The sequence below is a fragment of the Tessaracoccus lacteus genome, from assembly GCF_029917005.1.
Lineage (GTDB): Bacteria > Actinomycetota > Actinomycetes > Propionibacteriales > Propionibacteriaceae > Arachnia > Arachnia lactea.
Window position 1 is genome coordinate 519044 of record NZ_CP123967.1, and the last position, 455343, is coordinate 974386.

Below are 455343 nucleotides of genomic sequence, written 5' to 3' on the forward strand. Positions count from 1 at the left end.
GTCTTCAGCAGTGCGCGGCCGAAGCCCTGAAAGTCGATGGCGCCGTGCTCGTAGAAGCGGTGGTCTTCGATCGCGATCTGCGCATCCTGCATGTTGGTCGAGATATCCTCGAGCGGCACATAGACGCGGTTCTCGTCATAGAACGTGGCCAGCTCGGACCCGTCGGCCATCAGCACGACGGAACGCTGGGACTGCGTGGGCGTCTCCAGGTCAGCGGGGATGTCGTCGAGAGAGTCGGCGGCGAGCTTGGCTCCCCCGCCGGCCAGCGCGGTCAGTGGCACGGCAAGTCCGGAGAGGAGCAGGCCGGCCAGCACACTCACCGCCAGGAACATCAGCAGGGAGTACGCCTTCTGGCTCAGGGAGGCTGACTTCATGATCGACATGATACGTGACGGTTCTGTGGTGCCCGCCCCCGCGGCGCGTCCGCCCCCGGCGAGGGCATTCCTGCGAGTGGGAACATATCGTACAGCAGCCCACTTTGTCTGGGTGTGAAAATGCGCTAACGTCGGTGTCAACCGGATGGGTTGATCTGCGCAAGGGAGGGCAGAAATGTTTCTGGCTGAAGTGAGCGAGTGGACACTGCGGGCGAAATGCCGCGACATGGCCGATGCACTCTTCCCCGAGGGGAAGGACCAGAAGAGGGCCAGGACGGTGTGCGCCGGGTGCCCGGTGCGGTCCGAGTGCCTCGCGGAGGCCCTGGACAATCGCATCGAGTGGGGCGTCTGGGGTGGCATGACTGAACGTGAGCGCCGCGCGTTGCTCCGTTCGCGACCCGACATCGACTCGTGGCACGAGGTGCTCCTGACGAACCCTCGGCAGCCCGGCGGGCGCGTGGTGGTCCTCCCGAGTCGGGTGCATTGACGATCAACCAATATCCGAAGGGGTGGGCGCCGACTGGCCCCGCCCCTTCGGCTTTAGTGGAGAATTGCGCATGCGGGGCCCGATTAACTACGCGACATAGCGCGAATACCGTCGCTCGGGAAATGTAACGAACAAACGGGATATCCGGGGCATCAGGATCAGTCCCGGAGGAACTGCACGGGGATGTCGACGACGCGGTCGATGTCCCAGTGTCGCGCCCATCCTGCCAGATCGAGCACCCAGTCCACGAGATGGGCGGTCAGGCCCCAGATGAAGACTTCGCCCATCGCGAACGCCGGGCCCGTGAATCCGACGGGGTGGCGGGCGGTGACGCGGTTGGCCGGGTCGGTCAGCTCGGAGATGGTGAACCGCTCGACGGAGCCGGTCTCGGCTGGGTCCATCGGCGCCAGCGTCGCGTCTCCTGGCCAGGTGGCGACAACCGTCGTCACGTCGAACCTGGAGGCGGGGACCCAGAGGGGAGGGAGCTGCCCGAGCAGGCTGACTGAGCGGCGGTTGAGACCGATCTCCTCGTCGGCCTCCCGCAACGCGGTGTCGGTGGCGTCGATGTCGCCCGGGTCCACCGCCCCGCCGGGGAGCGCGACCTGGCCCGCATGGTTGCGCAGGGTCTCGGCCCGGGTGACGAAGGTCAGGGCGGGGTCGGTGTCCCGGGTGAAGAGCATCAGCACCGCAGCGGCCCGCTCGCCGCGGGGCGTCCGGTCGAACCCCAGCGTCCTGGGCCGCGGATCCGCTGCGAGCGCAGTCCTGAGCCTGTCGAAGGGGGCTCCCCTGAGCTTGTCGAAGGGCGCCGTCATGACACCTCCAGGTACTTCTCGGCCAGGTCGAGCAGCTGCTCGGTCGACTCCAGCTGACCCGCGTGAACGCCGGCGATGCGGCCGTCCGCGCCGACGAAGAACGTCGTCGGAATCCCGGCGATCGACAGCTCGGCCCGCAGGGACCGGTCGGGGTCCATTACGTGCGGCCAGGCGAAGCCGGCCAGCGAGGCGAACTCGATCGCCCAGTCGGGCTGTGGATCGTCATAGTCGACGCCCAGGAACGAGACGCCCTCGAGCTGCGCAGCCGCCTCCCGGAGGAACGGGGACTCGACGCGGCAGGGGCCGCACCACTGGGCCCAGAAGTTGATGATGGTAGGCGTCCGCGGCAGGCCTGCCAGGTTCACCGTCGTCGACCCGTCCAGGCAGCTCAGAGCGGTCGCGGGGAGGCCTCCGTCCACGGCCACGGCGTCAGGGTCGGTCTCTGGGCAGGCCTGCAGCCCGTACTGCTCGGCCAACGTGGCGAGGTCCGCCGGTGCGGTGGAGGGTGTCTGCCCAGGCGAGGCGGTGGAGGCCGTGCTGCAGCCGGTCGCCAGCGCGACCGTGAGCAGGGCGGGGAGCAGTAGTTGCCTCATCAACCTCGTACTGTACCTGCGCCTACCGACGGGGCTCCCGGATCAGCTTCGCGGCCTTCGTCGGATCCTGCTCGCCGATGTCGCGCGACGGACACAGGTCCGCGACGGGGCACGCGCCGCACGCGGGCCGCCGCGCGTGGCAGCACCGTCGGCCGTGCCAGATGACGCGGTGGCACACCATGACCCAGTCCGACGGCGGGAACAGCCGCCCGACGGCCCGCTCGACGTCGTCCGGCTTCGTGCTGGCGACCCAGCCGAAGCGGTTCGCCAGCCGGATGAGGTGGGTGTCGGGCGTGACGCCGGGGACGTCGAAGGCGTTGCCGAGCACCACGTTGGCGGTCTTCCTGCCGACTCCGGGCAGCGTGACGAGCTCCTTCAGCGTGCCGGGGACGACGCCGTCGAAGTCGTCGACGATGCGCCGCGACAGAGAGACGATGGAGGCGGTCTTCGTGCGGTAGAAGCCCACGGGAGTGATGACTGACTCCACGTCGAGGGTTTCGGCCTCGGCCAGGGCGGCCGCCGTCGGCCAGCGCCCGAACAGGACCTCCGTGACGGCGTTGACCCGCCGGTCCGTCGACTGCGCAGAAAGCACGGTCGCGACGAGCAGCTCGAACGGGTTCCGGAAGTCCAGTTCGCACCTGGCGTCGGGATAGGCCCGCGCCAGCGCCTCGTTGATCTCGGCGGGCGGTGCCGTGGGCATCAGGCCTCGACGACCAGCTCGACCTCGACCGGCGAGTCCAGCGGCAGCACGGCCACCCCGACGGCGCTGCGGACATGCACCCCGGCCTCGCCGAAGATCTCCCCGAGCACGGTCGACGCTCCGCCGGCGACGGCCGGCTGTGCGGTGAATGATGCCTCGCTCGCGACGTAGACGACAACCTTGACGATGCGGGTGATCGCGTCGATCCCTCCTGCCACCGCGGCGGCGGCGGCCAGCGCGTTGAGCGCGGCTGTGCGGGCGGCTTCGGTCGCCGCCTCCTGCGTCACCTCCGCCCCGACCTTGCCGGTCAGGGGCAGCCTCCCGTCGATGAAGGGGAGCTGACCTGACGTCCACACCTGGCTGCCCACCCGGGCGGCCGGGACGTAGGCGCCGACGGGCACGGCGACGTCCGGCAGCTGGATGCCGAGCTCCGCCAGGCGCTCAGCGGCGCTCATCACTGCACCGGGCGCTTGAAGTAGCCGACGAGGGTGTCGGGGTTGGGGCCGGGTGCGAGCTGGATGAGCTCCCAGCCTTCGGAGCCGAAGTTGTTCAGGATCTGCGCCGCGACGTGGCTGAGGATCGGAGCCACGAAGTATTCCCACTTGGTCATGGGCCCAGACTAGGAGCCCACGCAACCCCCCGGCCAGCCGTGGTGTCGGTCAGGGGCGGCCGAAGGCCCGCTCGAGGTCATCGTCAGACGGGGCCGGCTTGATCACGGCACCCGGTGACGGCCGCGAGGCGATGGCGTCGACGACCGCGTCGAGGGTCGCCTTCGCCTCGGCCAGCGTCGCCTCGGGCTTCTTCACCTGGGCGAACTTCCCGCGGCCCAGCGTGAACAGGACACCCGCCACGAGCAGCGAGAACAGCACGCTGGCCAGGAAGCCGAGGGTGAACGATGCCCACGGGCCGAGCGGGGTCACGGCGTGCAGCAGCAGGCCGATGGCCAGCGCGACGAGGATCACCAGCATCCAGATGGCGTGGAACGCGAACAGCGCCGCGCCCGCGAAGAACCCCGCTCCGACTCCGGCCGCCTTCGCCGTGGGCTTCAGCTCGGCCTTGGCGAGCTCGGCCTCGGTGCTGACGAACTCCGAGACGGCGTCCTTGATCTCGACGAGGGGATGGCGTGGCTCAATGGGCATGGATGCTCCTTCCGCAGATGCCAGCCTAGTAGCCGGGGAGGGCCTGCTGACAGGGGTTGGCAATAGTCGTCACAGAGGGATGTTCAGCGCGCTGTCCGGGATCACGACGGGACCGGTCAGCTCCTCGTGGCTGACCCAGGCCCGCCAGGCCAGCAGCTGGAAGGGCAGCCGCAGCGACTCGCCGGGGCGGACGGCCCCGTCGTACAGCTCGCCGACCTGGTCGAGCAGCTGCGCCAGCTGCGCGTCGTCGAGGCGTCTGGCGAGCGGCTGGGCCATCACGAGCTTCATCAGATCGTCGCGGGAGACGGGCTGCCACACGCGGAACGCGCGGTCCTCGACCTCGGGGAAGTACCGGGAGTCGCGCAGCCGCTCGAGGGAGGCGTGACCGTAGTCACCCTTCATGGCCATCGGGTCGTAGCGGCGCAGCAGCGCGGCCAGCCGCCTGACCCACGGGACGGAGTCGTCGCGCACGAGGTAGGACGCGCTGAGGCAGCCGCCGGGGCGCAGGACGCGGGCGATCTGGGGGAGGGCCTGGTCGAGGTTGTAGCGGTGCAGACCCTGGTGGACGAAGACCACCTCGAACTGGAACGGGTCGGTGGGGATGGCCTCGGGGCGTGCGAGGAGCGCCGTCACGTTCTCACGCGCATCGAGCCGTCCGGCGAGGCGCGGGTCATCGGTGAGCGCGAAGAGGGTGTGGTCCCGGTCGCTGAGCAGCCGCGCGAAGGCCGCATCGTGCGCGAGCACCAGGCCGCGGACCCCCGACCAGACGGCGAGCCAGTCGATGGCTTCGGTGGGGATGGCGGTGCGGGCCATGGGATCCTCTCGGCTGTGGGGCGGTTGCTCGATACAGGGTAGCCCCGCGCGGCCCGCCGGTCCCGGGGCGCGACGGCGAGTTGTCCACAAGTGCGGATCCGGCTGGAGCGCAGCAGCTTGTGCCGGCCATCACGGAGGTATGGAGACGGTAGGAGGGGTGCTGTTGTGCTCCCGGGACACCAGGGTCATCGAGGCGGTCGAGATCAGCGCCGCGGCGCTGGGGGTGGCGGTGCGCGTCGCCGCCCATCCGGACGAGATCGCCGATGCCTGGCAGGCGGCATCGCTGCGGTTGGTTGGCGTCGAGGTCGCCGCACGCTGGGAGTCGGTGTCGCCTGGCCGGGCAATCCTCGTCGGCCTCTCGGTCGACGAGCTGGCCCGCTGCTCGGCGGCCCTCGGTCTGCCTGTGATCCGGCTGCCCGACGCGACCGGAGCCCTCGCGGGGCAGCTCCGGCGGATCGCGCCGGGGGTGGCCGATCGCGGGCAGATCATCGCGGTCCTCGGGGCCTCTGGGGGAGTCGGGACGAGCACGCTGAGCGTGGCCCTGGCGTTGCACGCGGCGAGCCGCGGGCGACGCAGCGCGGTCGTGGACCTCGCGCAGGGTGGCGGCGGCATTGACCTGCTTCTCGGCGCCGAGACCGAGCCGGGGCTGCGCTGGGGAGACCTGGCCCGGGCCAGGGGCGAGGTCGGACAGCTGGCGGCCACCCTGCCGAGTGTGCGTGGGGCCGCCGTGGTCGCGCAGTCCCGCGATGCCCTGGCGCCCGATGACGCGGCCGTTCACACCGTGCTGGGAGCTCTGGCCGCCGAGCTCGACGTCATCTTCGTCGACGCGGGCCGGCAGCCTCCGCCGATCGCCCCTGACCGGCTGCTGCTCGTGGTCGCGGCCGACGTCCGTGGCGTCGCGTCCGCGCGGATGTTGGCCGACCAGCACGGCCTCAGCCCGACCGGCATGGTGCTGCGCGCCGCCCGGCACCGCGCCATTCCGGCCCAGGTGGTCTCGCGCTCCCTCGGGCTGGAGTGCCTGGGCGTCATCGAGGAGGACGCGGCCGTCCGGGAGGCCGCAGAACTGGGACTGGCTCCCATCGCTGGCAGAGCGCGCCGGTTCGCGCGCTCCGCCGCGTCGGTGCTCGGACGGATCGCCGATGCCTGACCTGCCGCTGGATCCGCTCCGGGCCAGACTGGCGATGCTGGGGAGGCCGCATACCCCCGGAGACGTCGCCGCAGCGCTGAGGGGACTCGGAGTGGTGGTCACGGATGCCGCCATCGCCCAGGCCATGCGCGAGCTGAGGCTCGCCAGCGTCGGTGCGGGCCGGCTCGAGCCCCTCCTCCAGGCGCAGGGTGTCTCCGACGTCCTGGTCAACGGACCGGATGCTGTGTTCGTCGACAGGGGCGGCGGCCTCGAGAGGGCGGACCTCCGGTTCGCCGACGATGAGGAGGTGCGCCAGCTCGCCACACGCCTCGCGGCCGCGGCCGGCCGCAGGCTCGACGATGCCGCGCCCTTCGTTGACGGGCGGCTGCCGAGCGGGGTCCGTCTGCACGCGGTACTCGCCCCGGTCGCCGCGCCGGGAACCTGTATCTCGCTGCGCATCCCGGCGGTTAGGAGCCAGCGCCTCCAGGACCTGGTGGACGCGGGTTCCCTGCCGCCTGCCGGAGCCGAACTGCTCGCGGCCGTGGTGTCTGCGAAGGTGCCGTTCCTCATCTCCGGTGGGACCGGCACGGGCAAGACGACGCTGCTCTCGGCTCTGCTGTCGCTTGTGCCCGGCCACGAGCGCATCGTGCTGGTGGAGGACGCCAGGGAGCTGGACCCGGACCACCCGCACTGCGTACGGCTCGAGGGACGGCCCGCCAATGGGGAGGGCACCGGTCAGATCGGGCTGACCACGCTGGTCAGGCAGGCCCTGCGGATGAGACCGGACCGGCTGGTGGTGGGGGAGGTCCGGGGCCCGGAGCTGCGGGACCTGCTCACGGCTCTCAACACCGGGCACGAGGGCGGCTGCGGAACCGTGCACGCGAACTCGGCCTCGGACGTGCCGGCCAGGTTGGAGGCCCTCGCGACGCTCGCGGGCCTGACCCGCGAGGCGTGCCACGCCCAGGTCGCCGCCGCCCTGCGGGTCGTCGTCCATCTGACACGCAGGGCCGACGGCCTGCGCAGGGTGCAGGGCATCGGCATCCTGGCCCGCGGGGAGGACGCCCTGGTGCAGGTGCGCCCGGCCGTCTCCTTCGGAAGCGGGGGCGTCGTGCGTGAGGATGCCGCCCGCGTGCTGGACGGCTGGCTGTCATGACCGCCACGCTGCTGGTCGGGCTCGCCGCGCTGCTGCTCATCGCGCCGCCGCCCGCTCGCGCACTGCTGCGGTTGCATCCGCCGCGCCAGACACTCGGGCGACGTGGGACGGCGCCCCTCATCGCTGCGGCCATCGCGACGACGGCCCTGGCCGCCGTCGTCGTCCCGCGGGCGGCCGTGTGGGTGCTGGTGGCGGCCGTGGCGGCCGGGACCGTGATCCTCCTTGCCACCCGACATCGGCGCAGGGCGGCCGCCGCCGTGGGGTCGGCCGAGACGGCCAGGGCCGCGCGCCTACTGGCCGCACTTCTGCGGGCCGGGCACATCCCGCAGGAGGCGCTCGCGATGGCGGCAACCGACAGCCCGATGCTCGCGCCCGCTGCCACGGCCGCCCGCCTCGGGGCCGACGTGCCCGAGGAGCTGCGACGGCTGACCGGCTCTCCCGGCGGCGGGGGCGGGGCGGCGCTCGCGAGCGCGTGGCGGGTCGCGGAACGCAGCGGGGCCCCGGTGGCCGCCGTGCTGGGGCGGACCTCCGAGTCGCTGAGGGCCGAGCGGGCGCTCGCAGGGGTGGTCGAGGCGGAGCTCGCCGCGGCCCGCGCCAGCGGCCGGATCATGGCCGCACTCCCGTTCGGCGCGGTGCTGCTGGGCACCGCGGCCGGGGCCGATCCCGTCGCGTTCCTCCTGGCGAGCCCCGCCGGCGGGGTCCTCGTGCTCGCAGGCACGGTGCTGACCGCGGTGGGAGTGCTGTGGATCGACCGGCTCGCCGAGAACCCGACGCGGCGGGCCGGACCATGACCGGCGTGGTGGCTGCCCTGCTGCTGGGCGTGGCCTGGCTGATCGCGTGCTCACCCGCGCCCGCCCGCCTCCGGCGGCTCCGACGGACCGGGCACGCCGGGCGGGCACGCTGCGTTCGTTCTCGAACCCGGCGGATGGGGGACGCACTGGGGCGCGCGAAAGGTTCAGCGGGCCGCGCGTCACGGGACCGGGGGATCCCCGAGGCCCTCGACCTGCTGGCCGCCTGCCTCGAGGCCGGCCTGCCGTTGTCGGCCGGCGTCGCCATCGTGGGGGAGGCGACGCCAGGGCCCACGGGTGAGGCCCTCGGCCGGGTGGCTGCGCGGTTCCGGCTCGGCCACCTCGGCGCTCAGGCGTGGGAGGCGGCCGATGGGCACCCGGGCTGGGCGGAAGTGGGCCGCGAGATGGCGAGGGCCGAGCGGTCCGGCATCTCACTGGCGCCCACCTTGCGGGACCTGGCGGAGGACGCGCGCAGGGAGGCGGCGGACCGGGCGTTGGCGGGGGCGCGCAGGGTCGGCGTGCGGTCCGTCGTGCCGCTGATGGTGTGTTTCCTGCCGGCCTTCGTGCTCGTCGGCGTGGTGCCGATCATCGCCGGCCTGCTCGCGGGGCTCGTCGGCTGACGGGGCACCGTCCACAGGAGAGCCGCACACGGGGACCAATCCGACGAGCACTGACCAGAGCCGCTGCCCCCAGGCCCTCGGACTCACGACGTCGGAGGGCCCTGGCACAGTGGTGGGGTGGAATTCGACTGGGTGCTGGCGCGCGACGAGGTGACGGCCGTGTCCGTGCGGGAGCCCCGCGACGGGCTGGGCGTCGCCTGGCCGGCCTGGCTGGCGGCCGACACCGTCGCCCGGATCGAGTCGGCCGGGGTGCCGGAGCCCTGGGCGCACCAGGCGGAGTTCGCCGACGCCCTCTTCCGCGGGAGCCATGCGATGATCTGCACCGCGACCGGCTCCGGCAAGACCCTCGGCTACCTGATGCCGGTGCTCGCGGCCTGCGTCGACGGCACCGTCGGGTTCGAGTCGCCGTCGTCGAGGCGACGTCTCACGCGCCCCAGACACACGGCCATCTACCTGGCGCCGACGAAGGCGCTGGCCCACGACCAGGCGCGCGCGGCCGCGGAGCTCGGCCCGAGGTCCTGGCGCATCTCCACGCTGGACGGCGACTCGGACGAGGCCGAGCGGCGATTCGCCCGCGACCATGCCAGCTACGTGCTGACCAACCCGGACATGCTGCACTTCTCCGTCCTGCCGAACCACCAGCGGTGGTCGAGGCTGCTCGGCTCGCTGCGCTACATCGTCATCGACGAGGCACACCGCTACCAGGGGGTCTTCGGCGCGCACGTCGCGCAGGTGATCCGACGGCTGCGCCGGCTCGCCGCGATGTACGGCGCGGAGCCGGTCGTGGCCCTGTCGTCCGCTACCGCGCCCAACGCCGCGGAGTTCGCCGCGTCGCTTGCCGGGGTGGACGAGGTGACGATCGTGGAGGAGGACACGTCTCCCGCGGGCCGCCGCACTGTCGCGCTCTGGCGGCCGGCGGACTCGCTGCGCGGCGACACGGCCTTCCTCCTGTCGTCGCTCTCCGACGAGCGGCGCCAGACGATCGCGTTCGTCCCGTCGCGCCAGGGCGCGGAGCTCGTCTCGCTGGCCGCGCAGGAGCTGGCCAAGGACCCCGCCCGCATCGCCTCGTATCGCGGCGGTTACCTCGCGACCGACCGGCGCGGCCTGGAGGCGGCCCTGCACAGCGGGGAGCTCAGGGGGATGGCGAGCACCAACGCGCTCGAGCTGGGCGTCGACATCGCCGGGATGGACGCCGTGCTCGTCTCGGGCTACCCGGGCAAGCTGGCCTCCTTCTGGCAGCAGGCCGGCCGCGCCGGTCGCCGCGGGCAGGACGCGCTGGTGGTGCTGCTGGGCCGCGAGGACCCGCTCGACGTCTATCTCCTCGAGCACCCCGAGCTGGTGTTTGACGCGCCAGTCGAGGCGGCCATCCTGCATCCCGAGAACCCGCGGGTCCTCGGCCCGCACCTCGCCGCCGCCGCGCAGGAGCACCCCCTCACGGTCGAGGATGCCCGCTGGTTCGGGCCCACGACCGGTGCACTGCTCGACACCCTCGCAGTCCAGGGGGTGTTGCGGAACCGTGTGGGGCGGTACTTCTGGACCCGTCCGGACCGTGCCGTCGACTACATCAACCTGCGCTCCATCGGCGAGCGGCCGCTCGACATCATCGAGCGCGACACCGGCCGCGTGGTGGGCATGGTCGACGTCGGTGCCGCTGACAGAACGGTGCATCCGGGTGCCGTCTACCTCCACCAGGGGGAGTCGTTCCTCGTCGAGAGCCTCGACGAGGAGGACCACCAGGCGATCGTCGTGGCGGGTCGTCCCCGCTACTACACCCAGCCGCAGGAGAGCTTCGACATCCAGATCCTCGGCACCACCGACTCGCGGCCGCTGGGGCGCACGACCATCCACCGCGGCGACGTCCGGCTCGACTCGCAGGTGCTTGCCTACCTGCGCCGCGACGAGGTCACGCACGAGGTCTGGGACACCACCGCGCTGGAGCTTCCGCGCCGGCAGATGATCACCCAGGCTGTGTGGTGGACCGTGCCGCCAGGGCTGCTGGGCAGGCTCGGCTGGGACGAGCTCCAGGTCGGCGCCGCCGCGCACGCCATGGAGCACACGGCCATCGGCCTCCTGCCCGCCTTCGCACCGTGCGACCGGTGGGACATCGGCGGGGTGAGCACCGCGCTGCACCCCGACACGGGGGTCGCGACGATCTTCGTGCATGACGGGATGACCGGCGGGTCCGGCTTCGCCTACCGCGGCTACGACGTCGCGGAACTGTGGCTGCGCGCCACCCTCGACCGCCTCACGAGATGCCCCTGCGCTGACGGCTGCCCAGCCTGCGTCGTGTCGCCGAAGTGCGGCAACCAGAATCAGGTGCTGAACAAGGCCGACGCCACCGAGCTCCTCGCGCTGTTGCTCGACCAGGCGCTGCCGTAGTCGGGTGCTATCCACACCCTCGAACGGGCGTGGAGACTCGGGCGCTGAATCGGTCATCACGTCCGTGACCGGCTGAAAGGCAGCCGCTCACGGAAGGAACCGGCCATGTCCCACCTCGTCGTCGCCAAGACGCCCACGAAGATCAGCCGTCGCGCCCGGTTGGCCGAGCGCGGCCTCACCACCGTCGAGTACGCCATCGGCCTGCTGGCCGCGGCCGCCGTGGCGCTCGTGCTCCTGCGGATCTTCAGCGACAACGCCTTCTTCAAGACCCTGTTCGACTGGGTGGTGGAGATCTTCACCCGGGTCGCCGAGGGCCTCTGATGTCACGGCCGGGCGGCCAGCGCGGTCTCGTCACGGTTGAGCTGGCCGTCGGGATCGTGACGGCCACCCTCCTGACGGCCTGCCTCGTGAGCCTGACGATGCTCGGCGTCGTCCAGGCCGCCTGCCAGGAGGCGGGATCGCAGGTCGCCCGGCAGACGGCCCGCGGGGACGGCGAGGCCGTCTCGGCGGCACTCGCCAGGGCGCCCGCGGGCGCGGAGGTCGCGGTCGACCGGCAGGCCGACGGCGTCCGGGTCACGGTCACGGCACCCGTGGTCGTCGTGGGGCTGGGAACGGTGTCGGTCACGTCAGAGGCGTGGGCGGCGTACGAACCGGGTGTCGGGCCGTGACGGGTCCGGCGAGCCGCCCTGCCCCACTCCGGTGCGGTCGCACCCTCCGGTCCGGCCGCACCCACCTGTCGGTCCGGCTGCGCCGGGCGGCCGGGGACCTCCTGTCGGCCTCCCTCCGCCGACGGGAGGGCTCAGAGCGTGGAGCCGCGGGGTCGATGCTGGTTGTCGGCCTCTGCGCGTGCGTGCTGGCCGTGACGTTGGCGGCCTGCGTGCTGATCGGCTGGTTCGCGGTGGCCCGCAAGGCACAGCAGACGGCCGAGCTCGCGGCGCTGGCCGGGGTGTCCGCGGCGGTCCGCGGCGCGGACGCCTGCACGGCGGCGGCGTCGGCGGCTGCCCGCAACGCGGCCACGATGACGGGCTGCGAGGTGAGGGGGACGGAGCCCTGGGTGGTGGTCGAGGTCGAGGTGTCGGCCAGGCTGGTGGGATCGATCCCCGGTGCCCCGGAACGGGTGACCCGGCGGGCGACCGCGGGCACGCTCGGCTGAGAGCGTCACTAGGCTGGGCGCATGACCTATGTCGCATCCGCTGACCGATACGAGTCCATGCCCTACCGCCGCCTCGGCACGTCTGGCCTGAAGCTGCCGGCCATCTCGCTGGGGCTGTGGCACAACTTCGGCGACGACAAGCCGCTCCAGACCCAGCGCGATGTGCTGCGCCGGGCCTTCGACCGCGGCGTGACGCACTTCGACCTCGCCAACAACTACGGCCCGCCCTACGGCTCGGCCGAGACCAACTTCGGCCGCATCTACTCGGAGGACTTCGCCGGCTACCGCCACGAGCTCGTCATCTCAAGCAAGGCGGGCTGGGACATGTGGCCCGGCCCGTACGGCTTCGGCGGCTCGCGCAAGTACCTGCTCAGCTCGCTCGATGACTCCCTCCAGCGGATGCGCCTCGACTACGTCGACATCTTCTACCACCACCGCCCCGACCCGGAGACCCCGCTCGAGGAGACCATGGCGGCCCTCGACCAGGCCGTTCGCTCCGGCAAGGCGCTCTACGCCGGTATCTCCTCCTACTCGGCGGGCCTGACGCTCAAGGCGCAGGAGATCGCCCGCTCGCTGGGCACGCCGCTCGTCATCCACCAGCCCTCCTACTCGATCCTCAACCGCTGGGTCGAGGAGGGCAGCCCGAGCCTCCTGGAGGCCGCCGCTCAGGCCGGCATGGGCGTCATCGGCTTCTCGCCGCTCGCCCAAGGCATGCTCACGTCGCGCTACTTGGACGGGATCCCCGCGGACTCGCGCGCGGCGCAGCACAAGTCGCTCGACACGGACCTCCTGAAGGAGGAGAACATCGCCCAGCTCCGCGAGCTGAACAAGATCGCCGGGGCCCGCGGCCAGTCCCTGGCACAGATGGCCATCGCATGGGCGCTGCGGGACCAGGGGGCCGCGTCGGTCACCTCCGTGGTGCTCGGGGCCTCCTCGGTGGCCCAGCTCGACGACAACCTCGATGCCCTCGGCAACCTGGAGTTCACGGCCGACGAGTTGAAGGCCATCGACACGCACAGCGGCGTCGAGGGCATCAACCTGTGGAAGGGTGCGACCGAGTCGGTCACGGCCTGAGCCCGCACGCGCGCAGGCGGGATAGGCTGACCCTCATGTCTGCTGACCATGGACCCGCGGTGGACTCCACCCGCCTGCGCGCCGATCTCACCGCCGCCGGGTACGTCGTGGACGAGGTCCTGGACCGCATCGGCACCAGTGGTCAGGACGGCCTCGGCCGCAATTGCACCGTGCCCGCCGACGTCGCGCTCGGCGACGCGACGGACCCGTTGGCCACCCTCATCCGGGTCTTCCTGCTCCAGCAGCCCGTCCCCGCCGCTGACCTCCGCGGCGCGCTCGACGTGGACGCCCTGCTCGCGGCCGGCTACCTTGCCGCGGAGGACGACCGGCTGCGGGCCACCGTCGACCTGCGCCCCTACGGGTCGCCCGACGACGGGGCCAGCGGCTGGGTCGTCGCCGACCTCACGCCCGGCCTCGACACCGTCGTCGAACCCACCCGGCCCGACTACGTGCTCGGCGTCTCGCCGGCCTCGACGTCGTTGGCCCAGCTGACCATGCGCACCCCGGTCACCTCGGCGCTCGATCTGGGCACCGGCTGCGGGGTCCAGTCGCTGCACCTCGCCCGGCACGCGCAGCGGGTCGTCGCGACCGACGTCAATCCGCGGGCCCTCGAGCTCGCGGCCCTCAGCTCGGCGCTCAGCGGCACCGGCGTCGAGCTGCGGTCCGGGTCGCTGTACGAGCCCGTGGCGGGTGAGCGCTTCGATCTCATCGTGTCCAACCCGCCCTTCGTGATGAGCCCGCCCGGCGACGATGAGGACAGACTCGCGTACCGGGAGACGAACTTCGTCGGCGACTCGCTCGTGGAGACCCTGGTCAGGGGTGCAGCCGATCATCTGTCCGAGGGCGGCTCCCTGCAGCTGCTGACCAACTGGGCGATCCTCGAGGGCGAGCCGTGGGAGGAGCGCCTCGCCGGCTGGGTCCCCGACGGCTGCGACGCCTGGGTCATCGAGCGGGAGAGGCTCGATGTGTTCGCCTACATCGAGATGTGGCTCACAGATGCCGGCCTCGGCGGCCGCCCCGGCTGGCGGGCCGCCTACGACGAGTGGCTCGCCTACTTCGACGGGCTCGGCATCACCTCGGTCGGCATGGGATGGATCCTCATCACCCGCGCGGGCCGCACCGTGCCGCACCGCCGGTTCGAGAGCTGGCCGCACGCCGTCGCCCAGCCGGTCGGCGGGGTGTTCGCCCGCCACGCCGCCGCGGTCGACGCGTCCCGGTTGCCGACCGCCGCGCTGCTGGCCGCCAGGCCGAGGCTGGTCGACGTCGAGCAGGAGACACTCGGCGACCCCGGCGCCGCCGATCCGCGGTACGTGGTCTTCCGGCAGCGGGCCGGCCTGCTCCGGGCGATCAAGGCCGACACTGCGCTGGCCGCGGTCCTCGGTGCGCTCGACGGCGACCTCACGCTCGGCCAGGTGCTCGCGGCGGTGGCGCAGGTGCTCGAGGTCGACGGGCCCGAGCTCGCCGCGCAGGTGCTGCCCGAGGTCCGCGAAGCGCTCCTCGACCAGCTGCTCGTCATCGACTGACCCGGTGGCCCCCGGGGGCGATTGACACGTCAGGCTATTGTGTCGTGAGTCTCTCACCCCGGAAGGGCACCAACTGATGGCTTCGAAGCGTCTCGTGATCGTGGAGTCGCCGACCAAGGCGACCAAGATCGCCGGCTACCTCGGTCGCGACTACATCGTCGAGTCCAGCCGTGGACACGTCCGTGACCTGCCGACATCGGCGTCCGAGGTGCCAGCCAAGTACAAGGGCGAGAAGTGGGCCCGCACCGGCGTCAACGTCTCCGACGACTTCCAGCCGATCTACGTGGTGTCCGCCGACAAGAAGTCCACCATCAAGGACCTCAAGGCCAAGCTCAAGGAGGTCGACGAGCTCCTGCTCGCCACCGATGGTGACCGCGAAGGCGAGGCCATCGCGTGGCACCTGATGGAGGAGCTCAAGCCCAAGGTCCCGGTCAAGCGGATGGTGTTCCACGAAATCACCAAGCCCGCGATCGAGGAGGCCGTCCGGAACCCCCGCGAGCTCGACGTCGACCTTGTCGACGCGCAGGAGACCCGCCGCATCCTCGACCGGCTCTACGGCTACGAGGTCTCCCCGGTGCTGTGGAAGAAGGTCATGCCCCGGCTGTCCGCCGGGCGCGTGCAGTCCGTGGCGACCCGGCTCGTCGTCGACAAGGAGCGCGAGCGCATCGCCTTCGTCCCCGCCTCCTACTGGGACCTGGACGTCATGCTCGACGCTGGCCCCGACTGCGACCCCCGCAACTTCCCCGCGCGCCTCGCCGAGGTGGAGGGCACCCGCGTCGCGCAGGGCCGTGACTTCGACGCCGCAGGTCAGCTGACCGGCAGCGACGCGCTCGTGCTCGACGAGGCCGCGGCCAAGGCGCTCGCCGAGGCGCTCCGCACCGCCACGCTGAGGGTCGGCTCGGTGGAGTCGAAGCCCTACACGCGTCGTCCCTACGAGCCGTTCCGCACGACCACGATGCAGCAGGAGGCCGGCCGCAAGCTCGGGTTCTCGTCGCAGCGCGCCATGTCAGTGGCTCAGGAGCTCTACGAAAAGGGCTTCATCACCTACATGCGAACCGACTCGGTGACGCTGTCCACGCAGGCGATCTCCGCGGCCCGCAAGCAGGTCGCCGAGCTCTTCGGCGAGCGCTTCCTCCCCGCGAAGCCGCGCGTCTACACGTCGAAGGTCAAGAACGCGCAGGAGGCCCACGAGGCCATCCGACCCGCAGGCGACACCTTCCAGCATCCCGACGCGACAGGCCTGGCCGGCGACGCATTCCGCCTCTACCAGCTGATCTGGCGACGCACGCTCGCCTCGCAGATGGCCGACGCCCGCGGCGAGTCAGTCTCTGTGGGCATCGAGGCGGCCTTCGTCGCGACCCCGCTGCCCGGCGGCGAGGCCTCGTCGGCGAAGCTCGTCGCCTCCGGCCGCACCATCACGTTCCCCGGATTCCTGAAGGCCTACGTCGCCGGCACCGACGATGACTCCGCCACCGACGACGCGCAGACGCGCCTCCCCATCCTGGACGAGGGCCAGGGGCTGGCCGCCGCCTCCGTCGAGCCGGCCGGTCACGAGACCCGGCCCCCGGCTCGCTACACCGAGCCGTCGCTCGTCGCGAAACTCGAGGAACTCGAGATCGGCCGCCCGTCGACCTACGCGTCGATCATCCGCACCATCACCGCCCGCGACTACGTGTTCAAGAAGGGCTCCGCCCTCGTGCCGACGTGGCTCGCGTTCGCGGTCACCCGGCTGCTCGAGGACCACTTCCCGGACCTGGTCGACTACGCCTTCACGGCCCAGCTCGAGGAGCAGCTCGACGAGATCGCGGCAGGCAAGGCCAAGCGGCTCAGCGTGCTGACCGACTTCTACTTCGGCGGCGGCGACGCCCACCTCGGGCTCGAGAAGCTCGTCACCGAACTGGGCGACATCGACGCCCGCGCGCTGTCCACCTTCCCGCTGGGGGACTCCGGGATCGACGTGCGCGTCGGCCGTTACGGCACCTACGTCGAGGCCTCCGACGGCCGCCGTGCCAACGTGCCGGAGGACCTCCCGCCCGACGCGCTCACCGTCGAGCTTGCCGAGGAGCTCCTCAGCAAGCCGCTCGACGAGGAGCACCAGCTCGGCGTCGACGAGGCGTCCGGGAACATGATCGTCGCGAAGAACGGACGCTTCGGCCCCTACGTCACCGAGGTCCTGCCCGACGACGCCCCGAAGTCGGCCAAGCCGCGCACGGCGTCGCTGTTCAAGTCCATGTCGCTCGACTCGGTCGACCTGCCGACCGCGCTGAAGCTCATGTCGCTCCCGCGCGTCGTCGGCGCCGATCCCGAGGGCAACGAGATCACCGCGCAGAACGGCCGCTACGGGCCGTACCTCAAGCGCGGCACGGACTCGCGCTCGCTGACGAGCGAGGACCAGATCTTCGACATCTCGCTGGACGAGGCACTGGCCATCTACGCGCAGCCCAAGACGCGCGGCAGGGCGGCGGCCGCCGCGCCGCTGAAGGAGTTCGGCCCCGACCCCGTCTCCGGGAAGCCGGTCGTGCTGAAGTCCGGCCGCTTCGGGCCCTACGTCACCGACGGGGAGACGAACGCGACGCTGCGCCGCGATGACGACCCCGCGACCGTCGCGCCCGAGCGGGCCTTCGAGCTGCTCGCCGAGAAGCGCGCCAAGGGGCCCGCACCCAAGCGCACCACCCGCAAGGCTCCCGCCAAGAAGGCGACGACGGCCAGGAAGCCGGCCGCCAAGAAGCCCACCGGCACCGCCGCGAAGAAGTAGCCGCCCGCATGGGCACCAAGGGCAGGAAGCTCGCGCCGATCAGGCTCGAGGTTCCCTACACCGCACCGCCTCCCGAGCTGACCAGCCTCGACGTCGGCATCGCGCGGTTGCTGAGGCGCCCCTCGGCCAGTTACGAGCTGGAGGTCACGGTCCTCGATGCACCCGACGGCAGGCTCCTGCGCGACGGCGTGATCGTGGCGCACCGCGTCGTCGGCGGCATCGGACAGTGGTTCCTGTCCGCCGCCGGCTGGCGCCCGCACCTGCCTGCCCGGCAGATCGAACCGCTCGGTGCCGACGGCGACCTGCCCCCGGTGTTCGCGCAGCTGCTGCGGCCGCTGATCCGCCACCAGATCATCGGCCCGCTCGCCGGTCTGCACTGCGTCCGCGACGAGTGGACGCTGCGCGGCGTCGACGGGAGCGGGATTGCGCACGTGCGGGACGAGAAGGTCAGGGTCCGCCGCGACTCCATGACGACCGCGAGGTACCGCGAGGTGACCATCACCCCCGCCAGAGCGTTGACGGGAGATCAGCGCCGGTTCCTGCTCGCCGCAGCCGACCGCATCAACGCCACCGAGGTCGACGCGTTCCCGTCGCTGCAGCGCCGCCTCGGCGCTCCCGCAACGGGGCTCACGAACTTCCCTCCCGTGCGCGACACGACCCGCGACGACACCCTCGAGGAGTTCGTCAGTGCCGTCTTCTGCCGGCACCTGCACGCGATCGTCACCGCCGACCTCGACCGGCGCGCCGCCGGCGGAGACGACCTCAGCCAGGTCAACGACCGGCTCTGGGCCTTCGGCCGCGACCTGCGTGGCCTCGCCTCCGTCCTCGACCCGAGTTGGCGCGAGTCCGTCGAGAAGCTGCTCGTCGGCCTGCCGTTCTCGACACAGACCGAGATAGATCCGCCGACGCTGGCCGTGCTCGACGCGCTGGTCGGGGCCGTGCCGGCACCGCGGCTCGGCGACCTGTCGCAGCGGCACGCCGCGCAGATGCTCTTCCAGCCGGCGGATCAAGGTGCGTCCATCCTCGGAGACCGGTGCCTCGCGCTCACGGTCGACGCTCCCGACGAGCAGTGGCAGGCGGCGCTGCGCGCCGCCGAACAGCTGGAGGTCGTGGCCGCGGTGGCGACGCCGCTGTTCGGCAAGGAACTCCGGAGGCTTCGGGAGCTCCTCGACGTCATCATCGACGAGCTGCGGGACTGCGCCCTCGGCCCCTTCCGCGGCGAACCCGAGCTCGACGGGCTGTCGGCCAGGCAGGCGTACCAGCTGGGGGTCGACACCGAACGCACCCGCAGCGCCGTCGCGCACCGCCGGCAGACATTCATCGACCAGTGGCCCTCCCGGGTCGAGGTGGCGCGCAAGCAGCTGCGGAAGGCGAGGAACCGGTGACCGGACTGTTCGTGGTGTTCGAGGGCGGAGACTCGGTCGGCAAGACCACCCAGGTGGCGCTCCTCGGCGCCTGGCTCGCCGACCGCGGAGTGCCACACGTGGTGACCCGTCAGCCCGGCGGCACCGAGGTGGGTGCCGAGCTGCGCCGTCTCGTGCTCGACCCGAGCTTCGGTGACGTGTCTCCGCGGGCGGAGGCCCTCATGTACGCCGCAGACAAGGCCCAACACGTCCATGAGCTCGTGTCGCCGGCGCTCGATTCGGGGCAGGTCGTGGTCTGCGACCGATACGTCGACTCGATGGTCGCCTATCAGGGGGCCGGCCGCGCTCTCGGCCAGGCCGAGGTCTCACGCATCGCGTGGTGGGCCGTCGGCGGCCTGCGTCCCGACCTGACCGTCCTGCTCGACGCGGATCCGGGCGATGCGGTGGCGAGGATCAAGGACAAGGACCGCCTTGAGAGCGCCGGCCTGGACGTGCACCGTCGGGCCCGGCAGTTCTTCCTCGATCTCGCGGCCGCCGAGCCTGACCGGTACCTCGTCCTGAACGCCCGCTGGACCCGCGAGGAGATCGCCGCCGCGATCCGGGACCGGCTGCTGCCGATGCTGCCCTGAACCGGCTCTGACCAGCCCCTTCCCCGCAGCGGGGGAGGGGCGTTTTCATTCCTGATTCCTCGCTGGGCGAAAACGAACCGGGACGCTTCCTCCTGCCGCGCCACACATGCTTGACTCCTCCGGAACCGCACGGCCGGAGAGGAGTTGAGCGACATGCCGATGTTCACCGCACGTCGTCCCATCGACTTCCGGCGCGTCGCGAGTGCCCTGTGTCTGCGCTGACGTCACCCATCCGTCAGCCATACCCAGGAGCCCACCATGTTCAGACTCATCCTCATCGCCCTCGTCGGGCTGGCCGCGCAACTTGTCGACGGCTCGCTCGGCATGGCCTACGGCGTGACGTCCACCACCCTGCTGCTGGCGATCGGCACCAACCCCGCCATGGCATCCGCCACAGTCCATCTCGCGGAGATCGGGACAACCCTCGCGTCGGGTGTCTCGCACCACCGGTTCGGCAACGTCGACTGGAAGGTCGTCGCCCGCATCGGGATCCCCGGCGCCATCGGCGCCTTCCTCGGCGCATCCGTCCTCTCGAACATCAGCACCGAGCTGGCGGCCCCGATCATGGCCGTGATCCTGCTGACGCTCGGCCTCTACGTGTTGATCCGCTTCACCTTCTTCAACATCTCCACGAAGCGGCTGGGCGAGCGCCTGCCCACGAAGTTCCTCGCGCCGCTGGGCACCTTCGCCGGGTTCATCGACGCCACCGGCGGTGGCGGCTGGGGTCCGGTCGGCACGCCCGCGCTGCTGGCCAGCGGACGCATGGAGCCCCGCAAGGTGATCGGCACCATCGACGCGAGCGAGTTCCTTGTGTCCATCGCGGCCAGCATCGGCTTCTTCATCGGACTCGGCGGCGAGGCCATCGTGCCCGGCCTGGCCATCGCACTGCTCGTCGGCGGCGTCATCGCAGCCCCTATCGCCGCGTGGCTCGTGCGCCATCTGCCGCCCCGCCTGCTCGGCGCCGCTGCGGGATCGACCATCGTGCTGGTCAACGTACGCTCATTGCTGAAGGCCTTCGACGTTCCGCCGGCGGCGCACGTGCCGATCTACCTCTTCATCGTTGCCGCGGGCCTGGCTGCGCTGGCCTGGTCGCTACGCAACCACCGCATCGAGCGCGCCCAGCAGGCTGCCGCAGAGGGGGAGGCTGTCGTCGCCTGATGGCAGGATGAGCACCATGGGTGAGGTGTTCTCGGAACTTGTCGGTCAGGACCGCGCGGTGGAGACGCTCCGTCGCGCGGTCGACGGCCGTCGTCACGCCATGACCCACGCCTGGCTGTTCGTCGGCCCGCCCGGGTCGGGGCGCTCGAACGCCGCCAAGGCCTTCGCCGCAGCCCTGCAGTGCCCGCGCGGAGGCTGCGGCGAATGCGAGGAGTGCCGAACCTCGCTCTCGGCTGCGCACCCCGACGTCACGCTGCTGCGCACGGAGCAGCTCTCGATCGGCGTCGCCGAGACCAGGGCGCTCGTGGGCCGCGCGAACATGGTGCCCGTCAAGGGCCGCTATCAGATCGTCATCGTCGAGGATGCCGACCGCATCACCGAGCGTGGCGCCGACGCCCTGCTCAAGGGCCTTGAGGAGCCGGAACCAGCCACGGTGTGGCTGCTCTGTGCGCCGAGCGCCGACGACGTCATCGTCACCATCCGGTCGCGCTGCCGCACCGTCCGGCTCGTCACGCCGAGCGACGAGGCGGTCACCCAACTGCTGATCCAGCGCGACGGGATTTCGCCCGCACTGGCCGCGCACGCGGCCCGGGCCGCCCAGGGGCACATCGGGCGCGCCCGGATGCTCGCCCGCCACGACGAGGCGAGGATCCGCCGTCGTGAGATCCTCACGCTCCCTGGGCGCCTCACGTCGGTCACAGCCTGCCTCGACGCGGCCGAGAACCTGGTGTCGTCGGCGGCTGACGAGGCCCAGCAGGCCACCGCCGAGGTCGATACGCGGGAACGTTCCGCGCTCGAGGAGGCGCTCGGCGTCGGCACCCGCGGGGTGCGCGTGCGCAGCGCCCAGGCGGCGCTGAAGGAGCTCGAGGACCAGCAGAAGCTGCGGGTCAAGCGCCTGCAGCGCGACGCGCTCGACCGGGTGCTGACGGAACTGACCGGGTACTACCGCGACGTCCTCGCGGTGCAGACGGCGCCGGAGGTCGCGCTCGTAAACGCCGATCTCGCCGACGAGATCACTCCGGTGGCGCACCGGTCGACGCCCGAACAGACCGTGCGGGCACTCGACGCGATCCTCGAGGCGAGGACCGCGCTCGAGGGCAACGTCGCACCTCAGCTCGCCCTCGAGGCGATGCTGCTCGGTGTGTCGCTCGCGGCGCGTTCCTGACCTGGGGCGGGCGTGTCTGCCCGGGGGGTGGCCGCGTCGATGACAAGATGATGGTGAGGACTGCCCAGGAAGAGGGGACGCGACATGTCGAACAACGATTGGGTTCACGAGGGCACGCCCCGGGAGCCGGACTGGTCCGCAGAGCAGGACGACTACGGCGTCCCTGTGTCCCCGGGTGAGTGGGACGACTACGCCGAGGAACAGGCCGTTCCCGTGCCCGAGCCGCCGCAGAGCGCTGCCGCCCAGGAACCTGGCCCCGTCGTCGCCGCGACCGCGGATGAGCCCGCACCCCAGCCGGAGCCGGAGCCCGAGCCTGCGCCTGAGGTCGAACCCGAGCCGGAGATCGCGCCTGAGCCCGAGCCGGAGGTCGCGCCTGAGCCCGAGCCGGAGGTCGCGCCTGAGCCCGAGCCGGAGGTCGCGCCTGAGCCCGAGCCGGAGGTCGCGCCTGAGCCCGAGCCGGAGATCGCGCCCGAGCCCGAGCCGGAGATCACGCCCGAGCCCGAGCCGGAGATCACGCCCGAACCTGAACCGGACGAGGCCCAGGTGCGCCCGCGGCCCGATGCGGAGGCGGTCGTCCCGCCGGAGCTGGCCGCGCCGACCGCAGAGACCGACATGTCGCTCGTAGACGAGGTGGAGCCCGCACCCGAGGAGCCGGATCTCGAGCCGGACCAGGAGGGGCTGGGCGCCGCCGCAGCCGTGATGGCGGCCGGAGCCGGCGGAGGCGCCGCGATCGCAGGGCTCTACCGACCCGATGCCGAGGACACCCAGATCATCGACGCTCCCCAGCGTCGCAGCCTCGAGGACGAGGTGGCGGAGGAGGAGCGGGTCGCCCAGCAGCTGCGCGCCGACAAGGAGGCGCGGGACCAGCGACTCGGTCTCGTGGCCACCTCCGAGGCGAACGCACTGCGCGAGGCACCGCCCGCGCCCCGCCGCGGCGTCGGGGGCTTCGGGAGCTTCGGTCTTCTGGTGCTGCGTCTGGTCGTCGCCGCGATCCTGGGGATCGTCGGCTACCAGATCCTGTCGGACATCGACGCGACCACCGAACTGCTCAGCCGCACACTGATCCCCGAGCCGCGCACTGTTGCCTGGGTGCTCGGCTTCGCGCTGGCCGCGATGGCGGTACTCCTGGTGATCGGCATGGCGGTGCGGGTCGTCGGTCTGCTGCTCACCGCGATCGCGATCGGCTCGCTGGTGTTCATCCGCTGGGGCAGCTTCAGCATCTTCGTCGAGGGTGTCGAGGGCTTCATCGGGGACAAGGACCTGCTCCTGGCGGCCGTCGGCATCCTGTTCTTCAGCCTCGGTGGCGGCAAGGCAGGCGTCGACGGAGCCATCTCCGCGTCCCGCCACCACGCCAGAGAGGCCAAGCGCTCCTGAGCCGACACGCGGACGCCGTGGCGCCCTGCGGGCGAGGATCCCGCCCGACTGGGTATCTTCGACATCAGGAGCGCGACGTCCGCGCAGGGAGAGGGGCTCATGAGCAGAACGGTCAAGCTGACCCAGGTCATCCTGGCGGTCATCGCCGTCGGCCTGGTCGTTGCGCTGTTCACCGGAGGCCTCGTGCGCGGGCAGAGCAGGGACGAGCCCGCGTCCCCGTCGACCACCGGGCCGGTCACGCCGTCCGCCCCCGCGGACGGCGCCCGGATGCCCGGCGTGCCCGAGGTGCCCGTGGCCGACCATGCACTGCTGCCCGCAGAGGATGACGCGAACGCCGACCGTCAGCTCGACTACACGCCGTCGGGAGAACCGAGCGTCGAGTTCGAGGATTCGCTGGGGGACCTCACGTCGTACGCCACCCAGGTCGTCGACTGGGAGGCATGCCAGGACTCCGACATCGGCGCCCAGTGCGCCACGATCCTCGCCCCCCTGGACTGGGAGGACCCCTCCGGGCCGGCCGTCGAGATCGCGGTGCGGCGCGTGCCGGACGGCGATTCGTCGCGCGGCCCCCTGTTCGTGAACCCCGGCGGCCCCGGTTACGGTGGGCAGTCCATGGCCGAGAACCTCGCCGGACGCTGGCAGAACTACGACACCGTCGGCTGGGATCCGCGGGGTACCGGCGAGTCCACGCACGTCGTCTGCGGGGATCTCGAGCAGACCGACGCCATCATGAACCTCGACGCGAGCCCGGACGATGACGCCGAGATCAAGGCTCTCAAGAACGGCGGCAAGGACTTCGCCGAGCAGTGCCGCGACGCCTCCGGCGACCTGCTCGACCACATCACGACCGTCGACGTGGCGCGCGACCTCGACCTGCTGCGCCACCTCCTCGGCGCAGAGAAGCTGAATTACGTCGGCGTCTCCTACGGCACCTTCGTCGGCGCCACCTACGCCGAGCTGTTCCCGGACACCGTCGGCCGGCTCGTGCTCGACGCCGCCGTCGACATCACCGGGTCCGACGACGCGCCAGCCCAGGTGGAGGGTTTCGAGCTCGCGCTGACCAACTTCACGGCCTGGTGCGCCCACTCAGACCTGTGCGACCTCGGTGACGACCAGGACGCCATCAACGACCGCATCGCCGGCTTCCTGGCGGGCCTCGACGAGCAGCCCCTGACGGTGGGGGACCGGAAGCTGACCCAGAGTCTGGCGGCCACCGGCATCGCGCTGTTCCTCTACGAGGACGACACCGCCTACCGCACGCTGGCCGAGGTGATCGCACAGGGATTCACCGGCGACGGCACCAACCTGCTGTGGGCGGCCGACGTCATGAACGGACGCGGTGATGACACCTATGAGACCATCGCGTTCGCGTTCCCGGCCATGGCCTGTGCGGATGCGCAGGACGACGGCGCCGATGCCGTCATGGGTGACTGGAAGGACACCTTCAAGAAGGCGCCGATCATGGCGCCGAACATGGGCACCAGCTACACCTGCCAGTTCTGGACGGCCGACTCGGCTCCCCAGCTGAAGCTCACCGCGAAGGGCGCCCCGACCATCCTCGTCGTCGGCACCACCGGCGACTCGGCGACGCCCTACGAGCAGGCGCAGACGATGGCAGAGCAACTCGACTCCGGCGTGCTCCTCACCCTCGACGGGGCGGGCCACGGCGCGGTGACGGGCGACAACAGCTGCATCGCGGAGCACGTCGACGCCTATCTGTACGACGGCGCCGCCCCCGACGAGGGAACCGTGTGCCGCTGATCGGGGCCCGGTTGGACCAAAGCTGCGCGGGTTCTGTATAGTTCTCAACTGCTGCCGCCCTAGCTCAGTCGGTAGAGCGACGCTCTCGTAAAGCGTAGGTCACGGGTTCGATTCCCGTGGGCGGCTCGGCAGTGGGACGGCCTCCGGAGCTCATCTGGAGGCCGTCCCCGTTTGCTGCCCGGACGTTTAGGGGAAGCCCGTGAATCCGAGCTGTGGCGGCCTTGTAGGCTGGTCTGAGCCCTCGGGAACCACCGCTTCCGGGCAGCGAGGAGGAACCGTGTTCGATTGCGCCATCATCGGTGCTGGCCTGGCCGGCCTTGTTGCTGCCAGGCACCTCGTGGACCGAGGCCTGAGCGTCGTCGTCCTGGAGGCGCGCGGTCGGGTCGGCGGCCGGGTCGAGAACAAGATCCTGAACGACGGCTCGTATGTCGAGCTCGGCGGCCAGTGGATCGGCCCCGGATACGACTCGCTGCAGGAGATCATCGACGAGCTCGGATTCGAGACCATCGGGCTCCCGGCCTCCGGCAACCTGGTGGTGCGGCTGCGCGGCAAGTCCCTCGAGGTTCCGAGCTCCGAAGAGCTCCCCGCGCTCACGCCCTTCGAGGTCTCCGACCTCGGCCAGGGCCTGCTTCGGCTGCGGCGGCTCTCTCAGCGCCTGCGGGACGACGCGGCCTGGCGGAAGGCCAACGAGGCCTGGCTCAACCAGGACCTGCGCCGCTGGGTCACCTCGAACCTCCGCACCCAGGGCGCCCAGCGCCGCTTCGGCGAGGTCTACGCCGCGGCCTTCGGCCCGATGCCCAAGGACGCGACGCTCCTGGAGGGGCTCCTGCAGGTCACCTCGGGCATCGACCTTGAGACGATGCTCGCCAGCAACGGCGGCCTGCATCAGAAGCGCGTGGAGGGCGGCGTCGCCGCCGTTGCCGACGCCATGGCCGAGCGCCTCGGAGACGTCGTGCGGCTGGAGTCCGAGGTCACCCGCGTCGACCACGACGACACCTCTGCGCGCCTCACGCTCGCGGGCGGTGAGGTCGTCGAGGCCCGCCAGGTCATCTCCACGCTGCCGCCGCGCCTCGCCGTCGCCCTTGAGCACAACCCACCGCTGCCGCAGTGGCGGATCGAGGCCGCCGACAAGGTCGCCCCCGGAAACGTCATCAAGGCCTTCCTAGTCTACAAGGAGCCGTTCTGGCGGGACAAGGGCTTCTCCGGCCAGTCGAGCGCCGATGAGGGCGCGGTGCGCGTCACGTTCGACACGACGGCCGACACCAGCGAGCACGGGCACCTGATGGGCTTCTTCGAGGGTGCGGACGCGGACTCGTTGGCCCGACGCTCGGTGACCCTGCGCGAGCGGGCCTTCGTGGACGCTGTCGTGCGTGCCTTCGGTGAGGACGGCGCCAAGCCGATCGGATATGTCGAGCGTGACTGGGGCGCCGAGCGGTTCACGGGCGGCTGCCACGGCGCGCACTTCGCGCCGGGCGTATGGACCGCCAACGGTCCCCTCCTGGCACAGGACGAGGGTGTGCTGCACTGGGCCGGGGCCGAGTATGCGAGCCGTTTCAATGGGTACCTGGAAGGCGCCGTGCGTTCCGGCCGGGAGGCTGCTACCCGCGTCACGCGCTCCCTGGCCTGAGCCTCTGGGACGCTGGTCCCATGCCTGACGCTCAGCTGGGCAGGTCCAGACTCGTTGCCCAGGGCCTCGTCACTCGCCCTTTCGCACGCCCCTCGGACGCGGTCGCCGCGCTGGGGGCCATGCAAGGCCAGGATCTCCCCGGCGTGCTGGCGTCCGCGGCCCTGCGGACCGCCTCGGGCGGCGTCCGCGACGTGCTCGAGGATCTCGACGCCGGCGCGCTCGTGCGCGGCTACCCCATGCGGGGGACCGTGTTCCTGCTCCCCGCCGTCGATGCGGTCTGGATGACCGAGCTGTGTGCCGAGCGGCCCATCCGCGAGGCCGTGGCGCGGCGGAACCGTCAGGGCCTCGACGACTCGTCACTCGAGATGGCCAGGGAGATCGCCAGGGCGGAGATGGCCGGCGGTCCGATCAGCCGGGCACAGCTGTTCGAGCTGTGGGAGGCCGCGGGCATCAGGACCACCGGCGGCTTCGGCTACCACCTCGTCTTCATGCTCATCGCCGAGACGACCCTCGTCTACGGACCCTGGAACGGGACGGAGCAGGACCTGGCGCTGCTCGACCAGTGGATCCCGGACAGCCCTCGCCTCGCGCGCCGGTTCGACGGGGACACCGTCGCGGCGACGGCCGAGCTGGCGCTGCGGTACTTCACGTCGCACGGCCCGGCGACGGTGCGCGACTTCGCATGGTGGACCAAGCTCCCGCTGACCGCCGTCCGAGCCGCCATGCCCCTGATCGTCGAGGAGCTGGAGACCGACGGTGCGGCCGAGGCCAGCTTCTGGCGACCCGGCCTGCTGGATGAGGTCGCGAAGGTCGGCCGGGCGGCTGCGGGGCCGCTGCTCCTGCCCGGCTTCGATGAGTTCGTGCTCGGCTACCAGGACCGACTTTTCGCGATGGCCGCCCATGAGCATGTCAGGCTCGTTCCCGGCAACAACGGGGTGTTCCGGCGGTCTGTGGTCGCCGGCGGACTGGTCCGCGGCACGTGGGCCCGCGCGGGGACGGCCTCGCGGCGTCGGTTGGAGGTCGAGGAGTTCGCGCCGATGAGCGCCACGAGGATGCGACAGCTCGAGGTGTTGTTCGGCAGCTACCCCTGGGTGCTGCCCTGACCGCAGCTGCCGGCCGGTGGACGCCAAGAGGGGCGTCCCGCCATTCGGCCGGACGCCCCTCGAGATGGATGCTGCTCAGACGGCGGCGGCTCCCCGCTCGCCGGTACGGATGCGCACGACCTCGTCGACGCTCGTGGACCACACCTTGCCGTCACCGACGGCGCCGGTGCGGGCCGCCTCGGTGATGATGTCGATCAGCGCGGACGCGTCGGCATCGTCGGTGAGGATCTCGATCTTCGCCTTGGCGATGAAGTCGATCGTGAACTCCGCCCCGCGGTAGACCTCACGGTGGCCGCGCTGGCGGGCGTAGCCGGAGACCTCGCTGACGGTCATGCCGGCGATGCCGTGCTGGGCCAGAGCGATCTGGACCTGGGTCAGCATGCTGGGCTGGACGATTGCGGTGACGAGCTTCATGCCTTGATCTCCTCGCGGCTCGGAACGATCAGCGTCTGCTTGACGCCGTAGCTGGAGTACTGGGTGACGCTGAGGTCGTAGCCGGTCTCAGCGTGCTCGGAGGTGTCGATGCCCTGCGTCTCGACCTCGGCCGGGACGCGCAGGCCCATGACCTTGTCGAGGACCTTGGCGATGAGGAAGGTCACCACGAAGGAGTAGACTAGGACGATCAGCGCGCCGGAGACCTGGCGCCAGAGCTGGTCGACTCCGCCGCCGTAGAACAGGCCAGCGACACCGGCCGGGGACTCGGGATCGGCGAAGAAGCCGATCAGGATGGTGCCGACGAGGCCGCCGACGAGGTGCACGCCCACGACGTCCAGTGAGTCGTCGTAGCCGAGCTTGTACTTGAGGCCCACGGCGTAGGCGCAGGCCACACCGGCGATCAGGCCGAGGATCAGGCCGCCGAGCGGGCTGACGGAGTGGGCCGCGGGCGTGATGGCGACCAGGCCCGCCACGATGCCGGACGCGGCACCCAGCGAGGTGGCGTGGCCGTCACGGAGACGCTCCACGATCAGCCAGCCGAGCATCGCGGCGGCGGTGGCGCCCAGGGTGTTGATCCAGGCGACGCCGGCGGTGGTGTTGGCGCCCAGCGCGGAGCCGGCGTTGAAGCCGAACCAGCCGAACCACAGGAGGCCGGCGCCCAGCATCACGAAGGGCAGGTTGTGGGGACGCATCGGCACCTTGCCGAAGCCGAGGCGGGGGCCGAGCACCAGGCAGAGCGCGAGGGCCGCGGCGCCTGCGTTGATGTGGATCGCGGTGCCGCCGGCGAAGTCGATGGCCTTGATGACGTTGGCGATGAAGCCGCCCTGCCAGGTCACGGTGCCGTCGTCCGCGACGACGTCGAAGGAGAAGACCCAGTGCGCGGCGGGGAAGTAGACGAGCAGCGCCCAGACGGCGGCGAAGACGACCCAGGCCGAGATCTTCATCCGGTCGGCGACGGCGCCGGAAATCAGCGCGACGGCGATGATCGCGAACGCGGACTGGAAGCCGGCGAAGACGATGTCAGGCAGCCCGTTGGTGACTGCCTCGGGGCTCATCAGGCCCTTGAGGAAGGTGAAATCCAGCGGGTTGCCGATCACGCGACCCATCGAGTCGCCGAATGCCATCGAGTAGCCGACGATGACCCACAGGACGCCGACAACGCCCATGGTGGTCAGCGACATCATCATCATGTTGAGGACGCTCTTGGCGCGGACCATGCCGCCGTAGAAGAAAGCCAGGCCAGGGGTCATCAGCAGGACCAGTGCGGCGCTGGCGAGGACCCAGGCGGTGTTACCCGTGTCAATGTCGAGGAGTTCCATGGGCAGAATCCTGTCCAGCCCAGATTTCGCCGAACGACGCGTCTCGTAACGGTCGAGTTAGTTATCTGCTCTCAAATGTCACGTTTCGTCACCGGTTCATTTCCGCGGTGTTACCGCGGGCGGCGCACCTGCTGGAGCCGGACGGAGGCCAGCTCTGCCCAGTCCCCCTCGGCCTCGAAGGCCGTGAACGCGGATGTCGGGTACCAGCACTGCAGCTCGTCGGCGGCGCGTCGGTCGCCGGCGTAGGCGAGCTCCGCGGCCAGCGATGCGATGGTGGGGTTGTGCCCGATCACCAGCAGGCAGTCGACGTCGTCGTCGGTCTCGGAGATGCGCTGCAGCATCGTCTCGGTGCCCTCGAAGTAGAGCGCGTCCTGGAACTCGGCGGGGACGTCGAGTCCCGTGGCCGCGAAGGTCTCCCTGGTCCGTGTCGCGGTGGAGACCAGCGCGTGCTGAACGCCGAGTGACTTCAGCTCGAGGCCGGCCTCCCGGGCCTCCTGGACGCCCCTCGGGGTCAGGTGCCGAGCCTTGTCACCCAGGGGATTGGTGGCCTCGGTCTTCGAATGGCGCATCAGGATCAGCCGTCGCATGCCGACAGCCTAGTTGTGCGCGGGGCGCCGAGGTGGTCAGACGGTGACGCCGAGGCGCGCGAACGCCGTGCGGAAGATCTGCAGCCCGTCGAGGCCCGGCAGGTTCGCCACGGACTGGTCCAGCTTGTCCAGCGCCTCGCCCTGGCCGGCGAAGAGGTGGCCCATCACGTAGCGGACCTCGGAGTCGTCCATCACGCCTGAGCCGACGGGGCGCCAGGCGGTCTGCATGAGGGTGCGGACGATCTTGGGTGCCGCTGCGGAGCGTTCGAGCGCCATGCGGGCCTGCGTCGTGTAGAACGCCACGTGCCGGGTCTCCTGCTGCGCGATGCGCTTGAGCAGGGGTGAGAGGGCCGGGTGCTCGAGCTGCTCCGCGAGGCGTCGGTAGGCGGCGACGGCCGACAGCTCGTTGGCGGCGCCCCACGCGTTGTGCACGGCGAGGAAGTCGTCGCCGACGAGGTTGGACAGCGTCCCCTGCTTCGTCGGGCCGAGAGCCTCCTTCCAGCCGAGCTTGATGCGCTTGGCCTTCAGCTCGTCGTAGTCGACGACGATCCCGTGGCGGCTGAGCACCGCGGCCAGCGCCTCGCCATGCCAGAACTCCTCGCGGTTCCACGTGGTCATGAAGCCTCGGGACTCCTCGCTGCGGTGCGAGCGGGTCACGAGCAGGTCCCGCAGGTAGCAGGAGGTGTGGTACTCGACGTCGCACATGTAGCGCAGCACCCGCAGGGTGGGCTCGTCGAGGGGCTGGGTCTCGAACGTGTCGAAGTCGAGGTCCTCCCAGCGGACGCGGTCGGAGGTCTCGGCGAACTTCTCAAGATTGAACGCCACGACGTCCCCTTCTGTGCAGCAGCCCCGGGGAGGGCGGCGGGGGTGGGCCGCCGAACCGGTCGGTGCCCGCGATGACTCCTTGGCCGTCGAGCAGCCCACGGATGCGTGCGTCGACGCTGGCCAGCCCGGCCCGGGCTTCGGGTGTGGAAAAGATCGAGGCGAGCGCGCGGTCCTCGTCGGGGTCGGGCACGCCGACGATCCGAAGCGGGCGCCAGGCGAGCATCGAACCCCTCGCCGAGAGCCGCTCTGCGCGGGAGCGTCCGATGCGGGCCGAGGCCTCCAGCTCGAAGAACTCCACGATGGTGGCGCGGCGGGCGATGATCTCGGTGACGACGCGGGCGGCCTCGCCCTCGAGCCGGGGCAGCAGTGCCGCGTACGTGGCCTGCAGCGAGGCCTCCTGCAGTGCGAGGCGCAGCATGTGGCCCGCGGTGATGGACTCGCCGACCACCGCGGCGACAGGTGCGACGATGACGGGCATGGCGCGCTCGACCCACACGTCGCGCAGCCGGGCGGTCAGGCGGGTGTGTGAGCGGGGCTCGGGCTTCGGGCCGTCGGCCGCGAGAATGTCGCGCAGCGCCCAGGCCAGCCACATGCGCTCGACGGCCCAGGTGGCGACGAATGCGGTGATCCGCGCCTCGTTGCCGGTCCAGTTGCCGAGGATGGCGCGGGTCTCGGACAGCCCTGCGCTGTCGAGGCGCCAGAGGAACTCGAGGTCGGCCCTGAGTCGGTCGTCGAGCGGGGCGACGGCCTGCGCGTCGACGGCGATCCTGCCCTGCGCGTCGCGGGTGTATGCCGCGACATCGAACGCGGTGAACAGCACCTCAGGGCGATCGGGATCCGAGAAGACCCGGCCGCTGAACCTCGTGGCAGACAGTTCCTCGGTGCTCGTCACCGGGTCAATTTAACATGTGCCGGCAACGCGGGCGACCGTCGCTCAGGGGCGCACCGCGACGATCAGGTCTCGTCGGATCGAGGAGTCGACGCGGTGCGCGAAGCGCTCCCACGCGCCACCCTCACACACCACCAGGCCGGAGCGCGACAGGATCTCGGCGAGGTCGCCGCGGGACAGGCCGAAGGTGTTCCAGGCGATGCCGAGGGCTCCGCCGTGCATCAGTTGGGACGTCCAGACGGGCACCGCTTCGCGAAGCAGACCGGCAGGTGAGCGGTCGCGGCGGCCCGAGACGCCGCGCACGTCGGTCGACGAGCCGTGCATGACGCCGTAGGGGGCGTCGGTCACGATGACGTCGAACTTCTTCTTACCGAACAGGTCGGCCGAGGTGCGGGTGTCTCCGGTGAAGGCCGTAACCCTGGCGGTGCGGTCGGCCAGCTGGATGGAGGCGTCGAAGCGCTGTCCGATCGACTTGCCGTCGCGCCGCACGCCGGTCACGTCGGCGGTGTGCTTGATGCGCTTGCGGCGCAACCAGGTCTTGTAGAACGACGCCATCTGCTGGAAGGCCTTCTCGTCGCCCTCGACGCCGTACGCGTCGTGGCCGAGCAGTAGGGCCGTCGAGAGGGTGGTGCCGCGGCCGGCTAGCGGATCGAGCACCTGTCGTGGGCCCGTAGGCTCGCGGGTGACGGCGGCGAGAGTCACGCTGAGAAGCAGTTGGGTGAATTGTTCGTTGGTCTTGCCCTGGTACTTCGGGATGGTGATCAGGTCGTCATCCAGGTCGAAGGGCCGGGGCAGCGCCACGGGACGCAGCAGATCCCCGGCCGACTCGAACAGGGCGAAGCAGGCCGACTGGGTGGCCAGCGTCGCCAGCTGCGTTGGGGCCAGGTCGTCGGCGTCGAAGGCGAGGTAGCCCACGCCCGCGATCTCCACGTCGGCGATGTCGCGCGCGAACGGCGCAGTGAGCTCCAGCTCAGCGGCCGTCAGCGGCGCAGCCTCGCCTGCGTAGACGCGGTTGGCAGACGGGGTGCGCAGCATGAGGTAGCGGGACATGCCCGAAAGTCTTCCACACCGCTCCCGCCGACTGCCCGACTCCCTGGGCGTTCGGCGGAGGCCTGACGCGCCGGCGGTGGGCAGAGGCCGGCCATGAAGCGGCGCGTCCGGCGCCCGGTCCCCGGTCCCCGCTCCCGGTACCGCGGCGGCTATTGCCGTCCGGGCGTGGGGCCGGGCGGGCTGGGTCAGCTGGTGTCTGGGGGTTCTCGGCCGAGTGTGGGTCTGCCGGTGTGGGGGTTGAAGGTGATGTGCCAGCCGTCGGCGGAGGTGGTGCCTGCGCCGGGGCCGGTGTGGGTGGGTTCGACTTTGGGGTGGTGGTAGGGGCAGAGCAGTGCGAGGTTGTCGAGGGATGTGCTGCCGCCTGCCCACCATGGGATGACGTGGTGGGCGTCGCATTCGAGGGCGGTGGCGTGGCAGCCGGGGAAAATGCAGCCGTTGTCGCGGAGGTTGAGGGCGTGGCGGATGGCGGGGGTGACGAAGCGGTGTGCGCGGCCGACGTCGAGGATCTCGGCCTGTGCGCCCAGGACGATGGGGATGATCTGGGCGTCGCAGGCCAGGCGGCGTAGTTCTTTGGCTGGGAGGCGGGCTCCGGATGGGAGTTGGCCGGAGGCGTGGAGTTGGGTGGCGAGTTCGGTGTAGTCGATGGTCACGACAAGCGTCGCGGGTGTGTATGGGTCTGGGCTGTTGCTGGCGTCGGAGCCTTCAGATCCGCGGTTCGTTGAGCTTGTCGAAACGCCCTGAGCCTGTCGGAGGGTTGGCGGCTTCGGCTGTGGGGGATCGGCTGGCGGTGCTGCCGTGGTCGCGAGGGTGGTGAGGGCGTCGGCCTGGCGCTGGTCCCAGCGGGGTGTGTCGTGTCGGCGGTGCTGGCGTCGTTGGGCGCGTTTGGCGTGGTTGACCTCGATGGTGATCGCGCGGATGACCTGTTCGGCTTCGAGGGTGGGGAGGGAGCCTTTGAAGTACCAGGAGCCGGGGTGGGCGGTGTCTTCGCCCCAGGTGAAGGAGCGGCGGGCGAGGGCGTCGGCGCGCTGCCGGGCGAGTCGGGCGTCGCGTTCCTCGGCGGTGGGGACCAGTTCGGGTGCGACGGCGGCCAGCAGGTCGTCGGTGGAGGCGGTCAGGCGGCCGGGTGTCACGGTGGCGGCCTTGTCGATGAGGTACTGCCTGGCGTGGTCGCGCTGGCCGGTGTTGAGGGCGTGGGGGAGGGTGTCGAGGGTGCGGCGGATGGCCTGGGCATGCTGGGGCGAGAGGCTGCCGTCGATGACGCGGTGGGCCACGTCGTCGTGGTGGGCGATGTCGCGGGCCTGCGTGACGGAACGCAGGGCGTCGCGGACATCGAGGTGTTCCTGCTGGCCGAGGAGGGTGGGGAGTTGGGTTCCGGCGACGGCTTCGGCGGAGTGGTTGGCTTCTGCTTCGCCGGTGAGCATGGCCACGAGGCCGGCGAGTTGTCCCTGGGCGCGGCGGGCGGTCTGGAGGAGGGTGAGGCGTTCGTGGTGGCTGATGTGGGTGCGTTGGGGGTGGTCGATGGCGGCCAGCGCGGCACGGATTGCGGTCAGTGCCGCGTCGGTGGTGAGTCTGGTCGTGGGTTCCATGTCTTCACGGTAGAGATCGGCACCGACAGAAATCGTTCGCATGTTCGACGTGTTCGCTGAGGGTGAAACCTCGTGCGGGGTGTTGGTCGTTTTTCGTGACGGGACCGGGGAGAAGCGGGCACTGCCCGATTTTCAGAAGCAGTCGGGTGTGGTGTGCTGGGGCGGTGAACAGATCCCGCCTCCCTAAGATCGGCGCAGTCTTCGCCGGCGGCTGCCTCGGGACCGCCGGGCGGATGGGGATCCTGCACCTGGTCGGTGACCAGGTCGTCGCCCTCGCAGCGGTCAACCTCCTCGGCTGTCTTCTCCTGGGCGTGGTGTCGGCACTGCTTGGGCATCGGCACGAGGCGTGGCGCATGTTCCTCGTGGTTGGTGGAATCGGCGCGTTCACTTCCTGGTCGTCGCTCGCCGTGCAGGGCGCCACCCACCCCTCAGGCGTCCTGATAGTCGCGGCCGAGGCGCTTGCGGGGGTGTGCGTCGCGGGTCTCGCGCACTTTGCGACGTGGCGACTCATGATGAGGGGGTCACGGTGATGACGCGCGCGGCTCAGCATTGGATGGTCACGCTGATGTCGCCCGAGGGTGCTCGCGTCGGGGACGCGTTGAAGTCGGGCCAGGCTCCTGACAAGGGGTTGTTGCTGACGGCACGCGCAGCGGCGGGCAGGGTGTCGAAATGCTGATTCTCCTGCTGACATGCCTTGCCGGAGGGCTGGGCGCCGTGGCCAGGTCGCTGGTCGACACCGCGCTCCGCGCCCGCAGCGAGGCACTGTTCGCCACGCTACCCTGGGTCGCGACGCTCGCCATCAACGTGACGGGCTCCTTCGTGCTGGGCGTCGCCACAGGCACGCTGACGGGGGCACCGCTGGGCATCCTCGGGACGGGGTTCTGCGGTGGCTTCACCACCTTCTCGACTGCGTCGTGGCAGGTCGCGCGGCTCGTCGGGCGCCGCAGTCGACGGATCGCGGCGGCCTATCTGGTGCTGACGGTCGTCGGGTGTCTTGCAGCCGCCTGGCTGGGGCTGACGCTGGCAGGTTGACGCCGGCGCGGGCGCGGGCGCTTGCGTCGGGGCGCTGCACGGCGCCAGCGGGACGGGTCTCTGTGAGAGGCCACCACGCTCTCGCCCGCCTCGACAGACTCGTCGCGTTCGCACCTACAACCACTGCACTACTCGGCCACCACGGTCTCGACCGCCTCGACAGACGAGACTGCCCGAGTTCGACCATGCCATGACAGACGAAACCGCCCGCGCCTGAGGTGGCGCGGGCGGTGATGACGTCAGGCGGTCAGGCCAAGTTCACGTGGTGGTGCTCGTAGGGCGTGCCCTTGGCGCGCTCGAACGACTCCGCGACCTCGGCCTCCGCCTCTTCGCGGCCGGTCCAGGTCGCGCCCTCGACGGACTTGCCGGGCTCGAGGTCCTTGTAGACGGAGAAGAAGTGCTCGATCTCGAGCAGCATGTGCTCCGGCACCGACGACAGGTCGGTGATGTTGCCGCGGCGCGTGTCTGCCGTCGCGACGCACAGCACCTTGTCGTCGCCGCCCATCTCGTCGGTCATACGGAACATGGCGACGGCGTAGCACTCGACAAGGCAGCCGGGGAACGTCGGGTCGTTGCCGATGATCATCGCGTCGAGCGGGTCGCCGTCCTGGCCGAGGGTCCCCTCGACGAAGCCGTAGTCATACGGGTACTGAGTGGAGGTGAACAGCGTCCGGTCCAGTCGGATGCGACCGGTGTTGTGGTCCATCTCGTACTTGTTCTTGGTCCCCTTGGGGATCTCCACCGTCACGTCGAAAAGGATCCGTCGACCGGGATCGATGGGCCTGAAGCCGGCCGGGGCGTCTTCGCTCACTTGGCGCACTCCTATGATTGGGGAACCGCCCCGCCGGGGCCGTCTGCTGCCTGCAGAATAGCGCTTTGGAGGAGCCGATGCCGAAGAGACGAGTGGCCGAATGGGTCGTCGTCGGCGTACTGAGCTGCCTCCTTCTGCTCGGCGGTTTCCTCGTCGCCGTGTTCCACGCGCCCCTGCTCACGGCCGCCGGACTGACGCGCGAGGGGGCGCCGGACACCGTCGACGTCTCCATCTTCGCCCCTCAGGTCGAGGAGAGTGAGGCGCCCGCCACGGCTGGCACCGGGCTCGCGCAGGCCGCGGGGATCCCCACCGACGGGAAGGTCCCGGACTCCGACACGCTCACCGCACAGCTGAAGGCTCTGGACCGGTCGAATCTGAAGGCTGCCGACGGCAGCAAGGTGACCGTCGCCTGGGAGGTCGTTGACGTCGAGACAGGGGACGTGATCTCGTCCAGCAAGGCGAAGACGGCGCTGATCCCTGCGTCGAACACCAAGCTGATGACGTCGCTGGCCGTCATGAACGCCCTCGACGGTTCAGAGACGTTCGCCACGCGGGTGCTGCAGCCGGCCGACGGCGAGATCGTGCTCGTCGGCGGCGGCGACCCCATGCTGCTCAGCACCCCCGCGGACGAGGGGACGTACCCGCAGCCCGCCAGCACGCAGGAGTTGGCCGCGGCGACGGCCGAGGCACTCAAGGCCGATGGGCAGTCCGGCGTCACCCTCGGCTACGACGACTCCTACTTCGACGAGGAGGGCTGGAACGACACCTGGCCCTCGAACTACCGCGACCAGGTGACGCAGCTGTCGTCGCTGTGGGTCGACGAGGGCCGCACCAGCGGCGCCCGGACCCGCACCCCCGCCGCTGACGCCGCGAAGATCTTCGCGACCCAGCTCGAGAAGGCGGGCATCACGGTGACGGGCAGCGTCAAGGAGCGCTCCGGAACCGGCGACGAGGTGGCACGCGTCGAGTCGCTGCCCCTCCACGTCCTGGTCGAGACCGCCATGAACCGCTCCAACAACTCCTTCACCGAGATCCTCGGGCTCCAATTGGCGAAGCAGACCGGCCGCGACTCGACGTTCAAGGGGGCCGTCGCGGCCATCAAGTCCGAACTGACCGACCTCGGTGTCTGGGACGAAGGGACCGTCCTGCGCGACTCGTCGGGCCTGTCGCGCAGCAATCGCATCACGGCGAACATGCTCGCCAGGGCCGTGCAGCTCCTCGACACCGACGAACACCTCTCAGTCATCCTCGACGGGCTGCCCACCGCAGGGGTGACCGGGACGCTCGCGACCAGGTTCACCGACGCGCTCGCCCGCCCGGCCCGCGGCGTGGCGAGCGCGAAGACCGGCACCCTCTCACTGGTCTCGACGCTCGCGGGCACCACCCTGACCGCCGACGGCCGCCAGGTGTCCTTCGCGTTCATGATCAACGGCACCGACGCTGGCTGGTGGGCCAAGCTGTGGGCCGACCAGGCCACAGGCGTCGTCGCGTCCTGCGGCTGCTGATCGGCATGGAGCACGCCCCCGAGATCGACTGGGCCCTCGCCCGTCGGATCACCCGGATGGCGCCGGGTCGGCTGCCCGACCTGGACCGCCGTGACCTGCAGCGGCTCGTCGCGGACCTGCGCGTCACCGCGCGCCGCGCGGGCGAGATCAGCGCCTCGGCCCTGGGCGTCGACTCCGTCGGCGCCGGCACGATCTCGGTCGTCGACTGGACCGGCTGGGGCGCCGCCGTGCGCGACATGGCCGACGCGGGCATGTCCGACCTCGGGCTCCGCCGCCGCCCGCCCGGCGCGCTCAGGACCCTCCGCGGCGTCGGGGGAGGACTCGTCGCAGGCGTCGGCCTCAGGATCGCCGGCCCCCGCCTGATCGGGCAGTACGACGCGTACACCGGCTCCGACACCCTCTTCCTGCTCGCGCCGACCATCGTGAACCTGGAGCGCGCCCACGGCTTCGTGCCAGCCGACTTCCGGCTCTGGGTGTCGCTGCACGAGCAGACGCATGCGCTCCAGTTCCGCGCCGCGCCCTGGCTGCGCGACCACCTCGTCGGCCTCGGCCGCCGCGTGCTGGAGACCGAGGACGGCGACGATATCGCCGGCCTCGTCGCGACCATGACCTTCCTCGAGGGCCACGCCGACCACACGGCCGACACCGCCGGCCGCGCCCGGATCCGCACCGTCGGCCAGCTGCGCCGCGCCTTCCACCGGACGCCCGGCACCCTGTCGCGGATCGCGGGCGTCTTCGACAAGGGTGCCCAGTATCGCAACGGCCTCGAGTTCTGCACGCAGGTCACGCGCAAGGGCGGCCGGAAGGCGCTGCGCGACGCCTTCCTCGCTCCAGAAACGCTGCCGCGGCCCGACGAGATCGCCGACCCGCCCGCGTGGCTGAGGCGGATGCGTGGCCAGGCGTGAGCTCGGGCCCGCCGCCCTGCGGGTGACGGCGGCCGTCGCCGGCGCGCTGCCCGGCGGCGACGTCACGGTCGGCTGCTCCGGGGGCGCCGACTCGCTAGCCCTGGCGCTCGGCGCGCACCGCGCGGCAGCCCGGCGGGGCCTCACGGCGGAGGCCGTCGTCGTCGACCACGGCCTGCAGCCTGGCTCGGCCGACGTCGCGACGCGCGTCGTCGAGACGCTGGCCGCCCGGGGAGTCGACGCCCGGGTCGTCGCGGTGCGGGTCGACGAGGGCGACGATGGGCTCGAGGCGGCCGCCCGCGACGCGCGCCTCGCCGCCCTCGCTACCCCGGGCAGACCGGTCCTGCTGGGCCACACGCTCGACGACCAGGCCGAGAGCGTGCTGCTCGGCCTGTTCCGCGGGTCCGGAACCCGCTCGCTGGCGGGCATGGCCCCCGCCCGCGGCCCCTTCCTACGCCCCCTGCTCGGGCTGCGGCGCGCCGACACCGAGCAGGCGTGCCGCGAGTGGGGCCTCGACTGGTGGGACGACCCGATGAACGACGACGAGAGGTTCGTCCGCGTCCGCGCCCGCCGCGCGCTGGCCGACCTCTCCGCCGACCTCGGCCGCGACCTCGCCCCCGCCCTGGCCCGGACGGCCGCGCTGGCCCGCGCCGACGCGGACCTCCTCGATGCCCTGACCGGCGAGGCCATCGACACGTCGGCCGACACGCTGGACGTCGCCGAACTACGTCGGCTGCCCGACGCCCTGCGGTGGCGGGCGATCCGCGCCTGGCTCGCGGCAGCCGGGGTCGCGGCCGACCGGCAGGCGACGCTCGCGGTGGACCGCCTGGTCACGCACTGGCACGGGCAGGGTCCCGTCTCGCTGCCCGGCGCGGACGTCGCGCGCACGGGAGAGCGGCTTCGTCTCGCAGGTCGGCCGGGCGACACTCCGCGACCTGCGCCGCCCCGTCCCGCGCTGTAGGGTCACTCACGTGGATGCCGCAGATGTGTCACAGGACCTCGAGCGTGTGCTCTTCACCTCCGACCAGATTCAGGCCCGGATCGCGGAGGTCGCAGCGCAGATCGACAAGGACTACGCGGGCCGGGAGGTGCTGCTCGTAGGGGTGCTCAACGGGGCCGTCATGGTCATGAGCGACCTGCAGCGGGCGATGCACAGCCACGTCGAGATGGACTGGATGGCGGTGTCGTCCTACGGGGCGGGTACGCAGTCCAGCGGTGTGGTGAGGATCCTCAAGGACCTCAACGCCGAGCTGAAGGGCCGCGACGTCATCGTGGTCGAGGACATCATCGACACCGGCCTGACGCTGAGCTACCTCATGAAGAACCTGGCGTCGCGCGGACCCGCGAGCCTCGAGATCATGACGATGTTCCGCAAGCCCGACGCCGCCCAGATGGAGGTGCCCGTCAAGTACATCGGCTTCGACATCCCCAACGAGTTCGTCGTCGGTTACGGCCTCGACTTCGCCGGCCGGTACCGCAACCTGCGCGACGTCGGCACCCTCGCCAAGCACGTTTACAGCTGACCGCTGAATCGTCGCCCCGCAGACTGCATGCCTGCGGGGCGTGTTGTTTGCGCTGGTATCGTTTCGATGCATCGCGCGTGCGCGTCAACTAGATCGGCAAACCATTGCAGAAGTTCTTCAAGAGCCCCGTGGCCTGGATCGTCCTGAGCGTCCTTTTCCTGATCCTCGGCATGCAGCTGCTGAGCTCCATGACCGGATACCAGAACGTGTCGACCGCGAAGACCATCGCGCTGCTGAACAGCGACACCAAGCTGAAGTCGGTGACGCTGATCGACGGCGACCAGCTGATCCAGGTCACCGACGAGCAGGGCAACCGCACGCAGACGGCGTGGGTCGGCAGCCAGATCGACGACATCGTCAAGCTTGTCGAGCAGCGCAAGGAGGCCGGGACCCTCGAGGACTGGACGGCCACCAACCCGCAGCCGGGATTCTGGTCGACGTTCCTCTACACGGGCCTGCCCTTCCTCGTCCTGATCTTCGTGGTCTTCTGGCTCATGCGCTCGATGTCGGGCGGCGGCGCCGGCGGGCCCCTGTCCTTCGGCAAGTCGAAGGCGAAGATCGTCTCCAAGGACACCCCGAAGACCACCTTCAAGGACGTCGCGGGAGCCGACGAGGCCGTCGAGGAGCTCGAGGAGATCAAGGAGTTCCTCGCGGAGCCCACCAAGTTCCAGAAACTCGGCGCCAAGATCCCCAAGGGTGTGCTGCTGTACGGCCCGCCCGGGACCGGCAAGACGCTGCTCGCCCGCGCCGTCGCAGGCGAGGCCGGGGTACCGTTCTTCTCCATCTCCGGCTCCGACTTCGTCGAGATGTTCGTGGGCGTCGGCGCCTCGCGCGTTCGTGACCTGTTTGCGCAGGCCAAGGAGAACGCTCCGGCCATCATCTTCATCGACGAGATCGACGCCGTCGGTCGGCACCGCGGCGCCGGCATGGGCGGCGGGCACGACGAGCGCGAGCAGACGCTGAACCAGCTGCTGGTCGAGATGGACGGCTTCGATGTGCGCGGCGGCGTCATCCTGATCGCCGCGACCAACCGCCCCGACGTGCTCGACCCGGCGCTGCTGCGCCCCGGACGCTTCGACCGCCAGATCGGCGTCGAGGCTCCCGATGCCGACGGCCGCGCCCATATCCTCCAGGTGCACGCCAAGGGCAAGCCGCTTGCCAGCGACGTCGATCTCGTGTCGATCGCGCGCCGCACCCCCGGCTTCTCCGGCGCCGACCTCGCCAACGTCCTCAACGAGGCCGCGCTGCTCGCCGCCCGCATGAACCAGGACATGATCCGCCAGCCGCATCTGGACGAGGCCATCGACCGCGTCATCGCCGGCCCGCAGAAGCGCACGCGGCTCATGAATGACCACGAGCGCCTCATCACTGCCTACCACGAGGGCGGCCACGCCCTCGTCGCGGCCGCGATGCCCGGTAACGATCCGGTGCAGAAGGTCACGATCCTCCCGCGCGGCCGTGCGCTGGGCTACACGATGGTGATGCCCGACGCCGACAAGTACTCGCAGACCCGCGGCGAGTTGCTCGATCAGCTCGCGTACATGATGGGCGGCCGTGCGGCGGAGGAGCTCGTCTTCCACGACCCCACCACCGGCGCCGCCAACGACATCGAGAAGGCCACCAAGGTGGCCCGCGCGATGGTCATGCAGTACGGCATGAGCGAGCGCGTCGGCTCCGTCAAGCTCGGCGGCGGCGACTCGGAGCCGTTCATGGGCATGCGCGGCACCGACTCGTCGTCCGAGTACTCGCAGACCATGGCGGCGATCATCGACGAGGAGGTCGCCGGGCTGATCCACACCGCCCACCAGGAGGCCTTCGACGTCCTGGTCGAGAACCGCGAGGTGCTCGACGAGCTCGTGCGGCAGCTGTTCGCCAAGGAGACGCTGAACCGTCAGGAGGTCGCTGAGGTCTTCAAGCCGCTGCGCCGTCGCGAGAAGCGTTCGGCCTGGACCGGCTCCGACGAGCGTGTGCCGTCCGACCTGCCGCCCATCGAGGTCCCTGCCTCACCGAGCGTGCCGTCGCTGATCCCCGGCCCGGTCGCGCAGCCGCCGGTCGCCCCGCCGTCGCAGACCCCGCAGCCGCCGCAGGTCACCCCGCAGCCCGGCCCCGACTCCTGGCGCCCGCCGAGCGCCCCACAGCTCTGATGGCGGTCGACAGGGAGCGGGCCGCCGCCGCCGTACGCGAGTTGCTCGCCGCGGTGGGGGAGGACCCCGGCCGCGACGGGTTGCAGGACACCCCTGACCGCGTCGCGCGGGCCTGGAGCGAGCTGATCGCCGGCTACGAGACGGACGCCGCGGACATCCTGGGGACCACGTTCGACATCTCGCACGACGAGATGGTGCTCGTCAAGGACATCGAGCTGGTGTCGATGTGTGAGCACCACCTGCTGCCCTTTACGGGGGTGGCGCACGTCGGCTACATCCCGTCCGTGGACGGCCGGGTCACAGGCCTGTCGAAGATTGCGCGGCTCGTCGAGCTGTATGCCCGCCGCCTGCAGGTGCAGGAGCGACTCACCACGCAGATCGCCGAGGCCCTCGTCGAGCACCTCGACGCCCGAGGGGTCATTGTGGTGGTCGAGGCGGAGCACACCTGCATGACGATGCGCGGGGTGCGCAAGCCCGGCAGCCGCACCGTCACGTCCGCCGTCCGCGGACAGCTGCGAGATCCCGCGACGCGCGCGGAGGCCATGAGCCTGATCCTCGGGAGGTGACACGGCGGTGACTCTCGTCATGGGAATCCTCAACGTGACCCCCGACTCGTTCTCCGACGGCGGGGAGTACCTCGACGCCCACGTCGCGGTCAGCCACGCCCGCGCAATGCTCGGCGACGGCGCCAGCATCGTCGACATCGGCGGCGAGTCGACCAGGCCCGGGGCGGCCCGGGTGTCCGCAGCCGACGAACTCGACAGGGTCGTCCCGATCGTCGCTCAGCTCGCGGCCGACGGCGTCGTGGTGTCGGTCGACACCATGCGCGCATCGGTGGCCGCCGCCGCGATCGACGCGGGCGCCCGCATCGTCAACGACGTCTCCGGCGGGCTCGCGGACCCCGCCATGTTCGACGTCGTCGCCGCCACGGGCGTCGACTACGTGCTGATGCACTGGCGCGGCCACTCGTCGATCATGAGCCAGGCGGCCCGCTACGACGATGTCGTCGCGGACGTGACCGCGGAGCTGCTCGCTCAGCGCGACGCGGCGCTTGCCGCCGGCGTGCCTGGAGAGCGGATCATCCTGGATCCCGGCCTCGGGTTCGCCAAGACGTGGGACCACAACTGGACGCTGTTGCGACATCTCGACAGCTTCATGGAGCTGGGGCACCGCGTCCTGGTCGGAGCCTCCCGCAAGGCTTTTCTCGGCGAGCTGCTGGGCGGTCGCGAGCCCATCGGCCGCGACGGCGCCACCGCGGCCCTGTCCTTCTGGTGCGGACTGCATGACGTGTGGGCAGTCCGCACGCACGACGTGACCGGCCAGGCTGACGCCATCTCGGTGGCGCGCCGGCTGCTTCGCGAGCGTGAGTGGGACGCTGCTGCGGGACCGGCGCGCCCCGACGCCGTGGGGTAGTCTCGGAGCAGATCCGACAAGGAGTTCAGCATCGACAGCATCACGTTGACCGGCATCACGTCGACCGGCTACCACGGTGTCTTCCCCGAGGAGCGCCGCGAGGGTCAGCCGTTCGTCGTCGACGTCGTGCTCGAGTTCCCGTTGGAGACCCGCACGGATGATCTGCGCGACACGGTGAACTACGCGGAGGTCGCGGCCGACGTCGAGTCCGTCGTGACCGGCGAGCCCCGCAATCTCATTGAGAGCGTCGCAGGCGATATTGCCGAACGGCTTCTGGCCCGTGGCAGAGTGGAGCGTGTGACCGTCACGGTGCACAAGCCGCAGGCGCCGATCAGCCAGCCCTTCGGGGACGTTTCCGTCACCATCTGCAGGAGTAAGTAGCCATGTCCAACGGACCCTTCGATATCGACGTCGACACCCTCGGGAACCTGCGACCCATCTCCAAGGTCGTGCTCAGCCTCGGGTCCAACATGGGAGACTCCGAGACGATCCTGCAGGAGGCTGTCGGCTATCTGGCGGACACCCCCGACCTGATGCTCGTCGACGTGTCGCCGGTCTATCAGACCTCCCCGGTGGGCGGCCCCGAGCAGCCCGATTTCCTGAACCTTGTCGTGGTGGCGGAGTCCACGCTGGAGCCCCTCACGATCCTCGACCGGGCACACGCCATCGAGGAGAACTTTGGACGCGTCCGCGGCGTTGTCAACGGCCCCCGCACGCTTGACATCGACGTCGTGATGGTCGGCAAACGCGTCTCGGAGGATGGCATCGACCTCCCGCACCCCCGGGCCCACGAGCGCGCGTTCGTGCTCGTCCCGTGGCTCGACATCGACCCGGGCGCCGACCTGGCCGGCTACGGCCCCGTCGCCGACCTCGTCGATGACCTCGACACCGACGGCATCACGCGTCGCGACGACATCGCGATCACCGTGAGCGGCACCGTCTTTTGAGCGATGTCCCGAAGCTCGGACTGACCACCGCCCGCCAGGCGGTGGTCTCCGTCCTCGCCGGCGCGGCGATCAGCTGGCTCATCATGCTCGGCTTCGAGGCGTTCGGCGCGCAGCCGCCCGTCGTGCCCTGGACCGTTCCTGGGCTGCTGATCGGGCTCGCCGTCGCTGTGACCGTCTATGCCAGGGCCCTTCCCCGACGGATCGAGGACCATAGGGTCTCCTCGCAGGAGGCGTTCGCGGCGTTGGCGGTCGGGAAGTCGATGATCGTGACGGGGGCGGTCTTCGCCGGCGGTCACGTTGTCTACGTCATGTTCTTCATCACGCGGCTGGGTGCGCCCCTTCCGGCCGCGCGCGTGGTGCAGGGCGCCGCGACCGTCGTCGCCGCGCTGCTCCTCGCGGGGGCCGGTGCGCTGCTGGAGCGCGCCTGCGTTGCCAAGGACGACGACGGCGACGAGGAGGGACGGAAGAAGGGCCAGCAGCCCGAGGCGCGCGGTCACCCTGATCCGGCCTGACGAGGCTGCGCGATTATATGGTCGAATACCGCGACACGGCACGTCGTTTCGCGGGAACCCGGTGGGTCGGACCTACACTGAGCACATGGCTGGTCGTCGAGTTGCTCCCGAATCCTCTGAGCGCACCATTGCGTTGGTGATCCTCGCGGTGGGTGGCGCCATCGCGCTGGCGTCCATCTTCGGAACGCACCTGATCACCCGGGCGGGCGTGGTGCTGGCCGTCGCCATGGCCTTCATCGCCTTTTTCGTCGCCGGCCGTGAGCTGGTGAAGGAGCGCGCGCGTCACGCCGAGGAGATGAAGCACGAGATCGGGCTGCGCGCCCAGCAGGCCGAACGGTTCCATGAGGAGTCCGTGGCCATGATCGGGCGCTTCAACGCCCGCGCTGAGAACCTGCAGGGCGTCATCGCCAAGCTGCGCGGACAGCTTGGCGCAGCCAAGACCGAGCTCAGCTCCATGCGGGGCAATGCCGTCTGGCTGCGCGCCGAGATCGCCGAGCGCCAGGCCCGGATCGAGGCGCTGGAGGCGAGGATCGCCGAGCTCGAGGCCGAGAACACCGCTAACATTGTCACCCTGCCCCGCAAGGCGAAGCTGCACCCCAGCGTCGAGGACGTCTGGGGAGCCGACGAGCATCCCACGATGGTCGACCTCGCCAAGCTGGACCTCGACTTCCTCCCCGAGCTGCCCGTGGCGCGACGCGCCTGACGCAGCCCACATTAGACACGGGAGCCCGCGGAACACCGCGGGCTCCCGTGCTGTGCGCACGGCTACTTGTCGGCGTCGCCGATCGTGTAGCCCAGCGACGCGATGACGTCAGGCATCCGGTCGACCGGAACACCCGCAAGCGTCGGGCCCAGTGCTGAGAGGTTCGCGAAGGACGGCGTCCGCAGCCCCACGCGCCACGGCGTCTGCCCGCCACGCGAGACCATCAGGCACGACGCGATGCCCCAAGGTGCCTCGATGTCGGTGACGTGCTCGCCCTCCGGCACCTTCAGGCGCCGGGCGAGACGTGTGGACACCTCCCCGGGCGTCTGGGCGGCGAGCGCCAGCGCGTGGCGAACCATGTCGATCGACGTGCCCACCTCGTCGATGAGCACTGCGAAGCGGGCCGACGCATCGCCGTCGCTGCGGGGCTGCACGGGACGAAACAGCTGGTCGTACGCGAGGTAGCCGCCGGCACGGCGGTCGAGGTCGAGCCCGGCGGCGCGTCCGACGGGCCCGGAGAGGGCGTAGTCCACGCAGGCCTCGCGGTCGATCACCGCGAGGCCGCGAAGATGGCTCGCGTCCGTCAGGACCGTCCGCAGGTCGGAGGCGACGCGGGCGATGTCGTCCAGCAGCGGCTCGAGGTCCTCGCCCCAGCCTCCGGGCATGTCGGAGGCCAGGCCGCCGACCCGGTTCAGCATCGGATGGACCCTGTTTCCGGCCCACGTCAGCGCCGCCTCCCGCAGCCCCTCGACGCATCCCCAGAGTCGGGTCTCCAGCGGGCCGTCGGCCAGGTAGGACAGGAAGGACAGGTGTGAATGGATGCGGGCGACCTCCGCAAGCAGGGTGCGGAGCAGGGTGGCGCGCGGTGGGGTCACCAGCCGCATCGCGTTCTCTATGGTGCAGGTGACAACCAGTTCGCCCGAGAATGCCGATAACCAGTCGTGACGGTCGGCCAGCATGATCAGCGATCGGTAGTCGCGCACCTCGAAGAGTTTCTCGGCGGCGCGATGGCCGTAGCCCGATGTCACATCCGCCGAGACGATGATGTCGTCGTTGAGCTGGGCGGCGATTCGGATCAGCCCGACGTTGCTCGGATGACGGCTGCCGAGAGACACCGCGATGTCGCCAGGAAATGTAATCCCGCCGACCGAGAAAAAATGATTATGCGTCATATGGCTTCCGGTGGAAAATGCTTGCCCCCAGCAGGTACTGTTTCTTCATCATAGTCATCCGACCACTTGAGGAGCACACATGGCACGCGAGATCCGCGTCATTCTGACCGACGACATCGACGGCGGAGAGGGCGCTCGGACCGTAGAGTTCTCGCTTGACAAGACCGCGTACAGCATCGATCTCAGCGAGGCGAACATTGCCAAGCTGGAGGCCGCCCTGGCTCCCTACATTGCCAAGGCCGAGCGCGTCCGTCCCCGACGCACAGCCGCGTCCGCCGGCGGCCGCAAGGCATCAGGCTCCCGCTCGGGAGGCGGATCCTCCGCCATCCGTGAGTGGGCACGCGCCAACGGCTACGAGGTCTCGGACCGCGGGCGCGTCCCGGGCGCAGTGGTGGCCGCCTACGAGGCTGCCAACTGATCGAGAGCTGTCACCGCGCGAGGCGCCGCGACCTTCCAGGGTCACGGCGCCTCGCGCGGTGTGGGCCTCTCGCCTCGCTCCGCGCGGCGCCCTTCGACAGGCTCAGGGAACCGGATGGCTGTCCGGTTCGCGTTGGGCTGAGCGGCCGCGCTCCGGAAGTTTCCGCCGCTGGGTAAGCTGGGTGGCGCCTGCGGGGCGCATTTCCGCCTTGCAGCAGGAGGGAAGTTTCATGTTCGAACGGTTCACCGACCGCGCGCGGCGAGTGATTGTCCTGGCCCAGGACGAGGCGAAGCTGCTCAACCACAACTTCATCGGCACCGAGCACATCCTGCTCGGACTCATCCACGAGGGTGAGGGTGTCGCGGCCAAGGCGCTGGAGTCCCTCGGGATCGAGCTGGATGCCGTGCGCCAGCAGGTGGAGGAGATCATCGGCCAGGGACAGCAGGTTCCCACCGGTCACATCCCGTTCACCCCGCGCGCCAAGAAGGTCCTCGAGCTCTCGCTGCGCGAGGCGCTCCAGATGAACCACAACTACATCGGCACCGAGCACATCCTGCTCGGCCTGATCCGCGAGGGTGAGGGCGTCGCAGCCCAGGTGCTGATCAAGCTCGGCGCCGACCTGAGCCGGGTCCGCAGCACGGTGCTGCAGCTCATCACGGGCTACCAGGGTCGCGAGACCTCGATGTCCGGCGCCCCGGAGACGGGCCCGGAGAAGACCACCTCGCAGATCCTCGACCAGTTCGGGCGCAACCTGACACAGGCGGCCCGCGAGGGTCAGCTCGACCCGGTCATCGGCCGCACGCACGAGATCGAGCGCGTCATGACCGTGCTCAGCCGCCGCACCAAGAACAACCCGGTGCTGATCGGCGAGCCCGGCGTCGGCAAGACGGCCGTCGTCGAGGGCCTCAGCCAGGCCATCGTCCGCGGCGACGTGCCGGAGACGCTGCGCGACAAGCAGATCTACACGCTGGACCTCGGCGCACTCGTCGCCGGCTCGCGTTACCGCGGCGACTTCGAGGAGCGCTTGAAGAAGGTGCTCAAGGAGATCAAGACGCGCGGCGACATCATGCTGTTCATCGACGAGATCCACACCCTGGTGGGCGCGGGTGCCGCCGAGGGCGCCATCGACGCCGCAAGCATCCTCAAGCCCATGCTGGCCCGCGGCGAGCTGCAGACCATCGGCGCCACCACTCTCGACGAGTACCGCAAACACATCGAGAAGGACGCGGCGCTCGAGCGCCGTTTCCAGCCGATCCAGGTGGCCGAGCCTTCCGTTGCGATGACGGTCGACATCCTCAAGGGGCTGCGGGACCGCTACGAGGCGCACCACCGCATCACCATCACGGACGAGGCGCTCGTCGCCGCCGCGACGCTGGCCGACCGATACATCCAGGACCGTTTCCTGCCCGACAAGGCGATCGACCTGATCGACGAGGCCGGCGCCCGGCTACGCATCCAGCGGATGACCGCCCCGCCGGACCTGCGGACCTTCGACGAGGCCCTCGCGGCGAACAAGCTGGAGAAGGACGCGGCGATCGACGCGCAGGACTTCGAGCGTGCCGCCCGGCTGCGCGACGAGGAGCAGAAGCTCCGCATCCAGCGCGCCGAGAAGGAGGAGGCCTGGAAGCTCGGGGACTCCGACATCCCCGCGATCGTCGGCGAGGAGGAGATCGCGGTCGTGCTGTCCGGCTCCACCGGCATCCCCGTGTTCAAGCTCACTGAGGAGGAGTCGCAGCGGCTGCTCCACATGGAGGAGGAGCTCGGCAAGCGTTACGTCGGCCAGAAGGACGCCGTCAAGGCATTGTCACGTTCGATCCGTCGTACCCGCGCCGGGCTGAAGGATCCGAAGCGCCCCAGCGGCTCGTTCATCTTCGCCGGCCCCTCGGGCGTCGGCAAGACCGAGCTGACCAAGGCGCTGACCGAGTTCCTTTTCGGCGACGAGGACGCCCTGATCACGCTCGACATGAGCGAGTACTCCGAGAAGCACACCGCGTCGCGGATGTTCGGTTCCCCGCCCGGATATGTCGGCTACGAAGAGGGTGGCCAGCTCACCGAGAAGGTCCGCCGGAAGCCGTTCTCCGTCGTCCTGTTCGACGAGATCGAAAAGGCGCATCCGGACATCTTCAACTCGCTGCTGCAGATTCTGGACGAGGGTCGTCTGACCGACGCCCAGGGGCGCGTGGTCGACTTCAAGAACACCGTGATCGTGATGACGACGAACCTCGGTACCCGCGACATCTCGAAGTCCGTCAATCTCGGATTCTCCCGCGGCGGGGACGACGAGTCGAACTACGAGAAGATGAAGGCGAAGGTCTCGGACGAGCTCAAGCAGCATTTCCGTCCGGAATTCCTGAACCGCGTCGACGAGATTGTGGTGTTCCACCAGCTCACGCAGTCCGACATCGAGCACATCGTCGACCTGATGGTCGCGCAGATCGAGACCCGCCTCAAGGACAAGGACATGGGCATCGAGCTCACGCCCGCGGCCAAGACGCTGATCGCCAAGCGTGGCTACGACCCGGTGCTGGGCGCGCGACCGCTGCGCCGTGCGCTGCAGCGCGACGTCGAGGACATCCTGGCCGAGAAGATCCTGTTCGGTGAGCTGTCCGCCGGGCAGATCGTCCAGGTCGACGTCGCCGAGGAGGGCTCCGAGCTGCCGTTCAAGTTCACCGGCGTCGCCAAGGCCGATGTCGCGGAACTCGAGGTCTCCGACCACAAGGAGTAACCCAGGTCCGCTGACCTGATCCGCCGACGGGCGGGCCCATCCCGGCCCGCCCGTCGGCGCGTGCGCGCCGGGTAGTTTGGGGCAGTGCTCTCCTTCCTGCGCGGCGCCTACGGGCGGGCGCTCACCCCGTCGGCCCGGCTGCTGTTGAGGCTCGGCCTCACGCCTACCCAGGTCACCGTCGCCGGAACCTTGGCGGTCGTGATCGCGGCGCTCGCGACCCTGCCCGCCGGGCGTTTCGTGGTCGGCCCGGTGCTCGTGTGCTGCTTCCTGCTTGCCGACGGGCTGGACGGGACGATGGCGCGGCTGGGGGGAGGCGAGTCCCGTCTCGGAGCGTTTCTCGACTCCACGCTGGACCGGATCGCCGACGCTGCGGTCTTCGCCGCGCTCGTGGTCTGGGCCGCCGGCCGCGACGCGGTCACGTTGTGGCTGGCCCTCGGCGCACTGGCGGGGGGATTCCTGGTGTCCTACGCGAGGGCGCGTGCGGAGGCAGAGGGGTGGGATGCCTCGGTCGGGTTGTTCGAGAGGACGGACCGGCTGGCGGTCGTGCTGGCCGGGACGTTCGCCGTCGGGTTGGGAGCGCCGGCGGCGGTCCTGACGGTGGCCCTCGGGATCGTCGCGGCCGGGTCCGCTGTCACCGTCGGCCAGCGGATCGCCGCCGCGGTCAGGGGCGCTGCGGGACCGAGTCGACCAGCGCCCGGGCGGCGGTGACGGACGCGTCGACGATGCGCCCGTAGGGCAGCTCGGTGTCGAGCTGCTGGAACGCAGCCCCCAGCATCCCGAGCGTCAGCGAGCTCATGATCCTGGCCTCGGTCGGATCGCCGAGCAGGTCCATCCACGCCCGGCCGAGCGCGTCGCGCATGATCCGGTGGGCGTGGTCGGCCAGCGCCGTCATCGCCGCCGACTGCGGCGCCTCCCGCGTCATGGTGATGAGCCAGCCGTGGCCGGTCAGGTGGGCCTGCTCCAAGTTGATCCGCACCCACTCGACCACCCTGTCGCCGGGATCCGTCAGCGGGGCGAGCGCCTCGGTGACGGCGGTGTCCCAGGCGGGCAGGTAGCGCTGCAGTACCAGCCCGCGGAGGTCGTCTACGCTGTCGACGTAGCGGTAGATGGAGTTTCGGGCGATGCCGGCCGCGCCGGATACTACGCCGGCCGTCAGTGGCTCGCCGGCCCTCAGGATCGCCTCCGCCGCGTCGATCAGCGCCACGCGGATGTGCTCGCGGTGCTCTGCGACGGTGGGGGCGGCGATCTTCGGCATGGTCCCCATTCTGGCACGGCGCCTTGCCGACACCGCGTCGCACCCCAGGTCAGGAATTGGTCAGGCGGGAACCACGGCGCCTCCGACGAGCCGGACCCCGACGGTGGCGGACTCGACCCGCTCCGGCGAGGAGACGACGGCGCGCTGTCCATCGGGCAGCCGGACCCCGACGGCGACGTCCTCGGGAGTGTAGCCCTGGTCGGTCACGACCAGCTGGGCGCCGTGCGCGTCAAGCGCCAGCGAGCTGGGCAGCACACCGAGCACCTCACCCACGGCGAGCGTGCCCGTCCAGCCGAGGGCCTCAGCCTGGGCCTGGTTCACGAACGCGGTGGCGCCGAGGAAGGCCGCGACCTCGCGGGTCGCCGGGGCGCGCCGGAGGGCCTCGGGGCCGTCGAGTTGGAGCAGCCGGCCGTGGTCGAGCACTGCGACGCGGTCCGCGACCGTGAAGGCCTCCTGGTGGTCGTGCGTGACGTAGAGGGCCGTGGTGCCGGTCGCCCGGAGGATGCGCGAGAGGTCGTCGGACAGGCGGCGGCGCAGCCCGGTGTCGAGCGCCGAAAGGGGTTCGTCGAGCAGCAGGGCCCGGGGGGAGGGGGCAAGTGACCGGGCGAGCGCCACTCGCTGCGCCTGGCCGCCCGAGAGCTCCGTCGGCCTCCGGGAACCGTAGCCCGCGAGGCCGACGAGGTCCAGCAGCTCGGCGACGCGCTGCCTGCGGGCGGCCTTCGGCAGGGCGCTGAGCCCGTAGGCGACGTTGCGTTCCACCGTCATGGTCGGGAACAGCTGGCCGTCCTGGAAGACGAGCCCGAAGCCGCGCCTGTGGACCTTGACGCCGGCCAGGTCCTCGCCGTCCCACGACACGGTCCCCGCCGTTAGGGGCTCCAGCCCGGCGACGGCGCGCAGCAGGGTCGACTTGCCCGACCCCGAGGGCCCGAGCAGCGCGACGACCTCGCCGGGGCTGACGGTGAGGCTCACGTCGTCGACGGCCACGGTCTGACCGTAGCTCACGCTCGCGCCCGAGACCTCGAGTCCTGCTACCACGTCGCAACCTCCCTCGGGCGCAGTCTCTCGGCCAGCGCCATCGTGATTCCAGCCAATCCTGCCAGCAGCACCGAGGCCGCCAGCGCCTGGCCGTACGACTCGGCACCGGGCCTGCCGAACAGCCGGAACACCAGCACCGGCAGCGTCGGCCGGTCCGGCCTGGCCAGGAAGGACGTGGCGCCGAACTCGCCGAGTGAGGTGGCGAACGCGAAGCCGACGGCCAGCCCCAGCCCGCGGGCCAGGTGGGGCAGCTCGACCCGGCGCAGCACGTCGAACGGCGTCGAGCCCAGCACGGCGGCGGCCTCCAGCTGCCGGGGATCGATCGCGCGGAGCGTCGGGAGCAGGCTGCGCACCACCAGCGGCAGCGCCACGACCGCCTGGGCGATCGGGATCAGGACGATGCTGGAGCGCAGGTCGAGCGGCGGGCGGTTCAGGGTGATGAGGTAGCCGAAGCCGACGGTGACCGCTGAGACGCCCAGGGGCAGCAGGTAGGCGGCCTCGAGGAGGGCCAGCGCGCGGCGTCCCTCCCGACGGCGCGGCCGTCGGGAGGCGACGAGTGCGACCAGCAGCCCCAGCGGGACGGCGACGACGGTCGCGGCCAGTGCGGTGGTCAGAGAGGTGCCGAGCGCGCCCAGCACGCTGATGCCGGGCAGTTCGGAGCTGGCTAGCCCGGTGTAGTTGGCGAGGGTGAGGACGCCGTCGCGGTGCAGCGAGCGCCAGGCCAGGCCGATCAGGGGCAGGCCGAGGAGGAGGACCGCCACGGCCAGCGTCGTGGCCAGCGCCGCGCCGTCGCGGCGCCACCTCAGTGGCCGCGAGGCTGCGACGTCGGGCTGCAGGCGCAGCGCCCGCGTGAGCGACGACTGTGCGCGCCCACTGAGCCAGAGCGCGGCGGCCACGATCACGAGCTGCGTCACGGACAGCGCAGCGGCCCCGCGGAGGTCGAGCAGCGCGGTGGTGAGGTACCAGATCTCGGTCTCGATGGTGTGGAATCGCGTCTGGCCCAGCACCATCACGATGCCGTAGCTCGACGAGCTGAACAGGAACACCAACGATGCGGCGGACAGCACGGCCGGCGCCAGGGCGGGCAGCGTGACGGTCGCGAAGACGCGCAGCGGCGCCGCGCCGAGCGTCGTGCCCGCCTGCGCCAGGCGCGGGTCGAGCCGGGCCCACATGGTGCCGACGGTGCGGACGACGACCGAGTAGTTGAAGAACACCATGGCGGCGACGATGGAGACCGCGGACCCGTCGAGGCCGAGGAAGCCGAGCAGCCCGTCCGGCCTCAGGAGCGCTCCGAACGCGACGCCGACGGCGACGGTCGGGAGCACGAACGGGACGGCGACCGCGGCGCGCAGAAAGCCCCGGCCGGGGAAGCTGCAGCGGTACAGGGCGTGGGCGCCGGGGAGCCCGAGCACGAGGCACAGCAGCGTCGTGGCGGTGGCGGAGGCGAGCGTGAAGCCCAGCGCCCGCCATGTCCTTGCCGACGAGAACACAGCCTCGAACCCGGCCAGCGTCCAGGTGGCGCCGTCGTGGAAGCCGCGCAGGATCAGGGCGCCCGCGGGCCAGGCGAAGAAGACCGCGAGGAACGCGGCCGGGATGGCGGCGGCCGCCACCCAGGCCGCGCGCCAGGCGAGTCGTGTCACCCGATGGCCTCGCTCCACTGGCTGATCCAGGCCTCGCGGTTCGCGTCGATGTCGGCCGGGGCCACCTCGATGGGGGAGTCGGACAGCGGCGCGAACTTCTGCCAGTCGGCGGGCAGCTCGGTGTCGGTGACGGCCGGGTACATGTACATGTTCTCCGGGATCACCGACTGCACCTCGTCGGAGAGGAGGAAGTCGATGAACTTGCCCGCGCCGACGGGGTTCTGCGCGCCGGCGATCACGCCGGCGTACTCGACCTGCCGGAAGCAGGTGTCCAGCAGGGCCTCGGTCGTCGAGGTGTCGCCGTCGAGCGTGAACGCGGGGGAGGTGGAGTAGCTGAGCACCAGCGGACGGTCACCCTTACCGTCGGCTCCCGAGAAGTCGGTGTAGTAGGCGTCGGTCCAGCCGGCGACGACCTTCAGCCCGTTGTCCTTGAGGCTCTGCCAGTAGTCGAGCCAGCCGTCGCCCTTGGCGCCGACGGTGGCGAGCAGGAAGGACAGTCCGGGCGAGCTCGTCGCCGGCGAGGACACGACGAGCAGGTCCTTGTACTCGGGCCTGGCCAGGTCGTCGAGCGTGGCGGGCACCGTCAGGTCGTGCTTGTCGAACCAGGCACTGTCCGCGTTGATGCACACGTCGCCGTAGTCGACGGGGGTCAGCTGGTCGGCGGCGAGCTGCGCGTCGGTGCCTGCGGCGGCAGCGGAGGTGTAGTCGGCGAGCACGCCCTCGCGGGAGGCGCGGGAGGCCATCGCGTTGTCGATGCCGAAGACGACGTCGCCCAGCGGCGAGTCCTTCGTCAGGATGAGCTGATTGACGAGCGTTCCCGCGTCGCCGGGCGCCACGTAGGTGACGGTGTAGCCGGTCTCCTCCGAGAACTGGTCGAGCAGCTCCTGGGGCAGCACGAACGAGTCGTGCGTGACGACCGTGAGCGTGTCGGTCTCGGTGGGGGTCGGGCTCGTGGTGGCCTGTGTGCCCGTGGAGCCGCAGGCTGCCAGGGCGGTGACGGCCAGGCCGGCCGCGAGCAGTCGGATGGGTGACTTCATGACATCTCCTCATTTCAAGGAGGCTCGGCGCGTGCCGAGGAGAATCTCACTCCCTACGCCGGTGCTAACCGGATCAGGTTGGAGGGTCTGCGGTTCTCCGCACTCTCAGCGCCCTGGTGGCGCTCCCCTGTGTGTCTGACGCAACCCTAGCCCATGACGCGGGGCCGCCCGACCGGCCGGTCAGGACCCCTCGGAGATCCGCAGCAGGGCGTCGCGGATCTGCCGGGCGCGCATCGGGCCGACCCCGTCGATCTCCATCAGCACGGCCACGGAGGCGCCGAACAGCTCCTGCAGCGAGTAGCGATCCACCAGCTTCGACACGAGGTGGGAGGGAAGGCGGCCGACATCCGTCAACAGTCTCACCCCTCGGCTCTCGAGTCCCTGCTCCAGGTTCGCGCCCTGCCCGAAGCCGAGGCGCTCGGCGACCAGCTGGCCGGAGAACAGCTCCTCGGAGGAGAAGTTCGCGAGCTTCGACAGGTCGAACTGCGACGGATCGGACAGGTTCTGCGCGTAGTCCTCGGCGAGCCGGTCGGCGGCCCCCGCGAAGGTGTTGGCGAGCTCGGAGTGCTGCAGCGCGACCATCCGGCCCTCGACGCCGAGCAGTTCGACGAGGAAGTCCACCTCGGCGGACAGCCGACGGGTCAGCTCCAGGCGGTGGATCACGTGGGTGAGGTCGCGGAGCGTGACCTGTTCGCCGATCTCGAGCAGAGTGAACTGGTCGAGCTGGTCGGTCAGACGGCTGGAGACGCGTGACAGCGTCGCGAGGGCCTGGTTCGCGCGGCTGATGACCTGCGTGACGCTCTCGACGAGGTGGCGCCGGCCGTCGAGGAACACCGAGACCGTCGCCATGGACGCGGAGACCGTCACGACGGGGACCCCCGCTGCCTGGGCCGTGCGGTCGGCGGAGCGATGGCGGGTTCCGGTCTCGGCTGTCGGCAGGTCGCCCGCCGGGACGAGGTGCACGCCGGCCGCGACGATGGTGCTCAGGTCGTTGGACAGGATGATCGCGCCGTCGAGCTTCGCCAGCTCGCGCAGGGCCTGCTCCGTGCACTCGACGCCGATCTTGAAGCCGCCGGAGGAGACCTGTTGCACCTTCTGGTTGTTGCCGAGCACGATGAGCGCGCCGGTGCGCCCGTGCAGGATGCGGTCGACGCCCGCGCGCAGGGGTGTGCCGGGCGCGAGCAGCTTTAGGTAGCGGCGGATCGTCGGTTTGGGCACCTGACCTCCTGGTGGATCGCCGCCCAGTCTAGATGGCGGGGCAGCGGCTGGGTTCGCTCTCGGCGGACCGTCCGCGGTTGACCCTGACGCAACGTCAAGGTTTACCGTCGATGACATGACGAACACCACGCTGGAGACCATGTTCACCGCCCTCCGCAACCCCGAGGGCTCCACGCGTCGGCAGGCTGCGCTCGCGCTGGGCGCCAGCCGTGACGACTCCGTCGTCCCCGTCCTGCTGGCGCAGCTGCGCGTCGAGTACGACCCCCACGTCATCGAGGACATCACCTGGGCCCTGGTGCAGCACGCCGAGGCGGCCCGCGGCGATCTCGCCGAGATGCTGACCGACGACGACCCGGCCCGCCGCCGCACCGCCGCTCACGTCCTGAGCAAGGTGGCAGACCCCGCCGACTTCGACGCGGTCGTGCCGCTCGTGGCCGACGAGGACGCGGACGTGGCCATCAAGGCGTACCGTGCCGCGGCCAACACCGGCGGCGCGCGGGCGCTGACCGCGCTCGTCGCGCGGCTGGGCGACGGGGAGCTGCTGCAGCGCGACGCGCTGAGCAACGCGTTCGCCGCGATCGGCGCGGCCTCGGTCGCGCCGCTGACCTCGGCGCTGACCGACGGCAGCCCCGCCGCGCGTGAGCACGCCGCTGAGGCGCTCGGTCACCTGGGGGCACCCGAGGCCGACCCGGCCGCCGACGCTCTCGAGCGCGCCGCCGGCGACGACGATCCGACCGTGCGGCTGGCCGCCGTCTCTGCACTCGGTCAGCTGGGTGGCGCCGCCGACGAGGCCCTGGGGCGGCTGGCAGGCGGCGCGGATGCGCTCACCGCGCAGGTCGCGACGCGGCTGCTCGCGGGCCGCGTTCAGGCCTGACGGTCCGCCAGCAGCCTGAGGGCGAGAGTCCGGGCGCGTTCGTCGGGGGAGTCCACACATCCCTCGATGGCGCGCCCGGCGTCGTCCCCGGGCAGGTCGCCCAGGGCGACCAGGGCGGCGAAACGCACCGCGGGTGAGTCGTCGCGCAGCGCGGCGGCGAGTGTGGGCACGGAGGCCGGGTCACCCAGGATGCCGAGGGCCTCCGCGGCGTGCTCCCTAACAAGGGCTGAGCAGTCCTGGGTCGCCTGCTCCAGCGGCGCGCGTGCGCCCTCGACGCGCGCGACGGCCAGCGTCGCCTCGTCGCGGACCCGGACCCGGTCGTCGCCCAGCGCGCCCACCAGGGCTGTCACCGCCTCGGGGCCGCCGAGTTGGCCGAGACTGAACGCCGCCTTCGCCGCGGTTCGCTCGTCGGCGTCGCCCAGCAGGTGGATCAGGTGGGGCGTCCCGGCGGGGTCGCGAAGCTTGCCCAGGACGTGGGCCAGCGCATGCCTCGCTTCCGGTGGCCCCGATCCCAGGGCCTCGACCAGCCGCGGCAGCACCCCGTCCCGATGCGTCAGCGCCCACGTGGCGCCCTCGCGGACCGACGGATCCTTGTCCGTCAGCAGCGCGATCAACTCGTCGACGGGCGCCCGGCCCGAGCCGTCGAGCGCCGCCCCGAACCTCACCGCGGCGTCCGGGTGGTGCAGGCGCTCCGCGAGCTCGATCGACTCCAGGACCTCGTCCCAGTCGGCGTCGTCGGTGCGTTGCAGGAACCGCAGCCGGGCGAGCAACTCCTGCTCCGCGGCGATGCGCCGCTCCAGCAGCTCCGCGTGCCGGGCCAGCAGCTCGGCGGGCTCGGTATCCTCGTCGAGGGCCCTCCCGATCTCCGCCAGCGACAGGCCGAGCGACTTGAGCTGCGAGATGGCCAGCAGCCGGCCGACGTCGGCGCGCGAGTAGAGGCGGTAGTCGGCCCAGCTGCGTCCGCTGGGCCTGAGCAGGCCGATGGCGTCGTAGTGGCGCAGCGTGCGCTGCGTGAGGCCGGCGCGGCGGGCCAGCTCGCCGATCCGCAGGAACCCGCCCTCAGTCATCCCGCCAGACCGATGCGTGTGAGCGCCTCGGCCAGCGTCGGCACCTCCACCACCCGCATCCGGCCGAGGGCCGGCACCTTCTGGGTCACATCGCGTGATCCGGAGGGGATGATGGCCAACTGGAAGCCCAGCCGGGCGGCCTCGACCAGGCGGCGCTCCACGCCGGGGACGCGGCGCAGATCGCCGGCGAGACCTACCTCTCCCAGGGCGACGGTCCGCTCGAGAGGGGGCACTCCCGTGCACGCTGAGGCGATGGCGACGGCGGTGGCCAGATCCGCAGAGGGGTCGGCGACCTTGGCCCCGCCGACCGTCGATGCGTAGACATCCTTCGTGGACAGTTTCAGCCCGAGTCCACGATCGAGCACGGCCATCACCATCGCGATGCGGGAGCCCTCGAGCCCGTGCGTCGCGCGCCGCGGGTTCCCGGCGGCGTCGGTGACCAGGGCCTGGATCTCGGCCAGCAGCGGACGCCGTCCCTGGAGGGTGACGGTGACGCAGGTGCCGGGGGTGGGGTCGGCGTGTGAGGTCATGAACAGGCCGGAGGGGTCGGGCACCTCGACGATGCCCGTCTCGCTCATCTCGAAGCAGCCCACCTCATCCGCCGGGCCGAAGCGGTTCTTGGTTGCCCGCACCATGCGGAACCCGGAGTGCCGGTCCCCGTCGAAGCCCAGCACCACATCGACGAGGTGCTCCAGCGTCCGGGGGCCGGCGATGCCGCCGTCCTTGGTGACGTGGCCGACGATGATGACCGCCATCGACTCCCGCTTGGCGATCCTGGCCAGTGCGCCCGTGATCTCCTTGACCTGCGTCGGTCCGCCGGCTGCACCATCGGCCTCGGCGGTGGTGATGGTCTGCACGGAGTCCAGCACCAGTAGCGAGGGATGCACCTGCTCGATGTGCCCGAGCACGGTGCCGAGGTCGTTCTCGGAGGCCAGGTAGAGGGTGTCGGCTACCGTTCCGGTGCGCTCGGCCCGCAGCTTCACCTGTGAGGCCGATTCCTCGCCTGAGATGTAGAGCGTCGTCGCTCCTGTTCGGGCCCACTTCGCGGCGACGTCCAGCAGCAGCGTCGACTTGCCGACGCCGGGCTCGCCTGCGAGCAGCACCACGGCGCCGGGCACGAGACCACCGCCCAGCACGCGGTCGAGTTCCGCGATGGTGGTGGGCTTGCGCCGGGCGGAGTCTGACGGGACCTGCGAGATGGGCATCGCCCGGTCCGTCGGGGTCGAGGACGCGACCGACTTCAGCTTCGGCGCGCCCCGTTCGACAACCGTCCCCCACGCCTGGCACTCGCCGCAGCGGCCGACCCAGCGCGTGCTGGTCCAGCCGCACTCGGTGCACTGGTAGGAGTCCTGGTTCTTCGCCACGGGTAGAGACTAGGCGAAGCCTCCGACAGAACCAGGAGTGGAGCCGGCCGGGCGCTCAGGCGGCACACGCCCTGGGCTGATCGCGGGCGAAGGCGTCGATGTGCCCTCAGGCCTCCAGCCGGACGTCGAACTCGCGCACCTGGTATCCGGCAACCAGGTCGTGCCACAGGATCCGCGGCGCGGTCACGGCGACGGGTCGGCGCCGCAGGAGGGCGGTGAGCAGGACCTCGGTCTCCATCATCGCGAGGTGTTGCCCGGGGCAGCGGTGGGGTCCGGCGCCGAAGCTCAGCCCGGCCTCCCCGGCCGCCCGCTCGGCGTCGTCGGCGTTGGTGGCGCCCACGTCGATGTCGACCAGCGTCCCGGGGGCCAGCTCGCCGGCACCGTCGACGGTGACCGGTTCCCTGACCCGCCGGTACAGGTGCTCGACGACGGGCTCGTCGCGGATGATCGCGTACAGCAGCGCGAGCCTCCCGGCGCGGTCCGCTTCGTCGTAGCGCTCCCTGAGCGCAGGGTCGTCGAGCAGTCGCCATAGGGCCAACGCGATGAACTCGCGCGTCGTGACCATGCCGGCCGTCCCGTAGGTGACGCACTCGACGAGGATGTCGGCGTCGGTGTAGCCGCGGTCGATCAGGTGGCTGACGACGTCTTCGCGCGGCGTCCGGCGTCGCGCCCGGACCGCGGGCGCGACGTCGGCGAGCTGGAACATCGCGATCGGGACCAGCCCGTTGAGCGCAGCCTGCGCCCACTGGCGTCGGGTGCGGCCGAGGTCGTCGCGGGTCATGTCGAGCGGTGGCTGCCGGAAGAAGGCCTCCAGCCGCCGCGACATCCCCGTCACAGACGACTCCGTCAGCCCGACGACCCGTCGGGTCACGTCGACGGCGTAGTGCAGCGCGAGCCGGTCCGCCCGGACGACAGCGCCCGCGGGGACGTCGTCGAGCCAGCGGGCGACGGCGTCGCGCATATGGCTCTCGTACCGTGCGCGCACGACGTCGCGCGTGAACAGCCGCCCCAGCGCCCTGCGCTGGTCGTCGTGCGTGTCGCCGTCGGAGATGAGCACGGGATGGTGTCGCAGGAAGCCGCGCGGGATGTACTCGGCGGTGAAACCCGCCTGCGTCACAGGGCCGCGCAGTACCTGGCGGGCTGCCCTCATCGTGGTCGCCGTCCAGACGGAGGCGCCGGTCATGCTTGGACGCCCGTCGGCCGCGGCAGGGGCCCGGCGGTGCGGTCCCCGCGCAGGTGCTTGAGCACGAGCTCGGCGCTGATCAGGCACATCGGCACCCCGACGCCGGGGCTGGTCGTGCCGCCGGCGTAGAACAGGTTCTCCACGCGCTTCGACCGGTTCCCGGCCCGGAACATGGCGCTCTGGCTGAGGATATGGGCCGGGCCGAGCATGCCGCCCATCCACGAGTTGTAGCTGTCCGCGAAGTCGCCTGGTCCGATCGTGTGACGCACGATGATGCGGTCGGCGAGGTCGTCGATCCCGGCCCAGGCCGCGATCCGCGCGATGGCGGCGTCGGCCGCGGCCTCGACGGCGGGGCTGCCGGTGCCGTCCGGGCCGCCGGAGCCGAGGGCAGGGTCGGCGGGCACGGGGACGAGGACGAAGAGGTTCTCGTGCCCGGGAGGGGCGACGTCCGGGTCCGTCGCGCTCGGCCGGCACACGTACATCGACGCGGGATCCGGCACATGCGGCGAGCGACCGAAGATGGCGTCGAAGTTGGCTCCCCAGTCGCGGGAGAAGAACAGACTGTGGTGGGGCAGCTGGGGCAGCTGACCCTCGACGCCCAGCAGGACGAGCACCGCGCCAGGACCGCTGGTGCGCCGCCGCCACCAGGACTCCGGGTAGGAGCGGGCGGCTGGGTCGAGCAGGCGTGTCTCGGTGTGGTGCAGGTCGGCAGCGGAGACGACGACGTCCGTCGCGCTCCGGCGAGGTGCCCCGTCGGTGTCACGCCAGGTGACGGCCTGCGCCCGGTGCCGGCGTCCGCCCGTCATGGTCTCGATGTGCGTCACCTTGGCGCCGGTGGTGATCCGCGCCCCGGCCCCGACGGCCAGGTCGTGGAGCCGGTTGACGAGCTCGTGGAAGCCGCCCATGGGGTAGGCGACACCGTCGCCGAGGTCGAGGGCGCTCATTAGGTGGTAGATCGCCGGCGCGTCGGCTGGGCTGGTGCCGAGGAATACCGCCGGGTAGCCGAGCGCCTGCCGGAGCACCGGGTCGGTGAAGCGCGCTGCGACGAAGGACTCCAGGCTGGTGCCGAGCAGCCGCGCCAGGCGAGGCGCCCGGCGCAGGATGTCGCCGTGCGTCAGCGTCGTCGGATCGGTGAACGGGTTGTAGAGGAAGTGGTCGGTGGCCAGCGCTGACGCCTCCCGGGCGGAGACGAGGTAGCGGCGCAGCTCTTCGGCCGAGCCGGGAGACCGCGCCTCGAAGGCCTCGAGCACCCGCTGCTCACCGAGCGGCACCGTGAACGGCTCGTCACCCCCGGGCTCGGGGAAGATGCGGTAGCCGGGGTCGAGGAGCCGCAGGTCGAGCTGCTCCTCGGTCGAGGTGCCCAGCAGCGCGAAGAAGCGGTCGAATACCTCGGGCATGAGGAACCAGGACGGGCCGGTGTCGAAGCGGAACCCGTCGCGGGTCAGCGAGCCGGCGCGGCCGCCGACCTCGTCGTTCCGCTCCAGCACCTCCACGTCGTGGCCCTCCGCGGCGAGCAGCGCGGCGGTGGCCAGGCCCGCGACCCCCGCCCCGATGACGACGGTGCGGGTCATCGCCCGGGCTCCAGTCGGGTTCGGAGCCAGGCCCTCGCGGCGAGCCACGCCTTGAGTGGGCCGGGCACGCGGACGCGGGAGTGGTAGAGGCGCTCGACGCCGGCTGCCTCGACCCGGTCGGTCAGCGCCGCGAACAGGTAGGCGGCGGCGCGGACGGCCGCCCGCGCGTCGCGGGGCAGTGCGGGGATGACGGCGGCCGCGGTCGCCAGCTCGCCGCGGATCGTGGCGACCCACCGGTCGACGTCGGCCTGGGTCAGCCGCGGCGCGTCCGCGAGGTAGTTCCGGCCGAGGCGGCCGGTGTCGTCGGCGAGGTCGCGGAGGAAGTTGACGTTCTGGAAGGCGGCACCGAGCGCGCTTGCGCCCTCATCCAACCGGCTGACCTGTTCGGGGCTGAGGTCCGAGGATCTGGTGAAGACCCGCAGGCACATCAGCCCGACGACCTCCGCGGAGCCGTGCACGTACTCGGCATGGGCGGCGTCGTCGTAGCCGACGCTCGCCCCCGCCGTGACGAGATCCGAGCGCATCGACGCGAAGAACGGGTCGACGAGTGGCCAGTCGATCCCGCACTCGTGCGCCGTCGAGGCGAAGGCGTGCACCACGAGGTCGCTGCTGTAGCCCGTGAGCAGCGCGCTGCGCGTCTCGTCGATCAGCCGGTCGAGGGCCGCGGCCTGTTGGGCGGGGTCGAGGTCGGCCTCCTCGGTCACCCCGTCGACCAGCTCGTCCGCGACCCGCACGAGCGCGTAGATGTTGCGGATGTGACGACGGTGCCGGGCGCCGAGGAGCCGCGTCGCCAGAGTGAACGAGGTCGAGTAGCTGTCGATGACCTCCGCCGCGGCGCGTTCGGCCGTCTCCGTGTACCGCTGCAGTGCGCCGGCGCTCATGAGCGGCGGTCCCGGAGCTGCTCTGCCAGCGAGCGGATCAGGTCCGCCGCGCGCGGCGGGACCGGCCCGTCGCTCAACAAGGTGCCGACCTCGGTGTAACGCTCGTCCACGAGCTGCTCGACGAAGGCCCGCGCCCCGCACTCGGACAGCAGGTGCGAGGCCAGAGCGCCCTGGGCCGGAGACAGGTCAGGGTTCCCCAGCAGCGGCTCGAGGCGCTGCCAGGCGTCGGTGTGGCGGGCGAACGCGATGATCGCGGTCTGCTTTCCCTCACGGAGGTCGGAGTAGCGGTCCTTGCCGTGCTCGCGGGCTATCCCGAAGGTCGAGAGCAGGTCGTCCTGCAGCTGAAAGGCCAGGCCGAGCTGCCTGCCGATGGCGGCAAGGGTCTCCTCCGTGGCTGTGGAGGCCCCCGCCAGCGTCGCCGCGACGCGCAGCGGCAGCTCGAAGGTGTAGGTCGCCGTCTTCCGGAGCGTGGTGCTGAGCACCCGAGGCAGCGCGCCCGACAGGATCCCGTCACCCATCGACACGTCGGCGTACTCGCCGGCGACGGTCTCGGTGATGGTGAAGTCGATCAGGTCGAGGATCCTGGTCCGCTGTGCCACGGGCAGGTCGACGCGGGCGACGAGCTGGTGCATGCCCGCCAGGACCAGGTCACCCATCAGGATCGCCCCGCTCCGCGCCCAATGCCCAGCGGCCTCGGGGTCGACGCCCGGGGGCGCGTCGGCGAGGAGTGCTCCGACCAGGTTCGGGCGTCCGCGGCGTTGCACGTCGCCGTCGATGACGTCGTCGTGGAGCAGGAACGCGAAGTGCAGCAGCTCGACGGCGGCCCCCAGGTCCAGGAGCTTCTCGTGCACGTCCGGATCCGGTATGTCGGAGAGAGCGTCGTACATGTCGATCAGCAGCACCGGCCTGACGAGTTTGCCGCCGAAGGCGCATTCGTAGGCCAGGTCCCACAGGTGTCGGAAGTGGCGGTCATAGGCGCCGGCATGCCGCGAGCGGGCGTCGAAGAAGGCCTCGAGGCGCTCCCCGACGGCCTGTCTCGTCGTGAGCGCCTCTTCGCGGGCCAGGGCGCTCACGTCTCGGACCTCGGGAGCAGCGAACCACGGGTCACGAGAGGGGGAAGCTGCATCCGGAGCCATGGGCTGAAGGCGAAGCCCGCGGCGTCGACGGCGGCCGCCAGGTCCACTGGGGCCACCCAGGCGATGTCCATCACCTCTGCCGGCTGGGGGGAGAGCGGCGAGGCGAGACGGGCCACGAACACCGGGCAGATCTCGTTCTCGACGATCCCTGTTGTGTCGACCGCGCGGTAGCGGAAGTCCGGCAGGGCAAGCCGGGGCTCCTCGACCCCGGCTCCTAGCTCCTCGCGGGCCCGTCGCGCCAAGGCATCGGTCAGGGACTCACCGGGTGCGGGATGGCCGCAGAAGCTGTTGGTCCAGACTCCCGGCCAGGTCCTCTTCGTCAGCGCCCTGCGGGTGACCAGCACTCTGCCCTGAGGATCAAGGAGGTAGCAGGAGAAGGCCAGATGCAAAGGCGTCGAGGTGTCGTGGACTTCGCTCTTGAGTGCGGTCCCGCTCGGCTGCCCGTCCTCGTGGAGGAGCACGACCACCTCATCGGTATCAGGGGGGGAACTGATCTTCTCCATTTCACTAGCCTAGCTAGCTACAAGCTCAGGTTGATACTCCCCAAGTGGTAATTTTCTCACGTGGCCAGTCGATTCGAGATCTACCGTCTGGGCGTGAGTGACCCCAGCGGAGTGCTCGTTGACAGAACGCAGCTGACCGCCGACGACGTCGCCCAGGTCGATGAGGTGATGATCGCGCTCGTGGAGCTTCGCGCCGCCGAGACGCGGCTGGCGGAAGAGTCCAGCCGCTACATGAAGCTCGGATCCACCGATATGCAGGCCATTCATTTCCTGATCGCCGGCCGACACAGGGGCCAGGATGTGACGGCGGGTGCGGTCGCGGCCCACCTCGAGATCTCGAGCGCGTCCACCACCAAGCTGCTCGACCGCCTTGAGCGGGCTGGGCACATCCATCGAGAGCCGCACCCGGCGGACAGGCGGTCCGTCGTGATCCGCCTTGCGGAGTCCACATACGCCTCGGCCATGGACACCGTCGGCCGGCAGCAGTCGCGTCGTGTCCACGCCGTCACGATGCTCACCCCCGAGGAGCGGGACGTCGTCGTCAGGTTCCTGCGGCAGATGGCCGCGGATCTCGCCGACTTCGACGGTTTCGGCGAAGGGTGAGCAAGCCCCGCATGGGCACGGTCCACACGTCCTGACCGGCCACTCCCCACCGGCCAAGCAGGTGGTTGGCCGCCTCGAAGCCCGTCGTCGCGGCGCGTTCCATGAGGGCGACAGGTAGCCCCGTGCGTACCCAGTCACCCGCCAACACCAGGGACTCGAACGGCGTGGAGACGCTGGGCCGGCGCGACCACCCCGTCGGGGGCATGACGGCGCAGTCGTCGCGGAGCAGTACCTCAGTCGAGGTGGCGGTCAGTCGTTCCGTCTCCGGGTAGATCCGGTGAAGCTGGTCGACGAGGTCGGCGACCAGGGCATCGAGTGCGGCGGGGTCCTGCAGAACCTCTGGTGGGCAGGCGTAGGCGTGCAACTCCACCACCGAGCCGCCGTGCGCGGCCGCCCACCGCGCGGCGCCGTCCTCGAAGCGCTCCAGCACGGTCACGTTGTCGAGGGGGCCGTAGCCGCTGGTGCCGACGAAGGCCTCGCGTCCGGCATCGACGGGGCCATCGAGCCACAGCCGCACGACGAGGAACGGCGGTGCGTTGCCAGTGGCGGCGGCGTCGGCGCGCCAGGCCTCGAGGCCCGCGGGTTCGGGCGAGGCCGACAGGCCGGCGATCAGGTCCCTGGCGGAGCGTGGGTCCGCGGCCAGCACGACGGCATCGCAGTCGACAGCCTCGCCGCCCGCGATCCTCACGTGCGCGCCCTCGTCGGTCAGCTCGATCGCCTCTGCGGAGGTGGTGGTGCGGACGTCGGCGCCGAGGTCGACGAGCAGGCGGCCCAGCGGTGCCCACAGGGCGGTGTCGTAGTCGTCGTCGGGAACGTCGAACAGCAGCCCTTCGGCGGACCCGACGAAGTACGTGTGGAACATGGCGACCAGTTCGCCGGCCGCGAAGTCGTGCGGGTCGGCGAAGAAGGACCTCGCGAACACCTCCAGCGCCAGGTCCCTGGCGCCGGGCGGGAAGCGCAGTCGGTCGAGGAACTCGGCCGCGGACTCACCCTCGTAGCGCAGGTACGTGTCGGGGAAGCCGACGCGCAGCAGCTCGAGGGCGGCGCCCACGTCGACGCGCGAGAGCGAGCGGGCGGTGAACGCGTCGGAGCGGACCACGAAGCCGAGCAGGCTCCAGGGGGGAGTGCGGGGGATGCCAGCGAAGGAGTCGCGGGTCCCGTCCGGCCGCTGGAGGGGATAGTCGTCGACCGGTATGAGCCGGGCGAGAGCCGGGTCGGTGCGACGCAGCAGCGAGCGCAGGTTGTAGTACTGACGGAAGAACGCGTGGAACCCGCGGCTCATGGTCCGGCCGTCGTCCAGGGGCCAGGCCGACACCCGGCCACCCAGCCGGTCTCCCGACTCCAGCAGGGTGACGTGGATCCCGCGCTCCGCGAGCACCGTTGCGGCGGCCAGCCCGGCGATGCCGCCGCCGACGACGCACACGTGGCGCTCGACCGTGCTGCGGTAGAGCCCCGCCGGGCCGGGGTGGCGGACGGCGCGCGGGTCGCGGCCCGGCATCACGGACGCACCGCCGCGAACGTGTGCAGGATGCCGCGCTGCCAGCCGCTGACGGTGCGGGTACGGACGTCGCGGAAGCCCGCGTCGGCGATGCGGTCCATGAACGCGGCGGGGGAGTCGAACCGTCGGGCGCTGCGCCACAGGTAGCGGTAGAGGTCAGGGTCGCGGTCGACCACCGAGCCCAGGGGGATGATGATCGACCAGGAGACGAGCGTCCAGCGCCGGTCAGCACCGGGGGAGCCTGCGACCGAGTACTCCTGTGTGATGAGGTGCCCGCCTGGTTTCAGCAGGCGCGCCACCTCGGCGAGCGCCCCGTCGCGCCCGGCCTCGGGGATGTTGCGGAACAGGTAGCTGGCGAACACGGCGTCCCAGCTGCCCTCGCCAAGTCGGGCGGTGTCCAGGTTTCCGACGCGGCCCTGTTCGAAGCTGACACCCGGAGGCCAGGTGTGCCGAGCAGCCTGGGCGAGCATGCCCCTGGACAGGTCGATGCCGTGGACGGTAGCCCCGGCGGGGAGGGCGTCGACCAGGGCCCGTGTCGAGGCTCCGGATCCGCAGGCGAGGTCCAGCACCCGTGGAGCGTCGACGTCGTGCAGCCGAGAGGCGAGTTCGGCGGCGGCGGAGCGCAGGTGTCGGTGGTAGCCGGGGTTGAGCGAGACCAGCAGGTCGTAGTGGTCGGCGCCATGGTCGAACCGTGCGCGCAGGTCATGCATCATCTCGAGCCTCCTTGCTGCCGAGTCGCAGCCATCCGAGCATCGTGCCCGTCACCATCGCGAAACCGAACCCGAAGTCCTCGATGGGGATGTCCCATGGGAACCGGATGCCGGAGAACTGGGTGGGGGAGTAGAGGACAATCGGGTCGCTCAGCTTGGTGAGCCACCCGTCGACCAGACACTGGAAGAAGAACACGATCGCCATGGCGGCCCAGTACTGGGCCGAACGGAAGATGCCGGTGCGTAACCAGGCGAGCTCCAGCGCGATCACCACCACTACGGCGACGACCGTGAGGACTGTGTACTCAGGCATCGGCCTTCTCCTCCTGTTCGCGGACGATTCCGTCGGGCCAGCGCCACCGCAGCCGGCCCGTGGATCGGATCAGCGCCGCGACGCGCCCCACGGCCTCGTAGGTCAGCAGCCCGCACAGCGGGATGACGAGGAAGAAGACGAGCTCCTCCAGCGGCATCACGCCCAGCATGATCCCCGTCGTGAAGCGGTCGGAGTAGCTCCAGTGCCCGCGCAGGATGCCGACGACATCCCAGACGATGAACACCACCAGCATCGGGGCCATAGCCAGCGCCAGCCGACGAGGGGAGCGGTAGACCCGCGCGCCGAGCACGAACTCCAGTGGCAGTGTGATCAGCACACACGCGCCCATGAGGATCAGGTACTGCCAGCCGTCCACCCCGACCTCCTCCGTAGTCAGCAGCACATTAGGGGTCGGGCGGGTCAGGTCGACTCGGAGCGGCCACAGGTGGACGGGGTGGGCTCGGGGCGCCGGTGATTTCCCTTCGCTTCGCTCAGGGCCCTTCGACAAGCTCAGGGAACCGGGGTGGGCTCGGGGAACCGGGGTGGGCGCAGGTGATCTCCCTTCGCTTCGCTCAGGGCCCTTCGACAAGCTCAGGGAACCGGGGTGGGCTCGGGGAACCGGGGTGGGCTCGGGGAACCGGGGTGGGCTCGGGGAACCGGTGATCTCCCTTCGCTTCGCTCAGGGCCCTTCGACAAGCTCAGGGAACCGGGGTGGGGTCAGGGAACCGGGGTGGGCTCAGGGAACCGGGGTGGGTGCAGGGAACCGGGGTGGCTGCAGGGAACCGGGGTGGGGAGAAGGGGGGCCGGGACGACGATGGCCGCGCACCACAGGGTGCGCGGCCATCGTCTGAGGTCTGTTCGTCAGATCGTGACGGTTCCCTTAGGGCATTCGAACGTGACGCTGCTGATTCCAGGGGTCCCGCGGGGGGAGACCAGGTCGAGCTTGACGCCGTCGAGTTCGGCACCGATCGGCTCACCGAGCCACTCGGACAGCCGGCTGGCGGAACCGGCAATCTGGATCTCGGTCAGGGTCGCGTCGCCCGAAAGGGCGGAGGGGCGCAGCGACGCGTCGCTCTTCCACTGCAGGAAGTACGGCAGCTGCGGGTCGGCGATCAGGCCGCGGATGCCGATCTGTGACCACTCGAGCCGGCGGCCGTCGGGAAACTGACGCGACCCGGGGACCGCGGAGCGGTTCAGGCGCTCTTCATAGGGGGTCAGGTCCGCGACGCTCACGACCCAGCCGAGCCAGCCGCCACCCATCTCCGAACGGGCCCTGACGGCCTGGCCGAACGCCGCCTTGTCGGACGCGGGGTGATCGAGGACCTCGACGACCTCGATGTAGCGACCGTCGGTCAGCGGGATGATGTGGTTGCGGGTGCCGAAGCGCGGGTGGAAGCCGCCGTCCTTGTACTCGGTTCCGAGCTCGTCAGCGAGCCGCTCGGCCTCCGCTTTGAGGCCGTCGGGACCAATGGCATAGATCAGATGGTCGACGTGCATGAGTCCATTCTGACCTCTGGCACTGAGAATCGACTAATCGGGAAGATGGCGCGGTCGGGGCGGCGCGCTCGCACGGCGGGCAGACAGGCTCGGCGGGTAGGGTTCGAGGTGTGAACGTCCCGCAGGTCCTGCTGTCGACCACTTCGGTCTTCCCCGAGGCCTCAACCAGCGCATTCGAGTTGTCCGCCTCTCTCGGCTACGACGGGGTGGAGCTCATGGTCGGCGTCGATTCCCTGAGCGTGGACATCGATGCCATCGCGAAACTGGCCGACTACCACGGAGTCCCCGTGCGGTCCGTGCACGCACCGACGTTGCTCGTCACGCAGGGAACCTGGGGCAACGACTCCTGGGAGAAGCTGCGCCGCTCCGGGGAGGCGGTCCGTCAGTTGGGCGGCGACGTGGTCGTCGTGCACCCGCCGTTTCGTTGGCAGCGCGACTACGGAAAGACCTTCGTCGACGGCATCGCGACCCTGAACGCGGACTTCGACGACGTGAAGTTCTGCGTAGAGAACATGTATCCGTGGCGCACGCCCGCCGGCAACATCCAGGCCTACCTGCCCGGCTGGGATCCCACCGACTTCGCGTACGAGCACCTGACCCTCGACCTCTCGCACGCCTCCACCTCGCAGCGGCAGTCCATGGACTTCGTTCACGCCTGGGGGTCGCGCCTCGCCCACGTCCACCTCACCGACGGCAAGGGCTCGCTGAAGGACGAACACCTCCTTCCCGGCGAGGGTGACCAGTCGGCCTGGGACGTGCTCGCGGAGATCTGCAGCCGCGGTTTCGAGGGCCATATCGTGCTGGAGGTCTCCACTCGGCGCGCACGCTCCCGAGCTGAACGCGAGGCCCTCCTCGGCGAGTCCCTGGAGAACATCCGGCGCACGATGTCGGCCGCCGTGCCGGAGAAGGGCTGAACCGCCCGTGACCAAGGTCAACCGTCCGCTGCGCCGCCTGATCCGCTCGCGCAGGGTGCGCCAGTCCGCGCTCGCCACCGGCGTGGCCCAGGACACCGCGGCCAGCTACATCGCCGGCCCCGATCTTGACGCTGCTTCGACGGTCGTCGAAAGACTCCGTCGGCAGGGTCTGGACGTGTCGCTGGCCTATCTCCCCGAGACGGACGAGGAGACGGAGTCGATCGCCGAGTTGCACAGGGCCCTTGAGTGGTTCGGTGACGGTGACCGCGGCATCGAGTTCTCCGTGAAGCCGTCGTCGTTGGGGCTGCGCGAGGACCCGGCCGCCGCGACGGAGGCGCTTCGAGAGCTGGCAACCGCCGCGCATGATCGCGGAGCCTTCCTCACCCTCGAGATGCAGGGCGCCGAGGCCTACGACGCGACGCTTGCCATGTGGCGCGACGTGCGCGAAGACGTCCCGACGCTCGGGATTACGCTGCCGGCCGAGATCCGACGCAGCGAACGGGAGGCTCTCACGCTGGCCCGCGAGGGAGCCCGCATCCGCATCTGCGTCGGCTCCTACCCCGTTCCGCGCGACCAGATCCATCGCCGGGAACAGGACAAGCTGCTGGCCTTCGTGCGGTGCCTGCGGATCGTGATGGAGAACGGCGGCTACGCGATGGTCGCCTCGCACGACGCCACCATCATCGCCATCACCCAGGAACTGGCCGGCCGCAGCAATGTCCCTGCCAACGGGTTCGAGTTCCAGATGCTGCAGGGCGTCAGGCCGCTGGAGCAGCGCAGACTGGTGGACGTCGGCTACCGCTGCCGCACCTACCTTCCCTACGGGCCCGCATGGTTCGAGTACCTGACCACCCGCATCGCGGCCCGCCCCCGCACGGCCTTCAACTACCTGCGGGCGCTGGCGGACAAGAGATGACCGCGGAGGTCGCCCCCGGGTACCGCAGGGTGCTGTGGGCCGAGATGGCCGTGGTCCTCATGGTCTCGCTCGGCCAGTCGGCCGTGTATGCGATCCTGTCGATCATCGAGAGGATGACCCGCGGCGTCTCGCTCGGCAGCCAGACCTCGACGATCAACTCGTCGGCCACCCCTGACAGGCCGTGGCTCGACCTGGCCTACCAGGTCGCTTACATGACCATGCCTCTGATGCCGGTGCTGCTGGCCTTCTACCTCCTCGCGGTACACCGTCGGCCTGAGGAGGGGCCGTTTCGCGTCATGGGCTTCGACCTGCGACGCCCCGGCTTCGACCTGGCCTGGGGGTTCGGGATCTTCGCGGGCATCGGCGCCGCCGGCCTGGCCTTCTACCTCACTGCCGTGGCCATCGGCATCAACACGCAGGTCAGCCCCGCGAACCTCGCCGAGAACTGGTGGACGGTGCCGGTTCTGATCCTCCTCGCGATCAAGAACGGCATCCTCGAGGAGGTGCTGATGATCGGCTTCCTCTTCACCCGCTGGTCCCAGACGGGCGGGCGGATGTGGGTCATCGTGGTCATCTCCTCGCTGATCCGTGGGGCCTACCACCTCTACCAGGGCTTCGGCGGATTCATCGGCAACGTCGTGATGGGGCTGGCCTTCGGCTGGCTGTTCCTGACGGTGCTGAAGCGACGCGTCATGCCGCTCGTGGTCACGCACTCGCTGCTCGACATCGTCTCGTTCCTCGGCGCCGGCCTGCTGCCGACGCTCATGTCGTGGATCGGCCGCTGACCGGACCCATGGACAGGGGCCGTGCCCCCTCGGGCCCCGCGCCGTAGGATGGCTCCATGCGTGTTGGTGTCTTTGGAGCGACCGGCCAGGTCGGCGGCGTGATGCGCCGTCTGCTGGACGAGCGCAACTACCCCGTCGATGAGATCCGTTACTTCGCCTCCTCCCGGTCCGCCGGGAAGAAGCTGCCGTGGAAGGACGGCGAGGTGGTCGTCGAGGACATCGCCACCGCCGATTTCGCAGGCCTGGACGTGGCGATCTTCTCCGCAGGCGGCGGCACCTCCAAGCAGTACGCCGAGAAGGTCGCAGCCGCGGGCGCGATCGTCGTCGACAACTCCAGCGCCTGGCGCATGGACGACCGGGTGCCGCTGGTCGTCGCCGAGGTGAACCCCGGCGACGTCGTCGACCCCGAGATCGGCATCATCGCCAACCCTAACTGCACCACCATGGCGGCCATGCCCGTGCTGAAGCCGCTGCACGACGCGGCGGGGCTCGTCGGCCTGCAGGTCACCACCTTCCAGGCCGTCTCCGGCTCCGGCGTCAAGGGCGTCGAGGCCCTCGCCACCCAGGTCGGCGAGATCGACGACCCGCGCGTGCTCGCGCTCGACGGCTCGGCCCTCCAGGTGGCCGACACGTCCCCGTACGTCGCGCCCATCGCCTTCAACGTGGTGCCGCTGGCCGGCAGCATCGTCGACGACGGTGACGGCGAGACCGACGAGGAGAAGAAGCTCCGCAACGAGTCGCGCAAGATCCTGCACATCCCCGGCCTTCCCGTCGCCGGGACCTGCGTCCGCGTGCCGGTGTTCTCCGGGCACTCGCTGAGCATCCACGCCCGCTTCGACCGGGCCATCACGCCCGACGAGGCACGCGAACTCCTCGCCGCGGCGCCCGGAGTCCAGCTGGCCGACGTCCCCACCCCGCTGATGGCGGCCGGCGCCGACCCGTCGTTCGTCGGCCGGATCCGGCAGGACCAGAGCGTCGCCGACGGCAGGGGTCTCGTGCTGTTCATCAGCAACGACAATCTCCGCAAGGGCGCCGCCCTCAACGCCATCCAGATCGCGGAACTGCTGGTCCGATGAAGCTGGCCATGGTCGGCGTCGGCTCGATGGGTGAGGCGCTGCTCGCGGGCTGGCTTGCCTCCGGCGTCGTCACGCCCGATGAGGTCGGCGTCGTGCAGCGCACCGCCGAGCGTGCCGCGCAGCTGGGGGAGAGGTACGGCGTCCCGGCCGTCAGCCTGCCCGAGGCCGCGGCGGCAGAGACCCTGGTCCTCGCCGTGAAGCCGCACCAGATGGGCGGCGTGCTGGAGCAGGTCGCAGGATCGCTGGGTCCCGACACGCTTGTCGTGTCCGTCGCGGCGGGCGTCACGCTCGCCGACCTCGAAGGTGCCCTGCCCGGCGCCGCCGTCATCCGCGTGATGCCGAACACACCCTCGCTCGTCGGGCACGGCATGGCCGGCATCATCGCGGGGACCTCGGCGGACGCCGCCCAGACCGGCCGGGTCGTCGACCTGATGCGTGCGGTGGGCGGTGCCATGATCACCGATGAGGCCCATCTGGACGCGCTCACCGCACTGTCGGGCTCCGGGCCGGCCTACCTCTACTACGTGGCCGAGGCCATGATCGAGGCCGGCGTCCACCAGGGCCTGCCGCGGGCACAGGCGACCGAGCTCGTGAACCAGACCTTCGTCGGCGCCGCCGCCATGCTCGACCAGGCGGGCGAGTCCGCCACCGTGCTGCGCGAGCGGGTCACGTCGCCGGGCGGCACCACGGCCGCCGCCCTGCGCGCGCTCGACGACCACGGGGTGCGCTCCGGGTTCCTGGCCGCGGTCGAGGCGTGCGCCCGGCGCAGCGCCGAGATGTCGCGTCGTGACTGACGCCCCCGCGCGGGTCGCCCCTGGGCGCCCAGCCGCGGGATTGGGCGATCGGTCGGCCGCGCGTTAGGATTTGACGTCTGACCAGTCTCATCTGGCCGACAAACGTGAACACCCGGGCGGCAGCAGCCGCCCGGCTATGAAAGGCGAACAGTGGGTTCTGTTATCAAGAAGCGTCGCAAGCGCATGGCGAAGAAGAAGCACCGCAAGCTGCTGAAGAAGACCCGTATTCAGCGCCGCCGCGCCGGCAAGTAGTGCCAACTCCCACCCGGGTCCAGCTGCTCACGCGGCACGGTTGCCACCTCTGTGTGGAGGCGGAGATCACCGTGCGTCGCGTCTGCGCGGACCTGGGTGTGGGTGTCAGCGTCGTGAACATCGACGACGACGAGCGGCTGCGCGACCGGTACACCGATCACGTGCCCGTGACGTTCGTCGATGACGAGCTACACGGATACTGGTTTGTTGACGAGAGCGCCTTACGAGAAGCTCTCACGTCGAGGCCGCGAATGCGCGACGATGTGTCCTCAGGCGTTGTCCCCTCAAGAAAGCTAGGACGTGACCGAGTCACTCGAACTGACCACCCCCGCTGACGAGGCGGGTCCCGATCAGACGATCGGCTCCGTGACCTTCGTCGGATCCGGCCCCGGGGGTCTCTCCCTGCTCACCATTTCGGGCGCCCGTGCGCTCAGCGTGGCAGACCTCGTGCTGGTCGACACCGACTCCGACCTCGAGGAGGTCAGGGCGATGATCCCGGCACACTCGACGGTCGAGGTGGCTGGCGTCGGAGAGGTCGCGAGGATCCTGGGGGCGGTCGCCGCCGGCCAGCGGGTCGTTCGGCTCGGACGCGGCGACTATTTCTCCGACGTCGATTCCAGCGGCGTGCTCGCCGAGGTGCTCGCCACGCACGGACTGCGCATCAACGTCATCCCCGGCATCAACAGGTGGGGTGCTGCGCTCAGCTTCGGAGGAGTGCACTTCGGTGACCAGTGCGCGGTGCTGGACGCGATGGTCGAGGTCCCGGACATTGAGCGGTGGCCCGCCGCCGACACGCTCATCCTTCGCACCTCCGGTGCCCTGGCCGCCCAGCTTGCCAGTGTCGCGGCCGAGAGGTTCGGGGCCGATGGCGAGACCCTGCGGATGGTCAACATGGGCAGCACGGCCCAGGTGAGCGAGCTCCTCACCTGGCGCGAGGTCTCGGCCAGCGAGCACTCCGAGGTCTACTTCATCGTCGGCCTCGGCATCGAGGACTCGCTGCGCGACCGGTACGGCTGGTTCGAGGGCAAGCCGCTGTTCGACTGGCGGGTCGTCACCCCGAGCACCAAGGACCCGCTGGACGCCCTCGTGGAGGAGCTCTCGCACTACGGGGCCTCCACCGAGATCGTCGCCACGATGTCCATTGAGCCGCCTCGTACGGAGCAGGCCATGGAGAAGGCGGTCCGCGGGCTGGTCGACGGGCGCTACCTGTGGCTCGTCTTCACCTCCCCCTACGCGGTCACCGCCATCGCGGAGCGCCTGAGCGAGTACGGGCTCGACTCCCGTGCGCTGTCGGGCATCATGCTCGCCGCCGTCGGCCGCGGCACCGTGGAGGCTCTCGCCCGGCTCGGCCTCGTCCCCGACCTGGTGCCGGTCGTCGAGAACACCACCGGCGCGCTCGCCAACGAGTTCCCGGCCTATGACGACCTGATCGATCCCCTGAACCGTGTGCTCGTGCCCAGCGCCGACGTGTCGGTCGAGCCGCTGCTCGTCGGCCTCGGCAAGCTCGGCTGGGAGGTCGAGGAGGTCACGGCGTACCGCACCGTGCGTGCTGCCCCGCCGGCCCCGGAGGTCCGCGACGACATCAAGACAGGCATGTTCGACGCCGTCGCCTTCACCTCCGCCACGGCCGTGCGCAACATGATCGGCATCGCGGGCAAGCCGCACGCCGCGACGGTCGTCGCGGCCATCGGTCCCGCGACCGCCGCCGCGTGCAAGATGCACGGCCTGCGCGTCGACGTGGTCGCCGACCAGCCCACGTTCGAGTCCCTGGCCGAGGGGCTGGCGGAGTTCGCCGACCGTCGCCGTGCCGAGCAGGTCGCGGCCGGCCTGCCGCCGACCAAGCCGTCGCAGCGCAAGCGCCGCAAGCGTCGCAAGGTCGTTGAAGCCGACGCGTAGGGTGAGTCGCGTGGTAGATGCGAGCATCGTGCACCTGCAGAGGCACGGACAGGTGGAGAACCCCGACGGCGTCCTGTACGGGCGGCTTCCCGGATTCGGGCTCTCCGAGCTCGGGCACGAGATGGCCGAGCGGATGGGCCAGTACTGGGCCGACGTCCCCCTGACCCACCTGCGCTGCTCTCCGTTGCAGCGCGCTCAGGAGACCATCGCTCCCACCGCAGCGCGGCACCCGGACCTGTCGATCACCACCGACGAGCGGGTCATCGAGGCCGCCAACGAGTTCGAGGGCATGATCTTCGGTCGCGACAACGCCGCACTCCGCGACCCCAGGATGTTCTGGGCCATGCGCAATCCGCTCCGACCCAGCTGGGGCGAGGCCTACGCGGACATCGCGAAGCGGATGCGCGCCGCGATCATCGACGCCGCCGCCGAGGCCGGTCCCGGCGGGCAGGCACTCGTCGTGAGCCACCAGCTCCCCATCTGGATCGCCCGCCGCTCCGCGGAGGGACGCAGCCACGTCCACGACCCCCGCCGCCGCCAGTGCACCCTGTGTTCGGTGACCTCGTTCACCGTTCGCGAGGGCGTCATCACCAGCGTCACCTATGCCGAGCCCGTCGTTGACCTGCTCCCGGTCTCGACGACGGGCCGCAAGTTCAGGGTCGGCACGTGAGGCGACGAATCGTCCTCACGGCCCTGGTGGCATTCGGCTCCCTGAGCGCATGCTCAGCGGCCACCGACGCGTCCGATGTCTCCGGGTTCACCGCGGGCGACGGTACCGTCACCATCGTCCCCGCGGACCAGCGCCTCGAGGCACCCGTGCTGGCGGGGGAGACGCTCGAGGGTGAGCCCATCTCCACCGCGGACTTCGCAGGCCGGGCCATCGTGCTGAACGTGTGGGGCTCCTGGTGCGCACCCTGCCGGGCTGAGGCCCCCGACCTGGTGGCCGCCTCCGAGCAGCTGGGCGACGACGTCGCCTTCCTCGGGGTCAACACCCGCGACCTCGACACCGCGCCCGCGCTCGCCTTCGAGCGATCCTTCGGGCTGACCTACCCCAGCATCTACGACCCCGACGGTGAGCTGCTGCTCGGCTTCGGGCAGCTGCCGCCCAAGGCGATCCCGAGCACCCTGGTGGTCGATCCTGAGGGGCGGATCGCCGCGCGCGTGCTCGGCACCGTCGACACGTCGACGCTGGTGGGGATCGTCGGCGACGTGGTGGCCGACTCGTGATCGGGCTCGAGAGCTGGGTCGGCGACGCGCTGACGAGCTCGATGCTGGTCGCGATACCCGTCGCCATGCTGGCGGGGGTCGTGTCCTTCGTGTCGCCGTGCGTGCTTCCCCTGCTGCCCGGCTACCTCAGCTACGCGTCCGGCTTGGGCGCCGCCGAGATCGCCAGCGGGGAGGGGCCACGCAGGCTGCTGATCGGCGGGTCTCTCGGTTTCGTGCTGGGGTTCAGCGTCGTGTTCGTGCTCACGGGCGCCGCGATCGGCGGCCTCGGGACGCTGCTGCTCGGCAACGCCCGCATCATCACGGTGGTCCTCGGGTTGCTGATCATCGTGCTGGGCGCCGCCTTCGCCGGCTGGCTCCCCGTCCCCTCCTTCTGGCGGCCCGCCGTCGCCCCCCGGCTGGGAGTGTGGGCATCGCCGCTGCTCGGCATGGTGTTCGGCCTCGGCTGGACCCCCTGCATCGGGCCGGCGCTGTCCGTCGTGCTGACACTCGCGCTCAACGAGGGCTCCGCCGTGCGCGGGGGAGTCCTCGCCTTCGCCTACGCCCTCGGCCTGGGGATCCCGTTCCTGGCGTTCGCAGCGGCATTCACGGCCCTGGCACCCAGGCTCGACTGGCTGCGCCGCCACCAGGTGCTGATCCAGCGCATCGGTGGAGTCGCGATGATCGTCGTCGGGGTGGCCATGGTCACCGGTCTGTGGGACACCCTGACCGCAGCGCTGCGCCAGTGGGCCGCGAGCTTCGGGACGATCCTGTGACCGCGCCGGTGCGCCGGCCGCGGCGACGACCCGGCCTCGAGTTCCTGCGCTGGGCCTGGGGCCAGCTGACCAGCATGCGCACCGCACTGCTGCTCCTCTTCCTCCTCGCACTGGCCGCCATCCCCGGCTCGATGATCCCGCAGGAGGGCACCTCGGCGATCTCGGTCATCGACTTCAAGGAGAAGTACCCCGGCTGGGACGCGGTCCTCGAACCGCTCGGGATGTACCACGTCTACACGTCGCCGGGGTTCTCAGCCATCTACCTGCTGCTGTTCATCTCGCTGGTCGGCTGCATCATCCCCCGCGTGACCAAGTACGCACGCTCGGTTCGCAAGCCCCCGCCTGCCCTGCCCGCCCGGATCGACAGGCTGCCCGAGACCCGCTCAGCCGCCTACTCCGGCCCGACCGACGAGGCCCTCGACCGGGCAGAGAAATTCCTGCGCGGCAGGCGCTACCGCGTCGCACGCGCGGAAGCCGGCCTCAGCGCGGAGCGCGGCTATCTCCGTGAGGCCGGCAACCTGGTCTTCCACGTCAGCCTGCTCGCCGTCCTGTTCGGGCTGGCCTGGTCCAACCTGTGGGGATACCACGGCACGGCAGTCGTGGTGGAGGGACGCGGCTTCGCCAACGTGCTCACGCAGTATGACGACTTCACCAGCGGCGCGGCAGTCGACACCGACTCCCTCGAGGCCTTCTCACTGCAGGTCAACAGCTTCGTCGCGGAGTTCGAGACCGGCGACGTGCAGACCGGCGCCGCCCGCAAGTTCGAGGCTTCCCTCACGGTCACGGACGCCGACGGCACCCGCGACGAGACCCTGACGGTCAACGAGCCGATCATGACGGCCGGCGGCACCCAGGTGAACCTGCTGGGCCACGGTTACGCCGCCTCGTTCACGGTGCGCGACGGCGACGGCAACGTGGCATTCTCCGGCCCGGTGGTGTTCCTCCCGCAGGACGGCAACTACACCTCCTACGGCGTCATCAAGGTGCCGGACGCCCGCCCCTCCCGGCTCGCTTTCGAGGCCTACTTCTTCCCGACGGCGGCCATCGACGAGGTCGGAGGCCCGTACTCGTCCTTCCCGGACGCGTTGAATCCTCAGGTCTGGCTCAATGCCTGGTATGGGGAGCCGAAGGAGGAGACCGGAGCCCCCGAATCGGTCTACGCACTCGACACGACGGGCCTGCAGCCGGTGCTCGCCGACGACGAGGAGCCGCTGCGCGCGCAGATGGCCGTCGGAGCCGGATTCACGTTGCCCGATGATCTGGGCTCCATCACCTTCGACGGGTGGGAGCGATGGGTGAAGCTCCAGGTCAGCGACACCCCCGGTAACGCGATGACGCTCGCCTCGATCCTGATCGGGCTGATCGGTCTCAGTCTCAGCCTCAGCATCCGGCCGCGGCGCCTCTTCATCCGCGTCGCCGAAGGCATGGTGCTGACGGGGGGCCTCGACAGGGCCGACGCCGCCTCCGGACTCGAGGACGAGGTCGCCGCGCTGCTGGCGGCAGCGGCAGACTCCGCACCGACAGGGCACAATGGGGACGCCCCTGAGCCCGAGACCCACGAGGAGCCGCCCGCATGAGCCTGTCGGAATGGTCCTACACCGCGATGGTGACGGCCGCCGTCGTCTACACGGTTGCGCTCATCATGCACGCCCTCGAGTGGTCGACGGCGCGCGGGCTCGCTGCGCTCCGCCCCGAGGACGGCAGCGAGGACCGCGCTCGCATCCGGGTCGACTTCTTCGGCCGGCTCGGGCTCATGATCACCGTGCTCGGCGCAGCGCTCCAGGCAACCGCCGTGGTGCTCCGGGGGGTCGCGGCGCAGCGGGCCCCGTGGGGCAACATGTACGAGTTCGTGTCGGCTGCGCTGCTCTTCGCCGTGATCGTGTACCTGGTACTGGCCCTGCGGTTCGGGATGCGCTGGCTCGGCGTCGGCGTCACGCTGGTGCTCAGCGTAGGTCTCGGCCTCGCTGTCACCGAGTTCTACGTCGATGTGGCCCCCCTGGTGCCCGCTCTGCACAGCGTCTGGTTCATCATCCACATCGTCGCGGCGTGCATCTCCGCCGCCGCGTTCAACATCGGTGCGATCGCCGCGATCATGTACCTGATCCGGGACCACGCCGAGCGCAAGGCGCACGAGGCGGGGACGGGGCTCGTCGGGTACCTGGCGAAGCTGCCCACCTCAAGGCGGCTCGACCTGATCTCCTACCGGCTGCACGCGTTCGCCGTCCCGATCTGGACGTTCACGATCGTCGCCGGCGCCATCTGGGCCCAGTACGCGTGGGGCCGTTTCTGGAACTGGGACCCCAAGGAGACCTGGTCCCTGATCACGTGGCTCGTCTACGTCGGCTACCTGCACGCCCGCGCGACCGCGGGCTGGCGCGGGCGCCGCGTCGCCATCGTCGCCGTGGTGGGCGTCATCACGTTCTGGTTCAACTTCATCGGCGTCAACCTGCTGTTCAGTGGGCTGCACTCCTACTCCGGGATCTGATCGCAAGACATGACCGCCGAGGAATCACCAGACTGGCTGGTGAAGCTGTACGAGGAGCAGGGGATCACCCTGCACCGCCTCGTCGTGCTACTCGGCGTCGAGGACGCGTCCGGGCGGATCGTGCGCAGCGCGATGCTGGCTCTGCATCGCCGCGGCAACCGTCTGATCGATCCGGGCGAGCGGGTCGAGTTCATGCAGGAGCACGCGGTGCACCTGGCCAGAGCATCCCGGACGGTGACGTCGCAGCTGACCCTGCCGGCCGTCGTGGAGCCACGCCAGAACGACATCCTCCGCGGCATCGCGTCCCTGCCCCCGCGGATGGCGGAGATCCTCGTCGTCAGCCATTACCTGTCGGTGTTCGGCCCAGAGCTGGCCGCCATCATGCGCATGTCGGTGCGCGGCTGCAACCAGAAGCTCGAGATCTCCCTGGAGACGCTGCGGGCCAAGGTGGGTGCCGCCGCGGCAGGAGGGCAGCCCGGCTCACTCGAGTCCTTCTCGCAGGAGGTGACCGCCGCTCTGAGAGCCTCCGCGCGTCAGGTCCAGGCGCCCGGCACGGTGACGCTGGAGGGAGAGTTGGCGCAGCTCAGCGGCCAGTACCGGAGGCATCTGGCCCCGCGGTTCGTGGTGCTGCTGACGATCATCGCGATCCTGCTCGGTCTCCTGCTCGCCGTCCTCACCCGGCCGCAGCCCACGCCCGCGGTGCTCTCGCAGCCCACGGCCAGCTCCGCCCCCAGCGTCACCTCCTCGCGGACCCTGCCGGCCCAGGTCCGCAACATCGCCGTGTACTACGTGGGGCGCTCCGACGGGCTGCTCCACCGCGAGCTGCGCGACCTGCCGAGCGCCGAGAACCTGCTGAACTCCGTTGTCGAGGCCGTCCTGACGCTCGTCCCGCTCGACCCCGACTACCGCTCGTCGTGGGGTCCCGGGCAGGTCCTGAGCGTCGAGAGTGCCGGCGACACGGTCACGATCGACCTGAGTGCCGAGGCCTACGCGGAGCTCACCACCGATGAACTCGCCGTGCAGGCGCGCAACCAGATGGTGTTCTCCGTCAACGCGCTGGTCGGGGATGCCGACAACGCCGTGTTCTTCCTGCAGGACGGCGCGGCCCCGCCCGATACCTTCGCGTCGGAGGAGGGGTACACGTCGCGCAACGCAGGCGTCCTCGCTCCCCTCCAGATCAGCACGCCGCGCAACCAGGCCCAGCTCTCCGTCGGCCGGACGAGCATCACGGGCACCATCCGCGTCGGCGCATCGGAGCCCATCGTGCAGGTGACCGACGTGGATTCTGGCGCGGTGCTCGCGACGCTCGAGGCGGAGCTCACGGGAACAGTGAGCGATGATGGCCAGAAGGGCTGGGCCACGGCGGTCAGCCTGGGGGCGGGCAACTACGAGGTGCGCGTCACGACGTCGTGGGGGGCGCCGCCGGTCGAGTTCCTGGAGAACAAGTCGATCAAGATCGCCTGAGCCGGGTCAGCGGCTGACGATCCCCCGGGAGATCAGCGTCTGCAGCCGCACCGGTGCCAGCCCGGCGGTCAACGCCAGCCCCCAGTTGCCCAGCCCGTCGACGGTGTAGGGCCGGTGTCGCTTCAGACCGATCCAGGCCGTGTCGACGACCTGCTCCGGCGTGCGGCGACGCCCCATCACCTCCGAGTTGCCCGCGTTGGCGAAGAAGGAGGTCTGAGTCGGGCCGGGGCACAGAGCGATCGCCCGCACCCCCGTGGCGTGCAGTTCGTCCCACAGAGCGCAGCTGAACCGCAGCACGTAGGCCTTCGCGGCGGCGTAGACGGCCATGCCGGGGATCGGCTGGAAGGCCGCCGTCGACGCGACGTTCACGATAGCCCCGCGACCCCGTGACACCATGCCCGGAGCGACCGCGCGGCTCAGTTCGGTCAACGCGACGACGTCGAGCTCCAGCTCCTGCGTCACCCTGGCCGGGTCGATTTCGGCGAAATCGCCAAGCGTCCCGAAGCCGGCGTTGTTGATCAGGTGGCTGACGGGGGTCCGCGAGACCTCCTCGACGAAGCCTGCGCGGCCGTCCGGGGAGCTGAGGTCGACCGGCGACACGCGTGTGCGGACGCCGTGCCGGCTGCGCAGGTCGGCGGCGACCTGCTCGAGTCTGTCCTCGCTGCGCGCCGCCAGCACGATGTTCGCGCCCTCCGACGCGAGCCGGTGCGCGAACGCTACGCCGAGCCCGGAGGAGGCTCCGGTCACCACTGCCCAGGTTGAATCCATGGGCGTCAGCCTAGCCCCCCGGCTACAGGTCGAAGACGTGCATCAGCAGGCCGTGGGAGGCGTCCATCGCCTTCCCCTGCTGGGCGAGCATGTCGGGGATGAAGTCGGCCGGGGCCGGGTGGTCGGGCAGGTCCGCGAGGTAGGCCTCGTGCCGGCTCAGCGACGCGACCGCGGCGGCGACGTCGTCGTCGGTCAGCGGCACGCCGTGCGTCGGCTCCTTGTGCCCGTAGACGAGCAGGCGGTCGACGTGCCACTTCGGCAGCCCCTCACGTTCAGCCAGCTCGGGGTGCACCCATGTGTTGTCCGCGTCGCGGAGGGCGTCAAGGGCGGCGAGCCCGGCGACGCGATGGTCGGCCTGGTTGAGCCCCCAACCGACCTCGATCTCCCAGGACCCGACGGCGACCACGTCGGGCCGGAACTCACGGATCCTGCGAGCGATGTCGCGGCGCAGGTCGAGCGAGTAGACGAGCATCCCGTCGGGATGATCGAGGATCGTCAGGTCGTCGACGCCGACCTCGGCGCACGCGGCAGCCTGCTCCCTCGCCCGCTGCGGTCCGACGTCGCCCGGGGGAATCTGCATGCCGGCCTCGCCGGAGGTCAGCAGCAGGTAGGCCACCGTCGCTCCCTGCCGCACCCACCGGTGCACGCACGCCGACAGGCCGTACTCCACGTCGTCGGGATGCGCGACTACGCACAGCACCCGCCGGAATCCCTCGTCGTCCAACTGCTGCACGCTCAGGTCAGTCATGGGGAAAGACTAGGCGCGCGAGGGTGCCGCGGGAGGGTGCCGCTTGCGTCCCACTGGCAAGTGTTCTTTGCCGCGGGAGGGTGCCGCGGGAGGGTGCCGGCGGAGGCGTCAGCGGGCGACCCGTTGCCGCTAGGCAGCCAGGGCCAGGGTCGTCGGGGCGACGGGCAGGAGCGCCACGCACCCGTGTGTAGGTGAGGACCAGCTCCCGCGCCCGGCTCGCGATTCCCGCGCACAACCATGCCTATTTCGGGGGCGCTGTGCGCATGGCGGTGTCAAGGGGTGAGTGCAACGTGGTTCTGGTTGAGGCGTTCGGCTGGGGTGTCCCAGTCGAGGGTCTGTCGGGGTCTGATGTTGAGGAGGTACTGGGCTTCTGCGACCTGGTCGTCGGTGATGGTGGCGAAGTCGGTGCCTTTGGGGAAGAAGTCGCGGATCAGGCCGTTGGTGTTCTCGTTCGATCCTCGCTGCCAGGGCGAGTGAGGATCACAGAAGAACACCTTGGTGTCGGTGGCCATCGTGAATCGGGCATGTTCTGCCATCTCGGAGCCCTGGTCCCAGGTCAGGGTCTTGCGGAGCTCGGCGGGGATGCTGGCTGCCATCTCGATGAGTTGATCAGTCACGGTGGTGGAGCCGTGATCGTCGGGGAGTCGACGGATCAGGGTGAAGCGGCTGGTGCGTTCGACCAGGGTGATCAACGCGGTCTTGTGGCGCTCGCCCAGGACGAGGTCTCCTTCCCAGTGACCCGGCAGCGCCCGGTCGGCGACCTCAGCGGGTCGTTTCGACAACTCGTGTCCGACTAGCCAGGGACGGGTGCTCGCGGCGGGGAGTTTCGATTGCGGGATCCGTTGCCGCCGCCCCGACCGGAGGGCCTTGTCAACGTTCGTCACGCAACGTTCCGCGTCCTTGGACGTAGAGGGCCTGGTAGATCGTCTCAGCACTCACCCTCATAGTGTGATCGTCGGGGAACCTGCGTCGCAGGGCCTCGGAACTCTGCCGAGGCGAGAACCTGTGGTTCAGGCAGTCGATGACCTGCGCGCGCAGCAGCAGGTTCGACTCCAGGCAGCGTGATTTCGGACGGGCCCGGGCCCTGTCGGCAGCCTGTTGGGCCGAACGGGCCAGGTAGCGACCCTCGACGCTGTAGCGGTCGATCTCCCGGCCGATCGTCGAGCGATGGACCCCGACCACGGCCGCGATCTCCGAGCGGTTGTAGCCCTGGAGGAGCATCACCTCGATCACGACCCGGTGATGCTCGTCCAGCCTGGACCCATGCCCACGATGCACCACTGGAACGATCTCGGCCGGCATCTGGCGGGGCAACGCCCCGCATCGGCGACCACGCGTCAACGTCATACCCGCGATCTTCGCCCACCGACCGATCGTATGGGGGTTCCTCCCGAGCTCTCTGGCCACCCGGACCGCCGGCCGGCCCCTGTGGCTCATCCCGTCCCAGGAGTGGGAACGTTCCATTACAGCTGGGCGGGATCCACGTCAGCGGTTAGGTCGTATGCGGTTTGATAGCCGTTTCGAGCAGGGCTGTCAGCACCTGAGAGAAGGGCGCCCCCTCGCCCAGTTCGGCGACGGCAGCGGCCTGAAACTCGGGGAGCTGAGTCACGTCCTCGTCGTCCAAGAAGCCGCGCAGGAAGTCGACCGTGTATCCAACCGAGTCGGGACGGCTCAACCCTTCGATCAGATGGTTCAGTTGATTGAGCACCGATGCCGTCTGGCTGACGTCGAAGTCTGCCTTCCAGGCGTAGCCCACCAAAGACACCACATGCTGGAGGGTGATGTCGGGGTTGCCGGGGTGATCGGTGGTGAGGTTGGCCAGGGTGGTGGTGATGGTGCGGGTCTCGGCCGCGTCGACGCCGGGCTTGGCGGTGAGGTTGGCCAGCGCCTTCGCGTACCGGAGGGTGATGTCGGGGTTGCCGGGGTGATCGGTGGTGAGGTTGGCCAGGGTGGTGGTGATGGTGCGGGTCTCGGCCGCGTCGACGCCGGGCTCGACGGTGAGGTTGAACAGCGCCCTCGCGTACTCGAGGGCGATGTCGGGGTTGCCGGGGTGATCGGTGGTGAGGTTGGCCAGGGTGGTGGTGATGGTGCGGGTCTCGGCCGCGTCGACGCCGGGCTCGACGGTGAGGTTGAACAGCGCCCTCGCGTACCGGAGGGCGATGTCGGGGTTGCCGGGGTGATCGGTGGTGAGGTTGGCCAGGGTGGTGGTGATGGTGCGGGTCTCGGCCGCGTCGACGCCGGGCTTGGCGGTGAGGTTGGCCAGCGCCTTCGCGTACCCGAGGGTGATGTCGGGGTTGCCGGGGTGATCGGTGGTGAGGTTGGCCAGGGTGGTGGTGATGGTGCGGGTCTCGGCCGCTTCAACTCCCGCCTTGTAGGTGAGGTTGACCAGCGCCTTCGCGTACTGAAGGGCGATGTCGGGGTTGCCGGGGTGATCGGTGGTGAGGTTGGCCAGGGTGGTGGTGATGGTGCGGGTCTCGGCCGCTTCGACGCCGGGCTCGACGGTGAGGTTGAACAGCGCCCTCGCGTACCGGAGGGCGATGTCGGGGTTGCCGGGGTGATCGGTGGTGAGGTTGGCCAGGGTGGTGGTGATGGTGCGGGTCTCGACCGCTTCGACGCCGGGCTCGACGGTGAGGTTGAACAGCGCCCTCGCGTACCCGAGGGCGATGTCGGGGTTGCCGGGGTGATCGGTGGTGAGGTTGGCCAGGGTGGTGGTGATGGTGCGGATCTCGACCGCACCAACTCCCGCCTTGTAGGTGAGGTTGACCAGCGCCTTCGCGTACTGAAGGGCGATGTCGGGGTTGCCGGGGTGATCGGTGGTGAGGTTGGCCAGGGTGGTGGTGATGGTGCGGATCTCGACCGCTTCAACTCCCGCCTTGTAGGTGAGGTTGACCAGCGCCTTCGCGTACCGGAGGGCGATGTCGGGGTTGCCGGGGTGATCGGTGGTGAGGTTGGCCAGGGTGGTGGTGATGGTGCGGGTCTCGGCCGCGTCGACGCCGGGCTCGACGGTGAGGTTGAACAGCGCCCTCGCGTACTCGAGGGTGATGTCGGGGTTGCCGGGGTGATCGGTGGTGAGGTTGGCCAGGGTGGTGGTGATGGTGCGGGTCTCGGCCGCGTCGACGCCGGGCTCGACGGTGAGGTTGAACAGCGCCTTCGCGTACTGAAGGGTGATGTCGGGGTTGCCGGGGTGATCGGTGGTGAGGTTGGCCAGGGTGGTGGTGATGGTGCGGGTCTCGGCCGCGTCGACGCCGGGCTTGGCGGTGAGGTTGGCCAGCGCCTTCGCGTACCGGAGGGCGATGTCGGGGTTGCCGGGGTGATCGGTGGTGAGGTTGGCCAGGGTGGTGGTGATGGTGCGGGTCTCGGCCGCGTCGACGCCGGGCTCGACGGTGAGGTTGACCAGCGCCTTCGCGTACCGGAGGGTGATGTCGGGGTTGCCGGGGTGATCGGTGGTGAGGTTGGCCAGGGTGGTGGTGATGGTGTGGGTCTCGGCCGCTTCGACGCCGGGCTCGACGGTGAGGTTGAACAGCGCCCTCGCGTACTCGAGGGCGATGTCGGGGTTGCCGGGGTGATCGGTGGTGAGGTTGGCCAGGGTGGTGGTGATGGTGCGGGTCTCGGCCGCGTCGACGCCGGGCTCGACGGTGAGGTTGACCATCACCCTCGCGTACTCGAGGGCGACGTCCGCGTTGTCGGGATACGTGTGGGTGAGGTTGTTGAGCTGAGAGATGATGGTGCGGATCTCGGCGGCGTCAACGTTGGGCTTACCCGTGCGGCTGGCCAGCGATTGCGCGATCAACACTGGCCTCGTGGCTTCATCGACGACAATGGGGCTCCAAGGCGAAGCATCCTCCAACCAGTCAGCGAGAGAGCCATCCAGCGCTAGCCACGACATTTCGGCCGCGACGGCTACGGCGGCCGAGAGCAATGCGGTCGTGCATCTCAGGGCGACCGAGCCATAGTCGGGCCTATGAAACCCGAGCCAGGTCAGCCGGGCCGAGTCACTCAGGCCGTCAAACTCGTCCATCTCTGCCTGCGTGAGACCGAGGGCGAGGACCGTGCCGGTCCACAGCACTAGCACTGGCCACAGCTGCGCTGCCAGACGCTCCTGTTGGGCCGCATCGAGGCCTGGGAAGGTTTGTCGCACGCCCTCGTGCCAGTTGGGTCGATCGCCGGGCGGTGTCGGCAACGCCATCTCGGGGCTGCTACACGAGATGATCGCGTGGACCGCTCGCTTGGTGATCTCGGGGCTGGAGCGAAACCGGTCGGCCGCGGACGTAAGAATCTCTGCGACGTCGGGGCGGGGGTTGGCCGGATCGATCAGTGACTCAAGCGCCTTGGTGAGGGTCAGGGTGTCCCGCTCGGCGTCGGGGATGGCGAGCAGGCCAGTCGAACTGAGGCTCTCTTGAGCGACGGCCGACGCGGGATCGAGGTCGGTGAGGGCTCGGGTCAAGAAGGTTCCGAACCCTTCGGGGAACAGGGCCCAAGCGGTGTCGACGAAGAGTTTGCGGTTCGCCTCTCGCCATTCCGAAAAGCGTGCGACCACCATGTACTCCCCGGGGATGTCCGGGGTGTACGGCCGAACGTCCGCGCCGGCGTCCCCACACGAGGCTCGGAGCGCCTGCTGAACCTTTCGGCGTATCTTGACGGGCTGGTCGGCCAGCGGGGCAATGAGCCAATCGGGCGCGTCAGCGTAGATGTCGTTGATGGGCGACAGGGTCGCTGTCGCGAAGGCCCAGAGATCGAGCGCCACATCGTCGAAGCCTTCCGGCAACTGATGAACGAGCCGCTGCCGCTCGCGCTGGTAGATCACGTCATGCAGGTCTGTCGTGCTCCAGGTCTGCCAGCGAGCATCTGACGGATCGTCCAGGTAGGCGCTCGCCAGGAATAGCAGGAAAAGCGGCCGCTGGGCCAACGGATCGATGACCGTTTGAAGGCGGGTGATGATGGCCTGGCGCACTCCAGCGGGAATGGCGTCGGCAGGCTCGATGGACGCCAAGATGGCATCGAAATCTGTGGGGGACAGGGGGTGCCCGGTGAGGGCGACATCGATACGCCCGGACGGCAGTTCATAGAGGTGCTGGCGCAGATCGGCCGCGCTCCAGGCGTCCACCAGCTCCCCGTACCAGGCCGGGGGACGGAACGTGAGGTCCGTCGTCGGCCAGCCGGCCCGCTCCACCAGCAGCACCCGCAGGCGCCGTGCCGGATTCACCGGCAACTGCGCAAGCCAGTTCGCGACCTGATCAGGCGCAAAGGCAACGTAATCGAGGACGATCAGCAGGTCCGTGGGTGCCGATGCGAGCGCGGCGGGCGGGGCGGAGGTAAGTGCCCTTCGATCCAGGAAGAAGGCGTCCCACTTCCGCTGGCGCAACTGCAAGCAGAGTTCGAAGGCCAGCCGGGATTTGCCCGAGCCGCCCGCGCCCGTCAGTGCTAGCCAGCGCCAGTTCTTCCCAGCGGACTCGCAGAACGCGATCAACTCGGCGAGGACGTCATCGCGTCCATGGAACGCGACCTCGCCCGACAGGAAGTCGAGGAGCCCGTCGCCACGGACCTCTCGTTGCTGTGCCCGCAGGCCGGGGGCGGACAGGAGGCTGATCGCTGTGCGGAGTTCAGTGACGCGCGATTGCAGGGTGTCGACAGAAGCTCCGTGACGTGCCACGTCGGCCTCAAGGCGGGTCCGCGCCTCCTGCGACTCGGTGATGACCCTGACCAGATTGTTCTGAACGACGAACGTGCGGTCGGAGAGGAGGGAGCCGATCATCATCGACAGAAAGCGATTGGCCGCATCCTTGGCGGACTCCATCGCCATGGGCTCACCGAGGTCCGTGGCGTCGACGAGCCCGACACCGGGGAACGCGATCAAGCCCTCGGCGGTCGGGCTGGTGCCCGCGTGCAGGCAGCTCATGACGTAGGCGACTGAAGTGTCCTGGTCAGCCTCCGCCCCCAGGTGCTTGTACTTAACACGGGCGTCCGCGGCATTCTGCCAACCTCGCCTCGCCAGCTTCTCGAGATGCTTGCGCCAGACCTCGGCATCGGTCCCTTGCAGCGATTCGCGCAAGATGCTGAGCACCGACGCCCCGACGCCGAGCCAGTCCCCGCTGATGGCGGAGCCGAGCGTCGCGACACCGCGCGTCGCTATCTCGCCCGGACCGGCCATACGCTCCCCCTTCACCGGAGAACCTAGCGGCCAACCACGCCAAAGAGCCTGATTTGGCCCGCGGTTCGTCGACGCCTGTGAGCTGCCGACTCACGACAGACCCGCCTGGGACGATTGACGCCCATCGAATACGAGACGATCATTGTCCACACCGGCCCTCCAGGCCGCCTAACCCAACCTGTCACCCAGACGTGCAGCAGTCCCGATCAGGCGGGGGTGTTGGTGTGTCGTGTGCGGCCTGCGAAGCGGGCGAGAGGCAGGTGTGGGATCTGCTGGCGGCGATCTCCGGGCTATGACGCTGGTGGTGGTCGACGACGCTGGCGGGGCCTGGATCTGGGAACCATGAGGGTGTTCCTCGAGGCCGAAGCGCCGCGGGTGTCGTGCCGTGTCCATGGGGTGGTGGTCGCCTCGGTGCCGTGGGCCCGTCACGGGGCTGGTCACACGTACGAGTTTGATGCTCAGATCGCGTGGCTGGTCACGCAGTGCTCGAAATCAGCTGCGTGTCAGTTGATGCGGATCGCGTGGCGCAGTGTCGGCAGCATCATCGAGCGTCACTGGAATGACCTGTCGAAGGAGCAGGACCGGTTCGCGGGGCTGCGGCGGATCGGTATCGATGAGATCAGCTACAAACGTGGCCATAAGTACCTGATGGTGGTTGTTGATCATGACACCGGCCGGCTAGTGTGGGCGGCCCCGGGTCGGGATCGCAAGACCCTTGACGGGTTCTTCTCCCAACTCGCTGCTACGGGTGAAGCCGCTGGTCAGGATCGACTGGCCATGATTTCGCATGTCACTGCCGATGGGGCCAGATTCATCCACGCCGCCGTGAAGCGTCACTGTCCGCAGGCGGTGATCTGTGCTGATCGGTTCCATGTGGTCAAGTGGGCTGGCGAGGCCCTCGACACCCTGCGTAAACAGGTCTTCGACCAAGCCCCTGGCAGACGTCGCACCGATCAGACGGGCCGTCGTCATCGAGCCACCGGTGATGCCCAGGCCATCAAACGAGCCCGCTACTCACTCTGGAAGAATCCCGAAGACCTGACCGAGAACCAACGCGTGAAACTGGCCTGGATCCAGACCAGCCACCCCACCCTGTTCCGCGGCTACCTGTTGAAAGAAGCGCTCCGCACCGTGTTCAAAGTCGATCCCACCGAAGCGCCGGCCGCGCTCGAGGCCTGGATCGGGTGGGCCCGACGCTGCCGCCTGCCACCGTTCGTCGAGTTGCAGCGCAAGATCTGCGCCCACAAACACTCGATCCTGGCCGCGATCGAACACGGCCTGTCCAACGGCCGCATCGAATCAGTCAACACCAAGATCCGGCTGATCACCCGCATCGCGTTCGGATTCCACGGCCCCCAACCCCTGATCGCGATAGCCATGCTCAACCTCGCCGGCCACAAACCCCGCCTCCCAGGCCGAGGCTGACCCACACATCAGACAGGAGGGCCATTTTTGTGCGGGAAAGTGGGACGGGCGGAGCCGGGCCGTGATCTCGTAGCCGTGGGCCGGCCGTTCGGCCAGCACTGCTTGGCCGCGGGGAACGCCTGACGCCTTCCGGAAACCCCCGGGCCCCGCGTGACAGAATGGCTGCATGCAGCACTTCGACCTCGCCGTCATCGGTTCCGGGACCGGGAACTCGCTCATCGACGAACGGTTCGCCGACTGGGATGTCGCCCTGATCGAGCGCGACGAGACGTTCGGCGGCACCTGCCTCAACCGCGGCTGCATCCCCACCAAGATGTTCGTGCTGCCCGCGGACCTCGCCGCGAGCGTCGCCGAGGCACGCAGGCTTGGCGTGCAGCTCGAGTTCCGGGACGCCGACTGGCTGGCGATCCGCGACCGGATCTTCGGCCGCATCGACCCCATCTCCGCCGGCGGACTCGACTGGCGCGAGCGCAGCCAGAACGTCACGGTCTTCCACGGCGAGGCCAGCTTCGTCGACGCCTCGACGCTGCAGGTCGGCGACACGCGGATCTCCGCGTCGAACATCGTCATCGCCACCGGCTCGCGGCCCCGGACCCTCGACGTGCCCGGCCTGGCGGAGGCCGCCGACCGCGTCCACACCTCCGACACCATCATGCGCATCGACGAGCTGCCGCGCCGTCTCGTCATCGTCGGCGGAGGCTACATCGCCGCCGAGTTCGCGCACATCTTCTCCGGCCTCGGGTCCGAGGTCACGCTGATCAACCGCACCGACGTGCTGCTTCGCCACCACGACCGCGACATCGCGCAGGCGTACCTGCAGGAACTCTCGCACGGCCCGGTCAACGTGCGACTCAACCAGGAGCTCTCCGCGGTCGAGAAGAGCGACGATGACTCGCTTGTGGTCATCACGAAGGACCGCAACGGCATCGAGTACGAGTACTTCGCCGACCAACTGCTGATCGCGGTGGGCCGCGACCGCAACTCGGACGCGCTCAACCTCCGGGCGGCCGGCGTCGACCACAACCCAGACGGCCAGATCCGCGTCGATGCGCAGCAGCGCACCAACGTGCCCGGGATCTGGGCTCTCGGCGACGTCTCCAGCGACCACCTCCTCAAGCACGTCGCCAACGCCGAGGGCCGCACGGTCCAGCACAACCTCCTGCACCCCGACGACCTGCGCGGCACCGACCACCGGTTCGTGCCCCAGGCGGTGTTCGGCGACCCGCAGATCGCGTCGGTGGGGGTCACGGAGCAGGAGCTCAGGAACTGGGGCGCTCCCTACATCGTCGCCCGCCAGCGCTACGCCGACGTCGCGTACGGCTGGGCGCTCGAGGACGAGGAGCACTTCGTCAAGCTGCTCGCCGACCCACGATCCATGCACCTGGTCGGCGCGCACATCATCGGCCCCCAGGCCTCCACCCTCATCCAGCCCCTGATCCAGGCGATGAGCTTCGGGCAGCGCGTCGACGAGCTTGCGCGCGGCCAGTACTGGATCCACCCCGCGCTGCCGGAGGTCATCGAGAACGCGCTGTTGAAGCTCGTCCTGGCCCGCAAGCCGGGGGAGATCGGCCAGTGAGGGCCGCCACGGCCCTGACAGCCTTGGGTGCCGTGGCGCTGGCAGCCTGCGCGCCCGCTCCGCTGACCACCGGCATGGAGTCGGCGACGGCCGCTCCTACGGACCCGGCGACCACGACCAGCGCCTCGGCCCCGTCAACGACGGCGTCCCCGTCGCCGACGGTTGCCAGCTGCGCCGCCCTGGCCGCGGACCTGTCGCTGGAGGAGCAGGTGGGGCAGCTGTTCATGATCGGCCTCGACAGCGCCGAGCTGAACGAGACCACGCGCAGGGCGATCGCCGACTACGACATCGGCTCGGTCATCCTGCTGAGCAACCGGACCTCCGGCAGCTCGGCGATCCGCACCCTGACGGCGAGCATCTCCAAGGAGGGCACCGCGAGGCTGCCGATCATGCTGGCGGTCGACCAGGAGGGTGGCCCCGTGCAGCGGCTACAGGGCGACGGCTTCTCGTCGATCCCGACGGCCCGTGAGCAGGGCACCTGGTCCGCCGACGAGCTGCGCGCCGAGGCGACGTCCTGGGCCCGGCAGCTGAAGAAGGCCGGAGTGGACTACAACCTTGCGCCTGTCGCCGACGTCGTGCCGGAGTCCAAGCGTGAGAGCAACGCCCCGATCGGCAGCCTGAAGCGCGACTTCGGGGCGGATGCCGAACAGGTCTCCGCTTCGGTCACGGCCTTCATCGGCGGCATGCGGGCCGGCGGGATCATGACCTCGGCCAAGCACTTCCCGGGGCTCGGCGAGGTCACCGAGAACACCGACTACGCCGTCGCGTACGACGACGACATCGATGAGGACTCCGACGCGTTGGAGCCGTTCAGGGCGGCCATCGATGCGGGCGTCAGCTCCGTGATGATCTCGTCGGCGATCTTCGAGAAGATTGACCCCGACAACGAGGGCGTCTTCTCATCCGTCATCATCACAGACCTGCTTCGCGGGAAGCTCGGCTACGACGGCGTGGTGATCGCCGACGACCTGGGCGCGGCCAAGGCCGTCGGGGACGTGGCCCCGGGGGAGCGGGCCGTCCGCTTCCTGGCAGCCGGCGGCGACCTCGTCATCAACGCAGACCCGCGCCTGATGGGCGACATGGTCGAGGCCGTGCTGGACGAGGCCGACGACGACGCCGACTTCCGGGCGGGCCTGGAGACGTCAACAGCCCGGATCCTCGCGCTGAAGGCGGAGGCCGGGCTGCTGAGCTGCGGCTGAGACTCGGGTCAGCCGAAGCGGCCGGTGATGTAGTCCTCAGTGGCCTGCTGGTCGGGGTTGTGGAAGATCTTCTCCGTGGGGCCGATCTCGATCAGCTCGCCCGGCTTTCCGTGCTCCTTGAGGTTGAAGAAGGCGGTCTGGTCCGACACGCGCGCGGCCTGCTGCATGTTGTGCGTCACGATGACGACGGTGTAGGTCTCCTTGAGCTCCTTGATGAGGTCCTCGATGGCCAGGGTGGAGATGGGGTCGAGGGCGGAGCAGGGCTCGTCCATCAGCAGCACGTCGGGGGAGACCGCGATGGCGCGGGCGATGCACAGGCGCTGCTGCTGGCCGCCCGACAGGCCGGAACCCGGGCGGTCGAGGCGGTTCTTGACCTCGTTCCACAGGTTCGCGCCGATCAGCGACTTCTCGACCAGCTCGTCGGCCTCGGTGCGGGAGAGGCGGGCGTTGTTCAGCTTCGCGCCTGCCAGCACGTTCTCGCGGATGCTCATGGTCGGGAACGGGTTCGGCCGCTGGAACACCATGCCGACCTGGCGGCGCACACGCACCGGGTCGACCGCCTTGTCGTACAGGTCGACGCCGTCGAGGAGGACCTCTCCGGTGCAGTAGGCGCCGGGGATGACCTCATGCATGCGGTTCAGGGACCGCAGCACCGTCGACTTTCCGCAGCCCGAGCTGCCGATGAAGGCCGTCACGGAGCGGGGCTGGATCACCATGTTCACGTCCTTGACGGCATGGAACTTGCTGTAGAAGATGTTGAGGTCGCGGATCTCGATGCGCTTGGACATGTGTGTGCGTTTCCTTGTTGTCAGCGGCCGGCTTTGGGGGCGAACTTCCAGGCGATGAGTCGCCCGATCAGGTTCAGTCCCATGACGATGATGATCAGGGTGAGCGCGCCGGCCCAGGCGCGATCGATGTAAGGGGTCGGATCGGCGCCCGGCGTTGTGTACTCGTAGTAGACGAACACGGGCAGCGTCGCCATCGGGTTGGCCAGGGGGTTCAGGTTCATCGACGACGTGATCGCGGCGGTGACCAGCAGGGGGGCGGTCTCGCCGATGATGCGGGCGATGCCGAGCACGACGCCGGTCACGATGCCGGCGATCGAGGTGGGCAGCACCACGCGGCCGATGGTCCGGAACTTGGGCACACCCAGCGCGTACGACGCCTCCCGCAGTTCGTTGGGAACCAGCCGCAGCATCTCCTCGGTCGAGCGGACCACGGTCGGGATCATCAGGATCGCCAGCGCGCAGGCGCCCGAGATGCCGTTGTTGGTGCCGGCCCCGAAGAACAGCGAGAAGACGGTGTAGGCGAACAGGCCGGCGACGATCGACGGGATGCCCGTCATGACGTCGACGAAGAAACGGATGGCCCGGCCGAGCTTCGCCTTGCCTGCGTACTCCACCAGATAGATGGCCGTCAGGATGCCGATCGGCACGGAGATCAGCGTCGCCAGGCCGGTGATGATGAGCGTGCCCCAGATGGCATGGACGGCGCCGCCTCCCTCGCCGACGACGTTGCGCATCGACGAACTGAAGAACAGAGCGTCGAAGCGGGCCATGCCTTTGCTGATGGTTCCCCAGACGACGGAGATGAGCGGCACGAGAGCAAGCAGGAACAGCCCGGTGACGATGTTGCGGGCCAGCCGGTCCTTGGCCTTACGGGTGCCCTCCACCGCGGCGGACAGCGAGTAGGACGCGACGAGGAACACCGCGGCGCCCAGCGCGATCACGGCACCCACCGAGGCGGAGCCGAACAACGCCAGGACGCCGGCGGCTGCCACGACGGCAGTGACGATCAGGGCCGGGGTCGTGGCGGGGGGCAGCTGGGCGGAGGTCAGGATGTTGCGTTTGCGGGAGTCGGCGGACTCGGTGACGGTGGCGTGCATCAGTTTGCTCCCGAGAACTCGGCGCGGCGGGCGACGATGGCGCGGGCGCCCATGTTCACCAGCAGGGTGATGATGAAGAGGATCAGGCCGGAGGCGATCAGCTGGTTCACACCGAGCCCGTAGGACTCGGGGAACTTCAGGGCGATGTTCGCGGCGATCGAGTTCGGGTTGTTGGAGGTCAGCAGCTCGAGGTTGAACCCCGGCCCGGGAGACAGCACCATGGCAACCGCCATCGTCTCACCCAGGGCGCGGCCGAGCCCGAGCATGCAGGCCGACACGATGCCGGGCATACCGAAGGGCAGGACGGCCTGACGGATCATCTCCCAGCGGGTCGCGCCCAGCGCGAGGGAGGCCTCCTCGTGCAGCCGGGGGGTCTGCAGGAAGACCTCGCGGGTCACCGCGGTGATGATCGGCAGCACCATGACCGCAAGCACGAGGGCCGCCGTCAGGATGGTGCGCCCGGTGCCGGAGGCCTGGCCGCCGAAGAAGATCCGCAGAACGGGGGTGCTGCCGAGGTTGGCGTTCAGCCACGCGTAGATCGGCTGGACCAGCGGAGCGAGCACGTTGATGCCCCACAGGCCGAAGACGACCGAAGGCACGGCGGCCAGCAGGTCGATGATGTAGCCGAGTCCCTGAGCCAGGCGGCGGGGCGCGTAGTGGGTGATGAACAGGGCGACGCCGATGGCGGTGGGGACCGCGAACAGCATCGCCAGGAAGGCCACCCACACCGTGCCGAGCGCGTAGGGCAGCACCCAGGACCAGAACGGGCCGTAGGGGAGCTCCTCGGCGTTCGCGAGCAGGGCGGGCATCGCCAGCGCGACGAGGAACGCCGCCACCGCGGCGAGGATCACGAGGATCCCGGTGCCGGAACCCGTCGAGATGCCCTTGAAGAGCTTGTCGCCGAAGCGGCGGGGGTCGCGCTGCAGGTCGCCGAAGGAGGCGGCCGGACTGGCCGGCTCCCTGGTGTCCGTGGTCATGGTTCTCCTGTGGTCTCTGAGGGCGGTCCTCGGGCCGCGACGCCTCAGCGCCGCGGCCCGAGGGCGGTCGTCACTTGATGGTGTCGATCGCCGCGAGAACCTTCTCGCGGAGCGAGGCGGACAGCGGCGCGGATCCGGCGGAGGCCTCGGCCGCGGACTGTCCCTCCTCCGAGGCAATGTAGCTCAGGTAGTCCTTCACCAGGGCACCCTGGGTCGCGTCCTTGTACTCGGCGCAGGCGATCGCGTAGGAGACCAGCACCAGCGGGTAGCCGGCGGCGGAGCGGTCGATCGTGATCGCGATGTCGTTCTCGGCGCGACCCTCCTCGAGGGGGGAGGCTTCGACGGCGGCCGCCGCGCCCTCCTCGGTGGGCTCCTGGAAGTCGCCGTCGGGGCCGACCTTCGCGATGGTCGCGGAACCGGCCTGCGACGCGTCGGCGTACCCGATGGTGCCGGCGCCGCCAGTCACGGCCGCCACGACGCCGGAGGTGCCCTTGGCGGCCTCGCCGCCGTCGACCGGCCAGCTGCTCGAGACCTCCTCGGTCCAGACATCGGGGGCGGTCGCCGCGAGGTAGTCGGTGAAGTTCTCGGTGGTGCCCGACTCGTCGGAGCGGTGCACGGCCGTGATGACCAGGTCCGGCAGCTTCACGTCGGGGTTGATCTCGGCGATCGCGTCGTCGCTCCAGTTGGTGATGTCGCCGTGGAAGATCCTGGCGAGGACATCGGGGGTGAGGTTCAGCGAGTCCACGCCGTCGAGGTTGAAGATCACCGCGATGGGGGAGATATAGACGGGAAGGTCGATGGCCGCGGAGGTGTCGGCGCAGCCACCGAAGCCGCCAGCGGTGTTCTCCTCGGGCTTCAGGGCTCGGTCGGAGCCGGCGAAGTCGGCGCCGCCAGCCATGAACGCCTCGCGCCCGGCGCCCGAGCCGTCGGGGGAGTAGTTGACCGTCACGTCGGGGTTCGCGGTCTGGAAGGCCGCGATCCACGTCTCCTGGGCGACCTTGGTGGAGGAGGCGCCCTTGCCGGACAGCGTGCCGGACAGGGTGGAGGAACTGGGGTTGGCGGTGTCGGCCGCTTCGTTGGCGGCGCAGGCGCTCAGGAAGAGCGCGGCGGAGAGTCCGAGGGCTGCGGAGATGCGCAGGGCGGTGCGGGCTCGGGTACCGGTGTTGGCGATGTTATCCACGCACGGCACGCTAGGACCGCAAAGTAACCGAACCCTTCGCCTCGGGTGAACGGAAGGTGAACGGTTGCGGACCTTTGCGAGCCGCTCCACACATCAGCCCGAAAGTGGCCCTGGTCAGGCAGTCGGCTTGTGGACCTCGACCTCGACGACGGTCCCGTCGTCGTCGCGGTGCAGCACGATTGCCTCGCCGACGACCATCGGGCGCGCTGGGAGGTCGAGCCCCTCGAACATGGCGGGCAGCACCGGGCGGTGGCCGCAGATTGCTGTGGGGCGGGTGATCGACTGCAGGAGGTCGGCCACGTAGTCGCTGACCTCGCTGGGGCGGACGGTGCCCTCCTCCTCGGTCAGGACATCGGTGGTGCGCACCTCGATTCCCTGCTGGCGGCCGTAGGGGGCGAGCGTCTGCACACAGCGCGTCGACGAGGAGGAGACCAGGTCGGTGACGCCGTAGGCGCCGAGCAGCTGGGCGAGTTCCTCGGCCTGGTGCCTGCCCCGTCCGGTGAGGCGCCGTTCCTGATCGGGCCCCGACCAGTTCTTGCGGAGCATCGCCTTGGCGTGCCGGACGAGGATCAGTGGGGTCGTGCGGGGCTTGAGGAGAGCCGCCGACAGCACGCGCCGCTCGTCGGCGTACGTGATGCGGCGCATGGCCTTGTCGATGCCGACCCAGCAGGCCTTGTCGACCTCGGCGTTCGGCGTGAAATTCTGGGCCGAGACCTCCTCGGCGCGCCAGTACTCGACGGACTTGTCGCCCTTCGACAGGTGGTACCTGATCGTGGGTAGCCGCAGGCCCAGCCGGACGGTGGTGGCGGTCTCCTCGAGCACCTCGCGCACCGCGGTCTGCGGGGGAAGCTCGTCGACCTTGCCCTTGCCCTTCGGGAGCGACCAGTCGTCGTAGCGGGGCCGGTGGATGATGAGCACCTCGGTGTCGTCGCCGTCGCCGCGCAGCACGACGGCGCCGGCGGCGCGGATCCTGGGCCGTCTGCTCATCGGCTGGCTCGCCTGGCTGAGGCCTGGTGGATCAACCACTCCTGGAGATCCGTCAGCGGTTCGCCGTCGTCGCGCACGGTGTGGGCGCTCCACTGGGAGTCGTGCAACTCCCAGCGCACCGTCTCGTCCGAGAAGGCCCGCTCGAAGAGGTCCTCGATCTGGCGGATGTGGGCCGGGTTGTTCAGAGACACGATCGCCTCGACGCGTCGGTCGAGGTTGCGGTGCATCATGTCTGCCGACCCGATGCCCACCATCGGCGTGCCGCCGCCCGCGAACCAGAACACGCGCGAGTGCTCCAGGAAGCGCCCGAGGATCGAGCGGACGCGGATGTTCTCGCTGAGGCCGGGGACGCCTGGCCGGATGGTGCAGATGCCGCGGACCCAGACATCCACAGGCACACCGGCCTGGGAGGCGCGGTAGAGCCCGTCGATGATGGCCTCGTCGACCATGGAGTTGACCTTGATCTTCACTCCGGCGGGCCTGCCGGCGAGGTGGTTGTCGATCTCGGCGTCGATGTAGTTCAGCAGGCCGTTGCGGATTCCGTGCGGTGCGACGAGCAGCCGGCGGTAGTGGGTCTCCTGGGTCATGCCGCTCAGGTGGTTGAACAGCCGGGCGACATCGTCGGTGATGATGGGGTTGCTCGTGAGCAGCCCCATGTCCTCGTACATGCGGGCCGTCTTCGGGTTGTAGTTGCCCGTGCCGATGTGCGCGTAGCGGCGCAGGTTCCCGTCGCTCTCCTCGCGGACCACCATCGCCAGCTTGCAGTGCGTCTTCAGGCCGATCATGCCGTAGACGACGTGCACGCCGTACTGCTCGAGCTTGCGGGCCCAGCCGATGTTGTTCTGCTCGTCGAAACGAGCCTTGATCTCGACGATCGCCAGCACCTGCTTGCCCGCCTGTGCGGCCTCGATCAGCGCGTCGACGATGGGGGAGTCGCCCGAGGTACGGTACAGGGTCTGCTTGATGGCCAGCACCGAAGGGTCGGCAGCCGCCTGCTCGATGAACCGCTGCACCGAGGTCGCGAAGGAGTCGTAGGGGTGCTGCACCAGTACGTCGCGCAGCTTGAGGGCCTTGAACATGTCGGCGGGTCGCGCGGACTCGACCTGGGCAAGGTCCGGGTGTGTGATCGGTAGGAAGTTCGGGTACTTGAGGTCCTCGCGCGTCGAGTCCGCCAGCGCGAACAGGCCCGAGAGGTCGAGCGGGCCCTGCATGCGGAACACCTCGTCGTCGCGGACATCCAGCTCGGCGGTGAGCATCGCGAGCATCTCGTCGTCGATGCCCTCCTCGACCTCGAGGCGGACAGGGGGGCGGCCGACCTTGCGACGCAGGAGCTCCTTCTCCAGAGCGAAGAGGAGGTTCTCGGCGTCATCCTCCTCCACCTCGATGTCCTCGTTGCGCGTGACCCTGAACGTGGTGGAGGCCAGCACCTGCATGCCGGTGAACAGCTGCCCGAGGTGCCGGGCGATGATCTCCTCCAGCGGCACGTACCGTCCCTCGGCCAGCCTCACGAAGCGGGCGAGGATGGAGGGCACCTTGACTCGCGCGAACTGACGGGCACCGGTCGCGGGGTTGCGCAGCAGGATGGCCAGCGAGATCGACAGGCCCGAGATGTAGGGGAACGGGTGCGACGGGTCGACGGCCAGGGGCGTCAGTACCGGGAAGATCCGTTCCGCGAACAGGGCTCGCATGCGGTCCTTCTCCGCCGCCGTCAGCTGGTCCCAGGCGAGGATCTCGATACCCTCGGCGGCCAGCGCGGGGCGGACCTCCTGCTGGAAGACACGCGACTGTTCGGTGACGAGCGTGCGGACGCTCTCGAGCAGTTCGGCGTGCAGCTCGCCGGGCATCTTGCCGGTCACCGTCGGCACGGCGACGCCCGCGGCGATGCGGCGCTTCAGACCGGCGACGCGGACCATGAAGAACTCGTCGAGGTTGGAGGAGAAGATCGCGAGGAACTTGGCGCGCTCGATCAGGGGGATGCGACCCGCGTCCTTCGCCAGGTCGAGGACCCGGTTGTTGAAGTCGAGCCAGCTCTGTTCGCGGTCTAGGTAGCGGTCGGTGGGCAGCACGGCCTCGTCAGGCTGCGTGATCTCCGTCACAGACTTACACTCCTCGCGTGCGGTAACTGGTGTCGACCTGCTTGGTGAGGAAGCCCGCATTGCGGTACATGCGCACGACCCGCTCCTCAGAGCCTTCAACGTAGAGCTGGACACGGTCGTCGCCCTGCTCAGCGAGCCATTGTAGGCCGCGCTCCAACAGCACCCGGCCGAGTCCCCTGCCCTCGTGGCGGGGACCGACGGCGATGACGTAGACCTCGCCGAGGCCGTCGCCATGACGCTTCGTCCAGTGGAACCCGGCGACCTCGCCGTCACGCCGCGCGACGAACAGGCCCGAGGGGTCGAACCACTCCTGGGAGGCGAGTTGGTCGAACTCCTCGACCGTCAGCCTGCCCTGCTCCGGGTGGTGAGCGAAGGCAGCGCCGTTGACGCCGACGATCTGTTCGCGGTCCTCGGGACGGAAGGTGTCGACGGTGTAGCCGTCGACGACCAGGGGCGTGCCGTCGACCGCGGGGAGCGCCCGCTCCATCCGGTACAGCAGCCGCGCCGGTTCCATGCCGACGTGCCGGGCGAGTTCGTCGGCACCCGGCAGCGTGCCGAAGGCCCAGGCCGAGTACGCGGGATAGGACGCCAGCGCCTGCAGCAGCAGCTCGGTGCCGAAACCCTCACGGCGGTGTGCCGGATGCACGCCGATCAGCAGGGTCTCGTCGCGGACGTCGCAGATGACGAAACCGAACGGGTCGTCCCGGCGGCCCATGAAGAAGAAGTCGGCCTCCCGCAGGCCGTCGATGCCCAGCGAAGCCGACTCGTTGATGGGCTGCACGCCGTCGTGCTCCGCGATCGCGGCGACGAGTGCTCGCAGGGTGTCGCGCATCGTCGGGCTCAACGGCGACATGTTAACCAGCACGGTTGACCTCCCGGGCGCTCGCGAAGCGGTATCCGACGTTGCGGACGGTGCCGATGTAGTGGTCGTACTGGCCGAGTTTCGCCCGTAGGCGTCTGACGTGCACGTCGACGGTCCGCGTGCCGCCGTAGTAGTCGTATCCCCATACCTGGCTGACGAGGGTTTCGCGTGACAACACCCTCCCAGGATGCTGCATGAGGTAGCGCAGCAGCTCGAACTCGGTGTACGTCAGATCGAGAGGCGCGCCATCGAGGCTCGCGGAGTACGCGGCCCCGTCGACGCGGATCGGCCCGATGACAAGGACGTCGGGGTCGACGGCGGCGCGGGCGAGGATCCTCAGGCGCGCGTCGAGCTCGGCGGGCTCAGCTCCGACGGCCATGAAGTCGGTGAAACCCCATTCGGGGGACAACACGGCAAGCCCCGAGACAGCCACCAGCAGCAGGATGGGTGTGTTGCCGCCGCGCGACAGTGTCTGACACGTAGAACGGGCACCGGCGAGGTCAGTGCGGGCATCGACGACGACGACGTCGGAGTTCTCGGCTTCGAGGAGCGCCTTCGAGGCGGACGCCGCCTGGCTCACCTGATGCGAGAGGAGGCGCAACTCGTCCGGCGGTTCGCTCGCGGAGACAAAGAGAACAGCGCTCAAGCCGACTTCCCTCCTACCTGACTGTGGATCGGCCCTCATCGTATCGCCCAACGACATGGCGTGTGGATCAGCCGTTCACGCCGGGAGCCGGCCTTGTAACATTGCGCCATGGTGCTCCAGGTGCCGGACGAGGCAGTCCGGAAGTCGACCGGGGGCGACCCGCGCCCCGGCGTGGAGCCCCGGCTGCTTGTCCTGATGCTCGCCATCGCCGTCGTCGCCGGGTTCTTCGGGGGACGGCTGGTCCTCATCCGGTCGGACTCCAGTACCACCGGCGGCGCAGAGGTGATCTCCTCGTCCCCGCTCGAGCCCGCGAACTCCGTCGACGACGGGCAGTACACGCCCTATACCGGGGTTGTGAAGGCCGTCACCCCAGACAGCGCGGAGGGCAAGTGCAGCGAGAGCCAGGAGGGCGACGCGCCCGCCGCGCTCATCGACCAGTCCGACACCAGCATCTGGCGGTGCAGGGGGGAGGGCATCGGCGAGACGGCCGTGTTCGAGTTCGATGAGCCGGTCACGCTCGCCGCGCTGCGGGTCGTCAACGGCAACACAGCCTGGACGGACCGCTACACCGCCGAGCGGCGCATCACGGCGATCCGCTGGACCTTCGACGACGGCTCGTTCTTCGACCAGGGGCTCGCGCCCAACGACCGCGATGCACAGGAGGTCCGGTTCCCGGAGACGGAGACGACCAGCATCGCGATGGACGTACTCGGTGTCACGGAGCCCGGCGACGACTCCGACCTCTCCGACGCGGTGTCCATCAGCTCGCTGGAGTTCCTCGCCCCTGCCTGAGCGCGCGCCGCCGCGCAGACGCGCAACAATGACCCTCATGCGCATCGTCTGCACCCGCGTCTCGTCCGCCTCCGTCACCGTCGAGGACGAGATCATCGCCGAACTGCCCCGGCCGGGGCTGCTGGTGCTCGCCGGCGTGGGCCACGACGACACCGTCGAGCAGGCCGCCGCGCTGGCGCGCAAGATCTGGGGCCTGCGGATCCTCGACGACGAGCTCTCCGCCAGTGACGTCGACGCGCCGATCCTCGTCGTCAGCCAGTTCACTCTCTACGCGTCGACCAGGAAGGGGCGTCGCCCGGGCTGGAGCGCCGCGGCGCCGGGGCCGGTGTCCGAGCCGCTGGTCGAGGAGCTCTGCACGCGGCTGGAGGCGCTCGGCGCGACGGTGCTGCGGGGGCGCTTCGGCGCGCACATGCAGGTGGCATCCGTCAACGACGGACCCATCACTATCACGATCGACACCGAGCACTGGGCCTGAGCCGGAACCGGGCGGGATCCATATACTTGTCGCCTATGGACGCTGTCCTGGTGTGGGTACTGATCATCGCCGCGGGGATCTCGAGCGCATTTGCGCTGCTGATCCTCGGGTTCGTCCTGTTCGGCCTGCGCCGCCAGCTCAGAGGAGAAGACGAGAAGTGAACATCGACATCGAGGTCCCCGAGGGCCTGAACCCCAAGCTGACCGCGCTCGGCTGGCTAGTCGGCCGCTGGGAGGGCACCGGCAACGGCAACGATCACGAGGGCAACGAGTTCCAGTTCGAGCAGCGCATCGAGTTCAGCCACAACGGGGGCGACTACCTGTTTTACGCCGCCCAGTCGTTCAAGCTCGGCGCCGACGGCGAGGCGGACGGCGAGCCGCTGGGCATGGAGTCCGGCTTCTGGCGTCCCCTCCCGGACGCCTCCGTCGAGGTCGTGCTGGCCAATGCGCACGGCTGGACCGAGGTGCTCGTCGGCAAGATCCAGGTGACCCGCATCGACCTGCTCAGCGACGCCGTCGTGCGCACCGAGCACGCAGACGTCACCCACTCCGCCGGTCAGCGCCTGTACGGCAAGGTCGACGGTCAGCTGATGTACGCGCTCGACCGCGCCACCACCGAGCACGAGCTGCGGCCGCACATGTGGGCGCAGCTGAAGCGGGTCTGATGCGCGTCGTCATCGAGGACGGCATCGACGCGGGGCTGGCCTGGCACTTCGGCAACCCCGTCGCCGAGGCGCGGCTGCTCACCTCCGGGGGCGGGGTCGTCGACCTGCGCAACCGCGAGGTCGTCGAGGTGTCGGGCGCCGACCGGCTGGCCTTCCTGCACGCCCTGACGACGCAGCACCTTGAGTCGTTGCCTGCGGGGGAGGCGACGACCGCGCTGATCCTCAGCCCGACGGGACATGTCGAGCACGTGCTGTACGGCACCGACGACGGCACGAGCTTCCTGGCGTGGACCGAGCCCGGCCACGGCGACGCGCTGTCCGCGTTCCTCGACTCGATGCGTTTCGCCATGCGCGTAGAGGTGCGCCGTCGCGAGGACCTGCACGTCGTGTGGGCCGGGCATCTGGTGGAGCTGGACCCGGCCTGGCGCGTGCGCGACAGCGACCTCGGCGGCGTCGAAGCCTTCCTGCCGGTCGGCGTCGAGCTGCCGGACACGGTCGGCATGTGGGCGTTCGAGGCGATGCGCATCGCCGCGGGCGTGCCCCGCGTCTTCGTCGACACGGACCACCGGACGATCCCGAACGAGATCGGGCTCGTTGGGACACACCTGACCAAGGGGTGCTACCGCGGCCAGGAGACCGTCGCGCGCGTCCACACGCTGGGTCGGCCTCCCCGTCGTCTGGTGCAGCTGCACCTCGACGGCTCAATGTCGGAGCTGCCGGCGGTCGGCGCTCCGCTGGAACTCGACGGTCGGCAGGTGGGCTTCGTCGGCTCGTCGGCCCGGCACCACGAGCTGGGCCCCATCGCGTTGGCGCTGGTGAAGCGCTCGGTTCCGGTCGACGCGGAGCTGGTCGTGGCCGGCATCGCCGCCGCCCAGGAGCCCCTGGTGGACCCGGAGGTCGGCCTCCACGTCCGCCCCGTCCTCGGCTGATCCCGCGCCACCCTTACCGACGGACGCCACCCTTGTTCGCACATGCCACCGCCATGGCGGTGGCATGTGTCGAGACGGGTGGCGGCTGCACGTAAGGGTGGCGTCTGCCGACGGGGCGCCCATCCGGTTCCCTGAGCTTGTCGTAGGGCGTTGAGGAAGCGCGCCAGCGCTGAAGAATCGTGGCTTGGGTGGGACCCTTCGCTGCGCTCAGGGCGTTTCGACAAGCTCAACGAGCCGACGACAAGGTCGTCCGCCTGGAACGCAGAACCGCCGACCCCCTGGGCGGGCATCGGCGGCTTGCGGCTGCGACCGTGCGGTCAGGCCTCGACGGAGCTGGCGGTCAGCCCTTGACAGAGCCGGCGGTCAGGCCGCCGACGATGTAGCGCTGCAGCGTCAGGAACAGCACGAGGACCGGGACGGCGGCCAGCAGGGCGCCGGCGGCGAACAGGCCCCAGCGCGACGTCAGCTGGTTGGAGACCCACTGGTACATGCCGACGGCGAGCGTCCAGTTGTCCTCGGAGACGAGGATGATCTTGCTGATGATGTAGTCGCCAAAGCTGGAGATGAAGGCCAGCAGGGCGACGACCGCGAGGATCGGCGTGACCAAGGGCATGATGAGCCGCCAGAAGATCTGGGCGTGCGAGGCTCCGTCGATCTTGGCGGACTCGTCGATCTCGATCGGGATGGTGTTGAAAAAGCCGTACATCAGGAACGTGTTCACGCCGAGCGCGCCACCGAGGTAGACGCAGATCAACGAGAGCTTGGAGTTCAGGCCGAGGACGGGGAACACCTCGCCGATGGCGAGCAGCATCAGGAAGATGGCGACGAACGCGAGCGCCTGCGGGAACATCTGCACGATGAGCAGCGTCGTCAGGCCGACACGCCGACCGGTGAACCGGAAGCGCGAGAACGCGTAGGCGGCGCATGCGCCCATCAACACCGTGCCGATGGCGGCGGACCCGCCGACGATGAGCGTGTTGGCGTACCAGGTCCAGTACGACGTCTCGCCGAGCGCCTTGAAGTTGTCGAGCGAGAAGACCGTGAACAGCGAGTTGCTGGCGGCCAGCGAGCCGTTCGGGTTCAGCGACGCCGAGACGATGTAGATGAGCGGGAAGACCGCGTAGAACAGGATGAACACCGCGAGGATGTACTTCCAGCCGACCTCCAGGAACCAGCGCTTGCGGCGGGCCGAGGTGCGGGATGCGGGGACGGTGTCAGCAGACATCAGGCGTACTCCTCGAGCTTCTTGGTCTGGCGGAACGCGATCGCGGAGATCACACCGACGATGGCGAACACGATGATCGACAGGGCGCTGGCCAGGCCGTAGTCGGCCACGCCCCGGTTGACGCCGGAGATGTCCCAGATCGCGGAGATCAGGATGTCGGTGGCGCCGAGGGCGTACGGGGCGCCGGGAATGGCGGGCCCGCCGTCGTTGAACATGAAGATCACGGTGAAGTTGTTGAAGCTGAATGCGAAGGACGAGATCAGCAGCGGAGCCGTTGCGACCAGCACGAGCGGCAGGATGATCGACGTCATCTGACGGAACCTGTTGGCTCCGTCGAGGTCCGCGGCCTCGAGCGTCGACGCAGGCAGCGACTGCAACGCCCCGGTGCACACGAGGAAGTAGTAGGGGTAGGTCAGCCACACGTTGACGAACAGAACCGCCAACCTGGCCAACCATGGATCACCCAGCCAGTCGATGTTCGCACCGCCGAAGAACAGCTCGTTGATGACGCCGAACTCCGCGTTGAACATACCGCGGTAGAGCAGCGCCGACATGAAGGCCGGAAACGCGTAGGGGAGGATGAAGAACGTGCGGAGGATCCTGCGCCCGCGGATGCGCTCGTCGTTGTAGACGAACGCCATCACCAGCCCGATGCCGAACGGCACCAGCACCGACAGGAGAGCCCAGGCCACCGTCCACAGCGCCACCATCGCCAGCGGGGAAACGATCGTCGGGTCGGTGAAAAGGCGCATGAAGTTGTCGAAGCCGACGTTGACGATCCACCCTGTGGTCAGCGACGTGCCGTCGTCGGCGGTGAACGTGCCCTGATCGGTGGCGCGGTAGACGATGCCGTTCTCGGTGTCGGTGATGGTCTGCGCGTCCGGGTCCCATTCCAGGGAGGACTGGTAGACCGAGCCGGTGGACCCGTCGCGGGTGCGGATGGAGCCGTCGGTTGCGTCGTCGGAGATGGGGACGCGAAGGTTGACGACCTGTGCCTGCAGGTCCTGGCTGCTCAGCAGGTCCCGGCGACCGATGACCTCCCAGCCGTCGACCTCGGTGGGTGCCTTGCCATCGGCGGAGGTGCCGACGACCTCGAGGGGTTCGTCGGCGGTGCCGACGAGGATCTCGCCGTCTTGCACGACCGCGAAGCCGAGTTCGTCACCCTTCGAGACGACAGACAGGGGGAGAGTGGGGGAGTCCTCGGCGCGGCGCTCGCCTTGCTGCAGAGCCGCGTTGACGGCCTGCTGCTGCGACCCGACGTGACCCGCGCCGTAGTTCGTGAACGCGATGTAGCCGGTGTAGCCGAAGATGAACACCTGGAACATCAGCATGAATGCGAGGCCGGGCAGGAGGTACTTCAGCGGCAGAGCGCGCTTGCTGAAGTAGACGAAATCGGCGGCCGCGAGCAGCACCACCGCGAACCCGAAGATCACCCAGCTGCCTGCGTTGAACGCGGACAGGATGCCCATCAGGCCGAACGCATTGATGACGGCCATGATCATCAGCTTGACCAGGAATCCCCAGCCGTTCCAACCACGGCGGCTGAACCCCGTCGTCGTCGTTTCTTCGTGGTCTACCGACATGGTGTCCACCCTTCCCCTCTCGTGGGCTGAACCGGTCAGCGGGGGCGGGCTGATGGGCCCGCCCCCGCTGAGTGGTCGATCAGCCGATGGCGGCTTCGAGGTCGGAGACCATCTTCGTCCAGGTCGACTCGGCGTCGGCGCCCTTGATGATCTGCACCTGAGCGGCGTTCCAGAGGTCCCAGACCGATGCCATCTCGGGGATGTTCGGCATCGGGACGCCGTTCTTCGAGGAGGCGACGAAGCCGGCGATGTTGGCGTCGGAGGAGACCTCCTCAGCCAGCGTGCTCCACGCGGGGATGCGCGGGTCGGCCTCGTAGAGGGCCTTCTGAGCCTCATCGGTGGCGAGGTAGTTGGTCAGGAACTCCTGCGCGACCAGGGCGTTCTTGGACTCGGAGCTCAGGTAGAAGCCCTGCACGCCCACGAACGGGGAGGCGGTCTCGCCGCCGGCCGACGGGATGGGGTTGACCTTGACGTTGACGCCCTTGGCGGTCAGCGCCTCGATGGCCCACGGCCCCTGGACGGTGTAGGCGGCCTTGCCGGACGCGAACAGCTCGTTGTTGGTGTCGTAGTCGATCGTGGTGGAGATGTAGCCGGTGCCCTCCTCGCCGTTGGCGCTCAGCCACTCGGCGAACTTGGTGCCCGCCTCGCCGCCCATGCCGACCTCGGTGGTGAAGCCGGTCTCGTCCTGCACGAACACGGGGGCGCCGAAGGAGGTCTGGAAGCCGTACATGGTGTAGGCGTCACCGGTCTGGCCTGCGGTGTTGATCACGACGGGGCGCTCGGCGCCTGCCTCCTTCGCGGCGGCGATCATGTCGTCCCACGTGGCGGGGGCATCCTCGCCGACCAGGTCGGTGTTCTGGATCAGGGCGATGGTCTCAAGGGAGTACGGCATGGCGTACAGCTGGGAGTCGTAGGTGAAGGCGTCGATCGAGACGGGCTCGAAGGAGGAGGCCTTGTCGCCCAGGTCGATCGTGGAGATCACACCGGCCTGGACAAGCGAGCCGACCCAGTCGTGCGCGCCGATGGTCAGGTCCGGGCCCTCGCCGGTCGGCACCTGGTTGATGAAGTCGTTGCGGATGTCCTCGAAGTTCTTCTGGACGAGGGTGACGGTCGCGCCGGTCTCCCCCTCGAACAGCTTCGCGGCGTCCTCGATCGCGGGCTTACGGTTCTCGTCGGTCCAGACCGTCAGTTCGATGCCCGAGGCGTCGATCGGGGCCTCGGAGGTGGCTGAGGCGGTGGACTGGGCAGTCGTGGTGGTTTCGGACGAGCCGCTGGAGCAGGCCCCCAGCAGCATGGTGGCGGCGACCGCGGCGGCGCCGATGCTCAGGTAACGCATCTTCGTGTTTCCTTCCGGTTCTTATCTGTGGTCAGGCGCGGACGACGGCGACGCCGCCGCCCTGCAGGGTGAGGCGACCGGCGACGGCGTCACCGGTCAGGAGGTCGGTGCCCTCGGCGGGGATCTCGACGGTGGTTTCGGAGTGATTGATCGCGACGAGGTAGTCGGCCGACTCGCCGCGTCGCGTGACGGCCTCGACGCCGCGCGGCAGGTCGAGCGGAACGATGCCCGCGTCGGCGTAGACGCGCCGCATGACGGCCCGCAGGCCCTCTGCGTCGGGACGCGTGCTGACGTACCAGCCGGTGCCACTGCCGTGCGCATTGCGGGTCACGGCTGCCAGGCCGCGGCCGGGGCCCGCGGTGTAGGCGCCGACGACCTCGGCGCCGGTCACCACGAGGTGTTCCTGCCACACGTCGACGTTCAGCTGGATACCGTCGAGCTCGACGGCGCCGACGGCGTGCTCGCGCATGGGGAGGTGCTCCTCGACCCAGACGCCCAGCGCCGGCTCGAGGGGCCGCAGGAAGCCGCCCTCGTGGACCCGGTCATTCTCATCGACGATGGCGGAGAAGTACGACACGACCAGCGTGCCTCCGGCCTCGACGTAGGCGTTGAGCTTCGCGGCCTGCTCCAGCGTCAGGAGGTACTGGGCCGGCGCGATGACCAGCGGGTACGCGCTGAGGTCCTGGTCGGGGTGCGCGAAGTCGACGGTGATGCCGTCACGCCACAGGCGCTCGTAGTAGGCGCGGGTGCGCTCAAGCGCGTCGAGGTCCTCGGACGGGCGCCACTCGAGGCCCTGAGCCCAGTGCGACTCGTAGTCCCACAGGATCGCGGCCTGCGAGACGACGCGGGAGCCGCGCACCTCGGCGAGCCTGCCGAGCTTTGCGCCCAGGTCGACGACCTCGCGGAACACCCGCGACCCGGTGCCGGCGTGCGGCAGCATCGCCGAGTGGAACTTCTCGGCGCCGGAGCGGCCCGCGCGCCACTGGAAGAACAGGATGCCGTCGGCGCCGCGGCCCAGGTGCGACAGAGAGTTGCGGGCCATCTCGCCCGGCCGCTTCGCGATGTTGCGCGGCTGCCAGTTCACCGCCGACGTGGAGTGCTCCATCAGGATCCACGGGTTGCCGCCGCCGACGGAGCGGGTCAGGTCGGCCGCGATGGCAAGCCCGATCTCGGCCTCCTCGTCGGCCGCCCACAGATAGTGGTCGTCCGAGACGATGTCGACCTCGCGGGCCCACGCCCACAGGTCGCAGCCGCCGTGCTGGTTCGCCATGAAGTTGGTGGTGACGGGCTGCGTGGCGTGCTCGCGGATGGCCGTGCGCTCGGCGATGAAGCACTCGCGCAGCTGGTGGTCGGTGAATCGCGCCCAGTCGAGCAACATGCCGGGGTTGATGACCGACGGTGCGGTGGCGGGGACGCCTACGTGTTCCCAGGACCCGTAGTGCTGGCTCCAGAAGGCGGTGCCCCAGGCGGCGTTGAGGCCGTCGAGGTCGCCGTGGCGGGCCTGCAGCCACTCGCGCCAGGCGAGCTTGGAGGCGTCGGAGAAGTCCTCGCCGACGGGCACGCCGTATTCGTTGTGGATGTGCCACATGACCACGGCGGGGTGGTCGGCATAGCGGCGCGCCAGTTCTCCCGCGATGCGGGTGGCGGCGGCGCGGTAGGCCGGGGAGGAGTGCGACGCCATGCCGCGCGCGCCGAAGCCCATCGGGACCCCGTCGGCGTTCACGGCCCGCGCCTCGGGGTACGTGGCGAAGAACCAGGCTGGCGGGGAGGCGGTGGGGGTGCCGAGGTCGACGCTGATGCCGTTGGTGTGCAGCAGGTCGATGATCTCGTCGAGCCACGCGAAGTCGAAGACACCCTCGGAGGTCTCGATCAGCGCCCAGGAGAAGATGCCGACGCTCACCAGGTTCACGCCGGCCTCGCGCATGAGGGCAACGTCCTCGCGCCACACGTGGCGGGGCCACTGCTCGGGGTTGTAGTCGCCTCCGTAGGCGATCCCACCGAGCCAGGGCATGGAAGTCATAGACAGACACATCCTCGGGTCAGAGCGCGGTCAGACTGTGACCGGTTACAGCGCTCTCAATACTAGAATGTGAGCGCTGCAGATGTCGAGTGGCGTTACCAAACTGTGACCCGTTACAGGGGAGGCGGAGGTTCCCAGGAACGGGGTAGAGTGCCCTGCGTGACGGGACAAGGCCAGGCGAAGAGGCTGACCATCCGGGACGTCGCCGCTGTCGCGGGTGTCTCGTATGGCACCGTTTCGCGCGTCCTCAACGGCGGTCACTGGGTCTCTCCCGAGGCGCGTGCCGCGGTGGAGGCCGCCGTCGCCCGGACGGGATACACGGCCAACCATGCCGCCCGCTCGCTGGCAACCGGCCGCGCCGACTCCGTCGCGTTCCTGCTGACCGAGCCGCACCACCTGCTCTTCTCCGACCCGACGTTCGCGCGACTGCTGCGGGGAGCCACCGAGGCGCTGGCACAGCACGACAAGACACTCGTGCTGGTCATCGCCGACACCGAGGCAGAGCGGAAGAACGCCGAGCGCTTCGTGCGCGCCGGGCACGTCGACGGCGTCATGCTGATCTCCTCTCACGAGGCGAACCCACTGCTGCTCTCCCTGCTGGCTGCCAGGGTGCCGACGGTGAGCACCGGCAGCCCGCTCGGGCTGGAGAGCGAGATCCCCACGGTAGCCGTCGACGAGGCCGGATCGGCCCGCATCATGACCCGATACCTTCTCGACAAGGGGCATCGCCGCATCGCGATCATCACCGGGCCGAATGACACGCCCGGCGGGCGCTACCGCCTCGACGGTTTCCGGGCCGAGATGGGGACACTGTTCGATCCGGCCCTCGTGGAACAGGACACCTACTCCAGCGAAGCCGGGGGCCGGGCGATGGCCCGGATCCTCGAACGTTCCGGGGCCCCGGATGCCGTGTTCGCGGCCTCCGACATCATCGCGGTCGGAGCCATCACCGCGCTGCGCCACGCCGGCTACTCGGTGCCGGGCGACGTCGCGGTGGCTGGCTTCGACGATTCCGGGCTCGCGGAGAGCCACGACCCGCCGCTGACCACCATGAGGCAGCCGTGGGCCGAGATCTCGCGCGCCATGGTCGAGCTGGTCCTCGCAGGGATCGACGGGCGCGAGGTCGACTCCGTCATCCTGCCGACGGAGCTGGTGGTGCGCGAGACGGCGTGAGAGCCTCTGGCATGCTTGCCGGGTGAGCGCGGAGATCGGACGGAACCACACGGTCGACGTCACCCGCGCGCTCTCGGTGCTGATCGTCGTGGTCTTTCACGGCCTCCTCTACACCGCTCACCTGACCCTCGACGGGTCGCTCTACATCACGCAGTGGTCCCCGCCGTCGTGGGTGTTCTTCGCCTCGTGGCTCCTGATGGCCATGCCGGCCTTCTTCGTCTGCGGGGGCTTCGCGAACGCGTTGATCGTCGACAAGATGTATGCGCGCGGCACCGGGTTCTCGCATTACCTGGCCAACCGGGGCAGACGGCTGACGGGCGGGCTCACGCTGTTCGTCACGTTCTTCGCCGTGGTGGCCAGCCTCGCGGGCTGGCTGGGCTTCTTCGACTACGCCTATCAGGCGAGCACGCACTTCATGCGGCTGCTGTGGTTCATCTCCGTCTACCTGGTGATCGTGCTGTTCGCCCCCTTCCTGGTCCGGCTGCACGACCGGTTCGGCGCCTGGGTGCTCGTCGTGTTCATGGTCGCCATCGTCATCGTCGACCGCGGCGTCTTCGGCCATCAGCTGCGCGGGCTGGGGGAGCTGAACATGTTCCTGGTCTGGCCGCTGTGCCACCAGCTGGGCATCGGCTACCAGCGGGGCTGGTTCCGGACCGGCCCCGTGGCGCGGACCTGGGTCCAGCTCGGGCTGGCCGCGGGCGGCATCGCCGTGCTGGTGTTCCTGTTTGGCTACCCGCCGAGCGCCGTGGGTTTCGGCAACATGCCCGTTGCGAACCACCTCCCGCCGACGCTGGCGATGGCTCTGCTGGGCGTCGCGCAGGCCGCAGTGATGGGTCTTGTCGAGCGCTCAGGGGTGCTGAGGAACATGCGCCCGCGCACGGAGAAGCTGGTGGGAACCATCAATGCGCTGGCGATGACGATCTACCTGTGGCACATCCCGTGCCTGGCCATCGGCGGCATGGCGCTGCTGACGGTCTCGACGTTCGTGCCGTCCCTGTCGTGGCTCCTGCTCTCGCAGGCGTTGGTGATTGCGGCGGGCCTCGCGGTGCTGTCCGTCGTCGCGCCGGCCGTCGGGTGGGTGGAGTTCAGGCTCATCCCGCCGTTGGGGGAGCACCAGGACCGCGACCTGGCCCTTTTGTCGTTCTGCGTGATGATCGCCGGGTCGATGCTGGTGTGGAACCACGGGGCCATGTTCGACGTGCGGGCGCCGCTGTCGACGGTGGGTGTCCTGAGCCTGTGGGTCGGAGCGGTGCTCATGGTGCGCGCGTCGCGCCCCGCCGGCGTGGCGAGGTCGACGCGCGACACCCTGAAGCTGCCCCGTAGGCGTTGAGGTCAGGCGACGGCTGCCAGGGCCGCGTCGTAGTCGGGCTCGGTGCCGGTGTCGGCGACCTGCTGCGTGTAGAGGACGGTGCCGTCGGCGTCGAGCACGACCACCGAACGGCTGAGCAGTCCCTTGAAGCCGCCGTCGGCGAACGTGACGCCGTACTTCTCGCCGAAGTCGGTCCGGAAGTCTGAGGCGACGGTGACGTTCTCGATGCCCTCGGCGCCGCAGAAGCGGCCGAGCGCCATCGGCAGGTCGCGGGAGACGCACAGCACCTTGACGCCGTCGAGGCCGGCGGCCAGTTCGTTGAAGCGGCGCACCGACATGGCACAGACGCCGGTGTCGACCGACGGGAAGATGTTGATGACGAGCGTGGAGCCGGCGAAGTCGGCGTTGGTGATGGGTGCGAAGTCGAGGCCGGTGACCTCGAAGTCGGGGGCCTTGGAGCCCACCTCGGGCAGCGAGCCGACGGAGTGGACGGTGGATCCCTTGAAACCGATGTCAGTCATGGCCCCAGGGTATGGGGTGAACGGGCAGCCGGGTCGCCCGTTTGGGCTGAGTTCAGGCGGCGTTCACCAATGGCTGGAAAACTGGACCCATGAGTCAGCAGGGACTACGTGAGTACATCGACCAGCTCGTCGCCGACGGGTACCAGCTCGCCGGGCTGTCCGACGAGGACCCGTACCTGATCGACCCGATGGGCAAGGCCGTCGAGACCTGGCGGGACCGCTACCCCTACGACGAGCTGCTCGGCCGCAGGGAGTACGAGGCGGCCAAGCGGAAGCTGCAGATCGAGCTGCTGAAGTTCCAGTACTCGGCCCAGGACCGCGGCACCCGGCACATCATTCTGTTCGAGGGGCGCGACGCCGCCGGCAAGGGTGGCGCGATCAAGAGGTTCACCGAGCACCTCAACCCCCGCACCGCCCGCACGGTCGCGCTGACCAAGCCGACCGAGCGCGAGCGCGGCCAGTGGTACTTCCAGCGCTACATCGCGCACCTGCCCACCAACGGCGAGATCGTGCTGTTCGACCGGTCCTGGTACAACCGGGCGGGCGTCGAGAAGGTGATGGGTTTCTGCACCGACGAGGAATACCAGATCTTCGTCCGACAGGCGCCGGTCTTCGAGGAGATGCTCATCGAGTCGGGCATGACCGTGACCAAGCTCTGGTTCTCCGTCACGCAGCGCGAGCAGCGCACCCGCTTCGCCATCCGGCAGATCGACCCCGTCCGACGGTGGAAGCTCTCCCCGATGGACCTGGAGTCCCTCGACCGCTGGGAGGACTACACCGAGGCCAAGAACGCCATGCTGAAGTACACCGACACCGACCTCGCGCCCTGGTACCGCATCAAGTCCAACGACAAGAAGCGCGCCCGCCTCAACGCCATCCGGCTGTTCCTCAGCCTCCACGACTACGACGGTAAGGACGTCGACGCCATCGGCATCGTCGACCCGGAGATCGTGCAGTTCGGGCGCCGCAACCACGCGGCGCCCGAGAGCGAGGTCTCGCCGCTCTGACGGTCAGGCGGCCCGGCTGAAGCTGCGACGGTGCAGCACGCCCGTCGTGACCGCGACGCCGAGCAGCAGGACGACGCCGCCGACCACCTCCAGCGGCGCCGGGGTCTCGTCCTCGATTAGCCACGCGGCCAGCATGCCGACGGGCGGCACGAGCATGGTGAACGGCACCACCGACGACGCGGGGTGCCGTGCAAGCAGCGTGTTCCAGATGCCGTAGCCCACCAGGCTCGCCAGCCACGCCGTGTAGGCCGTCGACAGCAGCTGCGCCGTCGTCAGGTGCGTCAGCGACGCCCAGACGACGCCCGGCCCGTCGAGGACGAGCGACAGGCCCAGCAGCGGGAGCGGGACCACCAGCGCCGACCAGACCGTCATGGAGAGGCCCGACAGGGGCCCGGCCCCGGCGGTGGCCCCCGCGCGGCGCGCGATGACGTTACCGATGGCCCACGACGTCGCGGCGAGCAGCGTGACGAGGAACCCGACGGCCGGGGTCGCCGCTCCGCGGCCAAGCCCGACGATCAGCAGTCCCGACGCCCCGATCAGCACGCCGACGAGCTGGGCGCGGGTGGGGCGCTCGCGCAGCGCGAGGGCCGCGAACACGACGGTTAGCGCGACCTGAGCCTGGAGCACCAGCGACGCGATGCCGGCGGGCATGCCCAGCGCGATGGCGGTGTAGAGGAGGCTGAACTGCCCGAGGCTCATGAAGCACCCGATCAGCACAACGTCCCGCGCCCGCGCTACCGGACGCGGGACGAGGAAGATGGCGGGGACGAGCACCGCGACGAAGCGCAGCGCTACGAAGAGGGTGGGCGGCATGCCGTCGAGCCCCAGGTCGATGACGACGAAGTTGATGCCCCAGATCACGGCGACCAGAACTGCGGCGAGGGAGGAGCGGAGCGGCATGGGGGCCAGTGTGCTCCTCATCGGACGACCGGTGAGGCCATCGGTCCAGGCGTGGACCGCCGACATGCGGCCCGGCCGTGGATCAGTTCTCGGCGAGCAGCTGGTACAGGCGTCGCTTGAGCTCGTCTAGCTCGGCGGCGGCCCTGGCGATCAGCTCGGGGTTGCCGGACTGCGCGATGGCCATTGCGGCCTGGCCGGCCTGGCGGACGCTCAGCATGAGGGCGTGGACGGGATCCTTCTCGTCGCCCTGGTTCTCCCAGGGGGCGGGACGGTCCTTGGCGGCCTCGGCCTCGGCGGCGCCGGTCTCGGTGATCTCGAAGAGCTTGCCGGCCTCGGAGGCGGCGGCCCGGATGAGGCCCTCGTCCTCGAGCTGGCTCAGCGCGGGGTAGATCGCGCCCGGGCTGGGCTTCCAGTTGCCCTCGCTGCGGGACTCGATCTCCTGGATGATCTGGTAGCCGTTGCGCGGGGCTTCCGCGATCAGCAGCAAGGCCGCGAGGCGGACGTCGCCGCGACGCTTGCGGCCGCCGGGACGGCCACCGCCGAAGCCGGGGCCTCCGAAGCCCGGGCCCATGCCGAAGCCGGGGCCCATGCCGCGACCGTGACCGCGGTGTCCGCGGCCTCCGCCCCGACGGTCCTCGCCGCGGGGGCCGCGACGGTCGTCGGCTGTCTCGTTGGCTGCGAAAAGGTCGCGCATCTGGGGGCGACGTCCCATGAACGGGTGGTGCATGGCGTATTCCATGACTGACTCCTTAAGTGTTGTCTTCCGGCGCTCAGCTGCGCCGACAACACCAGTATGAGCGAACTATCTAGATATGTCAAAGATGTATCTAGATAGGTCGCTCAGGATGAACGGAGTGCCTTGTTCAACCGTGACACGCAACGCGCGCGACGACAAGAGCAAACTTGTCGCCGCGCGCGGTATCGAGGGTGAACCCCCGCAGGGTCACTGGTTCTTGAGTCCCCGCCTCGCCTTGGCGCGGTCGTTGGCGCTCAGGTGCACCTTGCGGATGCGCACGACGGCAGGGGTCACCTCGAGGCACTCGTCGCCACCGCAGAACTCGAGCTGCTGCTCCATCGAGAGCTTCTTGGCGGGAATCAGGCGCTCCAGCTCCTCGCCGGTCGAGGAGCGGATGTTGTTGAGCTTCTTCTCCTTGGTGGGGTTGATGTCCATGTCCTCGGCGCGCGGGTTCTCGCCGACGATCATGCCTTCGTAGACCTCGTCACCGGGGGAGACGAACATGGTGCCGCGGGCCTGCAGGTTGAACAGGGCGAAGCTGGTCACCACGCCGGTCCGGTCGGCCACGAGGGAGCCGGTCGGGCGGGTCCGGAAGTCGCCGGCCCAGGGGGCGTACCCCTCGGAGACGTGGTTCATGATGCCCGTGCCCCTCGTCTCGGTCAGGAACTCCGTGCGGAAGCCGATCAGGCCGCGGGCCGGGACGATGAACTCCATGCGGACCCAGCCGGTGCCGTGGTTGACCATCTGCGCCATGGTGCCGCGCCTCAGCCCCATGAGCTGCGTCACGACGCCGACGAACTCCTCGGGGATGTCGACGGTCAGGCGCTCGACCGGCTCGTGCAGCTTGCCGTCGATCGTGCGGGTGACCACGACGGGCTTGCCGACGGTGAGCTCGAAGCTCTCACGACGCATCATCTCGACCAGGATCGCGAGCTGCAGCTCGCCACGACCCTGCACCTCCCAGGTGTCGGGGCGCTCGGTGGGGAGGACCCTGATGGAGACGTTGCCGACCAGCTCCTGGTCGAGGCGGGCCTTCAGCAGGCGGGCGGTCAGGTTCTTGCCGGACTTGCCCGCGAGCGGGGAGGTGTTGATGCCGATGGTCATCGAGATCGACGGCTGGTCGACGTGGATCAGCGGCAGCGGCTTCGGGTTCTCCGGGTCGGAGAGCGTCTCGCCGATCATGATGTCGGAAATACCCGCGATGGCCACGATGTCGCCGGGGCCGGCCTTCTCGGCCGGCACGCGGTCGAGGGCCTCGGTGATCACAAGCTCGGACAGCTTGACGTTGCTGACGGTCCCGTCGGCCTTGCACCACGCGACGACCTGGCCGCGGTGGATCTCGCCGGCCACGATCCGGCACAGGGCCAGGCGGCCGAGGTACGGCGAGGCGTCGAGGTTGGTGACGTGTGCCTGCAGCGTGGCCCCCTCCTCGTAGGTGGGGGCGGGGATGTGGTCGTAAATGGTGCGAAACAGCGGCTCGAGGTTCTCGCTGTCCGGCATCTCGCCGTCCGCGGGCTGCGTCAGCGAGGCGCGTCCTGCCTTGGCGGAGGCGTAGATGATCGGGAAGTCGAGCACGTCGGCGTTGTCGTCGTCGAGCAGGTCCATGAACAGGTCGTAGGTCTCCTCGACGACCGCGGAGATGCGGGCGTCGGGGCGGTCGACCTTGTTGACCACGACGATGATCGGCAGCTTCTTCGCCAGCGCCTTGCGCAGCACGAAGCGCGTCTGGGGCAGCGGGCCCTCGGATGCGTCCACCAGCAGCACGACCCCGTCGACCATCTCGAGTCCGCGCTCGACCTCGCCGCCGAAGTCGGCGTGTCCCGGGGTGTCGATGATGTTGATGGTGCCGGTGGTGCCGTCGGGGCGGATGTGCTTGACGGCGGTGTTCTTCGCGAGAATGGTGATGCCCTTCTCGCGCTCGAGGTCCATCGAGTCCATGACCCGGTTGTTGACGTCGGAGCCTTCGCGGAACGCGCCGGACTGCCAGAGCATGGCGTCGACGAGGGTCGTCTTCCCGTGGTCGACATGTGCGACGATCGCGACGTTACGCAGGTCTTGGCGGATGGGCATGGGTGGTGGACTCCCGATGTAGAAAATGGGCCATCGGAAAGTGTAAGCCCGCGAGGGCGGATGCCCTAACGGCCGGGCTCAGCCACGCGGGGCGGCTGTGGAGTCCCTGACCATGAGGCGGGTCGCGAGCCGGATGGGGCCGCCGGTGACCGGTCGGCCGTGCGCGATGTCCACGAGCGAGCGGACGGCGGCCGAGCCCATGGCCGCCAGCGGCTGGTGGACGGTGGTCAGGGGCGGGCTGACGAGCGTGGCGAGGTGGGTGTCGTCGAAGCCGACGATGCTCAGATCGTCGGGGATCCGCAGTCCGAGCTGACGGGCCGCCTGGTAGACGCCCATGGCGATGATGTCGCTCGCCGCGAAGATCGCCGTCGGCCGACGGTGGGCCGGCAGGCCGAGCAGCTTCAGGCCGGCGGCGACGCCTGCCTCGTGGCTGAAGGAGTCGCCGACCACGAGCGTCGGGTCGTGCGGGAGGTCGTGCATCGATAACGCCGACAGGTAGCCCTGGAGGCGCTCGGAGGACGGCACGGATCCCGTGGTGCCGTTGACGAAGGCGATCCGCTCGTGTCCGAGCGCGATGAGGTGGCTGGTGGCCTCGACGCCGCCGTTCCAGTTCGTGGCGCCGATAGAGGCGGTGCTGGCGGGCAGTGCGTTGGCCGGGTCGATCGCGACGAGTTTCAGTCCCAGTTTCTCGATCAGCTGGAGCTGGTGGGGCGACAGACGGGTCGTCACGACGATGACGCCGAGCCAGCGGCTGGCCTTCACGAGTTCGAACCAGGCGTCGCTGAGCGGGGCGGTGCCGGGGTGCGGTCCCTCGGAGTAGTGGGTCACGAGTCCGACGCCCAGCTCCATCGACGTCGTGGTCGCGCCTCTGATGATGTCGAGCGTGTAGGTCGTCTCGAGGTTGTCGGCGACAAGGGCGATCAGCGGTGTGTCGACGTGGCCGGCTCCGCCGCGGTAGCCGACCTCCTCGGCCGCGGCGAGCACGCGGGCACGCGTCTCGGGGGAGACGTCGCTGCGGCCGTTGAGGGCCTTGGAGGCTGTGGCTCGCGAGACTCCCGCGAGCGCGGCCACCGCCTCGAGGCGGGGCGTGGAAGGGTTCGGCACGGGCCCAGCATACCGAAACGGTTTCGGGGGATGGCACCGGAGCGGTAACAACCCTCGTCGTCGTGTCTTCAGGGCTTGACTTGCTATATGGTTTCGCTACGATACAAAGTATCAGCGTTTCGCGAAATGTTTCGCGAACACCAACTGGAGGTTTCAATGAAGAAGCAGATCCTTGGCCTGTGTGCGGCCGCCGCGATCGCCCTGTCGGCGTGCGGCGGCTCGGCCTCAGACACGAGCACCACGGACGGTGCCGCGGGGGACGTCACCCTCACGTGGTGGCACAACTCCAACAACGAGCCGGGCAAGAGCGTCTACGACCAGGTCGCGAAGGACTTCGAGGAGGCGCACCCCGGCGTCACCGTCGAGGTCACGGCGATGGCGCACGAGGACATGCTCACGCGCCTCGAGGCCGCGTGGCAGTCGGGCGACGCTCCCGACGTCTACATGGAGCGCGGCGGCGGCGAGCTGGCCGACAAGGTCGACGCGGGCCTGGTGAAGGACGTCACGGAGTCCGCCTCCGACGAGATCGCGAAGCTGGGCGGCAACGTCTCCGGCTGGCAGGTCGACGGCCAGACCTACGCCCTGCCGTTCTCGATGGGCGTCGTCGGCTTCTGGTACAACACCGACATGTTCGCCGAGGCCGGCATCACCGAGGCCCCGAAGACGTGGGACGAGATGTACGACGCGATCGACAAGCTCAAGGCCGCGGGCATCGCCCCGATCTCGGTCGGCGCCGGCGACAAGTGGCCCGCCGCCCACTACTGGTACTACTTCGCGCTGCGCGCCTGCGACTCCGCCGTCCTCGACGACGCCGTCAAGACCCTCGACTTCTCCGACCAGTGCTTCGTCACCGCGGGTGAGCAGCTCGAGAAGCTCGTCGCGGCCGAGCCGTTCAATGCGGGCTTCCTCAACACCCCGGCGCAGACCGGCCCGACTTCGGCCTCCGGCCTGCTCGCGACCAACAAGGTCGCGATGGAGCTCGCCGGTCACTGGGAGCCCGGCGTGATGCAGGGACTGACCGAGGACGGCAAGGGCCTTGGCGACGCCACCGGCTGGTTCGCCTTCCCCTCGTTCGACGGCCAGGCCGGCGACCCGACCTCCGCCCTCGGCGGAGGCGACGCGTGGGCCTCCCCGGCGGACGCCCCCGACGAGGCGACCGAGCTGATCAAGTACCTCCTCTCCGACGAGGTGCAGAAGACGTTCGCCGAGAACGACATGGGCCTGCCGACCAACCCCAGCGCCTCGCAGTACGTCACCGACCCGGCGCTGGCCGACCTCCTTGCGGTCCGTGACAACGCGGCCCGCGTCCAGCTCTACTTCGACACGGCGTTCGGCACGTCGGTCGGCGGCGCGATGAACGACGCGATCGCGCTGATGTTCGCCGGCCAGGCCTCCCCGCAGGACATCGTGGACGCCACCCAGCAGGCGGCTGACGCGGAGAAGTGATGATGACGTCCCCCACCACTGTCGAGTCGACTGGTGCGGGCGTCGCGGCGGCCGGGCGCTCTGAGCAGCGCCCGGCCTCCCCGGCCCGGACCCGGCGACCCCGCGACTGGCGGATGGCACTCGAGGTGATCGGCTTCACCGCCCCCGCCCTTGTGCTGTTCTTCATGTTCATCGTGTGGCCCATGATCCGGGCCGTCGAATTCTCGTTCTTCCGCTGGAAGGGCTTCGGCCCGCTGGTCGACTTCGTCGGCCTCAAGAACTACGTGTCGGTGCTGACAAACGACGTCTTCATCGGCGCGCTGCTGAACAACCTGTTCGTCGTCGTCATGTCCATCGTGATCCAGCTGCCCGTCGGCATCGCCGTCGCGCTGCTGCTCAACCGCAAGATGCGGTTCCAGGGCATCCTCCGGATGATCGTCTTCGTCCCCTACGTGCTGGCCGAGGTCATCGCCGGCGTCGTGTGGTTCCAGCTTCTCCAGCCCCAGTACGGCGTCATCGACTCCATCCTCGGCATGGTCGGTATCCAGGGTCCCGAACAGGGCTTCCTCGGAGACCCGAAGTACGCGATGTGGACCGTCATGGTCGTCCTGACCTGGAAGTACCTCGGCCTGGCCATCATCCTGTTCCTCGCCGGCCTGCAGGGCGTACCGGCAGAGCTCGACGAGGCGGCACAGATCGACGGCGCCACCTGGTGGCAGACGCAGCGCTACGTGACGCTGCCACTGCTCGGCCCCACGCTGCGCACCTGGGGCTTCCTGTCCATGGTCGGCTCGCTGCAGCTGTTCGACATGGTCTGGATCCTCACCAAGGGCGGCCCGGCCAACTCAACCATGACCATGGCGACCTTCCTCATCAACGAGGGCACCCGGCGCTCCAACTACGGCATCGCCGGCGCCGCCTCCGTGATCCTGTTCGTCGTCGCGCTCGCCCTCGCGCTGGTCTACCAGCGTTTCATCCTGCGACGCGACAACCCCGACTACGCCGACAAGGCGGCCCGCCGATGACCACTGCCACGCTCACCGCCCCCGCCCACTCCGAGCCGACGAAGACGGCATCGCGCCGGAAGCGCTTCAACCCGCTCGTCGGCCTCGTCATCCTGATCGTCGTCGGGTTCTCGCTCGGCCCCGTGCTGTACGCGATCCTCGGCGGCTTCCGGACCAACGCCCAGCTCGCCGCCGACCCGGCTGGCCTGCCCGACCCGTGGGTCTGGGACAACTACGCCCGCGTGCTCGCCGACGGCCGCTTCTGGACCTACGGCCTCAACTCGCTGGCCATCGCGCTGCTGACCACCGCGCTCGTGGTGGTGTGCGGGCTGATGGCGGCCTACCCGCTGTCGCGCTACCGCTTCCGTGGCCGCGAGGCCCTCTACATGGTCTTCGTTCTAGGCCTGCTGTTCCCAGCGACCGTCGCCGTCATCCCGCTGTTCATCATCATCTCCAGGGACCTCAGCATGAGCAACACCTGGTTCGGCGTCGCGCTGCCCCAGGCGGCGTTCGCGCTGCCGATGACCATCGTGATCCTGCGCCCGTTCCTGCAGCAGATCCCCGCCGAGATCGAAGAGGCCGCATCCATCGACGGCGCGGGCCGCATCACGGTCTTCTGGCGGATGATGCTGCCGCTGTCCGGCCCGGGCCTCGTCACCGTCGGCGTGCTCGCGTTCGTCAACTCGTGGAACGCCTACCTGCTGCCGCTGCTGCTGCTCCAGGGCGACATGCGCACGCTGCCGCTCGGCGTCGCGGACTACTCGACGCAGTACTCCTCCGACACTGCAGGCGTGTTCGCCTTCACCAGCCTGTCGATGGTCCCCGCCATGATCTTCTTCCTCGCCATGCAGCGCCGCATCGTCGGCGGCCTGTCGGGCGCCGTCAAGGGCTGACCCGCCCGCTCCCCAAGGAACCCACATGCACCCCTGGCACAACACCGCGCTGGCCCCGGCCGAGCGTGCAGCAGCCCTGCTGAGCGAGCTGACGCTGGCCGAGAAGGTCGGCCAGCTCGGCTCCTTCTGGAACCGGCCCCGCGCCGACGAGCCCGCCGCCGACGACGTCGAGCACCACGACGTGGCGCCGATGGAGTCGGCGATGGCAACCGTCTCCTGGGAGGAGACCACCCGCGACGGCCTCGGCCATCTGACGCGCATCTTCGGGACCGGTCCCGTCACCGTCGCGGAGGGGCGCGCCGAGCTGGCGCGCCGCGTGGGGGAGGTGCAGGAGGCCTCCAGGCTCGGCATCCCGCCGATCGCGCACGAGGAGTGCCTGACCGGCATCACGACGCTCGGCGCTACCGTTTACCCGGCGGCCATCGCCTGGGGCGCGACCTGGAGGCCCGAACTGATCGAGGAGATGGCCGCGGCCATCGGCGCCGACCTCGCCGCCCTCGGCGTCCAGCAGGGGCTCTCGCCGCTGCTCGACGTCGTGCGGGACTACCGCTGGGGCCGCGTCGAGGAGACGTGTGGCGAGGACCCGTACCTCGTCGGCAGCCTGGGCACGGCCTACGTGCGCGGCCTGCAGGGGGCCGGCGTGCACGCCACGCTCAAGCACTTCGTCGGGTACCCTGCCTCCCGCGCCGGGCGCAACCACGCGCCCATCTCCATGGGCCGCCGCGAGCTTGAGGACGTCATGCTGCCGCCGTTCGAGATGGCGGTGCGGGCCGGATCGGTGAAGTCGGTGATGAACTCCTACTGCGACATCGACGGCGTGCCGTCGGTCGCCGACCCGTGGCTGCTGACCGAGGTGCTGCGGGACCGCTGGGGGTTCGAGGGCACCGTCGTCAGCGACTACTGGGCCATCCCGTTCCTCACCCACACGCACCTGATCGCCCCCGACGGGGCGACGGCCGCCGCGCTGGCGCTGCGGGCGGGCATGGACATCGAGCTGCCGGAGACCGGCCCGTACGGCGACCTGGTGCAGGCCGTCGACCGCGGTCTCGTCACCGAGGAACTGATCGACCGCGCGGCGCTGCGGGCGCTGACGCAGAAGGCGGAGCTCGGCCTGCTCGACGCCGACTGGCGGCCCGCCGCCGGCGACACCCCCGACCGCGACCTCGACTCCGCGGCCAACCGGAGCATCGCGCGCCGCATGGCCAACGAGTCCATCGTCCTGCTGAAGAACGACGGCGTGCTGCCGCTGACGCCCGGCGACCGGAAGGTCGCGGTCGTCGGCCCGGTCTGGGAGGACGTGCGCTCGTTCATGGGCTGCTACTCGTTCCCCAACCACGTGATGTCGAAGCTGCCCGGCCGTCAGACCGGTCTGGACATCGCGAGCCTGGTCGGCACGTTGCCCGCGGCGCTCGGCGGCGAGGTGTCCTTCGCGCCCGGCTGCGGCTTCACCGACGGCACCGACGACCAGCTCGATGAGGCGGTGGCGCTGGCCGCCGCCGCAGACCTGGCGATCGTGACGGTCGGAGACATCGCAGGCCTGTTCGGGATCGGCACCTCCGGCGAGGGCTGCGACGTCGAGGACCTCGGCCTGCCGGGCCGCCAGGGCGAGCTGGTCGAGCGGGTGCTGGCCACCGGCACCCCCGTCGTGCTGCTCCTGGTCACCGGCCGTCCCTACGCGCTCGGCGAGTACGCCGACCGCGCGGCGGCCATCGTGTCCGCGTTCATGCCGGGCGTCGAGGGCGCCGACGCGATCACGGCGGTGCTGACGGGGGAGACGAACCCGTCTGGCCGCCTGCCGATCGCCTTCCCGGCGCTGCGCGGCGGGCAGCCGGGCACCTACCTGAACCCGCTGCTCGGCTGGGTCAGCGACGGCATCTCCAACCTCGACCCGCGGCCCCTGTACCCCTTCGGCCACGGCCTGTCGTATACGTCGTTCGAGCACAGCGCCCTCACCGCGTCGGCTGATTCGATGGATGTCGAAGGAACCGTCGAGGTGTCCGTCACGGTCACCAACACCGGGGAGCGGGACGGCTCGGACGTCGTGCAGCTGTACCTGGAGGACCCGTGGGCCGAGGTCGTGCGCCCGCTCAAGCAGCTCGTCGGCTTCGCCAAGGTCGACGTCCCGGCCGGCGAGGCGCGCCGCGTGACGTTCAGCCTGCACGCCGACCGCACGTCCTTCACCGGCGTCGACCGACGTCGCATCGTGGAGCCCGGCGAGATCCGGCTCTCGATCGGGCACTCCAGCGAGGACCGGGGCGAGCCCGTCAGCGTCGAGATCACCGGCCAGCGTCGCATCGTCGGCGAGGGCCGCGTGCTGACGACGCCCGTCGCCGTCGAGGCGCCTGCGGCGGCGCAGCGCGGCTGACCCGTTCATAGCGCGACACGGCCCCAGCGGAAGCTGGGGCCGTGTCGTTGTCTCTGCGGGAGCTTCAGGAGTCCGAGCCGGACAACACCCTGAATGCCTCCTCGGAGGAGTCGCGGAGGAACTGCGCGCAGCGCTCCTGCTCCTCCGTCTCGCCGATGCGGCCGGCCGCGACGCTCAGTGCCCAGAGGGCCCGGAGGAAGCCGCGGTTCGGCTCGTGCTCCCAGGGGATCAGTCCCGAGCCCTTCCAGCCGTTGCGGCGCAGCTGGTCGAGGCCGCGGTGGTAGCCGGTGCGTGCGTACGCGTACGCCGCGACCGCGCCCCCGAGCCCCTCGTCCTGCAGGCAGGTCTCGGCGAGCAGGGCCCAGCACAGCGACGACGTCGGGTGCGCCGCCACCACCTCCAGGAAGTGGTCCCGGCCCTGCTCCGCGATGGCGGCCAGGGCGGGATCCTCCGGCAGGCTGACCACGACGTCGGCGGCCATCAGGTTCGGGTGCGTCTCGCTCATGGGAGCAGCCTATCCGTCACAGCTCGCCCAGGCCGTTCGACACGAACTGCGCGAGCGCCTCGACCGCCTGTTCCGCCTCGGCACCCGTCGCAGTGAACTCCAGCAGGTCACCCTTGCGGGCGGCGAGAGTGGCCAGGCCGATGCTGCTCTTCGCCGACACGGGGCCGGCGTCGCCGCAGCTGACCTTCACCTCTGCGTCGAAGCTGCGCGCCTGGGCGACCAGCTCGGCGGCCGGCCGGGCGTGCAGGCCGGTGGTGTTGACGATGACGGCCTCCGAGTGGGCCGTGTCGTCCTGGGACGATTCCTCGACGGGGGAGACCTGGGGTGCCGGCACCGGCGGTGTGCCGAGGGCGGACAGTTTCGGGGTCAGCCCCTGGTCCGCCTCGGCTGCGACCTCGTCGATCGAAGCGCCGCCGGTCGCACGCACCACGGCTGCGACGAGGCCCTCGACGAAGGGGGCGGGCAGGATGCGGACGTCCGTGCCGGGCTGGTCGTAGAGTTCGACGCCGAGCTCGGCGCTCATCAGCGCGGAGCCCATGTCGACGAGCACGACGACGCCGTCACCCTGGTCGACGTCCGCCAGGGCGGACGTGACGGCCGTGGCGTCGGTGCCGAGACCCCCGTCGGACGTGCCTGCGGCCAGCGCGATGGGCGGGGCGTCTCCGTGGACCATCTGCATGGCCAGCTCGACGGCGGCCTCGGCCAGGGCGTGGCTGTGCGATACGACGACGATTCCTACTGCCATGGGTCAGCCGAGCACGTCGACGAGCGCGTCGAACAGGAGGACGGCGGACGTGGCCCCCGGGTCGAGGTGCCCGCGGGAACGCTCGCCGAGGTAGCTGGCGCGCCCCTTGCGAGCGATCATCGGCTCGGTCGCGTCCCGGCCGGCGGCCGCGGCGGCCTGGGCGGCCTTCGCGGCCGCAGCCAGATCGCCGCCGTCGGCCAGCGCCTTGTCGAAGGCGTCGAGGCCCGGGGTGAGCGCGTCGACCATGGTCTTGTCGCCCAGCTCCGTCTTGCCCCGCGCGATCAGCCCGTCGAGGCCTGCCCGCAGCGCCGTCGCGAACTCCTGGGGCGACAGTTCGGTCACCGCGCCCGTGTTCATGCCCATTCGCATCAGCAGGGTGCCGTAGAGCGGGCCGGCGGTGCCACCGACGGTGCTCACGAGCGTCATGCCAGCCTTCTTCAGCAGGGCGTCGACGGTGTTGGCCTCGTCGAGGTGCTCGACGACCGCGGCGGTGCCGCGGGCCATGTTGGCGCCGTGGTCGGCATCACCGATCGCCGAGTCGAGCTCTGTCAGGTAGGCCTTCTGGTCGCCGACGAGTTCGGCGTAGCGCCGCAGCCATGCGGCCAGCAGGTCGAGGGTCAGTTCAGTTGCGCTCACAGGCCCCACCGTAGCCCCGCCGTGTTCACGGGCGCGTCCCAGAGGCCGAGGATCTCATCGTCGGCCTTGACGAGCGTCAGGGAGCAGCCGGCCATGTCCAGGCTGGTGATGTAGTTGCCCACCAGGTTGCGCTCGATCGTGACGCCGGCCGCCTCCAGCAGCTCGACGACCTCCCCGTACATGAGGTACAGCTCGATCAGCGGAGTGCCGCCCATGCCATTGAGCATCACGATGACCGAGGAGCCGGAGTAGTCGAGGTCGGCCAGGATGGGCTCGACGAGCTGCTTGGCGATGGTCTTCGCGTCGGCGATGGGCTCGCGGTGACGGCCGGGCTCGCCGTGGATGCCGATGCCGATCTCCATCTGGTCCTCGGGCAGGTCGAACGTCGGCTTGCCGGCCGCGGGGACCGTGCAGGACGTGAGCGCCATGCCCATGGAGCGGCCGCCCTCCAGCACCTTCTCGGCGAGCGCCTTGACCGCGGCGAGGTCGCGGCCCTCCTCGGCGGCGGCGCCGACGATCTTCTCGAGCAGCACCGTCGTGCCGACGCCGCGGCGGCCGGCGGTCCAGGTGGAGTCCTCGACGGCGACATCGTCGGCCACGACCACGGCCTCTACGGTCACGCCTTCGCCAGCGGCCAGCTCGGCGGCCATCTCGAAGTTCATCACGTCGCCCGTGTAGTTCTTGACGATGTGCAGCACGCCGGCGCCGTTGTCGACGCCCACGGTGGCGGCGAGCACCTGGTCGGGCGTCGGTGAGGTGAACACCTCGCCGCAGGCGGCCGCGTCGAGCATGCCCTGGCCGACGAATCCGCCGTGCATGGGCTCGTGGCCCGAGCCGCCGCCGGAGATCAGCGCGACCTTCCCTGCTTCCTTGGGGGTCGCCCGGAAGATGACCCGATTCTCATGGTCGACCCGCACCCCCTTGTCGGATGCCTCGACGCCCTTGAGAGCGTCGGCGATCACTGAGTCGGGAGAGTTGATGAGCTTCTTCACGGGATCCTCCTGCGTCGTTGCAACGAGCGCCAAGTGTGCGCGCACACCCCATTCTTCCACCGCCGTGCCCGGCGCAACAGGGCCAGTTGGGGCGGGTTTCGGCGGCTTCCGGCTCGGTGTCGGTGAGGCCGGGTAGTATGCCGTTGCAAGGCCCCGGGCACGTTGCACGGGGCCCAATCCATGCAAGGAAGTGAACTCCATGCCGAGTGTTGTTGTGGTGGGCGCCCAGTGGGGCGACGAGGGCAAGGGTAAGGCGACCGATCAGCTGGGCGACCGCGTCGACGTCTGCGTGCGCTACTCCGGCGGTAACAACGCGGGTCACACGCTCGTGGTGAACGGCGAGAAGTTCGTCCTGCACCTGCTCCCGTCGGGCATCCTCAACCCGAACACCACCACTGTGATCGGCAACGGCGTTGTCGTGGACCTGGACGTGCTGGCCGAGGAGCTCGAGGTGCTTCACTCGCGCGGCGTCGACGTGCCGCACCCGCTCATCAGCGCCAACGCGCACATCATCACCGAGTACCACCAGGTGCTCGACAAGGTGACCGAGCGCTTCCTGGGCAAGCGGAAGATCGGCACCACCGGCCGCGGCATCGGCCCGTGCTACTCCGACAAGATCAACCGGCTAGGCATCCGCATCCAGGACCTGCTCGATGAGTCGATCCTGAGGCAGAAGGTCGAGGCGGCGCTGGACCAGAAGAACCAGCTGCTGGTCAAGGTCTACAACCGTCGCCCGATCGAGGTCGACCACGTCGTCGACGCGCTCATGAAGCACGCCGAGGCGATCCGCCCGCACATCATCGACTCCGGCCGCTACGTGAACGACGCGCTCGACGAGGGCAAGGTCGTCCTGTTCGAGGGGGCCCAGGCGCACCACCTCGACGTCGACCAGGGCACCTACCCGTACGTCACGTCGTCCAACCCGACGGCGGCGGGCGCGACCACGGGCGGCGGCGTCGGCCCCACCCGCATCAACCGCACCATCGGCATCGCGAAGGCGTACACCACCCGCGTCGGCGAGGGCCCGTTCCCGACCGAGCTGTTCGACGACGACGGAGAGAGGCTGCGCCAGGCCGGCGGCGAGTTCGGCGCCACGACCGGCCGCCCCCGTCGCTGTGGCTGGTTCGACGCGCTGGTCGTCGAGCAGGCCGTCAAGATCAACGGTTTCACCGACATCTTCCTCACCAAGCTCGACATCCTGAGCGGCTGGGAGCAGATCCCGGTGTGCGTCGCGTACGAGGTCGACGGCGTCCGCACCGATGTCATGCCCATGACGCAGTCCGACTTCCACCACGCCGTGCCGGTCTACGAGTACCTCGACGGCTGGAGCGAGGACATCTCTGAGGCCCGCGTGTTCGACGACCTGCCGGCCAACTGCCAGGCATACGTGCACCGCCTGGAGGAGCTGATCGGCTGCCGTATCTCCGGCATCGGGGTCGGCCCGGGCCGCGAGCAGTCCGTCGCCATCAACGAGCTGGTCTGACGCGCGCATGACGCGCGGCACGCGTCGCCTCGTCACGGCCCTGGTCGTCGGCCTCGTGCTGTTCATGGTCGCGACGGTGGCCATCGCCATCTGGCAGGAGGACATCGGCTGGGGCTGGTGGTGGGCCGTGCCGGTCGGCGGGGGCTTCATAGCCGCGATCGTCGGCTTCCGGATCCTCGTCCAGCGATCCCAGGAGGCGGCCGAGAGGGCGGACGCGCTCGACTAATGTGGCGCGGGTGAAGACCCTCCTGCTCGGCTCCGGCGGGCGCGAACACGCGCTGGCCCGCTCGCTGGCCTCCGATCCCCTCGTCACCGCACTGCACGCCGCTCCCGGCAACCCGGGCATCGCGGCGCTCGCCACGCTGCACGCCGTCGACGCCGCCGACCCCGGAGCCGTCGTGGCGCTCGCCCGCGAGCTGGCCGTCGACCTCGTCGTCATCGGGCCGGAGGCCCCGCTCGTCGCGGGCGTCGCCGACGCGCTGCGCGCGGCGGGCATCGACGCCTTCGGACCGGGCCGCGAGGCCGCCGTGCTGGAGGGATCGAAGGCCTTCGCCAAGGACGTGATGGCAGCCGCCGGCGTGCCGACCGCCGAGGCCCGCGTCTGCGAGAGCCGCGAGGAGTACGAGGCGGCCCTCGGCGCGTTCGGCGCTCCCTATGTTGTGAAGAACGACGGCCTGGCCGCCGGCAAGGGCGTGGTCGTGACCGACGACCGCGACGCCGCGCTCGCGCACGCCGAGTCGTGCGGCCGCGTCGTGATCGAGGACTACCTCGACGGCCCGGAGGTCTCCCTGTTCGCCATCTGCGACGGTGTGCGCGGCCTGCCGCTGATGCCGGCGCAGGACTACAAGCGTGTGGGCGACGGCGACGCCGGCCCCAACACGGGCGGCATGGGCGCCTACTCCCCGCTGACCTGGGCCGATCCCGGGCTCGTCGACCAGATCATGACCGAGGTCGTCGACCCGACGCTGCGGGAGATGGCCCGCCGCGGCACGCCCTTCATCGGGCTGCTGTACGCCGGCCTCGCGCTGACGTCGAAGGGGCTGCGCGTCGTTGAGTTCAACGTCCGCTTCGGCGACCCGGAGACCCAGGCCGTCCTGGCTCTGCTGAAGACGCCGCTGGGTGGGGTGCTGCGCGCCGCGGCGCGTGGCGAGCTCGACGCAGTCGGGGAGCTGGAGTGGCTCGACGGGGCCGCGGTCGTCGTCGTGGAGGCCGCCGAGGGCTACCCGGGCACCCCGGTCACGGGCACGCCGATCACTCTGCCGCCCGACGAGGCAGACGCCTACGTGCTGCACGCGGGGACGCGCCTCGACGGGGACGAGGTGGTGTCGTCGGGCGGGCGTGTGCTGGGTATCGTCGGCCGCGGCGCCGACGTCGAGGAGGCGAGGAGCCGAGCCTACGCTCTCGTTTCACAGGTGCGACTCGAGGGGGGCTTCCACCGCACCGACGTCGGCCTGCCACACTGAGCACCGTGACCACCTCCAGACGCGCCGTCCTGCTCGGCGCGGTGGGCGCGACCGCCGCGCTTGCCGCCTGCCAGGGTGAGACTCCCGAGCTCACCCCCAGCCCCACCCCGAGCTCCTCTCCGTCGCCCAGCCCCTCGCCGAGCCCGTCGCCCGAGCCGAGGATCACGTGGCCGCTGAACGGTCGCGAGGTGAAGAACGAGAAGCTGCTCGACCGCCCGGCGGTCGCGGCCAAGGTGCCGAACCTCAAGAACGAGAACCCCCAGTGGGGGCTGCTGGACGCCGACATCATCTTCTGCCAGCCCAACGGTTTCGCCTACACACGACTGGTCCCGGTGTTCCACAGCAAGTACCCCGAGGCCGTGGGGCCGATCCGCTCCATCCGCCCTGTCGACGTGCCGCTGCTGTCGCCGATGAAGCCGCTGCTCGCCAACACCGGCGCGGCGGACTGGGTGCTGAAGTACTTCGACGCGCACGACGACTACATCGAGCGCATGACCTACCTCGACTGGCGTGGCACCGACGCGTTCAGCGTCGACCAGGACAGGCTCTACCAGCTCAACGGCCAGACGTATTACGACCGCGCGATCCAGGCCCACCCCAAGGGCATGGCCGAGCTGGCGACCCGCATGAAGAAGAAGCCGAGCCAGTACCTGCCGTTCGCCGAGACCGCGGAGGATGCCTCGACGGCCGACTCCAAGAAGAAGGCCACCACCATCGCGGTGCCCTACGGCAGCGCGCACAAGTACGACATGAGCTACGAGCTCGCTGACAACGGCATGTACCTGCGCAGCCAGCCCTGGGGCGAGCACGTGCTGGCCGACGGCAAGCGCGTCACGGCCCACTCGGTCCTGATCATCTCCGCGGAGTGGCGGATGGACAAGATCTGGGAGGGTTCCGGCGCCGCCGACCCCGTCGTCGACATCATCGACGCCAAGGGGAGCTTCACCTACTGCCACAGCGGGAAGCGGGTGACCGGCACCTGGAAGAAGGGCGCCATCAACAAGCGCTTCTCGTTCACGTGCAAGGACGGCTCCGCGCTGAAGGTCGCGCCCGGCCGCACGTTCGTCGAGTTGCCGTCGCCCAGCGCCGACCTGCAGTTCGGCTGAGCCGAGGCGTCAGCCCCGGCTTCCGCGCCACCCTTCTCGACCGACGCCACCCTTCTCGACGGACGCCACCGCTATTGACACATGCCACCGCCATGGCGGTGGCATGTGTCGACAAGGGTGGCGTCTGCACGTAAGGGTGGCGTCTCGCCCCGTCTCGTAGGACGGTCTTCAGTACAGACCGAGGACCAGGGAGAGCGCCCGGTCGAGATCGGCCAGTTCGGACGGGCTGAGCCGACCGGCGAACTCGCCGAGCCGGGTCTCTGCGTTCACGGCCGCCGTCTGCTCGACCAGGATGTATGTCGTTGTGTCGTCCATGGTGATGCGGGGCCTGAAGTCGGTCGGCAGCGCGCTGGTGGAGGTCGGAGCGACAAGGACCGTGGAGAGTAGGAGGTGGTCGGACTGGACGACCACGCCGTAGCGTGGACCCCGTTGTTCGTGGCCTTCGGCCGCACGACTGGTGCGCAGGCGGTAGATGTCACCACGCACGCGACTGCTCCATCTCGTCGGCCAGGTCCAGCATCTCGGCGCGATCGGCAGGATCCTCCCGCACCTGCTTCGCCTGCTCCCGCACCCGCGCCAGGACCGCCTCGCGCTCGGCTGCGCGGATCGCATCCCGCACCGCCTCGGAGCGATTCTGGCCGGTCAGCTCGACGAGGTGTGCCAAGGCTGCCGCGGTCTCTTCGTCCACCCTGATCACAATCTGAGTCATGAATGAATGTTACTTCTTGCAATGCGGAACGCAATGCAATCTGGTCACGATTGGCGTCGGCCCTTTGGCAAAGAGCGGAGGACAGTCGCCCCTTGGCATCAGGGGGGTGTCCCTATGGTTCTCGTCAAGCGGCGAGGGGCTGGGGTGTCGGGTTGGGGGTCCGGTAGGGCTCTTGGTTTCTGAGCATGGCGAACAGGACGTCGACTCGGCGTCGGGACAGGCAGATGAGTGCGGCGTTGTGTTTCTTGCCTTGGGCTCGCTTCCGGTCGTAGTAGGCCCTGCTGGCGGGGTCGGATCGGAGCGCGGCGAACGCTGAGAGGAACAGGGCTCGTTTGAGGTGCTTGTTTCCTGATCTGGCTGGGTATTCGCCTCGGATGCTGGTTCCGGATCGGTGGGTGACGGGTGAGAGGCCGGCGTAGGCAGCCAGGTGTCCCGCGGTCGGGAACAGCGAGGCGTCGCCGACGTCGAGGAGGATCCGTGCAGCGGTCCTGACCCCGACGCCTGGCATCGAGATCAGGACCTTGGCAAGAGGGTGCGCATCAACGACCTTCTCGACTTGCGCGGCCAACTCGGAGCGCTGCTGCAGCGTCTGACGCAGGGCAGCTGCGAGCTTCGGGAGGACCTGCTCAGCGGCGGTGGTGCCGGCGACAACAACGGTCTGCTCGGACAAGGCGTGGGAGATCGCGTCGACGAAGTCTTGGGCGTGTCGCGGGTTGGCATGGCTGACGATCCGCAGCAGCTTTGCCCTCGAGACTGCGCTGATGCCTTGTGGGCCGCCGAGCTGTTCGATCACGGCGAGGCCCTGCTTTGTGGCCAAGCGGGGTCCGACTACGCGTTCGAGTGCGGGATGGATCTGCGTGAGGAGTCCACGGATCCGGTTCGCCAATCGTGTTGCTTCCGCCGCAAGGTCCTCGTCGAACCCGACCAGAACCTTCAGCTCGGCCAGGGCATCTTCGCCGAGGTCGACCCGGCGAAGGGTGTGGGGCATCGTTCGGGCAGCGTCCGCGATGATGAACGCGTCGCGCGCGTCGGTCTTCGCGCTGCCCGGGTAGAGGTCCGCTGCCCTGCGCATCGCGAGTCCTGGCAGGTAGGCGACCTGGATGCCCATCGACCTTGCCACAGCGATGGGCAGTGCGCCGATCGTGTTCGGCTGATCGACAATCACCAACACCCTGCCGCGCTCGGCCAGCATCGAGAAAACGCCCTCGAGCTTGCTCTGGTCCTGCGGTAGAGGCTTGTTGAATACCTTCCGACCGGCGGCGTCGAGAGCGCAGGCATGGTGAGTTTCCTTGCCCACGTCGAGGCCGCACCAGATGTCGAAACCGGGGTCGTTGTTCATGACGGCCACCATCCTTCCCCATCGAAGACGACGGTCGTCGAGGTGGTGATGCGTCAGCTGCCGGCACCCACGTTACGAATAGACCTGTGTTGAGGCCGTGTCCCTATCAGCGGTCATCTGACGCCCACCAGGCCCGGTGACAACACCCCCCGGATCATGCGTGAGACAGGGGCAGACAGTCATGCCGAGCCCGGCGACCGTAACCCCAACATCGGGGTCACCACCAAGGTAACGGGGCGACGGAGGATCTGCTCATTGGAGACGACGGCGTCTCATTTCGCGGGGGAGATCAGCATGACGTGGCGACGATTCACGGGCCCGGTGGCGCTGGTGGCGGTCCTGGCCGTCGGCGCGGTCGTCGGCTTCCGGCTGCTGCCGGAGGCGCCGGCCCAGGCCGACGGCTACACCGTCGAGGAGCAGAGGAACCTGGGGCTCATCGACAGCTCAGGCATCACGTCGGGTGTGGAGCAGCTGCTCGACCAACTCGCCCCGTACACCGACGCGGAGAACGAACGCCTTCCGCAGCAGATCGACGGGGCCCCCAACGGGTACGCGCAGGTTGCGGTCAGGACGGATGAGTCTGCGGTCGACCTCTACTGGAAGGGCCCGCTCCCGGAGACCATCGACGCGAACCCGGGGGTGGAGGTCCACCTGCACGACGTGCCTTGGAGCCTGATCGAGCTGGCCTCGGCACAGGACGAGGCGTGGGAGCTGTTGAACTCGCCCGGCTACGAGGACGTCGAGGTGCAGAGCCTGGGGGTCGAGAGGGGCGCCAGGGCGTTCTTCGTCGAGGTCGGCGACGTGTCCGACGAGCGTGCCGAGGAGGTCGCTGCGGCGGTCGAGCGACTGACGGGCGTGCCCGCGCACGTCGACGTCGGTCACTACCTCGTCCCCGCGGTCGGGGTGCCCGACGACTCTGAGACCGCCTAGCTTCACCGCCACCCTTCTCGGCGCGCGCCACCCTTCTCGACGGACGCCACCGCTATTGACACATGCCACCGCCATGGCGGTGGCATGTGTCAACAAGGGTGGCGTCTGCACGTAAGGGTGGCGTCTGCACGTAAGGGTGGCGTCTGTCGGTAAGGGTGGCGTCTGCGCAGGCGGGCGCCGGACGACACTGAGGGTCGGCAGGCACCCGGCGACGCCAGCACCCGGGACCGTCAGGGGATCAGCGCGGGCACTGCGGCCGTCGGATGGTGCAGCCACCCGACGGGCACGCCCAGGCCCTCGACCAGCTCCTGCGAGCGACCCCGGAGCTCCCCGACGAGCTTGTCGACCTCCGCGGTGACGGCCTTGCTGCGGCGGGGCTCGAAGGCCTCGTGCTCCAGATACCAGGCGCGGTTGGCCTCGATGGTGGCCAGGGCGTACAGGTCGCAGACCTTCACCAGCAGCGCACGGATGTAGTCGTCGTCGCACTCGGCGATGCCCTCGATGAACGCCTCGAGGACCACGCGGTCGATGTGGGCACGGGCGGCCTCGAGCATGTGCGTCTGGCAGGCGTTGGTCGCGGCGAAGGAGTCCTTCTCCTTCGCCGCGGCGCGCATGCGCTGAGCGAGGCCCTCGACGGTGTGCTGCTCTCGGAACTCGAACAGCGACACGTGCCAGCCGCGCATCCGGATGCGCTCGGCCTCGGGCTTGAGGTCGGCGGCGGCGACGAGGCGCTCGATGACAGAGCGGGCGGTGGTGCGCTCCAGGACGGTCGTGCCGATCAGCTTGGCGGTCTTCTGCGCCGTGCCGCGCAGGTCCATGTCGCCCCACGTCGACTTGTAGTCGAGCAGCAGCGCTTTGGCGACCAGCTGCAGCAGGACGGTGTTGTCACCCTCGAACGTGGCGAAGATGTCGGCGTCCTGGCGGGCGAGCGTGATGCCGTTGTCAGACATGAAGCCCGCGCCGCCGCATGCCTCGCGGCAGGTCTGCAGCGTGTCGTTGGCCCAGCGGGTCAGCGTGGCCTTCATGCCGGCCGCCCTGGTCTCCAGCTCACGGGCCGCGACGGGGTCGGACCCGGCCGCGTCGGTGATGCGCTGGAGCTGTAGAGCCAGTTCATTCTGCGCGAAGCCGTAGGCGTAGGCGCGGGAGACCTCGGGCAGCAGGCGGCGCTGGTGCGTCAGGTAGTCCATCAGGTGCACCTCCTCGCCGAGGCCGGGGGCGCGGAACTGGCGGCGCCGGTTGGCGTAGTCGACGGCGATCGTCAGCCCCTTGCGGGCCGCGGAGGCCGCGCCGCCGCCCACGCAGATGCGGCCGCGCACCAGCGTGCCGAGCATGGTGAAGAAGCGGGCGTTCTTGGACTCGATGTCGGAGCGGTATACGCCATCGGCGTCGACGCCGCCGTAGCGGTTCAGCAGCATCTCCCGCGGAACGCGGACGTGGTCGAACGCGATGGTGCCGTTGTCGACGCCGAGGAGGCCACCCTTGTGACCGTGGTCACCGGTCGTGACGCCGGGCAGGTCGTCGCCCTGCTCGTCGCGGATCGGGACGAGGACCACGTGCACGCCCTGGTGCGTGCCATCGACCCACAGCTGACCGAACACGGCGGCCATCCGGCCGTCGCGGGCCGCGTTGCCGATGTAGGCCTTCGCGGCGGTGGGGGTGGGGGAGTCGACGACGAACTCGGCCGTGGTCGCGTCCCAGGTGATGGTGGTCTCGAGCGACTGCACGTCGGAGCCGTGGCCGAGTTCCGTCATGGCGAAGCAGCCTGGCAGCGACACGTCGATCGCCGACGGCAGGAACGTCTCGTGGTGCCACTGCGTGCCGAGGTTGACGATCGCACCGCCGAACAGGCCGTGCTGCACACCGGATTTGATCGTGAGCGAGAGGTCGCCCATGGCCATCATCTCGAAGTTGGCGACGGACTCGGCCGCGTTGCCGCTACCGCCGACCTCGGTGGGGAAGCCCGCCGTCACGAAGTCGCGCCCGGCCAACTCGACGACCTTGGACAGCGTCCAGTCGCGGGCCTCCTCCATGCCGAGCGCGGTGTCGCGGACCACGTCGTCGGCGGTCACCTCGTCGCGCCAGCGCTGCTTCAGGGCATGGAACGGGCCGTCGAGGGAACGGCGGAGGGCCTCACCGGTAGGGGTGGTCGTGGGGGTCTTGGCGTGCATGGGTCAACTCCTTCGTTGAGCGTCGAACGCGGGGATGAACAGTTGGTCGATGTAGGCGACGACGTCCGCGCGCGGGCGTCGGAGGTTGGTGACGATCCACCGGTCGGCGACGGCCCAGATGAAGCCGACGGCGCCGTGCCCCCAGGTGTTGGCCGGCTCCTCATCGAGCCCCTCGCGGCGTAGCCAGGAGCGCATCGCGTCCGAGACCGTGTTGCCGATCCGCGTGGTGATCGAGAGCACGGGATCCTCGGTGGGGGTGTCGCCCGTGGGCCTGGAGGAGACGAAGAAGTAGAGGTTGCGGTCGCGCTCGACGACGCCGAGGTAGGCGTCGGCCAGCCGGGAGACGAGGTCGCGTGGGTCGAGGGCGTCGTCGAAGGGCAGCTTGCGCACGATGTAGTCGCCGACGGACTCCGCGACCGCCTGGTAGAGGCCTGACTTGTCGTGGAAATGCCGGTAGAGCACGGTCTTCGACGTGCCGGCGAACGCGGCGATCTCGTCCATCCCGACGTTGGGGCCGAGTTCCCGGATCGCGCGCACGGCGGCCTCGACGAGTTCGCGGCGCCGCTGGAGGTTGTGCTGCTCCCAGCGCGCGGCGCGCCCGTCGACAGCCTCCTGCCCGGTGTCCTGCGTCGTTGTCATGGAACACAAGGTACCCGAAACTGCGAGTATCTGCTACCGTCGGTCACAGATACGTCTGGAAGGAATCCGATGACTCAACGCAGAGCCGTCATCGTCGGGGGCAACCGCACCCCCTTCGTCAAGGCCGGCGGCGCCTACGCGTCCGCCTCGGCGCAGGACCTGCTCACCGCGGCTCTCGACGGGCTCGTCGCCCGCTTCGGGCTCGCCGGCGAACAGGTCGACGAGGTCGTCGCGGGCGCCGTGCTGAAGCACACCCGCGACTTCAACCTCACCCGCGAGGCCGTGCTCGGGTCGTCGCTGTCGCCCCACACGCCCGCCGTCGACCTCGCGCAGGCGTGCGGCACCGGCCTGGAGGCCGTGGTCTACGCGTCGAACAAGATCCGCCTCGGCCAGGCGGACGTCGCCATCGCCGGCGGCGTCGACTCCGCCTCCGACGCCCCGATCGTCGTTACCGAGCCGCTGCGCCGCGCGCTGCTCAAGCTCAACCGGGCCCGCACGCTGCCCGACAAGCTGAAGGCGCTGTCCCGGATCCGACCGCAGGACCTCGCGCCCGTGCCGCCCGCGGTCGTCGAGCCGCGCACCGGGCTCAGCATGGGGGAGTCGCAGGCTCTCACCACGAAGAAGTGGGGTGTCACGCGCGAGGCGCAGGACGAGCTGTCCGTGGCGTCGCACCACAACCTGGCCGCCGCCTGGAACGCCGGTTTCTTCGACGACTTGGTCACCGGCTACCTCGGCGTCGCCCGCGACGCGCTGCTGCGCCCCGACACCTCCATGGAGGCGCTGGCCAAGCTCAGGCCCGTGTTCGGCAGGGGCGACGGCGCGACCATGACGGCCGGCAACTCCACCGCCCTGACCGACGGCGCCGCCGTCGCGCTGGTCGCGGAGGAGTCCTACGCCCGCGGCCGCGGCTGGCCGGTACTGGCCAGCCTCGTCGACGCGCAGGTCGCGGCCTCCGACTACGTCACGGGCGCCGAGGACCTCCTGCTGGCCCCCGTGCGCGCCATTCCACAGCTGCTGGAGCGCAACTCCCTCACACTCGACGACTTCGACCTCATCGAGATCCACGAGGCCTTCGCCAGCACGGTGCTGGCCACCCTCAAGGCGCTGGAGGAAGGCGGGGTCGGCACCGTCGACCGCGCGAAGCTCAACGTCAACGGCTCGTCGCTCGCCGCGGGTCACCCCTTCGCCGCCACCGGCGGCCGGATCGTCGCCTCGCTCGCGAAGATGCTCGCCGAGCGCGGCCCCGGCTCCAAGGGCCTCATCTCCATCTGTGCTGCCGGCGGCCAGGGCGTCGTCGCGATCCTGGAAGCGGTGTGACATGGACATCCTCGAGACCCTCTACGGCACGCGCGCCGGGAAGTTCGTCGCCAACAAGGCCGGCCTGGCCGACCCGCCCCGGCTGCGCCGCGACCGCGTGCTGCCCACCGGCCCCGTCGTGCTCGGCGAGCTCGACGGTGCGGGCATCGGCCACGCGACGCTCGAGCTGCTCGGCATCACGCCCGGCCAGCCCACGCTGGACCTGCCGGAGAACCGCACGCGAGACGAGAACGGCCGCGAGCAGGCCCCCCGCTACGTGACGAAGCCCGGCGCCATCGTCGTCGACGCCACCGGCGTCCGCGAGATCGTGCAGCTGGAGGGCATCCGTGCGCTGCTGCGGCCCGTCATGCGCGGGCTGGAGCCGTCGGGCCGCGTCATCATCCTCGCCGCCGACGCCTCCGCGGTCGAGGGGCTGGAGGCCAAGGCGGTCGCGCAGGGCATCGACGGCATCAACCGCACCGTCGGCAAGGAGCTGCGAGCCGGCTCGACGTCCAACCTCGTCTTCGTAGGTGACGGCGCCACGGCCGCCGACCTGGCCTCGACGCTCAGCTTCCTGCTCGAGGGGCGCTCGGCGTTCGTGTCCGGCCAGACCTGGCGCGTCGGCCCGCAGAAGGTCGCGCACGACCTCGACGCGAAGCCGTTCGCCGGCCGCGTCGTCGTCGTCACGGGCGCGGCCCGCGGCATCGGCGCGGCGATCGCGCGGGTGTTCGGCCGCGACGGAGCCACCGTCGTCGCCGTGGACATGCCGCAGTCGGGCGACGCGCTCGCGAAGGTCGCCAACGAGCTCGGCGGATCCGCTCTGCAGCTCGACATCACCGCCGCCGACGCCGGCGAACGGATCGCCGCGCACGTCGCGTCCCGCCACGGCACCGAGTCCCGTATCTGGGCCATCGTCCACAACGCGGGCATCACGCGCGACAAGCTGCTCGCCAACCTTGACGAGAAGCGTTGGGCCTCCGTGCTCGACGTCAACCTCGCCGCCGAGATGCGCATCAACGCCTACCTGCTCAGCCACAACGTGCCGGGCGGGCTGGCCGAGGAGGCGCGGATCGTCGGCATCGCGTCGACGTCGGGCGTCGCGGGCAACAAGGGCCAGACCAACTACGCGGCCTCCAAGGCCGGCGTGATGGGGCTCGTGTGGGCCATGCGTGACGAGCTCGCCGACCGGCCCATCACGGTCAACGCGGTCGCGCCCGGTTTCATCGAGACCGAGATGACCGCGGCGATCCCATTCATCTCGCGCGAGATCTTCCGCCGCACCAACTCGCTCAGCCAGGGCGGCAACCCCGTCGACGTGGCCGAGACGCTGGCCTACCTGTGCGGCCCTGCGTCGTCGGGCGTCGACGGGCAGGTCATCCGCGTGTGCGGGCAGAACCTCGTGGGGGCCTGACGTGACGCGCCGCGTGATAGAACTCAAGGAACCGCCCGCCACCGGGCGGCTGCTGGTCAAGGGGCTGGCCGGGGCCATCGGCAAGCGGGGCGGCAGGATCGCCGCGCTGCCGGAGGTCGTCTACCTCCTCGAGGACGCCGGGCAGGACGTCGGCCGCCTGGCGGCCTACGACCACCTGACTGGCTTCGCGCTGGCCGACGCGGTGCCGGCCACCTGGCTGCACGTGCAGACCTTCCCGCTGCAGGCCGCGCTGCTGGCCACCGACGAGTTCCCGTTCCCGCTCGCCGGGCTGGTGCACGTCAGCAACACCATGACGCTGCACCGGCCGGTCGGCGTGGGTGAGCGGCTGCGCATCACGGTGCAGGCCGAGGGTCTCGCGCCGCACGCCAAGGGTGCGACGTTCGACATGGTCTCGCGCATCAAGGTGGGCGACGAGACCGTCTGGGAGGGCTCCTCGAACTACCTCGCCACCGGCGCGAAGGTGCCGGGCGAGGCCCGCGCGGGCCTGCGGCTGGAGGCCACGGCGGCCACGCCGTCGCAGCTGTGGCGGCTGCCGGCCGACCTCGGCCGCCGCTACGCGGCCGTCTCCGGCGACGCCAACCCGATCCACCTCCACCCGGCCACGGCCCGGCTGTTCGGGTTCCCGCGGCCGATCATCCACGGCATGTGGACGCACGCGCGGGCGCTGGCGGCGCTCGGCACGCTGCCGGCCGCGTACACGGCCACCGTGCAGTTCGCCAAGCCGATCCTGCTGCCCGGGAAGGTGTCCTTCGCGGCGGAGCGGACCGGCGGCTGGTCGTTCGCGGTGGTGAACCCGGCCGGCAAGCCGCACCTGATCGGGGAGCTCAGGCCGGCAGGGTCATGATCTCGGCGCCGTCGTCGGTGATGAGGATGGTGTGCTCGCTGTGCGCCGTGCGCGCCCCGGTCGCGCTGCGCAGCGTCCACCCGTCCTCGTCGGTGACGAGCTTGTCGGTGTCGGCCATCACCCACGGCTCCACCGCGATCAGCATGCCCGAGCGCAGCTTGAAGCCGCGGCCCGCGCGCCCGTCGTTGGGGATGTGCGGGTCCTGGTGCATCGTCGAGCCGACGCCATGGCCGCCGAACTCCAGGTTGACCGGGTAGCCGGCGTCCTTGAGGACGGTGCCGATGGCGTGCGCCAGGTCGCCGACCTTGGCGCCCGCCCGTGCCACGGCGATCCCGGCGGCCAGCGCGCGCTGCGTCGCATCGATCATCGCCAGGTCCTCCGGGGCACCGTCGCCGATCGTGAAGCTGATGGCCGAGTCGGCGACGACGCCGTCGAGGGCGACGGCGAGGTCGAGGCTCACCAAATCCCCCTCGGCGAGGCGCTGGTTGCGCGGCTTGCCGTGCAGCACCGCGTCGTTGACCGACGTGCAGATGTAGTGCGCGAAGGGGCCGTCGCCGAAGGACGGGGCGTAGTCGACGTAGCAGGACACGGCCCCGGCGGCCTCGATCATCTCGCGGGTCCACCGGTCGATCTCCAGCAGATTCGTGCCGACCTTCGCGCGGGACTTCATGGTCTGCAGGATGTCGGCCACCAGCGCCCCGGCGGCGCGGGCGCGCGGGAAGTGGGTGGGGCTGAGGATCTCGATCATGGGTGCGACCTTGCTGTGTGGTTCCGCTGGAGTTGTCAACGCCAGGGTAGTGCGGCGCTGGCGCCGGACGGCCCCGGCACCGTGACGACGGCCGGGGCGGGTTCATTTAGACTCGGCCCCATGAGCGTGCCGAACGTCCTTGCCACCCGCTACGCCTCCCCCCAGATGCAGGGCATCTGGTCGCCGGAGGCCAAGATCGTCTCGGAGCGGAAGCTCTGGCTCTCGGTGCTGCGGGCGCAGCGCGACCTGGGCGTCGACTTCGGCGGGGCTGACCCCGACCAGGTGATCGCCGCCTACGAGGCTGTCATCGACCGCGTGGACCTCGACTCCATCAACGCCCGCGAGCGCGTCACGCGTCACGATGTGAAGGCCCGCATCGAGGAGTTCAACGCGCTGGCCGGTTACGAGCACATCCACAAGGGCATGACCTCGCGCGACCTGACCGAGAACATCGAGCAGCTGCAGGTGCTTCACTCGCTGCGGCTGGTTCGCGGCCGCGTCGTCGCGGCTCTCGCGCAGCTCGCCCGCCTGGCCACGCAATACGCCGACCAGCCCCTGACCGGCCGCTCGCACAACGTCGCCGCGCAGCTCACGACGCTCGGCAAGCGCTTTGCGACCGTTGCCGACGAGCTGCTCGTCGCGCTGGAGCGCCTCGACAACCTGATCGGCCGCTACCCGGCGCGCGGCATCAAGGGCCCCGTCGGAACGGCGCAGGACATGCTCGACCTGCTGGGAGGGAACGCGGACAAGCTCGCCGAACTGGAGCGGCGCATCGCGACCGAGCTGGGCTTCGCGCAGGTGCTGACCTCCACCGGGCAGGTCTACCCGCGGTCCCTCGACTTCGACGCGCTGACCTGCCTCGCGCAGGTCGCCGCGGCGCCGAGCAACCTCGCCACCACCATCCGCCTGATGGCGGGCATCGAGCTCGTCACCGAGGGGTTCAAGGAGGGGCAGGTCGGCTCGTCGGCCATGCCGCACAAGATGAACACCCGCTCGTGCGAGCGCGTCAACGGCCTTGCCGTCGTGCTGCGCGGCTACGTGTCGATGGTGGGCGAGCTGGCCGGCGACCAGTGGAACGAGGGCGACGTGTCCTGCTCCGTCGTGCGCCGCATCGCGCTGCCCGATGCGTTCTTCGCGCTCGACGGCCTGTTCGAGACGTTCCTGACCGTGCTGGCCGACTTCGGCGCCTTCCCGGCCGTGATCGAGGCCGAGCTGGAGCGCTACATGCCGTTCCTCACCACCACCAAGGTGCTGATGGCCGCCGTCCGCAAGGGTGTCGGCCGCGAGGAGGCCCACGAGGCCATCAAGGAGCACGCCGTCGCCGTGGCCCTCGACCTCCGCAAGGGGGCGCGCGTCAACGACCTGCTCGACCGGCTCGCGGCCGACGACCGGCTGAAGCTGACGCGCGACGAGCTGGCGCATCTGGTCAGCTCCCCGCTCGAGCTGGCCGGCACCGCGCAGGCCCAGGTCGCCCGTCTGGCGGACCGCATCGCCGGGATCGTCGCGGAGAACCCGGATGCCGCCGCGTACCGGCCGGGAGTGGTTCTCTGACCGCATAGCCGGACCCGTCGGCGCGCCCGGTCGGCGGCTGCGTTAGCGTGTCGGCATGCAGGTCGGAGTACCCACGGAGGCCACCCCGGGCGAGAACCGCGTCGCGGCCACACCTCGCACCGTTTCCCAACTCATCAAGCTCGGCTACGACGTCGTCGTCGCCTCCGGCGCAGGGGCGAGATCGTCCCTCCCGGATGCGCACTACGTCGAGGCAGGAGCTCGCATCGTCACCGAGGGCGAGGCCCTCGGCAGCGACGTCGTCCTCCTCGTCAACGCACCCGACGAGGAACAGCTCGAGCAGCTGCGGCCGAAAGCGGCCGTGTTCGGCTTCTTCTGGCCCCGCCAGGACGCCGACCTGACGGCCAGGCTGGCCGCGGCCGGCGTGACGGCGCTCAGCATGGACATGGTGCCGCGCACCAGCCGCGCGCAGGCCCTCGACGCGCTCAGCTCGATGGCCAACATTTCCGGCTACCGCGCCGTCGTCGAGGCTGCCCACGCGTTCGGGCGCTTCTTCACCGGGCAGGTGACCGCCGCGGGCAAGGTTCCGCCGGCCACGGTGCTGGTCGCGGGCACGGGCGTCGCCGGACTCGCCGCCATCGGCGCGGCCAACTCGCTTGGCGCGATCGTGCGCGCCACGGACGTCCGACCCGAGACGGCCGAACAGGTCGAGTCGATGGGCGCCACGTTCCTGCACGTCGAGCAGGCCGGCCAGGGGGTCAGCTCCGACGGCTACGCCAAGGAGGTCGGCGCCGACTACGCGGCGAAGGCCGCGCAGCTGTACGCCGATCAGGCCCGCGAGGTCGACATCATCATCACGACGGCGGCCATCCCCGGCCGCCCGTCGCCGAAGCTCATCACCGCGGACATGGTTGCGACGATGAAGCCCGGCTCCGTCATCGTCGACCTCGCCGCACAGGGCGGCGGCAACTGCGAGCTGACCAGGCCGGGGGAGAGCTACGTCACCGACGGCGGCGTCACGATCATCGGCTACACCGACCTCGCGAGCCGGCTGCCCGGCCAGTCGTCGCAGCTGTACGGCACCAACCTCGTCAACGCGCTGACCCTCATGACGCCCGGCAAGGACGGCCAGCTCGTCGTCGACTTCGACGACGAGGTCGTCCGCTCCATGACCATCACGCGCGGCGGGGAGGTGACGTTCCCGCCGCCGCCGATCGAGGTGTCGGCCGCGCCCGCCGCGAAGGTCGAGGCGGCCCCCGCCGCGGTCGTCGAGCCGAAGGCTCCCCGGCCGTGGTGGCACCAGGTGGTGCAGGTCGGCATCGGGGCGGTGATCCTTATCGCGGTGCTGACGGTCGCACCGTCGGCCTTCGTCAGCCTGTTCGGCATCTTCGCGCTGGCCGGCGTCGTCGGCTACTACGTCGTCTGGAACGTCACGCACGCGCTGCACACCCCGCTGATGAGCGTCACGAACGCGATCAGCGGCATCATCATCGTCGGCGGCATGACCCAGCTGGCCAGCGACAACTGGGCAGTCAAGATCATCGCGTTCGTCGCGGTGCTGCTCGCCTCCATCAACGTGTTCGGCGGGTTCACCGTGACCCACCGCATGCTCGGCATGTTCCGGAAGGACTGAGCGATGCTGACCAACTTCATCAACGCCACCTACATCGCCGCGGGGCTGATGTTCATCCTCGCGCTCGCCGGGCTGTCGAAGCACGAGACCGCCCGCAAGGGCAACGTGTTCGGCATCATGGGCATGGTCTTCGCCGTCGTCGCGACGAACTTCGCCATCGCCTACACCGACTACGCGAACCACAACCTGCAGTTCGACGCGGCCATCATGCTGTATGCGGCGCTGGCCATCGGCGGCGGAATCGGCGTCTACAAGGCCCGTAAGGTCCAGATGACCGGCATGCCCGAGCTGATCGCGCTGCTGCACAGCTTCGTCGGCGCCGCCGCCGTGCTCGTCGGCTACAACGTGCACCTGGAGGCGACGCACCACGACGTGCTCCACACGCTCGAGGTCTACCTCGGTGTCTTCATCGGCGCGGTCACGTTCACCGGGTCGCTCGTCGCGTGGGGCAAGCTGAACGGCCGCATCTCGTCGAAGCCGCTGACGCTGCCGGGTCGGCACTGGCTGAACCTGCTGATCGTCGTCCTGCTGGCGGGGCTCGGCTGGTGGTACGTCGCCACCGGGTCGATCATCGCGCTGATCATCGCCACCGTCCTGTCGCTGCTGCTGGGGGCGCACCTCGTCGCCGCGATCGGGGGAGCGGACATGCCCGTGGTCGTGTCGATGCTCAACTCGTACTCGGGCTGGGCGGCCGCAGCCAGCGGTTTCATGCTCGACATGAGCGTCCTGATCATCACCGGCGCGCTCGTCGGCGCCTCCGGCGCGATCCTGAGCTACATCATGTGCCGCGCCATGAACCGGTCCTTCGTCTCGGTCATCCTCGGTGGTTTCGGCGACGACGTGTCGTCGGGCCCGGAGACCGAGTACGGGGAGCACCGCGAGGCCAGCCGCGCCGAGGTGGCGCAGCTGCTGAAGGACGCGAAGTCCGTGATGATCGTGCCGGGCTACGGGATGGCGGTGGCGCAGGCACAGCACTCGGTCGCACAGCTCACAGAGCGGCTCCGAGCTGCCGGCACAAAGGTGGGCTTCGGCATCCACCCCGTCGCCGGCCGCCTGCCTGGCCACATGAACGTGCTGCTGGCCGAGGCGAAGGTGCCTTACGACATCGTCTACGAGATGGACGAGATCAACGACGACTTCGGCGACGTCGACGTCGTGCTGGTGATCGGGGCCAACGACACCGTCAACCCGGCCGCCATGGAGCCCGGCTCGCCGATCTCCGGCATGCCGGTGCTGCGCGTGTGGGAGGCGGACACCGTCGTGGTCTTCAAGCGGTCGATGAGCGCGGGCTACGCTGGCGTGCAGAATCCGCTGTTCTTCAACGAGAACTCGGTGATGTGCTTCGGAGACGCGAAGGAGTCGGTTGAGCAGATCGTCGCCGAGCTGCCGGCGAAGGTGACCGCCTGAAACTGATCGCAGAGACGTCCCGGGCATTCCACTCGGGACGTTCTTGCCTTTTGGAGCGACGTGGGATTGGACCCTCCGAGTGGTGACGGCATAACCCCCACCCAGGCAAGACCAGATCCGTTAGGGAGCTGGCATGCTCAGCGCCAAACACATCCCCTTATCCCTAATAGCTGTGACCCTTCTGTGTGGCTGCACAGGTGCGACTGGCGGGCAGGCGCCAGAAGCCCAGAGTGCGGTGACGCTGGACAAGCAGGTCCTTCTCGGTAGCGGCTATGGCTACCAGCCGCCGGAGGGGTGGCTGGTTCCAGACCCAGTCCCTGGCTTCGAACCTGATTCGTGGGTCGCCGATCTGGACGACGCCGACGGCTTCGCCGACAACATCAATGTCTTGGTCATGCCGGGAACTGCGTCGGTGCAACAGGCGGAGGCGGAGGCCACCGCCGGGCTCGGCGCCGTCGGCGCCACCGATATTGAGGTGCTCAATCGCAAGACAATCGACGGGGTTGAGGCGGCACACTTCGCAGCAGCCTATGAAGCAGGCGCCTACCGGACTGAACAGTTCCAAGCGTCGACGTACGGTCAGACTTACGTCGTGACGTTCAGTTTCAGCGATCACGTGCCGTCGGCGCAGCGCGCTGCAGTGACAGACGCCGTCCTGTCGTCATGGGAGTGGATGGGCTCCTGAGTAGCCCGCCAAGGCTCAGGCCTGGCCCATTCCCAGCCTACGACGACCCGCACCCTTTCGGGGTGCGGGCCGTCGTGGTTGTGGGGCCCGGAAACCCGCAATACCTGCGATCCCGACCGATACCTGCGGCATAGCGCAGGTGGGCGTCAGGTTGCGCAGGTGTCCGTGTCGGGGAGGCGGCGATGGCGAGGGGTCAGCGGACGTCGTGCTCGGCCTGGTCGAGCGCCAGGGTCGGGTCCTGGATCAGGGTCTCCGTGTGGGCGCCGGCCCTGGGGCCGGAGCGCTTCGCGATCCAGCGGGCGAGCGCCGACAGTGAGAAGTTGACCGCCAGGTAGATCGCGAGCACGACCAGGAAGATCGAGAACGAGTACGTGGTCGAGCCGAAGTAGTCCTTCAGCTGGTACGAGATGCGCAGGATCTCCGGGTACGCGACGACGTAGGCCAGCGACGTGTCCTTGAGTAGGACGACGAGCTGGGCGACGATGATCGGCAGCATCTGGCGGAAGGCCTGCGGGAACTCGATGAGGATCCTCGTCGAGAACGGGGTCAGCCCGAGCGACAGGCCCGCCTCGCGCTGGCCCTTCGGCAGCGCGTTGATGCCCGCGCGCAGGGCCTCGCCGATGATGGCGCCGTTGTAGATGGCGAGCGCCGCGACGACCGCAGTGTAGCCGTTGGTGCCCAGCGCCAGCAGGATGAACAGCATCATCAGCAGCACGGGCATGCCGCGGAAGAACTCCAGCACGACGGCGGAGACGCCACGGACCCAGCGCCACGGGGCGGACCGGGCGAAGCAGAGGACGACGCCGATCAGCAGGGCGAGCACGGCGGCCAGCGCCGCGGCGCGCAGCGTGCCCATGATCAGGCCGCGGACGATCAGGCCCTGCCAGACGGCGCTGTCGAGGAAGATGTCCCAGCGCGACGGGTCCCACAGGCCAGTCAGGGTGGCGCCGTTGACGGTCGTGCGCGGCTGGCCGAGCTTCCAGATGAGGAAGATGAACCCGCCGCCGATGACGACGGCCGAGACGATGGAGGAGATGAGCGACAGGCGGCGGGCCTTCGGGCCCGGCGCGTCGTAGAGGACGTTGGCGGTTGAAGCGCTCATTTCTGCAGGGCCACCTTCCGCTCGACCCACCCGGCCAGCTGGCCGAGCGGGATGGTGATGATGAGGTAGCACAGGCCGATGCCGATCAGGATCGGGATGACCGCGTTGCCGTTGGCGTTCGCCAGGCCCTTGGAGACGGCGAACAGCTCGACGACCATGAAGCCGCCGGCCACGGACGTGTTCTTGGCCAGCGCGATGAAGACGTTGATCATGGGTGGCACGACCATCCGCAACGCCTGCGGCAGGATGATCATGCTCACCGTCTGGCCGAAGCCGAGCCCGACGGAGCGCGCGGCCTCCGCCTGCCCGAGCGGCACGCCGTTGATGCCGGAGCGGATCGCCTCGGCCACGAAGGCGGACGTGTAGATGCTCAGCGCGATGTAGGCGCCCAGCTTGGCGGTGACTCCCATCTGGAGCGACGGCAGCACGACGATGATGAAGAAGAAGATCAGGGTCAGCGGGGTGTTGCGCATGATCTCGGTCCAGCCCGTCGCGATGGCGCGCAGCGAGCTGATGGGGGAGATGCGCATCAGCGCGATGATGACGCCGATCACGAGCGCGCCGAGCCCGCCGACGATCAGCAGCTCGAGAGTGACCTTGAACCCGGCCCAGTAGCTGTCCAGGTTCGCAAGCACGGCTTCCATACGCGCGGCTCCTCAGGTGGTGAGTGGGTCAGGCGCCCCGCCCCGGAGGGAGGGGCGCCTGGTCGGGATCGATCAGTAGCGGTCGACCGTGGGCGGGTCGGGGGTCGGCAGGACCTTGCCGGCCGTCGCTTCCCAGGCCTTGGCCCACGAGCCGTCCTCGAAGGACTGCTCGAGCGTGTCGTTGATGAAGGTGCGGAAGTCGTCGTCGCCCTTCTTCAGGCCGATGCCGTAGGGCTCCTCGGTGAAGGTGGAGTCGACGACCTCGAACTCGTCGCCGGTCTGGTCGACCAGGCCGGCCAGGATGACGTTGTCGGTGGTCAGCGCCTGCGCCTCGCCCGTGCGGATGGGCTCCAGGCAGTCGGAGTACTTGTCGACGGTGATGACCTGGTCGGCCGGGACGGTCTCCTTGATGTTCGCCTCGGAGGTCGAGCCGGTCACGGTGCAGACCTTGTTGTCACCGACGGTCTCCGGCGACGTGATGCCCGCCGGGTTGCCCTTGGCGACGAGGAACGACTGGCCGGCGATGTAGTACGGACCCGCGAAGTCGATGACCTCCTTGCGCTTGTCGTTGATCGTGTAGGTGGCGATGACGATGTCGACGTTGCCGTTCTCGATGAACGGCTCGCGGTTCTGCGAGACGGTCTCGGTCCACTCGATCTTGCCGGCGTCGATGCCGAGCTTTGCCGCGATGATCTTGCCGATCTCGACGTCGAAGCCCTCGGGGGTGCCGTCGGGGCCGGCAAGGCCGAACAGCGGCTGGTCGTACTTGGTGCCGATGGTGATCTTGCCCGCGGACTGGAGCTTGGCCATCGTGGTGCCGTCGGCGAACGACGTGCTGGCGACCTCAGGTGAGGCCGTGTCGTCGGACCCGCAGGCCGTGAGCGCCAGCGTTGCCGCGACGGCGGCCGCGACGGCGGTGGTGAGCTTGGTGAACTTCATGGGAATCTCCGTTTCTCGTCGGTTGGTCAGGCGAGGATCTTGGACAGGAAGTCCTTGGCGCGGTCGGACTTCGGGTGGGAGAAGAACTCCTCCGGGGCGGCCTCTTCGACGATCGCCCCGTCTGCCATGAACACCACCCGGTCGGCGGCCTTCCTGGCGAAGCCCATCTCATGGGTGACGACGACCATCGTCATGCCGTCCTGCGCGAGTTCAACCATCACGTCGAGGACCTCGTTGATCATCTCGGGGTCCAGGGCGCTGGTCGGCTCGTCCAGGAGGATGAGCTTGGGGTCCATCGCGAGCGATCGGGCGATCGCCACGCGCTGCTGCTGGCCTCCGGAGAGCTGGGCGGGCAACTTGTTGGCGTGGTCCGCCACCCCCACCCGCGTCAGCAGCTCCATTGCGCGCTTGTTTGCCTCGGCCTTGGGGATCCTGCGGACCTTGATGGGGGCCAGCGTCACGTTCTCCAGCACCGTCTTGTGTGCGAAGAGGTTGAACGCCTGGAACACCATGCCCACGTCGCTGCGTAACGCCGCGAGCTGGCGTCCCTCCTCGGGCAGCCGGACGCCGTCGATCAGGATCTCTCCGGAATCGATGGTCTCCAGCCTGTTGATCGAACGGCAGAGCGTCGACTTGCCTGAGCCCGAGGGGCCGATCACGATCACCACCTCGCCCTTGGCCACGTCGAGGTCGATGTCTTTCAGTACATGGTGCGAGCCGAAGTACTTGTTGACGCCGCGAATCTCGACGAGGGGTCTGGTGGTGGGGGCTTCAGGCATGGCGGCACTCTACGTCCACCTGACAGGCGATTTAACCCGATGTGACATTTTGCGGGGAACGTGTTGCACAACCGTAACCTGCATATCAGACGGGTCACGGGCAGGGCGCAGTGGGGTCGCAGGTGTGGAGAACGTCCGATCTGAGCCTCCGCGGTGATTGACTGACCGCCCTGGGAGGGGAGGCGCAGATGCCACGGGACGAGAGGGGCGCGGCCGTGTCCGTCTGGGTCGCGCTGACCCTGCCTGCATTCGTCGTGGTCGTCGGGCTGGGCGTTGATCTGTCCGGTCACGCGGCCGCCGAGCAGGAGGCTCGCGCCGTCGCGGCCGAGGCAGCCAGGGCTGCAACCCACCGCGTCGCGCTGGAGGCTTCCGGGGCCACCCTGCCCGCAGGCCCCGCACGGGCGGCTGGTCGGGGCTACGCGGAGGCGGAGGGCCTCGACGCCGAGGTCCGGGTCCGGGGACTGACCGCCGAGGTGACGGTCCGGGGCCGCTACGAGACGCTGTTCCTCCCGCTGATCGGCATCGACGGGATCGATGTGGTCGGCACCGGGAGCGCGACGGTCGCACTGGGCTGACACGGACCCGGTCCGTCGACGGACCCTGGGCGGGCCTGTCGACGGACCGGGGGTCAGCGACGGTGAGATCAGCCGAGGCGGATCATGGCCCAGCTCATCGGGGGCAGCGCGGCGGACAGGTGGCCGTCGGCCAGCTCCACCCCGGTCAGCTCCTTCGGCGCGACGGAGGAGGAGTCCTGCTGGGGCGTGCCACTCATGGTTGTCCGGGTTGGACAGCTCGACGGCCTCGAGCACCGTCGTGACGCCGGCGGCCTTGAGGTCCACCTCGACGGGCGCGGACTCGGCGATGGAGCGGTTCACCAGGAACAGCGCGACCTCGCCGGTCTCTTCGTCGTGCGTGGCGACGGCGTCGACCAACGGGACCTCGCCGTACTGGTCCGTGTGGTAGCTGCCGGTCTGCACCGGGATGGTGAGCACGTTGCCGCGCGCGTACCGCGAGGTCAGCGCGAAGGGGTGGAACGTCGTCTGCTTCCAGGCCGGGCCGCCGGGCTCGGTCATGATCGGGGCGAGGACGTTGGCCAGCTGGGCCAGCGACGCGGCGTGCACGCGGCCGACGCTCTCGGTGTTGTGCGGGGGTCGCGTCGGCCAGGAGCCGCGGCCTCCTGTTCGCCGGGGGCGATCACCCGGGCCGGTCGGGAATGTCGGGGACGCCGCACGGGTTCGGACGAGTTGAGCCACTCCTACCGAAGGAACGCGCATGACCGAAGCGGCCGCCCGGCCCCGACGCAAACAGGCAACCGGTGCCTGGGCCGACGGGGACACCACGCCCCTGAATGCCAACGAGGCCTTCAAGCAGGCAGACGACGGCCTCAACGTGCGCGCCCGCATCGAGGAGGTCTACAGCCGCGAGGGGTTCGCATCGATCTCCGCGGACGACCTCCGCGGCCGCATGCGCTGGTGGGGCCTCTACACGCAGCGCCGCCCCGGCATCGACGGCGGCAAGACGGCGACGCTGGCGCCCGAGGAGCTCGACGACGAGTACTTCATGATGCGGGTCCGCAGTGACGGGGGCGCGCTCACCAACGACCAGCTGCGCACCATCGCGGGCATCTCGACCGAGTTCGGCCGCGACACCGCCGACATCTCCGACCGGCAGAACATCCAGCTGCACTGGATCCGCGTGGAGGACGTGCCGGAGATCTGGCGCCGTCTCGAGTCGGTCGGCCTGTCGACGACCGAGGCCTGCGGCGACGTGCCCCGCGTCGTCCTCGGTTCGCCGGTCGCGGGCATCGCCGCCGACGAGATCATCGACGGCACCCCCGCCGTCACCGAGATCGTCGAGCGCTTCATCGGCGACCCCGAGCTGTCGAACCTCCCGCGCAAGTTCAAGACCGCCATCTCCGGCAGCCCGCGCCTCGACGTGGCACACGAGATCAACGACATCTCCTTCGTCGGCGTCGTCCACCCGGAGCACGGGCCCGGGTTCGACCTCTGGGTCGCCGGGGGACTCAGCACCAACCCGATGTTCGCCCGCCGGCTGGGCGCCTGGGTGCCGCTGGAGGAGATCCCCGAGGTCTGGAAGGGCGTCTGCTCGATCTTCCGCGACTTCGGCTACCGCCGGCTGCGTAACCGCGCCCGCCTGAAGTTCCTGATGGCCGACTGGGGCCCGGAGAAGTTCCGCGAGGTGCTCGAGACGCAGTACCTCGGCCGCAAGCTGATCGACGGGCCCGCCGCCGACGAGGCGGTCGCGCGCCGCGACCACGTGGGCATCAACCTGCAGAAGGACGGCAGGTACTGGGTCGGCGTCGCGCCGATCGCCGGCCGCGTGTCCGGCACGAAGCTGACCCGGATCGCAGACCTGGCCGAGCGCCACGGCTCGGGCCGCGTCCGGCTGACCCCGCACCAGAAGCTGCTCGTGCTCGACGTCCCCGCGTCCGAGACCGAGGCGCTGGTGGCAGGGCTCGACGCGCTCGATCTGCCCGCCCGCCCGTCGGAGTTCCGTCGCGGCGTCATGGCGTGCACGGGCATCGAGTTCTGCAAGCTGGCGCTGGTCGAGACCAAGGCGCAGGCGCGCCGGATCGTCGAGGAGCTCGAGGCCAGGCTCCCGGAGTTCGACGTGCCCTTCTCGGTGCACGTCAACGGCTGCCCCAACGCCTGCGCCCGCACGCAGGTCGCCGACGTCGGCCTCAAGGGCATGGTGCAGACCGACGACGACGGCAACCTCGTCGAGATGTTCCAGGTGCACCTCGGTGGCGGCCTCGGTGCCACGCCGCAGCTGGCCCGCAAGACACGTGCGCTGAAGGTCGCCGCGGACGACCTGCCCGACTACATCGAGCGGCTCGCGCGCACCTTCCTCGAGCAGCGCGAGGGCGACGAGTCCTTCGCCACCTGGGCGCATCGCGCCGAGGAGGACGACCTGCGGTGAGCGCCGTGATCTACCACTGCCCGTTCTGCGCCGAGGAGGACCTGCGCCCCGTCGAGGAGCCCCGCGGCGCCTGGCACTGCGTCGCCTGCGCTCGGGTGTTCTCGGTCACGCAGCATCGCGTCGAGACGGGCGGGATCCCTGGCCGGCTCCGGGAGGAAGAGGAGGTCGGCCGGTGACGACCACGATGACCACCGACGAGCTCCGGGCCCTGGCGGACGAGGCAGCGGCCCGCTTCGCCGAGCTGGAGGCCGACCCCCGCCACACGGGCCACCTTGGCCGTGTCGAGCTCAGCCGACAGGTGCTCGCCTGGGCGGCGGAGACGTTCGTCGACGACGTGACCGTCGCGTCGTCGATGGGCGACGAGGTGCTCGTCGAGCTGGTCGCGCAGGCGGCGCCCACGATGGACGTGTTCTTCCTCGACACCGGCTTCCACTTCCCTGAGACGCTGCGGACGCGCGATCACTACGCGGACCGCGTGCGGATCCGCACGGTGCTGCCGCTCCTGACGGTCGACGAGCAGGCGGCGGAGCACGGGGACCGGCTCTTCGACCGCGACCCCGACCGCTGCTGCGCCATCCGCAAGGTCGAGCCCCTCAACCGGGCGCTCTCCGGGCGGGCGGCCTGGGTCACCGGCATGCGCCGCGTCGACGCCCCGACCCGCACGGACATCGGATTGGTCGGCTGGGACGAGCGCCGTCAGATGGTCAAGGTCAACCCCATCGCGGCGTGGGACGACGACGACGTCGACCGCTTCGCCTTCGAGGAGGACGTCTTCCTCAACCCCCTTCGTGAAAAGGGCTATCCCTCCATCGGCTGCGCCCCGTGCACGCGCCCCGTCGCCCCTGGCGAGGACGCGCGCGCCGGACGCTGGGCAGGCAAGAACAAGACCGAATGCGGGCTGCACACATGAACCATTCCCTCGACCACCTCGACCACCTGGAGTCCGAGGCCATCCACATCTTCCGGGAGGTGGCCGGCGAGTTCGAACGCCCGGTGATCCTGTTCAGTGGGGGCAAGGACTCCGTCGTCATGCTGCACCTGGCGCTCAAGGCGTTCGCGCCGGCGCCGCTGCCGTTCGCGCTGCTGCACGTCGACACCGGGCACAACTTCCCGGAGGTGCTGAGCTACCGCGACGAGACCGTCGCCCGGATCGGGGCCAGGCTGCACGTGGCCAAGGTGCAGGACTACCTGGACGACGGCCGCCTGCGCGAGCGCCCCGACGGCACCCGCAACCCGCTGCAGACCGTGCCGCTGCTCGACGCGATCGAGGAGGGCCGCTTCGACGCCGTCTTCGGCGGCGGCCGCCGCGACGAGGAGAAGGCCAGGGCCAAGGAACGCGTGTTCTCGCTGCGCGACGCCTTCGGCACCTGGGACCCGCGCCGCCAGCGCCCGGAGCTGTGGGACCTGTACAACGGGCGCCATGCGCCCGGCGAGCATGTGCGCGTCTTCCCGCTGTCGAACTGGACCGAGCTCGACGTGTGGCGCTACATCGAGCGCGAGGACATCGCGCTGCCGAGCCTGTACTACGCGCACGAGCGCGAGGTGTTCCAGCGTTCCGGCATGTGGCTGACGGCCGGCGACTGGGGCGGCCCGCGCGGCGGCGAGCCTGTCGAGCGCCGCGTCGTCCGGTACCGCACCGTCGGCGACATGTCCTGCACGGGCGCCGTCGACTCCGAGGCCGCCGACGTGGCCGGAGTCATCCTGGAGGTCGCGGCCTCCCGCATCACCGAACGGGGCGCCACCCGCGCCGACGACCGCCTCTCCGAGGCGGCGATGGAAGACCGCAAGAAGCAGGGATACTTCTGATGACCCACGATCTGCTGAGGCTCGCGACCGCCGGGTCGGTCGACGACGGCAAGTCCACCCTCGTCGGACGCCTGCTCTACGACACCAAGTCTGTGCTCGCGGACCAGCTCGACGCCGTCGAGCGCGTGTCGCGGGAGCGCGGCCAGGCCGGCCCCGACCTCGCGCTGCTCACCGACGGGTTGCGGGCCGAGCGCGAGCAGGGCATCACGATCGACGTGGCCTACCGCTACTTCTCGACCGCCACCCGCTCGTACGTGCTGGCCGACACTCCCGGCCACGTGCAGTACACGCGCAACATGGTCACCGGGGCCTCGACGGCCGAGCTGGCGCTCATCCTCGTCGACGCCCGCCACGGCGTCGTCGAGCAGACCCGCCGCCACCTGGCCGTCACCGGCCTGCTCGGCGTCCGCCACGTCGCCGTCGCGGTCAACAAGATGGACCTGGTCGGCTGGGACCAGGCCCGGTTCGACGAGATCGTCGCCGAGGCCACCGCGGTCGCGGCGCGTTTCGGGATCGACGAGGTCGTCGCTGTGCCGCTGTCCGCGCTGCTCGGCGACAATGTCGTCGACCGGTCGGCCAACACCCGCTGGTACGACGGGCCGACGCTGCTTGAACACCTCGAGGCCGTGCCGGTCGGCACCGACCCGGCCGCCCAGCCGCTGCGCTTCCCCGTGCAGGTGGTGCTGCGTCCGCAGCAGGCCGGCCACGAGGACTACCGCGGCTATGCGGGCCGCATCTCCGCTGGCGTCGTGCGGGTCGGGGACGAGGTCACCGTGCTGCCGTCGCGCCGCACCAGCACCGTCGTCGGCATCGACCGCGGGCGGGCCGACGGGACGCTCGAGGAGCTCGGCGAGGCCTTCGCGCCGCAGTCCGTCACGCTCCGGCTCGCCGACGACATCGACATCTCGCGCGGCGACCTCATCGCCGCGGCCGACGTTCCCGGCGAGGTCACTCGCACCGTCAGCGGCATGATGTGCGTCCTGTCCGACCGGCCGGTGCGGCCCCGCGACCGGGTGCTGCTGCGCGCCGGCACCCGCACCGTCCTCGCCATGGTCGAGGAGATCCTCGACCAGTTGGACATCGCCACCGTCGAGTACGCCCGCGCGCCCCGCGAGCTGGCGCTCAACGACATCGGCCGGGTCCGCGTGCGGCTCGCCGACGACCTGCCCATCGACGACTACCGGGAGCTGCGCCGCACGGGCGCCTTCCTCCTGATCGACGAGGCCGACGGCGCGACTCTCGCCGCCGGCATGGCCGAGACCGCCGACCGCTACGCCGGCGCGTCCATCTGACCTGACGGGAGGGCCCATGCCCGACATCGTGCTCATCGCCCACGGATCTCCCGATCCGCGTCACCGCGAGGGTCTGGAGACGCTCGCCGAGGCCGTCCGCACCCGCGTGCGTCCCGGCCGGGCCGTCGGCGTCTGCTACCTCGATCACCACGCGCCGTCGCCGACGGACCTCGCGGTCGAGCTCGGCGCCTCCGCCGTCGCGGTCCCGATCCTGCTGACCCCCGCCTACCATGCACGCGTCGACGTGCCGCGCGCCGCCGAGGAACTGGCTTCCGCTGGCTCGCACGTGCGGGTGGCCCGCCCGCTCGGTCCCGACCGGAGGCTGCTCGACGGCTGCGAGGAGTTGCTCGTCGAGGCCGGCGTGCTGCCCCGTCGCACGACCGCGGTCGCCGTCTTCGTCGCCGGGTCCTCCGACACCGCGGCGGTCGCGACCGTCGCCGAGACGATCGCCGACCACCCCCGCGAGGGCTGGGGCCCGTGGCGGGTGGCGGCGCTGGATGGCGGCCGCGCCGTCGAGGAGGTCGTCGCCGAGCTGTCGCTCGAGGCCGACGAGGTCGTCGCCGTCAGCTTCATGGTCGCCGAGGGCGTCCTGCGGGACAGGATGGCGGAGCGCACCGCGAGGCTGGGGGTCGAGATGGTGTCGGGGGCGCTGTCCTCTACCGGGGCGCTCGCGGACCTGGTCGTCGCGCGGGCGGCCCAGCGACTCGGCCTTATGATGAGCGCGTGAGCCAGTACTCCCCGGTCCTGAACCTCCCGCTGCGGCACGCCGGCAAGGTGCGCGAGCTCTATGACATCACCGTCGACGGCAAGCCCCGCATCCTGATGGTGGCCACCGACAACATCTCCGCGTACGACTTCGTGCTCGAGACGCCCATCCCGGACAAGGGCGCGGTCCTGACGCAGCTCAGCCTGTGGTGGTTCGACCAGCTGGCGGATCTCGTTGACAACCACGTCGTGTCCACTGACGTGCCCGCGGCCGTCGCCGGTCGCGCGACGATCGTGGAGGCGCTCGACATGATCGAGGTCGAGTGCGTCGCGCGCGGCTACCTCACCGGCTCCGGCTGGGTCGAGTACCAGGCCTCCCGCACCGTCTGCGGCGTCCCGCTGCCCGAGGGCCTGCGCGACGGCGACCGGCTGCCGGAGCCGATCTTCACCCCAGCCATCAAGGCGCCGCTGGGCGAGCACGACGAGAACGTCGACTACGCGACGGTGGCGTCGATCCACGGCGAGCAGCTCGCCTCGCGGCTGAGGGACCTGACGCTACGCATCTACTCCCGCGCCGCCGACATCGCCGCCGAACGCGGCATCATCCTCGCCGACACCAAGTTCGAGTTCGGCCGCCGCGCCGACGGCACCATCGTGCTGGCCGACGAGGTGCTGACCCCCGACTCGTCGCGCTTCTGGGACGCCGCGGCCTGGCGCCCGGGGGAGTCTCTGCCGAGCTACGACAAGCAGTACGTCCGCGACTGGCTGACCCGCGAGTCCGGCTGGGACAAGGCGTCCGACACCCCGCCGCCCGCCCTGCCCGCCGACGTCGTCGCCGCGACCCGCGACCGCTACCTCGAGGCCTACCGCCTGCTCACCGGCGGCGAGTTCCAGCCGGCCTGACGCATCTGGGCCTCGCTGAAGCCGTAAAGGCTTCATGCCGAGCATTCAGATCAAGGACGTGGCCGAGGACACCCATGCGGTGCTGCGGCAGCGCGCGAGCGCGGCGCACATGTCGTTGCAGGAGTACCTGCGCTCGAAGCTGATAGCCGAGGCCGCGCAGCCGACGGTCGACGAGGTTTTCGACCGGGTCGAAGCCGGGCTGGCGGCTCGCTGTCGCTGGCGGATGCGTTGACCCCACTCCGTTGTTGCCGCGCTGCTGCGAGCTCAGAGACAACCTGACGATCTACGACGCGGCCTACGTCGCCCTCGCCGAGGCCCCGCAGGTGCCCCTGCTGACCGGCGATCGCAGGCTGTCCAGTGCAACCGGTCCCCGCTGCGTGATATAGGTTGTGGAGGCCGGCAACTGATCCCGCCCGCCCGAGTAGGCTCACCCGCATGGCAGTCAAACTCCTCGCGCTCCTCGACGGAACCCTCGCCGACGTCACGCAGCCCATCGTCCGCGCCGATGACCAGGGCGTCGTCCGCGGCGACGGCGTCTTCGACGCGACGCTCGCCATCGCCGGCGTCGCCCGCGACCTGGACGCCCACCTGGAGCGGCTGGCGCAGTCGGCCGCCATGCTGGAGCTCCCAGTGCCGGACGAGGCGGGCTTCCGTCGCGCGGTCGACGCGATCCTCGCCGCCTGGCACTGGGACGCCGACCCGGAGGCCGTGCTGCGGCTGATCCACACCCGCGGCCCCGAGGGTATCGCCGACCAGCCGAACGGCTGGGTGCTGGCCGCCCCGCTCGACGCCGCGTCGATCCGGCAGCGCACCGAGGGCGCGAAGGTCATGGTGCTCGACCGCGGCTTCGAGGGCTCCGGGGTCGCGTCCCTGCCGTGGCTGCTGCCCGGTGCGAAGTCGCTGTCCTACGGCATCAACATGGCGGCGAAGCGCTGGGCGCTGGCCCACGGCGCCGACGACGTCGTGTTCCGCTCCCCGTCGGGAGGCCTGCTCGAGGGCCCGACCTGCAGCGTGGTGCTCGACCTCGACGGCGTGCTCGTCACGCCGCCGCTCGACGGCATCCTCCGTTCGATCACCGTCGAAGAACTCGTGTCGAAGGGGCCCGAACACGGCCTCGACGTCCGCTTCGGCGAGTTGACCGTCGACGACCTCGACCGCTGCCGCGGCGCCTGGCTGCTCTCCAGCGGCCGGATCCTAGCGCGCGTCACACACGTCGACGGCCGCGAGCTGCCCGTCAGCCCGCTCGACGCGCAGGTCGCCCGCGCCGTGGACGTACCGCTGCCGTGATCCGCGTCCCGCCGACGGTCGGCTGGGGTGACCTGAACGACGACCAGCGGGCCTTCCTCGACGGCGTCGGCGTCGCCGCGCGCGGCCTGCTCGGCGCCTCGCTGGTCGTCGACCGAGGCGAGGGCCGCGTGGCTGCTGAGATCACCGAGGTCGAGGCCTACGGCGGCGGGCTGGACCCCGCCGCCCACTCCTACCGCGGCCCGTCGGCCCGCAACGCCGCGACGTTCGGCCCGCCCTGGCACGCCTACGTCTACCGTCACCTCGGGATCCACACGTGCTTCAACGTCGTGGTGGGGGAGGAGGGCGTCCCGTCGGCGGTCCTGGTCCGGGCGGCGCGGATAGTCGAGGGCGTCGACACGGCCCGGGAGCGTCGGGCCGCCAGGGGGCGCACCCGTACCGACGCTGACCTCGCAGCCGGCCCTGCGCGGCTGACCGTCGCGCTCGGCATCGAGGTCAAGGACACCGGGGCCCCGCTCGACGGCAGCACCGGCATCGCGTTGACCCCTCGGACCGCGGCGGAGCCGCCCGTCTCCGTCGGGCCCCGCATCGGCGTCGGCAGCGCGGTCGACTACCCGCTGCGCTTCTGGATCACGGGCGAGCCGACCGTATCGAGGTGAATTGTCGGGGGCGCGGTCTACAGTTCCCGGCATGGACCACCACCCGCAGCAGCGGGCCACCTACCTGTACGTCCGCTGGATGCTGGCGCTGCTCCCCGCGGTCCTGTTCGTCGTAACCGTCGCGTCGTCGGCGATCCGCCAGGACCTGCCCGGGTCGATCTCCGCCTACTACGGCAGCCCGGTCCGCGACGTGTTCGTCGGCGTGATGGTCGCGGTGGCCGTTTGCCTCGTCGCCTACCAGGGAGACACGCCGCTGGAGGACTACAACTTCAACGGCGGCGGCTTCTACGCGGCGTGCGTCGCGTTGATCCCCACCACCTACGCCGTCGGCTCGGTCGACGACGTGTGGAGCCTGCGGTGCTCCGTGACGGTCGTCGCGCTGCTCGCCGCGGTGCTGCTGGCCCGCGAGTGGGCCACCGGCAAGCTCGCGCAGCTGTGGGAGCAGCCGAGCCGAGTGCGCTGGTTCATCGGGGTCACGTTCGCGACGCTCATCGCTTTCCTGGCCATGACGCTGTGGCAACTGTGGACGCCGCCTGCCGAGAGCGTGACGCTCGACGGGCTGACCGGGCTCGGGATACCGCTGCGGGTGCACGACCTGGCGGCGATCCTGCTGATCTGCGCGCTGGCCGTCAGCGTCCTGATGGCGGGGGAGCGGGTCATCTTCGGTGCGATGGTCGTCGGGCCGCTGGCGGCCTGGGGCCTGTCCGCCGCGTTCGCGCCCGGGCACTTCGTGATCCTGCTCGAGTGGTGGGAGATCGTCTGCTTCTGCGTGTTCTGGGTCCGCGCGACGCTGGGCGCCGCCGACGACTGACCGGCGTCAGCGGTCCTGGAAGGCGACGATGCGCTCGATCGCCTCGCGGATCGCGGCGGTGCCGGCCGCGAAGCTGATCCGCACGCTGCGGTGCCCGCCGACGGCGTCGAAGTCGGTGCCGGGCGTCAGCGCCACCCCCGTCGCCTCCAACAGGGCCGCCGCGTAGGCGGATGAGGTGCCGTGGCGCTCCAGCTGCGGGCCGAGGTCTGCGTAGTAGTAGAACGCGCCGTCCGCCGGTGCCGAGACCCCCCACCCCAGCCGGGGCTCGGCGTCGAGGAGGAGTCGACGGGCCTCGGCGAAGTCGCGGACGGCGTCGTCGCACTGCGCGTAGGACGCGTCGGTGAAGGACTCGACGGCGGCGAACTGGGCCGGGGCGGGCGGGCACAGCGCGAGGTTGCCGGCCAGCGCGTCGATGGCGGCCATCAGGTCCGGGGGTGCCAGCAGCCAGCCGACCCGCCACCCCGTCATGCCCCAGTACTTGCTCCAGGATGAGACGACGATCGGACCGGGGCCGAACTCGCGGGCCGAGGTGCCGCGGGAGTCGCCGTAGGTGACGCCGTGGTAGATCTCGTCGCTGACCAGCCGCACACCGTTCGCGTCGCACCAGGCGACCAGCGCGGCCAGCTCGTCCCGCGTGACCATAGTGCCGGTCGGGTTGGCGGGGGAGGCAAGCGCCAGTCCCGCCAGCGGGCTCCGCGCGTGCTCGGCTTCGAGCATCGCGACCGTCGGCTGGAAGCGCACGTCTGCGCCGCAGTCCAGGTCGACGACCTCGCAGCCCAGCGAGCTCAGGATGTTGCGGTACGCGGGGTACCCGGGCCGCGCGAGCGCGACGCGGTCGCCCGCGTCGAAGGCGGCGAGGAAGGCGAGCAGGAAGGCGCCGGACGAGCCGGTGGTGACGGCGATCTCGGACGGGTCGACGTCGATGCCGTACCAGCGGGCGTAGTGGCCGGCCAGCGCCTCGCGCAGCGGCGCGATGCCGAGCGCCGGGGTGTAGCCGAAGGTCGTGTGGGCGGCGTGCAGGCGGGCGGCCTCCTCGTCGACGGCGGTCGGGGCGCCGGCGACCGGCTCGCCCGCGCAGAGCGAGATGACGTCGACGCCGCGGGCGCGCAGCCGGGCCACCTCGTCGAGGATGGTCATGACCTCGAACGGGGGAACCTGAGAGCGGGCCGACACCATGCCGTCGAGGCTACCCGGCAAGGCACGGATCCGGCGGGGTCGCCGCGTTCCCGCCGCGTCGTGGGACGTCGCCCCGTTGCCGGGCCCGGACGCCGTGCCATGCCCTAGAGTGGCGCCATGCCACGCGTCGTCGTCAACGTCATGCCGAAGCCCGAGATCCTCGATCCGCAGGGGAAGGCCGTCACCGGCGCCCTCAAGCGTCTCGGTTTCCAGGGGCTGTCGGTCCGTCAGGGCAAGCGGTTCGAGGTGGAGGTCGAGGGCGAGGTCACTGACGAGGTGCTCGCCGAGATCGGCCGGGCGGCGGAGATGCTGCTCGCCAACACCGTCATCGAGTCCTTCGACGTGGTGGCCGACTGATGACCCGCGTCGGGGTGGTCACGTTCCCCGGATCCCTGGATGACCACGACGCCCTGCGCGCCGTGCAGCTCTCGGGTGCCGAGGCCGTGCCGCTGTGGCACGGCTCCGACTCCATCGAGGGCGTCGACGCCATCGTCCTGCCCGGCGGCTTCTCCTACGGCGACTACCTGCGCTGCGGTGCGATCGCCCGGTTCAGTCCCGTGATGGGCACCGTGATCGACGCGGCGAAGAAGGGCATGCCCGTCCTGGGCATCTGCAACGGTTTCCAGCTGCTGTGCGAGGCGCACCTGCTGCCCGGCGCGATGATCCGCAACGCCGGCCAGAAGTTCATCTGCCGCGACGAGCGCCTGCGCGTCGAGACCATCGACACCACCTGGACCTGCGCCTTCGAGAAGGGGCAGGAGATCACCATCGCGCTGAAGAACGGCGAGGGGAACTACCAGGCCTCGTCCGAGACGCTCAAGCAGCTCGAGGACAGCGACCGCGTCGTATTCCGCTACCTCGACAACCCGAACGGGTCCGCGAACGACATCGCCGGCATCACCAACGAGCGCGGCAACGTCGTCGGCCTGATGCCGCACCCCGAGCACAACGTGGAGGAGCTGACGGGGTCGTCGCTGGATGGCAAGGCGTTCTTCGATTCCGTGCTGCAGTTCCTCGCCGTGCGGGTCTGACTCCTTCCCGCAGACGCCAACGATATTTCCCCGACGCCAACGAAATACACAGACGCCAACGATATACACGCGAATATCGTTGGCGTCTGCGTATTTCGTTGGCGTCTGCAATGGGACAGCCATGAGGGGAGGGCGGGGATGAAGGCGGTCCACGCGTACGAGGCGATGCCCATCGACGAGCTGTACCGGTGGTTCGCGGGCGAGGCCGAGCCGACGTCGCCCGTCTGGGCGACGCTGTGCCGCTGGATCGCGGAGACGCCGACGCTGACCGCGCGCCTCGACGCGCTGCCGGGCCGCAAACGGCAGCCGAACCTGTTCCTCGCCGCCGTCCGCTACCTCGACGGGCCCACCGCCCCGGGGCCGGGGTTCCTCGACTGGGTCGACGGGAACTGGGCGGCCATCGAGGCGACGATCCTTGCTCGGCGCACCCAGACGAACGAGCCTGGCCGCCTGGCCGTGCTCGCCCCGGCGCTCGCAAGCCTGCCTCAGCCGGTCGCGCTGCTGGAGATCGGCTCATCGGCCGGGCTGTGCCTCCTGCCCGACCGGTTCCGCTACCGCCTCCCCACCACCATCGCCGACGGTGCGGCCGCCGGACCCGACGCGCCTGTCCTCGACTGCCGGCACGACGGCGACCCTCCCGCCTCGCCCGCGGATCTTCGCGTCGCGCTGCGCCGCGGCCTCGACCAGCATCCGCTCGCGGCCGACGACCCGGATGACGCGCGCTGGCTGCGGGCGCTGGTCTGGCCGGGCGAGAGCGACAGGGAGGAGCGGCTGACCGCAGCCCTCGCCGTCGCTGCGGCCGATCCGCCCACGATCCTGACCGGCTCCGCCCCCGACGACCTCCCTCCCCTGTTCGACGACCTCCCCGCCGGCTCGACGCCCGTCGTCATGCACTCCGCGACGCTGGCGTACCTCGCGCGCCCCGAGCGCGACGCGGTCGTCGCGGCGGTGCGGAACTCTGGCGCGCGCTGGCTGTCCTTCGAGGGCCCCACCGTCGTGACCAGCCTCCGCGGCCGCACACCGCCCGTCGCCGAGCCGCACTTCGTCCTCGCGCTCGACGGCGAGCCGCTCGCCGTCGCCTCGCCCCACGGCCGCTGGGTCCGCTGGCTGCCGCGCTGACCCGCGCGACGCGGCGGCCGCGCCAGTGGTTGGATGGGGAGCATGAGCTCAGCCAATCTCAGCCAGGTCGAGACCGCGGCGCGCGCCGCAGCGGTCGAGGTGCACAGCTACACGGTCGACGTCGACATCCGCGACGCCCGCGACCCGGGGACGTCGACGTTCCCCGTCACGTCGACGATCGAGCTGAGCATCGCCTCGACAGGCTCGGCGCGTTTCGACAAGCTCAACGAACCGGGGGCGCTCAACGAACCGGGGAACGCCTCGACAGGCTCGGCGCGTTTCGACAAGCTCAACGAACCGGGTGCGCTCAACGAACCGGGGGCGCTCAACGAACCGGGGGCGGTCAACGGACCGCTGTGGATCGATTTCATCGGCGAGGTGGACGCCCTCACGATCGACGGGGAACGGCACGCCGTCCACCACGACGGGGCCCGACTCCAGCTGCCCGCCGTCGCGCCCGGCCGCCACACGGTCGTCGTCGCCGGCCGCGCCCGCTACTCCCGCACCGGCGAGGGCCTGCACCGCTTCATCGACCCGGCCGACGGCGAGACCTACCTCTACACGCAGTACGAGCCCGCCGACGCGCGCCGCGTGTTCCCCAACTTCGAGCAGCCCGACCTGCGCGCGCCGTTCACCATCATCCTCACCGGCCCCGAGCAGTGGTGGCTCGGATCCAACCAGCCGGAGGCCTCCCGCGAGGTCGTCGCCGACGGCGTCGTGCGCGTCACCTACCAGCCGACCGGCGTGCTGTCCACCTATATCACGTGCATCTGCGCCGGCCCGTACCACCGCGAGGTCGACTCCTGGGGCGACATGGAGCTTGGCCTGCTCTGCCGCCGGTCGCTGGCCCGTTACCTCGACGCCGACGTCCTGTTCACCTACACGAAGCAGGGCCTCGACTGGTTCACCGCCAACTTCGGCGACTACCCGTGGGGCGCCAAATACGACCAGATCTTCGTCCCCGAGTACAACCTCGGAGCCATGGAGAACCCCGGACTGGTGACCTTCACGGAGAGCTACCTCTTCCGCTCGCCCGCCACCCCGGCGCAGCTGCAGGCCCGCTGCAACACGCTGGTCCACGAGATGAGCCACATGTGGTTCGGCGACCTCGTGACCTGCCGCTGGTGGGGCGACCTGTGGCTCAAGGAGAGCTTCGCCGAGTTCTCCGGCAGCCACGTCTCGCACGAGGCATGCGGCTTCGACGACGCCTGGGTCAACTTCACCGCCAACCGCAAGGCCAGCGCCTACCTCGCCGACTCGATGCCGACGACCCACCCCGTCATCGCCGACATCCCCGACCTCGAGGCCGCCAAGACCAACTTCGACCGCATCACCTACTCCAAGGGCTCCTCGGCCCTGACGCAGCTGGTGCACTTCGTCGGCCTCGACGCGTTCCTGGCAGGCTCGCGCCGCTACTTCGCCGCGCACGCCCACTCGTCGGCCACGCTCACCGACTTCATCGGCGCCCTGGCCCAGGAGACCGACCGAGACCTCAGCGGCTGGGTGACCGCCTGGCTCGGCACCGCCGGCCACGACACCCTCGCAGCCTCCCTCACGCTCGACGGCGACGCCGTGGCATCGCTGAGCATCACCCGCACGGTCCCAGAGGAGTACCCGGCCGACCGCCCGCACGCCACCACCGTCGGCCTCTACCGCATCGTCGACGGAGCCCTGCGGCTGGAGCGGCGCCTCGACGTCACGGTCGACGCGGCCACGGTCGACGTGCCGGAGGCCGTCGGCGTGCCGGCCCCCGACGCCGTGCTGATCAACGACCTCGACCACACGTTCGCCGCCATCGCGCTCGACGAGTCGACCCGCGCGACGCTCGTGGCCCACCTGGGCGACCTGGATCCGATCGCCCGCGCCGTCGCCTGGACCGCGCTGCGCACCTCGCTCAGGTCCGGCGACCTGTCCGCGGAGGACTTCGTCGACGCCGTGCTCGGCGCGGGGGAGACGCAGACGGGCGTGCTCGCGTCCCTTGTCGCGTGGGCCTTCGACGCCGTCGAACGCTTCACCACCGACACCGCGACGCTCGCCGCCCGCTGGCGCGACGGGGCCCGCGCCGCGGCGCTGGCCGCGGCCCCCGGCTCGCCCGAGCAGCAGATCTGGGCCCGGGCCTACCTCCGCGCCGAGACCCTGGCCGGCGGCGACGTCTCCTGGGTGCAGGACGGCGGCATCCCGGGCCTCGAGCTGTCCGTCGACGTCACCTGGGCCGCGTGGCAGACGCGCGCCGCCCTCGGCGCCGCGACCCCGGGAGAGCTCGACGCGGCCCTGGCCGCCGACGACACCGCCGCGGGCCGGCTCGCCCGCCTCACCTGCTGGTCGGCCACCCCCGACGCCGCGGTCAAGCGGGAGGCCTGGGACCGCGTCCACGTCGTCGACGGCGACGCCAACGCCACGATCGACGCCATCCTCGCCGGCTATAACACGCCGGGCCAGTCGGCGCTGCGGGAGCCGATGCGCCGCCCGTACTTCGAGACGCTGCTGGAGGTCTGGCGCGACCACCCGATCGAGATCGCGCTGCGCCTGGTGCGCGGCGGATTCCCCGATCATGGGGCCGACGAGGGGCGGGCCTGGCTGGACGCCAACCCCGGCGCCCCAGGCACGTTGCGGCGCCAGATCGTCGAGGCTGTCCATGAGGCTCAGGTGGCAGAGCGCGTGCGCGCGACGCGATAGATTGACCCCGTGGCAGACACCGTAGAGAACGCCTTCCAGACTCCCGACGTCGAGCAGCCCTACGCCGCTCTCGGCGTCAAGGACGACGAGTACCTCCGGATCAAGGAGATCCTGGGCCGCCGCCCCACCTCCGCCGAGCTCGCGATGTACTCGGTGATGTGGTCGGAGCACTGCTCGTACAAGTCCTCGAAGGTGCACCTGAAGAAGTTCGGGGAGCTCAGCCAGGACACCCCGCGCGGCCCGCTGCTGGCCGGCATCGGCGAGAACGCCGGCGTGGTCGACATCGGCCAGGGCTACGCCGTCACGTTCAAGGCGGAGTCCCACAACCACCCGTCCTACGTCGAGCCCTACCAGGGCGCGGCGACCGGCGTCGGCGGCATCGTCCGCGACATCCTCGCGATGGGCGCCCGCCCGATCGGCGTGATGGACTCCCTGCGCTTCGGCCCCCTCGACGAGCCCGACACGCACCGCGTGCTGCCCGGCGTCGTCGCCGGCGTCGGCGGCTACGGCAACTGCCTCGGCCTGCCTAACGTCGGGGGAGAGGTCCAGTTCGACCCCTCCTACCTCGGGAACCCGCTCGTCAATGCCCTGTGTGTCGGCGTGCTGCGCCACGAGGACCTGCATCTCGCACGCGCCACCGGCGTCGGCAACCAGGTCATCCTCTTCGGCGCGGCCACGGGCGGCGACGGCATCGGCGGCGCCTCCATCCTGGCCTCCGAGACGTTCGATGAGACCGGCCCGGCCAAGCGCCCCAGTGTCCAGGTGGGCGACCCGTTCATGGAGAAGCTGCTCATCGAGTGCACGCTCGAGCTGTTCCAGGCGGGCATCGTCAACGGCATCCAGGACTTCGGCGCCGCGGGCATCTCGTGCGCCACCTCCGAGCTGGCCTCGGCCGGCGACGGAGGCATGTTCGTCAACCTCGACCTCGTCCCCCTGCGCGACCCCAACCTCGCGCCGGAGGAGATCTTGATGAGCGAGTCTCAGGAGCGCATGATGGCGGTCGTGGAGCCCGCCAACGTCGCGCGCTTCATGGAGATCTGCGCCAAGTGGGACGTGCTCGCGACCGTCGTCGGCGAGGTCACCGACGGCGACCGCCTCATCATCTCCTGGCACGGCGAGACCATCGTCGACGTCGACCCGAAGACCGTCGCGCACGAGGGCCCCGTCTACGACCGCCCGTACCACCGCCCCGGCTGGATCGACGCGCTGAACGCCGACCGCGCCGAGGACCTCCCGCGCGACAACTCGGCCTACGCCGTCCGGGCCATGCTTCTGCGGGTCCTCGCGCACCCGAACGTCGCCGACAAGACCTGGGTGACGCAGCAATACGACCGCTACGTGCGCGGCAACTCCGTGCTCGCCCAGCCGGAGGACGCCGGCATGCTCCGCATCGACGAGTCCACCGGGCTCGGCATCGCGCTCGCGCTCGACGCCAACTCCCGGTTCTCGTACCTCAACCCGTACCTCGGCGCACAGCTGTCGCTGGCCGAGGCCTACCGCAATGTCGCCGTCACCGGCGCCGAGCCGGTCGCCATCACCGACTGCCTTAACTTCGGCTCGCCCGAGGACCCCGAGGTCATGTGGCAGTTCTCCGAGGCCATCCTCGGCCTGGTCGACGCCTGCCGTGAGCTCGGCATCCCCGTCACCGGCGGCAACGTCAGCCTTTACAACCAGACCGCCTCGACGCCGATCCTCCCGACGCCCACCGTCGGCGTGATGGGCGTGATCGACGACGTTGCGACGCGGCTGCGCTCCGGCTTCACGCACCCGGGCGACGCCGTGCTCCTGCTCGGCGAGACCCGCGAGGAGCTCTCCGGGTCGATCTGGGAGGCCGTCGCGCACGACGGGCACCTGGGCGGCACGCCCCCGCAGGTCGTGCTCGGCGCGGAGAAGGCGTTGGCCGACGTGCTGGGGGAGGCGGCCCGCCGCGGCCTGCTCTCCTCGGCCCACGACGTCAGCGAGGGCGGCCTCGGCGTCGCGCTGGCCGAGTCGGCGTTCCGCAACGGGCTCGGCTTCGCCGTGACGCTGCCGGGCGACGACCCGACCGTCGCGCTGTTCTCCGAGTCCGCCGCCCGCGCCGTCGTGTCGCTGTCGGGGGCGTACCTGGCCGAGCTCGAGGCGCTGTGCGCGCAGCACGGCGTGCCCGTCGCCCGCATCGGCGAGGTCACCGGCGGGGGCGAGCTCGAGTTCGTCGGTGCGTTCACCGTCGACCTCGACGAGGCCCGCCGCGCCTGGGAGGCCCCGCTCCCCGCCGCCCTGGGCTGAGGCCTCAGGCCTTCACGGGCAGGATCAGGTCCGTCCGCAGCGCCTCGGGCGCCTCGGACGGGTCGGTCACGTAGACCTCGATCCACACGCCGCTCGGCGACGCCGCGGCCTGCGCGGTGAGATCGGCCCAGGCCGCGCCCAGCCCGTCGTAGGTGCCGACGTGCGTGGTCGCCAGCGCTGGTCCGGCGGGCAGTTGCGAGCCGACCACGGACACGTCGCCCGCGGGCAGCGGCCCGGCGAGGGCCGTCGCGACGGGGAACCCAACCTCAAGGTCGAAGATGCCGTCGGGATCGCCGTGGTACATCGCCAGGGCGGGGCCGGTCGGGTCGAGCGCGCCGCTGCCGACGAGGTTGCCGAGCGCGGGGAAGCCCTCGTCGAAGGCGGCGGGCAGCCCCTCCAGGCCGATGCCCTCGTAGCGGACCACGGTCAGCGGCGTCGCCGCGAGCTCGATGGGCGTGGGTGCGGAGAACGGTTCCTCGGGAAATGCAGGATCGGTCATGTCGCCCATCCTCGCAGGTGGGTGCGACATGACCGATCGTCAGTCAGCGGAGGCTCTTGGCCGCCCGCGAGTACTGCAGCGGGAAGTCCTCGTCGGCGCCGAGCGTGCGCGACGCGCGCACACCCCAGTACGGATCGAGCAGCAGCGGCCGACCCAGCGCGACCACGTCGGCCTGCCCGTCGACCAGGATCTGCTCGGCCTGGGCCGGCTCCGTGATGTTGCCGACCGCGACGGTTGGCAGCCCGGTGGCCTCGCGGACACGTGCCGCGAACGGCACCTGGTAGCCGGGGCCGGTGGCCGCTCCCGGCCACGGGGTGTTGCCACCCGTGGAGACGTGCACGATGTCGACGCCGTGCTCCTTCAGGGACTTCGTGAGCTCGACCGTCTGGTCGGTGGTCCAGCCCTCGGGCTCGAGCCAGTCGGTGGCCGAAAGGCGGAACATGACGGGGTAGTCCTCGCCGACCGCGGCGCGGACCGCGTCGGCGATCTCGGCGGCCAGGCGCGAGCGGTTCTCCAGGGAGCCGCCGTACTGGTCGGTGCGCTGGTTCGACTGCGGCGAAAGGAACTGGTGGACGAGGTAGCCGTGTGCGGCGTGCACCTCGATCATCTGGTAGCCGGCTGCCACCGCGCGGCGGGAGGCCTCGGCGAAGGCGTCGACGACGCCCGCGATCTCAACCAGCGACAGGTCGTGCGGCACGGGCAGCACATCGTCGAACGCGATGGCGCTGGGGCCGACGACCTCCCAGCCGAGGCGATCGGTGGCGGGATCGAGCGGCTGGCCCCCCAGGAACTCGCGGTTCGTGCTGGCCTTGCGGCCGGCGTGCGCGAGCTGGACGACGGGCACAACGCCCTGCTCCTTCATGAAGTCGGTCAGCCGGCGGTGGCCGGCAACCTGGTCGTCGTTCCAGAGCCCGAGGTCCCAGGCGGTGATGCGGCCCTCGGGGACGACCGCGGTGGCCTCCACGACGATCGCGCCGACGCCGCCGACGGCGCGGGCGCCGTAGTGCTGCGCGTGCCACTCGCCGGGCACGCCCGTCAGGGGGCCCTCGGCGGGGGCGCTGTACTGACACATCGGCGCCATCCACAGGCGGTTCGGGATGGTCAGCCCGCGCAGGGTGATGGGGGAGAAGAGCCGGGTCGTGGTCACTTGAGCCCCTCCAGGATGTTCTCGGCGAGGGGGGCGGACGAGGCCGGGTTCTGGCCCGTCAGCACGTTGCGGTCCGTCACGGTGTGCGGCTGGAAGGGAGCGCCCACCTCGACGGTCAGGCCGGCCTCGGTGAGGCGGTCCTGCAGGAGCCACGGAGCCTTGTCGGCGAGGCCGCCGATCTTCTCCTCGGCATTGGTGAAGGCCGTGATGGTGTAGCCGGCGAAGGCGTTGCGGCCGTCGGCATTCTTGGCGGCCAGCAGGGCGGCGGGGCCGTGACAGACGACGCCGACGAGCTTGCCGGACGTCACCGCGTCGGCCAGCAGCCGGCCGGAGTCGGCGTCGACGGCGAGGTCCTCCATGGGGCCGTGGCCGCCGGGCACGAAGACCGCGGCGTAGTCCGCGAGATCGACGTCGGCGATGGCGATGGGGGCCTTCAGCTCGGGTTGGTCGACGGAGATGTCGTCGGTCAGGCTGGCGGGGTCGACGGGCGGCACGACGCCGCCCGGGGTGGCGACCTGCACGGCGTAGCCGGCGTCCTTGAAGATCTGCAACGGCGTGACGGCCTCCTCGGCCCAGAAGCCGGTGCGGTGCGCGGTGCCGTCGTTCAGGGTCCAGGTGTCGGATCCGGTCATCAGAAAGAGAATCGTGTTCATGGGGTCATCCTCTCGTTCCATTGGGCCAAGCCTACGTCGCGAATCATCGGAATTGAAATCGATCGACCGATAGTTCCCATCGGGGAGCCGATGGGTCGTGCGGCATGCGGGGCGTACGATGTAGGCATGTCGGACACGCGTACCCCCTTGGATCTGAACCTGCTGCGGACCTTTCTCTGTGTCTACCGCGTCGGGTCCCTCACGGGTGCGGCGCCGGGGCTCGGGCTCTCGCAGCCGACCGTCACGGCGCAGGTCCGCGCGCTGGAGGAGCGGCTCGGCCGCCAGCTGTTCGAGAGGCTCGCTCGCGGCGTGCAGCCGACCGCGTTCGCGCACGAGCTGGCAGCGCGGGTGGCGGCGCCGCTGGACCAGCTGGCGGGGCTCGATGACGACGGCCCGCTCGGCGTCCGCGTGGCGCCGGTCCACCTGGCCGGCCCCTCCGAGCTGCTGTGCACGCGGGTGCTCCCGGCGCTCGCCCCGCTGGTCTCGCAGGGGGTTGAACTGCGCGTCGCGCAGGGCATGACGGACGAGCTGATGGACGAGATGCGCGGCGGCCAGCACGACCTGGTCATCGCCACCCGTCGTCCCCGCGGGAAGGGGCTCGTGTCGACGCCGCTCACCGACGCGCAGTACGCGCTGGTAATCTCGCCCGCGTGGGCCGACCGGGGCGTGCCGCTGGCGGCGACCGGGTGCGAGCTGTGCGACGCGCTGCGTCAGGTCCCACTCGTTGCCTACGCCGAGGACCTGCCCATCGTGCGCCGCTACTGGCGCACCGCGCTCAACAAGCAGGCGGCGAGGGAAGCGTCGCTGACGGTGCCGAACCTGCATGCCGTCGTGTCGGCGGTGACGTCCGGGGCGGGCTACTCCGTGGTTCCGCGTGAGCTGTGCGAGGAGCACCTGGCGGACGGGCGGCTGGTCGAGCTGAACGTCGGCCAGGAGCCCCCACTCAACACGTTCTTCCTCGTCCGTCGACCTGGGGCCGAGGCGAACGCGCACGTCGGGGCGGTCGAGCGGGCGCTGGCGGAGGCCGCGAAGAGCTGGTGACGGGCCGGTCGTGGGCTGCCGCGCAGCTCTGCGCGACAGCCCACGATCCCCCAGAGGCCGGCCACATCGGGGCCGACGTGAACGCGTCAGGTGCGCACGCCGGTGTGCGCACCCGCCGCGAGATCAGGCGAGGCTCAGCTCGAGGAGCGGGCTCCGCTGTGCCGTGGTCGTGATGGCGCAGTCCGGGGATCCCCACGCCGAGGCTCGACGACGGTGAACCGCACGCTCTGGCGCAGCGCCTCCTTCGCCTCGGACGCCGCGCGCTGCACGCACGTCGCCTCGATGTCGCCGACCGGCAGCACGTCGACGTTCCTCGGGAACGGGCCGGGGCGGCCGACGCGGACCATCCGGGCTCGGCCGGCGGTGGTGAGGCGCTCGAGCTCGGTCAGCGAGCGCTCCTGCTCGGGGAGCAGGAAGAGCGTCGACAACAGTTGCCCCTGGAAGTCCGATCGGAGGAGGCGGCTCAGAGTGGCGGCGGTTGCTTCATGTAAGAATGAAATGAAAAGCGTCACTTCCGGTCGTGGGTAGGGTGCGTTGACGCCTGACGCTGAGGCAGACCGCCCGCTGAGTAGGGTGGATGCATGAGCCTCCATGAAGCAGCAGAAGCAGTGATCTCCTCCGTCCTCACCGACCTGAAGCGGCTCATCGCCATCCCATCGGTCTCGTCCATCAGCGAGCACGACGACGACGTGCTGGCCGCCGCGGACGTCGTCGCTCACCTGCTGCGCGACGTCGGCTGCCCCACTGTCGAGCTCCTCGAGGTGCCCGGCGGCAAGCCCGCGGTATACGGCCACTTCCCGGCCCCCGAGGGTGCGCCCACCGTGCTCCTCTACGCGCACTACGACGTCCAGCCCACCGGAGATCCCGACGCCTGGACGTCGCCCGCCTTTGCCCCGTCGGAGCGCGACGGCCGCCTCTACGCGCGCGGCGCGGCCGACGACAAGGGCGGCATCGCGGTGCACCTCGGCGCACTCCGTGCCTTCGAGGGGAAGCCCCCCGTGGGCGTGAAGGTGTTCATCGAGGGCGAGGAGGAGATCGGCTCGCCCAGCATGGAGGGCCTGTTCGAGAAGTTCGGCGACCGGCTGCACGCCGACGTGTTCGTCATCGCGGATGCCGTCAACTGGAAGGTTGGGGAGCCGTCGCTGACCGCGACGCTGCGCGGCTCGGTCGACGCCGTCGTGACCGTCTCGACGCTCCAGACGGGCCTGCACTCCGGCCAGTTCGGCGGCGTCGTCCCCGACGCGCTGACGGCGCTCTGCCGCCTGCTCGCGACCCTGCACGACGAGGCGGGCAACGTCGCGATCGAGGGGCTGAAGACGTCGCCGGAGCCCACCGTCGAGTACGACGAGGACCGCCTCCGCGAGGAGACCGGCATCCTGGAGGGCGTCGAGTGGATCGGCGACGGCTCCGCCGCCTCGCGCATGTGGGCCAAGCCGTCCGCCTCCGTGCTGGCGATCGACACCACCCGACTGAAGGACGCGTCCAACACGCTCATCCCCAGCGCGAAGGCCAAGGTCAGCGTCCGCATCGCGCCCGGCGACGACCCCGTCTCGGCCACGAAGGCGCTCGTCGACCACCTGCACAGCCACGCCCCGTGGGGGGCCCACGTCGACGTGCAGCCCGGCCGCCACGGCTCCGGCAGCGAGTTCACGCTGAGCGGCGAGCTGAACGAGAAGGTGCAGTCCGCGTTCCGCGAGGCCTTCGGGGTCGAGGCGGTCGCGATCGGCACCGGCGGCTCCATCCCGATCGCCGCCGAGTTCGCCGAGCGCAACCCCGGCGCCGCGGTTCTCCTGACCGCGGTGGTCGACCCCACCTCCCGCATGCACGGCATCGACGAGTCCGTCGACCTCGGCGACCTCGCCAAGGCCGTCGTCGCCGAGACCCTCCTGCTGCAGAACCTGGCCTGAGTCGTGACCGACGCCCGCGCCGAGGAGGCTGCCCGCTCCGTGCTGGCGACCTTCGGCGGCCGGGCGCTGGGCGTGCCCCGCACCCGGCTGGCCACGGTCGCCCGGCCCGGCCGGCCGCGCGGCGAGTGGCACTACTGGTGGCAGGCGCACCTGATCGACTGCCTCGTCGACGCGCGGCTGCGCGGCAGCGCACTGGTCGATGACCGCCTCATCCGCAGCCACATCCGAGGCGTCTGGCTGCGCAACGGGCTCCGGTTCCGCAACGGCTACTTCGACGACATGGCATGGCTGGCGCTGGCCACGCAGCGGTTCGGTCGCCTGGGCGGGGCCGACGGCGCGACGCGGCGCCTGCGGCCCGTGCTGGAGTCGGCACTGCGGCACGACTGGGGCGGCGGGGCGCTGTGGAGCACGCAGCGGGACTTCATCAACACCGCCGCCACCGGGCCCATCGCGCTGTTCCTGGCTCGCGCCGGGGAGCGCGACGTCCCGCGACGCATGCTGGGCTGGCTGCGTGCCAACCTCGCCGATGCCGACGGCCTGATGCGCGACGGGCTGCGGGTGGTCGAGGGCCGGCTCGTGCCCGTCTCGGATGTCTTCACCTACAACCAGGGGCCGGTGCTCGGCCTGATGCTGGAACTCGGCGGCGATGAACTCCCGGCCGCCGAGGCCCACGTCAGGGCGGTGGCCCGGCGCCTGACCAGGCCCGGGACGCGCGTGCTGCGCACCCACGGCGCGGGCGACGGCGGGCTGTTCAGCGGAATCCTGACCCGCTACCTCGCGCTGGCCGCCGCCGACCCGCGGCTTGACCGTCAGGCGCGCATCCTCGCCGGCGAGGTCGTGACCGCCACGGCTGACGACCTGTGGGACCGCCGCGCCGTGCGCGGCTGGCGCGGCCGGCCGGTCGTTGTGTTCCCCCAGGACACCCACGCGGACGCCGTCGGCGAGACCGCCGAGTTGTCCACACAGCTCCAGGCGTGGATGGCACTGGAGGCGGCTGCCGTCACGGTCGCGGCGCTACGGTGATGGCATGCCTCGCACAGAGAGAGACTCACTCGGAGAGCTCCAGATACCCGATGACGCGTACTGGGGCATCAACACCGCGCGCGCGATGGAGAACTTCCCCATCAGCCGCCGCGAGATCAGCGTCTACCCGGACCTGATCATCGCCTACGCCCAGGTGAAACAGGCCGCGGCCAGGGCGAACAAGGAGATCGGGGTGCTGGACGCCAGGCGGGCCGACCTGATCGACCGCGCTGCCCAGGACATCATCGACGGCGAGTTGCACGAACAGTTCGTCGTGGGTGTCATCCAGGGCGGCGCAGGCACGTCGACCAACATGAATGTGAACGAGGTCATCGCCAACCGCGCGCTCGAGCTCGCGGGCCGCCAGAAGGGCGACTACGACTTCCTCTCGCCCAACGACCACGTCAACCGATCGCAGTCCACCAACGACACGTATCCCAGCGCCGTCAAGCTGTCCATCGCCTACGGCCTCGGCCGCCTCGCGCAGGAGATGCGGCTGCTGCGCAGCTCCTTCGCCACCAAGGGGCGCGAGTTCCGTGAGGTCCTGAAGGTGGGCCGCACACAGTTGCAGGACGCCGTGCCGATGACGCTCGGGCAGGAGTTCCGCGGCTTCGCCACGACCCTGGGCGAGGACATCGCGCGCATCGAGGACGTCCGGCCGCTGCTGCTGGAAGTCAACCTCGGTGCCACCGCGATCGGCACCGGCATCGCGTCGGTGCCCGACTTCGGCCCGGCCGTCATCTCGCACCTGCGGGAGATCACCGGGTTCGACGGGCTCGTGGAGGCGGGCGACCTGATCGAGGCGACCAGCGACACCGGCGTGTTCATGTCCGCGTCGTCGGTCATGAAGCGGGCGGCGATGAAGCTGTCGAAGATCTGCAACGACCTGAGGCTGCTGAGCTCGGGACCGCAGGCCGGGCTGGGGGAGATCAACCTCCCCGCGAAGCAGGCCGGGAGCTCGATCATGCCCGGCAAGGTGAACCCGGTCATCCCGGAGGCGGTCAACCAGGTCGCGTTCATCATCGCCGGCTCCGACGTGACCATCGCGATGGCGAGCGAGGCCGGACAGCTGCAGCTGAACGCCTTCGAGCCGGTCATGGCCCACGTGCTGCTGCAGAACACTGCCTGGTTGCGCCGGTCCGTCCGCACGCTGCGGATCAACTGCGTCGACGGGATCACGGCCAACACCGCGCACCTGCAAGCGATGGTCGACAGCTCCGTCGGCGTCATCACGGCGCTGATCCCGCGGATCGGGTATCTGCACGCCGCCCGGCTGGCGAAGCAGGCTCTGCACGAGGGGGTGCCCGTCCGGTCGCTGATCCTGGCGGAGGGGTTGATGGCGCCCGAAGAGCTGGACAAGGCCCTCGACCCGCACGGACTGTCTGGCGGGCTGTTCGACACGGGCGTGCTGCCGAGCCTGTCGCCGGAGGTGATTGCCGGGCTCGAGGCCCAGCTCGACGAGGCGGACCGCAGGGACCTCGCCTGAACGGACTACAGGTGCTTGCCGCCAGTGACGGGCAGCACCGCGCCGGAGGTGTAGCTGGCGTCCTCGGAGGCCAGGTAGACGTAGGCGCCTGCCAGCTCGGCCGGCTGCCCCGCCCGGCCGAGCGGCGTGTCCTGGCCGAAGGTCGCCAGCCGCTCGGCGTCCCAGCCTGTGCCGGGAATCAGTGGCGTCCAGATCGGCCCGGGTGCCACGGCATTGACCCGGATGCCCTTCTCGCCCAGTTCATCGGCGGCGGCCTGCACGAACGCGACCTGGGCCGCCTTGGTCATGGCGTAGTCGATGATCGAGTGCGACGGGCTGTACGCCTGGATCGACGCGGTCACGATGATCGAGCTGCCCGGTCCCAGCCGAGGCACGGCCGCCCGAGCGCTCCACAACATGCCGTACAGGTTCGTCCGGAAGACCCGGTCGAACTCCTCGGTGGGCAGCGTCTCGATGCCGTCGCGGTCCTTCTGGTATCCGGCGTTGAGTACCAGGATGTCGAGGCCTCCGAACTCCTCGACCGTGGACTCCACGATGCCCGTGGCGAAGTCCTCGTCGCGAACGTCTCCCGGCAGGGAGAGCCCCCGGTGGCCGGCCTGCTCGATCAGGGCTACGGTGTCGTCCGCGTCGACCTGCTCCTCGGGGAGGTGGGCGATCGCCACGTCGGCGCCCTCCCGCGCGAAGGCTATGGCGACGGCGCGTCCGATGCCTGAGTCGCCGCCGGTGATCAGCGCCCTGCGGCCGGCCAACCTTCCGCTGCCGGTGTAGCTGTCTTCGCCGTGATCCGGCCTGGGTGAGGTCTGGTCGGTGAGGCCGGGCTGGCTCTGCTCCTGATCCGGGAAGCCGCCCGTGTGGTGGCTGGTGCGCGGGTCCGTGGTCATATCCTGTCCCTTCTGTCTGGCTCTCCTGGGGCTGTCGACTCTACGTAGCGGTGCGGGTCAGTCCCTCCCGCGGCTCGCTTCGTCGGGGAGTGCGGAGACGGGGATCAGCACGATGTCCTGCGCCTTCCAGTCCAGCGCGGCGACGTCGTCGCGGGTCGCCTCCAGTTGCTCCAGCGACACCTCGGTGCGGGGGATCACGAACACCTCGATGTGGAAGACCTGGCCCATGTCGCGCATTCGCACGGAGGCGTCGCGCACCCAGGCTTCGCTGCGGACCCGCCTCACGATGTCGCGGATCAGAGGGTGGGGCTCCGAGTCGTCGAAGCTGCGGGCGCGCTGGTCCATCAGGTCGAGGATCGCCGAGGACAGGTTGGTCCAGCCGTCCTTGACGATGCCCAGCGAGATGAACAGAGCGGCCACGCCGTCGAGCCACCACAGGCCGAGTCCGATGCCGAGCACGCCGACGACGGAGGCCGCGGTCGTGGTCCAGTCCGCCTTCGACATGTCGGCGTCGGTGAACAGCACCTTGTTGTGCAGGTCGGGGGCCAGCTTCACTTTCGCGCGGCCGTAGACGAATGGTCCCCACATGGTGAAGATCATCACGGCGACCATGCACCAGCCGAGCCAGACGGTGTGGCCGAACAGGCTCACGGTGCCGATGGCGGGGTGTTCCGCGCGGAGCAGCCCCATGGCCGACTCGACGGCGAGCAGCGCGCCGATCAGCAGCAGCGCGACCCCGGCCACGAGGTGGCCGACGCCCATCGCCCGGTGGAGGCCGTACGGGAATCGACGGCTCGGCCTGTGCCGGATGAACAGCAGCGCGACCAGGAACGAGATCTGGGGCAGCAGGGAGAGGATGTCCTCGACCCAGGCGGTCTTCATGGCCTGTGAGCCGCCGAGCACCAGGGCGATCAGGGTGATGGTCACCGCGCTGTAGCCGAGGGTGAACCACTCCCAGAAGATGGCCTTGCGCAGGGCCTCCTGCTGACGCTCGGGCAGGTCCGTGCGCCCCATCGACTTCACGGCCCCACCTCCTCGTCGAGGAACACCTCCAGCGCGCTCTGCAGCCGATTCTCCCCAAGCGGGAGCAGCAGCACGACTTTGCGGCCATCCGCGCCGGGAACGGTGTCGTACCCGCGGGTCATCGAGGCCCGCTCCGACCAAGGGGACTCGTTGGTCATGGGGCCGATCCCGAGGTCGAGCCGACCGGCCTCGAGAGCGTCGACGATCTCCTCCTCGCCCAGCACGGTGAACTCGACGTCCGCATCGCGGGTGGCGGCGAAGCCGCTGACCAGGTCGGGCAGTGGGCCGGTCACCCGCGAGCCGGTGACCTCCACGAGGCCGACGGCGGGTGAGGCCCCCACCCGGAGCGTGCCGCCGGTGACGCGCTCCAGGGTCCCGTCCGGGTCCGTGGGGATCGTCACGGAGCAGCCGGCGAGTAGGCAGCAGACCAGACTCACAGCTGCCAACGCCACGCCACGCATGATGCTCCTCCCGGGATGCTGGGAGTCTACGATGGGTGGCGCCCAGCGGGCGGAATCAGCCGAGTTTCAGTGTGCCGCGGTGGAGGGCGGGAAGATGTGGTCGAACGCGTCGGGTGCCGGCTGGGTGAAGCGGGGCTCCCGCTTGCCGAGGAACGCGAGCCCTCCCTCGCGGCCGTCCCCGTGCGCGGCGTGGCGCAGCGCAAGTGACTCGGCCAGGTGTGCCTCCAGCACGCCGACGTCCGCCAGGTGTCGGAACACCAGCTGACGGGTCAGGGCGACGGCGTGCGCGGAGCGGCCTCGGGTCATCTGGTCCGCGACGGCGCGGGCCGCGAGCAGAAGGTCGTCGGGCTCGTGCACCGAGCCCACCAGCCCCACCTCGAGAGCTCTCCTGGCGTCGATGATGTCGCCGCTGTAGAGCAGCTCCAGGGCGGCCGGCACCCCGATCAGCCGCGGGAGGAACCAGGTGGAGCACGCCTCGGGCGTGATGCCGAGGCGGGCGAACACGAATCCCATCCGCGCCGTGGTCGAGGCGAGCCGGAAGTCCATGGGCAGCGTCATGGTGGACCCGACGCCGACGGCCGGCCCGTTGATGGCCGCGATGATCGGTTTGCGACACTCGAGGATGGCGAGCGTCAGCTTGCCGCCCGGCTCGCGGACCCCCTCGGCGACCTCCGGCTCCTGCCAGCGGGCGGCCAGCTCTGCCGGTCCGAGGTCCATCGACGGGTCGAAGCCGAAGACGTTGTCCGAGTCGCTGAGCTGCATCCCCGCGCAGAACGCGCGGCCCGCACCCGTGACGATGATGGCGCGGACGGAGCCGTCGCCGTCGAGGTCCCGCAGGGCATCGACGAACTCCGCGCCCATCTCCAACGAGAATGCGTTGAGCACGTCGGGCCGGCTCAGCGTCAGGGTGGCGATGCCGTCCTCGACGGCGGTGGTGACGGTGCTCATGGATGCCTCTTCAATCGTCGGACGGCGGCTGCGTACTCCTCGTCCAGCCGGTAGACGAGTTGCGCGACGGATGGGGTGTCGGTGATGCCAGCCACCGAATGACCGGCCGACCAGATGTCGCGCCAGGCCTTGGCGTCCGTCTCCGATGGCGTGGTCAGGTGGGAGAGGTCGACCGGCCCGGGAGGCGCGTCCGGGTCGATGCCGGCCCGCGCGAGGGACTCGGCGAGGAAGTTGGCGGGGATGGAGCTGACCGAGGGCGTGTAGACGATGTCCTCGGGCCCGGCCGCCGCGAGCAGGTCGCGGTAGGCCGCGCTTGCCATCGACTCCTGCGTCGCGATGAAGCGGGTGCCGAGGTAGGCGAGGTCCGCGCCGAGCGCGACCGCGGCGGCGACGTCGGCCCCGGTGCTCAGCCCGCCGCCGAGCAGGAGGGTTCCGTCGAACCAGTTCCGCACCGCGGTGACGAAGGAGAAGGGGTTCAGCCTGCCCGCATGTCCACCCGCCCCCGCGGCGACGAGGATCAGCCCGTCGACCCCGGCGCCTGCGGCCCGCCTCGCGTGGGCGAGAGTCGTCACGTCGTGGAACACGAGCCCCCCGTACCCGTGCACGGCGTCGACGACACGGTCGGAGGCGCCGAGCGACGTGATGACGACCGGCACCCGGTGCTCGACGATGACGTCGAGGTCGGCGGCGAGCCGCGGGTTCGAGGAGTGGGCGATGAGGTTGACGCCGTAGGGGGCGTTGTGGGCTTCCGCGGCGATCCGCGCGAGCCACTCGCGCAGACCCGCTGTCGTGCGCTGGTTCAGCGCGGGGAGGGTACCGAGCACGCCGGCATGCGCGCAGGCCAGCACCAGCTCCGGGCCGGACACCAGGAACATGGGAGCGGCGACGACGGGCAGCCGCAGCCCGGCGAGACGTTCAGGCAGCGCCATTGCAGCCTCAGCGTGGTGGGGGGTCGGCTCAGGCGTCCAGGTCCTGGGCGACCATGTCCGCGATCTTGTCGACCGCCTCCGCATTGTCGGAGGTCACCGTGACCTCGGCGCCCTTCTCCGCCCCGAGGGTCATGATCAGGAGCGAGCTGGCCGCATCGACCTCGGAGTCGCCCATCTGCAGGAAGATGTCGTCGTCGTACTCGCCGGCGGCAGCCGCGATGAGCGCGGCGGGGCGGGCGTGCAGTCCGACGTGCGATCCGACGGTCACTGTCTTGCTGGGCAAGGTGTGCTCCTTTACACAGGGGGGGGCGCCAGGTGGCGTGCGTCCAGCTTAGCGGCTCCTTCCCGGCCCCTCCCCGGTCCCCTATCTGAGTCCCGGCCGCCCTTGAGTCGCCTCGCCTTCCCCTGCCTTCCCCCGCGCCGCAGACTCCTTCCCCCAGACGCCAACGATATGCACAGACGCCAACGGTATTTGCGCGAGTGTCGTTGGCGTCTGGCTATTTCGTTGGCGCCTGGGAGTTTTCGTTGGCGTCAGCTGGGGGAGGGGCCGACGGCGCGGCGTACGATGAGGCGCAACAAGGGGGCGAGCATGATGGAGTGCTTCGACGCGGGGTCGGGAAAGCGCCCGACTTCACCGCACGCTGCCGGCGAGACCGACCTCCGGGCGGGCTGCTGACATGGCCGGCACCGCGGCAGTGATCCTGGCCGGCGGCCGCTCGACGCGGATGCCCGGCAACAAGCTGGCGCTCGTCATCGACGGGCGCACCCTCCTCGAGCGCGCGGTGGCCGCCGCCACCGCCGTGTCGCACCCCGTCGTGGTCGCCGGCCCGCGGCCGCACTGGTGGCTCGACGACGGCACCGATGTCACGTTCGTCGTCGAGGACCCGCCGTTCGGGGGCCCCGTCGCGGGCATCGCGGCCGCCCTCCCGCGGCTGGGGGACGCCGACGACGTGTTCCTGCTGGCGGGAGACCTCGCCGACCCCGCCTCCGTCGTCCGCCTCCTGTGCGACGCCGAGCTCGCGCACGACGGCGTCGTCCTCGAGGACGTCGACGGCGTAGCCCAGCCGCTCGCGGGGCGCTACCGGCTCGCCGCGCTGCGGGCCGCCGTCGAGCGGCTGGGCCACGTCCGAAACGTCGAGGTCCGCACGGTGATGCGGTCGCTGTCCCTGATGCGGCTGCCGGCCCCGGAGCCTGTCACACGCAACGTGGACACGCCTGCCGCCGCGCATGCCGTGCGCGCGATCATGCCGCGCGCGTCGACCCCCTGAGGTGCGCGGCGTGCGGGTTGCTCCCCTCGCTGCGCTCGGGGCACCTCGACGAGCTCGGCGAACCGGGCGCGGGTTGCTCCCCTCGCTGCGCTCGGGGCACCTCGACGGGCTCGGTGAACCGGGCGCGGGTTGCTCCCCTCGCTGCGCTCGGGGCACCTCGACGAGCTCGGCGAACCGGGCGCGGGTTCGTCCCCTCGCTGGGCTCGGGGCACCTCGACAGGCTCGGCGAACCAGTGGGCCAGGGTGCCTCGACAAGCTCGGCGGACGGATAGCCCGGCGGAGGTCAGACGCGCTGCAGCCAGACAGTGACGTCGGTCGGGAGTTCGCCGTCGACGTCCGCGCTGGCCAGCAGCACGGTCCAGCCCTCGGGCAAGGGCTGCGGGTCCCCCAGCACGTTGGTCAGCACGCGCACGTCGCCGTTGTCGAAGCCGACGACGTGCTCGCCTGCGTCGAGCCAGGTCAGCTCGCCGCGGCCGAGCCCGAACTCGCGACGCAGCCGGAGCGCGTCGCGGTACAGCGTCCAGGTGGACCCGGCGACCCCGACCTGACGGTCCGCGGCCAGCTCTTCGAACGAGTCGGGCTGCGGCAGCCAGGACTCGCCGGTGGGGGAGAAGCCGTAGGCCGGCGCGTCGGCGAGCCACGGCAGCGGCACGCGGCACCCGTCGCGCCCGACGCGCGTGTGGCCCGAGCGGGTCCAGGTTGGGTCCTGGCGCACGTCGTCGGCGAGCGTCGTGTGGTCGGGCAGGCCGAGCTCCTCGCCTTGGTACAGGTACGCCGACCCGGGCAGCGCGAGCATCATGAGCGTCGCCGCGCGGCCGCGGCGCAGGCCGAGCACGTTGTCGGGCTGCTCGTCGCGCAGTCCGAGGCCCTCGTGGCTGGAGCCGGGCACCGTGAGGCCGAGCCGGCTGACGTGCCGGACGACGTCGTGGTTGCTGAGCACCCAGGTCGTCGGCGCGCCGACGGACTCGTTTGCGGCCATGGTCGACGCGATGACCTTGCGGTAGGCGTCGGCGTCCCACAGGCAGTCGAGGAACTCGAAGTTGAAGGCCGTGTGCATCTCGTCGGGGCGCAGGTACAGCTTGAGGCGCTCGGGGTCCTCGACCCAGGCCTCGGCCACCAGCGAGCGGTCGCCGTCGTAGCCGTCGAGCACCGCGCGCCAGCGCCGGTAGATCTCGTGCACGCCGTCCTGGTCCCACTGGGGGCCGGTCTGGAAGCCGAGGTCGGAGTCCGTGGAGACCTGGTCCGGCAGCCCCTCGGCCTTGACAAGCCCGTGGGCGACATCGACGCGGAACCCGTCGACGCCCTTGTCGAGCCAGAACCGCAGGGTGTCGTCGAACAGCTCGCGGACGGGCTCGTGCTCCCAGTTCCAGTCGGGCTGCTCGGGGTCGAACAGGTGCAGGTACCACTGCTCCGGGGTGCCGTCGGCCGCGGTCAGGCGCGTCCAGGAGCGGCCGCCGAACACCGCGGTCCAGTTGTTAGGCGGCAGTTCGCCCTCGTCGCCCAGCCCGTCGCGGAACAGGTAGTTCTCCCGTTCGGGCGAGCCGGGCCCGGCGGCCAGAGCGGCCTGGAACAGCCGGTGCTCGCTGGAGGAGTGGTTGGGGACAAGGTCGACGATGATCCTGAGGCCACGCTCGTGCGCCTCGGCGATCAGTGCGTCGGCGTCGGCGAGGTCGCCGAACATGGGGTCGACGTCGCAGTAGTCGGCCACGTCGTAGCCCGCATCGGCCATCGGCGAGGTGTAGAACGGCGACAGCCAGACGGCGTCGACGCCCAGGTCGCGGAGATAGTCGAGCTTCGAGATCACGCCCCTGAGGTCGCCGTAGCCGTCGCCCGAGGCGTCGGCGAAGGAGCGGGGGTAGATCTGGTAGATGACGGCGTCGCGCCACCACTGGTGAGTCATGCGGCAGGTCCTGTCGATTGGCGGATGATGAGGTCGGGGTGGAAGAGCATCTCGGTGGACTCGGCCGGTGGCCGTTCCAGTGCGCTGAGCAGCGCGTCGACCGCGGCCCGGCACAGCGCCGCCACGGGCTGGTGCACCGTGGTGAGGGCAGGGGCGGTGAACGGCATCAGCGCCGAGTCGTCGAAACCGACGACGGAGACGTCGCCGGGGATGTCGAGGCCCCGGGAGCGGGCCTCGCGCATCGCGCCGAGAGCCATGACGTCCGAGCCGCACACGATGGCGGTGTGGCCGGCGTCGAGCAGGCGGGCGGCCGCGCTCTGGCCGCCCTCGCCGGTGAAGAACGTGCTGACAACGCTCGACTCGTCGAACCCGAGGTCGAGGAAGGCGGCGACCTTGCGCGCCGTCGGCTGGTACCTGCGTTGGCCCACGGCCAGCCCGATGCGCGTGTGCCCGAGGCTGCGGAGGTGGGCGACGGACTGTGCGACGGAGGCCGCGTCGTCGGTCGAGAGGAAGGAGCCGGTCACCTCCGGGTGCCAGGCGTTGATGGAGACCAGCTGGATGCCCGCGCGGTTGAGGCCGAGGTAGCGCTCGGGAGAGCTGAGCTCGTCGGCCAGCGTGCCCGAGACCGAGATGACGCCCGGCACGTCGAGCCCGCCCAGCACATCGGACATCTGCTCCTCCGCGGTGCGCGAGGGGCCGATGACGAGCAGCAGCATCACGCGGCCGGCCGCGGACAGCAGCAGGGACAGCTCGTTGGCGAAGGCGGCGAACGTCGGGTTGCCGAGCTCGGGGATCAGGACGGCGACGTGGCGGCCACGGGCGGCCGACGGCTGCCCCGTCGGGATGCCGAGCCGCCCGGCGGCGACGAGCACCTGGTCCCTGGTGGCCTGCGCGACGCCCGGTCGGTCGTTCAGGACGCGCGACACTGTGGCGGTCGAGACCCCGGCGGCGGCGGCGATGTCGGCCAGTCTGGCGATCATGGTGCTCCTTCCGCTCGTGGGTCCCGCCATCCTGGCAGAGCCTTGCATGGACTGCAAACACTGCAAGATTCTTGCAGTTGTCCGGGTCGCCGCGCTCGCCGGGGGTCGCGATGAGCACGACACACTTGTCGTCGCGCGAAACGGCCGGAAACGGGGCAGAATCGACGACGGGCAGGAGGATCTGCTCAAGTGCGAGGAGACGGCATGCAGCACCTGAGGCGCTTCCAGCCCGGCGACGAGGCCGGTATCTCGCGGGTGTGCCTGCTGACAGCGCGCTTCGGCGGCGACGCGACGGGCATGATCAGCGACGACCGGCTCTGGGGCGACGTGTTCGCCCTGCCGTACCCCGCCCGCGACCCCGGCCTGACGTTCGTCGTCGACGACGGCGACAGGAACGTGGTCGGCTACGTGCTCGGCACGGACGACACCTCGGCCTTCGAGGCCTGGTTCCGCGACGTCTGGTGGCCGCCGCTCGCCCCGTCGGCGGAAGGGAAGGACCGCGTCGAGGCGGGGCTGATCGGGTTCGCCAACTCGCTCGGCATAGAGCCCCTTCCGTTCCTGGCCGAGTATCCCGCGCACGTCCACATCGACCTGCTGCCCGCGGCGCAGGGCGGCGGCTGGGGCCGTCGGCTGATGGAGCGCTACGTCGACGAGCTACGGGCGCGCGCCGTCCCCGGCGTCCACCTGGGAGCGTCGTCCGACAACACGAACGCCGTCGCGTTCTACCGTCACCTCGGCTGGACGGAACTCGCCGTGCCCGACGATCCCGGCACGGCCTTCTTCGGGCTCCGGCTGGCCTGAGAATGAGCAGATCCTCCTGCTCATCGCGAGATTTCGCCCGAAAACGGCCGTTTTCAGCGATGACAAGTGTGTCGTGCTCATCGCGACCCAGGGGAGCGGGGCCGGGGCGGGGTCAGAGGCGGGCACCGTCGAGGAGGCGGACGACGTGGTCGGCGCGGGCGACGAGAGCCGGGTCGTGCGTGGAGACGACCGCGGCGAGGCCGCGCTCATGGGCGAGTTCGACGATCAGGTCCATGATCGTGGCGGCGGTATCCGAGTCGAGCTGGCCCGTCGGCTCGTCGGCGATCAGGATGTCCGGCCCCGCGACGACGGCGCGCGCGATGCCGACCCGCTGCTGCTGTCCGCCCGAGAGCTCGTGCGGGCGCTGGTGCGCGTGCCGCGCCAGGCCGACGCGCTCCAGCGCCTCCGCGACGCGCCGCGACCGCTCCTTCGGTTCCACCTGCGCGAGCCGGAGCGGCACCTCGACGTTCTCCGCGGCCGACAGCACCGGGATCAGCCCGAACGTCTGGAAGACGTAGCCGATCCGCCGCCTCCTGACCGCCAGCACCTCGGCCTCGGGCAGCTCCGACAGCACCCGGGTGTCGTCCAGCAGCACCCGCCCCGACGTCGGCCGGTCCAGCCCGCCGAGCAGGTTCAGCAGCGTCGTCTTGCCCGACCCCGACGGGCCGGTGACCGCCGTCAGCCGACCTGCCGCCACCTCCAGGGAGACGCCCGTGAGTGCGTGCACGAGAGTCTCGCCCGAGCCGAAGTCGCGGGTCAGGTCGACGCCCGTCAGGCGAGACGTGGTCATGAATCCTCCTGTGTCCCGTGGCGGGGCGCCGGAGCCGTGGCCGGTTCGCCCGGCCAGACGCCGACGTGGTCGCTCTCCCGGTGGATGCGGACCCTGTCGTGCAGCTGCAGCGCCGCCACGTGCTCCGCGGGGAGCTGCACGCGCCCCGTGCGGTCGATCACCGAGTACTCCTCGACGACCTCGCGGACGCCGTCGCCGTCGGCGACCGTGTGACGCAGCACCTCCGTGGACGTCCGGCCGTCGCGGATCTGCACTGTGCGGGCGACGTGCCCGCTGACCATGGGGTCGTGCGTCACGATCAGGACGGTGGTGTCCAACTCGGTCGCGGCCGTTCGCATCGCGTCGAGCACCTGTGCCGAGTGCACCTCGTCGAGCTCGCCGGTCGGCTCGTCGGCCAGCAGCACCGACGGGGCGTTCGCCAGCGCGGTGGCGATCGCGACCCGCTGCTGCTGGCCGCCCGACAGCGAGCCGGGCCGACGGTCGGCGCAGTCCGCCACGTCGAGGAGATCCAGCAGCAGCCCGGCGCGCTCCTCGCGACGACCGCGTCCCGCGATCACCATAGGCAGCGCGACGTTCTCGGCGGCGCTCAGGAAGGGCAGGAGGTTTCGGGAGGTCTGCTGGAACACGAAGCCGACGCTGTGCCGACGGAAGTCGACGCGCTGCCGGCGGCCCATCGCCGTCAGGTCCTCGCCCGCGACCCGCGCCCGACCGCCGGTGGGGGTGTCGAGGCCCGACAGGATGTTCAGCAGCGTCGACTTGCCAGACCCGGACGCCCCGACCAGCGCGACGACCTCGCCGGCCTCGACCGTGAGGTTCAGCCCCTGTAGCGCCTGCACCTCGATGCCCTCGCTGCGGTGGATCCGCACGAGGTCCTCGCACCAGATGTCCGGACCGGCGTGCGTGCGCCGGGCGCGCGACAGGTCATGCGTGCGTGGTGTCATCGTTCCTCCGGAGTTGGTCTGCGACGTCGACGCGGCCCGCGCGCCACGCCTGGGTCAGGATGGAGAGGCCCGCCGCGGCGAGCAGCCCGGCGAGCACGGCGCCCAGCCCGAGCGGGTCGACATGGAGCGACGGCGCGGTCGCCGACTCCGTCAGCGAGGCGAGGTCGACGCTGCGCACCAGCAGGGCGGCGATGCCGAGCCCCGCGGCCGCGCCCACCAGGAGAGCCACCGCGACGATCGGCGCCAGCTCCCACGCCGTGAGCTGCCTGAGCTGCGCCGGCCCGAGACCCAGGGTCCTGAGAATCGCGCCCAGCGAGCGCCGCTCCTGCGCCGCGAGCGCCTGCGACGCGGCCGTGGCCAGCAGCAGGAGCCCGACGGTGCCGAGGGCAAGGACGCCGAAGATGCGGGTCAGCCCCGTCAGGGTCGGGCTCGAGCGCAGCGCGTCCAGCTCGGCGGCGGCCGTCTGCACCTTCGCCGTCGGCAGGAGGTCGGCGACCCTGTCGGCCACCGCGGCCGGGTCCGCGTCGTCGTCGAGCGAGACCAGCGCCAGCGTCGACGCCACGTCGCCGCCGCCGGGCCACCGGTCGACGTCGGCCAGCGCCCATGCCGAGCCGGTCAGCACGCCGGGCAGGTCGTCTACGCTGCGCGCGACGGTGACCGCCCCGAGCGCGCCGAGAGTGCCGGAACCGGTGCCCCCAGCGCCGCCCGTCACGATCCGTGCGTCCCCGCCGTCCTCGAACAGTTCCTCCGGGACCGCGTCGCCGCCCGCCGCGGCCGCGTAGACCACCGGCAGCGAGTCATCGGCCAGCCAGAGCCGCACGAGGGTCGAGTCGTCGCCCTGGCGGAGCGTCTCGTTCGACGAGGCGAGGCGCAGGCGCGTCATCGCGGCGACGCCATCGATCCCGGCCAGCTGCCCGGCCATTTCATCGGTGATGGGCGGCCCGCTGACGCGCACGTCGCCGCCGACCTCGCTCCACGCGGAGCTGTCGACCCCGGCCGAGACCGTGCCGAGCAGCAGCGACGAGGTGACGGCCATGGTGGTACCCAGCACGACCGCGGCCACCGGGACGGCGCCGCCAGCGGGGGAGCGCAGGGCCCGGGCCGCGCCCAGGAAGCCGACCAGCCCGCGACGCGGGCGCAGCGCCGCCTGCAGCGCGCGCAGAGGGAGCGGGTAGAGCCGGAGGACGGCCAGCACCACGGCGACGGCGACCAGCAGGGGAGAGGCGACGGCGAGCACGCCGCCGGTCGGGCCGGAGGCCAGCTGCCACGCCGAGACCCCCGCGGCCAGCAGCACGAGCATTTCGGCGACGACCCGCCACCTGGCCGTCGCGCGGCCCGGGGATCCGGGGGCGGCGGTCAGCGACGCGGTCAGCAGCCCGGCGGGCACCAGGGCCACCAGCAGTGTCCAGAACCACGCGACCCAACCGTCGCTTCCCGGCGAGAGGGCGGCGGCCGCCAGGTGCCCCAGCGCGGCCGACGGCACGCCCACCGCGAGCCCCTCGACGAGGGCCAGGCTGCGTTGCTGGCGCCGGGACAGGCCGCGCGCGGCGGTCAGGGCCGACGTCCCGCGGCGCCGGTCGGCCACCAGCCGCGCGGCGAGCAGGACGAGAGCCGCCCCGACACCGAGCGGGCCCGCGGCGCTGACCCACACCAGGGTCCGCGTGGTGACCTGCTGAGCCGACACCGAGGTCAGGGCCGGACCGAGCTCGGTAGCCAGCCGGACGGTCGTCGCGCCGTCGGGCGAGACGCTCCACGACGGCGCCGTCAGCCCGGTGACCTGCGCGTTCAGGGAGTCGACGTCCACGCCAGAGCCCCCGACCGCGGCCGGGTCGAGCCGGAACCACAGGGTGGTGCGGAACGGCGCCTGTAGGCGGCCCGTCGGGTCCCCGCCTGCCAGCTCGTCCGGCAGGAACACGCCGACCTCGAGCTCGATGCCCCGGTTCGGGTCGCTCAGCTCGTTGTAGCGACGCCCGAGCTCGAGGTGCTCCCAGCGCACGTCGGTCGCGTCGCGGGGGCGGAAGATCCCGGTGATCAGGTAGTCGTTGCCGACGACGTCGCCGACCTCCCAGCCCATGCGTGTGGCCGCGTCGGCGAGGACGGCGACCTGCTGTGGCCCCTCGTCGTCGAGCGCGGGCCACGCTCCGTCGGTCAGCTCGGCATGCTCCGCGAGCGCGGGGTCGACCAGCAGGTGCCACGTGACGGTGTAGTAGCCGGAGGCCTGCGGCGGCACGCTGGAGGTGGTCGTGGCGTACTGCGCGACGAACTGCGCGGGCGCCAGCAGCGATCGCAGCGGCTCCGGCTGCGCCTGCCGGATGGCCTCGGCGGCATCGGCGTTGTCGTCCCACGGGTCGTGCAGCTGGCCGTCGAGCGGCGCCGGGACGCTCCAGGTGCCCGACACGTCGCCGGCGATGGCCGACAGCGAGCCCAACCGCTGGGCCAGCTGCCGGTCGTCGAGGTCGGCGACCAGCCGGGGAACGGCTGTCGCCAGGGCGGAGACGACGGCGACGGTGAACGCCAGCAGCATCGTCGGCCACGGCCCGTCGGCCACCTGGCGCCGCAGGAGCGTCCACAGGGTCATCGGACCTCCTCCCGGTACTCCGCGTCGCGCGCCTGGCCGAGCACGGCCGCGCCCGCCAGCGCGACGACCACCGCGGTCGCGGTCGCGCCGGCCGCCAGCAGCGCGGCCAGCTGGGGCAGGTCCGCGACCAGCGCGACGGGGAGGTCGGCCCCGGTCGAGTGCGCCAGCGGCGCGGTCACCAGCGCCGCGACGCCGAGGCCTCCCGCGACGCCGGCGGCTGCGGCCAGCGCCGCGACGACGGCCGACTCCCAGACCCTGGCCGCTGCCTGGGCCGCCGGCGTCATGCCGAGCGCCCGCAGCACGGCCACCTCGGGCCTGCGGGCGCGCAGTTGGGCGGCCGACGCCGCGGCAACACCGGCAGCGGCCAGTGCGACGGCACCGACGGCGGCGAGCCGCATCGAACCGGCGGTCAGCGCCGTCGGGCCGTCGGCCGACGCAGGGGTCGGTCGGGTGACGTCTGTCACGCCGGGCTCGGCTGCCAGCGCGGCCAGCTGGTCGTCCGTGCCGTCCCCGGCCCACAGCTCGGCCGGTCCGCCGAGCGTGCGGCCGTCGGAGGCGAGGGCACGTTCCAGGGCCGCAGAGTCGACCAGCGCCCCGTCGTCGATGCGCGGCAGCGTGTCGACGACAGCCACGACCGTGGCGTCGAAGCGCGCCCCGAAGGCCCCGATGACCAGCGCGTCGCCGACCTCCAGCGACGCGTCCCGGGCGACGGACGTCGTCAGCGCGACGGGCACGGTGTCCGCCGCGGCGTCGCTGAGGTCGGGGGTGGTGGCGCCGCCGGGCAGGATGGCCACGCGCGCGAGCGAGTCTGTGGGGGCGGCGAGCATGGGGACCAGTAGGTTGCCGACCTGACCGGCGTCGGCGCGCCACACGGGGGTCGGCGAGGCGAGCCCGGCCGCGGCTGGCAGCGGCACGTCGTCGGCTGAGGTCGACGAGAGGGTCGCCCTGACCGGCGCCCCGGCGGCCAGCGCGGCGACGTCACCCTCGTAGCGGGCCGCCGAGCCGGCGAACACGGCCGAGAACGTGGCGGTGGACGTCGCGAGCACGATCAGGACGACCGGCACCGCGTGCAGGCGCAGGGCGCGGGCGAGCTGCGCCCCCGCCAGCCACAGCGGCGTGCCGGCCGTGCGCGTGGCCAGTTCCAGCAACCGCGTGACGGGGGCGAGCACCGCGAGGGCGGCGACGGCGACGGCGGCGAGCAGCAACGCCGGGGACAGCGCGGCGACGGGGTCGCCGACCACGCCGGTGTCGATGACCTCCGCCAGGCGTCCGTTCCGGTGCAGCTGCCACGTCGTGAGCGCGGCCAGCGCGCACACCAGTGCCAGCGACGCGGCCCCGGCGACGGCGCGGAGCCGTCCGGAGTCGCGGCCGTCGCGGGGGCGCGAGGAGCGGATGGCCACGCCGCCGAGGGCGCCGGCCGAGAGCGCGAGGGACACCACGGCCCCCGTGTTCACCTGGCCGACGAGAAGCGCGCCGAGGGCCGTGCCGCAGACGGCGACGACCAGCGCCTCGGCCAGGCCGGCGGCGAGCACTTGCCGCCTGGCCGCGCCACGGGCGAACAACAGCCCCACCTCGGATTCGCGGGCGGCGGCCAGCAGGACGGCGACCTGCACCAGTCCGACGGCCGCCACGAGCAGCAGCACCGTCAGGGGGACGATGCGGAGGAACGCGGCGAGCTCGAGGTCGGTGTCCGCGGACGCCGCGGCCGCGGCCAGGTCCCCGCCGACGGTGACGCCGCGGCCCGTGAGGTCCGCGGACTCCGCCAGCTCGCGGGCCCTCCCGGCGCCGGCGGCCAGCGTGCCGAGCCCGGACGCCGTCGCGCCGCCGGGCAGCACGGTCCACTGGACGAAGGGGGAATCGGTGGCCGCGACCACCTTGTCGGCGACGAGCAGCGGGGAACCGACGGCCTCCGCCAGGCGCGCGTCCGTCAGCCGCCAGGTCCCCGTCACCGTCACCGTCCGGCCCGCGACGCTCACCTCGTCGCCGACCTCGAGACCGAGCGCGTCGGCTGCCGAGTGGGGGACGGCCGCCTCATTCTCCGCGGCAGGCAGGGCGCCCTCGACGGCGACGGCGGAGTCGAACAGCGGACCGGCGGCCAGCGTCACGCGCGACGAGCCGACGCGCTGTGGCTCGGTGTCGTAGCTGGTCAGCACCGTGACGGGGGTCGGCGCGAGGCCGCCAGCCAGGGCCTTCCTCGCCGCCTCGTCCTGGGACGTCGGGTCCGCGGCGAGCCGGGTGCGGACCGTCAGCGTCGAGTCGGCGACGGCGTCGGCGGCGGTCTCGTCGGCCAGGCTCGCCCAGTGCCCGAGCGACCCGACGACCAGCCCCGCGACGACCGCCACGAGCGCCAGCAGGACGACGAGCAGCGCGCGGGCGGCGGCCGCCCGACGCAGCGCAACACCTACCCAGCCGGTCATGTGCCCACATGCTAGTCATGGCTCCCCGTGAAGAGGTCCGCCCGGGCGCCTTCCGTATAGGCTGATCCGGTGCCGAACGACTTTGAAGGTCCGAAAGAGGAATGTGGCGTCTTCGGGGTGTGGGCACCCGAGGAGGACGTCGCGCAACTCACGTTCTACGGCCTGTTCGCGCTCCAGCACCGCGGGCAGGAGTCCGCGGGCATCGCGGTCAGCAACGAGCAGCGCATCATGGTCTACAAGGACATGGGGCTCGTGTCCCAGGTGTTCAACGAGGCCACGCTCCGGTCGCTGCCCGGGCGGCTGGCCATCGGCCACACGCGCTATTCCACGACCGGCGCGTCGGTCTGGAACAACGCGCAGCCCACGTTCCGCGCCACGCAGCACGGCGGCCTCGCGCTGGCCCACAACGGCAACCTGACCAACACCGACGAGTTGGAGGACTGGCTGGCCGAGCTCGCCCCGTCGGAGAAGGTGCCGCGCAAGAAGACCATGGACTCGACCAACGACACCTCGCTGGTCACGGCCCTGATGTCCAGCTTCGGCGACCTGCCGCTCGAGGACGTCGCGCTCCGCGTCCTGCCGCGCCTCGTCGGCGCCTTCTGCCTCACCTTCATGACCGAGACGACGCTGTACGCCGCCCGCGACCCGCAGGGCATCCGCCCGCTTGTGCTCGGCCGGCTGAGCAACGGCTGGGTCGTCGCCTCCGAGACCGCGGCCCTCGACATCGTCGGAGCGAGCTTCGTGCGCGAGGTCGAGCCCGGCGAGTTCCTCGCCATCGACGAGCGGGGCCTGCGGACGCAGCGCTTCGCCGAGCCCGAGCCCAAGGGCTGCATCTTCGAGTACGTCTACCTCGCCCGCCCCGACACCACCATCGGCGGCCAGAACGTCCACTCCACCCGCGTGCGGATCGGCCGGAAGCTGGCCGAGGAGTTCCCCGTCGACGCCGATCTCGTCATCCCCGTGCCCGAGTCGGGCACGCCGTCGGCCATCGGCTACGCACAGGGCTCCGGCATCCCCTACGGACAGGGACTCGTCAAGAACGCCTACGTCGGCCGCACCTTCATCCAGCCGAGCCAGACCATCCGCCAGCTCGGCATCCGGCTGAAGCTCAACCCGCTCCGCGAGGTCATCGAGGGCAAGCGGCTCGTCGTCGTCGACGACTCCATCGTGCGCGGCAACACCCAGCGTGCCCTCGTGCGGATGCTCCGCGAGGCGGGCGCCAGTCAGGTGCACGTGCGCATCTCGTCCCCGCCGGTCCAGTGGCCGTGCTTCTACGGCATCGATTTCGCCACCCGCGCCGAGCTCATCGCGCCCGGGCTCAGCGTCGACGAGATCTGCACCTCCATCGGCGCCGACTCGCTCGGCTACATCTCCATCGATGGCCTGACCGAGGCCACCCACATCCCGGCGGACAGCCTCTGCCGGGCCTGCTTCGACGGCAGGTACCCCGTCGCCATCCCACCCGCACAGGCCAAGCTCCTGAACCTGGAGGTCGTGAAGTGAACCAGAGCGCCTACGCCGCCGCCGGCGTCGACATTGAGGCTGGCGACCGCGCCGTCGAGCTGATGAAGGCGTCCGTGCAGCGGACGCGCCGACCCGAGGTGCTCGGCGGGCTCGGCGGTTTCGCCGGGTTCTTCGACGCCTCCGCGCTCAAGGGCTACCGCAACCCGGTGCTCGCCACCTCGACCGACGGCGTGGGCACCAAGGTCGCGATCGCGCAGGCCCTGGACAAGCACGACACCATCGGCTTCGACCTGATCGGCATGCTCGTCGACGACCTCGTCGTCTGCGGCGCCGAGCCGCTGTTCGTCACCGACTACATCGCCACCGGCAAGGTCGTGCCCGAGCGCATCGCGGCCATCGTCTCCGGCATCGCCGACGCCTGCGTCGCGGCCGGCTGCTCGCTGGTCGGCGGCGAGACCGCCGAACACCCCGGCCTGCTCGCACCGCACGAGTACGACATCGCCGGTGCCACCACCGGCGTGGTGGAGAAGGACCAGATCCTCGGCGCCCACCTCGTCCAGCCCGGCGACGCGGTCATCGCGATGAGGTCCTCGGGACTGCACTCCAACGGCTATTCGCTGGTGCGCCACGTGCTGCTCGAGAAGGCGGGATGGAGCCTCGACCGGCACGTCGACGAGCTCGGCCGCACCCTGGGCGAGGAACTGCTCGAGCCCACCAAGGTCTACGCGCTCGACATCCTCGACCTCATCTCCAGGGCCGACGTGCACGCGATGAGCCACATCACCGGCGGCGGGCTCGAGAACAACCTCGCGCGCGTCATCCCGGACGGCATGACAGCCGTGCTGCGGCGCGACAGCTGGACCCCGCCCGCCGTCTTCCAGCTCGTGCAGCAGGTCGGCAACGTTCCCCAGGCCGATATCGATGCCACGCTGAACATGGGCGTCGGCATGGTCGCGATCCTGCCTCAGGCCCAGGTCCCCGCCGCGCTGGCCGCGCTGCAGCAGCGCGAGGTCCACGGCTGGGTGCTCGGCGAGATCATCCACGAGGAGGGGGCCGGCGCGGCGCGGTTAGTCTGACCTGTGGCGCCGACCGATTAATGCGCAGGGAAGGTTGCAAAATCTGGTGAGCTTTGCCTAACCTATGGGGCGTGACGATCGCTTCCCTTGCCCTGAGACGGTGTCCGCAACTCCTTGCCGGAGCGCTGGTGCTGGCCCTGACGGCGTGCGGCGGGGTGACGTCCCCCCAGCGGGTTGACTACGCACAGTCGCTAACCGGAGCCGTCACCGCCACCGTCGACGACGCGACGGTGCACGCGATCGCCGACGACCCGCAGCCCGCGATCCCCGCTACCGTCACCGACGTCCAGGGCACCGAGGTCGTCGTCGACGACATCTCCCGCATCCTCGCGCTCGACCTCTACGGCACCACCTCGCGCATCGTCTTCGAGCTCGGCCTTGGCGCCAACGTCGTCGGCCGCGACTCCTCCTGGCGACCAAGTGCCTCGGCGCCAACGGCTCGGCCGTCGGGACCGCCGCCGGCTCGTCGACCAACAACCGCGCCGTCTTCTCGGGCGGCACCGGCACCGTCGATCTCGAGTCCGGCACCGCCACCGTCTCCTGGACCGGCTCCTTCACGAGCGCCTTCTACGGCGGCATGACCTACTGGAGCGCGACCGACCCGGTCCTCACGATCGACTCCGACGGGACCGGCACCCTGACCGCCACGCTGAGCGGCTACGGCACCTCGATGGACGACATGTCCGAGTGGGACGCCATCTCCGGCCGCACGGTCACCATGGCCACCCTGACCGACGTTGAGCTGACGGAGGACGGCCTGACCGTCACGCCCGACTACCTCGGCGTGACCGTGACCGGCGTGAGCCAGACCACCACCGGCACCTCGTGGGGCGCGTTCCCGCAGGAGTTCGTCGACTTCCAGCAGCTGACCGGGCAGACCTCCTACTGGTACTCCTCGGGCGGCGGCGCCGACGCGAAGAAGCCCGCCACCGCGCTGACCGTCGGCTGGGACGTCGAGGAGGAGACAACGCCTCCCACCACCGAGCCCACCGAGCAGGACAAGGGCGACGTCGACGTCGAGGTCGTGGTGCCCGACACCACCGAGCCCGAGCCCGAGCCCGCGCTGACCCTCTCGGTCTCCGGCACCGCCAACCTCGGCACCGCCTCGGTGCTGCCGCAGGGCTTCTCCGCCTCCGGCGAGCTGCCTCAGGTGACCGTCAGCGACACCCGCGAGGGTAGCCAGTGGTCGGTCAACGGCTACGTCTCGGACTTCACCTCCAGCACGGGCGGCACCATCGCGGCCCGGTCGCTCGGCTGGCAGCCCAAGGTGATCTCAGGCGACGCCCAGGTCGGCGCCCGCGTCCAGGCCCACGCCCCCGGGCTCGCCGCCCCCGCGACGCTGGCCTCCGGCTCCGAGGGTGAGGCCACGCTCGGCTCGACACTCACCCTGCACGCGCTGGCCTCCACCACCGCCGGTGCCTACAACGCCCAGCTCACGCTGACCGCCCTGGGCTGATGCAGATGCGCCCACGTGTCCTCGCTTCGGCGATCCTCTCCCTCCTCCTCGTGGCCGTCGGCCTGCCGGCGCACGCCGACGTCTCCTGGAGCGTCTCCGTGTCCGACGACGGCTCCGGCCGCGCGAACTACGCGTACGAGGAGGAGCCTGGGTCGTCGGTCGAGGACACGTGGGTGCTCACCAACTCCGGCAGCGAGGAGATCACGCTGCGGGTGTTCGCCACCGACGCGATCACCACCAGCTCGGGGCAGCTCGACCTGATCCCCAGCGACCAGGAGCCCACCGGGCTCGGCTCCTGGGTCACGACCTCCGCCGACGAGGTCACCCTCGAGCCCGGCGAGAAGCAGGAGATCGACTTCACCATCTCCGTGCCCGACGACGCGACGCCGGGCGACTACGCGGGCGGACTCGTCAGCGTGCTGGCCGCCGACGACGGGGGCACCGTTGCCGTCGAGCGCCGCCTCGGCACCCGCATCCACCTGCGCGTCCCCGGCGACGTCACCACGTCGCTCGCCGTCTCCGACCTGACGGTCGACGCGCCGCCTGCGTGGAACCCCTTCGCCGCGGTCGACCTCGCCGTCAGCTACCGGGTCACCAACGACGGGACCGGACGGGCCTTCGCGCCCGAGGTGCTCACGGCCTCCGGGCCCGGCGGCCTCGGCTCGGGCCGCACCACGGGCGAGGTGCCCGAGACCCTGCCCAGCAGCACCGTCGACCGCGCCACCACCGTCGCCGGCGTCTGGGCGCTGGGCCCGACGACCGTGACCGTCACCGTCCAGCCGACCGGCATCGACGGCACCATGGCCGACCCGGTCACCGCCGAGACCACCGTCTGGGTCGTCCCGTGGGGCTGGATCGCGATCGTCGCCGTGGTGGCCGTGGCCGGCGCCGTCGTGGCCGTCGTGCGGGCCCGGTCCCGCTACGAGTGGGTCGACGCAGACGCGGCCGACACAGAGGATTCCGCTCGCTAGGCTGCACCCATGTCCCGTCGTCACACGTCCCGCGGGGAGGTGCGCTACCGCCGCCGCTACATCGGCACCGTCGAGTACCACACCAGCCGCAGCGGCTACGGCGACGCCTCCATGGTCGCCTACCGCTTCCCCTGTCAGGTCCCCGAGAAGTCCGGGCCGGACTTCGTCCTGGTGCACGGCATCGGCGTCTCCGCCCGCTCCTACGGGCCGACCGCCGTCGCGCTGGCGCAGCACGGCGACGTCCACCTCCTCGACCTGCCCGGCTACGGCCGCTCGCCCCGCCCAGACCGGGACATGACGATCGAGGACCACGCGGCCATGGTCGGCCGATACCTGAAGGAGAAGGACCTCGACCATCCCGTCGTGGTGGGTCACTCCATGGGCACGCAGGTCGTCGCCGAGCTTGCCGCCGACTTCCCGGAGGAGGTCGACCACATCGTGCTCATCGCGCCGGTCGTCGTCCCCGACGCACACTCGCTGCCCAAGTTGGGGGCGCTCCTGCTCGCCAACGGCCTGCGCGAGCCACCCCGCGTGACCGGCATGGCGCTCTACGACTACTTCTTCCGGGCCGGCGTGCCCTACATGGCCCAGCAGCTGCCGCACCTGCTCGGCACGGACATGGAGCAACTGGCCGCCGGCATCGATGCGAAGACGCTGGTCATCTGCGGCGAGGCGGACCCGATCGTCCCCCTGGAGTGGGGCCGCCGGCTCGCGTCGCTGTTTCCCGAGGGCTGGTTCGCCTCGGTCCCGGGGCCGCACGCCACCATGTTCGCGGCCCCGCAGAGGATCGCCGACCTGATCGACGAGCATGCCCATCGCTGACGGCCTCCGCGTGGTAGCGCGGCGGGGCTGGTTCTGGGGAGCCGACTACCGCTACGTCGCCTGGGCGCTGGGCGGCGGCCTCATGCGCCGGGCCGTCCCCGCCCGCTACGCCGACGGCGACGGACGCCCGGTGGTGCTGCTGCCGGGGGTGCTGGAGGACTGGACGATGATGCGGCCCGTCGCCGAGGCGCTGCACGCCGCCGGGCACCCCGTCCACACGCTGCCGGAGCTCCGCCGCAACACCGCCACCCTGGCCGACGGCGCCGTGATCGCCGCCGCCTACCTCGCGGCCCGCGACCTGACCGACGTCGTGCTGGTCGCGCACTCCAAGGGCGGACTTGTCGGCAAGCTCGTCATGCTGGGGGAGGAGGGCAGACGCGTCCATTCGCTGGTGGCGGTGGCGACGCCATTCGCCGGTTCGTCGCTGGCCAGGCTCATCCCCTGGCGGGTGGTCAGCTCGCTGAGCCCCGCGGACGCCGCGATCGTGGACCTGGGTGCCCGGAGTGAGGTCAACGACCGCATCACGTCGATCAGCCCCGCCTTCGACCCGCACATCCCCGGCGGGTCGCACCTGCCCGGCGCGGTCAACGTCGAGGTCGCGGCGATGGGTCACTTCCGGATCCTGAGCGACGCGGACACCCTGGCCGCCGTCGTCGACGCCGCCTCCTGCTGAACCCGCCGGCGCCCCCATCCACGTGGGTGGGACACCCTGTCGTCATGAAAGAGACACCCTGTCGCGAATGTGTCATACTGAGGTTGGCGAATTAGGTATGCCTGACCTTACGTAAACGGTCGGGCGACGTGAAGAGGAGACCATCTCGATGACCACCCAGCTGGCCGCCACCGGACTCGCCGCCCGACTGCGCACGGAGACCCGCGCCGCCCACGAGAGCGCCGAGAACAGTGCCTTCATGACCCGCCTGGCCCACGGCGAGGCCACCCGCGAGGACCTGCTCGTGCTGACCCGGCAGCTGCTGCACGTCTACGAGGCCCTCGAAGAAGCCGCCCGCGGGCTGGCCGACGACAAGTCCTTCGCGGCGTTCCACGATCCTGCGCTGGAGCGCGTGCAGTCGCTGCGCGCCGACCTGGCGGCCCTGGCAGACGGCGCGGAGGTGCCCCTGACCCCGGAGGCGGAGGCCTACGCTGACCGGATCCGGCGGATCTCCGGGAGCGCCCCGTCGCTGGTCGCGCACCACTACACGCGCTACCTCGGCGACCTGTCGGGCGGCCAGGCCCTCGGTGCGATCTTCGGGCGCTCGCTCGGCATCGCGCCGGGCGACCCCGGCATCTCCTTCTACCACTTCGCCGACATCGAGAAGGTCAAGCCGTACAAGGACCGCTACCGCGACGCGCTCGACGCCGCACCCTTCACAGAGGAGCAGCTCGACGAGGCCGTCGCCGAGTCGGTCGTCGCGTTCGAGCTCAACCAGGCCATCTTCGCCGCGCTCGACGCCCGCTGAGCACGAGCAACGCCGCCGGGTCCCGAGAAGGAACCCGGCGGCGTTGCGCTGTGTTCGGAGGTCAGCCCAGGGCGTCGATCACGGCGTTGAGCGTCTCCGACGGACGCATGACGGCGGTCGTCTTCGCCTCGTCGGGGCGGTAGTAGCCGCCGATGTCGGCCGGGTGGCCCTGCACGCCGTTCAGCTCGCCGACGATCCTCTCCTCGCCATCGGCCAGGGCTGCGGCGACGGGGGCGAAGACTGCGGCCAACTCCGCGTCGACGCTCTGGCCCGCCAGCTCCTCGGCCCAGTAGCGGCCGAGCCAGTAGTGCGACCCGCGGTTGTCGATGCCGCCGATGCGGCGGGTGGGCGACTTGTCGTTGTCGAGGAACGAGCCGGTGGCGCGGTCCAGAGTGTCGGCCAGCACCTGGGCGCGGGCGTTGCCCTCCGCCTGAGCCAGGTGCTCGAACGACGCGGCCAGCGCGAGGAACTCGCCGAGGGAGTCCCAGCGCAGGTAGTCCTCCTCGACGAGCTGCTGCACGTGCTTCGGGGCCGAGCCGCCGGCGCCGGTCTCGAAGAGGCCGCCGCCCGCCATCAGCGGGACGACCGACAGCATCTTCGCCGAGGTGCCGAGCTCGAGGATCGGGAACAGGTCGGTGAGGTAGTCGCGCAGCACGTTGCCCGTCACCGAGATGGTGTTCTCCCCGGCGCGGATGCGCGTGACGCTCAGCGTCGTGGCCTCGACAGGGCTCAGGACCCGCAGGTCGAGGCCGTCGGTGTCGTGGTCGGCGAGGTACGTCTCCACCTTCGCCGCGATGTTCCGGTCATGGGCGCGTTCCGGGTCCAGCCAGAAGACGGCGGGCCAGCCGGTGATGCGGGCGCGGCTCACGGCGAGCTTCACCCAGTCCTGCACGGGCGCGTCCTTGGTCTGGCAGGCGCGCCAGATGTCGCCAGCGGCCACCTCGTGCGAGGTCAGCACGTCGCCGGCCGCGTTCACGATCTCGACGACGCCGTCGGCGGCGATCTCGAAGGTCTTGTCGTGCGAGCCGTATTCCTCGGCCTTCTGTGCCATCAGCCCGACGTTGGGCACGGTGCCCATCGTGCGGGGGTCGAAGGCGCCGTTGGCCTGGCAGTCCGCGATCACGGCCTGGTAGACGCCGGCGTAGGAGGAGTCGGGCAGCACCGCGAGGGTGTCGTCCTCCTCGCCGGACGGGCCCCACATATGGCCGGAGGTGCGGATCATCGCCGGCATCGAGGCGTCGACGATGACGTCGGAGGGGACGTGCAGGTTGGTGATGCCCTTGTCGGAGTTCACCATCGCCAGGCGCGGCCCGTCCGCCACCTCCTGCGCGAACGAGGTGCGGATCTCGGCGCCGTTATCCAGGGCGTCGAGGCCGGCCAGGATCGCCCCGAGCCCGTCGTTGGGGGAGAGGCCGGCTGCGGCCAGGTCGGCGCCGTAGCGCTCGAACGTGGCGGGGAAGAAGGCCCGGATGACGTGGCCGAAGATGATCGGGTCGGAGACCTTCATCATCGTGGCCTTCAGGTGGACGGAGAACAGCACGCCCGCGTCCTTGGCGGCGGCGACCTGATCGGCCAGGAACGCGTCGAGGGCGGCGGCGCGCAGCACGGCGGCGTCGACGATCTCGCCGGCGAGCACCGTGAGGTTCTCCTTGAGCGGCGTGACGGTGCCATCCGCGGCGCGGTGCCGGATCGTCAGCACGTCGTCGGCGGGCAGCACGACGGACAGCTCGGTGTGGCGGAAGTCCCCGTCGTCCATGGTCGCGACGGACGTCCTCGAGTCCGCGCTCCAGGCGCCCATCCGGTGCGGGTTCTTGCGCGCGTAGTTCTTGACGGACTCGGGCGCGCGGCGGTCGGAGTTGCCCTCGCGGAGCACGGGGTTGACGGCGGAGCCCTTCACGCGGTCGTAGCGCGCGCGGACGTCGCGGTCCTCGTCGGTCGCGGGGTCCTCCGGGTAGTCCGGGATCGCGAAGCCCTGGCCCTGCAGCTCGGCGATGGCCGCCTTGAGCTGGGGGACCGACGCCGAGATGTTCGGCAGCTTGATGATGTTCGCCTCGGGCGTCTTCGCCAGCTCGCCGAGCTCGGTCAGCGCGTCGTCGACCCGCTGCTCCGCGGGCAGGACGTCGGGGAACTGGGCCAGGATGCGGGCCGCCAGGGAGATGTCGCGGGTCTCGACGTCCACCCCGGACTGGCCTGCGAAGGCCCGGGCGATGGGCAGGAACGAGTAGGTGGCGAGAAGGGGTGCCTCGTCGGTGAGGGTGTAGATGATCTTGCCCATGGGCGTGAGTTCTCCTCATGATGTGGGGTCGCATCGCCAGCTTAGCGATGACGCGCCTTGTCGTCCGGCGTCAATCCGCAGCGCGCGCGGTGTTCGCGGTGGGCGCTCTTTGGACTAGCCGGGGTGACCCGGTAGCCTGTACCCACGAGTTAGTTGAAGATTCCGCGGCCAGGCCGCGATGTACAAAGGCAAGGGGGTCGACCCGATATGGGGCGCGGCCGTGCAAAGGCGAAGCAGACCAGGGTTGCCCGCGATCTGAAGTATCGCGCGGTGGACACCGATTTCACCTCTCTGGAGCGTGAGCTCCGAGGCGATTCAGCCCTCGCTACGAGCGAGAGCAATGACCTCCCAGATCCCTACGCGGATCTTGCTGACCAGTACGCAGACTTCGAGGACGACGACGAGCGTCGCTCGTCCTGATCCGTCCGCAGCATGAACCCGTGGGTGCCTGACCGGGAACTCGCGGGTTTCGAGTGTCTGGAGTTCGAACTTCCCGACGAGCCGACGTATGCCCTGGAGCCTGAGCGCTCGCTCGTGGCGACGGTGGTGCGGCGGGCCGCTCCGCGGAGCGCGCGGGCGGTGCTTTTCGTGCACGGCTGGAACGACTACTTCTTCCAGCGGCACCTGGCCGACGAGATGGACGCGCAGGGCTACGACTTCTACGCGATCGACCTGCGCCGATACGGCCGGTCGCTCCGGCCGAAGCAGCTCGCCGGGTACGTCGCAGCACTCGAGGACTACTACCTCGAGCTCGACCTCGCCGTCAGCCTGATTCGCGATGAGGGGCACGACGAGATCGTCCTGATGGGCCACTCGACGGGCGGCCTGCTCCTCTCGATCTACGCGAGCGAGCGGCCCGGCCAGTTCTCCGCGCTTGTGCTCAACTCGCCGTGGCTGGAGCTGCAGGCCATGTCGAGCATGAGGTCCGCGACGCAGCGCATGTTCAGCGCGGCGAGCGCGCTGCTGCCAACCACTCCCTTCCCCGGCACCGACAACGGTTTCTACCGGCGGTCCATCTCCGCGCTCGAGGACGGGGAGTGGACGTACAACCACAACCTCAAGGGCGATCCCGCCTTCCTGGTGCGGATCGGCTGGTTGTCGGCGATCATGGCCGCCCAGGGCCGGGTCGCCGCAGGCCTCGACATCGACTGCCCCGTGCTGGTGGCCGTCTCCGAGCGCACCGACTTCCGCCGCAAGTGGGACGAGGCCCTGTCGAAGGCCGACATCGTGCTCGACGTCAACGCCATCGCCGAGCGGGCACACTGCCTCGGCGACGTCATCGTGCTCGTCCGGATCCCCGACGCGTTGCACGATCTCGCGCTCTCGGCGCCGGAGGTCCGGGCGCGGGTGTTCGCCGAGTACGGACGCTTCCTACGCTGCTACTCGATCGGCACCGAGAACCCAGCCGAGTAGCGCCACCTGCTAGGCGGCCTGCTCGCGGAGCAGGTCTGCGAGGGTGGCCAGCCCGCGGTCGACGTCCGCTGGTGCGGCGTGGCTGAAGTTGAGCCGCAGGTGGCCGACCTCCGGCTCTCCGGGGTAGAACTCCTCGCCCGGCATGAACGCGACGCCCCGACGCAGGCTCTCGTCGAGCAGGGTGCGCGTGTCGATAGGCGAGGTCAGTCGGAGCCAGAAGAACAGGCCGCCCGGCGGCGTCTCCCACTCGGCCAGGCCTGCGAAGTGCCGGTCGAGCGCGGCGGCGAAAGGATCGCGTCTGCCCCGGTAGAAGTCGACGAGCCCGGCCAGCCTGGCCGGCCAGCCAGGTGATTCGATGGCGTCGAGCACGATCCGCTGCGAGAGCCGGGAGCTGTGCAGGTCGACGGACTCCTTCAGCATGACCAGGGGCGTGAACAGGTCCTCGGACGCGGCGAGGAACCCGAGCCGCAGCCCCGGCGCGAACGTCTTGGAGAACGAGCCCTGGTAGATCCAGGAGCCACCCCGCATCCGCGTGGCGATCGGCGTCGCGGGGAGGGGGGCGTAGGCGAGGTCGCGGTACGGGTCGTCCTCGAAGAGGACTGTGCCGCTCCGAAGGCAGGCGTCGGCCAGCGTGTCCCGCTCGGCCGGGCTCGCACAGCGGCCCGTCGGATTCGCGAACGTCGGGATGGCATAGGCCAGCCGCGCGCCGCCGCCGCCGACCTGATCGAGTCCCACGAGCCGCGCTCCGTAGAGCCGGAACACCTGGAGCGCGGCGAGGTAGGTGGGCGACTCCACCGCGGTGGGGGTGCCCGCGTCGATCAGCAGCTTGGCGGCGAGGTCGATGCCCTGCTGGCTGCCGCTCAGAATCATGACGCGGTCTGCGGGGGCGTCGAGGCCCAGCGCGGTCAGTTGGGCCGAGACGGCCTCCCGCAGCACCGCGTCACCCTGGCTGGGGCCGTACTGGAGCACGCTGGGATCCACCGACGCGGACCAGGACGGCAGCGTTTCCGTGGCGGGCAGGCCGCCCGCGAAGGAGACCATGCCCGGTCGGTCGGCGACGGCGAGGATCCGCCGGATGGGGGAAGGGCGCAGGCGCTCGATGCGTTCGGACAGCATGGGGGCTCCTCGGTGTTGATGGGCACCCCAGTCATATCGCCCGGACCGGGCGCCCGGACGCCCGTCTCACGCGTCAGTCGTTCAGGTGCTTCAGGGCGTAGTCGGCCTGCTTGGCGGTGAACTGCTCGCCGTAGTCGCTCGTCAGCTGGTCGCGGATCGCGGAGTCCGACATCGACATGTGCTCGCGGTAGCTCTTCGCGGACTCGAGCGCCTCAGCGTTCCAGTCGACGTCGACGTGCTTCAGGGCGTAGTCGGCCTGTTTGGCGGTGAACTGCTCGCCGTAGTCGCTGGTCAGCTGGTCGTGGAGGCTGGCCTTGCTGAACGCCATGGAGTCGACGTAGCTCTGCGCGGACTCCAGGGCCTCCGCGTTCCAGTCGACGTCGACGTGCTTGATCGCGTACTTGGCGGCCTTCTTCGGGAACTGTTCGGCGTAGTCGCTGGTCAGCTGGTCGTACAGGCCGGACTTGCTGAACGACATCAGGTCGATGTAGCCCTGCGCGGAGTCCAGGGCGGCCAGGTACTCGGCGGGAACCACCGGCTCGGGCTCCTCAGAGGGCTCCTCCGCTGCCTCCTCCGGGGACTCGGTGGGCTCCGGCGCAGCCTCCGCGGTGGAGGCATCCTCCGCCGGGGTTGTCGCCGCAGGGGTGGGGGCCGAGCTGGCGGCGACCGCCTCGGTGGTGGCGTTGTCGGTGGCAGCGGCAGTGCTGGTGGCTCCGGCTGCCGGGTCCACAGCCTCGCGCTCATCTCCACCCATGGCGCCGATGGCGCCGAACAGAATGACGGCCGCGGCGGTGATGATGAACCACCAGCGCATGTAGAAGGGCTTCCTGCCCGAGGGGACCAGTGGGGCGGTCATGATTTCCCCGTTCCTTTCGTCGACTGATTTCAGGCTAGGGACGGGGTCCGACACTTTTCTTCCGCGGTCGCGTCGCGGCCCGGCGATAGGCTGGCCGCAAGTCGTTTCCGAGCTGTCGGCGCGGCGCTGGCAGCCGGGCCAGTGGCTTCGTCGGCGATGAGCAGGCAGCCTCCCTTGTCGACGCGGTCCGCGCCACCGAGGAGGGCGAGTCTCTCCAATCGCCGGTCGCGAGCTGGCTCTTGTAATGTGCGCTACCTCCGACGATCCAGCCCCGGCCGGCGGCCTGACCGTCTTCTGCGAGTTCGCCGAGCGGGACCAGGAGATCACCTACGAGCACGGTTTCGCCAGTCCGGGTGGAACACGCCTACGCGACAGTGAGCCCGGCCAGGTGTGATCTCCGCCACGAGGGTCGTGCCCGCGAAATGTGAATGGACCCTCCTGTGCGAGCGGAACTCTTCCTCGCGCGGATGCCGAGCAATGTCAGCCAGGCGCCGCTGGTTTCTTCCAGCGTCGCTAGACTGTCGAGGACTTGACACAGAGCCGTATTCGGATGGCAGTTGAGGATTCGATCAAGGGTATCGCGCAAGATCAATGAGCATGGCCCATCACTGACCACAGAAGAAGCGACGAAGACCGCTGCCGTCTTGCCCTTCATCGCCCAGGTGTTGGGGTACGACGTATTCGACCCCAGCGAGGTGCTGCCGGAGTTCACTGCAGACGTCGGGACGAAGAAGGGGGAGAAGGTCGATTTTGCGATCCTCCGTGACGGCGAGGTCCAGATGCTGGTCGAGTGTAAGCAGATCGGTGCGCCGCTCAACATCAACCATGCCTCCAAGCCGTTCCGGTACTTCCATGTGACCAACGCTCGAATCGGGGTGCTGACGAACGGTCAGCGTTGGCACTTCTTCACGGACCTTGACCAACCGAACAAGATGGATCAGCGTCCATTTCTGCGCCTCGATCTGCTGGACGTGGATCCGTACGCCCTGCCGGAACTCCAGAAGGTCACGAAAGCCACGTTTGATCTCGATTCCGTGCTGTCCGCCGCTGAGGAACTGAAGTACGTCTCGGGAATCAAGGCGGCGATCGGCGAACAGTTCAATCAACCGAGCGAGGAGTTTGTGCGACTGCTCGCAGCCAGCGTCCACGACCGTCCCATGACAGCAAAGATGCGTGAGTTCTTCGGGGGTGTTGTGGCGAATGCGTGCAAGCAGTGGGTCACCGACCAGGTGAACGCTCGCCTCAAGACCGTGCTTCAGGGGCACGGCGTGGCGGTATCTGTGACCAGCGACGAGCCAGAGGCCGAGGTGCAGGCGGAGGTCGGAACCCCGACCAGAGGTGAGGATATCGAGACCACCATAGAAGAGGTCGAGGGATACAACATCGTTCGTGCCATCGCCGTCAGCGAGGTGCCGGTCGAGCGGATCGTCGCTCGCGATACGAAGTCCTACTACGGCGTGCTGCTCGATGACAACAACCGGAAGCCCATCTGTCGTCTGCACCTCAACCGCCAGCAGAAGTACATCGGTCTCTTGGATGAGGCGAAGGCTGAGCAGCGCATTCCGCTCGAACGCGTTTCTGACATCTACCAGCATGCCGAGCAGATTCGGGACGCTGTGCGCCGCTACAGATAGCGGCGTCCGCGTCAGAGGTCGCTGAGGCGGTCCAACCGGCCAGATCGCTCGGACCGCGTGGGTGCCCCCAACGGGGTTCGAACCCGTGACCCATGGATTAAAAGTCCACTGCTCTACCAACTGAGCTATAGGGGCGTCACGCAGTCTAGGGCATCCGCGCCGGGCGTCGGCGGGGTGGCCCGACGTGGCAGGCTGGGGGCATGTCGCCCCTGGCCTGGTTCCTCGTCGTGGTGGCGGCGGGCGTCGTGCTGCTCGCCGCCGCGGTGCTCGTCGACCGCCGGCAGCGCCGGACGGTGACCGGCGCGGGCGAGCCGGCCCCGCGGCGCGGGGTCGAGTCCGTGGACCGCATCGTGCCCCGCTACGTCACGCAGGACGAGATCGACGCGATGCCCTCTCCGGCGGCCGACCCGTCGGGTGGCCTCCCGCACCGCGGCGAGGGGTTCGGGTTCGGTCACGCGCACCCCGACTTCGCGACGGGAAGCGCGGGAGCGGAACTGACCGGTCCCCGGTTCCTCGTCATCGACGGCGACGTGACGTCCATGCGGGAACTGCTCGCGCCGTTGGGGACCGCGACCGCAGAGTCTCCGCTGGTGCTGGTGGCCGCGCACATCGCCGACGAGGTCCTCGTGACCCTGGCCGCCAACCGTCGGGCGTTAGGGATGCCGGTGGTTGCCGCGGTAGCCGGGACCCGTGACAGGCGTAGACTCGCCGAACTCACCGGCGCGACACCCGTCGCCGAGGACGACCTCCGGTCCGGCTACCTCCCCCCCGCCGGATACGGCACGGCTGCCGCCTGGTCGAGCACTGGGGCGAGGGCCTGGGTCCAGCCGGCCTGAGCTGTGAGGAACCTGAACCTCAACCTTGTGAACTGAACCTCAAGCGGTGCTTCACCTGAGCTGTGACTGCACGTTTCCTGAGGATGCGGATCGCTTCCTCAGGATTGGCAAGAGACCAGGACCTTCCGGGAGAACCCCTAGTCAGCCCTGAGATACCCCTCGTCAGGACGCCATTAATGACACGGTTGTGGTTTCTCCCACGCATGCGGCGTGTCGCTTCGCAAGTCTCTCAGCAAACTCTCAACCACCCTTGTTGTGACCCTGAGAGCGTTCTTAGGGTCCAGGGCATCGGCAGACGTGTCGGGGTCGCCAAGGCTCGAGGAAGCGTCACGTCTGCCATGCACAGCTATTGGGAGAGACGTGAGAAGAGCACTGAAGGGCATCCGGGCTACTGCGGTCGCCGCCGGACTGGCCGTGCTGGTCCAGGGTCTCGGGACCGTCGCGACCGGCCCCTCGGCCGACGCCGGCACCTCCGAGGTCACGGCCATCACCCGGGTCCACGTGAGGAGCAAGCCGACGACGTCGTCGTCGTCGCTGACGATCCTCAGCAAGGGTGACAAACTGAAGGCGTCCGGCACGACGAACGGCTGGACGAAGGTCACCTATCACGGGAAGACCGCGTACGTGTACAGCCAGTACCTCAAGGGTGCCTCCTCCTCGTCGTCGACGAATGCGACCACGTCTGTCGCCAAGGGGACCTGGTACACGACCGCCAACCTGAACCTGCGCACGGGGGCGTCGACCAAGCACAGCAGCTATGTCATTCTCGGGAAGGGGCGCTCGGTCACGCTGACCGGCAAGGCGAGCAACGGTTTCGCGCAGCTCACCTACAAGGGCAAGACCCTGTGGGCATCGCGCAGCTATCTGACGCAGAGCAAGCCGTCGACCAGTTCGTCGCTGCCCAAGGTCACCGGGCAGAAGCGCGGAACCACCGTCCTGATGATCCGCACGACGTCCACCTCGAGCTTCACATCGCTGGGTGACGCGCCCAAGGGAACGATCTTCGACGTGACGGGGACCGTGAAGAACGGCATGGCGCAGATCATCTGGAAGAGCAACGTCCGCTGGGTCAACAACAAGTACCTGACGTCGGTCGGCGGGTCGACCAACTCGCCGTCTGCGTCCGAGACGCCTGCGACCACCACGAAGTACGCCACCGCGGTTCTCAATGTGTGGGCAAAGAGCACCGGAAGCTCCTACAGCGGCGAGATCGCCAAGGGGTCGAAGCTGGCCGTCACCGGCACGGTCAAGAACTCCCGGGCTGAGATCGTCTACAACGGTGCGATCAAGTGGGTCACGTCGAAGTACGTCTCGTCGTCGAAGCCGTCATCCTCGGCTTCAAGCGGCAACAGTTCATCGCTGAACAAGGGCTACTCGAGCGGCCTCGACAAGACCAACGCCAACGTCCAGGCCATCGCCCGCGACGTGTGGAACCGGTTCCCGCAGATCAAGACGATGTACGGCTGGCGCCGGGATGTGACTCCCGACCACCCCGCGGGGCGCGCCGTCGACGTGATGATCCCCGGCTACAAGTCCAACCAGGACCTGGGCTGGACCATCGCCAGGTACTACCGGGCAAACGCGCGGAAGTACAACATCAACTACATCATCTTCGGGCAGAAGATCTGGAACATCGCGCGTGACAGCGAGGGCTGGCGGAGTATGGCGGACCGTGGCGGAGACACGGCCAACCACTACGACCACGTCCACATCAATACCTACGGCTGATTCCCCCCACCAGCCGTACCAGGACGGGCCCGGTGCTGATTCCTCGGCACCGGGCCCGGACTGTGTCGCGAGCCCGGCGGGGCGGTTTGCCACCCTCCCGCCGCTATCCGTTATGATGGGTCACCGCTGGTCCCCATCGTCTAGCGGCCTAGGACTCCGCCCTTTCACGGCGGCAGCACGGGTTCGAATCCCGTTGGGGATGCGACGGCGTCAAACCCCTCGAGGGAGTGTCGCCAACCGGTAATGACAAGGGCGGATGCCCGATGTGACAACCTCGAGGGGGTCACGCTATAGTTATCGGGCTGGCAGATGAGGCCGGCAAAGTGGTCAAGAAATTGGCCCCGTAGCGCAGTTGGTTAGCGCGCCGCCCTGTCACGGCGGAGGTCGCGGGTTCGAGTCCCGTCGGGGTCGCCAGGATGAGGCTGAATGCTTCTCCTACTGGCCAGGTAGCTCAGCTGGTAGCAGCGTTCGCCTGAAAAGTGAAAGGTCGCCGGTTCGATCCCGGCCCTGGCCACCAGCACCCCGCCCAGGCGGGGTTTTCTGGTCTCAGGGCATCGGTAGCCTTCCCGCATGACCGCGCCGCACATCACCGCCATCAGGGTCGGGGTCCGCGACGTCACCGCGTCGCGACGCTTCTACGTCGACGGGCTCGGCTTCGAGGGATCCCGACCGCCTCCGACGACATCGCCTTCCTCCGCGCCGGCCACAGGTGCTGCTCCGACCTGCGCGGAAATGGCGCGCCGCCCTTTCCGGCGCCACTAGAGTCACCGGGAGACCTCCGGAAGGACCCCATGTTCACGTTCGACGCGACCCCGGTGAAGTTCATCGGCCTGCTGATCCTGTTCGCCTGGTGCACCATCTGGTGCATCTACGAGGTGACGAGGAGACAGACCGGAGTCCAGCGGGTCTCGAACGTCCTGCACGTCGCGATGGCCGTCGTGATGCTCGCCATGATCGCGGGACCGACGTGGAAGGGGCTGACCGCGGTTGTCCCGACCTGGGGCCTGACGGTGATCTTCGTGGCCGCGACGCTCTGGTTCATCGCCCGCATCCCCGTCTCGCGGGCCGCCGGTGACGCCGCCGGGGTGAAGCACTTCGCCGGGCACTCGATGATGTTCGGCGCGATGGTGTGGCACCTGGCGGCGATGGCCGTCATGGCCGCGGCGATGTCCGCGCCGGCAGCCTCCGCCGAGGCCGACACGGACATGTCCGGCCACGGCGACATGGCGGGCTCCGGCTCCTCGATGGGCGGCATGGACTCCATGTCTGCCATGCAGCAGCAGGGCGGGGCGCTCTGGTGGTTCGCGGTGGTCGGGCTGGCCTTTATGACGTACCTGCTGGTCGCGAGCATCGTCGCGTTGATCCGCGTGTTCGACAACCGCGGCGAGGGCGTGGGGGAACTTGCTGCCTGCTGCGCGGAGATCCGCCCCGTCGGCACGACGAAGTACCGCCTGGCCGCGCTGTCCGACTTCGCGATGAACTTCGGCATGTTCTGGATGAGTACCGGCCTGCTCGTCCCGGTGCTGCCGTTCTTCGCCGCGCTGGCCTTCTGAGGGCTCAGCCGCAGGTCACATGCTGAGCCACGGCGGGGCGAGCGTCGGCTGATCCGCGTGCCGCTCCCACTGGCGCCACCACTGGTCCGCGCCGGGCGGCAGCGGCGTACCGTGCGCCGAGCGCACCGCGTCGCGGAGTTCGACCTTCACCGAGTGCAGCGCGACCTCCGCCCTTCTCGTCGGCGTCGGCTGCTCAAGGTACTCCTTCTCCAGCTGGAGCCCGCGCACGCGCAGCTGCGTGATGAGGCGGTGGCGGGCCTCGGAGGCGGCGTCCATGTCCAGGTGCCTCTCGGCGGCCCGCATCCAGCCGTAGGCCTCGTTGATGGTGATGAGGCCGGGGTCGACCGTCATGGCGTCGTGCACGACAAGCTCGGGGAAGATCACGACGGCGCCGGTCGAGTGCGCGTACGCCAGCTCGTCGCGGCCGGCCTCGTCGATCAGGATCTCGGTGGAGCGCATCACGACGGAGAAGATGTCGGCGTTGGCCATCGACTTGCGGCGCTGCACGCCCATCGCCTGCGAGCTGACGACGTAGTTGCGGGCCGCTCCGAGGTGCCCGATGGTGAGCTCTGCGGGGAGGTTCTCCCGTGCGCCGCCGTCGACGTAGGTCTCGGCGCCCAGCGGGACCGGGCGGAAGACCGCGGGGATGGAGCAGGAGGCGAGCACGCCGACGCTGAGGTCGTGCTCGGTCGCGTCGAACGGCTCGTCCTCGCGGTTCACCAGGGTGCCGCGCTCGGTCATGTAGCGGAGCTCACCGGACTCGAGGGCGACCATGGCCAGCCTCAGCGTGGTGCCGGAGGCCGCGACGCGCGCGGGGGAAAACATCTCCTCGTCCAGAAGCCTGGCGAGCACGGGACCGGGCCGGTACATGGAGCGCGTGTTGTCCAGGCCGTGGGCGATGGTGCTGAGGTCGGAGCCGATGCGCGGCAGCTGACCCAGGTGCGAGGCGATGCCGGACAGCATGGCGAGCGACCAGTCGGAGCGGACCTCGCTCTCGTCGTCGGGGGTGAGCGCCAGCTCCAGCGGGCTGGGGGGCTCTTCGGCCGGCTCGGGGCTCGCGGCGGAGGCGCTGCGCCGGAAGGGCAACCAACCGCTCCGGGCGGGCTCGGGGCGCACCGGCCGGGCCGGTCGGACGATCTCCAGCCACGTCGGAGCCTGGGTCTCCAGCCGGGCGAACCACGGCCGCGCCGTGAACATGTCCGAGTTCGCCGTCATCGAGTCCCAGATGTCCGTGAGGCGCCGCAGGTACATCCGCTGTCCCTCCGGGGTGGCCGCCTGTGCCAGTGAGGAGGCGATGATCGAGCCCGCGGAGGCGCCGACGAAGATCGTGGGAGTGAACTGCTCGTCGTGCTCGTACAGGTAGGCGAGCGCGCCGAGCTGGAAGCTCGCACGGGCCCCACCTCCGGACAGGATGCAGGAGACCACCGTCGGGCGAGGCGTGAGTGAGAAGAACGGAAGACCGAAGAGACCCTTGCCAGCCATCTGACAAGCCTAGGGCATCCTCCGACGCGCGCGACCGCGGCCACCACCCCCTCGGTAGGGTCGTGTCATGCATTACGGGGAGCTTGTCGAGCACGACGACATCGAGGGCGAGCGTCGGTCGGGGGTCGACTTCAGCGGCGCCGATGAGCACGGCCTGAGGATCCTCGACTGCCGGTTCGACGGCGCCCGGCTGAACGGCGCGAAGTTCACGGGCTGCCGGTTCATCGACGTGGTCTTCGACGCGGCCGACGCGCCCGATCTCGAGCTGTCGAAGTGTGCACTGCAGGACGTCGCGATCACCGCGTCGCGCCTCGGGGGAGTGCAGGCCTACGCGGGGACCTGGACTCGGGTCACGATCGTCGGCGGCAAGGTGGGATACCTCAATCTCCGCTCCGCCAGGCTCGCCCGCGTCCGCTTCGAGGACTGCGCGATAGACGAGCTGGACCTGTCGCGGGCGCAGGTGGACCGGCTGAGCTTCAGCGGGTGCACCGTCGGCCGGCTGGACCTCAGCAACGCGCGCTGCAGGGACGTGGACCTGAGCGGCGCGGAGGTCTTGACCCTGGAGTCGAACCCGGAGGGCCTGCGGGGGGTCTCCGTGAGCCACGCGCAGGCACTCGACCTCGCCCCGGGGTTCGCGCGGATCCTGGGTATGAAGGTGGTCTGAGCCTGCCCCCGGTCGCTGGGCTCACCCCGCCGCCCCCGGCCGCGCGCTCAATCCGCCGCCCCTTTCCGCGCGCTCAATCCGCCGCCCCATTCCGCGCACAACAATGCCTATGTTGGTGCCGCTGCAACATAGGCGCAGCGGCCGCGAAATAGGCATTCTTGTGCACATAATCGGGCTGGACAAAGGGCGTCGCGGACGACCGGGGAGCCCACCCACAGACGCCACCCTTACCGACGGACGCCACCCTTGTTCGCACATGCCACCGCCATGGCGGTGGCATGTGTTGAGACGGGTAGCGTCGGTCAAGAAGGGTGGCGTCTGCACGTAAGGGTGGCATCTGCACGTAAGGGGGCGCCGAGGACGGGGCGTCGACGACGGCGAGCAGCCCGGTGCTGCGCTTCGTGCACTGAGCCCGCCGCCCCCTTTCCCGGCACAACAATGCTTATGCCGGGACCGCTGCAACATAGGTGCAGCAGACCCGGCATAGGCATTGTTGTGCGCGGGAACTGAGCCGGACGAACCGGATGGTCGTCAGCCCAGGGCGACGTCCAGCGACTTCCAGTCGACGCCGGCAGGCGCGAGCGCGAGCACGGAGGCCAGCAGCCCCTGACGCGCGGCGCGGACTTCCGGGTCCTCGGCGTTGACGAGGATGTCGTCGAAGAACCGGGCAGCCGCGGTGACCACGGGGGTTGTCGCGTCCAGCAGACCCGCGACATCGCCGTCGGCGGTGCCGGCCGGAACGCCCACGACGGCGTCACGTAGCGACATCTCCGCCGGCTCGGTGAGCTTCGACGCATCGACGGCGACCGGCACGCCCTCCTGCGGGAGGGCCTCGGGCGGCAGGATGCGCGTGATGCGCACCAGCGTGGCGACCAGGTCGCGGAGTCGCTGGTCATCCTTCGCCTCGGTCAGCTCGCCGAGCACGCGCGCGGCGTACCCGGGGGTGTCGGCGGCGGGCAGGATCGCGGCGACGAGGTCCGCGGAGGTGCCCTCGTCACGCAACAGCTGCGCGAAGCGGCCGATGGTGAACTCCAGCGCCGAGTCGACGGCGTCGGGCGCCACGTCGATGCCCTGCTCCGCGAGGCGGTCGACGGCGTCGGTCAGGCCCTCCCGGATGGTCAGCGTTTCGAGCGGGGTGCCGGCGGCCTCGCGGAGGATCCGCACGACGCCGAGCGCGGCGCGGCGCAGGCCGAACGGGTCGGACGAGCCGGTGGGCTTGGCGCCCAGTGCGAACATGGCGGCGAGCAGGTCGAAGCGGTCGCCCAGAGCCAGGAGGGCGCCGGGGGTGGATGCTGGCACGGGGTCGGCGGAGGTGTGCGGCTGCTCCATCTCGAACAGCGCGTCGGCGACGGCCTGCGTCTCGCCCATCCGGACGGCGTACTCACGCGCGATGAACCCGGCGAGCGAACTCATCTCGACGACCATCTGCGTCGCCAGGTCGAACTTCGCCAGCTGACCCGCGCGGGTCAGGGTCGCGCGCTCGTCGCCTTCGAGCCCGACGCGGTCGGCGAGCTTCTCCGCGACGTCGGCGATGCGGCGGGCGCGCACACCGACGGAGCCGAGGCGCTCCTCGAAGGTCAGCTTGTCGAGGCCCGGGACGAACTCGTCGGCCCCCTTCGTCTCGAGGTCGGAGTTCCAGAAGAACAGCGCGTCCTCGTAGCGGGCCCGGATGACCGACTCGTTACCGGTGCGGACGGTGTCGTCGTCGCACAGGCCGTTGGCCATGGTGACGAAGTGCGCGGCGAGCTTCCCGTCGCGGTAGACGGGCAGGTAGCGCTGGTGCTTGCGCATGACCGTGGTGAGGATCTTCTCGGGCAGCTCCAGGTAGCGCTCGTCGAAGTGACCCAGCACGCCGTGCGGGTCCTCCACCAGGTTGGTGATCTCGTCGACCAGGGCGCTCTCGCCCTCCAGGTCGACGGTGCCGCCGACGGACTCGGCCAGCGCGGTGGCCCGCTCCTCGACCTGGCCCCGACGCGCGGCGCTCGCGAGCGTGATCGCGCCGGCCTCGATCGTGCCGAGCAGCCCGCCCGCGGAGGCGACCTCGACGTGGCCGACGAGCGCGCCATCGGCGCGACGGCCGGACTCCTCGCCCGCGACCGGGCGCTGCAGGTAGGTGGTGCGGCCGGAGGTCAGCCCGGAGACGCGCACCGGGACGACGACATCGCCCCACAGGACGACGAGCCAGCGGATGGCGCGCGAGAAAGACAGGTCGGCGTCGTTCCAGCGCATGTTCTTCTCGGCGCGGAGCCCGGAGACGACCTCGGCGACGATCCCGCCGACGACCTCGAGCACCCCGCGGCCCTCCAGGGTGGCCTTCACCGCGGCGTGCTCGTTGCCGCCGATCTCGGCCTTGACCACCTGCTCGGCGGTGACGCCCTGGCCGCGCATGAAGCCCTGCAGTGCCTTGGACGGGTTGCCCTCGGCGTCGAAGGCAGCGGACCACTTCGGCCCCTTGCGCAGCTGCTCGGCGTCGGGCTCGCTCGCGGCGACGTCCTCGACGACCGCGACGATGCGGCGCGGCGTTCCTTCGACGGTGATCGAACCATGGGTCAGGCGGGTGGCGGCGAGCTTGGCGGTCAGGGCCTCGCGCACCGCTTCGACGGTCTGGGGAACGACATGCGGCGGCAGCTCCTCGACGCCGATCTCGAGGGCCAGCGTCTGCGGCTGCGCGTCGTGAGCGACCGCGGGCACGTCGACGACCGGAGCCTCGACGGCGGCCTCCTCGCGCTTCAGCGGGAAGCCGAGCTCCTCGCGGCGCTCGATCCACAGCGCGGCCGTGTCGCGCATCAGGCGGCGCATGGTGGCGAAGGCCTTGGCCCGCTCGGTGGTCGAGATGGCGCCGCGGGCGTCGAGCACGTTGAATGCGTGGCTCGACTTCAGGATGTAGCTGTGGGCCGGGACGGGGAGGCGCTGGGCGACCATGCGCGTCGCCTCGCCGACGTAGGTCTCGTACAGGCGGCGGTTCGCCTCGACGTCCGCGTCGTCCAGGTAGTAGCGGCTCATCTCGTACTCCTGCTGCCCGAAGGCCTCCCCGTAGGTCACGGGGCGCCCGTCGGCGGCGGTGGCGTAGACGATGTCCTTGAAGTGCGTGACGCCCTGCTGTGCCATGAGGATGCGCTCGACGCCGTAGGTGAGTTCGACGGGGATCGGGTCGAGGTTCTGGCCGCCCACCTGCTGGAAGTAGGTGAACTGCGTGATCTCCATGCCGTCCAGCCACACCTCCCAGCCGAGGCCCCAGGCGCCGATGGCCGGCTGCTGCCAGTTGTCCTCGACGAAGCGCACGTCGTGCTTGGACAGATCGATGCCCAGCGCCTCCAGCGAGCCGAGGTAGAGCTCCTGCGGGTCGCCCGGCTCGGGCTTCAGGATCACCTGGAACTGTGTGTGTGTCTGGAGACGGTTCGGGTTCTCGCCGTAGCGGGAGTCATCGGGGCGGACGGACGGCTCGACGTAGGCGACGTCCCACGGCTCGGGACCGAGCACACGCAGCACCGTCGCGGGGTTCATGGTCCCCGCGCCGACCTCCGTGTTGAAGGGCTGCCAGGTCAGGCAGCCTTTCGAGGTCCAGTAGTCGGACAGTCGTCTCAGAGCGTCTTGCATCGTCAGCACCTGGTCAGATTACCTACTGAGTTGCCCCTTCGCCCAGTCGGGTCTGTGCCATGCTGGGCGGAATCGACCCCCGAGGAGTTGATTGACTGTGAAGGTCCTTGTCCCCGACGCCGTGCGCGACACCATGCCGACCATCGACGGCGTGGAGTACGTCATCATCCCCGCGTCCAGCCCCGTCCCCGACGAGCACCTCGATGCCGAGGTCCTCGTGGCCTGGGGGCAGCCCCCGGCTGTCCTGCAGGACGCCGCCCGGCGCATGACCGGGCTCAGGCTCGTCCAGGGTTTCCTTGCCGGGCCCGACTCGATGGTCGCAGCCGGCTTCCCCGAGGGCGTGCAGCTGTCCAGCGGCGTCGGCCTGCACGACGGCCCCGTCGCTGAGCACGCGCTCGGCATGGCGCTGGCGCTCGTGCGCAACGTCCCGCTCGCGCTGCAGCGCATGCGCGAGCACGCCTGGGACCCGTATCTCAACGGGTCGGTGGAACCGCGCGGGGCCGACGGCAGCGTCTCCACGCTGAACGGCGCCAACGTGACGATCTGGGGCTTCGGGTCGATCGCGTCGCGACTCGCGCCGCTGCTGACCGCCCTGGGTGCCCGCGTCACCGGGGCCGCCCGCTCCGCCGGCGAACGGCACGGCTACCCGGTGGTGGCCGAGGACCGGCTGGCCGCGACGCTGGCCGACACTGATGTGCTGGTCATGATCCTGCCGTCCACAGAGGCGACCACGAAGGCGCTGAGCGCGGAGCGGCTGGAGGAGCTGAAGCCGGGAGCGCTGTTGGTCAACGTGGGGCGTGGCAGCACCGTCGACGAGACGGCACTGATCGGGGCACTGGCTTCCGGACACCTCGCCGGCGCCGCGATCGATGTCGCGGCGACCGAACCCTTGCCGGCAGACTCCCCGCTCTGGGACGCCCCGAACCTGCTCATCACGCCCCACGTCGCCGGCGGCCGGCCCCAGAACCCTGGTGACTTGCTGCGGCACAACATCGACGCCGTCCTCCGCGGCGAGGGGGACGTGACCAACCCGATCCGGTGATGTTGCATCACGCGTGGCGCGCAAGGGACGATGGAGGCATGAGTTCCACCCGCGTCGACCTGACCAAGTTCGCCTGGCTGTCCATCGCGGCGGCGCTGGTCACCATCGCGCTGAAGGCCGGTGCGTGGCTGTTGACGGGGTCGGTCGGCCTGCTGTCGGACGCCGCCGAGTCCGTGGTGAACCTCGTGGCCGCCGTCGTCGCGCTCATCGCGTTGCGGGTCGCGGCAAAGCCTGCCGACAAGAACCACCATTTCGGGCACTCCAAGGCCGAGTACTTCTCCTCGGCCATCGAGGGCGTCATGATCTTCGTGGCCGCCGCCGTGATCGTCGTGATAGCCATCCGCCGCCTGCTCGAGCCCCAGCCGCTCGAACAGGTCGGGATCGGTCTGGCCATCTCCGTCGTCGCCGCCCTGGTCAACGGCGCGGTGGCGATGGTGCTGCTCCGCGCCGGCCGCCGACACAACTCCATCACGCTGCGCGCCGACGGCAACCACCTGATGACCGACCTCATCACGTCCGTCGGCGTCGTCGTCGGCGTCGGCCTGGTCGCCCTCACCGGCTGGATCTGGCTCGACCCCGTCGTCGCTCTGCTGGTGGGCATCAACATCCTGTGGACCGGCTGGCGGCTGGTGTCGGAGTCCACGTCCGGTCTGATGGACGAGGCTCTCCCGAAGGAGACCAACCAGCGGCTCCGCGAGATCCTCGCCGAGCACAGCAGCGGCCACGTGAAGTTCCACGCCATGCGGACCCGCGTCTCGGGTGCTCGGGCGTTCATGGAGATGCACATGCTCGTGCCGGGGGAGTGGAGTGTGAAGCGCGGCCACGACCAGCTGGAGGACCTCGTCGACGAGATCCGGTCCGAGTTCCCCGACCTGTACGTGACCGGCCACCTCGAGCCTGTCGAGGACCCCCGCAGCTACGAGGACGAGTTCCTCGACATCTGAGTCGCCCGGAGCAATCCGCCTCGCTTCGCTCGGCGCCCTTCGACGAGCTCAGGGAACCGGATACGAGCTCAGGGAGCCACCCGGGTCGTTGAGCACTTCGACGAGCTCAGCACAGGCCTGTCGAAACGCCCTGAGCGCAGCGAAGGGTCTCAGCTTGGCAGCAGGGTTTCGCCTCGCTTCGCTCGGCGCCCTTCGACGAGCTCAGGGAACCGGAGGCGAGTTCAGGGAACCGGAGGCGAGCTCAGAGAGCCACCCGGGTCGTTGAGCACTTCGACGAGCTCAGCACAGGCCTGTCGAAACGCCCTGAGCGCAGCGAAGGGTCTCAGCTTGGCAGCAGGGTTTCGCCTCGCTTCGCTCGGCGCCCTTCGACGAGCTCAGGGAGCCACCCGGGTCGTTGAGCTTGTCGAAACGCCCTGAGCGCAGCGAAGGGTCTCAGCTTGGCAGCAGGGTTTCGCCTCGCTTCGCTCGGCGCCCTTCGACGAACTCAGGGAACCGGAGGCGAGTTCAGGGAACCGGAGACGAGCTTCCTTTTTCAGGCTGCCGTTCGGGCGCGCAGCTCCTCGCGGATGCGGGTAGCGCCGGTGCGCAGGATCAGAGCCGTGGACACGGCGCCGGGGTCGACGACGCCCACCGAGCTCTCGGACTTCAACGCGGAGCGGCCGCGGTGCGCGACCATCGCGGCGGTCGCGTCGCGGGCCTCGTCGGCCGCGTCGACGGCGTCAAGGATCGCGCTCTCGAGGTCGGCCCCGCGTCGGGCGTCGGCCTCGAGGGAGTCGAGGGCCGGCAGCAGCACGTCGACCATGGTCTTGTCGCCCCGCACGGCCTTGCCGCGCGCCATCACACCGTTGGTGCCCTGCCGGAGCGACGCGGCGACGCCGGCAAGCGTGAGGTGATCAGGCCAGGTTGCTCCCACCCGCAGCAGAAGGGTGCCGAACAGCGGGCCGGAGGCGCCGCCCACGGTCCCGACTAGGGACATGCCCACCTGGCGCATCGCGTCGTTGGCGTTGGGACACTCGCTCAGGTCGAGCCGGCGGGCCGCCGCGAAGCCGCGGTACATGTTCGTCCCGTGATCCCCGTCCCCCAGGATGCCGTCCAGTTCATTCAGCTCGTCGACGCGCCCTTCAAACACGTGGGTGCACTCGTCGAGCCACTCGGAGACAGCGGCCACGGTCGGCATGGGGGTCCTTTCGGTCGATGGGAGAATCTCGATTCTCCCACAAGTCCGTCGGGGCTCCCCACCACGGCGCAAGCGTCAGCGCAGGCCGCGGAGGAAGTCCTCGTCGTCATCGGGAGCCTTCGCGACGCGCGGCGAAGGCGTGCCCGCGCTGGGGCGGCCGAAGAACAGCCAACTGAGCGGACCGACGACCGGCGCGCAGATCACCAGGAAGGCCCACAGCCAGCGCGGCATCGCGCGGACCTGTCCCGTTCTGGTCTGGGCGACCTCGACCACGCAGTACACGGTGAGCATCACCACTGCGACGATGAGGAGAACCCGGATCATGCCGCAAGTCTACCGTCGGGTTCGCCTTCCCGGCGGGCGGCCCGCGACCGATAGTCTGGCGGGCATGGACGTCGATAGGGTGCAGGCCTTCCTTGACGGGGGGCCCGGCCTCTGGCTCGCCGACGGTGACGGCGTCGCCCCCGACGGCTGCGTTGTCGTGGCGACGTCGGGTTCGACCGGGTCCGCCAAGCTCGTGATCCTGAGCCGGTCGGCGCTCGTTGCAGCCGCTGAGGCGGCCGCCCACCGGCTCGGCTATCGCGCGACCTGGCACCTGGCCCTGTCCCCGCGTTACGTGGCGGGGCTGATGGTGCTCGTCCGGGGGTTGCTCGGCGCCGGCGTGCGCGAGGCTTCAACGTCCCTGGGCGACCTCGACCCGGCCCCCGGCCGCAACTGCGTCTCGATCGTCTCGACCCAGCTGTACCGCGCGCTGGAGAACCCCGAGACCGCGTCGCGGCTGGCCGCCTTCGATGCCGTGCTGGTCGGGGGAGCCGCGCTCGGCGCCGAGCTACGGGCCAGGGCCGAGGCGGCCGGCGTCCCCGTCATCGAGACCTACGGCATGAGCGAGACGTGCGGCGGCGTCGTGTGGGACGGCGTCCCGCTGCCCGGCGTCGACATCCAGCTCGGGGAGCACGGCCGCGTCGCCATCGCCGGGCCGACGGTGTTCGCCGGCTACCTCGGGCGACCGGAGTTGACCGCCGCGACCCTGGTCGACGGCGCGGTCCTGACCGCCGACCGGGCGCACGTCGCCGACGGGCGGATCGCCATCGACGGCCGTTTCGACGACGTCGTGATCAGTGGCGGGGTCAACGTCGACCTGGCGGTCGTGCGTGCGGCGGTCGCGGCGCTGGACCCGGAGACCGCTGTGCTGTCGGAGCCCGACGCGGAGTGGGGCGTCTCCGTCGTCCTTGTGGCGACGGGTGGCACGCTCGCGGGCTGGCGCGACCGGCTCCGCGGCAGTCTGCCGAGCCCGTTCCTGCCGCGCAGGTTGGTCCTTGTCGATCGCCTACCGCGCACGCAGGGGGGCAAGCCAGACCGCGCGAAGCTGCGCCACCTCCTAGACTCGTCGGCGACATGAACTCCTCTCTTGCAGTCTGGGTCGCCGGCGCGCGGCCCCGCACACTCCCCGCAGCCATCGCCCCCATCCTCGCCGGAGCCGCCTCGGCGCTGGCCGTCGCGGGGGCGACGGGGGGCCGATTCTGGCTCATCACGGCCCTGTGCGCGGTCGTCGCTCTCGCGCTGCAGGTCGGCGTCAACTACGCCAACGACTACTCCGACGGCGTCCGCGGCACCGACGACGACCGTGTCGGGCCGCTGCGGCTCGTCGGCTCCGGGCTCGCATCCGCCCAGGCCGTCAGGACGGCCGCGTTCGCCGCCTTCGGAGTGGGCGCCGTAGCCGGGCTCGTCGTCGTGGCGCTCAGCGGCCAGTGGTGGCTGCTGCTCGTCGGAGCCGTGAGCATTGTCGCCGCCTGGTTCTATACCGGCGGGACGACACCCTACGGCTACCTCGGCCTCGGCGAGGTGATGGTCTTCGTGTTCTTCGGGCTCGTCGCCACGGTCGGCACCACCTACGTGCTCGCCGGCGTCGCCCCGCCGCACGCCTGGCTCGCCGGGGCTGCGGTCGGCGCGCTAGCCAGCGGCATTCTGGTCGCCAACAACCTGCGCGACATCGCCACCGACCGCGTCGCCGGGAAGCTGACGCTGCCCGCCCGCCTCGGCGACCCCCGCTCGCGCATCTTCCACGCCGGCCTCTGCGCCCTCGCAGGGGTCTGCGTCGTCGGGTTCGCGGCGCTGACCACCTGGTGGGCGCTGCTCGCACTGCTCGGGCTGCTGCTGCTCGTCGCGCCGCTGCGGCTCGTGCTCGGCGGCGCCATGGGGCCGAGGCTCATCCCGGTCATCCAGGGGACCGGCATGGCCGAGATCGGCATCGGGCTCGGCCTGCTGGTGGGGACGTTCCTCGCATGACCGCGGCGCCGTTCGTCTACGACATACCGATGGCTGTCGGCTTCCGCGGCATCGCGCGCCGCTCGGGGGTGCTCTTCGAGGGGCCCGCCGGGTGGGCCGAGTGGAGCCCTTTTCCCGAGTATGACGACGAGGAGGCGGCGCCGTGGCTGGTCGCGGCCCTCGAGTGTGCCGCCGACGGGTTCCCCGAGCCGGTGCGCGACACCGTCGAGGTCAACGGCATCGTCCCGGCGCTTGCCCCGCAGGCGGCCGCCGACCGCGCTGTCGCGTCGGGCTGTCGCACCATCAAGATCAAGGTCGCCGGGCCGGGATCCGCGCTCGACGACGACCTCGCCCGCGTCCGCGCCGTCCGCGCCGCCGTGCCCGAGGCCAGGCTCCGCATAGACGCCAACGGCGGGTGGGACCTTGCCACCGCGACCCGCGCGCTGGAGGCGCTCGAGCCGCTGCGGCTGGAGTATGCCGAGCAGCCCTGCGCCAGCGTCAACGACCTGGCCGCGCTGCGCTCCCGCCACACGGGCGTTCTGATCGCCGCGGACGAGTCGATCCGCCGGGCCTCGGACCCGCTGCGCGTCCGCGACGCGGGCGCCGCCGACGTCGCCGTGCTCAAGGCGCAGCCCATCGGCGGGATCCGCGCCTGCCTGGACCTGGCCGCGGACCTCGGCCTGCCCGTCGTGGTGTCCAGCGCCGTCGAGACATCCGTCGGGCTGCGGGCCGGTCTCGCGCTGGCCGCGGCGCTGCCCGAGCTGCCGTACGCCTGCGGGCTCGAGACGGCGCGACTGCTCGCCGGCGACGTCACCGGCGAGCCGCTGGCCCCGGTAGATGGGGCACTGCCTGTGCGTGACGTGGTCATCGACCCGTCGCTGCTCGCCGCGCACCGCGCCGACGACGAGCTGCGGGACTTCTGGCTCCGGCGCCTTGCGCGGGTGTCGCGGATCGTGGAGGAGACCAGATGAGCAGCATCGCGCTGGGCGCGACCATCGTCGACGCCCTGATCGGGGTCGGCGTCACCGACGTCGTGCTGGCGCCCGGCTCCCGGAGCGCGGCCCTGGCACTGGCCGTCGACCGCGCCGCGAGGGCGGGGAGCCTCAGGCTGCACGTCCGCGTGGACGAGCGCGTCGCCGGATTCACCGCCCTCGGGATCGCGAAGGCGAGCCGTCGCGCGGTGGCCGTCGTCACCACGTCGGGCACCGCCACGGCCAACCTCGGGCCAGCCGCCATGGAGGCCACCGCGGCCGGCGTGCCGCTGCTGCTGATCACTGCCGACCGGCCGGCGCACCTCGTCGGGAGCGGGGCCAACCAGACCGGCGACCAGGCGGGCATCCTCGGCCCGTCGGCGCTGGCCGTGCTGAGGATCGGATCCGAGTCGGGCGACGATAACGACTGGGCCGCGGTGGTCCAGCGGGGCGTCGTGCTCGCGGAGGGCCGTCGGACCCGTCGCGCGGGGGCGGTGCAGGTCAACGTCGAGTTCGCTCCGCCTCTGGTGGGCGAGCTGCCGCCGGCCCGGCCGCGTCCGCTGCGCGTCGCCGGGTCGGCGGGGCACACCACCGTCGACCTGGACGCGCGCCGCACGGTCGTCCTGGTCGGCGACGCGACCCCCGAGGAGGGAGCGGAGGCCCGCGCCCTGGCGGAGCTCGGCGGGGCGCCGCTGCTCGCCGAGCCGTCGTCCAATGCGCGCGTCGGGGCAAACGCCGTGCCGGACTACCGGCTGCGGCTGGGCGCGCTCGGCGGAGACATCGAGCGGGTCGTCGTGTTCGGGCATCCGAGCTTGTCGCGCCCAGTCACCGCGCTGCTGTCCCGCGACGACATCGAGCTGGTCGTGGTCAGCCCCGGGGCCACGTGGGTCGACCCGGGGCACCGCGCGGCGGTCGTCGCCGACCGCGTGCTGCTCGAGGATCAGGACCCCGAGTGGCTGCCGCGCTGGTTCGAGGCACTGCCCGAGGCCGCCCCGCCGACCGGCCGCGACCTCGTCACCGCGACAGTGCTCGAGTCGCTGGGACCCGACGACGACCTCGTGCTCGGCGCCAGTTCGATCATCCGCGCCGCCGACCTCGCCCCCATCCGGGAGCGCGCCCCGCGGGTGTTCGCGAACCGCGGCCTGGCGGGCATCGACGGCACCGTCGCCACCGCGACGGGGCTGGCGCTGGCGACCGGGCATCCCACGACCGTGCTGCTCGGCGACCTCACGGCCCAGCACGACCTCGGCGCCCTCGTGAGACCCCCGTCGGAGCCATGGCCGGAGCGGCTGCGGGTCGTCGTCGTAGACGATCGCGGCGGCTCGATCTTCCGCGGCCTGGAGCAGGGGGCGCCTGAGTACGCCGACAGCTTCGACCGCGTGTTCCTCACGCCCCAGGGCGTGGACCTGGTGGCGGTCGCCGCGGCACTCGGCTGGCGGGCGGCCCGGGTCGCGGCGGACGCGCTCGCCGACGCGTTGGCCTCCGACGCCGACTTCATCGTCGTCGACCTCTCCTAGCCGCCACCCCTATTGACCGACGCCACCCCTATTGACCGACGCCACCCTTGTCGACACATGCCACCGCCATGGCGGTGGCATGTGCGAAGAGGGGTGGCGTCTGCGCACAAGGGTGGCGTGAGGCGTCAGACGTCAGACGGCGGGGAGTTTCCGGTCCTGGGCCGCGATCCACTCGCGCACGGCCAGCGTCGCGCGGACGTCGTCCTCGTTGTACTCCAGCACCCGGTCTCGGGCAGCGGCCCGCGCCTCCGGGCTGGGGCCGTCGACGGCCTCGTTGAACCACGACTGCGACGCGAGGCCGCCCGGCTCCTCGTCGCGCCAGGAGAAGCCGGCGCCCTTGTGCGCGACGACCTTCAGCCCCAGCCCGTCGACGCCGACGAAGTTGTCGCGGACGAAGCCGAACAGGTCGACGAAGTGGTCCCTGATCAGGCCCGCGGCCTGGGCCAGGGCGGGATCGCCCGTGCGCTCCGCGAGGCGTCGGATGTGGATCGTCTCGTAGTCGCTGTAGTGGTAGACGCGCAGGTCGGGGTGTTCCGCGGCCAGCGCGACGAGCCACCGCGCGAACTCGCCGGCGAGCTCGCCCTCCTCGGGCTTGCTCAGGTGGTCGAAGCGGCTGAAGTGCTCGAAGCGGGTCCCTGACGCGTCCGTGACCAGCGCGCCCCACAGGTAGACGGTGCCGTCGTCGGCCGTCTCGATATCCAGGTCGACCTCGAAGGGCGAACGGGGCACACCGATCGGGTCGTCGGTGACGCGCTCCAGGTCGACGCCGGCGGCCAGCATCCGGGCCCGACGGGCGGCCTGCCTCAGGCGCTGTTCCGAGCGGTCGCGGTGTCCGGTCAGCGGCAGGTACGACGGCAGGAGGGCTTCGACGTCGGTGGTGGCCAGCTCGGCGACGGTGTTGATACCGAGGCCCAGCAGCGTCTGCAGTTCGCGCACGTCGAGCGGCGCCTTCGAGATGCGCAGCGACAGGTCGTCGTCGTCGATCATCGGGCGGCACACCTGCCACCAGGCGCACCACTCGCACTCCTTGACGCGGATAGGGCGTACGACCGGCGGCGGGTCGTCGACCCCGGTACGCGCCATGGCGCTCTCGGCGACATGGAGCCGGAACCTGAACTCGTGGTCGTAGCGCTCGAGGGCGGAGCGCAGCTTGTGCCCGGCGGACTTCGAGTAGGTGCGGATGAACTTGGCGTTGAGGTCGATCCAGGTGATGGTCGGCTCCGCGCTGAGCGCCCGGTCGTCGCCGACCAGCCCGACCCACGCGTCGGCCGACGAGAAGCCGCAGGCCTCCAGGAGACGCCAGTGGTGCACCAGTTCGAGCAGCGCCCCCTCGCGGTAGGTGCGGAACCGCGTCTTCGGGAGTCCCTCGACGCTGCCCGGGTCGGCCAACGTGGAGGTACGGAGGCTGGGTGCGCCCGTGTGCTTCTCGCGTACCCGGTAGGGCTTGACCTTCAGCGGCCAGTAGCCGGGGGAGCCCTCCGCATGGTCGACGCCGCGCACGAGCGCGTCGGGGCGGCCGCTTCGGTGCCCCTCGAGGTCCAGCGGCAGGACGCCGCCGATGATCACGGGCGCGCCGGCACCCAGTGCGGCGAGCGTCGCGGCCTCGCGCTCGGTCCATGGCCGGTCCTCGCCGGCCGGGACGCGCAGATCGACGGCTCCGGGGGCCTGGGCCAGCCGGGTGAGGACCTCGTCGCGGAAGTCGGAACCGCCCTGGAACGACTCGCGCAGCGACTCGTCGAGGGGCGTGGTGGGCTGCTCCAGCGTGGGGTCGAAGGTGTGGTGCGTCTTCACCGGGCAGGAACGCGCGGCGTAGGCGTCGAGAACGATGGTGTCCACGTCGAGCGTTAGGCCTTCCAGGCGCGGTGCAGCGAGACGATGCCGCCGGCGTGGTTCTGCCACTCCACGTCGTCCCAGCCGGACGCGACGAGGAGGTCGGCCAGTCCACGCTGGTCGGGCCAGGCGAGGATCGACTCGGCGAGGTAGCCGTAGGCGACGGGGTTGCTGGAGAGCTTCGCGATGCGGGGGAGGGCCGCCATCAGGTATTCGTTGTAGATGTGGCGGAACACCGTGTTGGTGGGCGTGGAGAACTCGGCGATCACGACGCGGCCGCCGGGCCTGGTCACCCGCAGCATCTCCCGCAACGCGGCAGCGGTGTTCTCGACGTTGCGCAGGCCGTAGGAGATGGTCACCGCATCGAACGTGTCGTCGCGGAAGGGCAGCGCCAGGGCGTCGCCGGCCACGAAGTCGATCGCCGGCTGCTGGACCCGGCCCTGGTGCAGCATACCGAGCGAGATGTCGCTGGCAATCACGAACGCACCGGACTCCGCGAAGGATGCCGAACTCGTGCCCGTCCCGGCGGCGAGGTCGAGGATGCGCTGGCCCTCGCGCGGCGCAACCGCCGCGACGGTCGCACGCCGCCAGCGGTGTACCTGGCCGAGGCTCAGCACGGTGTTGAACAGGTCGTAGCGCTTCGCCACCCCGTCGAACATGGCGGCGACGTCCACCCGCTTCTTGTCCAGACCGGCGCGCTGATTCTCCATGCGGTAACCCTAGCGCCGCGCAGGTGGGACCGCCCGCCGAACCCAGCGGACCTCGATGTGCGCTGTGTTGGGCCTGTGGGTGACAATGGAAAGCGTGGCTAAGAAAGACGTAGTGCTCCAGGTGGACAACCTCAAGAAGGGCTATGGCCCCGTGACCATCGTGGAGAACTTCTCGATGAAGGTACATGCGGGTGAGGCCGTCGCGCTCACAGGGCGCAACGGTGCCGGCAAGTCCACCGTGCTGCGCTGCCTCGTCGGGGCTGACCGCCCCAGCGAGGGGACCGTCACGGTCAACGGCGTGAAAGTCTCCGAGACCAACCCGGTGATCCGGCGCGAGGTTGCGACCGTGATCGACGACCTCGACTTCTTTCCCGATCTCAGCGTCGTGGAGCACCTCGATCTGCTCGCCCGCGCCCACGGGCTGACCGACCCGGACGCGCTCGTAGACGAGGTGCTGGAGGAGGTGCAGCTCGTGCCGCAGGCCGGCCAGCTGCCGTCCACCCTGTCGTCGGGCCAGCGTCGCCGCCTCGCGCTCGCGACGGCCTTCGTCCGGCCCCGCTCGCTGCTGGTGCTCGACGAGCCGGAGCAGCGACTCGACGTCGAGGGCGTCGAGTGGCTCGGTCGTCGCCTGAAGCAGGAGCTGGCAGGCGGGCTCGCCATCGTGCTCGCCAGCCACGAGCCGACGCTGCTCGAGGCCATCGGCGCCCGCCAGCTGAGGCTGGGCGCCTGATGACGACCACCGACCCCCGCTTCGGCGAGATCGGCGTCGTCGACGAGAAGCAGCTCACGCTGCTGATGCGCGACTGGCGCAAGGGTCGCGCCGACCGCAACATCCTCCAGGCGCTCTCCGACGGCTACGTCATGGTGTTCAGCATCGTGCTGATCGGCGCCATGATCATCTCCTCGATCGTGCAGGCCCAGCAGGACGTCGCCGGCTGTACGGCTGAGGGCTGCCTCGCGGCCCGGAGCCTGCTGCCGTGGGCCTCCGTCGCCGGCATTCTCGCGTTCACCCTCCTCATCTCCCGCATGTTCGGCCCGGTCGTCGCATCGGCTGCTGAGGGGTTCTGGCTGATGGACGGTCCGACGGACCGCCGTCGGCTCCTGGCCCGCCGCCTGGTGGCCGCCATCGCGCTGGCCTTCGGCGCCGGCGTGCTCTTCGGCGCGCTGATCGCGGCGCTGACCGGATCGCCGCTGCCGAACATCGGCATCTGGGCGCTGGCCGGTGGCTTCGGTGCCGCGGGCCTCGTGGCCTTCGCGGCCGCCGAGCAGGGCGCCGAGCGCGCCTGGATCGTCATCACGCTGCAGTGGCTGATCGGCGCCGTCGCGATCGGCACCATGGTCGCCCTCGTCGGCGGGGCCGCGGGCTGGTTCGCCCTCGGTGGTCTGGCGACGCTGTCGGTCGAGCTCGCGTTCATCATCGCCGGCGTCGGCGCGCTGCTGATCGTCGTCGCGGGTTTCATCGCCTACCGCCGGCTCACCAACATCCGCCGCCAGCGCCTGACCTCCGGCGGCTCGCTGCTCAGCGGCCTGCAGGGCGCGGCCTTCGCGCTGGAGTTCGCGCTGATCCGAGACATCATCGTCGAGGCCAAGTCCAAGGAGCGCGGGCACGTCAGCCCGACGCGCGGCACCGGCTCCGGCATGACCGCCCTGGTGTGGCGCGATGTGCAGCGCCTGTGGCGCCAGCCGCTCCCGCTCGTGACGCTGCTCGGCAGCGCCGTCGTCCCCTACGCCGTGCAGGCGCTGGGGCTGTCGCAGATCAGCCCGCCCATCTCGGCGCTGGTGCTGATGTTCGCGCTGGTCCCGTTCATGAACTCGCTGCGCGTCCTGACGCGCACCAAGGGTCTGCAGCGCTGCTTCCCCTATGACCCGGCGCAGGTCAAGCAGGCCGCCATGATCGTGCCCGCGATCCTCGCGCTGCTCTGGTCGGCGGCCGTGGTGCCTGCTTTCCTCGGCCTCGCGGGCGGGGCTGAGGCCGACATCGTGACGGCCATCAGCTCCGCGTTGGTGACCGGCATCGCCGGCCTGCTGGCCGCGATCCGCTGGATCTCCGCCAAGCCCGCCGACTACTCGGGCCCGATCGTCGCCACGGGCGCGGGCGCGATGCCGCCCGGCCTGATCTTCTCGCTGCTGCGCGGCTTCGACATGGTGGCGCTCGTCACCCTGCCGATCGTGTTCGGCTGGCCGGTGTGGATCTCGCTGGTACTCGCCGTCATCGCGTTCAGCTTCCTGCGCTCGGGCTTCGACAAGGACCAGCTGTTCGAACAGCAGGAGGAGCAGAAGCGTCTCCTGGAAGAGGAGAAGGCCCGCCGCTCCGGCGCCGCCGCCCCGGGCAAGCAGAAGATCCAGGTCCAGCGGAAGCGCTAACGCCGCCCCACCCCGTCGACCCCCGCCCCGTCGACCCCCACCTCGTCGGCCCCCTGCAGACGCCAACGAAATACACAGACGCCAACGATATTCGCGCGAATATCGTTGGCGTCTGTGGTTAGCGTTGGCGCCGCGGAAATATCGTTGGCGTCTGCGGGGCCAGGCCGGTTTGGGGCCGCGGGAGAGGGCAGGGGCGGGCGGCCGTCAGCTGGGGGCGACGCCGAGGGCCTGGAGCATCGGCACGAACTTGGCCGCCGTCTCCTGCACCTCGACGCTGGGCGTCGAGTCGGCGACGATGCCTGCGCCCGCGAACAGCTGGATGGACTCCGGGGACTCGGGGCGGACCTGGCCGCCGCGCAACGCGATGGCCCACTCCCCGTCACCGTCCATGTCGACCCAGCCGACGGGGCCGGCGTAGCGGCCGCGGTCGATCGTCTCGACCTCCGCGATGATGTCCATCGCCAGGTGCGTCGGGGTGCCGCACACCGCGGCGCTGGGGTGCAGGGCCGCCGCGAGAGCGAGCGAGGTGGCGCCCGGCTCGACGACGCCCGTGACGTCCGTGGCCAGGTGCATGACGTTGGGGAGCCGCAGCACCGACGGGGAGTCGGGCACGTTCATCGCCCGACAGTAGGGCGCGAGCGCGTCCGCCACCGAGCGGACGGCGAAGGCGTGCTCCGACATGTCCTTCTCGGATCGGGCGAGCTCGGCAGCCAGCGCGAGCGGATCGACGGCGCCGCTGCCGTCCTGCCACACGGTGCCCGCGAGCACCCGGGACGTCACGAGGCCACCCTGGCGCCGCAGCAGCAGTTCGGGGGTCGCGCCGACCAGGCCGTCGATCAGATACGCCCAGGTCATGGGGTAGGTCTCCAGGAGGCGGCCATAGATGTGGCGGAGGTCGAGGGGACCGTCGGCCTTGAGGTGCAGGTCGCGGGCGAGCACGACCTTGTCGACCTCGCCGCTGCGGATCAATGTGACCACCTCGGCGACGATGCGCTCCCATTCGCCCCGCCGCAGCGATCCGCCCATCTGGGTGATGTGACCGGGGCGGCGGGTCGGCTCCCCGGGGGAGGGGAGTGCGGTTCCCCGCCGGGCGTCCCCGAGCCTGGTCATCCAGGCGAGGTCGCCGCGTCGGCCGATGATGACCTGCGGGACCGTGAGGACCGAGCGCTCCATCGAACGGTCGGGATCGAAGATGAAGGAGCCGAGCGCCAGGGGGCCGGTCCCGAACTCGCCCGGCAGCTCGGAATCGTGGTCGATCTGGTTGGAGATCTCGTCCCACCACACGTCTGCGGCGTCGAGGCGGTCGGTCTCGAAGCGCGCCACTTCGCCCAGGGCGACGACGCCGTCGCCGCGTCGGATGAAGGCGCTGCCCGGGCCGGACTCCGGCAGGAAGCGCTCAAGGGGACCGGGATCGGCGATCGCCACTGTCGTTGCGCGCATGCGTGCGGTGCCGAAGTCGAGAATCACCCTCTGGAGCATACTGGGGCGTCCGAATGCTGGGCGACCCGGTGCGTCGCGTGTCCGCCATCGTGGCATGCCGACCGGCACCGACGGGCGCCGCCGGGCCCTGACCTGAGGACCTCCGGACCTCCCGGCAATTAAGCAAAAGGAATCTCTCGAAAAGATTCTCAAAACCCCTTGTCAAGGCATTGTCGGTCCGACTTTCCCCTCGTTTGTCCGAAAACTTTGACGGCCCCTAGACTGATCGCTGAATCTGATCAGAGCTGAGGAGCCGCTTCATGTCGTTCACCAGTCCCTCGGGGGAAAGTGCTCCCACGGAGTCTGACGTCATCGTCGTCGGGGCCGGCCCTGGAGGGTCGACGACCGCGGCCTACCTGGCGCAGCACGGGCTGAACGTGACGCTGCTGGAGAAGTCGGAGTTTCCGCGTGAGAAGGTGTGCGGCGACGGCCTGACCCCCCGCGCCACGAGGGCACTCACGCGACTGGGCGTCGACACCTCGCAGGAGAACGGCTGGCTCCACAACAAGGGCCTGCGTGTCTACGGCGGACGCACCGAACCGTTCGAGATGGACTGGCCGGACCTCACCGACTTCCCGCCCTACGGCCTCGTCCGTCCCCGCGCCGACTTCGACGACATGCTGGCGAAGCACGCCGTCGCGGCGGGCGCCACGCTGCTTCAGAACACCAACGTCGACGGCGCGATCCTTGACGACCGCACCGGCCGCATCACGGGCGTCACGACCAAGGACGGCCGCCGCTACCACGCGCCGCTGGTCGTCGCGGCCGACGGCAACTCATCGCGGCTGGCGGTCTCGATGGGCCTCAACAAGCGCGAGGACCGCCCGATGGGCGTGGCGGTGCGCACGTACTACACGAGCCCCCGTACCAACGACGACTACCTGGAGAGCTGGCTCGAGCTCTGGGACGGCGAGCGCGGCAAGTCCAACCTGATGCCCGGCTACGGCTGGGTCTTCGGCATGGGCGACGGCACCTGCAACGTAGGCCTCGGCGTGCTCAACACGTCGAAGGGCTTCGGCAAGACCGACTACCGCGAGCTGCTGAAACGCTGGACGGACGGCACCCCCGAGGAGTGGGGCTTCCGCGAGCAGAACCAGATCGGCAAGGTGCAGGGCGCCGCGCTGCCGATGGCCTTCAACCGCCAGCCCGCCTACGGCCGTGGCCTCGTGCTCGTCGGCGACGCCGGGGGCATGGTCAACCCGTTCAACGGGGAGGGCATCAGCTACGCCATGGAGTCCGCGGAGATGGCCGCCGACGCGATCGTCGAGGCCCGCTCGCGCGGCTTCAACACCAGCTCGGCCGAGCGCGCGATGCGCGCCTACCCCGAGCGTCTCAAGGCCGAACTCGGCGGCTACTTCCGCCTCGGCACCGTCTTCGTGAAGCTCATCGGCGACCCCCGGATCATGAAGCTCTGCACCACCTACGGGCTGCCGCGGCCGAGGCTCATGCGCTTCGTCCACAAGCTGCTCGCAAATCTGACCGACGCGCACGACGGCGATGCGGCCGACCGCATCATCAACGCGCTCTGCAAGGCCGCCCCGTCGGCCTGATCCGGAAGGAATCCAAGGATGAATCCGTACATCCCCATCGTGGGCATGGTGATCCTGGCGACCGCGTTCGTCCTGATCTCCATGGGGCTGAGCCTCGTCGTCGGCCCGCGTCGCTACAACCGCGCGAAGTACGACAGCTACGAGTGCGGCATCCAGCCCACGCCGCAGCCGGCCGGCGGGGGCAAGTTCCCGGTCAAGTACTACATCACGGCGATGATGTTCATCGTCTTCGACATCGAGGTCGTCTTCCTGCTGCCGTGGGCCGTGGCGTACAACCAGCTCGGCTGGTTCACGAAGATCGCGATGATCATCTTCATCGTGCTCTTCTTCATCCCCTACTTCTATGTCCTGCGCCGCAAGGGCCTCGACTGGGAATGATCGGAAGGATCTGAACATGGGAATCGAAGACAAGCTCCCCAGCGGCATCCTCCTGACCACGGTCGAGGGGGTGTTCGGCTGGCTGCGCAAGGCGTCGTTCTGGCCCGCGACCATGGGTCTGGCCTGCTGCGCGATCGAGATGATGGCCTACGGCACCCCGCGTTACGACGCGGGTCGGTGGGGCCAGGAGGTGTTCCGCGCGTCGCCGCGTCAGGCCGACCTGATGATCGTGTCGGGCCGCGTCTCGCAGAAGATGGCGCCGGTCATCCGCCAGGTGTACGACCAGATGCCGAACCCCAAGTGGGTCATCTCGATGGGCGCCTGCGCGTCCTCGGGTGGCATGTTCAACAACTACGCCGTCGTGCAGGGCTGCGACCACTTCCTGCCGGTCGACATGTACATCCCCGGTTGCCCGCCCCGCCCCGACATGCTGATCGACGCGATGTTCAAGCTGCGCGAGAAGGTCCAGCACCGTCCGATCGGCCCGAACGAGGCCGCCGCGATCGAGGAGGCCGAGCAGGTAGCCCTCGCCGCACCCGCCAAGATCGAGATGAAGGGCCTCATGCGATGAGCGAGCAGACCCCCGAGAACACCGAGAACCTGCCCTCGACCGGAGAGCCGACGCCGAAGGCGCCCGTCTTCGAGGAGAAGAGGGGCATGTGGTCGCGCGGTTCCAGCGACACCTCCGGCTACAACCTGCTCGACCGCGAACTGGCGATGCCGGGAGCCTCGCAGCCGCCCTTCGGCGAGCCGTTCGACGCCATCTACAACCGCGCGCTCGAGGTCGTCCCCGAGTTGCGCGGTGCGCTGGTGCTGTTCGACCGCGGTGAGCTGACGATCTACGTCCCCCGCGAGCACCTCCTGAAGACCGTGGCGCAGTTCCGCGACGACGCTTTCCTCCGCTTCGAGGTCTGCATGTCCGTCTCGGGCGTGCACTACCCGCAGGAGAGGGGCGCGGAACTCCACAGCGTCTACCACCTGATGAGCTTCACCCACAACCGCCGCGTGCGGCTCGAGGTCAGCTGCCCCGAGGAGGACGCGCACATCCCGTCGGTCGTCGGCACCTACCCGATGGCCGACTGGCACGAGCGCGAGACCTGGGACATGTTCGGGATCATCTACGACGACCACCCGGCTCTGACCCGCATCCTGATGCCCGACGACTGGAAGGGCCACCCGCAGCGGAAGGACTACCCGCTCGGAGGCGTCGACGTCGAGTACAAGGGCGCCAAGGTCCCCGCCCCCGACAACCGGAGGAGCTACTCCTGATGAGCACTCACGCAGCCACTGAGGACATCTTCGCCGGCTCGGGCGACGAGCCGAAGGCCGACCGCGTCTACCTGGCGCAGGGTGGCGACTGGGCCGACATCGCGGGCGAGCAGGCCGAGCGCGGCGACGAGACCATCGTCGTCAATATGGGCCCGCAGCACCCGTCGACGCACGGCGTGCTCCGCCTCATCCTCGAGATGGACGGCGAGACCGTCACCTCGATCCGCCCCGGCATCGGTTTCCTGCACACCGGCATCGAGAAGAACATGGAGTTCAAGACCTGGACCCAGGGCGTGACCTATGTCACGCGCATGGACTATGTCGCGCCCCTGTTCAACGAGGTCGCCTATTGCTTGGCGGTCGAGAAGCTGCTCGGCATCACCGATGACATTCCCGAGCGGGCCAGCATCATCCGCGTGCTCGTCATGGAGCTCAACCGCATCGCCTCCCATCTGGTCGCCATGGGCACCGGCGGCATGGAGATCGGCGCTCTGACCGTCATGACCATCGCGTTCCGCGAGCGCGAGATGATCCTCGACTTCCTCGAGGGCCTGTCCGGCCTGCGCATGAACCACGCGTACGTCCGCCCCGGCGGCGTGGCCAACGACCTGCCGGAGGACGGCATCAGCCACCTGCGCACGGTCATCGACTGGCTGAAGAAGCACCTGCCCGAGTACGCGACGTTCTGCAACGAGAACCCGATCTTCATCAACCGCCTCTCGAACGTCGGCGTGCTCGACCTGAGCGCCTGCATGGCACTCGGCGTCACTGGCCCCCGACTCCGGGGCACCGGCTACGGCTACGACCTGCGCAGGATGCAGCCGTACTGCGGTTACGAGACGTACGACTTCGACGTCGTCACCTGGCCTTCGAACGACTGCTACGGCGCGTTCCGGATCCGCCTGCAGGAGTGCTGGGAGTCGCTCAAGATCGTCGAGCAGTGCCTCGAGCGCCTCGAGCGAACGCAGGGCCAGCCTGTCATGGTCGCCGACAAGAAGATCGCGTGGCCCGCGCAGCTGGCGCTCGGCCCCGACGGCCAGGGCAACTCGAACGAGCACATCAAGCACATCATGGGCGAGTCCATGGAGGCGCTGATCCACCACTTCAAGATCGTGACCGAGGGCTTCAAGGTGCCGGTCGGTCAGGTCTACCAGGCCATCGAGTCGCCCAAGGGCGAGCTCGCCTGCCACTTGGTCTCCGACGGTGGCACCCGTCCCTACCGGGCCCACTTCCGTGACCCGGGCTTCAACCACCTGCAGGCCATCCCGGCGATGTGTGAGAACGGCATGATGTCCGATGTCGTCGTCGCCGTCGCCAGCCTCGACCCCGTCCTTGGAGGTGTGGACCGATGAGCGGCCACTTCGAGAGCCATTTCCCCGAGTCCGGCTCGGTCGACTACGCGGACCAGTCCACGAACATCGACGAGACCACCATCAGCGAGCTGCGCCTGCTCGCAGGCCGCTACCCGCAGCCCCGCTCGGCGCTGCTGCCGATGCTGCACCTGGTGCAGAGCGTCGACGGCCGGGTCAGCCCCCGCGGCATCGAGGTCTGCGCCGACATCCTGGGCATCTCCACCGCCCAGGTCTCCGGCGTGGCCACCTTCTACACCATGTACAAGCGGCGCCCGGCGGGCAAGCACCACGTTGGTGTCTGCACGACAGCGCTGTGCGCGGTGATGGGCGGCGACATTCTGCTGGAGCGCGCCAAGAAGCGCCTCGGCATCGACGAGAACCAGACGACGCCCGACGGCCAGGTCTCGCTCGAGCGCCTCGAGTGCAACGCGGCCTGCGACTTCGCCCCGGTGATGATGGTCAACTGGGAGTTCTTCGACAACATGACCCCCGAGAAGGCGGACGAGCTGCTCGACAAGCTCACCCGCGACGAGGAGGTCAAGTCCCCGCGCGGGGCCACCCTGACCTCCTGGAAGCAGGCCGAGCGCGTGCTCGCCGGCTTCCCCGACGGCCGCGCCGACGAGGGCCCGTCGGCGGGCGAGGCCTCGACGCTGGGCCGCCGCCTCGCCGACGAGAACAGCTGGGCCGCCCCCGCCGCCGACGCGGCGCCGGCCCCCGCCACTGAGGAGGCCGCGAAGTGACCGACCTGCTGACTCCGGTACTGAGCGCCCACTGGGGCGATGAGCAGTCCTGGAAGCTGGCCCGCTACGAGGCGACCGGCGGCTACCGTGCGCTGCGCACCGCGCTCGGCATGTCTCCCGACGACCTGATCTCGCTCGTCAAGGACGCCAACCTGCGCGGCCGTGGCGGCGCGGGCTTCCCGACGGGCATGAAGTGGTCCTTCGTCCCGCAGGACAACCCGAACCCGAAGTACCTCGTCGTCAACGCCGACGAGTCGGAGCCGGGCACCTGCAAGGACATGCCGCTCATGCTCGCGACGCCGCACACCCTCGTCGAGGGCGTCATCATCGCGTCGTACGCGATCCGCGCCAAGCACGCGTTCATCTACTGCCGCGGCGAGGTCCTGCACGTGATCCGACGCCTGCAGCAGGCCGTGCGCGAGGCCTACGCGGCCGGCTATCTCGGCAAGAACATCATGGGCACCGGCTACGACCTGGACATCATCGTCCACGCCGGCGCGGGCGCCTACATCTGCGGCGAGGAGACGGCTCTGCTCGACTCGCTCGAGGGCCGCCGCGGGCAACCGCGCCTGCGTCCCCCGTTCCCGGCGGTCGCGGGCCTCTACGCGTCCCCGACGGTGATCAACAACGTCGAGTCCATCGCCTCGGTGCCGTCGATCGTCGCCAACGGCGCGGCCTGGTTCCAGTCCATGGGCACCGAGAAGTCCAAGGGCATGACCCTCTACTCGGTCTCCGGCCACGTGAGGACGCCCGGCCAGTTCGAGGCCCCCATGGGCATCACGCTGCGCCAGCTGATCGAGCTGGGTGGCGGCATGCGCGAGGGCCACGAGCTGAAGTTCTTCACCCCCGGCGGCTCCTCGACCCCGATCCTGACGGCCGAGGGCCTCGACCTGCCGCTCGACTACGAGTCGATGGCCGGGGCAGGCACGATGCTCGGCACCAAGGCCCTGCAGGTGTTCGACGAGACCACCTCCGTGGTCCGCACGACGCTGCGCTTCGTCGAGTTCTACAAGCACGAGTCCTGCGGCAAGTGCACCCCGTGCCGCGAGGGTTCCTGGTGGCTCGTGCAGCTGCTGATGAAGTTCGAGGCAGGCACCGCACAGGAGGGCGACGTCGAGAAGCTCCTCGACCTGTGCGACAACATCGGCGGACGCTCCTTCTGCGCGCTGGCCGACGGTGCCGTGGCGTGCGTGACCAGCGCGGTGCGCCACTTCCGCGCCGAGTTCGAGCTGGGCTACCACACGCCCGCCTGGGAGCTCTTCCCCTACGAGAAGAGCGCGCTGTTCACCACGGAAGGAGACGCGCGATGAGTGTCGAGACGAAGACGGCCTCCGAGGTCGCGCCGAAGCCCGATCTGGTCACGCTGACGATCGACGGGACGCAGGTGAGCGTCCCGAAGGGCACGCTGATCATCCGCGCCGCCGAGATGATCGGCACCGCGATCCCGCGCTTCTGCGACCACCCGCTGCTCGACCCCGTCGGCGCCTGCCGCCAGTGCATGGTCGAGATCCCCGACGCCGGCAACGGCCGCGGCTTCCCGAAGCCCCAGGCGTCCTGCACCATGCCGGTCGCCGAGGGCATGAAGGTCAACACGCAGGTCACGTCCCCCGTCGCCAAGAAGGCGCAGGAGGGCATGCTCGAGCTGCTGCTGATCAACCACCCGCTCGACTGCCCCATCTGCGACAAGGGCGGCGAGTGCCCCCTGCAGAACCAGTCGATGTCACACGGCCACGGCGAGTCCCGCTTCACCGAACTGAAGCGCACGTTCCCGAAGCCGGTGAGCATCTCCGCGCAGATCCTGCTCGACCGCGAGCGCTGCGTGCTCTGCGCTCGCTGCACCCGCTTCTCCGAACAGATCTCCGGCGACCCGTTCATCGCGCTGGTTGAGCGCGGCGCGCTGCAGCAGATCGGCACCTACGAGCAGGACCCGTACGACTCGTACTTCTCCGGTAACGTCGTGCAGATCTGCCCCGTCGGGGCCCTCACGTCGGCCGCCTACCGCTTCCAGGCCCGCCCGTTCGACCTCGTGTCGACGCCGACGACCTGTGAGCACTGCGCGTCCGGCTGCGAGCTGCGCACCGACCACCGTCACCACCAGGTCAAGCGCCGCCTCGCGGGCAACAACCCGGCCGTGAACGAAGAGTGGAACTGCGACAAGGGCCGCTTCGGTTTCATGTACGGGCGCGGCGACGACCGCGTCACACGTCCGCTGGTCCGCCGCGACGGCGTCCTGCAGCCCGCCAGCTGGCCCGAGGCCATCGATGCCGCGGTCCACGGCCTGCGCGCCGCCGGCACCTCCGTCGGCGTGCAGACCGGCGGCCGCCTCACCGTCGAGAACGCCTACGGCTACGGCAAGTTCGCCCGCGCGGTGCTCGGCACCAACTCGGTCGACTTCCGCTCCCGCCCCGGCTCCGCCGAGGAGGCCGACTTCCTGGCCGCCCACGTGGCGGGCAAGGGCCTGGCCGACTCAGTGCAGTTCACGGACCTTGAGAGCGCCAGCCACGTCGTGCTCGTCGCGTTCGAGCCCGAGGACGAGATGCCCAGCATCTTTCTCCGCCTCCGCAAGGGCGTCCGTAAGAAGGGCCTCAAGGTCACCACGCTGGCGCCGTTCGCTTCGCGCGGCACCGTCAAGCTCGGCGCCACGCTGGTCCCGGTCGCCCCCGGCGGCGAGGCCTCCGCGCTGGACACCCTCGAGGGGCTCGACTCCGGCTCCGTCATCCTGGTGGGGGAGCGCGCCGCGACACTACCCGGCCTGCTGACCGCCGCCGTCGCGAAGGCCGACGCCACCGGCGCCCGCCTGGCCTGGGTGCCCCGTCGCGCAGGCGACATGGGCGCCATCGAGGCCGGCTGCCTGCCGGGCCTGCTGCCCGGCGGCCGCCCCGTCGCCGACGCGGCCGCCCGCGTCGACGTCGCGTCGCACTGGGGCGTCGAGTCCCTGCCGACCGCCCCCGGACTGAGCGCCGACGAGCAGTTCGCGGCCCTGGCCGACGGGTCGCTCAAGGCCCTCGTCGTCGCCGGCGTCGACCCGGCCGACCTCGCCGACCCGGACGCCGCGCTGGCCGGCCTCGAGTCCGCCCAGTTCGTCGTCAGCATCGAGCAGCGCCTGAGCCCCGTGACCGAGCGGGCCGACGTCGTGTTCCCCGCCTGCCTCCTCGAGGAGCAGAACGGACACTTCCTGAACTGGGAGCACCGCGAAGGCCGAGTCCGCATCATCAACAAGGCGACCGTTTCCCCGATGAGCGACCTGCGAATCCTGGCCGCGCTGGCCGACGCGCTGGGCTCCGACCTGGGGTTCCGTGCCGCGAAGCAGGCCTGGGCCGACTTCACAGAGCTCGGGTCCTGGGACGGCGACCGCGCGAGAGCGGTCGGCGTCGTGGCCCCGGAGCAGGCGCCCGAGGGCACCCTGGTCGTGGGCTGGCGCGAGCTGCTCGACGCCTCGAAGGGCACCGACTACGAGCCGGCGCTGCGCGCCACGGCCCGCCCGAACGTCGCGCGTGTCTCCACCGCGACGGCCGAGCGACTCGGCCTCGGCGAGGTCGTCACCGTCAGCCTCGGGGCCCGTTCGCTCATCCTGCCTCTCGAGGTGACCGAGCCGATGGTCGACGACGTGGTCTGGGTCCCGCTCAATCCGGGCGCCGACCGTATCTTCGCTGCCCCCGGTACACCGGTGGTTGTGGCACCCGTCCTCGTGGAAGAAGGGGAGTAGATCAATGGGCATCTTTCTCAACGACCCGTGGTGGCTGATCCTGATCAAGGTGGTGGCGCTGTTCGTGGTGCTGCTGGTCTGGACGATCTTCAACGTCTGGTACGAGCGTCGCCTCGTCGGCAAGATGCAGCACCGCCTCGGCCCGATCATGAACGGCCCCTTCGGCCTCGGCCAGGCACTGGCCGACGGCGCGAAGCTGCTCGTCAAGGAGGACTTCCGCCCGGCGAAGACCGACAAGTGGGTCTTCAACCTGGCCCCGGTGCTGACCGCGGTGGCCGCGTTCACCTGCTGGACGGTCATCCCGTTCTCGGGTGAGCTGGAGATCTTCGGCGTCACGACGCGCCTGCAGGTCGCCGACCTGCCCGTCGCCGCGGTCTTCATCCTCGCCTCTGCCTCCATCGGCATCTACGGCATCGTGCTCGCCGGCTGGGCGGGCAACTCCACCTACTCGTTCCTCGGCTCGGTGCGCTCCACCGCGCAGATGATCTCCTACGAGATCGCGATGGGCCTGTCGATGGTCGCGGTGTTCCTGATGGCCGGCACCATGTCGACGTCGCAGATCGTCGAGGCACAGCGCGAGACCATCTTGTTCGCGCTGCCCTGGGACCGCGCGACGACGGTCGACATCGGCCTGTCCGGCTGGTACGCCCTGCTGCTGTTCCCGTCCTTCATCATCTACGCCATCGCGATGGTCGGCGAGACCAACCGCGCGCCGTTCGACCTGCCCGAGTGCGAGTCCGAGCTGGTCTCCGGCTACCTGACCGAGTACTCCGGCTTCCGCTACGCGCTGTACTTCCTCGCGGAGTACATCAACATGGCCACCGTCTCGGCCGTGTGCACCACGCTGTTCCTCGGCGGCTACCTGCCGCCGTGGCCGCTGACGCTGGTGCCCGGCATGGACAACCCCTGGCTCGGCCCGGTCTGGTTCGTGCTGAAGGTCCAGCTGCTCATCTCGGTGTTCGTCTGGCTGCGTGGCACGCTTCCGCGCCTGCGCTACGACCAGTTCATGGGCTTCGGCTGGAAGGTGCTGATCGAGGTCTCCCTGCTGTGGATCGTGCTCATCGCGCTGTTCCCCGACTACACGCTCGCGATCGCCGTCGTGCTCGTCGCGGTCCTGGTGCTGTGGTTCGGCCGCGAGAACCAGAAGACCGAGAGACCCGAGCTGGTGGTCGAGGAGGACTTCGACCCGTTCGCGGGAGGCTACCCCGTGCCCCCGCTGCCCGGCCAGGTGCTGCCCGAGCTCGTGGGCGTCGTGCACGCCACCGAGCCCGCTCACGAGGAGGCCGCGGAACCCGCGGCCGCTGCTGAAGAAGGGAAGGGCCTGTAGATGGGGTTCCTCAACCAGTGGGCCGGGTTCGGCGTCACGTTCAACACGATCTTCCGCAAGACCTTCACCCAGGGATACCCCCAGAAGGGTAAGGAGAAGGTCACGATGCCGCGCTTCCACGGGCGGCACCAGCTCAACCGCTGGCCCGACGGCCTGGAGAAGTGCGTCGGCTGCGAGCTGTGCGCATGGGCCTGCCCCGCGGACGCCATCTACGTCGAGGGCGCGGACAACACCGAGGACAACCGCTACTCGCCCGGCGAGCGCTTCGGCCACGTCTACCAGATCAACTACCTGCGGTGCATCTTCTGCGGCCTGTGCATCGAGGCCTGCCCGACGCGCGCCCTGACGATGACCAACGAGTTCAAGCTCGCCGACGAGACGCGCACCAAGCTGATCTACGAGAAGCAGGACCTGCTCGCCCCGCTGTTGCCCGGCATGGAGCAGCCGCCGCACCCGCGGCGACTCGGCGACGACGAGAAGGACTACTTCCTCGGCCTGCCGGCCACCGGCACAGCCGACACCCGCACGGGCACGACCTCAGGAGCGGCCAAATGACCCCCATGATCCCGCTGGTCACCGCCAGCGAGGTGGCGTTCTGGGTGTGCGCGCCCATCGCGGTGCTGTGCGCGCTCGGCGTGCTGCTGTCGCGCAAGGCCGTGCACTCGGCCATCGCGATGGCGGGCGTGATGATCGCGCTGGCCGTGCTGTACGCGGCCCAGGACGCCCCGTTCCTGTTCGTCATCCAGATCGTCGTCTATACCGGCGCGATCCTGATGCTGTTCCTCTTCGTTGTGATGCTGATCGGCGTCGACGCGACGGACTCGGTCGTCGAGACGCTCAAGGGGCACCGCATCGCCTCCGCGATCGTCGCCTTCGCCATCGGCGTGCTGCTGATCTGCGCCGTCGCCCAGTTCACCCTCGGTGGTGAGCCGGCCGGCCTGGCAGAGGCGAACGCGGAGTACGGCGGCAACATCCAGTCGATCGCGGCGCTGCTGTTCACCAAGTACGTCTTCCTGTTCGAGGCGACCGCGGCCCTGCTGATCACCGGCGCTGTCGGCGCGATGCTGCTGGCGCACGGCGAGCAGCTGTTCACCAAGGTGACGCAGCCGGAGCAGCTGAAGAACCGCATGAAGGCCTACGCCGAGGACGGCGAGCACCCCGGAACGCTGCCCAACTCCGGTGTCTTTGCCCGGCACAACGCGATCTCGACGCCTGCGCTGCTGCCCGACGGCAGCATCGCGGAGAAGTCGGTCTCGGAGACCCTGCGCATGCGCGGGGTCATCGTCGACGTCGACGAGCTGCGCGGCCCGACCACCTCTGCCTACGCGGCGCTCGACGCGCGCGACCAGGAGCTCGAAGGAGACGACGAATGAACCCCGAAGGATTCCTGATCCTGTCGGCGATCCTGTTCGCCATCGGCATCGCGGGCTTCCTGCTGCGCCGCAACGCGATCATCGTGTTCATGAGCATCGAGCTGATGCTGAATGCCACGAACCTCGCCTTCGTGGGCTTCGCCCGCTGGCACGGCAACCTCGACGGCCTCATCGCGGCCTTCTTCGTGATGGTCGTGGCCGCCGCTGAAGTGGTGGTCGGCCTCGCGATCATCGTCGCCGTCTACCGCGCCCGCCGCACCGCCTCGGTCGACGACGCCAACCTGATGAAGTTCTAAGGGGACGGATAAGCGTGCAACTCCTCGAATCTCTCTCCGCCACCTCGGGCCAGGGCCTGATGATCTGGCTGCTGATCGCGATCCCGCTCGCGTCGGCGACGTTCCTGCTGCTGGCGGGCAGGCTCACCGACAGGTGGGGCCACTTCCTGGCCACCGCCGCGGTGGTCGCCTCCTTCGTGATCGGGCTGGTGCTGTTCGCGGCGCTGCTCGGCCTCGACTCCGAGTCCCGCCACCTGAACACGGCCGTCTACGAGTGGATCGCCACGGGCAGCTGGTCCATCCAGCTCGGCCTGCTCGTCGACCCGCTGTCGATCCTGTTCGTGCTCCTGATCACCGGCGTCGGATCCCTGATCCACGTCTACTCGATCGGGTACATGGCCCACGACGACCGCCGTCGCCGGTTCTTCGCCTTCCTGAACCTGTTCATCGCCGCGATGCTGATTCTGGTGCTGGCGGACAACTACCTCGTGCTGTTCCTCGGCTGGGAGGGTGTCGGCCTCGCCTCGTACCTGCTGATCAGCTTCTGGGCGCATAAGCCGTCCGCGGCCCGCGCCGGCAACAAGGCGTTCATCGTCAACCGCGTGGGCGACCTCGGCCTGTCCATGGCGATCTTCACCATGCTGGCCATGTTCGGCTCCGTCCGCTTCGAGGATGTCAACGCCGGCGCCGCCGGGCTCAGCCCCCTGTGGGCGACGCTGCTCGGCTTCTTCCTGCTGCTCGCCGCCTGCGGCAAGTCGGCGCAGGTGCCGCTGCACTCATGGCTGCTGGACGCCATGGAGGGCCCGACCCCCGTGTCGGCTCTGATCCACGCCGCGACCATGGTCACGGCCGGCGTCTACCTCGTCGTCCGCTCCAACGCCGTGTACGCGCAGACCGAGGCCGCCGCGACCGCCGTCGCGATCGTCGGCACCGTGACGCTGCTGGCCGGCGCCTGGATCGGCACCGCGAAGGACGACATCAAGAAGGTCCTCGCGGGCTCGACGATGTCGCAGATCGGCTACATGATGCTGGCGGCCGGCCTCGGCCCCGTCGGCGCGTCGTTCGCGATCTTCCACCTCATCACGCACGGCTTCTTCAAGGCCAACATGTTCCTCGGCGCCGGCTCCGTGATGCACGGCATGGGCGACGACGTGAACATGCGCCACTTCGGCGCCCTCGCCAAGCCGATGCGCATCACGTTCATCACGTTCGCGATGGGCTACCTGGCGATCATCGGGTTCCCGTTCACCGCGGGCTTCTACTCGAAGGACCACATCATCGAGGCCGCGTTCGACGTGAACCTGGTCTACGGCATCCTCGCGCTGGTCGGCGCGGGCATCACCGCGTACTACATGACGCGACTGATGATGATGACGTTCTTCGGCAAGAAGCGCTGGGCCGACGACGTGCACCCGCACGAGTCGCCGCTCGTCATGACCGTGCCGCTGATCATCCTCGGCGTCATGTCGCTCATCGCAGGCCTCCTGCTGAACGGCTGGATCCAGGGCTGGCTCGAGCACTCCACGGGCCAGCACCCGCACGAGACCCCGCTCGTCCAATTCACGCCCATCGGCCTGCTCGCGCTCGCCGTGGTCGCAGTCGGCGTGTTCCTTGGCTGGTGGCTGTTCAAGGGTGAGATCGCCCGCGACGAGCCGGCGACGAAGAACCCGCTCGTGCTCGTCGGACGCAACGACCTGTACGGCGATGCTATCAACGAGCACGCCGTCATCCAGCCGACCCTCGGGCTCGCCCGCGGGCTGGCCTGGTTCGACAAGAGCGCCGTCGACGGCGTGGCGATGGGATCGGGGACCGTCGCGACGGGTCTCGGCCAGTGGCTACGCAAGGCCGAGAACGGCTACGTGCGCACCTACGGCCTGGTGCTGACCGCCGGCGTCGCCCTGCTCGGTGTCGTGGCGATCCTCGGACACCTGGGCTAAGGAGAAGAAAGAAATCATGCAGGTACTTCTGACCATCCTGGCCCTCGTGCCGATCGTCGGCGCGGTGGTGGTGTTCTTCCTCAAGGGGCATGTCGCCAAGCTCGTCGGCTACGGCGTCGCCCTGACGACCGCCGTCCTCGGCGTGCTCGCCGTTATCCTGCACGCGCAGGGCGCGGCGCTCGCCGTCGAGTACAACTGGATCCCCGCCGTCGGAGCGCACTTCGCACTCGACCTCGACGGCATGGGCGCGATCCTCGTCCTGATGACCGTCATCCTCGTCCCCGTCGTGCTGCTCGCCGAGTGGCACGTCGGCGAGGGGGACACGGCCCGCTGGGGCGGGGGAGTGTTCTTCGCTCTCGCGCTGCTGATGCAGGGCTTCGCGCTCGTGGTCTTCATGGCCTCCGACGTGCTGCTGTTCTACATCGCCTTCGAGGCGACGCTGATCCCGACGTACTTCCTGATCGCCGGATACGGCGGCCCCAAGCGTCGCTCGGCGGCCATCAAGTTCCTGATCTACTCGCTGGCCGGTGGGCTCGTTATGTTGGTCGCAGTTGCCGGGCTCTACGCCGTCAGCGCCGGCGCCGGGCAGCCGAGCTTCCTGGTCTCCGACCTGGTCGGCATCGAGATGGCGACGAACACCGGCCGCTGGCTGTTCGTCGGCTTCTTCTTCGCGTTCGCCGTGAAGGCGCCCATGGCCGGCCTGCACACCTGGCTGCCGGACGCGGCGGAGCAGTCCACGCCCGGCACCTCGACGCTGCTGGTGGGCATCCTGGACAAGATCGGCACCTTCGGCATGATCAAGATCTGCCTCGTGCTGTTCCCGGAGGCCACCGCGTGGGCGACCCCGGTCATCCTGATCTGGGCGATCGTCTCGGTCCTCTACGGCGCGCTGATGGCGATCAACGCCAAGGACCTGCTGCGGCTGGTGTCCTACACGTCGATCAGCCACTTCGGCTTCATGGTCTTCGGCATCTTCGCCCTGACAACCCAGTCGCTGAGCGGCTCCATCTTCTACATGCTCAACCACGGCCTGTCGACGGCCGCGATGTTCCTCGTCGTCGGGTTCATGATCCGCCGCCGCGGGTCCGCGGACATCGACGCGTTCGGCGGCGTCCAGAAGGTCGCACCGGTGCTCGCTGGCGTGCTGCTCGCGTCGGGCCTGTCCGCGCTGGCGCTGCCCGGCATGGGCAGCTTCGTGTCCGAGTTCCTGGTGATGGCAGGCTCGTGGCAGCGCTACCCGGTGCACACCGCCATCATCACCCTCGGTACCGTGCTGGCCGCGGTCTACGTGCTGCGGATGTACCTGCGCACCATGACCGGCCCCGTCACCGAACAGGTCTCGACCCACACAGATCTCACCACGCGTGAGAAGGCCGTCATCGCCCCGTTGCTCATCCTGCTCATCGTGTTCGGCTTCTTCCCGAAGCCGGTCCTGAGCATGGCCGATGAGGCGGCGACGCAGACGATGGCCGTGGTCGGCGTGACCGACCCCGCCCCGCAGGTTCAGGAAGGCAACCGATGATCACCCTGTTGGAGATTCCTGCAGCGACCCTCGAGTGGATGATCCTCTCGCCGCTGTTCGTGCTGCTCGGCGTCGGCTGCCTCGGCATCCTGCTGGAGGCCGTCCTGCCCCGTGACCTGCGCTTCGTGGTGCAGACGGGCGTGACGGTGCTCGGCCTGGTGGTCGCGCTCGGCCTCACGATCCTCAACTGGATCCACGAGACCCCGACCATCGCGGCCATGTCGCTGCTGGCCGTGGACGGCCCGGCGTACATCTTCTGGACGCTCATCCTCATCGCGGGCCTCGGCGGTACCGCGCTCTTCGCCGAGCGGGCGCTCGGCGCGGGACACTCCGCCTTCGCCGCGTCGGCCGCCACCGTTCCGGGTTCGCCGCTCGAGCGCGAGGCGGAGCGCCTCCGCCGCGAGCACACGGAGATCTTCCCGCTGCTGATCTTCGCCGTGTTCGGCATGATGCTGTTCGCCTCGGCGAACAACCTGCTCGTGCTGTTCGTCGCCGTCGAGATCTTCTCGCTGCCGCTCTACCTGCTCACCGGCATGGCCCGTCGCCGTCGCCTGCTGAGCCAGGAGGCCGCGCTGAAGTACTTCCTGCTCGGCTCGATGGCCTCGGCCGTCATGCTCTACGGCATCGCGCTGCTCTACGGCTACTCCGGCGGACTCAGCCTCAACGAGCTCGACACGGCCATCATCGCCGGCACCGCATCGCAGCCGCTGCTGCTCGGAGGCCTGGTGCTGACGTCGGTCGGCCTGCTGTTCAAGATCGGCGCCGTGCCGTTCCACGCCTGGACCCCGGACGCCTACATGGGCGCCCCGACGCCAGTGACCGCTTTCATGGCCGTCGCAACCAAGACCGCCGCCGTCGGCGCGCTGCTGCGTGTGTTCTACGTCGGCCTCGGCGGCGCTGCCTGGACGTGGCAGCTGCTGTTCGCCGTCGTCGCGATCCTGACGATGGCACTCGGCTCCACCGTCGCGCTGGCCCAGACCGACATCAAGCGCCTGCTGGCCTACTCGTCGATCGCGCACGCCGGGTTCATCCTGGTGGGCGTCGTCGGCGCGGTCGCCGGCGGCGACGGCGTCTCGGTCTCGTCGGTGAGCGCCATCGCGTTCTACCTGCTGACCTACGGCATCGCCACCTTCGGCGCCTTCGCGATCGTCACCATGGTGCGCCGCTCCGGCGGCGAGGCGAACAGCCTCGACGCGTGGAAGGGCCTCGGCAGGCGCAACCCCGTCATCGCGCTCATCATGACGCTGTTCATGCTGAGCTTCGCGGGCATCCCGCTGACCGCGGGCTTCGTCGGCAAGCTGACGGTGTTCGTGGCGGCATGGGCGGGCGGCTACGGCTGGCTCGTGCTCGTCGCGGTCGTGATGAGCGTCGTCGCGGCGTTCTTCTACCTGAAGGTCGTCGTGGCCATGTGGTTCCAGGACGAAGACCCCGAGGTCGTCGGCACCGTCGAGGCGCCGTCGCTCTGGACCTGGGTTGTGCTGGTTGTGTCGGCGGCGGCTACGCTGGTTCTCGGCCTGATCCCCGGCGGCGTGCTCGCGCTGCTGGCGGACGCGTCGCAGTTCATCCGCTGACCTGAGCTAGGAGTACCTCGTGGCGGACACCCCGCTCGATGAGCAGCTCGCCGGCCTCCTCGATGTCTTTGAGGAGCGCCTGGCGGAGTCTGCCGTCGCCAACTCGCCGTTCGTGACGGAGATGGCCAGGCACATCATCGCGGCCGGCGGGAAGCGATTCCGCCCGCTGCTGGTGTTCCTGTCCTCCCGCTTCGGCGGCGAGGTCGACGAGGACGACCTGCTTCGTGCGGCGATGGTGATGGAGCTCACGCACGTCGCCAGCCTCTACCACGACGACGTGATGGATGCCGCGGACCTGCGCCGCGGCGCCCCGTCCGCCAACCGCCTGTGGGGCAACTCGGTGGCGATCCTGGTCGGCGACTTCCTGTTCGCCCGCGCGTCCACCACCGTCGCGGAGTTGGGTGTCGAGTACGTGCACCTGCAGGCCGAGACCTTCTCGCGCCTGGTGCAGGGGCAGATCGCCGAGACCAAGGGCGCCGGCGACGGTGAGGACCCGCTGGCCCACTACATCCAGGTCATCGCGGACAAGACGGGGTCGCTGATCGCGGCCTCCGCCCGATTCGGCGGCATGGTCTCCGGCGCCCCCGAGCCCACCCTCGATGCGCTGTCGGCCTTCGGCGAGGAGGTCGGGCTGGTCTTCCAGCTGTCCGACGACCTGATCGACATCACGTCGACCACCACGGGCAAGACCCCCGGCACGGACCTGCGCGAGGGCGTCCCGACGCTGCCCGTGCTCATGCTCCGCGCCGAGAACGACCCGGCCGACGCCGAGCTGCTCGCACGGATCGACTCCGACCTCAGCTCCGACGAGGCCCTCGCCGAGGTCCTCGCCGCGCTGCGCGAGCATCCCGTGATGGGGCGCGCGAAGGCCGAGGTGGAACGCCGCGCACAGATCGCCCGGGAGCACCTCGCACCCCTCCCGGAGGGGGAGGCCAAGGACGCCCTGCTGCAGGTCTGCACCGACCTCGTGGAGCGCACCAACTAGCCCCCCCATCTCGCCCTCGGAAGCCCACGTCGCGTGCGAAAAACGTTCAGTGGTCGATTCTCCCCGGTCCGTCAACGAGAATCGCACACAGCCTCGGGTTTCTTGCCGCACGAACGCATGGCGAGCGCCCGCTAGTCTGGGCGTCGTGTCCGCCTCGCCCTTTCCCCTGATCGAGTACGACCTCTCGCGGGTCGACGCGAGAAGTGCGCTCGTGGCCTGGGACCGACTGCGGCCGGGGCGACGCCGGACTGACCGACTCTGGATCGGCCTGGGCGGCATCGGGGGAGCGGTCGGTGGCCTGTCCGGTGCGTTGTTGGCCGACGGCGAACCCATCCTCTGGTGGATCCTGGCCCTCATGCTGGTGCCAGGCGTCGCCTTCGGCGTCGCCGTGGTCTGGCTGATGCTCTTCGTCACCCGTCGTCAGCGCGCCGACATCGTGATCGCTTCAGGCGCCATGCCCGTCGGCCCCCAGCGCGTGTGGCTGGACCTCGACGGAGCCCATCACGACCGACCCGGCGTCAGCCACCTGCTCAGCTGGGCCGCTCTCGGAGAGCCACGGCAGGTGGGGGGTCACCTCATCGTGCCGCTCGCCGCCGCGACACCCCAGGCGCCGACCGGGGCCGCCGTCGCCTTCATCCTTCCGGCCAGCCTCGGTCAGCCGACCCTCGAGTCCGCCGCCCGGATGCTGACCGCGGGTCCCGGCGCGCTCCAGCGGGCGCAGGACGTGGGCAGGCACCCCTCGCCCGTCCTCCATGGCGAGGTGGTCCTTGCAGACTACGTCGCGTTCAACCGACATTTCCTCGTGACTCCGGCCGGCCGCCAGCAGCAGTGGATGCTGGCTGCGACGGGTGCGCTGCTGGGGGCCTTCGCCGGGTACGTGATCCTCGGCCAGTTCACCGGCGGTCTGGTTGCCGTCATCCTTGGAGCGGTCCTTGCCGCGGGCGGCATCGTTGTGCTCGCGCGCAGCCAGGTCGGGACCCAGGCCGAGGCGTTGGTCCGCTCGGGTACCTACGACGTCGGGCCAGGGGCATGGTGGTTCGACGACGAGGAGGTCTACGCCCGGATCGGTGGCTCCCGCATCGGCGTGGCGTGGGAGTCGGTCACGTCCGTCGAGCTTGCCGGGCGCGTGGGGATCGTCTGGTTCGGACGCTCCATCGCCATTGTGGTGCCGCGCAGTGCCCCCGGAGCCGACGCCTTTCTCGCCGCCGTCGCCTCCCGGGTGGACGGCCTCCACCGCGGACGCCAACGATAATCCCGCGACGCCAACGGTATGCACGGACGCCAACGATATTCGCGTGAATACCGTTGGCGTCGGTGTATTTCGTTGGCGTCTGCGGGAAGGCGGACCGGGACTGAGGGCGGGGCGGGATCGGCGTGGGCCTTTCGGAAGGAAAGTCATGTCCCGTCGCACCGTCGCACTGCGGATCGCCGCACTCGTCGCCGTCTCGATGGTCGGGTGCGCGCCCTCCGTCGAGGTCACCCCGAGCCCCTCAGCCCCGACGCCCTCCACCTCGCCCAGCCCATGGTTCACCGCCGGGCAGCTCGCGCTCGAGGCCCGGACCGCCGAGTGCCGCGACATCGCAGAGGACCTGTTGAAGTCCCATCGGGCGAAGGAGAAGGCGGTCACGGGAGAGGGCCGCCAGCGGCAGCTGAGGGAGCCGCCGCCGGCGCCGCTCGCCTCACCGGCTTCACCAGATGGTAACGCGGTCCTCGGGTGCCAGCCACAGGGCGTCCGCCTCCGTGACGCCGAACGCGTCGAAGAACGCGTCCAGGTTCCGCACGATCTGGTTGCAGCGGAACTCCGACGGCGAGTGCGGGTCGGTGGTCAGCAGCACCTTGGCGGCCTCGGGGCGGCGCTTGCTGCGCCAGGCCTGGGCCCAGCCGGTGAAGAAGCGCTGCGCGGGAGTCAGGCCGTCGATCGGCTCGCCGTCGGGCTGGCCACCGGCCAGCAGCCAGGCGTCGTAGGCGATGCCGAGGCCGCCGAGGTCGCCGATGTTCTCGCCGAGCGTCAGCTTCCCATTGACCCCCGTGGTGCCCGTGACGCCCTCGGGCTCGAGCCCCTCGTACTGGCCGACGAGGCGGCTGGTGAGCTGCTCGAAGGCCTCACGGTCTGCGGGCTGCCACCAGTCGCGGAGCTTCCCATCACCGTCGCAGGTCGAGCCCTTGTCGTCGAACCCGTGGCCGATCTCGTGACCGATAACCGCGCCGATGGCGCCGTAGTTCACGGCGTCGTCGGCGTCGGCGTTGAAGAACGGCGGCTGCAGGATGGCGGCGGGGAAGACGATCTCGTTGCGCAGCGGGTGGTAGTACGCGTTGACCGTCTGCGGGTACATCTGCCACTCGGTCAGGTCGACGGGCTGCCCGATGCGCGACAGCGTCCAGTCGAGCTCGAACGAGTTGGCGGCCAGCACGTTCCCGACGAGGTCGTCGGCCGAGACGGTCAGTGACGAGTAGTCACGCCACTTCGTGGGGTACCCGATCTTCGGCGTGAACTTCGACAGCTTCCGCAGCGCCTCTGCGCGGGTCTCCTCGGTCATCCAGCCGAGCTTCGTGATGGAGTCGCGGTAGGCCTCGAGCAGCGTGGCGACGAGCTTCTCCATCGCCTCCTTCTTCTCGCTCTGGAAGTGGCGGGCGACGTAACTCTGGCCCACGGCCTCGCCGACGACGGCCTCGACGAAGCTCACGCCGCGCTTCCAGCGCGGGCGCTGCTCCTCGTTGCCGGACAGAGTCTTCTCGTAGAAGTCGAAGCGGGCGTCGACGAAGGGGGACGACAGGTAGCCGGACAGCGCGGAGATGGCCTTCCAGCGGGCCCACGAGCGCCACGCGTCGAGCGGGGCGTCGGCGACGAGCGGCGCGATGCCCGCGATGAACGACGGCTGCGACACGACGAGCACGTCGAACCGGTCGCGCGGCAGCTCGGCGCCCTCCAGGTACGCCTCCCAATCGAAGCCGGGACTCTGCGCGACGACCTCGCCATAAGCGGTCGGGTTGTAGCTGGCCTTCAGGTCGCGGAGACGGACGCGGTCCCAGTGGTGGGCGGCGATCCGGGTCTCCAGATCCAGCACCTTCGCGGCCTGCTCGGAGGCATCCTCGAACCCGGCCAGCCCAAACACGCGGGTCAGGTGCGCCAGGTACTTCGCCCGGATCTCGGCGTGCTCGTCGAGGCGGTAGTAGCTCTCGTCCGGGAGGCCCAGGCCGGTCTGCGTCAGGAACGCCGTGTAGTGGGTGGGGTCGCCGGGATCGACCTCCTCGTACAGCGCCACCAGAGGGCTGAGGCCGTGCCGCAGCGACCAGCCGAGGTGGCGCGCAAGAGCCGACGGAGAGTCGATCGCGCCGATGGCCTGGAAGATCGGGGCCAGCGGCGCGGCGCCGAGCTCCTCCACGCGCGCCTCGTCCATGAACGACGCGTGCAGGGCGGCGATCCGCCCGGCGTCCGTGGTCGGGTCTCCGAGGGGCTGCTCCTCGATCAGCGCGTGGACATCGGCCTCCGACCTGTCCCGCAGGTCGATGAACCCGCCGGCCGAGCTCTGGTCCGGGTCGATCTTCGCCGTCGCGAGCCAGGTGCCGTTGACGTGGCGGAACAGGTCGTCCTGGGGGCGGACGGTGGGGTCGGCGTTGGCGAAGTCGATGGCTTGTGTCATGACTGACAGGCTACTCATCGCTCCCAGAAGATCGCGACGTCACTGCTGGTCTCGCCCAGCATGTTCGCCGTGGCCTGGACGGTGTCGCTGAACTCCTGGCCCGGCGACCGGGTGCCGTCGGCGTAGTCGACGCTCAGCTGGAGGCGGAGCCCGATGGTCAGGACCGCGATGGACTGGTCGTCCGCGCTGAGCGACGGTGTGGTGTCGGCCCAGGGGTCGTTCAGCAGGGTCCAGTGGATCGACGAGGGCACGACCGCCTTGTCGCTGCTGAGCCCGAACGGGCAGCCGGTCGGGGCCAGCGACTGCTGCGCTAGGCACCGGTCAAGCGACTCCCTGGCCGCGCTCATCAGCGCCGTGCGGCCGAGGTCTGTGAGCTGGGGGCTCGCCGGGTGGCGGGTGAGGTCGGGGCGGGCGAGCGTCTGGATCTCGATCGCCGACGATTCGGGGTACTCGAGCAGCGTCCTGCCGGTGCTCAGCTCGTATCGCCCGGGCACCACCTCGAACGTCTGGCCCTGGGCCACCGTCGCACCGTTGATGATGAGGGGGAGGTTGTCGGACCCCGTGATCTGGAACTGCACCGGGACCGTGGTCCGCGTGAGCCGGTACTCGCCGGTGTCGAGGCGGGTGATGCGGACCGCGGTGTCCACCTGGCTGTCGCCGAGGCGGTAGCGGACGTCCACCTCGGTGGCCGCCGGGTCTGTCGTGAGGATCTCGACGTCGCTTATCGGCGTCAGAGCGGCGGTGACGGCGTAGACCTCCGGGGTGAGGAGGGCCTCTGACCCGGTGCCGCCACGCGGCCCCATCGTGAGCGCCTTGGCGATGTCGCCGTCCGCCAGTGCCGCGAAGTAGTCCCGGACGATGTCCTGGGGGGTCTGCGCGGCCACCTGCGCGGGGTCGACGGAGTCGACGATGACGGCCACCTCCGCGTCCTTCTCGACGTTGCGGAACCACGTCACATAGGCGAACCCGGCCACGATGCCGACCGCCACGACGATCGCGAACACCCAGGAGAGGCGACGCCAGGGCAACGGCGGCTTCACTCCAGCCTCGGCGAGGTCGGGAGCGACGAAACGGCTCTGGTCCTGCGAACGGACGAGCGCGGACTGGAGTTCGATGGCCGCGAAGCTCGGGGCCGACGACGTGGCGTCGGGCCGGGGTCGGGCCTCGCCGTCGGGCCTGACAGGGGTCTCCTGCGACAGGGGACCGTCGTGCTGAGCGGGGCGCGCAGGGGCGGGAGCGCCGGGCGTCCACCCCTGCTGATCGCTCATCGCTCGTCGGCCTCCCAGGTGTCGTTGCCGGCGATGACGTGAGCCAGTGCCTTGCCCGGGTCATCGGCCCGCACGGCGTCGATCTGCTCCCGGACGAGGTCATCGTAGGCGGGACGCTCGACGTTGCGGAAGATCCCGATCGGCGCCTGACGCAGCACACCGGGCTCGGTCAGCCGCGACAGCGCGAAGGCCTGCGACGGGTCCTGGCGCTTCTCGTCGTGCACGATGATGGCCGAGGGGTCGACGTCTGCCGTGGTCGCGACCCGGATCTCGCCGGTGTTCGGGTCACGGATGACGCAGTACTCGCCGTCTCCGAAGACGATCGGCTCGCCGTGGCGCAGCCGGATCAGCGCGCCCTCGGGTCCCTTGAGGGTCTCGAACGCGTCGTCGTTGAAGATGGGGCAGTTCTGGTAGATCTCCACCAGTGAGGCGCCGCGGTGCTGCGTGGCGGCCGTGAGGACCTCCGTCAGGCCCTTGCGGTCGGAGTCGATGGCGCGGGCGACGAAGCTCGCCTCGGCGCCCAGCGCCAGCGAGATGGGGTTGAACGGCGTGTCCAGCGAGCCGTAGGGCGTCGACTTGGTCACCTTGCCCAGCTCGGAGGTGGGGGAGTACTGGCCCTTGGTCAGGCCGTAGATCCGGTTGTTGAACAGCAGGATCGTGATGTTCACGTTGCGGCGCAGCGCGTGCATCAGGTGGTTGCCGCCGATCGACAGCGCGTCGCCGTCGCCCGTGACGACCCACACGTTCAGGTCGGGGCGGGTCACGGCGACCCCGGTCGCGATCGCCGGGGCGCGGCCGTGGATCGAGTGCATGCCGTACGAGTCGACGTAGTACGGGAACCGCGAGGAGCAGCCGATGCCGGAGACGATGACGCTGTTCTCCCGCTTGATACCCAGCGTGGCGATCATCGACTGGAAGGTGGCGAGCACGGAGTAGTCGCCGCAGCCGGGGCACCAGCGGACCTCCTGGTCCGAGGTGTAGTCCTTCTTGCTGAGCGGCTCGATGCTGAGCGGGATACGGGCGAGGCCGTTGACGGTGGCAGTCATCAGTTCTCCTTGCCGAGGGCGTCGATCTCGGCGATCAGGTCGGCCTCGAGTTCCGTGATGGAGATCGGCAGGCCGCGGACGCGTGAGTAGCTGGACACTTCGGTCAGGTAGCGGGCGCGCAGCACCGTGGCGAGCTGGCCGAGGTTCATCTCGGGCACCACGACCTTGTCGTAGGCCGCGAGCACCTCGCCGAGGTTGGCGGGCATCGGGTTGAGGTGGCGCAGGTGCGCGGTGGCGACGTTGCGCCCGGTCTGGCGCAGGCGGCGCGTCGACGCCGTGATGGGGCCGTAGGTCGATCCCCAGCCGAGCACCAGCACGCGGGCCTCGCCGCTCGGGTCGTCGACCTCGATGTCCGGCACGTCCGCGACGATGCCGTCGATCTTCGCCTGACGAAGTCGCGTCATGCGCTCGTGGTTCTCCGGATCGTAGGAGATCTCGCCGTGCAGGTCGCCCTTCTCCAGGCCGCCGATGCGGTGCTCAAGCTCGGGGGTGCCGGGGATCGCCCAGGCGCGCGCCAGGGTCTCGGGGTCACGCCGGTAGGGCTCGAACGAGGGGGCGCCCTTCGCAGTGGTGGCGTTGTGCGCGGTGGCGAAGTTCGGCTCGATCGGCTCGATGGCCTCCAGATCCGGGATCTTCCACGGCTCGGCGCCGTTGGCGAGGTAGCCGTCGGTCAGCATGATGACCGGCGTGCGGTACTTCACGGCCATGCGGCAGGCCTCCACCGCGGTGTCGAAGCAGTCGGAGGCCGACTTCGCGGCCAGCACCGGGAGCGGCGCCTCGCCGTTACGACCCCACAGGGCCTGCAGCAGGTCGGCCTGCTCGGTCTTCGTGGGCATACCCGTCGACGGGCCGGAGCGCTGCACGTCGACGACGACCAGCGGCAGCTCGGTCATGATGCCGAGCCCGAGGGCCTCGCTCTTCAGCGACATGCCGGGGCCCGACGTGGTGGTCACGCCAAGGGCGCCGGCGAAGGAGGCACCCAGCGCGGAGCCGATGCCGGCGATCTCGTCCTCCGCCTGGAACGTCATGACGCCGACGTCCTTGCGCTTGGACAGCTCGTGGAGGATGTCCGAGGCAGGGGTGATGGGGTAGGAGCCCAGGAACAGCTGCATGCCCGCCTTGTAGGCGCCGGCCATCAGGCCGTAGGCCGTCGCAACGTTGCCGGAGATCTGGCGGTAGCGACCCTTCGGCATCGGTGCGGGGTCGACGTGGTACTGCACCTCGAAGTGCTCGGTGGTCTCGCCGAACGCGTAGCCGGCCTTGAAGGCGGCGACGTTCGCGTCGCGGATGACCGGCTTGCCGGCGAACTTCTCGGCCAGGAACTCGAGCGTGCCATCGACGGGACGCGAGTACAGCCAGCTGAGCAGGCCGAGCGCGAACATGTTCTTCGTGCGCGACGCATCCTTACGGGTGAGGTCGAATCCCGCGACGGCGCCCGTGGCGAGCCCGGTCAGGTCGAACGCGTGCACCGAGTAGGCCTCCAGCGTGCCGTCATCGAGCGGGTTGGCGTCCCAGCCGATCTTGGCGAGGTTGCGTTTCGTGAAGTCCGCGGTGTCGACGATGATCACGCCGCCGCGTGGCAGGTCCTTCAGGTTCGCCTTCAGCGCGGCGGGGTTCATGGCCACCAGCACGTCGGGCACGTCACCCGGGGTCACGATGTCGAAGTTGGCGAAGTGCAGCTGGAAGCTGCTCACGCCGGGCAGGGTGCCCTGTGGTGCCCGGATCTCGGCGGGGAAGTTGGGCAGCGTCGCGATGTCGTTGCCGAAACTCGCGGTCTCCGCCGTGAATCGATCGCCGGTGAGCTGCATTCCGTCGCCTGAATCGCCGGCGAAGCGGATGACAACCCTGGGGAGGGAGAGCTGCTGTGGCACGTGAAACAAGACCTTCGTATGTCGAATGGTGGGCGTCTGGCCCATCATAGGCCCCCGGTTGATACTGCCCTCGGGGCGCCTGTGCGCCATGAGTGAACGGCCCGGTCAGGGCTCCAGCAGCCCCACGATGTCGCTGGCCGACAGCGGTGCCGCGGTGTCGGATCCGGTGCCCACCACCGAGTCGAACAGGTGCCGCTTGGCCTGCTGCAGCGCGACGACCTTCTCCTCGATGGTGTCCTGCGAGACGAGCCGGTACACGTTGACGCGCTTGTCCTGGCCGATGCGGTGGGTCCGGTCGATGGCCTGGTTCTCCGCGGCCGGGTTCCACCATGGGTCCAGGATGAAGACGTAGTCCGCCTCCGTCAGCGTGAGACCGAAGCCGCCGGCCTTCAGTGAGATGAGGAACACGGGCGCCTCGCCGTTGCGGAATCCGTCGATGGTTGCGGCCCGGTCGCGGGTGCTGCCGTCGAGGTACTCGTAGGCGATGGATTCCTCGTCGAAGCGTTCCTTGACGAGGGCGAGGAAGCTCGTGAACTGTGAGAAGACCAGCGCGCGGTGCCCCTCGGCGACGATCTCGTCGAGCATCTCGACGAGGGCGTCGATCTTCGCGGACACGGCCGGTTGATTCTCGTCGACCAGCGCGGGGGAGAGGCTGAGCTGCCTCAGTAGCGTCAGCGAGCGAAGGATGGTGATGCGGTTGCGGCCGAGGTCGCCGACCAGGCCCAGCACCTTCTGTCGCTCGCGGGCGAGGTGCCTTTCGTAAGTGCGGCGGTGCGCCGGGCTGAGCTCGACGGGCACGACCTGCTCCTGCTTCGGAGGCAGCTCCTCCGCGACTGCCGCTTTCGTGCGTCGCAGGATCAGCGGCCGGATACGACGGTGGAGACGCGCCAGCGCGTCGGTGTCGCCGCCCTCGATCGGGCGGCGGTACGCGGTGGTGAACGCCTTGGGATCCGGGAACAGGCCGGGAGCGGTGATCGACAGCAGCGACCACAGATCCATCAGGTTGTTCTCCAGTGGCGTGCCGGTCAGTGCGATCTTCACGCGGGCCCGCAGCTTGCGCACAGCCTGGTACGCCTTGGAGGCGTGGTTCTTGACGAACTGGGCCTCGTCCAGCAGAACCCCGCCCCACTCGACGGCGCGGTAGTGGTCGGCCTCCAACCGCAGCAGCGTGTAGGACGTGACGACGATGTCGGCGTCGGCCACCTCGTCGGCCAGGTCGGTGCCCCGCTTGGCTTTCGTGGCGGTGACAGCCACCGTCTTCAACCCGGGTGTGAAGCGCGCTGCCTCCGAGACCCAGGTGCCGATCACCGACGTCGGGGCGACGACCAGGACGGGGCCGTCGAGCTCGCCGCGGTCCTTCGCAGACAGGATGAGAGCGAGTGACTGGAGGGTCTTGCCCAGGCCCATCTCGTCGGCGAGGATGCCGCCGAGCCGCGAGGACAACAGGAAGCTCAGCCACTGAAATCCGGTGTCCTGATACGGGCGGAGCTCAGCCTGGAGGCCGGCGGGCACCTCGATGGCCGGCAGCGACTCGGGATTCAACAGCGCGGACACCGCCTGCCGCCACGAGTCCGCCTGCCCTGTGACGACGCCGAGCTCCTCGAGTTCCTCCCAGAGCCCGGCATGCTCCGGCCGGAGCCGGAACGTGTCGCCGTCGGAATCGACGAGCAGTCTCGCCTCCTCCACGAGGGCGCGCAGCTCCGCCAGCTCGGGCTGGTCCAGCGGGAACCACGTGCCGGACGACAGCATCAGATGGTCATCGCCGGCGGTCAGCGCCGCGATGAGGTCGGCAAGAGGCACGCGCTCCTCGCCGACGCGGACGTCGACGCCGAGATCGAACCAGTCGCCGACGCTCGACTCCGTGACGGCTAGGTGGACGACGGCCTCATCCCCGGCCCGGCGGAACTCGGGCGGTTCGCGGTTGAGCTGCACGTCGACCTCGTCGCGCGACCTGAGCTCGGGCAGCGCGTCAGTGACGAAGTCGATCAGCGCGCGTCCGGTCAGGAACGCCGGGCGGAGCTGCGGGCCGGCCGGCGACGTCTCGACCCACGCGCCGGTGGGGACGGAGGCGATCAGGGAGCGCTCTGCGACAGGGTCGCGTGGCGCCCGCTCGTCGGTCCCTGACAGGCCGACCTCCTGGACGCGCTCGCCCAGCCGGTAGACGAAGCCCCAGTGCACGTGCGCCGACCTCTCGTGGAAGTCGACGCGACACAGGAGCTTCGGGGGGTGGGCCTCCGGCAGGTCGATGCCCTCGCCGACCGCGACGTCGACGGTGCGGCGCACCCGGGGAAGGTAGCCGACGGCGAACTCGTCGATGTCTGCGCCGGGGACCCGCACCGTTCCGTGCTGGAACAGGCCCTGTACTGCGGGGGAGAGGGGGCCGGCGAACGGGCCGAGGACCAGAGCGTCGTGATGCACGAACCAGGCGCCGTGGGCCCGGCGGCCGAGCAGCCCCTTGCGTGGCAACTCGATGGGGGTGCCGTCCCAGTCGATCAGTGCCCGCACCGTCAGGTCGTCGCCGTCGCGTTCCACGTCGACCAGCGGGCGGAGGGGGGAGGGCGCCAGCACCGGGTCCGGCAGGTCGCGCCCGGACGCGGAGGTGCCGGCCACCAGCGCAACGCCCGCCTCGACGGCGCGCTGCAGCGACTGCCAGGCGCTGGGTAGCAGGTCCCCGACCGCGATGACGTCGGAGCGCATGGCGAAGGAGCCAGGGTCCCTTGCCTCGTGCAGCTCCGCGATCGGGGCACGCTGGGACTCGAGGAATCCGGTGCGTGCGCCCGCGACATCCGCCCAGGAGGCCCCGGCGCGGACCCAGGCGTCGCGGGCCCCCGGCCGCAGCGGCCGCAGGACGAGGTTCGGCCCCTCCTCGGACACGAGCAGGGCCAGTGGCGATCCCTCGTCACGGGCCGAGGCGAACGGCGCCAGCACCTGCTGCCAGCCCTGCTCGGGGCGCGAGCCGGGGGACCGGAGGGCGAGGATGACCGCGACGGCATGCTTACAGTCGCTGCGCACCGGGCAGCTGCAGGTCGCCACGAGCGTGTCGGTGCCGTCGCCACCCACGACCGTCGTGTGGTAGCTGCGGTACCCGCTGCCCCGCACGGAGGCGGTCGCCACCGGGCCCGAGCAGCGGACGGCGCTGACCCTGCCCAGGCTGGCGTACTGGCGGCCTCGGGCAACGGTGGCCGCGCCGAAGCGGCGGTTGAGCTCTGCGTCGGTCACGTCGGAGACCCAGGAGGGGGTGTTCATCATCAGACCCGCCAGTCTATGCCCTCACCCCGGAGGGGCGGTCATCGAGCAGCGGTGCTGGTCGAAGTAGACTGCCCGCCATGGCACTGGCACGCGACTGGTTCGACGACGGCAGCGTCTTCGTCGTCGACGTCCCGCTGGCCTGCTGCGCGCTGGAGACGCAGGCTGCGGAGAGGGACCGGCCCGGCATCGACCCGGCCTCGGTCCCCGACGGTGCGACGCTGGTCGTGACGCTGTCCGGCACCATCACCGAGCCGGTGGTTCCCGCCATCCGGCACACTCTCGACAGCCTGCCCCGGCGCCCCGTCGTCGTGGCCTTCGGGGCCTGCGCCTGCATCGGCGGCCCCTACTGGGACTCGTACGCGGTGGTGCGCGGCGCCGAGTCCTTCGTGGACGTCGACCACTTCATCGCCGGGTGCCCGCCCCCGCCGTCCGCGCTCGACGGGTTCCTGGACGACCTCCGTGGGCAGAGGGCCCGCGCATGAGCTGGGTCGAACGCGTCGAATCGGCGCGGGCCGACGGCCACACCTTCCTGCTGGACCTCACCGCGGTCGACGAGGTGGGCTCCTCCGATGAGATCCGCGTCATCGCACGCCTCCTCGACCCCGTCGGCGGCGGGATCGTCACCCTCGACGAGGCTGTGGACCGTGGCGACGCGAGGCTGCCGTCGATCGCGCACCTCCTCCCAGCGGCGGGGTGGCTGCAACGACAGGTGCACGACCTCTTCGGCGTGACATTCGACGGTGCTGACAACCGGCCACTGATCTACCACGGCGACGTCGCGGCCCCCCTGCGCAAGGACGTGCTGCTCGAGCAGCGGCAGACCACGAGCTGGCCCGGGGGCCTGGAGCCTGGCGAGCGCGGCAGCTCGCCCAGCCGACGCAAGCTCGTCCCGCCGGGCGTCCCCGATCCCGCCGTGCTGGCCGCTCCGGACTCCACGGCGGCGGACATCGCGGTGTCCGCGACGGGTGCCCGCGTCCGGAGGTCGCGATGATCCACGGCTCCATCCAGCTGGTCGAGGACCTGTGCACGTCCTGCATGATCTGCGCTCGCGAATGCCCCACGTGGTGCATCTCGCTCACGTCGCATCAGGAGCAGACGATCCCTGCCCCCGGCGCCCGACCCCGCACCCACAACGTGCTCGACACGTTCGAGATCGACTGGTCGCTGTGCATGTACTGCGGCGTCTGTATCGAGCAGTGCCCCACGGACGCGCTGGAGTGGGCTGGCGCCCACGTCGCCCCCGCGTCCTCGCTCGCCGAACTTGCCCACGGCAGGGAGCGGCTCGGCGGAGGCGGTGCGTAGCGTCGCGGCCCGGGCGTGGGAGGACCTGAGGCTGGCCGCCTCGACCCGCGCGGTGTGGGTCGGTTTCCTCGGCAGCCTCGGCATCCTGCTCGGATCGCTGAGCCCCGCGTACCTGCCGCAGGCCTCGCCCATCTGGGATGTGCTGCGCGACCTCGGCATCGACGGCGCCACCACCAAGTGGGTCGGCACGATCGCGACGCTCGTCGGCCTGTCGCTGCTGCTGGAGTCCTGGTTCCGGCTGCGCCCCGCGCGGCGACGGGCCGCCGGCGCGCCGCAGCTGCGCCACTGGGCGGTGCTGGCCATCATCTCGGCTCCGATGCTGGTCGGGCCGCCGATCTTCTCGCACGACGCCTACTCATATGCCGCCCACGGCTGGCTGATCCACAACGGGCTGAACCCCTACCAGGTGGGGCCAGGCATCCTGCCCGGTTACTTCGCGGACCAGGTGGCGTGGGTGTGGCGTGAGACCACTGCCCCGTACGGCCCGCTCGCGCTGTGGATGAGCCACGGCATCGTGAACCTCGCCAGCTTCGACCCCTACCTGTCGGCCGTGCTGATGCGTGTGCCGGCGCTGATCGGGGTCATCCTGATCGGTGTCACGGTGCCCCGGATCGCCAAGCGCGTCGGCGTCGATCCCGCGGCGGCAAGCTGGTTCGCCGTCCTCAACCCCATCCTGGTCATCGACTTCATCGGCGGTGCGCACAACGACGCCCAGATGACCGGGCTGATGCTGGCGGGCATCCTCGTCACGATGCGGATGCGCCGCTGGTGGCTCGGGGCGATCATCGTGGGCGTCGCCGCCTCCATCAAGCAGCCGGCCTTCCTGGTGGCCGTCGCGCTGCCGTTCCTCGTCGCACCCTGGACGTCCTGGCGGCCACGCGCCGTCGCGTGGGCCGCGCTGCGGGCCCTGTCGTCGCTGGCCGTCGCGGTGGCAGTGTTCGCCGGTATCTCGGTCGTCTCGGGGCTCGGGTTTGGCTGGATCAACGCCATCAACGTGCCCGGCATGGTCGACACGGTCTCCCCGTTCACGGTCGTCGGCTACCTGATCCAGCTACCCGTCAACTGGATCACCGGCGACCCGACGGGCCGCGCCGCCGTCGTGGCGCTCAAGGGCATCGGCTCGGTGATGTCGGTGCTCGGCATCGTGTACTTCGCGTTCCGGCACCTCGGCCGGCGGCCGCTGCACTTCATGAGCTACTCGTTCATCTGGTTCGCGCTGTGCGTGCCGGCGCTGCACTCCTGGTATCTGCTGTGGGGCGCCGTCCTGCTGCCGATGACGAAGCCGTCGACCAGGGCCCTGCGGGGAGCCATCGTGGCCACCGTCGTCCTGCTCGGGTTCAACGCGATGAACTTCGGCATCCGCAACGGGGCATGGATGATGGTGCTGATCCTGTTCGGTGCCGCCTACTGGACCATGCACACGCACGAGCTGAGCCAGCCGATGGATGCCGACGACGACGGACCCCGGCCGCGCGAGAAGGATCAGGCGCCGACGGCGTAGTCCACGACGACGGGGCAGTGGTCCGAGATCCGCTCCTCGTAGCTGGCCTCGCGCCCGGAGAACGCGTGCGTCGCCGACCTGGCCAGCGCGGGGGAGGCCAGATGGTAGTCGATCCGCCAGCCCGCGTCGTTGGCGAAGGCCTGCCCGCGCCATGACCACCACGAGTACGGCCCGTCGGCGCCAGGGTGGAGCGCGCGGACCACGTCGACAAGGGTGCGGGGGCCCGTGATGGAGCCGAACCAGTCGCGCTCCTCAGGCAGGAAGCCCTCGGACTTCTGGTTGGTGCGCCAGTTACGCAGGTCCTGCTTCGTGTGCGCGACGTTGAAGTCGCCCATCACGACGAACTCGCGGCCCTCGGCGGCCGAGCGTCGGCGGGAGACGGTCAGAAGCCGGGCCAGCCCTCGCATGAAGCGCATCTTGCGGTCGTACTTCTCCTGTGAGTTGTCCTCGTAGGGCCAGGCGGCCCCCTTCGGGAGGTACAGCGACGCGACGGTCAGCGGGGTGTCGGACAAGTCGACCTCGACGTAGCGGCCCTCTCTGGCGAACGGCGCGAGGTCGCGGCTCACGAGGCGGTCGACCTCGATGTGTTCCTGGGACCCGTGCGGGTCGATGGTCGTCACGGTCCCGCCGAGCGTCCTCACAGCGGTCGGGATCTCGCGGGTCAGGACCGCCACGCCGTTGCGGCCGGCCAGCGTGCCGGTGTCCAGCGTCGCGTGGTAGCCGGCGAAGGCCTCCAGCGGCAGGTCGTCGGCCCGGCAGCGGACCTCCTGCAGGGCGATGATGTCGGCGTTCGTCTGCGCCCACCAGGGGGCGAAGCCGCGCCGCAGCGCGGCCCGGATGCCGTTGACGTTGTGCGTGCCGATGCGCCTCACCAGGAGACCTCCAGCGTCGCGGCGGGCCAGGGATCGGTCGCCAGGCGGCCGTAGGTCAGCACGTCGACCCGCTGTCCGTCGATCAGGAACTTGCCCCGCTCCCGGCCTTCGCGGATGAATCCGGCCCGGCCGGCGACGTTGCCGGACAGCGGGTTGTCGGCCCGGTGACCGAGTTCGAGGCGTTCGCAGCCGCCTGCCGACAGCGCCCAGTTGGCGACCGCCGTCGCGCACGTCGAGGCCCAGCCGCGGCCGCGGTGGGACGCGTTGGTCCAGTACCAGAACCAGCCCACCCGGTTGACCGCGTCGAGAGTCACGCACACCAGCCCGACGAGGCGGTCCCCGTCGCAGATGGCGAACGGGTGCTGGCGCTCATCGTCGATCAGCCCGGACAGGTAGGCCTCGGCCTCAGCCAGCGACGTCACCGTGCCCTGGCGGGACATCGACGGGTCGGACCCGAAGGCGTCGAGCGTGGCGGCCGCGTCGGAGAGTCGCACCGGCCGCAGGGTCAGCTGTGGATCTGTCATCAAGACCTGCCTGGGGATCGGGGCATGGAACACAGGCAGGCTAGCAGTGCGGGAACAACAGCGGTGTGGTTTGGGCCGGGCGCTACGATTTGAGAGCCTGTAAGACCCCATCCACACCTGGAGCCGTAATCTTGTCGACCTCCCTTGAGCCACAGACCCCTCCCTCCTCATCCGCTCCGAAGCCGTGGGCGTCGAGCCCCGAGGAGGTGCTGGCATCCGTCGATTCGACGACCGGGGGTCTTGCGGGATCCGAGGTGGAGAAGCGACTGGCGCGGGACGGCCGCAACGAGCTGCCCACGCCCAAGCCTGTCCCCGCCTGGCGTCGCCTGCTGTCGCAGTTCAACGACATCCTGATTTACATCCTGATCGCCGCTGCAGCGCTCAAGGCGTACTCGGGGGACTGGGTCGACTTCGCCGTCATCGCGGTCGTCATCCTCGCCACCGGCCTGATCGGCTTCATTCAGGAGGGCCGCGCCGCCTCCGCGCTCGCCAGCCTCCAGACCATGCAGTCGCTCGACGCGCAGGTGCTGCGCGACGGCACCTGGGGCGTCGTCGACGCGGCGACCATCGTGCCCGGCGACGTCATCCGCGTCCGCTCAGGTGACCGGGTTCCCGCCGACGTGCGCCTGCTGACCTCCTCGTCGCTGCAGGTCGACGAGGCGGCGCTGACCGGCGAGTCCGTGCCGGCGCAGAAGGAGCTCGAGCCCGTCGCGGCCGAGGCGGGCGTCGGGGACCGCTCCTCGATGCTGTTCTCCAGTACCATCATCACGGCCGGCACGGCCGAGGCCGTCGTCGTGTCGACGGGCGGCAACACCGAGATCGGCCGGATCTCAGCGCTGGTGGCGGACCAGGACAAGCTCGACACCCCGCTGTCGCGGCAGCTCGCGAGGCTCGGCACGCAGCTGGCGATCCTCATCGGCGTGATGGCGGTCGTGATGCTCGCGATCGGCTACTTCGTGCACGATTTCCACGGCGACGAGCTGATCTCTGCAGCCATCGGTTTCGCCGTCGCGGCGGTCCCTGAGGGCCTGCCTGCGCTGGTGACCATCACGCTGGCGCTCGGTGTGCAGCAGATGGCCCGCCGCAACGCCATCACCCGCAAGATGGCCGCCGTCGAGACTCTCGGCTCCGTCACGACGATCTGCTCCGACAAGACCGGCACGCTGACCCAGAACGAGATGACCGCCCGCACGGTGCTGACCTCCGAGGGTCGATACGTCGTCGAGGGCACGGGCTACCAGCCGAAGGGCCACGTCACCGACCCGCACGGGCAGCCCGCGACCCTCCCCGACCACCCGGACCTGGAGGCGCTTGTCATCGCCGCGGGAGCGGCCAACGACGCCCGTGTCGAGGAGACCGACGAGGGCTGGCGGGTCGTCGGGCAGCCCACCGAGGGCGCGCTCGATGTGCTCGCCACCAAGGCGGGCGCCGACATGGCCCACGTCACGCGGCTCGCCACCGTGCCCTTCGAGTCGGCCCACAAGTTCTCCGCGACGCTGGACGACGTCGCCTCCGGGGAGCGCCGGATCCACGTGCTGGGGGCCCCAGACCGGCTGCTCGACCGTTCGACCACGCAGTTGGGCGGCGGAGGCTCCACCGAGACGCTCGACCGCGGCTTCTGGGACGCCGGCATCGACGAGCTGTCGGAGCAGGGCCTGCGCGTCCTGGCCGCGGCCTCGCGCCCGGCCGACGGCGTCGAGGACTTGGCGCTCGACGACCTCGACACGGGGCTGACCTTCCTCGGACTCGTCGGCATCGTCGACCCGCCCCGACCCGAGGTGACAGACGCCATCGCGCTTGCCCACACCGCCGGCATCCGGGTGAAGATGATCACGGGTGACCACGCCGGCACGGCCGTCGCGATCTCGCGCGAGCTGGGCATCGCACCGGCCGAAGGCGACGTGAAGGCGCTCACCGGCGCGGAGCTCGAGGCCATGAGCGACGACGAACTCGCCGCCCAGGTCCGCGACGTCGACATCTACGCCCGCACGTCGCCCGAGCACAAGCTCCGCATCGTCAAGGCGCTGCAGACGCACGACGAGGTCGTCGCCATGACCGGCGACGGCGTCAACGATGCCCCGTCCATCACGCGCGCCGATGTCGGCGTCGCGATGGGCATCAAGGGCACGGAGGCCACCAAGGAGGCCGCCGACATCGTGCTGGCCGACGACAACTTCGCCACCATCGAGAGGGCTGTGGAGGAGGGGCGTCGGATCTACGACAACATCCGCAAGTCGGTGGTCTTCCTGCTGCCGACCAACGGCGGCCAGGGCCTCGTCATCCTCGTGGCCGTTCTGCTCGGCATGGCGCTGCCCCTGTCGCCGGTCCAGATCCTGTGGGTGAACCTCGTCACGGCGCTGACCCTGTCGCTGTCGCTGTCGAGCGAGCCCGCCGAGCCCGGCATCATGAGCCGCCCGCCGCGGTCCACCCAGGAACAGATCCTCTCTCCGAGGGCGCTGGCGCAGGTGCTGTGGTCGTCGGTCGCCATCGGCGGCGCCACGCTGCTGATGTTCATGCGCCAGAACGCCGTCGTCGACTACGACGTGGCCCAGACCGCCGCCGTCACCATGCTGGTCTTCGGCCAGATCGCCTTCCTGTTCAACTGCCGCTTCCTGAACACCTCGTCGCTGACGTGGCGGGTGCTCGTCGGCAACCGCGCGGTGTGGTTCTCGATCGCCGGGCTCATCGCCCTCCAGCTGATCTTCATCCATGCGCCGTTCATGAACACCTGGTTCGGCTCCTCCGAGCTCGGCTGGGCGCAGTGGGGCCCGATCCTCGGCCTGTCGGTCGGCGTGTTCCTGTTCAACGAGCTGGGCAAGTTCATCATCAACCGCGTCGGTCGGCGCTGAGCCGCGGCCCCTCGTCGACGGTCGTGTCGGCTTGGTCTCCGTGCACAAGAATGCCTATGCGGGGGTTGCTGCGCCTATGTTGCAGCGGTCCCGACATACGCATTCTTGTGCTGAAAAAGGGGGCGGGGTCGAAGCAGCGGGCGGAGGCGGGTGGTGTGACGTTCCCCTGTCCGGCTCGACTCCCACGCACAACAATGCCTATTTCGGCGTTGCTGCGCCTATATTGCAGCGGCCCCGGAATAGGCATTGTTGTGCGGAGAAGGGGCGACGGGTTGGGGCAGGGCACGTGGGCGGGCGCAGGGCACGTGGGCGGGCGCAGGGCACGTGGGCGGGCGGCGGGGAGCCGGGGACGGGCTCAGTGGGCCGGGGCAGGGGCTTCGGTCTGCTCTGGAGCTGGAGGTCGGCGGTGACCTCGGCCTTCTTCGGCAGTCAGATGCGGCCCTCGTTACGCGCTGCGGTCAGCTCTGACCGGGGGGTCGCGCTGGCCCCGCCCCATCACCGCCGGCGCCAGCGAGAGAACCCACACGCCAACGATATGCACAGACGCCAACGGTATTCGCGCGAATAGCGTTGGCGTCGGTGACTTTCGTTGGCGTCTGCGACGGACGGCTGTCCTTGTCAGGCGGCTGGACTCGACGATGTACCCGTCAGGGCCGATGTGCGGGGTGCGTCAGCGGTAGTTGACGAACTGGACGGCGAAGTCGTAGTCCTGCTCCGTGATCAGCTTCTGGACGGCCTGCAGGTCATCGCGGCTCTTGGAGGAGACGCGCAGCTCTTCGCCCTGGATCTGCGCCTTCACGCCCTTAGGGCCCTCGTCGCGGATCAGCTTCGAGATCTTCTTCGCGTCCTCGGTCTTGATGCCCTGCTTGGTGGTCGCCGTGATCTTCCACAGCTTGCCGGACTGGCGCGGGTCGCCGGCGTCCAGAGCCTTGAGCGAGACCCCGCGGCGGATCAGTTTCGTCTGGAAGACGTCCAGGACGGCCTTGACGCGCTCCTCAGAGACGGCCTGCATCTCGATGGCCTCGCCCGACCAGGCGATCCTCGCGTCGGTGTTCTTGAAGTCGAAGCGCTGGCCAACCTCGCGCGCGGCCTGGCCGAGCGCGTTGTCGACCTCCTGTCGGTCGACCTTGCTCACCACGTCGAAAGAGCTGTCAGAAGCCATGGTTCATCCTCCCGGGATCGTGCGTCGGGGCCCATTCTGCCAGGGGTGGGCGACCTCCGCGGCGACGAGGACGGCGCTCGACGCGCCCGCTTTGCAGCCCCTGCGGAAGCCCTGCTAAGGTTGTGCGTCGCCGGGGAATCCTGGCTTGGCAGGTTGCCCGAGTGGCCAAAGGGAGCGGTCTGTAAAACCGTCGGCGTAGTCCTACGTTGGTTCAAATCCAACACCTGCCACCAGGCCCCGGATCGGATGGATTCGGGGCCTGAGTCATTTCCGTCCGAGGAAAGGGGCCAACGATGGCCACCCCGCACATCTCCTGCGAGCCCGGCGACATCGCACCGCTCGTCATCATGCCCGGCGACCCGAAGCGTGCCGAGCGCATCGCCAGGACGCGCATGGACGACGCCCGCCTCGTCTCCGACGTCCGGGGCATCGGCGCCTGGACCGGCACCGTCGACGGCGTACCCATGACCGCCATGGCTTCCGGCATGGGTGTTCCCTCGCTGTCGATCTACGCCACAGAGCTCTTCACGCAGTACGGCGTGCGGCGGATCTGCCGCGTCGGCACTTGCGGTGGCATCTCGTCGACGGTGAAGGTGTCCGACGTCATCATCGCGTCGGCCGCGCACACGAACTCCGCGGTCGCGACCATCGACCTGCCGGGCGTGACCCTGTCCCTGGCCCCGAGCTTCGACATGCTGCGCGGCGCCGTCGACCAGGCGCGGGCCGGCGGGTCGAGCGTCCACATCGGGCCGGTCTTCACCAGCGACTTCTTCTACAGTTCCCGCATGGACATCGTGCCCGCTCTCGACAGGCTCGGCACCCTTGGCGTCGAGATGGAGGCCGCTGGCCTGTACGCCTGCGCCGCGGCCAACGGGGGAGAGGCGCTGGCGGTCATGACCGTGTCCGACCACCTGGGGGACGGGTCCGGGGACCTGAGCGCCGAGGATCGCGAGACCCTGTTCCAGACAGCCCTTGAGGCCGCGATCGCCGGCCTGAAGGCGTAGCAGGGCCCCGATTTGGACCGCCGCGCAAACTCGTGTAAGTTTGTGCGTCGGCTGGCCCCTATAGCTCAGTAGGCAGAGCGTCTCCATGGTAAGGAGAAGGTCTGCGGTTCGATTCCGCATGGGGGCTCTGTTCCAGCCCGATCTCGGTCGGGAAGGAACGTCGACGGGGTAGCTCAGTCGGTAGAGCAAGCGGCTCATAATCGCTGTGTCGCGGGTTCAAGTCCCGCCCTCGTCACCGTCAGTGTCAACCGAGCGCTCAGCGCGACGCATAGCGAAGGAATGTGAAATGGCCAAGAAGGGCGGGGACATTCGTCCCAAGATCACGCTTGCCTGCACTGAGTGCAAGGAGCGCAACTACATCACCAAGAAGAACCGCCGCAACGATCCCGATCGTCTCGAGCTCAGCAAGTTCTGCCCGCGCTGCCGCCAGCACCAGGTGCACCGCGAGACCCGCTGATCGCAGTCTTCCGGAAACGGCCGTCCCTGTGGGGCGGCCGTTTCGCATGTCCGACGGCGTCGGCGTTGGGCGAACCTGCCGGCCGCATTAGGCTGGCACCCATGCCGATCACAGCCGAGCACGTGGGCCGCACCTACCCCGACGCCCCCGTCTACGAGGTCAGCCGCGCCAAGATCGCGGAGTTCGCCCGAGCCCTTGGCGACGACAACCCCGCCTACTTCGCCGACAGTCCCATCGCCCCGCCGACGTTCGCCGCGGTCATCGCCGCGCACGCCTGGGAGGCGCTGTTCGGCGACCCGGACCTCGGCCTGGCCCTCAACCGCACGGTGCACGCCGACCAGTCCTTCGTGTTCCACCGGCCCCTGGCCGCCGGCGACGACGTCGTCGCGAAGCTCACGATCGAGAAGGTCCGAAACCGCGGCCCGCTCGACATCGTCACGATCCTCGTCGACCTCGTGGTCGACGGCGCAACGGCCTGCGAGGCCCGCTCCACCCTCATGCACACCCGGGAGACCGCCCATGCCTGACATCGCCATCGGCGACGCGCTGCCCGAGCTGCGCATCAACGTCACCCGCTCGACGGTTGTGCGCTATTCCGGTGCGTCGACGGACTTCAACGAGATCCACTTCTCCGAGCGCCACGCGCTCGCCCTCGGCCTGCCCGGGGTGCTGGCCCACGGCATGTTCACGATGGGCGCGGGGCTGAGGATCGTCACCGACTGGATCGGCGACCCCGCCAGGGTCCTGAGCTACCAGGTCCGTTTCACGCGCCCCGTCGTCGTTCCCGACACCGACGAGGGCACCGACATCGTCTACACCGCCTCGGTCACCGACCTCGCCGACGGCGTCGCGAAGGTCGCCATCACCGCCACCTGCGGTGACGAGGCCGTGCTCGGCGCGGCCCGCGCGGAGGTGCGTGTTGATTGAGCCCTTCGCCGCCGACGACACGGCCTGCGCCGTCGAGCGGCTCTCGCTGCCCGGCGCCGGGGCGCCCGTCAGCGACTCGCTCCTGCTCGCCGACCACACGACACTGAGGGTGGGGGGCCCCGCCGACCGGCTGGTCGTCGCCCGCACCGAGGCCGAACTCATCGCCGCGGTCGGCGACTGCGACCTCCGTGGTGAGCCGGTGCTGGTCGTCGGCGGGGGATCGAACCTGCTCGTGGCCGACGAGGGCTTCCGCGGCACGGTCGTCGTCGTCGCCACCCGCGGCATCTCCGCCGACGTGTCCTACTGCGGAGGCGCCGCGGTCAAGGTCGCCGCCGGCGAGAACTGGGACGACTTCGTCGCCGAGTCCATCCGCCAGGAGTGGAGCGGTATCGCCGCGCTGTCCGGCATCCCCGGCAGCGTCGGCGCGACGCCGATCCAGAACGTCGGCGCCTACGGCTCGGAGGTCGCGCAGGTCGTCACCTCCGTGCGGACCTGGGACCGCCAGGACCGCACGCAGCGCACCTTCCCGCTCGTCGACTGCGGCTTCGCCTACCGGACGTCCCGGTTCAAGCAGAACCCCGGCCGCTACCTCGTCCTCGAGGTCGGCTACCAGTTCCCCCTCGGCGACCTCGACGCGCCCGTCGCCTACGCTGAGCTCGCGCGCACGCTCGGCGTGGAGGTGGGCACCCGCGTCAAGGGCGCGGCGGTCCGCGAGGCCGTCCTCGGCCTGCGTCGAGGCAAGGGCATGGTCCTCGACGCCGCCGACCACGACACCTGGAGCGCCGGCAGCTTCTTCACGAACCCGATCCTGACGGAGGAGGAGGCCGGCAGCCTCCCGACCGACGCGCCCCGGTTCCCGGCCGGCGACGGCCTGGTGAAGTCGAGCGCGGCCTGGCTGATCCAGCACGCGGGCTTCGGCAAGGGCTTCGGCGCTGGGGCGGCCGGGCTGTCGACCAAGCACGTGCTCGCCCTCACCAACCGCGGGGGTGCCTCCGCGGAGGATCTCGTCGAGCTGGCCCGCGAGGTGCGCGACGGCGTGGCGGAGCGGTTCGGGGTGAACCTCGACCCTGAGGTGAACCTTGTGGGCACCTCCCTGTGACAACCTCAAGTACCGGTTGAGAGGTCGAGGCCGGAAACTGGCAGGTGCCACCTGACGCTGGTTAGCCTCCGCGAGGAGCATTGTCGATCCTGGAGGACCCCCCATGCGCTTCCGCCCGCTGAAGATCTTGCTGGCCACCGCCCTCGTGGCCGGTGCCATCGTCGCCCTGCCGAACATCTCGGTGCCGGAGGAGGCGGATGCCTCGACGCAGACCGACTTCATCGCGAAGCTGGTCAAGGGGGCCCAGACCAACGAGAGGAACACGGGCATCCCGGCCTCGGTGACCATCGGCATGGCGGCCCTGGAGTCGGGCTGGGGGCGCTCGACCATGGCCACGACCGTGCCTGCCACGAAGACCGCCGACGGCAAGAAGTACACCGTCAACACGCTGTTCAACATCAAGTGCGGCACCATCGCGTCGCCGTACCAGACCGGCTGCGTGCCGATGAAAGTCAACGAGTACACCTCGGGCGGCAAGGAGTACTACACCGTCTCCAAGTTCCGCACGTACTCCAGCTGGACCAACTCCATGCTCGACTACGGTCGGCTCCTGACGTCGGCGTCGCGCTACTCGGCGGCCTTCAGCTACACCAAGTACCCGGACCAGTTCGTCACGGAGATCCGCAAGGGCGGCTACGCGACGGACCCGAACTACGCCACCAAGGTGATCAACATCATGGCGTCGTACAACCTGTACCAGTACAACGTGAACGGCGGTAAGGCCGGCTACCCCTGGAAGACCGCGCAGACCAGCAAGACCTACCCGACCATCGCGATCGGGGCCAGCGGCCCGACGGTCAAGACGCTGCAGCGGCTGATCAACCTGCGCACCGGCACGAGCCTGACGATCGACGGGGGCTTCGGCACCGCTACACAGAACGCGGTCAGGCAGTTCCAGGCCATCAACCACCTCACCGTCGACGGGAAGGCCGGGGACCAGACCTGGGCGGCGCTCGTCGGCACGGTCAGGAGCGGCAACAGCGGCCGACTGGTCGAGATCATGCAGTACGAGCTGAGGTATGAGGGCTACACGCTGACGGCCAACAAGAAGTTCGACGCCACGACCCTGGCTGTGGTCCAGACCTACCAGCAGGCCAAGGGTCTGACCGTCGACGGTGTCGTCGGTACCAAGACGTGGGCGCAGCTCCTCAAGACGACCACGCAGCTGACGTCCCCGCCCACCAACACGACCGTCTCGCCCCCCAGCACCACGCCGGTGAGCTACAAGAGCCTCAAGGAGGGCGACAGCGGGTCGACCGTCAAGACCCTCCAGCGCCTCCTCAACGCCCGGGCCGGGACGAAGATCACTGTCGACGGCCTCTACGGCACCACGACCGTCGCGGGCGTGAAGAAGTTCCAGAAGGCCAAGGGGATCTCGCAGACCGGGACGATGAACAACGCCACCTGGAAGGCGCTGCTGCCGGCCCTCAAGAAGGGCGCCACCGGCACCCAGGTCAAGATCCTGCAGTACGAGCTGCGGTACTCCGGCTTCCTGACGACCATCAACGGCAAGTTCGACACCACGACCGTCAACGCCATGAAGAGCTACCAGAAGGTCAAGAAGATCTCGACCACCGGCGGCACCGGCCCCCGCACCTGGGCGGCGCTGCTGGCGACCAACTCCTCGGTCTCCGTGTTCCCCGAGCTCCAGCGCGGGGACCGGGGCAACGACGTCCGCACGCTGCAGCGCCTCCTCAACGCCCGCGGCGGGGCCAAGCTCACCGTCGACGGGGTCTTCGGGGCGAGCACGCAGAGCGCGGTGAAGAAGTACCAGAAGGAGAAGAAGCTCAGCCAGACCGGCATCGTCGACACGAACACCTGGACCAAGCTGGCGCCGACCCTCAAGAAGGGCAGCACCAACTCCGGGGCGGTCAAGGCCCTGCAGTACGAGCTGCGCTACGCCGGCTACAGCATCTCGGCGACGGGGAGGTTCGACACCGCCACCATCACCGCCGTGAAGAAGTACCAGAGCGCGAAGAAGCTCTCGGCCAGCGGCACCGTCGGCCCCACCATGTGGAAGAAGCTGCTCGGCTGAGTCCCAGGGAGGTCAGGAGTCCTGTGCGTCGATGAGCGCACAGGCCCCGACGAAGCCCGCCGCGTAGGTCCGGGCCGCGAGACGCAGCGTCTCGCGCCCGGGCAGGTAGGCCCCCTGGTGCAGGCCGGCGCCGGAGATGCGGCCGGTGCCCACGAAGCACATCAGCGACGCCGTCTCGGGCCCGTACTCGGCGAAGTCGTCGGAGCCGCAGGATCGGAACGGGGTCTCTGCCACCGTGATCCCGGCCCGCACCAGCTGCGGATCGACCCGGTGCACGAGCGACGGGTCGTTGACCAGCGCGGGGCCGCCGTCCATGATCCGCGCGGTGGCCACGGCCCCACGGCTGGCGGCGATCGATTCGGCGGCCAGCACGATCGCCTGCTGCAGCTGCAGCCGGTCGGCGTCGTGGAAGCTGCGGATCGATCCCCTCGCCCTCGCCTCCCCGGGGATGACGTTCGGCGCGGTCCCGGCGGAGATTTCCCCGAAGGACACGACACACGGGTGGATCGGGTTGATGATCCGCGACGGCAGCGACGACAGGGCGTCGATGATGGCGGCGAGCGTGGTGATGGGGTCGACGGCCAGGTGTGGGTAGGCGCCGTGCCCCGACTGCCCGCGCACGACGATCTCGAAAGCGTCGAAGGCGGCGTTGACCGCCCCGGCGCCGGTCGACACCACACCAGGGGTCACCTGCGGCTGGACGTGGACGCCGAGCATGGCCTCCACCTCCTGTTCACCCAGCAGGCCCGACGCCACGACGTCGGTCGCGCCGGGCGTGGTCGCCTCTTCGCGGGGCTGCAGGACGGGCAGCATGGCGTGCGGCAGCTCAAGGTCGCGGGCCGCCGTCAGGAGGGCCCAGAGGGCGGCCAGGTGGATGTCGTGGCCGCAGGCGTGCATGATCCCGTGCCGCTGCGAGCGCCACTCGACGGTGGTGGCCTCGAGCACCGGCAGGGCATCCATCTCGGCCCGCAGCCCGACGGCGGCGCCGGCCGGGCCGGTCCTGGCCCACGCGCCCGTGTGGGCGACGGGGGACCAGTCGAGCCAGGCAGTGGCGGCCATGAACAGGTCGCGGGTCGGCTCCTCCTCGCCGCTCAGCTGCGGGTCGGCGTGGATGGCGCGCCGCAGCTCGGCAGCCTCCGGAAGCGCCTTCTCGATGCCGGCGACCAGGTCCTTCAGCAGCGACTCGCTCATGCCCGGAGCCTATAGGGTGGCAGGATGCCCCGCCCCGAACCGACGTCCCGCGTCTCGCCGCCCGGGCCGCCGGCGTTCTGGCGGCTGCTTCCCTACGCGCGCCCCTACGGGTGGCAGTTCGCGGTCTCCTTCGCGCTCGCGCCCGTCCAGGTGCTCGCGACCATCGGCATCCCGCTGCTGCTCGGCGCGGCGGTCGACGGCCCGATGAGCCGCGGCGATCTCCCCGGCCTGCTCTGGTTCGCGCTGGCGCTGCTGGGGCTCGGGGCCGCCGAGGCGTTCTGCTCGTTCCTGCGCCGCTGGGTGATGGTGCGGGCCACGTCACATCTCGAGGCGGACATCCGCGTCGACCTCTTCGACCGCCTGCAGCGCCTGCCACTCGGATTCCACAAGGCCTGGGAGTCCGGCCAGCTGCTGTCCAGGTCCATGAGCGACCTCGGCGTCATCCGACGCTTCCTGTCCTTCGGCCTGGTGGTGCTGCTGATGAGCAGCGTCCAGATCGTCGTGGTCGTCGGCATCATGCTCGCCACGCTGTGGCACGTCGGGCTGGCCGTGCTGGTGCTCGTCGTTCCGGTCGTGGTCGCCGCGTACCAGCTGATGTCGCGCTTCGGCGTCGTGTCGCGTCGTCTGCAGGATCTGACCGGCGACGTAGCCTCCTCCGCGGAGGAGTCGCTGCACGGCGTCAGGGTCATCCGTTCCTTCGGCCGCGCCCGTTACGCCGGCCGCTCCTTCGACAGGCGGGCCATGGCCCTGCGCGACGCCGGGGTCGCGCGCATGGACCTCGCGGCCGTGGCGTGGACTCTGATGGAGGTGTTCCCGTCCGTGCTCCTGCTCGTCGTCCTGATCGGCGTGAGCTTCGGCGTGGCCGGCGGCGCCCTGAGCCTCGGCGCCGCCGTCACCTTCGTGACCCTGCTCCTGTCGCTGTCCTGGCCGATCGCGAGCCTCGGGTTCCTGCTGTCCTTCGCGCGCGAGGCGGCCACCGCGGCCGACCGCATCGTCGAGGTGTTCGACGCGCCGCTGACGATCGTCTCCGGCCAGGAGAAGCTCGCCGAGGCACGCGGCAGGCTCGAGCTGCGCGGCGTCAGCTTCACGTTCCCGGACGCCGACGAGCCCACGCTGGACGAGCTCAACCTGGTGATCGAGCCGGGGGAGACCGTGGCCCTGGTCGGCGGCACCGGGTCCGGGAAGTCGACGCTCGTCTCCCTGATCCCGCGCCTGGTCGACGTCACCGCCGGGCAGGTCCTGGTCGACGGCGTCGACGTCCGGGACCTCGACCTCGCCCAGCTCCGCAGCCTGGTCGGCACGGCCTTCGAGGACCCGATCCTGTTCTCCATGTCGGCACGCGAGAACCTCACCCTCGGCCGGCCGGACGCGAGCGAGGAGGACATCGCCGACGCGATCCGCGTGGCCCACGCCGGGTTCGTCCACGACCTCCCCTGGGGGCTGGAGACCCGGCTGGGGGAGCAGGGGCTGAGTCTGTCGGGCGGCCAGCGGCAGCGTCTCGCCCTGGCCCGCGCCATCCTCGTCTCGCCCCGGATCCTGGTGCTCGACGACACCCTCAGCGCCCTCGACATCCACACCGAGGCCGAGGTGGAGGAGGCGCTCAGGTCGACGCTGGTCGGCGTCACGGGGCTGGTCGTCGCGCACCGAGCGTCGACGGTGCTGCTGGCGGACCGCGTCGCCATGCTCGTCGGCGGCCGCATCGCCCACGTCGGCACCCACGCCGACCTGCTCAGGGACGTGCCGGAGTACCGGGAGCTGCTGAGCGCCGACTACTCGATCGCGCTCGGAGGTGACGAGTCATGACCGCCCCCGACGCGATGTCCCCCGACCAGTGGCGCGGCGTGAAGGACGTGAGCCAGCCCGAGCGCGACGCCGCTGGCGGCCTGCGCGGCCCGTCGAGGCGCCTGCTGAGGGAGCTCCTGCGCCCGTGGCGCGGCGCGATCGCCGTCCTCACGCTCGTGGTCATCCTGCAGGCCGGGGCTCAGCTCCTGATCCCCGTGCTCGTCGGCCGCGTGCTGGACCACGGGCTGACCGGTGGCGGGCGGGAGCTGTGGGGGCCGCTCGCGCTCATGGCGGCCGCGATCGTCGTGCAGACCGTGACGCGCGTGACGTTCCTCCGCCGCTCTGGCCGGGTGGGCAACGAGATCCTCCTGGAGCTCCGGCGGCGCCTGTTCGCGCAGTTCCAGCGCCAGGACATCGCCTTCCACGACCGGTACACCTCGGGTCGGGCCGTCTCACGCATCACGAGCGACGTGGAGTCGGTGCAGGAGCTCGTCATGGAGGGCCTCGACACCGTCGTCATCGCCGTCCTGACCATCGTGGGCGCCAGCGCCATCATGATCTGGCTCGACTGGAGGCTCGCGCTGTTCGCGTTCGCCTCCTACCCTCCGCTGGCCCTGCTGATGCGCTGGTTCGCGCGGGCTTCCACCAGTGCCTTCAGGTCGGTGCGTACGAGGTCCGCGCTGGTCATCGTGCAGTTCATCGAGACCATGACCGGCATCAAGGCCGTCCAGGCCTTCCGCCGGGAGGCGCGCTCCGCGCAGATCTACGACGCCGTGGCGGTCGACTACCGCGACGCCAATGTGCGCGCCTTCCGGGTCTTCGCCAGGGCCATGCCGGGCATCCAGTTCGTGGGCAACCTCGGCATCGTGCTCGTGGTGCTCGGCGGCGGGTGGCTCGTGATCGGCGGCGACGTCAGCGTCGGCACCATGGCGGCGTTCGTGCTCTACGTCCGCATGTTCTTCGACCCCATGCAGGATCTGAGCCAGTTCATCTCCACGCTGCAGTCCGCGCTCACCGGCCTGGAGAAGATCGCCGGCGTGCTGGCCGAGCCCGCGCACGTCGCGGACCCGGTGGACCCCGTCGACCCGGGGCGCGTCGGGGGCCGCGTGACGCTCGACGACGTCCGTTTCGGGTACCTCGACGACGTGACGGTGCTGCCGGGCCTCGACCTCGACATCCCGGCCGGGCAGTCGCTCGCCCTGGTCGGCACCACGGGCGCGGGGAAGACGACGATCGCGAAGCTCGTCGCCCGGTTCTACGACCCGCAGGCGGGGGCCGTGCTTCTGGACGGGCACGATCTGCGCACCCTCGACGACGCGACGCTGCGCCGCAACGTCACGCTGGTCACGCAGGAGAACTTCATCTTCGCCGGCACCATCGCCGACAACATCGCGTTCGGGAGACCGGATGCGAGCCGCGACGAGATCGAGGACGCGGCCCGCGTCGTCGGTGCCCATACGTTCATCGAGGCGATGCGCGACGGCTACGACACAGACACGGGCAAGCGCGGCTCGCGGCTGTCGGCGGGGCAGCGGCAGCTGATCGCCTTCGCCCGCGTCATCCTGGCCAACCCGCGCGTGCTGATCCTCGACGAGGCGACCAGCTCCCTGGACATCCCCACCGAGCGGCTCGTGCAGGCTGCACTGTCGACGATCCTGGCCGACCGGACGGCGATCATCATCGCCCACCGGCTCTCGACCGTCGAGATCGCCGACCGCGTCGTCGTCCTCCAGCACGGCACCGTCGTGGAGGACGGGAGCCCGGCCGACCTGGTAGCCGGCGACGGCGAGTTCGCCTCGCTGCATCGGGCCTGGGTCTCGTCCCTGGCCTGACCTGGACCCTCAGTTCGACTCGGCGGGCGATAGCGCCTATAGTGGAACAGGTCCGACACGGTCTGTCCCCGCTGGTGTGCGCTCGCGAGAGCGTCGAGAGGGGCCCGGAAAGCGTCGGCGAAGGGTAGTAGCTCAACTGGCAGAGCAGCGGTCTCCAAAACCGCAGGTTGGGGGTTCGAGTCCCTCCTGCCCTGCGAGGTGGCCGGGTAGTCCGGCCGCCCCACATGCGCCTTTTGACCCCGCGGGGTCAGGGGCATTTTGTTTGTCGAGCGAAGGGATGCAGCGTGAGCGAGAAGTCGCGCGACGAGCTGGACCGCGAAGAGGTCGCGGAAACCGGCGAGCCGGACGCTGCCGTCGAGGAATCCGCTGAGGAGGCCGACGAGGTCGCGACGGACGGGATCGACGCACCCGAGGAGCTCGCAGGGGACGACGAACGGGGGGCCGAGACCTCCGTGATCGTCCGCAAGACGGCTAAGGCCCCGGTCCGCAAGAAGGACCGTCCCACGCCCAAGCGTGAGGACGCCAAGGACGACGAGGACCCGTACAAGGCCAAGAACCCCGCGCATTTCGCCCGCCAGAGCGCCGGCGAGTTGAAGCGCGTCGTGTGGCCCACGTGGCCGCAGACGCTGACGATGTTCGGCGCCGTGCTGGTGTTCGTGCTGATCATGATCGCGATCGTCGGCGTGCTGGACCTCGCCTTCGGCTGGTCGCTACTGAAGGTGTTTGGGAGCTGATCCATGACTGACAACAACGACTTCGAGATCGACCTCGGCAGCGTCGACGAGACGCCCGCCGAGGACTTCGAGATCGACCTGGGCGCGCTCACCGCGCCCGACACCCAGGACGAGGAAGCCCCCGTCGAGCTGGCCGAGGACGTCGACGCCGAGGAGGCGGCCGAGGCAGCCGACCAGGACGACGCCGTCGCCGCCGCACTCGAGGAGCTGCGCACCGAGCTGGAGGCCAAGTTCGGCGAGTGGTACGTCATCCACACGTACTCGGGCATGGAGAACCGCGTCAAGCAGAACGTCGACTCCCGCGCCCAGACCCTCAACATGGAGGACTACATCTTCGAGACCGTGGTCCCCACCGAAGAGGTCGTCGAGATCCGCAACAACACGCGCAAGACGGTCACCCGCTGCGTGCTGCCCGGCTACGTCCTCATCCGGATGGACCTGACGAACGAATCGTGGAGCGTCGTCCGCCAGACCCCGTCCGTCACCGGCTTCGTCGGCAACGGCCAGGACCCCGTGCCGCTGTCCATCGACGAGGTCGTCCACATGCTTACCCCCTCCGTCGTCGCGAAGGTGAACGCCGCCCAGGCGACCACCCAGGCGACGCGGAAGAGGAAGGTCGAGGTTGTCGACTTCACCGTCGGCGACTCCGTCATGGTCGTCGACGGCCCCTTCGCAGGGGTGCACGCGACGATCACCGAGATCAACGCCAACTCTCAGCGGCTCAGGGCTCTCGTCGAGATCCTCGGCCGGGAGACCCCCGTCGACCTGGAATTCAAGCAGGTCGAGAAGGTCGTCTAAGATAGTGCGTCGCGCCCGGGCAACCGGGCTCATCCATCCATTCAGGTAAAGGACCCATCCATGCCTCCCAAGAAGAAGGTCGCGGCTCTCGTCAAGGTCGCGCTCCAGGCTGGCGCAGCCACTCCTGCCCCGCCCGTCGGTACCGCCCTCGGCCCGCACGGCGTCAACATCATGGAGTTCGTCAAGGCGTACAACGCCCAGACCGAATCCCAGCGCGGCAACGTCATCCCCGTCGAGATCACCATCTACGAGGACCGCACGTTCACCTTCATCACGAAGACCCCGCCGGCGGCGGAGCTCATCAAGAAGGCCGCTGGCATCGCCTCCGGTGCGGCCAACCCGCTCACCACCAAGGTCGGCAAGCTGACCAAGGACCAGGTGCGCGAGATCGCCACGACCAAGCTCCCCGACCTCAACGCCAATGACGTCGAGGCAGCCATGAAGATCATCGAGGGAACCGCCCGCTCCATGGGCGTCACCACCGACTGATCATCCCCCCAACATCCGTGGCAGGGGAGTGCTCCCCACACCACAACTGGTGCACCGGGCCCGTTCCCGGTCAGAGTTAGGAACCAGCATGAAGCACAGCAAGGCATACAACGCGGCCGCCGCTAAGCGTGACGCCGCCCAGTCCTACAGCCCCGAAGAGGCCATGAGCCTCATCAAGCAGATGGCGACCGCCAAGTTCGACGAGACCATCGATGTCGCCGTCCGACTGGGCGTCGACCCCCGTAAGGCCGACCAGATGGTCCGCGGCACGGTCAACCTCCCCCACGGCACTGGCAAGACGGCTCGGGTCCTCGTCTTCGCCGCCGGTGACAAGGCGGAGGCCGCCCGCGCCGCTGGCGCTGACGAGGTCGGCGCCGACGAGTTGATCGAGAAGGTGGCCGGCGGCTACCTCGACTTCGACGCCGTCGTCGCGACCCCCGACATGATGGGCAAGGTCGGTCGCCTCGGCCGCGTCCTCGGCCCCCGTGGCCTGATGCCGAACCCCAAGACCGGCACCGTGACCATGGACACCGCCAAGGCCGTCACCGACATCAAGGGCGGCAAGATCGAGTTCCGCATCGACCGCCACGCGAACCTCCAGTTCGTCATCGGCAAGGCTTCCTTCACGGCGGAGCAGCTGGCCGAGAACTACTACTCGGTCCTCGACGAGATCCTGCGTCTCAAGCCGACCGCGTCCAAGGGTCGCTACGTCCGCAAGATCGCCGTCTCCGGCACCATGAGCCCGAGCGTCCTCGTCGACGTGACGGTCACCAAGCCTGCCGAGTGATCCCGCGCCGGTCTGACGACCGGCCGTGACGTCGGGGGAGCCTCGCGCAGTCGAGGAGCCCCGCCAGAGCTGCCAGTGGGCGGCCATCTGATCAAGGTGGCCGCCCACTGTCGCGTTCCTCCACGAAAATCGGTCAGTGGTCGATTCTCCCCGGTCCGGCGACGAGTTTCGCCCACTGCCCTGTCACCCCAGCTGGTCGGGCGGCTCCGGAAAACCGGTCAGTGGTCGATTCTCCCCGGTCCGGCGACGACTATCGCCCACTGCCCTGTCACCCGGTCACGATGCGACGGTGCACCGCGGGCCGCAGCGACGGGGAAGCCCCGAACCCGCGACCCCCGGCCAGCCTCTGCCGGCCAGGACCTGCCCGATCATCCGGGCCACCTGGCACGGCCGCAGCACGACGTCGTGCCAGCCGAACCGTAGCGTCGTGAGCCCCAGCACCGCGTGCCGGTTGTCGCGCTCGGCATCGCGCCACTTGGCATCGCCCTCGTGTCCGATCCGGCCGTCCAGCTCGTACAGCACGCGATGGACCTCGTCCAGGACGTCGCTGCGCGTCCCGGCGGAGACGCTGACCTGCCGCACGCCCTCCGGCAGCAGGTGCGCGCGCTGGACCCGGTGGAGGAAGTGGCTCTCCAGAGTGCTCTCGACGCCGGCCTCGAGCTCCGGCAGCAGCTGGAGAACCAGCGCCCTGTGACGGAGGTTGGCCATGGTGAGGGCGCACTCCCTCAGGCGCCACGGATGCGTGATGCGCCGACGCAGAGCTGTCGTCAGTAGTCCGAGGACCTCGCCGGCGGGTACCTCGGAGCAGGCGTCGAGGATGGCGTCGTCGGTCCGGAGGCGGGGCAGTTCGTCGACGCACGGACGTGGGCCTCGCCTGAAGTCCCACGGGCCTGAGGTGCGGTACCTGTCTCCCCAGATCGTGATGCGGACAGGGGCCTGGCAGATCCCGAGCAGGTGCCCGGCGGCCAACCCGCCCACCGCGGCACCGTCGCCGCCTCGCAGCACACCGGCCCAGCACAGCATTTCGAACGTGACCGGAGGGGAGTCTGTGTACACACCCTGGCCGAGCCGGATCCAGTTGCCGCTCCGGAGCTGTCGGTCCAGCAGCGTCTGTGTGGCGCCGCTGGCGAGGACCTGCTGACGCGAGAAGGCGCCGGCCTGCGCGGCGGAGGCGGCGACGAGGGTTTCAGGGACAGGCGATGTGGGTTTCATGACTCCGTGATGGCCGATTTCAACCGAACTGCACCACGATCCTCGGCCCTGGGGACAGGCGGTGGGCGAAAGTCGTCGCCGGACCGGGGAGAATCGGGCACTGAACGGTTTTCGGGTCGGCGCCGGGCCGGGGGGGGCGCAAGGAAGGTGACGGCGATAATGGACGCATGACGCGCGTGCTGGTGACCGGATTCGAGCCCTTCGGCGGGGACCGCGTCAACGCCAGCCAGGAGGCCGTCGCCCGCATCGATGTCGAGGACCTGCGAGCCAGGGGCGTCGAGGTGATCCGCGAGACCCTCCCCGTAACCTTCGTCGGTGGCCCGGACGCCCTCGAGGCAGCCATCGGTCAGCATCTGCCCGATGTCGTCGTCTGCGTCGGTGAGGCCGGCGGCCGGGGCGAGGTGACGCCGGAGCTCAGCGCCGTCAACGACCAGGTCGCGCGCATCGCCGACAACGACGGCCGTCAGCCCGCGGGCGCGCTCGACGACGGCCCCGCGGTGCTCACAGCCACGCTCGACCCTGCCCAGTTGGTCACGGCCATCCGGGACGCCGGGATCCCGGCGCGCGTGTCGGAGGACGCCGGGCGGTTCGTCTGCAACGCCGTGTTCCGCGCGTCGCTCACCCGCTTCAACGGGCCCGCCGACTTCATCCATGTGCCGGCGCACCGGGAGGTCGGGATCGCCGTCACGGGGGCCGAGACCGACGACGCCGCCCCCGTCGTGGCTGAGCTCACTTTCGACGACCTGGGGCGTGCGTTGACCGCCGCGCTGGGCTCGCTGGCCGGGTAGGCAGTGGGCGGAATTCGTCGGCGGACCGGGGAGAATCGACCACTGCACGATTTTCGGGGGTGGCTCTGGGGAACTGGGCGAGGGGGGATGAGGGGGCTGAGGGGCTGAGGCGTTGAGGGTTTGAGGGGCAACCAGCCGGTTTCCGCACGCGGGGCGACGGGGAGGGGGAGGATGTTCGGCATGGGCGAGGTGACACTGGGGCGCGACGGTTCGACGGCCGTCGTCACGCTGGCGCGGCCGAACAAACACAACTCGATGACGGAGGCCATGTGGGACGCGGTCCCTGAGGTGTTCGCGGCGATCGCCGCCGACCCGACACTGCTGGCCGTGGTCATCCACGGGGCAGGGGACTCCTTCTGTGCGGGCTCCGACATCACCGATCTCGAGGGGCAGGCCCACGCCGAGCGGCCCATCCGTGCCGAGGAGGCCATCGCCGCCTGTCCGCTGCCCGTCATCGCCGCGATCGAGGGACACTGCCACGGCGGCGGCTGCGAGCTGGCCCTGGCCGCCGACATCCGCGTCGCGGGCGACCAATCGACGTTCTCCGTCCCGCCGGCCAGGCTGGGCATCGTCTACCCGGTCAGCGCGACGCAGCGCATGGTCGACCTGATGGGGCCGGCCGTCACGAAGGAGCTGTTGTTCACGGCCCGGAGGATCGACGCGGAGCGCGCGCTGGCCGTCGGGATGGTCAACGAGCTGACGCCGACGGGGGAGGCGCTGGAGCACGCGCTCGCGATGGCGGAGGCCATGTCACGGGTGAGCCAGCTCACGGTGCGCGCGTCGAAGGAGATCGTGACCGGGCTGGTCCGGCGCGACCTGCAGGCCGAGAGGGCAATCTCCTGGGTGCGCCGGGCGGCAGAAGGCCCCGACCTCCAGGAGGGGATCAGGGCCTTTGCGGAGCGTCGGCCGCCGGAGTTCACCTGGCGGGCCTGAGGCGGGGTCAGAGCACCTTGGCGAAGAAGTCCTTCGTGCGGTCCTGCTGCGGGTTGTCGATGACCTCGGCGGCGGTGCCACGCTCGACGATCACGCCGTCATCCATGAACACCACCTGGTCGGCGACCTCGCGCGCGAAGCCGACCTCGTGCGTCACGACGATCATGGTCATGCCCGAGTCCGCGAGGTCCTTCATGACGTTCAGCACCTCGCCGACCAGCTCGGGGTCGAGGGCGGAGGTCGGCTCGTCGAACAGCATCAGCTGCGGGTCCATCGCCAGCGCGCGGGCCATGGCGACGCGCTGCTGCTGACCGCCGGACAGCTGGGCGGGGTAGTGGTCCATGCGGTCGGCCAGGCCGACCTTCACGAGTTCCTCCCGCGCGCGGGCCTCGGCGGCGCCCTTCGACCGCTTCAGGACCTGGCGCTGCGCCTCGATGACGTTCTCCAGCGCCGTCATGTGCGGGAACAGGTTGAACCGCTGGAACACCATGCCGATCTTGGAGCGCTGATGCGCGATCTCCTTGTCGGAGAGGCGGTGCAGCACGCCGTTCTTCTCGCGCAGACCCATCAGCTCGCCGTCGACGAAGAGCCGGCCGGAGCTGATCTGCTCGAGCTCGTTGATGCAGCGGATCAGCGTCGACTTGCCGGACCCCGACGGGCCGAGCAGCACGGTCACCTCGCCGCGCTGGACGGTCAGATCGATGCCCTTGAGGACGTGCAGGTCGCCGAACAGCTTGTGGACGCCTTGTACCTCCACCATCGCGGTCACGGGGTCACCTCCAGGTTGGGGTCGGCCTTGACGGTGCCCGCGGCGAGGATCGCCTGCTGACGCTTCGACATGCCCTTGGCGGGCTTCGACGGCGACTCGTCGTCGAAGCCCTTGCCGTAGTAGGCCTCGAGACGCGCCTGGCCGACCATCAGGATCGACGTGATGAACAGGTACCAGATGCCGGCGACGATGAGCAGCGGCAGCGGCAGGAACTCCTTGTTGCCGATGGCGTTCGTGACGAACTGCAGCTCGAGCGAGAACGGCACGGCCAGCACCAGGGAGGTGGTCTTGAGCATCGAGATGGTCTCGTTGCCCGTCGGCGGCACGATCACCCGCATCGCCTGCGGGATGATGATGCGCCGCAGCGTCGTCGAGCGCTTCATGCCGAGCGCCGTGGATGCCTCCCACTGGCCCTTGTCGACCGAGTTGAGGCCGGAGCGGACGATCTCGGAGAGGTACGCGCCCTCGTTCAGTCCGAGGCCGAGGATCGCGGCGACGGTCGCGTTGATCACGTCGTAGGTGTTGAAGACGAAGAACTCGGGCCCGAAGGGGATCCCGAGGCTGAGCCGCGGGTAGAGCACACCGATCAGGCCCCAGAACACGAGCTGGGTGTAGACGGGAGTGCCGCGGAAGAACCAGATGTAGACCCAGGCCACCCCGCGCAGGACGGGGTTCGTCCCCATCCGCATGACGGCGGTCAGCACGGCCATGATGATGCCGAGCAGCATCGCGGCCACGGTGAGGATCAGCGTCCAACCGACCCCGCTGATGACGCGCGGGTCGAACAGGTACTGCCCGACGACGTCCCAGCGGTAGTTCTCGTTGGTCAGCAGACCATGCACCAGCATGGCCACCAGGACCAGCACGATGGCCGCGGCGACCCACAGGCTCGGCCGGGGGACCGGCCGTGCGCGGATGAGTTCGGGGGGCCGGGTCGACATCTCGGTCAGGCCTTCGGGTTCAGCTCAGCGGTGGTGAGAGCCGCGTCCTCGACGCCCCAGGCATCCAGGATCCTGCCCCAGGTGCCGTCGTCCATCAGCGACTGCGTGGCGGCCTGCACGGCCTTCGCGAGCTCCATATCGTCCTTGTTCACGACGATGCCCTGCTCGGCCGCGTCGCGGATGCCGCCGGTGATCTCCAGCTGGCCGTTGGTCAGCGAGGCGGCGTAGCCGGCGACGGTGGAGTCGGCGTAGAACGCGACGGCCTTGCCGCCGACGACGTTCGTGGTCGCGTCGGACTGCCGGGCGTAGGAGAGGACCTCGATTGCCTCGTCGCCCGCCGCGGTGCAGTCATCGGAGAATGTGGCCAGCTCCTCCTCCTGGTAGGTGCCGGTCTGGACGGCGATGGTCTGACCGCACACGTTCTCTGGGTCGAAGGACTGCGGGTTGCCCGCCTTGACCGCGTAGCTGGAGCCCACGTTGATGTAGGAGATCATGTTCGCGTTCTCGAGGCGCTCCGGCGTGATCGTGAACGACGAGATGCCGACGTCGTACTTCGAGCCGATCGCCGGGATCAGGGAGGCGAACTCGCCGTCCTGCACCTCCGCCTCGAGGCCCAGCACGTTGCCGATGGCCTTGGCCAGGTCGACGTCGTAGCCGATCGCGGTGTTGAGGTCGTCCGCGCGGAACTCGGCGGGGGCGTAGTCGGTGGAGGCGCCGACGACGAGGGTGCCCTTCTCAGCGACCGCGTCCGGCAGCATCGCGGCGATGTCGTCGACCTTGGCCACGCCCGAGACGTCGTAGCTCAGATCGGTGGAATCGCTCGCGGACGCGGTGTCGGAGGCGGTGCTGGCGGAGTCGGAGGTCTGGCCGCTGCACGCGGTGAGCGCGAGGGTGGCGAGTAGACCGACGGCGAGAATGGGACGCATGGGGGTCCTCCCAGAAGACAGTGATGACGCCGAAAGCCTAATGCACCGGCCCTGCTCCACCCCGTGGCGGGCCGAAGGGCCGATTTGGCGCGGCGCGGGGTCGCGGGTACTGTATGTCGAGCCGAAGACCGCAGGTGACACCAGTCATAAAGCCGAAAGGCACCCGCGCAGGTGAACGTGAGAGCTCAGGATACTGAGACGCCCCGCGCCGCCTGGCGACGGGGCTTTTTTGTTGCGGTCGACGGTGCTCCAGGTTCCCCCGCCGGGGAGTCGGGAGCTTGATGAGACCGGAAGGAGACCACATGGCGAGGCCGGACAAGGCTGCCACGGTCGCAGAGCTCACTGAGGCATTCAGCAGCTCCGCGGCGGCAGTGCTTACCGAGTACCGCGGTCTCACCGTCAAGGATCTGCAGAACCTGCGTCGATCCCTCGGTGAGAACGCCACCTACGCCGTTGCGAAGAACACCCTGACGGCGATCGCGGCCAAGGAGGCCGGCATTGAGGGTGTCGAAGAGACCCTCACCGGCCCGACCGCCATCGCGTTCGTCACGGGTGACGTCGCCGCTGCCACCAAGGGGCTGCGCGACTTCGCAAAGGCCAATCCGTCCCTGGCTATCAAGGGTGGCGTCCTCGAGGGCAAGTTCCTCGACGCCAAGGCTGTTCTCAAGCTGGCCGACCTCGAGTCCCGCGAGGTGCTCCTGGCCAAGCTTGCCGGCGCGCTGCAGGCCAACCTGGCCAAGGCCGCCTACCTGCTGGCTGCCCCGCTGTCGCAGGGCGCCCGCGCCCTCGGCGCGCTGCAGACCGCTGCCGAGGCCAACCCCTCCCTGATCGGTGGCGCTGCCGCCGAGGCCACGGACGAGACCCCCGCCGCGGATGCGGCACCCGAAGCAGCGCCCGCTGCGGAGTGATCCGTTGCAGCGTCCGCTGCGATCACAAACTTTTCTACGAAAGGAACGCCCATTATGGCGAAGCTCACCAACGACGAGCTCCTTGAGGCCTTCAAGGAGATGACCCTGATCGAGCTCTCCGAGTTCGTGAAGCTGTTCGAGGACACCTTCGGTGTCACCGCTGCTGCTCCGGTTGCGGTTGCCGCTGCCGCCCCCGCCGCTGCCGATGGCGGCGACGACGCTGCTGAGGAGGGCTCCGACAAGGTCGACGTCATCCTCACCGCCGGTGGCGACAAGAAGATCGCCGTCATCAAGGAGGTGCGCGCTCTGACCTCCCTCGGCCTGAAGGAGGCCAAGGACCTCGTCGAGGCTGCCCCCAAGGCCGTCCTCGAGGGCGTCGACAAGGAGACCGCTGCCAAGGCCAAGGAGGCCCTCGAGGCCGCCGGCGGCTCCGTCGAGGTCAAGTGACCCGACGCGCAGTTACGCGCTGACTGATTCCACAGTCCGGAAGGCCCGCCCCCATCGGGGGCGGGCCTTCAGCCGTCTCCGGGTACCCCTGCGGCGGACTCGCCGCGCAAAGCACTTGCGCCGTCGGCCGGCCCCGCTATCATCATCGTCGAGGTCAGTGTCGACCGGGGGAGGACCCGCAGGCCAGGGAAGTGGTGCGTGGTCCCCTGTTGCCTTATCTGCCCGCTTGCAGTACAGTGGTTGTTTGCCCAGCTATGCGTATGCCCCGGTCTTGACACCGGGCGTCCGCCATGCACGGAAATTTGCTTCAAGCGTTCTTGGAAGGACCGAATCTTGGCCGCCTCGCGCTCTGCGTTGAAGAACACCAATGTCGTCTCGTCCACTGGTCGAATCTCCTTCGCGAAGATCCATGAGCCCCTGGAGGTCCCGAACCTCCTGGATCTCCAGATCAACGCGTACAACTGGTTGATCGGAAACGAGACGTGGCGTGCCTCGGTCGAGGCCCAGCTTGCCGCTGGCCGCACCGACGTCAACACCCGCTCAGGTCTGGAGGAGATCTTCGCGGAGATCTCTCCGATCGAGGACTTCAACGAGACGATGTCGCTGTCTTTCCGCGACCACCGTTTCGAGGAGCCCAAGTACAGCATCGAGGAGTGCAAGGACCGCGACGTCACCTACGCCGCGCCCCTCTTCGTCACCGCCGAGTTCGTGAACAACGACACCGGTGAGATCAAGTCGCAGACCGTCTTCATCGGCGACTTCCCGCTGATGACCGACCGCGGCACGTTCGTCATCAACGGCACCGAGCGTGTCGTGGTGTCGCAGCTCGTCCGCTCGCCCGGCGTCTACTTCGAGCAGACCCCCGACAAGACGTCCGACAAGGACATCTTCTCCTGCAAGGTAATCCCGTCGCGCGGCGCGTGGCTGGAGTTCGAGATCGACAAGCGCGACATGGTGTTCGTGCGCCTCGACCGCAAGCGCAAGCAGAATGTCACCGTTCTGCTGAAGGCGCTCGGCTGGAGCGAGGACAAGATCCTCGAGGAGTTCGGCGAGTACGAGTCCATGCGACTGACCCTCGAGAAGGATTCGGTCAAGACGCAGGACGAGGCACTCCTCGACATCTACCGCAAGCTGCGCCCGGGCGAGCCGCCGGCGCGCGACGCGGCCCAGCAGCTTCTGGAGAACTACTACTTCAACCCGAAGCGCTACGACCTGGCCAAGGTCGGTCGCTACAAGATCAACAAGAAGCTCGGCCTCGAGCTGCCGTTCGATCAGCAGGTCCTCACCAACGACGACATCATCGCCGCGATCAAGTACGTCGTCGCGCTGCATGACCACCAGGAGACCCTCGGCGATGTCATCGTCGAGGCCGACGACATCGACCACTTCGGCAACCGTCGCCTCCGCACCGTCGGCGAGCTGATCCAGAACCAGCTCCGCACCGGGCTCGGCCGCATGGAGCGCGTCGTCCGCGACCGCATGACGACGCAGGACATCGAGGCGATCACGCCGCAGACGCTGATCAACATCCGTCCGGTGACCGCCGCGCTGAAGGAGTTCTTCGGTACCTCCCAGCTGTCGCAGTTCATGGACCAGAACAACCCCCTGGCCGGCCTGACGCACAAGCGTCGTCTGTCCGCGCTGGGCCCCGGCGGTCTGTCCCGTGACCGCGCCGGCATGGAGGTCCGTGACGTCCACCCCTCGCACTACGGCCGCATGTGCCCCATCGAGACCCCTGAAGGCCCGAACATCGGCCTCATCGGCTCGCTGGCGTCCTTCGCCCGCGTCAACGCGTTCGGCTTCATCGAGACCCCGTACCGCAAGGTCGTCGACGGCTACGTCACCGACCAGATCGACTACCTCACCGCCGACGAGGAGGACCGCTACAACATCGCCCAGGCGAAGGCAGCGGTCGACCAGGACGGCCGCCTGACGGAGGAGCGCGTGCTCGTCCGGATGAAGCACGGTGACGCTGACGAGATCGCGCCGTCCGAGGTCGAGTACATGGACGTGTCCCCGCGCCAGATGGTCTCCATCGCCACGGCGCTGATCCCGTTCCTCGAGCACGACGACGCGTCCCGCGCCCTGATGGGTGCGAACATGCAGCGCCAGGCCGTGCCGCTGATCCGCAACGAGTCCCCGTTCGTGGGCACCGGCATGGAGTACCGCGCCGCTGTCGACGTCGGCGACGTCACGCTCGCCAAGAAGCCCGGCGTGGTCACCTCGGTGTCCGCCGACATCCTGGAGATCGCGAACGACGACGGCACCTACGCCAGCTTCAAGCTGGACAAGTTCGTCCGCTCGAACGCCGGCACCTGCATCAACCAGCGCCCGCTGGTCGCCCCCGGCGACCGGGTCGAGATCGGCACGCCGCTGGCCGACGGTCCCTGCACCGACCAGGGCGAGCTGGCGCTGGGCCGGAACCTGCTCGTGGCGTTCATGCCGTGGGAGGGCCTCAACTACGAGGACGCGATCATCCTGTCGCAGCGCATCGTGCAGGACGATGTCCTCACCTCGATCCACATCGAGGAGTACGAGGTCGACGCCCGCGACACGAAGCTGGGCGCCGAGGAGATCACCCGTGAGATCCCCAACGTCTCTGACGAGATGCTGGCCGACCTCGACGAGCGCGGCATCATCCGCATCGGCGCCGAGGTCGAGGCGGGCGACATCCTGGTCGGCAAGGTCACCCCGAAGGGCGAGACCGAGCTGACCCCCGAGGAGCGCCTGCTGCGCGCCATCTTCGGCGAGAAGGCCCGCGAGGTTCGCGACACCTCCCTGAAGGTGCCCCACGGCGAGTCCGGCACCGTCATCGGCGTGCGCGTCTTCAACCGCGAGGACGACGACGAGCTGCTGCCCGGCGTCAACCAGCTGGTCCGCGTGCACGTCGCGCAGAAGCGCAAGATCTCCGACGGCGACAAGCTCGCCGGCCGCCACGGTAACAAGGGCGTCATCTCGAAGATCCTGCCCGTCGAGGACATGCCGTTCCTCGAGGACGGCACCCCCGTCGACATCGTCCTGAACCCCCTGGGCGTGCCCTCGCGTATGAACGTGGGTCAGGTCCTCGAGAACCACCTCGGCTGGATCGCCAAGACCGGCTGGGACATCGAGGATGCCAAGGGCGAGTGGGCTGACCGCCTGCGCGAGGTCGGCCTCGGCCACGTCGGTGCCGACTCCAAGCTCGCGACCCCCGTCTTCGACGGCGCGAACGAGGACGAGATCGCCGGCCTGCTGGACAACTCGCTCAAGACCCGCGACGGCGTCCGCCTGATCGACTCGTCCGGCAAGGCGAATCTTCTCGACGGCCGCACCGGCGAGCCGTTCCCGGAGAAGATCGGCGTCGGCTACATGTACATGCTGAAGCTGCACCACCTTGTCGACGACAAGATCCACGCACGCTCCACCGGCCCGTACTCCATGATCACGCAGCAGCCGCTCGGCGGTAAGGCCCAGTTCGGTGGCCAGCGCTTCGGTGAGATGGAGGTGTGGGCTCTCGAGGCCTACGGCGCCGCCTGGGCACTGCAGGAGCTGCTAACGATCAAGTCCGACGACGTCCCCGGCCGCGTGAAGGTCTACGAGGCGATCGTCAAGGGCGAGAACATCCCCGAACCGGGCATCCCGGAGTCGTTCAAGGTCCTCATCAAGGAGATGAAGTCGCTGTGCCTGAACGTGGAGGTCCTCTCCGATGACGGCCGTGTGATCGACCTGCGCGAGTCCGAGGACGACATCCGGTCCGCCGAGGACTTCGGGATCGACCTCGGCCGCCGCCCCGGAGCCGACAACTTCATGGACGTCGGCGAAGTCTGAGTGTTGAGCTCAGTCACCCACTAGGGGCTCCCGCGAGCCCCCGCATCAACAACTCAGACTCATTCGAAGGCACCTACTGCAAGTAGGGGAAAGAGAAGCAAAACGTGCTGGACGTGAACTTCTACGAGGAACTGCGCATCGGCCTCGCTAGCGCCGACCAGATCCGCGAATGGTCCCACGGCGAGGTGAAGAAGCCGGAGACCATCAACTACCGCACGCTCAAGCCCGAGCGCGACGGCCTGTTCTGCGAGAAGATCTTCGGCCCCACCCGCGACTGGGAGTGCTACTGCGGCAAGTACAAGCGGGTCCGCTTCAAGGGCATCATCTGCGAGCGCTGTGGCGTCGAGGTGACCCGCAGCAACGTGCGTCGTGAGCGGATGGGCCACATCGAGCTCGCCGCGCCCGTGACCCACATCTGGTACTTCAAGGGCGTCCCGAGCCGGCTGGGCTACCTGCTGGACATCGCGCCGAAGGACCTGGAGAAGGTCATCTACTTCGCCGCGCACATGATCACCTCCGTCGACGAAGAGGCGCGTCACCGCGACCTCTCGTCGCTGCAGGCCAAGGTCGAGACCGAGTCGAAGCAGCTCGCTGCCCGCCGCGACGCCGACATCGAGGCGCGCATGCGCAAGCTCGAGGAGGACATGGCTCAGCTCGAGGAGGAGGGCGCGAAGGCCGACGTCAAGCGCAAGGTCCGCGAGGCCGCCGAGAAGGAGTCCGGCCTCATCCGGACCCGTGCGCAGCGTCAGCTCGACCGCATCGACGAGGTGTGGAGCCGGTTCAAGGGCCTGAAGGTCCAGGACCTCGAGGGCGACGAGACCCTCTACCGCGAGATGAAGAAGCGCTTCGGCAAGTACTTCTCCGGCTCGATGGGCGCGGAGGCCATCCAGAAGCGCCTCCAGACCTTCGACCTGAAGGCCGAGTCCGAGAACCTGCGCGAGATCATCGCCACGGGCAAGGGGCAGCGCAAGACCCGCGCCCTGAAGCGCCTGCGCGTCGTCAACGCCTTCCTGACGGGCTCCAACGCCCCCGCCGCGATGGTGCTCGACGCCGTCCCGGTCATCCCCCCGGACCTGCGCCCGATGGTCCAGCTCGACGGTGGCCGCTTCGCCACCTCCGACCTGAACGACCTCTACCGCCGCGTCATCAACCGCAACAACCGCCTGAAGCGGCTGCTCGATCTCGGCGCCCCCGAGATCATCGTGAACAACGAGAAGCGCATGCTGCAGGAGGCCGTCGACTCGCTGTTCGACAACGGCCGTCGCGGACGCCCGGTGACCGGCCCCGGTAACCGCCCCCTGAAGTCGATCTCCGACATGCTCAAGGGCAAGCAGGGTCGTTTCCGTCAGAACCTGCTCGGCAAGCGCGTCGACTACTCCGGCCGTTCGGTCATCGTCGTCGGCCCGCAGCTGAAGCTGCACCAGTGTGGTCTGCCGAAGGCGATGGCGCTCGAGCTGTTCAAGCCGTTCGTCATGAAGCGCCTCGACGACCTGAACCACGCGCAGAACATCAAGGCCGCCAAGCGGATGGTCGAGCGCCACCGCCCGGTCGTGTGGGACGTGCTGGAAGAGGTCATCGCGGAGCACCCGGTGCTGCTGAACCGTGCACCCACGCTGCACCGCCTCGGTATCCAGGCCTTCGAGCCCCAGCTGATCGAGGGCAAGGCGATCCAGATCCACCCGCTGGTCTGCACCGCCTTCAACGCCGACTTCGACGGCGACCAGATGGCTGTGCACCTGCCGCTGTCCGCCGAGGCGCAGGCCGAGGCCCGCGTCCTGATGCTGTCGACGAACAACATCCTGAAGCCGGCCGACGGTCGCCCCGTCACCATGCCGACCCAGGACATGATCATCGGTCACTACTTCCTGACGTCGGAGCGCCACGGCGCGGGCGAGGGCCACGCGTTCTCGAACCTGTCCGAGGCGATCATGGCCTACGACCGTGGCGACCTCGCCATCGGCGCGAAGTGCCGCATCCGTCTGCAGGGTGTCGTCTCCGAGGGCCGCACCCCCGACGCCAACGGCATGATCCTGATGGACACCACGCTGGGTCGTGCGCTGTTCAACGAGGCGCTCCCGGCCGACTTCGAGTTCGTCAACGAGGTGGTGGGCAAGAAGACGCTCGGCCGCATCATCAACGAGCTCGCCGAGACCTACCCCAAGGTCGAGGTCGCCGCGGCGCTGGACAACCTGAAGGACATGGGCTTCAAGTGGGCCTCGCGCTCCGGCGTGACCGTGTCCATCGGCGACGTCCAGACCCCGCCGCAGAAGGCCGAGATCCTCGAGGGCTACGAGAAGCGCGCCACGAAGATCGACCGCCTCTACGAGCGCGGTTCCGTCACGGAGGATGAGCGCCGTCAGGAGCTCATCGCGATCTGGACGGACGCGACCGCCGAGCTGACCGAGGCGATGAAGGAGAACTTCACCACGGAGAACCCCATCTTCATGATGGTCGACTCCGGCGCACGAGGAAACATGACGCAGATGCGTCAGATCGCCGCCATGCGAGGCCTCGTGGCCAACCCGAAGGGCGACATCATCGCCCGACCGATCAAGTCGAACTTCCGTGAGGGTCTCTCCGTCCTCGAGTACTTCATCTCGACGCACGGTGGCCGTAAGGGCCAGGCCGACACCGCGCTGCGTACCGCCGACTCGGGTTACCTGACCCGTCGTCTGGTGGACGTGTCGCAGGACGTCATCATCCGCGAGGAGGACTGCGGCACCGAGCGTGGCCTCACCAAGACCATCGCGGTGTGGAGCGTCGACGGGACGGACGAGGAGTCCGGCCGCACCATCCAGGTGCCGGTCGCCCCGTTCACCGAGGGCGCGAAGGTCGAGACGTCCAGCGACGTCGAGACCGCGGTCTACGCCCGCACGCTCGCCGTCGACGTTGTCGACGCGGACGGCACCGTGCTGGCCGAGGCCGGCACGGATCTGGGCGACGCGGTCATCGCGAAGCTCGTCGAGGCCGGCGTCACCCAGGTCAAGGTCCGCTCCGTGCTCACCTGTGAGTCCGCCGTCGGCACCTGTGCCATGTGCTACGGCCGTTCGCTGGCCTCCGGCAAGACGGTGGACGTCGGCGAGGCCGTCGGCATCGTCGCGGCCCAGTCCATCGGCGAGCCCGGCACCCAGCTGACGATGCGTACCTTCCACACCGGTGGTGTGGCCGGCGACGACATCACGCAGGGTCTGCCCCGTGTCACCGAGCTGTTCGAGGCACGCCAGCCCAAGGGCAAGGCCCCGATCGCCGAGGCCGACGGCGTCGTGCGCATCGAGGACGGCGACCGTTCGCGCAAGCTCGTCATCGTGCGTGACGACGGCGGCGACGACCTGGAGTACCCGGTCGGTCGTCGTACCCGTCTCGAGTACGACGAGCCCAGCGGGCGTCGTGTCGTCATCCGTGACGGCGCTCACGTCTCGATCGGCCAGCAGCTCACCGCCGGTCAGGTCGACCCGCAGGACGTGCTCCGCATCCGCGGCCTCCGCAAGGTGCAGGAGCACCTCGTGGAGGAGGTCCAGAAGGTCTACGGCACCCAGGGCGCCCCGATCCACGACAAGCACATCGAGATCATCGTGCGGCAGATGCTGCGCCGGATCACTGTCATCGACTCCGGCGACACCAGCATGATGCCGGGCGAGCTCGTCGACCGCGCCACCTACGAGGCGGCCAACCGCCAGGCGCTCGCCGAGGGTGGCCGCCCCGGCGAGGGTCGTCCGGTCCTGATGGGCATCACGAAGGCGTCGCTCGCGACGGACTCGTGGCTGTCGGCGGCCTCCTTCCAGGAGACCACCAAGGTGCTCACCGACGCGGCGATCCAGGGCAAGAGCGACTCGCTCGTCGGCCTCAAGGAGAACGTCATCCTCGGCAAGCTGATCCCGGCGGGTACCGGTCTCGACCGTTACCGCAACATTCGGGTGGAGCCCACGGAGGAGGCGCGCGCCTCGGCCTACACGATGAACTACGACCCGTACGACTACTCGTTCGGTTCGGATTCGCTCGGCCCAGCCGTCCCGCTGGAGGACATGGACTTCGGCGAGATCCGCTGAATCATCCGGTAGCACGCCGCGGGGCGGGGGAGTGTCACACTCCTCCGCCCCGCGGCGTCTCGCGTGCCGGATCGCGACGACCGGGGCCGGTTTTGAGGATGCGGTCCGCGTGAAGTAATCTTGTCCGGTGCGCCCGAACACTCGGGCCCTTGTGCGTGCCCTGGCATTCGCTCTTGACGTTGCGGAGAGCGTGACGTGCCGACAGTTCGCACGGCAGCCATCTGCATCACAGACCGGGAACGGTGTCCCCGTGTCGGCGATCCGGAGAAGCTGCGCCAGGGAAGGTAAACGTACACACAACGAACGAAAGTGATACCAGCAGGTGCCAACTATTCAGCAGCTGGTCCGTAAGGGCCGCACCGACAAAGTCTCGAAGAACAAGACCCCCGCGCTGAAGGGCTCCCCCCAGCGCCGCGGCGTGTGCACGCGTGTGTACACCACGACGCCGAAGAAGCCGAACTCCGCGCTCCGTAAGGTCGCGCGCGTGCGTCTGAGCTCCGGCATCGAGGTCACCGCCTACATCCCGGGTGTCGGCCACAACCTGCAGGAGCACTCCATGGTGCTCGTCCGAGGCGGTCGTGTGAAGGACCTCCCCGGCGTGCGCTACAAGATCATCCGCGGCTCCCTCGACACCCAGGGTGTCAAGGGCCGCAAGCAGGCTCGCAGCCGCTACGGCGCGAAGAAGGAGAAGTAATGCCTCGCAAGGGTCCCGCGCCGAAGCGCCCCGTCGTCGCCGATCCGGTCTACGGCTCCCCGGTTGTCTCTCAGCTGGTCAGCAAGATCCTCCTGGACGGCAAGAAGTCCGTGGCTCAGGCCATCGTGTACGAAGCCCTCGAGGGCACCCGCGCCAAGACCGGCAACGACCCGGTCCAGACGCTGAAGAAGGCTCTCGACAACGTCAAGCCGAGCATCGAGGTCAAGTCCCGCCGCGTTGGTGGCGCCACCTACCAGGTGCCGATCGAGGTCAAGCCGAACCGCCAGAACACCCTGGCGCTGCGTTGGCTCGTCTCCTTCTCCCGCGCCCGTCGCGAGAAGACGATGACCGAGCGCCTCATGAACGAGATCCTCGACGCCTCCAACGGCCTGGGTGCCTCCGTGAAGCGCCGCGAGGACACGCACAAGATGGCCGAGGCCAACCGCGCCTTCGCCCACTACCGCTGGTGACTGCCGCCCCCGGACCCGCGAAGGCTCCGGGGGTGCTCTCCGCTTAGTTGAAGTTTTACCCAAAGGAATGCACACATGGCCGACCTGAGTAAGGTTCGCAACATCGGCATCATGGCCCACATCGATGCCGGTAAGACCACCACCACCGAGCGCATCCTGTTCTACACCGGCAAGTCCTACAAGATCGGCGAGGTCCACGACGGCGCCGCGACCATGGACTGGATGGAGCAGGAGCAGGAGCGTGGCATCACGATCACCTCCGCCGCCACCACCTGTTTCTGGCACGACACCCAGATCAACATCATCGACACCCCCGGGCACGTCGACTTCACCGTCGAGGTGGAGCGCTCGCTCCGCGTGCTCGACGGCGCCGTCGCGGTGTTCGACGGTGTCGCCGGCGTCGAGCCGCAGTCGATGACCGTGTGGCGCCAGGCGACGAAGTACAACGTCCCCCGCATCTGCTACATCAACAAGCTCGACCGCACCGGCGCGTCCTTCGACCACTGCGTCAAGACGATCCGCGAGCGCCTCATGACCGACCCGGTCCTGCTGCAGCTCCCGATCGGGGCCGAGTCCGACTTCCTCGGTGTCGTCGACCTCGTCGAGATGCGCGCGCTGACCTGGCGCGGCGAGACGCAGATGGGCGAGAAGTACGAGATCGAGGAGATCCCGGCCGAGCTCAAGGACGCCGCCGAGGCTGCCCACGCCACCCTGATCGAGCGCGTCGCTGACGTCGACGACGAGATCATGGAGATGTACCTCGAGGGCGAGGAGCCCTCGGTCGAGCAGATCAAGGCCGCCCTCCGCAAGGGCGTCATCTCCAACACCTTCACCGCGGTGGTCTGCGGCACCTCGTTCAAGAACAAGGGCGTCCAGCCCCTGCTCGACGCGGTCGTCGACTACCTGCCGTCCCCGCTCGACGTGCCCGCCATCGAGGGCTTCAAGCCCGGCGACGAGTCCGTCACCCTCGAGCGTCACCCCTCCGACGACGAGCCGCTGTCGATCCTGGCCTTCAAGATCGCCGCCGACCCGCACCTCGGCAAGCTGACCTTCGTGCGCATCTATTCCGGCGTCCTGACCGCCGGCTCGCAGGTGCTCAACTCGACAAAGGGTCGCAAGGAGCGCATCGGCAAGATTTACCAGATGCACGCCAACAAGCGTGAGGAGATCGACTCGATCGGCGCCGGCATGATCTGCGCGGTCATGGGCCTCAAGGACACCACCACCGGTGAGACCCTCTGCGACCCGGCCAACCCGATCGTCCTGGAGTCGATGACCTTCCCGAACCCGGTCATCGAGCAGGCCATCGAGCCGAAGACGAAGTCCGACCAGGAGAAGCTGTCCAACGCGATCCAGCGCCTGGCGGAGGAGGACCCGACCTTCCGCGTCCACACGGACGAGGAGACCGGCCAGACGATCATCGCCGGCATGGGCGAGCTCCACCTGGACGTCCTCATCGACCGCATGCGTCGTGAGTTCAAGGTCGAGGCCAACATCGGCAAGCCCCAGGTGGCCTACCGCGAGACGCTGCGCCGCAAGGTGGAGAAGGTCGAGTACACGCACAAGAAGCAGACCGGTGGTTCCGGCCAGTTCGCGCGTGTCATCATCGATCTCGAGCCCACCGAGCCCGGCTCGGGCTACGAGTTTGTCAACGCCGTCACCGGCGGCCGCATCCCCCGCGAGTACATCCCCGCGGTGGACCAGGGCGTCAAGGAGGCCATGCAGTTCGGTGTCCTCGCCGGCTACCCGGTTGACAACATCAAGGTGACCCTGACCGACGGCGCCTACCACGACGTCGACTCCTCCGAGCTTGCCTTCAAGCTCGCCGGGGCCCAGGCGTTCAAGGAGGCCGCCCGTCGTGCCGATCCCGCGATCCTCGAGCCGATGATGGCCGTCGAGGTGACCACGCCCGAGGACTACCTCGGCACGGTCATCGGCGACCTCAACTCGCGTCGCGGCCAGGTGCAGTCGATGGACGAGCAGCACGGCAACCGCGTCGTGCGTGCGCTCGTGCCGCTGTCCGAGATGTTCGGCTACGTCGGCGACCTGCGGTCGAAGACCTCGGGCCAGGCGTCGTACTCCATGGAGTTCGACTCCTACGCCGAGACCCCGAAGAACATCGCCGACGAGATCGTCGCCAAGGCGAAGGGCGAGTGACACCAGTCACCCGTCGATGACTCTGGCCGGGGGTTTCCCCCGGCCAGAGTCCTGTCCGAGCGCGACTCGCCCCCGACTTTGACTGAAGGGGTCGGGTCGCTAGGATAAGGCAGGTATGGCACCGAGCTTGCGCCCGGTTCCGACGCCTCACAGAGGAAAGACCACACGCCGGGCAATCCCGCCTGGCGAGATCCAAGAAGGAGCCCTCGTGGCAAAGGCCAAGTTTGAGCGGACCAAGCCGCACTGCAACATCGGCACCATCGGACACGTCGACCACGGCAAGACCACTCTGACCGCGGCGATCACGAAGGTGCTTCACGATCGCTACCCGCAGTGGAACGCCGTCTCCGCGTTCGACCAGATCGACAAGGCGCCCGAAGAGCGTCAGCGCGGTATCACCATCTCGATCGCGCACGTCGAGTACCAGACCGAGAAGCGCCACTACGCTCACGTTGACTGCCCCGGCCACGCCGACTACGTCAAGAACATGATCACCGGTGCCGCTCAGATGGACGGCGCGATCCTCGTGGTCGCCGCCACCGACGGCCCGATGGCTCAGACCCACGAGCACATCCTCCTGGCCCGCCAGGTCGGCGTTCCCGCCATCGTCGTCGCCCTCAACAAGTGCGACATGATCGACGAGGCCGACGCCGACCTCATCGACCTGGTCGAGATGGAGCTCCGCGAGATCCTCTCCGCTCAGGAGTTCGACGGCGACAACCTCCCGATCGTCCGCGTTGCCGCCTTCCCGGCGCTGAACGGCGACGAGAAGTGGGCCGACTCGATCATGGAGCTCATGGACGCGGTTGACGAGTACATCCCGCAGCCCGAGCGTGACACCGACAAGCCCTTCCTGATGCCCGTCGAGGACGTCTTCACGATCACCGGTCGTGGCACCGTCATCACCGGTCGTATCGAGCGCGGCATCGTCAAGACCGGCGAGACCGTCGACATCGTCGGCATCCGCGAGGACAAGCAGACCACCACCGTCACCGGTGTCGAGATGTTCCGCAAGATCCTCGACGAGGGTCGCGCTGGCGAGAACGTCGGCCTGCTGCTCCGTGGCACCAAGAAGGAGGACGTGGAGCGCGGCATGGTCGTCATCAAGCCCGGCTCGACCACGCCCCACACTGACTTCGAGGCCTCGGTCTACGTGCTCACCAAGGAGGAGGGTGGCCGTCACAAGCCGTTCTTCTCCAACTACTCGCCCCAGTTCTACTTCCGTACGACTGACGTGACCGGCGTCGTCCAGCTCCCCGCTGGCACCGAGATGGTCATGCCCGGCGACAACACCGAGATGACCGTTCACCTGAACAAGCCGATCGCCATGGAGGAGCAGCTCAAGTTTGCCATCCGTGAGGGCGGCCGCACCGTCGGTGCCGGCAACGTCACCAAGATCATCAAGTGAACTGACTCGCTGATCTAGAGCAGAGGGTCGCGCAGCTCCGGCTGCGCGGCCCTTTCTCTATGCCTGGGCCGCGATGAGCACATCCTCCTGCTCATGGGCCGATTCGGCCCGGAAGCCTGCCTTGTCGGGGACGACAAGTGTGTCGTGCTCATCGCGGCACAGATGGAGGCGCCTTCCCGGGGATCCGGGAGGGCGCCTCTGTGTTTCTGCGGCGGGGCGGGGTCAGCCCTTGCGCTTCTGGATGGCCGCCCACTCGTCACGGAGACCCACGGTGCGGTGGAAGTACATGTCCTTGTCGGGGTCGACGGCGAAGTAGCCGAGGCGCTCGAACTGCACAACCTCGCCACCCGCGGCCTCCGCCAGGGCCGGCTCGACCTTGCATCCGGTCAGCAGCTCGCGGGAGTTCGGGTTCAGGTCGTCGAGGGGCTCCCCGGTGGCGTCGCCCGGGACCTCGGCGCTGAACAGCCGCTCGTACAGAGCGGCCGTCGCGTCGACGGCGTGGGGGAGCGAGACCCAGTGCATGGTCGACTTCACGCGCCTGCCGTCGGGGGCGTCGCCGCCGCGGGTGGCCGGGTCGTAGGTGGCGAGCACCTCCACGACGTTACCCTCGGTGTCCTTCACGACGTCGGTGGCCGTCACGAAGAACGCGCCGCGCAGCCGCACCTCGCGGCCGATGGACAGCCGGAAGTACTTCGGCGGGGGAACCTCACGGAAGTCGTCCTGCTCGATCCACAGCTGCCCGGTGAAGGGCACCTGCCGGGTGCCGTCCTCGGGCCGCTCCGGATTGTTGGTCAGCTCGAAGTGCTCGACGACGGGGTTCCCGTCGCCGTCGACCGGCCAGTTGGTGATCGTCAGCTTCAGGGGCCGCAGGACGGCCATCCGGCGCTGCGCGGCCTCGTTGAGCTCGCGACGCACGTAGGACTCGAGAGCCTCCATGGACTGGCGGGAGTTGGTGCGCGTGGTGCCGACCTCGCGGCAGAAGGAGCGGATCGCCGAGGCCGGGTAGCCGCGGCGGCGCAGACCGCCGATCGTGGGCATCCGGGCGTCGTCCCAGCCGTCGACGATCCCGTCGGCGACCAGCTTCGCCAGCCGGCGCTTCGACGTGACGGTGTGCGTGAACTCCAGGCGGGCGAACTCGTACTGACGGGGCGCGTCGGGCACCTCGAGCTGGCGCAGGAACCAGTCGTAGAGCGGCCGGTGCGACTCGAACTCCAGCGTGCAGATGGAGTGCGTCACGCCCTCCAACGCGTCGGACTGGCCGTGCGCCCAGTCGTAGGTGGGGTAGATGGGCCACTCGTCGCCCGTGCGGTGGTGGTGGGCGTGGCGGATGCGGTACATGATCGGGTCACGCAGCTGCATGTTCTCCGACGCCATGTCGATCTTCGCGCGCAGCACCCGCGACCCGTCGGGGAACTCGCCCGCCCGCATGCGGCGGAACAGGTCGAGGTTGTCGGCGGGGGTGCGGTCGCGGAACGGGGACTCGACGCCGGGCCGTCCGAACCCCCCGCGGCCCTGGGAGATCTCCTCGGGGGTCTGGTCGTCGACGTAGGCGAGCCCGCGGCCGATCAGCTCCTCGGCCCACAGGTACAGCTGGCCGAAGTAGTCGGAGGCGTGGCGCACCTCGGCGGGCTCGTATCCCAGCCAGGCGATGTCGTTGATGATCCCGTCGACGAAGTCCGTCTCCTCGGTCTCCGGGTTGGTGTCGTCGAGGCGCAGGACGCACCGCCCCCCGAAGTCGTCGGCCACGCCGAAGTCGACGACGATGGCCTTCGCGTGGCCGATGTGCAGGAAGCCGTTGGGCTCGGGTGGGAACCTCGTCTGCACCCTGCCGCCCCGCTGACCCTGCTCCACGTCCGCCGTCACGGCGTCGTAGATGAAGTTCGAAGGCAGGTCAGCGGCAGTCATGGCGTCATGCTATCGGGTCCGGCCGGGAAGCGACGCCCCACGTCTGGCTCACCCGAGGCTCGTCAGCCACGCGATCAGCAGCACGGGGACCAGGAGGATCAGCAGCATCATCCCCACGAGGATGGCCACCGCGCTGATCCAGTACAGGACGGAGGCGTGGCGCACCTGTTCGCGGTCGTCGATCGTCCGGCGCAGCAGCCGCAGATTCCGGTTGTTCGACCGCCAGGCGGCGTCCAGCAGCGGGCCCGCGTAGGGCAGCAGGCCGACCAGCCAGTCGATCAGCCAGTTGGCGAACATCCGCAGCAGCACCGGCAGCGGCATCCGCAGCCGCACGGCGTCGACCAGGAGGGCGGACCCGAAGACCGAGCCGATGGCGGTGCCGGCCCAGGGGACCAGCGTGAGCACCGGATCGATCCCCACGCGCAGCTTCGTGCCCGGCACCGGCACGAGGTCCTCCAGCACGTGCGTGAGCGTCGTCGTCAGGCGGGCAGGCTGCGGCCCGCGGAGCTCCCGCTCCACCTCCTGCTGCGCGGCATGGATCTCTCGACTGGTCACCCGACCAGTCTGCCCTCCCGACAGGCCCACCCCAGCCGCTGCCACCGGGGACCGGGGGAGGCCCAGGGACGTCCCGCAGCCGGGGCAGGGGGCGCTCGGCACTAGACTCAGGGGCACTATGACTGCAGATGTTCCCGCGCGCACCCGAGTAGCCCCCTCGCCCACCGGAGACCCGCACGTCGGCACCGCCTTCATGGCGCTGTTCGACCTTGCCTGGGCCCGCAGGACCGGCGGCCAGTTCGTGCTACGGATCGAGGACACCGACCAGAACCGCCTCGTGGAGGGCTCCGAGCAGCAGATCTACGACTCGCTCGAGTGGCTGGGGCTGAGCCCGGACGAGGGCCCGCACGTCGGCGGCCCCTACGCCCCCTACCGCCAGTCAGAGCGGCTGGACACCTACCGCCCGTTCGTCGACCAGCTGATCGCCGACGGCCACGCCTACCACTGCTGGTGCAGCGCCGAGCGGCTCAAGGAGCTGCGCGCCGAGCAGGAGCGGAACAAGCTGTCGACCACCGGCTACGACCGCCTCTGCCACGGGAAGACCCGAGAGGAGCGCGCCCAGCTGCCCGGCTTCAGCGAGACCCCCGTCGTGCGCATGCTCATCCCCGACGACGTCGAGCTCGAGTTCACCGACGTCATCCGCGGCTCGGTGAAGGCGCCGCGGCCCGACGACCAGGTCATCCTCAAGGCCGACGGCTTCCCGACCTACCACCTGGCGGTCGTCGTCGACGACCACCTGATGGGCATCAACACCGTCGTGCGGGGAGAGGAGTGGATCTCCTCCACGCCCAAGCACGTCCTCCTCTACCGGTGGCTCGGCTGGGAGCAGCCGGCCTTCGCGCACATGCCGCTGCTGCGCAACACCGACAAATCGAAGATCTCCAAGCGCAAGAACCCCGCCGCGCGCCTCATGTGGTTCAAGGAGGCGGGCTATCTGCCCGAGGCCGTGCGTAACTTCCTGCAGCTGCTCGGCTACGCCGGCGACGAGGAGCACGAGGTCTCGACGTTCGAGGAGTTCGTGGAGCGCTTCTCCTGGGACAAGGTCAACACCACGGGCCCGATCTTCGACCTGAAGAAGCTCGACTGGCTCAACGGCCACTACCTGCGCCAGCTGAGCGCCGACGAGCTCGCCGACACCATCGCCGCCTTCGCCTCCCAGACCGGTCAGTGGAGCGAGCCGACGGACCGCCAGCTCGAGATCCTCCGCGCGGCCGTCCCGATCATCCAGGAGCGCCTCGTCCTGCTGAAGGACGCGCTGCCCCAGCTCGACTTCCTCTTCGCGGCCGACGCCGAGCTGGCCGTCGACGAGGACGCGGTGGCCGGCCTGAACGAGAATGCCGCCGACGTGCTGGAGGCCGCCATCAGCGTCGCCGATCACGTGCCGTTCGACGCCGGCGCCATCCAGGCCGGGCTGCGCGAGCGCATCGTCGACGGCATGGGCATCAAGCCGAAGTTCGCCTTCGCGCCGATCCGCGTGGCCATCTCCGGCCGCAAGGTCTCCCCGCCGCTGTTCGAATCCATGGAGATCCTGGGCAGGGAGTCCTCGCTGGCCAGGCTGCGGGCGCTGCGCTCCAGTCTCAGCTGAGGATCAGCTCCGGGTAGACCGGCTGCCACATCTCGTCGAAGACCTGTTGCACGGGCTCGGTGAGCGGCGCGGACGCGATCCCCTCGTCGGCCGCGACCCGCGCGACGGCGATCGCGACGGCCGCAGAGACGTGCCGCAGGTCGTTGATTCTGGGCAGCAGCGGGTCGGCGGGGGAGCGTACCTGGGCCAACGAGGCCACGGCCTCGGCCGAGGCGGCGATCATCGCGTCGGTGACCCTCGTCGCTTTGCAGACCGCGACGCCGAGCCCGATGCCGGGGAACACCAGGGCGTTGTTGGCCTGCGCGATCGAGTACGTCACGTCCCCCAGCGTCACCGCGGGGAACGGCGAGCCGGTCGCGATCATCGCCCGACCGTCGGTCCAGCCCAGCAGCTCCGCGGGAGTGGCCTCCGCGAGCGCCGTCGGGTTCGACAGGGGCATGATGATCGGCCGCTCGACGTGCCCGGCCATGTCCCGGACGATCGCCTCCGAGAACGAGCCCGGCTGCCCGGAGGTGCCGATCAGGACGGTCGGGTGCGTGTTGCGGACGATGTCGGCCAGCATGTAGCGGCCGACCTGGTCGAGCTCCCAGTCGCGCAGCTCGCCGACGCCGCGGGCCCACGGCCGCTGGAAGTCGCGGAACCTGAGGGTCGCGTCGTCGGTGACCAGCCCGCGGCTGCTCGTCATCCAGAAGCGCGTGCGGGCCTCCTCGCGGGTCACGCCCTCCTTGACCATCAGGTCGACGAGCAGATCGGCGATGCCGATGCCCGCGGTGCCGGCGCCGTGGATCACGAAGCGCTGCTCGGACAGCTTCTCGTGCTTGGCCTTCACGCCGGCCAGCACGGCGCTGGCGACGACGGCCGCGGTGCCCTGGATGTCGTCGTTGAAGGAGCAGACCTCGTCTCGGTAGGTGTGCAGGAGGCGGTGCGCGTTGTTGGCGCCGAAGTCTTCCCAGTGGATCATGGCTCCGGGGAAGACGCGTCCGGCCGCGGCCACGAAGGCCGCGACGAACTCGTCGTAGCGCTCGTCGCGCACGCGGGCCTTCTTCAGCCCCATGTAGAGATCGTCGTTGAGCAGCGCGAGGTTGTCCGTGCCGACGTCGAGCACGACGGCCAGCATGCGGTCGGGGTCCACGCCCCCCGCGGCGGTGTACAGCGACTTCTTGCCGTTGCAGATCTGGATGCCGCCGACGCCCTGGTCGCCGATGCCGAGGATGCCCTCGGAGTCCGTCACGATCAGGATGTCGACGTCGCCGTCGGTCAGCCCCGTGTTGCGCAGGCACTCCTCGACGCGGTCAACCTGGTCGATCGACAGGAACACGCCTGCCATGTGCTGATACCAGAGGCTGAACTCCTTGATCGCCTCGCCGATCGTCGGCGTGTAGACGATCGGCATGATCTCCTCGATGTGGTCGGTGAGCAGCCGGTAGAACAGCACGGTGTTACGTTCCCGCAGCGCCTGCAGGTAGGCGAACTTGTCGAGCATCGTCCGGGCACCCCTGACCCGGCTCAGCGCCCGCGACTCCTGGGCCTCCAGGGGGGTGATGCTGACGGGCAGCATGCCCTCGAGGCCGAGGGCGGACCGCTCCTCGTGCGTGAAGGCGGTGCCCCGGTTGATGCGGGGATCGTGGAGGACGTCCTGGCCCCGGGCCTGGACACGCACGCGGGATCCATGGCTGCCGGGCAGGACTTCGTACTGGCGGCGTGGCATGGCAGCAACTGTAGTGCGACACGCCGTCGGGAACCGGCGGGCCGCAGGAACTGGTGCCTGTCAGACGCGTCCCGGGTCGCTCTGCCAGCTGGCCAGATCCGGGCCCTTCGGCACTATGCCCAGCGGATTGATGTCGCGGTGCACGATGTAGTAGTGCTGCTTGATCTGGTCGAATCGCACGTTCTCGCCGAAGCCGGGCGTCTGGAACAGGTCCCTCGCATAGCCCCACAGGTTCGGCATCTCGCTCAGCTTCTGCCGGTTGCACTTGAAGTGGCCGTGGTAGACGGGATCGAAGCGGACCAGCGTGGTGAAGAGGCGGACGTCGGCCTCCGTGATTGCGTCACCCATCAGGAACCGGCGGGTCGCGAGCCGGTCCTCCAGCCAGTCCAACGCCGCGAACAGGCGGTCGTAGGCCGCGTCGTAGGCCTCCTGCGAGCCGGCGAAACCGCACCGGTAGACGCCGTTGTTGACCTCGGTGTAGACGCGGTGCATCACCTCCTCCATCTCGTCGCGGACATCCGCCGGCCACAGGTCCGGGGCGTCGACCCGGTGGAACGGCTTCCACTCGAAGAACAGGTCCTCGGTGATCTGCGGGAAGTTGTTGGTGACCACCTCGCCGCTGCGCTCGTCCACGATCGCGGGGACCGTGATGCCGCGGGGGTAGCCGGGGAAGCGTTTCTCGTAAGCGTCCTTGAGCCGGTGGATGCCGAGCACCGGGTCGACGCCGCCGGGGTCGAGGTCGAAGGTCCAGGAATCCGCGTCGTGCGTGGGGCCGGGGTTGCCCATCGAGATGACGTCCTGCAGGCCGAGCAGGTCACGCACGATGATGGCGCGGTTGGCCCAGGGACACGCGAAGGCGGCGATGAGGCGGTAGCGGCCGGGCTCGACGGGGTAGTCGTCGGTGCCGGGGCGCGGCTCCGCGACGATGCGGGTGGTGATGTAGCGGGAGTCGCGGCTGAACTCCCGGCCCTTGACCGTGTAGACGCCGCCGGTGCTGTGCTCCTGCTGATCGCTCATGGCCTCGACCCTACCCGCCGGGCGAGCCGGGGGATCAGCCCCGCAGCCAGCCTCGGATCGCCGTGATCCGCTCGTCGACCTCCGCCGACGACGCCTGCGCAAGCTTCGGGCCGCCGCACTCGCGTCTGAGGTCCGCGTGCACGTGGCTGTGCGGGACGCCCTTCAGGTTGGCGTACTGGCTGACCAGAGAGTTGAGCTCCTTGCGCTTCGTCGCGATCGCCCGGTGCAGCGCGACCTCCGGCTCGACCTTCCGGTCGGCGTGCTCGTGGCGCTTCACCTGCCGGCGCTGCCGGTCGGCCAGCAGCGTGCGGACCTGGCCGGCGTCCAGCAGCCCGGGAAGGCCGAGGTAGTCGGCCTCGTCCTGGCTGGTCGGCTCGGCGTGCATCCCGAAGGCCTGCGCGTCGAACAGCACGTGGTCGAACGTCGCATGCGACTCGAGGGCCTCGAACTCGCCGAGCAGGTCGTCGGAGGCGGACTCGGAGGAGTTGGCCGCCTCCATCAGTGCCTCGGACTCGGCCCACAGCCCGTCCTCGTCGTTCTTCGGCCGCCCCAGTACGTGGTCGCGCTGCCTCTCGATGGTCGAGGCGTGCGCCAGCAGCACAGGCACGGTCGGGAGGAAGACGGTGGCGACCTCGCCCTTGCGGCGCGAGCGCACGAAGCGGCCGACGGCCTGCGCGAAGAACAGCGGGGTCGACGTGGCGGTCGCGTAGACGCCGACGGCGAGCCGGGGCACGTCGACGCCCTCGGAGACCATGCGGACGGCGACCATCCAGCGGTCGTCGGACCCGGAGAACGCGTCGATGCGGGAGCTGGCCCTCGCGTCGTCGGAGAGCACCACGCACGGCTTGACGCCCGTGAGGTCGGCCAGCAGCCGGGCATAGGCCCGCGCCGTCGTCTGGTTGGTCGCGATGACGAGCCCGCCGGCATCGGGGACGTGGCGGCGGACCTCCGTCAGGCGCGTGTCCGCGGCCCGCAGCACCGCGTTGACCCACTCGCCCGTCGGCGACAGCGCGGTGCGCCAGGCTGCGGCCGTGAGGTCCTTGGGCATCGGCACGCCGAGTTCGGCGGCCAGTTCGTCGCCGGACTTGGTGCGCCAGCGCATCGGGCCGCCGTAGTTCATGAACAGCACGGGGCGTACGACGCTGTCGGACAGCGCCTCGGAGTAGCCGTAGGTGTAGTCGGCGCGCGATTGCTTGACCCCCGGTGCCAGCTCGTCGTACGCGACGAACGGGATGGGATTGTCGTCGGAGCGGAACGGGGTGCCGGTCAGCGACAGGCGCCGGGTCGCGTGCGTGAAGGCGTAGCTGATCGCCTCGCCCCAGCTCTTCGAGTCACCCGCGTGGTGGATCTCGTCGAAGATGACCAGGAGTTCCTTGGAGTGGCACAGCGCCTCGTAGACGTAGCTGCGGGCCGCGACGCCCGCGTATGTGACGACCGAGCCGTCGTACTCCTTCGAGCGTCCGCGGCGCGAGGAGCCGCCGGTGCCGGGGTCCAGCTGGATGCCGACGCGGGCGGCGGCGTCGGCCCACTGCACCTTCAGGTGCTCCGTCGGGGCGACGACGACGATGCGCCGGACCTTGCGGCTGCGCAGCAGGTTCAGCGCGATGCGCAGCGCGAACGTCGTCTTGCCTGCGCCCGGGGTCGCGACGCACAGGAAGTCGCGGGGGTCGTCGCGCTCGTAGATATCGAGGGCCTCCTGCTGCCAGGCGCGCAGCGACGACGCCGTACCCCAGGCGGCTCGCTGGGGGAAGGCTGGGGAGAGATGCTCGAGGGCCGACGACGACACGGTCGGCCACTCTAGTCGCCGTCGCGGGCAAATCCCAACGGTGTGGTTCGGCGTCTTGGCCGTCGCGCCCGGCCTCAGGCGAGGTGCGCGAGCAGCGCGTCGACGCCCTCGCCGGTGACGGCGGAGACCCGGAAGATGTGCCCGACGCCGGTCAGCTCGAGCCACCGCTCGGCCTGGTCCGCGTCCCCCTCGGGGTCGTCGATGCGTGTCACGATGCCGATGACCTCCCGGTTCACCGACCCGGTCAGGTTCGGCGGGTACAGCGAGAAGGGCTCCGTCGCGCTGAGCAGGAGGCCGATGACGTCGGCCTCGTAGCTGTAGAGCGCCAGCCCGCGGGCCAGTTCCTTGGTCTCCGCGTACTCGCCGGGCGTGTCGATCACCACGTCGTGGTGGTTGATGTACTGCGTCTTGTGGTAACTGATCTGTTCGCCCCTCAGCACCTGCGTCAGCGTGGTCTTGCCGCTCCCGACGCGGCCGACCAGCATGATCTTGCGCATCAGGAGCGCGAGACGGGGCACACCGTGAAGCGCAGCGTGTGCTCGGCGTAGTTGAGGATCTCCCTGATCGCCTGCTCCACGTTCGACAGCGTCCCGGTGAAGATCAGGGTGCCCGAGAAGCGGTCGAGGAACCCGAGTTCGATGTCGGAGGCCTTCGTCGCTAGGTCCGAGCCGATGATCGCCATCTCGGCCGGCGTCATCGTCAGGACGCCGATCGCGGACTGCGAGTAGTCGATCCCCGGGTTCAGTCCCAGTTTCTTGTAGATGATCGGCCGCGGGCGCGCGATGATGTGCGCCAGCGTGATCTGACGGCCCGGGACCGTCTCCTGGATGATGCGGGTGAGGTTCTCGTCGGCCATCGTTGCCCTCCGTCGGTTGTCACCGCCGAGTCTAGATCCAGGGCCTCAACTCCGCGACGCGGGGCGACACTGGCCGTAGGGTAGGGCCCGTGACTGAGGACGGACCGCTGCCGGGGGAGGGCTGGAGGATCGGCGACGACGGGCTCCCGTTCCGCCGCGCGGCCCGCGTGCTGCTCTTCGACGGTGAGGGGCGCCTCCTCCTGGTGCAGGCGCACGACGCCCAGCAGCCTGAGCGGATCTGGTGGTTCACGGTAGGCGGGGGCATCGACCCCGGCGAGACCGCCCGCGAGGCTGTCGTGCGTGAGGTCCTGGAGGAGACGGGTCTGAGCATCGACGTCGATGCCCTGGTCGGGCCCGTCGCCGCGCGCAGCTCGGTCTTCGACTTCTTCGCCCGGGCGGTGCGCCAGGACGAGGAGTTCTTCGTGGCGCGGCTCGGGTGCCCCGTCACCGACGAGCAGCTCGCTACCGAGGGCTGGACCGAGGTGGAGCGCCACTTCGTCGACTCCCTGCACTGGTTCCCGCCGGAGGAGCTGGCGGCGATCGACGTCGAGGTGTTCCCCGTGGAGCTGCCGGAGCTGCTCGCGTGGCTCGCGCCCGGCTGGGACGGCACGGTCATGCTGCTGGGCGACCTGGCGGGTCAGGCGCGCACCTGAGCGAACCGGCGCAGCCCCAGCTCCTGGGCCAGGGCGAGGTACAGCTCCGCGCACGCCAGAGCGTCCACGACCGCGTCGTGCCCCTTGTAGGTCGGCAGCCCGCTGCGGCGCCGCAGCCGCCACAGCCGCAGCGCGTCGGCCGGATGGTCCTCGCCGATGCCGATCGCCCGGTGCCCGAGAACCATGGTGTCGACAGCCGGCAGCGTGATAGTGATGCCGTGCAGCCGCCGGACCGCCGCGGTCAGGAACCCCACCTCGACGCCCGCGTGGTGGGCGAGCAGCACTCGCCCCGCGAGCCGCTCGAACACGGCGTCGAGCGCCTCGGGGAGCGTGACCCCCTGCGCGAGGAGCTCGTCGTCGGTCAGGCCGTGGATGACCGCGGACTGCCCCACACCGATGCCGGGGTTCACCAGGAGGTTCGTGGCCGTGCCCAGCGGGATACGCAGCCCGTCGACGTCCACCATGCCGACCGACAGGATGTGGTCGCTGGCCGGCGACAGCCCGGTGGTCTCGAGGTCGATCGCCAGCAGACGCAACTCCTCCAGCGGGGTGTCACGCCCGGGCGGGGTCGAGTGCAGGAACCGCCGCAGCGGCCCGTCAGGAACGCGGGGGGCCAGGACAGCATTGCCACGTCGGAACCAGGCCATGCGTCAGCCGATGAACTGGGTCTGGAACGTCACGGTCAGGGCCTTCTGCGCCTGCGAGACGTACCAGAAGGCGTCGCGCAGCGAGCGGCGCTCGAACTCGGTGAGCTCCGACGGCGCGAGGTGATTGTCGGGCTCCTCGTTGCGGCCCACCTGCCGCCCCTGGTGCTGCAGGCGGGTGTAGCCGAGGTATTCGTGCGCGTCGAGCAGGTTGTCGACGTGGATGCCGTGCAGCGCGGCAGCCGCGAGTCGAGGGCGGGTGCCGACCTGCGGCAGGCCCCAGCGAAGGGCATACAGCCGCGCGACGTCGACGATCGGTGTCAGCCCTCCCTTCTTGATGTCGAGCTGGTCCCGATGGCTACCCTGCCGCTCGACGACCAGGCCGCGCAGGAACCCGAGTGGCACCTCGATGTCGTTCGCGTGCGAGGCGAGGTGCCCGAGGAAGCGCGACGCGCCCGGGGCGGCGGCGAGGATCCGGCGTTGTAGACCGGCCGCCAGGTCCGCCTCGCCGAAGACGGGGCGCATGTCGAAGAAGATCGACGACCCGAGGACCGCGTCGGCGGTTGGGGAGGCCAGCCAGGCCGAGAAGGTGCGCCACCACCCTGCGACCGGCTGCCGCCAGCGTGGGTTCGTGGCCATCACCTCTCCCCGGCAACGGGGGAAGCCGCACTCGACCAGGGCATCGGTCAGGAACGCGGCCACGGACCCGAAGTAGTCGTCGTGCTCGGGGAGGGCCTCGTCGCTGAGGATGAACGCGTGGTCCTGGTCGGAGCCGAGGGCCTGCTCCTGACGGGCCAGGGAGCCAAGCGCGACCCAGCAGTACGCGACGGGGGGTGGGCCGAAGCGCTCCTCGGCCAACGCGCCGAGTCGCTGCCACAGGGCGTCGGTCGTCCGGCTCACGATGCGGCCGATGTCCTCGGCTGTCGCGTCCTGGCGCAGCAGGCGCGTGACCAGGCCGGGCACGCGGCGCATCACAGCCGCCAGCCCCTCGACGTCGCCCTGGCGGGCGAGGTCACCCACCAGGTACAGGGGGCTGGAGCGCTCCAACCGCATCAGGTCGCCGGAGGTGACCATGCCGAGGAGCTGATCGCCGCGCACCACGGGCAGGTGGTGGATGCGGTTCCCGACGAGCGTGAGGAGCACGTCGAGGGCGAGCGCGTCCGGGCTGACCGTGACGGGGGAGAGCGTCATCACCTCCCGTAACGGGGTCTCCCCGGGAATCTGCCTGGCGACGACACGGCGGAGGTCGCGGTCGGTGAGGATGCCGACCAGGCGATCGTCGCGGGTCACGACGATCGAGGAGATGCGCCGCTCGTCCATCAGCCGGGCGGCGTCGCGCACGGTGGCATCGGAGCGGATCGACACCGCGCCGCGGGTGAGCATGTCCTCGACCCGTACCTGCAGCACCGGGCCGCCCTCCGGTGCACCCTGCTGTGTCGCATCGCCGAGTCTCGAGTCGGTGAAGTAGCGGCTGACCTTCGGCAGCGCGACGAGCTCATCGACGACGCTTGCATCGAAGCGCCACAGCAGCGTGTCCTCGACGGCCGTGAAGCTGAACCGCGACGGGCGCCGCTCGACGATGGACGACTGCCCGAAGCAACCCCCCTCCTCCTCGATCGTGACGAGCTGGTCGCTCACGTCGCGCACCTCGACCGCACCGGAACGGATCACGAACATGTTCGACGGGTGATCGCCGGCTGAGAGCACGGTGCTTCCTCGGGGGAAGTACACGGCTTCGGCGCGCCGGGCGAGCGCGGCCAACTGCCCCCGGGGGAGCGCGGACCACGGCTCGCGTGCCCCGAGGAACGCGGTCACCTCCGCCAGCTCACTCATGGGCGCGACATTACCGGCGTGCGCGCCCGCGCGGGCGCGCACGCGCGAGAGTGCCTGCGCAGCCCGGGGCTGACGCTGTCGGTGAACGCAGTGACCGGGGCCCCTCTCCAATTCTGGGAAAATTACTATCGGGCGTAGTATTGACACGCACTGCTCGCCACAGTAAGCGGCGAGTTTCGTCTGTCACACCAGGAGCAAAATGTCGGCCACGGCCACCGCTAGCAAGGACCTACATCGCGAAGACCCGTGGGAGGGTTTCACCGACGGCAACTGGCGCACCTCCATCGACGTGCGCGACTTCATCCTGACGAACTACACGCCCTACCTCGGCGACTCCAGCTTCCTGGCCGGCCCCACCCGCAAGACCCTCCAGGTGTGGGACACCCTCCAGCGTGACTACCTGAGCGTCGAGCGCGCCAAGCGCGTCTACGACGTCGAGACCCACATCCCGGCGGACGTCGACGCGTTCCCCGCCGGCTACATCAGCACGGACGACGACGTCATCGTCGGCCTGCAGACCGACGTCCCGCTGAAGCGGCCCATGATGCCCGCCGGCGGCTGGCGCATGGTCGAGACCGCCATCCGCGAGGCGGGCCTTGAGCCCGACGAGCGGATCAAGGAGATCTTCACCCGCTACCGCAAGACGCACAACGAGGCCGTCTTCGACATCTACACGCCGCGGATCCGCGCCGCGCGCAGCTCCCACATCATCACCGGCCTTCCCGACGCCTACGGTCGCGGCCGCATCATCGGCGACTACCGCCGCGTCGCCCTCTACGGCGTCGACGCGCTGATCCTGGCCAAGCGCAACGACAAGCGTCGCGTGACCGACCAGGTGGACTTCACCGAGGACTGGGCGCGCTACCGCGAGGAGCACTCCGAACAGATCAAGGCGCTCGAGAAGCTGAAGAACCTCGGCGCCAGCTACGGCTTCGACCTGTCGCGCCCGGCCGCCAACTACATCGAGGCCGTCCAGTGGACGTACTTCGCGTACCTGGCCTCCGTGAAGAGCCAGGACGGCGCCGCCATGAGCATCGGCCGCCTCTCCGGGTTCTTCGACGTCTACGCCGAGCGTGACCTGGCCGCCGGCCTGATCACCGAGTCCGAGGTCCAGGAGGCCATGGATGCGCTGGTGACCAAGCTGCGCATCGTCCGTTTCCTCCGCACGATCGACTACGACAACATCTTTTCCGGTGACCCGTACTGGGCGACCTGGTCCGACGGCGGGTTCGCCAACGACGGCCGCACGCTGGTGACCAAGTCGTCGTTCCGGCTGCTGCAGACGCTGCGGAACCTCGGCCCCGCGCCCGAGCCGAACATCACCATCTACTGGGATGACGCGCTGCCTGCCGGGTACAAGGACTTCTGCGCCGAGATCTCGATCGAGACCTCCGCGATCCAGTACGAGTCCGACTCGTCGATCCGCTCCCACTGGGGCGATGACACCGCCATCGCCTGCTGCGTCTCCCCGATGGCGATCGGCAAGCAGATGCAGTTCTTCGGCGCCCGCGTCAACGCGGCCAAGACCCTCCTGTACGCCATCAACGGCGGCCGCGACGAGGTCAGCGGCAAGCAGATCGTCGAGGGCTTCGCGCCGGTCGCCGGCGACGCGCCGCTCGACTTCGACACCGTGTGGGCCAAGTACGACAAGATGCTCGACTGGGTCGTCCGCACCTACGTCGAGGCCCTGAACATCATCCACTACAGCCACGACAAGTACGCCTACGAGGCGATGGAGATGGCGCTGCACGACGATGAGATCGTCCGCACGATGGGCTGCGGCATCGCCGGCCTGTCGATCGTGGCCGACTCGCTCGCCGCGATCCGCTACGCGACCGTGACCCCCGTTCGGGACGATTCGGGTCTGGTCATCGACTACATCACCGAGGGCGAGTTCCCGAAGTACGGCAACGACGACGACCGCGCCGACGAGATCGCCCAGCTGGTCGTCAAGACCGTGATGGACAAGATCCGCTCGATCCGGATGTACCGCAACGCCGTCCCGACGCAGTCGGTCCTGACGATCACGTCGAACGTGGTCTACGGGAAGGCCACCGGTGCGTTCCCCTGCGGCCATGAGGCCGGCACCCCCTTCGCCCCCGGTGCCAACCCGGAGAACGGCGCCGACACGCACGGCATGGTCGCCTCCATGATGAGCGTCGGCAAGCTGTCCTACGAGGACGCCCTCGACGGGATCTCGCTGACCAACACCATCACGCCGCCGGCGCTGGGCCGCACGCACGAGGAGCGGGTCACCAACCTGGTCGGCATCCTCGACGCAGGCATGGGGGAGGGGCTGTACCACGCCAACATCAACGTCCTCAACCGGGAGACGCTGCTCGACGCCATGGAGAACCCGGAGAACTACCCGCAGCTGACGATCCGCGTCTCCGGTTACGCCGTCAACTTCGTCAAGCTGACCCGCGAGCAGCAGCTCGACGTCCTCTCGCGGACCTTCCACGAGGCGATCTGAGTGACGGACCTCCTGGCGGACGCCATCGGGGCAGACCCGGTGGCGTCCGCACCGTCCGTCACGTCGCTGGGCGGGGTCCCGGTCGTGACTGGACTGGAGCGGGCTGACCTGTTCGCCGCGATACGCGCCGGCGAGATCGGGTCGGTCCACTCCTGGGAACTGGTGACGGCCGTCGACGGCCCGGGAACCCGCATGACCACGTTTGTGGCCGGCTGCCCGCTGCGCTGCCTGTACTGCCACAACCCCGACACCATGTCGGGGGCCAGGGGGCTCCCCGTCCGCGCCGACGACCTGCTCGCCCGGATCCGGCGCTACCGCGGTGTGTTCCGCGCGACGGGCGGAGGCATCACGCTCTCGGGCGGGGAGATCCTGCAGCAGCCGGCCTTCGCCGGGCGCATCCTGCGCGGCGCGAAGGAGCTCGGCATCCACACCGCGATCGACACGTCCGGCTTCCTCGGCGCGGCGGCCAGCGACGAGCTGCTCGCCGATGTCGATCTCGTCCTGCTCGACCTCAAGGCGGGCGACGAGGCGACCTACGGCCGCGTCACCGGCCGCCGGCTGGCCCCGACCCTGGACTTCGGCCGCCGCCTGGAGCGCCTCGGCATCGAGACCTGGGTGCGCTTCGTGCTCGTCCCCGGACTCACCGACGACCCGGCCAACATCGCGCGGGTGGCCGACCACGCCGCGTCGATGAGCCAGGTGACGCGCGTCGAGATCCTGCCCTTCCACCAGATGGGGCGCGACAAGTGGGCCTCGCTCGGCATGGACTACCGGCTCGCCGACACGCAGCCGCCGACCGCGGAGTCCGTCGAGGCCGCGCGCGCTGCCTTCCGCTCCCGCGGGCTGACCGTCTACTGAGCCTGACACCCCCGCACACGCCGCCGCGCGTGTCGAAGCCCCTTGTGGGCACCCCGATTTGGCGATGGCGCCCGATCATGACAGAATGTACAAGTTGCTCCGCGAGGGACCGCGATGTGGAAACGCGTCGGAACCCGCGAGCCAGGTCTTTCGGCGCCTCGGTGCTGTGAGTGGCCCGGCGGCGACACTCCCGAGTTCGGGGGTGGCAAGGGGTTTTACCCCGAAGGAACTTGAAATTTCCAAAGGGACGAGAAGAAGGAACGACTGTGGCTGGACAAAAGATCCGCATCAGGCTGCGGGCGTATGACCACGAGGTCATCGACAGCTCGGCGCGCAAGATCGTCGACACCGTGACCCGCACGGGCGCCAAGGTGGCCGGCCCGGTGCCGCTGCCGACGGAGAAGAACGTGTTCTGCGTCATCCGTTCGCCTCACAAGTACAAGGACAGCCGTGAGCACTTCGAGATGCGCACGCACAAGCGTCTGATCGACATCCTCGATCCGACCCCCAAGACGGTCGATTCGCTGATGCGTCTTGACCTGCCTGCGGGCGTCGACATCGAGATCAAGCTTCCGTGAGGTCTGTTGAAATGAGTGAACGAATCGTGAAGGGCATCCTGGGCACCAAGCTCGGCATGACCCAGCTGTGGGACGACAACAACAAGGTCGTGCCCGTTACCGTGATCCAGGCCGGCCCGTGTGTCGTCACGCAGGTCCGCACCCCCGAGACCGACGGCTACAACGCTGTCCAGCTCGGCTTCGGCGCGATCAAGGCCAAGGCCGTCACGAAGCCGGCCGCCGGCCACTTCGCCAAGGCCGACGTCACCCCGCGCAAGCACCTCGTCGAGCTGCGCACGGCTGACGCCTCCGAGTTCACGCTCGGCCAGGAACTGACCGCAGAGGTCTTCGCCGACGGCGAGACCGTCGACGTGACCGGTACGACAAAGGGCAAGGGCACCGCTGGTGTCATGAAGCGCCACGGCTTCAAGGGCCTCAGCTCTTCGCACGGTGTGCACCGCAAGCACCGCTCGCCCGGCTCCATCGGTGGCTGCGCCACCCCCGGCAGGGTCTTCAAGGGCCTTCGCATGGCGGGTCGCATGGGCAATGACAAGGTCACCATCCAGAACCTGAAGATTCACGCTGTCGACGCCGAGCGCGGCCTGCTGCTCGTCCGTGGCGCAATCCCCGGCAACAACGGCTCCCTCGTCGTCGTCCGCAGCGCAGCTAAGAAGGGTGACGCAGCATGAGCGATCTCACTGTTGACGTGATCGACGCCTCGGGCAAGAAGGCCGGCTCGGCCGACCTGCCCGCGGCTCTGTTCGACGCGCAGACCAACATCCCGCTGATCCACCAGGTCGTCGTGGCCCAGCTGGCGGCTGCCCGCCAGGGCACCCACGACACCAAGACCCGCGGCGAGGTCCGCGGCGGTGGCATCAAGCCCTGGCGCCAGAAGGGCACCGGCCGCGCCCGTCACGGCTCGCGTCGTTCCCCCATCTGGACCGGCGGTGGCATCGTCCACGGCCCGACGCCGCGTGACTACTCGCAGCGCACCCCCAAGAAGATGGTCGCCGCCGCTCTGCGTGGCGCGCTGTCCGACCGGGCCCGCGACGGTCAGATCTTCGTCGTCTCGGAGCTCGTCTCCGGCGAGAAGCCCTCGACCAAGGCCGCGATCGCCGCGCTGACGAACGTCGCGACGGACATCAGCAAGGTGCTCGTCGTCCTCGACCGCTTCGAGGATGTCGCCTGGCTGAGCCTCCGCAACGTCCCCACGGTGCACGCCCTGGCCGTTGACCAGCTCAACACGTACGACGTGCTGGCCAACGACAAGATCGTGTTCACGTCCGCCGCTCTCGCCGCCTTCGTGGCCGGCCCCGCGTCGGGCAAGTCCTTCAAGGCCGTCGCCACCGAGTCCGAGGCTGTCGCTGAGGCCGAGGTCGCCGACGGTTCGTACCGCGGCGACAACCCGCCGGCCGGCTACGACATCAAGGGCAACCAGTCCGGCAAGTACCACACCCCCGAGTCCCCGTACTACGGCCGCACCAAGGCCGAGGTCTGGTTCAACAGCGCCGAGGCCGCCGAGGCCGCGGGCTTCATCGCCGGTGTGACCAACAACTCTGAGGAGAAGGACAAGTGACGACTGCGCTGAAGATCCGCGATCACCGCGACGTCATCCTGCGTCCCGTGGTGAGCGAGAAGAGCTACAACCTTCTCGACGACGGCAAGTACACCTTCGTCGTCTCCCCCGACGCCAACAAGACCGAGATCAAGATCGCCATCGAGGCCATCTTCAACGTCAAGGTCACCTCCGTGAACACCCTCAACCGCCAGGGGAAGCGTCGTCGCACCAAGTACGGCTACGGCAAGACCGTCGCCACCAAGCGTGCGATCGTCACCCTTGCCGAGGGCCAGAGCATCGACATCTTCGGCGGCGCGGGCGCCTGACCCGGCGGCTGCTGAGACAAGGGAACTGACATGGGTATCCGTAAGTACAAGCCGACTACGCCGGGCCGTCGTGGCTCCAGCGTGTCCGATTTCGTCGAGCTGACTCGCTCCACGCCGGAGAAGTCGCTGCTCGCCCCGAAGACCAAGACCGGTGGTCGTAACAACACCGGCCGCATCACCACCCGCCACATCGGCGGTGGCCACAAGCAGGCGTACCGCATCATCGACTTCAAGCGGTACGACAAGGACGGCGTCCCGGCCAAGGTCGCTCACATCGAGTACGACCCCAACCGCACCGCCCGCATCGCCCTGCTGCACTACGCCGACGGCGAGAAGCGCTACATCATCGCGCCGAACGGCCTGACGCAGGGCACCGTGGTCTCCGCAGGTGAGGGCTCGGACATCAAGCCGGGCAACAACCTCGAGCTGCGCAACATCCCGGTCGGTACCACGGTGCACGCCGTGGAGCTCCGCCCCGGCGGTGGCGCCAAGCTTGGCCGCTCGGCCGGCGCCGCGATCCAGCTCGTCGCCCGTGAGGGCAAGTACGCCACCCTGCGCATGCCCTCGGGCGAGATGCGCATGGTCGACGTGCGCTGCCGCGCCACGATCGGCACGGTCGGCAACGCCGAGCAGTCGAACATCAACTGGGGCAAGGCCGGACGTAACCGCTGGAAGGGCATCCGCCCGACCGTCCGTGGCGTCGTGATGAACCCCGTCGACCACCCGCACGGTGGTGGCGAGGGTCGCACCTCCGGTGGTCGTCACCCGGTGTCTCCGTGGGGCAAGCCCGAGGGCCGCACCCGCGACAAGAACAAGGCGAGCAACCGCCTGATCGTCCGTCGTCGCAAGACCGGCAAGAAGCGCTGATAAGGGAGCCTGAAAGAAATGCCACGCAGCCTGAAGAAGGGCCCCTTCGTTGACGACCACCTGATCAAGAAGGTGGACGCTCAGAACGAAAAGGGCACCAAGAACGTCATCAAGACCTGGTCGCGACGCTCGATGATCATCCCGGACATGCTCGGGCACACGATCGCCGTGCACGACGGCCGCAAGCACGTCCCGGTGTTCGTCACCGAGTCGATGATTGGCCACAAGCTGGGCGAGTTCGCCCCCACGCGCACCTTCAAGGGGCACGTGAAGGACGACAAGAAGGCCCGTCGCCGCTGAGGCGCGAGATAAGGAATTGATTCAACTATGAGCAACGAAAACGGCAACAGCCGTCGACGGGAAACCCTGCTCGGGGATCGTCCTGGCTCGTACGCCATTGCGCGCCACGTCCGGATGAGCTCCACCAAGGTCCGCCGCGTCGTCGACCTGGTCCGCGGGATGGACGTCAATGACGCCCTGACCGCGCTGAAGTTCGCGCCGCAGGCCGCCTCCGAGCCGGTCTACAAGGTCGTGGCTTCCGCCGTGGCCAACGCAGAGTCCGCTGAGGCTCTGCGCGCCGACGACCTCTACATCTCCAAGGCGTTTGTCGACGAGGGCGTCACCCTGCGTCGCATCCGCCCGCGCGCCAAGGGTTCGGCCTCCCGCATCCTGAAGCGCGGGTCGCACATCACCGTGGTCGTGGAGCCCCGCGAGACGAAGGGAGCCTGACAATGGGCCAGAAGATCAACCCGAACGGCTTCCGTCTCGGCATCACCACCGATCACAAGACGCGCTGGTTCAGCGACAAGCAGTACGCGCAGCTGGTCGGCGAGGACGTCAAGATCCGTGAGTACCTGACCAAGAACCTCGAGCGCGCCGGCATCTCGTCCATAGAGATCGAGCGTCGCTCCGAGCGCGTGACCATCTTCCTGCGCGCCGCTCGCCCGGGCATCGTCATCGGCCGTAACGGTGCCGAGGCGGAGCGCGTGCGTGGCGAGCTGGAGAAGCTCACCGGCAAGCAGGTCCAGCTGAACATCCTCGAGGTCAAGAACCCCGAGACCGACGCTCAGCTGGTCGCCCAGGGCATCGCCGAGCAGCTCGGCGCCCGCGTCGCCTTCCGTCGCGCCATGCGCAAGGCCCAGCAGACGGCCATGCGCGCCGGCGCCAAGGGCATCCGCATCAAGTGCTCCGGCCGTCTCGGCGGCGCCGAGATGTCCCGCTCCGAGGGTTACCGCGACGGCCAGGTGCCGCTGCACACCCTGCGCGCCGACATCGACTACGGCTTCTTCGAGGCCCGCACGACCTTCGGTCGCATCGGCGTCAAGGTCTGGATCTACAAGGGCGATGTCGCCGGCACCAAGGCCGAGCGCCAGGCCCAGCGCGAGGCCCGCAACTCCGCCCCCGGTGGTCGTCAGCGTCCGGGCCGTCGTCCCGGCCGCGGCGAGGGTCGTGGGGACCGTCCCGAGCGCGGTGGTCGCCGTCGCGCCGACGCAGCCCAGGCCGAGGCCCCGGCTGCGCCCGCTACTGAGAACGCAGGAGCCTGATAATGCTGATTCCTCGTCGAGTGAAGTTCCGTAAGCAGCACCACCCGAAGCGTGACGGTGCGGCCAAGGGCGGCACCAAGCTCGCCTTCGGTGACTACGGCATCCAGGCGCTCGAGTCCTCCTACCTGACCAACCGTCAGATCGAGGCCGCTCGTATCGCCATGACCCGTCACATCAAGCGTGGCGGCAAGGTGTGGATCAACGTCTACCCCGACCGCCCGCTGACCAAGAAGCCCGCCGAGACCCGCATGGGTTCGGGTAAGGGCTCGCCCGAGTGGTGGGTTGCCAACATCAAGCCCGGCCGCGTGCTGTTCGAGCTCTCCGGTGTCCCGGAGGAGGTGGCCCGTGAGGCCATGCGTCTGGCCATTCACAAGCTGCCGTTCAAGGCACGCTTCATCAAGCGCGAAGCAGGTGACATCTGATGAGTAAGGCTCTTACCGCAAACGACCTGCGTGGTCTCTCGCGCGAGCAGCTCAACGCCAAGGTCGTCGAGCTGAAGGAGGAGCTGTTCGGGCTCCGCTTCCAGGCGGCGACCGGGCAGCTGGAGTCGAGCGCCCGGCTGCGTTCCGTCCGCAAGGACATCGCCCGCATCTACACGGTGCTGCAGGAGCGCAACCTCGGCATCGAAGACGAGCCCGAGGCCGAGGAGAAGTGAACATGAGTGAAACCACCCCCACCGAAGAGCGCAACAGCCGCAAGGTCCTCCAGGGCGTTGTCGTCTCGGACAAGATGGACAAGACGATCGTCGTGATGGTCGAGGAGCGCGTCAAGCACCCGCTCTACGGCAAGGTCATGACCAAGTCCTCGCGCGTCAAGGCGCACGACGAGAACAACGACGCCGGCATCGGCGACCGGGTGCGGGTCATGGAGACCCGCCCGCTGTCCGCGCAGAAGCGCTGGCGTCTCGTGGAGATCGTCGAGCGCGCCAAGTAAGGCGATTCAACTAGGCGGCCCGTCCCTTTTAGGGACGGGCCGTCTCGCATTTGGCGAGAAAGTATAGACAGTCCAATGGGACACGTCGTACCCTTTTCGGCAACAACCGCGTGTGACCGAGGCCGAAGGGCAGCCGGTCAGTTGGGGGGAACGCGGAGACAGCGCAGGGGGCCACGGCCCCTGGATTCGCCGACAGGCAGGATTGACCTTCAGCCGTCCGAAAGGACGGCTGAAGGGGCGCGCCGTCGGTCAGGACCGTTCCGTGTCGAGGAGCGCCCCGAGGGCCGCGCCCACGATCGAGATGATCACCGAGCCCCAGAAGGCGGGCCAGAATCCCTCCACGTGGAAGCCGAGGCCGAGGGTGCCCGCGGCCCAGCTGGTGAGCTCGAGCATCAGGGCGTTGATGACCAGCAGGAACAGGCCGAACGTGATGAGCACGAGACAGCCGCTGAAGAACGTCACGACCGGCCTGATGAAGGCGTTGATCAGGCCGAAGATCAGGGCCACGACCAGCAGCGTGATGACCTTGTCTGCGGTGTCGACGGCGGTAAGTTCGACGCCCGGCACCAGCCAGACGGCGACGGCGGTGGCAGCGGCCGTGACGACCAGACGCGTGAAGAATTCCATGCCTCAAGCATGCCAGGGGTGCTGCAACGCCCCGATACAGGAGTGTTTTCTTTCTCCACGTAAGCTGTGTACGCCCGATTGGCCCTCCAGGAAAGACCCGCATGCTCGAGCTCAGGGACGTCCGCAAGACCTACACGACAGGTGACTTCACCCAGGTCGCGCTGAATGACGTCTCCATCGCCTTCCGCGACTCCGAGTTCGTGGCGGTGCTCGGGCCGTCCGGCTCGGGCAAGACGACCATGCTGAACATCGTGGGAGGGCTGGATCACTACGATTCGGGCAACCTGATCATCGACGGCATCGAGACGTCCAGCTACCGCGACCGGGACTGGGACGCCTACCGCAACAACCGCATCGGATTCGTCTTCCAGAGCTACAACCTGATCCCGCACCAGAGCGTGCTGGCCAATGTAGAGCTGGCGCTGACCCTGGCGGGGGTCTCGCGGGCCGAGCGGCGACGTCGCGCCACCGCCGCGTTGCAGGACGTGGGCCTGGGCGACCACATCCACAAGCGTCCCAGCCAGCTCTCCGGCGGGCAGATGCAACGCGTCGCGATCGCCCGCGCGCTCGTCAACGACCCCGAGATCCTGCTGGCCGACGAGCCAACCGGCGCGCTCGACTCGACCACCAGCGTGCAGATCATGGGCCTGCTCACGAGCATCGCCAGGGACCGGCTGGTCGTCATGGTCACGCACAACCCTGAACTCGCCGAGGAGTACGCGACCCGCATCGTGTCGCTGAAGGACGGTGTGATCGCCTCCGACACCGACCCCTTCGTGCCGCAGGCCGTCGAGCGGGAGGGCCGGAAGGCCCGCCGCACCGCGATGAGCTTTCCCACCGCCATTTCGTTGTCCTTCAACAACCTCATGACGAAGAAGGGCCGCACGCTGATGACGTCCTTCGCGGGCAGTATCGGCATCATCGGCATCGCGTCGATCCTCGCCCTGGCCAACGGCGTCAACGCCTACATCAAGGGGGTGGAGGAGGACACGCTCTCGCTCTACCCGCTGTCGATCCAGCGGCAGGGCGTGGACCTGACCAGCCTGCTGACCGCCTCCCGCGGCATCGCGCAGGAGGCGTCCGCCGCCGGGGATGCCGATGACGGCGATGTGCACGAGGTGCAGCTCATGGCGTCGATGTTCGGCAGCGTCGGGACGAACGACCTCCGCTCGCTGAAGAGCTTCCTGGACGGCAACGGCGGGGGCATCGACGACTATGTCAACTCCATCCAGTACTCCTACGACGTCTCGCCGCGGATCTACGCCTCGGACACGTCGGACGGTGTCCGCCAGGTCAACCCGGACACCACCTTCTCGTCGCTGGGCTTCGGGTCGAGCGCGTCCGCCAGCAGCCTGCTGTCCAGCTCGTCGAGCACCAGCGTCTTCTCCGAGCTCGTCGATGACCTGTCGCTGGTCGAGAACAATGCGGAGATCGTGGCCGGCCGCTGGCCGACCGCCTACGACGAGGTCGCTCTGGTGCTGACGGGCAGCGGGGGGGTGAGTGACCTCACCCTGTATGCGATGGGCCTTCGCGACCCGCAGGAGCTCGACGACATGGTCAAGCAGGTCGCGACCGAGGGGGACGTGACCGTTCCCGACGATCCCGGCACGTACAGCTACCAGGATCTGATGGGGGTGTCCTTCAAGGCGGTCGACTCCGCGGACCTCTACTCCTACGACGACGAGTTCGACGTGTGGACCGACCGCTCTGACGACACCGACTACGTCACGGATCTCGTCGACGACGGCGACGAGCTGCGGGTCGTCGGGGTCGTCCAGCCGAGCGGCGACTCGTCGACCCTGCAGCCGGGCATCTACTACACCCGCGACCTGACCGAGCACATGATCGCCGACGCGACCGACTCCGCCATCGTGCAGAGCCAGCTCGCCGACCCGGACGTCGACGTGTTCACCGGCAAGGAGTTCGGCGCCGAGGACGACGGAGAAGAGGCTGACCTCAGTTCCCTGTTCACCATCGACGAGGACGCGCTGGCCGGCGCCTTCACGTTCGACCAGTCGAAGCTGCAGCTCGACACGTCGGCCCTGGAGTCGGAGCTGTCCAACCTCGACCTGGGCCTGGACGATGTGCAGCTCGACCCGTCCAAGCTGCCGGCCCTCGACGTGGCCGACATCCTCTCGCAGCTGGACCTCAGCAGCGTCATCAAGCTCCCAGAGGCCGAGGACGACGGGGAGGCCACGCCGTCCGCGCCGCAGGTCGACACCGAGGCGCTCACCGCCGCGGTGACCGCCTTCGCCGAGGCCTACACGCAGTGGGCGACCGCCGCCGGCCTCGACCCGACTGATCCGGCGACGCTGCCGGCCTTCCTCGCCTCCGCGGAGGGGCAGGCGGCCCTGGCGGCCGGGGGAGAGGAACTCGACTCCGAGGCGGCCCAGCAGCTCCTCGCGGCATATCTCGCCTACGCCGTGGCCAACGGGGCGGACCCCACAGACGTGGCCGCCACGATGCCGGCCTTCCTCGCCTCCCCGGAGGGCCAGGCGCTGCTGGCGTCGCTGACCCCCGATACGACCGATGCCGACGACGCCGCCCAGGCGGCCGACGACTCTCTCGCCGGACGCCTCGTCCAGGGCTACCTCGCGTACGCCGAGGCCAACAACCTGGACCCGCAGGACATCGGGACCAACCTCCCGGCGTTCCTCGCCACGGACGAGGGGGCGGCGCTGCTCGCAGAGGCCGGGACCTATGTGGACACCGACGCGCTCAGCGCGCAGCTGCAGCCGATGCTCGGCGACTACGTCGACCAGGTCGTGGCGGTCTATTCCGCCGACCTCTCCTCTCAGCTCGGCGCGGCACTCTCGTCGCAGATCGGCTCGGCGCTGGAGTCCTCCATGGCCTCGCTGGCCGACAACATGTCGAGCGCCATGGGCATCAACGAGGACGCGTTCCTCGACGCCTTCCAGCTCAACCGCAGCACCGAGGAGCTGACCCGCCTGCTGGTGTCGATGGCCAAGACCGAGGCAGCGTCGCTGGAGGGGAACCTGCGCACGCTCGGGTACGCCGACCTCGACAACCCGTCGAACATCGACATCTACCCGATCGACTTCGAGTCGAAGGCCGAGGTCATCAACATCCTCGACACCTACAACGACGACGCCCGCGATGCGGGGGACGACGACAGGGTGGTCACCTACACCGACATCGTGGGTGCGCTCATGACGTCGGTCACCGACATCATCAACACCATCAGCTACGTGCTGATCGCCTTCGTCGCCATCTCGCTGGTCGTATCGTCGATCATGATCGGCGTGATCACCTACATCTCGGTGCTCGAGCGGAAGAAGGAGATCGGCATCCTGCGCTCCGTCGGCGCGCGCAAGCGCGACATCCGCACGGTGTTCAACGCCGAGACCCTCATCGTCGGATTCGTCGCCGGCGCGCTCGGCGTGGCCATCACAGCGCTCATGACCATCCCCGCCAACGCGATCGTCGCGGCGAACTTCGGCGTCGAGAACGTCGCGGTGCTGCCGTGGCAGGCGGCGATCATCCTGGTGCTGATCAGCATGGGCCTAACCTCGGTGGCGGGCCTGATGCCGGCCAGCACCGCGTCGCGCAAGGACCCCGTCGAGGCGCTGCGCTCCGAGTGAGGCACGTGTTGCGTCATGCGCGATTTCGTGCCGTGGCGCGCCTGGGATAGACTTATCCAGTTGCCTTGGGTCTGTGCCCCTTCGGGGGGACCCTTCCCGGGCGATGACTAAGGCCCCCTCTCCCTCGAGCTGGGGGTTGCCTCCTGGCAGAATCCAGGGGGTTCGTTTCTAGTTTCACAAGGCCTTATGCATGGGAACCGGTGGAGCAAGGAGAAGTAATGATCCAGCAGGAGTCGCGACTGAAGGTCGCCGACAACACTGGTGCAAAGGAGATCCTCTGCATCCGTGTGCTCGGTGGCACCAAGCGCCGCTATGCCTACCTGGGCGACACCATCGTCGCCACCGTCAAGGATGCAATCCCTGGCGGCAACGTCAAGAAGGGCGACGTGGTCAAGGCCGTCGTCGTCCGCACCGTCAAGGAGCGTCGCCGCGCCGACGGTTCCTACATCAAGTTCGATGAGAACGCGGCAGTCATCCTGAAGAACGACGGGGAGCCCCGTGGCACCCGCATCTTCGGCCCCGTCGCCCGTGAGCTGCGTGAGAAGAAGTTCATGCGCATCGTCTCGCTCGCCCCGGAGGTGATCTGATCATGGCATCGCTCCACATCAAGAAGGGTGACCGCGTCAAGGTCATCTCGGGCAAGGACAAGGGCGTGGTGGCCGAGGTCATCGCCGTCGATCCCAAGGCCGAGCGCGTCACCGTGCAGGGCGTCAACCTCGTCAAGAAGCACCGTCGCGAGTCGCAGACCGCCGCGGGCAAGAAGATCGAGGGCGGCATCATCACGGTCGAGGCCCCCATCCACGTCAGCAACGTCCAGCTCGTTGTGAAGGTCGACGGCAAGGAGGTCGTCACACGCGTCGGTTACAAGCGCGTCGACGTCACCAAGAAGCACGCCGACGGCACCGAGTACCAGGCGCAGCGCTCCGTGCGCATCGCCCGCAAGACCGGGGAGGAGATCTGATGACCGCCACCGCTACCGCGATGCCCCGTCTGAAGGCCAAGTACCGCGAGACCATCGTCCCGGCCCTGCAGGAGGAGTTCCAGTACTCCAACGTCATGCAGATCCCCGGTCTGGTGAAGATCGTCGTGAACATGGGTGTCGGCGAGGCCGCACGCGACTCGAAGATCATCGAGGGCGCCATCCGCGACCTCACCGCGATCACCGGTCAGAAGCCGGCCGTCACCAAGGCCCGCAAGTCCATTGCGCAGTTCAAGCTCCGTGAGGGCCAGCCCATCGGCTGCCACGTCACGCTGCGTGGCGACCGCATGTGGGAGTTCGCGGACCGTCTCCTGACGCTTGCGCTGCCCCGTATCCGCGACTTCCGTGGCCTCAACGGCCGCCAGTTCGACGGTAACGGCAACTACACCTTCGGTCTGTCCGAGCAGGTCATGTTCCTCGAGATCGATCAGGACAAGATCGATCGCGTGCGCGGCATGGACATCACCTTCGTGACGTCCGCGACCAACGACGTGGAGGGTCGCGCGCTGCTCAAGCACCTCGGCTTCCCGTTCAAGGCCGTCGACGACCCGAAGAAGCAGTCGGCCAAGCGCGGTCCCGCGTACTACGCCAAGAAGAAGAAGTGAGCTGAGCAATGGCTAAGACAGCACTCAAGGTCAAGCAGTCCCGCAAGCCGAAGTTCGGCGTGCGCGCCTACACCCGCTGCCAGAAGTGCGGCCGACCCCACTCGGTCTACCGCAAGTTCGGGCTCTGCCGTGTCTGCCTCCGCGAAATGGCCCATGCCGGCGAGCTGCCGGGCGTGACCAAGTCGTCCTGGTGAATCGACCCACTGAACACATCAACTAACACCAGGTCCGGGAGCGTTCCCGGAAACCGGTGTGAGAAATGAGGAAATAAGTCATGACGATGACTGATCCGATCGCAGACATGCTCACGCGTGTCCGCAACGCCAACCAGGCGTTCCAGGATTCCACGTCCATGCCGTCGTCGAAGATCAAGGTGGGCATCGCCGAGATCCTGAAGGCCAACGGCTACATCGCCGGCTACGAGCTGACCGAGGTCGAGGGCCAGGTCGGCAAGACGCTCAAGGTCTCGCTGAAGTACGGCGAGTCCCGCGAGCGTTCGATCTCCGGCATCAAGCGCATCAGCAAGCCCGGTCTTCGCGTCTACGCGAAGTCCACCGAGCTGCCGAAGGTGCTCGGCGGCCTGGGCATCGCCATCATCTCGACGTCGCAGGGTCTGCTGACCGACCGCGACGCCAAGGCCAAGTCCGTGGGCGGCGAAGTTCTCGCCTACGTCTGGTGACGCGGCGATAGGTAAGGAGGAAACAACATGTCACGAATTGGCAGGCTCCCCATCGCCATCCCGTCAGGTGTCGACGTGAAGCTCGACGGCCAGCAGGTCGACGTCAAGGGTCCCAAGGGTTCCCTGGCGCTCACCATCGCTGAGCCCATCACGATCGGCCGTAACGAGGCCGGGCTTCTGGAGGTCGCGCGTCCGAACGACGAGCGCCAGAACCGTTCTCTGCACGGCCTGACCCGCACGCTGGTGAACAACATGATCACCGGTGTGACCGAGGGCTACGAGAAGAAGCTCGAGATCGTCGGTGTTGGTTACCGCGTGATCTCCAAGGGCCCGAAGCAGCTCGAGTTCGCGCTCGGGTTCTCGCACCCCGTGATCGTCGACGCCCCCGAGGGCATCGAGTTCACCGTCGAGTCCGCGACCAAGTTCTCGGTCAAGGGCATCGACAAGCAGCTCGTCGGCGAGACCGCGGCCAACATCCGCAAGATCCGCAAGCCGGAGCCCTACAAGGGCAAGGGTGTCCGCTATGCGGGCGAGCACGTCCGCCGCAAGGCTGGAAAGGCTGGTAAGTAATGGCCATCTCGATCAAGCACAACAAGTCGCTTGCTCCGAAGGTCGCGTCCCGTACGCGCCGTCAGCTGCGTGCCCGCAAGAAGATCAACGGCACTCCGGAGCGTCCCCGCCTGGTTGTGACCCGCTCTTCGCGTCACCTGTTCGTCCAGGTCATCGACGACGTCGCCGGCACCACGCTGGCCTCCGCGTCGACGATGGAGGCGGACCTGCGGGCCACCGAGGCCGACAAGTCGGCCAAGGCCAAGAAGGTCGGCGAGCTGATCGCCGCCCGCGCCAAGGCAGCGGGTGTCGAGCAGGTCGTCTTCGACCGGGCCGGTAACAAGTACCACGGGCGGATCGCGGCTCTGGCCGACGCCGCCCGCGAGGCCGGCCTCGGCTTCTGATACGACGAAAGGATAGGTATTCACGATGAGTGAGACCCAGCAGCGCCGTTCCGGCGGCGGGGACCGTCGTGGCCGTGACGATCGTCGTGGCCAGGCTCCCAAGGAAGAGAACAAGTACCTCGAGCGCGTGGTGACCATCAACCGCGTCGCCAAGGTCGTCCAGGGTGGTCGTCGCTTCAGCTTCACCGCACTGGTCGTCGTCGGCGACGGCGAGGGGAACGTCGGCGTCGGTTACGGCAAGGCGAAGGAGGTGCCGGCCGCGATCGCCAAGGGCGTTGAAGAGGCCAAGAAGCACTTCTTCCGCGTTCCGCTGATCCAGCGCACGATCCCGCACCCGGTGCAGGGCGAGAAGGCGGCCGGTGTCGTCATGCTCCGTCCGGCCAGCCCCGGTACCGGCGTCATCGCCGGTGGCTCGGTGCGTGCGGTCCTCGAGTGCGCGGGCGTCCACGACGTCCTCGCCAAGTCGCTCGGCTCGTCCAACGCGATCAACGTGGTGCACGCCACCGTCGACGCGCTGAAGCAGCTCGAGGAGCCCGAGGCCGTGGCACGTCGCCGCGGCATGGCCGTGGAGGACGTCGCCCCGGCGGCTCTGCTCCGCGCAGCCAAGGAAGAGGTGGCCAAGTGATGGCTCGTCTCAAGATCACCCAGGCAAAGTCTGGGGTGGGTGGCAAGCAGTACCAGCGTGACACGCTGCGTACGCTCGGCCTCAAGCGCATCGGTGACCAGGTCGTCCGCGAGGACCGCCCCGAGGTCCTCGGCATGATCCGCACCGTCGCCCACCTCGTTACCGTGGAAGAGGTGAAGTGACCATGTCGCTGAAGCTTCATCACCTGCGTCCCGCCCCGGGCGCCAAGACGGCGAAGACCCGTGTTGGCCGCGGTGAGGGATCCAAGGGTAAGACCGCTGGTCGCGGCACGAAGGGTACCGGCGCTCGCAAGAACGTTCCGGAGAACTTCGAGGGTGGCCAGATGCCGCTGCACATGCGGCTCCCGAAGCTCAAGGGCTTCAAGAACCCGTTCCGCGTGGAGTTCCAGGTCGTCAACGTCGGCCGGATCGCCGAGCTGTTCCCGCAGGGTGGCAAGGTCGGCGTCGCCGAGCTCATCGCCGCCGGGGCGGTGCGCGACGGCAAGCTCGTCAAGGTGCTCGGCACCGGTGACGTGGCCGTCAAGCTCGACGTGACCGCCCACGCGTTCTCGGGCTCCGCCAAGGAGAAGCTGGCTGCCGCCGGCGGCTCCGCGAACGAGCTCTGAGGCGCAACCGCGCATCACCACCGACGGGGTGGGTCCGCTTCTGGCGGACCCACCCCGTCGGTTTATTTGTGCAGGGTGTTTTGTCTGCCAGTGGCGGGGCTTGGTAGGCTGCCATGGTTGCCGTGCCAGGTGCGCGCGACCCACGTGTCATCAGTCGAAAGTAGTAACCGGATGCTCTCCGCTCTCGCTAACGCGTTGAAGACCCCGGACCTTCGCAAGAAGATCCTCTTCACGCTGGGCATCATCACCGTGTTCCGACTCGGCTCATCGATCCCGACCCCGAACGTCAACATGTCGCGCATCAACGAGTGCGTCGACCTCGCCTCCAGCGGCGACCAGGCCGGGCTGTACTCGATCGTGAACCTGTTCTCCGGTGGTGCGCTGCTGCACCTGACGATCTTCGCGCTCGGCATCATGCCCTACATCACCGCGTCGATCATCCTGCAGCTTCTCACGGTCGTGATCCCCAAGCTCGAGGCCCTCAAGAAGGAGGGTGCCTCCGGCACCGCGAAGATCACCGAGTACACCCGGTATCTGACGCTGGTGCTCGCCGTGCTGAACGCCACCGCGTACGTCACGATGGCGCGCACCGGCCAGCTGTTCCAGGGCTGCACGGGCATCATCTATTCCGAGGACCTGTTCCCGCTGATCACGATGGTCCTGATCATGACCGCCGGCACCGGCGTGATCATGTGGATGGGTGAGCTGATCACCGAGCGCGGCATCGGTAACGGCATGTCCATCATGATCTTCACCCAGATCGCGGCCAGCTTCCCGACCGGCCTGTGGTCGATCAAGCAGGGCCACCCCGGCGCCGTCGGCTGGTTCCTCTTCTTCGCCGTCATCGGCATCGGGCTGCTCGTCATGCTCGCGATCATCTGGATCGAGCAGGGGCAGCGCCGTATCCCGGTCCAGTACGCCAAGCGCATGGTCGGGCGCCGCCTCGTCGGCGGCTCCACCACCTACATCCCGCTGAAGGTCAACCAGTCCGGCGTCATCCCCGTCATCTTCGCCTCGTCGATCATGTACCTGCCGGTCCTGTACGCCACCTTCCGCCCCGAGGGCGCGGTGTCCGAGTGGATCATCGCCAACTTCACCGGCAGCGGCGTCTACTCGTGGGTGTACACGGTCGTCCAGTTCGTCCTCATCATCGCCTTCTGCTACTTCTACGTGTCGATCACCTTCAACCCCGAAGAGGTCTCCGACAACATGAAGAAGTACGGCGGCTTCATCCCCGGCATCCGTGCCGGGAAGCCGACCGAGCGCTACCTCGCCTACGTGCTGTCACGGCTGACCGCGCCTGGCTCGCTGTACCTGGCGACGATCGCACTGATCCCGACGCTCGCGTTCATCGCGGTCGGGGCTCAGCAGAACTTCCCGTTCGGCGGCACGTCGATCCTCATCATCGTCGGCGTCGGTCTCGACACCGTCAAGAAGATCGAGAGCCAGCTCCAGCAGCGCAACTACGAAGGATTCCTGCGATGAGGTTGTTGATCATGGGCGCCCCCGGCGCCGGCAAGGGCACCCAGGCGACCGCGCTGGCCGCCAGGTACGGGGTTCCCGCGATCTCGACCGGAGACATCTTCAGGCACAACATCAGGAACGCCACGCCGCTCGGCATCAAGGTCAAGGAGCTGATCGACGCCGGCGAGTACGTGCCGGACGACGTCACCGAGGAGATCGTTGCCGCGCGGCTGGCCGAGCCCGACTGCGCGCAGGGCTTCCTGCTCGACGGCTTCCCTCGCACCATGCACCAGGTGCACTTCCTCGACCGCCACCTCACGGAGCACGGCCAGGCGCTCGACGCGGTCGTGTCGCTGATGGTGCAGCCAGAGGCGCTCGTGCAGCGCCTCCTGCAGCGCGCCGAGCTCGAGGGACGCGCCGACGACAACGAGGACACCATCCGCCGCCGGATGGAGGTCTACGCGGGCCAGACCGCCCCGCTGCTGTTCCACTACGAGTCCAAGGGCCTCCTCGTCGAGGTCGACGGAACCGGATCGGTCGAGGAGGTCCGCCAGCGGATGTTCGGCCTCGTGGACGCGCACACCGCCAGATGAGCCAGATCGAGATCAAGGACGCAGCTCAGCTGAAGCTGATGCGGCGGGCCGGTCTCGTGGTGAGCGACGGCCTTGCCGCCATGTGCGGGGCCGCCGCCATCGGGGTCACCACCCGTGAACTCGACTCCATCGGACGCGAGGTGCTGGAGCGCAACGACGCCAAGAGCTCCTTCCTCGGCTACGGCGCCGAGTACGGCGCACCGTTCCCCGCCGTCGCCTGCATCTCCGTCAACGACACGCTGGTGCACGGCATCCCCGACGACCGCCCGCTCGAGGACGGCGACGTCGTCTCCATCGACTTCGGCGCCATCGTGGGGGGCTGGCACGGGGACGCTGCCCGGACCGTCATCGTCGGCTCGGCGGACCCTGCGGACGTCGCGCTCGTCGACGCCACCCGTGAGGCCATGTGGGCCGGCGCGCGTCAGATGCGCGACGGCGGCCGCGTCGGCGACGTCTCCAGGGCCATCGAGGGCTACGTCAAGTCGCTACCTGTGCGCTACGGCTCGCTGCGCGAGTACACGGGCCACGGCATCGGCACCCAGATGCACATGGAACCGGACGTGCCGAACTGGTACCGCCCGCGGCCCACCGCGCGCCTGCGCACCGGGATGGTCCTGGCGATCGAACCTATGCTCACCCGCGGCACGCACCACACCCTCGAGCTCGACGACGAATGGAGCGTCGTGAGCCGCGACGGCTCGCGCGGCTCCCACTGGGAGAACACGGTCGCGATCACGCCCGGAGGCGTCTGGGTGCTGACGGAGGCCGACGGCGGCGAGTCCCTGCTGGGCGACCTCTACGCCCCGCTCGCGGACTGACGCCTATCATGGGCCCATGGCCCTGCCTCCCAGCTCGAAGTACCTCCAACGCGCCGCGGATCCGGTCGACGATGTCGAGCGGGAGTCGCTGACCGCGCGGCTCAACTCGGCCTTCGCGGAGGGACGGGTGACGCACGACGAGTACGCCGCGGCCATGGACGTCGTCTACGGGGCGCGCGCGCTCGGTGACCTCGTCCCCGTGATCGAACAGCTGCCCGCGGCGTCGGCCGCGGTACCGGCGATCGTTGCGCAGGGCGGCACCCCGGCCGGCGAGGTCTCCGCCGCACGCAACCTGGTGCCCCTGACCGTCCTGGTGGGCGCGGTCGGCCTCTCGCTGGTCGTGGTAATCGCCCTGCTCGTCGGCATCCTGCTGTTCTGAGCGCCTTCCGCACTAGCCTTCCAGCGTGTCGAACCGTGAACCATCTCCGCAGCCGCGGCGTGCCGCGCCCGCGGACGAGGGTGCCCGACGCGTCCGGGTGGCAGGGACTGCGGTGGGTGCCGTGCTCGTGCTGGCGGCCCTGGTGGCCGCTTCCGCGCTGCTGGTCGGCGGCGGTTCCAGGGTGGTGACGGTCACGGCCCCGACGATGAGCGTCACGACCGGCATCGACCTGCCGCTCGGCGTCGATGTCGGTGCCGGCGCGTGGCAGCTGCCGACCCGCACGCTTCCCGATCTGCCGGACCCGGACCCGGACTCGGAGCTGTACCCGGCCCAGACCGCGGCGCTCAACGCGCTCCCCGTCATCTCACTGACCGGCTGCCCGGCCCCCGCCAGGATCACATCGCGTGCAGCATGGAAGAGGGCCGTGCGCGCGCAGTGGCACTGCCTGCAGGAGGCGTGGGCGCCCGTGCTGGCCAGCTACGGGCTGGGCGTCACTGAGCCTGCCGTCAGCTTCTACGACGGTAACGGGGCGGACAGCGCCTGCGGCTGGATCGACGCGCCAGCCTTCTACTGCTCGGCGGGTGACGGGTCCGCGTACTTCGGCACCGGCCACTTCCAGATGGCGAAGGACTGGGACCTGTCGGTCAACGAGATGGTCAACCACGAGTACGCGCACCACCTCCAGTCGCTGTTCGGCATCACGGCGGTGAAGGTCGCGGCGTCCGGGGGAGCCGAGCTCGACCGGCGGGCCGAACTGCAGGCGACGTGCCTGTCGGCCGCCCTCACCATCAACAATGAGGCCGTCGACTTCGGCGTGGAGGAGTACGAGGGCTGGATGCAGCGACTCGGGACGATGCTCTCGGACGACATCCACGGCAGCCAGGATTCGCTGCTCGACTGGGGGGCGCGAGGCCTGCATGCCACGACCTACCAGTCCTGCAACACCTGGGTGGCAGCGCCGTCGGCGGTGGCCTGATGACCGGTTGGCGGCAGCCGCCACGAACCGGCGGCCGGAGAGGCGGCGGCGCCTCGGGCGTCGGGCTGGTCGTCGGCGCACTGGCGGCCGCGCTGCTCGTGGCCCTGCTGGCGGCGTCGCTCGTCGGGTCCATGGTCGCGCGGCTCCAGCCGCAGCCCGCTGATCCCGACGTGGCGACGCCTCAGCCCTCCGTCACCGCGTCGGCACCGGTCGCGACCCCGAGCGCCGCCCCGGAGCCCGGGCTGCCCGAGCGGACCTGGCCCGCCCTTCCCGCGCCCAGCGCGACAGCTGCGGCCGGGCGGGCGCTGCAGAGCAGCGCCCTCTACGAGGTCGCCGCGCCAGGACAGGCAGGCTGTCCCGCTCCGGCGTCCGCCGGATCCATGGAGGAGCTGGAGGGGCTGGCGGGAGGCCAACTCGACTGCCTGCAGCAGGCGTGGGCCCCGGTGCTCACGACCCTCGGGTTCGACGCCACCGAGATCCCGTACTACTTCTACGACGCCGAGGTCGTCGACACCCCGTGCGGCTGGGTGGAGGCCCCGGCGCTGTACTGCTCCGCGCAGGGCGGCGCCATCTACTTCGGCGTGACCGCCCTGAACGGCACCAGCTGGTACGACCTCGGCGTCAAGGAGGTCGCCGGCCACGAGTACGGCCACCATCTCCAGGCGCTGGCCGGGATGATGGAGGCCTCGGCCGGGCTGACCGGCAACGAGCCCGTCCGGCGACTCGAGCTCCAGGCCACGTGCTTCGCCTACGCGCAGATCGCCCGCGACGACTCCGTCGACCTGACCCGGGAGGTCTTCGACACCATCGAGCCGTACCTGCGTGCCACCGTCGACGACGGCGTGCACGGCTCTCCCGACTCGGTCGCCAACTGGGGGCTGCGTGGGTTGTACGCCGACGACCTGGGGGAGTGCAACACGTGGGTCGTGCCGTCGGCGGACGTCGATTGACTCAGCCGGCGAAGACGCCGATCACGGGGTTCCATTGCGTGATCGAGCGGCCCACGATCAGCGAGGCGTGACAGAACGGGTCCTCGTCCAGCAGCGCGGCGATCTCGGCCGCCGTCTCGCCCCGGAACAGCAGCAGCGCGCTGGCCACCTCGACGTCCACGTACGGGCCGCTGGCGATCAGCGGGCCGCCCGCCAGGGACGCGAGAAACTCGCGGTGCTTCGGCCGGATCGCCGCCAGGGCATCGGCGTCGGAGGAGTAGGTGTACTGGACTGCGAAGTACTTCATGGGTCCACAGGCTAGTGAGGTGCCGAGGCCCTATTTGGAAAGACCTCCAGCTTCGGCGTAAAATGCCTGTCTGAAGTACACTCCGGCGGCGCACAGGCTCGCCGGCGCGACAGAATGAGAGTTCATGGCGAAGAAAGAAGGAGCCCTCGAGCTCGAGGGCACCGTGGTCGAGGCACTGCCGAACGCGATGTTCCGCGTGGAGCTCGCCAACGGGCACAAGGTCCTGACGACCATCAGCGGCAAGATGCGCCAGCACTACATCCGCATCCTGCCGGCCGACCGCGTCGTCGTGGAGCTGTCTCCCTACGACCTCACCCGAGGACGCATCGTCTACCGTCACAAGTGAGCCTTCCAGGCCACTCGACGCGCCCGCCCCGCCAGGGGTGCGGCGCGTTGCTGTGTTTCGGGGGCGATTTGGGCCGCGCGCCCGCGTGGCGTAAGCTGGTGCGTCGGTCGTCCCCGCCCGGACGCGTGCGAGCGTGCCCGGGTGACGGCCACCGGAAATCCACCACAAGATTGGGTGCTGCCAAGCGCCCAGTCGCTGATTGAAAAGGTTGCTCGAATGAAGGTTCAGCCGAGCGTCAAGAAGATCTGCGACAAGTGCAAGGTCATCCGCCGGCACGGTCGTGTGATGGTGATCTGCGAAAACCCCCGCCACAAGCAGCGTCAGGGCTGATTCCGGGGCCGCGAGGCCTCGGATGAGCAGAGCACCGCGGTAAGGGTCTGGTCCCCACACCGCCGACAACTAGATAGCAACGTGATTGCAAGGACCCCCTTGACCGGGGTTCCCACCCTTGGACGAAGGCCAAGGCCCCGTCGGTGCCACCGAGGCACCACAGGCGGCGGGGACGCGTCACGCCACACACCTTCGCGGTCCATGACCGGGCTCCCACCGAGCCAGGACCGAGTTTTCAGAAAGGTACCGCCTGATGGCACGCCTCATTGGTGTCGACCTCCCGCGCGAGAAGCGCCTCGAGGTCGCACTGACCTACATCTTCGGCATCGGGAAGACCCGCGCCGCCGAGACCCTCGCCGCCACTGGAGTGAGCGGCGATCTGCGAGTCCACCAGCTCACCGACGATCAGCTCGTCGCGCTGCGTGACCACATCGAAGCCAACTACGAGACCGAGGGTGACCTGCGTCGTAGCGTCGCCGCCGACATCCGTCGCAAGGTCGAGATCGGCAACTACCAGGGCCGCCGCCACCGCGCCGGCCTCCCGGTTCGTGGTCAGCGTACGCGGACCAACGCGCGCACCCGCAAGGGCAAGAAGAAGGCCGTCGCTGGCAAGAAGAAGGCCCGCTGACCTTAGGTCAGGGCTTCTCAGGACTCAAGGAGAAAGACTTTTATGGCTACTGCAAGCCGTAAGGCGGGCGCCAAGACCAAGGTGCGCCGCAAGGAGAAGAAGAATGTGCTCGCCGGCCAGGCGCACATCAAGAGCACGTTCAACAACACCATCATCTCGATCACCGATCCCACCGGTGCCGTGATCGCGTGGGCCTCTGCCGGCACCGTCGGCTTCAAGGGCTCGCGTAAGTCGACCCCGTTCGCCGCCCAGATGGCCGCCGAGGCCGCTGGTCGCCGCGCCATGGAGCACGGCATGAAGCGCGTCGACGTGTTCGTCAAGGGCCCCGGCTCCGGTCGTGAGACCGCGATCCGCTCGCTCGGTGCCGTCGGCCTCGAGGTCGGCGCGATCTCCGACGTGACCCCGGTGCCGCACAACGGCTGCCGTCCGCCCAAGCGTCGTCGCGTCTGATCGACCGAGAGAGTAAAGGACTAAGAACATGGCTCGTTACACCGGCCCTATGACCAAGAAGTCCCGTCGTCTCGGGACTGACCTTGTCGGCAACGACAAGGCCTTCGAGCGTCGTCCGTACCCCCCGGGTGTGCACGGCCGCGGCCGCACGAAGGACTCCGAGTACTCGCTGCAGCTCAAGGAGAAGCAGAAGGCTCGTTACGCGTACGGCGTGCTCGAGAAGCAGTTCCGTCGCTACTACGAAGAGGCTGACCGTTCCCCCGGCAAGACCGGTGACCGTCTGCTGCAGATCCTGGAGTCGCGTCTCGACAACGTCGTGTACCGCGCAGGGTTCGCCGCGACGCGTCGTCAGGCCCGTCAGCTCGTCGTGCACGGCCACTTCCTCGTGAACGGCCAGCGCGTGAACATCCCCTCGTACCGCGTCCGCGCCAAGGACATCATCGACGTCGCCGAGAAGTCGCTGAACCTGACGCCTTTCGTGATCGCCCGGGAGACCCACGGCGACCGCACGGTGCCCGCGTGGCTCGAGGCCCGTCCGAACCGGATGCGCATCCTCGTTCACCAGCTCCCCGTCCGCGAGCAGATCGTGATCGACGTGGCCGAGCAGATGATCGTCGAGCTCTACTCGAAGTGATCCCAGGGCCGTCGGCCGGACGCGTTCCGGCCGGCGGTCTTTCGAGGCCCTCGGGCCTCAACCAGACAACACCATTCGCGCCATCAGATAGCGGTTGGCGCGGGAAGGACAGTCAATGCTCATCGCTCAGCGCCCGACCCTCTCCGAAGAGGTCGTCTCCGAGTTCCGTTCCCGGTTCGTCATCGAGCCGCTGGAGCCCGGCTTCGGCTACACCCTCGGCAACTCGCTGCGTCGCACCCTCCTGTCGTCCATCCCGGGCGCCTCGGTGACCAGCATCAAGATCGAGGGCAACCAGCACGAGTTCTCCACCCTGGAGGGCATCGTCGAGGATGTCACCGAGATCATCCTCAACCTCAAGGGCCTCGTGCTGTCGTCCGAGGAGGACGAGCCCGTCGTCATGTACCTGCGCAAGGCCGGTGCCGGTGCGGTCACCGCCGGGGACATCCAGCCCCCGGCCGGTGTCGAGATCCACAACCCGGATCTGCACATCGCCACCCTCAACGACAACGGCAAGCTCGAGATGGAGCTCGTCGTCGAGCGTGGACGCGGCTACGTGTCCGCTGCGCAGAACAAGGACCCCGAGTCCGAGATCGGCCGCATCCCGGTCGACTCGATCTACTCGCCGGTGCTCAAGGTCACCTACAAGGTCGAGGCCACCCGTGTCGCCCAGCGCACGGACTTCGACCGTCTGATCGTCGACGTCGAGACCAAAAACTCGATCCTGCCCCGCGACGCCGTCGCCTCGGCCGGTCGCACCCTGGTCGAGCTCTTCGGCCTGGCGCGTGAGCTGAACGTCGAGGCCGAGGGCATCGAGATCGGCCCGTCGCCCGTCGACGAGCAGATCACGGAGTCCCTGAACCTCCCGGTCGAGGACCTGGAGCTGTCGGTGCGTTCCTACAACTGCCTCAAGCGCGAGGGCATCCACACCGTGGGTGAGCTCGTCGCCCGCAGCGAAGAGGACCTGCTCGACATCCGCAACTTCGGTTCGAAGTCCATCGACGAGGTCAAGGAGACCCTCGCCGGCCTCGGACTCGCGCTGCGTGACTCGCACCCGGGCTTCGACCCGATGCAGGCCATCGAGCGCTACGACGAGGACTCGGACTTCGCCGAGACCGAGCAGTACTGACCGCCCAACGCATCTACACCTGGAGTTAAACACCAATGCCCAAGCCAACCAAGGGTCCCCGTCTGGGCGGCAGCCCGACCCACGAGCGGATCATCCTGCGTAACCTGGCGACCCAGCTCTTCGAGCACGGCCGCATCACGACCACAGAGACCAAGGCCCGCCGCGTGCAGCCCTTGGCCGAGAAGCTCATCACCAAGGCGAAGCGCGGCGACCTGCACTCGCGTCGCCTGGTGCTGCAGTCGGTGACCGATCCCGCCGTCGTCCGCGTGCTGTTCGACGAGATCGCCCCGGCCGTCGCCGAGCGTGAGGGCGGCTACACCCGCATCACGAAGCTCGGCCCCCGCAAGGGCGACAACGCTCCCATGGCGATGATCGAGGTCATCACCGAGGCCGTCGCGCCGAAGGCCGCGCCCGCCGCCGCCAAGCCGGTCGTTGAGGAGGCCCCCGTGGCCGACGAGACCCCCGCCGTCGACGAGGCCCCCGTGGCCGAGGAGACCACCGAGGTCGAGGAGACCGCCGAAGCCAAGTGAGCTGACGCACACACCGCGTGAAGAGGGGCCCTTCGGGGCCCCTCTTTTCCGTTGCCCGGAGGATGCGGCGTAAGCTGTCAGGCCGGAGATCACCGAGAGGAACAAGATGCTGCGACGTGGGCTTGCCGGGATGACACTCGGCGCGCTGCTGCTTGCCGGGTGCGCGCAGGGGGGCTCGACAGCGACGACGAGTCCCTCCGGGGAGAAGCGCAGCGTGAGCGTGGGCGCGGTCACCATTGTGTCGCACCCGTCCCTCGACCTGCTGTACGAGGGCATCACCGAGGCCCTGGCAGACGCGGGATACGTCGAGGGGGAGAACCTGGAGATGTCCCTGGAGAACCCGCAGGGCGACCAGGCGACGCTCGCGAGTATCGCCAACACCTTCGCGGCCTCCGACAAGGAGTACTTCGTCGCCATCGCGACCCCGCCGGCGCAGGCGCTGGCCCAGGTCATCACGGACCGGCCCATCGTGTTCGCGTCCGTCACCGACCCCGCAGCCGCCGGACTCGTCGACTCCATGGACGCGCCGGGCGGCAACATCACGGGCACCAGCGACCAGCTGCCGACGGATCAGCAGCTGCAGGTGCTCACCGAGATCGACCCGAGCGTCAAGACCGTCGGCATCGTCTACTCCTCGGCGGAGGTCAACGCCCAGGTGCAGGCCGAGGCCGCGGTCGAGGCCGGCAGGCAGCTCGGCATCGAGGTGCTGACCGCCACCGTCACCAACAGCTCCGAGGTCCAGCAGGCCGCAGAGTCGCTCGACGTCGACGCCTACTTCGTGCTCGTGGACAACACCGTCGTGTCCGCCATGGAGTCCATGGTGCAGGTGGCCGAGCAGCACCACCGCCTGCTGGTGGCCTCCGACGCCGACTCGGTTGAGCGCGGCGCCGCCGCAGCGCTGGCCACCGACTACGAGGCACAGGGGCGCCAGACGGGGGAGATGCTCGTGCGCATCATCGAGGGTGCCGACCCGGCTGACATGCCGGTCGAGCTCCAGGAGAGCCTGGAGCTGGTCATCAACCCGGACGCGGCCGAGGCCATGGGCGTGACGATTCCTGACGCGGTCGTCAAGAAGGCGGACGAGACACTCTGATCCCGGACGGCCCCCCCGCCGTCCCGCGGGGGACGGTTAGGCTGTCTCGGTCACCCCCCAGCTCCACGAGGAGAACGATGAAGATCACGGCACTCGCCCTCGGCGTCGCAGCCGCCCTGTCCCTGTCGGCCTGCGGAGGTTCGACGGGGGAGCCCGCACCCGGGTCAGAGAGCGGCGCGGCGTCGTACTCGATCGGGATCGCCACGATCCAGTCCCACCCGGCGCTGGACGCCGTGACCGAGGGCTTCAAGGCCGCCTTCGAGGAGGCCGGCGTCGAAGTCACCTTCGATGAGCAGAACGCGCAGGGTGACCAGACGACGCTGACGAACATCGCCAACACCTTCGCCTCCTCGGACTACGACGCCTTCCTCGCGATCGCCACCCCGACCGCCCAGGCGCTGGCCAACGTGATCACGGACCGCCCGGTCGTCTTCGCCGCCGTCACGGACCCGAAGTCCGCCGGGCTCGTCGCCTCCTGGGACGCGCCGGACTCCAACATCACAGGGGTCTCCGACCTCAACCCGATGGCCGACCAGCTCAAGCTCATCCAGGAGGCCATGCCCGAGGTGAAGACCGTCGGCATCGTCTACGCCTCCGGCGAGGTCAACTCCGAGGTCCAGGTCCAGGAGGCCACCGACGCAGCCGCGACGCTCGGCCTGGAGATCAGGACTGCCACCGTCACCAACAGCTCCGAGGTGCAGCAGGCCGCCGAGTCCCTCGATGTCGACGCCTTCCTGATCCCGACCGACAACACGGTCGTGTCCGCGGCCGAGTCCGTCATCCAGGTCGGCGAGCAGAAGCAGGCGCCCGTGTTCGCATCCGACGAGTCCACGATCGAGCGCGGCGCCGCCGCCGGCCTGTCCGTGAACTACACCCAGCAGGGACGGGACGCCGCGGCCGTCATGCTGAAGCTCCTCGAGGGTACTCCGGCCAGCGAGATCCCCGTGGCCACGCAGAAGGAGTTCGACCTCTTCGTGAACGAGGCTGCGGCCACCACGCAGGGCCTGACGCTGCCCGACGCCATCGTCGAGCGCGCCACCACCAAGTACTGAGAGTACGTGTGAACTGATGATCATCGCACTGGAGATCGGCCTGCTCTACGCCATCATGGCGTTGGGGGTCTACCTCACCTACCGCGTGCTGGACTTCCCCGACCTGACGGTCGACGGGTCCTTCACGACGGGCGCCGCCACCTGCGCCATGCTGATCGTGGGCGGGCTCCCGGTCCCGGTCGCGATGGTCGCCGGCACGCTGGCCGGCATGGCCGCCGGCGCGGTCACGGGCCTGCTGCACGTCTGGGGGCACATCAACCCGCTGCTGGCCGGCATCCTGACTCAGATCGCGCTCTACTCGATCAACCTCCGCATCATGGGCAACAAGGCCAACGTGCCGCTGCTGCGCCAGACGACGCTGTTCACGCCGCTGCAGGAGGCGGGTCTCCTGCGCACGTGGGCGTCGGTCGCGATCTTCGCCGTGGTGGTCGCCATCGTCGGGGTCATCGTCTACTGGTTCCTGGGCACGAGCTTCGGCGTGGCGATCCGCGCGACGGGCGACAACGAGTTGATGGCCTCCTCGCAGGGCATCAACACGGGCGTCACGAAGGTCATCGGGCTCGCCCTGTCGAACGGCCTGGTGGCGCTCTGCGGCACCATCGTGGCGCAGTACCAGGGCTTCGCTGACATCTCGATGGGCATCGGCCTGATCGTGGCCGGCCTGGCATCTGTGATCGTCGGCCAGGCCATCTTCGGCATGACGGCCGTCTGGCAGGCCGTGCTGGCCGCTGCTCTCGGTTCCGTCATCTACCGCGGCGTGATCCAGATCGCGCTGAACAACGGCTTCAACCCCAACGACATGAAGCTGGTGTCCGCGGTGCTCGTGGTGCTGGCGCTCGTGCTGCCCCAGTGGGCGCCGCTGAAGAAGTTGAGAATCCGCAGGAGGACCGCCGCGGCGGTCGCGGAAGGAGCCAAGTGATGCTCGAGCTCGTCAACGTCACCAAGCGGTTCTTCCCCGGCACGGTCAACGAGCGGGTCGCGCTCGACGACCTCTCTCTGAAGCTGTCCGAGGGGGACTTCGTCACCGTCATCGGCTCCAACGGGGCCGGAAAATCGACCATGCTCAACGTCATCTCCGGCCGGTACACGGCCGACGGCGGCAGCGTCATCATCGACGGCCACGACGTCACGAAGGCGCCTGAACACCGCCGCGCCAGCTCCGTGGCCCGCGTCTTCCAGGACCCTATGGCCGGCACCGCGCCGCACCTGACGATCGAGGAGAACCTTGCCATCGCCTTCGAGAGGGGCAAGGGCCGAGGGCTGCGGATGGCGGTCACGCGGGCGAAGCGCGAGGTCTTCCGCGAGGCCCTCATCACCCTCGAGCTGGGTCTCGAGGACCGCCTCGAGATGCGCGTCGGCATGCTCTCGGGCGGACAGCGCCAGGCGCTCAGCCTCCTGATGGCCACCTACGCGAAGCCGGCCATCCTGCTGCTCGATGAGCACACCGCTGCGCTCGACCCGTCCCGCGCCGAGCTCATCACCCGGCTCACGGGAGAGGCCGTCGCGCGCAACAACCTGACCGCGCTGATGGTCACGCACAACATGAACCAGGCTATCGAGCTCGGCAACCGGCTGATCATGATGCATGAGGGCCGCGTCGTGCTGGAGGTGGACGAGCAGGCCAAGAAGTCGATCACCGCCGAACACCTCCTCGAGGAGTTCTCGAAGATCAAGGGCGCCAGCCTGTCCGACCGCACGCTGCTCGACTGAGGGCGGCCGCGGCCGCGGCCGGCCCGCTAAGCTTCGATCCAGTGGTGTCCGGCGGGAGGTGTAGTGGCAACTGACCCCGCTCCCGAGCGCCCCAACATCCGACAGGTGGCGGCGCGGGCCGGCGTGTCCCACATGACGGTCTCGCGCGTGCTGAACGACGCCCCGAACATCCGACCCGATACCCGCGACAGGGTGCTCGCTGCCATCGCAGAACTCAACTACCGCCCCAGCAATGCGGCGCGCGCCCTGGCGACGCAGCGGCACCAGCGCATCGGTGTGCTCATGGAGAGCCACTTCGCCTACGGGCCCACGCACACCCTGCGCGGCATCGAGCTGGCGGCGGGCGAGGCCGACTACTCCGTGACGTCCGTCACCCTGCGCGCGGAGGATCCCGCGGGCCCGCGGGAGGGCATCGAGCAGCTGTCGGCCCAGGGCGTCGACGGCATCTGCGTCATCGCCCCGCGCTCCACCTCGCTCTCGGCGCTGCGGCAGATCGAGTTCAGGGTCCCCGTCGTCGTCGTGAAGTCGGACAGGGACCCGACCTTCGTCACGGTCTCCGCGGACCAGAGGATGGGAACCAACCTGCTTGTCGATCATCTGGCCGAGCTGGGGCACCGCGACATCCTGCATCTGGCCGGACCGCTCGACTGGCTCGACGCCCGCGCCAGGGAGCGTGCCTTCCACGAGCGGGCCAAGGCCTGGAAGCTCGCCGAGCGGCCGATCGTGGTGGGGGACTGGAGCGCCGACTTCGCCTACGAGTACGCGCTCGGGCTCAAGCGGCGCCCCGACTACACGGCGATCTTCGCCGCCAATGACGAGTCCGCGCTCGGGCTGATCCATGGCTTCTCGGAGCGCGGCATCTCGGTGCCAGACGAGATGAGCATCGTCGGCTTCGACGATCTCCCCATGACCGCGCACTTCCTGCCGCCCCTGACGACCGTCCGGCAGGACTTCCACGCCATCGGCGCCAAGGCATTGGAGATCGTCATCGCGGCAGCGAAGGGGCGCGATGTCCCGCAGCGGACCCGGCTGCCGATCGAGCTCGTCCGCCGGCGGTCGGCCGCCGCGCCGAGAGGGGGGCTGGGATGACGCAGCCTGTCCTCGAGCTCGTGGGTGTCACCGTGGAATACCCGGGCATGCTGGCGCTCGACGGGGTGGACATCGCGCTGTTCCCCGGCGAGGTGCATGCGCTGCTCGGCGAGAACGGGGCGGGCAAGTCCACCGTCATCAACGTCCTCAACGGTGTCCGACCCATCGCCTCGGGGGAGATCCTCCTCGACGGCGAGCCCGTCACGCTCGCCAACCCGGCGGCGAGCCGGGCGGCCGGGATCGCGACGGTCTTCCAGGACATCCACCTGAGCGGGAACCTGACCGTCGCCGAGAACGTGATGCTCGGGCACGAGCCTCGCGGCCGGTTCGGCATCGACTGGGGTGCGACACGGGGGGCGGCCGCTGAGGTGCTGTCCCGCCTCGGGCTCGAGGACCTCGACCTGCGCACGAGGCTCAACGCCCTGTCGCCCTCGACACAGCAGCTCGTGGCCGTCGCGCGTGCGATGGTGGGCAGACCGCGAGTGCTGCTGCTCGACGAGCCGACCTCCAGCCTGGCGCCTGCCGACGTCGCGCTGCTGTTCAAGGTGCTCCGGCGTCTCCGCGATGACGGGATGGCGATCGTGTTCGTGTCGCACTTCCTGGAGCAGGTGTTCGCGATCAGCGACCGGGTGACGGTGCTCCGGGACGGCCGGGTGGTCGCGGAGCGAGAGGCCGACACCATCGATCGCGTCGAGCTGATCTCGCTGATGCTCGGGAGGAGCGTCGACGCACTCAGGGAGATCGGATCGGAACGGCGCGCGCACCGGCAGGATCCGGAGGGCGACCCCGTCCTCCTTGCGGAGGGCCTCGGCCGCTCCGGCGTGTTCGCCCGGACGGATCTCGCGCTCTACCGCGGCGAGATCGTCGGGTTCATCGGGTTGCGTGGATCTGGCCGCACGGAGTTGGCCAGGCTGCTTGCGGGCGTGACGCCGACGTCGCAGGGGACCCTCACCATCGACGGCCGCCGGGTGCGGGTCGACTCGCCCGCCAGCGGGCTGCGGCACCGGGTCGTGCTCTCGGCGCAGGACCGGACGGTTGACGGCATCATCGCCGAGATGACGGTGGCGGACAACGTGGTGCTCAGCCTGCAGGCCATGCGCGGCTGGCGGTCGCGCGTGTCGCGTCGTGAGCGGGCGGAGATCGTGACGTGGGCGAGGGAGCTGTTCGGCCTCGAGCAGCTCTCGCCGGAGACCCCGGCCGGGCTGTTGTCGGGCGGCCAGCAGCAGAAGATCCTCCTCGCGCGCCTTCTCGCGACCCGGCCCCGGGTCCTCATCCTCGATGAGCCCACCCGCGGTGTGGACATCGGGTCGAAGGTCGCCATCCAACGTCGGGTGGCGGCAATGGTCGATCAGGGCATGGCCGTGGTGTTCATCTCCTCCGAGTTCAGCGAGGTGCTCCGCCTCGCCGACCGCATCATCGTCCTCAAAGACCGCGACAAGGTGGGGGAGATTTCCAACGGTCCGGGCGTCACCGTCCAGACCGTGGTCGAGATGATCGCCTCGGCCGCCGAGGACGACTGACGCCGTCGCAGCGGACCGTGACCTAAACGTTATCTGAAACCCCTTGTCTTCAGGTGGCGTGTTACCGGTAATGTTCCCGGTAACACAAAGGGCGCAGTGGTGCGCCACCAACGGACCCGGCCCAGGGTCCTCTCAAAGAGGAGAACAACGAACATGACTCGTCGCATCGTGAGGACGGCCATCGGCCTCCTGACCACGGGAGCCCTCGCGCTGGGGCTCACCGCATGTGGGGGCGGCAACGCCGGCAGTGAGGGTAGCGCCGGAACCGCCGGTTCCGGAGATGATCTCACCACCATCGGCTTCGTCGCCGTCGGCCCCGAGGGGGCCTGGCGCAAGGCCAACGAGCAGAACGTGCAGGACACATTCACCAAGGACGCCGGCTTCGACCTCAAGTACGCCCCTGCGGCCAAGCTCGATCAGAAGTCGCAGATCGACGCCTTCACCTCGTTCGTGGACGAGGGCGTGGACGTGATCCTGCTGTCTGCCACGGAAGGGTCCGGCTGGGAGGACTCGCTGAAGCGCGCCCAGGAGGCGGAGATCCCCGTCATCCTCATCGACCGCGGCATCGAGCCGGATGACACCAGCCTGTACGTGACCCGCATCGCGCCGGACAACAAGGAGGTCTCGGCCTCCGTGGCGAACTGGGCGGTCTCGGCCTTCCCGGACGGGGCGAAGTACTTCACCCTCGAGGGCCCGGCCGGCGTGTCGGTCGTCAACGAGCGCAACGTCGGCTGGGACGAGGTCATCGGCAGCAATGACAAGTTCACCAAGCTCGGCGCGCAGACGGCCAACTGGTCAACCGAGGAGGCGAAGAGCGTCTTCGAGACCGTGCTGAAGTCGAACAACAACGACGTCCAGCTGGTGTTCGCGCAGAACGACGAGATGGGCCTCGGGGCGGTGCAGGCCGTCGAGGAGGCAGGGCTGACCCCGGGCGTCGACGTCAAGATCGCGACGATCGACGGCACGAAGAACGCCCTCCAGGCCCTTGCCGACGGGAAGCTGTCCTTCGTCGCGGAGTACAACCCGCTGTTCGGGGAGACGGCCCTCGACGTCGTGAAGAAGACCCTGGCCGGTGAGGATATCGATCCCTACATCATCGTCCCGAGCGAGACGTTCGATTCGCCCGAGGCCGCCTCCGAGGCCCTTCCGGACCGCAAGTTCTGACCCACGTGCCAGTCGGCAGCACCGGGCGGGGCGCCGAGCGCCCCGCCCGCCTCCCGGCGGCACGCGCGGCCGCTGAACAACCAGACCTCAGGGAGATGGCCATGACCAGCCCCATCGTCGAGATGAAGTCCATCTCGATATCCTTCCCCGGCGTCAAGGCCCTCGACGACGTGGACTTCCGGCTTCTGCCTGGAGAAGTGCACACGCTGATGGGCGAGAACGGCGCGGGAAAGTCCACCCTCATCAAGGCGCTGACGGGCGTGTACCACATCGATGATGGCCAGATCCTCATCGACGGCAGGGACCTGAAGCTCGGCGGGACGGCCGATGCGCAGGCGGCCGGCATCTCGACCGTCTACCAGGAGGTGAACCTCTGCGCCAACCTGACGATCGGCGAGAACGTCATGCTCGGGCACGAGGTGCACGGTCCGTTCGGCATCCGATGGAAGGCAACCCATGCGCGGGCGCGCGAGGCGCTCGAGAAGCTCGGCCTCGGTCACCTGAACCCGAGGGCACCGCTCAGCTCGCTGTCGCTGGCGATGCAGCAGCTCGTCGCCATCAGCCGGTCCATGGTCACCAACGCGAAGGTGCTGATCCTCGACGAGCCCACCTCCAGCCTCGACGCGCGGGAGGTGGAGCAGCTCTTCTCGGTGATCAGGCGCCTGCGGGACGAGGGCGTGGCGATCCTCTTCGTCTCCCACTTCCTCGACCAGGTCTACGCGATCAGCGACCGGCTGACCGTGCTGCGCAACGGCAGCTTCGTGGGGGAGTACCTCACGAAGGACCTGGACCGGGCGAGCCTGATCGCCGCCATGATCGGCAAGGACATCGCCGCCCTCAGAAGCCTCGAAGGGGGCGGTGCGCGTGACCTCGCCGACACCGAGGTCGTGTACCGGGCGACGGGGATCGCGCGGAAGGGTGCCATCGAGCCGACGGACCTCGAGCTCCACAGGGGCGAGATCGTCGGCTTCGCCGGCCTGCTGGGATCGGGGCGCACCGAACTGGCGCGTCTCATGTTCGGGGCGGACCGCCTCGAGGGCGGCGCCGTCGAGGTCGGGGGGGCCGCCGCGGAGGTCCGCAGCCCGGCCGCTGCGCTCCGGCACCGCATCGCGTTCTCCAGCGAGAACCGGCGCGACGAAGGGATCATCCGCGACCTGAGCGTGCGCGAGAACATCGTGCTCGGCGTGCAGGCGAAGCGGGGCTGGGCCCGGCCGCTGCCCCGTCGGGAGGCGGACGCCATGGTGGAGCGCTACATGACGGAGCTCAACGTCCGTCCCGCCGATCCGGACCGTCCCATCCGGACGTTGTCCGGGGGTAACCAGCAGAAGGTGCTGCTCGGGCGCTGGCTTGCCACGCAGCCGGAGCTGCTGATCCTCGACGAGCCCACCAGGGGCATCGACGTCGGCGCCAAGGCCGAGATCCAGGAACGGGTGGTGCAGCTGGCGCGCGACGGCGTGACCGTCGTGTTCATCTCCTCCGAGCTGGAGGAGGTGGTCCGACTGAGCGACCGCATCGTCGTGCTGAAGGACCACCGCAAGATCGCGGAGCTCGCCAACAGGGAAGGCCTGAGCGCCGACGACATCGTCAATATCATCGCCAGTGACGGCATCGCAGCCGCCACCAGGGCGGCGGCATCCGAGGAGGCCGTGGTGAGTGTGGAGGAGATCGCCCATGACCGGGCAGAGTGACGGGATCAAGGGCGTGCTGAAACGTCAGTACGTGTGGGGGATCGTCGCGATCATCCTGCTGCTGGCGGTCAACGTGGCCAAAGACGCGAGCTACCTCAGCATCGGCTACAACGCGAGCAACGGCGCGCTGGTGGGCAACGTGATCGACATCCTGCGGGCGGCCGCCCCGGTGATGATGATCGCGCTGGGCATGTGTCTGGTAGTCGCGACGAGCGGGATCGACCTCTCGGTCGGCTCGGTTATGGTGGTGGCCGGGGCCGCCTCCATGGAGCTGCTCGCCGGCGCAGGGAACACGCCGGGCGCGGCGCTGACGGCCCTCGCTCTGGCGCTCGGCATCAGCGTCGTCCTCGGCCTGGTCAACGGCGTGCTGGTGTCCGTGGTGGGGCTGCAGCCGTTCATCAGCACCCTGGTGATGATGCTGGCCGGCCGCGGCGTGGCGAAGGTCATCACGTCCGGGCAGAACACGGCCGCGACGAACGACACCTTCCGGTGGATCGCCAACGGCTACGTACTCGGCCTGCCCGTCGTGTTCGTCTTCGCCGTGCTCATCGTCGTGCTGCTCGGCCTCCTGGTGCGACGGAGCGCGCTGGGGCTGATGATCGAGGCCATCGGCATGGACCCCGCTGCCGCCCGCCTCGCCGGCGTCAACCGTCGGGGCATGCTGCTGGCCGTCTATGCCATCTCGGGCCTGACCGCCGGCATCGCCGGGGTGTTCGCCACGGCGTCGGTCATGACCGTCGACATCTCCAGGACGGGCGATCAGATGGAGATGGACGCGATCCTCGCCGTCGTCATCGGTGGCACCTCGCTCGCCGGAGGCAAGTTCAACCTGACGGGGGCGACCATCGGCGCCCTCCTCATCGCCACGCTGGACAAGACGGTGGTGTTCCTCGGGATCTCGTCGTCGGCCACCCCGGCCTTCAAGGCCATCGTGATCGTCGTGCTGTGTCTGCTCCAGTCGCAGCGGGTCCGTCAGCTGTTCGTCCGGCGCAGGACCATCTCGCGGCCCGCGCCCCTGGTGAAGGAGGTGGCGGCATGAGCTCCGCAACCGTGACCCGACCCGAGGCCCCGACCGGCGCCAGGACCCGGCCCCGACTCCGCCTTGACCTGCTCCCCACCCTCGCCGCGCTCGTCATCTTCGTGGGCATGGTGATCTACGGGGAGGTGGCCTACGGGCGCATCGTCCAGATGAGCACGATCTCGAATCTGCTCATCAACAACGCACACCTGATCGTCCTGGCCGTCGGACTGACGTTCGTCATCCTGACGGGGGGCATCGATCTGTCGGTCGGCGCCGTGATCGCCTTCAGTTCGGTCTCCGGCGTCATGCTGATCAACGCCGGCTGGAACCCCTGGCTCGTGATGATCGTGATGATCCTGATCGGCGCGGCGTTCGGGCTGGCTTCGGGGGTCCTGATCCAGTACTTCAACGTGCAGCCGTTCATCGCGACGTTGGCCATGATGTTCCTCGCGAGGGGGCTGGCCTCGATGCTGAGCACCAAGCCGGAGCGGCTGCCGGACGAGTCCGCCTTCAGGGTGCTCGCCGAGCAGTGGAAGATCATCGACGGCCCGAAGGTCAACGACCTCGTGATCACGCCCGGTGTCGTCGTGGCGCTGCTCGTCGTGGTGGTCGCCTTCTTCATCCTGCACCGGACCCGGACGGGCCGCACGGTGTATGCCATCGGCGGGTCCGAGCAGTCCGCGCAGCTCATGGGGCTGCCCGTGCACCGGACCAAGATGTGGGTCTACGTCATCAGCGGGCTGCTCGCCGGCGTCGCCGCGGTCATCTACACGGCGCGGCTCGGTATCGCGCAGAACATCACGGGCATCGGCTGGGAGCTGGACGCGATCGCTGCCACCGTGATCGGTGGAACCCTGCTGACCGGCGGCGCCGGGTTCGTGCTCGGCTCTGTCGTCGGCGCTCTGGTACTGGGGCTGATGAACGTCCTGATCACCCGCGACGGCACGGTGCCTCCGGAGGCGACGACCATCATCACCGGCGGCATCCTTCTGGTGTTCGTGCTCCTGCAACGGGCGGTGCTCGCGCGCAGGAACCAGTGACGCATCCCCCTATATTGGGGGGATGCGGATAGCCCAGCTCGCCAACTTCGTCGGCCCCACCTCCGGGGGGATGAAGGTGGTCATCGAGGAGCTGGGCAAGGGGTACGTGGCGGCCGGGCACACCCGGATCTTCGTGGCGCCGGGGGAGCGTGACGAGGTGACCGAGACCGAGGCCGGCATCCTCGTCACCGTCCGGGCGCCAAAGGTCTCCCAGCAGTACCGCATGATCTTCCGGCCCTGGCGCGCCCTCGACGTGCTCGGCCGGTTCCGGCCCACCTCCATCGAGGTCTCCGACAAGTGGACACTGTCCCCGGCGGGCCGCTGGGCGAGCCGCAACAACGTCGGGTCGGTGCTGTTCAGCCACGAGCAGCTGAGCGACATGCTGTCCATGTGGGCCCGTCGCTCCTTCGGAGTGGAGACCGCGGTCGGCGCCCTCAACCGGCGCCTCGCGAAGGAGTTCGACCGCGTCGTGGTGACAAGCCGGTACGCGGCCGACGAGTTCGAGTCCACCGGCGCACAGCTGGAGCTCGTCCCGTTGGGCGTGGATCTCGACATCTTCCACCCTGCGAAGGGGACGCCGGCCGACGACGGTCTCCTGAAGCTGTGCTACGTGGGGCGTCTGTCGCATGAGAAGAGCCCACAGCTGGCCGTGGCCACCGTCGTGGAGCTGCACCGTCGCGGCCGCCCCGTCCGGCTCGACCTCTACGGGACCGGCCCTGACCTGGCCGAGCTGGAGGCTCTTGCGGGTGACGCCCCCGTCCACTTCCACGGCTTCGTCGCAGGCCGCGAGGAGGTCGCCCGGCGCATCGCGGCGGCCGACGTGTCCCTGTCCGTCTGCCCGGCGGAGACCTTCGGACTCGCGGTGCTGGAGGCACTGGCCTGCGGGACGCCGGTGGTGACGTCCAACCGTGGCGGTGCGCACGAACTCGTCGACGCGTCGTCCGGCGCGTCCGCGGACCCGGACCCCGAGCTGCTCGCCGACGCCGTCGAGTCCCTGGTGCCGCGCCTCGGGCCCGAGCTGCGGGAGGCCGCCCGCGCTCGCGCGGAGCAGTACAGCTGGTCCAGGACGGTCCGGCAGATGCTTGACCTGCACAGCCGCCTGGCCGATGAGATCCCCGACGCGTCCGTTCGAGGGTTCGGCCATCGAAGAGGGGAGATGCGATGAGGCTCAGGTGGACTGCGCTCGGGGCGCTGGGCATCGGCCTGATTCCCGTGTGGGCCTTCGCGCCCCCGCCCGGGCGCACGGACCTGCCGGACACGGTGGACGACCTGGTTCGCGCCTGCCGGGGTTCCGGCGCGACGGGGCGGGACCTGGTGGACGTCGCGATCGCCCAGGTCGCCCGCGCCTACCCCGTGCACTCGCTGTGGCATCTGTGGGAGACGCCGCGTCGCTCGCTGGCAGCCCACCGTGGCTGGTCGCATCAGTACAACACCGTGCTGCTGCTGCTGTTGCGGGAGCTGGGCTTCGAGGTGCGCCTCGTGCACGCCGCCCGCGTCAGAGGCTTCGGCCTTCCCTGGTTCCTCGCAGGCCACAGCTGGGCCCAGGTCAGAACGGGGGGCCGCTGGCTCGATGCCTGCGCCTCGCAGCCCTCGAGCCGGGCAGGCCACCCGCCCTTCGTGCCGCTGACCCCGGTGCTTCCGCTCCGGAAGGTCACACGGTGGGCGGTGGGACTGGCGCTCGTGCCGTTCGTGATCGGAGCCGTGTGGCGCGCCTGGCTGACCGGCCGCGACGTGGCCGACTGGGTCTACGGCGACCGCCCGGCCAACTGACGGCGGACGCGACGCGGGCCCGGCCGGTCGGCCGGGCCCGCGGGGCTCAGGTGGGGGACTGCTGCGGATCAGTAGCTGATCTGGGCGGCCTTGGCTGCGGCCAGACGCTGCGCGACGTCGTCCCAGTTGACGACGTTCCACCAGGCGTTGACGTAGTCGCCCTTCACGTTCTTGTACTGCAGGTAGAACGCGTGCTCCCACATGTCGAGCTGCAGGATGGGCAGCTGGCCGACGGGGAGATTGCCCTGCTGGTCGTACAGCTGGTTGATGTTCAGACGCTTGCCGAGGGTGTCCCACACGAGCATGGCCCAGCCGGAGCCCTGGATGGAGTTCGCGGCCGCCGCGAACTGGCCCTTGAAGCCGTCGAACGAGCCGAAGAACTCGCCGATGGCCTCAGCCACGTCGCCGGTCGGCTCTCCTCCGCCGTTCGGGGAGAGGTTCTTCCAGAACACGGAGTGGTTGATGTGGCCCCCCAGGTGGAAGGCGAGGTCCTTCTCCAGCTTCGGGATGGCCCCGAACTCACCCTTGTCGCGCGCCGCCGCCAGCTGCTCGAGCGCGTCGTTGGCGCCCTTGACGTAGGTGGCGTGGTGCTTGGAGTGGTGCAGCTCCATGATCTCCGGAGCGATGTGCGGCGCCAGTGCTCCGTAGTCGTAGTCGAGGTCGGGAAGGGTGTAGGTCATGTGTGACTCCATCCGTTGGGCTCGCGTCCATAGCAGAACGCTCTGACCCATCCATACTAGGGGCCCGGTTCGGTACACAGGCCGGGTTTGGGGCCATCGCGTTGCGCTGACGGGGAAACGTGGAGGCCCTAGCCGCGGGCCACCTTCAGGACCCGGAACCCCTTCGCGGAGGCGATGCGCACGGTCGGGTACCCCTGCCCGGTCAGCCACCGCTGCAGCGAGTCGCCGCCGAGGTTCTTTCCGACGACCAGCCACGCGACCCCGTCGGGGGAGAGGCGGGGCAGCCACGTCAGGAGCAGCTCGTGCAGGGCCGCCTTCCCGATGCGGATCGGCGGGTTGGACCAGATCTCGTCGAACGCTGCCTCGGTGGGCACGTCCTCGGGCCGGCAGGCGACGAGACGGTCGTCGACGCCGTGCCGGGCCGCGTTGGCGAGAGTCAGCTCCACCGCCAGGTCGTTCACGTCGACGGCAGTCACCTGCAGTCGGGGGGAGGCCACGGCCAGCGCGACGGCGATCGTGCCGACGCCGCAGCCGAGATCGAGCACGCGGCCCTCGGCGGGCGGCTCGACCTCCCGCAGCAGCACCGACGTGCCCAGGTCGAGCCGGTGCCCCGAGAACACGCCGGGGGCGGCGGTGAAGGTGAGCTCACGCCCGAAGACCGTCGCGGTGAACTCGTGGGTCGGCCCCGCCTGATTGGGGGTCTCGAAGTAGTGGCTCATGACGGTTCCTCCATCGTGCGGACGGCGCGGGCCTGGCGTGCCCGCTCGGCGAGCTGATCGTCGGCCGGATAACCGACCTCCTCGAGGACCAGCCCGTGCGCTGGCATCACGAGGACATCGTTGTGACGTACGGGATGCGCCGCCACGTCCTCCAGCCAGGCCAGCGTGCGCCTCGACCCGCCGACGGCGGTCAGCGCGCCGACCAGTGAGCGGACCATCGAGTGGCAGAAGGCGTCGGCGACCAGCTCGATCTCGATCACGCTGTCGCCCAGGCGCCTCGCGCTGCAGCGGCGGAGCTCCCGGATCGTGGTCGCCCCGTCGCGCGGTTTGCAGAACGGCGCGAAGTCACGCAGCCCGAGCAGCGTGCCGGCCCCGGCGTTGAGCGCGCCCACGTCGACGGGGTGCGGCACCCGGACGACGTGGCCGCGCAGGAGCGGGTCGGGGACCCGCCCCTCGTCGACGATGCGGTAGATGTAGCGGCGCCAGGTGGCGGAGAAGCGGGCGTCGAAGCCAGCGGGGGCCCTGCACACGTCCCGGATCACGATGTCGGGCGGCAGCACGCGCCCCAGCCGCCTCAGCAGCACCGCGCACGGATCCTGGTCGAGGGGCAGCTCGTCGGGCAGATCGACGTGGCAGACCTGCCCCCGCGCATGGACGCCGGCGTCGGTGCGGCCTGCCACGACCAGCGGAACGGGGGCGATGCGCAGCACCCGGGGGATCCACTCCTCGAGCACCCCCTGCACCGTCCTCAGGCCGGGCTGCGTGGCCCAGCCGTGGAACGCGGCGCCGTCGTAGGCTAGGTCAATCCTGAGGCGCATCGACCCTCCGGTACGTCAGGTCGAAGACGACACGCCCAGCCTCGAGTCCCTTGCGTTCGTACTTGGTGACGGGACGCTCGGCCAGCCGCGGAGCCCAGCCCCCATGGACGTTCTCGAGACCCGCGAAGCCGTCCAGGTGCTCCCGCATCCACAGGGCGTAGTCCTCCCAGTCGGTCGCGAGGCGCCACAGGCCGCCCGGCGCCAGCTTGGCGACGACGGCGTCGGCGAAGTCGGTCCCGACGAGGCGGCGCTTGTGGTGGCGCTTCTTGTGCCACGGGTCGGCGAAGAACGTCCACAGTTCGGAGACCGAGCCGTCGTCGAACAGCTTCGCGAGCCCCTGGGCACCGTCGGCGACCACGACGCGCACGTTGCCGATCCCGTGGCGCCCCAGCCTGCCGAGCGTCGAGGCCACGGCGGGCTCGAAGACCTCGAAGGCGACGACGTTGGCGTCGGGGCGGCCCTCGGCCATCGGTGCGAGTGAGTCCCCGGCGCCGGACCCGATCTCGACGATCAGCGGGGCCTCGCGGCCGAACGCGGCCACCCAGTCGACCCTGGCGTCGTCGGCGATCGAGGTCGACATGTCACCGCGGGGCACGTCGACGACGAAGGCCTTCTCGTAGCGCTCCCACGCCTTCATCTGGGACTCGTTCATGCGGGTGCTTCGGCGCACGAAGCTGACGACGTCGCGGTGCAGGCGAGGGGGTAGCGGATCCACCTGCCCACAATATCGGGGCACCGGTACCCGGGCAGAATCAGGGCAAACCCGAACCCCCTAAACCCCTTGTCCTCCCTAGAATGGACGAGTCGTCACACGTTTCTAAGGGGACTCATGCGCACCGTGCTCAATGTGATCTGGGTGGTACTCGGCGGGTTCTGGCTCGCTCTGGGGTACTTCGTGGCGGGCATCATCGCCTGCATCTTCATCATCACGATCCCGGCGGGGGTCGCGTCGTTCCGCATGGCGCGCTACGTGTTGTGGCCCTTCGGCAAGACCGTCGTGCCGAACCCGCGCGCAGGCGCCGGCTCCGCGGTCATGAACGTCATCTGGTTCATCATCGCCGGCTGGTGGCTCGCCGTCGGTCACATCGTGACCGCGCTCGGGCAGGCCATCACCATCATCGGCCTCGCCAACGCCTGGGTCTCCCTGAAGATGATCCCCGTGACGTGCTTCCCGTTCGGCAAGCAGATCGTCGACAGCGCGCACCCCTTCTGACGGGTCAGCGCGGGGGCCGCAGGTCCAGGTCGTTCCAGCGGCCCGGCTCCTGCAGCGTGCCCATCTCGGTTGTGATGCCGTCTGTCCCCAGGGACGCGGCGCACACGAGCAGGGTCAGCGTGGGGTAGCCGTGCGGCCGGTTGTCGCGGATGATGGCACGGTCATCGGTGGGGTCGAGTGCCGCGGTGCGGGCCAGCAGGTCCAGCCAGCCGCTCCACCACCGATCGCCGTCGGTGGGCGTGGCGGCGAACTCGTCGCGCCAGGCCAGCACGCGGGCGGTCGTCGGGTCGTCGACGTCGTCGTGGGCCAGCATGTGCGTGCCCGGCGACAGGTCGACGACGCGCGGTACGCCGCCCTCCCAGGCAGTGACTCGCGCCCCGTCGCGGGTCGCCTCTACGAGGTTGAAACCCAGCGTCCGAAGGGAGTCGGGCACCGCGTTGCCCGTCACGGAGCCCATGACGAGCGTGCCGCGCGACTCGATCCGGTCGCCGGTGGCGCCGCCCGCGCGGTTCAGCAGCACCGCGACCCGTTCGTCGGTCGCGGCCAGCCAGGCCCCGCCGGCGAGGACGTCCTGGATGCCGACGACATCGGGGTGCTCCGGCCACCACCGGCCGAGGGGTCGCCACGGGCGAGCCGGGTCCTCGTCGCGGACGGCGAGGATGCGGACCTCATCGCCGGAGCCCGGCTCCGGCAGGCGAATCACCACGGTGCACATGACGCGGCATCGTAGCGGGGATGGAACAATCGGGTCCCATGAACATTGTCGTCGGAGTCACGGGTGGCATCGCCGCCTACAAGGCCGTCCACCTCGTCCGCCTGTTCATCGCGGACGGGCACGACGTCCACGTGGTACCCACGGACGACGCGCTGCGGTTCGTCGGGCTCCCCACCTGGGAGGCCATCAGCCGTAACCCCGTCACGACCTCGGTGCACGACGACGTGCCGCGCGTGCGCCACGTCGCACTCGGCCAGGCGGCCGACCTGGTCGTCATCGCACCCGCCACGGCCAACACCATGGCCTCGATGGCCGCGGGGCTGGCCTCGGACCTGCTCGGCACGACGCTGCTCGCCACCACCGCCCCCGTGCTCATCGCACCGGCCATGCACACCGAGATGTGGCGCCACCCCGCGACGCAGGCAAACCTGGCCACGCTCCGGGGGCGCGGCGTGCACGTGGTCGGGCCGGCCGACGGCCCGCTGACCGGTGGCGACTCCGGGCCGGGCCGGATGAGCGAGCCGGAGGACATCCACGCCGCCGCCGTCGCGCTCCTCGGCGCGACCAGGGACCTGGCCGGTGTCACCGTGGCAGTGTCTGCCGGTGGGACACGCGAGCCCATCGACCCCGTCCGCTTCCTCGGCAACCGGTCAAGCGGACGCCAGGGGGTCGCGCTGGCCAGGGCCGCCGCCGACCGTGGTGCGACGGTGCTGCTGGCCGCGGCCAACGTCGAGCATGCGGTGCTCGACGCGGCGCGCGTTCCAGGGGTCGAGGTTGTCGAGGTCGGGTCAACCGCCGAGCTGGCGGAGGCCATGGAGGGCTTCGCCGCCAGGGCCGATGTCATCGTCATGGCCGCAGCGGTCGCGGACTTCCGCGTGGCCTCGGTCTCCGACGGCAAGCTCACGAAGGAGGACGGCGGGATCCCGACCCTGCAGCTCACCGAGAACCCCGACATCCTCGCCGGGCTCGTCCGTTCCCGCCGCGAGGGTCAGCTGATCGTCGGATTCGCGGCGGAGACTGCCTCCGGAGGGGAACTGCTGGAGCGTGGCAGACGGAAGCGCAGCCGCAAGGGGGCCGACCTGCTCGCGGTGAACGAGGTGGGCTGGACCGCGGGTTTCGAGACCTCCGACAACCACCTGGTGATCCTCGGATCCGAGGGCGCGATCGTCGGTGACGTGGCCGGATCCAAGAGGGAGACTGCGGATGGGCTTCTGGACGCGGTCGTGCGGGCGTTGCGGCCCCCGGCGCGGTAGCCTGCCCGTCAGACGCATGCGTCGGCCCGATTTGCTGTCAAGGGGCTCGACGGCCTAAGCTAGGTAGCTGTTGCGCGCCGTGTGGCTTGGCGACCTTTTAGAGTCGATTGCCGCCAGTGCCTACGAGATTTTTAGAACGCAATGAATGGAAGTTGGTCTGCCTCCGTGTCTACGTACACTCCGAAGCCAGGCGAAATCGCCCGGAACTGGCATGTGATTGACGCCGAGGACATTGTCCTCGGTCGTCTCGCCGTGGCCGCTGCGACCCTGCTCCGGGGCAAGCACAAGGCCACCTACGCCCCCCACGTCGACGGTGGTGACTTCGTCGTCATCGTCAACGCCTCCAAGATCGCCCTGACCGGCAACAAGCGCGCCAACTCGATGCGCTACTCGCACTCCGGTCGCCCGGGTGGTCTGAAGACCGTCTCGATCGGCGAGCTGCTCGAGAAGGATCCCCGCAAGGCCGTCGAGAAGGCCGTGTGGGGCATGCTGCCGAAGAACAAGCTGAGCCGTCAGCTGATGGGCAAGCTCAAGGTCTACGCCGGCCCAGAGCACCCCCACACCGCGCAGCAGCCGCAGCCCTACGAGATCACCCAGATCGCCCAGTGAGTGAGAAGCAGATGACTGACACCGCTAACGAAGCCGCCGTCGAGGAGATCACCCCCTTCGTCGACGATCAGAACCGCGAGATCGCCTACCGCTCGGACTCGAACCCGGCCGCCGCCGCTGGCGCCGACGTTCGCCCCGCCGTCGTGGCCCCCGGTGCCGCCACCGGCCGCCGCAAGGAGGCTGTCGCCCGCGTCCGCATCGTCCCCGGCTCCGGCCAATGGACCGTCAACGGCCGCACGCTTGAGGATTACTTCCCCAACAAGATCGACCAGCAGCACGTCAACGAGCCCTTCGTGGTCGCCGGTGTCGTCGGTTCCTACGACGTCATCGCCCGCATCGACGGCGGCGGCACCTCCGGTCAGGCCGGCGCGCTGCGCCTCGGCGTGGCCCGTGCGCTGAACTTCGTCGACGCCGAGGCCTCGCGCCCTGCGCTGAAGAAGGCCGGCATGCTGACCCGCGACGCCCGCGTCATCGAGCGCAAGAAGGCCGGTCTCAAGAAGGCCCGCAAGGCCCCGCAGTACAGCAAGCGCTGATCCAGCTCTACAGCGACGCCCGTCCCCTCAGGGGGCGGGCGTTCTGCGTTGCCCCGAAGAACCCCTCAGCGCCTCGACGGTAAGGTGGGACGGGTGGCAAGACTTTTCGGAACCGACGGCGTCCGCGGCGTCGCGAACAAGGACCTGACCGCTGAGCTGGCCCTCGACCTCTCGGTCGCGGCGGCGCACATCCTGGGGGAGGCGGGCGCATTCGCCGACCGGCGTCCTCTCGCGGTGGTGGGGCGCGACCCCCGGGCGAGTGGAGAGTTCCTGGAGGCCGCCGTCGTCGCCGGGCTGGCGTCGGCCGGCGTCGACGTGGTGCGCCTCGGCGTGCTGCCCACCCCGGCGACCGCGTTCCTCGTCAACCACCTCGGCGCCGATCTCGGCGTCATGCTGTCGGCATCGCACAACCCGATGCCCGACAACGGGATCAAGTTCTTCTCGCGCGGCGGCGTCAAGCTGGACGACTACCTGGAGGACGCCATCGAGGCGAGGCTCGGGGAGGACTGGGTCCGCCCGACCGGCGCCTCCGTCGGCCGCATCACCGACGACCTCGGGGCGATCGAGACGTATGTCGCGCACCTGGTGTCGTCGCTGGGCACCGAGGGGTCCCTGCAGGGCCTGAAGATCGTCATCGACTGCGCCAACGGCGCGGCCTCCGTCACCGCCCCGGAGGCGTTCGCCGCGCAGGGCGCCGATATCGTCGCGATCCACGCTGACCCCGACGGCCTCAACATCAACGAGAACTGCGGCTCCACGCACATGGAGGACCTGTTCGCGCGGGTCGTCGCCGAGGGGGCGGACCTCGGGATCGCCCTCGACGGCGACGCCGACCGTTGCCTGGCCGTCGACCACGAGGGCCACCTCGTCAACGGCGACCAGATCATGGCGATCCTGGCGATCGCGATGAAGGAGGAGCACCGTCTGCATTCCGACACCCTGGTGGCGACCGTGATGAGCAACCTCGGCCTCATCAACGCGATGCGCGACAACGGCATCCGCGTCGACCAGACGAAGGTCGGCGACCGCTACGTCCTCGAGTCGATGAACGCCAACGGCTTCGCGCTCGGCGGGGAGCAGTCCGGGCACGTGATCATCTCCGAGTACGCCAACACCGGAGACGGCACACTGACAGGTCTCCACCTCGCGGCGCGCATGCTCGCCACCGGACGCACGCTGGCGGACCTCGCCTCCGTGATGACGGTGCTGCCGCAGGTGATGATCAACGTGCGCGGCGTCGACAAGCTGCGCGCCGGCATCGACACCGAGGTCCAGTCCGCGGTCAGCGCCGCTGCGCGGACCCTCGGCGACAACGGCAGGGTGCTGCTCCGCCCGTCGGGCACGGAGCCGCTGGTCCGCGTGATGGTCGAGGCCCCCACGGAGCAGATCGCGAGGGAGCACGCGGAGAGCCTGGCGGCGAAGGTCCGGGAGCGCCTGTCCCTCTAGGCGAGGGCTGCCGATGTGTTGTCGGTAAGGTGGGCGCCAACCAACTGGATAAGGACCCCCGATGCACGCTGATCCCGCCGCGCAACTCAAGCTGTTGACCCTCGCCGATCTGGACAAGGAGATCGGTCGGGTCGCGCACGCGGCGCGGACGCTGCCCCAGCACAAGGAGATCGCGGAGCTGATGTCGGCGCGACAGGCAGTCACCGACGAGCTGGTCGCCTCCGGCGTCGACGTGGAGGACCTCAGCGTCGCAGTCGAGAAGGCCGAATCCGACCTCGCCCCGGTGAAGGCGCGCCTCGAGCGAGAGGAGAAGCGCATCCACGACGGGTCCGTGAGCGACAGCAAGATTCTGCGGTCGCTGACCGACGAGGTCGAGCACCTATTGCGCAGGATCTCCGAGCTCGAGGACAACGAGCTCGAGCTGATGGGACGCCTCGAGGACGCGACCACGCACCGCGACAGGATCGCCGCGCGCAAGGCCGAGATCGAGGCGAAGCTGCGCGACAGCGTCGCAATCCGTGACGAGGCCGTCGCGAAGCTGCGGAGCGAGTCCCAGGACCTCACCGCGACCCGCGGCCCCATTGCCGCCCAGATCCCGGCCGACCTGCTGAAGCTCTACGAGAAGCTGCGCAGCGCGTCGGGCCTGGGCGCGGCGGCGTTCACCCGCGGTCGCTGCGGGGGATGTCAGCTGCAGGCCACGGTGGCCGACCTGGAGATGTACCGGCGGGCTCCCGCCGACGAGGTGATCCGGTGCGTCGAGTGTGAGCGGATCCTGATCCGCACCGCCGAATCGGGCCTCTGATGCCCTCCCCGCACGTCAGCATCCCTGGGCCGCCAGCTGACGTGCGGGAGACCCTGGCGGCCCTTCAGGCGCGCCTGGGGCTCACGGCTGAGTTCCCCGCCGAGGTCGTGGTGGACGCCGAGCGTGCCGCGGCCCTGCCGCCCTCGGGGACGCACGCCGACAGGACCGGGATCGAGTTAGTGACGATCGACCCGGCCAGCTCCATGGACCTCGACCAGGCGGTACAGATCGAACGGGCGGGCACGGGCTTCCTCGTACGGTACGCCATCTCGGATGTCGGGCACTTCGTGCAGCCGGGCTCGGCCCTCGACGCGGAGACCCACCGGCGCGGCCAGACCATGTACGCGCCGGGGGCCCGCATCCCGCTCCATCCCCCGGTCCTGAGCGAAGGGGCAGCGTCGCTGCTGGCCGACGGCCGCCCCCGACCGTCGATGCTCTGGGAGCTGCGCCTCGACGCGACGGGCGAGCTCACCGATGTCGCGCTCACGAGGGCGCTGGTGCTCAGCCGCGCCAAGCTCAGCTACGAGTCGGTGCAGGCGGACCTGGACGCGGGCACCCCGCACCCCAGCATCGCGCTGCTCCCGAAGGTGGGCCGGCTCCGCAGGGAGCGCGAGATCCAACGAGGCGGCGTCTCCCTGAACCTGCCGGAGCAGGAGATCGTCGAGGAGCCGGACGGTCGGTGGGCACTCGAGTTCCGAGACGTCGTCCCCGTCGAGGACTACAACGCGCAGATCTCCCTGCTGACCGGGATGGCGGCGGCCAGGGTCATGCTCGACGCCAAGGTCGGGATCCTCCGAACGCTGCCGCCGGCCGGCGACGACGAGGTCGACTCGCTGCGTCGTCGGGTCAACGCGCTGGGCGTCGAGTGGCCGCGTTCCGTGACGTACCCGGACTTCGTCCGCTCGCTCTCGCCCAACCGGCCGAGGGAACTCGCGGCCCTGACCCGCTGCACCACTCTGTTCCGTGGCGCTGGCTACGTTGCCTTCGACGGGGCGCTTCCCGACGAAAACCACCTCCACTCGGCGCTCGCCGCTCCCTACGCCCACACCACGGCACCGCTGAGGCGGCTGATCGACAGGTACGTGCTGGAGATCTGCCACGCGGAACTGGGCGGGACACCCGTCCCGGAGTGGGCGAGGGCTGCGCTGACGGCGCTCCCAGGTGAGATGGCCGCCTCGGACCGCACCTCCGCGTCGTACGAGCGGGGAGTCATGGACCTGGCGGAGGCGCTCGTGCTGAAGGGCCGGGTGGGGGAGCGGTTCCCGGCGGTCGTCACCGACGTGAATCCCAAGACCGGTCAGGCCACAGTCCAGGTGGCAGACCCCGCGGTGGAGTTGAGGGTCCAGGCGGGGGAGACCAAGCCGGGCAGCGAGGTCGTCGTACGCATCGTCGAGGTGGATCTTCATGAGGGGAGGGTCGACATCAGCATCGACGCATGAGGGTGCCCAGGGCGACACGCCCGGCCGCGGGCGCGCGGTAACTGCCCGTCATGGCCGTCTGACAAGGGCTTTCGGTCCGCTGCTGCGTGGTGACGGACTCGCGATTTGGCGTCTGGAGCCCGGCGGGGTAATGTTCTCCAAGCCGTCACAGCGACGGCGAAGACAACTCAAGCTCGGCACTGAGCCCCGGATTTGACTGGGGAAAATGATCGAGTAGGGTTTGGTGGAGTTGCCCCGCGGCTGGTCTGGACAAGGGTTTTTGTCTGGGTTGGTGTGGTGTGTACCCGAAACTTGAGAACTCAACAGCGTGCTTTAAGTCAATGCCAATTTTTTGATGCACCAAGCAATTCCAGTTTTTCTGGGTTGTTTGTCGCGTTTTTACCCCGTCGGCATGGCCCTTTGTGGTTGTGTCGCGGTTTTTTCTTTGAGATTGATTGATTGATTCAGCCAGTTTTGGTTGTTTCTGTTTGTCAGTGTCTTCTTTTTGTTGACAGTGTTTTCCTGCCGGCCTGGTGGTTGGTGGGTGCTGAAATGTTTTCAACGGAGAGTTTGATCCTGGCTCAGGACGAACGCTGGCGGCGTGCTTAACACATGCAAGTCGAACGGTAAGGCCCTTTCGGGGGTACACGAGTGGCGAACGGGTGAGTAACACGTGAGTAACCTGCCCTTGACTCTGGGATAACATCTGGAAACAGGTGCTAATACTGGATATTCTGCGATGCCTGCATGGGTGTTGTTGGAAAGTTCCGGCGGTCAGGGATGGACTCGCGGCCTATCAGCTTGTTGGTGAGGTAGTGGCTCACCAAGGCTTCGACGGGTAGCCGGACTGAGAGGTTGACCGGCCACATTGGGACTGAGATACGGCCCAAACTCCTACGGGAGGCAGCAGTGGGGAATATTGCACAATGGACGGAAGTCTGATGCAGCAACGCCGCGTGCGGGATGACGGCCTTCGGGTTGTAAACCGCTTTCATCCATGACGAAGCGAGAGTGACGGTAGTGGGAGAAGAAGCACCGGCTAACTACGTGCCAGCAGCCGCGGTGATACGTAGGGTGCGAGCGTTGTCCGGATTTATTGGGCGTAAAGAGCTTGTAGGCGGTTTGTTGCGTCGGGAGTGAAAACTCAGGGCTTAACCCTGAGCCTGCTTTCGATACGGGCAGACTTGAGGAAGGTAGGGGAGAATGGAATTCCTGGTGAAGCGGTGGAATGCGTAGATATCAGGAGGAACACCAGTGGCGAAGGCGGTTCTCTGGACCTTTCCTGACGCTGAGAAGCGAAAGCGTGGGGAGCAAACAGGCTTAGATACCCTGGTAGTCCACGCCGTAAACGGTGGGTACTAGGTGTGGGGGACATTCCACGTTCTCCGTGCCGCAGCTAACGCATTAAGTACCCCGCCTGGGGAGTACGGCCGCAAGGCTAAAACTCAAAGGAATTGACGGGGCCCCGCACAAGCGGCGGAGCATGCGGATTAATTCGATGCAACGCGAAGAACCTTACCTGGGTTTGACATATGCCGGAAACATCTAGAGATAGGTGCCCCTTTTTGGTCGGTATACAGGTGGTGCATGGCTGTCGTCAGCTCGTGTCGTGAGATGTTGGGTTAAGTCCCGCAACGAGCGCAACCCTCGTCCTATGTTGCCAGCGGGTAATGCCGGGGACTCATAGGAGACCGCCGGGGTCAACTCGGAGGAAGGTGGGGATGACGTCAAGTCATCATGCCCCTTATGTCCAGGGCTTCACGCATGCTACAATGGCCGGTACAAAGAGCTGCGAGCCTGTGAGGGTGAGCGAATCTCAAAAAGCCGGTCTCAGTTCGGATTGGGGTCTGCAACTCGACCCCATGAAGTCGGAGTCGCTAGTAATCGCAGATCAGCAACGCTGCGGTGAATACGTTCCCGGGGCTTGTACACACCGCCCGTCAAGTCATGAAAGTCGGTAACACCCGAAGCCGGTGGCCTAACCCTTTTTGGGAGGGAGCTGTCGAAGGTGGGACCGGTAATTAGGACTAAGTCGTAACAAGGTAGCCGTACCGGAAGGTGCGGCTGGATCACCTCCTTTCTAAGGAGCTTTTGGCAGGCCGGCCCGTGTGGTTGGTTTGTTCAATTCACTTCAGTTCCGGGGCATGTGTTCCCGGCTGGAGGGTTCTGGTTGGTGGAACATTGACTGAGAGTCATCCCCCGTGAGTACAACCCGGTTTTCCGGGAGTGGGAAGTGGTGGGGTGGCTTGTTTGCACGTTGTTGGGTCCTGAAGGGTCGGTTACCTAGTTGGTGGCGCCTTCTTGCGGACCATTTGCCGGGCCTGGTCATCTGTTGGTGGCTGGTGTTGGTGGTGGGCTCGCTCGTTTTTTGAGAATTTCACAGTGGACGCGAGCATCTTTGTAGATTATTGACAAGCTACTAAGTGCGATCGGTGGATGCCTTGGCACCAAGAGCCGATGAAGGACGTTGTAACCTGCGATAAGCCTCGGGGAGTTGGTAAACAAGCTTTGATCCGAGGATGTCCGAATAGGGAAACCTTGAAATACCGGAGTCATGTCCGGCGACCTCTGCCTGAATGTATAGGGCAGTTGGAGGGAACGGGGGGAAGTGAAACATCTCAGTACCCTCAGGAAGAGAAAACAATAGTGATTCCGTGAGTAGTGGCGAGCGAAAGCGGAAGAGGCCAAACCTCAGTTGTGTGATAGCTGACAGGCGTTGCAGCTGGGGGGTTGTGGGGTCTCTCGGACCGTGCTGTTGAACGGTCGAAGAGTTAGAAATGGTTAGTGAAGTTGAAGTGTGCTGCGAAGGCCACAGCAGAGAAGGTAATACTCCTGTAGACGTAAGCTTTCCACTCTTGAGAGTGTCCCCAAGTAGGGCGGAACCCCTGAAATTCCGCTTGAATCTGGCAGGACCATCTGCTAAGCCTAAATACTCCTTGGTGACCGATAGCGGACAAGTACCGTGAGGGAAAGGTGAAAAGTACCCCGGGAGGGGAGTGAAATAGTACCTGAAACCGATCGCATACAATCCGTCGGAGCCCTTCGGGGTGACGGCGTGCCTTTTGAAGAATGAGCCTGCGAGTTAGTGGTACGTGGCGAGGTTAACCCGTGTGGGGTAGCCGTAGCGAAAGCGAGTCCTAATAGGGCGTTTGAGTCGCGTGCTCTAGACCCGAAGCGGAGTGATCTATCCATGGCCAGGTTGAAGCGACGGTAAGACGTCGTGGAGGACCGAACTCACTTGGGTTGAAAACCGAGGAGATGAGCTGTGGATAGGGGTGAAAGGCCAATCAAACTCCGTGATAGCTGGTTCTCCCCGAAATGCATTTAGGTGCAGCGTCGCATGTTTCTTACCGGAGGTAGAGCACTGAATGGTCTAGGGGGCCCAACAGCTTACCGAAATCAGTCAAACTCCGAATGCCGGTAAGTGAGAGTGCGGCAGTGAGACAGTGGGGGATAAGCTTCATTGTCGAGAGGGAAACAGCCCAGATCATCAGCTAAGGCCCCTAAGCGGTAACTAAGTGGAAAAGGATGTGGAGTTGCGGAGACAACCAGGAGGTTGGCTTGGAAGCAGCCACCCTTGAAAGAGTGCGTAATAGCTCACTGGTCAAGTGATTCTGCGCCGACAATTTAGCGGGGCTCAAGTTATCCGCCGAAGCTATGGCATTCAAATATTTTGACCGTAAGGTTGTTTGGATGGGTAGGGGAGCGTCGTGTGCGCGTTGAAGCGGCGGGGTGACCCAGTCGTGGAGAGCACACGAGTGAGAATGCAGGCATGAGTAGCGAATGACGGGTGAGAAACCCGTCCGCCGAATATCCAAGGGTTCCAGGGTCAAGCTAATCTGCCCTGGGTTAGTCGGGACCTAAGGCGAGGCCGACAGGCGTAGTCGATGGACAACGGGTTGATATTCCCGTGACCGGCGAAATATCGCCCCTGCCGAGGTGAGTGATGCTAAGCATGCGAGACATTTCTTCTGGTGGCCTTCGGGTCGTCGGGGTTGTGTTGAGTCTGTGATCCGATCTTATAGTAGGCAAGCTGCGGAGGGACGCAGGAAGGTAGCTCTTCCCGGGTATGGCTATACCGGGTCAAGTGTGTAGGGTGAGACGTAGGCAAATCCGCGTCTCATTGAGCCTGAGACATGATGTGTCCACACCTTTGTGGTGTGGTTAGAGTGATCCTATGCTGCCTAGAAAAGCTTCGTGAGCGAGATATGAGCCGCCCGTACCCTAAACCGACACAGGTGGATAGGTAGAGAATACCAAGGCGATCGAGATAATCGTGGTGAAGGAACTCGGCAAAATACCCCCGTAACTTCGGGATAAGGGGGACCTGATACGTAGTAGAACTTGCTTCGAAAGCGTTGAGGGTCGCAGAGACCAGGCCCAAGCGACTGTTTACTAAAAACACAGGTCCGTGCCAAGTCGAAAGACGATGTATACGGACTGACTCCTGCCCGGTGCTGGAAGGTTAAGGGGAAGGGTCAACACTTCGGTGTGAAGCCTTGAACTTAAGCCCCAGTAAACGGCGGTGGTAACTATAACCATCCTAAGGTAGCGAAATTCCTTGTCGGGTAAGTTCCGACCTGCACGAATGGAGTAACGATTTGGGCGCTGTCTCCACCACGAACTCGGCGAAATTGCATTACGAGTAAAGATGCTCGTTACGCGCAGCAGGACGGAAAGACCCCGGGACCTTTACTATAGTTTGGTATTGGTGATCGGTGTGACTTGTGTAGGATAGGTGGGAGACTGTGAAGCCCGGACGCCAGTTCGGGTGGAGTCATCGTTGAAATACCACTCTGGTCACTCTGGTTATCTAACCTAGGTCCATTATCTGGATCAGGGACAGTGCCTGATGGGTAGTTTGACTGGGGCGGTCGCCTCCTAAAAGGTAACGGAGGCGCCCAAAGGTTCCCTCAGCCTGGTTGGCAATCAGGTTTCGAGTGTAAGTGCACAAGGGAGCTTGACTGCGAGAGAGACATCTCGAGCAGGGACGAAAGTCGGGACTAGTGATCTTCTGGTGGCACATGGAAGCGCCAGGACTCAACGGATAAAAGGTACCCCGGGGATAACAGGCTGATCTTGCCCGAGCGTCCATAGCGACGGCATGGTTTGGCACCTCGATGTCGGCTCGTCGCATCCTGGGGCTGGAGTCGGTCCCAAGGGTTGGGCTGTTCGCCCATTAAAGCGGCACGCGAGCTGGGTTTAGAACGTCGTGAGACAGTTCGGTCCCTATCCGCTGCGCGCGTAGGAGTCTTGAGAAGAGCTGTCCTTAGTACGAGAGGACCGGGACGGACTAACCTCTGGTGTGCCAGTTGTTCCACCAGGAGCACGGCTGGTTGGCTACGTTGGGAAGTGATAACCGCTGAAAGCATCTAAGCGGGAAGCACGCTTCAAGATGAGGGCTCCCACAGAATAATCTGGTAAGGCCCCCTGTAGACCACAGGGTTGATAGGTCGGACGTGGAAGCACAGTAATGTGTGGAGCTGACCGATACTAATAGGCCGAGGGCTTGTCTTCTACAAAGATGCTACGCGTCCACTGTGTAATGTCTCGAACAACGATCGAGACAACCCCCGCACGCAATCCTTCCGGGTTGTGAGGGTGAGGGTTGTTCGTGGTACAGTTCAATAACTGTTTCGGTGGTCATAGCGAGAAGGAAACACCCGGTCCCATCCCGAACCCGGAAGTTAAGCTTCTCAGCGCCGATGGTACTGCAGCGGGGACGCTGTGGGAGACTAGGACGCCGCCGGACCAACACTTACAAGAGAGAGCACCCACCCCTCACCCGGGGTCGGGTGCTCTCTCTTTTTTCATGCCCACACACCCCCCCCCCCACACACTGCGACCCAGCCCCCGCACGCCCCTGGGGCATCGGCCCCCGCACGCCCCTGGCATCGTCGCCCGAAAACCGTTCAGTGCCCGATTCTCGTCGGTCCCAGCACGAGAAACGCACACCACCCCACCCCACAAGCACTGGCCTCGCCACCCGAGAATCGTGCAGTGCCCGTTTCTCCCCGATCCGGCCACGAAAAACGCACAGCGGCCCTGGCGAACCGCGGCTCAGGGGACGTCGCCCTCGACCGAGCCGACGCTGCGCAGCATCGAGCTGGACGGCGCGAATGAACCGTCCCAGCGCACAGCTTCCGCCGCGCCATGACCGCCCCACAGCATCGTTGCAACGCGCCCTACTACTCGAACCCCGAGAATCGTGCAGTGGGCGATACCCCCCGATCCGGCCACGAGAACGGCACACTCGGCGACCCGGGCGGAACATCCTGACCGGAGAGGATGAGCACATCCTCCCACCCGCCGACGATGTCAACGTTCACACACCCACAATCCCTCCACGACAAGTGTGTCGTGCTCATCACACCCCCGACGGTGGCGGCGGCCGCGGGGGAGGCACAGCTATGCCCCACGGATTACCAGGATCAGCGTCAACCTTGCTGGCTGTGAGGCATCGGTTTCCTCGAGAGTGGGAGATTTCACTCCCAGAGCCCATTAGGAGAAGCGGCGATCCTGACAGGCGCCGAACTCCGAATCCGAGTGGGCTGGCCTGCATCGCCCATCCGTAGCACGCTCACGCACTCTTCGACGGCCTCGTGGGGGACTCAGCGCACCGGGAGGAGGAGCACTGCGATGGGGTGGCGCCCGGTGACGGGGGAGGCAGTGAGCGTTTCTCGTCGGCTGACCGGGGAGAATTGGGCACTGCACGCTTTTCGCACCCTCGCTCCGGAGGTCCCGCGGTCACAGCGCCGACTTTGAGCAGATCCTCCTGCCCGTCGGGCAGGTCAACGTCAACACCGCTCGATTTCGACGACGACAAGTGTGTCGTGCTCATCGCGGCTCAGGTGGTGGTGGTAAGAGATCAGGGGGCGGCGAGGGCGTCGTCGAGGGCCTTCAGGGTGGGGAGGAGGGCGGTGAGCTGCTCGTGGTCGGGGTGGGCGGCGAGGAGGGTGCCTGCCCAGGCTTCTCGCTTCAGGGCCAGGTTCTGGCGTGCCTTCGCCGTGGGGTAGACACGGATCACACGGCCGTCCGCCGGATCGTGGCGGCGTTCGAGGAAGCCACGCTGCTCCAGGCTGCGCAGGGTCGTGCTCGCGTTGCTCGACTTGAGGTTCAGCTCGGCGGCGATCTGCCCCGACGTTAGGCCGGGCGTCGCGCTGATCAGGCCCATCGCTAGCGCCTCCACCGTTCCCAGGTCGATGCCGGCTCCCTTGCTGGCGCGCGCGCTGATCCTGCGCGACAGCGTCATGATCAGCTCCACCAGGTCGGCGAGCTCTTCTTGGGGGGCATCCATGTATCAATGCTACTATAGCTATGTAACCATAGCTAAGAGGTAAGAAGCACGTGAAGTCCCTTGAAAACGCGGTCGCCGACCGTCCCGCCATCCGCGTGAGCCTGCTCGTCACGCTCGCGCTCCTCGCATCCGTCGCGCCCATCGCGACGGATCTCTACCTGTCGGCCTTCCCCGGCATGGCGACAGACCTGCAGTCGAGTGCGACGGGCATCCAGTTCACGCTGACGGCCTTCCTGCTGGGCGCCGCACTCGGCCAGCTGCTGTTCGGCCCGCTGTCCGATCGGCTCGGCCGCATGCGACCCCTGGTGGTCGGCGCTGTCGTCTACGTGATCGCCAGCGTGGCCGCTGCCCTGGCGCCGACGCTCGCCGTCCTGATCGCCTGCCGCTTCGTGCAGGGCGTCAGCGGCGCCGCCGGCATGGTCATCGGCCGGGCCATCGTGTCCGACCTCGCCAAGGGCAGGGAGGCCGCCCGTGCCTTCTCGTTGCTGATGCTCGTCGGCGGCGTCGCCCCCGTGATCGCGCCTCTCGCCGGGTCGCTGCTGCTGGCGCCGCTTGGCTGGCGTGGTCTGCTGTGGATCATCGCGGGCGTGGCGGTCGTCGGCCTGATGGCGACGCTGCTCGTCGTCCGCGAGACCCACCCCGCGGAGGCCAGGGCCAAGGACGCCGCCTCCGCGGGTCAGGGTCGTGCCCTGATGAGCCGCCGGTTCCTCGGCAATGCGGTCGCGTACGCCTTCGGGTTCGCCGTGATGATGGCGTACATCTCCGCGTCCCCCTTCCTGTATCAGTTGCTCATGGGCATGAGCGAGGTGCAGTACGGGATGATGTTCGCGGCCAACGCAGTCGTACTCTGCGTCGTCAGCGCCGCCGCGGCGAAGATCACCCGCACCACCTCCGCCGTCCCCGTCGCACGCATCGGCCTGGGGATCAACCTAGCCGCCGTCGCCGTCATCGGCGTCCTCGTGCTGATGGGCACCCCTACCGTCGCTGTCTGCCTGGCGATCATGGTCGCCGTCGGCTCCCTCGGCCTGGTCTTCGGCACCACCACCGCCCTGGCCCTCGACAGCCTCCCTGGTGGGGTCGGCATGGGCTCGGCCGTGCTCGGCGTCGCCCAGTTCGGGCTCGCCGGCGCAGTGTCGCCGCTGGTCAGCATCGGCGGCGAGACCACTGCCGTCCCGCTCGCCGTCGTGATGATCGCGGCCTCGCTGATCGCCAACATCGCTCTGTGGGCCGCCGGTGGCATGAAGCAGGACGAGATCGCGGCCCCCGAGGCCGAGCCGGTCGCGGTCGGCGCGTCCCGCTGATGGGAAACCAGGTCGGGAACCAGATGCGCCCGTCCCCGGTGGGGGGCGGGCGCTCGCCGTGTGTGAGGGACGAGACGGCCGGTAAGCCGGATTCTGTCGACGGATGATCATCTATCTGAGGCCCCGTGTTGCCACGAGGCTCAAGCAACCTACCCGGGCGCCTCGCGCGAGCAGCGCTCAGGCGGCGTCCGCAGCCGACCCTGGGGTCGACCTTCTTGGTCTTGCTCCGAGTGGGGTTTGCCGAGCCATCCCAGTCACCTGGGATGCTGGTGGTCTCTTACACCACCGTTTCACCCTTACCTGTCGCCAGGCGGTCTGTTTTCTGTGGCACTGTCCCGCGGGTCACCCCGGGTGGGCGTTACCCACCACCCTGCTCTGTGGAGTCCGGACTTTCCTCAGCTGTCTCCAGCCGCGATCATCTGGCCGTCTCGTCCTCGGGCAAGTCTAGCGCCGGATACCTCGTTGAGCAGCTTCCGGGGGCGGGGTAGGGTGAACCGGTGACAGCTGACGCGACCGTGACGAGCGAACTCGTCGGCTACCGCTCCCGCTTGGCCGGCGGCTGGGACGAGTTGCTCGCTGCGTCCGGAGTGCGCGCTGACCAGCGGCTTCTCTCCGAGGCCGTCGAGGAGCTCGGGCTCCGCGGAATGCTGGCCGCGCGCTCGGAGATGAGTTCGCTGGTGCGCGATGAGGGCATCCTCTACGGCGGCGGCGACGCCAGAAGCTGGGCCATCGACCCGCTCCCCATCGTCCTGGGAGCCGAGGAATGGCGCCGCGTCGAGAAGGGACTGGAACAGCGCTCCCGACTGCTCGGGCTCCTGCTGGACGACTTCTACGGCGAACAGCGGCTCCTGTCCTCCGGCGCGTTGCCTGCCGAGATCGTATGGGGGCACTCCGGCTTCCTGCCGCAGGCATGCGGCGTCAGCGTACCCGGCGGTGTGTGGCTGCCGATCGTGAGCGCCGACCTCGGGCGCGGCCCGGATGGCGCCTGGACCGTGCTGGCCGACCGCACCGCCACCCCGGCGGGCATCGGGTACGCCATGACCAACCGGAGGCTGACCTCCCGCGTGATGGGCGACCTGCACCATGACGCCCGCCCCGCGCGCTACCGCTCTTTCTTCTCCGCGATGCGCGCGGGCCTTCAGCAACTCGCGCCCCGCGCGGGACACACGCCCAAGGGCGTGCTGCTCTGGTCGGGGGTCGACGACGCGACGGCCTACGAGCAGGGCTTCATCGCGACGCTGCTCGGCTACGCGCTCGTCGAGGCCGAGGACCTGGTGCTGCGCGACGGACAGGTCTGGATCAACACGCCCGAGGGTCGCACCCTCGTCGACGTGATCCTCCGCCGCGTCGTCTCCGACATGGTGGACCCGCTCGAGTTCCGCAGCGACTCCCAGCTGGGCATCGCCGGGCTGTTGGAGTCCACACGGCTGGGTAACGTCGTCTCGGCCAACCCGTTGGGCAGTGGCGTGACGGAGAGCCCGGCTCTGCAGCCGTACCTGGAGTCGCTGGCGCCGCAGCTTCTCGGGGAGGAACTGAGCCTGCCGTCCCTGCCCAGCTGGTGGTGCGGCGACGACGGCTCGCTGTCGCATGTGACGAAGAAGCTCGCCAAGCTCCGCATCGTCTCGATCCACGGCGAGAGCCACCAGGGCTGGATGCTCTCGGCGGCCGAGCGGTCGGACCTGGCCGCCCGCATCGCTGCCGAGCCGTGGGCCTGGGTCGGCCAGCAGCCCTTCGAGCTCTCGACCGCCCCCGTCGTGTCCGATGAGGGTCTGATCCCCAACCGGCTGGTGCTGCGAGCCTTCGGAGCCCAGGTCAACCACGCCCACCAGTTCCTTCCGGGAGGGCTGGCCCTGATGACCCCCCACGACGCGGCCATGCTCGCCTTCGACGGGCCGCGGCTGGCCAAGGACGTGTGGGTCCTCGACGCCGAGGACATCGTCGAGACCTGGACCCCGACGTTCGAGGGCGGCCCCGTCGTCCTGCGTCGCGCCGCGGCGCTGGCACCCCGCATCGCCGACAACCTGCTCTGGCTCGGCCGCTACAGCGAGCGCGCCGACGCGAACGCTCGCCTCCTCCGCCTCGCGCTGGACCTGGCCCTCGACCATGGCCGTCGGCCCGAGTCGCTCGGCGCCCAGGTGCTTGAGGCTGTGCTGGCCACCGGCGAGCGGATCACCGGTCTCCCGCTGGGCAGCGACAGCATCGCCGACGCCCACAGGTTCATCCGGCTGGCCATCAGCGACCGCGACCTCAAGGGATCCGTCGCGCACGCCGTCCGACGCCTGACCGCAGCCGCCCACGAGGTCCCCGACCTTATGTCCGGCGACCTGTGGCAGGTACTCAGCCAGCTCGAGCAGCTCGTCGGCGATGCCGCCCGGCGCCGCGATCTGACCGGTGTGCTGGACGCTCTGGTGAGCTCGACCCTGGCTCTCGCCGGCATCAACAACGAGTCGCTGACCCGCGACGTGACCTGGGCCTTCGTCGACGCGGGCGTGAGGCTGGAGCGGGCCCAGCGCATGCTGAGTCTCGTCGGCTTCGCGCTCGGCCGGGAGAGGGCGGCGGTCGTGGAGAACCAGCTGGCCGAGGCGATCCTCGAGATGGGCGAGTCGCTCATCACGCACCGACGTCGCTCGGCCGCCGGAGAGGGGCCGCGGCAGCCCGGCCTCGGCGCAACGCAGCTGCTCGTCGCCGACCGCATCAACCCGCGCAGCGTCGCGTTCCAGCTCGACAGGCTTGTCGATGATCTGCGCCTCATCGGCGATCAGCGGCTCGCCGACCGGGTCGCCACGCAGTGCGGCGCCATCGTCGACACCGACTTCGCATTGTTCTTCTCCACGGCGGATCGGACCGCGCTGGCGGGCTGCTTCGCCGACCAACGCACCGAGCTGCGTGAGATCGCCGACGAGCTCGGCCGCGGTCACCTCACCAGGTCCGCGCCCCGCAGACCGACGCTCACCGACTGGTCGGGCGCGGCGGAGGACCACCGATGAGGCAGCGGCCGGAGAACCTCACCCTCAGGCGGTACTTCGTCAAGCACCGCACCTCCTATGTCTGGCCGGAGCTGGTCACGGCGTGCCACGAGCGCGGCTTCCTGACCCCCCGCGAGGCGCCGAGCCAGCGCGTGCTCGTCGACGGTGTGGGCGTCAGCCCCGACCCGCTGCTGCACACCGAGCACATCGACCGGTTCGGCAACGTGAGCCACTACTTTGAGATCCACGAGCCGACGCTGCACCTCGAGGTAGTGAAGGAGGCCGTGGTCGACGTCACATGGCCGGAGGTCGACGTGGACCTCCTCGACCGCTGGACGCTCGCCTCGGCCCAGCGGGCCATCGCGGAGAACCCGGCGCTGGCGCTCGACCGCGCCATGTTCGGACTGCCGAGCCGTCACGTCTCGATTCCGCCGCGGCTCGTGAGCTACATGGAGACGATCCTCGAGCCCGACTTGGGCTTCGGGCAGGCGCTGGCCGAGCTGACCCGCGGCATCCACCGCGACTTCGCCTACCGGCCGGGCGCCACCTCCGTGCGCACCACCGTCGACGAGCTTCTCGACCTGCGCGCCGGGGTGTGCCAGGACTTCGCGCACCTTGCCATCGCCATCCTGCGGCGCCTCGGGGTCCCGGCGCGCTACGTGTCCGGCTACCTGGAGACGCAACCGCCACCCGGCAAGGCCAAACTGGAGGGTTCCGACGCCACTCACGCCTGGGTCTCCGTCCTGGCACCGAACGGCACCTGGGTCGACATCGACCCCACCAACGCCCAGTACGCCGACTCACGCTACCTCGTGACGGCGTGGGGCCGGGACTTCGCGGACGTGTCGCCGCTGCGCGGCATCGTGGTGACCGACGCCGAGACGTCGAAGCTGAGCGTCGGCGTCGACGTCGTCCCCATGACGGGCGACGACATCCCTCAGCTGAGCGTCCTGAAGCTGAACTTGTCGTCGTAGGGGAGCTCGCCGTCCACCCGGGCGTCGACCCTGATGCGGCGCAGCCTGGTGCTGCCGGCCAGCGTGGTCATGAAGGCCGTGTCGGCGGCATCGCGGCCGGTGCAGATGCGCACCATGGAGTCGCGCGGGGCCAGACCTGTGGCGTCGAGCAGGTGCCAGGCGCCGTCATGCCATGCCTCGACGACGGCGTGGAAGTCCATCGGCACCAGCCCCGGCGCGTACACCGAGACGAGCCGGGCCGGCATGTTCAGCCCGCGCAGGAACGCGATCACCAGGTGCGCCGAGTCGCGGCACACGCCCACCCGGCTGAGGTACGTCTCAAGCGCGCCGTCGACGACGCGGCTCGAGCCGGGCTGGTAGCTGACCTTCGTGCGGACCCACTGCGTCACGGCGCTCATCAGCTCGTAGCCGGTCAGGCCGGCGAAGTGCGTCGCGCCGAGGTTGGCGAGCCGGTCGGAGTCGCAGTAGCGCGACGGCCGGGTGTAGAGGATCTCGTCGATGCCCTGCAGTTGCGCGGCCGGCGCGGGCTGCGGCACGTCCGCCTCATAGTCGACGGTGAGCGTTCCGGGAGCGGTCTCCCGCAGGCGGTGCAGGCGGCTGCGGGACGAGTCGAGCTGTTCCTCCGCCTCGATCTCCTCGCCGTCGAGCCGGAAGATGAGGCTCTCGCTGAGGCCTGGATGGTCGCCGCTCACCGCCACGGAGAAGACCAGGTCGGCGGTGGACTTCACCTGCACCTGCAGATGGCTGGAGACATGGCGCGCGGGCGGGATCACCGGGACAGGGTAGCCGAGCCGCGACGTCGCTGCACCGTGGGAGACCGGCTCAGGGCAGTGTCAGGATCTCGGCGCCGTCCTTCGTCACCACGAGCGTGTGCTCGAACTGCGCGACGCGGGATGCGTCGCGGGTCACGACGGTCCAGTCGTCGTCCCACTCCTGTGTCTCCGCGCCCCCGAGAGTCAGCATCGGCTCGATGGTGAAGGTCATGCCGGGGCGCATGACGGTGTCGAGGCGCGGCTCGTCGTAGTGCAGGATCACCAGGCCGGAGTGGAAGGTGGTGTGGACACCGTGTCCGGTGTAGTCGCGGATCACGCCGTAGCCGAAGCGCTTCGCGTAGGACTCGATGACCCGCCCGATCACGGACAGCGGGCGGCCGGGGCGCACCGCCTTGATGGCCCGGTTGAGGGACTCGAGAGTCCGCTCGGTCAGCAGGCGCGACTCCTCGTCGACGTCGCCGCAGAAGAAGGTCGCGCAGTTGTCCCCGTGCACGCCGTCCTTGAAGGCGGTGCAGTCGATCTTGACGAGGTCGCCGTCCTCGAGCGGACGGAGGTCGGGGATGCCGTGGCACACGACCTCGTTGACCGAGGTGCAGATCGACTTCGGGTAGCCGCGGTAGCCGAGCGTCGACGGGTAGGCGCCGTGGTCGCACATGTACTCGTGGGCGATGGCGTCGAGGGCGTCGGTGGTCACCCCGGGGGCGATTGCCTTGGCGGCCTCGTGCATCGCGTTGGAGGCGATCCTCCCCGCGACCCGCATCCGCGCGATCACGTCCTCGCTCTGCACGTCCGAGCCCGTGTAGGGCTTCGGGGCGCGCCGTCCTACATATTCGGGCCGGGCGATGGCGTGGGGCACCTCACGCATGGGGGTGACGTCGTAGGGGGTGACTGGGTTCACGACCGATGAGTCTACCCGCGGCCGTCACCCGTCCCAGCGGAGGGAATCCAGCGAGTGCTGCACCTCTGCCGCGTTCTCCGCATGGTCGATCGTGACGCACGACACGTAGACCGCGATCCGGTCCCTGTCGTCCGTGGGCACGAGGATGATGTCGACGACGTCGCCCTGGATGCCCTGGTAGAGCTGGTTGCCCACGTAGACGTTGTTCGTCAGCCGCCACCCGATGCGGGTGGAGACCTTGTACTCCTCGTCGCGGAGGATCTCCCGCTTGGTGAAGCCGGTGAACATGCCTGATGACGACATGCAGGTGACGAACTGCTCGGCGGCGGTCGAAAGGTCGTCGGAGAACCCGTCGCTGACCTTGATGTACCCGACGCCGACGTTGCTGATCCACCCCGTCGCGATCGGTCGGATCATCGAGTTGTTGTCCCACAGCCAGTCGATGTAGGCGGGGTCGGCCTCCCACTGCGATCCGGTGGGCACGTCGATCGACAGCCCGCCGCCGTGCAGCCTGCCGTCGACGACCTCGCTGCGCGGCCAGTCCTCGGCCACCGGGCAGTCGATGGGCTCGCCGAAACCCGTCTCCACCGCGGTCGGCGACGGGGTCTCGGTGGGTTCGAGTTCGTTCCACTGCGTCCCGGTGGGGCGGGCGCTCCTGGTGTCCTCGGGGACGGCCGCGAAGGGATTCGACGATCCGGGCAGCACCACCAGCGCGACGACGACCGCGGCGACCACCACCAGGGCGATCATGAGCCACAGCCACGCCCTCGGCCCTCTACGCTGTGGGGTCTCCTCGATCCAGCGCTCACCGTCCCAGTAGCGCCGACCGTCGGGCGCGGAGGGGTCCGCGTACCATCCGGGCTGTGCCATGGCGCCAGTGTACTGAGCCGCGCCGGGGCCGGTGTTGCCGGAACATGGCGCGCCCGTCACATGCCTGTAACACGCGATGGGCAGACTGGCTGGCATGGATAGGCAGACTGAGTTCGTGCTGCGCTCAATGGAGGAGCGGGGCATCCGGTTCGTCAGGCTGTGGTTCACGGACGTGCTGGGATCGCTGAAGTCCGTGGCCATCGCCCCCGCGGAGGTCGAAGGCGCCATCGGTGAAGGTGTCGGCTTCGACGGATCCGCCATCGAGGGCTTCGCCCGAGTTTTCGAGTCGGACATGGTCGCCCATCCTGACCCGTCGACGTATCAGGTGCTTCCGTGGCGCCAGGCCGGCCGCTCCACCGCGCGCATGCTGTGCGACATCAAGCTGCCCGACGGCTCGCCGAGCTACGCCGACCCCCGGTACGTGCTGAAGCGCGCCATGCGCCGCGCCGCCGACATGGGCTTCACGTTCTACATCCACCCGGAGATCGAGTTCTTCCTGCTGCGCTCCCTGCAGCCCCCGGTGCCGCTCGACGACGGCGGCTACTTCGACCACACGACGCTCGGCGACGGGACCGACTTCCGCCGCGACGTCATCACCATGCTGGAGCAGATGGGCATCTCGGTCGAGTTCAGCCACCACGAGGCGGCGCCGGGCCAGCACGAGATCGACCTGCGGTACGCGGACGCGCTGACCATGGCCGACAACATCATGACCTTCCGCGTCGTCGTCCGCGAGGTGGCCGTCAGCCAGGGCGTGCACGCGACGTTCATGCCGAAGCCCTTCTCGCAGCACCCCGGCTCGGGCATGCACACGCACATGTCGCTGTTCGAGGGCGACACCAACGCCTTCTACGACGCCAGCGACGAGTACAACCTGTCGAAGACGGCCAAGCACTTCATCGCCGGCCTGCTGCGCCACGCGCCGGAGATCACCGCGGTCACGAACCAGTGGGTCAACTCCTACAAGCGGCTCGTCGGCGGCGGCGAGGCACCGTCGTTCGCCTGCTGGGGCCGCGCCAACCGCTCCGCGCTCATCCGCGTGCCGCAGTTCACGCCCGGGAAGACCTCGTCGGCCCGCATCGAGTACCGGGCCGTCGACTCGGCGGTCAACCCGTACCTCGCGTTCGCGCTGCTGCTCAACGCCGGCCTCAAGGGCGTCGAGGGCGAGTACCCGCTGCCCGAGGAGACCGAGGACGAGGTGTGGCGCCTCAGCGACCGCGAGCGCCAGACCATCGGCATCCGTGAGCTGCCGCGCAACCTGGACAACGCGATCCGCCTGATGGAGGAAAGCGAGCTCGTCGCCGGCACGCTCGGCGAGCACGTCTACGAGTACTTCCTGCGCAACAAACGCGAGGAGTTCGACGCCTACCGCAAGCAGGTCACCCCGTGGGAGCTGGAGCGGCACATCAAGGTGATGTGACAAGGGGGAAGGCGCGCGCGGTCTCGGCCGCGTGCACCCCGCTGCGTTGCATGGCCGCGTCCTCCCAGCGCTGACGCCCGGTCGCCAGCGCCAGGAACGTCTCCGGGGTCAGTTCCACCACGTTCGGGGGAGTGCCCCGCGTGTGCCGCGAGCCGGCCTCGAAGCCGATCTGCACGGCGGCGAACGGCGGCACGCGCACCTCGATCGTCGCGCCCGGGTATCGCTCGCCGAGCCGGGCGCAGGCCGCCCTGCACGCCGCGGCGGTCAGCACTCGGCCCAGCGGCGCGGGATCCCCGGCGGCGGCCAGCAGCAGCGACGTGAGGTCCGGCTTCCGCAGGGCGAGGACGGGGTCGACGGCTGCGTCGCCGAGCCGCGCGCGCAGCGCGGCGACGACGGGAGGGGTGGGCTTGAACATGATCCGCCACACTACCCGTGGCCGCGGATAGGGTTGGCACGTGAGCAGGTACGAGTCGCCGTCCGCAGAGTTCGCCCGCCGCGGCTTCGACTCCGCGGCGTCCGCGGCTAGGGTGTGGGAACGCTGGGAGGCCGACTACGGGCGCGACCTGCCGATCGACCTGAGGGTCTTCGAGCGCGTCGCTGACCGCGACCAGGCCCTCGAGGCCCTCGAGCGCCTGTGGCACGCCGACCCGCAGCTCTTCGAACGCATCGTCTTGGACGAGGCGTGGCTGCTGCGCGTGCTCCTGGTGCTCGGCGGGTCCACAGCGCTGGCGCAGACGCTGACGCGACACCCCGAGGAGGCGCTGCGGCTCGAACATGCCCCGGAGGCTCGGGGGGCCGACGGCTGGCGGGCGTTCTTCGAGGACCGGGTCGCTCCCGTGGGCGGCGTGGCCGACGGCAACGGCGACGCCCTGCGGCTGGCCAACCGGGTCGCGCTCATCGAGATCGCCTGCCGGGACCTCGCTGCTGAGAACCCCGTCGACCTTGTACACGACATTGCGGCCGAGCTGAGCCACGTCGCCGACGCCGTGCTGGAGATGTCGCTGGCCTACGCCCGAGCGGAGGTCCCCGGGTGGGAGAGGACCCGGCTCGCCGTCCTCGCCATGGGCAAGACCGGCGCGCAGGAGCTCAACTACATCTCCGACGTGGACGTGATCTATGTTGCGGAACCCGCCGACGGGGTCGGCGCGGACGAGGCCGTCGCCATCGGGTCGCGGCTCGCCGCGGCGCAGGCCCGGATCTGTTCGGCCCACACCGCGGAGGGGACCATCTGGCAGGTTGACGCCGCGCTGCGCCCCGAGGGCAAGGCAGGGCCGCTGGTCCGGACGCTCGACAGCTGCCGCGCCTACTACGAGAAGTGGGCGAAGAACTGGGAGTTCCAGGCCATGCTCAAGGCGAGGCCCGCGGCCGGCGACCTGCGTCTCGGTGCGGACTTCGTCGAACTCGTCTCGCCGCTGGTGTGGCGCGCGGGGGAGCGCCCCGGGTTCCTCAGCGAGGTCCGTGCGATGCGGGCCCGCGTGATCTCGCTGCTGCCCGCCAAGCAGGCAGATGCCGAGATCAAGCTGGGGGAGGGGGGCCTGCGCGACACCGAGTTCTCGGTTCAGCTGTTGCAGCTCGTGCACGGCCGCGCCGACGACCGGCTGCGGTCCCGCGGCACCTTCCGGGCGCTGCAGGAGCTCGTGGATGACGGGTACATCGGGCGCGCCGACGGCGCCGAGATGGAGACCGCCTACCGCTTCCAGCGGCTGCTCGAACACCGCGTGCAGCTCAGACGGCTGCGCCGCACGCATCTGGTGCCGGACGAGCCGCTGGCCCGCGAGCAGATCGCCCGCTCGATGGGGCTGCGCGCGGAACAGCTGATCGACACGTGGCGGGCGTCCACCAGGCAGGTGCGTGCCCTGCAGCAGCGGATCTTCTTCTCGCCCCTGCTGGACGCCGTCTCAAAGGTCTCGACAGAGGGCCTGCGCCTCACGTCGGAGGCGGCTGCGGCGCGGCTGCGGGCCCTCGGCTTCCTCGACCCGCGCACGGCGCTCGGCCATCTCGAGGCGCTGACCCGCGGCACGAGCCGGTCCGCCGAGATCCAACGGCAGCTGCTGCCAGCGATGCTGGAGTGGTTCGCGGAGGGGCCGAACCCGGACTTCGGGCTGCTGGCCTTCCGGCAGCTGTCGGAGGCGCTGCGCGACACCACCTGGTATCTGCGGGCGCTGCGCGACGACGCGAACATGGCCCACCGGCTCGCGCGCATCGCGTCGTCGAGCCGCTTCGTCGTCGACCTGCTCCGCCGCGCGCCCGACATGATCCGCATGCTCGCGAGCAACGAGGAGCTGCGGCCCAGGTCGGCCGAGGAACTGATCGCCGCGATGCGGGCCGCCTCCGCCCGCAACGACGACGCCGAGGCCGCTGCGGCCTCGGTCCGGGCGCTGCGCCGCTCGGAGCTGTGCCGCGTCGCGCTGGCGGACGTCCTGGGGCTCGCCGACGTCGAGGTGGTGGGCGAGGCACTCAGCGACCTCGCAGCCGCGACCCTCGACGCGGGACTCGACCTCGCTCGCCGCAGCGTCGACGCGCCGGAGGTCGGGGTGGTGGCGCTCGGTCGTTGGGGCGGGCGCGAGCTGAGCTACGCCTCCGACGCCGACTGCGTCTTCATCGTCCCCGACGGCACGGACGATCAGGGGCAGGCGCGGGCTACCGAGCTCGTGCGCCTGGCCCGCGACATCGTCGGGCGGCCCGGCCCCGACCCGGCGCTGGTGGTCGACACCGAGCTGAGGCCCGAGGGCAAGGGCGGGCCGCAGGTCCGCACAGTCTCCTCGTATCTCGCGTACTACGACAGGTGGGCCTCCACCTGGGAGCGGCAGATGCTCGTCCGGGCCCGGGCGGGCGCGGGGGACCTGGCATTGGCCGACGCGCTGCTCGACGGGGTCGACGGCTTCCGCTGGCCCGACGGCGGCCTGACAGAAGCCCAGGTGACCGAGATCCGCAGGCTCAAGTCGCGGATGGAGCACGAACGGATCCCGAAGGGGGTGCCGCGGGAACGACACCTGAAGCTGGGACCCGGCGGCCTGTCGGACGTCGAATGGACCGTTCAGCTCCTGCAGCTTCGCCACGCCCACGCACATCCCGAGCTGCGCACGCCGTCGACCATGCGGGCCCTGGCCTGCCTTGACCGCCTCGGGCTGGTCGACGGCACACAGGCGGAGCGGCTCACCCAGGCCTGGCGGCGCGCCAGCCGGCTGCGCAACGCGATCATGCTGGTGCGTGGCCGGGCGAGCGACGCGCTGCCGTCGGACACGCGCGACCTCGCGCAGATCTCGGTGCTTCTCGGGTATGAGTCGGGAGCGGCGTCCGGCATGGTCGACGACACCCGCAGGCTGATGCGTCACGCGCTCGACGTGACGAACCAGCTGTTCTGGGCCTGATGGCAGCTCATCGGCGAGGGCTGGTAACCTGTCAGGCACGTGTTCCGGGGTCGGTGTAAGTCCGAACCGGCGGTGACAGTCCGCGACCCTCGTCAGGCTTCGGCCAGGCCAGGTTGACTCGGTGCAATTCCGAGACCGACAGTGAAAGTCTGGATGGGAGGAACGCGCCGCGCGGCAGCGTCGGCACAGTCGTGTCTGCGCGCCTGCCGTTCGCGCGCACCCCGGGCCTGGAGGAAGGACGGGGTAGATGACCACCACGATGAGGCGACGCGTAGGCGCCGGCCTGTGGTCCGCCTACCCCGCGAGGACCCGACCGGGCGCCGGTCGCTGGGTCCCGGCAACCGCCGCCGCCGCCCTGCTGCTCACCGGTTGGTGGGCGGTCACGGCCGGCGGCCTCGTCGCTCCGCTCTACCTTCCGGGCCCGGAGGACGTGGCTGCCCGCATGGTCGCGCAGCTGTCCAGCGGAGTGGCGTGGAGGTATCTCACGCCGACGATCTCCGCAGCCCTGCTCGGTGCCCTCATCGCGGTGGCCGTGGCCATCCCTGTCGGCATCCTGATCGCGCACTCGCGGCCGCTGGCCGCGGTGCTCGAGCCGTTCGTCGCCCTGTCGCAGACCGTCCCGCTGGTGGCCATCGCGCCGCTGCTGGTCCTGTGGCTCGGCTACGGCACCGTCCCGATCGCCGTCCTGTGCGCGATCGTGGCCTTCTTCCCCATGATCACCACCACGGTCGTCGGGCTCAGGTCCCTCGACATGCGCGTGGTGGAGACGGCGCTGCTCGACGGCGCCAGCTTCCCGCAGCGGCTTTGGCACATCGAGGGCCCCATGGTGGCCCCCGCGGTGCTGGCAGGAGTCCGCGGCGGGATGGCGCTCGCGATGACCGGTGCGGTCGTCGGTGAGATGGTCATGGGCGGATCCGGCATGGGCACACTCCTCACCCTCTCCCGGCAGACGGCGGACACCGCATCGGTGTTCGCCGTGGTTGCCTGGATCGCCCTCATGGCGATGGCTCTCTACGGGATCGTCTCGATCGCGGAACGCGCAGCTGTCAGACGACTACAAGGAGTCACCACATGATCACCCGCCGCCTTCCCGCCCTCGCCGTAGCCGCAGCGCTCGCCGTCGCGCCGCTGACCGCCTGCTCCGCCGGCTCCGAGCCGGAGGCCTCCGCATCGGCCGTCGACCTGACGCCCGTCACCGTCGGCCTGAGTTACATCCCGAACGTGCAGTTCAGCGCCTTCTACGTCGGCGTCGAGCAGGGCATCTTCGAGGACCTCGGGCTGGACGTGACGCTGCGTCACCACGGCGAGCAGGAGGATGTCTTCGGCGCGCTGCTCGGCGGCCAGGAGGACGTCGTGTTCGCATCGGCCGACGAGGCGATGGTCGCCGCCGCGTCCGGCCAGGACCTGCAGACCTTCGCCACCAGCTACCAGCAGTTCCCGGCGGAGGTGATGACCGACCGCGCCATCGAGGGCGCGACCCTGGCCGACCTCAAGGGACACACGCTCGGCATCCCGGGTCACTACGGCTCCAGCTACTACGCGGCTCTCGCCGCGATCCACCAGGCCGGGCTCACCGAGGACGACGTCACGCTGCAGGACATCGGCTACACGCAGCTCTCCGCGCTCGCCGCGGACCAGGTGGACTTCATCGTCGGGTTCCACAACAACGAGCTCGTGCAGCTCCAGGCCACCGGCGGCGACGTGACGTCCATCCCGGTCTCCGACCCCGAGTCCCCGACGCTGGTCGGCCCGAGCCTCGTCACCAGCGGCGACACGCTCTCCGACGAGACCCTGGCCGCCCTCGCCGAGGGCATGTTGCAGGCGGAGCAGGCCGTGATCGACGATCCCGAGGCGGCCCTCGACGCCACGGCGGAGCAGGTGCCCGCGCTCGCGGACGCCGAGCAACGGGCGGTCGCGGGGAAGGTGCTGGCCGCGACGACCGAACTCTGGCTGAAGGACGGGAAGGTCGACGTCACCGTGGACACCGATGCCTTCGGAGCCATGGGCGAGTTCCTGACGCAGGCCGGGATCATCGATCAGGCGCCCGCCGAGCCGTACCGGATCGTCTGACCCCGGTTACGCGCCTCCGCCGCTGAGCTTCGCCTCGATCCTGCCGCCGACGGTCTCGTCGACGTTCTTCCAGTACTGCAGCGCGCGCGCCATGACCTCGGCGTCCGTGATGCCGCTCAGCGCACCGGAGACCGTGTCCACGAAGCGGTCACGCTGCTCGTCGTCGAAGACCTCGGTCAGCAGCGTGCGCGCCTGACCCCAGTCGTCGTCCTCGGCGTGCAGGGTGGCGGCGGCGCGCACGAGCGGGCCGTCGGCCTCCCAGCCCTCCTCCGCCCGGCCCTGCGCATCGGAGAACATCCGGCCGAAGCTGTTGGGCTGGTAGACGGGCGCGCCACCGGTGTGCTGGTACTGCATGTGGCCCTGGTCCGCGTAGTTGTTGACCGCGGTGATCGGCTGGTTGACCGGCAGCTGGTGGAAGTTGGCCCCGATGCGGGCACGCTGGGCGTCCGGGTACGAGAACACGCGGGCCATCAGCATCTTGTCGGGCGAGATGCCCGTGCCGGGGATCATGTTCGACGGGGAGAAGGCCGCCTGCTCGATCTGCGCAAAGAAGTTAGTCGGGTTCTCGTTGAGCTCCATGACGCCCACCTCGATCAGCGGGTAGTCCTTCTGCGACCAGGTCTTGGTCAGGTCGAACGGGTTGAAGCGGTAGTGATTCGCCTCGGCGTAGGGCATGACCTGCATGTGCAGCGTCCAGCTCGGGAACTCGCCGCGCTCGATCGCGTCGTAGAGGTCGCGGCGGTGGGCGTCGGCGTCGGCGCCGGCCAGCTTCTCGGCCTCCTCGTTCGTGAGGTTGACCTCGCCCTGGTTGGAGCGCCAGTGGTACTTGACCCAGAACCTCTCGCCGTCGGCGTTGACCCACATGTAGGTGTGGGACGAGAAGCCGTGCATGTGGCGCCAGGTGGCCGGCAGGCCGCGGTCGCCCATCAGGTAGGTCACCTGGTGCGCCGACTCGGGGGAGGCGGTCCAGAAGTCCCACTGCATGGTGGCGTCACGCAGGCCCGAGGAGGGGAGACGCTTCTGCGAGCGGATGAAGTGGGGGAACTTCAGCGGGTCGCGCAGGAAGAACACCGGGGTGTTGTTGCCGACGATGTCGAGGTTGCCCTCGCTGGAGTAGAAGCGCACGGAGAAGCCGCGCACGTCGCGCCAGGTGTCGGGGGAGCCCTGCTCGCCGGCGACGGTGGAGAAGCGGGTCAGCATCTGGGACTTCGTGCCCGGCTGGAACGGGGCGGCCTTGGTGTAGGCGGTCACGTCCTGCGTCACGGTGAAGGTGCCGAAGGCGCCGGAGCCCTTCGCGTGCGGGCTGCGCTCGGCGACGCGCTCGCGGTTGAAGTGGGCCAGCTGCTCGACCAGATGGACGTCGTGCAGAACGATCGGGCCGTCGTTTCCGACGGTCAGGGAGTGCTGGTCGGAGTCGGCGGGCGCTCCGTTCAGGCGGGTCGAGGGGGTGGCGGGATCGTGCATGCCGTCGCGGTAGGGGCAGGTCATCTTTTCTCCTCAGTGTTTTCCTGGCAGCTCGGACACAGCCCCCAGAAGACGAGCTCGGCCTCGTCGACGACGAAGCCTCCCGTCTCGCTGGGGGACAGGCAGGGGGCATGACCGGTCACGCACGCGACGTTGCGCATGGCGCCGCAGCGCCTGCACATCAGGTGGTGATGGTTGTCGCTCGTCTCGAGCTCATAGCGGGGGCTGTGGCCCGCGGGCTCTACGCGTCGGATGAGGTGGGCGTCGTGCAGCGCGGCGAGCACGTCGTAGACGGCCTGCGTGGAGGCGCTGCCGATGCGGGAGCGGACGGCGTCCGTGATCTCACCGACGCCCAGATGGTCTCCGGACTCGAGTTCGGTGAGCACGGCGAGCCTGCCGGCGGTGACGCGGAGTCCCGCGTCGCGCAGAAGGGTCGGCCAATCGGTCATGACCCGAGACTAGCAGACTAATCTGGACTGATTCCAAAAAAAGACAGAGCAGTCTTTCTTAGCTTCTCGGGATCTGAAGCGTCAGTCGGCGATGCGCACCAGCGTCCGCCCGTGCAGCTTGCCGTCCAGCAGCTGCGCGCCCGCGTCGATGACCTGGTCCAGCGTGATGGTCGTGGTGATGTCGTCGAGCAGCTCCGGGTCGACGCCGCGGGCCAGGATGCGCCAGGCGTCGGCGCGGTCCTCGAGGGAGGCCCACACGGAGTCGATGCCGGCCAGGGTGACGCCGCGCAGGATGAACGGCATGACGGTGGCCGGCAGGGCGGCCGAGCCGGCGAGGCCGCAGGCGGAGACCGTGCCGCCGGGCTGCGTGCGGGCGATCGCGTTGGCCAGCACCTGCCCGCCGACCGAGTCGACGACGCCCGCGTAGGTCGCCTTCTGCAGCGGGCGGCCCTTCTCCTCGAACTCGCTGCGGGGCACTATCTGCGTCGCGCCCAACGTGTGGAGGTAGTCCTCGTGGCTCTCGACGCGGCCCGTCACGGCGGCGACCTCGAAGCCCGCGGAGGCGAGCAGCATGGTCGCGATCGACCCGACGCCGCCGGTCGCGCCGGTCACCAGGACGGGACCGTCCTCGGGCTTGGCGCCCTCGCTGACGATGCGCAGCACGGCGAGCGCGGCGGTGTAGCCGGCGGTGCCGAGCGCCGCGGCACGCTCGGGCGAGATGCCGTCGGGCAGCGCGACGGCGTACGTCGGCTCGACGTGGGCCCGCTGGGCGAAGCCACCGTGCCGGGTCTCGGACTGGCCGGCGCCGTTGAGGACGAGCCAGTCGCCGGGGCTCCAGCGCGGGTCGTTCGACTCCGCGACCTTGCCGACGACGTCGATGCCCGCGATGAGGGGCATGGTGCGCACGACGCCCGGGCGTCCCGTCACTGCGAGGCCGTCCTTGTAGTTGAGGTCGCTGTAGGCGACGTCGACGACGATGCCGCCGTCACCGAGGAACTCCTCGTCGACCTCCTCGAGAGCGACGCCGGATTCACGCACCACAACAGCCTTGATCATGGGCCCCACCTTAGTGCCGGAGGCGGCCCCGGTCAGGCGGCGTGTCGCCCCTTAGCAGCGGCCTCGTCGCGGGCCAGCTTCGACGGCCACCACACGGCCGGCCCGATGTCGTAGACCAGCGCCGGCACCAGCAGCGTCCGCACGACGAACGTGTCGAGCAGCACGCCGAACGCGACGATGAACGCGAGCTGCGCCAGGAAGAGGATCGGGATGACGGCCAGCGCGGCGAAGGTCGCGGCGAGCACGAGGCCGGCCGACGTGATGACGCCGCCCGTGACGGCGAGGCCGCGCAGGATGCCCTCACGGGTGCCGTGGCGCCGGGACTCCTCGCGCACGCGCGTCATCAGGAAGATGTTGTAGTCGATGCCGAGCGCGACGAGGAACACGAACCCATACAGCGGCACGGACGGGTCGGCGCCCGGGAACTTGAACACGTGGTTGAACACCAGTGCCGCGGTGCCCATCGCGGTCCCGAAGCTCAGGGCCGTGGTCGCGATGAGTAGCAGCGGGGCGACGACGCTGCGCAGCAGCGCGATCAGGATCACCAGGATCACGGCCAGCACGATCGGGATGATCAGCGCCCGGTCGTGCTCGTTGGTGTCGCGCGTGTCGACGTCCGTGGCGGTGTCGCCGCCGAGCTGGGCCGTGCCGGCCAGCTCCGTGCGGAGCTCGCGGATGGTCTCGACGGCCTCGTCGGAGTCGGGCGCGTCGGCCAGGGTCGCGAGCAGCATCACCTGACCCTCGGAGACGGTCGGCGCGGGCGTGGGCTGGCCCGGGATCAGCGACTGGACCCCGTCGGAGGTCACCTCGGCCTGCCCTGAGGGGGAGTCCTTCGCCACGACGGCGACGGAGTCGACGCCGTCGGCGGCCAGCAGCTTGTCGGTGACGTCCTGCAGGTTGCCCTCGTCGGTCAGGACATAGGCCGGGGCGCCGGAGCCGCCGGGGAAGTGCTCGCTCAGGCGGTCCTGGCCCTCGCGGGCATCGGAGAAGCCGAGCACGTACTCGCTGGTCGGCACACCGTCTGCCTTCAGCGTCGGAACGAACGCGGCGCCGGCGGCCAGCAGCAGGGCGCAGACGATCCACACCGTGCGCGGTCGGCGGGAGACGAACTCGCCCGCCTTTGCGTAGATGCCGGTGTGGACCTGCTGGTCGTCGCTGCGGTCGGGGTCGTACTTCGGGCGCCGGGGCCAGTAGGCCGAGCGGCCGAGCAGGTACAGGATGCTGGGCAGCAGTGTCAGAGCGGACAGCATGGCGAACACGATGCCGATGGCGGCGACGGGGCCGAGTGACCGGTTGGACCCGAGGTCGCTCAGCAGGAGGCAGAGCAGGCCCGCGATGACGGTGCCGCCCGAGGCGAGGATCGGCTCGAGGACGCCCTTCAGGGCGGAGCGCGTGGCGTCGCCGCGGTGCCGGTGGCGGCGCAGTGCCTCCGCGTAGCGGGCCGTGTAGAGCAGCGAGTAGTCGGTGGCGGCGCCGATCACGAGGATGAACAGGATGCCCTGCGTCTGGCCGGTCAGCGTCAGGATGTCCCACTTGGCCAGCCACCAGTTCGTGAGCAGCGCGACGCACAGCGCGAACAAACTGGTGGCGAGCACTGCGAACGGCAGCACGATCGAGCGGTAGACGACGAGCAGGATCACCAGCACCAGGCCCAGCGCCGTGATCAGCAGGATGCCGTCGATGCCGCCGAAGGCCGTGACGAGGTCGGCAGTGAACCCGGCGGGTCCGGTGATGTTGAAGGTGAGGCCGTCGGGGAGCTCGTCGGTGATGGTGGCCCGGAGTTCGTCGACTGCCTCGGAGATGTCCGCGTCGGTGTCGAGGCCGACGAACAGTTCGGCGGCGAGCCCGTCCTCCGACGCGACGGCGGGGGAGGACGACACCACGTTGGCCTCGTTACCCAGGTCCTCGGCGAGCGTGTTCAGGCTGGCGAGCTGCTCGTCGGTGAGCTTGTCCTCGCTGGTCACGATAACGATGGCCGGGATCGACTCCGAGCCGACGAAGTCCAAGTACCGCTCGCCGACGACCGTCGACTCGGCCGACGACGGTAGGAACGTGCTCTGGTCGTTCTGGGCGACCTCGTCGACCTTGCCGAAGTACGGTCCGCCGATGCCCGCGGCCACGAACCAGAGGAGCACGAGGATGACGGGGATCGCGATGCGAAGGCGCCGGGTTGTGGTGTTCACAAGGGGATTCAAGCACCTCGGAGCGCCAAGACGCGTCTTCTTCCGCGGACCGCGTACGCGTGTCGGCCAGCGGGCGGGATCGACGACGAGCTCGACCTCGACCTCGTCGCCCGCTCCGCGCCCGGTGCGCTTCCTGGCCGCTAGAGCCTGGCCGTGGCCCTGCACTTCGGGAACCTGCTGCAGCCGAGAAACAGGCCATGGCGGCTCTTCCGCTGGACCAGGGTTCCTTCGCCGCAGGTCGGACAGACCCGCACCGCGTCGACGTCGGCCGCTTGGCTCTTCACGACGACGCCGGAGTCCTGGAGGAGCTCCACCACGAACGGCGACTCCAGTCCCACGACCGTGAAGATGGTCACACCCCGTCGGGCGCGTGTCAGGGCCACGTAGAAGAGGCGTCGCTCCTCGGAGTGGGGGAAGCCGTCGTCCCCGGACATCGCGAGCGAGAGGATCGGGTCGTCGGCGATCCCGCTGGGGAGACCGAACGTCCCGGTGGTGAGGTTCGGCAGGACGACGAAATCGGCCTCAAGTCCCTTCGACGCGTGGATTGTGCGGAAGGTGAGGCGAAGTTCCGGGTAGCTGCCGCGGCGGAGGAGGTCGCGTTCGAACCGGTAGCGGCCGAGGACGTCGACGCTGCTGCCGGGCGCGGACGCGGAGAGGTCGGTGAGATGCGCGGCGATCGCGTCGGGGATGGCCTCCCTGCTCGGAATGCGCACCACGGTCACCGGTGGGCCGTCGGTCCCTCGCGCGGCGCGGACCCTCTTGCGCAACTGACTCGGGTTGCGTGCCACGAATCGGCTGGCCACGTCGGCGATCGTCTGGGTGCAGCGGAACGTCGTCTCCAGCCGCCTGGTCAACGCCGGGCCGAAGAAGGCGTCGAAGCTCGTCATGACGCCGAGGTCGGCCCCGGCGAAGCGGTTGATGGCCTGCCAGTCGTCGCCGACGGCGAGCAGATGCTTGTCAGGGCCGGTGATGAGGGCCCTGGTCAGGCGGGCCCGCGCGCGGCTGGTGTCCTGGAACTCGTCGACCATGACGAGATCCCACCGTCGCAAGCTTGGATTCTGTTCGACGAGCTCCGCGGCCCGCAGGAGCATGTCGTCGAAGTCGACGGCCTCGATGGCCCGCAGCTCCGCCTCCCAGCGCTCGTGGATCTGCCAGTACAGGTCGAGGAAGTGCCTGGCTCGCGCCTGGCGACGCTTCGGGAGGTCGCGGATCCGTTCCTCCAGGTCCGCCCGCGTCCACGAGCCCGATTTCGCGTGGGACATGAAGGTACGCATGAGGCGTGCCAGCCGCTCGTGCTCCATCGGCGGGGCACCGGGAATGGGGCGGTCGGGGTTCCAGTCGAGTTCCAGCCCGTGTCGCCTGAGGTCTCGTTCCAGGGACTCGAACCCGCTGAGGTCGGCGATCTCATGCCACGTCGTCTCCACCAACGTCGTGCCGTACCGCTCGTGGATCCGTTTCTTCCACCGCATCGAGTCTGCGTATCCGGTGAAGCTCTCCGGGGGCGTGCCGTCGGCCCGCAGGGCCCAGTGCTCGTGCCACACCTGGACGGCGGGGTAGAAGAAGTCCGGCCGGTACTGGGAGTGTGCGGAGTCAGCGACGTCGTGGGCGTAGCGCCGCTCGTACTCGTACTCGACGCCGTTGAGGAACAGCCAGTTCGCGATGAGCCGCTCGCCCTCGCTTCGGACGGTCTCGCCGCGGTAGGTCTCGAAACCCGTGAGCCTCGTGGCGCGGTCGTAGCTGTCGGGCTCGCCGCCGTCCGGCTCGTCCGCCATGTGGGGGTAGAGGAGTCGGAAGGTGTCCCACTTGTAGCGGAAGCCGGGCGAGGAGTCCCGCAGGCCGTCGACGATCTCGGCGATCTTCGCGACGTCCTTGCCATTCTCGACCCACGGGGCGATGCGGGGCTTGCGGCCCGTCGCCTGGCCGATGATCGACAGCCCGAAGGAATGGAAGGTGCTGGCCCGCAGGCCGTCGGAGGAGATGCCGAGCGCGGCGAGGCGCGTAGTGACCCGCTCCTGCAGTTCCTCTGCGGCGTCGGCGTTGAACGCCAGCATGAGGATGCGGCTGGCGGGCACGAGGCCCCGGGTGATGGCATAGGCCGCCCGGGCGACCATGACCGACGTCTTCCCGGAGCCCGCGGCGGCGATGACACGCACCCGGCCTGGGTGAAGGTGTCGCCGGCGGCCAGCGACAGGCGGTCGATGTCGTGCCAGAGTTTCCATCCGCCTCTGCCGACCCACATTCTGTGCACGGAGCCATCCTGCCGGTTCTCCGGAACCTGTGGGGCATTGGGGCAAGTCAGTGGCGCAATGCTGGCGCGAATCGACCGTTGACAGAGCGCCGAGTCGCCATTCTGCATAGGGGGTGAGATCTCTGTGCCCTGCAGAGTCGCCTGTGGGAGATTGGCCGGACTTTGAACGCTTTTCGGAGGTGGGAGCCCTTGTTCCTGGTTTCGTACGGGTGTACGATTAGGTATGGATTCGTTGGGGGACGCCGGAGCCGATGCGTGGGAGGTTGCCTCCCGTCGTGCGGGCGTGATCGCGGGCCAGGCTGCCCAGCTGAATGCGGATCTGGTGGATCTGATGGTCGAGGTGCTGGAGACCAACTGCTGGTCCGGCGGCGGGATCAGATCCCCTGAGCATTGGCTGCAGTTGATGACGGCCGTCTCTCCGTCCCATGCGGCCGACATTGTGGCGGTGGCGCGTCGGAAGGGTGACTTTCCCGAGTTGGAGGCCCGGCTGGCGCGGGGGACGGTGAGCCTTGATCAGCTGGTCGTCGTCGCCCGGCATGTGCCGGCCGCCTATGCCGAATCGGTCACCGAGTTCGTGCAGGCAGCGACGGTGTCGCAGTTGCGGCGGGTGTTGCCGAAGTATCTGTTCGAGCCCGGCACGCCGGGGCCGGTGGAGGATCCTCCCGACCCCGTGGTGCCGGTCGATGACGCGCCGAAGCTGCAGATGGGGCTGCGGGGTGGGCGGTTCGTGTTGCGGTTCGACGCGAACCCGTTGGATGGGGCGCTGGTGGAGCAGGCCATCCGTGAGGCGAAGGATGCGCTGTTCACGGCCGGCGACCCCGACGCCACGTTGGCGGACGGGATGGTGGAGTGCGCGTCGCGGAGCCTGCATCAGGCCGCGCCGGCGTCGCGTCGGGAGCATTACCGGGTGCTGGTGCATCTGGACGCAGACGGGAACGGGTGGATCAACAAGCGTGGCGCCCTGCCATCCAGGTTGATGCGGAAGCTGACCTGCGACGGGACCCTGAAGCCGGTGTGGACGAAGGATGCGAAGCCCGTCTCCGTGGGGCGGAGTATGCGGATCGTGCCGGAGCGGACCAGGCGGTTGATCGAGGATCGTGACGGTGGCTGCCGGTTCCCCGGCTGCACGGTGACCGGGTTCCTGGAGAACCACCACCTGTTCCACTGGTCAGAGGGCGGCGCGACGGACATCGACACCCTGATCTCGCTGTGTTCCAGGCATCACCGGGAACACCACCAGGGAGAGTTCAGCATCGAGGGTGATCCCGGCATCCCCGCCGGGCTGCGGTTCACGGACCGCCACGGGCTGCCCATCGAGCGCGACATCCCCGACGAGATTCCGCCGCCGGATCATCCGCCGCCCGAGAAGCAGCCGGTCCGTGGCTGGATCATGGAGACCACCTCCATCAACTTCCGGCCAACGCCAGATACCGGGTGAGTGGGACTCTCGCCTGTCAGATGGTGGGGATCCCTGTGTCCTTGCACCACTTTATGGTTATAAAGTGGTGTACCGTGCGAATATGAACCGGGAACGAGGCGCTCTGCACTCTGCGTTCGTGGTCGGCTGGGAAGCCCATCCATGGCATCGCGAGTCGGATGATGGCGCCTCGCGTCGCCAACAACTCGCGGCGCGAGGGCCGTATGAAGCGGCCGTGCCGGCCATCATCGCCGAGGCCCGGGTCGTTATCGACACTGGGCTGCAGGCCGAGGCGGAGGACGCCGTCCGGGAGATCACCCGTTTCGACGCCGAGGTCACGGCCTTCGCGGAACGAAGGGCCGAGGGAGACGGCGACGACAGCACGACGGAGCTCGCGCCGCTGGCGTCCGTCCTCCTGCGCACCGAGTCGGCGTCGTCGTCGGAGATCGAAGGCGTGACCGCAGGCGCTCGGGCCCTGGCGCTGGCGGCCATCGACGCTAAGGCAGGTCCCAACGCACAGCTGGTGACGGCGAACGTCGCCGCCATGCAGCGAGCCGTTGAGCTGGCCGATGACATCAGCATCGACGCCCTCCTCGCAGCGCACCGCGCCCTTCTCGGCAGTCAGGCCTACGCCGCGCCGGGGCGGCTACGGGATCAGCAGGTCTGGATCGGCAGCAACGCGCTGAGCCCGCACACCGCTTCATTTGTCCCGCCCCACCCGTCACGGGTCCCGTCAGCTCTCGACGACCTCATGGCCTTCGTGCAGCGCGTCGATCTGCCCGTGCTGGCGCAGGTCGCGCTGGCCCACGCGCAGTTCCAGACGATCCATCCGTTCAACGACGGCAACGGCCGCACGGGGCGCACTCTCGTCCATGCGATGCTGCGTCACGCGGGCGTCACCCGCACGCTGACGGTTCCCGTTTCCGCTGGTCTGCTGACCGATACCACCGGCTACTTCCAGGCGTTGACCGACTACCGCGAGGGATACATCGAGACGATCATCCAGCAGTTCATCATCGCCTCCTTCCGCGCGATTGACAACGGTCGGGAGCTCGTCGACGATCTGGAAAGGGTCTACGTCGCCTGGAGTGAGAGGCTCACGCCACGCAGGGGATCGGCTGCGCAACGCCTCCTGCCGCATCTGCTCAGTCAGCCCGCGGTCACCGTGGCCCATGTGGAGGCGGTCACCGGCGTCGCGCTCTCCGCCGCGCAGCGGGCGATCGATCAATTGGAGGGGGCCGGGATCCTCGTGCGCACCAACGAGAACCGCCGTAACCGCGTCTGGATCGCCCCGGACGTCATCGAGGCGCTGGACGCGTTCGCGGAGCGTGTCGGGCGGCGCGGCTAGCGAACACGATCCCGGGAGACAAGGGAGGCCCTTGCCCCGCGTTGTGCGGTACGGAGGCAGTCCGCCGACCTGGTAGGCGCAGTAAGTCATCAGGATCGGCCGTGCCACGACAGGGACTCACCCCCGGCTGGGGCACATGTACCACGCCAGTGCCTCGGTGTCCCGCGGCCACGACGAGAGTGTCACCCCCGATCCACAAGTAGCGCGCTTCTCGCTATGGTTCCTGTGTGATGTGGTCGAGGTTGCCGCGCGTTATCGGGTTGCGACCTGCCCTGCCCGAGGGGCTCTCGTGAAGCCCGATTCCCCGCTCTGGAAGGTCATGGGCCCTGCCGCGTCGCCCGCAGAGCAGGCCGCGCTCGACGCCGTGCGTGCCCTTCTTCCTGACGACGGCATCGCCACGGCCTGGGCCAATCTTACGTTCATCAGCGAGCAGGGGCGCACCGCCGAGGTCGACGTGCTGCTGATGACCCGATACGGCATGTTTCTGGTGGAGCTCAAGGGCTGGCATGGCCAGATCAGGGGCAACGCTGCCCGGTGGGATCACAACGGGCGCAGCGTCGAGAATCCGCGGATACTCGCCGACCGGAAGGCCAAGTGGCTCAAGAGCCTTCTGAAGGACGTGGCACCGAACGATGCCGCCCGCAAGGCTCTTCCGCACATCGAGGCGCTGGTCGTCATGCATGGCGAGGGCAGCACGCTCGAGATCGCCAAGCCTGGCGACGTCGGGGTTCTTACGCTCGACGGATACAACGTGGGTTCGGCGCCGAGGCTGCGCACGTTGTCGCAGCATCTGGCGGAGTCTCCTCGGTGGACCGGGAACCTGATCGACCTGACACGAGCCAGGCAGATTCGAGCCCTGTGTGAGGCGCTGGGCTTTGAGCCGGCACCCAGGGTGCGGATGGTCGGCGACTTCGAGGTTGCCGACGATGCGCCCATCGCGCAGGGCCGCGACTGGCAGGACGTGCTGGTGCAGCTTCCCGCCATGCCGGAGATCAAGCGACGCCTCCGCCTCTACGACGTGCCCGCGAGGGCGTCGAAGGCGGATCGGCAGCGCATCGAGCAGTTGGCGCAGCGCGAGTTCCAGCTCACGCAGGGCCTGCATCACAGCGGCATTGCCGTCCCCATCGACTTCAAGCGCACGGACGACGGCCCAGCGCTGGTGTTCGAGTACGACCCTGTCGAGGTGCCGCTCGACGCCTACATCGCCAGACGGGGCGCGGAGCTCGATCTCGACCAGCGCATCGCGTTGATCATCCGTCTCGGCGAGATCCTGCGGTTCGCCCACCATGTGCACCTGCGCCACCGAGCCCTGTCGCCGAGACACGTGTGGGTCACGCCCATCAGCGGCGAGCTGCCGCATGTGACGATCCGCGACTGGTATCTCGCGCAGCGGAAGAGTTCCACCCGTGACACCACCCGTCTGACGGCGATCAGCGCCGGCATCGACGACCTGCTGGGTGTGGCGGACCTCGACGACTGGATCTGGCTCGCGCCAGAGGCCCGCAATGCGGCTGACGGCATCCCGTCGATTCCGCTCGACGTGTACGGCTTCGGCGCGCTGGCCTACCTGATCCTTGCGGGCAGGGCCCCGGCCGAGACGATCATGGAGTTGGAGCAGCGCCAGTCAGAGGCGGGCGCGCTCGACCCACGGGCCGCGTGGCCCGGCACCCCCGACGGTGTCGCCGACGTCATCGCGCAGGCCACCCGCACCGTCGAGTCGGAGCGGCAGCCCACGATCGACGAGGTGCTGGCCGCCCTGCAGATGGCCAGCGACGAGGCGCGGACGGCGGGCGAGCTTGCCGAGCCGACTCCAGTCGAGGACCCGATCGAGGCGCAGAAGGACGACATCATCGACGACCGGTTCATCGTCACCGGCCGACGCGGCGAGGGTTCGAGTGGCGTGGCGCTCGGTGTGTTCGACACCGAGTCGGCCGACCCGGAGCGTGAGCTGGTGCTGAAGGTGGCCCGCACGGATGCGGCCGGACGTCGACTCGCGAGGGAGGCCGACGCGTTGCGGGCCCTCCGCAACCGTCGGGTGGTGCGTCTGCTGGACGGACCGCTGCAGGTGGGCGAGCGCCGCGCGCTGCTGCTGGGCGACGCGGGTCGGGAGACCCTGGCGGCGCGCCTGGCCAAGGAGGGCCGTGCCACCGTCGGGCAGTTGGAGCAGTACGGCAGCCAGCTGTTGGAGGCGATGATCCACCTGGAGGAGCGCGGCGTCTTCCACCGCGACATCAAGCCGTCGAACCTCGGCATCACCCCCGACCCGGGCACGCGTCGGCCTTCGCTCGTGCTGTTCGACTTCTCGCTTGCGGGGGAGAGCGTCGACAACCTGACCTCGGGGACACCCAGCTATCTCGACCCGTATCTGGGCCGCGGCCGCCGCCTGAAGTACGACCGTGCCGCCGAGTTGTGGGCCGTCTCCACGACCCTCTTTGAGATGGCCTCCGGGCAGCTGCCGTGGTGGGGCGAGGGCGCGGGCCGCCCGATCGATCCCGAAGAGGCTCCGGCCATCGAGCCCGCCATGTTCGAGCCGGTGGTCGCCACGCAGCTCACCGCGCTCTTCCAACGCGCCCTGAACCCCAGGGCCGAGAAGCGTTTCAGCAACGCAGAGTCGTTGGCGGACGCCTGGCAGGGCGTTTTCGTGTCGCTCGACACGCAGGATGAGGGCGCGGCTGGCAGCGACGAGCTGGCCGACGCCGCGACCCTCGAGACCCCCGTGGAGCGCTCGGGGCTGTCGGCGCGTGCGCTGTCTGCGGTCGCGCGACTCGATGCGGCGACGGTCGGCGACCTGCTGGGTGTCGACCCTCGCCGCATCAACTCCATCCGTGGGCTGGGTGAGACGTATCGCAAGGAGATCCAGGGACGCATCAGAGTCTGGCGGAAACGCCTGAGAGCACCCGAGGAGCTCGCGTCCGAACAGCCGATGGGCACCGAGCGGCTCGTCGAGCAGTTGATGGCGAAGCTCTCCGGCGGCGACAAGACGATCATCGAGAGCCTGCTGAGCCTCACCGATGACGGCGTCGCTGGCCAGTGGCCCTCCACCGGGGCCACCGCCCAGGCACTCCGGATGAACAGGCAGCGCGTCGCGCATGCGCTCGACGCCGCGGTCGGGGCGTGGAGCGGCTCGGCCTCCCGGCAGCTCGAGAGTGTGCTGAATGACGCGGCGACCCTGCTCGCACGGAATGGTCGCGTCATGACTGTGACATCGCTGGCCAGCGCTCTGGTGGGGCAGCGGGGCTCGCTGCTGAACGGCGAGGGTCGGTTGCGTCAGGGCGCTGCTTTGCTGCGCGCCGCCTACGAGTTCGATGCCCGCGCGGAGGAGCCGCTGCTGGAGTTGCGTCGGGCCATCGGGCAGCGGCCCGATGTCGTCGCGTTGAAGGACTCGGCCGATCCGGACGGCACCGGCCAGGAGTTCCCGTCCGCGGAAGTGCTGACCGAGGCCGCGTTGGAGCTGGGCCGTCAGGCCGACCAGCTGGTGGCCGGCGGCGTGGTCGTGTCGTCCGCGACGGCCATGGAGGTGCTGGGCGGCATCCTGGAGGCCGACGCAGCCCCGCTCGCGGCGCTGACGAACAGAGGGCTCATCACGTTGGCGGCCGCCGCGTCCACCACGGCTGCGATCTCCGGTTTTGACGAGTTGTATCCGGTGGACCTCGACCCGCAGGAGGCCGTCGAGCGTGCCCTGCGCGGCAAGCCGGGCCGTCGCATCAGCGAGGCGTCGGTGCGGCGCAGCGTCGAGGCACGGTTCCCGCGCGTGCGGCTGCCGGACGCGCATCGTCTGGACGCGCTCGTCGCGAAGGTGCTGCCGGGTGTCGTGAATGTGGCGGGCGTCTACGAGTTGCCTTCCGAGGCGCGCTCGACGGCGCACACATCGACGAGGCTGACGGTGGTCGCCCCGGCCGCGATCTCGGAGACGCGCGTCAGGCTCGCCGAGTCGATCGGTCGCCATGGTGCCTTGACGCTGACGACGCCGCCGAAGCGCTACATGGCCGCGACGAGGGAGTTGGCCGATCAGTTCGGCGTCGAGGTGGTGGATGTCGCTTCTCTGGTGGTGACGGCGACGCGTGAGCTGGCCGCGCAGTTCGGCGCGCAGTGGCCGTTCGTGCTGGGCGTCGACGCCGGGCCGAAGGGCAGCGCCGACTGGATGCAGCTGGAGAGTCTGGTGCAGCGGGCCGTCACCCCGCAGTGGGAGGCGCAGCTAGCCGCCGATCGTCCGCTGCTCATCGTCAACGCGGGTCCGCTGGTGCGCTACGGCATGTCTGCGGTGCTGTCGAGCCTGCTCGATGTCGGCACGCCCCGCCCGGCGGCCCGCTGGCTGCTTGTGGCCAAGCTCGGCAACCATGCCGTCCCGCTGCTGGAGGGTAGGCCCGTGCCGCTCGGGCCCAGCGGCTGGGTGGAGCTTCCCTCCGACCTGGCGACCCTCTCCGATCCCGACCTCAACGGCACTACCTCAGGAGTTCACCCGTGATCGATTCGGCCGCGCTGCTCGCCGACCTCAAGGCCCAGCTGAAGCTCCTCCAGGGGGACCTGCGTGCGCGCGCGGAGGATCCTGGCAACCCGTGGGGCGTGCGGCTGAAGGAGACCTACGCCGAGGCGCTGCGCCGCGAGCGCACCGGCTTCTCCTGGGTGACGTGGCGCGACAACGAGGTGGATCAGGCCGCTGTGGCGTGGATCGTGGCGACAACGTTCCTGCGGTTCTGTGAGGACAACGACCTGCTGGTGGGCGCGAAGGTGGACGGTCTGCCCACCTCGATCGGCTGGATCGCCGGGCCGGGGGACCGCGTGCAGCGCGCCGAGGAGAACCTGACGGCCTATTTCCGCGACAACCCGACGCACAACCGGCGCCACTGGCTGCAGCAGGGCTTCGCCGTGCTGGCGGCGCAGCCCGCGGGCGCCGCGCTGGTGGACGCCCGGCACAACCCGGTGTGGAGCGCCGAGATCAGCCCGGAGTCGGCGACGGCGCTCATCGCGTTCTGGCGTCGAGTGGGCGACGACGGCACCCTGGTGCACGACTTCACCGACCCCGAGCTGGGCACCCGATTCCTCGGCGACCTCTACCAGGACCTTTCGGAGCACGCCAAGAAGACGTTCGCGCTGCTGCAGACGCCCATGTTCGTGGAGGAGTTCATCCTCGACCAGACGCTCACCCCTGCGTTGGCGGAGTTCGGGCCGGACGACCTCAAGCTGATCGACCCGGCCTGCGGCTCGGGGCACTTCCTGCTCGGCGCCTTCGAGCGACTGAACCGGGCCTGGCTCGAGGCCGCCCCGGCGCTCGACGCGAAGGAGCGCGTGCGCCGCGCCATGGCGTCGATCCACGGCGTGGACCTCAACCCGTTCGCCGTCGCGATCGCGCGCTTCCGGCTGACGGTCGCCGGGCTCACGGCTGCGGGTGAGCGGTCGCTGGTGGGCGTGCCGGCGATGGGATTCCGGCTCGCGATCGGTGACTCACTGCTCGGCCCGAGCCGGTCCACGCAGGACAGGCTCGTGGGTGATCAGGATGACGAGTCCGAGGCGCTCACGTTCTCGTACGATACTGAGGACGTCGACGACTACTTCGGCATCCTCGCGCCCGGCCAGTACCACGTGGTGGTGGGCAACCCGCCCTATATCACCGTCAAGGACAAGGCGCTGAACGTGCTGTACCGCGGGACCTACGTCTCGGCCGCGGGGAAGTACGCGCTGTCCGCGCCGTTCATGGAGCTCTTCTTCCGGCTGGCCATCGCGGGTGGGCCGGGCCGCGGCGCTGGCTATGTCGGGCAGATCACGTCCAACTCGTTCATGAAGCGCGAGTTCGGCAGGAAGCTCATCGAGGTCGTCTTCGCCGGTCAGGACCCGGGCCATAGGCGCGAGCGTGTCGCGATCGACCTCACGCAGGTGATCGATACCTCCGGCGCCTACATCCCAGGCCACGGTACCCCCACCGTGATCATCGTGGGTCGGCGACGCAACCCCGTCGGCGACCGCGTGCGCGCTGTGCTGGGCGTCCGCGGCGAGCCCGGCCAGCCCGCCGACCCGGCCAGGGGACTGGTGTGGAGTGAGATCGTCGGGCATCTCGGTGAGCCCGGGTACGACGGCAGCTTCGTGTCGGTGACCGACCTCGACCGCGAGGTGCTGCTCGGCCACCCGTGGTCACTCAGTGGCGGCGGTGCAGTGGACTTGAAGGAGCATCTCGAGAATCTCGCATCGCAAACCTTGGCAGAGACCGGCATCGATGTAGGTATGACGGACCTTACCGGGGAGGACGAGGTATTCATCCTGCCTCGGTATGTGATTTCCAGGCTTTCCTGGCTCGCGAACAGTCCGGCTCTGGTGGAGGGTGAGGGAGTGCGTGACTATCGCGTTTCATCTGCCGACCGCAGCCTGCTTCCCAACACGATGGAGGGGATGCCCATTTCGCTAAATGGGCCAGTGGCGGCGTGGTTCTGGAGGTATCGGACAAAGCTGTCAAACAGACTCTATTTCGGTCAGCGGCCTGTCGAGCGTGGGATGCGTTGGTTCGATCATGCAATGTTCTTCGCTGGTCGCCACGCCACGCCACTGACGATCACCTTCGCCTTCGTCGCCACGCACAACCACTTCGTGCTGGACCGCGGCGGCAAGGTGTTCAAGCAGACCGCGCCGGTGATCAAGCTGCCGGAGGGCGCAACCGAGGACCGGCACCTGGAGCTGCTGGGCGTGCTGAACTCGTCGGCGGCGTGCTTCTGGCTTCACAGCATGTGCTTGGGCAAACCTCTCAAGGGCGAGGAGTGGGAGCGGAGGTACGAGTACGACGCGACGAAGGTGTCAGGCTTTCCACTCCCCGCGAGCCTGCCGCTTGAGCGGGCTCGCAGGCTCGATGCACTCGCCGTGGAACTGAGTGGTCATGTGCCGGCTGCAATCATCGATCGGTGGCAGTCGAACCCAGCTGGCTCTTTGGCCCAAGCGCTGCAGATCGGGCGGGCAGAATCGTTGCGAATCCGAGCGTGCATGGTCTTTGAGCAGGAGGAGTTGGATTGGGAGGTCTATCGCAGATACGGCCTCCTGGACCATGACCTGACCTACCAGGGCTCATTGATCGACGGAGTCGCTCTGGGTGAACGCGCCTTCGAGGTTGACTTGGCCAGGCGCGTCGAGGACGGCATTGAACAGACCAAGTGGTTCGAGCGTCGCGGGTCCAACCCGATCACCGAGCTACCCGAAACCTGGCCCGCGGACTACCGCGACCTGGTGCGGCGACGCCTCGACCTGATAGCTGGCGACCGCAGCATCCGCCTGCTGGAGAAGCCTGAGTTCAAGCGCCGCTGGGCCACCACGACGTGGGAGTCGCAGCGCACGCAGGCGCTGCAGGGCGCGCTGCTCGACCGGCTCGAGGACCCGGCCCTCTGGCGCGACGGCGCCGGCCCCGTCATGCGGTCGGTCGCCGAGCTGGCCGACCTGCTGCGTGCCGACGAACCAGTCAGGGAGCTCGCCCGCGCGCTGACCGGCAGCACCGATCCCGACCTGGCCGCAGTCATCGGCGCGCTCGCTTCCGGCGAGGCCGTGCCGTTCCTGGCCGCCTACCGCCACAAGCCGTCGGGCATCGAGAAGTACCGCGCCTGGCAGGCCGTGTGGGAGCTGCAGCGCCGCGAGGACGCGGGCGAGACCGTGACGATTCCGGTGCCGCCGAAGTACTCCAAGGATGACTTCGTCAAGGACGAGTACTGGAAGGCGCGCGGCAAGCTGGACGTGCCCAAGGAACGCTTCATCGCCTACCCGGGTGTGGCGCGCGAGGGCGACCCGACGCCCGTGCTGGGCTGGGCAGGCTGGGACCACCGCGACCAGGGCCTCGCGCTCGCCCGCGACTACGCGACACAGCAGGCGCTCGCGACAAGCGACGACGCGCTCGTGCCGCTCGTTGCGGGCCTGGTGGAGCTCGAGCCGTGGCTCGAGCAGTGGCACTCCGACATCGACCCGACGTACGGTATGAGCGCCTACGCGGTGGTGCACCAGTTCATCGACGGCCAGCTGGCCGTGATGGGCCAGACGCGTGACCAGGTGACGGCATGGCTGCCGCCACGTCCGACCCGTGGGCGGAGGGCCTCACGATGACCAACCTGCAACTGCCGCTGCGCGACGCGATCGACATCCCCCGACGCGTGCACGACGACGACTTCGTCCTGCAGATCCAGCGCGCGCAGGAGGCCCCCGACCAGACGCTCGACGACTACGTCATCACCGCGTCGATCGCCGGATCGTTCGAGAAGGGCCTCGGCATGGTCGAGGCGGCCCTGGCCAGTGGCACGTCCAAAGGCGCGTTCATCCACGGCTCGTTCGGCTCCGGCAAGTCGCACTACCTCGCCGTCATGCACCTGCTGCTGGCAGGCAACGCGCACGCGCGGGCGCTGCCCGGGCTGCAGGCGCAGGTCGCGGCGCACCAGAGCCTGCTCGGCCGCAAGCTGCTGGCGATCGACTACCACCTCATCGGCGCCGAATCCTTCGATTCGGCGCTTTTCGGCGGCTACCTCAAGACCGTCAAGCAACGGCATCCCGACGCCGCCGCGCCCGTGTTGCACCGCTCCGACGCGCTCTTCGACAACGCCGACCTGCTGCGCGCGCAGCTGGGCGACGACGCGTTCTTCGCCCGGTTCCGGTCCGGCGGGCAGGCGTCGTCGGGCTGGGGCTCGTTCGCCGCGACCCTGACGCCCGCGCTCTACGACGCGGCCCGCGCCAAGCCCGCGGTCGACCCCGACCGGCAGCGCGTCGTCGCCGACCTCGTCGCCACCTACTTCCCGGCTTACGAGAACACCGGCACCTGGCTCGACATCTCCGACGGCCTGCTCGCCATGACCACGCACGCCAAGGGCCTCGGCTACGACGGCATCGTCCTGTTCCTCGACGAACTGGTGCTGTGGCTCGCGAACCACCTGCGCGACACGGCCTTCATCCAGACCGAGACCTCCAAGGTCGCCAAGCTGGTCGAAACCGGCATCGGAGCGCTGCCCATCCCGCTCGTCTCGTTTGTCGCCCGTCAGCGCAACCTGAAGGACTTCCTCGGCGGCGGCGCCGTCGGGGCCGAACAGGTGGCGCTCGACGACTCGTTCCAGTGGTGGGAGGGGCGCTTCGAGAAGATCCCGCTGGCGGCCGCGAACCTGCCGGAGATCGTCCACAAGCGCCTGCTGACCCCCACCAGCGACGACGGCGCGGCCGCGCTCGCCGCCGCCGTCAACCGGGTCAAGGCCAACCCGGTGGCCTTCAGGCACCTGCTTACCGACGAGGCCAACTCGAACGCCGTCGACTTCGCACAGGTCTACCCGTTCACTCCCGCGCTCGTCGACGCGATGATCGCGCTGTCGTCGATCATGCAGCGCGAACGCACCGCGCTGAAGATCATGAGCGAACTGCTCTCTGAGGGCCGCGACGAGCTGACCGTCGGCGACGTCATCCCCGTCGGCGACCTCTTCGACGTCGTGGTGCTCGGCGACGCCGAGCCGCTCACCGACGACATGAAGGACCTGTTCCGCGCCGCCCGCAAGTTCTACACGTCCAAGATGCGGCCCTACCTGCTGGGCCGCCACGGGCTGACCGAGGCCGACGCAAGGAGCCTGCCCCGCACGCACCCGTTCCGACGCGACGACCGGCTCGCCAAGACGCTGCTCGTGGCCGCGATCGCGCCCGGCGCGACGTCGCTGAAGGACCTCACCGCGTCCAAGCTGGCCGCGCTCAACTTCGGCAGCGTCGTCGCGATGATCCCCGGCCAGGAGGCGGGCCAGGTCGTCAGGCTCGCCAAGGACTGGTCCGCGGAGTTCGGCGAGATCACCATCGGCGCGCAGCCCGGGGACCCGGTCATCTCGCTCGCGCTCACGGGCGTCGACTACGACGCGGTGCTCGCAGGCGTGCAGACAGAGGACACCCACGAGAACCGGCGCAGGACTCTGCGCGGGCTGCTGGCCGAACAGCTGGGCGCCACGTCGAGCGGGGCGCTCACCAGCGCCGACTACTCTCTCAGCCACGTGTGGCGGGGGCAGAAGCGCGACGTCGACGTCGTCTTCGGCAACGTGCGCGACGTGCGGGCCATGCCCGACCAGGCGCTGCTCGCCGCCGACGGGCGGTGGAAGCTCGTGGTCGACTTCCCGTTCGACGACGAGGGCAACCCGCCCGCCGACGACGTCGTGCGGCTGGTCGGCCTCCGCGAGGACCGCAGGGAGAGCGACACCATCGCGTGGCTGCCGCACTTCCTGACCTCCGCGCGGATGGACGACATCGGCAAGCTGGTCACGCTCGACTACCTGCTCACCGGGACGCACTTCGACCAGTACTCCACCGTGCTGCCTGTGGCCGACCGCGAGCCCGCGCGTCGGCAGCTAACCAACCAGCGCGACTCGCTCAAACAGCAGATTGTCGCGGCGCTGCGGCAGGCCTACGGTATCGACGCCGCCACCGACGACCACCTGGGCGACCGGGTGCCTGAGGGCAACACGTTCTTCACGCTCGCGCCCGACTACACGCCGCAGAAGCCGTCGGCCGCATCGTTCGGCGAAGCGGTCGTCGCGGTTCTCGGAGGCGCACTCGACGCGCGCTACGCGCGGCACCCCAGGATCGACCGCGGCGGCGACGAGGTGCGACGCGCCGAGTTCACCGCGGTGCTGGACCTGGTGCGCTCTGCCATGAACAAGGGCGGCCGCCTCGACACCATCGACCGGCCCACCGCCAACAGGGTGCGGCGCGTGATCGACGCGTACGGCGTCGGCACGCTCCGAGAGGTGACCTACGTCCTCGCCCCCGAGCACTTCACGTGGCACGACACGTTCACCAAGGCCATCGCACACGACGATGCCACCGTCGCCACCCTGCGCGCCGCACTCGCGGACATCGGGATGACGTCGGACGCGCAGGACCTTCTGGTCCTCGCCTGGGTCGCGCTCACCGACCGGCAGCTGCGGCACTACGGCGGCAGCGTCGGCGTGCCCGGCATCGGCGGGCTCAAGAACGAGTTCACGCTCCTGGAACCCGAACTGCCCACCGGCGACGACTGGCTGTTGGCGCTCGCGCGCGCCAAGGCCCTGTTCGGGCTGGCGGCCGACGAGCACCACCTGTCCAGCGCGGCGGTGCAGCGGGTCGGTGACGCGCTCAACGCCAAGGTCCGAGGCCTCGACCGCGCGGTCTCCGACCTCGTCAGCGAACTGGAGGCCCACGCGGAGGTGCTCGGCCTCAGCGACGTCAGCCCCCGACTCGCCACTGCCCACCGCGGGGCCGACCTAGTTTGGGCGCTCTCGACCGCATCGGATCACGTCGACCGGATCCGCGTGCTCGGCGAGTTCGAACTCGACGACGAGCTGCAGCCGCTAGGCAGGTCGCTGGCCTCCGCCAGTGACGTGGCGGCCCGCCTCAAGGGCGCCAACTGGCAGGTGGTCGACCAGCTGGAGGATCTGGACGGTGACGTGGCAGACCACGCGCTGCGGACGCTGCGGGTCGCGGCAGGGCGGGAAGAGCTGCACGCCGGCCTCGGCGAGGCGTTGAAGGCGGCCGCGGCAGAGGCGACCTCGGTACTCGTCGAACGGCGACCCACCGCGCCGCGCGACTCCGACGGCGCCGCGGCCGCGGCCCGGGCGCAGCGTGAGGCAGAGCAGGAGCGGCTCCGGCGGCAGCAGGAGGATCTGGCGCGCCGACAGCGCGAGGCCGCCGAGCAGGAGGCCAGGCTGCGCGTGGAGCGGGCCGACCTCGAGCGCCAGCGGGAGGAGGCTCGACTCGAGGCCGAGCGGATCAGGCGCGAGGAGGAGGCCCGCATCGGCCAGACGCACGCCGTCGACGTCAGCGACGTGCGCCGGCTGGAAGACCTGCTGCATCAGCTGACAGGGGAGCTGAACCACCCGGTCGACGGCAAGACGCTGAAGGTCTCGTGGCGATGGCAGTGAGCGAGGTGCGCACCGTCGCCGTGTCGCCGGCGATGGTGCAGCAGTGGGCCGTCGACCTGCTGAAGACCGACGCGCAGCTCCTTCTGCTGCGCGCACGCCCCGAGTGGAGCCACGGTGACGCGCGCGTCGGCGACCAGAACGTCCGCGTGCTTCCCGGCGTCTCGCAGCTCGCGGTGCTGGACATCCTGGAGACCCTCGCCGACGACGAACGCGCGGTCGTGCTCACCGACCGGCCCTCCGATGACCTCGGCGATGCCGTCCTCGCCCGCGCCTACCGGCAACAGGTCCAGCTGCCTGACGAATGGCAGGCCGTGCCGAGGCTCTTCGCCGGCACGAGCGTGGTCGGCAGAGACCTGCGGCGCCTCGACTGGGCCGCCACCGCCCTGCTCGACCACCAGCCGCCCGGCGGCTGGCCGCGCTCGCCCGAACCCGTGCTGACTGCGGGGCACGCCGTCGGCTGCCTGCTCGCGCAGGTGCTCGGGCTCGGTCCGACGCCGCAGCTCGACGACGTCACCCTGCTGACCTCGCTGGGCCGCCGGGACGTGCGGGCTGCCTGGGTCGCCGTCGACGATGGTCTGCGCGGGCACCTGATCGGCTGGGCAGAGACGGAGCTCGGCGAGCCCGCGGCACTCGCTCTGCAGATCGCTCAGAGCAATGAACACATCACCCCGCTTGCCGTCGGCCTCGCGCTCGACGTCCTCTGGCCCGAGGACGGGCGCGCACCCACCGAGGCGCAGGCCGCGGCGCGCGTTCGCGTCGAACGGTTCGTCGGCGGCACACCCGTGCCGGTCGACTCGGCCAAGGCCGTCGCCAGGTTCGCCAAGGCCGCCGTGCTGCGGCTGGAAATCGATGACGCCCCCGAACTCGGGATCGCGCTGCAGCAGGCCAAGGCCCTGCTGGGCGACCTCGACTGGGCCATGGGAGCGGAGGAATCGACGATCCTCGCACCCGGCTACCTCGCCCGCGTCCGGGCGCTGGCAGATGCGCTGACGGACGGCGACGACCAGGCGGTCGAGGACGCGCTTGCGCGCGTGGCCGAACACCGCGACGCAGGCACATCGCAGGCACCGACCATGGCCGTGCGGCTGCACCGCTGGCTCGCCACCGACGAAGCACCCACCCCGTCGCTCGGCGCCGACCTGCAGCGGCAACTGAGCGACGGCGCCTGGGTTGACGCCGCCGTCGGCGCAGTGTGGCACGGATCCACCGACCCCGACGTGACGCATGCCTACGGGGAACTCCTGCGCCGGGTGCGGGAGCGTCGGGGCGAGCGCGACCGGATCGCGGCATCGAGGCTCCGGCAGGTCAATGCGCCCGACGTCGAGGGTGCGATCGGAGTCGAACGGCTCCTCGCCGACGTCGTCGCCCCGTGGCGACGTAGGGGCGGCGCCCTGTTGGTGGTGCTCGACGGCATGAGCGGGGCCATCGCGACGTCGCTCGCAGCCGAGGTCGCCAGGCTCGGCCTCATCGAATGGGTGCCCGCAGAGACGCACGGGCGTCAGGGGGTTGTGGCGGCGCTGCCGTCGCTGACCGCCATCTCGCGCACCTCGCTGTTCTGCGGCCAGGTGCAGAGCGGTGCCCTCGACGACGAGAAGCGGGGACTCGCGAAGCGATTCCGGGACGCGCGGCTGTTCCACAAGAACGACCTGCGGTCCCAGGGCGGCGCCGCGCTGCCAGCCGATGTGAGCGAAGCCGTGCAGGACCACGCTGTGCCGGTGGTGGGGGTCGTCATCAACGCGATCGATGACGCGACCCACAAGAACGACACCTCGGCGTGGAACTGGGACCTGAACTCACTTCAGCCACTGCGGGCGCTGCTGGACGCGGCTGCGTCCGCTGGTCGCGCCATCATCCTGACGTCCGACCACGGGCATGTGGTCGAGCGGGGCACAGAGGCGCTCAGCGTCCCCGGCGCCGATTCCCGGTGGAGGTCTGTCGGGACCGACGCCGTCGTCGAGGGGGAGGTGCTGGTGTCCGGAGAACGGGTCGTGGCACCCGGCGACCAGGCCGTGCTGTTGTGGCGCGACGACGCACGCTACGGGCCGCGCCACAGCGGCTACCACGGCGGGGCGAGCCTTGCAGAGTTGACGATCCCCGTGTTGGTGTTCCAGGGCGCGACCGTCACCAATGGCGCCCCCGGTTGGGAGCAGGCCGCCCCGCAGGTGCCGCTGTGGTGGAACGATCCGATCCGGCTGGCAACACCTGTCGAGGCTGTCCCGCGCCAGAAGCCGAAGCCGCAGAGGCCCGCGCCCTCGGGCCCCGACGCGCTGTTCGAGGTCGATGCGCCCTCCGACGCGCCCGTTGCGCAGGTGGGGCTGGTCGAGGCGATGCTCGCGTCCGACACGTTCAGGGAGCAGAAGCGCAGGGCGGGCCGCCACGCGCTCGCCGATGCGAAGACCGCCGCTGTGGTGCGGGCGCTGGTCGAGCGGGGCAACCGGGCGCACCAGGACACGATCGCCGCCGCGGCAGGCATCGCGGCGGGGCAGTTCGGGCAGATCTTCGCGGCCGTCAAACGACTGCTGAACGTCGACGGGTACAGCGTCGTCGAGTTGGACACCGACGGGAAGACGATCCGGTTGGACGAGAAGCTGCTGCGCGAACAGTTTGAGGTGACCACCTGATGGCAGGCCTCAGCCCACGACGGCGCAAGGACATCATCGATGCGTTGCGGCGGGGTACCGTGCCCAGCCAGGGGCTCGACGTGCTGGCCGTCGGTCTCAGGAGGTTCGAGAACGCCATCGATGACGAGTTGAGCAGCGTCGCGGCAGGCGGGGCCGGCTTCAAGGCCGTGCGCGGCGAATACGGCTCCGGCAAGACGTTCTTCTCGCGCTGGCTGACCGAACGTGCCAAGAAGGACGGCTTCGCGACCGCTGAGGTGCAGATCAGCGAGACCGAGACGCCGCTACACAAGCTTGAGACCGTCTACCGACGCATCACCGAGAACCTGTCGACGTCGACGAGCCAATCGGGTGCGCTGCGCGACGTCGTCGACGGGTGGTTCTACATCCTGGACGGCGACGCCGGCGACGGTGCCTCGTCGGGGCCGGACGCGACGCTGGAGCTTCTGCAACGACGTTTGTCGAACGTCTCGAAGGAGGCGCCGGCCTTCGCCGCAGTGCTGCGCCAGTACCGGCTCGCGCAGCAGGCATGTGACACCGCCCAGGCCGACGGGCTGCTGGCGTGGCTCGGCGGGCAGCCGCACGTCGCGGCCTCCGTCAAGCGCGCCGCCGGAGTCCGCGGCGGCCTCGACCACTTCGGCGCACTCGGTTTCCTGCAGGGACTGCTGACCGTGCTGCGCGACTCGGACTACGCCGGACTCGTCGTCGTGCTCGACGAGGTCGAGACGCTGCAGCGGATGCGCAGCGACGTGCGCGAGAAGTCGCTCAACGCGCTGCGGCAACTCATGGACGAGATCGACGGCGGACGCTTCCCGGGGCTCTACCTGGTCCTGACCGGGACGCCCGCGTTCTACGACGGGCAACAGGGCGTGCAGCGGCTCGCGCCGCTCGCGCAGCGGCTCCAGACCGATTTCACGACCGACGCGAGGTTCGACAACCCGCGTGCGACGCAGATCCGGCTGACCGGGTTCACCGCCGACTCGCTGCTCGAACTGGGCAGCCGTGTCCGCGACATCTTCGCCGACGGCGCGGAGGCTCCCGACCGGGTGCGGGCCCTCGTCGACGACGCGTACGTGCGCGACCTCGCGGCCGCGGTCGGGGGAGAGCTCGGCGGCCGCACCGGCGTCGCGCCACGGCTGTTCCTCAAGAAGCTCGTCGCCGACGTGCTCGACCGCGTCGACCAGTTCGAGGACTTCAACCCGCGACGTGATTACCACCTTACGCTCAGCGTCGGTGAACTCACTTCCGTCGAACGTGAGGCACGCGCACGCGGCGACCGCACCCCGGCGGGGAGCGTCGACGACATCGACCTGGACCTGTAGCGGATGGAGGCGGGCACCGGCCTGGATGCGGCCATCGAGTACCACATCGTCAACTCACTCCACTGGCCAGGGCTGCGGCCCTTACAGGCCGCCGCCGTCGAGCCGGTGCGGTCGGGAGCCGACTGTGTGCTGGTCGCGCCCACCGCAGGCGGCAAGACCGAGGCAGCCCTGTTTCCGCTGCTCACGGAGATGGTGCGGGACGGGTGGTCGGGGACGTCCGTGCTGTACGTCACGCCGTTGCGCGCGCTGCTGAACAACCTGCACCCTCGGCTGGGCAGCTATTGCGCGTGGCTCGGCCGCACCGTCGGCCTGTGGCACGGCGATGTCGGGTCGGGGGATCGGCGCCGCATGCTGGGGGAGCCGCCCGATGTCCTGCTGACCACGCCCGAGTCGCTCGAGGCGATGCTCGTGTCGCGCAGCGTCGACCACGCGCGGTTCCTCGGGTCCGTGCGAGCCGTCGTCATCGACGAACTCCACTCATTCGCCGGATCCGACCGTGGCTGGCACCTGCTCGCGGTGCTGGAGCGCATCGAGCGGCTGGCGGGGCATGCGATCCAGCGTGTCGGCCTGTCGGCAACGGTCGGCAACCCGACGACCGTGGGTGCGTGGATGCAGGGGTCGAGCAAGGGCCGCGGGCCGGCGGTCGTCGTGCAGGAGGAGTCCGCGGCTGCGGTCGAGCCGGACATCACGCTCGACTACGTGGGCAGCCTGGACAACGCCGCCACCGTGATCTCGCGGATGCACCGGGGTGAGAAGCGGCTCGTGTTCGCTGAGTCGAGACGCTCCGCAGAGGAACTCGCGTTCCTGCTGCGGCAACGCGACGTACAGACGTACGTGTCGCACTCGTCGCTGTCGGCCGACGAACGGCGACGCAGCGAGCAGGCCTTCGCGGAGGCAAGAGACACCGTCGTGGTGGCCACGTCGACGCTTGAGCTGGGCGTCGATATCGGCGACCTGGACCGCGTCATCCAGCTCGACGCGCCCCGCACCGTCTCGTCGTTCCTGCAACGCCTGGGCCGCACCGGACGTCGCCCCGGCACGAGCCGGAACACGCTCTTCCTCGCGACGAGCCTCGACGGTCTGTTGGACGCTGCGGCCGTCCTGACGCTGTGGAGGAGTGGATTCGTCGAGGATGTCGTCGCGCCGCCACACCCGAGGCACCTTGCCGCGCAGCAGCTTCTCGCGCTGGCGCTGCAGGAGGGCGCGTTCGGCGCGTCGAACTGGCGCCGGTGGTGGGGTGACCTGCCGCTGATGGACGACGGTGACGAGGTGCTCGCCTACCTGTGCCGGGAGGGATTCCTCGTCGACGATTCGGGGCTGCTGATGATCGGCCCGCGCGCCGAGAGGGAGTTCGGGAAACGCAACTTCATGGACCTGCTGTCGACATTCATCGCGGACGTCGAGCTGCGCGTGGTCGCGGGCGTGCGCGAGATCGGCTTCGTGTCACCCTTGGCGCTCCCCGACGCCACGGGCAAGGCGCAGAAGCCAGTCGTGCTGGCGGGACGAGGCTGGTTCATCCAGAGCATCGACTGGGGCCGGTTCACCGTCTGGGTGGAGGAGGTGCCGACCAAGGGCGACGTGAAGTGGCCGTCGGGTGCCGTCACGCAGTCGTTCGAACTGTGCCGGGCAAGGCGCGACGTGCTGCTGGGGGAGACGCCCGACGTGAAGATGTCCAGGCGCGTGCCGGGCGCGCTGGAGCGGGTGCGCGCCGAGCACGAGCATGAGGTGAGCGGCAACGGTCTGGTGTTGGCGCCGGGAACAACGGATGGTCTCAAGCTCTGGACGTGGGCCGGAATCAAGGCCAACGCGACATTGCAGTCGGGCCTCGGCCTCGACTCGACCGGGGTGGACAACGAGAGCATCGCGCTGCCGGAGGGCTTCGAGTTCAGCGACCTGGCGGCCGTCGACACAGGAGCCGTGCCGAGGATCGACGATGGCGCCGTGGCTGGGCTGAAGTTCTCCGCGGCCCTACCGCCGGACCTCGCGCGGCGCACACTGGGAGAACGCCTCGGCGACGCGAGGGGCGCGGAGGCGGTCGTCACAATGCCGGTGGTCGAACTGAGGGCGTGAGTCTGGGCACTTCGGCAGGCTCGGGCATCTCGACAAGGCGACGAACGGAGTGCGCCCAATGCCTCTCCTCGGTCGCGCCCAGAGCCCTCACTCGGCGGGGTGGGGCTCGACCGAAGTCCCAGAGGCCGTCACGACCGCCCGCACGTTAGCCGCAGCATCGGGGCCGATGATCCGTTCCAGAGTTGCGAGGGGAAATCGAACTGCTTAATGAGGTTGCGAGTGGTCTCGTCGAGGATCGGGCCGCTCCAGTGGATGGCGAACGCACCCATCTTCGCGGCGTATACGAAGTTGTCGCGCAGGGTGCGAGAGATCAGGATGTTCGCATCGGCGAGTGTGACCGATAGGCTCAATCGACGTTCCCGTACGTGTTAGACAGTTCGGCGACGACGGTCTTGTGCTCCTCGTCGAGAAACTCGCGCATCATCTGGATCGACGCGGCCGGAATGCGGTGGTGCTTACCGACCATGCGGAACTCGATGCAGCGACGCTCAATCATCCGCATGAGGGTCGGACGGGACATCCCGAGAATCTTAGCGGCTTCGGTCGTGGTGATCTCCTGCATGGCAGGGATGACCAGTGCCCCGATCGTCTGCTCGGCCTCGAGCAGCTCGAGAACCTTCTTCGCGCTCTCGGGGGGGTGTCCCTATGGTTCCTGTCAAGCCGCTGCGGCAGGTTTTGCTTGGTAGTAGGTGCCGTTGCGGAGCATGGCGTGGAGGACGTCGACGCGTCGTCGGGCCAGGCAGATGAGGGCCGCGTTGTGCTTCTTTCCCGCGGCTCGTTTCCGGTCGTAGTAGGCGCGTGAGTCAGGATCGTGGAGGGCAGCGAAGGAAGATAGGAACAGGGCTCGTTTGAGGTGTTTGTTCCCGCCGCGGGAGGGATGTTCGCCGCGGATGCTGGAGCCGGACCTTCGCGTGACCGGGGCCAGGCCGGCGTAAGCGGCGAGGTGCCCGGCGGTCGCAAACGCTGAGCCGTCGCCGATGTCGAGGAGGAGTCTGGCTGCGGTCCTGATGCCGACTCCGGGCATTGACATCAGGAGCTGGGAAAGAGGGTGCGCATCGAGGGCCTCCTCAACTTGCTTTGCGGCCTCAGCGCGCTGCGCGAGCAGTCCTTGGAGTTGGGCAGCGAGCTGGGGCAGGACCAACTCGGCTGCCCGGGTGCCTGGAACCGTGACGGTTTGCTCTGTCAGGGCCTTGACGATGGCTTGGACGAGGCGCTCGTGCATGCGTGGCGCAAGAGGCTTGGCAGTGGTGGTAAGTCGGCGCTTGCCGGCGGCGGCGAGGCCGGTTGGGCCGCCGAACTTCGTCAGCAGGGCCAACACCGCCGGGTGGCCGATGTCGCCGCCGATGGCGCGTTCCAGTGCTGGGTGGATCTGGGTCAGGAGACCGCGGATCCGGTTTGAGACGCGGGTGACTTCGTCTGCGAGGTCGTCGTCGAACCCGACGATCACCGCCTGGTCGGCGATCAGATCGTCATCGCCTCCGACCCGGCGCAACGCATGAGGCATGGACCGGCCAGCCTCGGCGATGATGTAGGCATCACGGGCGTCAGTCTTCGCATTGCCCGGATGCAGATCGGCGATCCTCCGCATCGCTAGCCCGGGCAGGTAGGCGACCTCGATGCCCAGCGCCCGAGCCACTGTCACGGGCAGGGCGCCGATCGTCGCGGGCTGGTCCACGATCACCAACACCGACCCGTACCCAGCGAGCTTGTCGAACACCTCCCGCAGCGCGGACTCGTCCTGCGGTAGGGCTTTATCATGCACCCGCTTGCCTGCCGTGTTGAGGGCGGTGGCGTGGTGGTGTTCCTTGCCGACGTCGAGACCGACGAAGACGTCGAACCGGTCTTGGTCCATGACAGTCCTCCTTCAAGGACTCATTCTGGTCACCAAGTCAGGCGAAGATCGTCGGCACCCACGTTACGAAGAGACCACACCGAGGCACGGTGGGCCGTGTCCCTATCAGCGATCAACCCACGCCACCAGGACCCGGTGACAACACCCCCCGGATCATCAACGACAGGGGCAGTAAGTCATGCCGGGCCTGGCGACCAGAACCCCGACCATCGGGGCTACCTAGAAGGTAACGGGTGTAGTTGAGTCGGAGGTAGGCGCAGAGTCCGTCGATGCACTGCTGCCGGCGGTCCATGTGTCTGTCGGCCAAGGCTGCCAGTGCGTAGGCGCCGGCGATGCGTACCACCGGCGCAGCATCGCCCAGTTGCGCTGTTGCGTCGGCGAATGCTGCACCAAACTTCGCCTCCTCCACGTCACTCTGTTTGCGGTAACCGATCACCAAAGCGAAGGCTGCACCGGCACCGGCCGCGACAGCACCCGCAATCGTCAACCGGTCCTTCCACTCGAGTGTGTCGGCGTACAGGTACCACCACCTGCCGTCCTCGTCGTCCTTCAAGTCCGGCAGACCGGTCGCCCACAACACCAGGAACGCCGCGCACAGCAATGCGAGAATCGTGAGGACCGCAGCCCGACTCAACGAGTCACTAGCCAGCCAGCCCCAGAGTCCCGATGCTTTGCGCCTTACCCAACCCCAGACCCACGACGACCTGCCCTTCAACCAGCTCCACTCCTTCTCCAGGCGCAATTCCTCCGACAGGCTCCACTCCCTCGCGGCGGCGTCCCGAGCTAGGGGGGTTCTGTGCCGGACTCTAATCTGTCGCGCTCTGGTCTGCTCCAAGCTGCGCTGCCGAACCTCAGCCTTCCGCTGAACCTCGTCACGGCTCTCAGGTGCACCGTCCTGCCCGGCGTCGTCGCCTCCTGGCCCCTTGCTCATGGCCGTCAACCTAGCCGTTCCGATCAGGTCGCAACGCCCGTCCCGCCCGCCTCCGAAACATATGCCCACCCACCCGTGTCCAACAGCTGGTACCCCGGGACCCACGCGGCGGCCGGGGGCACCGCACTGCCGTCCCCGAGGGCCGCAGCTTGGCGTGTGGTGGCACGGCCGCAGCCAGGTGAGCAGACAACAATCTCAAGCGGGTATGGGACAGGAGGAACCTCAGACCCGTGAGGGCACTGAGTGGTGGCCAGAGCTGCGCGCCTGCACTGTCACCATATTTCGATTTCACCCGCGCGCTGCAGGGTCCCAACCGCTAGTGAAGGCGAGAGGCCCACGATAGAGTGCTTCGTCGAGGCCAGGTGCTCGTGTCCCCACTTCTAGCGCCACCCGTCCATCGCTCAGAAAGGCCCCCATGTTTACGGGCTCTTCACAATCGAGGGTGTAGGTAGCGCTGTTCGGGGTTGCGGCGTGGCGGCTGGCTGAAGGGGTCGAGGCCCTCCGAAGATGGAAGTTCTCACGCTCCCCATCTGGAAGACCTCGACGTGTCCGACGCTACCTTCACGTGCCCTGATCTGACTAGTTTCTGCCGTCTCGACGGCCTCGGGTTGGAAGTCACCGGCCAGCGCATCGAACCCGACCGTGCGATCCTGGCCTGCCGCCCGGTCGACGCCGACGACTGGTGCCGAGACTGCGGCGGCCAGGGCCTCATCCGGGGCTCGGTGGTGCGACTCTTGTCGCATGTCCCGCTGGGGTGGCGCCCTACCGTGCTGCACGTGCGGCTCCGGCGCTATCGGTGCATCGAGTGCGGGCGGGTGTGGCGTCAAGACACCAGTGCCGCAGCCGAGCCGCGTTCGAAGCTGTCGCGTGCGGCGCTGCGTTGGGGACTGGAAGGACTTGTGGTCCAACACCTGAGCATGTCCAGGATCGCCGCCGGTCTCGACGTCGCGTGGAACACCGCCAACGACGCCGTGCTGGCAGAAGGACAGCGCGTCCTCATCAGCGACCTGGCCCGGTTCGACGGGGTCAAGGTGATCGGGGTCGACGAGCACTGCTGGCGCCATACCCGCCATGGTGAGAAATACGTCACCGTGATCATCGACCTCACCCCCACCAGGGACGGCACCGGTCCGGCGCGCTTGTTGGACATGGTCGAGGGACGCTCGAAACAGGTGTTCAAGACGTGGCTCGCCGCCCGCCCCCGAGCCTGGCGCAAGGGGATCGAGGTCGTCGCGATGGACGGATTCACCGGCTACAAGACCGCGGCGGTCGAGGAACTCGGCAACGCCACCACGGTGATGGACCCGTTCCACGTCGTCCGGCTCGCCGGCGAAGCGCTCACCCGCTGCCGCCAGCGCGTCCAGCAAGACACCTGCGGGCATCGGGGCCGCGCCGGTGACCCGCTCTACCGCGCCCGCCGCACCCTGCTCACCGGCGTCGATCTACTCACCGACAAGCAAGTCGCCCGACTGGAGGCACTGTTCGCCGACGAACAGCACACCGAGGTCTACGCGACATGGAGTATCTACCAACGGCTCGTCGTGGCTTACCGACATCCCGACAAGCAACTTGGACGGTTCCTCCTTCAAGGCGTGATCGACTCGGTCAGCACCGGCGTCCCGAGAGACCTCGTCGAGCTCGTCAGCCTGGGCCGGACCCTCCACCGACGGGCGGCCGACGTGCTCGCCTTCTTCGACCGCCCCGGCACCAGCAACGGCCCAACCGAAGCGATCAACGGACGCCTCGAACACCTCCGCGGGATCGCCTTGGGATTTAAGAACCTGACCCACTACATAGCCAGAAGCCTCCTCGAAACCGGAGGATTCAAACCCCACCTACACCCTGCATTGTGAAGAGCCACATTGGCCAGCCTGGGAGGGGCCAACCTAACCGGAGCCAACCTAACCGGAGCCATCCTGAGGGATGTCTGGCTATCTGAGACCACCAACCTGACTGGGGCCAACCTAACTGGAGCCATCCTCAATGAGATGACTGCTGCACAGCTAGGGGACCTGTTGTAGTCACGCCGCCCAGTGCGGCGGTCGTGTTCATGATGGTCTCGATGGGCGCCAATCGGCCCAGGCGGGCCTGTCTGAGACGCCGGTGGTAGGTCCGTTCGATCCAGTCCGCCGTCGCGATGCGCAGCGGAATTGAGTTCCCTGTCCGAATGCACCACGCACCCGGCGACGTCGCCGCGCATCGCGACGGCGTTCTCCAGTGCCAATGCAGGGGGGAGACGCAGCGTCACCTCGATCTCGGGCTCGCCGCCAGCCAGGCCCGAGCACAGGACCTGAACGTCCTGGTCAGTGCAGTGCTCATGTCGCTTCCGATGGCCCTCAGAACTCCTAGGTGATCTAGGTGTACGAGGCATGGGGCGCTCGGTAGCGGGGGATGGCCCTCGCGTCCTACGGCCATCTGGGGCCGGATGGCGTGAAAAACCTTACCCTGACCCTGCTCTCCGCAGGTCACGGGCCGGTTTGCCAAGCTAAGTGCTCAGATCGCGTAGTAGAGCTCGAACAAAGAGCGGTCGATTCGGGGGTTGTTGGTCGTCGCTGGTTGCCGCCGAAAAGTGGCTCTGACCTGCACAAACGTCATCGCGGCGTCTTTGGTCGTTGTTGGCTGTCCGTGGATCTGAATCGAGAATCTAGCGGATTACTCGCGGGGTGACGTGTCCCTCAGAGTTCGAATACAGCCTCGGGGTCGTCCATCGCCTTGACCAACTCGGCGAGGTTGCCAAGGTCGGCGAGCGGGGAGACTTGTGCAACCTGAACAATGCCCGCGACCAGAGTCTGCATCGCCGTGACATCGCCGGACTTCACGGCCTCATCCAGGCTGTCGAACAGGCGCCTAGTGGTCTCGTGACGCTCAGCAATAGTGGCGTCCAAGTAGCGATGCAGCGTGTTCTCCACCAATCGGAGTCGGGTGACCTGCGTCTCCCGATAGGTAACCAACTGCTCTCGCTTGGTGCTCTCCGTCTCATGAAACTGAATGAGTCCACGCACCACGGACACCACTTCTGTGAGGGAGCCGAAGGCCTCGGCAGAAGTGATCTTGCCGACGACGGTACTCACCATCTCTCCAGCACTCGACGGCACGACGATGCCGCTTCCTTCATCCTTTGTTGCAGGCATTCGGTGTCTCCGTGTCTCTCTCGCGGTATCTGAAGATCAGGTCATCGGTGCTCTCGTCCACTTCACCGTTCTCGTTGGCTATCGGTGCAACTGCAACGTCGCGAACGGCTCGCTGCATGATGAGAGCAGATTGGAGTCGCTCGGCGTGATCGGGCATGACGAGCTCCTCGGACTCAAGCAGGTCGAGAGCATCCGTCGCGTCGCCAATCAAGCGGAGGAGGATGCCGTCGAGTTCCTTGGCCCGGAGTTGGACACCGCGCAGGAGTTCATCCCGGACGTTGAGCCGGGCAATCTCCCCATCGACCCGCGCCTGAAACTCCACAGCGCTGACCTGGGCCTTGAAGCCCTTGCCGAGCACGGTCAGACCGACGATGAGGACCGCTGGGGCGATGGTCACGATGTCGAGCATCTGTCCGCCCAACTTCATACCACCACCGCCGGACTTGATGCTTCCACCGCCGAAGAAGGCGAGGGTTGCCTTCTCGGCCGCAGCGCCGTGGAGGTTCGCGATCTTGTTTCCGGAGCTCGCTCTGGCCAGCTTGACCGCCCCCTCCTTGGCGAGGCCCGGAACCACCCGACCGGCGTTCACTGCGGTGATGACACCGTGCACCCAACCTGCGACGTCTGCATCGAGCTTGGCCATGCCGAGCACGTGGGCGCTCGAGTCATCCACGCCGTCGAGGATCAGGTGCTCGTTGGCCTGAACCTGCTTGGCGTTCCGCTCCAGGAAGTCCCGCATGCGGAGGGTAACTTCATGACGGGCACGGACCTGGGTGCTCCCAAAGGTCTGAAGGCACTCGTTGGTCTGGGCAACCGCCGCCTGGTGGGCCGCGTAGCGATCGTCGTACCGCCCAGCCTGAATCCGGTTGGCGCGCTTGGCGCGCTGCATCTGGATGCCGCCCGTCACCCCTGCTGCAACTCCGCCGCCGATTGTGACCGCCCCGCCGATGATGATTGTCAACGGCACACGTCGGAGAGCCATCGGTGGGTCCTCCTTCGTGGCGACGGCGGGTTGAACTGCATTGCGACACGATTCTAGTGACGCAAGCATCGGACTTCCACGCGTGCCACACTCGCACTCTCAGCTACCGGGAAACACTCGGGTTCCTCGCCGCCAGCAGTCTGCAAAGTTGATGGCGAGTGCAGGCATTGGGACCGACACAGCCGACCCAGGGTCGTCGATGCTGAGGATGACCCCGGCCGTCGGCAGGACGAACCCCGAGCTCATGGCAGGAAGCACCAAGTGTCGGTCGTGAAGGAGACGACGATCATGGCGACTCATAAAGCGGACCTGGATATTCTCCAGCCCGTCCAATGCCGATGAGACATCGCTGGCGAAGCCCGACCGATCGCGGTCATCGCTGACGAGGAGACGGAGTCGGGTCGAGGTCAACTTCCGCAAACGCGCCAGGAATGCTCGCGCCTTCGATGGCTCGGCGAATAGATAGCGGTCAACCCAAATCGCATCCTCGACGCCGGCCAGCATGTCCGCGAATCTCCGGACCGACTCACTCCTGTCGGCTGGCCATCCCGGATTCCTCAGGTGAACCTCATCCAAGAGAGTCGATTGGGCAACCAACCTGGCCGGCTCGAACGCTCCGCCCGCATCGATGGACCCAAGGCACAGGAGTGCCTCTCTGCTTGTGGCGTCGCAGTCGTGGGCCGCACGGGCACCTGCAAGGACCTCCACCGCCGGTGGCGGCAACGACTCAACGATCCGGCGCCTGTCGTTGTTCAGATGCTCTACTGCGCCAACCTGTCCTTGGCGGGTGCTGACGCCCAAGAACTGCCGTGCCAACCAGGTTGACTCGCCGGACATCCTCCTAAGCGAGGCCAGATCGATAGACAGAGCCGCGGCATCCTCGGGGCCAAGCACTGGTAGCACAACGGACCGAGCCCGGCTGATGAGCGGGCTTCCCGAGAAGCGCAGGTCGAGCATGTCGCCAGAGCGAGCAACTAACAGGGCGCCGGTATCCCGGGCCGCTTCACTGTCAACAAGAAGGCGGTAGAGCATCGAGTGGAGCGTCCCGCCTTGGGAGCGGCGGATCGCCCGACCGTAGTCGTCGAAGATCAACTGTGCGCAGCCAGCGTGCTCAGTTGCTGCCGACACGTCCTCGTCGATCCTCTCGCGTGCGGCCTTCTGATTGGCCTCGGATATCGCTCGGCCTTCCACCACAACAGCGGAGTCACCGAGCGCTTCCGCGACCGACGCGCACACCGAACTAAGACCCCACCGAGGGAGGGCTCGCAGAAGCACGATCTCACCCTCAAACACCCGATCCGTGAGCTGGTCGATCCAGGACTGTTCGCTCGGGAGCCACTCAGGCACCTGCGCCGACCGCTCGCTCAACCGCACGGATTCGGGCCCGGGTCGTCTCGGGAACCACGAGGCCGTACGGTCCTGCGTGGCTCAATCTGGCCGGATCCTCGTCGAAGAGCATGGCTCCCAGCTCACGTTCCTCTGGGTCCGCCGACCACAGATCTCGCAGGAGGTTGGCCTCCTCCGGGAACCACTCCCCGAAGGAGTCGAGAATCTCGCCCGCTTGCCGCAGCGGAGAGCCTTCGCCTTCCTGACGTGCACCTGCCTCGACCGACTCAAGCGACATGTGCCACGGGATCTCGTCCTTGCTCCGCCGCTGAACCGCGAGCGAGCAGGCCTTGCGTGTCAGCAGCGCATGACCGCCATACTCGTCAAACAAGAAGTCGATGACCTGGTGGTCGCGCACGCGAACCCCCATGCGACGACCGAGATCTCTGACCATCTCCGCCATCTCGTCGCGCGACAGCGGGGCCAGGAACATCAAACGAACAAGCTTGTAGAGCAGGTTGTCCGATCCCGAGCTCAGTAGCGGACGCTCGAAGAGCGCTGGGTCCACACCGGCACACACGAGCACCAAGCCAGAGTCCTGTCTCGCACCTTGAATCATCCCGCGCAGCTGAGTGAGTGCGACGAGCATCTCGTTTGCCTCCACGCCGAGGTGTGACCGCTCCGGATGCAGCTGGTCGATCTCGTCGATGAAGACCTCCAGCCGTCCGCCCGCGTGACTGGAGAGGGCTTCGAGATCCTTCAACCAGTGAAGTCGCATGAGGTCAAGCCCGACCTTGAGCTCGCCGTTACGGTTCAGCGTTCGCAGACGCGGCAGCTCGCGATCGTCCTCGCCGAGGCTCTTGACTGCCTCCCAGGTACTCTCGAGGAGGCGCACCCGGAAGTCATCAGCGCCGGAGAGCCCGCTGATGTCGACCCACACAACCGCTCGGCCGGAGCCGCGGCGACGGCCTGCGACGAAGTTCAGCAGCGATGTCTTGCCTGTCTTGCGCAGGCCGAAGACGCCGACCGACTGACCACGTTCAATCGCGGAGATGATCTGCTGGAACTCGTCCTTACGACCAAAGAATCCCGCTGCATTGTGAACCGGAGTCGTCATGTCGTAGTGATCTACAGCTGTAAGCACTTCCGACATACGGTGACGCACATCAGGGGCGTCAACCCCCAACTCGCCGAGATGCAGGTCGATCGCGGCGAACTCTCCCCGGCGGCGACGCAGCAGACGCTCGACGTCGGCGTCCAAGCTAGCGACCATGAACAGGCCGTGATCGACACGGGCATTCGTGGAGATCCTGCGCTGCACAAGTTCGAGCAGTCGCGGTTCAACCTCTTTGTACTCCGCGTAGACCAGCTGGATCTCCAAATGGGCGTCGAACATCTCGGCAACGTTTGCCTGCAAGGTGATGTTGAGCCACCAGCGCCGAGGGTCGACTTCATCCTGTTCACAGCGCCAGACACCGCACCCGGAGCGTTCGAGGTACGCGAGGAGTTCGGTCCCGCTGTTGGTCGCGCTGCGGAAGCGCTCTTTGTACCGCTCTAGGTCATGCTGACGGGCCGTGTGAGGGGGCGTATCCCCTCGGCCGTAGCGGGCCTCGTTCGACATTCCTACTCCGATCGTCCTTGGTCGATGACGTTCGCCTGAAGTTGCTGGGCGACCTGTGCTGCGCCAGCACCGGATCGCGGTACTGCACCGGCGTGAGCTTGGAGTTGGCTCGCAGTTCGTCGGCCGCGGCCCACAGGGTCGCCCGCACCTTGGCGAGGTCAGCTGCTCTCACGGCCCTAGCCTATTGGCGACCACTGACGAAGTTTGGAGAAACCCGCTGACCTACGAGAGAGGGCCGACCGTAGCAGCGGCGAGCAGGAGCTCCAGGCTCAGGCCGTCGACATCACCGTCGGGGTCGAGCAGAGTGAGGCAGCCTGCGGGACATGATCGAGGCGAGTAGAGGCATCCGCTACGCCGCCGTCGCCACCCAGAGTTCCGCGTGCTCGCGAAGCACGGCCTGTCGTTCGACGCCGCGACCGGTGAGGTCGCCCAGCTCGCTCCCTTCGTAGGGCGTCCAGCGCAAGGATGAGTCAGATTCACCACAACATCCACCGGTGAGAGGCCGAGTGGCGACGCGAGCATCCCGGCGAAGAACCCGGTCCCAAGTTGCAGGAGATCTGGGATCGACGGGCGTGGGTCGAAGCACAGCCGGACAAGGACGAAACAAGCCGGCCCCTGAGCCTGCGTCTCCGCAAGTCAGGGGCCGGTTTGACAGGCTAAGTGCTCAGATCGCGTAGTAGAGCTCGAACTCGTGCGGGTGCGGGCGCATCGCGATGGCCTGGATCTCGGCGCGCTTCAGCTCGATCCACGTCTCGATGAGGTCGGGCGTGAACACGTCGCCGGCGAGCAGGAACTCGTGGTCGGCCTCGAGGGAGTCGAGGACGGCGCCGAGGCTGCCGGGCACGGTCGGGACCTGCGCGTGCTCCTCGGCGGGCAGCTCGTAGAGGTCCTTGTCGATCGGGGCCATGGGCTCGATGCGGTTCTGGATGCCGTCGATGCCGGCCAGCAGCATGGCCGAGAAGGCCAGGTACGGGTTGCTGGAGGGATCGGGGCAGCGGAACTCGATGCGCTTGGCCTTCGGGTTCGAACCGGTGATCGGGATGCGGATGCAGGCCGAGCGGTTGCGCTGCGAGTAGACCAGGTTGACCGGGGCCTCGAAGCCGGGGACCAGGCGGTGGTACGAGTTGACCGACGGGTTGGTGAAGGCCAGCAGCGACGGGGCGTGCTTCAGCAGGCCGCCGATGTAGTAGCGGGCCATGTCGGAGAGCCCGGCGTAGCCGTTCTCGTCGTAGAACAGCGGCTTGCCGCTGTCCCAGATGGACTGGTGGCAGTGCATGCCCGAGCCGTTGTCGCCGAAGATCGGCTTCGGCATGAAGGTCGCGGTCTTGCCGGCGGCCCAGGCGGTGTTCTTGACGAGGTACTTGAACTTCATGACGTCGTCGGCGGCCTTGAGCAGCACGTCGAAGCGCCAGTTGATCTCGGCCTGGCCGGCGGTGCCGACCTCGTGGTGCGCACGCTCGACCTCGAGGCCCGCGGCCTCCATGTGGCGGACGATGTCGTCGCGCAGGTCGCCGAAGTGGTCGACGGGGGCCACGGGGAAGTAGCCGCCCTTGTACTTGACCTTGTAACCGCGGTTGCCACCGTCCTCGACGCGGCCGGTGTTCCAGGCGCCGGCCTCGGAGTCGATGTGGTAGTAGGAGGAGTTCGACGAGGTGTCGAAGCGGATGTCGTCGAAGACGTAGAACTCGGCCTCAGGGGCGAAGAAGGCGGTGTCACCGATGCCGGTGGAGGCGAGGTACGCCATGGCCTTCTTGGCGATGTTGCGGGGATCGCGCGAGTAGGGCTCCTTCGTCAGCGGGTCGTGCACGAAGAAGTTGACGTTGAGGGTCTTCGACTTGCGGAAGGGGTCGACGTAGGCGGTGGTCGGGTCCGGGAACAGGGACATGTCCGACTCGTGGATCTTCTGGAAGCCCGTGATCGACGAACCGTCGAAGTTCAGGCCGTCCTCGAAGACCTCCGGGCCGAAGGAACCTGCGGGCACGGTGAAGTGCTGCATGACGCCGGGCAGGTCACAGAAGCGGACGTCGATGGTCTCGATTCCCTCTTCCTTGATATAGGCCAGGAGATCGTCTGCGCCTTGGAACATTGGTCATCCTCCGGATGTGTTGTGAACGTGGCTCCGACGCTAGACCCGATCGGTTGCCTTGCAGTGTCATGTCCATTACAGCGGCGTTACGCATCCCTGTGTCAGGCTGTGCTCCCAGACGCGGGCGCGCCGCCGGCCCAGATCGGGCCGGCGGCGCGGGTGAGCGTGGATGCGCGAGTCAGACGGAGACTCCGTTGAACGACGGGTCGGCGTCGTAGACCTTCTCGTTCAGGATGCCTTCACGCTTGGCGACGATCGTCGGAACGAGCGCCTGGCCGGTCACGTTCAGCGCGGTGCGGCCCATGTCGACGATCGGCTCGACGGCCAGCAGCAGGCCGACGCCGGCCAGCGGCAGGCCGAGCGTGGACAGCGTCAGCGTCAGCATGACCGTCGCGCCGGTGGTTCCCGCGGTGGCCGCGGAGCCGATGACGGCGACGAACGCGATCAGCAGGTAGTGCGTCAGGTTCAGGTGTACGCCGTAGAACTGGGCGATGAAGATCGCGGCCAGCGCGGGGTAGACCGCGGCGCAGCCGTCCATCTTCGTGGTCGCGCCCAGCGGCACGGCGAACGACGAGTACTCGCGCGGCACACCGAGGTTGCGCTCGGTCACCTGCTGCGTGACGGGCATCACGCCCATGGACGAGCGCGTGATGAAGCCGAGCGACGTGACGGGCCAGACGTTGCGGAAGAACTGCCCGATGCCCAGCCCGTTGCTCCGCAGGACGACCGGGTACACGACGAGCAGGACTATCAGCAGCCCGACGTACAGGGCGACGACGAACACGCCCAGCGAGGCGAGCGAGCTCCAGCCGTACGTGACGACGGCCTTGCCGATCAGGGCGGCCGTGCCGATGGGGGCCAGCCGGATGATCCACCACAGCACCTTCTGCACGACGGTGAGCGCGGACTCGGCGAAGGAGACGAAGGCGTCGGCCCTGGCGCCGACCTTCAGCGCCGCGATGCCGAGCGCGATCGAGATCAGCAGGATCTGCAGGATCGAGAAGCTGGGGGACGCGGTCACGGCGTCGCCGGTGTCCGTGACGTTCACGGACAGGCCGAAGATGTTCGACGGCACGAGCCCGGTGAGGAACGCGGTCCAGTCGCCGACGCGGCTGGGCTCGGCGGCCGCGTCGCCGGAGACGCCGGCGGTGAGCCACGGGCTGGACACCAGCCCGACGACGATGCCGACGATGACGGAGGCGAGAGCGGTGATGGCGAACCAGATCAGCGTCTGCACAGCGAGGCGGGCCGCGTTGGTGACCTCGCGCAGCCGGGCGACCGACGAGATGACGGCGGTGACCACCAGCGGGATGACCAGGACGGTCAGGAGCTTGACGTAGGCGCTGCCGACCTGGGTCAGAAGGCCGGTCAGCCAGTTGGGCTGGTCCTCGGAGACGGGGCCGACCGCCACGGCGATGAGGCCGAGGATCAGGCCGACGACCAGGCCGGCGACGATCTGGAACGCGAGGCCGGTGTAGAAGGGCTTCTTTCGCGGCGACTGCTCGGATGAGGGCGCGGCGGAAGCGTCGAGGGTGGTGGAAGACATGGGTGTCCTAGGGCGTCGAAAAGGAAAAAGGTGTGAGGGGTCGAGGAAACGGCTCAGCGACAACAGGTGGCGCTGGCCTGGCGACGAAGATCGACCCACGGCCTTTCGACGAGAAGGAGAATCACCCTGGCATCATGCACCATCCGGGCGGCATCGACGAAATCGGGCCGCTGGTAGGCTCGCCGCGTGACCCAGACGCACGAGGACCACGACCTCTACCCCGGCGAGTCGCTCGGACTCCCGCAGGCCGGCCGCGGGTCCCTCGCATCCTGGCTCGCCCGCGTCGGCGCGATGATCGGCGACTGGGCCGCCAGCATGGTCGTGGCGATCGCGCTGTTCGGCATGGACGTCATGACCGGCTCGGGCTGGAAGTCGTTCATGATCCTGGCTGTCTACTTCGTCCAGGCCAGCCTCCTCACGATCTTCGCCGGCGGGTCCTTCGGGCAGCTGATCGCGCGCATCGGCATCGTCCGGGTCGACGGCTCGCCTCTCGGCTGGTGGCGGCCCATCGTCCGCACCGCGCTGAAGTGCCTCGTCATCCCGGCCCTGGTCGTCGGGGCGGAACGCCGCGCGATCACCGACCTGGTGCTCGGCACCGTCGTCGTCAACCGCCGCTGACGATCACCGGCGGCCCCACTCCCACGCGGGTCGGCTGAGCAGCCCCTGGCCGCCGACCACGGTCTCGCCCAGGTCCTTGCCGAGCTCGACGAGTTCCAGCTCGTCGTCTCGTACCTCCTCGGTTAGACGGGCGAGCAGCTCGACGGAGTGCGTCACCACCACGACCTGCGTCGGCGCCGCGGCGATGAGCCTCGCCAGGGGCGCGATCAGCGACGGGTGCAGGCTGGTCTCCGGCTCGTTGAGCGCCATGAGCGGCGGCGGCGCGGGGGAGTAGAGCGCGGCCAGGTGCATGAGGTAGCGCAGGGTCCCGTCGGACAACTCGGCGGCGCGCAGGGGGCGGAGCATGCCCGGCTGCTGCATCGCCAGGTCGAACACCCCGTCCGTGACGCGGACGCTGAGCGTGGAGCCGGGGAAGGCATCGTCGACGGCCTCGGTCAGCGGAGCCTTCCCGCGCTCGTGGATCGTCTGCAGCGCGGCAGCGACGTCGGCGCCGTCGGAGGCCAGCGCCCAGGTGCGGGTGCCCACCTGTGGCTGCCGCGCCGGCGCCGCCTGGTCGACGCGCAGGGCGTCGTAGAAGCGCCACGCGGCCAGGTCGTCGCGCAGGGCGCGCAGCTCGGGCACGTCGGCCAGCATCGACGCGTGCGACGGCAGCCGCAGGCCCAGCTCCTCCCACGGCCCCTCATCGCGGACCTCGAGCCGGGGCCCCTTCCGCCGGGCGAGCATCGTGGAGGCCCGCATCACGGGCCCGGCCCAGGCGGCCTCGCGCTTGATCTCGGGGTCGCGCTGGAAGGCGGAGGTCGCAGGCTGGGGGAGCCCGAGGTCGATCAGGTAGGAGTACCCGTCGGCGCCGATCCCGAGCCGGAGCGAGACGGGTCCGGACCGCGTCGTGCCCTGCGTCACGCCCGTGCGCCTGGCCCCGGCCAGCGACTCGGGGCCGGCCCACAGCACGGAGCTCAGCCCGCCCTCGCGGGCCAGCGAGCCGATCGCGTCGCCCAGAGCGCACCCGGCGAGCAGGCGCAGCGCCCGGTAGAGGCTCGACTTTCCCGCGCCGTTGGGGCCGGTCACCACAGTGACGCGGCCCAGCTTCACGGAGATGTCGCGGAGCGAGCGGTAGCCGGAGACGGCGAGGGTGCGGTACATGCCGACGACCTTACGGCCGCACCCCGACAGCCGGATGGCAGGATGGCCTCATGCCAGCTGACTTCACGCTCAACGACGCCACGACCCTCCCCGCGCTGGGCTTCGGCCTGTACAAGGTGCCGCCGGAGCTGACGGAGCAGGTCATCGCCGACGGGGTGGCCGCCGGCTACCGCCTGGTCGACGGGGCGGAGTTCTACGGCAACGAGGAGGAGGTCGGCCGTGCGCTGCAGCACGTCGACCGCGCCGCGCTGCGCGTCACCAGCAAGTTCTGGGGCGAGGAGAGCCAGGACCGCGACGCCGTGCTGCGCTCGTTCGACGCGTCCGAGAAGGCCCTCGACACCCATATCGACATCTACATGATCCACTGGCCGCGCCCGGCAAGGAACCAGTACGTCGAAGTGTGGCGCACGCTCATCGAGCTGCGCGACGCGGGCCGCGTCACGACCATCGGCGTGTCGAACTTCACCGAGGCCCATGTGCAGCGCCTCATCGACGAGACGGGCGTCGCCCCGGCCATCAACCAGGTGGAGTCGCACCCGTGGCTGCCCCAGCACGACCTGCGCGCCTTCCACGCGGCCCACGACATCGTCACGCAGGCCTGGAGCCCGCTCGGCCGGGGCCGGGTGCTGCAGGACCCGACGCTGGCGGCCATCGCGGAGCGGCTCGACGTGACCGTGGCCCAGGTCATCATCCGCTGGCACCTGCAACTCGGCGGCGCGCTGATCCCCAAGTCGACGCACCCCGAGCGGCTTCGCCAGAACAACGACGTGGACGGCTTCGAGCTGACCGAGGCGGACATGTCCACCATCGCCCGGCTCGAGACGGGACAGCGCACGGGCACGCACCCCGACGACCGCCAGTAGCGGCTCAGGCGACGCGCGCCTCCAGGCGGGCGAACGCGCCGCGGCCGGCGCGCAGCTCACCTGCGGTACCCGCCTCGACGACGCGACCCTCATCCAGGACGGTGACGAACGCGTCGTCCGGGACGAGGTCGGCGCGGTGCGTGATCTCGATCACCGTGAGCTCGTCGTCGAACGCCGCGAGCCGGGCGCACACATCGCGCGCCGTGTCGGCGTCGAGTTGGCTGAGGGCCTCGTCCAGGATCAGGGTGTCCGGGCGGGAGACCAGGGCGCGGGCGAGGGCGACTCGCTGCAGCTGGCCGCCGGAGACGGTGGTGCCACGCTCGCCGATCGGGGTGTCGAGGCCTTGGGGCAGCCCGGCGAGCCAGCCGTCGAGGGCGACCGTGCGCATCGCCTCCACGAGCTCGAGGTCGGTGGCGTCGGGGCGGCCGAGGCGCAGGTTGTCGGCCAGCGTGCCCTTCAGCATCGTAGGCCGCTGAGACACGAGCGCCACGCGTCGGCGCAGCTCGTCCAGCGGCACCTCTCTGACGTCCACCCCGCCGATCCGCACGGTGCCGGAGGCGGGATCGAAGCCGCGGGGGATCAGGCTGGCCAGCGTCGACTTGCCGCTGCCGGAGATGCCGACCAGGCGCGACCATCGTCGGGCCGGGAACGACACGCTCACCGCATCGAGTGCAGGACGCTCGGCTCCGGGGTAGCGCATCGTGACATCGTCGAGGGTGACGGTCGCGTCGGCGGGGAGGGCGCAGGGCGCCGTCGGCTCCTGCACGGTCGGGACCCCGTCGACGATGCTGCGGACTCGCTCGGCGGCCGCGAACGAGGCGTCGAGGCCCGTGACGAAGTCGTCGATGCCCTGCGCGGGCTTCCACAGCGCCACGACCACAGCCAGGGTCACGGCGATGTCGATGGCGGTGGCGCCGATGGAGCTGCCGACGATCAGCGGCACGATGATCGCGCCGAGCTGCAGCACGGTGCCGACGGCGGCGCGGGCGCCCTGCACGCGGCCGGAGCCGCTGCGGGCCTTCGTGAGCTCCGCGTCGGCCGCATCGAGGCCGGCGAGACGCTGCTCCGCCTGGCCGAACGCGAGGATCTCGCGCAGGCCCTGGAAGTCGTCGCCGAGGTGGGCGGCGATGTCGCCTCGGCCCTTCGCGACGCGGCCGGCTGCCCGCCAGGTCGATCTCCCGGCGAGCCAGGGTGCGACGACGACGCCGAGCACCACCAGCGGGGCGACGATCAGCGCCAGCCGTGAGTCGACGGCCACGCCAAGCCAGCTGAGGGCCGTGGCCGGCACCACGACCGACGAGATCGCCGGGGGCAGCGTGTGCGCGAAGAAGACCTCGATGCGGTCGATGTCCCGGGTGGCGCGCTCCGTCAGCTCGGCGCCGGCGCGGCCGCGGGTTGCGGCGGGGGCCTGCGGCACGAGGCGGTGGAAGAACAGGTTGCGCAGGTGCTGCAGCGCGGTGAAGGCCACCCAGTGGCCGGCGTAGTGCTCCGCGTAGCGCAGGGCGGCTTTGAGGATCGCGATGGCGGCGAGCACACCGACGGAGCCCCAGACGGAGATGTCCTCGCCGGCGGCGGCGCGGCCGAGGCGCTCCACGGCCACCACCAGCAGCGCGACGCCGAGCAGCTGCCCGGCGAGGCGGGCCAGCACCGCGAGGGTCAGGGTGGGGAGGAACTGGCGCGTGTGATGCACGAGCCAGCGGGTCAGGTCGAGGCGGTTCACTGCATTCCCTTCTGGGAGCTGACGGCGGGGCGGAGGCTGACGGTGCGGTCGGCGGCCAGGATGGCCCCGGGGCGGTGCGCGATCATCAGGACCGTGCGGCCCTCGGCCAGCCGGTCGAGGGCCTCGAGGATCGCGGCCTCGCCCGCCAGGTCCACCTGGGAGGTCGGTTCGTCGAGCAGCAGGATCGGCGCGTCGCGAAGCCAGGCACGCGCGATCGACAGGCGCTGCGCCTGCCCGCCGGACAGCAGCATGCCTTGCTCGCCGACGGGGGTGTCGAGGCCGCGCTCCATGGCGGCGACCTCGTCGCGTAGCCCGGCCAGCTCGAGGACGCGCCACAACTCGTCGTCGGTCGCGCCCGGCTTCGCGAGGCGGAGGTTGTCGGCGATCGATCCGAGAAACAGGAACGTGCGCTGCTCGACCACGGCCAGAGAGGCGCGGACTGTGGCCCCGTCGGTCGTCGCGGTGTCGTATCCGTCGACGATCACGCGGCCGGAGGTGGGCCGCAGGTGGGCCTGGATGGCGGCGCCCGCGGTGGACTTGCCGACGCCGCTGGGGCCGACCAGCGCCACGCGCTCGCCCGGAGCGACGGTGAAGCTGAGGTCGGTCAGCACGTCGGGACCTCCCGGCCAGCCGCACGTCAGGCCGTCGAGCACCAGCGAGCCGGGGAGGGCGTCGGCGGCGCGGACAGTGCCGGCCGCGGGGGCGGCCGCCTCGTGCGCGGCGAGCTGGGCACTGAGCTGGCTCTGGGCCGCGCGGCCGCCGATGCCGATGTAGAAGAACTGGCCGACCATGTCGACGGGGCCTGTGACCAGCAGCGACATGAGCACGATGGCAACACCCTGGCCGAAGGTCATGGCGCCGTCCTGGATCCGGGCGATCGACATTCCGGCCGCGGCGACGATCACCGTCAGGGAGAACGCGCCGTCAACGATCAGGATGATCAGCTGGTTGCCGGCCAGCAGCTTCATGATCCTGGCGCGGTGCTGCTCCCCGCGCTCCGCGAGGTCGTCGGCGACGCGGCCGGCTGCGCGGGCGAGCACGAGGGTCTCGAGGGCCTGGATGGCCTCGAGGAAGGACGCTGTCAGCGCGCCGAGCGAGCGGCCGTACTCGGCTCCCAGCGGCCGGACGAAGCGCTGGAACGCGCCGATCAGCACAGGAACGAGAAGGACGAGCAGGGCGAGCCGGCCCGCGACGGCGGGGCTGACGCCCACTGCCATGACGGCGAGCACCAGGAACGGGGTGGTCAGCGCGCCCGTGATGGGGCCGAGGAAGCCCGCACGGTAGTGCGCGGTCCGCTCTACGCCGCCGGTGGCCGACGACAGCAGCCTGCCTGACCGGCCGGCCGTGCCGGCGACACCCGATCCGAAGGCGGCCGCGACGAGCCGCTGCCGCAGCGTGCGCTCGGCGGTTGCCTCGGCCCATTGCGCGAACCACGACGAGCCGGCGGAGCAGGCGGCCGCGACCACGGCGCAGACGACGAGCAGCGTCACGTCCACTGCCGCGACACCACGGTCGAGGATGATCCCCGTGCGGATGAACAGGACGGAGGTGGCCGCGGCGCCGCCCCAGGCGAGGCCGACGCTGACGCGTCCCATCCAGGACGGGGTGGCGGCCTTCACCTGCGGATGCAGGGGGGCTTTCGCCTTCTTCGGTGCCGTGTCGCGGCTCATGTGGCCTCCTGTCGGAGCGGGGGTATCCGGCGTCCGGAACGCTACACGCAGGTTGTCGACACCCTGTCGCGACCCCCGCGATATATCGGAAAACGACTGGTGCTAGACTCCCCGGCTTCGCTGAGGCTTACCTAACCTGACGCCCGGCCGACAGTCTCGGTTCGGCGGCCCCATCGGCTCCCATGCTTGCCGATCACATGGCCCACACCGACGTGGCCGCCGTGTCAACCGCCTCAACGACGAGGCTGACAACTGAAGGGGAACCCCTCTGACCGTCTACGCGAAGCCCGGCACCGACGGGTCCGTCATGGCCTACGAGTCCCGCTACGAGAACTGGATCGGGGGTGAGTGGGTGCCGCCGGTCAGGGGGCAGTACTTCGAGAACCCGTCTCCGGTCGACGGGAAGACGTTCTGCGAGGTGGCGCGCTCCACCGCCGAGGACATCGAGCTCGCGCTCGACGCCGCGCACGCCGCGGCCCCCGCCTGGGGGAAGACCCCGCCCGCCGATCGTGCCCTGGCGCTGCTGCGGATCGCCGACCGCATGGAGGAGCACCTCGAGAAGATCGCCTTCTCCGACGTGCTCGCCGCCGACGACGGGTTCCTCGACCGCGCCCTCGAGGGTTTCACGATGTTCGCCTTCAACCAGGGCGAGGTCTGCACCTGCCCCAGCCGCGCGCTCATCCAGGAGAACATCTACGACGACTTCATGGCGAAGGCCATCGACCGCGTGAGCCGCATCCGGCAGGGTAACCCGCTCGACACCGACACGCAGATGGGAGCCCAGGCCTCCAATGACCAGTTCGAGAAGATCACCTCCTACCTCAGGATCGGCAAGGAGGAGGGTGCCACGGTGCTGATCGGCGGCGAGCCGGCCGACCTCGGCGGCGACCTGTCGACCGGCTTCTACATCCAGCCCACGGTCTTCGAGGGCCGCAACCGGATGCGCATCTTCCAGGAGGAGATCTTCGGACCGGTGCTGGCGGTGACGACCTTCTCGGACTACGCGGACGCCATCTCGATCGCCAACGACACCCTCTACGGGCTCGGGGCGGGCGTGTGGAGCCGCGACGGCGCCACGGCCTACCGGGCGGGGCGCGAGATCCAGGCCGGGCGCGTGTGGACCAACACGTACCACGACTACCCGGCACACGCGGCCTTCGGCGGCTACAAGCAGTCCGGCATCGGCCGCGAGACGCACCTCATGGTGCTCGAGCACTACCAGCAGACCAAGAACCTGCTGGTCGGCTATGCCCAGAGCGCCAAGGGCTTCTTCTGAGATGACCACGCTTCCGGACCGCGTGGTAGCCACCGACGTGGCCGTCGACCTGCTCGCCAGGCTGACGGCAACCAACGGTGGGCTCATGATCCATCAGTCGGGTGGGTGCTGCGACGGGTCGGCGCCGATGTGCTACCCGGTGGGGGAATTCCGCATCGGGCAGCGTGACGTTCTCGTGGGGGAGATCGCCCTGCCGGAACCCCACCCCACCGTGCGCGTGTGGATCAACGGCGACCAGTTCGAGCTATGGAAGCACACCCAGCTGATTCTCGACGTCGTCAAGGGCCGCGGGGCTGGCTTCAGCCTCGAGGCCCCCGAGGGTGTGAGGTTCCTGTCACGCGCCAGGGCCTTCACAGACGACGAGAACCGGCTGCTGGCGGACTCGCCCCCGCTGACGGGGGCGACCGCCGCCCCCTGAGCCGGGCGCCGTGCCGACGAGGCCGGCGCCCGGCCAGCAGGGCGTGGAGCAGAGGCAGCGCGGAGCCGCCCATCAGCCAGACGCCCATCGTCGGCTCCGTGGCGTGCAGCACGGCGCCGCCGATGAGCAGGCCCGCGAAGATCACGGCGGAGACGACCCGGGTGGCCGTGCGCTGCAGGGCGCGCAGCTGGCGGTCGATCGCCGGCGTCTTCACCGTGAGGCGGCCCTGCTCCAGCTGGGTCGTCACGTCGTCGATGCGCTGCGGCAGCCGGACGATGGTGCTCCTCGAGGTCGAACGACAACTTCCGATATATCGTAACTCGCAGTTCCGAACCGGCCGGATGAGGGGCTACTCCGCGGCCTCGAGCCAGGCCTCCTCCAGCTCGCCCTGGCGTGCCTGCGCGGCGCGCAGCTTCTCGTCCAGGGAAGCCAGCTTCTCGAAGTCGCTCGCTGCGTCCGCCATCGAGGCGTGCAGCTTCTCGATCTCCTTGGCCACCTTGTCCAGCTGGCCCTCGATGCGCGTGAGGTCCTTCTTCCGCTGGCGTTCCATCGCGGCGTCCGACCTGGTCGGCGCCTCAGGGGCCGCGGAGGTGGGGGCCGAGGCGACGGCCTGGGCGCGGTGCCGGCGGTCGAGGTACTCCTCGACCCCGCCGGGCAGCATGACGCACGACCCGTCGCCCATCAGCGCGTAGGTCACGTCCGTGATGCGCTCCAGGAAGTAGCGGTCGTGGCTGACGACGATGAGCGTGCCGGGCCACCGGTCGAGGTAGTCCTCGATCACGGTGAGCGTGTCGATGTCGAGGTCGTTGGTCGGCTCGTCGAGGATCAGCACGTTCGGCTCGCTGAGCAGCAGCCTGAGGAACTGCAGCCTGCGGCGCTCGCCGCCCGACAGGTCGCCGATGCGGGCCACGAGCTTGTCGCCGGTGAAGCCGAACTCCTCGAGCAGGTTGGAGGCGCTCGCCTCGCGCCCGGTCGCCAGCTTCGTCTGCTCCTTCAGCCGCGACACGGACTGGAGCACGCGGTCGGAGTCGTCCAGCTCGCCGACCGTCTGCGAGAGGTAGCCCAGCCGCAGCGTCTGGCCGCGCTTGATCTTGCCGCGGTCCGGTTCGCGCCGGTCCGCGAGCAGGTCGAGCAGCGTGGTCTTGCCGGCGCCGTTGACGCCGACCAGCCCGATGCGGTCGCCGGGGCCGATGGACCACGTCAGGTGCTCGAGCAGCGACCGGCCGCCGACGGCGTAGTCGACGTTGATCAGGTCGAAGACGTCCTTGCCGAGCCGGGTGACGGAGAACTGCTGCAGTTCCAGCTTGTCGCGGGGGTCCGGCTCGTCGGCGATCAGCTCGTTCGCGGCGTCGATGCGGAACTTGGGCTTCGAGGTGCGGGCGGGGGCGCCGCGGCGCAGCCAGGCCAGCTCCTTGCGGGCCAGGTTCTTCCGGCGGGCCTCGGTGGTGGCGGCGATGCGCTGCCGCTCGACGCGGGCCAGCACGAAGGCCGCGTAGCCGCCGTCGTAGGAGTCGACGACGCCGTCGTGCACCTCCCAGATGCGGGTGCAGACCTCGTCGAGGAACCAGCGGTCGTGGCTGACGACCAGCATCGCGAGCCCGGCGCGGGTGCGCTCGCGCAGGTAGCCGGCGAGGAAGGAGATGGCCTCGACGTCCAGGTGGTTCGTGGGCTCGTCGAGCACGATGAGGTCGTGGTGTCCGAGCAGCACGGCGACCAGGCCGACGCGGCGGCGCTCCCCGCCCGACAGCGTGCCCAGCTCGCGGTCGAGGTCGATGTCGGTCAGCAGCGCCTCGACGACGCCGCGCTTGTCTGCCTGGGCCGCCCACACGTGGTCGGGTTCGCCGCCGACGATCCAGTCGCGCACGGTGTGCGCGTCGTCGCCGGTGGTGGCCTGCGTCAGGACGCCGATCGAGGCGTTGTTCGCGACGGTGACGCGGCCGTCGTCGGGCACGAGGTCGCCGGTGAGGATCCTGAGCAGCGTGGTCTTGCCATCGCCGTTGCGGCCGACCACGCCGATGACGTCGCCGGCGCCGAGGCCCAGCGACACGTCATCGAGCAGGATGCGGGTCCCGAATCCGTGCGTGACCGATTCGAGGTTGACGAGGTTGGCCACCGATCAGCGGCCGCGCATCGCGGAGCGCGCGCCCTTCGGGTTGATGTAGCCCTTGGGGATGGGGATGTTGGGGCGGGCATCCAGGGCCTTGAGGCGCTGGTTGACCTCCTGGATCTTCGCGTCGGTCAGCTGCTTCGGGAGCTTCTTGATGTGCTTGGAGAGCTGGTCGAGCGGTACCTGGCCGGCGGCGTTGCCCATCGTGAGGACCGTGACGTCCACGCCGTAGGCGACCTGTTCGTGCTTCTTCCGCTCCTTCTCGAGCAGCGGCTTCAGCTTGCCGGCGTCGCCCTCGCCGACGAGGATCAGGCCGCCGGGGCCGAGCGCGCGGTGCACGAGCTGGGGGCGCTCCTGCGTACCGGACGCGGCGATCGCGGGCTTGGTGAGCCACTTCTTCGGCAGCATCTGCAGCGCGACCTGGGCCGAGCCGGGCTGGCCCTCGAAGCGGGCGTAGACGCCGCGGCGCGCGCGCCACGAGAACAGCAGCATGGCCGCCAGGAAGCCGAGCAGCAGGCCGGTGATGCCCCACATGACGGGGGAGCCGAGCACGAAGCCCAGGACGAGCAAGGCGATGAACGGGATCAGCAGGCCGGCGATGGTCCAGAAGTGCAGCTGCGGGTCGTACTGCGCCGTCATCTTGTACGTCTCGACGATCTGGCGCACGCGGCCCCAGTCGTCGGGGTTCGTGGAGTTCTTCTTGCGCAGCTTCTCGGCCCTGGCCTCGGCCTTCTGCTTCGCCTCCAGAGCCTTGGCGCGTTCGCTCTTAGCCATTCACTGTCTCCATCGTGGTCTTCCTGCGGGCGTCCATGGCTGTGCGGTACAGCCGGCCGGCACGGTAGGAGGACCTCACGAGCGGCCCGGACAGCACGCCAGAATATCCGATGCCGCGCGCCTCCTGCGCAAGGGCCTCGAACTCGTCGGGGGTGACCCACCTGTCGATGGGGTGCAGTGTGGCGTTCGGGCGCAGGTACTGCGTGATGGTGATGAGCTCCGTGCCTGCGTCGAACAGGTCGCGCAGCGCCTCCGAGACCTCGTCCATGGTCTCGCCCATGCCCAGGATCAGGTTGGACTTGGTGACCAGCCCCGCGTCGCGGGACATGCGCAGCACCTCGAGCGACCGCTCGTAGCGGAATCCGGGGCGGATCCTCTTGAAGATCCGCGGCACGGTCTCGACGTTGTGCGCGAACACCTCGGGGCGCGCGTCGAAGAGCTGGTCGAGGAGTTCGGGCCTGCCGGTGAAGTCCGGGGCCAGCATCTCGACGCCGACGCTGGGGTTGACGGCGTGGATCTGTCGGATGGTCTCGGCGTACAGCCAGGCCCCCTCGTCGGGCAGGTCGTCGCGGCAGACACCCGTGACGGTGGCGTAGCGCAGCCCCATCTTCTTCACGGAGGCGGCGACCCGCAGCGGCTCGGCCGGATCGTAGCCGTCGGGCTTCGCTGACTCGATCTGGCAGAAGTCGCAGCGGCGGGTGCACTTGTCGCCGCCGATGAGGAAGGTGGACTCGCGGTCCTCCCAGCACTCGTAGATGTTGGGGCAGCCGGCCTCCTGACACACGGTGTGGAGGTCGCCGGTGGTCACGATCTGCTGCAGGTCCCGGTAGTTCGGGCCCATCTTCGCGGTCGTCTTGATCCATCCGGGCTTGCGTTCGATGGGCGTCTCGGCATTCCTCGCCTCGACCCTCAACAGTCGTCGTCCGTCGGGCTGCACTGCGGTCACGGGCCTTACTCTACCCAACTGATGCGGTCGAGCTCTTCGCGCAGGATGGGCTCGAGGTCGTGGGCGACGCGCGCCACGTCCCACTCGCCGGGCAACTCCTCGACGATGGAGGTCACGCCGGCGTCGGAGATGCCGCATGGGACGATGTTGCCGAAGCGTTCGGCCGAGGACTGCACGTTCAGCGCGAAGCCGTGCATGGTGGTGCGGCGGGCGACGCGGACCCCGATGGCGCAGATCTTGCGCTCGGGCCGCTCGTCGGTGGCCGGCAGCCACACCCCCGTGCGGCCCGCGACGCGGCCGGTGGCCAGCCCGTAGCCGGCGAGCAGGTCGATGATGGCCGACTCGAGCGTGCGGACGTAGTCGACGACGCCCAGCCCGTCGGCCAGGCGCACGATCGGGTAGCCGACTAGCTGTCCGGGGCCGTGGTAGGTGATCTCGCCGCCGCGGTCCACCGCGACGACAGGTGTCCCGTCGACGGGGTAGTCGCTCGGTTTCGTGCGGCGCCCCGCGGTGTAGACGGGGCTGTGCTCCAGCAGTACGACGTGGCCGGGACGGGAGCCGTCGGCGACCCCCGCGTGGACGAGACGCTGATAGTCCCACGCCTCCCGGTAGTCACTCAGGAGGCGTGGGACGTCAAGCCCTCGGTATTCAAAGGTCAGCATTCGACGGTCAGGTCAACTCTGCTCAGAGGCCGAGCTCACCGCCGAAGTCGCCCTCCTCGAGGCGCGCCTTCACGGCGCTGAGGAAGCGGGCGGCGACCGCGCCGTCGATGAGGCGGTGGTCGTAGCTGATCGACAGGTACATCATGTGACGCACGGCGATGGACTCGTTGCCGAAGCGGTCCTCCACGACGACGGGGCGCTTCACGAGCGCGCCGGTGCCGAGGATCGCCGACTGCGGCTGGTTGATGATCGGCGTGTCGAACAGCGTGCCGGCCGAGCCGTAGTTCGTGATGGTGAACGTGCCACCGGACAGCTCGTGCGGCTCGACCTTGCTCGCCCGCGTGCGCGCGGCGACGTCGGCGATCTTCTTCGCCAGCCCGGTGAGGTTCAGCTCGCCCGCGTTCGCGATGACCGGGACCATCAGGCCCTTGTCCGTGTCGACGGCGATGCTGATGTGCTCGCCGTCGGGGTAGGTGACGGTGCCGGCCTCGGTGTCGATCTGCGCGTTGATCACCGGGAACTGCTTCAGGGCCTCGACGGCCGCCATGGTGATGAACGGCAGGTAGGAGAGGCTGACGCCCTCGCGCTTCTTGAAGTCGTCCTTCACCTGGCCGCGGATGTGGCTGATCGCCGTGACGTCGACCTCGACGGTCGCCGTCAGCTGGGCCGCGACCTGCAGCGACTCCACCATGCGCGAGGCGATGACCTTGCGCATGCGGCTGAGCTTCTCCGTGGTGCCACGCACCGGCGACGGGGCCGGGGCGGCCTTGGCGGCCGGGGCGGTGGCGGCCGGGGCGGTGGCGGCCGGCGCCGCCGCAGCCGGGGCGGCCGGCGCGGGCTGCTTGGCGGCCTCGGCGGCCTCGAGGACGTCCTGCTTGCGGATGCGGCCGCCGACGCCCGTGCCCTTGACATCGGCCAGGTCGACGCCGTGCTCCTTGGCGAGCTTGCGCACGAGCGGGGTGACGTACGTGCCGTCCGACTCGGAGGCGCGGCGGGCCGCGGCCTCCTGGACCGCGGGCGAGTGCTCCTTGACGGGGGCGGCCGCGGGGGTCGGGGCGGAGGGGGCCGACTCGGCAGAGGGTGTCGACTCGGCGGACGGAGCGGACGGGGCCGACGGCGCCGAGGGGGCGGCCGGTGCGGCCGCGGGGGCCTCCGTGACGGGAGCGGCCGCGGCGTCACCGATCACGGCGAGGACGGCGCCGACCTCGGCGACATCGTCCTCCTCGAAGCGGATCTCGAGCAGGGTGCCTGCGACGGGGGAGGGGATCTCGGTGTCGACCTTGTCCGTCGACACCTCGAGCAGCGGCTCGTCCGCCTCGACGGTGTCGCCGACGGCCTTGAGCCAGCGGGAGATGGTGCCTTCCGTGACCGACTCGCCGAGCGCGGGCAGGGTCACCTCGGTCCCCTCGGCGGGGCTGGAGGCTGCCGGAGAGGCCGCCTGCGTGGCGATCTGGACGGGCTCCTCGGCCGTCGGCTCGGCGGCCGGCTCCGGGGCCGCCTCGGGCTCGGGGGTCTCGGCGGCGGGGGCGGCAGCACCCGCGTCGCCGATCACGGCGAGGACGGCGCCGACCTCGGCGACATCGTCCTCCTCGAAGCGGATCTCGAGCAGGGTGCCTGCGACGGGGGAGGGGATCTCGGTGTCGACCTTGTCCGTCGACACCTCGAGCAGCGGCTCGTCCGCCTCAACGGTGTCGCCGACGGCCTTGAGCCAGCGGGAGATGGTGCCTTCCGTGACGGACTCGCCGAGCGCCGGAAGAGTGACTTCGGTTGACATGTGCGTATGGCTCCTAATGTGTGACCCACGGGTTTGGGACCACAGTAGCCGCCTTTTCGGTCTCGCACATGCACGGTGGGCGGTCACCGGAATCGGCGACCGCCCACCGCATTGGCGTCCTGACTTGTGCGTCAGCCGCGCTGATCGGCCAGCCTGGAGGCCAGCGAGATGAGCGTGCGGACACCCATCCCTGTGCCGCCCTTCGGCGTGTAGCCGAACGCCTCGTCGGGGTTCTCGGCCGGGCCCGCGATGTCGAGGTGGGCCCATGCGGTGCCCTCGGGGACGAACCTCTCGAGGAACGCGCCGGCCACGAGCGCGCCGCCCCATCGCTGGCTTGCGCCCGAGCGCATGTCGGCGACGGTGGAGGTGAGCTGGCCGCGGACGTAGTCGTTGAGCGGGAGCTCCCAGAAATCCTCACCGGCGGTCTCCGCAGCGTCCAGCAGCACGTCGGAGGTCTCCTCGCCGTTGGTGATCAGGCCTGCCGTGCGCAGCCCGAGCCCGACCATGCAGGCCCCCGTCAGCGTCGCGATGTCGACGATCAGTTCCGGCTTGTCCTGCGCGGCCCGGCCGATGGCGTCGGCCATCACGAGGCGGCCCTCGGCGTCGGTGTTGTAGTTCTCGACCGTCTGGCCGTCAAACATGGTGAGCACGTCGCTCGAACGGTAGGCGCTGCCCGACGGCATGTTCTCTGCCAGCGCAGCGTAGGCGGTGACCTGGACCTTGAGGCCGAGGTCGGCGATCGCGCGGATGGCCGCGACGACCGAGGCCGCCCCCGACATGTCGAACTTCATGCCGGCCATGCCGCCCGCGGGCTTGATGTCGAGGCCGCCCGAGTCGAACGTGATGCCCTTACCCACCAGCGCGAGGTGCGCGGTGGCGCCTCGGGGAGCGTAGGAGAAGCGGGCGAGCCGCGGCGCGCGGGCCGAGCCGCCGCCGACCGCGAGGATGCCGCCGTAGCCGTGCTTGTCCAGGGCCTTCTCGTCCAGGATCTCGACGGCGATCTTCGCGTCCTTGACGTAGGCCCTGGCGGCCTCGGCGAAGGACTCGGGGTAGAGCAGGTTCGCCGGGGTGTTCTGCCAGTCGCGCGCCTGGCAGACGGCCTCGGCGATCACGCGGGCCTCCTCGGCGGCGGCCTTCTGGACGGCGTCGACGACGGGGGTGACCAGCACGACCGAGGCGACCGCGGCGGCGGGGGCGTCGGCGGTGAGGCGGGCGAACCGGTAGGCGCCGAGTAGGGAGCCCTCGGCCGCAGCCTGGATCAGCTCGGGATCGGAGACCTCCAGCGACACCGCGACCTGCAGGTCGGCCGCGTCGGCCAGGCCGGCGGCCGCGCGCAGCGCGACGCCGGTGGCGCTGCGGAGCCGGTCGGGCGTCACGTCCGCGTCGCCGAGCCCGACCACCAGGACCCGGAGCCCGTCGCGGGCCGGCAGCCGGGTGACGGCGTCGGCCTCGGACTTCGCGCCCAGGGCGAGGGCCATCTCGTGGACCGTGTGGCCGAAGGCCTTCTGGTACGCCCTGTCGAGGTCCGCGGTCACGCCGACGGCGGCCGTGTCCGCCGTGTTGACGCTCGCCAGGCCGACGACGACCACGTCGACGGACTTCGGAAGAGACTTGCTGAGAGTCAGGGTCGGGTTGATTCGAGTCACCGGGCCAGCCTAGCCAACCGCCCCGCGACGGCTTGGGTCAGGTGGCCGCGCACGATACCTTGGCGGGCATGATCAAGCGCGTCTCGCTGTGGGCCTTTATCGTCGCCGGCATCGCGGTGTCCGCCTGGGCGGCCGTCAGTTGGGTGTCCCCCCAGGCGACGTGCCGGGGCGAGGCGATGGGGCCGGGGGACACCTGCAGCCACCTGAGCCTTACCGGGCAGGACGACGGGAAGGTCCAGACCTACGAGCAGCGGATCGCTGCCGCGCGCCAGCAGACGCCCTACGGTGTCGCCGCGGGCGTCTGCATGGTGGTGTTCGGGGCGGTGCTGCTGCGCACCGACACGGTGTCGGCTCAGGGCTCCAGCGACATCGGCCCGTAGACGAGCCGGTCCTCCTCGTACAGGCTGACCTCGGCGACCCCCTCGTGGAGCAGGTCCTCGTAGAACAGGGTCATCCACTCCTCGGCGGCGCCCTTGTCGTCGAAGTCCTTCAGCAGGTCGGCCCCGTCGAGCGCCTCCCGCGAGAAGGCCCCGGAGACCGGCACCCAGTGGTAGGCCATCAGAAGGCCTCGCCGCGCTTGATGACCGGCGACGGCTGGCGGAAGCGGCGCAGCATCAGCGAGCGGTTGAACATGTAGACCAGCAGACCCTTGGTGGAGGCGCCGGGGATCCGCTCGGCAAGCAGCTTCTTGAAGCCCCGCCACATGAAGCCGACGTTGATGATCGTGATCAGCAGCAGCACCCACAGCGTCAGCGCGATCCAGCTGGACAGTACCGCGTTGCTCATCGTCGCCATGACCGCGGCCATCACCAGGATCATCGCGGGCATCATGAACTCGGCAGCGGTCCATCGGGAGTCGACATAGTTGCGCAGCAGCACCCGCTCGGGGGAGGTCTCGATCTTCTCCCAGTTGTCGGCCTGGGCCTGCTGGCGCGCGATCCGGTCGGCCTTCTTCTGCTCCTTGGGCGTCAGCTGGGGGTGCAGCCGGTCCATCCGCGCGGCCTGGGCCTGCTTGCGGGTGGGCGTGGGGGCGTCCTTCTTGCGGGGGACGCGGATCTTCTCCGGCGCCTCCGCCTCGGTGACGACCGTGGCTGCCGGTGCGGCGGCGGTCTTGCGCGCCTTCTCCTCGGCCTGGCGACCCTTCGGGGTCAGGGCGGAGATCTGGTCGCCCGTGTCGGACGACTCCTTGCGCTCATAGGGGCGGAACAGGGCCACGATGCGACGGCTTCCTCTTGGTGGAGACTACGGCGTCCCATCGTACCCTGTGGAGACGGCCCGGCTCGGGGTCGCCTCAGGGCAATGACCCAGTGTGAACGCTGGATCCGGGCGCTAGATTGGTCAGGGAAATCGCATGCAGTCTGGAAGGACGCCGAAGTGGCCAGCATTTTTGAACGTATCGCACTGGTCTTCAAGTCGAAGGCCAACAAGGCCCTCGACAAGTACGAGGACCCCCGCGAGACGCTCGACTACTCGTACCAGAAGCAGCTTGAGCTGCTGCAGAACGTGCGTCGCGGCGTCGCCGACGTTGCCACCAGCCGCAAGCGCGTCGAGCTGCAGGCCTCCAAGATGAACTCGGAGGTCGAGCGCCTGACCACCGCCGCCCAGCGTGCCCTCGAGTCCAACCGCGAGGACCTCGCCCGCGAGGCGCTGACCCGCAAGGCGGGGCTGCAGGAGCAGCTGAACGACCTGCAGACGCAGCATGCCGCGCTGCAGGCCGAGGAGGAGAAGCTGGTGCGGGCCAGCTCGCGCCTGCAGGCGAAGGTCGACGCCTTCCGCACGCGGAAGGAGACCATCAAGGCGACCTACTCCGCGGCCGAGGCGCAGACCAGGATCAACGAGGCGTTCACCGGCATCTCCGAGGAGATGGGCGACGTCGGCCTCGCGATCCAGCGCGCCGAGGACAAGACGCAGGAGCTGCAGGCCCGCGCGTCCGCCGTCGACGAGCTGCTGGCCTCCGGTGCCCTCGAGGACCCGACGGGCCTGGCCAAGGACGACATCTCCCGCGAGCTCGACGCGCTGGCCGCCAACTCGTCGGTCGAGAGCGAGCTGGCGGCGATGAAGGCCCAGCTCACCGGCGGTTCCCCCGCCGCGCGCCCCGAGCTGCAGGCCGGTGCCGAGACCACGCAGGAGGAGCCGCAGTCATGATCGTGCGCATCATGGGTCAGGGGCAGTGGGTCATGGAGCCCGAGCACCTGCTGGAGCTGAACGAGCTCGACCGCGCCCTCGAGGAGCGGGTGGAGGCCGGTGACGAGGCCGGCATGGTCGAGGCGCTCGAGGCGCTGACGGCGGGGGTGCGCCGGCTCGGCGTCGAGGTGCCCGACGACGTGATCGTCGAGTCCGACCTCGTGCTGCCCGACATCGATGTCTCCCTGGCCGACGTCCGCGAGCTGCTGGCGTCCACCACCCAGTACTACGGGCTGATCCCCGACGCTGACGAGGACACGCCCGACCTGTGAGGGTTCTCGTCGCATCCGACGCCATTGCGGGCCTGAGCGCCCGCGAGACCTCGGAGGTCATCGGGCGCGCCTTCGCGGACGAGGGAGCCCAGGTCGCCGTCGTGCCGCTGGCCGCCGGCGGCCCCGAGCTCGCCGACAGCCTCCGCGAGGCGGCCGGCGTGACCGTGTTGGCGCCGGCCACCGTCGCCGACCTCGCCGACGCCCTGGACGCGGGCTCCGACGACGTGGTGGTGGACCTCACCCGCGCCGAGGTCGACGACCTCGGACGGGGGCTGCTGGGCGAGGACCCGGCGGCCGGGCTGGCCGCTCTGCGGGAGCGCTGGGCGGGCCGCCGCCTGACGGCGCTGGTGGCCGACGGCGAGGCTGACCTGCCGCTGACCGGGCTCAGCGGGCTCGCCGCCACCGCCGGCAGGGCCAGGGGGCTGGAGCTCGCCGACGTGCTGGCGGCCGATGCCGACGCGCAGCGGTGGGCCTCGTCGCTGGGTCTCGACCCCGGGCCGGGCAGCGGCGCCGCCGGGGGAGCGGGACTGATCCTGCGGGCCATCGGTGCCCGCGTCACCGACCCGCTGACCGAGCTCACCGCGCGGTACGAGCTGGAGGGCACCGCGGCCGCGGCCGATGTGGTCGTGACGGGAGCCGAGAACCTGGACTTCCACAGCGTCGGCGGCGCCGTCGTGCAGCACGTCGTCGGGCTTGCCGGCCGCGCGCTGCGCCCCGCGATCGCGGTGGTGGGGCGCAACTACATCTCCGCGCGAGAGCTCCGGCTGGCCGGCCTCGAGTCCGCCTACCCCGTGTCCGTCGCCGCCGGCGACGATGCGGCGACCGTCGAAGGACTCACCCGCGTCGCGCGCGGCGTGGCCGCCACCTGGCGGTGGTGACGGTTCGCCGACAGGTGACAGTCAGGCTGGGGAGATGGCAGCCACCGGCGTACACTCGATTCGACACCCGGCGATCACTTACACATTGGAGCCATCACTCGTGACTGACACCCAGACCGTTCCCGGCGTCGTCCTCACCGACGTCGCCCAGCAGAAGGTCCGTTCCCTGCTGGAGTCCGAAGGCCGCGACGACCTGTCGCTCCGCATCGCCGTCCAGCCCGGCGGCTGCTCCGGCCTGCGCTACCAGCTGTACTTCGATGACCGCATCCTCGACGGCGACGTCACGACCGAGTACGACGGCGTGACCGTCGTGACCGACAAGATGAGCGCCCCGTACCTGGGCGGCGCCTCCATCGACTTTATGGACACCATCGAGAAGCAGGGCTTCACCATCGACAACCCCAACGCGCAGGGCTCGTGCGCCTGCGGCGACTCCTTCCACTGAGCTGGGCCGCGGCGCCGGTCGCGCGCGATAGTAATCCACCCCGTCTGCGTAACCGCGGGCGGGGTGGCCTTTTTACGTTAAGGTGAACCCATCATTCGAAGTCCGGCCGCATCCGGGCGGCGTTCGACAGCTGAACGGAAGGGCAAGTTGGTGAGTGTCAATCCTGCGCCATCGAGGCGGCGGACAACTATTCGGGCGGGGGTCGCGGCGGCTGCCGGGCTCGCCCTGGTGGCTCTGTCGGCCTGCTCCGGACAGGGCGCCCGGCTCGGCCTCCCCGAGGCCGCGTCCGCAGAGGCCCCGAACGTCGGCAACCTCTGGGTGGGCGCCTGGATCGCGTCCTTCGTGGTCGGCGGCATCGTCTGGGGACTGATCGGCTGGGCGGTGATCCGGTACCGCCGTAAGGACGGCGACGCCCCCGCCCCGCGGCAGACCACCTACCATCTGCCGCTCGAGCTGCTCTACACGCTCGTGCCCTTCCTCATCGTCGGCGTGCTGTTCTTCTACACCGTCAAGGCGCAGGACGCGATGATCTCGCAGACCGACGAGCCCGACGTCGTCGTCAACGTCGTCGGCCAGAAGTGGTCCTGGACCTTCAGCTACATGGAGGCGGACAACCCCGACATCGGCACCGACGCCCACACCGTCGGCACCCTGGAGTCGATCCCGGACCTGTACCTCCCCGTCGACAAGACGGTGCGGTTCAACCTGAACTCCGCCGACGTCATCCACTCGTTCTGGGTCCCGTCGTTCTACTTCAAGATGGACGTGATCCCCGGCCAGGAGAACTCCTTCGACGTGACGCCGAACAGGCTCGGCACGTACGACGGGAAGTGCGCCGAGCTGTGCGGCGAGTACCACGCGCTGATGCTCTTCAAGGTGCACATCGTCACCGAGGAGGAGTACGAGGCGTACGTTCGTGACCTCGCCGAGAGCGGCAACGAGGGGGCGCGTCTCGTGCAGGACACGATCCAGAACGCCCTGCCGAGCACCGAGACCGACGAGGAGCACTCGTGAGTAGCGCATCGATCGCTGGGCGCACCCAGCTGGAGGCCGGCGCCGAGGGTGCCGCGGTCCACCACACGCTCGGAGAGCGTGCCATGAAGTACCTGACGACGACCGATCACAAGGTCATCGGCAACATGTACTTCGTCACGGCGTTCATCTTCTTTGCGATCGGCGGCGTGCTGGCGCTCGGCATCCGTGCCGAGCTGGCCAACCCCGGCATGCAGTACATGAACTACGAGACGTTCAACCAGTTCTTCACCATGCACGGCACGATCATGCTGCTGATGTTCGCGACGCCGATGTTCGCGGGCTTCGCCAACGCGATCCTCCCGTTGCAGCTCGGCGCGCCCGATGTGGCGTTCCCGCGCATGAACGGCTTCGCGTTCTACCTGTACCTCTTCGGCTCGATCATGGCCTGCGCAGGGTTCGTCAGCCCCGGCGGCGCCGCCAGCTTCGGCTGGTTCGCCTATGCCCCCCTGAGTAACGCGATCAACTCGCCCGGCGTCGGTCACGACCTGTGGATCATGGGCCTGTACCTGCTCGGCCTGAGTTCCATCCTCGGCGCGGTGAACTTCATCACCACCATCATCACGATGCGCGCGCCCGGCCTGACGATGTTCCGCATGCCGATCTTCTGCTGGAACATCCTCGTCACGTCGATGATGGTCCTCATCGCGTTCCCGGTGCTCGCCGCCGGCCTGCTGGTCCTCGAGGCCGACCGCGTCCTCGGGTCCAACGTGCTCGACCCCTCGTCAGGCGGCGCGATCCTGTGGCAGCACCTGTTCTGGTTCTTCGGGCACCCCGAGGTCTACATCATCGCCCTGCCGTTCTTCGGCATCATCACCGAGGTGCTGAGCGCGTTCAGCCGCAAGCCGGTGTTCGGCTACTACGGCCTGGTGTTCGCCACGCTGGCCATCGGCGCGCTGTCGGTGTCGGTGTGGGCGCACCACATGTTCGTGACCGGCTCGGTGAACCTGCCGTTCTTCTCGTTCATGACGTTCCTGATCGCGATCCCAACCGGCGTGAAGTACTTCAACTGGATCGGCACACTGTGGCGTGGCTCGTTGACGCTGAACACGTCGATGATGTTCGCGATCGGGTTCCTCACCACGTTCCTGTTCGGGGGCCTGACCGGCATCATCCTCGCCTCCCCGGCGCTCGACTTCCCGGTCTCGGACACCTACTTCGTCGTGGCCCACTTCCACTACGTGCTGTTCGGCACCGTCGTGTTCGCGATGTTCGCCGGCTTCTACTACTGGTGGCCGAAGTTCACCGGCAGGATGCTCAACGAGACGTGGGGCAAGGTCCACTTCTGGGCGATCTTCATCGGTTTCCACATGACCTTCCTCGTGCAGCACTGGCTGGGTGTCGAGGGCATGCAGCGCCGCATCGCCGACTACGGCGCCTGGGAGGGCTTCACGCTGCTGAACCAGATCTCGACGTTCGGCGCGTTCCTGCTCGGCGTCTCGATGCTGCCGTTCATGTGGAACGTCTGGATCACGCGCACGTCGCCGAAGGTCACCGTCAACGACCCGTGGGGCTGGGGCCGTTCGCTCGAGTGGGCCACGTCCTGCCCGCCGCCCAGGCACAACTTCGACCGCCTGCCCCGCGTCCGCTCCATGAGCCCGGCGCTCGATGAGGCCAGGCCGGAGCTGGCCGCGCACAACGCGGCGGAGGATCCCGGCGAGCTTCTCGACCGGGTGACGCCCGAGAACCCCGAGGACGTCGTCACCACCGACGGCGCCCCCGTCACGGCTGAAGGAGACGCCAAGTGAAGCCCGAGAAGTACGTCTTCTGGTTCATCTTCGTCTACATCTGCATCGTCACGCCGGTCTACTGGCTGATGTCGCGGGAGATCGCTGGCACGTTCGTGCTGGGCTTCACCGGCCTGCTGGGCGGCATGATCGCGGCCTACCTGACGCTGACGGCCCGCACGTTCGGGCCCCGTCCCGAGGACCGGGGCGACGCGGAGGTCGTCGACGCGGCCGGGGACGTCGGCTTCTTCGCGCCGAAGAGCATCTGGCCGTTCTGGGCCGCCGTCACCGTCTCGGTGATCTTCCTCGGTCCGGCGCTGCACCAGGCGTGGATCTCGCTGCTGGGAGTCGCGCTCGGCATCTGGTCCTGCTCCGGCTGGGTGCTGGAGTTCTACCGAGGCGACTACAAGCACTGAGGGACCTCACCGCTCGGCGAGCGCCTCCCCGCGGTACTCGGGCAGCGCGAGGGAGGCAAGCGCGGCGACGGTGAAGGCCACGCCGAACACGACGAACAGTACGGGCAGGCCGCCCCAGCCATTGAGCACCGGGACCAGCAGAGGCGCGCCCATCGCCGCGATGCGGCCGAAGGCGGTCGCGGCGCCGGAGCCCGTCGCACGCATGGCGGTGGGGTATACCTCCGGGGTGACGGCGTACAGGGCGCCCCAGGCTCCGAGGTTGAAGAACGATAGGACGCAGGCCGCCGCCAGCGTGACGGCGTAGCCGACCGAGGCGCTGCCGGGGGCGATCGCCCCCGCGAGATGCGGGGCCGTCGCGAAGGCGAGGGCGCCGACGGCCGAGCCCGCCAGGAAGGTGGCCAGGGTCGCGCGGCGGCCCCACACCTCCACGAGCACGGCGGCCACGGCGTAGCCGGGCAGCTGCGCCAGCGTCATCACGAGCGTGAACTCGAAGGACTTCACCAGCGTCATCCCGTTCTGGCTGAGCAGCGTCGGCAGCCAGATGAAGGCGCCGTAGTAGGCGAAGTTCACGGCAAACCAAGTGGTCCACAGCGCGACGGTCGTGCGCCGGAATCGCGGCCGCCAGAGCTCCGCCCAGCCGACCCTCGCGGGCTCCGCGAGGACCTCGTCGGCCTTCTCTTCGTCGGGCGTCACGATCCCGGCCGACGCCTCGAAGTCCACGACGGCGGCCTCGGCCTCGGCGTGGCGTCCCTTCGCCTCCAGGAACCGCACGGACTCGGGCAGGTGGAAGCGCACCACGATGGCCCAGACGGCCGGGATCGCGCCAAGGGCCAAGGCCCAGCGCCAGCCGGCGTCAGAGGCGGGGACCAGGAAGTACCCGACGCAGGCTGCCGCGAGCCAGCCGACGGCCCAGAACGACTCGAGGGCCACCACGACGCGGCCGCGGATGCGCGACGGGGCGAACTCGGAGACCAGCGTCGAGGCGACGGGGAGCTCGGCCCCGAGCCCTACGCCGACGACGAAGCGCAGCGCGAGCAGCATCACCAGCCCCACCGACAGGGCGGACAGCCCCGTCGCCAACCCGTAGACGAGCAGGGTCAGGGCGAAGACGTGGCGGCGCCCGATGCGGTCGGCCAGCAGGCCGCCGAGGGAGGCGCCGAGCGCCATGCCGACGAAGCCGATCGAACCCAGCAGGGACAGCTCCCCGTTGCTGAGCGACCACTCCTGCGCGAGCGCGGCCATGATGAAGGAGATGAGACCGACGTCCATCGCGTCGAGCGCCCAGCCGACGCCGGATCCGTAGAGCAGCCGGCCATGCCTACGGGTGAAGGGGAGTCTGTCCAGGCGCTGCGCGCGTGTCATGGTCACGGCGGCATCGTAGTGCCCCGGGTGGACTTCTCTCAGTCCGCCCGGCGCAGGGCGTCGCGCAGCCTCAGCACCGTGCCCGTCTGCAGCAGCCCGCGCCGGTAGATCCGGTCGCCGACCCAGATCGTGGCGGCCATGAATGCCGCCGCCACGACCAGGGCGAGCACCGCGTCGAGCCAGCCGGCGTCCCCCGACATCAGGCGGCCGGGCATCGTGACGGTCGAGGCGATGGGCACGTAGCTGAGCACGGTCGCGGCGGTGCCGCGCGCGAAGAACCCGGCGAAGTACACGAGCATGATCACCATGGTCAGCGGGGTGGTGGTCTGACTGAGGTCCTGCACGCGCGTGGCCATCGCTCCGGCAGCGGCCCAGAGGCAGGCCAGGGACGCGAAGCCGACGATGAAGAACAGCACGAACCAGCCGACGACCCCGCCCACGACGCCGAGCAGCGGAGCGAAGTGCGTCCATGACAGCCCGAGCAGAGCCACGCCCACGATCAGCACGACCTGCCCGAGCGCCATCGCCATGTTGCCGACGACCTTGCCGATCAGCAGCTGACGCACCGGGATGGCCGCGGCGAGGATCTCCACGACGCGTGACTCCTTCTCCGTGACGACCGACTGGGCGATCTGCATCCCGTAGGTCACGGCCGCCAGCATGAACAGGACGGAGAACGCGGCGGTGGCGATGAAGACGGCCACTGCGGCGAGGTCGTCGCCCTCCAGCGGAACGACGCTGAGCGTCGTGTCGGCCAGCACATCGGCCGGGTCGACGCCGAGCGCGGTCGCATTGGCGGAGATCTGCACGTGCGCGATGGCGTCGGCCAGGTCGGGAGTGTCGGTCAGGTCGCTGACGGTCAGCACCCAGCCGCCGGGGACCTGCTCGAGCGCGGCATCGGCGTCGGATCCGGCGACGGTGGAGCGCAGCTCGTCCGGCGTCACCTCGACGGCCTTGACGGCGACGCCGGTGGCAGCGGCGCGCTGCACGACCGCCATCGCCTCGTCGGTGGACACCGCGACGCGGGTCGTGCCGCCCCCCGTCGCGGAGACCACGCCGAAGCCGAGGCCGAGCACCACCAGCGCCAGGGTCGCGAGAGTGCCGATCCAGAAGGCCTTGTCGGTGAGCTGGGCGAGGATCTCGCGCCGGGCGACGGTGGCCCACGAGGCCCTGCGGCGGGGTGCGTTCATCGGGTGACCTCCCGGTAGTAGTCGCTGAGCGGCCGGACGACGGGCCCGAATGAGTGGACGGGGCCCCGGTCGAGGGCGTCGCGGAGCACCCGCTGGGCCGTGGCGTCGTCGGCGAACCGGACCTCTGCCCGGTCCCCGTGCAGCTCCACGACCGTGACGCCCGGCACCCCGCGCAGCCAACCGAGGTCGCCGTCGGCGGCGATCGCGTGGGAGGTGGGGCCCGAGGCCCGCAGCTGCGCGACGGTGCCGGCGGCGATCACGCGGCCCCTGCTCAGGATGACGATGTTGTGGCACAGGCGCTCGACCAGGTCGAGCTGGTGGGAGCTGAACAGGACGGGCACCCCGCGGGAGGTGAACTCCGTCAGCAGTGCGAACATCTCGTCGACGGCCTCGGGGTCGAGCCCGCTGAAGGGCTCGTCCAGCACGAGTGCTGCGGGGGAGGAGACCACCGCCCCGGCGATCTGGACCCGCTGCTGGTTGCCGAGCGACAGCTTCTCCAGCTTGTCCCGGGTGCGGTCGCCGAGCCCGAACCGGTTCAACAGCTCCAGCCCGGCGGCCCGGGCGTCGCCGCGGCGCATGCCGTGCAGCTCGCCGAGGTAGGTGAGCTGCGCCAGGATGGGTTGCTTCGGGTAGAGGCCGCGCTCCTCCGGCATGTAGCCGAACCTGGAGCGGTCGTCGCGGGTGACGGGGTGCCCGTTCCAGCGCACCTCTCCGGAGGTGGGCGCCAGGACGCCCATGATGATGCGCATCGTGGTGGTCTT

The 455343-nt window shown here is 69.5% G+C and carries 416 protein-coding genes, 9 tRNA genes, 3 rRNA genes, 1 other RNA gene, 4 pseudogenes and 2 riboswitches (2 of these 435 only partly in view); of the genes and pseudogenes, 268 read left to right on the forward strand and 165 right to left on the reverse strand.

The genetic code is table 11. The features are described from left to right. Positions 1–374, reverse strand: the start of a protein-coding gene (locus QH948_RS02250) for a transglycosylase domain-containing protein (RefSeq protein WP_281145336.1). 2020 nt of this gene lie to the left of the window's left edge; only the first 374 of its 2394 coding nucleotides appear in the window; its start codon is at positions 372–374; its stop codon lies off the left edge, out of view. A 226-nt stretch (positions 375–600) separates the two neighbouring features. Here QH948_RS02250 and QH948_RS02255 point away from each other — a divergent pair, with 226 nt between their 5' ends. After that, on the forward strand, positions 601–861 hold the full coding sequence (locus QH948_RS02255; RefSeq protein WP_281145337.1) for a WhiB family transcriptional regulator: 261 nt from the start codon (positions 601–603) through the stop codon (positions 859–861). A 158-nt stretch (positions 862–1019) separates the two neighbouring features. On the opposite strand, the gene QH948_RS02260 is transcribed toward QH948_RS02255, so the two are convergent. The 7 genes from QH948_RS02260 to QH948_RS02290 form a co-directional block, all read right to left on the reverse strand. Further along, positions 1020–1673: an NUDIX hydrolase gene (locus tag QH948_RS02260; protein WP_281145338.1), complete on the reverse strand. Its 654-nt coding sequence runs from the start codon at positions 1671–1673 to the stop codon at positions 1020–1022. Continuing rightward, complete coding sequence (locus QH948_RS02265) at positions 1670–2266, reverse strand: TlpA family protein disulfide reductase (RefSeq protein WP_281145339.1); 597 nt, start codon at positions 2264–2266, stop codon at positions 1670–1672. Before QH948_RS02265 ends, QH948_RS02260 begins: the two co-directional genes overlap by 4 nt. A 22-nt stretch (positions 2267–2288) precedes the next feature. Beyond that, positions 2289–2966: an endonuclease III gene (gene nth / locus QH948_RS02270; protein WP_438874110.1), complete on the reverse strand. Its 678-nt coding sequence runs from the start codon at positions 2964–2966 to the stop codon at positions 2289–2291. Beyond that, positions 2966–3421, reverse strand: a complete 456-nt coding sequence (locus QH948_RS02275) for a RidA family protein (RefSeq protein ID WP_281145340.1) — start codon at positions 3419–3421, stop codon at positions 2966–2968. Before QH948_RS02275 ends, nth begins: the two co-directional genes overlap by 1 nt. Continuing rightward, the gene (gene sp36 / locus QH948_RS02280) at positions 3421–3576 is read right to left on the reverse strand and encodes a Sp36 family protein (protein WP_219081347.1); all 156 of its coding nucleotides are present in this window, start codon (positions 3574–3576) and stop codon (positions 3421–3423) included. The genes QH948_RS02275 and sp36 overlap by 1 nt, the downstream gene beginning before the upstream one ends. Before the next feature lie 49 nt (positions 3577–3625). After that, the gene (locus QH948_RS02285) at positions 3626–4105 is read right to left on the reverse strand and encodes a phage holin family protein (protein WP_281145341.1); all 480 of its coding nucleotides are present in this window, start codon (positions 4103–4105) and stop codon (positions 3626–3628) included. 69 nt (positions 4106–4174) lie between these two features. After that, positions 4175–4918: a class I SAM-dependent methyltransferase gene (locus QH948_RS02290; protein ID WP_281145342.1), complete on the reverse strand. Its 744-nt coding sequence runs from the start codon at positions 4916–4918 to the stop codon at positions 4175–4177. Positions 4919–5075: 157 nt separating this feature from the next. Between QH948_RS02290 and ssd the strand changes: the two genes are divergently transcribed. The 20 genes from ssd to QH948_RS02390 all read left to right on the forward strand — a co-directional run bounded on the left by ssd (position 5076) and on the right by QH948_RS02390 (position 27670). Next, on the forward strand, positions 5076–6065 hold the full coding sequence (gene ssd / locus QH948_RS02295) for a septum site-determining protein Ssd (RefSeq protein WP_281145343.1): 990 nt from the start codon (positions 5076–5078) through the stop codon (positions 6063–6065). Further along, positions 6058–7197, forward strand: coding sequence for a TadA family conjugal transfer-associated ATPase (locus QH948_RS02300; protein ID WP_281145344.1), 1140 nt, complete (start codon positions 6058–6060; stop codon positions 7195–7197). Before ssd ends, QH948_RS02300 begins: the two co-directional genes overlap by 8 nt. Continuing rightward, positions 7194–7988, forward strand: coding sequence for a type II secretion system F family protein (locus QH948_RS02305; protein WP_281145345.1), 795 nt, complete (start codon positions 7194–7196; stop codon positions 7986–7988). Before QH948_RS02300 ends, QH948_RS02305 begins: the two co-directional genes overlap by 4 nt. A gap of 134 nt (positions 7989–8122) precedes the next feature. Beyond that, entirely contained in the window at positions 8123–8605 is a 483-nt protein-coding gene (locus QH948_RS02310; protein ID WP_281145346.1) for a type II secretion system F family protein, read from the forward strand. A 117-nt stretch (positions 8606–8722) separates the two neighbouring features. After that, complete coding sequence (locus QH948_RS02315; protein ID WP_281145347.1) at positions 8723–10984, forward strand: DEAD/DEAH box helicase; 2262 nt, start codon at positions 8723–8725, stop codon at positions 10982–10984. A 105-nt stretch (positions 10985–11089) separates the two neighbouring features. After that, entirely contained in the window at positions 11090–11305 is a 216-nt protein-coding gene (locus tag QH948_RS02320; RefSeq protein WP_281145348.1) for a DUF4244 domain-containing protein, read from the forward strand. Further along, the gene (locus tag QH948_RS02325; RefSeq protein WP_281145349.1) at positions 11305–11652 is read left to right on the forward strand and encodes a TadE family type IV pilus minor pilin; all 348 of its coding nucleotides are present in this window, start codon (positions 11305–11307) and stop codon (positions 11650–11652) included. The genes QH948_RS02320 and QH948_RS02325 overlap by 1 nt, the downstream gene beginning before the upstream one ends. Before the next feature lie 155 nt (positions 11653–11807). Beyond that, a complete protein-coding gene (locus QH948_RS02330) occupies positions 11808–12137 on the forward strand; it encodes a hypothetical protein (RefSeq protein ID WP_281145350.1) in 330 nt (109 codons plus the stop codon). Between the two features lie 21 nt (positions 12138–12158). Next, positions 12159–13211, forward strand: a complete 1053-nt coding sequence (mgrA, locus tag QH948_RS02335) for an L-glyceraldehyde 3-phosphate reductase (protein ID WP_281145351.1) — start codon at positions 12159–12161, stop codon at positions 13209–13211. A gap of 35 nt (positions 13212–13246) precedes the next feature. Further along, positions 13247–14734, forward strand: coding sequence for a DUF7059 domain-containing protein (locus QH948_RS02340; protein WP_281145352.1), 1488 nt, complete (start codon positions 13247–13249; stop codon positions 14732–14734). Positions 14735–14810: 76 nt separating this feature from the next. Next, a complete protein-coding gene (gene topA / locus QH948_RS02345) occupies positions 14811–17489 on the forward strand; it encodes a type I DNA topoisomerase (RefSeq protein ID WP_438874111.1) in 2679 nt (892 codons plus the stop codon). Positions 17490–17497: 8 nt separating this feature from the next. Further along, positions 17498–18874 (forward strand): hypothetical protein, encoded by a 1377-nt coding sequence (locus tag QH948_RS02350; protein WP_281145353.1) that lies wholly within the window; start codon positions 17498–17500, stop codon positions 18872–18874. Continuing rightward, positions 18871–19482 (forward strand): dTMP kinase, encoded by a 612-nt coding sequence (tmk, locus tag QH948_RS02355; RefSeq protein WP_281145354.1) that lies wholly within the window; start codon positions 18871–18873, stop codon positions 19480–19482. The genes QH948_RS02350 and tmk overlap by 4 nt, the downstream gene beginning before the upstream one ends. Before the next feature lie 258 nt (positions 19483–19740). Further along, positions 19741–20640 carry a sulfite exporter TauE/SafE family protein gene (locus tag QH948_RS02360; RefSeq protein ID WP_281145355.1) on the forward strand — a complete coding sequence of 300 codons (900 nt, stop codon included), beginning with the start codon at positions 19741–19743 and terminating at the stop codon, positions 20638–20640. Positions 20641–20647: 7 nt separating this feature from the next. Next, entirely contained in the window at positions 20648–21805 is a 1158-nt protein-coding gene (locus QH948_RS02365) for a DNA polymerase III subunit delta' (protein ID WP_438874112.1), read from the forward strand. An 84-nt stretch (positions 21806–21889) separates the two neighbouring features. Further along, the gene (locus QH948_RS02370; RefSeq protein ID WP_281145357.1) at positions 21890–23179 is read left to right on the forward strand and encodes a DoxX family protein; all 1290 of its coding nucleotides are present in this window, start codon (positions 21890–21892) and stop codon (positions 23177–23179) included. Between the two features lie 99 nt (positions 23180–23278). After that, positions 23279–24940, forward strand: coding sequence for an alpha/beta hydrolase (locus QH948_RS02375; RefSeq protein ID WP_281145358.1), 1662 nt, complete (start codon positions 23279–23281; stop codon positions 24938–24940). 53 nt (positions 24941–24993) lie between these two features. After that, positions 24994–25066: transfer RNA gene (locus QH948_RS02380), tRNA-Thr, on the forward strand. A gap of 151 nt (positions 25067–25217) precedes the next feature. Beyond that, on the forward strand, positions 25218–26567 hold the full coding sequence (locus QH948_RS02385; RefSeq protein WP_281145359.1) for a flavin monoamine oxidase family protein: 1350 nt from the start codon (positions 25218–25220) through the stop codon (positions 26565–26567). Positions 26568–26587: 20 nt separating this feature from the next. Then, on the forward strand, positions 26588–27670 hold the full coding sequence (locus QH948_RS02390) for a winged helix DNA-binding domain-containing protein (protein ID WP_281145360.1): 1083 nt from the start codon (positions 26588–26590) through the stop codon (positions 27668–27670). Positions 27671–27745: 75 nt separating this feature from the next. On the opposite strand, the gene QH948_RS02395 is transcribed toward QH948_RS02390, so the two are convergent. From QH948_RS02395 to QH948_RS02425, 7 genes are all read right to left on the reverse strand, one after another. Continuing rightward, positions 27746–28084: a P-II family nitrogen regulator gene (locus tag QH948_RS02395; protein WP_281145361.1), complete on the reverse strand. Its 339-nt coding sequence runs from the start codon at positions 28082–28084 to the stop codon at positions 27746–27748. Continuing rightward, positions 28081–29424: an ammonium transporter gene (locus tag QH948_RS02400; protein WP_281145362.1), complete on the reverse strand. Its 1344-nt coding sequence runs from the start codon at positions 29422–29424 to the stop codon at positions 28081–28083. The genes QH948_RS02395 and QH948_RS02400 overlap by 4 nt, the downstream gene beginning before the upstream one ends. A 110-nt stretch (positions 29425–29534) precedes the next feature. Further along, positions 29535–30011: a SixA phosphatase family protein gene (locus QH948_RS02405; RefSeq protein ID WP_281145363.1), complete on the reverse strand. Its 477-nt coding sequence runs from the start codon at positions 30009–30011 to the stop codon at positions 29535–29537. A 36-nt stretch (positions 30012–30047) separates the two neighbouring features. After that, on the reverse strand, positions 30048–30836 hold the full coding sequence (locus tag QH948_RS02410) for a ferritin-like domain-containing protein (RefSeq protein ID WP_281145364.1): 789 nt from the start codon (positions 30834–30836) through the stop codon (positions 30048–30050). Continuing rightward, entirely contained in the window at positions 30820–31728 is a 909-nt protein-coding gene (locus QH948_RS02415; protein ID WP_281145365.1) for a hypothetical protein, read from the reverse strand. The genes QH948_RS02410 and QH948_RS02415 overlap by 17 nt, the downstream gene beginning before the upstream one ends. A gap of 42 nt (positions 31729–31770) precedes the next feature. Then, the gene (locus tag QH948_RS02420; RefSeq protein ID WP_281145366.1) at positions 31771–32775 is read right to left on the reverse strand and encodes a TRM11 family SAM-dependent methyltransferase; all 1005 of its coding nucleotides are present in this window, start codon (positions 32773–32775) and stop codon (positions 31771–31773) included. Positions 32776–32960: 185 nt separating this feature from the next. Beyond that, on the reverse strand, positions 32961–34361 hold the full coding sequence (locus QH948_RS02425) for an HNH endonuclease signature motif containing protein (protein WP_281145367.1): 1401 nt from the start codon (positions 34359–34361) through the stop codon (positions 32961–32963). 164 nt (positions 34362–34525) lie between these two features. Here QH948_RS02425 and QH948_RS02430 point away from each other — a divergent pair, with 164 nt between their 5' ends. Continuing rightward, positions 34526–34891 carry a CrcB family protein gene (locus tag QH948_RS02430; RefSeq protein ID WP_281145368.1) on the forward strand — a complete coding sequence of 122 codons (366 nt, stop codon included), beginning with the start codon at positions 34526–34528 and terminating at the stop codon, positions 34889–34891. A 139-nt stretch (positions 34892–35030) separates the two neighbouring features. Further along, a complete protein-coding gene (locus QH948_RS02435) occupies positions 35031–35393 on the forward strand; it encodes a fluoride efflux transporter FluC (RefSeq protein WP_281145369.1) in 363 nt (120 codons plus the stop codon). Between the two features lie 247 nt (positions 35394–35640). Here the strand turns inward: QH948_RS02435 and QH948_RS02440 are convergent, their stop codons facing one another. Beyond that, entirely contained in the window at positions 35641–36099 is a 459-nt protein-coding gene (locus QH948_RS02440; RefSeq protein ID WP_281146113.1) for an inorganic diphosphatase, read from the reverse strand. Between the two features lie 182 nt (positions 36100–36281). On the opposite strand from QH948_RS02440, the gene dacB reads away from it, so the two are divergent. From dacB to QH948_RS02495, 11 genes are all read left to right on the forward strand, one after another. After that, complete coding sequence (gene dacB / locus QH948_RS02445; protein ID WP_281145370.1) at positions 36282–37709, forward strand: D-alanyl-D-alanine carboxypeptidase/D-alanyl-D-alanine endopeptidase; 1428 nt, start codon at positions 36282–36284, stop codon at positions 37707–37709. Positions 37710–37714: 5 nt separating this feature from the next. Then, positions 37715–38614, forward strand: a complete 900-nt coding sequence (locus QH948_RS02450; RefSeq protein WP_281145371.1) for a zinc-dependent metalloprotease — start codon at positions 37715–37717, stop codon at positions 38612–38614. Continuing rightward, complete coding sequence (tilS, locus tag QH948_RS02455; protein ID WP_281145372.1) at positions 38601–39572, forward strand: tRNA lysidine(34) synthetase TilS; 972 nt, start codon at positions 38601–38603, stop codon at positions 39570–39572. The genes QH948_RS02450 and tilS overlap by 14 nt, the downstream gene beginning before the upstream one ends. Before the next feature lie 10 nt (positions 39573–39582). After that, positions 39583–40134 carry a hypoxanthine phosphoribosyltransferase gene (gene hpt / locus QH948_RS02460; RefSeq protein ID WP_281145373.1) on the forward strand — a complete coding sequence of 184 codons (552 nt, stop codon included), beginning with the start codon at positions 39583–39585 and terminating at the stop codon, positions 40132–40134. A 92-nt stretch (positions 40135–40226) separates the two neighbouring features. Next, positions 40227–42278, forward strand: coding sequence for an ATP-dependent zinc metalloprotease FtsH (gene ftsH, locus QH948_RS02465; protein ID WP_438874129.1), 2052 nt, complete (start codon positions 40227–40229; stop codon positions 42276–42278). Next, entirely contained in the window at positions 42278–42844 is a 567-nt protein-coding gene (gene folE, locus QH948_RS02470) for a GTP cyclohydrolase I FolE (protein WP_281145374.1), read from the forward strand. The genes ftsH and folE overlap by 1 nt, the downstream gene beginning before the upstream one ends. Before the next feature lie 19 nt (positions 42845–42863). Continuing rightward, positions 42864–43691, forward strand: a complete 828-nt coding sequence (gene folP, locus QH948_RS02475; RefSeq protein WP_281146114.1) for a dihydropteroate synthase — start codon at positions 42864–42866, stop codon at positions 43689–43691. A gap of 45 nt (positions 43692–43736) precedes the next feature. After that, positions 43737–44072, forward strand: a complete 336-nt coding sequence (gene folB, locus QH948_RS02480; RefSeq protein ID WP_438874113.1) for a dihydroneopterin aldolase — start codon at positions 43737–43739, stop codon at positions 44070–44072. A 2-nt stretch (positions 44073–44074) separates the two neighbouring features. Next, complete coding sequence (gene folK / locus QH948_RS02485) at positions 44075–44638, forward strand: 2-amino-4-hydroxy-6-hydroxymethyldihydropteridine diphosphokinase (RefSeq protein WP_281145375.1); 564 nt, start codon at positions 44075–44077, stop codon at positions 44636–44638. After that, positions 44635–45150: a DUF3180 domain-containing protein gene (locus tag QH948_RS02490; RefSeq protein WP_281145376.1), complete on the forward strand. Its 516-nt coding sequence runs from the start codon at positions 44635–44637 to the stop codon at positions 45148–45150. The genes folK and QH948_RS02490 overlap by 4 nt, the downstream gene beginning before the upstream one ends. 85 nt (positions 45151–45235) lie before the next feature. Next, positions 45236–45853 (forward strand): hypothetical protein, encoded by a 618-nt coding sequence (locus QH948_RS02495; RefSeq protein ID WP_281145377.1) that lies wholly within the window; start codon positions 45236–45238, stop codon positions 45851–45853. 62 nt (positions 45854–45915) lie between these two features. On the opposite strand, the gene QH948_RS02500 is transcribed toward QH948_RS02495, so the two are convergent. Further along, positions 45916–47025, reverse strand: a complete 1110-nt coding sequence (locus tag QH948_RS02500; RefSeq protein WP_281145378.1) for an NADH-quinone oxidoreductase subunit D-related protein — start codon at positions 47023–47025, stop codon at positions 45916–45918. Positions 47026–47104: 79 nt separating this feature from the next. On the opposite strand from QH948_RS02500, the gene QH948_RS02505 reads away from it, so the two are divergent. The 3 genes from QH948_RS02505 to pgsA all read left to right on the forward strand — a co-directional run bounded on the left by QH948_RS02505 (position 47105) and on the right by pgsA (position 50876). Then, entirely contained in the window at positions 47105–47443 is a 339-nt protein-coding gene (locus QH948_RS02505; RefSeq protein WP_219081271.1) for a histone-like nucleoid-structuring protein Lsr2, read from the forward strand. 229 nt (positions 47444–47672) lie between these two features. Continuing rightward, the gene (locus QH948_RS02510; protein ID WP_281145379.1) at positions 47673–50168 is read left to right on the forward strand and encodes an ATP-dependent Clp protease ATP-binding subunit; all 2496 of its coding nucleotides are present in this window, start codon (positions 47673–47675) and stop codon (positions 50166–50168) included. Positions 50169–50252: 84 nt separating this feature from the next. Next, positions 50253–50876 carry a phosphatidylinositol phosphate synthase gene (pgsA, locus tag QH948_RS02515; RefSeq protein ID WP_281145380.1) on the forward strand — a complete coding sequence of 208 codons (624 nt, stop codon included), beginning with the start codon at positions 50253–50255 and terminating at the stop codon, positions 50874–50876. On the opposite strand, the gene QH948_RS02520 is transcribed toward pgsA, so the two are convergent. The 5 genes from QH948_RS02520 to disA all read right to left on the reverse strand — a co-directional run bounded on the left by QH948_RS02520 (position 50830) and on the right by disA (position 56353). Continuing rightward, complete coding sequence (locus tag QH948_RS02520; protein ID WP_219081266.1) at positions 50830–51423, reverse strand: TetR/AcrR family transcriptional regulator; 594 nt, start codon at positions 51421–51423, stop codon at positions 50830–50832. The genes pgsA and QH948_RS02520 overlap by 47 nt on opposite strands. Positions 51424–51483: 60 nt before the next feature. Further along, positions 51484–52458 (reverse strand): ABC transporter ATP-binding protein, encoded by a 975-nt coding sequence (locus tag QH948_RS02525; RefSeq protein WP_281145381.1) that lies wholly within the window; start codon positions 52456–52458, stop codon positions 51484–51486. Next, positions 52452–54098, reverse strand: a complete 1647-nt coding sequence (locus QH948_RS02530) for an ABC transporter permease (RefSeq protein WP_281145382.1) — start codon at positions 54096–54098, stop codon at positions 52452–52454. Before QH948_RS02530 ends, QH948_RS02525 begins: the two co-directional genes overlap by 7 nt. After that, positions 54095–55135: a thiamine ABC transporter substrate-binding protein gene (locus QH948_RS02535; protein ID WP_281145383.1), complete on the reverse strand. Its 1041-nt coding sequence runs from the start codon at positions 55133–55135 to the stop codon at positions 54095–54097. Before QH948_RS02535 ends, QH948_RS02530 begins: the two co-directional genes overlap by 4 nt. A gap of 33 nt (positions 55136–55168) precedes the next feature. Further along, positions 55169–55274, reverse strand: a riboswitch (TPP riboswitch). A gap of 41 nt (positions 55275–55315) precedes the next feature. Then, positions 55316–56353 carry a DNA integrity scanning diadenylate cyclase DisA gene (gene disA / locus QH948_RS02540; protein ID WP_281145384.1) on the reverse strand — a complete coding sequence of 346 codons (1038 nt, stop codon included), beginning with the start codon at positions 56351–56353 and terminating at the stop codon, positions 55316–55318. 115 nt (positions 56354–56468) lie between these two features. Between disA and QH948_RS02545 the strand changes: the two genes are divergently transcribed. Then, positions 56469–57227: a HEAT repeat domain-containing protein gene (locus QH948_RS02545; protein ID WP_281145385.1), complete on the forward strand. Its 759-nt coding sequence runs from the start codon at positions 56469–56471 to the stop codon at positions 57225–57227. Here the strand turns inward: QH948_RS02545 and QH948_RS02550 are convergent. From QH948_RS02550 to idi, 7 genes are all read right to left on the reverse strand, one after another. Beyond that, the gene (locus QH948_RS02550) at positions 57218–58294 is read right to left on the reverse strand and encodes a HEAT repeat domain-containing protein (protein WP_281145386.1); all 1077 of its coding nucleotides are present in this window, start codon (positions 58292–58294) and stop codon (positions 57218–57220) included. The genes QH948_RS02545 and QH948_RS02550 overlap by 10 nt on opposite strands. Next, entirely contained in the window at positions 58291–59658 is a 1368-nt protein-coding gene (gene radA / locus QH948_RS02555) for a DNA repair protein RadA (RefSeq protein ID WP_281145387.1), read from the reverse strand. Before radA ends, QH948_RS02550 begins: the two co-directional genes overlap by 4 nt. 106 nt (positions 59659–59764) lie before the next feature. Beyond that, entirely contained in the window at positions 59765–60841 is a 1077-nt protein-coding gene (locus QH948_RS02560; RefSeq protein WP_281145388.1) for a cytochrome P450, read from the reverse strand. Beyond that, the gene (gene crtI, locus QH948_RS02565; protein ID WP_281145389.1) at positions 60838–62412 is read right to left on the reverse strand and encodes a phytoene desaturase family protein; all 1575 of its coding nucleotides are present in this window, start codon (positions 62410–62412) and stop codon (positions 60838–60840) included. The genes QH948_RS02560 and crtI overlap by 4 nt, the downstream gene beginning before the upstream one ends. Beyond that, positions 62409–63293: a phytoene/squalene synthase family protein gene (locus QH948_RS02570; RefSeq protein ID WP_281145390.1), complete on the reverse strand. Its 885-nt coding sequence runs from the start codon at positions 63291–63293 to the stop codon at positions 62409–62411. Before QH948_RS02570 ends, crtI begins: the two co-directional genes overlap by 4 nt. Beyond that, positions 63290–64366 (reverse strand): polyprenyl synthetase family protein, encoded by a 1077-nt coding sequence (locus QH948_RS02575; RefSeq protein WP_281145391.1) that lies wholly within the window; start codon positions 64364–64366, stop codon positions 63290–63292. Before QH948_RS02575 ends, QH948_RS02570 begins: the two co-directional genes overlap by 4 nt. Further along, the gene (gene idi / locus QH948_RS02580) at positions 64363–64932 is read right to left on the reverse strand and encodes an isopentenyl-diphosphate Delta-isomerase (RefSeq protein WP_281145392.1); all 570 of its coding nucleotides are present in this window, start codon (positions 64930–64932) and stop codon (positions 64363–64365) included. The genes QH948_RS02575 and idi overlap by 4 nt, the downstream gene beginning before the upstream one ends. Before the next feature lie 93 nt (positions 64933–65025). Here idi and QH948_RS02585 point away from each other — a divergent pair, with 93 nt between their 5' ends. Beyond that, positions 65026–65535, forward strand: a complete 510-nt coding sequence (locus QH948_RS02585; protein WP_281145393.1) for a MarR family winged helix-turn-helix transcriptional regulator — start codon at positions 65026–65028, stop codon at positions 65533–65535. On the opposite strand, the gene QH948_RS02590 is transcribed toward QH948_RS02585, so the two are convergent. From QH948_RS02590 to QH948_RS02610, 5 genes are all read right to left on the reverse strand, one after another. After that, positions 65474–67033, reverse strand: coding sequence for an FAD-dependent oxidoreductase (locus QH948_RS02590; protein WP_281146116.1), 1560 nt, complete (start codon positions 67031–67033; stop codon positions 65474–65476). The two genes, QH948_RS02585 and QH948_RS02590, sit on opposite strands and share 62 nt — an antisense overlap. Further along, the gene (locus QH948_RS02595) at positions 67033–67746 is read right to left on the reverse strand and encodes a class I SAM-dependent methyltransferase (RefSeq protein ID WP_281145394.1); all 714 of its coding nucleotides are present in this window, start codon (positions 67744–67746) and stop codon (positions 67033–67035) included. Before QH948_RS02595 ends, QH948_RS02590 begins: the two co-directional genes overlap by 1 nt. After that, positions 67736–68056 (reverse strand): lycopene cyclase domain-containing protein, encoded by a 321-nt coding sequence (locus tag QH948_RS02600; protein WP_281145395.1) that lies wholly within the window; start codon positions 68054–68056, stop codon positions 67736–67738. The genes QH948_RS02595 and QH948_RS02600 overlap by 11 nt, the downstream gene beginning before the upstream one ends. Beyond that, complete coding sequence (locus tag QH948_RS02605; protein WP_281145396.1) at positions 68049–68459, reverse strand: lycopene cyclase domain-containing protein; 411 nt, start codon at positions 68457–68459, stop codon at positions 68049–68051. Before QH948_RS02605 ends, QH948_RS02600 begins: the two co-directional genes overlap by 8 nt. A 458-nt stretch (positions 68460–68917) precedes the next feature. Then, complete coding sequence (locus QH948_RS02610; RefSeq protein ID WP_281145397.1) at positions 68918–69553, reverse strand: VOC family protein; 636 nt, start codon at positions 69551–69553, stop codon at positions 68918–68920. 110 nt (positions 69554–69663) lie between these two features. Here QH948_RS02610 and QH948_RS02615 point away from each other — a divergent pair, with 110 nt between their 5' ends. The 14 genes from QH948_RS02615 (at position 69664) to QH948_RS02680 (ending at position 82114) form a co-directional block, all read left to right on the forward strand. Continuing rightward, positions 69664–70467, forward strand: coding sequence for a sugar phosphate isomerase/epimerase family protein (locus QH948_RS02615; protein ID WP_281145398.1), 804 nt, complete (start codon positions 69664–69666; stop codon positions 70465–70467). Positions 70468–70474: 7 nt separating this feature from the next. Further along, positions 70475–71383: a proline dehydrogenase family protein gene (locus tag QH948_RS02620; RefSeq protein ID WP_281145399.1), complete on the forward strand. Its 909-nt coding sequence runs from the start codon at positions 70475–70477 to the stop codon at positions 71381–71383. Next, positions 71380–72168 (forward strand): CPBP family intramembrane glutamic endopeptidase, encoded by a 789-nt coding sequence (locus QH948_RS02625; protein ID WP_281145400.1) that lies wholly within the window; start codon positions 71380–71382, stop codon positions 72166–72168. Before QH948_RS02620 ends, QH948_RS02625 begins: the two co-directional genes overlap by 4 nt. A 56-nt stretch (positions 72169–72224) precedes the next feature. Then, positions 72225–73244, forward strand: a complete 1020-nt coding sequence (locus QH948_RS02630) for an aspartate-semialdehyde dehydrogenase (protein ID WP_281145401.1) — start codon at positions 72225–72227, stop codon at positions 73242–73244. Continuing rightward, positions 73241–74038, forward strand: a complete 798-nt coding sequence (gene proC, locus QH948_RS02635; RefSeq protein WP_281145402.1) for a pyrroline-5-carboxylate reductase — start codon at positions 73241–73243, stop codon at positions 74036–74038. The genes QH948_RS02630 and proC overlap by 4 nt, the downstream gene beginning before the upstream one ends. 150 nt (positions 74039–74188) lie before the next feature. Then, on the forward strand, positions 74189–74290 hold the full coding sequence (locus QH948_RS02640; RefSeq protein WP_002550589.1) for a 30S ribosomal protein bS22: 102 nt from the start codon (positions 74189–74191) through the stop codon (positions 74288–74290). A 71-nt stretch (positions 74291–74361) separates the two neighbouring features. Next, a complete protein-coding gene (locus QH948_RS02645) occupies positions 74362–74625 on the forward strand; it encodes a glutaredoxin family protein (protein WP_281146117.1) in 264 nt (87 codons plus the stop codon). Further along, positions 74591–76186, forward strand: a complete 1596-nt coding sequence (locus QH948_RS02650; RefSeq protein WP_281145403.1) for a uroporphyrinogen-III synthase — start codon at positions 74591–74593, stop codon at positions 76184–76186. The genes QH948_RS02645 and QH948_RS02650 overlap by 35 nt, the downstream gene beginning before the upstream one ends. Before the next feature lie 10 nt (positions 76187–76196). Continuing rightward, positions 76197–76856, forward strand: coding sequence for a histidine phosphatase family protein (locus QH948_RS02655; protein WP_281145404.1), 660 nt, complete (start codon positions 76197–76199; stop codon positions 76854–76856). Further along, entirely contained in the window at positions 76853–77413 is a 561-nt protein-coding gene (locus QH948_RS02660) for a TlpA family protein disulfide reductase (RefSeq protein ID WP_281145405.1), read from the forward strand. Before QH948_RS02655 ends, QH948_RS02660 begins: the two co-directional genes overlap by 4 nt. A 41-nt stretch (positions 77414–77454) precedes the next feature. After that, a complete protein-coding gene (locus QH948_RS02665; RefSeq protein WP_281146118.1) occupies positions 77455–78165 on the forward strand; it encodes a cytochrome c biogenesis CcdA family protein in 711 nt (236 codons plus the stop codon). Continuing rightward, entirely contained in the window at positions 78135–79742 is a 1608-nt protein-coding gene (gene resB / locus QH948_RS02670) for a cytochrome c biogenesis protein ResB (RefSeq protein ID WP_438874114.1), read from the forward strand. Before QH948_RS02665 ends, resB begins: the two co-directional genes overlap by 31 nt. Beyond that, positions 79739–80650: a c-type cytochrome biogenesis protein CcsB gene (gene ccsB / locus QH948_RS02675; RefSeq protein WP_281145407.1), complete on the forward strand. Its 912-nt coding sequence runs from the start codon at positions 79739–79741 to the stop codon at positions 80648–80650. Before resB ends, ccsB begins: the two co-directional genes overlap by 4 nt. Before the next feature lie 39 nt (positions 80651–80689). Beyond that, a complete protein-coding gene (locus QH948_RS02680; protein WP_281145408.1) occupies positions 80690–82114 on the forward strand; it encodes a GerMN domain-containing protein in 1425 nt (474 codons plus the stop codon). Between the two features lie 6 nt (positions 82115–82120). Here QH948_RS02680 and QH948_RS02685 read toward each other — a convergent pair whose 3' ends face one another. The 5 genes from QH948_RS02685 to QH948_RS02705 form a co-directional block, all read right to left on the reverse strand. After that, the gene (locus QH948_RS02685) at positions 82121–82882 is read right to left on the reverse strand and encodes an SDR family NAD(P)-dependent oxidoreductase (RefSeq protein ID WP_281145409.1); all 762 of its coding nucleotides are present in this window, start codon (positions 82880–82882) and stop codon (positions 82121–82123) included. Positions 82883–82904: 22 nt separating this feature from the next. Further along, on the reverse strand, positions 82905–83630 hold the full coding sequence (locus QH948_RS02690) for a PIG-L deacetylase family protein (protein WP_281145410.1): 726 nt from the start codon (positions 83628–83630) through the stop codon (positions 82905–82907). A 272-nt stretch (positions 83631–83902) separates the two neighbouring features. Then, positions 83903–84565, reverse strand: a complete 663-nt coding sequence (locus tag QH948_RS02695) for an IS30 family transposase (RefSeq protein WP_348634939.1) — start codon at positions 84563–84565, stop codon at positions 83903–83905. Further along, positions 84501–84863, reverse strand: a complete 363-nt coding sequence (locus QH948_RS02700) for a helix-turn-helix domain-containing protein (protein WP_281145412.1) — start codon at positions 84861–84863, stop codon at positions 84501–84503. Before QH948_RS02700 ends, QH948_RS02695 begins: the two co-directional genes overlap by 65 nt. A gap of 259 nt (positions 84864–85122) precedes the next feature. Further along, positions 85123–89778, reverse strand: coding sequence for a hypothetical protein (locus QH948_RS02705; RefSeq protein ID WP_281145413.1), 4656 nt, complete (start codon positions 89776–89778; stop codon positions 85123–85125). A 216-nt stretch (positions 89779–89994) separates the two neighbouring features. Here QH948_RS02705 and QH948_RS02710 point away from each other — a divergent pair. From QH948_RS02710 to QH948_RS02720, 3 genes and pseudogenes are all read left to right on the forward strand, one after another. Beyond that, a pseudogene (locus QH948_RS02710) lies at positions 89995–91203 on the forward strand (ISL3 family transposase); the annotation flags it as partial. A 166-nt stretch (positions 91204–91369) separates the two neighbouring features. Continuing rightward, entirely contained in the window at positions 91370–92779 is a 1410-nt protein-coding gene (locus tag QH948_RS02715; RefSeq protein ID WP_281145414.1) for a mycothione reductase, read from the forward strand. Between the two features lie 32 nt (positions 92780–92811). Next, the gene (locus QH948_RS02720; protein ID WP_281145415.1) at positions 92812–93978 is read left to right on the forward strand and encodes a glycoside hydrolase family 3 N-terminal domain-containing protein; all 1167 of its coding nucleotides are present in this window, start codon (positions 92812–92814) and stop codon (positions 93976–93978) included. Between the two features lie 8 nt (positions 93979–93986). Here QH948_RS02720 and pstB read toward each other — a convergent pair whose 3' ends face one another. The 8 genes from pstB to QH948_RS02760 form a co-directional block, all read right to left on the reverse strand. Next, positions 93987–94766 (reverse strand): phosphate ABC transporter ATP-binding protein PstB, encoded by a 780-nt coding sequence (gene pstB / locus QH948_RS02725; RefSeq protein WP_219081196.1) that lies wholly within the window; start codon positions 94764–94766, stop codon positions 93987–93989. Between the two features lie 20 nt (positions 94767–94786). Beyond that, positions 94787–95863 carry a phosphate ABC transporter permease PstA gene (gene pstA, locus QH948_RS02730; protein ID WP_219081194.1) on the reverse strand — a complete coding sequence of 359 codons (1077 nt, stop codon included), beginning with the start codon at positions 95861–95863 and terminating at the stop codon, positions 94787–94789. Continuing rightward, complete coding sequence (gene pstC, locus QH948_RS02735; protein WP_281145416.1) at positions 95863–96840, reverse strand: phosphate ABC transporter permease subunit PstC; 978 nt, start codon at positions 96838–96840, stop codon at positions 95863–95865. The genes pstA and pstC overlap by 1 nt, the downstream gene beginning before the upstream one ends. 70 nt (positions 96841–96910) lie before the next feature. Continuing rightward, positions 96911–98020: a phosphate ABC transporter substrate-binding protein PstS gene (pstS, locus tag QH948_RS02740; protein ID WP_281145417.1), complete on the reverse strand. Its 1110-nt coding sequence runs from the start codon at positions 98018–98020 to the stop codon at positions 96911–96913. Positions 98021–98134: 114 nt separating this feature from the next. Continuing rightward, complete coding sequence (locus tag QH948_RS02745) at positions 98135–99007, reverse strand: NUDIX hydrolase (protein WP_281145418.1); 873 nt, start codon at positions 99005–99007, stop codon at positions 98135–98137. Continuing rightward, entirely contained in the window at positions 99004–101163 is a 2160-nt protein-coding gene (locus QH948_RS02750; RefSeq protein ID WP_438874115.1) for an RNA degradosome polyphosphate kinase, read from the reverse strand. Before QH948_RS02750 ends, QH948_RS02745 begins: the two co-directional genes overlap by 4 nt. Then, positions 101108–101935 (reverse strand): mycothiol synthase, encoded by an 828-nt coding sequence (gene mshD, locus QH948_RS02755; protein ID WP_281145420.1) that lies wholly within the window; start codon positions 101933–101935, stop codon positions 101108–101110. Before mshD ends, QH948_RS02750 begins: the two co-directional genes overlap by 56 nt. A gap of 22 nt (positions 101936–101957) precedes the next feature. Further along, the gene (locus QH948_RS02760) at positions 101958–102611 is read right to left on the reverse strand and encodes a winged helix-turn-helix transcriptional regulator (RefSeq protein ID WP_281145421.1); all 654 of its coding nucleotides are present in this window, start codon (positions 102609–102611) and stop codon (positions 101958–101960) included. Positions 102612–102719: 108 nt separating this feature from the next. On the opposite strand from QH948_RS02760, the gene QH948_RS02765 reads away from it, so the two are divergent. Genes QH948_RS02765 through ygfZ form a run of 5 tightly spaced genes read left to right on the forward strand, consistent with a single transcriptional unit; the run spans position 102720 to position 105471 of the window. Beyond that, a complete protein-coding gene (locus QH948_RS02765) occupies positions 102720–103403 on the forward strand; it encodes an NADase-type glycan-binding domain-containing protein (RefSeq protein WP_281145422.1) in 684 nt (227 codons plus the stop codon). A 37-nt stretch (positions 103404–103440) separates the two neighbouring features. Beyond that, complete coding sequence (gene dtd, locus QH948_RS02770) at positions 103441–103878, forward strand: D-aminoacyl-tRNA deacylase (RefSeq protein ID WP_281146119.1); 438 nt, start codon at positions 103441–103443, stop codon at positions 103876–103878. A gap of 35 nt (positions 103879–103913) precedes the next feature. Further along, a complete protein-coding gene (locus tag QH948_RS02775; RefSeq protein WP_255555899.1) occupies positions 103914–104039 on the forward strand; it encodes a hypothetical protein in 126 nt (41 codons plus the stop codon). Further along, the gene (locus QH948_RS02780; RefSeq protein WP_281145423.1) at positions 104036–104542 is read left to right on the forward strand and encodes a heme-binding beta-barrel domain-containing protein; all 507 of its coding nucleotides are present in this window, start codon (positions 104036–104038) and stop codon (positions 104540–104542) included. The genes QH948_RS02775 and QH948_RS02780 overlap by 4 nt, the downstream gene beginning before the upstream one ends. Then, entirely contained in the window at positions 104542–105471 is a 930-nt protein-coding gene (gene ygfZ, locus QH948_RS02785) for a CAF17-like 4Fe-4S cluster assembly/insertion protein YgfZ (RefSeq protein ID WP_281145424.1), read from the forward strand. The genes QH948_RS02780 and ygfZ overlap by 1 nt, the downstream gene beginning before the upstream one ends. A gap of 340 nt (positions 105472–105811) precedes the next feature. Here ygfZ and QH948_RS02790 read toward each other — a convergent pair whose 3' ends face one another. The 4 genes from QH948_RS02790 to QH948_RS02805 form a co-directional block, all read right to left on the reverse strand. Beyond that, positions 105812–106696 (reverse strand): sugar ABC transporter permease, encoded by an 885-nt coding sequence (locus QH948_RS02790; protein ID WP_281145425.1) that lies wholly within the window; start codon positions 106694–106696, stop codon positions 105812–105814. Then, complete coding sequence (locus tag QH948_RS02795) at positions 106696–108279, reverse strand: ABC transporter permease subunit (protein ID WP_281145426.1); 1584 nt, start codon at positions 108277–108279, stop codon at positions 106696–106698. The genes QH948_RS02790 and QH948_RS02795 overlap by 1 nt, the downstream gene beginning before the upstream one ends. 79 nt (positions 108280–108358) lie before the next feature. Beyond that, a complete protein-coding gene (locus tag QH948_RS02800; RefSeq protein ID WP_281145427.1) occupies positions 108359–109615 on the reverse strand; it encodes a sugar ABC transporter substrate-binding protein in 1257 nt (418 codons plus the stop codon). Positions 109616–109646: 31 nt separating this feature from the next. After that, positions 109647–111635, reverse strand: a complete 1989-nt coding sequence (locus tag QH948_RS02805; protein WP_281145428.1) for a beta-galactosidase — start codon at positions 111633–111635, stop codon at positions 109647–109649. A gap of 159 nt (positions 111636–111794) precedes the next feature. Here QH948_RS02805 and QH948_RS02810 point away from each other — a divergent pair, with 159 nt between their 5' ends. Together QH948_RS02810 and QH948_RS02815 are read left to right on the forward strand one after the other, a co-directional pair. Further along, positions 111795–112808, forward strand: a complete 1014-nt coding sequence (locus QH948_RS02810; protein WP_281145429.1) for a LacI family DNA-binding transcriptional regulator — start codon at positions 111795–111797, stop codon at positions 112806–112808. Between the two features lie 22 nt (positions 112809–112830). After that, the gene (locus QH948_RS02815; protein WP_281145430.1) at positions 112831–114138 is read left to right on the forward strand and encodes an acyltransferase family protein; all 1308 of its coding nucleotides are present in this window, start codon (positions 112831–112833) and stop codon (positions 114136–114138) included. A 2-nt stretch (positions 114139–114140) separates the two neighbouring features. Here the strand turns inward: QH948_RS02815 and tpx are convergent, their stop codons facing one another. After that, on the reverse strand, positions 114141–114638 hold the full coding sequence (gene tpx, locus QH948_RS02820; protein ID WP_281145431.1) for a thiol peroxidase: 498 nt from the start codon (positions 114636–114638) through the stop codon (positions 114141–114143). Between the two features lie 89 nt (positions 114639–114727). On the opposite strand from tpx, the gene ppk2 reads away from it, so the two are divergent. After that, positions 114728–115645: a polyphosphate kinase 2 gene (gene ppk2, locus QH948_RS02825; protein WP_281145432.1), complete on the forward strand. Its 918-nt coding sequence runs from the start codon at positions 114728–114730 to the stop codon at positions 115643–115645. Positions 115646–115648: 3 nt separating this feature from the next. On the opposite strand, the gene QH948_RS02830 is transcribed toward ppk2, so the two are convergent. The 4 genes from QH948_RS02830 to QH948_RS02845 form a co-directional block, all read right to left on the reverse strand. Continuing rightward, complete coding sequence (locus QH948_RS02830) at positions 115649–116545, reverse strand: EamA family transporter (RefSeq protein WP_281145433.1); 897 nt, start codon at positions 116543–116545, stop codon at positions 115649–115651. Positions 116546–116627: 82 nt separating this feature from the next. Then, the gene (locus tag QH948_RS02835; RefSeq protein ID WP_281145434.1) at positions 116628–117284 is read right to left on the reverse strand and encodes a PadR family transcriptional regulator; all 657 of its coding nucleotides are present in this window, start codon (positions 117282–117284) and stop codon (positions 116628–116630) included. 204 nt (positions 117285–117488) lie between these two features. Beyond that, positions 117489–119351, reverse strand: coding sequence for a translational GTPase TypA (typA, locus tag QH948_RS02840; protein ID WP_281145435.1), 1863 nt, complete (start codon positions 119349–119351; stop codon positions 117489–117491). 78 nt (positions 119352–119429) lie between these two features. Beyond that, positions 119430–120455, reverse strand: coding sequence for a LacI family DNA-binding transcriptional regulator (locus tag QH948_RS02845; RefSeq protein WP_281145436.1), 1026 nt, complete (start codon positions 120453–120455; stop codon positions 119430–119432). A gap of 156 nt (positions 120456–120611) precedes the next feature. Here QH948_RS02845 and QH948_RS02850 point away from each other — a divergent pair, with 156 nt between their 5' ends. The 4 genes from QH948_RS02850 to QH948_RS02865 are packed head-to-tail and all read left to right on the forward strand — an operon-like array spanning position 120612 to position 126142. Beyond that, a complete protein-coding gene (locus QH948_RS02850) occupies positions 120612–121901 on the forward strand; it encodes an extracellular solute-binding protein (RefSeq protein WP_281145437.1) in 1290 nt (429 codons plus the stop codon). Further along, positions 121901–122905 carry a carbohydrate ABC transporter permease gene (locus QH948_RS02855; protein ID WP_281145438.1) on the forward strand — a complete coding sequence of 335 codons (1005 nt, stop codon included), beginning with the start codon at positions 121901–121903 and terminating at the stop codon, positions 122903–122905. The genes QH948_RS02850 and QH948_RS02855 overlap by 1 nt, the downstream gene beginning before the upstream one ends. Next, positions 122902–123777, forward strand: a complete 876-nt coding sequence (locus QH948_RS02860) for a carbohydrate ABC transporter permease (RefSeq protein WP_281145439.1) — start codon at positions 122902–122904, stop codon at positions 123775–123777. Before QH948_RS02855 ends, QH948_RS02860 begins: the two co-directional genes overlap by 4 nt. 25 nt (positions 123778–123802) lie before the next feature. Then, on the forward strand, positions 123803–126142 hold the full coding sequence (locus QH948_RS02865; RefSeq protein ID WP_281145440.1) for a glycoside hydrolase family 3 N-terminal domain-containing protein: 2340 nt from the start codon (positions 123803–123805) through the stop codon (positions 126140–126142). A 64-nt stretch (positions 126143–126206) separates the two neighbouring features. Here QH948_RS02865 and QH948_RS02870 read toward each other — a convergent pair whose 3' ends face one another. The 5 genes and pseudogenes from QH948_RS02870 to dhaK all read right to left on the reverse strand — a co-directional run bounded on the left by QH948_RS02870 (position 126207) and on the right by dhaK (position 129020). Beyond that, on the reverse strand, positions 126207–126647 hold the full coding sequence (locus QH948_RS02870; RefSeq protein WP_281145441.1) for a DUF3151 domain-containing protein: 441 nt from the start codon (positions 126645–126647) through the stop codon (positions 126207–126209). Positions 126648–126663: 16 nt separating this feature from the next. Next, a complete protein-coding gene (locus QH948_RS14070) occupies positions 126664–126981 on the reverse strand; it encodes an HPr family phosphocarrier protein (RefSeq protein WP_348634948.1) in 318 nt (105 codons plus the stop codon). Positions 126982–126993: 12 nt separating this feature from the next. Next, positions 126994–127392 (reverse strand): annotated as a pseudogene (gene dhaM / locus QH948_RS14075) (dihydroxyacetone kinase phosphoryl donor subunit DhaM); the annotation flags it as partial. 3 nt (positions 127393–127395) lie between these two features. Next, a complete protein-coding gene (dhaL, locus tag QH948_RS02880; RefSeq protein ID WP_438874116.1) occupies positions 127396–128028 on the reverse strand; it encodes a dihydroxyacetone kinase subunit DhaL in 633 nt (210 codons plus the stop codon). Continuing rightward, positions 128025–129020, reverse strand: coding sequence for a dihydroxyacetone kinase subunit DhaK (gene dhaK / locus QH948_RS02885; protein ID WP_281145444.1), 996 nt, complete (start codon positions 129018–129020; stop codon positions 128025–128027). The genes dhaL (QH948_RS02880) and dhaK overlap by 4 nt, the downstream gene beginning before the upstream one ends. A 199-nt stretch (positions 129021–129219) precedes the next feature. Here dhaK and QH948_RS02890 point away from each other — a divergent pair, with 199 nt between their 5' ends. The 4 genes from QH948_RS02890 to QH948_RS02905 are packed head-to-tail and all read left to right on the forward strand — an operon-like array spanning position 129220 to position 133072. Further along, positions 129220–130503 (forward strand): adenylosuccinate synthase, encoded by a 1284-nt coding sequence (locus QH948_RS02890; RefSeq protein WP_219081126.1) that lies wholly within the window; start codon positions 129220–129222, stop codon positions 130501–130503. Positions 130504–130510: 7 nt separating this feature from the next. After that, positions 130511–130729: a hypothetical protein gene (locus QH948_RS02895; RefSeq protein WP_281145445.1), complete on the forward strand. Its 219-nt coding sequence runs from the start codon at positions 130511–130513 to the stop codon at positions 130727–130729. Between the two features lies 1 nt (position 130730). After that, positions 130731–131966, forward strand: a complete 1236-nt coding sequence (gene purD / locus QH948_RS02900; RefSeq protein WP_281145446.1) for a phosphoribosylamine--glycine ligase — start codon at positions 130731–130733, stop codon at positions 131964–131966. 5 nt (positions 131967–131971) lie between these two features. Next, positions 131972–133072 (forward strand): DUF3048 domain-containing protein, encoded by a 1101-nt coding sequence (locus QH948_RS02905; protein ID WP_281145447.1) that lies wholly within the window; start codon positions 131972–131974, stop codon positions 133070–133072. A gap of 168 nt (positions 133073–133240) precedes the next feature. On the opposite strand, the gene QH948_RS02910 is transcribed toward QH948_RS02905, so the two are convergent. From QH948_RS02910 to QH948_RS02920, 3 genes are all read right to left on the reverse strand, one after another. Then, a complete protein-coding gene (locus QH948_RS02910) occupies positions 133241–133558 on the reverse strand; it encodes a type II toxin-antitoxin system PemK/MazF family toxin (protein WP_281145448.1) in 318 nt (105 codons plus the stop codon). Beyond that, entirely contained in the window at positions 133548–133781 is a 234-nt protein-coding gene (locus tag QH948_RS02915) for a ribbon-helix-helix protein, CopG family (protein WP_281145449.1), read from the reverse strand. The genes QH948_RS02910 and QH948_RS02915 overlap by 11 nt, the downstream gene beginning before the upstream one ends. 124 nt (positions 133782–133905) lie before the next feature. Next, positions 133906–135120 (reverse strand): IS110 family RNA-guided transposase, encoded by a 1215-nt coding sequence (locus QH948_RS02920; RefSeq protein WP_281144430.1) that lies wholly within the window; start codon positions 135118–135120, stop codon positions 133906–133908. A gap of 294 nt (positions 135121–135414) precedes the next feature. Here QH948_RS02920 and QH948_RS02925 point away from each other — a divergent pair, with 294 nt between their 5' ends. Beyond that, positions 135415–136050: a hypothetical protein gene (locus tag QH948_RS02925; RefSeq protein ID WP_281145450.1), complete on the forward strand. Its 636-nt coding sequence runs from the start codon at positions 135415–135417 to the stop codon at positions 136048–136050. Between the two features lie 230 nt (positions 136051–136280). Here QH948_RS02925 and QH948_RS02930 read toward each other — a convergent pair whose 3' ends face one another. Further along, positions 136281–138218 carry an acyl-CoA dehydrogenase family protein gene (locus tag QH948_RS02930; protein WP_281145451.1) on the reverse strand — a complete coding sequence of 646 codons (1938 nt, stop codon included), beginning with the start codon at positions 138216–138218 and terminating at the stop codon, positions 136281–136283. A gap of 3 nt (positions 138219–138221) precedes the next feature. Continuing rightward, positions 138222–138857, reverse strand: a complete 636-nt coding sequence (locus QH948_RS02935; protein WP_281145452.1) for a TetR/AcrR family transcriptional regulator — start codon at positions 138855–138857, stop codon at positions 138222–138224. A 69-nt stretch (positions 138858–138926) separates the two neighbouring features. On the opposite strand from QH948_RS02935, the gene QH948_RS02940 reads away from it, so the two are divergent. The 3 genes from QH948_RS02940 to QH948_RS02950 are packed head-to-tail and all read left to right on the forward strand — an operon-like array spanning position 138927 to position 142429. After that, the gene (locus tag QH948_RS02940) at positions 138927–140174 is read left to right on the forward strand and encodes an acetyl-CoA C-acetyltransferase (RefSeq protein WP_281145453.1); all 1248 of its coding nucleotides are present in this window, start codon (positions 138927–138929) and stop codon (positions 140172–140174) included. A 1-nt stretch (position 140175) separates the two neighbouring features. Continuing rightward, positions 140176–141564 (forward strand): 3-oxoacyl-ACP reductase, encoded by a 1389-nt coding sequence (locus tag QH948_RS02945; RefSeq protein ID WP_281145454.1) that lies wholly within the window; start codon positions 140176–140178, stop codon positions 141562–141564. A 1-nt stretch (position 141565) separates the two neighbouring features. Beyond that, positions 141566–142429: a MaoC family dehydratase gene (locus tag QH948_RS02950; RefSeq protein WP_281145455.1), complete on the forward strand. Its 864-nt coding sequence runs from the start codon at positions 141566–141568 to the stop codon at positions 142427–142429. On the opposite strand, the gene map (QH948_RS02955) is transcribed toward QH948_RS02950, so the two are convergent. Then, positions 142410–143177, reverse strand: coding sequence for a type I methionyl aminopeptidase (gene map, locus QH948_RS02955; protein ID WP_281145456.1), 768 nt, complete (start codon positions 143175–143177; stop codon positions 142410–142412). The two genes, QH948_RS02950 and map (QH948_RS02955), sit on opposite strands and share 20 nt — an antisense overlap. A gap of 120 nt (positions 143178–143297) precedes the next feature. Between map (QH948_RS02955) and purB the strand changes: the two genes are divergently transcribed. From purB to QH948_RS02975, 4 genes are all read left to right on the forward strand, one after another. Then, on the forward strand, positions 143298–144728 hold the full coding sequence (gene purB, locus QH948_RS02960; protein ID WP_281145457.1) for an adenylosuccinate lyase: 1431 nt from the start codon (positions 143298–143300) through the stop codon (positions 144726–144728). A 55-nt stretch (positions 144729–144783) separates the two neighbouring features. Next, positions 144784–146319, forward strand: a complete 1536-nt coding sequence (locus QH948_RS02965) for a Re/Si-specific NAD(P)(+) transhydrogenase subunit alpha (protein ID WP_281145458.1) — start codon at positions 144784–144786, stop codon at positions 146317–146319. 3 nt (positions 146320–146322) lie between these two features. Beyond that, positions 146323–147726 (forward strand): Re/Si-specific NAD(P)(+) transhydrogenase subunit beta, encoded by a 1404-nt coding sequence (pntB, locus tag QH948_RS02970; protein WP_281145459.1) that lies wholly within the window; start codon positions 146323–146325, stop codon positions 147724–147726. A gap of 235 nt (positions 147727–147961) precedes the next feature. Beyond that, positions 147962–148411, forward strand: coding sequence for a hypothetical protein (locus QH948_RS02975; protein ID WP_281145460.1), 450 nt, complete (start codon positions 147962–147964; stop codon positions 148409–148411). Between the two features lie 193 nt (positions 148412–148604). On the opposite strand, the gene QH948_RS02980 is transcribed toward QH948_RS02975, so the two are convergent. The 4 genes from QH948_RS02980 to QH948_RS02995 all read right to left on the reverse strand — a co-directional run bounded on the left by QH948_RS02980 (position 148605) and on the right by QH948_RS02995 (position 151875). Further along, on the reverse strand, positions 148605–149513 hold the full coding sequence (locus QH948_RS02980) for an amino acid ABC transporter permease (RefSeq protein ID WP_281145461.1): 909 nt from the start codon (positions 149511–149513) through the stop codon (positions 148605–148607). Then, positions 149510–150157, reverse strand: a complete 648-nt coding sequence (locus QH948_RS02985) for an amino acid ABC transporter permease (protein WP_281145462.1) — start codon at positions 150155–150157, stop codon at positions 149510–149512. The genes QH948_RS02980 and QH948_RS02985 overlap by 4 nt, the downstream gene beginning before the upstream one ends. A gap of 72 nt (positions 150158–150229) precedes the next feature. Beyond that, positions 150230–151096, reverse strand: a complete 867-nt coding sequence (locus QH948_RS02990; RefSeq protein WP_281145463.1) for a glutamate ABC transporter substrate-binding protein — start codon at positions 151094–151096, stop codon at positions 150230–150232. A gap of 26 nt (positions 151097–151122) precedes the next feature. Further along, the gene (locus QH948_RS02995) at positions 151123–151875 is read right to left on the reverse strand and encodes an amino acid ABC transporter ATP-binding protein (RefSeq protein WP_219081093.1); all 753 of its coding nucleotides are present in this window, start codon (positions 151873–151875) and stop codon (positions 151123–151125) included. Between the two features lie 188 nt (positions 151876–152063). Here QH948_RS02995 and QH948_RS03000 point away from each other — a divergent pair, with 188 nt between their 5' ends. Further along, positions 152064–152450: a pilus assembly protein TadG-related protein gene (locus QH948_RS03000; protein ID WP_281145464.1), complete on the forward strand. Its 387-nt coding sequence runs from the start codon at positions 152064–152066 to the stop codon at positions 152448–152450. 68 nt (positions 152451–152518) lie between these two features. On the opposite strand, the gene QH948_RS03005 is transcribed toward QH948_RS03000, so the two are convergent. Both QH948_RS03005 and QH948_RS14130 read right to left on the reverse strand, forming a co-directional pair. Beyond that, positions 152519–152647, reverse strand: a complete 129-nt coding sequence (locus QH948_RS03005; RefSeq protein ID WP_281145465.1) for a hypothetical protein — start codon at positions 152645–152647, stop codon at positions 152519–152521. A 61-nt stretch (positions 152648–152708) separates the two neighbouring features. Continuing rightward, a pseudogene (locus QH948_RS14130) lies at positions 152709–153149 on the reverse strand (alpha-L-arabinofuranosidase C-terminal domain-containing protein); the annotation flags it as partial. Here QH948_RS14130 and QH948_RS03010 point away from each other — a divergent pair. The 11 genes and pseudogenes from QH948_RS03010 to QH948_RS03060 all read left to right on the forward strand — a co-directional run bounded on the left by QH948_RS03010 (position 153148) and on the right by QH948_RS03060 (position 162236). Beyond that, entirely contained in the window at positions 153148–154815 is a 1668-nt protein-coding gene (locus QH948_RS03010; protein WP_281145466.1) for a nitrite/sulfite reductase, read from the forward strand. The pseudogene QH948_RS14130 and the gene QH948_RS03010 sit on opposite strands and share 2 nt — an antisense overlap. Further along, on the forward strand, positions 154812–154991 hold the full coding sequence (locus QH948_RS03015; RefSeq protein WP_281145467.1) for a hypothetical protein: 180 nt from the start codon (positions 154812–154814) through the stop codon (positions 154989–154991). Before QH948_RS03010 ends, QH948_RS03015 begins: the two co-directional genes overlap by 4 nt. Continuing rightward, the gene (locus QH948_RS03020) at positions 154988–155725 is read left to right on the forward strand and encodes a phosphoadenylyl-sulfate reductase (RefSeq protein WP_281145468.1); all 738 of its coding nucleotides are present in this window, start codon (positions 154988–154990) and stop codon (positions 155723–155725) included. The genes QH948_RS03015 and QH948_RS03020 overlap by 4 nt, the downstream gene beginning before the upstream one ends. Beyond that, complete coding sequence (gene cysD, locus QH948_RS03025; protein WP_219081078.1) at positions 155722–156621, forward strand: sulfate adenylyltransferase subunit CysD; 900 nt, start codon at positions 155722–155724, stop codon at positions 156619–156621. The genes QH948_RS03020 and cysD overlap by 4 nt, the downstream gene beginning before the upstream one ends. After that, a complete protein-coding gene (locus tag QH948_RS03030) occupies positions 156621–157913 on the forward strand; it encodes a sulfate adenylyltransferase subunit 1 (RefSeq protein WP_281145469.1) in 1293 nt (430 codons plus the stop codon). Before cysD ends, QH948_RS03030 begins: the two co-directional genes overlap by 1 nt. A gap of 16 nt (positions 157914–157929) precedes the next feature. Next, positions 157930–158640 carry a sirohydrochlorin chelatase gene (locus tag QH948_RS03035; protein ID WP_281145470.1) on the forward strand — a complete coding sequence of 237 codons (711 nt, stop codon included), beginning with the start codon at positions 157930–157932 and terminating at the stop codon, positions 158638–158640. Next, a pseudogene (locus tag QH948_RS03040) lies at positions 158637–159503 on the forward strand (phosphoribosylaminoimidazolesuccinocarboxamide synthase); the annotation flags it as partial. The gene QH948_RS03035 and the pseudogene QH948_RS03040, both read left to right, overlap by 4 nt. A 52-nt stretch (positions 159504–159555) precedes the next feature. Next, positions 159556–159753, forward strand: a complete 198-nt coding sequence (locus QH948_RS03045; protein WP_281145471.1) for a FitA-like ribbon-helix-helix domain-containing protein — start codon at positions 159556–159558, stop codon at positions 159751–159753. 203 nt (positions 159754–159956) lie between these two features. Further along, complete coding sequence (locus QH948_RS03050) at positions 159957–160808, forward strand: aminotransferase class IV (RefSeq protein ID WP_281145472.1); 852 nt, start codon at positions 159957–159959, stop codon at positions 160806–160808. Continuing rightward, positions 160805–161425: a DNA-3-methyladenine glycosylase gene (locus QH948_RS03055; protein WP_281145473.1), complete on the forward strand. Its 621-nt coding sequence runs from the start codon at positions 160805–160807 to the stop codon at positions 161423–161425. Before QH948_RS03050 ends, QH948_RS03055 begins: the two co-directional genes overlap by 4 nt. A gap of 31 nt (positions 161426–161456) precedes the next feature. After that, positions 161457–162236 carry a hypothetical protein gene (locus tag QH948_RS03060; protein WP_281145474.1) on the forward strand — a complete coding sequence of 260 codons (780 nt, stop codon included), beginning with the start codon at positions 161457–161459 and terminating at the stop codon, positions 162234–162236. 6 nt (positions 162237–162242) lie between these two features. Here QH948_RS03060 and QH948_RS03065 read toward each other — a convergent pair whose 3' ends face one another. Next, positions 162243–163412 carry a pyridoxal phosphate-dependent aminotransferase gene (locus tag QH948_RS03065; RefSeq protein WP_281145475.1) on the reverse strand — a complete coding sequence of 390 codons (1170 nt, stop codon included), beginning with the start codon at positions 163410–163412 and terminating at the stop codon, positions 162243–162245. Between the two features lie 117 nt (positions 163413–163529). Between QH948_RS03065 and purS the strand changes: the two genes are divergently transcribed. The 5 genes from purS (at position 163530) to purL (ending at position 170503) form a co-directional block, all read left to right on the forward strand. Further along, on the forward strand, positions 163530–163769 hold the full coding sequence (purS, locus tag QH948_RS03070; RefSeq protein WP_281145476.1) for a phosphoribosylformylglycinamidine synthase subunit PurS: 240 nt from the start codon (positions 163530–163532) through the stop codon (positions 163767–163769). Next, positions 163769–164443, forward strand: a complete 675-nt coding sequence (gene purQ / locus QH948_RS03075; protein WP_281145477.1) for a phosphoribosylformylglycinamidine synthase subunit PurQ — start codon at positions 163769–163771, stop codon at positions 164441–164443. Before purS ends, purQ begins: the two co-directional genes overlap by 1 nt. A 138-nt stretch (positions 164444–164581) precedes the next feature. Continuing rightward, positions 164582–165562, forward strand: coding sequence for a DUF2332 domain-containing protein (locus tag QH948_RS03080; protein ID WP_281145478.1), 981 nt, complete (start codon positions 164582–164584; stop codon positions 165560–165562). Positions 165563–165604: 42 nt separating this feature from the next. Then, positions 165605–168238, forward strand: a complete 2634-nt coding sequence (gene pepN / locus QH948_RS03085; protein ID WP_281145479.1) for an aminopeptidase N — start codon at positions 165605–165607, stop codon at positions 168236–168238. Between the two features lie 9 nt (positions 168239–168247). Further along, positions 168248–170503, forward strand: coding sequence for a phosphoribosylformylglycinamidine synthase subunit PurL (gene purL / locus QH948_RS03090; RefSeq protein ID WP_281145480.1), 2256 nt, complete (start codon positions 168248–168250; stop codon positions 170501–170503). A 4-nt stretch (positions 170504–170507) separates the two neighbouring features. On the opposite strand, the gene QH948_RS03095 is transcribed toward purL, so the two are convergent. The 3 genes from QH948_RS03095 to QH948_RS03105 are packed head-to-tail and all read right to left on the reverse strand — an operon-like array spanning position 170508 to position 172802. After that, positions 170508–171002 (reverse strand): GyrI-like domain-containing protein, encoded by a 495-nt coding sequence (locus tag QH948_RS03095; RefSeq protein WP_281145481.1) that lies wholly within the window; start codon positions 171000–171002, stop codon positions 170508–170510. A gap of 43 nt (positions 171003–171045) precedes the next feature. Next, entirely contained in the window at positions 171046–172149 is a 1104-nt protein-coding gene (locus QH948_RS03100; RefSeq protein ID WP_281145482.1) for an NADH:flavin oxidoreductase/NADH oxidase, read from the reverse strand. Then, positions 172146–172802 (reverse strand): type 1 glutamine amidotransferase domain-containing protein, encoded by a 657-nt coding sequence (locus QH948_RS03105; protein WP_281145483.1) that lies wholly within the window; start codon positions 172800–172802, stop codon positions 172146–172148. Before QH948_RS03105 ends, QH948_RS03100 begins: the two co-directional genes overlap by 4 nt. 126 nt (positions 172803–172928) lie before the next feature. Between QH948_RS03105 and QH948_RS03110 the strand changes: the two genes are divergently transcribed. After that, positions 172929–173843 (forward strand): LysR family transcriptional regulator, encoded by a 915-nt coding sequence (locus QH948_RS03110; RefSeq protein WP_281145484.1) that lies wholly within the window; start codon positions 172929–172931, stop codon positions 173841–173843. 134 nt (positions 173844–173977) lie between these two features. On the opposite strand, the gene QH948_RS03115 is transcribed toward QH948_RS03110, so the two are convergent. Continuing rightward, the gene (locus QH948_RS03115; protein ID WP_281145485.1) at positions 173978–174271 is read right to left on the reverse strand and encodes a hypothetical protein; all 294 of its coding nucleotides are present in this window, start codon (positions 174269–174271) and stop codon (positions 173978–173980) included. A 153-nt stretch (positions 174272–174424) separates the two neighbouring features. Here QH948_RS03115 and QH948_RS03120 point away from each other — a divergent pair, with 153 nt between their 5' ends. From QH948_RS03120 to QH948_RS03130, 3 genes are read left to right on the forward strand one after another with little or no spacing between them, the layout of a single operon-like run. Beyond that, positions 174425–175750, forward strand: coding sequence for a dipeptidase (locus QH948_RS03120; RefSeq protein ID WP_281145486.1), 1326 nt, complete (start codon positions 174425–174427; stop codon positions 175748–175750). Between the two features lie 3 nt (positions 175751–175753). After that, complete coding sequence (locus tag QH948_RS03125; RefSeq protein ID WP_281145487.1) at positions 175754–176773, forward strand: hypothetical protein; 1020 nt, start codon at positions 175754–175756, stop codon at positions 176771–176773. A 4-nt stretch (positions 176774–176777) separates the two neighbouring features. Next, positions 176778–178259 (forward strand): aspartate ammonia-lyase, encoded by a 1482-nt coding sequence (locus tag QH948_RS03130; RefSeq protein ID WP_281145488.1) that lies wholly within the window; start codon positions 176778–176780, stop codon positions 178257–178259. Positions 178260–178264: 5 nt separating this feature from the next. Here the strand turns inward: QH948_RS03130 and QH948_RS03135 are convergent, their stop codons facing one another. The 6 genes from QH948_RS03135 to QH948_RS03160 form a co-directional block, all read right to left on the reverse strand. Continuing rightward, positions 178265–179140: an SDR family oxidoreductase gene (locus tag QH948_RS03135; protein ID WP_281145489.1), complete on the reverse strand. Its 876-nt coding sequence runs from the start codon at positions 179138–179140 to the stop codon at positions 178265–178267. Between the two features lie 57 nt (positions 179141–179197). Beyond that, entirely contained in the window at positions 179198–180154 is a 957-nt protein-coding gene (locus QH948_RS03140; protein ID WP_281146120.1) for a cation efflux transmembrane domain-containing protein, read from the reverse strand. 5 nt (positions 180155–180159) lie between these two features. Then, entirely contained in the window at positions 180160–180615 is a 456-nt protein-coding gene (locus QH948_RS03145) for a LysR family transcriptional regulator (RefSeq protein WP_281145490.1), read from the reverse strand. A gap of 75 nt (positions 180616–180690) precedes the next feature. Further along, positions 180691–181572 carry an enoyl-CoA hydratase-related protein gene (locus tag QH948_RS03150; RefSeq protein ID WP_281145491.1) on the reverse strand — a complete coding sequence of 294 codons (882 nt, stop codon included), beginning with the start codon at positions 181570–181572 and terminating at the stop codon, positions 180691–180693. Continuing rightward, complete coding sequence (locus tag QH948_RS03155) at positions 181569–182501, reverse strand: NAD(P)H-dependent flavin oxidoreductase (protein WP_281145492.1); 933 nt, start codon at positions 182499–182501, stop codon at positions 181569–181571. Before QH948_RS03155 ends, QH948_RS03150 begins: the two co-directional genes overlap by 4 nt. A gap of 28 nt (positions 182502–182529) precedes the next feature. Continuing rightward, positions 182530–182784: an HPr family phosphocarrier protein gene (locus QH948_RS03160; protein ID WP_281145493.1), complete on the reverse strand. Its 255-nt coding sequence runs from the start codon at positions 182782–182784 to the stop codon at positions 182530–182532. Positions 182785–183178: 394 nt separating this feature from the next. Between QH948_RS03160 and mobA the strand changes: the two genes are divergently transcribed. Continuing rightward, the gene (gene mobA, locus QH948_RS03165) at positions 183179–183769 is read left to right on the forward strand and encodes a molybdenum cofactor guanylyltransferase (RefSeq protein ID WP_281145494.1); all 591 of its coding nucleotides are present in this window, start codon (positions 183179–183181) and stop codon (positions 183767–183769) included. A 283-nt stretch (positions 183770–184052) separates the two neighbouring features. On the opposite strand, the gene QH948_RS03170 is transcribed toward mobA, so the two are convergent. Continuing rightward, positions 184053–185669 carry a glycoside hydrolase family 13 protein gene (locus QH948_RS03170; RefSeq protein WP_281145495.1) on the reverse strand — a complete coding sequence of 539 codons (1617 nt, stop codon included), beginning with the start codon at positions 185667–185669 and terminating at the stop codon, positions 184053–184055. Further along, on the reverse strand, positions 185666–186649 hold the full coding sequence (locus tag QH948_RS03175; protein WP_281145496.1) for a LacI family DNA-binding transcriptional regulator: 984 nt from the start codon (positions 186647–186649) through the stop codon (positions 185666–185668). The genes QH948_RS03170 and QH948_RS03175 overlap by 4 nt, the downstream gene beginning before the upstream one ends. On the opposite strand from QH948_RS03175, the gene QH948_RS03180 reads away from it, so the two are divergent. Together QH948_RS03180 and QH948_RS03185 are read left to right on the forward strand one after the other, a co-directional pair. After that, positions 186648–186866: a hypothetical protein gene (locus QH948_RS03180; protein ID WP_281145497.1), complete on the forward strand. Its 219-nt coding sequence runs from the start codon at positions 186648–186650 to the stop codon at positions 186864–186866. The genes QH948_RS03175 and QH948_RS03180 overlap by 2 nt on opposite strands. Continuing rightward, positions 186854–187450 carry a GNAT family N-acetyltransferase gene (locus QH948_RS03185; RefSeq protein ID WP_281145498.1) on the forward strand — a complete coding sequence of 199 codons (597 nt, stop codon included), beginning with the start codon at positions 186854–186856 and terminating at the stop codon, positions 187448–187450. The genes QH948_RS03180 and QH948_RS03185 overlap by 13 nt, the downstream gene beginning before the upstream one ends. Positions 187451–187562: 112 nt before the next feature. Here QH948_RS03185 and QH948_RS03190 read toward each other — a convergent pair whose 3' ends face one another. Genes QH948_RS03190 through QH948_RS03205 form a run of 4 tightly spaced genes read right to left on the reverse strand, consistent with a single transcriptional unit; the run spans position 187563 to position 194176 of the window. Further along, complete coding sequence (locus QH948_RS03190) at positions 187563–188240, reverse strand: ABC transporter ATP-binding protein (protein WP_281145499.1); 678 nt, start codon at positions 188238–188240, stop codon at positions 187563–187565. Next, positions 188237–189181 (reverse strand): ABC transporter ATP-binding protein, encoded by a 945-nt coding sequence (locus QH948_RS03195; protein ID WP_281145500.1) that lies wholly within the window; start codon positions 189179–189181, stop codon positions 188237–188239. Before QH948_RS03195 ends, QH948_RS03190 begins: the two co-directional genes overlap by 4 nt. Continuing rightward, complete coding sequence (locus QH948_RS03200) at positions 189162–191759, reverse strand: FtsX-like permease family protein (RefSeq protein WP_281145501.1); 2598 nt, start codon at positions 191757–191759, stop codon at positions 189162–189164. Before QH948_RS03200 ends, QH948_RS03195 begins: the two co-directional genes overlap by 20 nt. Continuing rightward, positions 191756–194176 (reverse strand): FtsX-like permease family protein, encoded by a 2421-nt coding sequence (locus QH948_RS03205; protein WP_281145502.1) that lies wholly within the window; start codon positions 194174–194176, stop codon positions 191756–191758. Before QH948_RS03205 ends, QH948_RS03200 begins: the two co-directional genes overlap by 4 nt. Before the next feature lie 69 nt (positions 194177–194245). Here QH948_RS03205 and purF point away from each other — a divergent pair, with 69 nt between their 5' ends. The 8 genes from purF (at position 194246) to QH948_RS03245 (ending at position 201425) form a co-directional block, all read left to right on the forward strand. Next, positions 194246–195679: an amidophosphoribosyltransferase gene (gene purF / locus QH948_RS03210; RefSeq protein WP_281145503.1), complete on the forward strand. Its 1434-nt coding sequence runs from the start codon at positions 194246–194248 to the stop codon at positions 195677–195679. Further along, positions 195676–196716, forward strand: a complete 1041-nt coding sequence (gene purM, locus QH948_RS03215; protein ID WP_281145504.1) for a phosphoribosylformylglycinamidine cyclo-ligase — start codon at positions 195676–195678, stop codon at positions 196714–196716. Before purF ends, purM begins: the two co-directional genes overlap by 4 nt. 71 nt (positions 196717–196787) lie before the next feature. After that, complete coding sequence (locus tag QH948_RS14170) at positions 196788–197297, forward strand: hypothetical protein (protein ID WP_438874117.1); 510 nt, start codon at positions 196788–196790, stop codon at positions 197295–197297. Continuing rightward, positions 197294–198172 carry a hypothetical protein gene (locus QH948_RS03225; protein WP_281145505.1) on the forward strand — a complete coding sequence of 293 codons (879 nt, stop codon included), beginning with the start codon at positions 197294–197296 and terminating at the stop codon, positions 198170–198172. The genes QH948_RS14170 and QH948_RS03225 overlap by 4 nt, the downstream gene beginning before the upstream one ends. Before the next feature lie 5 nt (positions 198173–198177). Continuing rightward, positions 198178–199143 carry a WxL protein peptidoglycan domain-containing protein gene (locus QH948_RS03230; protein ID WP_281145506.1) on the forward strand — a complete coding sequence of 322 codons (966 nt, stop codon included), beginning with the start codon at positions 198178–198180 and terminating at the stop codon, positions 199141–199143. 9 nt (positions 199144–199152) lie between these two features. After that, positions 199153–199965 (forward strand): alpha/beta fold hydrolase, encoded by an 813-nt coding sequence (locus tag QH948_RS03235; RefSeq protein WP_281145507.1) that lies wholly within the window; start codon positions 199153–199155, stop codon positions 199963–199965. Further along, positions 199952–200638, forward strand: coding sequence for an esterase/lipase family protein (locus QH948_RS03240; protein ID WP_281145508.1), 687 nt, complete (start codon positions 199952–199954; stop codon positions 200636–200638). The genes QH948_RS03235 and QH948_RS03240 overlap by 14 nt, the downstream gene beginning before the upstream one ends. A gap of 148 nt (positions 200639–200786) precedes the next feature. Then, positions 200787–201425, forward strand: coding sequence for a biliverdin-producing heme oxygenase (locus QH948_RS03245; RefSeq protein WP_281145509.1), 639 nt, complete (start codon positions 200787–200789; stop codon positions 201423–201425). A gap of 61 nt (positions 201426–201486) precedes the next feature. On the opposite strand, the gene QH948_RS03250 is transcribed toward QH948_RS03245, so the two are convergent. Beyond that, positions 201487–203700, reverse strand: coding sequence for an NADP-dependent isocitrate dehydrogenase (locus QH948_RS03250; protein WP_281145510.1), 2214 nt, complete (start codon positions 203698–203700; stop codon positions 201487–201489). Between the two features lie 207 nt (positions 203701–203907). Here QH948_RS03250 and QH948_RS03255 point away from each other — a divergent pair, with 207 nt between their 5' ends. Both QH948_RS03255 and QH948_RS03260 read left to right on the forward strand, forming a co-directional pair. Next, the gene (locus QH948_RS03255; protein WP_219080941.1) at positions 203908–204120 is read left to right on the forward strand and encodes a DUF3073 domain-containing protein; all 213 of its coding nucleotides are present in this window, start codon (positions 203908–203910) and stop codon (positions 204118–204120) included. A 12-nt stretch (positions 204121–204132) separates the two neighbouring features. After that, positions 204133–205113, forward strand: a complete 981-nt coding sequence (locus tag QH948_RS03260) for an alpha/beta hydrolase (RefSeq protein WP_281145511.1) — start codon at positions 204133–204135, stop codon at positions 205111–205113. Positions 205114–205122: 9 nt separating this feature from the next. On the opposite strand, the gene QH948_RS03265 is transcribed toward QH948_RS03260, so the two are convergent. Both QH948_RS03265 and QH948_RS03270 read right to left on the reverse strand, forming a co-directional pair. Next, positions 205123–206229 (reverse strand): aminotransferase-like domain-containing protein, encoded by a 1107-nt coding sequence (locus QH948_RS03265; protein WP_281145512.1) that lies wholly within the window; start codon positions 206227–206229, stop codon positions 205123–205125. A gap of 73 nt (positions 206230–206302) precedes the next feature. Further along, complete coding sequence (locus QH948_RS03270; protein WP_281145513.1) at positions 206303–207085, reverse strand: Ltp family lipoprotein; 783 nt, start codon at positions 207083–207085, stop codon at positions 206303–206305. Between the two features lie 557 nt (positions 207086–207642). Here QH948_RS03270 and QH948_RS03275 point away from each other — a divergent pair. Next, positions 207643–208719, forward strand: a complete 1077-nt coding sequence (locus QH948_RS03275) for a type I restriction enzyme HsdR N-terminal domain-containing protein (RefSeq protein WP_281145514.1) — start codon at positions 207643–207645, stop codon at positions 208717–208719. 62 nt (positions 208720–208781) lie between these two features. On the opposite strand, the gene QH948_RS03280 is transcribed toward QH948_RS03275, so the two are convergent. Continuing rightward, positions 208782–208854 (reverse strand) — tRNA-Lys (locus QH948_RS03280). Positions 208855–208919: 65 nt separating this feature from the next. On the opposite strand from QH948_RS03280, the gene QH948_RS03285 reads away from it, so the two are divergent. The 6 genes from QH948_RS03285 to QH948_RS03310 all read left to right on the forward strand — a co-directional run bounded on the left by QH948_RS03285 (position 208920) and on the right by QH948_RS03310 (position 212836). Next, on the forward strand, positions 208920–209555 hold the full coding sequence (locus QH948_RS03285) for a hypothetical protein (RefSeq protein ID WP_281145515.1): 636 nt from the start codon (positions 208920–208922) through the stop codon (positions 209553–209555). Positions 209556–209915: 360 nt separating this feature from the next. Beyond that, positions 209916–211283 carry a VldE C-terminal domain-containing protein gene (locus QH948_RS03290; protein WP_281145516.1) on the forward strand — a complete coding sequence of 456 codons (1368 nt, stop codon included), beginning with the start codon at positions 209916–209918 and terminating at the stop codon, positions 211281–211283. Positions 211284–211412: 129 nt separating this feature from the next. Then, a tRNA-Glu gene (locus QH948_RS03295) sits at positions 211413–211485 on the forward strand. 135 nt (positions 211486–211620) lie between these two features. Beyond that, positions 211621–211697, forward strand: a tRNA-Asp gene (locus QH948_RS03300). 26 nt (positions 211698–211723) lie between these two features. Continuing rightward, positions 211724–211800 (forward strand) — tRNA-Phe (locus tag QH948_RS03305). A gap of 274 nt (positions 211801–212074) precedes the next feature. Further along, positions 212075–212836: a DUF5134 domain-containing protein gene (locus QH948_RS03310; protein WP_281145517.1), complete on the forward strand. Its 762-nt coding sequence runs from the start codon at positions 212075–212077 to the stop codon at positions 212834–212836. 15 nt (positions 212837–212851) lie between these two features. Here the strand turns inward: QH948_RS03310 and QH948_RS03315 are convergent, their stop codons facing one another. Next, complete coding sequence (locus QH948_RS03315) at positions 212852–214318, reverse strand: patatin-like phospholipase family protein (protein WP_281145518.1); 1467 nt, start codon at positions 214316–214318, stop codon at positions 212852–212854. A gap of 67 nt (positions 214319–214385) precedes the next feature. Between QH948_RS03315 and QH948_RS03320 the strand changes: the two genes are divergently transcribed. Continuing rightward, the gene (locus QH948_RS03320; RefSeq protein WP_281145519.1) at positions 214386–214982 is read left to right on the forward strand and encodes a pentapeptide repeat-containing protein; all 597 of its coding nucleotides are present in this window, start codon (positions 214386–214388) and stop codon (positions 214980–214982) included. A gap of 531 nt (positions 214983–215513) precedes the next feature. Here QH948_RS03320 and QH948_RS03325 read toward each other — a convergent pair. Next, entirely contained in the window at positions 215514–218579 is a 3066-nt protein-coding gene (locus tag QH948_RS03325) for a glycine--tRNA ligase (RefSeq protein ID WP_281145520.1), read from the reverse strand. 97 nt (positions 218580–218676) lie between these two features. Here QH948_RS03325 and QH948_RS03330 point away from each other — a divergent pair, with 97 nt between their 5' ends. Together QH948_RS03330 and QH948_RS03335 are read left to right on the forward strand one after the other, a co-directional pair. Then, a complete protein-coding gene (locus QH948_RS03330; RefSeq protein WP_281145521.1) occupies positions 218677–219621 on the forward strand; it encodes an NAD(P)-dependent oxidoreductase in 945 nt (314 codons plus the stop codon). A gap of 38 nt (positions 219622–219659) precedes the next feature. Next, positions 219660–220565: a cation diffusion facilitator family transporter gene (locus tag QH948_RS03335; RefSeq protein WP_281145522.1), complete on the forward strand. Its 906-nt coding sequence runs from the start codon at positions 219660–219662 to the stop codon at positions 220563–220565. A gap of 532 nt (positions 220566–221097) precedes the next feature. Here the strand turns inward: QH948_RS03335 and dhaL (QH948_RS03340) are convergent. Further along, the gene (dhaL, locus tag QH948_RS03340) at positions 221098–221742 is read right to left on the reverse strand and encodes a dihydroxyacetone kinase subunit DhaL (protein WP_281145523.1); all 645 of its coding nucleotides are present in this window, start codon (positions 221740–221742) and stop codon (positions 221098–221100) included. A 75-nt stretch (positions 221743–221817) separates the two neighbouring features. Further along, positions 221818–222066 (reverse strand): PLD nuclease N-terminal domain-containing protein, encoded by a 249-nt coding sequence (locus QH948_RS03345; protein ID WP_281145524.1) that lies wholly within the window; start codon positions 222064–222066, stop codon positions 221818–221820. Between the two features lie 64 nt (positions 222067–222130). On the opposite strand from QH948_RS03345, the gene QH948_RS03350 reads away from it, so the two are divergent. From QH948_RS03350 to menD, 4 genes are read left to right on the forward strand one after another with little or no spacing between them, the layout of a single operon-like run. Beyond that, positions 222131–223141 (forward strand): AMP-binding protein, encoded by a 1011-nt coding sequence (locus tag QH948_RS03350; RefSeq protein WP_281145525.1) that lies wholly within the window; start codon positions 222131–222133, stop codon positions 223139–223141. After that, positions 223138–224028, forward strand: coding sequence for a 1,4-dihydroxy-2-naphthoate polyprenyltransferase (locus QH948_RS03355; RefSeq protein ID WP_281145526.1), 891 nt, complete (start codon positions 223138–223140; stop codon positions 224026–224028). Before QH948_RS03350 ends, QH948_RS03355 begins: the two co-directional genes overlap by 4 nt. Further along, positions 224025–224978, forward strand: coding sequence for an o-succinylbenzoate synthase (locus QH948_RS03360; protein WP_281145527.1), 954 nt, complete (start codon positions 224025–224027; stop codon positions 224976–224978). Before QH948_RS03355 ends, QH948_RS03360 begins: the two co-directional genes overlap by 4 nt. Beyond that, positions 224975–226495 (forward strand): 2-succinyl-5-enolpyruvyl-6-hydroxy-3-cyclohexene-1-carboxylic-acid synthase, encoded by a 1521-nt coding sequence (gene menD, locus QH948_RS03365; RefSeq protein WP_281145528.1) that lies wholly within the window; start codon positions 224975–224977, stop codon positions 226493–226495. The genes QH948_RS03360 and menD overlap by 4 nt, the downstream gene beginning before the upstream one ends. Before the next feature lie 132 nt (positions 226496–226627). Here the strand turns inward: menD and QH948_RS03370 are convergent, their stop codons facing one another. Both QH948_RS03370 and QH948_RS03375 read right to left on the reverse strand, forming a co-directional pair. After that, on the reverse strand, positions 226628–228331 hold the full coding sequence (locus QH948_RS03370) for a TM0106 family RecB-like putative nuclease (RefSeq protein ID WP_281145529.1): 1704 nt from the start codon (positions 228329–228331) through the stop codon (positions 226628–226630). 8 nt (positions 228332–228339) lie between these two features. Continuing rightward, positions 228340–229035, reverse strand: coding sequence for a demethylmenaquinone methyltransferase (locus QH948_RS03375; protein ID WP_281145530.1), 696 nt, complete (start codon positions 229033–229035; stop codon positions 228340–228342). Between the two features lie 85 nt (positions 229036–229120). Here QH948_RS03375 and QH948_RS03380 point away from each other — a divergent pair, with 85 nt between their 5' ends. Both QH948_RS03380 and QH948_RS03385 read left to right on the forward strand, forming a co-directional pair. Beyond that, complete coding sequence (locus QH948_RS03380; RefSeq protein ID WP_281145531.1) at positions 229121–229765, forward strand: ABC transporter ATP-binding protein; 645 nt, start codon at positions 229121–229123, stop codon at positions 229763–229765. Then, on the forward strand, positions 229765–231399 hold the full coding sequence (locus QH948_RS03385; protein WP_281145532.1) for a DUF6297 family protein: 1635 nt from the start codon (positions 229765–229767) through the stop codon (positions 231397–231399). Before QH948_RS03380 ends, QH948_RS03385 begins: the two co-directional genes overlap by 1 nt. 204 nt (positions 231400–231603) lie before the next feature. On the opposite strand, the gene QH948_RS03390 is transcribed toward QH948_RS03385, so the two are convergent. Beyond that, positions 231604–232866, reverse strand: a complete 1263-nt coding sequence (locus tag QH948_RS03390) for an isochorismate synthase (RefSeq protein WP_281145533.1) — start codon at positions 232864–232866, stop codon at positions 231604–231606. Positions 232867–233138: 272 nt separating this feature from the next. On the opposite strand from QH948_RS03390, the gene QH948_RS03395 reads away from it, so the two are divergent. The 17 genes from QH948_RS03395 to QH948_RS03475 all read left to right on the forward strand — a co-directional run bounded on the left by QH948_RS03395 (position 233139) and on the right by QH948_RS03475 (position 252115). Then, on the forward strand, positions 233139–234428 hold the full coding sequence (locus QH948_RS03395; RefSeq protein WP_281145534.1) for a geranylgeranyl reductase family protein: 1290 nt from the start codon (positions 233139–233141) through the stop codon (positions 234426–234428). 18 nt (positions 234429–234446) lie between these two features. Next, positions 234447–234806: an NADH-quinone oxidoreductase subunit A gene (locus QH948_RS03400; protein WP_281145535.1), complete on the forward strand. Its 360-nt coding sequence runs from the start codon at positions 234447–234449 to the stop codon at positions 234804–234806. Positions 234807–234822: 16 nt separating this feature from the next. After that, on the forward strand, positions 234823–235377 hold the full coding sequence (locus QH948_RS03405; RefSeq protein WP_219080878.1) for a NuoB/complex I 20 kDa subunit family protein: 555 nt from the start codon (positions 234823–234825) through the stop codon (positions 235375–235377). Continuing rightward, positions 235374–236075, forward strand: coding sequence for an NADH-quinone oxidoreductase subunit C (locus QH948_RS03410; protein WP_281145536.1), 702 nt, complete (start codon positions 235374–235376; stop codon positions 236073–236075). The genes QH948_RS03405 and QH948_RS03410 overlap by 4 nt, the downstream gene beginning before the upstream one ends. Beyond that, positions 236075–237427: an NADH-quinone oxidoreductase subunit D gene (locus QH948_RS03415; RefSeq protein WP_281145537.1), complete on the forward strand. Its 1353-nt coding sequence runs from the start codon at positions 236075–236077 to the stop codon at positions 237425–237427. The genes QH948_RS03410 and QH948_RS03415 overlap by 1 nt, the downstream gene beginning before the upstream one ends. Next, positions 237424–238167: an NADH-quinone oxidoreductase subunit NuoE gene (gene nuoE / locus QH948_RS03420; RefSeq protein ID WP_281145538.1), complete on the forward strand. Its 744-nt coding sequence runs from the start codon at positions 237424–237426 to the stop codon at positions 238165–238167. The genes QH948_RS03415 and nuoE overlap by 4 nt, the downstream gene beginning before the upstream one ends. Beyond that, positions 238164–239477: an NADH-quinone oxidoreductase subunit NuoF gene (gene nuoF, locus QH948_RS03425; protein WP_281145539.1), complete on the forward strand. Its 1314-nt coding sequence runs from the start codon at positions 238164–238166 to the stop codon at positions 239475–239477. The genes nuoE and nuoF overlap by 4 nt, the downstream gene beginning before the upstream one ends. Continuing rightward, positions 239474–241873, forward strand: a complete 2400-nt coding sequence (locus QH948_RS03430; protein ID WP_281145540.1) for an NADH-quinone oxidoreductase subunit G — start codon at positions 239474–239476, stop codon at positions 241871–241873. Before nuoF ends, QH948_RS03430 begins: the two co-directional genes overlap by 4 nt. A gap of 4 nt (positions 241874–241877) precedes the next feature. Beyond that, positions 241878–243200: an NADH-quinone oxidoreductase subunit NuoH gene (nuoH, locus tag QH948_RS03435; protein WP_281145541.1), complete on the forward strand. Its 1323-nt coding sequence runs from the start codon at positions 241878–241880 to the stop codon at positions 243198–243200. After that, positions 243201–243755, forward strand: coding sequence for an NADH-quinone oxidoreductase subunit NuoI (nuoI, locus tag QH948_RS03440; RefSeq protein WP_281145542.1), 555 nt, complete (start codon positions 243201–243203; stop codon positions 243753–243755). It abuts the gene before it with no gap. 5 nt (positions 243756–243760) lie between these two features. Continuing rightward, positions 243761–244573 carry an NADH-quinone oxidoreductase subunit J gene (locus QH948_RS03445; RefSeq protein ID WP_438874130.1) on the forward strand — a complete coding sequence of 271 codons (813 nt, stop codon included), beginning with the start codon at positions 243761–243763 and terminating at the stop codon, positions 244571–244573. After that, on the forward strand, positions 244570–244869 hold the full coding sequence (gene nuoK, locus QH948_RS03450; RefSeq protein WP_219080859.1) for an NADH-quinone oxidoreductase subunit NuoK: 300 nt from the start codon (positions 244570–244572) through the stop codon (positions 244867–244869). Before QH948_RS03445 ends, nuoK begins: the two co-directional genes overlap by 4 nt. Before the next feature lie 59 nt (positions 244870–244928). Continuing rightward, positions 244929–246785 carry an NADH-quinone oxidoreductase subunit L gene (nuoL, locus tag QH948_RS03455; RefSeq protein WP_281146121.1) on the forward strand — a complete coding sequence of 619 codons (1857 nt, stop codon included), beginning with the start codon at positions 244929–244931 and terminating at the stop codon, positions 246783–246785. A 16-nt stretch (positions 246786–246801) separates the two neighbouring features. Beyond that, entirely contained in the window at positions 246802–248307 is a 1506-nt protein-coding gene (locus tag QH948_RS03460; protein WP_438874118.1) for an NADH-quinone oxidoreductase subunit M, read from the forward strand. Beyond that, on the forward strand, positions 248304–249878 hold the full coding sequence (nuoN, locus tag QH948_RS03465) for an NADH-quinone oxidoreductase subunit NuoN (protein WP_281145543.1): 1575 nt from the start codon (positions 248304–248306) through the stop codon (positions 249876–249878). The genes QH948_RS03460 and nuoN overlap by 4 nt, the downstream gene beginning before the upstream one ends. Positions 249879–249897: 19 nt before the next feature. After that, the gene (locus QH948_RS03470) at positions 249898–250863 is read left to right on the forward strand and encodes a polyprenyl synthetase family protein (RefSeq protein WP_438874119.1); all 966 of its coding nucleotides are present in this window, start codon (positions 249898–249900) and stop codon (positions 250861–250863) included. A gap of 145 nt (positions 250864–251008) precedes the next feature. Then, positions 251009–252115, forward strand: coding sequence for a hypothetical protein (locus tag QH948_RS03475; protein WP_281145544.1), 1107 nt, complete (start codon positions 251009–251011; stop codon positions 252113–252115). Between the two features lie 436 nt (positions 252116–252551). On the opposite strand, the gene QH948_RS03480 is transcribed toward QH948_RS03475, so the two are convergent. From QH948_RS03480 to QH948_RS03500, 5 genes are read right to left on the reverse strand one after another with little or no spacing between them, the layout of a single operon-like run. Next, positions 252552–254504, reverse strand: a complete 1953-nt coding sequence (locus tag QH948_RS03480) for a M13 family metallopeptidase (RefSeq protein WP_281145545.1) — start codon at positions 254502–254504, stop codon at positions 252552–252554. Between the two features lie 14 nt (positions 254505–254518). Further along, positions 254519–255772, reverse strand: a complete 1254-nt coding sequence (locus tag QH948_RS03485) for a hypothetical protein (RefSeq protein ID WP_281145546.1) — start codon at positions 255770–255772, stop codon at positions 254519–254521. Continuing rightward, positions 255769–256818: a 2-oxoacid:ferredoxin oxidoreductase subunit beta gene (locus tag QH948_RS03490; RefSeq protein ID WP_281145547.1), complete on the reverse strand. Its 1050-nt coding sequence runs from the start codon at positions 256816–256818 to the stop codon at positions 255769–255771. The genes QH948_RS03485 and QH948_RS03490 overlap by 4 nt, the downstream gene beginning before the upstream one ends. Beyond that, positions 256818–258734, reverse strand: coding sequence for a 2-oxoacid:acceptor oxidoreductase subunit alpha (locus tag QH948_RS03495; RefSeq protein WP_281146125.1), 1917 nt, complete (start codon positions 258732–258734; stop codon positions 256818–256820). The genes QH948_RS03490 and QH948_RS03495 overlap by 1 nt, the downstream gene beginning before the upstream one ends. A 60-nt stretch (positions 258735–258794) precedes the next feature. Further along, entirely contained in the window at positions 258795–261938 is a 3144-nt protein-coding gene (locus QH948_RS03500; protein WP_281145548.1) for a DEAD/DEAH box helicase, read from the reverse strand. Positions 261939–262015: 77 nt separating this feature from the next. On the opposite strand from QH948_RS03500, the gene QH948_RS03505 reads away from it, so the two are divergent. From QH948_RS03505 to mptB, 4 genes are read left to right on the forward strand one after another with little or no spacing between them, the layout of a single operon-like run. Further along, positions 262016–262420 (forward strand): NADH-quinone oxidoreductase subunit B, encoded by a 405-nt coding sequence (locus QH948_RS03505; protein ID WP_281145549.1) that lies wholly within the window; start codon positions 262016–262018, stop codon positions 262418–262420. Next, a complete protein-coding gene (locus QH948_RS03510; RefSeq protein ID WP_219080835.1) occupies positions 262417–262929 on the forward strand; it encodes an NADH-quinone oxidoreductase subunit C in 513 nt (170 codons plus the stop codon). The genes QH948_RS03505 and QH948_RS03510 overlap by 4 nt, the downstream gene beginning before the upstream one ends. Continuing rightward, positions 262926–263240 carry an NADH-quinone oxidoreductase subunit I gene (locus tag QH948_RS03515; protein ID WP_219080833.1) on the forward strand — a complete coding sequence of 105 codons (315 nt, stop codon included), beginning with the start codon at positions 262926–262928 and terminating at the stop codon, positions 263238–263240. The genes QH948_RS03510 and QH948_RS03515 overlap by 4 nt, the downstream gene beginning before the upstream one ends. Further along, complete coding sequence (mptB, locus tag QH948_RS03520; protein WP_281145550.1) at positions 263233–264741, forward strand: polyprenol phosphomannose-dependent alpha 1,6 mannosyltransferase MptB; 1509 nt, start codon at positions 263233–263235, stop codon at positions 264739–264741. The genes QH948_RS03515 and mptB overlap by 8 nt, the downstream gene beginning before the upstream one ends. Here the strand turns inward: mptB and QH948_RS03525 are convergent. Both QH948_RS03525 and QH948_RS03530 read right to left on the reverse strand, forming a co-directional pair. Continuing rightward, positions 264723–265613, reverse strand: a complete 891-nt coding sequence (locus QH948_RS03525; protein ID WP_281145551.1) for an exodeoxyribonuclease III — start codon at positions 265611–265613, stop codon at positions 264723–264725. The genes mptB and QH948_RS03525 overlap by 19 nt on opposite strands. Beyond that, entirely contained in the window at positions 265610–266137 is a 528-nt protein-coding gene (locus tag QH948_RS03530) for a GNAT family N-acetyltransferase (protein ID WP_281145552.1), read from the reverse strand. Before QH948_RS03530 ends, QH948_RS03525 begins: the two co-directional genes overlap by 4 nt. Positions 266138–266343: 206 nt before the next feature. Here QH948_RS03530 and QH948_RS03535 point away from each other — a divergent pair, with 206 nt between their 5' ends. Next, the gene (locus QH948_RS03535) at positions 266344–268986 is read left to right on the forward strand and encodes a cation-translocating P-type ATPase (protein WP_281145553.1); all 2643 of its coding nucleotides are present in this window, start codon (positions 266344–266346) and stop codon (positions 268984–268986) included. Between the two features lie 670 nt (positions 268987–269656). Here the strand turns inward: QH948_RS03535 and QH948_RS03540 are convergent. Then, complete coding sequence (locus QH948_RS03540; RefSeq protein ID WP_219080824.1) at positions 269657–270148, reverse strand: YajQ family cyclic di-GMP-binding protein; 492 nt, start codon at positions 270146–270148, stop codon at positions 269657–269659. A 147-nt stretch (positions 270149–270295) separates the two neighbouring features. On the opposite strand from QH948_RS03540, the gene QH948_RS03545 reads away from it, so the two are divergent. From QH948_RS03545 to QH948_RS03585, 9 genes are all read left to right on the forward strand, one after another. Next, a tRNA-Tyr gene (locus QH948_RS03545) sits at positions 270296–270381 on the forward strand. Between the two features lie 60 nt (positions 270382–270441). Continuing rightward, positions 270442–271152: a purine-nucleoside phosphorylase gene (locus QH948_RS03550; protein WP_281145554.1), complete on the forward strand. Its 711-nt coding sequence runs from the start codon at positions 270442–270444 to the stop codon at positions 271150–271152. A 54-nt stretch (positions 271153–271206) separates the two neighbouring features. After that, positions 271207–271279 (forward strand) — tRNA-Thr (locus QH948_RS03555). 35 nt (positions 271280–271314) lie between these two features. After that, positions 271315–271387: transfer RNA gene (locus tag QH948_RS03560), tRNA-Met, on the forward strand. Positions 271388–271438: 51 nt separating this feature from the next. After that, positions 271439–271609: a 50S ribosomal protein L33 gene (gene rpmG, locus QH948_RS03565; protein WP_219080820.1), complete on the forward strand. Its 171-nt coding sequence runs from the start codon at positions 271439–271441 to the stop codon at positions 271607–271609. 101 nt (positions 271610–271710) lie between these two features. Next, the gene (locus QH948_RS03570; protein WP_281145555.1) at positions 271711–272136 is read left to right on the forward strand and encodes an FAS1-like dehydratase domain-containing protein; all 426 of its coding nucleotides are present in this window, start codon (positions 271711–271713) and stop codon (positions 272134–272136) included. After that, entirely contained in the window at positions 272129–272536 is a 408-nt protein-coding gene (locus QH948_RS03575) for a MaoC/PaaZ C-terminal domain-containing protein (RefSeq protein WP_281145556.1), read from the forward strand. The genes QH948_RS03570 and QH948_RS03575 overlap by 8 nt, the downstream gene beginning before the upstream one ends. Beyond that, positions 272526–273635: a UDP-N-acetylmuramate dehydrogenase gene (locus tag QH948_RS03580; protein ID WP_281145557.1), complete on the forward strand. Its 1110-nt coding sequence runs from the start codon at positions 272526–272528 to the stop codon at positions 273633–273635. Before QH948_RS03575 ends, QH948_RS03580 begins: the two co-directional genes overlap by 11 nt. A 103-nt stretch (positions 273636–273738) precedes the next feature. Further along, positions 273739–275670, forward strand: a complete 1932-nt coding sequence (locus QH948_RS03585; protein WP_281145558.1) for a peptidoglycan-binding protein — start codon at positions 273739–273741, stop codon at positions 275668–275670. Between the two features lie 12 nt (positions 275671–275682). On the opposite strand, the gene QH948_RS03590 is transcribed toward QH948_RS03585, so the two are convergent. Continuing rightward, positions 275683–276861: a M20 metallopeptidase family protein gene (locus tag QH948_RS03590; RefSeq protein WP_281145559.1), complete on the reverse strand. Its 1179-nt coding sequence runs from the start codon at positions 276859–276861 to the stop codon at positions 275683–275685. Between the two features lie 24 nt (positions 276862–276885). Between QH948_RS03590 and QH948_RS03595 the strand changes: the two genes are divergently transcribed. The 7 genes from QH948_RS03595 to rplA all read left to right on the forward strand — a co-directional run bounded on the left by QH948_RS03595 (position 276886) and on the right by rplA (position 283283). Continuing rightward, positions 276886–278664 carry an ABC transporter ATP-binding protein gene (locus tag QH948_RS03595; RefSeq protein WP_281145560.1) on the forward strand — a complete coding sequence of 593 codons (1779 nt, stop codon included), beginning with the start codon at positions 276886–276888 and terminating at the stop codon, positions 278662–278664. Continuing rightward, positions 278661–280475, forward strand: coding sequence for an ABC transporter ATP-binding protein (locus QH948_RS03600; protein WP_281145561.1), 1815 nt, complete (start codon positions 278661–278663; stop codon positions 280473–280475). Before QH948_RS03595 ends, QH948_RS03600 begins: the two co-directional genes overlap by 4 nt. 121 nt (positions 280476–280596) lie before the next feature. Continuing rightward, positions 280597–280669 (forward strand) — tRNA-Trp (locus QH948_RS03605). A gap of 90 nt (positions 280670–280759) precedes the next feature. Then, positions 280760–281209: a preprotein translocase subunit SecE gene (secE, locus tag QH948_RS03610; protein WP_281145562.1), complete on the forward strand. Its 450-nt coding sequence runs from the start codon at positions 280760–280762 to the stop codon at positions 281207–281209. Positions 281210–281212: 3 nt separating this feature from the next. Further along, positions 281213–282007 (forward strand): transcription termination/antitermination protein NusG, encoded by a 795-nt coding sequence (gene nusG / locus QH948_RS03615; RefSeq protein WP_281145563.1) that lies wholly within the window; start codon positions 281213–281215, stop codon positions 282005–282007. 60 nt (positions 282008–282067) lie between these two features. Continuing rightward, complete coding sequence (gene rplK, locus QH948_RS03620; protein WP_219080803.1) at positions 282068–282496, forward strand: 50S ribosomal protein L11; 429 nt, start codon at positions 282068–282070, stop codon at positions 282494–282496. 88 nt (positions 282497–282584) lie between these two features. Further along, positions 282585–283283 carry a 50S ribosomal protein L1 gene (rplA, locus tag QH948_RS03625; protein ID WP_281145564.1) on the forward strand — a complete coding sequence of 233 codons (699 nt, stop codon included), beginning with the start codon at positions 282585–282587 and terminating at the stop codon, positions 283281–283283. A 276-nt stretch (positions 283284–283559) separates the two neighbouring features. Here the strand turns inward: rplA and QH948_RS03630 are convergent, their stop codons facing one another. Continuing rightward, positions 283560–284495, reverse strand: coding sequence for a putative endonuclease domain-containing protein (locus tag QH948_RS03630; RefSeq protein ID WP_281145565.1), 936 nt, complete (start codon positions 284493–284495; stop codon positions 283560–283562). Between the two features lie 167 nt (positions 284496–284662). Between QH948_RS03630 and QH948_RS03635 the strand changes: the two genes are divergently transcribed. Both QH948_RS03635 and QH948_RS03640 read left to right on the forward strand, forming a co-directional pair. Beyond that, a complete protein-coding gene (locus tag QH948_RS03635; RefSeq protein WP_281145566.1) occupies positions 284663–285283 on the forward strand; it encodes a pyroglutamyl-peptidase I in 621 nt (206 codons plus the stop codon). Between the two features lie 180 nt (positions 285284–285463). Then, positions 285464–286216: an enoyl-CoA hydratase/isomerase family protein gene (locus tag QH948_RS03640; RefSeq protein ID WP_281145567.1), complete on the forward strand. Its 753-nt coding sequence runs from the start codon at positions 285464–285466 to the stop codon at positions 286214–286216. A gap of 7 nt (positions 286217–286223) precedes the next feature. On the opposite strand, the gene QH948_RS03645 is transcribed toward QH948_RS03640, so the two are convergent. Genes QH948_RS03645 through QH948_RS03655 form a run of 3 tightly spaced genes read right to left on the reverse strand, consistent with a single transcriptional unit; the run spans position 286224 to position 288852 of the window. Next, entirely contained in the window at positions 286224–286976 is a 753-nt protein-coding gene (locus QH948_RS03645) for an amino acid ABC transporter ATP-binding protein (RefSeq protein ID WP_281146126.1), read from the reverse strand. Between the two features lie 5 nt (positions 286977–286981). Further along, positions 286982–287926, reverse strand: a complete 945-nt coding sequence (locus tag QH948_RS03650; protein WP_348634941.1) for an amino acid ABC transporter permease — start codon at positions 287924–287926, stop codon at positions 286982–286984. 5 nt (positions 287927–287931) lie between these two features. Next, positions 287932–288852: an ABC transporter substrate-binding protein gene (locus tag QH948_RS03655; protein WP_281145568.1), complete on the reverse strand. Its 921-nt coding sequence runs from the start codon at positions 288850–288852 to the stop codon at positions 287932–287934. A gap of 302 nt (positions 288853–289154) precedes the next feature. Here QH948_RS03655 and rplJ point away from each other — a divergent pair, with 302 nt between their 5' ends. From rplJ to tuf, 8 genes are all read left to right on the forward strand, one after another. Continuing rightward, positions 289155–289760, forward strand: coding sequence for a 50S ribosomal protein L10 (rplJ, locus tag QH948_RS03660; RefSeq protein WP_219080787.1), 606 nt, complete (start codon positions 289155–289157; stop codon positions 289758–289760). A 54-nt stretch (positions 289761–289814) separates the two neighbouring features. Then, positions 289815–290207: a 50S ribosomal protein L7/L12 gene (gene rplL / locus QH948_RS03665; RefSeq protein WP_281145569.1), complete on the forward strand. Its 393-nt coding sequence runs from the start codon at positions 289815–289817 to the stop codon at positions 290205–290207. A gap of 333 nt (positions 290208–290540) precedes the next feature. Then, the gene (gene rpoB, locus QH948_RS03670) at positions 290541–294014 is read left to right on the forward strand and encodes a DNA-directed RNA polymerase subunit beta (protein ID WP_281145570.1); all 3474 of its coding nucleotides are present in this window, start codon (positions 290541–290543) and stop codon (positions 294012–294014) included. Between the two features lie 104 nt (positions 294015–294118). Further along, positions 294119–298060, forward strand: a complete 3942-nt coding sequence (gene rpoC / locus QH948_RS03675; protein WP_281145571.1) for a DNA-directed RNA polymerase subunit beta' — start codon at positions 294119–294121, stop codon at positions 298058–298060. A 322-nt stretch (positions 298061–298382) separates the two neighbouring features. Then, complete coding sequence (gene rpsL / locus QH948_RS03680) at positions 298383–298754, forward strand: 30S ribosomal protein S12 (RefSeq protein WP_077340453.1); 372 nt, start codon at positions 298383–298385, stop codon at positions 298752–298754. Further along, positions 298754–299224: a 30S ribosomal protein S7 gene (gene rpsG, locus QH948_RS03685; protein WP_219080782.1), complete on the forward strand. Its 471-nt coding sequence runs from the start codon at positions 298754–298756 to the stop codon at positions 299222–299224. Before rpsL ends, rpsG begins: the two co-directional genes overlap by 1 nt. A 75-nt stretch (positions 299225–299299) precedes the next feature. Continuing rightward, complete coding sequence (gene fusA, locus QH948_RS03690) at positions 299300–301381, forward strand: elongation factor G (RefSeq protein ID WP_281145572.1); 2082 nt, start codon at positions 299300–299302, stop codon at positions 301379–301381. 208 nt (positions 301382–301589) lie between these two features. Continuing rightward, positions 301590–302789, forward strand: a complete 1200-nt coding sequence (gene tuf / locus QH948_RS03695; protein WP_281145573.1) for an elongation factor Tu — start codon at positions 301590–301592, stop codon at positions 302787–302789. Between the two features lie 222 nt (positions 302790–303011). Here the strand turns inward: tuf and QH948_RS03700 are convergent, their stop codons facing one another. Next, positions 303012–304694, reverse strand: coding sequence for a glutamine--tRNA ligase/YqeY domain fusion protein (locus QH948_RS03700; protein WP_281145574.1), 1683 nt, complete (start codon positions 304692–304694; stop codon positions 303012–303014). Between the two features lie 48 nt (positions 304695–304742). Next, positions 304743–305249, reverse strand: coding sequence for a DUF4112 domain-containing protein (locus QH948_RS03705; RefSeq protein ID WP_281145575.1), 507 nt, complete (start codon positions 305247–305249; stop codon positions 304743–304745). 118 nt (positions 305250–305367) lie between these two features. Here QH948_RS03705 and gltX point away from each other — a divergent pair, with 118 nt between their 5' ends. Then, complete coding sequence (gene gltX / locus QH948_RS03710; protein WP_281145576.1) at positions 305368–306834, forward strand: glutamate--tRNA ligase; 1467 nt, start codon at positions 305368–305370, stop codon at positions 306832–306834. Here the strand turns inward: gltX and QH948_RS03715 are convergent. From QH948_RS03715 to QH948_RS03735, 5 genes are all read right to left on the reverse strand, one after another. Then, entirely contained in the window at positions 306827–308542 is a 1716-nt protein-coding gene (locus tag QH948_RS03715) for an NAD-dependent malic enzyme (protein ID WP_281145577.1), read from the reverse strand. The genes gltX and QH948_RS03715 overlap by 8 nt on opposite strands. 60 nt (positions 308543–308602) lie before the next feature. After that, a complete protein-coding gene (locus tag QH948_RS03720) occupies positions 308603–309559 on the reverse strand; it encodes a glutathione S-transferase family protein (RefSeq protein ID WP_281145578.1) in 957 nt (318 codons plus the stop codon). Between the two features lie 34 nt (positions 309560–309593). Then, complete coding sequence (locus QH948_RS03725) at positions 309594–311345, reverse strand: DEAD/DEAH box helicase (RefSeq protein WP_281145579.1); 1752 nt, start codon at positions 311343–311345, stop codon at positions 309594–309596. Positions 311346–311419: 74 nt separating this feature from the next. Further along, positions 311420–311863 (reverse strand): EutP/PduV family microcompartment system protein, encoded by a 444-nt coding sequence (locus tag QH948_RS03730; RefSeq protein ID WP_281145580.1) that lies wholly within the window; start codon positions 311861–311863, stop codon positions 311420–311422. Next, positions 311842–312201, reverse strand: a complete 360-nt coding sequence (locus QH948_RS03735) for a BMC domain-containing protein (RefSeq protein WP_281145581.1) — start codon at positions 312199–312201, stop codon at positions 311842–311844. The genes QH948_RS03730 and QH948_RS03735 overlap by 22 nt, the downstream gene beginning before the upstream one ends. Positions 312202–312290: 89 nt before the next feature. Between QH948_RS03735 and QH948_RS03740 the strand changes: the two genes are divergently transcribed. Next, positions 312291–312854, forward strand: coding sequence for an NUDIX hydrolase (locus QH948_RS03740; protein WP_281145582.1), 564 nt, complete (start codon positions 312291–312293; stop codon positions 312852–312854). On the opposite strand, the gene QH948_RS03745 is transcribed toward QH948_RS03740, so the two are convergent. Together QH948_RS03745 and QH948_RS03750 are read right to left on the reverse strand one after the other, a co-directional pair. Next, on the reverse strand, positions 312839–313501 hold the full coding sequence (locus QH948_RS03745; RefSeq protein ID WP_281145583.1) for a 3'-5' exonuclease: 663 nt from the start codon (positions 313499–313501) through the stop codon (positions 312839–312841). The genes QH948_RS03740 and QH948_RS03745 overlap by 16 nt on opposite strands. A gap of 3 nt (positions 313502–313504) precedes the next feature. Beyond that, positions 313505–315331, reverse strand: a complete 1827-nt coding sequence (locus QH948_RS03750; protein WP_281145584.1) for a DUF294 nucleotidyltransferase-like domain-containing protein — start codon at positions 315329–315331, stop codon at positions 313505–313507. Between the two features lie 199 nt (positions 315332–315530). On the opposite strand from QH948_RS03750, the gene pflB reads away from it, so the two are divergent. The 13 genes from pflB (at position 315531) to rpsQ (ending at position 324447) form a co-directional block, all read left to right on the forward strand. Beyond that, positions 315531–317804 (forward strand): formate C-acetyltransferase, encoded by a 2274-nt coding sequence (gene pflB, locus QH948_RS03755; protein WP_281145585.1) that lies wholly within the window; start codon positions 315531–315533, stop codon positions 317802–317804. After that, positions 317805–318662 carry a pyruvate formate-lyase-activating protein gene (pflA, locus tag QH948_RS03760; protein ID WP_281145586.1) on the forward strand — a complete coding sequence of 286 codons (858 nt, stop codon included), beginning with the start codon at positions 317805–317807 and terminating at the stop codon, positions 318660–318662. Positions 318663–318928: 266 nt separating this feature from the next. Next, a complete protein-coding gene (gene rpsJ / locus QH948_RS03765; RefSeq protein WP_015071250.1) occupies positions 318929–319240 on the forward strand; it encodes a 30S ribosomal protein S10 in 312 nt (103 codons plus the stop codon). Between the two features lie 11 nt (positions 319241–319251). Beyond that, a complete protein-coding gene (rplC, locus tag QH948_RS03770) occupies positions 319252–319908 on the forward strand; it encodes a 50S ribosomal protein L3 (RefSeq protein ID WP_219080768.1) in 657 nt (218 codons plus the stop codon). After that, positions 319905–320795, forward strand: a complete 891-nt coding sequence (rplD, locus tag QH948_RS03775; RefSeq protein ID WP_219080767.1) for a 50S ribosomal protein L4, sunset domain variant — start codon at positions 319905–319907, stop codon at positions 320793–320795. Before rplC ends, rplD begins: the two co-directional genes overlap by 4 nt. After that, positions 320792–321103 (forward strand): 50S ribosomal protein L23, encoded by a 312-nt coding sequence (gene rplW, locus QH948_RS03780; RefSeq protein WP_219080766.1) that lies wholly within the window; start codon positions 320792–320794, stop codon positions 321101–321103. The genes rplD and rplW overlap by 4 nt, the downstream gene beginning before the upstream one ends. Before the next feature lie 30 nt (positions 321104–321133). Further along, positions 321134–321970, forward strand: coding sequence for a 50S ribosomal protein L2 (gene rplB / locus QH948_RS03785; protein ID WP_219080765.1), 837 nt, complete (start codon positions 321134–321136; stop codon positions 321968–321970). A gap of 18 nt (positions 321971–321988) precedes the next feature. After that, positions 321989–322270 carry a 30S ribosomal protein S19 gene (gene rpsS / locus QH948_RS03790; protein WP_219080764.1) on the forward strand — a complete coding sequence of 94 codons (282 nt, stop codon included), beginning with the start codon at positions 321989–321991 and terminating at the stop codon, positions 322268–322270. A 27-nt stretch (positions 322271–322297) separates the two neighbouring features. Continuing rightward, complete coding sequence (gene rplV, locus QH948_RS03795) at positions 322298–322699, forward strand: 50S ribosomal protein L22 (RefSeq protein WP_219080763.1); 402 nt, start codon at positions 322298–322300, stop codon at positions 322697–322699. Positions 322700–322701: 2 nt separating this feature from the next. Then, entirely contained in the window at positions 322702–323514 is an 813-nt protein-coding gene (rpsC, locus tag QH948_RS03800) for a 30S ribosomal protein S3 (protein WP_219080762.1), read from the forward strand. Between the two features lie 2 nt (positions 323515–323516). Further along, positions 323517–323936: a 50S ribosomal protein L16 gene (gene rplP / locus QH948_RS03805; protein WP_219080761.1), complete on the forward strand. Its 420-nt coding sequence runs from the start codon at positions 323517–323519 to the stop codon at positions 323934–323936. Further along, positions 323936–324169: a 50S ribosomal protein L29 gene (rpmC, locus tag QH948_RS03810; protein ID WP_219080760.1), complete on the forward strand. Its 234-nt coding sequence runs from the start codon at positions 323936–323938 to the stop codon at positions 324167–324169. The genes rplP and rpmC overlap by 1 nt, the downstream gene beginning before the upstream one ends. Positions 324170–324171: 2 nt before the next feature. Continuing rightward, entirely contained in the window at positions 324172–324447 is a 276-nt protein-coding gene (rpsQ, locus tag QH948_RS03815) for a 30S ribosomal protein S17 (RefSeq protein ID WP_281145587.1), read from the forward strand. A 249-nt stretch (positions 324448–324696) separates the two neighbouring features. On the opposite strand, the gene QH948_RS03820 is transcribed toward rpsQ, so the two are convergent. Continuing rightward, positions 324697–325074 (reverse strand): phage holin family protein, encoded by a 378-nt coding sequence (locus QH948_RS03820; RefSeq protein WP_281145588.1) that lies wholly within the window; start codon positions 325072–325074, stop codon positions 324697–324699. Between the two features lie 101 nt (positions 325075–325175). Here QH948_RS03820 and QH948_RS03825 point away from each other — a divergent pair, with 101 nt between their 5' ends. The 17 genes from QH948_RS03825 to QH948_RS03905 all read left to right on the forward strand — a co-directional run bounded on the left by QH948_RS03825 (position 325176) and on the right by QH948_RS03905 (position 338322). Then, a complete protein-coding gene (locus QH948_RS03825) occupies positions 325176–328676 on the forward strand; it encodes an ABC transporter ATP-binding protein/permease (protein ID WP_281145589.1) in 3501 nt (1166 codons plus the stop codon). A gap of 218 nt (positions 328677–328894) precedes the next feature. Next, positions 328895–329263: a 50S ribosomal protein L14 gene (gene rplN / locus QH948_RS03830; protein ID WP_219080756.1), complete on the forward strand. Its 369-nt coding sequence runs from the start codon at positions 328895–328897 to the stop codon at positions 329261–329263. Between the two features lie 2 nt (positions 329264–329265). Then, positions 329266–329637 carry a 50S ribosomal protein L24 gene (rplX, locus tag QH948_RS03835; RefSeq protein ID WP_219080755.1) on the forward strand — a complete coding sequence of 124 codons (372 nt, stop codon included), beginning with the start codon at positions 329266–329268 and terminating at the stop codon, positions 329635–329637. After that, positions 329637–330260, forward strand: a complete 624-nt coding sequence (rplE, locus tag QH948_RS03840; RefSeq protein WP_281145590.1) for a 50S ribosomal protein L5 — start codon at positions 329637–329639, stop codon at positions 330258–330260. The genes rplX and rplE overlap by 1 nt, the downstream gene beginning before the upstream one ends. 8 nt (positions 330261–330268) lie before the next feature. Beyond that, positions 330269–330454 (forward strand): type Z 30S ribosomal protein S14, encoded by a 186-nt coding sequence (locus QH948_RS03845; protein WP_219080753.1) that lies wholly within the window; start codon positions 330269–330271, stop codon positions 330452–330454. Positions 330455–330534: 80 nt separating this feature from the next. Beyond that, a complete protein-coding gene (gene rpsH / locus QH948_RS03850) occupies positions 330535–330939 on the forward strand; it encodes a 30S ribosomal protein S8 (RefSeq protein WP_219080752.1) in 405 nt (134 codons plus the stop codon). A gap of 27 nt (positions 330940–330966) precedes the next feature. Beyond that, positions 330967–331509: a 50S ribosomal protein L6 gene (gene rplF, locus QH948_RS03855; RefSeq protein WP_219080751.1), complete on the forward strand. Its 543-nt coding sequence runs from the start codon at positions 330967–330969 to the stop codon at positions 331507–331509. After that, the gene (rplR, locus tag QH948_RS03860; RefSeq protein WP_219080750.1) at positions 331509–331892 is read left to right on the forward strand and encodes a 50S ribosomal protein L18; all 384 of its coding nucleotides are present in this window, start codon (positions 331509–331511) and stop codon (positions 331890–331892) included. The genes rplF and rplR overlap by 1 nt, the downstream gene beginning before the upstream one ends. A 25-nt stretch (positions 331893–331917) precedes the next feature. After that, positions 331918–332517 carry a 30S ribosomal protein S5 gene (rpsE, locus tag QH948_RS03865; protein WP_219080749.1) on the forward strand — a complete coding sequence of 200 codons (600 nt, stop codon included), beginning with the start codon at positions 331918–331920 and terminating at the stop codon, positions 332515–332517. After that, complete coding sequence (gene rpmD / locus QH948_RS03870; RefSeq protein WP_219080748.1) at positions 332517–332699, forward strand: 50S ribosomal protein L30; 183 nt, start codon at positions 332517–332519, stop codon at positions 332697–332699. Before rpsE ends, rpmD begins: the two co-directional genes overlap by 1 nt. Before the next feature lie 2 nt (positions 332700–332701). Continuing rightward, on the forward strand, positions 332702–333142 hold the full coding sequence (gene rplO / locus QH948_RS03875; RefSeq protein ID WP_219080747.1) for a 50S ribosomal protein L15: 441 nt from the start codon (positions 332702–332704) through the stop codon (positions 333140–333142). Between the two features lie 171 nt (positions 333143–333313). Continuing rightward, on the forward strand, positions 333314–334627 hold the full coding sequence (gene secY, locus QH948_RS03880; protein ID WP_281145591.1) for a preprotein translocase subunit SecY: 1314 nt from the start codon (positions 333314–333316) through the stop codon (positions 334625–334627). Continuing rightward, positions 334624–335199: an adenylate kinase gene (locus QH948_RS03885; protein ID WP_281145592.1), complete on the forward strand. Its 576-nt coding sequence runs from the start codon at positions 334624–334626 to the stop codon at positions 335197–335199. The genes secY and QH948_RS03885 overlap by 4 nt, the downstream gene beginning before the upstream one ends. Continuing rightward, positions 335196–336017, forward strand: a complete 822-nt coding sequence (gene map / locus QH948_RS03890) for a type I methionyl aminopeptidase (protein WP_281145593.1) — start codon at positions 335196–335198, stop codon at positions 336015–336017. Before QH948_RS03885 ends, map (QH948_RS03890) begins: the two co-directional genes overlap by 4 nt. A gap of 16 nt (positions 336018–336033) precedes the next feature. Beyond that, on the forward strand, positions 336034–336396 hold the full coding sequence (locus QH948_RS03895; RefSeq protein ID WP_281145594.1) for a DUF1707 SHOCT-like domain-containing protein: 363 nt from the start codon (positions 336034–336036) through the stop codon (positions 336394–336396). Between the two features lie 25 nt (positions 336397–336421). Further along, positions 336422–337372 (forward strand): neutral zinc metallopeptidase, encoded by a 951-nt coding sequence (locus tag QH948_RS03900; RefSeq protein WP_281145595.1) that lies wholly within the window; start codon positions 336422–336424, stop codon positions 337370–337372. Continuing rightward, a complete protein-coding gene (locus QH948_RS03905; RefSeq protein ID WP_281145596.1) occupies positions 337372–338322 on the forward strand; it encodes a hypothetical protein in 951 nt (316 codons plus the stop codon). The genes QH948_RS03900 and QH948_RS03905 overlap by 1 nt, the downstream gene beginning before the upstream one ends. Before the next feature lies 1 nt (position 338323). On the opposite strand, the gene QH948_RS03910 is transcribed toward QH948_RS03905, so the two are convergent. Beyond that, positions 338324–338608 carry a YciI family protein gene (locus QH948_RS03910; protein ID WP_281145597.1) on the reverse strand — a complete coding sequence of 95 codons (285 nt, stop codon included), beginning with the start codon at positions 338606–338608 and terminating at the stop codon, positions 338324–338326. Positions 338609–338732: 124 nt separating this feature from the next. Here QH948_RS03910 and infA point away from each other — a divergent pair, with 124 nt between their 5' ends. The 19 genes from infA to QH948_RS04005 all read left to right on the forward strand — a co-directional run bounded on the left by infA (position 338733) and on the right by QH948_RS04005 (position 355799). Further along, positions 338733–338954 (forward strand): translation initiation factor IF-1, encoded by a 222-nt coding sequence (gene infA / locus QH948_RS03915; RefSeq protein ID WP_068749455.1) that lies wholly within the window; start codon positions 338733–338735, stop codon positions 338952–338954. A 216-nt stretch (positions 338955–339170) separates the two neighbouring features. Continuing rightward, positions 339171–339284, forward strand: a complete 114-nt coding sequence (rpmJ, locus tag QH948_RS03920) for a 50S ribosomal protein L36 (RefSeq protein WP_020575560.1) — start codon at positions 339171–339173, stop codon at positions 339282–339284. A gap of 253 nt (positions 339285–339537) precedes the next feature. Further along, positions 339538–339912, forward strand: a complete 375-nt coding sequence (gene rpsM / locus QH948_RS03925; protein WP_219080739.1) for a 30S ribosomal protein S13 — start codon at positions 339538–339540, stop codon at positions 339910–339912. 42 nt (positions 339913–339954) lie between these two features. Beyond that, complete coding sequence (gene rpsK / locus QH948_RS03930) at positions 339955–340362, forward strand: 30S ribosomal protein S11 (RefSeq protein WP_219080738.1); 408 nt, start codon at positions 339955–339957, stop codon at positions 340360–340362. A gap of 28 nt (positions 340363–340390) precedes the next feature. Next, positions 340391–340996: a 30S ribosomal protein S4 gene (gene rpsD / locus QH948_RS03935; protein ID WP_281145598.1), complete on the forward strand. Its 606-nt coding sequence runs from the start codon at positions 340391–340393 to the stop codon at positions 340994–340996. Between the two features lie 115 nt (positions 340997–341111). Beyond that, positions 341112–342122, forward strand: a complete 1011-nt coding sequence (locus QH948_RS03940; RefSeq protein ID WP_219080735.1) for a DNA-directed RNA polymerase subunit alpha — start codon at positions 341112–341114, stop codon at positions 342120–342122. Between the two features lie 35 nt (positions 342123–342157). Then, complete coding sequence (gene rplQ, locus QH948_RS03945) at positions 342158–342652, forward strand: 50S ribosomal protein L17 (RefSeq protein ID WP_281145599.1); 495 nt, start codon at positions 342158–342160, stop codon at positions 342650–342652. 214 nt (positions 342653–342866) lie between these two features. Continuing rightward, positions 342867–343745 (forward strand): ABC transporter substrate-binding protein, encoded by an 879-nt coding sequence (locus QH948_RS03950; protein ID WP_281145600.1) that lies wholly within the window; start codon positions 342867–342869, stop codon positions 343743–343745. A 77-nt stretch (positions 343746–343822) separates the two neighbouring features. Next, entirely contained in the window at positions 343823–344797 is a 975-nt protein-coding gene (locus QH948_RS03955) for an ABC transporter substrate-binding protein (RefSeq protein ID WP_281145601.1), read from the forward strand. A 16-nt stretch (positions 344798–344813) separates the two neighbouring features. Continuing rightward, positions 344814–345716 carry an ABC transporter permease gene (locus QH948_RS03960; protein WP_219080727.1) on the forward strand — a complete coding sequence of 301 codons (903 nt, stop codon included), beginning with the start codon at positions 344814–344816 and terminating at the stop codon, positions 345714–345716. Beyond that, the gene (locus tag QH948_RS03965) at positions 345716–346507 is read left to right on the forward strand and encodes an ABC transporter ATP-binding protein (protein WP_281145602.1); all 792 of its coding nucleotides are present in this window, start codon (positions 345716–345718) and stop codon (positions 346505–346507) included. The genes QH948_RS03960 and QH948_RS03965 overlap by 1 nt, the downstream gene beginning before the upstream one ends. A gap of 63 nt (positions 346508–346570) precedes the next feature. Next, positions 346571–347596, forward strand: coding sequence for a LacI family DNA-binding transcriptional regulator (locus QH948_RS03970; RefSeq protein WP_281145603.1), 1026 nt, complete (start codon positions 346571–346573; stop codon positions 347594–347596). Beyond that, on the forward strand, positions 347593–349116 hold the full coding sequence (locus QH948_RS03975) for a sugar ABC transporter ATP-binding protein (protein WP_281145604.1): 1524 nt from the start codon (positions 347593–347595) through the stop codon (positions 349114–349116). The genes QH948_RS03970 and QH948_RS03975 overlap by 4 nt, the downstream gene beginning before the upstream one ends. Positions 349117–349269: 153 nt before the next feature. Beyond that, on the forward strand, positions 349270–350280 hold the full coding sequence (locus QH948_RS03980) for an ABC transporter substrate-binding protein (protein ID WP_281145605.1): 1011 nt from the start codon (positions 349270–349272) through the stop codon (positions 350278–350280). A gap of 101 nt (positions 350281–350381) precedes the next feature. Beyond that, positions 350382–351968, forward strand: a complete 1587-nt coding sequence (locus QH948_RS03985; RefSeq protein WP_281145606.1) for a sugar ABC transporter ATP-binding protein — start codon at positions 350382–350384, stop codon at positions 351966–351968. After that, positions 351952–353007, forward strand: a complete 1056-nt coding sequence (locus tag QH948_RS03990; RefSeq protein ID WP_281145607.1) for an ABC transporter permease — start codon at positions 351952–351954, stop codon at positions 353005–353007. The genes QH948_RS03985 and QH948_RS03990 overlap by 17 nt, the downstream gene beginning before the upstream one ends. Next, positions 353004–354029 (forward strand): ABC transporter permease, encoded by a 1026-nt coding sequence (locus QH948_RS03995; protein ID WP_281145608.1) that lies wholly within the window; start codon positions 353004–353006, stop codon positions 354027–354029. The genes QH948_RS03990 and QH948_RS03995 overlap by 4 nt, the downstream gene beginning before the upstream one ends. Positions 354030–354042: 13 nt before the next feature. Further along, positions 354043–355194: a glycosyltransferase gene (locus QH948_RS04000; RefSeq protein ID WP_281146129.1), complete on the forward strand. Its 1152-nt coding sequence runs from the start codon at positions 354043–354045 to the stop codon at positions 355192–355194. Beyond that, entirely contained in the window at positions 355191–355799 is a 609-nt protein-coding gene (locus QH948_RS04005; RefSeq protein WP_281145609.1) for a transglutaminase domain-containing protein, read from the forward strand. Before QH948_RS04000 ends, QH948_RS04005 begins: the two co-directional genes overlap by 4 nt. A 68-nt stretch (positions 355800–355867) precedes the next feature. Here the strand turns inward: QH948_RS04005 and QH948_RS04010 are convergent, their stop codons facing one another. The 4 genes from QH948_RS04010 to trmB all read right to left on the reverse strand — a co-directional run bounded on the left by QH948_RS04010 (position 355868) and on the right by trmB (position 358731). Next, entirely contained in the window at positions 355868–356479 is a 612-nt protein-coding gene (locus QH948_RS04010; RefSeq protein ID WP_219080709.1) for a superoxide dismutase, read from the reverse strand. 128 nt (positions 356480–356607) lie between these two features. Further along, the gene (locus QH948_RS04015) at positions 356608–357198 is read right to left on the reverse strand and encodes a class I SAM-dependent methyltransferase (RefSeq protein ID WP_281145610.1); all 591 of its coding nucleotides are present in this window, start codon (positions 357196–357198) and stop codon (positions 356608–356610) included. Further along, positions 357195–358016 carry a tRNA pseudouridine(38-40) synthase TruA gene (gene truA / locus QH948_RS04020; RefSeq protein ID WP_281145611.1) on the reverse strand — a complete coding sequence of 274 codons (822 nt, stop codon included), beginning with the start codon at positions 358014–358016 and terminating at the stop codon, positions 357195–357197. The genes QH948_RS04015 and truA overlap by 4 nt, the downstream gene beginning before the upstream one ends. Then, positions 358000–358731 carry a tRNA (guanosine(46)-N7)-methyltransferase TrmB gene (gene trmB, locus QH948_RS04025; protein ID WP_281145612.1) on the reverse strand — a complete coding sequence of 244 codons (732 nt, stop codon included), beginning with the start codon at positions 358729–358731 and terminating at the stop codon, positions 358000–358002. The genes truA and trmB overlap by 17 nt, the downstream gene beginning before the upstream one ends. Before the next feature lie 114 nt (positions 358732–358845). Here trmB and QH948_RS04030 point away from each other — a divergent pair, with 114 nt between their 5' ends. Continuing rightward, positions 358846–359229 (forward strand): YccF domain-containing protein, encoded by a 384-nt coding sequence (locus QH948_RS04030; protein WP_281145613.1) that lies wholly within the window; start codon positions 358846–358848, stop codon positions 359227–359229. A gap of 4 nt (positions 359230–359233) precedes the next feature. Here QH948_RS04030 and QH948_RS04035 read toward each other — a convergent pair whose 3' ends face one another. Further along, on the reverse strand, positions 359234–359944 hold the full coding sequence (locus tag QH948_RS04035) for an NRDE family protein (protein ID WP_281145614.1): 711 nt from the start codon (positions 359942–359944) through the stop codon (positions 359234–359236). A 38-nt stretch (positions 359945–359982) separates the two neighbouring features. On the opposite strand from QH948_RS04035, the gene coaBC reads away from it, so the two are divergent. From coaBC to rrf, 9 genes are all read left to right on the forward strand, one after another. After that, entirely contained in the window at positions 359983–361197 is a 1215-nt protein-coding gene (gene coaBC / locus QH948_RS04040; RefSeq protein ID WP_281145615.1) for a bifunctional phosphopantothenoylcysteine decarboxylase/phosphopantothenate--cysteine ligase CoaBC, read from the forward strand. A 165-nt stretch (positions 361198–361362) separates the two neighbouring features. Further along, positions 361363–361806 carry a 50S ribosomal protein L13 gene (gene rplM / locus QH948_RS04045; protein ID WP_219080697.1) on the forward strand — a complete coding sequence of 148 codons (444 nt, stop codon included), beginning with the start codon at positions 361363–361365 and terminating at the stop codon, positions 361804–361806. Positions 361807–361817: 11 nt separating this feature from the next. Next, positions 361818–362339, forward strand: a complete 522-nt coding sequence (gene rpsI / locus QH948_RS04050) for a 30S ribosomal protein S9 (protein ID WP_219080695.1) — start codon at positions 361818–361820, stop codon at positions 362337–362339. A gap of 93 nt (positions 362340–362432) precedes the next feature. Further along, positions 362433–363785 (forward strand): phosphoglucosamine mutase, encoded by a 1353-nt coding sequence (gene glmM / locus QH948_RS04055; protein WP_281145616.1) that lies wholly within the window; start codon positions 362433–362435, stop codon positions 363783–363785. Positions 363786–363846: 61 nt separating this feature from the next. Next, the gene (locus QH948_RS04060; protein ID WP_281145617.1) at positions 363847–364587 is read left to right on the forward strand and encodes a zinc ribbon domain-containing protein; all 741 of its coding nucleotides are present in this window, start codon (positions 363847–363849) and stop codon (positions 364585–364587) included. Beyond that, positions 364587–366026, forward strand: coding sequence for an RNB domain-containing ribonuclease (locus QH948_RS04065; RefSeq protein ID WP_281145618.1), 1440 nt, complete (start codon positions 364587–364589; stop codon positions 366024–366026). The genes QH948_RS04060 and QH948_RS04065 overlap by 1 nt, the downstream gene beginning before the upstream one ends. Positions 366027–366563: 537 nt before the next feature. After that, positions 366564–368085 (forward strand): 16S ribosomal RNA (locus QH948_RS04070). 329 nt (positions 368086–368414) lie between these two features. Next, positions 368415–371522 (forward strand): 23S ribosomal RNA (locus QH948_RS04075). A 118-nt stretch (positions 371523–371640) separates the two neighbouring features. After that, a 5S ribosomal RNA gene (gene rrf, locus QH948_RS04080) occupies positions 371641–371757 on the forward strand. The 16S, 23S and 5S rRNA genes sit together here, the layout of an rRNA operon. 1116 nt (positions 371758–372873) lie before the next feature. Here the strand turns inward: rrf and QH948_RS04085 are convergent. Continuing rightward, positions 372874–373302, reverse strand: a complete 429-nt coding sequence (locus QH948_RS04085; RefSeq protein ID WP_281145619.1) for a MarR family winged helix-turn-helix transcriptional regulator — start codon at positions 373300–373302, stop codon at positions 372874–372876. 50 nt (positions 373303–373352) lie between these two features. Between QH948_RS04085 and QH948_RS04090 the strand changes: the two genes are divergently transcribed. Continuing rightward, on the forward strand, positions 373353–374603 hold the full coding sequence (locus QH948_RS04090) for a multidrug effflux MFS transporter (protein WP_281145620.1): 1251 nt from the start codon (positions 373353–373355) through the stop codon (positions 374601–374603). Positions 374604–374669: 66 nt separating this feature from the next. Here QH948_RS04090 and rnpB read toward each other — a convergent pair. Beyond that, an RNA gene (rnpB, locus tag QH948_RS04095) (RNase P RNA component class A) lies at positions 374670–375034 on the reverse strand. Positions 375035–375100: 66 nt separating this feature from the next. Between rnpB and QH948_RS04100 the strand changes: the two genes are divergently transcribed. Continuing rightward, the gene (locus QH948_RS04100; protein ID WP_281145621.1) at positions 375101–377590 is read left to right on the forward strand and encodes a circularly permuted type 2 ATP-grasp protein; all 2490 of its coding nucleotides are present in this window, start codon (positions 375101–375103) and stop codon (positions 377588–377590) included. Continuing rightward, a complete protein-coding gene (locus QH948_RS04105) occupies positions 377587–378543 on the forward strand; it encodes a transglutaminase family protein (RefSeq protein WP_281145622.1) in 957 nt (318 codons plus the stop codon). The genes QH948_RS04100 and QH948_RS04105 overlap by 4 nt, the downstream gene beginning before the upstream one ends. Here QH948_RS04105 and QH948_RS04110 read toward each other — a convergent pair. From QH948_RS04110 to QH948_RS04120, 3 genes are read right to left on the reverse strand one after another with little or no spacing between them, the layout of a single operon-like run. Next, positions 378507–379316: a transglutaminase-like domain-containing protein gene (locus QH948_RS04110; RefSeq protein ID WP_281145623.1), complete on the reverse strand. Its 810-nt coding sequence runs from the start codon at positions 379314–379316 to the stop codon at positions 378507–378509. The two genes, QH948_RS04105 and QH948_RS04110, sit on opposite strands and share 37 nt — an antisense overlap. 49 nt (positions 379317–379365) lie before the next feature. Further along, positions 379366–380181, reverse strand: a complete 816-nt coding sequence (gene map / locus QH948_RS04115) for a type I methionyl aminopeptidase (protein ID WP_438874131.1) — start codon at positions 380179–380181, stop codon at positions 379366–379368. Positions 380182–380238: 57 nt separating this feature from the next. Beyond that, the gene (locus QH948_RS04120; protein ID WP_281145625.1) at positions 380239–381084 is read right to left on the reverse strand and encodes a DUF2510 domain-containing protein; all 846 of its coding nucleotides are present in this window, start codon (positions 381082–381084) and stop codon (positions 380239–380241) included. Between the two features lie 127 nt (positions 381085–381211). On the opposite strand from QH948_RS04120, the gene QH948_RS04125 reads away from it, so the two are divergent. Beyond that, positions 381212–382504 (forward strand): glutamine synthetase family protein, encoded by a 1293-nt coding sequence (locus tag QH948_RS04125; RefSeq protein ID WP_281146130.1) that lies wholly within the window; start codon positions 381212–381214, stop codon positions 382502–382504. Here QH948_RS04125 and QH948_RS04130 read toward each other — a convergent pair. Further along, positions 382491–382919 (reverse strand): sterol carrier family protein, encoded by a 429-nt coding sequence (locus tag QH948_RS04130; protein WP_281145626.1) that lies wholly within the window; start codon positions 382917–382919, stop codon positions 382491–382493. The genes QH948_RS04125 and QH948_RS04130 overlap by 14 nt on opposite strands. Positions 382920–382959: 40 nt before the next feature. On the opposite strand from QH948_RS04130, the gene QH948_RS04135 reads away from it, so the two are divergent. The 3 genes from QH948_RS04135 to QH948_RS04145 all read left to right on the forward strand — a co-directional run bounded on the left by QH948_RS04135 (position 382960) and on the right by QH948_RS04145 (position 387945). Further along, on the forward strand, positions 382960–385875 hold the full coding sequence (locus QH948_RS04135) for a bifunctional [glutamine synthetase] adenylyltransferase/[glutamine synthetase]-adenylyl-L-tyrosine phosphorylase (RefSeq protein WP_281145627.1): 2916 nt from the start codon (positions 382960–382962) through the stop codon (positions 385873–385875). A gap of 36 nt (positions 385876–385911) precedes the next feature. Then, positions 385912–386044, forward strand: a riboswitch (FMN riboswitch). A 78-nt stretch (positions 386045–386122) separates the two neighbouring features. Next, positions 386123–386950, forward strand: coding sequence for an ABC transporter permease (locus QH948_RS04140; RefSeq protein ID WP_281145628.1), 828 nt, complete (start codon positions 386123–386125; stop codon positions 386948–386950). Beyond that, positions 386947–387945 (forward strand): ABC transporter substrate-binding protein, encoded by a 999-nt coding sequence (locus QH948_RS04145; protein ID WP_281145629.1) that lies wholly within the window; start codon positions 386947–386949, stop codon positions 387943–387945. Before QH948_RS04140 ends, QH948_RS04145 begins: the two co-directional genes overlap by 4 nt. 6 nt (positions 387946–387951) lie before the next feature. Here QH948_RS04145 and QH948_RS04150 read toward each other — a convergent pair whose 3' ends face one another. The 5 genes from QH948_RS04150 to QH948_RS04170 form a co-directional block, all read right to left on the reverse strand. Beyond that, positions 387952–389433, reverse strand: coding sequence for a catalase (locus QH948_RS04150; protein WP_281145630.1), 1482 nt, complete (start codon positions 389431–389433; stop codon positions 387952–387954). Then, the gene (locus tag QH948_RS04155; RefSeq protein WP_281145631.1) at positions 389430–389858 is read right to left on the reverse strand and encodes a Fur family transcriptional regulator; all 429 of its coding nucleotides are present in this window, start codon (positions 389856–389858) and stop codon (positions 389430–389432) included. Before QH948_RS04155 ends, QH948_RS04150 begins: the two co-directional genes overlap by 4 nt. An 81-nt stretch (positions 389859–389939) precedes the next feature. After that, the gene (locus tag QH948_RS04160) at positions 389940–390914 is read right to left on the reverse strand and encodes an MDR family oxidoreductase (protein WP_219080665.1); all 975 of its coding nucleotides are present in this window, start codon (positions 390912–390914) and stop codon (positions 389940–389942) included. 32 nt (positions 390915–390946) lie between these two features. Further along, a complete protein-coding gene (locus tag QH948_RS04165) occupies positions 390947–393097 on the reverse strand; it encodes an MMPL family transporter (protein WP_281145632.1) in 2151 nt (716 codons plus the stop codon). Positions 393098–393237: 140 nt separating this feature from the next. Further along, complete coding sequence (locus QH948_RS04170; RefSeq protein WP_281145633.1) at positions 393238–395250, reverse strand: UvrD-helicase domain-containing protein; 2013 nt, start codon at positions 395248–395250, stop codon at positions 393238–393240. A 318-nt stretch (positions 395251–395568) separates the two neighbouring features. Here QH948_RS04170 and QH948_RS04175 point away from each other — a divergent pair, with 318 nt between their 5' ends. The 8 genes from QH948_RS04175 (at position 395569) to QH948_RS04210 (ending at position 415987) form a co-directional block, all read left to right on the forward strand. Next, positions 395569–396783, forward strand: a complete 1215-nt coding sequence (locus QH948_RS04175; protein ID WP_281145634.1) for an HNH endonuclease signature motif containing protein — start codon at positions 395569–395571, stop codon at positions 396781–396783. A 214-nt stretch (positions 396784–396997) separates the two neighbouring features. Next, positions 396998–398110 carry a Fic family protein gene (locus QH948_RS04180; protein WP_281145635.1) on the forward strand — a complete coding sequence of 371 codons (1113 nt, stop codon included), beginning with the start codon at positions 396998–397000 and terminating at the stop codon, positions 398108–398110. A 289-nt stretch (positions 398111–398399) separates the two neighbouring features. Next, positions 398400–402575, forward strand: coding sequence for a BREX system serine/threonine kinase PglW (gene pglW / locus QH948_RS04185; protein WP_281145636.1), 4176 nt, complete (start codon positions 398400–398402; stop codon positions 402573–402575). Next, entirely contained in the window at positions 402572–406174 is a 3603-nt protein-coding gene (pglX, locus tag QH948_RS04190) for a BREX-2 system adenine-specific DNA-methyltransferase PglX (protein ID WP_281145637.1), read from the forward strand. The genes pglW and pglX overlap by 4 nt, the downstream gene beginning before the upstream one ends. Further along, positions 406129–409977 (forward strand): DUF6079 family protein, encoded by a 3849-nt coding sequence (locus QH948_RS04195; protein WP_281145638.1) that lies wholly within the window; start codon positions 406129–406131, stop codon positions 409975–409977. Before pglX ends, QH948_RS04195 begins: the two co-directional genes overlap by 46 nt. Further along, positions 409968–412598, forward strand: coding sequence for a BREX-2 system phosphatase PglZ (gene pglZ / locus QH948_RS04200; RefSeq protein WP_281145639.1), 2631 nt, complete (start codon positions 409968–409970; stop codon positions 412596–412598). The genes QH948_RS04195 and pglZ overlap by 10 nt, the downstream gene beginning before the upstream one ends. Beyond that, positions 412598–413917 (forward strand): BREX system ATP-binding protein BrxD, encoded by a 1320-nt coding sequence (brxD, locus tag QH948_RS04205; protein ID WP_281145640.1) that lies wholly within the window; start codon positions 412598–412600, stop codon positions 413915–413917. Before pglZ ends, brxD begins: the two co-directional genes overlap by 1 nt. Before the next feature lie 3 nt (positions 413918–413920). After that, entirely contained in the window at positions 413921–415987 is a 2067-nt protein-coding gene (locus QH948_RS04210; protein WP_281145641.1) for a DEAD/DEAH box helicase, read from the forward strand. Positions 415988–416333: 346 nt separating this feature from the next. On the opposite strand, the gene QH948_RS04215 is transcribed toward QH948_RS04210, so the two are convergent. The 3 genes from QH948_RS04215 to QH948_RS04225 all read right to left on the reverse strand — a co-directional run bounded on the left by QH948_RS04215 (position 416334) and on the right by QH948_RS04225 (position 418770). Next, positions 416334–416507: a helix-turn-helix domain-containing protein gene (locus tag QH948_RS04215; protein WP_281145642.1), complete on the reverse strand. Its 174-nt coding sequence runs from the start codon at positions 416505–416507 to the stop codon at positions 416334–416336. Between the two features lie 135 nt (positions 416508–416642). Then, a complete protein-coding gene (locus QH948_RS04220; protein WP_281145643.1) occupies positions 416643–417839 on the reverse strand; it encodes an IS110 family RNA-guided transposase in 1197 nt (398 codons plus the stop codon). A gap of 112 nt (positions 417840–417951) precedes the next feature. Continuing rightward, on the reverse strand, positions 417952–418770 hold the full coding sequence (locus tag QH948_RS04225; RefSeq protein WP_281145644.1) for a hypothetical protein: 819 nt from the start codon (positions 418768–418770) through the stop codon (positions 417952–417954). A gap of 545 nt (positions 418771–419315) precedes the next feature. Between QH948_RS04225 and QH948_RS04230 the strand changes: the two genes are divergently transcribed. Then, on the forward strand, positions 419316–420623 hold the full coding sequence (locus QH948_RS04230) for an ISL3 family transposase (protein ID WP_281144440.1): 1308 nt from the start codon (positions 419316–419318) through the stop codon (positions 420621–420623). Positions 420624–420632: 9 nt separating this feature from the next. Next, positions 420633–420791, forward strand: a complete 159-nt coding sequence (locus QH948_RS14135) for a pentapeptide repeat-containing protein (RefSeq protein WP_369076703.1) — start codon at positions 420633–420635, stop codon at positions 420789–420791. A gap of 654 nt (positions 420792–421445) precedes the next feature. Here QH948_RS14135 and QH948_RS04235 read toward each other — a convergent pair. From QH948_RS04235 to QH948_RS04260, 6 genes are all read right to left on the reverse strand, one after another. Next, positions 421446–421901, reverse strand: a complete 456-nt coding sequence (locus QH948_RS04235; RefSeq protein WP_281145645.1) for a hypothetical protein — start codon at positions 421899–421901, stop codon at positions 421446–421448. Beyond that, on the reverse strand, positions 421882–422862 hold the full coding sequence (locus tag QH948_RS04240; RefSeq protein ID WP_281145646.1) for a hypothetical protein: 981 nt from the start codon (positions 422860–422862) through the stop codon (positions 421882–421884). Before QH948_RS04240 ends, QH948_RS04235 begins: the two co-directional genes overlap by 20 nt. A 120-nt stretch (positions 422863–422982) precedes the next feature. Continuing rightward, positions 422983–424251, reverse strand: a complete 1269-nt coding sequence (locus QH948_RS04245; RefSeq protein ID WP_281145647.1) for a hypothetical protein — start codon at positions 424249–424251, stop codon at positions 422983–422985. Then, positions 424223–425830, reverse strand: coding sequence for an AAA family ATPase (locus QH948_RS04250; protein WP_281145648.1), 1608 nt, complete (start codon positions 425828–425830; stop codon positions 424223–424225). Before QH948_RS04250 ends, QH948_RS04245 begins: the two co-directional genes overlap by 29 nt. 664 nt (positions 425831–426494) lie before the next feature. Next, a complete protein-coding gene (glnA, locus tag QH948_RS04255; protein ID WP_281145649.1) occupies positions 426495–427916 on the reverse strand; it encodes a type I glutamate--ammonia ligase in 1422 nt (473 codons plus the stop codon). A gap of 178 nt (positions 427917–428094) precedes the next feature. Continuing rightward, positions 428095–429462 carry a dicarboxylate/amino acid:cation symporter gene (locus tag QH948_RS04260; protein ID WP_281145650.1) on the reverse strand — a complete coding sequence of 456 codons (1368 nt, stop codon included), beginning with the start codon at positions 429460–429462 and terminating at the stop codon, positions 428095–428097. Positions 429463–429648: 186 nt separating this feature from the next. Between QH948_RS04260 and QH948_RS04265 the strand changes: the two genes are divergently transcribed. Further along, positions 429649–430080: an RDD family protein gene (locus QH948_RS04265; protein ID WP_255555873.1), complete on the forward strand. Its 432-nt coding sequence runs from the start codon at positions 429649–429651 to the stop codon at positions 430078–430080. Positions 430081–430083: 3 nt separating this feature from the next. On the opposite strand, the gene QH948_RS04270 is transcribed toward QH948_RS04265, so the two are convergent. Then, positions 430084–431220, reverse strand: a complete 1137-nt coding sequence (locus tag QH948_RS04270) for an AAA family ATPase (RefSeq protein ID WP_281145651.1) — start codon at positions 431218–431220, stop codon at positions 430084–430086. Between the two features lie 50 nt (positions 431221–431270). On the opposite strand from QH948_RS04270, the gene QH948_RS04275 reads away from it, so the two are divergent. Continuing rightward, on the forward strand, positions 431271–432083 hold the full coding sequence (locus tag QH948_RS04275) for an aldo/keto reductase (RefSeq protein ID WP_281145652.1): 813 nt from the start codon (positions 431271–431273) through the stop codon (positions 432081–432083). A gap of 4 nt (positions 432084–432087) precedes the next feature. Here the strand turns inward: QH948_RS04275 and QH948_RS04280 are convergent, their stop codons facing one another. Further along, the gene (locus QH948_RS04280; RefSeq protein ID WP_281145653.1) at positions 432088–433803 is read right to left on the reverse strand and encodes an amino acid ABC transporter ATP-binding/permease protein; all 1716 of its coding nucleotides are present in this window, start codon (positions 433801–433803) and stop codon (positions 432088–432090) included. Further along, positions 433800–435473 (reverse strand): ATP-binding cassette domain-containing protein, encoded by a 1674-nt coding sequence (locus QH948_RS04285; protein WP_281145654.1) that lies wholly within the window; start codon positions 435471–435473, stop codon positions 433800–433802. Before QH948_RS04285 ends, QH948_RS04280 begins: the two co-directional genes overlap by 4 nt. Positions 435474–435741: 268 nt before the next feature. On the opposite strand from QH948_RS04285, the gene QH948_RS04290 reads away from it, so the two are divergent. Further along, positions 435742–436749, forward strand: coding sequence for an aldehyde dehydrogenase family protein (locus QH948_RS04290; RefSeq protein WP_281146131.1), 1008 nt, complete (start codon positions 435742–435744; stop codon positions 436747–436749). Position 436750: 1 nt separating this feature from the next. Continuing rightward, complete coding sequence (locus tag QH948_RS04295; RefSeq protein WP_281145655.1) at positions 436751–437167, forward strand: DUF779 domain-containing protein; 417 nt, start codon at positions 436751–436753, stop codon at positions 437165–437167. Here the strand turns inward: QH948_RS04295 and QH948_RS04300 are convergent. The 7 genes from QH948_RS04300 to QH948_RS04330 all read right to left on the reverse strand — a co-directional run bounded on the left by QH948_RS04300 (position 437100) and on the right by QH948_RS04330 (position 445076). Further along, complete coding sequence (locus QH948_RS04300) at positions 437100–437414, reverse strand: hypothetical protein (protein ID WP_281145656.1); 315 nt, start codon at positions 437412–437414, stop codon at positions 437100–437102. The two genes, QH948_RS04295 and QH948_RS04300, sit on opposite strands and share 68 nt — an antisense overlap. 102 nt (positions 437415–437516) lie before the next feature. After that, a complete protein-coding gene (locus QH948_RS04305) occupies positions 437517–439280 on the reverse strand; it encodes an ABC-F family ATP-binding cassette domain-containing protein (RefSeq protein WP_281145657.1) in 1764 nt (587 codons plus the stop codon). Between the two features lie 3 nt (positions 439281–439283). After that, complete coding sequence (locus QH948_RS04310) at positions 439284–440048, reverse strand: DUF4191 domain-containing protein (RefSeq protein WP_281145658.1); 765 nt, start codon at positions 440046–440048, stop codon at positions 439284–439286. Continuing rightward, positions 440041–440994 carry a lipoyl synthase gene (locus QH948_RS04315; RefSeq protein ID WP_281145659.1) on the reverse strand — a complete coding sequence of 318 codons (954 nt, stop codon included), beginning with the start codon at positions 440992–440994 and terminating at the stop codon, positions 440041–440043. Before QH948_RS04315 ends, QH948_RS04310 begins: the two co-directional genes overlap by 8 nt. A 5-nt stretch (positions 440995–440999) precedes the next feature. Further along, the gene (gene lipB, locus QH948_RS04320) at positions 441000–441656 is read right to left on the reverse strand and encodes a lipoyl(octanoyl) transferase LipB (RefSeq protein ID WP_281145660.1); all 657 of its coding nucleotides are present in this window, start codon (positions 441654–441656) and stop codon (positions 441000–441002) included. A gap of 22 nt (positions 441657–441678) precedes the next feature. Then, positions 441679–443430: a 2-oxoglutarate dehydrogenase, E2 component, dihydrolipoamide succinyltransferase gene (gene sucB, locus QH948_RS04325; RefSeq protein WP_281145661.1), complete on the reverse strand. Its 1752-nt coding sequence runs from the start codon at positions 443428–443430 to the stop codon at positions 441679–441681. Positions 443431–443561: 131 nt separating this feature from the next. Then, positions 443562–445076, reverse strand: coding sequence for a leucyl aminopeptidase (locus QH948_RS04330; protein WP_281145662.1), 1515 nt, complete (start codon positions 445074–445076; stop codon positions 443562–443564). Positions 445077–445144: 68 nt separating this feature from the next. On the opposite strand from QH948_RS04330, the gene QH948_RS04335 reads away from it, so the two are divergent. Further along, a complete protein-coding gene (locus QH948_RS04335) occupies positions 445145–445456 on the forward strand; it encodes a hypothetical protein (protein WP_281145663.1) in 312 nt (103 codons plus the stop codon). On the opposite strand, the gene QH948_RS04340 is transcribed toward QH948_RS04335, so the two are convergent. Together QH948_RS04340 and QH948_RS04345 are read right to left on the reverse strand one after the other, a co-directional pair. Beyond that, on the reverse strand, positions 445429–445635 hold the full coding sequence (locus tag QH948_RS04340; protein ID WP_281145664.1) for a hypothetical protein: 207 nt from the start codon (positions 445633–445635) through the stop codon (positions 445429–445431). The genes QH948_RS04335 and QH948_RS04340 overlap by 28 nt on opposite strands. Further along, positions 445635–446291, reverse strand: a complete 657-nt coding sequence (locus QH948_RS04345) for a DUF3043 domain-containing protein (protein WP_281145665.1) — start codon at positions 446289–446291, stop codon at positions 445635–445637. The genes QH948_RS04340 and QH948_RS04345 overlap by 1 nt, the downstream gene beginning before the upstream one ends. Before the next feature lie 159 nt (positions 446292–446450). Between QH948_RS04345 and QH948_RS04350 the strand changes: the two genes are divergently transcribed. The 7 genes from QH948_RS04350 to QH948_RS04380 all read left to right on the forward strand — a co-directional run bounded on the left by QH948_RS04350 (position 446451) and on the right by QH948_RS04380 (position 452030). Further along, positions 446451–447221, forward strand: a complete 771-nt coding sequence (locus QH948_RS04350) for a PspA/IM30 family protein (protein ID WP_219080609.1) — start codon at positions 446451–446453, stop codon at positions 447219–447221. Then, positions 447218–447532 carry a PspA-associated protein PspAA gene (pspAA, locus tag QH948_RS04355; protein ID WP_281145666.1) on the forward strand — a complete coding sequence of 105 codons (315 nt, stop codon included), beginning with the start codon at positions 447218–447220 and terminating at the stop codon, positions 447530–447532. The genes QH948_RS04350 and pspAA overlap by 4 nt, the downstream gene beginning before the upstream one ends. After that, complete coding sequence (locus tag QH948_RS04360; protein ID WP_281145667.1) at positions 447529–448410, forward strand: glycerate kinase; 882 nt, start codon at positions 447529–447531, stop codon at positions 448408–448410. The genes pspAA and QH948_RS04360 overlap by 4 nt, the downstream gene beginning before the upstream one ends. A 100-nt stretch (positions 448411–448510) precedes the next feature. After that, the gene (locus QH948_RS04365; RefSeq protein WP_255555872.1) at positions 448511–448855 is read left to right on the forward strand and encodes a HesB/IscA family protein; all 345 of its coding nucleotides are present in this window, start codon (positions 448511–448513) and stop codon (positions 448853–448855) included. Positions 448856–449083: 228 nt separating this feature from the next. Then, positions 449084–449869 carry an aa3-type cytochrome oxidase subunit II gene (gene ctaC, locus QH948_RS04370; protein WP_438874120.1) on the forward strand — a complete coding sequence of 262 codons (786 nt, stop codon included), beginning with the start codon at positions 449084–449086 and terminating at the stop codon, positions 449867–449869. Positions 449870–449898: 29 nt separating this feature from the next. Further along, positions 449899–451635, forward strand: a complete 1737-nt coding sequence (gene ctaD / locus QH948_RS04375) for an aa3-type cytochrome oxidase subunit I (RefSeq protein WP_438874132.1) — start codon at positions 449899–449901, stop codon at positions 451633–451635. After that, complete coding sequence (locus tag QH948_RS04380) at positions 451632–452030, forward strand: cytochrome c oxidase subunit 4 (protein ID WP_281145668.1); 399 nt, start codon at positions 451632–451634, stop codon at positions 452028–452030. Before ctaD ends, QH948_RS04380 begins: the two co-directional genes overlap by 4 nt. A 6-nt stretch (positions 452031–452036) precedes the next feature. Here QH948_RS04380 and QH948_RS04385 read toward each other — a convergent pair whose 3' ends face one another. The 3 genes in view from QH948_RS04385 to QH948_RS04395 are tightly spaced (at most 38 nt apart) and all read right to left on the reverse strand, a layout consistent with a single transcriptional unit that may run on beyond the window. After that, the gene (locus tag QH948_RS04385; RefSeq protein WP_281146134.1) at positions 452037–453392 is read right to left on the reverse strand and encodes an MFS transporter; all 1356 of its coding nucleotides are present in this window, start codon (positions 453390–453392) and stop codon (positions 452037–452039) included. Positions 453393–453430: 38 nt separating this feature from the next. Continuing rightward, positions 453431–454582, reverse strand: coding sequence for an ABC transporter permease (locus tag QH948_RS04390; protein WP_281145669.1), 1152 nt, complete (start codon positions 454580–454582; stop codon positions 453431–453433). Beyond that, positions 454579–455343, reverse strand: the 3' portion of a protein-coding gene (locus tag QH948_RS04395; protein ID WP_281145670.1) for an ABC transporter ATP-binding protein. 117 nt of this gene lie beyond the right edge of the window; 765 of the gene's 882 nt are visible here — the last part of the coding sequence; the start codon falls outside the window, past its right edge; it ends in the stop codon at positions 454579–454581. Before QH948_RS04395 ends, QH948_RS04390 begins: the two co-directional genes overlap by 4 nt.

Bases quoted from the DNA above. Each gene is read 5' to 3' on its own strand.
- QH948_RS03955 (WP_281145601.1), top strand. From the start codon at position 343,823: ATGAAGATCACGGCACTCGCCCTCGGCGTCGCAGCCGCCCTGTCCCTG.
- QH948_RS03050 (WP_281145472.1), top strand. From the start codon at position 159,957: ATGGCAGTCAAACTCCTCGCGCTCCTCGACGGAACCCTCGCCGACGTC.
- QH948_RS02420 (WP_281145366.1), bottom strand. From the start codon at position 32,775: ATGTCCCGCTACCTCATGCTGCGCACCCCGTCTGCCAACCGCGTCTAC.
- QH948_RS03505 (WP_281145549.1), top strand. From the start codon at position 262,016: ATGGCACTGGCACGCGACTGGTTCGACGACGGCAGCGTCTTCGTCGTC.
- QH948_RS04285 (WP_281145654.1), bottom strand. From the start codon at position 435,473: ATGAGCCGCGACACGGCACCGAAGAAGGCGAAAGCCCCCCTGCATCCG.
- QH948_RS03590 (WP_281145559.1), bottom strand. From the start codon at position 276,861: ATGAGCGAGTCGCTGCTGAAGGACCTGGTCGCCGGCATCGAGAAGGCG.
- pntB (WP_281145459.1), top strand. From the start codon at position 146,323: ATGCTGACCAACTTCATCAACGCCACCTACATCGCCGCGGGGCTGATG.
- QH948_RS03825 (WP_281145589.1), top strand. From the start codon at position 325,176: ATGCTCGAGCTCAGGGACGTCCGCAAGACCTACACGACAGGTGACTTC.
- QH948_RS02965 (WP_281145458.1), top strand. From the start codon at position 144,784: ATGCAGGTCGGAGTACCCACGGAGGCCACCCCGGGCGAGAACCGCGTC.
- QH948_RS03595 (WP_281145560.1), top strand. From the start codon at position 276,886: ATGCCCCGCCCCGAACCGACGTCCCGCGTCTCGCCGCCCGGGCCGCCG.
- QH948_RS02805 (WP_281145428.1), bottom strand. From the start codon at position 111,635: ATGACTTCCATGCCCTGGCTCGGTGGGATCGCCTACGGAGGCGACTAC.
- QH948_RS03540 (WP_219080824.1), bottom strand. From the start codon at position 270,148: ATGGCTTCTGACAGCTCTTTCGACGTGGTGAGCAAGGTCGACCGACAG.
- QH948_RS02400 (WP_281145362.1), bottom strand. From the start codon at position 29,424: ATGGAACTCCTCGACATTGACACGGGTAACACCGCCTGGGTCCTCGCC.
- QH948_RS02915 (WP_281145449.1), bottom strand. From the start codon at position 133,781: ATGACTCAGATTGTGATCAGGGTGGACGAAGAGACCGCGGCAGCCTTG.
- QH948_RS02795 (WP_281145426.1), bottom strand. From the start codon at position 108,279: ATGTCGGTAGACCACGAAGAAACGACGACGACGGGGTTCAGCCGCCGT.
- QH948_RS03155 (WP_281145492.1), bottom strand. From the start codon at position 182,501: ATGGCGCTGCCTGAACGTCTCGCCGGGCTGCGGCTGCCCGTCGTCGCC.
- QH948_RS03175 (WP_281145496.1), bottom strand. From the start codon at position 186,649: ATGATCGCCAGACTGGCCGACATCGCCGCCGCCGCCGGGGTCTCGACC.
- QH948_RS02265 (WP_281145339.1), bottom strand. From the start codon at position 2,266: ATGAGGCAACTACTGCTCCCCGCCCTGCTCACGGTCGCGCTGGCGACC.
- nusG (WP_281145563.1), top strand. From the start codon at position 281,213: ATGACTGACAACAACGACTTCGAGATCGACCTCGGCAGCGTCGACGAG.
- QH948_RS03515 (WP_219080833.1), top strand. From the start codon at position 262,926: ATGATCCACGGCTCCATCCAGCTGGTCGAGGACCTGTGCACGTCCTGC.
- map (WP_281145456.1), bottom strand. From the start codon at position 143,177: ATGATCGAGATCCTCAGCCCCACCCACTTCCCGCGCGCCCGCGCCGCC.
- ppk2 (WP_281145432.1), top strand. From the start codon at position 114,728: ATGAGTCAGCAGGGACTACGTGAGTACATCGACCAGCTCGTCGCCGAC.
- QH948_RS03645 (WP_281146126.1), bottom strand. From the start codon at position 286,976: ATGGTGGAGGTACAAGGCGTCCACAAGCTGTTCGGCGACCTGCACGTC.
- QH948_RS04035 (WP_281145614.1), bottom strand. From the start codon at position 359,944: ATGTGCACCGTGGTGATTCGCCTGCCGGAGCCGGGCTCCGGCGATGAG.
- QH948_RS03720 (WP_281145578.1), bottom strand. From the start codon at position 309,559: ATGAGCGATCAGCAGGAGCACAGCACCGGCGGCGTCTACACGGTCAAG.
- rpsI (WP_219080695.1), top strand. From the start codon at position 361,818: ATGACTGACACCGCTAACGAAGCCGCCGTCGAGGAGATCACCCCCTTC.
- QH948_RS04065 (WP_281145618.1), top strand. From the start codon at position 364,587: ATGCCCTCCCCGCACGTCAGCATCCCTGGGCCGCCAGCTGACGTGCGG.
- QH948_RS03350 (WP_281145525.1), top strand. From the start codon at position 222,131: ATGGACGTCGATAGGGTGCAGGCCTTCCTTGACGGGGGGCCCGGCCTC.
- QH948_RS02790 (WP_281145425.1), bottom strand. From the start codon at position 106,696: ATGTCTGCTGACACCGTCCCCGCATCCCGCACCTCGGCCCGCCGCAAG.
- QH948_RS03200 (WP_281145501.1), bottom strand. From the start codon at position 191,759: ATGACCCTGTGGACGCTCCTGCGGCGCCAGGTGGCCGACGGGCCGTGG.
- QH948_RS02325 (WP_281145349.1), top strand. From the start codon at position 11,305: ATGTCACGGCCGGGCGGCCAGCGCGGTCTCGTCACGGTTGAGCTGGCC.
- QH948_RS04340 (WP_281145664.1), bottom strand. From the start codon at position 445,635: ATGGCCTACCACTGGGTGCCGGTCTCCGGGGCCTTCTCGCGGGAGGCG.
- QH948_RS03105 (WP_281145483.1), bottom strand. From the start codon at position 172,802: ATGAACACGATTCTCTTTCTGATGACCGGATCCGACACCTGGACCCTG.
- nuoI (WP_281145542.1), top strand. From the start codon at position 243,201: ATGGGGTTCCTCAACCAGTGGGCCGGGTTCGGCGTCACGTTCAACACG.
- rplQ (WP_281145599.1), top strand. From the start codon at position 342,158: ATGCCCAAGCCAACCAAGGGTCCCCGTCTGGGCGGCAGCCCGACCCAC.
- rpsK (WP_219080738.1), top strand. From the start codon at position 339,955: ATGGCTACTGCAAGCCGTAAGGCGGGCGCCAAGACCAAGGTGCGCCGC.
- proC (WP_281145402.1), top strand. From the start codon at position 73,241: ATGAAGCTGGCCATGGTCGGCGTCGGCTCGATGGGTGAGGCGCTGCTC.
- QH948_RS02595 (WP_281145394.1), bottom strand. From the start codon at position 67,746: ATGATGCATGACCTGCGCGCACGGTTCGACCATGGCGCCGACCACTAC.
- QH948_RS03225 (WP_281145505.1), top strand. From the start codon at position 197,294: ATGACCTACTGGAGCGCGACCGACCCGGTCCTCACGATCGACTCCGAC.
- QH948_RS03490 (WP_281145547.1), bottom strand. From the start codon at position 256,818: ATGACTGCCACCGTCAACGGCCTCGCCCGTATCCCGCTCAGCATCGAG.
- QH948_RS02980 (WP_281145461.1), bottom strand. From the start codon at position 149,513: ATGAGCGCTTCAACCGCCAACGTCCTCTACGACGCGCCGGGCCCGAAG.
- rplO (WP_219080747.1), top strand. From the start codon at position 332,702: ATGTCGCTGAAGCTTCATCACCTGCGTCCCGCCCCGGGCGCCAAGACG.
- QH948_RS03005 (WP_281145465.1), bottom strand. From the start codon at position 152,647: ATGAGTGGCACGCCCCAGCAGGACTCCTCCTCCGTCGCGCCGAAGGAG.
- fusA (WP_281145572.1), top strand. From the start codon at position 299,300: ATGGCCGACCTGAGTAAGGTTCGCAACATCGGCATCATGGCCCACATC.
- QH948_RS02320 (WP_281145348.1), top strand. From the start codon at position 11,090: ATGTCCCACCTCGTCGTCGCCAAGACGCCCACGAAGATCAGCCGTCGC.
- rpsH (WP_219080752.1), top strand. From the start codon at position 330,535: ATGACGATGACTGATCCGATCGCAGACATGCTCACGCGTGTCCGCAAC.
- QH948_RS03750 (WP_281145584.1), bottom strand. From the start codon at position 315,331: ATGAGTGAGCTGGCGGAGGTGACCGCGTTCCTCGGGGCACGCGAGCCG.
- QH948_RS04140 (WP_281145628.1), top strand. From the start codon at position 386,123: ATGACCACCACGATGAGGCGACGCGTAGGCGCCGGCCTGTGGTCCGCC.
- QH948_RS03430 (WP_281145540.1), top strand. From the start codon at position 239,474: ATGAGTGTCGAGACGAAGACGGCCTCCGAGGTCGCGCCGAAGCCCGAT.
- ygfZ (WP_281145424.1), top strand. From the start codon at position 104,542: ATGCGCGTCGTCATCGAGGACGGCATCGACGCGGGGCTGGCCTGGCAC.
- QH948_RS02560 (WP_281145388.1), bottom strand. From the start codon at position 60,841: ATGACCGGCGCCTCCGTCTGGACGGCGACCACGATGAGGGCAGCCCGC.
- pstC (WP_281145416.1), bottom strand. From the start codon at position 96,840: ATGACCACGGACACCAGGGAGCCGGCCAGTCCGGCCGCCTCCTTCGGC.
- QH948_RS03910 (WP_281145597.1), bottom strand. From the start codon at position 338,608: ATGAAGTACTTCGCAGTCCAGTACACCTACTCCTCCGACGCCGATGCC.
- QH948_RS03985 (WP_281145606.1), top strand. From the start codon at position 350,382: ATGACCAGCCCCATCGTCGAGATGAAGTCCATCTCGATATCCTTCCCC.
- QH948_RS03345 (WP_281145524.1), bottom strand. From the start codon at position 222,066: ATGATCCGGGTTCTCCTCATCGTCGCAGTGGTGATGCTCACCGTGTAC.
- QH948_RS03655 (WP_281145568.1), bottom strand. From the start codon at position 288,852: ATGCGTCCCATTCTCGCCGTCGGTCTACTCGCCACCCTCGCGCTCACC.
- QH948_RS03110 (WP_281145484.1), top strand. From the start codon at position 172,929: ATGTCGGACACGCGTACCCCCTTGGATCTGAACCTGCTGCGGACCTTT.
- QH948_RS03400 (WP_281145535.1), top strand. From the start codon at position 234,447: ATGAATCCGTACATCCCCATCGTGGGCATGGTGATCCTGGCGACCGCG.
- pstB (WP_219081196.1), bottom strand. From the start codon at position 94,766: ATGTCCAAGCGCATCGAGATCCGCGACCTCAACATCTTCTACAGCAAG.
- QH948_RS03700 (WP_281145574.1), bottom strand. From the start codon at position 304,694: ATGACTGCCGCTGACCTGCCTTCGAACTTCATCTACGACGCCGTGACG.
- QH948_RS04220 (WP_281145643.1), bottom strand. From the start codon at position 417,839: ATGGACCAAGACCGGTTCGACGTCTTCGTCGGTCTCGACGTCGGCAAG.
- sucB (WP_281145661.1), bottom strand. From the start codon at position 443,430: ATGTCAACCGAAGTCACTCTTCCGGCGCTCGGCGAGTCCGTCACGGAA.
- QH948_RS03745 (WP_281145583.1), bottom strand. From the start codon at position 313,501: ATGGCCTGGTTCCGACGTGGCAATGCTGTCCTGGCCCCCCGCGTTCCT.
- QH948_RS02625 (WP_281145400.1), top strand. From the start codon at position 71,380: ATGACCGCGGAGGTCGCCCCCGGGTACCGCAGGGTGCTGTGGGCCGAG.
- QH948_RS02500 (WP_281145378.1), bottom strand. From the start codon at position 47,025: ATGACGCATAATCATTTTTTCTCGGTCGGCGGGATTACATTTCCTGGC.
- QH948_RS02995 (WP_219081093.1), bottom strand. From the start codon at position 151,875: ATGCCTGAAGCCCCCACCACCAGACCCCTCGTCGAGATTCGCGGCGTC.
- map (WP_281145593.1), top strand. From the start codon at position 335,196: ATGAGCCAGATCGAGATCAAGGACGCAGCTCAGCTGAAGCTGATGCGG.
- QH948_RS04195 (WP_281145638.1), top strand. From the start codon at position 406,129: ATGGCTGCCGCCACGTCCGACCCGTGGGCGGAGGGCCTCACGATGACC.
- QH948_RS04335 (WP_281145663.1), top strand. From the start codon at position 445,145: ATGATCAAGCGCGTCTCGCTGTGGGCCTTTATCGTCGCCGGCATCGCG.
- QH948_RS03980 (WP_281145605.1), top strand. From the start codon at position 349,270: ATGACTCGTCGCATCGTGAGGACGGCCATCGGCCTCCTGACCACGGGA.
- QH948_RS02870 (WP_281145441.1), bottom strand. From the start codon at position 126,647: ATGAGCGAGACGCACCCGAACCTGATGGCCGCCGACGTCGTGGTCAGC.
- QH948_RS04260 (WP_281145650.1), bottom strand. From the start codon at position 429,462: ATGTCTTCCACCACCCTCGACGCTTCCGCCGCGCCCTCATCCGAGCAG.
- QH948_RS03395 (WP_281145534.1), top strand. From the start codon at position 233,139: ATGTCGTTCACCAGTCCCTCGGGGGAAAGTGCTCCCACGGAGTCTGAC.
- QH948_RS02890 (WP_219081126.1), top strand. From the start codon at position 129,220: ATGCCGAGTGTTGTTGTGGTGGGCGCCCAGTGGGGCGACGAGGGCAAG.
- QH948_RS02290 (WP_281145342.1), bottom strand. From the start codon at position 4,918: ATGGCCCGCACCGCCATCCCCACCGAAGCCATCGACTGGCTCGCCGTC.
- QH948_RS04210 (WP_281145641.1), top strand. From the start codon at position 413,921: ATGGAGGCGGGCACCGGCCTGGATGCGGCCATCGAGTACCACATCGTC.
- QH948_RS03885 (WP_281145592.1), top strand. From the start codon at position 334,624: ATGAGGTTGTTGATCATGGGCGCCCCCGGCGCCGGCAAGGGCACCCAG.
- nuoE (WP_281145538.1), top strand. From the start codon at position 237,424: ATGAGCGGCCACTTCGAGAGCCATTTCCCCGAGTCCGGCTCGGTCGAC.
- nuoL (WP_281146121.1), top strand. From the start codon at position 244,929: ATGATCTGGCTGCTGATCGCGATCCCGCTCGCGTCGGCGACGTTCCTG.
- QH948_RS02990 (WP_281145463.1), bottom strand. From the start codon at position 151,096: ATGAAGTTCACCAAGCTCACCACCGCCGTCGCGGCCGCCGTCGCGGCA.
- QH948_RS03010 (WP_281145466.1), top strand. From the start codon at position 153,148: ATGACCGAAGCGGCCGCCCGGCCCCGACGCAAACAGGCAACCGGTGCC.
- QH948_RS03460 (WP_438874118.1), top strand. From the start codon at position 246,802: ATGCAGGTACTTCTGACCATCCTGGCCCTCGTGCCGATCGTCGGCGCG.
- QH948_RS03480 (WP_281145545.1), bottom strand. From the start codon at position 254,504: ATGACACAAGCCATCGACTTCGCCAACGCCGACCCCACCGTCCGCCCC.
- QH948_RS02370 (WP_281145357.1), top strand. From the start codon at position 21,890: ATGTCGAACAACGATTGGGTTCACGAGGGCACGCCCCGGGAGCCGGAC.
- QH948_RS04235 (WP_281145645.1), bottom strand. From the start codon at position 421,901: ATGCCTGCAACAAAGGATGAAGGAAGCGGCATCGTCGTGCCGTCGAGT.
- folE (WP_281145374.1), top strand. From the start codon at position 42,278: ATGGCGGTCGACAGGGAGCGGGCCGCCGCCGCCGTACGCGAGTTGCTC.
- QH948_RS03120 (WP_281145486.1), top strand. From the start codon at position 174,425: ATGAGCCTCCATGAAGCAGCAGAAGCAGTGATCTCCTCCGTCCTCACC.
- secY (WP_281145591.1), top strand. From the start codon at position 333,314: ATGCTCTCCGCTCTCGCTAACGCGTTGAAGACCCCGGACCTTCGCAAG.
- pepN (WP_281145479.1), top strand. From the start codon at position 165,605: ATGAGCTCAGCCAATCTCAGCCAGGTCGAGACCGCGGCGCGCGCCGCA.
- QH948_RS02855 (WP_281145438.1), top strand. From the start codon at position 121,901: ATGATGACGTCCCCCACCACTGTCGAGTCGACTGGTGCGGGCGTCGCG.
- rplA (WP_281145564.1), top strand. From the start codon at position 282,585: ATGAAGCACAGCAAGGCATACAACGCGGCCGCCGCTAAGCGTGACGCC.
- QH948_RS02935 (WP_281145452.1), bottom strand. From the start codon at position 138,857: ATGACAACGACGCAGGACACCGGGCAGGAGGCTGTCGACGGGCGCGCC.
- QH948_RS03895 (WP_281145594.1), top strand. From the start codon at position 336,034: ATGGCCCTGCCTCCCAGCTCGAAGTACCTCCAACGCGCCGCGGATCCG.
- QH948_RS03065 (WP_281145475.1), bottom strand. From the start codon at position 163,412: ATGGTGTCGGCCCGCTCTCAGGTTCCCCCGTTCGAGGTCATGACCATC.
- QH948_RS03260 (WP_281145511.1), top strand. From the start codon at position 204,133: ATGAACCCGTGGGTGCCTGACCGGGAACTCGCGGGTTTCGAGTGTCTG.
- rpmD (WP_219080748.1), top strand. From the start codon at position 332,517: ATGGCTCGTCTCAAGATCACCCAGGCAAAGTCTGGGGTGGGTGGCAAG.
- pflB (WP_281145585.1), top strand. From the start codon at position 315,531: ATGTCGGCCACGGCCACCGCTAGCAAGGACCTACATCGCGAAGACCCG.
- QH948_RS03355 (WP_281145526.1), top strand. From the start codon at position 223,138: ATGAACTCCTCTCTTGCAGTCTGGGTCGCCGGCGCGCGGCCCCGCACA.
- QH948_RS02685 (WP_281145409.1), bottom strand. From the start codon at position 82,882: ATGGATTCAACCTGGGCAGTGGTGACCGGAGCCTCCTCCGGGCTCGGC.
- typA (WP_281145435.1), bottom strand. From the start codon at position 119,351: ATGCCCATCCGCCAAGACCTGCGTAACGTCGCGATCGTCGCACATGTC.
- idi (WP_281145392.1), bottom strand. From the start codon at position 64,932: ATGGAGAAGATCAGTTCCCCCCCTGATACCGATGAGGTGGTCGTGCTC.
- QH948_RS03000 (WP_281145464.1), top strand. From the start codon at position 152,064: ATGCCACGGGACGAGAGGGGCGCGGCCGTGTCCGTCTGGGTCGCGCTG.
- QH948_RS03380 (WP_281145531.1), top strand. From the start codon at position 229,121: ATGGAAAGCGTGGCTAAGAAAGACGTAGTGCTCCAGGTGGACAACCTC.
- QH948_RS03990 (WP_281145607.1), top strand. From the start codon at position 351,952: ATGACCGGGCAGAGTGACGGGATCAAGGGCGTGCTGAAACGTCAGTAC.
- QH948_RS02860 (WP_281145439.1), top strand. From the start codon at position 122,902: ATGACCACTGCCACGCTCACCGCCCCCGCCCACTCCGAGCCGACGAAG.
- QH948_RS02985 (WP_281145462.1), bottom strand. From the start codon at position 150,157: ATGGAAGCCGTGCTTGCGAACCTGGACAGCTACTGGGCCGGGTTCAAG.
- QH948_RS02255 (WP_281145337.1), top strand. From the start codon at position 601: ATGGCCGATGCACTCTTCCCCGAGGGGAAGGACCAGAAGAGGGCCAGG.
- QH948_RS02850 (WP_281145437.1), top strand. From the start codon at position 120,612: ATGAAGAAGCAGATCCTTGGCCTGTGTGCGGCCGCCGCGATCGCCCTG.
- QH948_RS02945 (WP_281145454.1), top strand. From the start codon at position 140,176: ATGGACATCCTCGAGACCCTCTACGGCACGCGCGCCGGGAAGTTCGTC.
- QH948_RS02570 (WP_281145390.1), bottom strand. From the start codon at position 63,293: ATGAGCGCCGGCGCACTGCAGCGGTACACGGAGACGGCCGAACGCGCC.
- QH948_RS02365 (WP_438874112.1), top strand. From the start codon at position 20,648: ATGAGCACCATGGGTGAGGTGTTCTCGGAACTTGTCGGTCAGGACCGC.
- QH948_RS04225 (WP_281145644.1), bottom strand. From the start codon at position 418,770: ATGAGCAAGGGGCCAGGAGGCGACGACGCCGGGCAGGACGGTGCACCT.
- QH948_RS03385 (WP_281145532.1), top strand. From the start codon at position 229,765: ATGACGACCACCGACCCCCGCTTCGGCGAGATCGGCGTCGTCGACGAG.
- QH948_RS02275 (WP_281145340.1), bottom strand. From the start codon at position 3,421: ATGAGCGCCGCTGAGCGCCTGGCGGAGCTCGGCATCCAGCTGCCGGAC.
- purS (WP_281145476.1), top strand. From the start codon at position 163,530: ATGCCACGCGTCGTCGTCAACGTCATGCCGAAGCCCGAGATCCTCGAT.
- QH948_RS04145 (WP_281145629.1), top strand. From the start codon at position 386,947: ATGATCACCCGCCGCCTTCCCGCCCTCGCCGTAGCCGCAGCGCTCGCC.
- pstA (WP_219081194.1), bottom strand. From the start codon at position 95,863: ATGCACGCCACCGTCACCGAGTCCGCCGACTCCCGCAAACGCAACATC.
- QH948_RS03240 (WP_281145508.1), top strand. From the start codon at position 199,952: ATGCCCATCGCTGACGGCCTCCGCGTGGTAGCGCGGCGGGGCTGGTTC.
- QH948_RS03205 (WP_281145502.1), bottom strand. From the start codon at position 194,176: ATGACCGGCTGGGTAGGTGTTGCGCTGCGTCGGGCGGCCGCCGCCCGC.
- QH948_RS02895 (WP_281145445.1), top strand. From the start codon at position 130,511: ATGACGCGCGGCACGCGTCGCCTCGTCACGGCCCTGGTCGTCGGCCTC.
- QH948_RS04295 (WP_281145655.1), top strand. From the start codon at position 436,751: ATGACCACGCTTCCGGACCGCGTGGTAGCCACCGACGTGGCCGTCGAC.
- QH948_RS04130 (WP_281145626.1), bottom strand. From the start codon at position 382,919: ATGTTCAAGCCCACCCCTCCCGTCGTCGCCGCGCTGCGCGCGCGGCTC.
- QH948_RS03405 (WP_219080878.1), top strand. From the start codon at position 234,823: ATGGGAATCGAAGACAAGCTCCCCAGCGGCATCCTCCTGACCACGGTC.
- lipB (WP_281145660.1), bottom strand. From the start codon at position 441,656: ATGCTGACCTTTGAATACCGAGGGCTTGACGTCCCACGCCTCCTGAGT.
- QH948_RS02775 (WP_255555899.1), top strand. From the start codon at position 103,914: ATGGACGCTGTCCTGGTGTGGGTACTGATCATCGCCGCGGGGATCTCG.
- rpsE (WP_219080749.1), top strand. From the start codon at position 331,918: ATGAGTGAGACCCAGCAGCGCCGTTCCGGCGGCGGGGACCGTCGTGGC.
- QH948_RS04215 (WP_281145642.1), bottom strand. From the start codon at position 416,507: ATGTCCCGTCCGACCCTCATGCGGATGATTGAGCGTCGCTGCATCGAG.
- QH948_RS03995 (WP_281145608.1), top strand. From the start codon at position 353,004: ATGAGCTCCGCAACCGTGACCCGACCCGAGGCCCCGACCGGCGCCAGG.
- nth (WP_438874110.1), bottom strand. From the start codon at position 2,966: ATGCCCACGGCACCGCCCGCCGAGATCAACGAGGCGCTGGCGCGGGCC.
- QH948_RS02610 (WP_281145397.1), bottom strand. From the start codon at position 69,553: ATGCACGTCGACCATCTGATCTATGCCATTGGTCCCGACGGCCTCAAA.
- ccsB (WP_281145407.1), top strand. From the start codon at position 79,739: ATGAGCCTGTCGGAATGGTCCTACACCGCGATGGTGACGGCCGCCGTC.
- rpmG (WP_219080820.1), top strand. From the start codon at position 271,439: ATGGCCAAGAAGGGCGGGGACATTCGTCCCAAGATCACGCTTGCCTGC.
- brxD (WP_281145640.1), top strand. From the start codon at position 412,598: ATGGCAGGCCTCAGCCCACGACGGCGCAAGGACATCATCGATGCGTTG.
- QH948_RS03080 (WP_281145478.1), top strand. From the start codon at position 164,582: ATGAAGGCGGTCCACGCGTACGAGGCGATGCCCATCGACGAGCTGTAC.
- QH948_RS03445 (WP_438874130.1), top strand. From the start codon at position 243,761: ATGATCCCGCTGGTCACCGCCAGCGAGGTGGCGTTCTGGGTGTGCGCG.
- QH948_RS02920 (WP_281144430.1), bottom strand. From the start codon at position 135,120: ATGAACAACGACCCCGGTTTCGACATCTGGTGCGGCCTCGACGTGGGC.
- QH948_RS04085 (WP_281145619.1), bottom strand. From the start codon at position 373,302: ATGGATGCCCCCCAAGAAGAGCTCGCCGACCTGGTGGAGCTGATCATG.
- QH948_RS03965 (WP_281145602.1), top strand. From the start codon at position 345,716: ATGCTCGAGCTCGTCAACGTCACCAAGCGGTTCTTCCCCGGCACGGTC.
- QH948_RS03845 (WP_219080753.1), top strand. From the start codon at position 330,269: ATGGCTAAGACAGCACTCAAGGTCAAGCAGTCCCGCAAGCCGAAGTTC.
- QH948_RS02750 (WP_438874115.1), bottom strand. From the start codon at position 101,163: ATGCGGGCTTCCTCACCAAGCAGGTCGACACCAGTTACCGCACGCGAG.
- QH948_RS02535 (WP_281145383.1), bottom strand. From the start codon at position 55,135: ATGAAGTCACCCATCCGACTGCTCGCGGCCGGCCTGGCCGTCACCGCC.
- QH948_RS02690 (WP_281145410.1), bottom strand. From the start codon at position 83,630: ATGACTGACCTGAGCGTGCAGCAGTTGGACGACGAGGGATTCCGGCGG.
- QH948_RS03315 (WP_281145518.1), bottom strand. From the start codon at position 214,318: ATGGCTGGCAAGGGTCTCTTCGGTCTTCCGTTCTTCTCACTCACGCCT.
- QH948_RS04125 (WP_281146130.1), top strand. From the start codon at position 381,212: ATGGAGGAGCGGGGCATCCGGTTCGTCAGGCTGTGGTTCACGGACGTG.
- QH948_RS03030 (WP_281145469.1), top strand. From the start codon at position 156,621: ATGACCCACGATCTGCTGAGGCTCGCGACCGCCGGGTCGGTCGACGAC.
- QH948_RS04150 (WP_281145630.1), bottom strand. From the start codon at position 389,433: ATGACCTGCCCCTACCGCGACGGCATGCACGATCCCGCCACCCCCTCG.
- QH948_RS02285 (WP_281145341.1), bottom strand. From the start codon at position 4,105: ATGCCCATTGAGCCACGCCATCCCCTCGTCGAGATCAAGGACGCCGTC.
- QH948_RS04275 (WP_281145652.1), top strand. From the start codon at position 431,271: ATGCCAGCTGACTTCACGCTCAACGACGCCACGACCCTCCCCGCGCTG.
- QH948_RS02435 (WP_281145369.1), top strand. From the start codon at position 35,031: ATGCTGATTCTCCTGCTGACATGCCTTGCCGGAGGGCTGGGCGCCGTG.
- QH948_RS02930 (WP_281145451.1), bottom strand. From the start codon at position 138,218: ATGCACGCCAAGACCCCCACGACCACCCCTACCGGTGAGGCCCTCCGC.
- purB (WP_281145457.1), top strand. From the start codon at position 143,298: ATGAGCGTGCCGAACGTCCTTGCCACCCGCTACGCCTCCCCCCAGATG.
- rpmJ (WP_020575560.1), top strand. From the start codon at position 339,171: ATGAAGGTTCAGCCGAGCGTCAAGAAGATCTGCGACAAGTGCAAGGTC.
- QH948_RS03530 (WP_281145552.1), bottom strand. From the start codon at position 266,137: ATGACAGATCCACAGCTGACCCTGCGGCCGGTGCGACTCTCCGACGCG.
- QH948_RS03130 (WP_281145488.1), top strand. From the start codon at position 176,778: ATGCCTCGCACAGAGAGAGACTCACTCGGAGAGCTCCAGATACCCGAT.
- truA (WP_281145611.1), bottom strand. From the start codon at position 358,016: ATGCGCCTCAGGATTGACCTAGCCTACGACGGCGCCGCGTTCCACGGC.
- QH948_RS03410 (WP_281145536.1), top strand. From the start codon at position 235,374: ATGAGCGAGCAGACCCCCGAGAACACCGAGAACCTGCCCTCGACCGGA.
- nuoN (WP_281145543.1), top strand. From the start codon at position 248,304: ATGATCACCCTGTTGGAGATTCCTGCAGCGACCCTCGAGTGGATGATC.
- rpsG (WP_219080782.1), top strand. From the start codon at position 298,754: ATGCCTCGCAAGGGTCCCGCGCCGAAGCGCCCCGTCGTCGCCGATCCG.
- QH948_RS03905 (WP_281145596.1), top strand. From the start codon at position 337,372: ATGACCGGTTGGCGGCAGCCGCCACGAACCGGCGGCCGGAGAGGCGGC.
- QH948_RS02715 (WP_281145414.1), top strand. From the start codon at position 91,370: ATGCAGCACTTCGACCTCGCCGTCATCGGTTCCGGGACCGGGAACTCG.
- QH948_RS04155 (WP_281145631.1), bottom strand. From the start codon at position 389,858: ATGACCGATTGGCCGACCCTTCTGCGCGACGCGGGACTCCGCGTCACC.
- QH948_RS03735 (WP_281145581.1), bottom strand. From the start codon at position 312,201: ATGGCCGACGAGAACCTCACCCGCATCATCCAGGAGACGGTCCCGGGC.
- cysD (WP_219081078.1), top strand. From the start codon at position 155,722: ATGAACCATTCCCTCGACCACCTCGACCACCTGGAGTCCGAGGCCATC.
- QH948_RS04105 (WP_281145622.1), top strand. From the start codon at position 377,587: ATGAGGCAGCGGCCGGAGAACCTCACCCTCAGGCGGTACTTCGTCAAG.
- QH948_RS03045 (WP_281145471.1), top strand. From the start codon at position 159,556: ATGCCGAGCATTCAGATCAAGGACGTGGCCGAGGACACCCATGCGGTG.
- sp36 (WP_219081347.1), bottom strand. From the start codon at position 3,576: ATGACCAAGTGGGAATACTTCGTGGCTCCGATCCTCAGCCACGTCGCG.
- QH948_RS04030 (WP_281145613.1), top strand. From the start codon at position 358,846: ATGCGCACCGTGCTCAATGTGATCTGGGTGGTACTCGGCGGGTTCTGG.
- QH948_RS03650 (WP_348634941.1), bottom strand. From the start codon at position 287,926: ATGTCGACCCGGCCCCCCGAACTCATCCGCGCACGGCCGGTCCCCCGG.
- coaBC (WP_281145615.1), top strand. From the start codon at position 359,983: ATGAACATTGTCGTCGGAGTCACGGGTGGCATCGCCGCCTACAAGGCC.
- QH948_RS03415 (WP_281145537.1), top strand. From the start codon at position 236,075: ATGAGCACTCACGCAGCCACTGAGGACATCTTCGCCGGCTCGGGCGAC.
- QH948_RS02830 (WP_281145433.1), bottom strand. From the start codon at position 116,545: ATGCCGCTCCGCTCCTCCCTCGCCGCAGTTCTGGTCGCCGTGATCTGG.
- QH948_RS04005 (WP_281145609.1), top strand. From the start codon at position 355,191: ATGAGGCTCAGGTGGACTGCGCTCGGGGCGCTGGGCATCGGCCTGATT.
- QH948_RS02330 (WP_281145350.1), top strand. From the start codon at position 11,808: ATGCTGGTTGTCGGCCTCTGCGCGTGCGTGCTGGCCGTGACGTTGGCG.
- QH948_RS02425 (WP_281145367.1), bottom strand. From the start codon at position 34,361: ATGGAACCCACGACCAGACTCACCACCGACGCGGCACTGACCGCAATC.
- QH948_RS03715 (WP_281145577.1), bottom strand. From the start codon at position 308,542: ATGCCACGCCGCCAGTACGAAGTCCTGCCCGGCAGCCATGGATCCCGC.
- QH948_RS03500 (WP_281145548.1), bottom strand. From the start codon at position 261,938: ATGATGAACACCCCCTCCTGGGTCTCCGACGTGACCGACGCAGAGCTC.
- nuoH (WP_281145541.1), top strand. From the start codon at position 241,878: ATGGGCATCTTTCTCAACGACCCGTGGTGGCTGATCCTGATCAAGGTG.
- QH948_RS04385 (WP_281146134.1), bottom strand. From the start codon at position 453,392: ATGACACGCGCGCAGCGCCTGGACAGACTCCCCTTCACCCGTAGGCAT.
- mshD (WP_281145420.1), bottom strand. From the start codon at position 101,935: ATGCGCGACACCCTGCGAGCACTCGTCGCCGCGATCGCGGAGCACGAC.
- QH948_RS02665 (WP_281146118.1), top strand. From the start codon at position 77,455: ATGCTGGTCGCGATACCCGTCGCCATGCTGGCGGGGGTCGTGTCCTTC.
- QH948_RS02440 (WP_281146113.1), bottom strand. From the start codon at position 36,099: ATGGACCACAACACCGGTCGCATCCGACTGGACCGGACGCTGTTCACC.
- QH948_RS03255 (WP_219080941.1), top strand. From the start codon at position 203,908: ATGGGGCGCGGCCGTGCAAAGGCGAAGCAGACCAGGGTTGCCCGCGAT.
- QH948_RS03140 (WP_281146120.1), bottom strand. From the start codon at position 180,154: ATGGGGCGCACGGACCTGCCCGAGCGTCAGCAGGAGGCCCTGCGCAAG.
- rpsC (WP_219080762.1), top strand. From the start codon at position 322,702: ATGGGCCAGAAGATCAACCCGAACGGCTTCCGTCTCGGCATCACCACC.
- QH948_RS03190 (WP_281145499.1), bottom strand. From the start codon at position 188,240: ATGACCACGTCTCGCCTGACGGGCGTCGACCTGACCCGCGACTTCGGC.
- QH948_RS02495 (WP_281145377.1), top strand. From the start codon at position 45,236: ATGGCTGGTCGTCGAGTTGCTCCCGAATCCTCTGAGCGCACCATTGCG.
- rpmC (WP_219080760.1), top strand. From the start codon at position 323,936: ATGAGTAAGGCTCTTACCGCAAACGACCTGCGTGGTCTCTCGCGCGAG.
- dtd (WP_281146119.1), top strand. From the start codon at position 103,441: ATGCGCATCGTCTGCACCCGCGTCTCGTCCGCCTCCGTCACCGTCGAG.
- QH948_RS03510 (WP_219080835.1), top strand. From the start codon at position 262,417: ATGAGCTGGGTCGAACGCGTCGAATCGGCGCGGGCCGACGGCCACACC.
- QH948_RS03335 (WP_281145522.1), top strand. From the start codon at position 219,660: ATGAGTTCCACCCGCGTCGACCTGACCAAGTTCGCCTGGCTGTCCATC.
- folP (WP_281146114.1), top strand. From the start codon at position 42,864: ATGGGAATCCTCAACGTGACCCCCGACTCGTTCTCCGACGGCGGGGAG.
- QH948_RS04270 (WP_281145651.1), bottom strand. From the start codon at position 431,220: ATGTACCGCACCCTCGCCGTCTCCGGCTACCGCTCGCTCCGCGACATC.
- QH948_RS03270 (WP_281145513.1), bottom strand. From the start codon at position 207,085: ATGACCGCCCCACTGGTCCCCTCGGGCAGGAAGCCCTTCTACATGCGC.
- QH948_RS02630 (WP_281145401.1), top strand. From the start codon at position 72,225: ATGCGTGTTGGTGTCTTTGGAGCGACCGGCCAGGTCGGCGGCGTGATG.
- pspAA (WP_281145666.1), top strand. From the start codon at position 447,218: ATGATCGTGCGCATCATGGGTCAGGGGCAGTGGGTCATGGAGCCCGAG.
- QH948_RS02450 (WP_281145371.1), top strand. From the start codon at position 37,715: ATGGAGCACGCCCCCGAGATCGACTGGGCCCTCGCCCGTCGGATCACC.
- QH948_RS03360 (WP_281145527.1), top strand. From the start codon at position 224,025: ATGACCGCGGCGCCGTTCGTCTACGACATACCGATGGCTGTCGGCTTC.
- QH948_RS03375 (WP_281145530.1), bottom strand. From the start codon at position 229,035: ATGGAGAATCAGCGCGCCGGTCTGGACAAGAAGCGGGTGGACGTCGCC.
- rpsS (WP_219080764.1), top strand. From the start codon at position 321,989: ATGCCACGCAGCCTGAAGAAGGGCCCCTTCGTTGACGACCACCTGATC.
- glnA (WP_281145649.1), bottom strand. From the start codon at position 427,916: ATGTTCCAAGGCGCAGACGATCTCCTGGCCTATATCAAGGAAGAGGGA.
- QH948_RS04015 (WP_281145610.1), bottom strand. From the start codon at position 357,198: ATGAGCCACTACTTCGAGACCCCCAATCAGGCGGGGCCGACCCACGAG.
- rplP (WP_219080761.1), top strand. From the start codon at position 323,517: ATGCTGATTCCTCGTCGAGTGAAGTTCCGTAAGCAGCACCACCCGAAG.
- QH948_RS03035 (WP_281145470.1), top strand. From the start codon at position 157,930: ATGCCCGACATCGTGCTCATCGCCCACGGATCTCCCGATCCGCGTCAC.
- rplV (WP_219080763.1), top strand. From the start codon at position 322,298: ATGAGCAACGAAAACGGCAACAGCCGTCGACGGGAAACCCTGCTCGGG.
- rplL (WP_281145569.1), top strand. From the start codon at position 289,815: ATGGCGAAGCTCACCAACGACGAGCTCCTTGAGGCCTTCAAGGAGATG.
- QH948_RS03060 (WP_281145474.1), top strand. From the start codon at position 161,457: ATGGACCACCACCCGCAGCAGCGGGCCACCTACCTGTACGTCCGCTGG.
- QH948_RS03820 (WP_281145588.1), bottom strand. From the start codon at position 325,074: ATGGAATTCTTCACGCGTCTGGTCGTCACGGCCGCTGCCACCGCCGTC.
- QH948_RS04060 (WP_281145617.1), top strand. From the start codon at position 363,847: ATGCACGCTGATCCCGCCGCGCAACTCAAGCTGTTGACCCTCGCCGAT.
- QH948_RS02340 (WP_281145352.1), top strand. From the start codon at position 13,247: ATGTCTGCTGACCATGGACCCGCGGTGGACTCCACCCGCCTGCGCGCC.
- QH948_RS02505 (WP_219081271.1), top strand. From the start codon at position 47,105: ATGGCACGCGAGATCCGCGTCATTCTGACCGACGACATCGACGGCGGA.
- QH948_RS03195 (WP_281145500.1), bottom strand. From the start codon at position 189,181: ATGACACCACGCACGCATGACCTGTCGCGCGCCCGGCGCACGCACGCC.
- QH948_RS03320 (WP_281145519.1), top strand. From the start codon at position 214,386: ATGCATTACGGGGAGCTTGTCGAGCACGACGACATCGAGGGCGAGCGT.
- QH948_RS02745 (WP_281145418.1), bottom strand. From the start codon at position 99,007: ATGAGCAGACGGCCCAGGATCCGCGCCGCCGGCGCCGTCGTGCTGCGC.
- QH948_RS03325 (WP_281145520.1), bottom strand. From the start codon at position 218,579: ATGCAAGACGCTCTGAGACGACTGTCCGACTACTGGACCTCGAAAGGC.
- crtI (WP_281145389.1), bottom strand. From the start codon at position 62,412: ATGACCCGCACCGTCGTCATCGGGGCGGGGGTCGCGGGCCTGGCCACC.
- rplN (WP_219080756.1), top strand. From the start codon at position 328,895: ATGATCCAGCAGGAGTCGCGACTGAAGGTCGCCGACAACACTGGTGCA.
- QH948_RS02390 (WP_281145360.1), top strand. From the start codon at position 26,588: ATGCCTGACGCTCAGCTGGGCAGGTCCAGACTCGTTGCCCAGGGCCTC.
- QH948_RS03310 (WP_281145517.1), top strand. From the start codon at position 212,075: ATGTTCACGTTCGACGCGACCCCGGTGAAGTTCATCGGCCTGCTGATC.
- QH948_RS04160 (WP_219080665.1), bottom strand. From the start codon at position 390,914: ATGATCAAGGCTGTTGTGGTGCGTGAATCCGGCGTCGCTCTCGAGGAG.
- rpsQ (WP_281145587.1), top strand. From the start codon at position 324,172: ATGAGTGAAACCACCCCCACCGAAGAGCGCAACAGCCGCAAGGTCCTC.
- QH948_RS04390 (WP_281145669.1), bottom strand. From the start codon at position 454,582: ATGAACGCACCCCGCCGCAGGGCCTCGTGGGCCACCGTCGCCCGGCGC.
- topA (WP_438874111.1), top strand. From the start codon at position 14,811: ATGGCTTCGAAGCGTCTCGTGATCGTGGAGTCGCCGACCAAGGCGACC.
- QH948_RS03495 (WP_281146125.1), bottom strand. From the start codon at position 258,734: ATGGGCCAGACGCCCACCATTCGACATACGAAGGTCTTGTTTCACGTG.
- QH948_RS02940 (WP_281145453.1), top strand. From the start codon at position 138,927: ATGACTCAACGCAGAGCCGTCATCGTCGGGGGCAACCGCACCCCCTTC.
- mgrA (WP_281145351.1), top strand. From the start codon at position 12,159: ATGACCTATGTCGCATCCGCTGACCGATACGAGTCCATGCCCTACCGC.
- QH948_RS02550 (WP_281145386.1), bottom strand. From the start codon at position 58,294: ATGACTGAGGGCGGGTTCCTGCGGATCGGCGAGCTGGCCCGCCGCGCC.
- rplB (WP_219080765.1), top strand. From the start codon at position 321,134: ATGGGTATCCGTAAGTACAAGCCGACTACGCCGGGCCGTCGTGGCTCC.
- rplD (WP_219080767.1), top strand. From the start codon at position 319,905: ATGAGCGATCTCACTGTTGACGTGATCGACGCCTCGGGCAAGAAGGCC.
- QH948_RS03575 (WP_281145556.1), top strand. From the start codon at position 272,129: ATGCCTGACATCGCCATCGGCGACGCGCTGCCCGAGCTGCGCATCAAC.
- infA (WP_068749455.1), top strand. From the start codon at position 338,733: ATGGCGAAGAAAGAAGGAGCCCTCGAGCTCGAGGGCACCGTGGTCGAG.
- QH948_RS03095 (WP_281145481.1), bottom strand. From the start codon at position 171,002: ATGACCGATCCTGCATTTCCCGAGGAACCGTTCTCCGCACCCACGCCC.
- QH948_RS04010 (WP_219080709.1), bottom strand. From the start codon at position 356,479: ATGACCTACACCCTTCCCGACCTCGACTACGACTACGGAGCACTGGCG.
- QH948_RS03960 (WP_219080727.1), top strand. From the start codon at position 344,814: ATGATCATCGCACTGGAGATCGGCCTGCTCTACGCCATCATGGCGTTG.
- QH948_RS02260 (WP_281145338.1), bottom strand. From the start codon at position 1,673: ATGACGGCGCCCTTCGACAAGCTCAGGGGAGCCCCCTTCGACAGGCTC.
- QH948_RS02520 (WP_219081266.1), bottom strand. From the start codon at position 51,423: ATGCCGAAGATCGCCGCCCCCACCGTCGCAGAGCACCGCGAGCACATC.
- QH948_RS03250 (WP_281145510.1), bottom strand. From the start codon at position 203,700: ATGGGCAAGATCATCTACACCCTCACCGACGAGGCACCCCTTCTCGCC.
- QH948_RS02375 (WP_281145358.1), top strand. From the start codon at position 23,279: ATGAGCAGAACGGTCAAGCTGACCCAGGTCATCCTGGCGGTCATCGCC.
- QH948_RS03185 (WP_281145498.1), top strand. From the start codon at position 186,854: ATGCAGCACCTGAGGCGCTTCCAGCCCGGCGACGAGGCCGGTATCTCG.
- QH948_RS02510 (WP_281145379.1), top strand. From the start codon at position 47,673: ATGTTCGAACGGTTCACCGACCGCGCGCGGCGAGTGATTGTCCTGGCC.
- tpx (WP_281145431.1), bottom strand. From the start codon at position 114,638: ATGACTGACATCGGTTTCAAGGGATCCACCGTCCACTCCGTCGGCTCG.
- QH948_RS03975 (WP_281145604.1), top strand. From the start codon at position 347,593: ATGACGCAGCCTGTCCTCGAGCTCGTGGGTGTCACCGTGGAATACCCG.
- folK (WP_281145375.1), top strand. From the start codon at position 44,075: ATGTCCAACGGACCCTTCGATATCGACGTCGACACCCTCGGGAACCTG.
- QH948_RS03170 (WP_281145495.1), bottom strand. From the start codon at position 185,669: ATGACTCACCAGTGGTGGCGCGACGCCGTCATCTACCAGATCTACCCC.
- QH948_RS02360 (WP_281145355.1), top strand. From the start codon at position 19,741: ATGTTCAGACTCATCCTCATCGCCCTCGTCGGGCTGGCCGCGCAACTT.
- dacB (WP_281145370.1), top strand. From the start codon at position 36,282: ATGCCGAAGAGACGAGTGGCCGAATGGGTCGTCGTCGGCGTACTGAGC.
- map (WP_438874131.1), bottom strand. From the start codon at position 380,181: ATGCGTGAGGTGCCCCACGCCATCGCCCGGCCCGAATATGTAGGACGG.
- QH948_RS03235 (WP_281145507.1), top strand. From the start codon at position 199,153: ATGTCCCGTCGTCACACGTCCCGCGGGGAGGTGCGCTACCGCCGCCGC.
- QH948_RS03570 (WP_281145555.1), top strand. From the start codon at position 271,711: ATGCCGATCACAGCCGAGCACGTGGGCCGCACCTACCCCGACGCCCCC.
- QH948_RS02835 (WP_281145434.1), bottom strand. From the start codon at position 117,284: ATGGAATACGCCATGCACCACCCGTTCATGGGACGTCGCCCCCAGATG.
- QH948_RS02405 (WP_281145363.1), bottom strand. From the start codon at position 30,011: ATGCGACGGCTGATCCTGATGCGCCATTCGAAGACCGAGGCCACCAAT.
- QH948_RS02765 (WP_281145422.1), top strand. From the start codon at position 102,720: ATGGTGCTCCAGGTGCCGGACGAGGCAGTCCGGAAGTCGACCGGGGGC.
- QH948_RS02865 (WP_281145440.1), top strand. From the start codon at position 123,803: ATGCACCCCTGGCACAACACCGCGCTGGCCCCGGCCGAGCGTGCAGCA.
- QH948_RS02300 (WP_281145344.1), top strand. From the start codon at position 6,058: ATGCCTGACCTGCCGCTGGATCCGCTCCGGGCCAGACTGGCGATGCTG.
- rplE (WP_281145590.1), top strand. From the start codon at position 329,637: ATGACCGCCACCGCTACCGCGATGCCCCGTCTGAAGGCCAAGTACCGC.
- QH948_RS03135 (WP_281145489.1), bottom strand. From the start codon at position 179,140: ATGACCACGGACCCGCGCACCAGCCACCACACGGGCGGCTTCCCGGAT.
- QH948_RS03600 (WP_281145561.1), top strand. From the start codon at position 278,661: ATGACCGCCCCCGACGCGATGTCCCCCGACCAGTGGCGCGGCGTGAAG.
- QH948_RS03635 (WP_281145566.1), top strand. From the start codon at position 284,663: ATGACGCGCGTGCTGGTGACCGGATTCGAGCCCTTCGGCGGGGACCGC.
- mobA (WP_281145494.1), top strand. From the start codon at position 183,179: ATGGCCGGCACCGCGGCAGTGATCCTGGCCGGCGGCCGCTCGACGCGG.
- rplC (WP_219080768.1), top strand. From the start codon at position 319,252: ATGAGTGAACGAATCGTGAAGGGCATCCTGGGCACCAAGCTCGGCATG.
- QH948_RS02350 (WP_281145353.1), top strand. From the start codon at position 17,498: ATGGGCACCAAGGGCAGGAAGCTCGCGCCGATCAGGCTCGAGGTTCCC.
- QH948_RS02600 (WP_281145395.1), bottom strand. From the start codon at position 68,056: ATGCCTGAGTACACAGTCCTCACGGTCGTCGCCGTAGTGGTGGTGATC.
- menD (WP_281145528.1), top strand. From the start codon at position 224,975: ATGAGCAGCATCGCGCTGGGCGCGACCATCGTCGACGCCCTGATCGGG.
- QH948_RS02925 (WP_281145450.1), top strand. From the start codon at position 135,415: ATGACGTGGCGACGATTCACGGGCCCGGTGGCGCTGGTGGCGGTCCTG.
- rpsD (WP_281145598.1), top strand. From the start codon at position 340,391: ATGGCTCGTTACACCGGCCCTATGACCAAGAAGTCCCGTCGTCTCGGG.
- QH948_RS03150 (WP_281145491.1), bottom strand. From the start codon at position 181,572: ATGAGCACCGTCACCACCGCCGTCGAGGACGGCATCGCCACCCTGACG.
- QH948_RS03230 (WP_281145506.1), top strand. From the start codon at position 198,178: ATGCGCCCACGTGTCCTCGCTTCGGCGATCCTCTCCCTCCTCCTCGTG.
- QH948_RS04310 (WP_281145658.1), bottom strand. From the start codon at position 440,048: ATGGCTAAGAGCGAACGCGCCAAGGCTCTGGAGGCGAAGCAGAAGGCC.
- QH948_RS02800 (WP_281145427.1), bottom strand. From the start codon at position 109,615: ATGCGTTACCTGAGCATCGGCGCCGCCGCGGTCGCCGCCACCATGCTG.
- QH948_RS03485 (WP_281145546.1), bottom strand. From the start codon at position 255,772: ATGAGCGATCAGCAGGGGTGGACGCCCGGCGCTCCCGCCCCTGCGCGC.
- rpsM (WP_219080739.1), top strand. From the start codon at position 339,538: ATGGCACGCCTCATTGGTGTCGACCTCCCGCGCGAGAAGCGCCTCGAG.
- rplX (WP_219080755.1), top strand. From the start codon at position 329,266: ATGGCATCGCTCCACATCAAGAAGGGTGACCGCGTCAAGGTCATCTCG.
- gltX (WP_281145576.1), top strand. From the start codon at position 305,368: ATGACTGCAGATGTTCCCGCGCGCACCCGAGTAGCCCCCTCGCCCACC.
- QH948_RS03265 (WP_281145512.1), bottom strand. From the start codon at position 206,229: ATGCTGTCCGAACGCATCGAGCGCCTGCGCCCTTCCCCCATCCGGCGG.
- QH948_RS03585 (WP_281145558.1), top strand. From the start codon at position 273,739: ATGCGCTTCCGCCCGCTGAAGATCTTGCTGGCCACCGCCCTCGTGGCC.
- QH948_RS03550 (WP_281145554.1), top strand. From the start codon at position 270,442: ATGGCCACCCCGCACATCTCCTGCGAGCCCGGCGACATCGCACCGCTC.
- pglZ (WP_281145639.1), top strand. From the start codon at position 409,968: ATGGCAGTGAGCGAGGTGCGCACCGTCGCCGTGTCGCCGGCGATGGTG.
- rplJ (WP_219080787.1), top strand. From the start codon at position 289,155: ATGGCGAGGCCGGACAAGGCTGCCACGGTCGCAGAGCTCACTGAGGCA.
- QH948_RS02590 (WP_281146116.1), bottom strand. From the start codon at position 67,033: ATGCCGGGCCGCGACCCGCGCGCCGTCCGCCACCCCGGCCCGGCGGGG.
- rplK (WP_219080803.1), top strand. From the start codon at position 282,068: ATGCCTCCCAAGAAGAAGGTCGCGGCTCTCGTCAAGGTCGCGCTCCAG.
- QH948_RS02305 (WP_281145345.1), top strand. From the start codon at position 7,194: ATGACCGCCACGCTGCTGGTCGGGCTCGCCGCGCTGCTGCTCATCGCG.
- nuoK (WP_219080859.1), top strand. From the start codon at position 244,570: ATGAACCCCGAAGGATTCCTGATCCTGTCGGCGATCCTGTTCGCCATC.
- QH948_RS03285 (WP_281145515.1), top strand. From the start codon at position 208,920: ATGTCGCCCCTGGCCTGGTTCCTCGTCGTGGTGGCGGCGGGCGTCGTG.
- purQ (WP_281145477.1), top strand. From the start codon at position 163,769: ATGACCCGCGTCGGGGTGGTCACGTTCCCCGGATCCCTGGATGACCAC.
- QH948_RS03640 (WP_281145567.1), top strand. From the start codon at position 285,464: ATGGGCGAGGTGACACTGGGGCGCGACGGTTCGACGGCCGTCGTCACG.
- QH948_RS03940 (WP_219080735.1), top strand. From the start codon at position 341,112: ATGCTCATCGCTCAGCGCCCGACCCTCTCCGAAGAGGTCGTCTCCGAG.
- QH948_RS02395 (WP_281145361.1), bottom strand. From the start codon at position 28,084: ATGAAGCTCGTCACCGCAATCGTCCAGCCCAGCATGCTGACCCAGGTC.
- QH948_RS03630 (WP_281145565.1), bottom strand. From the start codon at position 284,495: ATGAAACCCACATCGCCTGTCCCTGAAACCCTCGTCGCCGCCTCCGCC.
- QH948_RS03180 (WP_281145497.1), top strand. From the start codon at position 186,648: ATGGTGCTCCTTCCGCTCGTGGGTCCCGCCATCCTGGCAGAGCCTTGC.
- QH948_RS02545 (WP_281145385.1), top strand. From the start codon at position 56,469: ATGACGAACACCACGCTGGAGACCATGTTCACCGCCCTCCGCAACCCC.
- QH948_RS02705 (WP_281145413.1), bottom strand. From the start codon at position 89,778: ATGGCCGGTCCGGGCGAGATAGCGACGCGCGGTGTCGCGACGCTCGGC.
- rplF (WP_219080751.1), top strand. From the start codon at position 330,967: ATGTCACGAATTGGCAGGCTCCCCATCGCCATCCCGTCAGGTGTCGAC.
- QH948_RS02310 (WP_281145346.1), top strand. From the start codon at position 8,123: ATGGGGGACGCACTGGGGCGCGCGAAAGGTTCAGCGGGCCGCGCGTCA.
- QH948_RS03245 (WP_281145509.1), top strand. From the start codon at position 200,787: ATGACCACCCAGCTGGCCGCCACCGGACTCGCCGCCCGACTGCGCACG.
- QH948_RS04120 (WP_281145625.1), bottom strand. From the start codon at position 381,084: ATGGCACAGCCCGGATGGTACGCGGACCCCTCCGCGCCCGACGGTCGG.
- QH948_RS04250 (WP_281145648.1), bottom strand. From the start codon at position 425,830: ATGTCGAACGAGGCCCGCTACGGCCGAGGGGATACGCCCCCTCACACG.
- dhaL (WP_281145523.1), bottom strand. From the start codon at position 221,742: ATGCCGACCGTGGCCGCTGTCTCCGAGTGGCTCGACGAGTGCACCCAC.
- rplR (WP_219080750.1), top strand. From the start codon at position 331,509: ATGGCCATCTCGATCAAGCACAACAAGTCGCTTGCTCCGAAGGTCGCG.
- QH948_RS04175 (WP_281145634.1), top strand. From the start codon at position 395,569: ATGGATTCGTTGGGGGACGCCGGAGCCGATGCGTGGGAGGTTGCCTCC.